This is a genomic window from Hymenobacter ruber, assembly GCF_054783255.1.
Map to the genome: position 1 here is coordinate 744,895 of NZ_BAAGQX010000002.1, position 461,373 is coordinate 1,206,267.

Annotated in this window: 376 protein-coding genes, 7 tRNA genes and 2 riboswitches (2 of these 385 cut by a window edge); of the genes, 181 read left to right on the forward strand and 202 right to left on the reverse strand. The window is 61.1% G+C overall.

Going from position 1 to position 461,373, the window contains the following annotated elements; all coding sequences use genetic code 11:
• Positions 1-187: the 3' portion of an organic hydroperoxide resistance protein gene (locus ACYVM5_RS03820; protein WP_460616853.1), read on the forward strand. The gene continues 248 nt to the left of window position 1, outside the view; 187 of the gene's 435 nt are visible here — the last part of the coding sequence; the start codon falls outside the window, past its left edge; the stop codon is at positions 185-187.
• Between the two features lie 77 nt (positions 188-264).
• On the opposite strand, the gene dapF is transcribed toward ACYVM5_RS03820, so the two are convergent.
• The 3 genes from dapF to ACYVM5_RS03835 form a co-directional block, all read right to left on the reverse strand.
• Positions 265-1,065 carry a diaminopimelate epimerase gene (gene dapF / locus ACYVM5_RS03825; RefSeq protein ID WP_460616854.1) on the reverse strand — a complete coding sequence of 267 codons (801 nt, stop codon included), beginning with the start codon at positions 1,063-1,065 and terminating at the stop codon, positions 265-267.
• Positions 1,066-1,205: 140 nt separating this feature from the next.
• Positions 1,206-3,029, reverse strand: a complete 1,824-nt coding sequence (locus ACYVM5_RS03830) for a peptidoglycan D,D-transpeptidase FtsI family protein (RefSeq protein WP_460616855.1) — start codon at positions 3,027-3,029, stop codon at positions 1,206-1,208.
• Between the two features lie 103 nt (positions 3,030-3,132).
• Positions 3,133-3,621, reverse strand: coding sequence for a DinB family protein (locus tag ACYVM5_RS03835; protein ID WP_460616856.1), 489 nt, complete (start codon positions 3,619-3,621; stop codon positions 3,133-3,135).
• A gap of 177 nt (positions 3,622-3,798) precedes the next feature.
• Between ACYVM5_RS03835 and ACYVM5_RS03840 the strand changes: the two genes are divergently transcribed.
• From ACYVM5_RS03840 to ACYVM5_RS03850, 3 genes are all read left to right on the forward strand, one after another.
• Positions 3,799-4,683, forward strand: a complete 885-nt coding sequence (locus ACYVM5_RS03840; RefSeq protein ID WP_460616857.1) for a class I SAM-dependent methyltransferase — start codon at positions 3,799-3,801, stop codon at positions 4,681-4,683.
• 147 nt (positions 4,684-4,830) lie between these two features.
• Positions 4,831-5,784: a Ppx/GppA phosphatase family protein gene (locus ACYVM5_RS03845; RefSeq protein WP_460616858.1), complete on the forward strand. Its 954-nt coding sequence runs from the start codon at positions 4,831-4,833 to the stop codon at positions 5,782-5,784.
• 96 nt (positions 5,785-5,880) lie between these two features.
• The gene (locus tag ACYVM5_RS03850; RefSeq protein WP_460616859.1) at positions 5,881-6,945 is read left to right on the forward strand and encodes an Ldh family oxidoreductase; all 1,065 of its coding nucleotides are present in this window, start codon (positions 5,881-5,883) and stop codon (positions 6,943-6,945) included.
• Between the two features lie 79 nt (positions 6,946-7,024).
• Here ACYVM5_RS03850 and ACYVM5_RS03855 read toward each other — a convergent pair whose 3' ends face one another.
• Together ACYVM5_RS03855 and ACYVM5_RS03860 are read right to left on the reverse strand one after the other, a co-directional pair.
• Positions 7,025-7,870 (reverse strand): murein L,D-transpeptidase catalytic domain family protein, encoded by an 846-nt coding sequence (locus ACYVM5_RS03855; RefSeq protein ID WP_460616860.1) that lies wholly within the window; start codon positions 7,868-7,870, stop codon positions 7,025-7,027.
• 148 nt (positions 7,871-8,018) lie between these two features.
• Entirely contained in the window at positions 8,019-8,762 is a 744-nt protein-coding gene (locus ACYVM5_RS03860) for a murein L,D-transpeptidase catalytic domain family protein (protein WP_460616861.1), read from the reverse strand.
• 449 nt (positions 8,763-9,211) lie between these two features.
• Here ACYVM5_RS03860 and ACYVM5_RS03865 point away from each other — a divergent pair, with 449 nt between their 5' ends.
• Positions 9,212-11,599 carry an alpha-amylase family glycosyl hydrolase gene (locus tag ACYVM5_RS03865; protein ID WP_460616862.1) on the forward strand — a complete coding sequence of 796 codons (2,388 nt, stop codon included), beginning with the start codon at positions 9,212-9,214 and terminating at the stop codon, positions 11,597-11,599.
• A gap of 96 nt (positions 11,600-11,695) precedes the next feature.
• Here the strand turns inward: ACYVM5_RS03865 and ACYVM5_RS03870 are convergent, their stop codons facing one another.
• From ACYVM5_RS03870 to ACYVM5_RS03890, 5 genes are all read right to left on the reverse strand, one after another.
• Entirely contained in the window at positions 11,696-13,963 is a 2,268-nt protein-coding gene (locus tag ACYVM5_RS03870; RefSeq protein WP_460616863.1) for a TonB-dependent receptor, read from the reverse strand.
• A gap of 533 nt (positions 13,964-14,496) precedes the next feature.
• Complete coding sequence (locus ACYVM5_RS03875; RefSeq protein ID WP_460616864.1) at positions 14,497-14,886, reverse strand: hypothetical protein; 390 nt, start codon at positions 14,884-14,886, stop codon at positions 14,497-14,499.
• A 78-nt stretch (positions 14,887-14,964) separates the two neighbouring features.
• On the reverse strand, positions 14,965-15,648 hold the full coding sequence (locus ACYVM5_RS03880) for a HupE/UreJ family protein (RefSeq protein WP_460616865.1): 684 nt from the start codon (positions 15,646-15,648) through the stop codon (positions 14,965-14,967).
• Between the two features lies 1 nt (position 15,649).
• The gene (locus ACYVM5_RS03885; protein ID WP_460616866.1) at positions 15,650-16,978 is read right to left on the reverse strand and encodes a tetratricopeptide repeat protein; all 1,329 of its coding nucleotides are present in this window, start codon (positions 16,976-16,978) and stop codon (positions 15,650-15,652) included.
• A 118-nt stretch (positions 16,979-17,096) separates the two neighbouring features.
• On the reverse strand, positions 17,097-19,271 hold the full coding sequence (locus ACYVM5_RS03890) for a DUF4331 family protein (protein WP_460616867.1): 2,175 nt from the start codon (positions 19,269-19,271) through the stop codon (positions 17,097-17,099).
• A 328-nt stretch (positions 19,272-19,599) separates the two neighbouring features.
• Between ACYVM5_RS03890 and hscA the strand changes: the two genes are divergently transcribed.
• Both hscA and ACYVM5_RS03900 read left to right on the forward strand, forming a co-directional pair.
• A complete protein-coding gene (hscA, locus tag ACYVM5_RS03895; RefSeq protein ID WP_460616868.1) occupies positions 19,600-21,471 on the forward strand; it encodes a Fe-S protein assembly chaperone HscA in 1,872 nt (623 codons plus the stop codon).
• Between the two features lie 72 nt (positions 21,472-21,543).
• Positions 21,544-22,713: an anhydro-N-acetylmuramic acid kinase gene (locus ACYVM5_RS03900; protein ID WP_460616869.1), complete on the forward strand. Its 1,170-nt coding sequence runs from the start codon at positions 21,544-21,546 to the stop codon at positions 22,711-22,713.
• A 39-nt stretch (positions 22,714-22,752) separates the two neighbouring features.
• Here the strand turns inward: ACYVM5_RS03900 and ACYVM5_RS03905 are convergent, their stop codons facing one another.
• The 24 genes from ACYVM5_RS03905 to ACYVM5_RS04020 form a co-directional block, all read right to left on the reverse strand.
• On the reverse strand, positions 22,753-23,289 hold the full coding sequence (locus ACYVM5_RS03905) for a hypothetical protein (protein WP_460616870.1): 537 nt from the start codon (positions 23,287-23,289) through the stop codon (positions 22,753-22,755).
• A 92-nt stretch (positions 23,290-23,381) separates the two neighbouring features.
• Positions 23,382-27,752, reverse strand: coding sequence for a CARDB domain-containing protein (locus ACYVM5_RS03910; RefSeq protein ID WP_460616871.1), 4,371 nt, complete (start codon positions 27,750-27,752; stop codon positions 23,382-23,384).
• Between the two features lie 109 nt (positions 27,753-27,861).
• Positions 27,862-28,179 carry an FtsB family cell division protein gene (locus ACYVM5_RS03915; RefSeq protein WP_460616872.1) on the reverse strand — a complete coding sequence of 106 codons (318 nt, stop codon included), beginning with the start codon at positions 28,177-28,179 and terminating at the stop codon, positions 27,862-27,864.
• Between the two features lie 75 nt (positions 28,180-28,254).
• Positions 28,255-29,526 (reverse strand): phosphopyruvate hydratase, encoded by a 1,272-nt coding sequence (eno, locus tag ACYVM5_RS03920; RefSeq protein WP_460616873.1) that lies wholly within the window; start codon positions 29,524-29,526, stop codon positions 28,255-28,257.
• 245 nt (positions 29,527-29,771) lie between these two features.
• Positions 29,772-30,335, reverse strand: coding sequence for a 50S ribosomal protein L17 (gene rplQ, locus ACYVM5_RS03925; protein ID WP_460616874.1), 564 nt, complete (start codon positions 30,333-30,335; stop codon positions 29,772-29,774).
• A 170-nt stretch (positions 30,336-30,505) separates the two neighbouring features.
• Positions 30,506-31,495, reverse strand: coding sequence for a DNA-directed RNA polymerase subunit alpha (locus tag ACYVM5_RS03930; protein WP_460616875.1), 990 nt, complete (start codon positions 31,493-31,495; stop codon positions 30,506-30,508).
• Between the two features lie 90 nt (positions 31,496-31,585).
• Entirely contained in the window at positions 31,586-32,191 is a 606-nt protein-coding gene (rpsD, locus tag ACYVM5_RS03935; protein ID WP_196291021.1) for a 30S ribosomal protein S4, read from the reverse strand.
• A gap of 26 nt (positions 32,192-32,217) precedes the next feature.
• On the reverse strand, positions 32,218-32,610 hold the full coding sequence (gene rpsK / locus ACYVM5_RS03940) for a 30S ribosomal protein S11 (RefSeq protein ID WP_035567868.1): 393 nt from the start codon (positions 32,608-32,610) through the stop codon (positions 32,218-32,220).
• Between the two features lie 87 nt (positions 32,611-32,697).
• Positions 32,698-33,075, reverse strand: a complete 378-nt coding sequence (gene rpsM, locus ACYVM5_RS03945) for a 30S ribosomal protein S13 (RefSeq protein WP_196291020.1) — start codon at positions 33,073-33,075, stop codon at positions 32,698-32,700.
• A gap of 111 nt (positions 33,076-33,186) precedes the next feature.
• Positions 33,187-33,303 carry a 50S ribosomal protein L36 gene (rpmJ, locus tag ACYVM5_RS03950; protein WP_046246595.1) on the reverse strand — a complete coding sequence of 39 codons (117 nt, stop codon included), beginning with the start codon at positions 33,301-33,303 and terminating at the stop codon, positions 33,187-33,189.
• A 21-nt stretch (positions 33,304-33,324) separates the two neighbouring features.
• Positions 33,325-33,543, reverse strand: coding sequence for a translation initiation factor IF-1 (infA, locus tag ACYVM5_RS03955; protein WP_035567874.1), 219 nt, complete (start codon positions 33,541-33,543; stop codon positions 33,325-33,327).
• Between the two features lie 5 nt (positions 33,544-33,548).
• Positions 33,549-34,334, reverse strand: a complete 786-nt coding sequence (gene map, locus ACYVM5_RS03960; protein WP_460616876.1) for a type I methionyl aminopeptidase — start codon at positions 34,332-34,334, stop codon at positions 33,549-33,551.
• Positions 34,335-34,342: 8 nt separating this feature from the next.
• Positions 34,343-35,662 carry a preprotein translocase subunit SecY gene (secY, locus tag ACYVM5_RS03965; RefSeq protein ID WP_198067464.1) on the reverse strand — a complete coding sequence of 440 codons (1,320 nt, stop codon included), beginning with the start codon at positions 35,660-35,662 and terminating at the stop codon, positions 34,343-34,345.
• A 15-nt stretch (positions 35,663-35,677) separates the two neighbouring features.
• Positions 35,678-36,127 (reverse strand): 50S ribosomal protein L15, encoded by a 450-nt coding sequence (gene rplO / locus ACYVM5_RS03970; protein ID WP_196291018.1) that lies wholly within the window; start codon positions 36,125-36,127, stop codon positions 35,678-35,680.
• Between the two features lie 13 nt (positions 36,128-36,140).
• Positions 36,141-36,320, reverse strand: a complete 180-nt coding sequence (rpmD, locus tag ACYVM5_RS03975; protein ID WP_190925707.1) for a 50S ribosomal protein L30 — start codon at positions 36,318-36,320, stop codon at positions 36,141-36,143.
• 5 nt (positions 36,321-36,325) lie between these two features.
• Positions 36,326-36,817 (reverse strand): 30S ribosomal protein S5, encoded by a 492-nt coding sequence (gene rpsE, locus ACYVM5_RS03980; protein WP_035567955.1) that lies wholly within the window; start codon positions 36,815-36,817, stop codon positions 36,326-36,328.
• A gap of 90 nt (positions 36,818-36,907) precedes the next feature.
• The gene (gene rplR, locus ACYVM5_RS03985) at positions 36,908-37,258 is read right to left on the reverse strand and encodes a 50S ribosomal protein L18 (RefSeq protein WP_196291017.1); all 351 of its coding nucleotides are present in this window, start codon (positions 37,256-37,258) and stop codon (positions 36,908-36,910) included.
• A 9-nt stretch (positions 37,259-37,267) separates the two neighbouring features.
• Positions 37,268-37,822 carry a 50S ribosomal protein L6 gene (rplF, locus tag ACYVM5_RS03990; protein WP_201985281.1) on the reverse strand — a complete coding sequence of 185 codons (555 nt, stop codon included), beginning with the start codon at positions 37,820-37,822 and terminating at the stop codon, positions 37,268-37,270.
• Positions 37,823-37,849: 27 nt separating this feature from the next.
• Positions 37,850-38,248: a 30S ribosomal protein S8 gene (gene rpsH, locus ACYVM5_RS03995; protein ID WP_068191741.1), complete on the reverse strand. Its 399-nt coding sequence runs from the start codon at positions 38,246-38,248 to the stop codon at positions 37,850-37,852.
• 276 nt (positions 38,249-38,524) lie between these two features.
• Positions 38,525-39,676, reverse strand: coding sequence for a S26 family signal peptidase (gene lepB, locus ACYVM5_RS04000; protein ID WP_460616877.1), 1,152 nt, complete (start codon positions 39,674-39,676; stop codon positions 38,525-38,527).
• Positions 39,677-39,909: 233 nt separating this feature from the next.
• The gene (locus ACYVM5_RS04005; protein WP_460616878.1) at positions 39,910-41,124 is read right to left on the reverse strand and encodes a 5-(carboxyamino)imidazole ribonucleotide synthase; all 1,215 of its coding nucleotides are present in this window, start codon (positions 41,122-41,124) and stop codon (positions 39,910-39,912) included.
• A gap of 23 nt (positions 41,125-41,147) precedes the next feature.
• Positions 41,148-41,681 (reverse strand): 5-(carboxyamino)imidazole ribonucleotide mutase, encoded by a 534-nt coding sequence (gene purE, locus ACYVM5_RS04010; protein ID WP_460616879.1) that lies wholly within the window; start codon positions 41,679-41,681, stop codon positions 41,148-41,150.
• Between the two features lie 59 nt (positions 41,682-41,740).
• Entirely contained in the window at positions 41,741-43,045 is a 1,305-nt protein-coding gene (locus ACYVM5_RS04015; protein WP_460616880.1) for a dihydroorotase, read from the reverse strand.
• A gap of 92 nt (positions 43,046-43,137) precedes the next feature.
• Positions 43,138-44,118 (reverse strand): aspartate/ornithine carbamoyltransferase family protein, encoded by a 981-nt coding sequence (locus ACYVM5_RS04020; RefSeq protein ID WP_460616881.1) that lies wholly within the window; start codon positions 44,116-44,118, stop codon positions 43,138-43,140.
• A 57-nt stretch (positions 44,119-44,175) separates the two neighbouring features.
• On the opposite strand from ACYVM5_RS04020, the gene ACYVM5_RS04025 reads away from it, so the two are divergent.
• Positions 44,176-44,373: a hypothetical protein gene (locus ACYVM5_RS04025; RefSeq protein ID WP_460616882.1), complete on the forward strand. Its 198-nt coding sequence runs from the start codon at positions 44,176-44,178 to the stop codon at positions 44,371-44,373.
• Positions 44,374-44,631: 258 nt separating this feature from the next.
• Here the strand turns inward: ACYVM5_RS04025 and ACYVM5_RS04030 are convergent, their stop codons facing one another.
• From ACYVM5_RS04030 to ACYVM5_RS04210, 37 genes are all read right to left on the reverse strand, one after another.
• Positions 44,632-45,666: a quinone-dependent dihydroorotate dehydrogenase gene (locus tag ACYVM5_RS04030; RefSeq protein WP_460616883.1), complete on the reverse strand. Its 1,035-nt coding sequence runs from the start codon at positions 45,664-45,666 to the stop codon at positions 44,632-44,634.
• A 292-nt stretch (positions 45,667-45,958) separates the two neighbouring features.
• The gene (locus ACYVM5_RS04035) at positions 45,959-46,474 is read right to left on the reverse strand and encodes a hypothetical protein (RefSeq protein WP_460616884.1); all 516 of its coding nucleotides are present in this window, start codon (positions 46,472-46,474) and stop codon (positions 45,959-45,961) included.
• 28 nt (positions 46,475-46,502) lie between these two features.
• A complete protein-coding gene (rpsN, locus tag ACYVM5_RS04040) occupies positions 46,503-46,772 on the reverse strand; it encodes a 30S ribosomal protein S14 (RefSeq protein WP_035567891.1) in 270 nt (89 codons plus the stop codon).
• Positions 46,773-46,784: 12 nt separating this feature from the next.
• Entirely contained in the window at positions 46,785-47,339 is a 555-nt protein-coding gene (gene rplE / locus ACYVM5_RS04045) for a 50S ribosomal protein L5 (protein WP_201985298.1), read from the reverse strand.
• 15 nt (positions 47,340-47,354) lie between these two features.
• On the reverse strand, positions 47,355-47,696 hold the full coding sequence (gene rplX / locus ACYVM5_RS04050) for a 50S ribosomal protein L24 (protein ID WP_460616885.1): 342 nt from the start codon (positions 47,694-47,696) through the stop codon (positions 47,355-47,357).
• A 3-nt stretch (positions 47,697-47,699) separates the two neighbouring features.
• Positions 47,700-48,068 (reverse strand): 50S ribosomal protein L14, encoded by a 369-nt coding sequence (gene rplN / locus ACYVM5_RS04055; protein WP_035567895.1) that lies wholly within the window; start codon positions 48,066-48,068, stop codon positions 47,700-47,702.
• A 9-nt stretch (positions 48,069-48,077) separates the two neighbouring features.
• Positions 48,078-48,374 (reverse strand): 30S ribosomal protein S17, encoded by a 297-nt coding sequence (gene rpsQ, locus ACYVM5_RS04060; protein ID WP_196286022.1) that lies wholly within the window; start codon positions 48,372-48,374, stop codon positions 48,078-48,080.
• Positions 48,375-48,379: 5 nt separating this feature from the next.
• Positions 48,380-48,592, reverse strand: a complete 213-nt coding sequence (gene rpmC / locus ACYVM5_RS04065) for a 50S ribosomal protein L29 (RefSeq protein ID WP_196291010.1) — start codon at positions 48,590-48,592, stop codon at positions 48,380-48,382.
• 3 nt (positions 48,593-48,595) lie between these two features.
• Positions 48,596-49,021, reverse strand: coding sequence for a 50S ribosomal protein L16 (gene rplP, locus ACYVM5_RS04070; protein WP_046246580.1), 426 nt, complete (start codon positions 49,019-49,021; stop codon positions 48,596-48,598).
• Positions 49,022-49,161: 140 nt separating this feature from the next.
• Positions 49,162-50,049: a 30S ribosomal protein S3 gene (rpsC, locus tag ACYVM5_RS04075; RefSeq protein WP_196291009.1), complete on the reverse strand. Its 888-nt coding sequence runs from the start codon at positions 50,047-50,049 to the stop codon at positions 49,162-49,164.
• Positions 50,050-50,055: 6 nt separating this feature from the next.
• Positions 50,056-50,469, reverse strand: a complete 414-nt coding sequence (gene rplV, locus ACYVM5_RS04080) for a 50S ribosomal protein L22 (RefSeq protein WP_241937056.1) — start codon at positions 50,467-50,469, stop codon at positions 50,056-50,058.
• Between the two features lies 1 nt (position 50,470).
• The gene (gene rpsS, locus ACYVM5_RS04085) at positions 50,471-50,749 is read right to left on the reverse strand and encodes a 30S ribosomal protein S19 (protein ID WP_068191730.1); all 279 of its coding nucleotides are present in this window, start codon (positions 50,747-50,749) and stop codon (positions 50,471-50,473) included.
• 3 nt (positions 50,750-50,752) lie between these two features.
• Positions 50,753-51,580: a 50S ribosomal protein L2 gene (gene rplB, locus ACYVM5_RS04090; RefSeq protein WP_196291007.1), complete on the reverse strand. Its 828-nt coding sequence runs from the start codon at positions 51,578-51,580 to the stop codon at positions 50,753-50,755.
• A 53-nt stretch (positions 51,581-51,633) separates the two neighbouring features.
• Positions 51,634-51,921 carry a 50S ribosomal protein L23 gene (gene rplW, locus ACYVM5_RS04095; RefSeq protein WP_208178125.1) on the reverse strand — a complete coding sequence of 96 codons (288 nt, stop codon included), beginning with the start codon at positions 51,919-51,921 and terminating at the stop codon, positions 51,634-51,636.
• Positions 51,921-52,559: a 50S ribosomal protein L4 gene (gene rplD, locus ACYVM5_RS04100; protein WP_201985309.1), complete on the reverse strand. Its 639-nt coding sequence runs from the start codon at positions 52,557-52,559 to the stop codon at positions 51,921-51,923. The genes rplW and rplD overlap by 1 nt, the downstream gene beginning before the upstream one ends.
• A gap of 9 nt (positions 52,560-52,568) precedes the next feature.
• On the reverse strand, positions 52,569-53,189 hold the full coding sequence (rplC, locus tag ACYVM5_RS04105) for a 50S ribosomal protein L3 (protein ID WP_196291005.1): 621 nt from the start codon (positions 53,187-53,189) through the stop codon (positions 52,569-52,571).
• Between the two features lie 161 nt (positions 53,190-53,350).
• Positions 53,351-54,619, reverse strand: coding sequence for an O-antigen ligase family protein (locus tag ACYVM5_RS04110; RefSeq protein ID WP_460616886.1), 1,269 nt, complete (start codon positions 54,617-54,619; stop codon positions 53,351-53,353).
• Between the two features lie 96 nt (positions 54,620-54,715).
• A complete protein-coding gene (gene rpsJ, locus ACYVM5_RS04115; protein ID WP_035567915.1) occupies positions 54,716-55,021 on the reverse strand; it encodes a 30S ribosomal protein S10 in 306 nt (101 codons plus the stop codon).
• 99 nt (positions 55,022-55,120) lie between these two features.
• Positions 55,121-57,259: an elongation factor G gene (gene fusA, locus ACYVM5_RS04120; RefSeq protein ID WP_460616887.1), complete on the reverse strand. Its 2,139-nt coding sequence runs from the start codon at positions 57,257-57,259 to the stop codon at positions 55,121-55,123.
• 103 nt (positions 57,260-57,362) lie between these two features.
• Entirely contained in the window at positions 57,363-57,830 is a 468-nt protein-coding gene (gene rpsG / locus ACYVM5_RS04125; RefSeq protein WP_035567919.1) for a 30S ribosomal protein S7, read from the reverse strand.
• Positions 57,831-57,920: 90 nt separating this feature from the next.
• The gene (rpsL, locus tag ACYVM5_RS04130; protein WP_068191715.1) at positions 57,921-58,352 is read right to left on the reverse strand and encodes a 30S ribosomal protein S12; all 432 of its coding nucleotides are present in this window, start codon (positions 58,350-58,352) and stop codon (positions 57,921-57,923) included.
• Positions 58,353-58,535: 183 nt separating this feature from the next.
• A complete protein-coding gene (locus ACYVM5_RS04135) occupies positions 58,536-58,859 on the reverse strand; it encodes a DUF3467 domain-containing protein (protein WP_046245258.1) in 324 nt (107 codons plus the stop codon).
• A gap of 47 nt (positions 58,860-58,906) precedes the next feature.
• Positions 58,907-59,380, reverse strand: a complete 474-nt coding sequence (locus ACYVM5_RS04140; protein WP_460616888.1) for a hypothetical protein — start codon at positions 59,378-59,380, stop codon at positions 58,907-58,909.
• Positions 59,381-59,510: 130 nt separating this feature from the next.
• A complete protein-coding gene (gene rpoC, locus ACYVM5_RS04145) occupies positions 59,511-63,863 on the reverse strand; it encodes a DNA-directed RNA polymerase subunit beta' (protein WP_460616889.1) in 4,353 nt (1,450 codons plus the stop codon).
• Positions 63,864-64,256: 393 nt separating this feature from the next.
• On the reverse strand, positions 64,257-68,126 hold the full coding sequence (gene rpoB, locus ACYVM5_RS04150; protein WP_460617437.1) for a DNA-directed RNA polymerase subunit beta: 3,870 nt from the start codon (positions 68,124-68,126) through the stop codon (positions 64,257-64,259).
• A gap of 267 nt (positions 68,127-68,393) precedes the next feature.
• A complete protein-coding gene (gene rplL, locus ACYVM5_RS04155; RefSeq protein WP_241937049.1) occupies positions 68,394-68,774 on the reverse strand; it encodes a 50S ribosomal protein L7/L12 in 381 nt (126 codons plus the stop codon).
• A 62-nt stretch (positions 68,775-68,836) separates the two neighbouring features.
• Entirely contained in the window at positions 68,837-69,385 is a 549-nt protein-coding gene (gene rplJ, locus ACYVM5_RS04160) for a 50S ribosomal protein L10 (protein ID WP_201985336.1), read from the reverse strand.
• Positions 69,386-69,400: 15 nt separating this feature from the next.
• A complete protein-coding gene (gene rplA / locus ACYVM5_RS04165; RefSeq protein ID WP_201985338.1) occupies positions 69,401-70,099 on the reverse strand; it encodes a 50S ribosomal protein L1 in 699 nt (232 codons plus the stop codon).
• 20 nt (positions 70,100-70,119) lie between these two features.
• Positions 70,120-70,563, reverse strand: a complete 444-nt coding sequence (rplK, locus tag ACYVM5_RS04170) for a 50S ribosomal protein L11 (RefSeq protein ID WP_198067444.1) — start codon at positions 70,561-70,563, stop codon at positions 70,120-70,122.
• Positions 70,564-70,681: 118 nt separating this feature from the next.
• Complete coding sequence (gene nusG, locus ACYVM5_RS04175) at positions 70,682-71,248, reverse strand: transcription termination/antitermination protein NusG (RefSeq protein WP_196290995.1); 567 nt, start codon at positions 71,246-71,248, stop codon at positions 70,682-70,684.
• A 12-nt stretch (positions 71,249-71,260) separates the two neighbouring features.
• A complete protein-coding gene (gene secE / locus ACYVM5_RS04180; protein WP_201985341.1) occupies positions 71,261-71,455 on the reverse strand; it encodes a preprotein translocase subunit SecE in 195 nt (64 codons plus the stop codon).
• 62 nt (positions 71,456-71,517) lie between these two features.
• A tRNA-Trp gene (locus tag ACYVM5_RS04185) sits at positions 71,518-71,588 on the reverse strand.
• 148 nt (positions 71,589-71,736) lie between these two features.
• Positions 71,737-72,927: an elongation factor Tu gene (gene tuf / locus ACYVM5_RS04190; RefSeq protein ID WP_460616890.1), complete on the reverse strand. Its 1,191-nt coding sequence runs from the start codon at positions 72,925-72,927 to the stop codon at positions 71,737-71,739.
• Between the two features lie 172 nt (positions 72,928-73,099).
• Positions 73,100-73,171, reverse strand: a tRNA-Thr gene (locus ACYVM5_RS04195).
• Positions 73,172-73,187: 16 nt separating this feature from the next.
• Positions 73,188-73,260, reverse strand: a tRNA-Gly gene (locus ACYVM5_RS04200).
• Between the two features lie 21 nt (positions 73,261-73,281).
• Positions 73,282-73,361 (reverse strand) — tRNA-Tyr (locus ACYVM5_RS04205).
• Positions 73,362-73,532: 171 nt separating this feature from the next.
• Complete coding sequence (locus ACYVM5_RS04210; RefSeq protein WP_460616891.1) at positions 73,533-76,118, reverse strand: M1 family aminopeptidase; 2,586 nt, start codon at positions 76,116-76,118, stop codon at positions 73,533-73,535.
• A 96-nt stretch (positions 76,119-76,214) separates the two neighbouring features.
• Here ACYVM5_RS04210 and ACYVM5_RS04215 point away from each other — a divergent pair, with 96 nt between their 5' ends.
• From ACYVM5_RS04215 to frr, 3 genes are all read left to right on the forward strand, one after another.
• Positions 76,215-76,718, forward strand: a complete 504-nt coding sequence (locus tag ACYVM5_RS04215) for an acyl-CoA carboxylase biotin carboxyl carrier protein subunit (RefSeq protein ID WP_460616892.1) — start codon at positions 76,215-76,217, stop codon at positions 76,716-76,718.
• 44 nt (positions 76,719-76,762) lie between these two features.
• Positions 76,763-77,566, forward strand: coding sequence for a UMP kinase (pyrH, locus tag ACYVM5_RS04220; protein ID WP_198067439.1), 804 nt, complete (start codon positions 76,763-76,765; stop codon positions 77,564-77,566).
• Positions 77,567-77,665: 99 nt separating this feature from the next.
• Complete coding sequence (gene frr, locus ACYVM5_RS04225) at positions 77,666-78,229, forward strand: ribosome recycling factor (protein WP_198067438.1); 564 nt, start codon at positions 77,666-77,668, stop codon at positions 78,227-78,229.
• An 89-nt stretch (positions 78,230-78,318) separates the two neighbouring features.
• Here the strand turns inward: frr and nadD are convergent, their stop codons facing one another.
• From nadD to ACYVM5_RS04255, 6 genes are all read right to left on the reverse strand, one after another.
• The gene (gene nadD / locus ACYVM5_RS04230; protein ID WP_460616893.1) at positions 78,319-78,885 is read right to left on the reverse strand and encodes a nicotinate-nicotinamide nucleotide adenylyltransferase; all 567 of its coding nucleotides are present in this window, start codon (positions 78,883-78,885) and stop codon (positions 78,319-78,321) included.
• Positions 78,882-79,466, reverse strand: a complete 585-nt coding sequence (gene gmk / locus ACYVM5_RS04235; protein ID WP_460616894.1) for a guanylate kinase — start codon at positions 79,464-79,466, stop codon at positions 78,882-78,884. The genes nadD and gmk overlap by 4 nt, the downstream gene beginning before the upstream one ends.
• A gap of 18 nt (positions 79,467-79,484) precedes the next feature.
• Positions 79,485-79,775 carry a hypothetical protein gene (locus tag ACYVM5_RS04240; RefSeq protein WP_460616895.1) on the reverse strand — a complete coding sequence of 97 codons (291 nt, stop codon included), beginning with the start codon at positions 79,773-79,775 and terminating at the stop codon, positions 79,485-79,487.
• 73 nt (positions 79,776-79,848) lie between these two features.
• The gene (locus ACYVM5_RS04245) at positions 79,849-80,493 is read right to left on the reverse strand and encodes a sigma-70 family RNA polymerase sigma factor (RefSeq protein ID WP_342297556.1); all 645 of its coding nucleotides are present in this window, start codon (positions 80,491-80,493) and stop codon (positions 79,849-79,851) included.
• A 287-nt stretch (positions 80,494-80,780) separates the two neighbouring features.
• Complete coding sequence (locus ACYVM5_RS04250) at positions 80,781-81,833, reverse strand: glycosyltransferase family 9 protein (RefSeq protein ID WP_460616896.1); 1,053 nt, start codon at positions 81,831-81,833, stop codon at positions 80,781-80,783.
• Positions 81,830-82,597 (reverse strand): glycosyltransferase family 2 protein, encoded by a 768-nt coding sequence (locus tag ACYVM5_RS04255; protein ID WP_460616897.1) that lies wholly within the window; start codon positions 82,595-82,597, stop codon positions 81,830-81,832. Before ACYVM5_RS04255 ends, ACYVM5_RS04250 begins: the two co-directional genes overlap by 4 nt.
• A 115-nt stretch (positions 82,598-82,712) precedes the next feature.
• Here ACYVM5_RS04255 and ACYVM5_RS04260 point away from each other — a divergent pair, with 115 nt between their 5' ends.
• Positions 82,713-82,943, forward strand: coding sequence for a hypothetical protein (locus ACYVM5_RS04260; RefSeq protein WP_198067431.1), 231 nt, complete (start codon positions 82,713-82,715; stop codon positions 82,941-82,943).
• A gap of 150 nt (positions 82,944-83,093) precedes the next feature.
• The gene (locus tag ACYVM5_RS04265) at positions 83,094-83,624 is read left to right on the forward strand and encodes a GNAT family N-acetyltransferase (protein ID WP_460616898.1); all 531 of its coding nucleotides are present in this window, start codon (positions 83,094-83,096) and stop codon (positions 83,622-83,624) included.
• A gap of 97 nt (positions 83,625-83,721) precedes the next feature.
• On the opposite strand, the gene ACYVM5_RS04270 is transcribed toward ACYVM5_RS04265, so the two are convergent.
• From ACYVM5_RS04270 to ACYVM5_RS04280, 3 genes are all read right to left on the reverse strand, one after another.
• Entirely contained in the window at positions 83,722-85,845 is a 2,124-nt protein-coding gene (locus tag ACYVM5_RS04270) for an IPT/TIG domain-containing protein (RefSeq protein ID WP_460616899.1), read from the reverse strand.
• A 99-nt stretch (positions 85,846-85,944) separates the two neighbouring features.
• Positions 85,945-86,931, reverse strand: a complete 987-nt coding sequence (locus ACYVM5_RS04275; RefSeq protein WP_460616900.1) for a glycoside hydrolase family 43 protein — start codon at positions 86,929-86,931, stop codon at positions 85,945-85,947.
• 134 nt (positions 86,932-87,065) lie between these two features.
• The gene (locus ACYVM5_RS04280) at positions 87,066-87,506 is read right to left on the reverse strand and encodes a hypothetical protein (RefSeq protein WP_460616901.1); all 441 of its coding nucleotides are present in this window, start codon (positions 87,504-87,506) and stop codon (positions 87,066-87,068) included.
• Between the two features lie 184 nt (positions 87,507-87,690).
• Between ACYVM5_RS04280 and ACYVM5_RS04285 the strand changes: the two genes are divergently transcribed.
• The 3 genes from ACYVM5_RS04285 (at position 87,691) to ACYVM5_RS04295 (ending at position 89,706) form a co-directional block, all read left to right on the forward strand.
• Entirely contained in the window at positions 87,691-88,500 is an 810-nt protein-coding gene (locus ACYVM5_RS04285) for a S1/P1 nuclease (protein WP_460616902.1), read from the forward strand.
• A gap of 165 nt (positions 88,501-88,665) precedes the next feature.
• Complete coding sequence (locus tag ACYVM5_RS04290; protein ID WP_460616903.1) at positions 88,666-89,193, forward strand: inorganic diphosphatase; 528 nt, start codon at positions 88,666-88,668, stop codon at positions 89,191-89,193.
• A gap of 12 nt (positions 89,194-89,205) precedes the next feature.
• Positions 89,206-89,706: a DUF421 domain-containing protein gene (locus ACYVM5_RS04295; protein WP_460616904.1), complete on the forward strand. Its 501-nt coding sequence runs from the start codon at positions 89,206-89,208 to the stop codon at positions 89,704-89,706.
• A 9-nt stretch (positions 89,707-89,715) separates the two neighbouring features.
• On the opposite strand, the gene ACYVM5_RS04300 is transcribed toward ACYVM5_RS04295, so the two are convergent.
• Positions 89,716-91,206 (reverse strand): amidase, encoded by a 1,491-nt coding sequence (locus ACYVM5_RS04300; protein WP_460616905.1) that lies wholly within the window; start codon positions 91,204-91,206, stop codon positions 89,716-89,718.
• Positions 91,207-91,358: 152 nt separating this feature from the next.
• Here ACYVM5_RS04300 and ACYVM5_RS04305 point away from each other — a divergent pair, with 152 nt between their 5' ends.
• Positions 91,359-91,715 (forward strand): glyoxalase superfamily protein, encoded by a 357-nt coding sequence (locus ACYVM5_RS04305; protein WP_460616906.1) that lies wholly within the window; start codon positions 91,359-91,361, stop codon positions 91,713-91,715.
• Positions 91,716-91,729: 14 nt separating this feature from the next.
• On the opposite strand, the gene ACYVM5_RS04310 is transcribed toward ACYVM5_RS04305, so the two are convergent.
• The 4 genes from ACYVM5_RS04310 to ACYVM5_RS04325 all read right to left on the reverse strand — a co-directional run bounded on the left by ACYVM5_RS04310 (position 91,730) and on the right by ACYVM5_RS04325 (position 96,408).
• Complete coding sequence (locus ACYVM5_RS04310) at positions 91,730-92,476, reverse strand: LytR/AlgR family response regulator transcription factor (protein ID WP_460616907.1); 747 nt, start codon at positions 92,474-92,476, stop codon at positions 91,730-91,732.
• Positions 92,473-93,597 (reverse strand): sensor histidine kinase, encoded by a 1,125-nt coding sequence (locus tag ACYVM5_RS04315; protein WP_460616908.1) that lies wholly within the window; start codon positions 93,595-93,597, stop codon positions 92,473-92,475. The genes ACYVM5_RS04310 and ACYVM5_RS04315 overlap by 4 nt, the downstream gene beginning before the upstream one ends.
• 132 nt (positions 93,598-93,729) lie before the next feature.
• Positions 93,730-94,680 carry an alpha/beta fold hydrolase gene (locus ACYVM5_RS04320; RefSeq protein ID WP_460616909.1) on the reverse strand — a complete coding sequence of 317 codons (951 nt, stop codon included), beginning with the start codon at positions 94,678-94,680 and terminating at the stop codon, positions 93,730-93,732.
• 297 nt (positions 94,681-94,977) lie between these two features.
• On the reverse strand, positions 94,978-96,408 hold the full coding sequence (locus tag ACYVM5_RS04325) for a pectate lyase family protein (RefSeq protein ID WP_460616910.1): 1,431 nt from the start codon (positions 96,406-96,408) through the stop codon (positions 94,978-94,980).
• Between the two features lie 306 nt (positions 96,409-96,714).
• On the opposite strand from ACYVM5_RS04325, the gene ACYVM5_RS04330 reads away from it, so the two are divergent.
• Positions 96,715-97,206 carry a carboxypeptidase-like regulatory domain-containing protein gene (locus ACYVM5_RS04330; protein ID WP_460616911.1) on the forward strand — a complete coding sequence of 164 codons (492 nt, stop codon included), beginning with the start codon at positions 96,715-96,717 and terminating at the stop codon, positions 97,204-97,206.
• Between the two features lie 6 nt (positions 97,207-97,212).
• Here ACYVM5_RS04330 and ACYVM5_RS04335 read toward each other — a convergent pair whose 3' ends face one another.
• Positions 97,213-97,638, reverse strand: coding sequence for a hypothetical protein (locus tag ACYVM5_RS04335; RefSeq protein WP_460616912.1), 426 nt, complete (start codon positions 97,636-97,638; stop codon positions 97,213-97,215).
• A 157-nt stretch (positions 97,639-97,795) separates the two neighbouring features.
• Positions 97,796-98,158: a winged helix-turn-helix transcriptional regulator gene (locus ACYVM5_RS04340; RefSeq protein WP_460616913.1), complete on the reverse strand. Its 363-nt coding sequence runs from the start codon at positions 98,156-98,158 to the stop codon at positions 97,796-97,798.
• Between the two features lie 221 nt (positions 98,159-98,379).
• Here ACYVM5_RS04340 and ACYVM5_RS04345 point away from each other — a divergent pair, with 221 nt between their 5' ends.
• The 18 genes from ACYVM5_RS04345 (at position 98,380) to ACYVM5_RS04430 (ending at position 123,636) form a co-directional block, all read left to right on the forward strand.
• The gene (locus ACYVM5_RS04345) at positions 98,380-98,976 is read left to right on the forward strand and encodes an FMN-dependent NADH-azoreductase (RefSeq protein WP_460616914.1); all 597 of its coding nucleotides are present in this window, start codon (positions 98,380-98,382) and stop codon (positions 98,974-98,976) included.
• A 312-nt stretch (positions 98,977-99,288) separates the two neighbouring features.
• Entirely contained in the window at positions 99,289-100,077 is a 789-nt protein-coding gene (locus tag ACYVM5_RS04350; RefSeq protein WP_460616915.1) for a polysaccharide biosynthesis/export family protein, read from the forward strand.
• Positions 100,078-100,136: 59 nt separating this feature from the next.
• Positions 100,137-102,521: a polysaccharide biosynthesis tyrosine autokinase gene (locus tag ACYVM5_RS04355; protein ID WP_460616916.1), complete on the forward strand. Its 2,385-nt coding sequence runs from the start codon at positions 100,137-100,139 to the stop codon at positions 102,519-102,521.
• A gap of 165 nt (positions 102,522-102,686) precedes the next feature.
• Positions 102,687-104,351: a lipopolysaccharide biosynthesis protein gene (locus ACYVM5_RS04360; protein WP_460616917.1), complete on the forward strand. Its 1,665-nt coding sequence runs from the start codon at positions 102,687-102,689 to the stop codon at positions 104,349-104,351.
• A 15-nt stretch (positions 104,352-104,366) separates the two neighbouring features.
• Positions 104,367-105,479: a glycosyltransferase family 4 protein gene (locus ACYVM5_RS04365; protein WP_460616918.1), complete on the forward strand. Its 1,113-nt coding sequence runs from the start codon at positions 104,367-104,369 to the stop codon at positions 105,477-105,479.
• Between the two features lie 171 nt (positions 105,480-105,650).
• Positions 105,651-106,979 (forward strand): O-antigen ligase family protein, encoded by a 1,329-nt coding sequence (locus tag ACYVM5_RS04370; RefSeq protein ID WP_460616919.1) that lies wholly within the window; start codon positions 105,651-105,653, stop codon positions 106,977-106,979.
• Complete coding sequence (locus ACYVM5_RS04375; RefSeq protein ID WP_460616920.1) at positions 106,948-107,988, forward strand: nucleotide-diphospho-sugar transferase; 1,041 nt, start codon at positions 106,948-106,950, stop codon at positions 107,986-107,988. The genes ACYVM5_RS04370 and ACYVM5_RS04375 overlap by 32 nt, the downstream gene beginning before the upstream one ends.
• Positions 107,985-109,322, forward strand: coding sequence for a glycosyltransferase family 4 protein (locus ACYVM5_RS04380; RefSeq protein WP_460616921.1), 1,338 nt, complete (start codon positions 107,985-107,987; stop codon positions 109,320-109,322). Before ACYVM5_RS04375 ends, ACYVM5_RS04380 begins: the two co-directional genes overlap by 4 nt.
• A gap of 32 nt (positions 109,323-109,354) precedes the next feature.
• The gene (locus ACYVM5_RS04385; protein ID WP_460616922.1) at positions 109,355-110,194 is read left to right on the forward strand and encodes a glycosyltransferase family 2 protein; all 840 of its coding nucleotides are present in this window, start codon (positions 109,355-109,357) and stop codon (positions 110,192-110,194) included.
• 57 nt (positions 110,195-110,251) lie between these two features.
• Complete coding sequence (locus ACYVM5_RS04390; RefSeq protein WP_460616923.1) at positions 110,252-111,181, forward strand: O-fucosyltransferase family protein; 930 nt, start codon at positions 110,252-110,254, stop codon at positions 111,179-111,181.
• Entirely contained in the window at positions 111,178-112,458 is a 1,281-nt protein-coding gene (locus tag ACYVM5_RS04395) for a hypothetical protein (RefSeq protein ID WP_460616924.1), read from the forward strand. Before ACYVM5_RS04390 ends, ACYVM5_RS04395 begins: the two co-directional genes overlap by 4 nt.
• A gap of 620 nt (positions 112,459-113,078) precedes the next feature.
• Positions 113,079-115,808, forward strand: a complete 2,730-nt coding sequence (locus tag ACYVM5_RS04400; RefSeq protein WP_460616925.1) for an Ig-like domain-containing protein — start codon at positions 113,079-113,081, stop codon at positions 115,806-115,808.
• Between the two features lie 268 nt (positions 115,809-116,076).
• Positions 116,077-117,192 carry a GDP-mannose 4,6-dehydratase gene (gene gmd / locus ACYVM5_RS04405; RefSeq protein WP_460616927.1) on the forward strand — a complete coding sequence of 372 codons (1,116 nt, stop codon included), beginning with the start codon at positions 116,077-116,079 and terminating at the stop codon, positions 117,190-117,192.
• A gap of 58 nt (positions 117,193-117,250) precedes the next feature.
• Positions 117,251-118,201, forward strand: coding sequence for a GDP-L-fucose synthase family protein (locus tag ACYVM5_RS04410; protein WP_460616928.1), 951 nt, complete (start codon positions 117,251-117,253; stop codon positions 118,199-118,201).
• A gap of 51 nt (positions 118,202-118,252) precedes the next feature.
• Positions 118,253-119,461 (forward strand): glycosyltransferase family 61 protein, encoded by a 1,209-nt coding sequence (locus ACYVM5_RS04415; protein WP_460616930.1) that lies wholly within the window; start codon positions 118,253-118,255, stop codon positions 119,459-119,461.
• Between the two features lie 54 nt (positions 119,462-119,515).
• Positions 119,516-120,745: a glycosyltransferase family 61 protein gene (locus ACYVM5_RS04420; RefSeq protein WP_460616931.1), complete on the forward strand. Its 1,230-nt coding sequence runs from the start codon at positions 119,516-119,518 to the stop codon at positions 120,743-120,745.
• Between the two features lie 162 nt (positions 120,746-120,907).
• The gene (locus ACYVM5_RS04425; RefSeq protein WP_460616932.1) at positions 120,908-121,918 is read left to right on the forward strand and encodes a glycosyltransferase family 2 protein; all 1,011 of its coding nucleotides are present in this window, start codon (positions 120,908-120,910) and stop codon (positions 121,916-121,918) included.
• A gap of 344 nt (positions 121,919-122,262) precedes the next feature.
• On the forward strand, positions 122,263-123,636 hold the full coding sequence (locus ACYVM5_RS04430; RefSeq protein WP_460616933.1) for a T9SS type A sorting domain-containing protein: 1,374 nt from the start codon (positions 122,263-122,265) through the stop codon (positions 123,634-123,636).
• Between the two features lie 138 nt (positions 123,637-123,774).
• Here the strand turns inward: ACYVM5_RS04430 and ACYVM5_RS04435 are convergent, their stop codons facing one another.
• From ACYVM5_RS04435 to ACYVM5_RS04485, 11 genes are all read right to left on the reverse strand, one after another.
• Positions 123,775-125,220: a T9SS type A sorting domain-containing protein gene (locus tag ACYVM5_RS04435; protein WP_460616934.1), complete on the reverse strand. Its 1,446-nt coding sequence runs from the start codon at positions 125,218-125,220 to the stop codon at positions 123,775-123,777.
• 94 nt (positions 125,221-125,314) lie between these two features.
• Positions 125,315-129,979, reverse strand: a complete 4,665-nt coding sequence (locus tag ACYVM5_RS04440; protein WP_460616936.1) for an InlB B-repeat-containing protein — start codon at positions 129,977-129,979, stop codon at positions 125,315-125,317.
• 70 nt (positions 129,980-130,049) lie between these two features.
• A complete protein-coding gene (locus ACYVM5_RS04445; protein ID WP_460616937.1) occupies positions 130,050-136,397 on the reverse strand; it encodes an InlB B-repeat-containing protein in 6,348 nt (2,115 codons plus the stop codon).
• A 40-nt stretch (positions 136,398-136,437) separates the two neighbouring features.
• Positions 136,438-141,099 carry an InlB B-repeat-containing protein gene (locus ACYVM5_RS04450; protein WP_460616938.1) on the reverse strand — a complete coding sequence of 1,554 codons (4,662 nt, stop codon included), beginning with the start codon at positions 141,097-141,099 and terminating at the stop codon, positions 136,438-136,440.
• A 102-nt stretch (positions 141,100-141,201) separates the two neighbouring features.
• Positions 141,202-142,419, reverse strand: a complete 1,218-nt coding sequence (locus ACYVM5_RS04455) for an ATP-grasp domain-containing protein (RefSeq protein WP_460616939.1) — start codon at positions 142,417-142,419, stop codon at positions 141,202-141,204.
• Between the two features lie 50 nt (positions 142,420-142,469).
• Complete coding sequence (locus ACYVM5_RS04460) at positions 142,470-143,828, reverse strand: NAD(P)H-dependent oxidoreductase (protein WP_460616940.1); 1,359 nt, start codon at positions 143,826-143,828, stop codon at positions 142,470-142,472.
• Positions 143,829-143,935: 107 nt separating this feature from the next.
• Positions 143,936-144,487, reverse strand: coding sequence for a dTDP-4-dehydrorhamnose 3,5-epimerase family protein (rfbC, locus tag ACYVM5_RS04465; RefSeq protein WP_460616941.1), 552 nt, complete (start codon positions 144,485-144,487; stop codon positions 143,936-143,938).
• Positions 144,488-144,659: 172 nt separating this feature from the next.
• A complete protein-coding gene (locus ACYVM5_RS04470; RefSeq protein ID WP_460616942.1) occupies positions 144,660-145,766 on the reverse strand; it encodes an NAD-dependent epimerase/dehydratase family protein in 1,107 nt (368 codons plus the stop codon).
• Between the two features lie 161 nt (positions 145,767-145,927).
• A complete protein-coding gene (gene rfbF, locus ACYVM5_RS04475) occupies positions 145,928-146,821 on the reverse strand; it encodes a glucose-1-phosphate cytidylyltransferase (RefSeq protein WP_460616943.1) in 894 nt (297 codons plus the stop codon).
• Positions 146,822-146,864: 43 nt separating this feature from the next.
• Positions 146,865-147,635 (reverse strand): WecB/TagA/CpsF family glycosyltransferase, encoded by a 771-nt coding sequence (locus ACYVM5_RS04480; RefSeq protein WP_460616944.1) that lies wholly within the window; start codon positions 147,633-147,635, stop codon positions 146,865-146,867.
• A gap of 41 nt (positions 147,636-147,676) precedes the next feature.
• Entirely contained in the window at positions 147,677-149,074 is a 1,398-nt protein-coding gene (locus tag ACYVM5_RS04485; RefSeq protein WP_460616945.1) for an exopolysaccharide biosynthesis polyprenyl glycosylphosphotransferase, read from the reverse strand.
• Positions 149,075-149,718: 644 nt separating this feature from the next.
• Between ACYVM5_RS04485 and ACYVM5_RS04490 the strand changes: the two genes are divergently transcribed.
• Entirely contained in the window at positions 149,719-150,177 is a 459-nt protein-coding gene (locus tag ACYVM5_RS04490) for a BLUF domain-containing protein (protein ID WP_460616946.1), read from the forward strand.
• A gap of 85 nt (positions 150,178-150,262) precedes the next feature.
• Here ACYVM5_RS04490 and ACYVM5_RS04495 read toward each other — a convergent pair whose 3' ends face one another.
• Complete coding sequence (locus ACYVM5_RS04495; protein ID WP_198067384.1) at positions 150,263-150,760, reverse strand: hypothetical protein; 498 nt, start codon at positions 150,758-150,760, stop codon at positions 150,263-150,265.
• Positions 150,761-151,417: 657 nt separating this feature from the next.
• Between ACYVM5_RS04495 and ACYVM5_RS04500 the strand changes: the two genes are divergently transcribed.
• From ACYVM5_RS04500 to ACYVM5_RS04510, 3 genes are all read left to right on the forward strand, one after another.
• Positions 151,418-152,509: a DegT/DnrJ/EryC1/StrS family aminotransferase gene (locus tag ACYVM5_RS04500; protein ID WP_460616947.1), complete on the forward strand. Its 1,092-nt coding sequence runs from the start codon at positions 151,418-151,420 to the stop codon at positions 152,507-152,509.
• An 8-nt stretch (positions 152,510-152,517) separates the two neighbouring features.
• Positions 152,518-153,450 carry an NAD-dependent epimerase/dehydratase family protein gene (locus ACYVM5_RS04505; RefSeq protein ID WP_460616948.1) on the forward strand — a complete coding sequence of 311 codons (933 nt, stop codon included), beginning with the start codon at positions 152,518-152,520 and terminating at the stop codon, positions 153,448-153,450.
• A 172-nt stretch (positions 153,451-153,622) separates the two neighbouring features.
• On the forward strand, positions 153,623-154,492 hold the full coding sequence (locus tag ACYVM5_RS04510) for a DNA/RNA non-specific endonuclease (RefSeq protein ID WP_460616949.1): 870 nt from the start codon (positions 153,623-153,625) through the stop codon (positions 154,490-154,492).
• 37 nt (positions 154,493-154,529) lie between these two features.
• Here ACYVM5_RS04510 and ACYVM5_RS04515 read toward each other — a convergent pair whose 3' ends face one another.
• Entirely contained in the window at positions 154,530-155,246 is a 717-nt protein-coding gene (locus tag ACYVM5_RS04515; RefSeq protein WP_460616950.1) for a GAF domain-containing protein, read from the reverse strand.
• 345 nt (positions 155,247-155,591) lie between these two features.
• Positions 155,592-156,341: a helix-turn-helix domain-containing protein gene (locus ACYVM5_RS04520; protein ID WP_460616951.1), complete on the reverse strand. Its 750-nt coding sequence runs from the start codon at positions 156,339-156,341 to the stop codon at positions 155,592-155,594.
• Between the two features lie 73 nt (positions 156,342-156,414).
• Here ACYVM5_RS04520 and ACYVM5_RS04525 point away from each other — a divergent pair, with 73 nt between their 5' ends.
• The 20 genes from ACYVM5_RS04525 (at position 156,415) to ACYVM5_RS04620 (ending at position 182,780) form a co-directional block, all read left to right on the forward strand.
• Positions 156,415-156,639: a hypothetical protein gene (locus ACYVM5_RS04525; protein ID WP_460616952.1), complete on the forward strand. Its 225-nt coding sequence runs from the start codon at positions 156,415-156,417 to the stop codon at positions 156,637-156,639.
• A gap of 26 nt (positions 156,640-156,665) precedes the next feature.
• Positions 156,666-157,052 carry a hypothetical protein gene (locus ACYVM5_RS04530; protein WP_460616953.1) on the forward strand — a complete coding sequence of 129 codons (387 nt, stop codon included), beginning with the start codon at positions 156,666-156,668 and terminating at the stop codon, positions 157,050-157,052.
• Positions 157,049-157,441, forward strand: coding sequence for a hypothetical protein (locus ACYVM5_RS04535; RefSeq protein ID WP_460616954.1), 393 nt, complete (start codon positions 157,049-157,051; stop codon positions 157,439-157,441). The genes ACYVM5_RS04530 and ACYVM5_RS04535 overlap by 4 nt, the downstream gene beginning before the upstream one ends.
• A gap of 269 nt (positions 157,442-157,710) precedes the next feature.
• Entirely contained in the window at positions 157,711-158,097 is a 387-nt protein-coding gene (locus ACYVM5_RS04540) for a hypothetical protein (RefSeq protein WP_460616955.1), read from the forward strand.
• Complete coding sequence (locus ACYVM5_RS04545; RefSeq protein ID WP_460616956.1) at positions 158,094-158,921, forward strand: hypothetical protein; 828 nt, start codon at positions 158,094-158,096, stop codon at positions 158,919-158,921. Before ACYVM5_RS04540 ends, ACYVM5_RS04545 begins: the two co-directional genes overlap by 4 nt.
• Positions 158,922-158,927: 6 nt before the next feature.
• Entirely contained in the window at positions 158,928-160,361 is a 1,434-nt protein-coding gene (dnaB, locus tag ACYVM5_RS04550; RefSeq protein ID WP_460616957.1) for a replicative DNA helicase, read from the forward strand.
• 9 nt (positions 160,362-160,370) lie between these two features.
• Positions 160,371-161,021, forward strand: a complete 651-nt coding sequence (locus ACYVM5_RS04555) for a hypothetical protein (protein ID WP_460616958.1) — start codon at positions 160,371-160,373, stop codon at positions 161,019-161,021.
• Positions 161,022-161,456: 435 nt separating this feature from the next.
• A complete protein-coding gene (locus tag ACYVM5_RS04560) occupies positions 161,457-162,446 on the forward strand; it encodes a DUF4007 family protein (RefSeq protein ID WP_460616959.1) in 990 nt (329 codons plus the stop codon).
• Between the two features lie 5 nt (positions 162,447-162,451).
• The gene (locus ACYVM5_RS04565) at positions 162,452-165,820 is read left to right on the forward strand and encodes a hypothetical protein (RefSeq protein WP_460616960.1); all 3,369 of its coding nucleotides are present in this window, start codon (positions 162,452-162,454) and stop codon (positions 165,818-165,820) included.
• Between the two features lie 41 nt (positions 165,821-165,861).
• Positions 165,862-166,692: a phosphoadenosine phosphosulfate reductase domain-containing protein gene (locus ACYVM5_RS04570; RefSeq protein ID WP_460616961.1), complete on the forward strand. Its 831-nt coding sequence runs from the start codon at positions 165,862-165,864 to the stop codon at positions 166,690-166,692.
• 33 nt (positions 166,693-166,725) lie between these two features.
• Complete coding sequence (locus tag ACYVM5_RS04575) at positions 166,726-167,595, forward strand: hypothetical protein (RefSeq protein ID WP_460616962.1); 870 nt, start codon at positions 166,726-166,728, stop codon at positions 167,593-167,595.
• 16 nt (positions 167,596-167,611) lie between these two features.
• Positions 167,612-168,166, forward strand: a complete 555-nt coding sequence (locus tag ACYVM5_RS04580) for a hypothetical protein (RefSeq protein WP_460616963.1) — start codon at positions 167,612-167,614, stop codon at positions 168,164-168,166.
• Positions 168,167-168,242: 76 nt separating this feature from the next.
• A complete protein-coding gene (locus tag ACYVM5_RS04585) occupies positions 168,243-172,556 on the forward strand; it encodes a hypothetical protein (protein ID WP_460616964.1) in 4,314 nt (1,437 codons plus the stop codon).
• 500 nt (positions 172,557-173,056) lie between these two features.
• A complete protein-coding gene (locus tag ACYVM5_RS04590) occupies positions 173,057-174,874 on the forward strand; it encodes a hypothetical protein (RefSeq protein WP_460616965.1) in 1,818 nt (605 codons plus the stop codon).
• Positions 174,875-174,898: 24 nt separating this feature from the next.
• A complete protein-coding gene (gene brxL / locus ACYVM5_RS04595; RefSeq protein WP_460616966.1) occupies positions 174,899-176,335 on the forward strand; it encodes a BREX system Lon protease-like protein BrxL in 1,437 nt (478 codons plus the stop codon).
• Positions 176,332-177,483: a cysteine desulfurase family protein gene (locus ACYVM5_RS04600; RefSeq protein ID WP_460616967.1), complete on the forward strand. Its 1,152-nt coding sequence runs from the start codon at positions 176,332-176,334 to the stop codon at positions 177,481-177,483. The genes brxL and ACYVM5_RS04600 overlap by 4 nt, the downstream gene beginning before the upstream one ends.
• A gap of 34 nt (positions 177,484-177,517) precedes the next feature.
• Complete coding sequence (locus tag ACYVM5_RS04605) at positions 177,518-178,663, forward strand: DEAD/DEAH box helicase (RefSeq protein WP_460616968.1); 1,146 nt, start codon at positions 177,518-177,520, stop codon at positions 178,661-178,663.
• Between the two features lie 4 nt (positions 178,664-178,667).
• Positions 178,668-180,635: an SAP domain-containing protein gene (locus ACYVM5_RS04610; RefSeq protein WP_460616969.1), complete on the forward strand. Its 1,968-nt coding sequence runs from the start codon at positions 178,668-178,670 to the stop codon at positions 180,633-180,635.
• Positions 180,632-182,179, forward strand: coding sequence for a hypothetical protein (locus ACYVM5_RS04615; protein WP_460616970.1), 1,548 nt, complete (start codon positions 180,632-180,634; stop codon positions 182,177-182,179). The genes ACYVM5_RS04610 and ACYVM5_RS04615 overlap by 4 nt, the downstream gene beginning before the upstream one ends.
• Before the next feature lie 67 nt (positions 182,180-182,246).
• Entirely contained in the window at positions 182,247-182,780 is a 534-nt protein-coding gene (locus ACYVM5_RS04620; protein WP_460616971.1) for a 2OG-Fe(II) oxygenase family protein, read from the forward strand.
• Between the two features lie 123 nt (positions 182,781-182,903).
• Here ACYVM5_RS04620 and ACYVM5_RS04625 read toward each other — a convergent pair whose 3' ends face one another.
• Together ACYVM5_RS04625 and ACYVM5_RS04630 are read right to left on the reverse strand one after the other, a co-directional pair.
• On the reverse strand, positions 182,904-183,365 hold the full coding sequence (locus tag ACYVM5_RS04625) for a M15 family metallopeptidase (protein WP_460616972.1): 462 nt from the start codon (positions 183,363-183,365) through the stop codon (positions 182,904-182,906).
• Entirely contained in the window at positions 183,352-183,639 is a 288-nt protein-coding gene (locus tag ACYVM5_RS04630) for a hypothetical protein (protein ID WP_460616973.1), read from the reverse strand. Before ACYVM5_RS04630 ends, ACYVM5_RS04625 begins: the two co-directional genes overlap by 14 nt.
• Before the next feature lie 1,036 nt (positions 183,640-184,675).
• Here ACYVM5_RS04630 and ACYVM5_RS04635 point away from each other — a divergent pair.
• The 7 genes from ACYVM5_RS04635 (at position 184,676) to ACYVM5_RS04665 (ending at position 187,848) form a co-directional block, all read left to right on the forward strand.
• A complete protein-coding gene (locus tag ACYVM5_RS04635) occupies positions 184,676-184,996 on the forward strand; it encodes a hypothetical protein (protein WP_460616974.1) in 321 nt (106 codons plus the stop codon).
• Positions 184,989-185,384: a hypothetical protein gene (locus ACYVM5_RS04640; RefSeq protein WP_460616975.1), complete on the forward strand. Its 396-nt coding sequence runs from the start codon at positions 184,989-184,991 to the stop codon at positions 185,382-185,384. Before ACYVM5_RS04635 ends, ACYVM5_RS04640 begins: the two co-directional genes overlap by 8 nt.
• A gap of 48 nt (positions 185,385-185,432) precedes the next feature.
• Entirely contained in the window at positions 185,433-185,639 is a 207-nt protein-coding gene (locus ACYVM5_RS04645; protein WP_460616976.1) for a hypothetical protein, read from the forward strand.
• A gap of 69 nt (positions 185,640-185,708) precedes the next feature.
• Entirely contained in the window at positions 185,709-186,023 is a 315-nt protein-coding gene (locus ACYVM5_RS04650) for a DUF3846 domain-containing protein (protein WP_241936986.1), read from the forward strand.
• Between the two features lie 74 nt (positions 186,024-186,097).
• Positions 186,098-186,829, forward strand: a complete 732-nt coding sequence (locus ACYVM5_RS04655; protein WP_460616977.1) for a hypothetical protein — start codon at positions 186,098-186,100, stop codon at positions 186,827-186,829.
• A gap of 65 nt (positions 186,830-186,894) precedes the next feature.
• Positions 186,895-187,140: a hypothetical protein gene (locus ACYVM5_RS04660; RefSeq protein ID WP_460616978.1), complete on the forward strand. Its 246-nt coding sequence runs from the start codon at positions 186,895-186,897 to the stop codon at positions 187,138-187,140.
• Between the two features lie 18 nt (positions 187,141-187,158).
• Positions 187,159-187,848: a PD-(D/E)XK nuclease family protein gene (locus ACYVM5_RS04665; RefSeq protein ID WP_460616979.1), complete on the forward strand. Its 690-nt coding sequence runs from the start codon at positions 187,159-187,161 to the stop codon at positions 187,846-187,848.
• Positions 187,849-188,186: 338 nt separating this feature from the next.
• Here the strand turns inward: ACYVM5_RS04665 and ACYVM5_RS04670 are convergent, their stop codons facing one another.
• From ACYVM5_RS04670 to ACYVM5_RS04700, 7 genes are all read right to left on the reverse strand, one after another.
• Positions 188,187-188,675 (reverse strand): hypothetical protein, encoded by a 489-nt coding sequence (locus tag ACYVM5_RS04670; protein WP_460616980.1) that lies wholly within the window; start codon positions 188,673-188,675, stop codon positions 188,187-188,189.
• 32 nt (positions 188,676-188,707) lie between these two features.
• The gene (locus ACYVM5_RS04675; protein WP_241936980.1) at positions 188,708-189,184 is read right to left on the reverse strand and encodes a helix-turn-helix domain-containing protein; all 477 of its coding nucleotides are present in this window, start codon (positions 189,182-189,184) and stop codon (positions 188,708-188,710) included.
• Between the two features lie 25 nt (positions 189,185-189,209).
• On the reverse strand, positions 189,210-189,695 hold the full coding sequence (locus tag ACYVM5_RS04680) for a hypothetical protein (protein ID WP_460616981.1): 486 nt from the start codon (positions 189,693-189,695) through the stop codon (positions 189,210-189,212).
• A gap of 238 nt (positions 189,696-189,933) precedes the next feature.
• The gene (locus tag ACYVM5_RS04685; protein ID WP_460616982.1) at positions 189,934-193,116 is read right to left on the reverse strand and encodes a DUF3427 domain-containing protein; all 3,183 of its coding nucleotides are present in this window, start codon (positions 193,114-193,116) and stop codon (positions 189,934-189,936) included.
• Between the two features lie 297 nt (positions 193,117-193,413).
• Positions 193,414-193,863 carry a hypothetical protein gene (locus tag ACYVM5_RS04690; RefSeq protein ID WP_460616983.1) on the reverse strand — a complete coding sequence of 150 codons (450 nt, stop codon included), beginning with the start codon at positions 193,861-193,863 and terminating at the stop codon, positions 193,414-193,416.
• A gap of 78 nt (positions 193,864-193,941) precedes the next feature.
• The gene (locus tag ACYVM5_RS04695) at positions 193,942-194,688 is read right to left on the reverse strand and encodes a hypothetical protein (protein WP_460616984.1); all 747 of its coding nucleotides are present in this window, start codon (positions 194,686-194,688) and stop codon (positions 193,942-193,944) included.
• Positions 194,689-194,751: 63 nt separating this feature from the next.
• Complete coding sequence (locus ACYVM5_RS04700; RefSeq protein ID WP_460616985.1) at positions 194,752-195,336, reverse strand: thermonuclease family protein; 585 nt, start codon at positions 195,334-195,336, stop codon at positions 194,752-194,754.
• 70 nt (positions 195,337-195,406) lie between these two features.
• On the opposite strand from ACYVM5_RS04700, the gene ACYVM5_RS04705 reads away from it, so the two are divergent.
• Positions 195,407-195,601, forward strand: coding sequence for a hypothetical protein (locus ACYVM5_RS04705; RefSeq protein WP_460616986.1), 195 nt, complete (start codon positions 195,407-195,409; stop codon positions 195,599-195,601).
• Positions 195,602-195,774: 173 nt separating this feature from the next.
• On the opposite strand, the gene ACYVM5_RS04710 is transcribed toward ACYVM5_RS04705, so the two are convergent.
• From ACYVM5_RS04710 to ACYVM5_RS04750, 9 genes are all read right to left on the reverse strand, one after another.
• Positions 195,775-197,145, reverse strand: a complete 1,371-nt coding sequence (locus tag ACYVM5_RS04710) for a phage integrase SAM-like domain-containing protein (protein WP_460616987.1) — start codon at positions 197,143-197,145, stop codon at positions 195,775-195,777.
• A gap of 175 nt (positions 197,146-197,320) precedes the next feature.
• A tRNA-Asn gene (locus tag ACYVM5_RS04715) sits at positions 197,321-197,394 on the reverse strand.
• 111 nt (positions 197,395-197,505) lie between these two features.
• On the reverse strand, positions 197,506-197,952 hold the full coding sequence (locus tag ACYVM5_RS04720) for a hypothetical protein (RefSeq protein WP_460616988.1): 447 nt from the start codon (positions 197,950-197,952) through the stop codon (positions 197,506-197,508).
• Positions 197,953-198,045: 93 nt separating this feature from the next.
• Positions 198,046-199,017, reverse strand: coding sequence for a signal recognition particle-docking protein FtsY (gene ftsY / locus ACYVM5_RS04725; RefSeq protein WP_198067374.1), 972 nt, complete (start codon positions 199,015-199,017; stop codon positions 198,046-198,048).
• 100 nt (positions 199,018-199,117) lie between these two features.
• The gene (locus ACYVM5_RS04730; RefSeq protein ID WP_083320826.1) at positions 199,118-199,282 is read right to left on the reverse strand and encodes a DUF4295 domain-containing protein; all 165 of its coding nucleotides are present in this window, start codon (positions 199,280-199,282) and stop codon (positions 199,118-199,120) included.
• 8 nt (positions 199,283-199,290) lie between these two features.
• Positions 199,291-199,473, reverse strand: a complete 183-nt coding sequence (rpmG, locus tag ACYVM5_RS04735) for a 50S ribosomal protein L33 (RefSeq protein WP_035567317.1) — start codon at positions 199,471-199,473, stop codon at positions 199,291-199,293.
• A 116-nt stretch (positions 199,474-199,589) separates the two neighbouring features.
• The gene (locus tag ACYVM5_RS04740) at positions 199,590-201,290 is read right to left on the reverse strand and encodes an aminopeptidase P N-terminal domain-containing protein (protein WP_460616989.1); all 1,701 of its coding nucleotides are present in this window, start codon (positions 201,288-201,290) and stop codon (positions 199,590-199,592) included.
• Positions 201,291-201,463: 173 nt separating this feature from the next.
• A complete protein-coding gene (gene rpmB / locus ACYVM5_RS04745) occupies positions 201,464-201,703 on the reverse strand; it encodes a 50S ribosomal protein L28 (RefSeq protein ID WP_044003635.1) in 240 nt (79 codons plus the stop codon).
• Between the two features lie 86 nt (positions 201,704-201,789).
• Positions 201,790-201,972: a DUF5522 domain-containing protein gene (locus tag ACYVM5_RS04750; protein ID WP_460616990.1), complete on the reverse strand. Its 183-nt coding sequence runs from the start codon at positions 201,970-201,972 to the stop codon at positions 201,790-201,792.
• Between the two features lie 80 nt (positions 201,973-202,052).
• Between ACYVM5_RS04750 and ACYVM5_RS04755 the strand changes: the two genes are divergently transcribed.
• The 7 genes from ACYVM5_RS04755 (at position 202,053) to ACYVM5_RS04785 (ending at position 208,067) form a co-directional block, all read left to right on the forward strand.
• Positions 202,053-202,565: a hypothetical protein gene (locus tag ACYVM5_RS04755; protein WP_460616991.1), complete on the forward strand. Its 513-nt coding sequence runs from the start codon at positions 202,053-202,055 to the stop codon at positions 202,563-202,565.
• A 62-nt stretch (positions 202,566-202,627) separates the two neighbouring features.
• Entirely contained in the window at positions 202,628-203,881 is a 1,254-nt protein-coding gene (gene rocD / locus ACYVM5_RS04760; RefSeq protein ID WP_460616992.1) for a PLP-dependent aminotransferase family protein, read from the forward strand.
• Positions 203,882-203,993: 112 nt separating this feature from the next.
• Positions 203,994-205,133 carry an NAD(P)/FAD-dependent oxidoreductase gene (locus ACYVM5_RS04765; protein ID WP_460616993.1) on the forward strand — a complete coding sequence of 380 codons (1,140 nt, stop codon included), beginning with the start codon at positions 203,994-203,996 and terminating at the stop codon, positions 205,131-205,133.
• Between the two features lie 384 nt (positions 205,134-205,517).
• Positions 205,518-205,742, forward strand: coding sequence for a hypothetical protein (locus ACYVM5_RS04770; protein WP_460616994.1), 225 nt, complete (start codon positions 205,518-205,520; stop codon positions 205,740-205,742).
• A 96-nt stretch (positions 205,743-205,838) separates the two neighbouring features.
• Positions 205,839-206,825: a porphobilinogen synthase gene (hemB, locus tag ACYVM5_RS04775; protein WP_460616995.1), complete on the forward strand. Its 987-nt coding sequence runs from the start codon at positions 205,839-205,841 to the stop codon at positions 206,823-206,825.
• A gap of 16 nt (positions 206,826-206,841) precedes the next feature.
• The gene (locus ACYVM5_RS04780) at positions 206,842-207,348 is read left to right on the forward strand and encodes a GNAT family N-acetyltransferase (protein ID WP_460616996.1); all 507 of its coding nucleotides are present in this window, start codon (positions 206,842-206,844) and stop codon (positions 207,346-207,348) included.
• 23 nt (positions 207,349-207,371) lie between these two features.
• Positions 207,372-208,067, forward strand: coding sequence for a DUF92 domain-containing protein (locus ACYVM5_RS04785; RefSeq protein WP_460616997.1), 696 nt, complete (start codon positions 207,372-207,374; stop codon positions 208,065-208,067).
• Between the two features lie 172 nt (positions 208,068-208,239).
• On the opposite strand, the gene ACYVM5_RS04790 is transcribed toward ACYVM5_RS04785, so the two are convergent.
• Both ACYVM5_RS04790 and ACYVM5_RS04795 read right to left on the reverse strand, forming a co-directional pair.
• Positions 208,240-209,640, reverse strand: coding sequence for an APC family permease (locus ACYVM5_RS04790; RefSeq protein WP_460616998.1), 1,401 nt, complete (start codon positions 209,638-209,640; stop codon positions 208,240-208,242).
• A gap of 135 nt (positions 209,641-209,775) precedes the next feature.
• Positions 209,776-212,523, reverse strand: coding sequence for an RCC1 domain-containing protein (locus ACYVM5_RS04795; RefSeq protein ID WP_460616999.1), 2,748 nt, complete (start codon positions 212,521-212,523; stop codon positions 209,776-209,778).
• Positions 212,524-212,744: 221 nt separating this feature from the next.
• On the opposite strand from ACYVM5_RS04795, the gene ACYVM5_RS04800 reads away from it, so the two are divergent.
• The 4 genes from ACYVM5_RS04800 (at position 212,745) to ACYVM5_RS04815 (ending at position 216,552) form a co-directional block, all read left to right on the forward strand.
• A complete protein-coding gene (locus tag ACYVM5_RS04800) occupies positions 212,745-213,671 on the forward strand; it encodes a cation diffusion facilitator family transporter (protein ID WP_460617000.1) in 927 nt (308 codons plus the stop codon).
• A 46-nt stretch (positions 213,672-213,717) separates the two neighbouring features.
• The gene (locus ACYVM5_RS04805; RefSeq protein ID WP_460617001.1) at positions 213,718-214,647 is read left to right on the forward strand and encodes a cation diffusion facilitator family transporter; all 930 of its coding nucleotides are present in this window, start codon (positions 213,718-213,720) and stop codon (positions 214,645-214,647) included.
• Between the two features lie 171 nt (positions 214,648-214,818).
• On the forward strand, positions 214,819-216,012 hold the full coding sequence (locus tag ACYVM5_RS04810) for an amine oxidase (RefSeq protein ID WP_460617002.1): 1,194 nt from the start codon (positions 214,819-214,821) through the stop codon (positions 216,010-216,012).
• Positions 216,013-216,063: 51 nt separating this feature from the next.
• On the forward strand, positions 216,064-216,552 hold the full coding sequence (locus tag ACYVM5_RS04815) for a methylated-DNA--[protein]-cysteine S-methyltransferase (RefSeq protein WP_460617003.1): 489 nt from the start codon (positions 216,064-216,066) through the stop codon (positions 216,550-216,552).
• A 68-nt stretch (positions 216,553-216,620) separates the two neighbouring features.
• Here ACYVM5_RS04815 and ACYVM5_RS04820 read toward each other — a convergent pair whose 3' ends face one another.
• On the reverse strand, positions 216,621-217,505 hold the full coding sequence (locus ACYVM5_RS04820; RefSeq protein WP_460617004.1) for an alpha/beta hydrolase: 885 nt from the start codon (positions 217,503-217,505) through the stop codon (positions 216,621-216,623).
• 201 nt (positions 217,506-217,706) lie between these two features.
• Between ACYVM5_RS04820 and ACYVM5_RS04825 the strand changes: the two genes are divergently transcribed.
• On the forward strand, positions 217,707-218,474 hold the full coding sequence (locus tag ACYVM5_RS04825; protein WP_460617005.1) for a tetratricopeptide repeat protein: 768 nt from the start codon (positions 217,707-217,709) through the stop codon (positions 218,472-218,474).
• 80 nt (positions 218,475-218,554) lie between these two features.
• On the forward strand, positions 218,555-219,289 hold the full coding sequence (locus ACYVM5_RS04830) for a hypothetical protein (protein ID WP_460617006.1): 735 nt from the start codon (positions 218,555-218,557) through the stop codon (positions 219,287-219,289).
• Between the two features lie 190 nt (positions 219,290-219,479).
• Here ACYVM5_RS04830 and ACYVM5_RS04835 read toward each other — a convergent pair whose 3' ends face one another.
• Both ACYVM5_RS04835 and ACYVM5_RS04840 read right to left on the reverse strand, forming a co-directional pair.
• Positions 219,480-222,356 carry a M4 family metallopeptidase gene (locus tag ACYVM5_RS04835; RefSeq protein ID WP_460617007.1) on the reverse strand — a complete coding sequence of 959 codons (2,877 nt, stop codon included), beginning with the start codon at positions 222,354-222,356 and terminating at the stop codon, positions 219,480-219,482.
• A 229-nt stretch (positions 222,357-222,585) separates the two neighbouring features.
• Positions 222,586-223,908, reverse strand: coding sequence for a zinc-binding metallopeptidase family protein (locus ACYVM5_RS04840; RefSeq protein WP_460617008.1), 1,323 nt, complete (start codon positions 223,906-223,908; stop codon positions 222,586-222,588).
• A 154-nt stretch (positions 223,909-224,062) separates the two neighbouring features.
• Here ACYVM5_RS04840 and ACYVM5_RS04845 point away from each other — a divergent pair, with 154 nt between their 5' ends.
• Positions 224,063-224,743, forward strand: coding sequence for a phosphatase PAP2-related protein (locus ACYVM5_RS04845; protein ID WP_460617009.1), 681 nt, complete (start codon positions 224,063-224,065; stop codon positions 224,741-224,743).
• Between the two features lie 74 nt (positions 224,744-224,817).
• Here the strand turns inward: ACYVM5_RS04845 and ACYVM5_RS04850 are convergent, their stop codons facing one another.
• Entirely contained in the window at positions 224,818-225,597 is a 780-nt protein-coding gene (locus ACYVM5_RS04850; protein WP_460617010.1) for an SDR family NAD(P)-dependent oxidoreductase, read from the reverse strand.
• A gap of 150 nt (positions 225,598-225,747) precedes the next feature.
• Positions 225,748-226,563: a phytanoyl-CoA dioxygenase family protein gene (locus ACYVM5_RS04855; RefSeq protein WP_342299953.1), complete on the reverse strand. Its 816-nt coding sequence runs from the start codon at positions 226,561-226,563 to the stop codon at positions 225,748-225,750.
• Between the two features lie 512 nt (positions 226,564-227,075).
• Between ACYVM5_RS04855 and ACYVM5_RS04860 the strand changes: the two genes are divergently transcribed.
• From ACYVM5_RS04860 to ACYVM5_RS04875, 4 genes are all read left to right on the forward strand, one after another.
• Positions 227,076-227,651 (forward strand): energy transducer TonB, encoded by a 576-nt coding sequence (locus tag ACYVM5_RS04860; RefSeq protein ID WP_460617011.1) that lies wholly within the window; start codon positions 227,076-227,078, stop codon positions 227,649-227,651.
• Between the two features lie 134 nt (positions 227,652-227,785).
• The gene (locus ACYVM5_RS04865; protein WP_460617012.1) at positions 227,786-229,348 is read left to right on the forward strand and encodes a hydroxymethylglutaryl-CoA reductase; all 1,563 of its coding nucleotides are present in this window, start codon (positions 227,786-227,788) and stop codon (positions 229,346-229,348) included.
• Between the two features lie 45 nt (positions 229,349-229,393).
• A complete protein-coding gene (locus ACYVM5_RS04870; RefSeq protein ID WP_460617013.1) occupies positions 229,394-230,146 on the forward strand; it encodes a hypothetical protein in 753 nt (250 codons plus the stop codon).
• Between the two features lie 119 nt (positions 230,147-230,265).
• Positions 230,266-230,997 carry a hypothetical protein gene (locus ACYVM5_RS04875; RefSeq protein WP_460617014.1) on the forward strand — a complete coding sequence of 244 codons (732 nt, stop codon included), beginning with the start codon at positions 230,266-230,268 and terminating at the stop codon, positions 230,995-230,997.
• Positions 230,998-231,075: 78 nt separating this feature from the next.
• Here ACYVM5_RS04875 and ACYVM5_RS04880 read toward each other — a convergent pair whose 3' ends face one another.
• The 4 genes from ACYVM5_RS04880 to ACYVM5_RS04895 form a co-directional block, all read right to left on the reverse strand.
• On the reverse strand, positions 231,076-231,615 hold the full coding sequence (locus ACYVM5_RS04880; protein WP_460617015.1) for a hypothetical protein: 540 nt from the start codon (positions 231,613-231,615) through the stop codon (positions 231,076-231,078).
• Between the two features lie 103 nt (positions 231,616-231,718).
• Positions 231,719-232,924 carry a homogentisate 1,2-dioxygenase gene (locus ACYVM5_RS04885; protein ID WP_460617016.1) on the reverse strand — a complete coding sequence of 402 codons (1,206 nt, stop codon included), beginning with the start codon at positions 232,922-232,924 and terminating at the stop codon, positions 231,719-231,721.
• A gap of 146 nt (positions 232,925-233,070) precedes the next feature.
• On the reverse strand, positions 233,071-233,436 hold the full coding sequence (locus ACYVM5_RS04890) for a hypothetical protein (protein WP_460617017.1): 366 nt from the start codon (positions 233,434-233,436) through the stop codon (positions 233,071-233,073).
• Positions 233,437-233,641: 205 nt separating this feature from the next.
• The gene (locus tag ACYVM5_RS04895; protein WP_460617018.1) at positions 233,642-235,315 is read right to left on the reverse strand and encodes a S41 family peptidase; all 1,674 of its coding nucleotides are present in this window, start codon (positions 235,313-235,315) and stop codon (positions 233,642-233,644) included.
• Between the two features lie 431 nt (positions 235,316-235,746).
• On the opposite strand from ACYVM5_RS04895, the gene ruvX reads away from it, so the two are divergent.
• From ruvX to ACYVM5_RS04910, 3 genes are all read left to right on the forward strand, one after another.
• Positions 235,747-236,172: a RuvX/YqgF family protein gene (gene ruvX, locus ACYVM5_RS04900; protein WP_460617019.1), complete on the forward strand. Its 426-nt coding sequence runs from the start codon at positions 235,747-235,749 to the stop codon at positions 236,170-236,172.
• A 129-nt stretch (positions 236,173-236,301) separates the two neighbouring features.
• Positions 236,302-236,910, forward strand: coding sequence for a peptide deformylase (gene def, locus ACYVM5_RS04905; protein ID WP_460617020.1), 609 nt, complete (start codon positions 236,302-236,304; stop codon positions 236,908-236,910).
• A 171-nt stretch (positions 236,911-237,081) separates the two neighbouring features.
• Positions 237,082-238,059 carry a zinc dependent phospholipase C family protein gene (locus tag ACYVM5_RS04910; protein ID WP_460617021.1) on the forward strand — a complete coding sequence of 326 codons (978 nt, stop codon included), beginning with the start codon at positions 237,082-237,084 and terminating at the stop codon, positions 238,057-238,059.
• Positions 238,060-238,154: 95 nt separating this feature from the next.
• On the opposite strand, the gene ACYVM5_RS04915 is transcribed toward ACYVM5_RS04910, so the two are convergent.
• Complete coding sequence (locus ACYVM5_RS04915; RefSeq protein ID WP_460617022.1) at positions 238,155-239,069, reverse strand: ion channel; 915 nt, start codon at positions 239,067-239,069, stop codon at positions 238,155-238,157.
• A gap of 183 nt (positions 239,070-239,252) precedes the next feature.
• Here ACYVM5_RS04915 and ACYVM5_RS04920 point away from each other — a divergent pair, with 183 nt between their 5' ends.
• The gene (locus tag ACYVM5_RS04920; RefSeq protein WP_342299975.1) at positions 239,253-239,627 is read left to right on the forward strand and encodes a DMT family protein; all 375 of its coding nucleotides are present in this window, start codon (positions 239,253-239,255) and stop codon (positions 239,625-239,627) included.
• Here ACYVM5_RS04920 and ACYVM5_RS04925 read toward each other — a convergent pair whose 3' ends face one another.
• Positions 239,628-241,115 (reverse strand): hypothetical protein, encoded by a 1,488-nt coding sequence (locus tag ACYVM5_RS04925; protein WP_460617023.1) that lies wholly within the window; start codon positions 241,113-241,115, stop codon positions 239,628-239,630.
• Between the two features lie 303 nt (positions 241,116-241,418).
• Here ACYVM5_RS04925 and ACYVM5_RS04930 point away from each other — a divergent pair, with 303 nt between their 5' ends.
• From ACYVM5_RS04930 to ACYVM5_RS04965, 8 genes are all read left to right on the forward strand, one after another.
• The gene (locus ACYVM5_RS04930) at positions 241,419-242,255 is read left to right on the forward strand and encodes a hypothetical protein (RefSeq protein ID WP_460617024.1); all 837 of its coding nucleotides are present in this window, start codon (positions 241,419-241,421) and stop codon (positions 242,253-242,255) included.
• A gap of 164 nt (positions 242,256-242,419) precedes the next feature.
• Entirely contained in the window at positions 242,420-243,112 is a 693-nt protein-coding gene (locus ACYVM5_RS04935; protein ID WP_460617025.1) for a response regulator transcription factor, read from the forward strand.
• Positions 243,113-243,261: 149 nt separating this feature from the next.
• Complete coding sequence (locus ACYVM5_RS04940) at positions 243,262-244,674, forward strand: HAMP domain-containing sensor histidine kinase (protein ID WP_460617026.1); 1,413 nt, start codon at positions 243,262-243,264, stop codon at positions 244,672-244,674.
• Positions 244,675-244,722: 48 nt separating this feature from the next.
• Positions 244,723-245,397, forward strand: a complete 675-nt coding sequence (locus ACYVM5_RS04945; protein ID WP_460617027.1) for a response regulator transcription factor — start codon at positions 244,723-244,725, stop codon at positions 245,395-245,397.
• A 175-nt stretch (positions 245,398-245,572) separates the two neighbouring features.
• Positions 245,573-246,940 carry a sensor histidine kinase gene (locus tag ACYVM5_RS04950; protein WP_460617028.1) on the forward strand — a complete coding sequence of 456 codons (1,368 nt, stop codon included), beginning with the start codon at positions 245,573-245,575 and terminating at the stop codon, positions 246,938-246,940.
• Positions 246,941-247,082: 142 nt separating this feature from the next.
• Positions 247,083-247,970 carry an efflux RND transporter periplasmic adaptor subunit gene (locus ACYVM5_RS04955; RefSeq protein WP_460617029.1) on the forward strand — a complete coding sequence of 296 codons (888 nt, stop codon included), beginning with the start codon at positions 247,083-247,085 and terminating at the stop codon, positions 247,968-247,970.
• A gap of 7 nt (positions 247,971-247,977) precedes the next feature.
• Positions 247,978-248,640 (forward strand): response regulator transcription factor, encoded by a 663-nt coding sequence (locus tag ACYVM5_RS04960; protein WP_460617030.1) that lies wholly within the window; start codon positions 247,978-247,980, stop codon positions 248,638-248,640.
• 199 nt (positions 248,641-248,839) lie between these two features.
• Positions 248,840-251,149 (forward strand): patatin-like phospholipase family protein, encoded by a 2,310-nt coding sequence (locus tag ACYVM5_RS04965; RefSeq protein WP_460617031.1) that lies wholly within the window; start codon positions 248,840-248,842, stop codon positions 251,147-251,149.
• 55 nt (positions 251,150-251,204) lie between these two features.
• On the opposite strand, the gene ACYVM5_RS04970 is transcribed toward ACYVM5_RS04965, so the two are convergent.
• Entirely contained in the window at positions 251,205-251,912 is a 708-nt protein-coding gene (locus ACYVM5_RS04970) for an alpha/beta fold hydrolase (protein ID WP_460617032.1), read from the reverse strand.
• Positions 251,913-252,329: 417 nt separating this feature from the next.
• On the opposite strand from ACYVM5_RS04970, the gene ACYVM5_RS04975 reads away from it, so the two are divergent.
• Positions 252,330-252,884, forward strand: coding sequence for an RNA polymerase sigma factor (locus tag ACYVM5_RS04975; RefSeq protein ID WP_460617033.1), 555 nt, complete (start codon positions 252,330-252,332; stop codon positions 252,882-252,884).
• Positions 252,885-252,982: 98 nt separating this feature from the next.
• On the opposite strand, the gene ACYVM5_RS04980 is transcribed toward ACYVM5_RS04975, so the two are convergent.
• The 3 genes from ACYVM5_RS04980 to ACYVM5_RS04990 all read right to left on the reverse strand — a co-directional run bounded on the left by ACYVM5_RS04980 (position 252,983) and on the right by ACYVM5_RS04990 (position 266,315).
• Entirely contained in the window at positions 252,983-253,909 is a 927-nt protein-coding gene (locus ACYVM5_RS04980) for an NAD(P)/FAD-dependent oxidoreductase (RefSeq protein WP_460617034.1), read from the reverse strand.
• 146 nt (positions 253,910-254,055) lie between these two features.
• Positions 254,056-262,833, reverse strand: coding sequence for a T9SS type A sorting domain-containing protein (locus ACYVM5_RS04985; protein WP_460617035.1), 8,778 nt, complete (start codon positions 262,831-262,833; stop codon positions 254,056-254,058).
• Positions 262,834-263,501: 668 nt separating this feature from the next.
• Positions 263,502-266,315 carry a 4-alpha-glucanotransferase gene (locus tag ACYVM5_RS04990; RefSeq protein ID WP_460617036.1) on the reverse strand — a complete coding sequence of 938 codons (2,814 nt, stop codon included), beginning with the start codon at positions 266,313-266,315 and terminating at the stop codon, positions 263,502-263,504.
• A 241-nt stretch (positions 266,316-266,556) separates the two neighbouring features.
• Between ACYVM5_RS04990 and ACYVM5_RS04995 the strand changes: the two genes are divergently transcribed.
• Both ACYVM5_RS04995 and tamL read left to right on the forward strand, forming a co-directional pair.
• Positions 266,557-271,821: a translocation/assembly module TamB domain-containing protein gene (locus ACYVM5_RS04995; protein WP_460617037.1), complete on the forward strand. Its 5,265-nt coding sequence runs from the start codon at positions 266,557-266,559 to the stop codon at positions 271,819-271,821.
• A gap of 191 nt (positions 271,822-272,012) precedes the next feature.
• A complete protein-coding gene (gene tamL, locus ACYVM5_RS05000; protein WP_460617038.1) occupies positions 272,013-274,286 on the forward strand; it encodes a translocation and assembly module lipoprotein TamL in 2,274 nt (757 codons plus the stop codon).
• A 50-nt stretch (positions 274,287-274,336) separates the two neighbouring features.
• Here tamL and ACYVM5_RS05005 read toward each other — a convergent pair whose 3' ends face one another.
• Both ACYVM5_RS05005 and ACYVM5_RS05010 read right to left on the reverse strand, forming a co-directional pair.
• Positions 274,337-275,506 carry a hypothetical protein gene (locus ACYVM5_RS05005; RefSeq protein WP_460617039.1) on the reverse strand — a complete coding sequence of 390 codons (1,170 nt, stop codon included), beginning with the start codon at positions 275,504-275,506 and terminating at the stop codon, positions 274,337-274,339.
• A gap of 94 nt (positions 275,507-275,600) precedes the next feature.
• Positions 275,601-277,289: a hypothetical protein gene (locus ACYVM5_RS05010; RefSeq protein WP_460617040.1), complete on the reverse strand. Its 1,689-nt coding sequence runs from the start codon at positions 277,287-277,289 to the stop codon at positions 275,601-275,603.
• A 207-nt stretch (positions 277,290-277,496) separates the two neighbouring features.
• Here ACYVM5_RS05010 and ACYVM5_RS05015 point away from each other — a divergent pair, with 207 nt between their 5' ends.
• On the forward strand, positions 277,497-278,291 hold the full coding sequence (locus tag ACYVM5_RS05015) for a DUF547 domain-containing protein (protein ID WP_460617041.1): 795 nt from the start codon (positions 277,497-277,499) through the stop codon (positions 278,289-278,291).
• 55 nt (positions 278,292-278,346) lie between these two features.
• Here ACYVM5_RS05015 and ACYVM5_RS05020 read toward each other — a convergent pair whose 3' ends face one another.
• The 12 genes from ACYVM5_RS05020 to ACYVM5_RS05075 form a co-directional block, all read right to left on the reverse strand.
• Complete coding sequence (locus ACYVM5_RS05020; protein WP_460617042.1) at positions 278,347-279,750, reverse strand: alpha-amylase family glycosyl hydrolase; 1,404 nt, start codon at positions 279,748-279,750, stop codon at positions 278,347-278,349.
• 84 nt (positions 279,751-279,834) lie between these two features.
• Positions 279,835-281,943: a glycoside hydrolase family 97 protein gene (locus ACYVM5_RS05025; protein WP_460617043.1), complete on the reverse strand. Its 2,109-nt coding sequence runs from the start codon at positions 281,941-281,943 to the stop codon at positions 279,835-279,837.
• A gap of 32 nt (positions 281,944-281,975) precedes the next feature.
• Positions 281,976-283,349: an alpha-amylase family protein gene (locus ACYVM5_RS05030; RefSeq protein ID WP_460617044.1), complete on the reverse strand. Its 1,374-nt coding sequence runs from the start codon at positions 283,347-283,349 to the stop codon at positions 281,976-281,978.
• Positions 283,350-283,426: 77 nt separating this feature from the next.
• A complete protein-coding gene (locus ACYVM5_RS05035) occupies positions 283,427-285,646 on the reverse strand; it encodes a T9SS type A sorting domain-containing protein (protein ID WP_460617045.1) in 2,220 nt (739 codons plus the stop codon).
• A gap of 119 nt (positions 285,647-285,765) precedes the next feature.
• Positions 285,766-286,938, reverse strand: coding sequence for a T9SS type A sorting domain-containing protein (locus ACYVM5_RS05040; protein ID WP_460617046.1), 1,173 nt, complete (start codon positions 286,936-286,938; stop codon positions 285,766-285,768).
• Positions 286,939-287,143: 205 nt separating this feature from the next.
• The gene (locus tag ACYVM5_RS05045) at positions 287,144-288,790 is read right to left on the reverse strand and encodes a RagB/SusD family nutrient uptake outer membrane protein (protein WP_460617047.1); all 1,647 of its coding nucleotides are present in this window, start codon (positions 288,788-288,790) and stop codon (positions 287,144-287,146) included.
• 105 nt (positions 288,791-288,895) lie between these two features.
• Positions 288,896-291,973, reverse strand: a complete 3,078-nt coding sequence (locus ACYVM5_RS05050; protein WP_460617048.1) for a SusC/RagA family TonB-linked outer membrane protein — start codon at positions 291,971-291,973, stop codon at positions 288,896-288,898.
• Between the two features lie 523 nt (positions 291,974-292,496).
• Positions 292,497-294,128 carry a DUF6377 domain-containing protein gene (locus tag ACYVM5_RS05055; protein ID WP_460617049.1) on the reverse strand — a complete coding sequence of 544 codons (1,632 nt, stop codon included), beginning with the start codon at positions 294,126-294,128 and terminating at the stop codon, positions 292,497-292,499.
• 113 nt (positions 294,129-294,241) lie between these two features.
• A complete protein-coding gene (locus ACYVM5_RS05060; protein ID WP_460617050.1) occupies positions 294,242-294,913 on the reverse strand; it encodes an MbnP family protein in 672 nt (223 codons plus the stop codon).
• 182 nt (positions 294,914-295,095) lie between these two features.
• On the reverse strand, positions 295,096-296,205 hold the full coding sequence (locus ACYVM5_RS05065) for a cytochrome-c peroxidase (protein ID WP_460617051.1): 1,110 nt from the start codon (positions 296,203-296,205) through the stop codon (positions 295,096-295,098).
• Positions 296,206-296,474: 269 nt separating this feature from the next.
• A tRNA-Val gene (locus ACYVM5_RS05070) sits at positions 296,475-296,552 on the reverse strand.
• A 115-nt stretch (positions 296,553-296,667) separates the two neighbouring features.
• A tRNA-Val gene (locus tag ACYVM5_RS05075) sits at positions 296,668-296,742 on the reverse strand.
• Between the two features lie 253 nt (positions 296,743-296,995).
• Between ACYVM5_RS05075 and ACYVM5_RS05080 the strand changes: the two genes are divergently transcribed.
• Positions 296,996-297,904, forward strand: a complete 909-nt coding sequence (locus ACYVM5_RS05080) for a tellurite resistance TerB family protein (RefSeq protein WP_460617052.1) — start codon at positions 296,996-296,998, stop codon at positions 297,902-297,904.
• 175 nt (positions 297,905-298,079) lie between these two features.
• Here the strand turns inward: ACYVM5_RS05080 and ACYVM5_RS05085 are convergent, their stop codons facing one another.
• Together ACYVM5_RS05085 and ACYVM5_RS05090 are read right to left on the reverse strand one after the other, a co-directional pair.
• On the reverse strand, positions 298,080-299,198 hold the full coding sequence (locus ACYVM5_RS05085) for a mechanosensitive ion channel family protein (protein WP_460617053.1): 1,119 nt from the start codon (positions 299,196-299,198) through the stop codon (positions 298,080-298,082).
• A gap of 60 nt (positions 299,199-299,258) precedes the next feature.
• A complete protein-coding gene (locus ACYVM5_RS05090; RefSeq protein ID WP_198070043.1) occupies positions 299,259-300,521 on the reverse strand; it encodes an ABC transporter permease in 1,263 nt (420 codons plus the stop codon).
• Positions 300,522-300,827: 306 nt separating this feature from the next.
• Between ACYVM5_RS05090 and queA the strand changes: the two genes are divergently transcribed.
• Entirely contained in the window at positions 300,828-301,877 is a 1,050-nt protein-coding gene (gene queA / locus ACYVM5_RS05095; protein ID WP_460617438.1) for an S-adenosylmethionine:tRNA ribosyltransferase-isomerase, read from the forward strand.
• A 93-nt stretch (positions 301,878-301,970) separates the two neighbouring features.
• Positions 301,971-302,693: an IspD/TarI family cytidylyltransferase gene (locus ACYVM5_RS05100; RefSeq protein WP_460617054.1), complete on the forward strand. Its 723-nt coding sequence runs from the start codon at positions 301,971-301,973 to the stop codon at positions 302,691-302,693.
• Between the two features lie 64 nt (positions 302,694-302,757).
• On the opposite strand, the gene ACYVM5_RS05105 is transcribed toward ACYVM5_RS05100, so the two are convergent.
• Positions 302,758-303,597: a hypothetical protein gene (locus ACYVM5_RS05105; RefSeq protein ID WP_460617055.1), complete on the reverse strand. Its 840-nt coding sequence runs from the start codon at positions 303,595-303,597 to the stop codon at positions 302,758-302,760.
• Between the two features lie 214 nt (positions 303,598-303,811).
• Between ACYVM5_RS05105 and ACYVM5_RS05110 the strand changes: the two genes are divergently transcribed.
• From ACYVM5_RS05110 to ACYVM5_RS05125, 4 genes are all read left to right on the forward strand, one after another.
• Positions 303,812-304,396: a DUF4142 domain-containing protein gene (locus ACYVM5_RS05110; protein WP_460617439.1), complete on the forward strand. Its 585-nt coding sequence runs from the start codon at positions 303,812-303,814 to the stop codon at positions 304,394-304,396.
• A 77-nt stretch (positions 304,397-304,473) separates the two neighbouring features.
• Positions 304,474-305,076, forward strand: a complete 603-nt coding sequence (locus ACYVM5_RS05115) for a DUF4142 domain-containing protein (protein WP_460617056.1) — start codon at positions 304,474-304,476, stop codon at positions 305,074-305,076.
• Between the two features lie 237 nt (positions 305,077-305,313).
• Positions 305,314-305,970: a DUF4142 domain-containing protein gene (locus ACYVM5_RS05120; RefSeq protein ID WP_460617057.1), complete on the forward strand. Its 657-nt coding sequence runs from the start codon at positions 305,314-305,316 to the stop codon at positions 305,968-305,970.
• 118 nt (positions 305,971-306,088) lie between these two features.
• Positions 306,089-306,784: a TMEM175 family protein gene (locus ACYVM5_RS05125; protein ID WP_460617058.1), complete on the forward strand. Its 696-nt coding sequence runs from the start codon at positions 306,089-306,091 to the stop codon at positions 306,782-306,784.
• A gap of 7 nt (positions 306,785-306,791) precedes the next feature.
• On the opposite strand, the gene ACYVM5_RS05130 is transcribed toward ACYVM5_RS05125, so the two are convergent.
• Positions 306,792-307,226 carry a hypothetical protein gene (locus ACYVM5_RS05130; RefSeq protein WP_460617059.1) on the reverse strand — a complete coding sequence of 145 codons (435 nt, stop codon included), beginning with the start codon at positions 307,224-307,226 and terminating at the stop codon, positions 306,792-306,794.
• 68 nt (positions 307,227-307,294) lie between these two features.
• Positions 307,295-310,342 carry an excinuclease ABC subunit UvrA gene (gene uvrA / locus ACYVM5_RS05135; protein WP_460617060.1) on the reverse strand — a complete coding sequence of 1,016 codons (3,048 nt, stop codon included), beginning with the start codon at positions 310,340-310,342 and terminating at the stop codon, positions 307,295-307,297.
• Between the two features lie 301 nt (positions 310,343-310,643).
• Between uvrA and ACYVM5_RS05140 the strand changes: the two genes are divergently transcribed.
• The 3 genes from ACYVM5_RS05140 to ACYVM5_RS05150 all read left to right on the forward strand — a co-directional run bounded on the left by ACYVM5_RS05140 (position 310,644) and on the right by ACYVM5_RS05150 (position 312,540).
• Entirely contained in the window at positions 310,644-311,360 is a 717-nt protein-coding gene (locus tag ACYVM5_RS05140) for a hypothetical protein (protein ID WP_460617061.1), read from the forward strand.
• Between the two features lie 103 nt (positions 311,361-311,463).
• Positions 311,464-311,928, forward strand: coding sequence for a hypothetical protein (locus ACYVM5_RS05145; protein ID WP_460617062.1), 465 nt, complete (start codon positions 311,464-311,466; stop codon positions 311,926-311,928).
• 117 nt (positions 311,929-312,045) lie between these two features.
• Complete coding sequence (locus ACYVM5_RS05150) at positions 312,046-312,540, forward strand: hypothetical protein (RefSeq protein ID WP_460617063.1); 495 nt, start codon at positions 312,046-312,048, stop codon at positions 312,538-312,540.
• Between the two features lie 70 nt (positions 312,541-312,610).
• Here ACYVM5_RS05150 and ACYVM5_RS05155 read toward each other — a convergent pair whose 3' ends face one another.
• Together ACYVM5_RS05155 and asnS are read right to left on the reverse strand one after the other, a co-directional pair.
• Positions 312,611-314,248 (reverse strand): FAD-dependent oxidoreductase, encoded by a 1,638-nt coding sequence (locus ACYVM5_RS05155; RefSeq protein WP_460617064.1) that lies wholly within the window; start codon positions 314,246-314,248, stop codon positions 312,611-312,613.
• 121 nt (positions 314,249-314,369) lie between these two features.
• Positions 314,370-315,764: an asparagine--tRNA ligase gene (gene asnS, locus ACYVM5_RS05160; RefSeq protein WP_460617065.1), complete on the reverse strand. Its 1,395-nt coding sequence runs from the start codon at positions 315,762-315,764 to the stop codon at positions 314,370-314,372.
• Between the two features lie 199 nt (positions 315,765-315,963).
• On the opposite strand from asnS, the gene rpoN reads away from it, so the two are divergent.
• Positions 315,964-317,553 (forward strand): RNA polymerase factor sigma-54, encoded by a 1,590-nt coding sequence (gene rpoN / locus ACYVM5_RS05165; protein ID WP_460617066.1) that lies wholly within the window; start codon positions 315,964-315,966, stop codon positions 317,551-317,553.
• 155 nt (positions 317,554-317,708) lie between these two features.
• Positions 317,709-320,480 (forward strand): response regulator, encoded by a 2,772-nt coding sequence (locus tag ACYVM5_RS05170; RefSeq protein ID WP_460617067.1) that lies wholly within the window; start codon positions 317,709-317,711, stop codon positions 320,478-320,480.
• Between the two features lie 62 nt (positions 320,481-320,542).
• Here the strand turns inward: ACYVM5_RS05170 and ACYVM5_RS05175 are convergent, their stop codons facing one another.
• Positions 320,543-322,567, reverse strand: a complete 2,025-nt coding sequence (locus tag ACYVM5_RS05175; RefSeq protein WP_460617068.1) for a hypothetical protein — start codon at positions 322,565-322,567, stop codon at positions 320,543-320,545.
• A 250-nt stretch (positions 322,568-322,817) separates the two neighbouring features.
• On the opposite strand from ACYVM5_RS05175, the gene ACYVM5_RS05180 reads away from it, so the two are divergent.
• Positions 322,818-324,896 carry an OmpA family protein gene (locus tag ACYVM5_RS05180; RefSeq protein WP_460617069.1) on the forward strand — a complete coding sequence of 693 codons (2,079 nt, stop codon included), beginning with the start codon at positions 322,818-322,820 and terminating at the stop codon, positions 324,894-324,896.
• Between the two features lie 72 nt (positions 324,897-324,968).
• Here ACYVM5_RS05180 and ACYVM5_RS05185 read toward each other — a convergent pair whose 3' ends face one another.
• On the reverse strand, positions 324,969-325,397 hold the full coding sequence (locus tag ACYVM5_RS05185; RefSeq protein ID WP_460617070.1) for a DUF4844 domain-containing protein: 429 nt from the start codon (positions 325,395-325,397) through the stop codon (positions 324,969-324,971).
• Positions 325,398-325,633: 236 nt separating this feature from the next.
• Positions 325,634-327,109, reverse strand: coding sequence for a proline--tRNA ligase (gene proS / locus ACYVM5_RS05190; protein ID WP_460617071.1), 1,476 nt, complete (start codon positions 327,107-327,109; stop codon positions 325,634-325,636).
• Between the two features lie 263 nt (positions 327,110-327,372).
• Here proS and ACYVM5_RS05195 point away from each other — a divergent pair, with 263 nt between their 5' ends.
• Together ACYVM5_RS05195 and ACYVM5_RS05200 are read left to right on the forward strand one after the other, a co-directional pair.
• Positions 327,373-328,812, forward strand: a complete 1,440-nt coding sequence (locus ACYVM5_RS05195; protein ID WP_460617072.1) for a hypothetical protein — start codon at positions 327,373-327,375, stop codon at positions 328,810-328,812.
• A 76-nt stretch (positions 328,813-328,888) separates the two neighbouring features.
• Positions 328,889-330,457, forward strand: a complete 1,569-nt coding sequence (locus ACYVM5_RS05200) for an OmpP1/FadL family transporter (RefSeq protein WP_460617073.1) — start codon at positions 328,889-328,891, stop codon at positions 330,455-330,457.
• 79 nt (positions 330,458-330,536) lie between these two features.
• Here the strand turns inward: ACYVM5_RS05200 and ACYVM5_RS05205 are convergent, their stop codons facing one another.
• Entirely contained in the window at positions 330,537-331,559 is a 1,023-nt protein-coding gene (locus ACYVM5_RS05205; RefSeq protein WP_460617074.1) for a hypothetical protein, read from the reverse strand.
• Between the two features lie 102 nt (positions 331,560-331,661).
• On the opposite strand from ACYVM5_RS05205, the gene ACYVM5_RS05210 reads away from it, so the two are divergent.
• Positions 331,662-333,896, forward strand: a complete 2,235-nt coding sequence (locus tag ACYVM5_RS05210) for a S9 family peptidase (RefSeq protein WP_460617075.1) — start codon at positions 331,662-331,664, stop codon at positions 333,894-333,896.
• A gap of 117 nt (positions 333,897-334,013) precedes the next feature.
• On the opposite strand, the gene prmC is transcribed toward ACYVM5_RS05210, so the two are convergent.
• Complete coding sequence (gene prmC, locus ACYVM5_RS05215) at positions 334,014-334,871, reverse strand: N5-glutamine methyltransferase family protein (protein WP_460617076.1); 858 nt, start codon at positions 334,869-334,871, stop codon at positions 334,014-334,016.
• Between the two features lie 55 nt (positions 334,872-334,926).
• Here prmC and ribD point away from each other — a divergent pair, with 55 nt between their 5' ends.
• The gene (ribD, locus tag ACYVM5_RS05220; protein WP_460617077.1) at positions 334,927-335,961 is read left to right on the forward strand and encodes a bifunctional diaminohydroxyphosphoribosylaminopyrimidine deaminase/5-amino-6-(5-phosphoribosylamino)uracil reductase RibD; all 1,035 of its coding nucleotides are present in this window, start codon (positions 334,927-334,929) and stop codon (positions 335,959-335,961) included.
• Positions 335,962-336,042: 81 nt separating this feature from the next.
• Positions 336,043-336,525 (forward strand): GAF domain-containing protein, encoded by a 483-nt coding sequence (locus ACYVM5_RS05225; protein ID WP_460617078.1) that lies wholly within the window; start codon positions 336,043-336,045, stop codon positions 336,523-336,525.
• A gap of 165 nt (positions 336,526-336,690) precedes the next feature.
• Here ACYVM5_RS05225 and ACYVM5_RS05230 read toward each other — a convergent pair whose 3' ends face one another.
• The 4 genes from ACYVM5_RS05230 to ACYVM5_RS05245 form a co-directional block, all read right to left on the reverse strand.
• Positions 336,691-337,353, reverse strand: coding sequence for a phosphatidylserine decarboxylase family protein (locus ACYVM5_RS05230; protein WP_198070015.1), 663 nt, complete (start codon positions 337,351-337,353; stop codon positions 336,691-336,693).
• Positions 337,354-337,613: 260 nt separating this feature from the next.
• Complete coding sequence (locus ACYVM5_RS05235) at positions 337,614-338,900, reverse strand: Glu/Leu/Phe/Val family dehydrogenase (RefSeq protein WP_460617079.1); 1,287 nt, start codon at positions 338,898-338,900, stop codon at positions 337,614-337,616.
• 116 nt (positions 338,901-339,016) lie between these two features.
• Positions 339,017-340,018, reverse strand: coding sequence for a phosphatidate cytidylyltransferase (locus ACYVM5_RS05240; protein ID WP_460617080.1), 1,002 nt, complete (start codon positions 340,016-340,018; stop codon positions 339,017-339,019).
• 128 nt (positions 340,019-340,146) lie between these two features.
• Entirely contained in the window at positions 340,147-341,127 is a 981-nt protein-coding gene (locus tag ACYVM5_RS05245; RefSeq protein ID WP_460617081.1) for a CPBP family intramembrane glutamic endopeptidase, read from the reverse strand.
• Positions 341,128-341,321: 194 nt separating this feature from the next.
• Here ACYVM5_RS05245 and dusB point away from each other — a divergent pair, with 194 nt between their 5' ends.
• Together dusB and ACYVM5_RS05255 are read left to right on the forward strand one after the other, a co-directional pair.
• Entirely contained in the window at positions 341,322-342,314 is a 993-nt protein-coding gene (gene dusB / locus ACYVM5_RS05250) for a tRNA dihydrouridine synthase (RefSeq protein ID WP_460617082.1), read from the forward strand.
• 179 nt (positions 342,315-342,493) lie between these two features.
• Entirely contained in the window at positions 342,494-343,699 is a 1,206-nt protein-coding gene (locus ACYVM5_RS05255; RefSeq protein ID WP_460617083.1) for a nitrogen regulation protein NR(II), read from the forward strand.
• 33 nt (positions 343,700-343,732) lie between these two features.
• Here the strand turns inward: ACYVM5_RS05255 and ACYVM5_RS05260 are convergent, their stop codons facing one another.
• From ACYVM5_RS05260 to ACYVM5_RS05280, 5 genes are all read right to left on the reverse strand, one after another.
• A complete protein-coding gene (locus ACYVM5_RS05260) occupies positions 343,733-344,794 on the reverse strand; it encodes a lipocalin family protein (protein WP_460617084.1) in 1,062 nt (353 codons plus the stop codon).
• Between the two features lie 40 nt (positions 344,795-344,834).
• On the reverse strand, positions 344,835-345,533 hold the full coding sequence (locus ACYVM5_RS05265; protein WP_460617085.1) for a peptidase associated/transthyretin-like domain-containing protein: 699 nt from the start codon (positions 345,531-345,533) through the stop codon (positions 344,835-344,837).
• A gap of 48 nt (positions 345,534-345,581) precedes the next feature.
• Positions 345,582-346,289: a peptidase associated/transthyretin-like domain-containing protein gene (locus ACYVM5_RS05270; protein WP_460617086.1), complete on the reverse strand. Its 708-nt coding sequence runs from the start codon at positions 346,287-346,289 to the stop codon at positions 345,582-345,584.
• Positions 346,290-346,339: 50 nt separating this feature from the next.
• The gene (locus ACYVM5_RS05275; RefSeq protein ID WP_460617440.1) at positions 346,340-346,789 is read right to left on the reverse strand and encodes a carboxypeptidase-like regulatory domain-containing protein; all 450 of its coding nucleotides are present in this window, start codon (positions 346,787-346,789) and stop codon (positions 346,340-346,342) included.
• A gap of 93 nt (positions 346,790-346,882) precedes the next feature.
• Positions 346,883-347,233: a hypothetical protein gene (locus ACYVM5_RS05280; RefSeq protein WP_460617087.1), complete on the reverse strand. Its 351-nt coding sequence runs from the start codon at positions 347,231-347,233 to the stop codon at positions 346,883-346,885.
• A 114-nt stretch (positions 347,234-347,347) separates the two neighbouring features.
• Here ACYVM5_RS05280 and ACYVM5_RS05285 point away from each other — a divergent pair, with 114 nt between their 5' ends.
• The 5 genes from ACYVM5_RS05285 to ACYVM5_RS05305 all read left to right on the forward strand — a co-directional run bounded on the left by ACYVM5_RS05285 (position 347,348) and on the right by ACYVM5_RS05305 (position 352,503).
• Positions 347,348-347,866, forward strand: coding sequence for a hypothetical protein (locus ACYVM5_RS05285; protein WP_460617088.1), 519 nt, complete (start codon positions 347,348-347,350; stop codon positions 347,864-347,866).
• Positions 347,867-347,939: 73 nt separating this feature from the next.
• A complete protein-coding gene (locus ACYVM5_RS05290; RefSeq protein ID WP_460617089.1) occupies positions 347,940-349,724 on the forward strand; it encodes an amino acid permease in 1,785 nt (594 codons plus the stop codon).
• A gap of 49 nt (positions 349,725-349,773) precedes the next feature.
• Positions 349,774-350,877 (forward strand): sensor histidine kinase, encoded by a 1,104-nt coding sequence (locus tag ACYVM5_RS05295; protein ID WP_460617090.1) that lies wholly within the window; start codon positions 349,774-349,776, stop codon positions 350,875-350,877.
• Between the two features lie 14 nt (positions 350,878-350,891).
• Positions 350,892-351,440 carry a transposase gene (locus ACYVM5_RS05300; RefSeq protein ID WP_460617091.1) on the forward strand — a complete coding sequence of 183 codons (549 nt, stop codon included), beginning with the start codon at positions 350,892-350,894 and terminating at the stop codon, positions 351,438-351,440.
• 94 nt (positions 351,441-351,534) lie between these two features.
• Positions 351,535-352,503 (forward strand): lipid A deacylase LpxR family protein, encoded by a 969-nt coding sequence (locus ACYVM5_RS05305; protein ID WP_460617092.1) that lies wholly within the window; start codon positions 351,535-351,537, stop codon positions 352,501-352,503.
• A gap of 30 nt (positions 352,504-352,533) precedes the next feature.
• Here the strand turns inward: ACYVM5_RS05305 and ACYVM5_RS05310 are convergent, their stop codons facing one another.
• A complete protein-coding gene (locus ACYVM5_RS05310) occupies positions 352,534-353,571 on the reverse strand; it encodes a DMT family transporter (RefSeq protein WP_460617093.1) in 1,038 nt (345 codons plus the stop codon).
• A 231-nt stretch (positions 353,572-353,802) separates the two neighbouring features.
• Here ACYVM5_RS05310 and hemA point away from each other — a divergent pair, with 231 nt between their 5' ends.
• Positions 353,803-355,077, forward strand: coding sequence for a glutamyl-tRNA reductase (gene hemA / locus ACYVM5_RS05315; RefSeq protein ID WP_460617094.1), 1,275 nt, complete (start codon positions 353,803-353,805; stop codon positions 355,075-355,077).
• 196 nt (positions 355,078-355,273) lie between these two features.
• Here hemA and ACYVM5_RS05320 read toward each other — a convergent pair whose 3' ends face one another.
• From ACYVM5_RS05320 to fdhD, 3 genes are all read right to left on the reverse strand, one after another.
• Positions 355,274-357,820, reverse strand: a complete 2,547-nt coding sequence (locus ACYVM5_RS05320; RefSeq protein WP_460617095.1) for an FdhF/YdeP family oxidoreductase — start codon at positions 357,818-357,820, stop codon at positions 355,274-355,276.
• 58 nt (positions 357,821-357,878) lie between these two features.
• A complete protein-coding gene (locus ACYVM5_RS05325) occupies positions 357,879-358,226 on the reverse strand; it encodes a DUF7009 family protein (protein ID WP_460617096.1) in 348 nt (115 codons plus the stop codon).
• Between the two features lie 86 nt (positions 358,227-358,312).
• Entirely contained in the window at positions 358,313-359,185 is an 873-nt protein-coding gene (gene fdhD, locus ACYVM5_RS05330; protein ID WP_460617097.1) for a formate dehydrogenase accessory sulfurtransferase FdhD, read from the reverse strand.
• 166 nt (positions 359,186-359,351) lie between these two features.
• On the opposite strand from fdhD, the gene ACYVM5_RS05335 reads away from it, so the two are divergent.
• Both ACYVM5_RS05335 and ACYVM5_RS05340 read left to right on the forward strand, forming a co-directional pair.
• A complete protein-coding gene (locus ACYVM5_RS05335) occupies positions 359,352-360,641 on the forward strand; it encodes a cation:dicarboxylase symporter family transporter (RefSeq protein WP_460617098.1) in 1,290 nt (429 codons plus the stop codon).
• Positions 360,642-360,722: 81 nt separating this feature from the next.
• A complete protein-coding gene (locus ACYVM5_RS05340) occupies positions 360,723-361,898 on the forward strand; it encodes a putative sulfate/molybdate transporter (protein WP_460617099.1) in 1,176 nt (391 codons plus the stop codon).
• A gap of 36 nt (positions 361,899-361,934) precedes the next feature.
• Here the strand turns inward: ACYVM5_RS05340 and ACYVM5_RS05345 are convergent, their stop codons facing one another.
• Together ACYVM5_RS05345 and ACYVM5_RS05350 are read right to left on the reverse strand one after the other, a co-directional pair.
• A complete protein-coding gene (locus ACYVM5_RS05345; RefSeq protein ID WP_460617100.1) occupies positions 361,935-362,369 on the reverse strand; it encodes an acyl-CoA thioesterase in 435 nt (144 codons plus the stop codon).
• Between the two features lie 147 nt (positions 362,370-362,516).
• Positions 362,517-362,742: riboswitch (cobalamin riboswitch) on the reverse strand.
• Positions 362,743-362,914: 172 nt separating this feature from the next.
• Entirely contained in the window at positions 362,915-364,483 is a 1,569-nt protein-coding gene (locus ACYVM5_RS05350) for an MDR family MFS transporter (RefSeq protein WP_460617101.1), read from the reverse strand.
• Between the two features lie 326 nt (positions 364,484-364,809).
• Here ACYVM5_RS05350 and ACYVM5_RS05355 point away from each other — a divergent pair, with 326 nt between their 5' ends.
• Positions 364,810-367,362 carry an FG-GAP-like repeat-containing protein gene (locus tag ACYVM5_RS05355; protein ID WP_460617102.1) on the forward strand — a complete coding sequence of 851 codons (2,553 nt, stop codon included), beginning with the start codon at positions 364,810-364,812 and terminating at the stop codon, positions 367,360-367,362.
• A 255-nt stretch (positions 367,363-367,617) separates the two neighbouring features.
• Here ACYVM5_RS05355 and ACYVM5_RS05360 read toward each other — a convergent pair whose 3' ends face one another.
• Entirely contained in the window at positions 367,618-368,778 is a 1,161-nt protein-coding gene (locus ACYVM5_RS05360; RefSeq protein WP_460617103.1) for an MFS transporter, read from the reverse strand.
• Between the two features lie 201 nt (positions 368,779-368,979).
• Complete coding sequence (gene moaA, locus ACYVM5_RS05365) at positions 368,980-370,017, reverse strand: GTP 3',8-cyclase MoaA (RefSeq protein ID WP_460617104.1); 1,038 nt, start codon at positions 370,015-370,017, stop codon at positions 368,980-368,982.
• Positions 370,018-370,153: 136 nt separating this feature from the next.
• On the opposite strand from moaA, the gene ACYVM5_RS05370 reads away from it, so the two are divergent.
• On the forward strand, positions 370,154-370,396 hold the full coding sequence (locus tag ACYVM5_RS05370) for a MoaD/ThiS family protein (RefSeq protein WP_460617105.1): 243 nt from the start codon (positions 370,154-370,156) through the stop codon (positions 370,394-370,396).
• Positions 370,397-370,481: 85 nt separating this feature from the next.
• Positions 370,482-370,904 carry a molybdenum cofactor biosynthesis protein MoaE gene (locus ACYVM5_RS05375; RefSeq protein ID WP_460617106.1) on the forward strand — a complete coding sequence of 141 codons (423 nt, stop codon included), beginning with the start codon at positions 370,482-370,484 and terminating at the stop codon, positions 370,902-370,904.
• A 119-nt stretch (positions 370,905-371,023) separates the two neighbouring features.
• Here the strand turns inward: ACYVM5_RS05375 and ACYVM5_RS05380 are convergent, their stop codons facing one another.
• The 3 genes from ACYVM5_RS05380 to moaC all read right to left on the reverse strand — a co-directional run bounded on the left by ACYVM5_RS05380 (position 371,024) and on the right by moaC (position 373,570).
• Entirely contained in the window at positions 371,024-371,710 is a 687-nt protein-coding gene (locus tag ACYVM5_RS05380) for a porin family protein (protein WP_460617107.1), read from the reverse strand.
• A gap of 163 nt (positions 371,711-371,873) precedes the next feature.
• Positions 371,874-373,070, reverse strand: coding sequence for an NTP transferase domain-containing protein (locus tag ACYVM5_RS05385; RefSeq protein ID WP_460617108.1), 1,197 nt, complete (start codon positions 373,068-373,070; stop codon positions 371,874-371,876).
• An 8-nt stretch (positions 373,071-373,078) separates the two neighbouring features.
• Entirely contained in the window at positions 373,079-373,570 is a 492-nt protein-coding gene (gene moaC / locus ACYVM5_RS05390) for a cyclic pyranopterin monophosphate synthase (protein WP_460617109.1), read from the reverse strand.
• 235 nt (positions 373,571-373,805) lie between these two features.
• On the opposite strand from moaC, the gene ACYVM5_RS05395 reads away from it, so the two are divergent.
• Together ACYVM5_RS05395 and ACYVM5_RS05400 are read left to right on the forward strand one after the other, a co-directional pair.
• Positions 373,806-374,873, forward strand: coding sequence for an SDR family oxidoreductase (locus tag ACYVM5_RS05395; RefSeq protein ID WP_460617110.1), 1,068 nt, complete (start codon positions 373,806-373,808; stop codon positions 374,871-374,873).
• A 159-nt stretch (positions 374,874-375,032) separates the two neighbouring features.
• Positions 375,033-376,253, forward strand: a complete 1,221-nt coding sequence (locus ACYVM5_RS05400; RefSeq protein WP_460617111.1) for a molybdopterin molybdotransferase MoeA — start codon at positions 375,033-375,035, stop codon at positions 376,251-376,253.
• 84 nt (positions 376,254-376,337) lie between these two features.
• Here the strand turns inward: ACYVM5_RS05400 and nudK are convergent, their stop codons facing one another.
• Complete coding sequence (gene nudK, locus ACYVM5_RS05405; RefSeq protein WP_460617112.1) at positions 376,338-376,913, reverse strand: NUDIX hydrolase; 576 nt, start codon at positions 376,911-376,913, stop codon at positions 376,338-376,340.
• 214 nt (positions 376,914-377,127) lie between these two features.
• A riboswitch (SAM riboswitch) is annotated at positions 377,128-377,236 on the forward strand.
• Between the two features lie 74 nt (positions 377,237-377,310).
• On the opposite strand from nudK, the gene metH reads away from it, so the two are divergent.
• The 25 genes from metH (at position 377,311) to ACYVM5_RS05530 (ending at position 412,466) form a co-directional block, all read left to right on the forward strand.
• Positions 377,311-381,009, forward strand: a complete 3,699-nt coding sequence (gene metH, locus ACYVM5_RS05410; RefSeq protein WP_460617113.1) for a methionine synthase — start codon at positions 377,311-377,313, stop codon at positions 381,007-381,009.
• Positions 381,010-381,095: 86 nt separating this feature from the next.
• Positions 381,096-382,052 (forward strand): methylenetetrahydrofolate reductase, encoded by a 957-nt coding sequence (gene metF / locus ACYVM5_RS05415; protein ID WP_460617114.1) that lies wholly within the window; start codon positions 381,096-381,098, stop codon positions 382,050-382,052.
• Between the two features lie 113 nt (positions 382,053-382,165).
• On the forward strand, positions 382,166-382,726 hold the full coding sequence (locus tag ACYVM5_RS05420) for a hypothetical protein (RefSeq protein WP_460617115.1): 561 nt from the start codon (positions 382,166-382,168) through the stop codon (positions 382,724-382,726).
• A 141-nt stretch (positions 382,727-382,867) separates the two neighbouring features.
• Positions 382,868-383,308 carry a putative signal transducing protein gene (locus ACYVM5_RS05425; RefSeq protein ID WP_460617116.1) on the forward strand — a complete coding sequence of 147 codons (441 nt, stop codon included), beginning with the start codon at positions 382,868-382,870 and terminating at the stop codon, positions 383,306-383,308.
• A gap of 68 nt (positions 383,309-383,376) precedes the next feature.
• Positions 383,377-384,567, forward strand: coding sequence for a PA14 domain-containing protein (locus tag ACYVM5_RS05430; RefSeq protein WP_460617117.1), 1,191 nt, complete (start codon positions 383,377-383,379; stop codon positions 384,565-384,567).
• A 136-nt stretch (positions 384,568-384,703) separates the two neighbouring features.
• Positions 384,704-385,615, forward strand: coding sequence for an SDR family oxidoreductase (locus ACYVM5_RS05435; RefSeq protein WP_460617441.1), 912 nt, complete (start codon positions 384,704-384,706; stop codon positions 385,613-385,615).
• Between the two features lie 163 nt (positions 385,616-385,778).
• Complete coding sequence (locus ACYVM5_RS05440; RefSeq protein WP_460617118.1) at positions 385,779-387,188, forward strand: OFA family MFS transporter; 1,410 nt, start codon at positions 385,779-385,781, stop codon at positions 387,186-387,188.
• A 34-nt stretch (positions 387,189-387,222) separates the two neighbouring features.
• Positions 387,223-387,369, forward strand: a complete 147-nt coding sequence (locus ACYVM5_RS05445; protein ID WP_460617119.1) for an MFS transporter small subunit — start codon at positions 387,223-387,225, stop codon at positions 387,367-387,369.
• Positions 387,370-387,540: 171 nt separating this feature from the next.
• Positions 387,541-388,149 carry a gluconate 2-dehydrogenase subunit 3 family protein gene (locus ACYVM5_RS05450; RefSeq protein WP_460617120.1) on the forward strand — a complete coding sequence of 203 codons (609 nt, stop codon included), beginning with the start codon at positions 387,541-387,543 and terminating at the stop codon, positions 388,147-388,149.
• Between the two features lie 106 nt (positions 388,150-388,255).
• A complete protein-coding gene (locus tag ACYVM5_RS05455; protein WP_460617121.1) occupies positions 388,256-389,938 on the forward strand; it encodes a GMC family oxidoreductase in 1,683 nt (560 codons plus the stop codon).
• A gap of 90 nt (positions 389,939-390,028) precedes the next feature.
• Complete coding sequence (locus tag ACYVM5_RS05460) at positions 390,029-391,369, forward strand: family 1 glycosylhydrolase (protein ID WP_460617442.1); 1,341 nt, start codon at positions 390,029-390,031, stop codon at positions 391,367-391,369.
• A gap of 105 nt (positions 391,370-391,474) precedes the next feature.
• The gene (locus tag ACYVM5_RS05465) at positions 391,475-392,062 is read left to right on the forward strand and encodes a hypothetical protein (RefSeq protein WP_460617122.1); all 588 of its coding nucleotides are present in this window, start codon (positions 391,475-391,477) and stop codon (positions 392,060-392,062) included.
• A gap of 8 nt (positions 392,063-392,070) precedes the next feature.
• Positions 392,071-392,385: a hypothetical protein gene (locus ACYVM5_RS05470; protein ID WP_460617123.1), complete on the forward strand. Its 315-nt coding sequence runs from the start codon at positions 392,071-392,073 to the stop codon at positions 392,383-392,385.
• Positions 392,386-392,654: 269 nt separating this feature from the next.
• Positions 392,655-393,095, forward strand: a complete 441-nt coding sequence (locus ACYVM5_RS05475; protein ID WP_460617124.1) for a hypothetical protein — start codon at positions 392,655-392,657, stop codon at positions 393,093-393,095.
• Positions 393,096-393,364: 269 nt separating this feature from the next.
• Positions 393,365-395,914, forward strand: coding sequence for a DUF5686 and carboxypeptidase-like regulatory domain-containing protein (locus ACYVM5_RS05480; protein ID WP_460617125.1), 2,550 nt, complete (start codon positions 393,365-393,367; stop codon positions 395,912-395,914).
• Between the two features lie 101 nt (positions 395,915-396,015).
• Positions 396,016-398,034, forward strand: a complete 2,019-nt coding sequence (locus ACYVM5_RS05485) for a 7TM diverse intracellular signaling domain-containing protein (RefSeq protein WP_460617126.1) — start codon at positions 396,016-396,018, stop codon at positions 398,032-398,034.
• A gap of 452 nt (positions 398,035-398,486) precedes the next feature.
• The gene (locus tag ACYVM5_RS05490; RefSeq protein WP_460617127.1) at positions 398,487-400,883 is read left to right on the forward strand and encodes a beta-glucosidase family protein; all 2,397 of its coding nucleotides are present in this window, start codon (positions 398,487-398,489) and stop codon (positions 400,881-400,883) included.
• 71 nt (positions 400,884-400,954) lie between these two features.
• On the forward strand, positions 400,955-404,119 hold the full coding sequence (locus tag ACYVM5_RS05495; RefSeq protein WP_460617128.1) for a SusC/RagA family TonB-linked outer membrane protein: 3,165 nt from the start codon (positions 400,955-400,957) through the stop codon (positions 404,117-404,119).
• Positions 404,120-404,167: 48 nt separating this feature from the next.
• On the forward strand, positions 404,168-405,676 hold the full coding sequence (locus ACYVM5_RS05500; RefSeq protein WP_460617129.1) for a RagB/SusD family nutrient uptake outer membrane protein: 1,509 nt from the start codon (positions 404,168-404,170) through the stop codon (positions 405,674-405,676).
• Positions 405,677-405,716: 40 nt separating this feature from the next.
• Positions 405,717-406,961, forward strand: a complete 1,245-nt coding sequence (locus ACYVM5_RS05505; protein WP_460617130.1) for a PKD domain-containing protein — start codon at positions 405,717-405,719, stop codon at positions 406,959-406,961.
• Positions 406,962-406,990: 29 nt separating this feature from the next.
• On the forward strand, positions 406,991-407,866 hold the full coding sequence (locus ACYVM5_RS05510) for a glycoside hydrolase family 16 protein (protein ID WP_460617131.1): 876 nt from the start codon (positions 406,991-406,993) through the stop codon (positions 407,864-407,866).
• A 160-nt stretch (positions 407,867-408,026) separates the two neighbouring features.
• On the forward strand, positions 408,027-408,857 hold the full coding sequence (locus tag ACYVM5_RS05515; protein ID WP_460617132.1) for a glycoside hydrolase family 16 protein: 831 nt from the start codon (positions 408,027-408,029) through the stop codon (positions 408,855-408,857).
• A gap of 52 nt (positions 408,858-408,909) precedes the next feature.
• Positions 408,910-410,349, forward strand: a complete 1,440-nt coding sequence (locus ACYVM5_RS05520; protein ID WP_460617133.1) for a T9SS type A sorting domain-containing protein — start codon at positions 408,910-408,912, stop codon at positions 410,347-410,349.
• Between the two features lie 93 nt (positions 410,350-410,442).
• Positions 410,443-411,354, forward strand: a complete 912-nt coding sequence (locus ACYVM5_RS05525; RefSeq protein WP_460617134.1) for a LysR substrate-binding domain-containing protein — start codon at positions 410,443-410,445, stop codon at positions 411,352-411,354.
• Positions 411,355-411,437: 83 nt separating this feature from the next.
• On the forward strand, positions 411,438-412,466 hold the full coding sequence (locus ACYVM5_RS05530) for a YeiH family protein (RefSeq protein WP_460617135.1): 1,029 nt from the start codon (positions 411,438-411,440) through the stop codon (positions 412,464-412,466).
• A 34-nt stretch (positions 412,467-412,500) separates the two neighbouring features.
• Here ACYVM5_RS05530 and leuB read toward each other — a convergent pair whose 3' ends face one another.
• From leuB to ACYVM5_RS05555, 5 genes are all read right to left on the reverse strand, one after another.
• Positions 412,501-413,619 (reverse strand): 3-isopropylmalate dehydrogenase, encoded by a 1,119-nt coding sequence (leuB, locus tag ACYVM5_RS05535; protein WP_460617136.1) that lies wholly within the window; start codon positions 413,617-413,619, stop codon positions 412,501-412,503.
• A complete protein-coding gene (gene leuD, locus ACYVM5_RS05540) occupies positions 413,613-414,221 on the reverse strand; it encodes a 3-isopropylmalate dehydratase small subunit (protein WP_460617137.1) in 609 nt (202 codons plus the stop codon). The genes leuB and leuD overlap by 7 nt, the downstream gene beginning before the upstream one ends.
• A gap of 132 nt (positions 414,222-414,353) precedes the next feature.
• The gene (gene leuC, locus ACYVM5_RS05545; RefSeq protein ID WP_460617138.1) at positions 414,354-415,748 is read right to left on the reverse strand and encodes a 3-isopropylmalate dehydratase large subunit; all 1,395 of its coding nucleotides are present in this window, start codon (positions 415,746-415,748) and stop codon (positions 414,354-414,356) included.
• Between the two features lie 121 nt (positions 415,749-415,869).
• Positions 415,870-416,040, reverse strand: a complete 171-nt coding sequence (locus ACYVM5_RS05550; RefSeq protein ID WP_460617139.1) for a hypothetical protein — start codon at positions 416,038-416,040, stop codon at positions 415,870-415,872.
• A 15-nt stretch (positions 416,041-416,055) separates the two neighbouring features.
• Positions 416,056-417,222, reverse strand: coding sequence for a 2-isopropylmalate synthase (locus ACYVM5_RS05555; protein ID WP_460617140.1), 1,167 nt, complete (start codon positions 417,220-417,222; stop codon positions 416,056-416,058).
• Between the two features lie 166 nt (positions 417,223-417,388).
• On the opposite strand from ACYVM5_RS05555, the gene ACYVM5_RS05560 reads away from it, so the two are divergent.
• The 3 genes from ACYVM5_RS05560 (at position 417,389) to ACYVM5_RS05570 (ending at position 423,090) form a co-directional block, all read left to right on the forward strand.
• Positions 417,389-418,933: a hypothetical protein gene (locus tag ACYVM5_RS05560; RefSeq protein WP_460617141.1), complete on the forward strand. Its 1,545-nt coding sequence runs from the start codon at positions 417,389-417,391 to the stop codon at positions 418,931-418,933.
• Between the two features lie 145 nt (positions 418,934-419,078).
• Positions 419,079-419,615: a DUF4833 domain-containing protein gene (locus ACYVM5_RS05565; RefSeq protein WP_460617142.1), complete on the forward strand. Its 537-nt coding sequence runs from the start codon at positions 419,079-419,081 to the stop codon at positions 419,613-419,615.
• A gap of 97 nt (positions 419,616-419,712) precedes the next feature.
• Entirely contained in the window at positions 419,713-423,090 is a 3,378-nt protein-coding gene (locus tag ACYVM5_RS05570) for a cyclic nucleotide-binding domain-containing protein (protein WP_460617143.1), read from the forward strand.
• A gap of 38 nt (positions 423,091-423,128) precedes the next feature.
• Here ACYVM5_RS05570 and ACYVM5_RS05575 read toward each other — a convergent pair whose 3' ends face one another.
• The 6 genes from ACYVM5_RS05575 to ACYVM5_RS05600 form a co-directional block, all read right to left on the reverse strand.
• Positions 423,129-424,175, reverse strand: a complete 1,047-nt coding sequence (locus ACYVM5_RS05575) for an adenylate/guanylate cyclase domain-containing protein (protein ID WP_460617144.1) — start codon at positions 424,173-424,175, stop codon at positions 423,129-423,131.
• Positions 424,176-424,260: 85 nt separating this feature from the next.
• On the reverse strand, positions 424,261-424,638 hold the full coding sequence (locus ACYVM5_RS05580) for a response regulator (RefSeq protein ID WP_198069951.1): 378 nt from the start codon (positions 424,636-424,638) through the stop codon (positions 424,261-424,263).
• A 50-nt stretch (positions 424,639-424,688) separates the two neighbouring features.
• Complete coding sequence (locus ACYVM5_RS05585) at positions 424,689-426,689, reverse strand: tetratricopeptide repeat-containing sensor histidine kinase (protein WP_460617145.1); 2,001 nt, start codon at positions 426,687-426,689, stop codon at positions 424,689-424,691.
• Between the two features lie 155 nt (positions 426,690-426,844).
• Positions 426,845-428,242, reverse strand: coding sequence for an ATP-binding protein (locus tag ACYVM5_RS05590; protein ID WP_460617146.1), 1,398 nt, complete (start codon positions 428,240-428,242; stop codon positions 426,845-426,847).
• Between the two features lie 137 nt (positions 428,243-428,379).
• Positions 428,380-430,572: an ATP-binding protein gene (locus ACYVM5_RS05595; RefSeq protein ID WP_460617147.1), complete on the reverse strand. Its 2,193-nt coding sequence runs from the start codon at positions 430,570-430,572 to the stop codon at positions 428,380-428,382.
• Positions 430,573-430,575: 3 nt separating this feature from the next.
• A complete protein-coding gene (locus tag ACYVM5_RS05600; RefSeq protein ID WP_460617148.1) occupies positions 430,576-432,813 on the reverse strand; it encodes a tetratricopeptide repeat-containing sensor histidine kinase in 2,238 nt (745 codons plus the stop codon).
• A 538-nt stretch (positions 432,814-433,351) separates the two neighbouring features.
• Here ACYVM5_RS05600 and ACYVM5_RS05605 point away from each other — a divergent pair.
• Positions 433,352-433,957, forward strand: a complete 606-nt coding sequence (locus ACYVM5_RS05605) for an HD domain-containing protein (protein WP_460617149.1) — start codon at positions 433,352-433,354, stop codon at positions 433,955-433,957.
• On the opposite strand, the gene moeB is transcribed toward ACYVM5_RS05605, so the two are convergent.
• Together moeB and ACYVM5_RS05615 are read right to left on the reverse strand one after the other, a co-directional pair.
• Entirely contained in the window at positions 433,954-435,051 is a 1,098-nt protein-coding gene (gene moeB, locus ACYVM5_RS05610) for a molybdopterin-synthase adenylyltransferase MoeB (protein WP_460617150.1), read from the reverse strand. The genes ACYVM5_RS05605 and moeB overlap by 4 nt on opposite strands.
• 263 nt (positions 435,052-435,314) lie before the next feature.
• On the reverse strand, positions 435,315-435,515 hold the full coding sequence (locus ACYVM5_RS05615) for a hypothetical protein (RefSeq protein ID WP_460617151.1): 201 nt from the start codon (positions 435,513-435,515) through the stop codon (positions 435,315-435,317).
• Between the two features lie 18 nt (positions 435,516-435,533).
• On the opposite strand from ACYVM5_RS05615, the gene ACYVM5_RS05620 reads away from it, so the two are divergent.
• The 7 genes from ACYVM5_RS05620 (at position 435,534) to ACYVM5_RS05650 (ending at position 446,117) form a co-directional block, all read left to right on the forward strand.
• Positions 435,534-436,607, forward strand: coding sequence for a tetratricopeptide repeat protein (locus ACYVM5_RS05620; RefSeq protein WP_460617152.1), 1,074 nt, complete (start codon positions 435,534-435,536; stop codon positions 436,605-436,607).
• A 161-nt stretch (positions 436,608-436,768) separates the two neighbouring features.
• On the forward strand, positions 436,769-438,829 hold the full coding sequence (locus ACYVM5_RS05625; protein WP_460617153.1) for an OmpA family protein: 2,061 nt from the start codon (positions 436,769-436,771) through the stop codon (positions 438,827-438,829).
• 159 nt (positions 438,830-438,988) lie between these two features.
• The gene (locus tag ACYVM5_RS05630; protein ID WP_460617154.1) at positions 438,989-442,639 is read left to right on the forward strand and encodes a hybrid sensor histidine kinase/response regulator; all 3,651 of its coding nucleotides are present in this window, start codon (positions 438,989-438,991) and stop codon (positions 442,637-442,639) included.
• 56 nt (positions 442,640-442,695) lie between these two features.
• Positions 442,696-443,424 (forward strand): LytR/AlgR family response regulator transcription factor, encoded by a 729-nt coding sequence (locus ACYVM5_RS05635; RefSeq protein WP_460617155.1) that lies wholly within the window; start codon positions 442,696-442,698, stop codon positions 443,422-443,424.
• A gap of 13 nt (positions 443,425-443,437) precedes the next feature.
• Positions 443,438-444,061, forward strand: coding sequence for a PKD domain-containing protein (locus ACYVM5_RS05640; RefSeq protein ID WP_460617156.1), 624 nt, complete (start codon positions 443,438-443,440; stop codon positions 444,059-444,061).
• A 20-nt stretch (positions 444,062-444,081) separates the two neighbouring features.
• Complete coding sequence (locus ACYVM5_RS05645; RefSeq protein ID WP_460617157.1) at positions 444,082-445,152, forward strand: ABC transporter permease; 1,071 nt, start codon at positions 444,082-444,084, stop codon at positions 445,150-445,152.
• Positions 445,140-446,117, forward strand: coding sequence for an ABC transporter permease (locus ACYVM5_RS05650; protein WP_460617158.1), 978 nt, complete (start codon positions 445,140-445,142; stop codon positions 446,115-446,117). The genes ACYVM5_RS05645 and ACYVM5_RS05650 overlap by 13 nt, the downstream gene beginning before the upstream one ends.
• A gap of 762 nt (positions 446,118-446,879) precedes the next feature.
• On the opposite strand, the gene ACYVM5_RS05655 is transcribed toward ACYVM5_RS05650, so the two are convergent.
• The 6 genes from ACYVM5_RS05655 to ACYVM5_RS05680 all read right to left on the reverse strand — a co-directional run bounded on the left by ACYVM5_RS05655 (position 446,880) and on the right by ACYVM5_RS05680 (position 452,630).
• On the reverse strand, positions 446,880-447,791 hold the full coding sequence (locus ACYVM5_RS05655; protein ID WP_460617159.1) for an SDR family oxidoreductase: 912 nt from the start codon (positions 447,789-447,791) through the stop codon (positions 446,880-446,882).
• A 79-nt stretch (positions 447,792-447,870) separates the two neighbouring features.
• Positions 447,871-448,524, reverse strand: coding sequence for a peptidylprolyl isomerase (locus ACYVM5_RS05660; RefSeq protein ID WP_460617160.1), 654 nt, complete (start codon positions 448,522-448,524; stop codon positions 447,871-447,873).
• An 84-nt stretch (positions 448,525-448,608) separates the two neighbouring features.
• Complete coding sequence (gene hemC / locus ACYVM5_RS05665; RefSeq protein ID WP_460617161.1) at positions 448,609-449,535, reverse strand: hydroxymethylbilane synthase; 927 nt, start codon at positions 449,533-449,535, stop codon at positions 448,609-448,611.
• 47 nt (positions 449,536-449,582) lie between these two features.
• Entirely contained in the window at positions 449,583-450,725 is a 1,143-nt protein-coding gene (locus tag ACYVM5_RS05670) for a DNA polymerase III subunit (RefSeq protein WP_460617162.1), read from the reverse strand.
• A gap of 253 nt (positions 450,726-450,978) precedes the next feature.
• Entirely contained in the window at positions 450,979-452,199 is a 1,221-nt protein-coding gene (locus tag ACYVM5_RS05675; protein ID WP_460617163.1) for a GlmU family protein, read from the reverse strand.
• A gap of 161 nt (positions 452,200-452,360) precedes the next feature.
• Positions 452,361-452,630, reverse strand: a complete 270-nt coding sequence (locus ACYVM5_RS05680; protein ID WP_196294405.1) for a type B 50S ribosomal protein L31 — start codon at positions 452,628-452,630, stop codon at positions 452,361-452,363.
• Between the two features lie 203 nt (positions 452,631-452,833).
• Here ACYVM5_RS05680 and ACYVM5_RS05685 point away from each other — a divergent pair, with 203 nt between their 5' ends.
• The 10 genes from ACYVM5_RS05685 to ACYVM5_RS05730 form a co-directional block, all read left to right on the forward strand.
• Entirely contained in the window at positions 452,834-453,289 is a 456-nt protein-coding gene (locus ACYVM5_RS05685) for a hypothetical protein (protein WP_460617164.1), read from the forward strand.
• Positions 453,290-453,446: 157 nt separating this feature from the next.
• Positions 453,447-454,028 (forward strand): Maf family protein, encoded by a 582-nt coding sequence (gene rdgB / locus ACYVM5_RS05690; RefSeq protein ID WP_460617165.1) that lies wholly within the window; start codon positions 453,447-453,449, stop codon positions 454,026-454,028.
• A gap of 47 nt (positions 454,029-454,075) precedes the next feature.
• On the forward strand, positions 454,076-454,702 hold the full coding sequence (locus tag ACYVM5_RS05695; RefSeq protein WP_460617166.1) for a uridine kinase family protein: 627 nt from the start codon (positions 454,076-454,078) through the stop codon (positions 454,700-454,702).
• A gap of 211 nt (positions 454,703-454,913) precedes the next feature.
• Entirely contained in the window at positions 454,914-455,294 is a 381-nt protein-coding gene (locus tag ACYVM5_RS05700) for a hypothetical protein (protein ID WP_460617167.1), read from the forward strand.
• Positions 455,295-455,439: 145 nt separating this feature from the next.
• Complete coding sequence (locus ACYVM5_RS05705) at positions 455,440-455,901, forward strand: DUF4268 domain-containing protein (RefSeq protein WP_460617168.1); 462 nt, start codon at positions 455,440-455,442, stop codon at positions 455,899-455,901.
• A gap of 20 nt (positions 455,902-455,921) precedes the next feature.
• Positions 455,922-456,299 (forward strand): hypothetical protein, encoded by a 378-nt coding sequence (locus tag ACYVM5_RS05710; protein WP_460617169.1) that lies wholly within the window; start codon positions 455,922-455,924, stop codon positions 456,297-456,299.
• A 122-nt stretch (positions 456,300-456,421) separates the two neighbouring features.
• Positions 456,422-456,796 carry a hypothetical protein gene (locus ACYVM5_RS05715; RefSeq protein ID WP_460617170.1) on the forward strand — a complete coding sequence of 125 codons (375 nt, stop codon included), beginning with the start codon at positions 456,422-456,424 and terminating at the stop codon, positions 456,794-456,796.
• A gap of 135 nt (positions 456,797-456,931) precedes the next feature.
• On the forward strand, positions 456,932-459,916 hold the full coding sequence (gene secDF, locus ACYVM5_RS05720; protein ID WP_460617171.1) for a protein translocase subunit SecD/SecF: 2,985 nt from the start codon (positions 456,932-456,934) through the stop codon (positions 459,914-459,916).
• A gap of 255 nt (positions 459,917-460,171) precedes the next feature.
• A complete protein-coding gene (locus ACYVM5_RS05725; protein WP_460617172.1) occupies positions 460,172-460,786 on the forward strand; it encodes an RNA polymerase sigma factor in 615 nt (204 codons plus the stop codon).
• Positions 460,773-461,373 carry the 5' end (the start) of a porin family protein gene (locus ACYVM5_RS05730; protein ID WP_460617173.1) on the forward strand. 962 nt of this gene lie beyond the right edge of the window, so the window shows 601 of its 1,563 coding nt (coding positions 1-601); its start codon is at positions 460,773-460,775; its stop codon lies off the right edge, out of view. The genes ACYVM5_RS05725 and ACYVM5_RS05730 overlap by 14 nt, the downstream gene beginning before the upstream one ends.

Below are 461,373 nucleotides of genomic sequence, written 5' to 3' on the forward strand. Positions count from 1 at the left end.
CCTCATCGGCTTCGGCAAGGCGGAGGACGGCGGCTACGGCATCTCGGCCGATTTGCACGTCAACCTGCCCGGCATCGAACAAAAGCAGGCCGAGGAGCTGGTGGAAGCCGCCCACGGCATCTGCCCCTACTCGCGCGCCACCAAAGGCAATATCGAGGTGAGCCTCACCACGACGACCAACGCCTAAGCGACTGGTTGCCGAAATAAAAAAGAGGCCCTGACGTGCGTCAGGGCCTCTTTTTTATGCGCTAAAACGGACAATTGCTATACTTCGCCACCAAACACGCGCACCGCCGGGCCGCTCAACCACACGTTAGCAAAGCCGCCATCGGGGCGCTGCTCGAAGCTCACTTCCAGCTCGCCGCCCATGGTTTGCAGCCGCACGGGCGAAGTAGCGCCGCGTTGCGAGGCGGCCAGCGCCACGGCCGTGACGCCGGTGCCACAGCTCAGAGTTTCGTTTTCGACGCCGCGCTCGTAGGTGCGCACGGGCCAGGCGTGGGCGGGGTCGGCGGGGATTTCCACGAAGTTGACGTTGGTACCGGCGGGGTCGTAGGCCTGGTCGTGGCGAATATCGTGGCCCGCGCCGTACACATCGAACTCGGCTAGCGTGGGGTGCTCTTCGGGGTCGAGGAAGTGGATGTGGTGGGGCGAGCCGGTGTGCAGAAACACGTCGTCCTCCCCTGTTCCGGCTTCGATGGGGGCATTCACGTCAATCATTTTGAGGCGCACGGTGCCGTCGGGCTCCACGCGGGCGTCGTGAGGGCCATCTACTGCCAGGAAATGCGTTGTTTCACCAATCAGCCCCAGGTATTTGGCGAAAGCCACGGTGCAGCGGCCACCGTTGCCGCACATCGAACTGGGCCGGCCGTCGGCATTGAAGTACACCATTTCGAAGTCGAAATCGGGCTTGTTGCGCAGCAGGATAAGGCCATCGGCCCCGATGCCGAAGCGGCGGTGGCAGAGCTGGGCAATCAAGGCGTGGTCGGTTTCGTCGAAGGCGCGGGCACGGTCGTCAATCATGACGAAGTCGTTGCCGGTGCCCTGGTATTTATGGAATTGCATCATTAGGAATAAGTTAGCCAGAACGAGGTAGAGACGCATATTTGCGTCTCATCGTTCGCACCGTTTGGGCCAGTTGTTATACGAATGCCGGCCGTTCAACGACGGGACGCAAATATGCGTCTCTACCTCGTTTCAGCCGCGAATCAATGCCCCTGGTCGGCCAAATCGCCGCAGCGCAACCAGTTTTCCCAGCGCTTGCGCTTTTTGGCGATTTTGCCGCGCAGGTACTTTTCCATAATCAGGGCGGCGCAGGGGGCGGCAGAGAGGCCGCCGAAACCGGCGTTTTCGATGTAGACGGCCACCACGATTTTCGGCGTTGAGGCCGGGGCGAAGCCGGCGAAGGTGGCATGGTCGTCGCCCTCGTCGTTTTGTACCGTGCCGGTTTTGCCGGCCACCGAAATACCCACGTCGTCGAGGTTGGCCAGCTCGGCGGTGCCGCCTCGGCGCAGGGCCGCCACCATGCCGGGGATGAGCTCGGCAAAATGGACGCTATCGACCAGCGTGCGGTGCTGCTCGCGGAAGCGCGGCAGCGGGCCGCCGCTGCCCACGCTGCGCACAAAATGCGGAATGTAGTAGTAGCCGCGGTTGGCGATGATGGCCTGGACGTTGGCCATTTGCAGGCCGGTCAGGTTGATTTCACCCTGGCCGATGCTGAGCGAATAGATGCTGCCGTAGGTCCAGCCGCAACGACCGCGGCGCTTGTCGTAATAAGCCGGCGTGGGGATGAAGCCGGGGCGCTCCTGCGGCAAATCGACGCCCAGCAGCGTGTCGAGGCCGAAGGATTTGACGTGGCGCGTCCAGGCAGCCAGGTTCAGGTGGCGCTGAGCGCAGGTGTCCACGGGCTGCACCAGCGAGTCGGGCACGTTGTTCACCACGTTGCGCATCACCTGGTAGAAGTAGGGATTGCAGCTGTATTTGAGGGCTTGGGTGAGGTTGCGGGCGTTGGGGTGCTCGTGCACGCAGTTGATGAGCGACTGGTCGCAGCGGAAGCCGGTATCAGCCGTGATGCCGCCCAGCTGCAGCGCCACGGCCGCGTTCACCAGCTTGAACACCGAGCCCGGCGGGCTGGCTTGCAGCGCGGCGCGGTTGAGCAGCGGCATGTCTTCGGCCAGCAGCAGGGCGCTGCGCTCGCGCCCCCGGCCGGGCGCGGTGATGGTGGCGGGGTCGTAGGTGGGGGCCGACACGTAGCACAGGATTTCGCCGGTGGCAGGCTCCAGGGCCACGATGTAGCCTTTGCGCTCGCGCATGATGCGCTCGGCGTAGGCCTGCAATTCGGTATCGAGGCTGAGGTGCAGGTCCTGGCCGGGGTGGTAGATGGTATCGGTGGCCCAGGTGCCGTGGGACTGGTTCAGCACATCTACCAAAGGGTGGTAAGCACCGAAGCTGCCTTTCAGCAGGCCATTGTAGTAGGTTTCGAGGCCGCCGTTGCGCAGGCGGTAGAAGCGGCCCCGCGCCAGCCGCTGCGCCTGGTACAGGAAGGGCTGGGCATTGGCATAGGCGTAGCCCAGCACGGGCGCGGCCACGTGCGTGGCGTAGTTGCGGGCCGTGTATTCGCGCAGCTTGAGCTTGGGCCACTCGCTTTGGTGGCGGCGCAGGATGGCGTATTCAGCAGCCGTTAAATCCAGTTGCAAGGGCAATTCACGGCGGCGCAGGTCGCGGCTGCGGTACTCAAAAGCGCTATCCGGCCAGCCCAGCAGGCGGTTGAGGCGGGTAGAATCGAGGCGGCCCCAGGACGGCAGCACCAGCAGGTAGCGCGGCCCGGTGTAGGCCAGCACCGAGTCGTTGCGGTCGAGAATGCGGCCCCGGTGCGGCCAGAAAGCCTCGCGCTTTGGCGTGTAAGTATCATGCGGCAGGATAACGCCCACGCCGGGCACGGGCACGCGCCGCCACCACAGTACCAGGACCAGCCCGGCCAGCAGGAGAACGACAAGTAATGCAGCTAACTTCTTGCGGTGGGCGGGCAGCATCCGGCAAAGCTAGTGTTCTGCTAGCAGCTTGGCCCACACGCTTCGATGAACGGGGCCTGTCACCTCACGAAGCCGGGCTGCTGGCGGGAATTCGCCCCTGTGGTTAGGCTACTGCTTTCCGCAAAAGCGCAATTTGCCCGGCGTGGTAGAGGTAATGCTGGGCCACGCCGTGCAGGGTCACGTAAATGGAAGAGCCATAGCCCACCCGCGCGTCGATGATGGTGTTGATAGGGCGGTCGAGGGTTTGGTCGGTGATAGTTGAGGCCGCGGCCAGCAATTGCTCGTGCATCTCGCGCAGATTAGCCAACACCGCTTGCCAGTCGGCTTCGGTGGGGTTGTCGGGTTGTGACGGCCAGTCTTCGGCATCGCTCACCTGCACCAATTTCCCTTCAATCAGACGCCGGCGGGCCATCTCGGCCCACACGCCGGCGTGGCGCGTGATTTCCCAAATGCTGTGGGCATTGGCAAAGGGGCGCCGGGTGGCTTGCACGGCAGTCAGGCCATCGAGGGTATCCAGCAATGAAGGCCCGGACCACGGTTCACCATCGAAGGCGCGGCGGAGCTGGTCGAGCAGGCGGGTGATTTCGGACATGGCAGGTGAAGAAATTGTGGCGGTGAGCACAACGTGCTTTTACGTGCGCCGCTTTCAAAAGGCGTGGTGTTCGCCCCCGTTCAACGCCAAGACGCGAAGTGTCGCGTCGCTATATTCGATTGCCTTCTCCAAATGCCTCGCCCTGCCGGGCCCTACCCCTACCTTTGCGGCCTGCTTATGTACGACTTTCTCACCACCTCCCCCTGGCCCGATTACGAGCTGATTGACTCCGGCAACTTCCAGAAGCTGGAGCGTTTCGGCAAATACATACTCGCCCGGCCGGAACCCCAGGCTATTTGGGACCCGCACCTGCCGCTCAAGGAGTGGGAAAAGGCCGATGCCGCCTTCGCCCGCGCCCCCGGCTCCACCGAAAAAGGCCAGTGGCGCCTCAAGCCCAGCATGCCCGAGCAGTGGGTGATTGCCTACGAGCGGCCCGATGGCCTGAAGCTGAAATTCCGCCTCGGGTTGTCGTCGTTCAAGCACGTGGGGCTGTTTCCGGAGCAGGACCCCAACTGGCAGTTTATCTACAACCAGACCCGCAAGCGCCGCGCCAAGCTGCCCCGCGTACTCAATCTTTTTGCCTACACCGGTGCGGCTACCCTGGCCGCCCGCGCCGCCGGGGCCGATGTGACGCACCTTGACTCGGTGAAGCAGGTGAACTTCTGGGCCCGCGACAACATGGAAGCCAGCCAGCTCGACGGCGTGCGCTGGCTGGTGGAAGACGCCATGAAGTACGTGCGGCGCGAAGTGAAACGCGGCAGCAAGTACCAGGGCCTCATCCTCGACCCGCCCGCCTACGGCCGCGGCCCCAACGGCGAAAAGTGGCAGCTCGAAGACGAGCTCAATGAGATGCTCAAGCTGAGCCAGCAGCTCCTCGACCCCGAGGACCATTTTTTCGTGGTGAACCTGTACTCGCTGGGCTTCTCGGCCCTGATTCTCGACAACCTGACCACCGCCATTTTCCCCGGTGAAAAGGTCGTGCGCGAGCTGGGCGAGATTTATTTGCACGATGCCGGCCAGCGCAAGCTGCCGCTGGGCACGTTCTGCCGGTTCGCCAACTAATTTTTTTCTTGTCATCCTGAGCATTTTGCGCATAAAAGCAAAGTCGAAAGACCTTATCACGTATGCGCCGTTGGAATTACTACCAACTGCCCTGGCGTGATAAGGTCCTTCGCTACGCTCAGGATGACGACCGACTAAAACGACACCATGCACACGCCGCACGCCCATCGCCGCCTTGCGCTCATTGATTTGGGCACCAATACTTTCCACCTGCTTATTGTGGAAATATCCAAAACACCCGGCGAAAAGCCGCTGGTCATTCTGCGCACTAAAGCCGGTGTGCGCCTCGGCGAAGGCGGCATCAGCCAGGGCATCATCGCTCCGGCGGCCTACGACCGCGCCCTGCACACGCTGGCCGGTTTCAAGGAAGAAATGGAGCTGCACGAAGTGACCGAAGTGCGCGCCACGGCCACCAGCGCCATGCGCGTCACCAAAAATGGCCCCGATTTGGTGCGCGACATCTTCGAGCAAACCGGCATCCAAGTCAACGTCATTCCCGGTGAGCGGGAGGCGGAGCTCATCTGCGAAGGGGTGCGCCAGGCCGTGGATTTGGGCGAAGAAGCGCAGCTGATTATGGACATCGGTGGCGGTTCCGTCGAGTTCATTATCGCCAATCAGCACACCATTTTCTGGAAGCAAAGCTTCGAAATCGGGGCCCAGCGCCTGCTCGACAAGTTTTTTTCCGACCCCAGCGGCGTATTTCCCGCCGAAGCCGTGGAAGCTGAGCAGCGCTACCTCGGCACGGTGCTGGAGCCGCTCATCGAAGCGGTGCGGCGCTACCGCCCGGTCAGCCTCGTGGGCGCATCGGGCAGCTTCGACAGCCTGGCCGATATGCAAATCGGCGAGTTGCGCACCGAAAGCCAGCTACCGCCCTGCACTGAGCTGGCGCTGGAGTCGTTCCAGACCAGCTACCGCCACCTGCTCAGTGGCAACCACGAGCAGCGCAAGGCCCTGCCCGGCATCCTGCCCATGCGGGCCGACATGCTGGTAGTTGCGGCCGTGCTTATCGATTTTGTGCTGGGCATTGCGGAAATCACGCGCATTCGCACCTCGGCTTATGCACTGAAAGAAGGGCTGCTGGCCGAGATGCTGCGGCCGTAGCATCTGCCTGTAGCGCGGACTCGGCGAGTCCGCGCATTGCCCGAACCGCCGCCTAGGCGCGCACTCGCCGAGGCTGCGCTACATCTATTATCTGCTATGCCAACCTTCTCCTACAGCCAGCTTTTCTCCTTCACCGAAAGCGTTTTCCGCGCCATCGGCTGCCCGGCCGATGATGCCACACTGGCCACCGAAACCCTGCTCTCGGCCGATTTGCGCGGGGTGGACTCGCACGGCATGGCCCGCCTCGTGGGCTACGTGCGGCTGTGGGAGGCCGGCCGCATCAATGCCACGCCCCGGGTGGGCATCACCTACGAAACGCCCAGCACCGCCGTGGTGGACGGCGACGGCGGCCTCGGCTTGGTGGTGGGGCCCAAAGCCATGCGCGTGGCCATTGAGAAGGCCCAGCAAGTGGGCACCGGCTGGGTTTCAGTAAAGAATTCCAACCACTTCGGCATTGCGGGCTACCACGCCATGCTGCCCCTGGCGCACGACATGCTGGGCGTTGCCATGACCAACGCCTCGCCATTGGTAGCGCCCACTTATTCGCTGGATAGGCTGCTTGGCACCAATCCCATTGCCGTGGCCGTGCCCGCCGGCGAACAGCCCGATTTCGTGCTCGACATGGCCACCACCACCGCCGCCAATGGCAAGCTCGAAATCGCACAGCGCAAAGGCCTGCCCCTGCCCGAAGGCTGGGCCCAAACCGCCGACGGCCAGCCCAGCACCGATGCCAATGCCGTGAAAAACGGCGGCGCGCTGCTGCCCCTCGGCGGGGCCACCGGCTCGCACAAGGGCTACGGCCTGGGCGCGGTGGTGGATATTTTCTCCGCCGTGCTTTCGGGCGCAAACTATGGCCCGTGGGTGCCGCCCTTCGTGGCCTTTCTCCAGCCCTCGGCCAACCCCGTGGGCCAGGGCCTGGGCCACTTTTTCGGGGCGATGCGCGTGGATGCTTTCCGGCCCGCCGACGAGTTCAAGGCGCACATGGATAACTGGATTTCGACTTTCCGCAACGCGCAGGCCGTGGAGGGCAAAAAGGTCCTCATTCCCGGCGACCCGGAGCGCGAAATCGCCGCTCACCGCCTGCTGGAAGGCATTCCGCTGCTCGATGCCGTGGTGCAGGATTTGGAAGGCGTGGGCGCGAAGCTTGGGGTAAAGCTGTAGTCCAGATTCAGTCGTTCAAATGCATAAAAAAGGCCCTCCGATGATTCGAAGGGCCTTTTTTATAAAAATCTATTCGTGCTTAGGAAATGCCATTGGTCGCAGCGTGAGGCACCAGCGCGGCAATGGCCACGTCCTGGTTCAGGTACTGCGACGAGTAGCCAGCGTCCGACTTGTTTAAAAACAAGCAAGTGCCGCCATTCACAGCATCAATAATCTGTGCGTACTGGTCCATCGGCAGGGCCGGGCAGCCGAGGCTGCGGCCCAGGCGGCCGTTTTGCTTGATAAATTCTTCGCTCACGTAGTCAGCCCCGTGCATCACCACCGAGCGGGCGGCGGCGTTGGTGTTGTAACCTTCGTCCAGCCCCTGCAGATGCAGCGAGTGGCCGTGCTTGCCCTCATACTCGCTGCCCGTGGCGTAGAAGCCGAGGCTGCTCATGTTGCTCTGGTCAGTATTGGAGAAGTTAGTAGCCTCGTTCTCGCCCGAGTTGTGGCCGTGAGCCACCAGAGTGTGGAAGAGGATTTCCTTCTTGCCCAAATCGAGCACCCAAAGACGCTTTTCGGTACTGGGCAGGTCGAAATCGATAACCGTGAGCACCTGCTTATCCTCGGCCAGCTTGCCATCCTGGCGCAGGTTGAGGTAGCCGGTCATGGCTTTGGCGAAGGTTTCAAACCGCAGGCCTTCCTGCTCCGCCCCGAGGGCGTTGTAGGTGGCGTGCAATTCCTGGTCGAACTGCGCTTTGGGCGAGAAGTCCATTTTGGGCATCTGCAGCTCATTGGGCGAGTTGGCTACTGACTTTTGAATATTGCCCGCCAACGGCGTAGCCAAAAACAACGACGCCAGAAACGGCAGAACGCGCCGCGCCAAACGCTGACGACGCAGGCTTTTGCGTTTGCGCTGAACAATGCTGGGCTGGTGCTGGTGCATAATCGAAATGGCTGATGATGAAAAAGAACCAGCCGCCGCAAGTGCGGCAGCTGCTTCAACAGCTTATACGGGATACGAACCCCGGTGGCCATTCTTAAACCCCTTACTGGCCTAAATGATTCCGTTTTTAGCCCGCCAGACGGGCCAGCTAGCGCCAGCCGCGCTGCAAAAAGCGCCGGCCGGCGGCTCCGCCATCCAGCCAGCGCGAGGCCAGGCCGGGGCCGCTCACGAGCAGCATGCTGCCCACCCGCAGCGTGGCAATAATGTCCTTGAACTGCTCGGGTGGCAGGGCCGGGCAGCCCCGGCTGTAGCCCAGGTGCCCGTACTGCTGCACGTATTTCGGGCTGGCGTAGTCGGCCGCGTGTAGCACCACGTAGCGGTCGAAGGCATTGGCATTCTGCCCCTTGTCCAGGCCCTCGATGCGGCGCGAGTAGCCGTGAATGCCGTCGTAGGTAGCCCCGGTGCGGTAGAAACCCAGCGAAGTGCAGGCGGAAGACTCCAGGTTGGAGAAGCGGCGCGCGCGCAGGTGGCCCGAGCCTTCGCCGTGAGCGACAAGGCTGCGGTGTATTACCTGGGCATTCTGGAGGTCGATAACCCAGAGGCGTTCGGTGGTGTTGGGCAGGTCCATATCGGCCACGGCCAGCAGGCCTCCCCGCTCGATGCGGCCGGTGGGGTGCAGCGTGAGGTAGCCCACGCAGGCCTGCTCCAGCACTTCGGGGCGCAGCGCGGCGGCGGCGGGGCCGAGGGCGGCGTGCAGCTGCTGGATGGCTCGGTGCAACGTATCGGGTACGGCGGCTAGCGCGGGCACCGGCGTCAGACGAAGCGAATCGGGAATATCGGCAGGTGCCGAAGCGGGCGGGGTAACGACCGAGACGTGTTTTCTAGCGGGCATTTGTGCCTCTTCGGCCCGCAGCTGGCAGCCGGCCGTGAGCAGCGCTGCCGCCAGGCAACTAACGAAGGACGCCCTTACGACGGCTGTTTTGGTAATGCCCCATGCTGCTCTCAACCTAACCATGAGCCGAAATTACGGCAGGCTGCGACAGCTACCGCATGCCCGCTGGCTCTTTTACCAAAATGGGTCAGGTGGCGGACTAAAGGCAGGCGATAAATAAAGCCCGGCACTAGGACCGAGCCAATGGCTGAGGAATAATAAATAACCGCATAGCACAATTATTTAAAAAATGCAATCGAATGCACAAATAATATTTTGTCATTTCAAGGTCATGCAAACCATTTCTTCTACCTTGACGCCGTCAATCAGCACTAAAACCCGCGTTTTTGGGTGGCCGCTGACTGGCAAGCTACACTTCACTTTTTCCTCACAAAACCCAATTCCCACACATGATGCACTTTTCTCCTCATTTTCCATTCCGCAAACGATTCCGGTTCACGCTGGCCCTGGCTTTGGCCTTGCTGGGGGCCGGCAACCAGAGCGCCCACGCCCAAAAAGTGGTGATGCAGGGCTTCTGGTGGGATTTCTGGAATAGCAACTACCCCAACGGCTGGGCCAACTACCTCGCCGACCTCGCGCCGCGCCTCAAGACCATGGGCGTGGACGCCATCTGGATTCCGCCGACCATCAAAAACGCCAACCAGGGCAACGGCTACTCCCCTTTCGACAACTACGACCTGGGCGATAAGTGGCAGAAAGGCTTCCTGGCCACCCGCATGGGCACCAAGGACGAGCTGCTGCGCGCCGTGGCCGTGCTGCACGCCAACGGCGTGGAAGTGATTCAGGACGTGGTGCTGAACCACAACGACGGGGCGGGCTCCTCCAACGGCGCGGGCGGGCAGGACCCCGGGGCCTGGGAAGACGGCACCACCAGCAAATACAAGAACTTCCGCTACGTGAGCTACGCCAAGCCCGTAACCGACGAAAGCGCCGCCGACTACTACAGCCGCTCGGGCCGCTTCGCGAAGAACTGGGAGAATTTCAACCCCAACCAAGGCAACAACTCGACTTCGGGCGACTGGAACGCGCCCTACTTCGGCCCGGACATCAGCTACTACCCGGGCTCCTACGGCCAAAGCTCCAACGCCACCACCTACAACCCCGCGCAGAGCAGCGACTACATGCGCAACGGCAACCGCAACTGGCTGATTTGGTACAAGAAGCAGGTTGGTTTCGATGGCGTGCGGATGGATGCCGTGAAGCATTTTCCGGACTTCGCCAGCGAGGATTTCCTGTATAACCTGCAGAGCAATGCCGGCTGGGCCAGCGGCGGGGCCACCATGTACGCCGTGGGCGAATGGGTGGGCTCGGCCTCCCAGATGGACGGCTGGGTGGCCAACGTGAACAACCGCGCCGGCACCTTCGACTTCTCGCTGCGCAACGGCCTGTACCAGATTGTGAGCCAAGGTGGTAGCTTCGACATCGGCACCTTGCCCACCTACCAGCAGAATACCCGCGTGGTGAACATCGGCGGGACGTATGTGCACCGCACGGTGCCATTCGTGAACAACCACGACACCATGCGCCCGCAGGTGGATGCCAACGGCAACTACACCGGCTGGAACACCGGCTCGGAGCTGGCCCCGCACATCGACCCGTTCGACCCGCGCCTCTCGGCCGTGTATGCGGCCGCACTAGCCATGGACGGCTCGCCGATGCTCTTTTTTGAGGACGTATTCAACGTGGGCAACACCAGCAAACGCTACAGCCACAGCCCTAAAAGCACCGTGGACCTGCCCACCCGCGACGACCTCGTGAACCTGGTGTGGTGCCACCAGAACCTGCACTTTAAAGACGGCGCTTACAAAGTGCGCTACCAGGCCGCCGACCACCTCGTGATTGAGCGCAGCACCAAGGCCATCATCGGCATCAACGACAACTACACGACCTGGCAGAACAACACGGTGAGCTGCGATTTCGCGCCCGGAACCGTACTGAAGGACTATTCCGGCGCTAATGGCACCGCTACCGTGACGGTGAGCGCCAGCCAGACCGTGGCTATCAACACGCCGCCGTGCAACGGCACGGCCGCCGGCGGCCGCCGCGGCTACTCGGTGTGGGCTCCCACCAATGCCGTGACCGGCTACACCCGCCCGGCCCTGACCACCACCCAGGAATGGGAGCTGGCCAATGACCTGGGCGACTCCGACAGCCGCTCGCTGGGCCAGGGCGGCGCGCTGCCGGCCGCCAGCACGGCCTACCGCACGGCCGGCCGCATCTACGTGGCCGCCAACAAGAGCGTTACCTACAACCTCTACCCCGTGGATGCCACGCGCAGCCTCACGGTAGCCGTGCTCAACAGTGCCGGTACGGTGGTGAGCAGCCAAACCGGCACCGGCACCCTCACGGGCACCTACACCCCCACCACCGAGGGCTGGTACACGCTGAAAGCCAAAAATGCCAGCACCGCCAACCCCGCCCAGGGTGCCTTCGTGAAGGTGACCTACACCGCCCCCACCGTGGTAACCGGGGCCATGACCGGCCGCCGCGATGCCAACGCCCTGGCCACCACCCAGGAAGCGGCCACCGCCGAAGTGCTGGTGTACCCTAACCCCACCGCCGCCGACCGCATCGACGTGGTGATTACGGCCAACCGCGAGCAGGCCGCCACCGTGCAGCTGCACGACCTGACCGGCCGCCTGGTGCACCAAGAAACTGTGCGCCTCTACAACGGCTCCAACGAGCTGCGCCTCGGCGTGAAGAAGACGCTGCCCGCTGGCATCTACCAGCTGAGCGTGCCGGAGTTCCACGTGAGCCAGAAGGTGGCGGTGCAATAAGTGTTTTTACGTTGAAACAAAAAGCCTCTCCGAGTAACCGGAGAGGCTTTTTGTTTTTAGGCTGCTGGCGCGCGTCTGCGGAAAAACAGTAGCAGGCTAGAAAAACACGCTCACGTTCAACTTCGCATAAAACGGCGTACCAGGCGTAAAGTGCAGCTCGTCGATGCCTTCGAGGGGCTCGCGTTTGGGCGTGTTTATCAGGCGGGTTTGGGTGGCGAACTGGGCCTGGTTCCACTCCACATTCAGCAGGTTTTCGGCCGATGCTCCGATTTGAAAGCGGGGCGTGGTGTAGGCCAGCACGGCATCGAGCAGGAAATAGCCCCGGGCCGTGATGCTGCCGTCGTCGTTGGCCGGACGCGAGTCAATGTGGCGGTAGCGCAGGCTGCCGCTCAGGCCCTTCGGGGCTCGGTAAGTGAGGCCGCCGGTGCTGGTGAAGGTAGGCGCGAGCGGAATGTAGTTGGCCTTTTCGGGCGCGTCAATCTGGCGGCCGTGGTTGTAGTTGAAGTCGCCATCGATAAAAAGCCGGCTGCCCAACTGGTAGCGCACCGACAAATCCAGCCCGTAGCGCTGGGTGGGGCCGGTGCTTTCCACCACGGCCTCATCACCCACATACACCAGCTCGTCCTGCAAGTGCAGGCTCCAGAGGGCTGCATTCACCACCAGGCTGGGCAGGGGCTTGAACGTGCTGCCAATTTCGGAGCCCACGGCCCGGGGCAGCACGTTGGCATTCACGCCCTGAATCACGCCCCGCGCATCATTGGAATGAAACCCGAAGCCCGAGCGGGCAAACAGCTGCACGGCCGGCGTGAGCTGGTAATACAAGTTGAGCTTGGGTGACACGCGGGCGCGGGCCACCCGGCCCCGTAGCGGGGCCAGGGCACCGGTAACCTCATCGGTGGCAATGCCCCGGAAATCGAAGGTGAAGAAGTCGGCCCGCACGGCCGCGTTCACCGTGAGGCGGTCGGTCAGGGACAGGGTTTCGTCGAGGTAGGCGTTGATGTTACGCTCATAGAGCTGGCCTGTGCTGATGGTATCGAGCACCTGGCGGCGCACGGTGTGGCGCAGGCCCAGGGTGGAGAAATCGTTGCGGGTACCCACTCCTAGCGTGCTGTGCAGGGTCCGGGCGCCCAGTTGGTCGTCGCGCTCATACGTGGCCGTGTAGCCGAACAGATTCCGGTTGTCGGTCTGGTTGATTTCGTCGCCGTTTATCGAGTCGTGCAGGAAGAAGGTGAAGTTGGAAAACAGGCTGAAATCATACTTCGAATAGTAGGCCTGCTGGCGCAACACGGCATCGTGCGGCAGCGCGGTGGTGAGCACCGCGCTGGCATTGGTGCGGCTGGTGCGGCCGCCCTCGGTGGGGTCGATGCTGCCGTAGCGCGAAATGATTCCCTCGCGGATGCCACGCTCCGGAATCTGCCCGCTGGCATCCCAGTTCGAGGTGAAGTGCGAGCCCAGCAGCGTGAGCGAAGTTTTATCGGATAGTTGGCCCGTGTACTTAGCCATGCCGTTGAAGCGCTTGAAGTGCTGCGGCTGGTCGAAGTAAGAGTTGGTGAAGTTGTATTCGGCCGCCACGTAGGCACTTTCCGGCCGCTTGCTAAGCAGGTGGTGGTTCTGGCCCAGCAGGTCCAGCATCACCAGCGCCCGACGGGTGTCGAACTGACCCACTTCTAGCTTCACCTGGCTGTGCTCCAGCCGGGTCTTGGTGGTGAACTCGCCCGCGCCGGCCGTGGCGAAATCGCCGAACCGGGCCGTGTACGGACCTTTGTACACCTTCAGCTGCTCCACCGTTTCGGGGATTACGAAGTGGAAATCGGCGTAGCCCTGGCCGTGGGCGTGGCTCACCATGTTCACCGGCAGACCGTCCACACTCACCGCAAAGTCAGTACCGTGGTCGCAGTCGAAGCCGCGCAGGAAAATCTGCTCGGCCTTGCCACCGCCCGCGTGCTGCGCAATGAACAGGCCCGGCACGAGGCGCAATAAGTCCTGGGCTGAGTTCACGGGCCGCAGCAGTTGGTCGATGTGCGAGATGGCGGCCAGGCTCTGATTGGGGTCGCGGGGTTGGCTCACGGTTACTTCGGCCAGGCTGAGGGCAGTGGCGGCCAAGCGCAGCTTGAGGCGCGGGCTTTCGCCAGCCGTCAGCGTCACGGGCACGATTTGGGCGCGGTAGCCCAACGCGCCCACCCGCAGCGCGTAGCTGCCGGGCGCAAGGCCGCTGAGACGAAAGTTGCCCAGCGCATCGGTGGCGGTGCCGCCGGGCTGGCCTTGCAGGCCCACGCTCACGCCCGCCACCGGCTGGCCCGAGAGGGAATCGGCCACGGTGCCGCGCAGGGTGGCGGTGCCCTGCGCCCGGGCAGTTTGGGTCAATAAAAAGAACCCCAACACCAGGCACCAGGCCGATAAGGCAGTAAAAAGTTGTTTCATCTAATCCGGCTGTCAGGCGAGTAGCAGGCGACCCCGAAGCGCCGCCTGCCATTCGCGCAGTTGAGTGAAAGAGGGAATAAACCGGTTAGAAGTTGGCCTTGCTCATGCAGTTGGCACGGCACTGTACTAAGTGTTGGGTGCGTTGCCGCCCCAAGTGCCCGCGCAACTGGCTGTGCCCGGCCAAAGCATTTGGGGCCGGCAATGCGCGGCTATTTGCATCGAACAAAGACATGGCAATGCGGCCCGCTTTAGGCAACTGCACACGAGAAACAACACCCGTAGCGCCCGCTACGGGTTGGAGAGAATTGGCCCGAAAAATCATGAGATGAGGAGTTGAACGCGCCCAGGCACCATGGCCCGTAGGCTGCGTCGGATGGTTGGATAAGATGAATGGCACGGCTCGTGGAGACAGCCGTCCTCATTGGCTTCGATTGGATTCGAACCGAACACCAATTACTTCGAAGCCAAAAATCAACTTATCCCCAACGTGGCGGCAACTCAATCTGGCCCCGGTAGCCCACGGGCACAGCCACCATGCGAGCGGACTGGCGGGCTTGGGCAGCACCAAAAACCGGCCGGGTGAATACTACCCGCACTTCCGGAAGGCAGTGCGTATCCAAGCCTTTGAGAGAGGTGAGCAACTGCTGAAAAGGCGGCCGCTCGCCGGTTTTTTTCACGGTGTATTGCACGCCGTTGCAGTCATCGAAACAGCCCAGCCGCAGCGTGTGGCGCAGCTGGCAGTCCTGGCTGTGCACATAGGCGAAGGGCCGGTCAATCACTTTCGCCGGGCGCTCCACGAGGCCCGCCCCCACCACCAGTAGGTAGTTGAGCAGCAGCAGCAACGTGAGGTATTGGCGCAAAATCATGGATGCAGTACGGGCCGAAGTTCGCATCATCTACGGCGAAAAGCCCCGGCAAGGGTGGAATGATTTCCGATTAATTATTCAGGCAAAAAACACGCGCTCCACGGTCCAGTACGCCGCAATCAGGCCGATAACCACCGATACCGGCACCACCACCCGCTGCTTGTACCAGCTTTTGTCGGCGGCCCAGCGGCCCACCAGCGCCCAGCACAGCAATATCACCGAAACCTGGCCCAGTTCCACGCCCACGTTGAAGGAGATGAGCGAACCGAAATAGTCCTTTTGCGGCAGCCCCAGGCCTGTGAGGGCACTGGCGAACCCCATTCCGTGCACCAGCCCGAAGCCAAACACGATGAGCAAGCGCCACGGATTGAGCCTGTCGGTGATGATGTTTTCGATTGCCACAAACAGGATGGACAGCGCAATAATCGGCTCAATCACCGACGACGGCGGCTGAATGAACCCGTACATGGCCAGCCCCAGCGTGATGGAGTGCGCCACCGTGAACGCCGTGGCCTGCATGAGCACCGGTTTCAGGCGCGGCTCTAGAATGTAGAGGCTGATGATGAACAGAATATGGTCGAACCCCAGCGGAATGATGTGGGTGAAGCCCAGCTGCAGGTAGGTCCAGAAAATTTCCGTGCGCGAGAGCTTGCTCAGGTCCGTGTTGAGGACGTGCGCGGCAGCCGGCAACGCCAGCAGCGGCAGGGCCACCAGGGCCCGGCGCGGCAGGCGCATTCCTCGCAACGGTCCGGTTGGTTTCATATTAGCGGGCGGCCAGCAGCTTCTTGCCTTCGGCCTCTACTTCGGGGTTGAGGTAGGGCGCGGTTTTCAGTGAGTTCTCAATCAGGGCTTGCCCCTCGGCATTCTTGCCCAGCTTGGTGAGGATGAGGCCGGCACGGCACAGCAGCACCGGGTTCTTGGAGCCAGTGCGGCGGGCAACCTGCATGTATTTCTGCGCTTCGGCGTACTGGCCGCGCTTGTAGAGCACCCAGGCCATGGTTTCGTTCACGTCGATGTTGTCGGGGCGGCGGTCGTATTCGATTTTGGCGTGCTCCATCGCCTTGTCCAGCTCGTTGGTTTTGAGGTAGGCGTAGGCCAGCTCGCGGTCGGCGTAGTGGCCCATTTGCTCGTTGCTGTCGGCTTCTTTGGCCGCATTGGCCAGCATATCGATGGATTCTTTCGCCATTTTGTCGGCCTCTGCGGGCTGGCCGTTGAGGCGGTACAGGTCGGTCAGCTCATCGGCAAAGGCATAATCCTTCACCGTAATGCGGGCCTCCTGGTAGAGCTTGATGGCCCGCGCATAGTCCTTATGCGCCGCCGCCATGCGGCCCAGGCCGGCCAGCGCGTAGGCATAGCCGGGGCGGGCCGATAGCGCCATCAGGTAGTAGCCACGGGCGCGGGCCGTATCGCCGCTCACTTCGTAGAGATGGCCCAGCGCCACGCGGGTCCACTCGGTTTGCTCCAGGCCAATGTAGCCGGCTTTGGTGGCCATATCCATGGCCTGAATGGCCCCGGGCACGTCGCCGTAAATCTCGCGCAGGTAGCTCACCCGGGCGTAGGCGGGCAGGTCGGGGCGCACGGCATTCATCTTATCGGCCATCTTGATGGCTTCCTCGTAGTGGCCCATTTCCACGTTAGCATCAGTCAGCAGGCCGTACACGAAGCCGCTGTTGGGGTTCAGTTTCTGGGCCTGCTCGGCAATGCCGAGGCCCTGGGCAAAATGGTGCTGCGTGAGGCAGAGCGAGGCTTTGCAGCACAGGGCTTCGAAATTTTCGGGCTCGGCGGCCAGCACCTGCTCCAGCAGGTCCATAGCCGCGCCGTCGTAATACGGGTGGTCGCCGGTGACGCGGCCTTCCTGCATATAGGCCTGAGCCAGCAGCAAGCGGCTTTTCTGGTCGTTGGGGTTGGCGCGCAGCTTGGCCAGCAGGCCCTCAATGGCCGCCTTGGTGTTCAGCCATTCGTTGCCCACCGACAGGCTGCCGCGCCGGTCTTTCAGCTCCGGCGTGCGAACCTCCGGCTTTTTAAAGAAGAATATGGCGGCCGCCATCAAGCCAAAAACAACCAGCAAACCGGGGTATAAATACTTTTTCAAAACAGAGCAAGATGACTGAGTGGAGGAGTAACCGTAAACTTAACGCCTAAAAAAAGAGCCGCCGCCAGCCCGAACGAGGACCAAACGACGGCTCTTTTCAATCAGCTTCTAGCGCAGGTTAGTGGCGTTCGATGCGCACCGACTGCACCACAGTGCTGCCGTTGTACAGCGTAGCAATGTACTGGCCGGGGGCCACATCGCGGCCGGGCGTCCAAGCCAACTCGTTGGCACCGGCACCGAAGGCTTTGTCCTTGGCAATGGTAGCCACCTTGCGGCCGGTCACGTCGGTGATAACCACGCTCATCGTGCCTTTGGTGGGTAGTTCAAAACGCAGCGTAGTGCGGTCGGCGAAGGGGTTGGGGTAAGCATTAGCCACCGTCAGGTTAGGCGACAAGCCCAGGCTGGCCGAACGCTGAGCCAAAGCCGTGCGCTGGGCAGTAGTACCGCTCCAGGGCGTCTGCGAGTACGGGAAAGCAGCTCTGAATGTGGTGTCGTTGGCTGTAACGCCAGCGTTGAAATTCAGCACGTTATTCAACTGAGCGGTAACTGGCGAAGTCGAAGCAGGCGTGTAGTCATCGTACCACAGGCCGATAGCAGCCAGCACCGCGCCGCCCACAGCTTGCAGCTCAATACGGGTTACGTCATCCTCCAGGCGGCGACCGTTGGGGAAGCCGTCCATGTTGGGGATGTTCTGTACAGTCGTGGTGGTGTTGTAGGTAGCATTCGTCAGGCCCAGCACGGCGGCGGCCAGCAGGCCTTCCGAGCTAAAGTTAGCCGAGTTGCGAGCCGTAGGGGGCACAGCCATGTTCAGGCGCAGCATGTCGCCGCCGGGGTTGCTGGCCGAACCGCCCACCAACAGGAAGTTGTTGATGAAAGGCTTGCCGGCCGCCAGCGGGTTGCCGTTTTTGCCCGAAGCCAGCTGGTACGGGGCCAGGTTGGGAACCCCCGTGTGGAAGATGGGCAGGATGTCAACCGAGCGCGGCTTGCCGGCTCGCAGCAGATAAGGACCGTAAGCATTAGCCGCCAGGGCCGTGCCGTTCAGGGCAGCGTTGCCAGCCAGGCCGCTCAGGCCGGCCGCACCGTTGCGGAAGTCAAAGCCCGCGAAGCTAGCTCCGCCCAGGCCACCTAGGGTCTGGCCAGCCAGCGATTTGGACTGGACACGCAGCGGGCCGAGGCCTTGTACCGCTTCACCGTAATATGTCTGGCCGGCGGGCTTGGGAGCAGCTGGAGGCACGGGTGTGTTATCAGCCATGTACAGGCCTAGTTCGGGGTTCGACAGGTAATCGTCCGTAGCAGCAACTTCTGCATACGGAGTGCCGGAGTTCCAGGCATCCTTAGCCCCGATGGGGTTAATAACTTCGTTCAGCAGCGGCATACCAATGCGTGACACCTGCACGTAGTTACCCGACGTGGTCGGAGCAGCGCCCGTAGTCGACAGCACACGAGTAGAAGGACGGCTGGCCGAGGCCCATACGCCGATGATGTAGTTCGAATCCAGAATGTTGGTTGTAGCACCCAGGGCAGGCGTACCTGCTTTAGCTAGCACCGTTACCGGGATTTGCAGCGCAATGGCGTGGGTGTTCTTGCGAGCGAGGCCATCGCGGGCCGCGCCGGGGGCGCGGATGCCACCCAAGTCAAAGATGCCGCCCAGGTCCGCAAAGAACGGGTCATCCGTCGCGCCGCAGAATATTTTGGTGCCATCGGACAGCGTCTGAATGGCATTGGTCATCAATGCCGAGTACGAGGCAGCTTGGTTTAGGCCAGCAGCCCCGTTGATGGAACGCGGGCCGATGTTGGGTGGAGGCACCACGCCGTTAGTTACAATAGTGGTGAAGGCGCCACCGCCTACGCTTTTCTCGCAGGTATAAGTGGTTTTCAGGTTCTGCATTCCCAACCGGATATTAAAGAACGTGGTCGGGTCCTGATTGGTGCGCGTGAACGTGAACCGGTACGTGATGTCGTCGCCGGCCGTGGCCGGGTTGTTTTTCACGTGGATTTCATAGCGCACGTTTTCGCCGAACGTGTTATAGTTCGGGCCGCCCTGGGGCAGTTCCAACGGAATGTAGTTGGCGATGATGGTTACGCTGGCGCTGCCGTCGTTGTTAGGAGAGTCAGGGCTGCGGAAAGCGTAAAGGTCGGTGTTATCGGCCAACGGGTCGTCGGCGATGAGTGGGGCTTCGCGGTGGCTCGAGGCCTCCAGTGTGTTGTGCTGGCTGCTCAGAGCCACCACACCTCCGGCCGCGGTTGCGAGCAGAGCAGCCTGGAAAAGAGGGCGAGTAAGTAGATTTTTCATAAAAAAGTTAGGAAATGGGTTTGGGGGTGAAGGTGTAAGGCAATCTTAAAAAAGGCGTAAGCTGAACAGTATAGCCCTAAAAGACCTGCATGCTGTGGCCTTTTTGAACCCGACTGCGCAGTTGTACTTTCCTTACGTCCGGACTCGCGGCTTCGGTTTGAATATTTCTGATAATAGTTCAATAAGATTTTGGCTTGTTCAAATCGCGTCGCCCAGGGCCTTTATTGCCCCAGCGGTGGCGCGGTTTAGCCCGTACTTTTGCACCGCGCTTTTCGGCGCCATTCACTTTCATTTTTCGGGCTGCCGGCAGTGGCCGCCCTTCGTTTATATGGCTACAGTAGCAATCAACCTGGCCACCGGCAGCCTTCAGCAGGAAGAAATCATTGTCGGCATCGACCTGGGCACCACCAACAGCCTCGTGGCCTACGTGCACCCCGAAAGCCACCAACCCACCGCCATCAACGATTTGGGCCGGGGCACTATCGTGCCGTCAGTGGTGCATTTTCCTGCCGACGGGGCCGACCCCATCGTGGGCACCGAGGCGCGTGAGTACCTCCTCACCGACCCGCAGCGCACCATATACTCGGTGAAACGCCTGCTGGGCAAAAGCTACCGCGACCTGGGCCAACACGCCACGCAGTTCGGCTACAAAGTCATCGACGATAACTCCGAAGGTCTAGTCAAAATCCGGGTCGATGACCGGTTCTTCTCTCCTATTGAGTTGTCGGCCGCCATCCTGCGGGAGCTGCGCGCCCGCGCCGAGCACGCCCTCAAAACCCCGGTAAACCGCGCCGTTATCACCGTGCCGGCGTATTTCAACGACTCGCAGCGCCAGGCCACCCGCGACGCCGGCCGCCTCGCCGGCCTCGAAGTATTGCGCATCGTGAACGAGCCCACGGCCGCTGCCCTGGCCTACGGCATCGGTCTCAACCCTGACGAGGAAAAAACCGTGGCCGTGTACGACCTCGGCGGCGGCACCTTCGATATCAGCATTCTGCGCATCCAGCAGGGCATTTTTGAAGTACTGAGCACCAACGGCGACACCTACCTTGGGGGCGACGACCTAGACCGCGCCGTGGTGGACCATTGGACGGCCACCTTCGGCCTCTCGGACGCCTTCCACACCAACCCGCACCTGCAACAGCAGCTACGCCTGGCCGCCGAAATGGCCAAGAAATACCTCAGCCAGCACGACGAGTTCACGACCCACCTCACCGACGAGGCTGGCCACAATATCACTGTCACGCTCACCCGCGCGCAGTTCAACGGCCTCATCCGCCCGCTGGTGGACCGCACCATTGCGGCCTGCCGCCAGGCCCTGGCCGATGCCAAGCTCGACACCAAGCTCGATGCCGTGCTGCTGGTGGGCGGTTCGACCCGCGTGCCGCTGGTGTATGGGGCAGTTTCGGAGTTCTTCGGCCAGCCGGCTAACAACACACTGAACCCGGATGAAGTGGTGGCCTTGGGCGCCGCCATTCAGGCCGATATCCTGGCCGGCAACCGGCGCGATGTGCTGTTGCTGGATGTGACGCCGCTCACGCTGGGCATCGAAACGCTGGGCGGCCTGCTGGACCCCATCATTCCGCGCAACTCAAAAATCCCGACCAAAGCCGGCCGCCAGTACACCACCAGCGTGGATGGGCAGGTGAACCTGAAAATTGCCGTGTACCAGGGCGAGCGCGACCTCGTGAGCCAGAACCGCAAGCTGGGCGAATTTACCCTGACCGGCATCCCGGCTATGCCCGCCGGCCTGCCCAAGGTCGATGTAAACTTCCTGCTGAATGCCGACGGCATCCTGAAGGTGGAAGCCATTGAGTTGCGCTCCAACACCCGCCAGCAGGTGGAGATAAAGCCGCAGTACGGCCTCACCGACGACCAGGTGGAGCAGATGCTGATGGACTCGCTGGTAAACGCCAAGGACGACGTGGCGGCGCGCCTCCTCATCGAAGCCCGCACCGCCGCCGAGCAGCTGTTGTACCAGGTGAATAATTTCACCCGCAAAAACCGCCAGCACCTCACCGAAAAGGAATTGACGGCCACCGCAGCCCAGGTTGTCACGGTGCAGGCCGCCCTGGCCGGTACTGACCGCGACCCTATTCTGAAAGCCATGGACGAGCTCGACGAGTTAACCCGCCCCTACGCCGAGCGGGTGATGAACATCTCCATTCAGCAAGCCATGGCGGGCAAGAAAATCGAGTAGCATCCTTCTAATCGGCACAACGGGGCACAAACCGCTTTTTATACCTTCGTAAAAGTACTCAAAGGCCCACCCGTGAATCCGTACCTCGCTCGTCTTCTTTCGCTGGCCCAGCAGCCCAGCCGCCGCATCATTGGCCTTATGTCGGGCACTTCGCTCGATGGGCTGGACGTGGCGCTATGCCGCTGCGTGGGGCACGGAGCCGGGATGCAGGCCACATTGGAGCATTTTGCTACGCTGCCCTACTCGGCGGAATTCCGGCTGCGGCTGCGCGCCATTTCGCAGCCCACCGTGGCGTTGCAGGATGTCACCATTCTCAATGCCGAAGTGGCCCGCCAGCACGCCGAAATGGTGCTGACGTGCCTGCAATCCTGGCAGGTGGCAGCAGCCGAAATTGACCTAATTGCCAGCCACGGCCAAACCATTTGGCACGCGCCGCGTCACCAGCATCAGCAGGCCGATTTCCCGCACCACGCCACGCTGCAAATCGGCGATGGCGACCATTTAGCGGCGCTCACCGGCATCATCACCGTGGCCGATTTCCGGCAGAAACATGTGGCCCACGGCTTCGAGGGAGCCCCCTTGGCCGGCTACGCCGACGAGTTGCTGTTTTCCTCTCCTACCGAAAACCGCCTACTGCTCAACCTCGGCGGCATTGCCAATTTCACGTACCTGCCAGCCCGGCCCGCAGGCCAGTCCCTCACCACTGATACCGGTCCTGGTAACACGCTGCTCGATGCCGTAACGCGGCAGTATTTCCCCGGCCAGGAATTCGATGAAAACGGCGCGATTGCGGCCAGTGGCACCGCTCATGTAGCCCTGCTACAAGAATTGCTCAGCCACCCGTTCTTCGCCGCGCCGCTACCCAAGACTACCGGGCCGGAGTTATTCGGCCCGGACTATCTGCACGAAGCCCGAATCAAAACCGGCACCGCTTCCCTCCCACCCGCCGACGTGCTGGCCACCTTGGTCGAGCTCACGGCCACCGGTGTGGCCCGCGCCGTTGCGCAGTGCCTTTCAGAAGCCGAGCGAGCCAATGCAGCCTGCTACGTCAGCGGCGGCGGCAGCCACAATGGCGCGTTGCTCCGGGCCCTACAACGGCACCTGCCCACCGCCAGCTTCGCGCCCATCGATGCCCTTGGCATTCCCGCCGATGCCAAAGAAGCCGTGCTGTTTGCCGTATTGGCCAACGAGACCGTGGCGGGCAACCCCAATATCAGTTTGGGCAAAATCTGTCTGCCCTAGCTATTTGCTCGGTAATAGCGGGTCCACAGTAGACAATAGCTACCGGCTTTGCTTTTTTTTCAGCGCTGGCTTTTTTGGCCGGGCAGCGTCAGTCAGGCGTAGGCTAAACCCCAGCACCGCCCGGGAAGCGGTGTCCCGAAAAGTAACTTCCAGCAGCTCTGATGGGATTTGCAGACTGGAATCAGCCGCGAAAGAAAAGCTGTAGAATAGCCGAGAGCTGCCCCTGTCGCTCAGGCGTACCCCCAGTTTGTAAAGTTCGATGGCGGTGCCGCGCCCGGGCCGCTGCCCACTTTTCCAGAGCGGCCGGGCCGCCGCAGTAAACCGGGCGAGGCTGATGCCCTGCCGGACTTCCGGCGCCAATCGGCTGTAAGCGGACGAATAATTGGCGCGAAGCACGGCCCGTAGAAATTGTCCGGCCGCCTGCCCCTGGCTGAGCGCCGGGCTGGTTTCGGCGTCCTGCTGTGCCTTCCTCAGCCCACCACTAGCTGCTCCTGCAACCAAAAGCGCCAGTGCCAACAGGCTTGCCCTGGCATTGGCTAGCCACCGCATCTGCTTCCGGCCTGAGTGTGCTTGCATGGCCAAAAATAAGCGGGGGCGGCTGACCCGGACCAATGTCCGGGCCGCCGCCCCCGCTCCAGTCCCTGGTGGGCCCGGTTAGCTTGCGCAGGTTATTCGATTACCACGCGGCGCGTCACGTTCAGGTTCGTGCCGGTGAGGTGTAACACATACACCCCGGTAGCCAGGCCACGCGTCGAAATCTCGGCCTGATTGGCGCGGCCGGTACCCAGCTGCAATTGCTGCGAGTTCACCCGCTGCCCCAGGGCGTTGTACAAGTCCACCGAAGCCGTGCAGGTTGCGCCCACACCGGTCATTTGCACGCGCAGGGTATTGCCGTTGGCCACGGGGTTGGGCGCTACCGCCACGCTGTAGCCAGCGGTTTGCTCGCGGCTGGCCAGCCCGGTGGTTACCGTCACGGCCAGGGACGCGAGGTTGTTGGTTTCGTTGGCTTCGGCTACCACGTTCAGCGGGTCGGCCACAAACAGCACGTAATAAGCACCCGGCGTGGTGCTGGCCGGCACGGCGGCTACCAGCTGACGGTTGGCGCTTACCGTGGCTGCCAGCGAGGTACCGGCGCTGCTGCCCAGCAGCACGTCGCTGGCATCCAGCGTCTGGTTGGTCGAGAGGTAATAGCCCACAGCCGAACTGGCCGCCGAGCCACCGCCCTGGTTGGCCACGGTAGCGCTCAGCGACAGGTTGCCACCAGCGGGCACCGACGAAGGCGAAGCTCCAATCTGCGTCAGCAGCAGGTCAGGCAGAATCGTGGGAGCAGTTACGCAAGTCACGGCGGCATCGAAGCCCGAGGCCGTCACGCTGCCATCGCTCGTGAACACCAGCGTCAGGGCACCGGTCGAGTTGGTAGCCATAATGGGTAGCGACGGCATGGCCGTGAGCGTAGCCAGCAGCGGCGACTGCGCGTCCGGACCATCGTAAATCATCAAACGGTCGCAGCAGGATTCTACTGCAAACGAGTTGAACGAAAGCTGAATGCGGCTGTTAGCCGTGCCGGGGTTGATGGTCAGCGTGCCGTTGGCATTGTCCGAATAGTTGCCGAATCCGCCGTGGTCATACACCGTGGTGCTGCAGGTAGTTACGGTATTGGTGCCCGAGTAAGGCACAATGGTACCCGTGAAGGGGCCCGTTACCGTGAAGTAGTAATAGGCTACGTTGTTGGTTTCGTTGGTTTCCGTCACCACGTTCGTGGGGTCGGCTACCGCCAGCAGGTAGTAGTTGCCGGCAGTGGTACCCGTCGGGATGGTCACGTTGCCATACGAGGTCAACGACTGGTAAGCTCCAAGCTGGCCGCCAGTAGTTGTGCTCATCAGCACGTCGTTGGCATCCAGCGTCGAGTTTGTCGAGAGGTAATAGCCTACGTTGCTGCTCGGCGAGGACGTATTGCCCGCATTATAGACGTAGGAAGTAACCGCAACCGAAGTACCAGGTGCTACCGACGTAAGGTTCATGTACAGCTGCGTAATCTGCAGGTCGATGCTCGGCACAGTTACTTGGATGGTGGTGCTGGCCACGTTGTTGGTCTCGTTGGTTTCCGTCACGGCATTGGCCGGATCAGCCACAAATAGCACGTAGTAGTAGCCCGGGGCCGTTGCCGTCGGAATGGTAGCCGTAGCCGTCCGGTAAGCACTCAAACCAGCCGACAGCGAACCTCCGGCCACAGTGGTTAACAGCACGTCGCTGGCATCCAGGGTCGAGTTCGTCGACAGGTAGTAGCCGATGGTGCTGCTCGGCGACGACAACGAGCCCGTGTTGTAGATATACGAGGTCAGGCTCAGCGTTGCTCCCGTGCCAACGGTGTAAGGCGAGGCATACACCTGGCTCATCTGCAGGTCGATGCCCGGAGCCGTCACTACCAGAGTGGTGCTGGCTACGTTGTTGTTCTCGTTGGTTTCGGCCACCGCGTTGGTTGGGTCGGCCACAAACAGCACATAATACGTGCCCGAAGCCGTAGTTGCCGGCACCGTGATGGTCGAGTAAATGCTCAGGTAACCGCCGCCATACAAGGAGGTATTTGGCTGACTGCCCACCAGCACATCGTTCGTGCTGAACACGTTGTCCGTCGACAGGTAGAAGTTGATGTTCGCTGGGCTGGCGGCAGTATTGCCCAGGTTGTTGAGGTAGCATGAAGCGCTTACGCTCGCTCCCGCTGCCACTGAGGTCGGCGAAACGTAGGGGTACGTCACCGACAAGTCAATCGTCGGCGCAATTACCTGGATGGTGGTGTTGGCTACGTTGTTGGTCTCGTTGGTTTCCGTCACGGCATTGGCCGGGTCAGCCACAAACAGTACGTAGTAGTAGCCGGCGGCCGTACCCACTGGAACAGTAGCCGAAGCCGTCCGATACGAACTGGTACCAGCTGCCAGCTGGCTGCCAGTCACGGTATTCAGCAATACATCGTTGGCATCCAGCGTCGAGTTCGTCGAGAGGTAGTAGCCCACGGTGCTGCTCGGCGATGCAAGAGTACCCGTGTTGTAGATATACGAGCTCAGGCTTAGCGTGCCACCGGCTCCAATAGTGTAAGGCGAAGCATACGTCTGGCTCATTTGCAGGTCGATGCCCGGAGCCGTCACCTGCAGGGTGGTGCTGGCCACGTTGTTGTTCTCGTTGGTTTCCGTTACGGCATTAGCCGGGTCAGCCACAAACAGCAGGTAGTACGTGCCCGAAGCCGTAGCCGACGGCACTGTGATGGTCGAGTAAATGCTCAGGTAACCGCCGCCGTACAGCGAAGAATTCGTCTGGCTGCCCACCAGCACATCGTTCGTGCTGAAGGTATTGTCGGTCGACAGGTAAAAGCTGATATTCGCGGGGCTGGCCGAAGCGTTGCCCAGGTTATTGAGGTAGCACGAAGCGCTGGCGCTGCCCCCTGCCGCTACCGTCGTCGGCGAAACGTAGGGGTACGTCACTGACAGGTCAATCGTCGGCGCAATTACCTGGATGGTGGTGTTGGCTACGTTGTTGGTCTCGTTGGTTTCCGTCACCACGTTCGTGGGGTCGGCCACAAACAGCACGTAGTAGCTGCCTGCCGCCGTGCCCACCGGCACCGTCAGGTTGGCCGAGCGGTACGAAGACAAGTTAGCGGCCAACGAGCCGCCCGTTACGGTCGATAGCAGCACGTCGTTAGCGTCAAGCGTAGTATTGGTCGAGAGATAAAAACCCATCGTGCTGCTCGTAGCCGTCACGTTGCCTTGGTTGTATATCGATGCCGAAGCCTGCACCGTGCCGCCGGCCACGGTTGAGGTGTAGTACAGCGAAGGCTGTTGCACTATCAAATCCACACCGGGAGGCGCTACCGTAACGGCAACAGATGCCACGTTGTTCGTCTCGTTGGTTTCCGTTACTTGGCCCTGATAGTCGGCCACAAACAGAATGTAGTAGGTGCCTGGCGTCAGGCCCGTCGGAATTGCGGCCGTACCGTAGCGCGAAGATGAATACGTCGTTGTGAGGGAACCACCGTACTGCGAAGTCAGCAAAATATCGTTGGCATCCAACGTATTATTGGTCGAAATATAAAAACCAACGCTGCTGCTGGTAGCCGTGGCATTGCCCGTGTTCAGGATGTAGCAGCTCATGGATATCGGTGTGCCCACGGCCGTAGTCGTTGGCGTCACCGAAGGCTGCAGAATAGTCAGGTCAATGCTGGGTGCCGTTACCGTCACGTTCACCGAGGCCACGTTATTGTTTTCGTTGCTCTCAGTCACTTGGCTCAGGTAATCACCGGCAAACAGGATGTAGTAGCTGCCCGGGGCAGTCGTAGCCGGAATGGTAACCGAAGTATAGCGGCTGCTCGACAAGCCCGGGTTCAACGAGTAACCCGTCGAATTGCCTAGCAGCACGTCATTGGCATCCAGCGTGGCATCCGTCGAGAAATAATAGCCAACACTGCTGCTGCTGGCCACCCCGGCCCCGATGTTATAAATAGAGCAGCTCAGCGACACCGTATTGCCAGCCACCGTGCTCAGCGGGCTCACCGAAGCACCCTGCACGGCCAAATCGGCCAGCGGTACCGTCGTTACGCACGACACAGCCGCCTCAATGCCACTCAGGCTGTAGTAGTAGTCACTCTGGAGCACCACCGTCAGGCTGCCCGTTGCGTTGGTCGCATACACCGACGCCGGGGGCAGGTTGTAGTTGGTGTACTCGCCGATGAGCGGTGCCGAAGTCGAGCTGCCGTCATAAATCCGCACTACGTCGTAGTACGGGTCAATGTTGAACTGGCTGAATTGCAGGCGGATTTTATTGCCGGCCGTGGCGGGAATCAGCGTAGTGCCCCCGAGCGCGTTGGTCGAATAGGCCCCCGAAGCACCGCCATCGTCATAGAGTGTGCCCGCGCAGGTTGTTACGGTAGTAATGCCCGAAGTGGGCAGCAGGTAGGTCTGCGCATTCGCCAGTTGGCTCCAGAGCAGCACGGCCACCAATATGCACCAGCGCATAGGTGTCCGGAAAATCGCATTGTAGGATTGCTTCATGTGAAAAGGTTTAGGAATGAAAAAGGAATTAGTAGTAATGTCAGAAGTGGCGGGACAACAGATTTCGCACAACAATATTGTTATACCGTTGCGTTACCGAAATTTCCCGCTATTGATTCTCGCTTTGGGGCACCAGTACGAATACGTCCTCACCAGGGCGCTTCATCAGGTATTTTTCCCGCGCAAACTTTTCCAGCAACGCCGGCGAGCTCATCAGTTCGGCCCGTTCTTTTTTTACCACCTCAATGTTGTCGAGATAGTATTGCTTCTCGTTACGCAGTTCTTTCCACTTCTGGTAGATGTCGAACTGCTTGCCCACATCGTTGGCATCAAACACCAGCATCCAGACTAAAAAGCCCACGCCGGTCAGAAAATAGAAGCTGCGCACTACCCGAAGTATCGGGCTAACGAAGAAAGGTAGATTCATCGATATAAAGGTAATACAAACGGCCAATTCCGCTAATGCGAAATTGGCCGTTTGTGCTCTTAATCACTGAAATAATTACATCTTCTTACCGGGGAAGTAAGCCACCTCACCCAGTTCCTCCTCAATGCGGAGCAACTGGTTGTATTTAGCCATCCGGTCCGAGCGCGAAGCCGAGCCCGTCTTAATCTGACCGGTATTCAGAGCCACGGCCAGGTCGGCAATCGTGCTGTCCTCCGTCTCGCCCGAGCGGTGGCTCATCACCGACTTGTAACCGTTGCGGCGGCCCAGATTCACTGCGTTAATGGTTTCCGTGAGCGTACCAATCTGGTTCACCTTGATGAGAATGGCATTGGCGATGCCTTCATCAATGCCACGCTGCAAACGGTCCACATTGGTCACGAACAAGTCATCACCCACCAACTGAGTCTGCTTGCCCACGCGCTCCGTGAGGGATTTCCAGCCGCTCCAGTCGTCCTCGTCCATACCGTCCTCCAGGCTGATGATAGGGTATTTCTTCACCCAATCAGCCCAGTAGTCCACCATCTGGCTCGAAGTCAGCTTATCGCCGGTGCTCTTTTTGAAGTGGTACACTCCATCCTCGTAGAACTCCGAAACAGCCGCATCCATCGCAATGAACACATCCTCGCCCGGACGGTAGCCGGCCGTTTCAATGGCCTGCAACACAATTTTAATAGCGTCCTCGTTCGACTTAATATTCGGCGCAAAGCCGCCCTCGTCGCCCACGTTGGTGCTGAAGCCCTGCTTCTTCAGCACGTTCTTCAGGTGGTGGAAAATCTCCGTGCCCCAGCGCAGCGCTTCCGAGAAAGAAGAAGCACCCGTCGGCATAATCATGAATTCCTGGAAGTCAATCGAGTTGTCGGCATGTGAGCCACCGTTCAGGATGTTCATCATCGGCACCGGCAGCGTCGAAGCCCCTACACCACCGATGTAGCGGTACAGCGGCATCCCGGCATCCTGCGCTGCAGCGCGGGCGGCGGCCAGGCTCACACCCAGAATGGCATTAGCACCAAGGTTAGCCTTGTTGGGCGTGCCGTCCATCTCCAGCATAATCTTGTCGAGCAGCGCCTGCTCATACACTGAGAAGCCCACCAGTTCCTCCGCAATGCGCGAATTCACGTTCTCCACAGCCTTCAGCACGCCCTTGCCCATGTACATGGACTTGTCGTCATCGCGCAGCTCTACCGCTTCGTGCTTGCCCGTGCTGGCACCCGATGGAACCGCTGCGCGGCCTACCACACCTGAGTCGAGCGTTACATCAACTTCTACCGTCGGATTACCGCGGGAATCAAAAATCTGGCGAGCGTGAATTTGCGAGATGAAGCTCATAGCAAGTCGTTTTGTAAACAGTTAAATACGCTGCAAACGTACGCGAATCAGCCCGTATAAGCACGATTCCAACATTAAAAGAACGTTTTGCAGCCGCTTCAATGGTAACAACAATGGCTTGTGCTAACGATTGAATCTGCCTTGGCACGCAATACGGTTTGCTGCAATTGCCCAAATTTTTTCGCACAAAAAAAGGGATGCCCCTCTCGGAGCATCCCTTTTCATTTAGCAGCTTTAGCTACGAATTAAGCACCGGCTTCGTCAGCCTTGGCTTCAGCAGCCGGAGCAGCTTCTTCAGTTGCAGCAGGAGCAGCAGCAACTTCAGCTTTCACTTCAGTAGCCGAAGTAGCAGCATCGCCAGCAGCCTTCTTACCACCACGACGCGAACGACGGGTAGTGCCAGCAGCAGCCTTGTCCGAAGCAGCCTGCTTCGACTCAATCAGGGTCTCGTTGAAGTCCACCAGCTCGATGATGCACATCTCGGCGTTGTCGCCCAGACGGGTATCGCTCAGCTTCAGGATGCGGGTATAGCCACCGGGACGGGTAGCAATTTTGCCCGAAATGTTGCCAAACAGCTCCTTAATCGACTCTTTGTCTTGCAGCGCGGCGAACACCATACGACGCGAGTGCGTCGTGTCTTCCTTCGACTTGGTCAGCATCGGCTCTACGTACTTGCGGAGAGCTTTCGCCTTCGCCACGGTCGTGGTGATGCGCTTGTGCAGGATGAGCGACGAAGCCATGTTCGACAACATGGCGTGGCGGTGGGCGGTAGTCCGACCCAGATGGTTGATTTTTCTTCCGTGACGCATCGGTCGTTTGAAAAAATGTGTGCTTGCGGGCGGCGACCACGGCGGGCCTTAAGGCCTCATTAGAACCGCTGCCCCTGGGGCACACTGGTGAAATAGTAAATGGATAAAAAAAGAAGATGTGCTAACCCGCCGGACAAGTCCAGCCAATCAGCACATCTTTAATCGATATTCTAGTCTTCGTCCAGTCGATACTTGCCCAGGTCCATGCCGAACTCCAAACCACGCTCTTCAACGAGGTTTTCCAGCTCGGTAAGGCTCTTCTTGCCGAAGTTGCGGAACTTCATCATGTCGGCGATTTCGAGCTGCACCAATTCGCCCATCGTTTTGATGTCGGCAGCCTTGAGGCAGTTCTTGGCACGTACGCTGAGCTCCATGTCCTCCAGCGGAGTCTTGAGCATCTTGCGCATCTGCATGGTTTCCTCATCAATCGGCTCGTCTTCGGTCACGCGCGGACCTTCGAGGGTCATCGTGTTGTCCGAGAACAGCATGAAGTGCTGAATGAGGATGTTGGCCGCACCTTTCAGTGCTTCCTCCGGGTGAATCGAACCGTCGGTCTGAATCTCGATAACGAGCTTCTCGTAGTCCGTCTTCTGCTCCACGCGTGTGTTCTCGATGCTGTACTTCACGTTCTTGATGGGCGTGTAGATAGCATCGATGGCAATCTGACCGAAAACCTGGTCAGCCGGCTTGTTCTCGTCGGCGGGCACGTAGCCACGGCCACGGGCAATCGTCAGCTCCAACTCCAGCTCTACGCTGGGGTCGAGGTGGGCAATCACGTGGTCGGGGTTCAGTACTTCGAAACCGCTGGCGAACTTGGCAATATCAGCGCCCGAGAAGGTTTCCTGGCCTTTCACGCGCACCGTAATTTTATCCGAGATGGCGTCGCTCACTTTCTTGAAGCGGACCATCTTCAGGTTCAGGATGATTTCGGACATGTCCTCAATCACCCCTTCGATGGTCGAAAACTCGTGCAGCACGCTGCTGGTGCGCACCGACGTGATGGCGAAACCCTCCAGCGACGACAACAGAATGCGACGCAGCGCATTGCCGATGGTGACGCCGTAGCCCTTCTCGAGCGGCTTAAATTCAAACGTCCCGGTGAAGTCGTCGGATTTCTCCATCACCACTTTCTCCGGCATCTGAAAAGCTAAGATTGACATATGTGGGGCGTAAAAAATTTGAAAAAAATTGGTGAAGTATAAGCACAAGTGCGGCCCGACAAACTGCCGGGCCGCTACCAGTAGCGTTACTTACTTCGAATACAGTTCGACGATGAGCTGCTCGGTGATTTTCTCCGGAATCAGCTCACGGGCGGGAGCGTTGAGGAACTTGCCAGCCAACTCCTTGCCGTCCCACTCCAGCCACGAGAACTGGCGCGAGTTGCGAACCGACAGGCTCGTGGTGATGGCTTCCAGCGACTTCGACTTCTCGCGCACGGCCACGATGTCGCCGGGACGGAGGTGGTACGAAGGGATGTTCACCACTTCACCATTCACGGTGATGTGCTTGTGACCAACGAGCTGGCGAGCAGCGCGACGCGTCGAGGCAATGCCCAAACGGTACACAGCGTTGTCCAGACGGGCTTCCAGCAGGGCGAGCAGGTTGTCACCGGTAATGCCGGGGAGCGCTGCTGCTTTGTGGAACAGGTTTTCGAATTGCTTCTCCAACATGCCGTACATGTACTTCACCTTCTGCTTCTCCATCAGCTGGACAGCGTACTCCGACTGCTTCTTGCGACGGCCGCGGCCGTGCTGGCCCGGAGGATAGGCTTTCTTGTTGAGCGCTTTGCTCGGGCCGAAAATCGGCTCGTTGAAGCGACGGGCAATTTTTGAGGTAGGGCCGGTATAACGTGCCATTGTAATCTAATTTCTGAAGTGGAAAACTAAACGCGACGACGCTTGGGGGGGCGGCAGCCGTTGTGCGGCAGCGGCGTTACGTCGCGGATGGTGGTCACCTCAATGCCCACGTTGCCGAGGGCGCGGATGGCCGACTCACGGCCCGAGCCTGGACCTTTCACAAATACTTCGGCTTTGCGCATGCCCAGGTCGTGGGCCACTTTGCCGCAGTCGCTCATCGCCATTTGAGCGGCGTAGGGCGTGTTTTTCTTCGAACCACGGAAACCCATTTTGCCGGCCGAAGCCCACGAAATAACTTGACCGTTGTTGTTGGTAATGGAGATGATGATGTTGTTGAACGAGGCACGGATGTGTACCTGGCCCACCTGCTCCACCACGACAACGCGCTTCTTGGCTTTGTCTTTTCTTTTTTGTGCCATTTGGTTATCGCAAAAAATGCGGGAGGTGTTGGAGCTGACTGCGCGAGTAATTTACTCGCAACTGCCAGCTCCGATTCCCGTGTGAATTTATTTGGTTGCCTTCTTCTTGCCGGCCACCGTTTTGCGCTTGCCCTTGCGGGTACGCGAGTTGTTCTTGGTGCGCTGACCACGAACCGGCAGACCTTTGCGGTGACGCAGGCCACGGTAGCAGCCGATGTCCATCAAACGCTTGATGTTCGTCGTTACTTCCGAGCGCAGCACGCCCTCAGTCTTATGCTCGGCGGCAATGATGGCACGAACTGCACCCGACTCCTCGTCGGTCCAGTCCTTCACCTTCTTGTTGACGTCGACGCCAGCTTTTACCAGAATCTTGCTGGCGTTGCTCCGGCCAATGCCGAAAATGTAAGTCAGCGAAATTTCGCCGCGCTTGTTGTCCGGGATATCAACCCCTGCGATACGAGCCATTGTGTGTGGTTATGTGTTTGCGGACAGAAACCCGGCAACTACTTGGAAGGCGGGCCGAAGGCTAACAACCAACGACCCAGTACCCAAGGTTCCGGGGTTCTAAAAATTGAATTAACCCTGACGCTGCTTGAAGCGCGGGTTTTTCTTGTTGATGACGTAGAGCTTGCCATTACGGCGGACCAGTTTGCAGTCCACGCTACGCTTTTTCACCGAGGTTTTTACTTTCATGACCTGTGAAGGGAAACGGGTTTATTTATAACGATACTTAATCCGGCCCTTCGACAAGTCGTAGGGCGACATTTCCAGCTTCACCTTGTCGCCGGGCAGAATCTTGATGTAGTGCATCCGCATCTTGCCCGAAATGTGGGCAATCAGCTGGTGACCATTCTCCAGCTCCACGCGGAACATGGCGTTGGAGAGGGCTTCCAGGATGGTTCCGTCCTGCTCAATCGAGGCTTGTTTTGCCATAAGGGCTACTGCTGCAATGCTTTTTCGATGTATTCAAAGGAGGTGAGAATCTCCGCCTTTTCTTTTCTAACTACTACGGTATGCTCGAAGTGCGCCGAGGGCTTGCGGTCCCGGGTACGGATAGTCCAGCCATCCGCCTCCTGCACCACATCTTTCTTGCCCAGGTTTATCATCGGCTCAATGGCGATGACCAACCCCGTTTGCAAGAGCGGCCCGGAACCCCGCTTGCCATAGTTCGGCACATCGGGGCTTTCGTGAAGCTTCGCGCCAACTCCGTGGCCCACCAACTCGCGCACCACCCCGTAGCCCAATGGGCCCACATGGTTCTGGATAGCGTAGCTGATATCGCCCACGCGGTTGCCGCTCACGGCTTGTTCGATGCCTTTGTACAATGACGCTTTGGTTTCCTTCAGCAACGTCAGCACTTCCGGCGCCACCTCCCCGATTGGGTAGGTGTAAGCACTATCTGAATGAAAACCATTCAGGAAAACCCCGCAGTCCACCGATAGCACGTCGCCACTTTTCAGCGGCTCGTCGGTGGCGAACCCGTGCACCACCACCGAATTCGGCGAGAGACACAGGCTGTAGGGAAACTTATTGTAGCCTTTGAAGGACGGTACCCCGCCGTTGTCCCGGATGAATTCCTCCGCGCGCTTATCGAGCTGCCGCGTCGTCACTCCTTCCTTCACCATGCTCGCGACTTCGCCGTGAGCTTTAGCCAGCAGTTGGGCGCTGGCCCGGATGAGGTCAATCTCTTCTTCGGTTTTGTATTGAATCGGACCTTTTGCCATTGCGCTAATTACGAGGCGATGGAAATGGGCTGGGCCGTGCGACCGCGCAGCTTACCCGATTTCATCATGCCGTCGTAGTGCTGCATCAACAAGTAGCTCTGCACCTGGTTCACCGTGTCGAGCACCACACCCACCATGATGATGAGCGACGTGCCGCCATAGAAAGCCGAGAACGGACGGGTTACGCCCAGCAACAGCGCCAGCGCAGGGAATATGGCGATGAGAGCCAGCGCCACGGCACCCGGCAGGGTGATGCGCGTCAGGATTTCATCGATGTATTCCGAAGTATCGCGGCCGGGTTTCACACCGGGCACGAAACCACCGCTCCGCTTCAGGTCATCGGCAATCTGGTTAGGATTGACGCTGATGGCCGTGTAGAAGTAGGTGAAGATGATAATCAGCAGGCCGAAAGTCAGGTTGTACTGCCACGAAGTGTAGTCCGAAAACTTCACGCCGATGTAGCTGGCGGTATCACTCTGGTTCTGCCATACCGACGCCACGATGGCGGGCACAAACATCAGCGACTGCGCGAAGATGATGGGCATTACGCCGGCCGCATTCACCTTGAGGGGAATGAACTGACGCTGGGCGTCCAGCTGCGTAGTGCCACCTACTTGCTTAGCGTACTGCACCGCGATACGGCGAACCGCCTGCGTGAGCACGATAACGGCCATTACTACGAGGAACAACACCACCATTTCCAGCAGGAAGATGAGGGACTTGTTCACGCCTTTAGCAGCCGCTTCGCCGATGATGGCACCCGGAAGACGCGACACGATGCCAATCATGATAATCATGGAGATACCGTTGCCGATGCCTTTGTCCGTGATTTTCTCCCCCAGCCACATGCAGAACAACGTGCCGGCCGTGATGATAATCATGGTCGAGACGGTGAAGAACGTGCCGGGATTGATGATGGCCTCAGCGTTAATCGTGGCGATGAAGCCAACCGATTGGGCCAATACAATCGGAATCGTGAGAACCCGGGTGTACTGGTTAATTTTCTTACGTCCCGACTCGCCTTCCTTCTGGAGTTTCTGGAAGTAGGGCACGGCGATGGTGAGCAGCTGCAACACAATCGACGCCGAGATGTACGGCATGATGCCCAGCGCGAAGATGGACGCGTGGCTGAATGCGCCGCCGAGCAGCGTATCCAGAATGCCAAACAAGCCTTGGGCGCCGGTCTTGAGTTGCGTGGGGTCAACGCCCGGCAACACCACGTAAACGCCTAGGCGATAGATGGCAATGAAGAAAAGCGTATTGAGGATTCGCGTACGCAAATCCTCAATCGCAAAAATGTTTTTTATCGACTCGATAAACTTATTCATTGCCGAAGGTAGCTATTAGAGCGTTACCGCTTTGCCGCCAGCTTTCTCGATGGCTTCAACAGCCGATTTCGAGAAGGCGTGAGCATGAACTTCCACAGCAGTGGCGATTTCGCCGCGGCCGAGAACTTTGATTTTGGCGTTTTTCGAAACCAGACCGGCGGCCACGAAGTAAGCGGCATCTAGGGTGGTGGCGCTGTTCTTCTCGAGGAGGCCAGCGAGCACATCGAGGTTGATGGCTTTGTACTCGACGCGGTTGATGTTCGTGAAGCCGAACTTAGGCACACGGCGCTGGAGGGGCATCTGGCCACCTTCAAAGCCGGACTTGCGCTTGTAGCCCGAACGCGACTTGGCGCCTTTGTGACCACGGGTCGACGTGCCACCGCGCGTGGAGCCTTCGCCCCGGCCAATCCGCTTCTCGTTTTTAGTCGAGCCGTAGGCGGGCGATAGATTGCTGAGATTAAGCATGACGATAATAGTCTTACAGTTCGGTTACTTGGAGCAGGTGCTGCACGCTCTTCACCATGCCCAGGATGGACGGGTTCGATTCGTGGGTAGCGGTGCTGTTGAGTTTGTTCAGGCCGAGGGACTGAACGGTGCGCTTCTGACGCTCGGGGCGGTCAATGGCGCTGCGCACGAGCTTTACTTGAATTTGTGCCATGTCAATTAACCGTTAAAAACGCGGGCCAAAGAAATACCACGGGCTTGAGCGATTTGCAACGGGTCGCGCATTTTGGCGAGGGCTGCAAACGTCGCTTTCACCACGTTATGAGGGTTCGACGAGCCTTTCGACTTCGCCAGCACATCCTTGATACCGGCGCTCTCGAACACGGCGCGCATAGCACCACCGGCGATTACACCCGTACCGGCAGCGGCCGGCTGGATGAGCACGAAACCACCGCCGTAGCGGCCTTCCATGAGGTGAGGAACGGTGTGCTTGTACATCGGCACTTTCACCACGTTCTTCTTAGCGTCGTCAATGCCTTTGGCAATGGCGTCGGTTACTTCGTTGGCTTTGCCGAGGCCGTAGCCTACGTTGCCGTTGCCGTCGCCTACTACCACGATGGCAGAGAAGCTAAAGCGGCGACCGCCTTTCACCACCTTCGCAACGCGGTTGATGGCTACTACTTTTTCTTTGAAGTCGGAGTCAGCACCCATGCGGGAGTTGTCCTTGTTCCGGTCGCGGTCGTTGCTGCGCTGACGGTCTCCGCCAGGACGATTGTTGTCGCGTTCTTGCGCCATGATAGTTTAGAAATTGAGGCCGCCTTCGCGAGCACCTTCAGCCAATGATTTTACGCGACCGTGGTAGAGGTAACCCGAGCGGTCGAACACCACTTTCGTGATGCCTTTCTCCAAGGCAACCGCGGCTACCTGACGGCCTACGGCAGCGGCCAGGGCCACGCCATTGCCACCTTCGGCGGTTACTTTTTTCGACGTAGCGGCAGCCAGCGTGCGGCCGGTCGTGTCGTCGATAATCTGAGCATAAATGCCCGTGTTGCTGCGGAACACCGACAGGCGCGGACGCTCCGTGGTACCGGACACTTTCGTGCGGATGATGCGCTGAATCCGCTTGCGGCGAGTTGCTTTATCAAATGCCATGATGCGAACTTATTTAGAGGCCGTTTTACCAGCTTTGCGACGGATAATCTCGCCCACGAAGCGCACACCTTTGCCTTTGTAGGGCTCCACTTTGCGCAGCGAACGAATTTTGGCGGCCACCTGGCCCAGCAGCTGATTGTCGATGCTGTTCAGCGTCACAATCGGGTTCTTACCCTTTTCGGTTACGGCGGTAGCGGATACTTCGCCGGGGAGGGCGATGTACACGTTGTGCGAGTAGCCGAGGGCCAGTTCCAGCGTGCTGCCCACGAGCGAGGCTTTGTAACCTACGCCTACGAGCTCGAGTTTCTTCTCGAAACCAGCGCTAACACCGGTCACCATGTTGTTGATGAGCGAGCGGTAGAGGCCGTGCATGGCCTTGTGGCGCTTCTGCTCGGTGGGACGGGTTACGGTGAGGGTACCGTCTTCGATGGCTACGGTGATGTCGCGGTCTACTTGCGTAGTGAGCGAGCCTTTGGGGCCTTTCACCGTCACCGCGTTGTTGTTGTCGACCGAAATAGCGACCCCGGCGGGGACGGAAATCGGCAGTTTACCAATACGTGACATAATTGAATTTGCTAAAGCGGTTCCGGACTAGTACACGTAGCACAGCACCTCGCCGCCCACGTTCTCGGTTTTGCACTCTTTCTCCGTCATCACGCCTTTCGAGGTCGAGATGATGGCCACACCCAGGCCGCTGAGGACGCGGGGCAGGTTGTCGGCGGCCACGTACTGACGCAAGCCGGGCGTCGAAACGCGCTGCAGCTTGGTGATGGCGGGAGCCTTCGTGGTGGGGTTGTACTTCAGGGCGATTTTGATGGTGCCCTGAACCGACGAATCATCAAAACGGTACGACTGGATGTACCCTTTGTGGTACAGCACTTTCGTGATTTCCTTTTTGATGTTGCTGGCCGGGATTTCTACCACCCGGTGGTTCGCCTTGATGGCGTTGCGTACCCGGGTCAGGTAGTCGGCAATGGGGTCAGTGTTCATTATTTATTAAATACGTCCGCTTTTTTCGGAGCGCAAAGATAAGAAAATTTCGCCGGGTGCCCAACGGGACCAACGAAATTTCGGTTAAGACTACTTGGCACGTCCGGCGACGGTCCGGCCAATGGTTTCTTTTGGCAACCTGCCAAATGGTTTTGAGGCAAGCCTCAGGTTTTGGGAGTGCAAAGGTAGCAGGCTTACAGGGCTTTTGCAAGAGCAGTGCGAAAATTCCTGCTCTATGCTAGCTGCTATATTGGAGAACAGAGCTGAATCTAGCTATTAGCTGATGGAACGGAACAGCCGGCTCCACCGGATTTTGTGCAGGAAGTCGGCGTTTGGGTCAAGAGAAAGCCAGACGAAGATGGCCTTGCCCACAATGTGGTCTTCGGGCACGAAACCCCAGAAGCGCGAGTCCTCGGAGTTGTGGCGGTTGTCGCCCATCATGAAGTAATAGTTCTGCTTAACGGTGTAGCGGGTGAGCGGCTGGCCATTTTGCTGAATCATGCCATCCTTCCAGCTAATGACCTGGTTGTGCTCGTACTGCGACACGATTTTGTAGTAGACTGCCGCGTTAGCCGGCGTGAGGGTGATGGTCTGGCCTTTCTTCGGCACGGGCAGCGGGCCGTACTGGTCGAGCTGCCAATGGTTGGGCGCGGCACTAGCGGCGGTGGAGACATCGAAGTCAGCCGCATCAGGGAATAGCTGGACCTCGTAGGGCAGCACGGTCAAAGACTTCACGTAAGGCTGCTGGCGGAAGTAGCTGGCCACCGTGGCGGGGCAGCTAATGACGAAGCCCGACTGCCCGGTGGCCGGGTCGGTCACGACTTGGGGAATGCCATCGGGTTCGCGGTAATCGAACACACCGTGCTCGCGCAGGGCCTGGCGGATTTCATCGTTGGGCGCGGGCACGGCCATGAAGTAGGTGGTCTGGGGCTGGCCGGCGACCGCGCCCGGCTGGCCGTTGAGGAACACCTGGCCGTTGCGGATTTCCAGCGTATCGCCGGCTACCGCGATGCAGCGCTTGATGAGGTTGGTGCGCAGGTCGGCGGGGCGCTGCGGCTCGTGCGGCACATGGAAGACCACGATATCGTTGCGCTGCACCGAGCTGAACCCCGGGAAGCGGTGGGTGGGCAGCTGAATAAGGTTGGAATAGCTTTGTGGGCCTTTTTCCCAGAGGGTTCGGTGCGTTAGGGGCACCTGCAAGGGCGTTTGGGGCGTGATGGGGCCGTAGTGCAGCTTGCTCACGAACAGGTAATCGCCCACCAGCAGAGTGCCCTCCATGCTTTCGGAGGGAATGGTGTAGGCTTCCACCGCCGACCAGCGCAGCAGCGTGGCGGCCACCACCGCAAAAATCAGCGAGTCGGCCCACTCCCGGGTTTTGGTTTTGGGCGGCGTGGATTTGATAGGTGGCTTGCGGCGGATGAACGGCATGGGTTGCAGATTATGAATCACGGATTCGTTCTCAACGCTACTCTAGATATTATAGTACGTGTTAACGAATCACTAACTGCTCCCAAAACTTTCCTTCTTACGCCTTTCCCTTATTCATCACTTACTGCTCCTAGCAACGGGAAAAGCTGGGAGTAGCGTAAGCTACCGCTTGGTCGCTTATAGCAGGGCCGGGCAGAAACAGTCGTTGCTTGTTTAAACGCCGTCAACGACAGCTAAATGGCATCCTGGCCTGGTAAGCTAAGCAGACTTGCGGCACGTCGCGCCACGGTTCTAACACTGGCAACCTCTGAGCCGGTGATGGTCAGGTGGCCCATCTTGCGGCCGGGACGGGCCTTCTCCTTACCGTAGAGGTGCAAATGTGTGCCCGGCAGGCGCAGCACGCCGCGCCAGTCTGGCTCCTGCGGTTGGCCATTGGCATCGAACCACACATCGCCCAGCAGATTGAGCATGATGGCCGGGGAATGCTGGCGCGGCTGCGGCAAAGGCAGACCCGCCATGGCGTGCACCTGCAGGTCGAACTGCGACGCGTCACAGGCATCCAGGGTGTAGTGGCCACTGTTGTGCGGGCGCGGTGCCATTTCGTTCACTATTAGCCCGCCATCCTTGCTGCCGTCCGCCACCACAAAAAATTCGACGCACAGCACCCCCACGTATCCGAGATGCTGCGCGATGGAAACGGAGGCCTCACGGGCCCGGCCGGCCAAAGCCGGTGGCATATTGCCTGCGTAGGCGTGCGTCACGGCCAGAATGCCTCCGACGTGCACGTTGCGCTGCGGGGCAAAACTGACGACCTGCCCGTCCCAGCCGCGCGCCACCAGCACCGAGCATTCGGCGGTGAGCGGCAACATCTTTTCCAGCACGCAGGCTACGCCACCCAGCTCCGCCCAAGCGGCAGCCAACTCCCCGACGGTCCCGACCCGAACCTGGCCTTTGCCATCGTAGCCAAGGCGCGCAGTTTTTAGAATACCGGGCAGCAAATCGGCCGGCACGGCCTGCAATTGGGCCAGCGTCTCAATTACGGCATAGGGCGCGCAGCTTACGCCCGACAGGCTGGCGCAGGCCACGAAGTGGGCTTTTTCCTCAATACGGTTTTGAGCAATGCCAACCACGGCCGCGCCGGGCGCCACGGGGCGGGTTTGCGCCAGCGTTTGCAGAGCTTGGGCCGGCACGTTCTCGAACTCGGTGGTAATGGCCTGGCACAAATGGGCTAGCTGCGCCAGCCCGGCCGGGTCGTCGTAGGCGGTTCGAATGTGGTGGTGGCTCACCAGCCCGGCCGGGCTTTGCGGGTCGGGCTCGAGCACGGCGGTGAAGTAGCCCAGGCGCTGGGCGGCGTGCACAAACATGCGGCCCAGCTGGCCGCCCCCTAGCACGCCCAGGGTGGCCCGCTGGCCGGCCGCGTCCGTGCTGCCCGGATAAATTGGGGTCATAGCGGCAACACAATTTTCGACGCTCATACGGGCAGTGTCATAGCGCGGGCGGCTTCGGTTTGTTCGGCGCGAAACACCTGCAGCTTGGTTGCCAAGTCCGGGTTGTGCAGGGCCAGCAGGCTCACGGCGAACAGCGCGGCATTGGCCGCCCCGGCCGTACCGATGGCAAACGTGGCCACTGGTATTCCTTTCGGCATCTGCACGATGCTGTGCAGCGAGTCCACACCTTGCAAATGGCGGCTGGCTACGGGCACGCCCAGCACGGGCACGGTCGTTTTAGCGGCCAGCATGCCCGGCAGGTGGGCCGCCCCGCCCGCCCCGGCAATGATAGCCTGCAAGCCACGTGGCCCGGCTTGTTCGGCGTAGGCAAACAAGTCATCGGGCATGCGGTGGGCCGATACTACGCGCGCTTCGTGCGCCACGCCAAACTGCGTGAGAATCTGCACGGCGTGCTGCATGGTATCCCAGTCGCTGCTGGAGCCCATCACCACGCCGATAAGCGGCTGGTCGGGGGCGATGCCGGGGCTGGAAGTATCGCTTGTGAAGAAGGTATCCATATTCAATTATGCTTTTTCAGGTAACGTCATGCGGCGCGGCATGCCGCCTGGCCGCCTTTTTATTTTTCGGACAGCTCGGCGAGCGGTTCGCGCTCCAGCAGGATTTCCGTGCCCAACACCACCAGGTCGACCCGGCCCTTCAGCGTCTGGTCGATGAAAGGCGTATTCTGGGACTTGGATTTCATGAAGTCCTTGGTAAAAGTGGTTTCCACTTCAGTATCGAACAAAACGCAGTCGGCAGCTTGGCCGACTGCGATAGTGGGAACCGGCAGGCCCATCAGGCGGCGGGGCTCGGCCGAGTAGCGCTTCACCACCACGTCCCACCCAAATTTGCCGGGCTCGACGAAATGGTGATAGAGCGACACCAGCGCCGTATCGAGGCCAGTGATGCCGTTGGGCGCGCTGATGAAATCCTGGGCTTTCTCGAACGGCGTGTGCGGCGCGTGGTCGGTGGAAATGATGTCGAAGACACCCTCGACGAGGCCTTCGAGCAGGGCATCGCAGTCGGCCTGTGTGCGCAGCGGCGGGTTCATCTTATAGTTGGTATCGTAGTCGCCGATGTGCTCGTCGGTGAACATGAGGTGGTGCGGAGTCACTTCCGCCGTCACCCGCACGTCGCCGCGCGACTTCCACCAGCGGATGGTTTCCATGCCCAGCTTGCTCGATACGTGCTGGATGTGCACATGCGCGCCCGCCGCGTGGGCCAGCCGAATGTCGCGGTCAATAATGATTTCCTCCGCGCAGGCCGGCGAGCCCTTGATGCCGAGCCGGTAGCTCATCACCCCTTCGTTGAGGGCGCGCGGCCCGGCCAGTTCCGGCACCTCGCAGTGGCTGGCGAAAAACATCCCAAACTCGGTGGCGTACTGCATCGCCCGCAGCAGCACCGCCGGGTCGGCCGTGGTGTCGCCGTCGTCGGTGAGCATTTTCACGCCCAGCCCGTGCATGCCCTCAATCTCGGCTAGTTCCTTGCCCTCGCGGTTCTTTGTTACGCAGCCGGAGGTATACACCGGAATGCGAGACCGGTGCGTGGCGTTTTCCAGCACGGTGGCCACGGCGGTGGCCGAGTCGAGGGCCGGGCGGGTGTTGGGCATCATCACCACGCCGGTCACGCCGCCGTTGATGGCGGCCTCGCTGCCCGTGGTAATGGTTTCCTTGTTCTCGAAGCCAGGGGCACGGAAATGAACGTGGGCATCAAACATGCCGGGCATCAGCACCCGGCTGCGGGCATCGATGACGCGGGAACCCTTGGGAATGGCCAGTTTGGGGCCGATTTTTTCAATGATTCCTTCGACAATCAGGACATCGCTCTCAACGAGCTTGGGGGAGTTTTCGGTGGCGATGCGGGCGTTTTGAAGGAGCAGCATGGAGGAAGAAGGGCGGTGAACCGGCAAAAGGTGGGGAATATTCTGGTTGGTAAAAATGAGCGTCATGTTGAGCGCCCAATTAAGATTGTCATTTAGGGCACAACTACCTCGGAGCTGGCGCGCTGCGGGGCCACGTACGATTCCTGCTTCGGAAAATCGCCGCCCGGCGTGAGCCAATCAAGCACCGCCATGCGAACGGAAATGCCGTTTTCGACCTGGTTGGTAATAAGGCTGCGCTCGTAGTCCATCACGGCATCGCACAGCTCGACGCCCCGGTTCACGGGGCCGGGGTGCATGATGTAGAGGCCGCGGTCGCCGATTTCGGCCAGCCGGGCCGTGGTGATGCCGTAAACGCGGTGGTACTCGCGCACGCTGGGGAAAAACTGCACGTCCTGGCGCTCCAGTTGCACGCGCAGCAGGTACACCACGTCGGGCGCCCAGGCCATGGCCGCCTCGTAATCCGTGAAGCGCCGGATGCTAGCCGGCACATACTTAGGCACCAGCGAGCCCGGCCCCAGATACGCCACTTCAACCCCCAGCTTTTGCAGCAGCGTGCTAGTAGAGCGCGCCACGCGCGAGTGCAGAATGTCGCCGATGATGAGGACCTTCTTGCCCCGGGGGTCGGGAAACTTCTCCCGGATGGTGAAGGCATCGAGCAGGGCCTGGGTGGGGTGCTCGTGGGCCCCGTCGCCAGCATTGATGACCGAAGCCGTGGTCTGGCGGGCAATCATGCCGGGCAGGCCGGGATGACTATGGCGCACGACGATGTAGTCGGTGCGCATGGCCTGCAGCGTTTCAATGGTTTCGCGCACTGACTCGCCTTTAGTAATGGAGGAGTTGGCCACATCGAAGTTTGTGACCTCCGCCGAAAGGCGCTTGGCCGCCACCTCGAAGGAAGAATGCGTGCGGGTGCTGGCCTCGTAGAACAGCATGAGCACGGACTTGCCTTCCAGCGCGGGAATCTTCTTTACCGAGTGGCTGAACAGCTTTTTAAAGGACGTGGATTGGTCGAGCAAAAACTCGATTTCCTCCCGGTGCAGGGAGGCGATGTCGAGCAGGTCTTTACGTGCCATACCGGAGCGGGGAAAATAAGTACGTGGTCAGTTTACGAATCGGAGGTTTTGCTCTGCTTGTTCAACAATACCCAACGCTATGGGCACAAAAAAACCGTTTCGGAATCCGAAACGGTGGCGGGGCAAAACCAGGAAAAAACAACGGAAATACCAGCGGCAAAATCGGGAGAACCGATAACAGCAACGACCTCTCGGGTCATTCGCGGTTCGCTGCCGGGCAAGGTTCCGCGCTTCATCAACAAGGTTTTTGGTTGAAGCATGGGGCAAAAATACGGCATTGTTACGCCCGGCAACTCATCGATAATATTAAATTTCTTTCATACCGATTCTCTCAACTTTGATTTTCGACCTAACAGGCTAAGCGAAGCCCTTTTTGCCGGTCTTTTCGTCTCGCAAAAAAATGCGGCCCTCGCAAGCAATTGCCCAGCCAGCTCCTTCCCGCCTAACTTTAGCGCTTTATTGCAGTGTCGAGCATGCCGCTTGCCTCCTGTTGGCACCCGCGCGGGCCACAGCTTAGCCCCGCACCAGACTCCGGTTTATCCGGCTCACCAACGCCGGACCTTCGTAAATAAAGCCGGTATAAAGCTGGACCAGCGTAGCTCCGGCCGCCAGCTTCTCCTGCGCATCGGCGGCCGAATGGATGCCGCCCGCACCAATAATCGGCAAGCCGCCGTCGGATTTGCGGTGCAGGTAGCGGATGACTTCGGTGGCCCGCGCCCGTAGCGGCCGGCCACTCAGCCCGCCCGCGCCCAGACTGGCCACGTAGCTAGGTTCTGTCGTCAGGTCGGCGCGACTGATAGTGGTGTTGGTAGCCACCAAGCCGCTAAGCTGCGTTTCGCGGGCAATTTTCAGAATATCGTCGAGCTGCGAATCGGTGAGGTCGGGTGCTATTTTGAGGAGCAGCGGGCGCGGCGAGGTGCGGGCCTGGTTACGGGTCTGCACCCGCTGCAGGATTTCAATCAGCGGCTTCTTCTCCTGCAGCTCACGCAGGCCCGGCGTATTGGGCGAGCTCACGTTCACCACAAAGTAGTCGACCACTTCGGCCAGTGCCTCGAAACAGGCCACGTAGTCCTCGGCGGCGCGCTCATTGGGCGTGTCTTTATTCTTGCCGATGTTGCCGCCGATGAGGAGCTGGCGGTTGCGCCGCCGGGCCAGCCGGGCCGCCACTACGGCCGCCCCGTCGTTGTTGAAACCCATGCGGTTCACCAACGCCTCGTCCTGCGGCAGCCGAAACAGGCGCGGTTGCGGGTTGCCGGGCTGCGGTCGGGGCGTCACCGTCCCAATCTCCACGAAGCCGAAGCCCAGCGTGGCCAGTTCATCAGTCAGAGCCGCGTTCTTGTCGAACCCCGCCGCCAGCCCCACCGGATTGGGAAATTTCAGCCCAAAAACCTCGCGCTCCAAACTAGGATGCTGGAAGTCATATAGGGCCCGCAGCAGCGCCGGCGTGCCCGGCACCCGCGCCGCGCGCCGCAGGTTATTGAAAACCAAATGGTGAGCACGCTCGGCGTCAAGATTGAAGAGGACGGGTTTGACAAGGGCTTTATACACGGGCAGCAGATTCAAATGGCTGGTAAAGGTCGGGGAAGAAGCCCTGCCAAACCAGGCGTAGGCCCGGAATAATGTTTATGAAATTTCTCCGGCTTTGCTGAATCAACCCCGAAAGGCCAATGCGCGACAGTGTTGCGAAAACTCCAACATCTTGCCTGCCCCTCTCCCACCCGCCCGGCGCGCATCTGGAGAAACTTAGAGGGGCTGGGGGCTCAGCAGGTGCTGCTGATTAAACAGAAACAGGGTTGCCCCGAATATTGAGGCAACCCTGTTTCATTGACATTGGCGAAGATTAAAGCCCTTTCCCAATACGCCTTACGCTATACTGAACAGCGAATGGCTTTCCCATTACATATTCCCTTGTAACCTCCACTCCGGCTTCTTCATCAAGCCACTTATTGGTTTTGGGCATATTTCGGCAGCTTTTCAGCTTACTATTCCATTGAGCTTCTTTCTCAGTTCCTCGCTGGCAAGTGAATACAAGTGAAGTCAGCCGGTCAATTCCTATGAAGCAAAGTAGAAGGTCTGAACGGCCATCTTTGGTTTGAAATTTTTCGCAAATATTCTCGTCACCAGCTAGTCCCTCTGGGATAATGTAGCCATTATGCTTCCAAACTCCGCTTTCAACAAGTCCATTGCACATAGATGCAAACGGGGTACCCAATTGCCACCTCTTGTAGGCTAAACTATCTGCTTGCGGTAAAGCGGGCAACTTCCTATCTGGACCGAATACTTGCGCCGTTGCGGTATGGGCACAAAAAAACATTGCCCAACACGCCAAGCAACAATAGATGATGCAGTGGCGCATTGAGCAATGCTTTAGGAATTGGTATTGACTACCAGCTCGACTTGGTCACGCCAGGAATCTTCCCGGCGAGGGCCATTTCGCGGAAACGCACGCGGCTGATGCCAAACTTGCGCATGTAGCCGCGGGGGCGGCCGTCAATCATGTCGCGGTTGTGCAGGCGCACGGGCGAAGCGTTTTTGGGCAGCTTGTCGAGACCTTCATAGTCGCCGGCAGCTTTCAGAGCCTTGCGCTTCTCAGCGTAGCGGGCCACGGTGGCAATGCGCTTGCGCTCCCGTGCTTTGATGGATTCTTTAGCCATGAGTTCGGAAGATTAAGCGTCTTTTTTAGCGTTGGCGAAAGGCATACCGAACGCTTTCAGCAGCTCGTAGCTCTGCTCGTCGTTCTCGGCGGTGGTCACGAACGTGATGTCCATGCCCGAGATGCCTTTGATTTTGTCAATCGAGATTTCGGGGAAGATGATTTGCTCCTTCACGCCGAGCGTGTAGTTGCCACGACCATCGAAACCCTTGTCGTTGATGCCTTTGAAGTCACGTACGCGGGGCAGGGCCACCGTCAAGAGGCGGTCCATGAACTCGTACATTTTCTCGCCGCGCAGCGTCACTTTCGCACCGATGGGCATGCCTTCGCGGAGCTTAAAGTTCGACACCGATTTCTTGGCGATGGTGGCAATGGCTTTCTGGCCGGTGATAACCGTCAGTTCTTCCACGCCGTTGTCGACCAATTTCTTGTCGGCTACCGCCGCGCCAATGCCGCGGTTGATGCAGATTTTGGTAATACGGGGTACCTGCATGATGCTCTTGAACTGGAATTTCTCCTGGAGCGCGGGTACAACGTCTTTTTTATAAATGTCTTTGAGACGGGCCATGATGGTGGGGGCTGCTTAAGCCGTTTTGGCAGAGGCACGCTTGGCTTTGGCAGGGGCAGCCGGAGCTGCGGCCGCTGCGGCGCCTTTGCGCACCCGCTCACCGGTGGTGGGGTTGATAGCCTGCACGTTGCTCACGTGCATGGGCGCCTCCATCTTGGTGATGCCGCCCTGGGGCGATTTGGCGCTCGGCTTGTTGTGTTTCGTCACCAGGTTAAGTCCCTCCACGGTTACGCGCTGGGTTACCCGGTTTACCGACTTAATCACGCCGGTTTTGCCCTTTTCGTCGCCTGCAATCACCTTCACGGTATCGCCCGACTTTACGTGCAGTTGCACGGGGTCTGCTTTCTTGATAGCCATGGCTTAGAGTACTTCGGGGGCTAGGGATACGATTTTCATGAACTGACGCTCACGCAGCTCGCGGGCCACGGGGCCGAAGATGCGCGTGCCGCGGGGCTCGTCGTTGTTGTTGAGCAACACGGCGGCGTTGTCGTCGAAGCGGATGTACGAACCGTCTTTGCGGCGCACTTCCTTCTTCACACGTACCACTACGGCCTTGCTCACGGTGCCTTTCTTGGCGTTGCCCGAAGGGATAGCCGACTTGATGGCCACCACAATCTTGTCGCCAACGCTGGCGTATTTCTTGCCCGTGCCACCCAAAACGCGGATGCAGAGGACTTCCTTGGCGCCGCTGTTGTCGGCCACCGTCAGGCGGGATTCTTGCTGTATCATCGGTTCAGATTATTTAGCGCGTTCAACAATTTCAACCAGGCGCCACCGCTTGGTCTTGCTCAGCGGACGGGTGCTCATGATGCGCACCGTGTCGCCTTCGCCGCACTCGTTTTTCTCGTCGTGGGCGTGGAATTTCGTGGTTTTGGTCACGAACTTGCCGTACTTGGGGTGCTTTTGTTTCTGCACCACAGCCACGGTGATGGACTTGTCCATCTTCGAGCTCGTTACCGTGCCGGTGATTTCCTTGCGCATGTTGCGCGAGTCTTCAGCTACGGCTTGGTCTTGGGTTGTTACGTCGGTTGCCATCGGAATTAAGCGGGGTTAGAGGCCTGCTCGTTGTTCCGACGAGTCTGCTCGGTGAGCAAGCGGGCGACGTTTTTACGGTTGGCCTTGAGGCGGGCGGGGTTTTCCAGGGGCGAAATCGCGTGGGCGAAACGCAACTGCTGGCCCTGGGCCTGCTCGGTTTTGATTTGCTCTTTCAGCGCTTCAGCGGAAAGGCCTTTGAGGTCGGTCTTGTTCTTCATGACTTAAGCAGCGTCCGTATAGTCGCGGCGAACCACGAATGAAGTTTTTACGGGGAGCTTCTGAGCCGCCAGACGCAGCGATTCTTTAGCTACTTCCAGCGACACACCGTCCGACTCGAACATGATTTGGCCGGGCTTCACGCAGGCTACCCAATACTCGGGCGAGCCTTTGCCTTTACCCATGCGCACCTCAGCGGGCTTCTTGGTGATTGGCTTGTCGGGGAAAATGCGAATCCATACTTGCCCTTCGCGTTTCATGGCGCGGGTCATGGCAATACGAGCAGCCTCAATTTGGCGAGCCGTAATCCAAGACACTTCCAGCGACTTGATAGCGAACGAACCGAAGTCTATGGAGCTGCCGCGGTAGGCGAGGCCTGTTACGCGACCCTTTTGCATCTTGCGATACTTGGTCCTTTTCGGTTGTAACATTTTATTGAAATTTAAAAGAGATTCTTGGGGATGTAGAGACGCAATATTTTGCGTCTCCGGTTCCGCGCCGTCAGGCTAAAGCGGAAAAATCGTTCTAGCGTAGAGACGCAAAATACTGCGTCTCTACACCGAACAATGATTTAGCGACGCGGGCCGCGAGCGGCACCGCCGGCAGCACCACCGCCTTGGGCGGGGCCGTTGCGACGGGGACCGGCGTTGTCGCCAGCGCCACGGGGGGCGCGGTCGCCACCGCCAGCGTTACCACGACCGGCACCACCGTCACGACGCGGGCCACGGTCGCCTTCGCGACGCTCGCCGCGGGGGCCACGGTCGTCACGACGACCACCGCCACCTTCGCCGCCACCGGGGTTGGTGAGTTGCTGGTTCGGCGAGAGGTCGGGCTTGCCGAACACCTCACCGCGCATTACCCACACCTTGATGCCGATTTTGCCATACACGGTCTGAGCTTCCGACAAAGCGTAGTCGATATCGGCGCGCAGCGTGTGCAGCGGCGTACGACCTTCTTTGTACTGCTCCGAACGGGCAATTTCTGCACCGCCGAGACGGCCACCGCACTGAATCTTGATGCCTTCGGCACCAACACGCATCGCAGCCTGAATCGACATCTTCATGGCGCGACGGAAGGAGATACGAGCGGCCAACTGCTGGGCAATGCTCTCGCCTACCAGCTTGGCATCCAACTCCGGACGCTTGATTTCGAAGATGTTGATTTGAACGTCTTTGCTGGTGATTTGCTTCAGCTCGTCCTTAATCTTGTCTACTTCCTGGCCGCCTTTGCCAATTACCACACCCGGACGAGCCGTGTTGATGGTGATGGTGATGCGCTTCAGGGTGCGCTCAATCACAATGCGGCTGATGCCACCTTTCTGAATGCGCGCATTGATGTACTTGCGGATTTTCTCGTCCTCCACCAGTTTCTCGGCGAAGTCCTTGCCGCCGTACCAGTTGGAGTCCCAGCCTTTGATAACTCCCAAGCGGAAGCCAACCGGATTTACTTTCTGTCCCATACTAAATTAGGATTTGGCGTCGGCCTTAGGGTTTTCGGTAGTGCCAACTTGCTTGGCGTGCTTGGAACCAAGCTTTTCAACCTTCGTGTCGATTTTCAGCGTCACGTGGTTGCTGCGCTTGCGGATGCGGTGGCCACGGCCCTGGGGGGCGGGGCGCAGGCGCTTCAGCTGGCGGCCTTCGTCCACGAAGATTTCGCTGATGTAGAGGTTTGCGTCCTCAATCCGCTCTTCTTCGTTGTGCTGCTGCCAGTTGGCCAAGGCCGACAGGAGCAGTTTCTCAATCTTCTCGGCGCCGATGTTGGCTTCGAAGCGCAACAGGCCGAGGGCCTGGGTCACTTTCTTGCCGCGCACGAGGTCGGCCACCAAACGCATCTTGCGAGGCGAGGTCGGCACATTGCGGAGTTTTGCTACTGCTTCCATCTTAGCGCTTGCCTTTATCTTTTTTGGCGACGTGACCACGGAAGTTGCGCGTCGGGGCGAATTCGCCCAACTTGTGCCCTACCATGTTCTCGGTCACATACACCGGGATGAACTTATTGCCGTTGTGAACAGCGAACGTGTGGCCAACGAAATCCGGGGAAATCATCGAGCGGCGCGACCAGGTCTTCACCACCGATTTCTTACCAGCCGTTTCGAGTGCCGTGACTTTCTTTTCCAGCCGGAAGTCAATGTACGGCCCTTTTTTGAGTGAACGTGCCATATATTACTTCTTGCCTTTGCGGCTCACAATCAGGTTCTCCGAATACTTGTTCTTGTTACGGGTCTTCTGGCCCTTGGCCAAAATGCCGTTGCGGCTCCGCGGGTGACCACCCGACGATTTGCCTTCGCCACCACCCATGGGGTGGTCGACAGGGTTCATTACCACACCACGAACGCGCGGACGACGACCAGCCCAGCGGTTACGGCCGGCTTTGCCCATCACAGTGTTCATGTGGTCGCCGTTCGACACGGTACCAACGGTGGCCATGCAGGTCACGAGCACCATGCGCATCTCGCCCGAAGGCAATTTCAGCGTGGCGTACTTCTCTTCGCGGGCTACGATTTGGGCGTAGGTGCCGGCCGAGCGAGCCATTGCAGCGCCTTGGCCGGGCTGCAACTCAATGTTGTGGAGGATGGTACCGAGGGGAATCTCGCGCAGCGGCAAGGTATTGCCTACTTCGGGAGCGACGCCGGGGCCCGACACAATCTTCGCGCCTACCGTCATGCCGGCGGGAGCGATGATATAACGCTTCTCACCATCGGCATAGTTGACGAGGGCGATGCGCGCCGTGCGGTTGGGGTCGTACTCGATGGACTTCACGACGGCCGGAACACCGGCTTTGTCGCGCTTGAAGTCCACGATGCGGTATTGGGTTTTGTGACCACCGCCGATGTAGCGGTTGGACATTTTACCGGAAGAGTTCCGGCCACCCGATTTGGAGAGGGAAGTCATCAGCGACTTCTCCGGGGTCGACGTCGTAATCTCGTCGAACGCCGGCGCAACGCGGAAGCGCTGCCCTGGGGTTGTTGGTCTGAGTTTTTTAAGTGCCATTACTAGCTAGTTGTGCTTTTGCGGCGAAAAATTTGAGGCGAAGCTGGGTCGGCCTAGAGGTTGCCGTAGAAGTCGATAACGTCGCCTTCTTTCACGGTCACAATGGCTTTCTTGCCGTGAGCACGACGACCGGAAACTTGGCCGCCTTTGGTGCCTTTCGACTTCATTTTGCCAATGGTGCGCATCGTGTTGATTTCGGTTACCGTCACGCCGTACAGCGATTCGATGTCCTTTTTGATTTGCACTTTGTTGGCGGTGCGCTCCACTTCGAACGTGTAGCGACCTTTCTCGTTCAGGCCGGTGGCCTTTTCGGTAACGATGGGGCGTTTCAGGGTGCTCATTATTCGGCGGTGCTATAGAGTTCAACCAATGAAGCCATGCCGTCTTCCGAAATCAGGAGCGTGTCCGTGTTCAGCAGGTCGTGGGTGTTGAGGCCAATGGGCGTCGACACTTTCACTTTCTGCAGGTTGCGGGCGCTGAGGATGACGTTCTTGTTCACCTCGCCGGTTACAAGCATGGTCTTTTTGCCGTTGGTCAGCTTGAGGCCGTCCAGGATGGCAACGAAGTCCTTGGTGCGGGGAGCCGTCATGGCAATGTTCTCCACAACGGAGATTTTGCCATCCTTCGCCAAGCTCGACAGAGCCGACAAACGAGCTACGCGCTTGGTCTTCTTGTTCAGCTTGAAGCCGTAGTCGCGGGGCTGGGGACCGAACATGCGGCCACCACCAACGAACACACCCGACTTCATGCTGCCGGCGCGGGCGCCGCCCGTACCTTTTTGCTTCTTCAGCTTCTTCGTGGTGCCGTGCACCTCGTTGCGCTGCTTGGACTTGTGCGTGCCCTGGCGTTGGTTGGCCAGGTACTGCTTCACGTCCAAGTACATCACGTGCTCGTTTACTTCGAGACCGAAGATGGCGTCAGACAGGGTCACTTTGCGGCCGGTGTCTTCGCCTTTGAGGTTATATACTGCGAGTTCCATCGTACTAGTCTATTTCTCGATTACCACGTAAGAATTCTTCGCGCCGGGAATCGAGCCGCTCACCAGAATCAGGTTCTTGTCGCCTACTACGCGCATCACCTTCAGGTTCTGCACTTTCACGCGGTCGTTGCCCATGCGGCCACCCATGCGCATTCCTTTGAATACGCGCGAAGGCCACGAGCAAGCACCGATAGAACCGGGGTGACGCAGGCGGTTGTGCTGGCCGTGGGTCTGGCCACCAACACCCTGGAAGTTGTAACGCTTTACAACGCCCTGGAAACCCTTGCCTTTGGAAGTGCCTACAACGTCCACAAACTCGCCCTCTTCGAAGAGAGTCGCGTCGATGGTAGCGCCAGCGGCGTAGGTCGATTCGGCGTCGAGGCGGAATTCAACCAGTTTTTTCTTGGGGGTCGTACCGGCTTTTTTGAAGTGACCAACCAAGGCTTTGGTGGTGTTCTTCTCTTTTTTCTCGCCGTACCCAATTTGAATGGCGGTGTAACCGTCATTCGCGATAGTCTTAACCTGCGTCACTACGCACGGACCCGCTTCGATGAGCGTGCAGGGAATGTTTTTCCCATCCGGAGTGAAGAGGCTTGTCATACCGATTTTTTTACCGATGATGCCAGGCATTCTATTTGGTTATTAATGAACACAAAAAGAAAACGGCCGAGTGCCGTTTTCGCTAAGGGAGTGCAAAGATAGAAAAAAAGCTGGCGCTATCCCAATGTGACTGAGAAATATTTTCTCAGTGAGGCTGTTAGCTCCTTGAAAGACTCTGTCTAGAGCCCAGTTTATGCTGGCCGCCAAGTCGGGTCGTTCTCTTCGCAAGGCATTAGGCCTTGAAGTGCCAGAAGCAAGAAGAAGACAACGAATGCAAGACCAACCTGCGTTTCCAGCGTGTATTCGACTAGAAATGACAGTGCGATGCTAATATATTGCGCCAGTAGCAATGGTGCATGCCTGTGGCGTGCCCACCACGCGGGATAGAACAGGCTGAGGCAGAATACAAGTAAACCGATAGCGCCATACGCCGCTAAGTTGTACAAATACTGGTTATGGGGCAAAATGTAGAATTCCGGCGTAAGCTGTGGGTGCAGCTTCGCATAGCGCTTGGCCATTTCGCCCTCTAGGTTTGGCTTCCCCACTCCTACCAGTTTGTTATCGCGCCACACTGCCAGCGCCGCTTGGTACGAATACACCCGGGCCGATATAGAGAAATTCTTCCCTTCGGAACTCTCCTGCACCTTGCTCACATCTTCCTGGGTATTGTATACCCTATTGCGGAAAGTGGGAAATGCCAGGTAGCTCACCACTGGCAGAATTAACAGGGCTGCAGCTAATAGAATGGCTTTTTTCCATTGCCTTCTGGAAAAGCCCAGCCATAGAACCGCCATTCCCCCCAAAGCATAAAAGGTCATTTCCCCGCTCCTCACGGCTAGCAGGTGTAGGAATAACGCCAGCCCTACAATAGCAGCTTTAACCCAACCGCGCCATGCCTGTGGCATTGCCCGATGGGCCAGCAGTAGAACGGCGGCGGCAATGGCCATGGTGATTATGATGCTGAAGCGGATATGGTCCGGCTCGGTTGGCATCACTTTGGAGTGCATGTATGACTCGTTTATTTCCCGAGCATGCAATATGTAGTTGACGGTAGCACCGAAGGCTGCCAGCACCGTCATGGCGATAAAAATCCCCCATAACCGGCGTAAATAGCGACTAGGTAAAGCAGGTAATAGCCAGAACGAAAGAGGTAGAATTAGAAATGGCAGTTGCATTCCTAAGTCAAACCGATACTCGTCCATGTTGCCGGCTTGCGTATAAAATCCGGCCAGGACATGCAATACGAATACCATTGCGATGCTCCCGAAGACGGGCCACAACGCACGGTTGGCAATGCGCTTATGCACCAAGGCGAAAACCACGCTTGTTACGGCCAGCCCTCCCATAGCAATACCCAGCGCGACTCTCAGCCAGTTGACTAAGAAAATGCTAATGATAATGCAGGCACAGAAGAAGAAGGCAGAGCGGTGTAATCGAGCAAGAGAAAAGACAGCAAGCATGAAAAATCAGTAGTAGCGCCGCAAGTTCTAAAGAAAAAGCCCCACCGCGACGAATCACGGTAGGGCTTTAACTCAATTCACGCTGAAATCGGTGCCTCAGACTTTGATTTCTACGTCAACACCGCTGGGCAATTCCAGCTTCATCAGGGCATCAACGGTCTTCGACGAGGTCGAGAAGATGTCCACGAGGCGCTTGTAGGTGCAAAGCTGGAATTGCTCCCGGCTCTTCTTGTTCACGTGGGGCGAGCGCAGCACGGTGAACTTCTCCTTTTGGGTCGGCAAAGGAATCGGGCCGCTAACGATGGCACCGGTGGCCTTCACAGCTTTCACGATTTTCTCGGCCGATTTGTCTACGAGGTTGTGGTCGTAGCTTTTCAGCTTAATGCGAATTTTCTGGTTCATTTGGTTGGGTGGGAGCCGATTGCCCCCGTTTTGAAAAGCTTTGATTTTGATGATTAGCAGATAGTGGCTAACAGTTATCAGCCACTATCCGTCAATCACTTATTTACCTCCTTTGGTTTTGGCGATGATGCCTTCGGCCAAGTTGCTCGGCACTTGCTCGTAGTGCGAGAACGTGAGCGAAGCCGAAGCGCGACCCGACGAAATCGTGCGGAGCGCGGTTACGTAGCCGAACAGTTCCGACAGCGGAACATCGGCCTTGATAACCTGGGCACCGGCTTTGGTGTCCATGCCTTTCATCAGACCACGACGACGGTTCAAGTCACCGGTTACGGGACCCGTGTACTCATCGGGGCAAACCACTTCAACGGCCATGATGGGCTCCAGCAATTTCGGGCCGGCCTTCTTGGCAGCTTCACGGAAACCGTCACGGGCGGCAAGTTCGAACGACAGGGCGTCCGAGTCAACGTCGTGGAACGAACCGTGGTACAGACGCACCTTCATGGCTTCGAGTGGGAAGCCGGCCAGCGGGCCGCGCTTCATGGCTTCTTCGAAACCTTTTTGGATGGGCTGGATGAATTCGCGGGGGATAACACCGCCTACAATGGCGTTGTCGAACTCCAGACCGGGTTTCTCCGGCTCGGTTTCTTTCGGACCCAGTTCAAACACGATGTCGCCGAATTTACCGCGGCCACCGGTCTGCTTCTTGTAGGTTTCGCGGTGGTCCACCACCTTGGTGAGAATCTCCTTGTAGGCCACCTGCGGAGCACCCTGGTTGATTTCCACTTTGAATTCACGACGCATGCGGTCGATGATGATTTCAAGGTGCAATTCGCCCATGCCGCGGAGGATGGTCTGGCCGGTTTCCTCGTCCGTGTTCACGCGCAGCGTGGGGTCTTCCTCGATGAGCTTGGCGATGGCCATACCCATTTTGTCGACGTCAGCCTGCGTTTTCGGCTCGATGGCGTAACCAATTACCGGCTCGGGGAAGCTCATCGACTCCAGAACCATCGGGTTCTTCTCATCGGTCAGCGTGTCGCCGGTTTTGATGTCTTTGAAACCAACACCTGCAGCAATGTCACCGGCCTGAATCTTGTCGATGGGGTTCTGCTTGTTGGAGTGCATCTGCATGAGGCGCGAGATACGCTCCTTCTTGCCGGTGCGGTTGTTGAGCACGTACGAGCCCGAGTCCAGTACGCCGCTGTAGCAGCGGAAGAAGCACAGACGGCCTACGAACGGGTCGGTAGCAATTTTGAACGCCAGGGCGGTGAAGGGCTCCGAGTTGTCGGGGTGACGCTCCATTTCGTCGCCGTTCTCGGGGTTGGTACCGATGATGGCGGGCATGTCGAGGGGCGACGGCAGGTAGGCCATAACGGCATCCAGCATCGTTTGTACACCCTTGTTTTTGAAGGCCGAACCGCAAAGCACGGGCGAGAACTTCATGTCGATAACCGCTTTGCGGATTACCACCATCATTTCCTCGCGGGTGATAGAGTCCGGGTCGTCGAAGAATTTCTCCATCAACGTATCATCGTACTCAGCAACGCTTTCCACGAGCTTCTCGCGCCACTCGCGCACCGTGTCAACGAGGTCCTCGGGAACGGGAATTTCGTCGTACGATTTGCCTTCGGTTTTGTCGTCCCACACGATGGCTTTGCCAGTCAGCAGGTCAACTACACCTTTGAAGGTTTCCTCAGCACCAATCGGAATCTGCAGAGGAATGGGGTTTGCGCCCAGTTTCTCCTTGATTTCGTTCACGGCTTTGAAGAAGTCAGCGCCGGCACGGTCCATCTTGTTGACGAAGCAAATGCGGGGCACTTTGTATTTGTCAGCCTGACGCCATACGGTTTCCGACTGCGGCTCAACGCCCGAAACGGCGCAGAACAACGCAACAGCACCGTCGAGCACGCGCAGCGAACGTTCTACTTCTACCGTGAAGTCAACGTGGCCAGGGGTGTCAATCAGGTTGATTTTGTACTGCTTGGTTTCCGACGTCGGGTCGCCCTTGATGTCGGTGGGGTAGTTCCAGAAGGTGGTCGTGGCAGCCGAGGTAATCGTGATGCCGCGCTCCTGCTCCTGCTCCATCCAGTCCATCGTGGCGGCACCGTCGTGCACTTCCCCGATTTTGTGGGTTTTACCCGTGTAGTACAGAATACGCTCCGACGTCGTGGTCTTACCGGCGTCGATGTGCGCCATAATCCCAATGTTGCGGAGGTAATAGAGGTCTTTATTAACGGCCATTATTACAATGAGTGAGTTTGTGAATAAGCGAATGAGTGAATCAGTGATTAGGTTCCGTTAGGGGTAAATCACTCATTCACTCATTCGTTCATTCGCACTTGGGTTAGAAACGGAAGTGCGAGAAGGCCTTGTTGGCCTCAGCCATGCGGTGGGTGTCGTCTTTTTTCTTAACGGCAGCACCTTCGCCTTTGGCAGCGGCGATGATTTCGCCAGCCAGCTTGTCCTTCATGGTCTTCTCACCACGACGACGGGCGTACTGAATCATCCATTTGGCACCCACCGAAATGCGGCGGTCGGCGCGCACTTCAATCGGAACCTGGAAGGTGGCACCACCTACGCGGCGGCTTTTCACTTCCACGGTGGGCATCACGTTGTTCAACGCTTTGCGCCACATTTCGAGGCCGCTCTCCTTGGTGCGCTGCTCCACGAGGTCGCAGGCGTCATAGAAGATGGTGTACGCCAGGTTTTTCTTGCCGTCGTACATCATGTAGTTCACGAAACGGGTTACCAGCGTCTCCTTGTACTTAGGGTCCGGCAGCAAGATGCGCTTCTTCGGTTTTGACTTTCTCATGATAGTAGTAAGTATGTAGTAGTAAGTATTGAGTAGCGAGCAGCAGGACTGGCCTGCCACTCAATACTTATTACTCGCTACTAATTCTATTTATTTCTTTTTAGCGGGTGCGCCTTTGCCACCCTTGCCAGCTGCTGCGGCGGGTTGACCGGGCTTCGGACGCTTGGCACCGTACTTCGAACGGCGCTGCGTGCGGCCGCTTACACCGGCGGTGTCCAGGGCGCCACGGATGATGTGGTAACGTACGCCTGGCAAGTCTTTTACCCGGCCGCCACGAATCAGCACGATGCTGTGTTCCTGGAGGTTGTGGCCTTCACCGGGGATGTATGCGTTTACTTCCTTACCGTTGGTAAGGCGCACACGGGCCACTTTGCGCATAGCCGAGTTCGGCTTCTTAGGCGTGGTGGTGTACACACGGGTGCACACGCCCCGACGCTGCGGGCACGAATCAAGGGCGGGCGACTTCGACTTGGTAGTCAAAGCCTCACGGCCTTTCCGTACTAACTGATTGATGGTTGGCATTTAGCGAATGGTTTGTTTGGAGCCGTTTGCCCCTAAAATTTGGCTTGCAAAGGTAAGATTATTTCGCCGCAATAGCAAACATAGTGAGGATGTTAATTTTAGGAGTGCCGGTTTTGACCTAAAAACGAAAGCGCCTCCACTGAAAAATGGGGGCGCTTTCGCAGCTAAAGCTTCTGGTTCAGCTTATGCCTCCCCTACCGCGCCGCCGAAATTCATCGGGTAGCTCGGGGCTTCGCTCTGCATCTTGATGGTGCCGAAAGCGGCTTCAAACCGCTCGATGTTCTCGGTGAGGGCTTGCAGGAGACGCTTGGCGTGCTCGGGCGTGACGACGATACGTGCCTTAACCTTGGCCTTGGGCAGGCCGGGCATCATGCGGATGAAGTCAATCACAAACTCACTGTTGCTGTGCGCAATCATGGCGAGGTTGGCGTATTCGCCCTCGGCCATGGCTTCGGAAAGCTCGATGTTGATGGCGTTGGGGTCCGGGTTTTGGTCGGTTGGTTGCATAGATTCTCAGTTTTTAAGGTTGCCACAAGGCTTGCCATCAGGCAAACCTACGTTGTTTGGTCTGCTTGACTAGCAGTAGTGATATCACTAAATGAGTTTGCGGGTGCATGAGTGGCGTTATAATAATCCTTGGCAACTACAGAAAACCCGTCCAATCCGGAGTTCTCATGCAGGAAGCTGCGAAAGCTACTTAGAGCATATACATCTTTGATTCGAGAGCATAACATATTGATGAATGAATCTAGGTGAAACATGTATTGCTTCTCATCCTCAAGCAACAGAAAGCTTGCTGGATATTCATCGAATGAAAAAGGTATTAGCATCTTTAATAGCCCTAGTTTGGCAATTGCATTCTCTTCATCTGCGTCCAGATTATAATACTGCTTTTGCCAGCTATTGGCCAGTTTATATGTACTAAGCAAGTAGCTTGTTGCTTGCTGAACGTTAAGAAGACCAGTTGGGCATTTCGTTAATGCTTTGAGCAACTTCCTTTTATTAAATCCTTGAAAGCTAGCAGGCAAAAAGATTATTTGGACGTTACTGGATGGACTTGTCATCTCTCGTTTTTTTAGTGTACAGGCCCAAGATATAGAAAACAAAAAAGCCGACCGGTTTGCACCGGTCGGCTTCTTCTTGCTTTAAAGAGCCAGCTTACTCAGCCGACACTTCGCGCTTGCCAGCACGGCTGGGGCGCTTGGTGGGAACGGCAGCTTCGGCGGCCTGGGCGGCTTGGGCAGCCTCCATTTCCTCTTTCGAGCCTACTACCTGACGCGTGTACTCGCGCAAGCCAGTACCGGCCGGGATGAGGTGACCAACGATTACGTTCTCCTTCAGGCCCAGCAGCTGGTCGGCCTTGCCACGGATGGCGGCTTCGCTCAGCACCTTGGTCGTCTCCTGGAAGGATGCGGCCGAGATGAACGACTGCGTACCCAGCGAGGCCTGCGTGATGCCTTGCAGCGTGGGGCGCGATACCGAAGGCTGGGCGTCGCGCACTTGCACGAGGGCAAGGTCGCGGCGTTTCAGGCTGCTGTTCTCGTCGCGGAGGCGACGGGCCGTCACAATCTGACCGGGCTTCAGGTTGGTCGAGTCACCGGCTTCGGTCACCACTTTCATGTCGATAATCATGTCGTTCTCGGCCATGAAGATGATTTTGTCAATCACCTGGTTTTCGAGGAACGACGTGTCACCGGCATCCAGAATCACAACTTTCTGCATCATCTGGCGAACAACCACCTCGATGTGCTTATCGTTGATTTTCACACCCTGCAAGCGGTACACTTCCTGAATCTCGTTCACGAGGTACTCTTGCACAGCGCCAGGGCCCTGAATGCTCAGGATATCCGAAGGCGTGATGGCACCATCCGACAGCGGCGCACCGGCGCGGATGAAGTCGTTGTCCTGCACCAGAATGTGCTTCGACAGCGGCACCATGTACTTCTTCTTCACCCCGTCCTTCGACTCCACGTAGATTTCACGGTTACCGCGTTTCACGGTGCCGTAGGTTACCACGCCATCGATTTCCGATACCACGGCGGGGTTCGACGGGTTCCGGGCTTCGAAAAGCTCCGTCACACGCGGCAGACCACCGGTGATGTCGCGGGTTTTGCCCACCGAACGCGGAATCTTGGCCAGGATGTGACCGGCCGTGATTTTGTCGTTGTTCTCCACGTTCAGGTGCGAACCCACCGGGATGCTGTAGGCCTTCTGGCCTTCCACATCGCCTTTTTTGCCGGGGCGCACGATGATAGACGGGTTCTGGTCCTTGGCCTTCGATTCGATGATTACCTTCTCGCGGTGACCGGTCTGTTCGTCCGATTCCTCACGGTAGGTGATGCCTTCGGTGATGGCGTCGAACTGCACGGTACCATCAAACTCGGCCAGAATAACGGCGTTGTAAGGGTCCCAGGTGTTCAGTTCGGTGCCTTTCTCCACTTCCTGGCCTTCTTTCACCAACATGAACGAGCCGTAAGGCACGTGGTTGGTGGTGAAGACGCGGCCGGTGCCTTTCTCCACGATGCGGATTTCGCCCGAGCGGCCCATTACCACGTCGGTTTTACGACCTTCGCCGTCGGTGGTAGCCACCGTGCGAACGTCTTCGAATTCCACCACGCCAGCGAATTTGGCTTTGATGTTCGACTCCACGGCGATGTTGGAGGCCGTACCACCTACGTGGAAGGTACGCAGTGTCAGCTGCGTGCCGGGCTCACCAATCGACTGGGCGGCGATAACACCCACGGCCTCGCCACGCTGCACCATGCGGCCCGAAGCCAGGTTGCGGCCGTAGCACTTGGCGCAGATGCCGCGCTTGCTTTCGCAAGTCAGCACCGAGCGGATTTCCACCGATTCGATGCTCGTGGCATCGATGCGGCGGGTCGTGTCTTCCTTGATTTCGGAACCCGAAGTCAGGATAACGTCGCCGGTCAGCGGGTCGATGATATCGTGAACCGTTACGCGGCCCAGGATACGCTCGGCCAGCGGCTCTACGATGTCCTCGTTGTCTTTCAACGCGAAGGTTTCGATACCGCGCAACGTGCCGCAGTCCGGCTCGTTCACGATAACGTCCTGCGAAACGTCTACCAGACGACGGGTCAGGTAGCCGGCGTCAGCCGTCTTCAGAGCCGTGTCAGCCAGACCTTTACGAGCACCGTGTGTCGAAATGAAGTACTCGATTACGTCGAGGCCTTCTTTGAAGTTCGACAGAATCGGGTTTTCGATAATCTCGCCAATCGAGCCTTGCAGCGACTTCTGGGGCTTGGCCATCAGGCCACGCATCCCGCCCAGCTGACGAATCTGCTCGCGCGAGCCACGGGCTCCCGAGTGCATCATCATGTAGATGGAGTTGAAGCCCTGGTTTTCTTTCTCCAGACGGCCCATCAACGTTTCCGTAATCTGGTTGTTGATGCGCGTCCAGATGTCGATAACCTGGTTGTAACGCTCGTTGTCCGTAATCAGACCCATCTGGTAGTTCTGGGTTACGGCTTTCACGTCGTTCTGGGCTTGCAGCACCAGCTCGTCCTTCTCTTTCGGGATGTTGATGTCGCCGAGACCCATGCTCAGGCCGCCTTTGTAGGCCGACTGGAAACCAAGGGTCTTAATGTCATCGAGGAACTGAGCAGTACGGGCCATGCCCGTGCGCTTAAACACCATCGAGATGATTTGCTGCAGCTTCTTCTTGGTCAGCAGTTCGTCTACGAAACCTACTTCCTCGGGCACGAGCTGGTTGAACAGCACACGGCCGGCCACGGTGTCAACCACCTTGGTTACGAGGTCGTCGTTCTCGTCGCGAATCTGCGTCCGCACCTTGATGAAAGCGTGCTTAGAAAGCTGGCCTTCATTGATGGCGATAACAACTTCCTCGTCAGAGTAGAAAATCCGGTCTTCGCCGAGAATCTTCTCGTTTTCGGTGCTGCGCTTGCCCTTGGTCACGTAGTACAGACCCAGAACCATGTCCTGCGACGGTACCGCGATGGGCGCACCGTTGGCGGGGTTCAGGATGTTGTGCGATGCCAGCATGAGCATCGAGGCTTCCAAGATAGCGGCCGGGCCGAGGGGCACGTGCACAGCCATCTGGTCACCGTCAAAGTCAGCGTTGAAGGCCGTACAAACGAGGGGGTGCAGCTGGATAGCCTTGCCCTCGATGAGGCGCGGCTGGAATGCCTGGATGCCCAGACGGTGCAGCGTAGGAGCCCGGTTGAGGAGCACCGGGTGGCCTTTCAGCACGTTTTCCAGGATGTCCCACACCACGGCGTCCTTGCGGTCCACAATTTTCTTGGCCGACTTCACCGTCTTCACAATGCCGCGCTCGATGAGCTTACGGATGATGAACGGCTTGAACAGCTCGGCCGCCATGTTCTTGGGCAAGCCGCACTCGTGCAGCTTCAGCTCCGGCCCCACGACGATTACCGAACGGCCCGAATAGTCGACACGCTTACCGAGCAGGTTCTGACGGAAGCGGCCCTGCTTGCCTTTCAGCATATCGGACAGCGACTTCAGGGCGCGGTTGCCTTCGGCGCGCACAGCGTTCACCTTACGCGAGTTGTCGAACAACGAGTCCACAGCTTCCTGCAGCATGCGCTTCTCGTTCCGCAGAATCACCTCGGGCGCTTTGATTTCAATCAGGCGCTTGAGGCGGTTGTTGCGGATGATAACGCGGCGGTACAGGTCGTTCAAGTCGGAAGTGGCGAAACGGCCACCGTCGAGCGGAACGAGCGGACGCAATTCCGGGGGAATCACCGGCACCATGCGGATAACCATCCACTCGGGCTTGTTTTCCACGCGGGTAGCGGCGTCGCGGAAAGCTTCCACTACGCGCAGGCGCTTCAGGGCTTCCGCCTTACGCTGCTGCGAGGTTTCGTGGGCCGCGGAGTCACGCAGCGAGTAGCTCAACTCGTCCAGGTTGATGCGCTCCAGCAGCATGTGCAGGGCATCGGCACCCATGCGGGCGATAAACTTGTTGGGGTCTTCGTTGGGCAGCATCTGGTTCTCCCGGGGGAGCTTGTCGATGATGTCCAGGTATTCGTCCTCGGTGAGGAAGTCGAGCACTTGCACGCCTTCTTCCGCCAGCGAACCGGGCTGAACAACGACGTACCGCTCGTAATAGATAATCTGGTCGAGCTTCTTGGTGGGCAGGCCCAGCAGGTAGCCGATTTTGTTAGGGAGCGACTTGAAGTACCAGATGTGGGCAACGGGTACCACCAGTTCGATGTGGCCCATACGCTCCCGACGCACCTTCTTCTCGGTCACCTCCACGCCGCAACGGTCGCAGATGATGCCCTTGTAACGGATGCGCTTGTACTTGCCGCAGTGGCATTCCCAGTCCTTCACCGGACCGAAAATCCGCTCACAGAACAAGCCACCCATTTCGGGCTTGTACGTGCGGTAGTTGATGGTTTCAGGCTTCACCACTTCGCCGGTGCTGCGCTCCAGAATTGCTTCGGGCGAGGCCAGCGAGATGGTGACTTTGGAGAAGTCCTGAACTACTTTCTTGTTTTTTGCGAAAGCCATTTGATTGGGGTTAAGCTAGTAGCTGTTTGGCTTTGGACTGTTTGCTTCTGCACCGTTCGCCAGAAGGGCGCAAGAGGTTCAAACAGGTTGACGCTTAAAAAAGTGCCTTTGCGGAACAGATAGGTATGTCGAGCAAAGGCACTTTCAAAAGGTCGAAAAATTTAAAATCTAACCGGCAGAACTGACCGATGAAAAGGCCTTCGATTAAGATTCACTGGGGTTTTTGATGCTGCACTGACCATATCTCGGAACAGCCCCCGCTCCTCTTTCACCGAAGCGTTTTCTCACCTTTCGTTACCAGAGTCGCTCAATCAGCGCCTCCTGTTGCCTGCCAGCAGGCAAACCGCGAGTTGCGGCCGAAGCTTGCGCCCCGGCCGCAACCGCAGCAATTCACTATTCCATCGTGATTTCGAGTGCCAGACCACGCAATTCGTGGAGCAACACGTTGAACGACTCGGGGATGTTCGGCTTGGGCAGAACGTCGCCTTTTACAATGGCTTCGTACGCCTTGGCGCGGCCCACCACGTCATCCGATTTCACGGTCAGGATTTCCTGCAGCACGTTGGAAGCACCGAAGGCCTCCAGTGCCCACACTTCCATCTCGCCGAAGCGCTGGCCACCGAACTGCGCCTTACCACCCAGCGGCTGCTGCGTGATGAGCGAGTACGGCCCGATGGAACGAGCGTGCATCTTGTCGTCAACCAAGTGACCCAGTTTGAGCATGTAAATCACGCCCACTGTCACCGGCTGGTCGAAACGGTCACCGCTCAGACCATCGTGCAGGTAAGCACGACCCCAGTCCGGCAGACCAGCTTCGGTCAATTCACGAGCCACTTCTTCCTCGGTAGCACCGTCGAAAATTGGAGTCGAGTAAGTACGACCCATTTTCAGACCAGCCCAGCCAAGTACCGTCTCGTAAATCTGACCGATGTTCATCCGGCTTGGTACACCCAGCGGGTTCAGCACGATGTCCATCGGCGTGCCGTCGGGTAGGAAAGGCATGTCCTCATCGCGCACGATGCGGGCTACCACACCCTTGTTACCGTGGCGGCCGGCCATTTTATCACCCACCTTCAGCTTGCGCTTCTTGGCGATGTAAACTTTGGCCAGTTGCACGATGCCGGCAGGCAGTTCGTCACCCACTTCCAGGGTGAAGCGCTGACGCTTGAATTTCGCGGTGATGGTGTTGCGGCGCTTGGCGTAGTTACGCACCAGTTCCAGCACCAAGCCATTCACGCGGGCATCAGCCGTCCAGCCTTCCAGAATCAGGTCCTTAAACAGGTTTACTTCTTCCGGAACGGCGTAGTTGCTTTCGTCCTTGTAGGGGTTCTTCTCGGGGAACATGCCCTCATTGATGTTCTTGCGGTTGAACTTCACGCCCTTGGCAATCATCTCCTCGCCGAAGCGGTGTTTGATGCCCTGCGACGTTTTGCCTTCCAGCAATTGCACCAGCTTGTCAATCATGATGGCTTTCACGCCACGCAGTTCCTGCGCGTAGGTCGCCTTCAAATCTTCCACTTCCTTCTTCGACTTGGCCCGGAGGTTTTTGTCTTTCTTAGGACGCGAAAACAGCTTGGTGCCAATCACAACACCCTGCAAGGAGGGCGGCGCTTTAAGCGAAGCATCCTTCACATCACCGGCCTTGTCGCCGAAGATGGCGCGGAGCAGCTTCTCTTCCGGAGTCGGGTCCGTCTCGCCCTTCGGCGTGATTTTACCAATCAGGATGTCGCCTTCCTTCACCTCGGCGCCGAGGCGGATGATGCCGTTATCGTCGAGGTTGCGCACGGCTTCTTCGCTCACGTTCGGAATCTCCGAGGTCAGCTCTTCTTCGCCGCGCTTGGTCTCGCGCACTTCCAGTTCAAACTCCTCAATGTGAATCGAGGTGAAGATGTCGTCGCGAACCACGCGTTCCGAGATGACGATGGCATCCTCGAAGTTGTAACCCTGCCAAGGCATAAAGGCTACTTGCATGTTGCGGCCCAAGGCGAGTTCGCCCTGGTTGGTACCGTAGCCTTCGCAAAGCGCCTGGCCCTTGGTTACCCGCTCACCGCGCTTCACGAGTGGCGTCAGGTTGAGGCAGGTGTCCTGGTTGGTGCGACGGAACTTGATGAGGTCGTAAGTAACCCGCTCGGCATCGAAGCTCACCATGATGTCGTCCTCCGAGAGGTCGTACTTCACAACAATCTTGTTAGCGTCCACGAAGTCAATCACGCCTTCGCCTTCGGCCATAATCAGCGTGCGCGAGTCGGTCGCAATGCGGCCTTCCAGACCCGTACCCACAATCGGAGCCTCGGGACGGAGCAACGGCACCGCCTGACGTTGCATGTTCGAGCCCATGAGCGCACGGTTGGCGTCATCGTGCTCCAGGAACGGAATCAGCGATGCAGCTACCGATACAATCTGGTTCGGGGCCACATCCATGTAGGAGTACTCCTCGGGGCTAACCACCGGGAAGTCACCTTCGAAACGGCCTTTCACCAGCTCCTGGGTCAGGTTGCCGCCCTCATCCAGCAGGGAGTTGGCCTGCGCGATGTGGTGGGTATCCTCTTCTTCAGCAGTCAGGAATTTCACGTTGGCGCTCATGTCCACCTTGCCGCCTTTCACGTCGCGGTAAGGCGTTTCGATGAAGCCCATGGCATTCACGCGAGCGTGCACGCACAGCGACGAAATCAGACCGATGTTCGGGCCTTCCGGCGTTTCGATGGTGCAAAGACGGCCGTAGTGCGTGTAGTGAACGTCACGTACCTCAAAGCCAGCGCGCTCCCGCGACAGGCCTCCCGGCCCGAGCGCCGATACGCGACGCTTGTGCGTCACTTCAGCCAGCGGGTTGGTTTGGTCCATAAACTGCGACAGCTGGTTCGTACCGAAGAACGAGTTGATAACGCTCGAAAGAGTACGAGCATTAATCAGGTCCACCGGCTTGAAGTCCTCGTTGTCACGCACGTTCATGCGCTCCTTGATGGTACGCGCCATCCGGGCCAGGCCCACGCCGAACTGGGCGTAAAGCTGCTCGCCCACGGTACGAACCCGACGGTTGCTCAAGTGGTCAATGTCATCGACAATGGCCTTCGAGTTGCTCAGACCAATCAGGTACTTCACGATGAGCACGATGTCCTCATTGGTCAGCACCCGCGACTCCTGGTCCATGCCAATCTGGAGCTTCTTGTTAATCCGGTAGCGGCCCACTTCCCCGAGGTCGTAGCGCTTGTCCGAGAAAAACAGCTTCTGGATGATGTCACGGGCAGTTTCTTCGTCAGGAGCCTCCGTGTTCCGGAGCTGGCGGTAAATCTGCTCCACAGCTTCCTTCTCCGAGTTGGAGTTGTCCTTCTGCAGCGTGTTGTAAATGATTGCAAAATCCGCAATGTTCACATTCTCGCGGTGCAGAATCACCGACTTGGCGCCGGCCTCCAGAATCACGTCGATATCCGCTTCCTCAATCGTCGCATCGCGCTCCAGCAACACTTCGTTGCGGTCAATCGATACTACTTCGCCGGTGTCCTCGTCCACGAAGTCTTCCGTCCAGGTGCGGAGCACCCGGGCAGCCAACTTGCGACCAACGGCTTTCTTGAGGTTTTTCTTATCGGACTTCACTTCCTCCGACAGCCCAAACAGGTCGAGAATGTCCTTATCAGTGCCGTAGCCGATGGCGCGAAGCAGCGTCGTCACCGGGAATTTCTTCTTCCGGTCGATGTACGCGTACATCACGTTGTTCACGTCCGTGGCAAACTCAATCCACGAACCTTTGAACGGAATAATCCGGGCCGAATACAGCTTGGTACCGTTCGTGTGCTTGCTCTGGGCGAAGAACACGCCCGGCGAGCGGTGCAGTTGCGATACGATAACGCGCTCGGCGCCGTTGATAACGAACGAGCCCTTCACGGTCATGTACGGAATGTTCCCAAGGAACACCTCCTGCTCAATCGTCTCGAAGTCCTCGTTGTCCTTATCATTGCAAATCAAACGCAGCTTGGCTTTCAGCGGAACCGAATAAGTCAAACCACGGTCGATGCACTCGTCAACCGAATATTTCGGCGGGTCGACGTGGTAATCGATAAAGTTGAGCACGAAGTTTTCGCGCGAGTCCGAAATCGGGAAGTTCTCGGCGAACACTTTGAACAATCCTTCGTTAGAACGACGCTCAGCAGCGGTTTCCAACTGAAAGAATTCCTGGAACGAGCGCACTTGCACGTCTAGGAAGTCCGGGTACTCGATAACCTTCTTAATCTTGGCGAAATTGATTCGCTCGGCGGCCGTTTTCTTCAGGGCGGCCGTCTTTGCTTTCGGTGTAGCCAATGCGATGGGGATTAAAAGATGGACACAGAAGCGTAATAAAGGAGGCCGGGGTGGCGGCCCGTCAGCGGTGCGGTGCACTCCCTAACCACCTCTGCAACAAGATGGTTAGCTGACATAGCAAAAGCGCGAACCGGGTAGCTCGCGCGGTTGACACGCTACAAACAGGAAAAGACCTGGCTAAGTTGCCAGGTCTAATCCTTATTCGAAGCGGGTCCGGAGATGCTTCAGGAGCAGAAACTACTTAACTTCTACTTCAGCACCGGCTTCCTCGAGCTGCTTCTTCAGCGACTCAGCCTCGTCTTTGGTAACGCCTTCTTTCAGGGGCTTGGGAGCACCGTCAACCAGTTCTTTGGCTTCTTTCAGGCCCAGACCGGTCAGGTCTTTCACCAGTTTCACCACAGCCAGTTTCTGGCCGCCGGCAGCCTTCAGGATAACGTCGAACGACGTCTTCTCCTCGGGAGCCTCTTCAGCAGCAGCGCCACCGCCGCCAGCCATCATTACGGGAGCAGCAGCAGCAGGCTCGATGCCGTACTCGTCCTTCAGGATGCCTGCCAATTCGTTTACTTCTTTCACCGTCAGGTTTACGAGCTGCTCAGCGAATGCTTTCAAATCTGCCATTTCTGTAGATTGTTAAAAAAAGTGTTGTTGAAAATTTGATTGGAGTGCGAAAAAGCAGCGGGCTACGCGGCTTCTTTTTCGCTGAGGGTTTTGAGGATGCCGGCCAGTTTGTTGCCGCCGCTCGACAGAGCAGAGATAACATTTTTGGCGGGCGACTGGAGCAGACCGATGAGTTCACCGAGCAGTTCCTGCTTGCCTTTGATAGTGGTCAGGCCTTCGAGCTGGTTCGAGCCGATGTAGATGCTGGCATCAACATAAGCACCTTTCAGCACGGGCTTGGGCTCAACACCGCGGGGGTAAGCTTGGGCTTTGTAGAAGTCACGCAGCATTTTGGCAGGAGCCGAACCGCTCTCCGTGGAGAACAGTACGCCCGACTGGCCTTTCAGCGCGGCATCCATTTCCGACGTGTCGTGGCCGAGCGTGTCCAGCGCCTTACGGATGAAGGTGTTTTTGTACACCTTGTATTCCAGGCCGCGGTTGAACGCCAGACGACGGAAATCGTTGATTTTCGCTACCGACATCACCGAAGCATCGACGATGTAGAACGAGTTGTGCGATTGCATTTTTCCGCTCAACTCATCCACGAGGGCTTGTTTTTCTTCCCGAGTCATGTTTGGTTGGTTTAATTAGCTAGCGGAATTTACTTGGCTGTCAACCGGAACGGCGGGCGACATCGTGCTCGAGAGCGTGATGCTCTTGATGTAGGTACCTTTCGACGACGAAGGCTTCAGGCGACCCAACGTCTGGATTACCTCCAGGGCGTTTTCGGCCAGCATTTTCGGGTCGAACGATACTTTACCAACCGAGCAGTGAATGATACCGGTTTTGTCAACTTTGAAGTCGATTTTACCAGCTTTCACTTCCTGCACCGCCTTGGCTACGTCGGTCGTTACAGTGCCCGACTTCGGGTTCGGCATCAGACCACGGGGACCGAGCACGCGGCCCAGGCGACCCACTTTGGCCATAACAGCCGGCATGGTGATGATTACGTCGATGTCAGTCCAGCCTTTCTCGATTTTCGAGATATAGTCGTCCAGACCCACGAAGTCGGCACCGGCGGCCAGGGCTTCGGCCTCCTTGTCAGGAGTCACGAGCGCCAGAACGCGAACGGTTTTGCCGGTGCCGTGGGGCAGGGTGGCCACGCCACGAACCATCTGGTCCGCTTTGCGGGGGTCCACGCCGAGGCGAACGTCAATATCTACTGAAGCGTCAAACTTGGTGTAGGTAATGTCCTTCACCACGATTGCGGCTTCCACGAGGCTGCGCACTTGCGTCAGGTCGTGTTTGGCAAGGGCTTCCTTGCGCTTTTTGCTTACTTGTGCCATCTGTTCTTTTCTCCGTTTAATTATTCAGCAAAAGGAGAATCGCCCTTGATGGTAATGCCCATGCTGCGAGCCGTGCCGGCTACCTGCTTCATGGCAGCTTCCACTTGGAAAGCGTTCAAGTCGGGCATTTTCGTTTCGGCAATGGTGCGCACTTGGTCCCATGTCACGGAGCCCACTTTGTTACGGTTCGGCTCTTTCGAACCGCTCTGCAACTTGGCAGCTTCCATGAGCAGCACCGGAGCCGGTGCCGTCTTCACCACGAAGTCGAACGACTTGTCGGTGTACATGGTGATGAGTACAGGACAAACTTGGCCGGCTTTATCTTGGGTGCGCGCATTGAACTGCTTGCAAAACTCCATGATGTTCAAGCCTTTGCTACCAAGTGCAGGTCCTACCGGCGGCGAAGGGTTCGCGGCGCCTCCCTTTATCTGCAGACGCAGATAACCTCTGATTTCTTTGGCCATTTGATTGGTTTGGCTGTGGCTCCTGCGTCGTAACTCGCGCTTGCCTCAGTTTAGTAAACTCCTGTTTGGAAGCCCCGCCGACCCGGAGCAATTAGCCGGCGTGGTATAACCGATGAGGTTAAACCTCTTTTTCTACTTGGGTGTAGCTGAGCTCTACCGGCTGCGAACGGCCGAAGATTTTCACGACTACGTTCAGCTTTTTACGCTCTTCAAACACCTCATCCACATTACCGGAGAAGCCGTTGAAGGGGCCGTCCACCACTTTCACGAGTTCGCCCACTACGTAGGGCTTGTCGAGGGTAGCGTCGGCTTGCTGCTCGGCTTCATCCACGATGCCGAGGATGCGGTTGACTTCGGAAATGTGCAGGGGAACGGGTTTGTTGTTCGTTGCGTCTTTCTTGTCTTTGTCGCCGAGGAAACCAATCACGCCGGGCGTGCTGGTGATGATGTGGTCCACCTCACCGTGGCCGAGGTCGGCATGGATGATGATGTAACCGGGGTAGAGGTTCCGCTCGCGGACGCGCTTCTTGCCGTTGCGCATCTCAAACACCTTCTCTACCGGAATCAGTACCTGCGGAACAAGCTCGGTCAGGTTGTGCCGACCGAGCTCCGTTTCGAGATAATTCTTGGCTTTTTTCTCCTGGCCGCTCACGGAGCGCACCACGTACCATTTCAATTCGCCCATCTTGATTGCTGACTAGCGAAACGAGTTGTAAAACGCTTTAAGTACCGACTCAAAGCTGACATCCATGACGCCCACGACGATGGCAAACACGAGCGAACCAATCAGCACCAGGCCGGCGCTTTTTTGCAGTTCCGTCGTTGAGGGCCACGTTACGTTGTAGCGCATCTCTTCGATGGTGGTGCGGAAATAATTGCTCAGTTTGTCCATTGTGATGGGAAAAACAGCGTTGCCGCTGAAATAACATGGAGCGGACCAACTGGCCCAAATTGCACGAGTGGAGAGATTCGAACTCCCATCAAAGGTTTTGGAGACCTCTATTCTACCCTTGAACTACACTCGTGTAAAGACACATCCCGGTAACGCATTTCGCTAAAGGGAGTGCAAAGGTAAGAGAAACAGAAGAGAAAACAAATACTTGCTTCTGTTTCAGCGTAAAAAAGCCGCTCCCGAAGAGTCGAGAGCGGCTTTTTTTACTGTTAAGCCGGAGCTTAGTCGAGAACTTCGGTTACCTGACCGGCACCTACCGTACGGCCACCCTCACGGATAGCGAAACGCAGGCCTTTCTCCATTGCCACTTTGCTGATGAGCTCCACGGTGATGGTGATGTTGTCGCCGGGCATTACCATTTCAACACCTTCTGGGAGGGTGATGATGCCGGTAACGTCGGTGGTACGCAGGTAGAACTGCGGACGGTAGTTGTTGAAGAACGGCGTGTGACGGCCACCTTCCTCTTTCGAGAGAACGTACACCTCAGCCTTGAACTTCTGGTGAGGAGTTACCGAACCGGGCTTGCAGATAACCATACCACGACGGATGGCTTCTTTTTCAATACCGCGGAGCAGCAGACCTACGTTGTCACCAGCTTCGCCACGGTCGAGGATTTTGCGGAACATTTCCACACCCGTAACCGTCGACTTCAGGCCGGCAGCAGCGCCCATGCCCAGGATGTCAACTTGCTCACCCGAGTTGATGATGCCGCGCTCAATACGACCGGTAGCAACAGTGCCACGGCCGGTAATCGAGAACACGTCCTCAACAGGCATCAGGAAGGGCAGGTCGGTCAGACGAGCGGGAATCGGAATGAACGAGTCAACCGCGTCCATCAGCTCGTTGATTTTGGGAACCCAGTTGGCATCGCCGTTTAGGCCGCCGAGGGCCGAACCCTGGATAACCGGAATGTTGTCGCCGTCGAAGTCGTAGAACGAGAGGAGTTCACGGATTTCCATTTCCACCAGCTCGAGGAGCTCGGGGTCATCCACCATATCCACTTTGTTCATGAACACCACCAGCTGGGGAACACCTACCTGACGGGCGAGCAGGATGTGCTCACGGGTCTGGGGCATCGGGCCGTCGGTAGCAGCTACCACGAGGATAGCGCCGTCCATTTGAGCAGCACCCGTTACCATGTTCTTCACGTAGTCAGCGTGACCGGGGCAGTCAACGTGAGCATAGTGACGGTTGGCAGTCGAGTACTCTACGTGAGCAGTGTTGATGGTGATACCACGCTCTTTTTCTTCGGGAGCATTGTCAATCGAAGAGAAGTCACGCTTTTCGGCCAGGCCCTGGTTTGCCAGCACCATGGTGATAGCAGCGGTCAGGGTGGTCTTGCCGTGGTCGACGTGGCCGATGGTACCGATGTTTACGTGCGGCTTGGACCGGTCGAAATTTTCTTTAGCCATTGTAAAGAGTAAAAAAAGAGGTGGTGAAGTGAATTTGAAGGTAAAAATCGGAACCTACACGAAGAAAGCGAGACTCAGCCCCTACTGTAATAGAAAACTGTGCGTCGCTTGCCTGAGAGAACCGAGCCGGTGGCCGGAATAATTCCGGCCACTGGACTTGTGTAATAATCTGAGCCATTTATGGGATTTGAACCCATGACCTCTTCCTTACCAAGGAAGTGCTCTACCACTGAGCTAAAACGGCTTATTCTGAAAACGTGAGCGGGAGACGAGGTTCGAACCCGCGACCTGCAGCTTGGAAGGCTGCCGCTCTACCAACTGAGCTACTCCCGCAGATGGCATCATGTAAAAAAGTGGGGGTAACAGGACTCGAACCTATGAACCCGAAGGAGGTGAGTTACAGTCACCCGCAATTGCCGCTATGCGATACCCCCAGTTTTGATGCTTCCCGGCCGATTGCTGAGAGGCGTAATCCCTTCCGTTTCGCTACTACCAAAGTAGTTGTGTTTCGTAAGGAGTCGCAAAATTAGAGGTTTTTTGACACAAGGCAAGGGATAGAGTAAAAAAAGGTTGTTCTTTTTTTACTCTATTTGCGGAAGTCGCTTTTACATAAGGTTATAAAATGCTTTGAGACGGTCATCGGTTTCTTTCTCACGGATGTTCTGGAGCGTGGCTTTGAGGCTGGGCATGGATGGAAGCAGTAGCGCAAGGCTTTTGTAGGCTCCCAAGCGAATTTCGTAGCGCGGAGCGTTACGGGCATAATCTTCGAGGATTTTGATGCCTTTGTCGCGCTCGACGGGCGGGATGTGGGTCATAAGCGTGCCGAAGGATTGGAAGTAGGCGTAGAGGTCGCCTTCGGTCACGTCGGGCAGGCGGCGCAGGAACCACGGGTATTGGTCAAGGCCGCCGTTGAGGGCGTAATAGCCGGCGATGGCCACAAGGAGCGGGCTACTCGTAGTGTTTTCGATGGCCGTGACCTGCTGGCGGGTGGTGGGCTCGGGCTTTTTGGCGAGGACTTCGAGGGCGGCGGCAGCTACCAGCGCGGAGCTGTCACCAATGGCTTTACCGTAAATGGGACCGTAGTTGCCGTCGGGGAAGGTGGCGAGGGTGGTGATGGCTTGGGCGCGGACGCGGGACACGGGGTCGGAGGCGAGGCGCTGGATATCCTTGCGCATGCCTTCGGGCTCGGGGCCACGGTAGCGGCGGAGGTGGTCGAGGGCGAGGCGGCGCACGTTCCAGAACTTGTCGTTGAGGGCGTTACGGAGCATGCTGCTCACACTCATCTGGTCGGTTTTATTCTGGAGCAGGTCCAGCACTTCGGATTTCTGCTGGTAGCTCTGGGCGTGGTAAAACTGGAAGACCAACTCATCGGTGGTGCGCTCTTCGTCGAACTGAGCCAGAAGCTGGCTTTCGCTGTCGAATTTGACGAGGTTGGGTTTCTGGTTAGCGGGCAGCTGGAAGGTCTGGTCGGCTTTGGTGATGGTGATATGGTGCTCGGTGGGCTGGTTGCTGCCGGTCCAGACGGCGACAGTGACGGGCAGGCGGTAGACGGGCTGAAAGAGGGTGTCCTGGGTTTGTTGAACACGTAGCGTTACCTGGCCGTTGGTGTAGCTGTGGGTGATGCGCAACTCGGGGTGGCCGCGCTTGAGGAACCACTGGTTGAAAAACCACATCAGGTCTTCGCCGGTGGTTTCTTCGAACGCGACGCGCAGCTTGGAGATTTCGACGGCAGAGAGCTTGTTCTGGGTGAGGTAACGGTTGAGGGAAGCGAAAAAGGCGTCGTCGCCCACGTATTTGCGCAGCATGTGGAGCACACGGCCGCCTTTGTCGTAGGAATGGCGGTCGAGCATGTCCTCGCGGTTCTGGTAGCGGTAGCGGATGAGGGGCTCGCGCTTGCTTTGGGCTTCTTCGAGGTAGTTGTTGATTTTGATTTCCTGCACGAGGCCGGCTTCGTCGGCCCCGTACTTGTATTCGGCCCAGAGGTATTCGGAATAGTCGGCGAACGACTCATTCAGGGGCAGGTTGGCCCAGCTTTCGCAGGTCACGTAGTCGCCGAACCAGTGGTGGAATAGCTCGTGGGCCACTACAAATTCAGATGTTTGGAAATTGGCATCGAGCAATTCGCGCTTGCTGGCCTGCACGAAGCTACCGAAGGTGGACGCGGTGGTGTTTTCCATGGCCCCGCTTACGTAGTCGCGCACGGCTACCTGGGCGTATTTTTCCCAAGGATATTCCACCCCCAGCTTTTTGGAGAAGAAATCCAGCATCTGGGGGGTGTGGCCGAAGACGGCGCGGGCGGTGCCGGCGTATTTGGGCTCCACGTAATAGTCGACGGGCTTGCCATGCCAGGAGTCGCTTACCACGGCGAAATCGCCGACTACCATCGTGGCCAAGTAGGGCGCGTGGGGCTCGCTGAGCTTCCAGGTATCGGTGCGGGTGCCGTCGGGGTTGGCGTGGGAGGAGGTGAGCAGGCCGTTGGAAAGCGTTTTGAACTGCTTTTCCACCGTCATGCTGATTTCCTGGGTCATCCGCTGGTTGGGCTTGTCGATGGTGGGAAACCAGCAGGAACTGGACTCCGTCTCGCCCTGGGTCCAGATTTGACGGGGCTTGTTCTTCTCCGTGCCTAGCGGGTTGATGAAATAGAGGCCTTTGTCGTTGGTGATGGCAGCGGACCCGCCTTGCGGCAGTTCGTTGGGCTTGGCTACGTACACGATGCGCACCTGGTAGGGCGTGCTGCGCGGGTACGGGTGGTCGAGGGCAATGACGAGCTTGCGGCGGTTGTAATTGTAGGTGAGGCTCTTCGTTTTTTTATCGCTGACCAACTCTACTTTCTGCACGTCGAAACCTTTGGCATCGAGTACTAATTCAGTCTGAGGGTAGAAATGCGAGCGCAACGTGAGCAGGGCCGTACCCAGCAGGTGCTGCTTCTTGTAGTCGAACCGGACATCGAGCTTGGTGTCGGTTACTTCGGTGAGAATGGTAGCAGCGGGCTGGATTGGAGCCTCGGAAGGCAACCAGGACGGTACCACAAGACCAGCCGGTGCCGGCACAGCGGCCGGCGCGGGTGCGACTTTTTTATGAACGGGGGCTTTGCTGGGCAGTTTGCCCGAGCCGGACGTGCCTCTTTGTGCAACAGCCAGAAACTGTACGAATAACAATAGGCTGGTAAGGCCCGGAACCAGATACTTCATGCCAACAGCAACAGGCGAAAAACGCCTCAATTTCTGAATTAATTTGAGATTTGGGCTACCTTTAACCCCGCTTTCCTCCCACCCCATCCACTTTCGATGTTCCAAATCAGCACCGCCCCCGACCAAGTTTGGGAAGTAGACTATCGCGCCACCGACGCTATCACGCTCAATGGCCAGCCATTGGCCTGGGACGTAGTGGATTTGGGCGAAGGTCGGTTTCATGTGCTTTACGAAGGTCGCTCCTACAATGCGGAAGTTGTAGAAATTGACCCCGCTACCAAAAACATTGTGCTGAAGCTGAACGGCCAGCGCGTGGCTCTGGCGGCCAAAGACCGGTTCGACCTGCTGCTGGAGCGCCTGGGCATGAGCAATGCTGCCGCCACCAAAGTAAACGAACTGAAAGCTCCCATGCCCGGCCTCATCGTAGACATCCGGGTGGCGCCCGGCCAGACTGTGCAAAAGGGCGACCCGCTGCTGGTATTAGAGGCCATGAAAATGGAGAATATTCTGAAAGCGCCCGCCGATGGCACGGTGGGCAGCGTGAAAGTGACCCTGCGCGACAACGTGCAGAAAGGCCAGGTGCTGGTGCAGTTTGCCTAGCGCCCGTCGCTGCTAATATTAGCTTGAACCTCAATCTTCTCGACTTGAAATACAATCGCATCCTTCTCAAGCTCAGCGGCGAAGCGCTGATGGGCCAGCAACAGTACGGTATCGATGCCGAGCGGCTGATGCAGTACGCCTCCGAAATTAAAACCGTAGCCGCCACGGGTGTGCAGGTGGCCGTCGTGATTGGCGGCGGCAACATCTACCGCGGTGTGGAAGCCGAAGCCTTTGGCCTCGACCGCGTGCAGGGCGACTACATGGGCATGCTGGCTACGGTCATCAACTCCATGGCCCTGCAAAGCGCCCTAGAGAAGCTGGAAGTAAGCACGCGCCTGCTCTCCGGCCTCACCATTCAGCGGGTATGCGAGCCGTACATCCGGCGGCGCGCGGTACGGCACCTAGAGAAGGGCCGTGTGGTCATTTTTGGGGCCGGCATTGGCTCGCCTTATTTTACCACCGACTCGGCAGCGTCGCTGCGGGCCATTGAGATTGAGGCCGACGTGGTGCTGAAAGGCACCCGCGTGGACGGCATTTATACGGCCGACCCGGAGAAGGACCCCACGGCCACGCGCTACCCCGAAATCACGTTTGACGAGGTGCTGAGCAAGAACCTGAACGTGATGGACATGACGGCCTTCACGCTCTGCAAGGAAAATAACCTGCCCATCATTGTGTTCGATATGAATACGCAGGGCAACTTGCAGCGCCTGCTGAACGGCGAAGCCATGGGTACGCTGGTGCACGACGGCGGAACCGGTCCCGGCCGTGACGGCCGCAAGCCGCTCCTCGACCCCACGCAAAGCCTGCTCCAACCGCTGGTGGGCAAGCTGCCGGAACAAGCCTAAGAAATTTTGAATGTTGAGTTTTGAGGGTTGAAGGAGGATTTCAGCCCCAGCTCAACGTCATTCAACATTCAACCCTCAAAATTCAACCCTTCTAAAAAGATGGACGAAGAAATTCAGTTTTACCTTGATGAGCTCGCCGAGTCGATGAGCAAAGCGCTGGCGCACGTAAACGTAGAAATGAGCCGCATCCGGGCCGGCAAGGCCTCGCCGGCCATGCTCGACGGCGTTCGGGTGGATTACTACGGTACGCCTACCCCTATTGCGCAGATTGCCAATATCTCGACGCCGGATGCTCGCTCGCTGTTCATCAAGCCCTGGGAGAAAAACATGATTAGCGAAGTAACCAAGGCCATCCGGAACAGTGACCTGGGCCTGAGCCCGGTTTCGGATGCGGAAGGCGTGCGGCTCAACATCCCGGCCATGACGGAAGAGCGTCGCCGCGACCTGGTGAAGCAGGCTAAAAACGAATCGGAAGCCGGCAAGGTGCGGGTACGCGGCATCCGCAAGGATGTGAACGAGTCGCTGCGCAAGCTGTTGAAGGAAGGTGCTTCGGAAGATGCCGTGAAGAGCGCCGAAGAAAAAGTGCAGAAAACGACGGATTCGTACATTGCCGAGGTTGAGAAAGTACTCAGCAAGAAAGAATCGGAGATTATGACCATCTGATTTGGTCGGTTTGAAAACAAAAAAGCCCGGCGAATTATCGTCGGGCTTTTTTGTGGCGTGTATTTCCAGCAGTGTTTCGCGGAGCCGCTCTACTTTGCTAACTCGGCTTCGACAGCAGCGGGCACGAGGTAGCGGATGCTTTGGCCAGCGCGTAGGCTTTCGCGGATGTAGGTGGCGGAAATATCGAGCAGCGGCGCAGCCATCACCTGCACGCGGGGAAAAGGCGTTAAATCGGGGCTAGGCGAGCCGGGCCGGGGATACACGTAGATATCGACTTCGGCCAGCAGACGGGCTGATTCGTGCCAGCGCGGGAGGCCGGGGAGGTTGTCGCTGCCCATCAGGAGCACGAAATCGTGCGTGGGGTGGCGCTGGCGCAGCGCATCGAGCGTAGCGATGGTGTAGCTGGGGCGCGGCAGGCCAAATTCAATGTCCTCGGCGCGCAGGCGCGGGTTGCCGGCAATGGCGAGCTGCACGAGGTGCAGGCGCTGAGTGTCGGGTAGCAGGTCGGCGGCGGCTTTGAAGGGATTGTGGGGCGTGACTACGAGCCACACTTCGGCCAAATCGGTGCGCGTGGCAAAATGCTCGGCCAGAATGAGGTGGCCGACGTGCACGGGATTGAACGAGCCGAATAGCAGGCCTATCCGGCGGCTGCTCATACGATGGCCGGCTCGCCGCTGATGAACTGGCGCACCAGCTTTTCGGCGTGGTCGGTGGCTTCGTCGAGGTTGTCATTGACGACGGTGACGTCGAAACGATTCTCGAAGCCGAGCTCGAAATTGGCCTTGTAAATCCGCGAAGAAATGCTGGATTGCGAGTCGGTGGCGCGGGCCTGCAGGCGTTGCTCCAGCACTTCGATAGACGGCGGACGGACGAAAATTGCCAGCGCCCGGTCCTTGTAGAACTCCTTGATGCTGAGGCCACCCTTCACGTCGACATCGAGAATGGCGTGCTTGCCATTGTCCCAGATGCGTTCGATTTCGGACTTCAGCGTGCCGTAGAAGGCACCCTCGTACACTTCCTCCCACTCCACGAACTCGTCGTTGCGGATTTTGTCCTGAAAGTCCTGAACGGAGATGAAATGGTAGTCCTTGCCGTTCACTTCGGCCCGGCCGCGACGGTCGCGGGTGCAGGCGGAAATGGAAAAGCTAAGCTCGGGCAACCGGTCCATGAGGCGGTGCACGATGGTGGTTTTGCCAGCGCCCGAAGGGGCCGAAAACACAATGATTTTGCCTTGCATCACGCAAAGCTACCGGTATTAGGCCATTTGCGCACCTACACGGGCCAAAATGGCATCGTGGAGGGTAGCCGGAATGGGCTGCCGGGCAACGCGCTGGTTCAAAAAACCGATGAACACGCGCTGCTTTTCGATGTCGTCGAAGCAGGGCGAGCAGTCCGTGGCGTGGTCGTAGAGGTAATCTTCGTCCTCGACGGTCAGGTGCTGGCCTTCGATGAGTTGGTCTAGTACAGTATTCACTCGTTCGCAGTCGGGGCCATTAGCCAAAATGGGAGCCGACGTATTGGTTTCTTTAGTAGCAGATTGGTTCATAATTGAAAACGCAGGAAAGGGGTGAGAAGCAATAAAGTAGGTGGCCGAGAATAATGCGTCCCTGATGAAGACGTTAATTATTCTCGGCCTCGGTTAGTTCCGTGTCGTCGTCTATTGCGTCATTGCCATAGCCCATCGACTGGGCATATTTCTCCAGCTTGTCCTTGAGGAAATTGCGGGCCCGGTGCAGGCGTGAGCGCACCGTACCAATCGGAATATCAAGCACTTTAGCCATTTCCTCATAGGTAAATCCTTCGAGGTCGCAGAGGATGATGACGGTACGAAAATCGACCGGCAAAGAATTTAGCGCGCTGGCTACTTCGTCGCCGATGAGGTCGCGGGCCGACTGCTGGCGCATATCGGACGAGGAAGCGCCGATTTCGCCCTCGGCTTCCACGTCGTCGGGGTTGTAGTAGCCCTCAATTTCGCTGTAGTCGACCTTGGCGGGCTGCTTACTTTTCTTGCGGAAGTCGTTGATAAACGAATTCTTAAGAATACGAAACAGCCAGGCTTTGGCATTGGTACCGGGCTCAAAGTACTCGAAGAAGCGGTACGCTTTGAGGTAGGTTTCCTGCACCAAGTCGTTGGCATCATCCTCGTCGAGGGTGAGGCGGTAGGCAAAATTGTAGAGCGGGTCGAGCACGGGCATCAGCTCGGCCTGAAAACGCCGGTCTTTTTCCTCTTTGCTCAGTTTGACCCGTTCGGGGGAATCGCTCATACAGGTGGGCGGGGGAAATTGCAGGCCGAAACCTACGAAGGAATAGGGGATTATGACAACAGAACCAGTATATGCTGCTACTCGAAAATGAGGGTGGCCGAGTTGCTTCATACCAAAACCGCCCGCTGTGCAATGCTATTGGCAGCTACGCAAAAGCCAAAAATAGCAAAGCGCAACGTGCGGCGCATTGCCCGATGTACGGATTGCAGCGTCTGCTAGGTTGCGCTGCGGCACATAAGCCGCAAACTAACTAGACGAATCGGCCATTGTTCGCTGCCAGATGGTATTTATTGTTCGACCGGCAACGGCGGCCAGGCGGCCACCCGTGCCACCACCGCGGCCGCCTCAATGGCACGGATGCAGGTGCAGGCGGCGGGCTGCTGCCGACAGTCGTCGCAATTGGGCTTGTCGAAAACCATGAATTCGGCGTGTTTGCCCAGCGGGGCCCAGCGGCCGGGGTGCATGGGCCGGATGGGCGGGTACAGGCCCAGCGCGTGGCGGCCCAGCGCGGCGGCCAGGTGCAGCGGGCCGGTGCTGCCGGCCACGAGGCCATCGGCGGCGGCGATGAAGGCGATGAATTGCGGCAGGCTGAGCTGGCCGGTGAGGTCGGCGGTGAGGAAGGCGGCGTTTCCCTGCAGCCAGGTGGCCAGCTCCTCCCCTTCTGCGGCCGTGCCAGTGATGAAAACGCGGTGGCCGGCGCGGTGCAGCAGGCGGGCGAGTTGAGCAAAATTATCGAGGCCCCACTCGCGGGCGCTGCCCCGGCTGCGCGGGTGCAGGATGACGTTGAGCTGGCCGGGCTGGCGCTGCCGGAGGAGTTGCTGAAACTGCGGAGCAAGCGGCTCGGTGGCATGCAGGCGTACCAAATGCGCTATTTCGGCTAATGAAGGCTCGGAAGTGTCGCCCAGCGGCTGGAGTAGCTTGGGGTTCAGTTGGGCTTCGTGCAGGGGCGAGTGGCGGCGGCTAAGGGCCACCAGCCGGTTGCAGGTGAGCCAGTGCTGCCAGCGGTTGCGGGTGCCGATGCGCAGGGGGATTTTGGCCTTTTGGGCGAGACGGGCGAGGGTTTTGTTGGGGAAGACGTGGATGATGGCGGCGGCCTCGTAGGCACGCAGGGCTTCTACCTGGGCGGTTTCGGGCTCTTTCAGCAACTCATCCAGGTTCAGGAAATCATCAATCCACGGGCAGGCGGCGGCCACGGGTGCAGTGTACGTCCGGCCGATGAGCACCACCCGACAACCGGGAAACAACTGCTTGAGCCGCCCGCACACCGGCAGGGTCAGCACCACGTCGCCGATGGCATCGGTGCGGGAGACGAGGAAGGTGAAGGGTTTTGCCGGGCTCATGCGTGGGCTTGTTCGGTGCGGGTTTTCAGCTTGGCGAATTTCAGGAATACGCCCCAGGCCGATATGCCGGCAATGCACAGGCCGGCGAAACCATCTAGAAAGCCGAGGCGGAAGAAGTAGCCGTGCACAAATTTCCAGAGCGGCTTGAGCAGCAGGTGGAACAGGTTGACGCGGGTGCGGCCGCGCAGGGCTAGCTCCTGAGCGGTGATGCTGGTGAATTTGTTGAGCTGGCTGACGTGCTGCGCGATGCTGTGGTAGCTGTAGTGCAGGGCGTCACCGGTGAGCGGGCCGGTAGTCTGGCCGGGGTCTACTTCGAATTTTTCGTGCAGAAGCAGGCCGGTCCAGCGGCCCAGGCGGCGGTCGTAGAGGCGCAATTTGCGGTCGGGGTACCAGCCGCCGTGGCGTACCCAGTGGCCGCAGTAGTTGGTGAGGCGGGCCAGGGAGTAGGCCGCGTGCTGCCAGTTTTGCTTGGCCTGATGGATGGACTGGCGCAATTCCTCGGTCAGGACTTCGTCGGCATCGAGCTGCAGGACGTGGTCGAATTCCGCTTGGCTGGTGGCGTAGTTTTTCTGCTCCACGTAGCCAGCGAAGGCGTGCTGCAGGACGCGCGCGCCGTGCTGGCGGCAAATTTCCACGGTGTCATCGGTGGAGAAGGAATCGACGACCAGCACGTCGTCGGCTACGTCGCCCAGGGCCTGGAGGCAGCGGGCAATGTTGGCCGCTTCGTTGAAGGTGATGATGACGACGGAGAGGGAGACGGGCATGGGCGGGCAAATATCTGGCGTTTTTACTGACCGGGGCTTCGGCCGCCTGCGCAATATTTTCGTATCGCAACCCGCCGGGCGTGCGTAACTTGCGCCCGAATTCGTTTCTCAACACATGAAAAAAACGCTCCTCCCCGGCCTGCTGGCCGCTGCTCTGCTGTCGCTCACGCTGCCTTCGTGCGGCCCGTCTGCCACCGAGGGCGACGATGACATCGCCACCACCGCCCTGCCCCCACTGCCCGCCGCTCCCGATACCACCAAGGGTGCCAAGCAGCCCGAGCAGTTCCGCGAGCTGAACTCGGTGAACGCCACGGAGGACATCAAAAAGATGCAGCCGCAGATGTAGACCACGGATTCGCTCGGATTTTCGCGGATTACACGGATTCTGTGGACGCGCTAATCAGGCTTATTTATTGGTTTTTCTGCTTTTGGTTTGTTGGGCCGTTACTGCTGAGGCGGTGACGGCCCAATTTCTTTTGTTTCTGATTCAATCATCATGGAAAACAACATTGTGCTGCGCCGGGGAGTGGAAGCTGATTTGCCGCAGGTGCTGGGCCTGATTCAGGAGCTGGCCGAGTACGAGAAAGCGCCGGAGGCCGTGACCAACACGCTGGCCGCCATGCAGCGCGATGGGTTTGGGCCGGCTCCGATTTTCGGCTTTTTTGTGCTGGAAAATGAGGCGGCAGAAATTATTGGGCTGGCGTTGTTCTATACTGCCTATTCGACCTGGAAGGGCCGAATGCTGTACCTCGAAGACTTGGTGGTGACGGAGGCGGCGCGGCGCGGCGGCCTGGGCCGGCTGCTGTTTGATGCCGTGGTGGCCGAAGCCCGCGCCACCGGGGCCGTGCGCCTGAAATGGCAGGTGCTGAACTGGAACGAGCCGGCCATCGGCTTCTACAAAAAGCTGGGCGCTACCATCGAAGACGAATGGCTGAACGGCAACCTGGACGAAAGCCAACTGGGACGCTACGAGGTGGCGCCGGTAGCTACGGCCGTGGCCGCACCGGTCACGGGGCGTAGCTTGTAGCTTTCGGAGCCGCAACAGAAAACAAACCCCGCCGAGCTTGTCTCTGGCGGGGTTTTGTCGTTTTAGCAAGTCCGGCTTTACTTCCAATAGACTGGCTCTACAACCGGGTAAACTTCTGATTGCCCGTGTGCCCCTGTGCATCCTGCCAGCGCAATACGTAAAGGCCGGGGCGCGTATCGGGCAGGCTCAGGGTGAGCACGTTCAGGCCGGTGGGCACGCTTTGGGCAGTGGCCAGGATGCGACGGCCCAGCGCATCGAATACCCAGAAAATCACCGTACCATCGACCGAGGCGGGGAACTGGAGACGCAGCTGGGGCGTGGTGACCGGGTTGGGGAAAATGCTAACACTCGCACTTTCCGAGCTGAGGACTACGGGAGCGGCGTTGTCGAGCGAGCCGTCGGGGCGTTGGAGGCGGAGGCGGTAGTAGTGCAAGCCGCCGGGCGGTTGGGCATCCACGTACTGGTACTGGCTGGCGGGCGGACGCGGGGCCACAATGGCAATCTGCTCCCACGCGGTGGTATCGCCGCTCAGGCTGCGCTCCACCACGAAACGGCTCAGGAAGCACTCGTCGCGGGTGGTCCAGGCCAGGGTGGCTCCGGTGCCGGCGGCGTACTGGGCGCTCAGACCGGTGAGGGGAGCAGGCAGCAGGGCCGGGCCGCTGCAGCCCAGGTTGCGAAAGCTGCGCACCCGCAGCACCTGCCGCCCGCCGGCTACTTCGCTGAGCGGATTCAGTACGCGGGTGGTCTGGCCCACGCTTAGGGCATAGTGCATCACGGCACGGGGCAGGTTGAGGTGACTAAGCTGCTGAGCGTGGCCCAGCTCGTGCACGGCTACCGACTCGAAATCAATCTGGTTGATGCCGGCCGGGAGCGGTCCAAACTGAAAAGGCGAAGCGTCGTCGAACTGCATGTCGATTTCCTTCACCCAAAACACCACCTCTCCATTCGACGCATAGCAGCCTTTGTAGTAGCTGGTGGTGCGGCCCAATACGCGGGCAGGCAATTCGGCCCCTTGGTCGAAGGCGACGACGTTCTGGCCATCGTCGGCAATGGTGTTGGTGGCGTTGGGGGTGCCCGCGTCCCAGTTCATGCCCGTTTGGCAGCGCCAGGTGGCCAGCGCCCGCTGCCAGGCGGCAGCCGGCGAGGCCGTGAAATTGGGGCCGAAGTGAAAGGTGATGCCGCCGGCATTATTCAAGGCAATGTGGTTGGGGCGCTGGAGCAGCTTGCCGTCGGTACTTTCCACGGTGGTGAGGGCGTACACGACGGTAACGGATGTGCTGCTTTCCACATTCAGCTGGTCGGAAGTGGTGACGCGCACGGGGCCAGAGCCGGCCGGGTGGCCGCTGCTCACCGGGCTGCCGCCGCTGGCCGTGGAAGGCACCCGCACCTGGATTTGGTTATTGGTCCAGCTGAGGTAATCGTCGTCGCGGACCTTCACGCGGGTTGAGCCGCCGTCGTCGGCGTTCCGAAACTCGACAAAACCGCTGCCCCGGGTGCTGCCAAAGCCGTCGCCGGTGATGGTGAGCACGGCCCCGGTGCCCGCTGTAAGGCTAAGGGGCGAAAACGCGGCAATGGTGGGGGCCGCCGTGCCGCGGCGCACGGGCGTGGCGGCCTTAGCCAGCGCCGGGTTGGCTTGCAATATCTGGCGCGACTGCCCTGTGAGGGCCGTTATTTCCTGATAAAAACCTGAATCCAGCGCTTTGTAAACGTGGAATGGCTCAGTGGCCGTGCCCTCGGCGGGATTGAACTGGATGAAGCCCTGCTCGCTGCCCACAGGGGTATAGGCCGCCTGCCTAGCTACGGCTAGCCCCGGCCACGTGGCGGCTTTCAGGAAGAAAATCCCCTGCTGGCCGGGCGTGAGCTGTAGGGTGTTGGTAAGAATTTGCTGGTCGAGGCCCAGCCGGCCGCCTTCGGTGAGGACGGTGAGACCGGTGGTGTCGGCCACCTGGCCTTTCAGCAGCGAAAATACCCGCAAGCGGTGCCGGGTGAAAAGGTGCCGGTGGCCGGCATCCCAGAAGCTGCGGGCATCGAGCACCTGCGCTTCAACCACCAGACGGGACTGCTGGGCGCGGCTGGCGGGCTCCAGGGGCAGCATCAGGCAGCGCGTTTCGGCGGGCGCGGGGGCCTGGGCCAGCGCCGGGCCGGCCGTCATGGCTAAAAGCCCCAACAGGCTCACCCACTGGCGGCCTCTAATACGATTAACCAGTAACGAAAGCGACATAAGCAAGACCGAAAAGCGCGGGCCGCCGAAGATACGTAAAAGCCGTTTGCAGGGCGCGCAGGGCGGCTTCAAAAAGTTATGGGTGCCCCGGCTGGCTCTTTATTTCAATCCCACGGGCGCGGGCTGGGGCTGCCACTCGGGCGAGCCGTCGGCCACGGCGGGCCAGCCGTCGGCATCGTATTCCAGCCGGGCCAGAATGAGCACGCGGCGCGAGTAGCCTTCCGAATCGTCGATGGCGTCGAAGGTGGGCTGGCGAGGGTCGATGGCGTGACAGGCCAGCCAGTCCTGGCCGGCGGCGTCGGTCACCACGCAGTTGTGGCCGGGGGCGTGCCAGTGGGCATTGGCGGTGAGCAGAGCGGCGTGGGGGTTGGCCGTGGCGGCGGCGTAGGTTTCGAAAGGGCCGGTGGCGTGGCGGGCGCGGGCTACCAGCACGGCGTAGTGGGCGCGCGGGCCGCAGCAGTTATCGCCCGAAAAAAAAAGGTAGTACCAGCCGGCGCGGCGGTGCACCCAGGCCCCTTCGATGAGGCGGTGGTAGTCGGCGGGGTCGTCATGCGAAACACTGGGATGCAGCACCGCCACGGCCGCGCTGCCGGCGGCAAAGCTCAGGCGGTCATCGGCCAGCTCGCGCACCCAGATGGGGCCAAATCCGGAGCCCCAGTACAGCAGCCGACGGCCGGTGGCGGGGTCATCGTAAGCCATGGGGTCGATGCAGGTGAAGCCTGGGCCGGGCAGCATGGGCCGGCCGATGTCTACGAATGGGCCGGCGGGCGCATCGGCCACGGCCACGGCGAGGCTGAAATAGTCTGCCCCGTCGGGCCGGGTAGAGTAGTACAGGTAGTAGCGCCCGCCGTGCTCGCTCACGTGCGGGGCCCATATTTTCTGGCTCAGCTGCGCCCAGTCGGGCTTGGCGGGCAAGCCTTCGCCGAGGTATTCCCAGGCCACTAAATCCCGCGAACGGGCTATTTGCAGGTTGATGATGGCACCGGCGCGCTTGGTTTGGGTGCCGTAGGCGTAGTACCAGCCATCGGCAGCGCGGATGATGGTGGGGTCCGGGAAATTGTCGTCGATGACGGGGTTGGTGAACATGGGCAGCAGGTGGATGACGGAGCAGTATAATACGCGGCGTCATACTGTAGCGCGAGCTTTTAGTTAGCGGCCCCGAACACCGCCCGAACAATTCTAACAGCGCGGGGCCGCGAACTAAAAGTTCGCGCTACGGCCTACCACTCGCGCTGCTGCTGGAGCCAGAGGCAGGCCGAGGCGAGGTCATCGAAAGTGCCGACCAAGGGGTTGCTGATGGGGTACACCCGCTCTTCGGTGGCGTGCCGGGCCTGCAGGCTGAGCGGCAGCACCCAGGCAAAGTAGCGCAGGCCGGCAGCCTGCATTTCCTGCAGCCACCGGCGGCCCCACTGGGTGCGCGGCATGTGCACGGCAAGGATGTTGGTGCCGTCGCTCAGGATTTTCTGGCAGGGCCACTGGCGCAGGCAGGCCAGCATTTGTTCGCAGGCGGCATGAGCCAGGGGGCCGTCGTAGGGGCCGCGCAGGTCCACGTAAAGCCAGCGGTTGGGCTCGTCGCGGCCGATGAACAGGGCAGGAGAATCGACGACGGTTTGCAAGGGCAGACGGTGAGCGGAGCGGGTGAGGGCATTTGGCGCATTCAAATAACGGCAGGAAACCCTTCCTAGCCGCGAATTTCACCGCCTTAGGCCGGGGCGCAAATACTTTGCGGGCCGCGCATCTATCTGCTGCGGCCGGGCGCTAGCTTTGTGGTTCTGCTTGCGCCGGAAGTTACCCCAAAGCCTGGGAAACCGCTTGCTCTCGCCCTCACTCCCACCCTCTTCTCTGATGTTCAAAAAAAGTGTTGCCCTGTTGGCTTTGTTGTGTGCGCCGTTTAGCCTGCTAGCCTGGGGCGTAATGGGCCACCGGGCCGTGGCTAAAATCGCCGAAAACCACCTCTCTGCCACCGCCAAGCGCGAAGTAGCCCGCATTCTGGGCACCCAAACCATGCCGCTGGTGAGCACCTGGGCCGATGAGCTCCGCAACGACCCGCAGTTTAAGGACACGGCCCCCTGGCACTACCTCAACGTGGTTACCGGGCTCGATTTCGCTGCCTTCGTGAAGCAGCTGAACGACCCGGCCACCCTGGCCCCGGCCGCACCCACCAACGCCTACACGGCCCTGCTGCAAGCCCGCCGCGACCTCAAAGACCCCAAGAAAACCGCCGAGGAAAAACTGGTGGCCCTCAAATTCGTGATTCACCTGGTGGGCGACGTACACCAGCCCTTGCACGTGGGCCATGCCGAAGACCGGGGCGGCAACAGCATCATGGTAAACTGGCGCGCCAAGGAGGACACCAACCTGCACAGCGTGTGGGACACGGCCCTGATTGAATACCCCGGCTTCACCTACAGCGAAATGGCCACGGCCTACGACCACGCCACGCCCGCCCAAATCAAGCAGTGGCAGAAGGATGACATGACGACCTGGCTGTTCGAGTCGTACCAGTTGTGCACGCCCATCTACGCCAGCGCGGCCACCCCGCCCACCAAGTTCGACTGGCACTTCTACCCCACCTTCGGCCCCACCGTGGAGCAGCAGGTACTGAAAGCCGGCATCCGCCTGGCCGGCGTGCTGAACGAGACGTTTGATAAGTAATAGCCGATTATCGGCCCCAACAAAAAGCCCCGACTGCGCAAGTAGCCGGGGCTTTTTGTTGGGGCAAACCGCGAACGACTAAGCTGCTCGCTAGTAACATCCGGGTAACATTGTCCGTCATGAATGGACGGCCGAGAGCTTATTACAGCTTTGGCTGTCCTTTCTATGGCTCCTTCGCTGCACCAGCTGCCGGCCCACGTGCCGCACTCACACACCCGCGTTCACGTGGTGGTAGAAACGCCCAAGGGCGGGCGCAATAAGTTTGCGTTCGACCCCAATTTGCAGGTGTTCAAGCTCAAGGGCGTGCTGCCCGAGGGCCACAGCTTTCCCTACGATTTCGGCTTTGTGCCTTCCACCCTGGCTGAGGACGGCGACCCGCTCGACGTGCTGCTGATACTGGCCGCGCCTGCCTTCCCGGGCTGCGTGGTGGAGGCCCGCCTGATTGGGGCGCTGGAAATTGAACAGGAAGAAAAAACCGGCGAAACCGTGCGTAACGACCGCCTGCTGGCCGTAGCTGCCGACTCGCGCGAGCACAAAGGCCTTCACTCGCTCGCCGACTTATCGAACGAGATGCTGCACGAAATCGAGCATTTTTTCATTTCCTACAATCAGGTCAAAGGCCAAACGCTGCGGGTACTGCACCGCGTGGGTCCGGAGCGCGCCCACGCCCTGCTCCAGCAAGCCCGGTCCTGAAGCCCCGATGCCATGAAAGAATTTTGGGATATTCTTTTTGGTCCAGATGCTGACTCGCACACCATCACGGCGCTGCAAATGACGGTGCGCGCCGTGCTGGTATTTTTTGCGGCACTGGCGCTGCTGCGCGTGTCGGGCAAGCGCACGTTTGGAACCAACGCCGCCTTTGATATGGTGGTGAAGATTATGCTGGGCGCGGTGATGAGCCGGGCCGTAGTGGCGGCATCGCCGTTCTGGGGGACCATGTTGGCGGGCTTCGTGCTGGTGGGGCTGCACCGGCTACTGGCCTGGGCCTCGTTCCGCAGCGAAACCATTGGGCGGCTGGTGAAGGGCGAAGGCATGGTGCTGGCCGAAAATGGCCAACCCAACCAAGAGAACCTGCGCCAGAACAACCTCACCCAGGAAGACCTGCTTGAGGGCGTGCGTGAAAACGGTAATCTGGCCAGCCTCGAACAGGCCCAAACCGTGCGCCTGGAACGCGACGGCAATATCAGCGTGGTCAAAAAGCAGTAACCAAGGCCGCTACAGCACCGGCCGCTTGTCGAACCACGGCCGGGCCTGCTCCAGCTGCCCGGCCAGCCGGAACAGCACGTCCTCAGCCCCCAGCCGGGCAATGAACTGCACGCCGCAGGGCAGGCCGGCGGCCGTCCAATGCAGGGGCACCGACATGGCGGGCTGGCCGGTGAGGTTGGCCACCTGGGTGTAGGGCGTTTTTTCAAGGCTCTGCTCGGCCAGCTTCTCCACGATGCCGGAGCGGCGGATGAGGCCACCGAGGCCGAAGGTGTTCACCAGCTTCAGCAGTTTTTGCTCCAGGGGCTTGGGCTGCAGCTCGCCGATGCGCACGGGCGGCGTGGCCAGCGTGGGCGTAAGCAGCAGGTCGTAGGTTTGGTGGAAGCGGCCGAAGGCCCGGGCGTGGTCGTTCCAAGTCTGGCGGGCGGCGGCGAAATCGGCGGCGGTGTAGGTGCGGCCCAGCAGGCCCAGCAGCCAGGTGGTGGGCTCCACGTCGGCGGGCCGGGCGGGGCGGCCCAGGTGCTTGGCCAGGGCCGCGATGCTGGCCCCGGTTTCGCCGAAATACAGCATCAGAAAAGCCGAAGCCACAGCCCGCCCATCAAAGGGCAGCGGCACTTCTTCCACGTCGTGGCTCAGGCTTTCGAGCAGCTTGGCCGCATCGCGCACGGCGGTGGCGCACTCCGGGTGCAGGGCGCTACCCAGCGGATGGCCCAGGCTGAAGGCAATACGCAGCCGGCCAGGCTCCCGGCTCACTTCTTCCAAGTAGGGCCGGGCAGGGTTGGGCAAGAAGTACGGCGCGCCCGCGTCCGGCCCCTGCGTGGCATCGAGCAGGGCCGCGCTGTCGCGCACCGAGCGGCTGAGAACGTGCTCCACGGCGGCGCCCTGCCACTTTTCGCCTTGCTCCGGGCCGGTGGGCACGCGTCCCCGGCTCGGCTTCAGCCCAAACAGCCCGCAGCACGCCGCCGGAATCCGGATGGACCCGCCCCCATCGCCCGCGCCGGCTACCGGCACGATGCCCGCCGCCACGGCCGCCGCAGCCCCGCCGCTGCTGCCGCCGGGCGTATGGTTGAGGTTCCAGGGGTTGCGGGCGGGGCCGTGCAGCAGGGGCTCGGTCACGCCCATCAGGGCAAACTCGGGGGTATTGGTTTTGCCCAGGATGTTGAGACCGGCGGCCTGCCAGCGGCGCACCAGCTCGGCATCTTCCTGGGGAATGAAACCGCGCAGCGCCCGGCTGCCCGAGGTGTGCGGCGCGCCGGCGTACTGCGCCCCAAAATCTTTGAGCAAAAACGGCACGCCGCCGAATGGCCCGGCCGGCAGCCCGGCAGTAGCCCGCGCCCGGGCGGGCTCGTACAGCGGGTGCACCACGGCGTTGATTTGGGGGTTCACTGCTTCGGCACGGGCGATGGCGGCCGCGCACAGTTCGGCGGGCGTGAGCTGGCCGGCACACACGAGGGCGGCCTGGGCCAGGCCATCGAGCCGGTCGTATTCGGCGGGAGAAATCATGGGCTAAATGTAGGCGGCACCGGCCGGGCAATCTGAAACAAGCACGGCGGGCGTATATCAGCCCACAACGTGGGAAATATTGCTGATTTTTCGTTATATTTCCACGAAATATCAGCACAAAACCAACACACACGGTTCTGCTACCTTGCCCAATGGTTACACCCATTTTTCGGATTTCTGATTACCAGCAAGCCCTCGATTTTTACATCGATTGGCTGGGGTTCCGAATTGATTGGGAAGACCGGTCAGAACGGGAGCCGCTGTACATGCAGGTATCGCGCGGCGGCATCGTGCTGCACCTCACCAACTACCCCGAAGAAAGCTGCGCCGGAGCCAAGGCCATTGCCGAAATCAACGGCCTGATTGCCTACCACTACCGGCTCACGACAAAAGACTCGGCCTTCCCGAGCCCGGCGCTGCAAAAAACTACCTGGAGCGACAAAGTGATGCAGATAGAAGTGACCGACCCATTCGGCAACAGCCTGGTGTTTGCCGAAATCTGCTCTTAGTCATCTCCCACGAGCTACAAGCTCAGCAGCTCCCGGAACCGCACCGACTGCTGCCGCGATACTTCCACCTCGCCCCCGCCGCGCAACGTCAGCTTTAGCGTGTTGCTGAACCAGGGCTCGATGCCGGCAATCCACTTGAGGTTGATAATCTGCTGGCGGTTGACGCGGAAAAACACTTTTGGGTCGAGGCGTGCCTCTAGCTGCTGCAGGGTGCGCGGAATGAGCGGCTGGTGGTTTTCGAAGTGAATGCGGGTGTAGCTGCCGTTGATTTCGAAGAGCTTGATGTCGGCCAGCTTCACGAACCAGCACCGCTCGCCGTCCTTCACAAACACCTGGTCCTGGGCCGTGAGCGGGGCCTGCGGGGCTTCCTCGGCGGGGCCGGCCGGGGCCATCTGGGCTGGCACCGGAGCCGTGCTGCGGGCGCGGGCCTTGGTCAGGGCGGCGGCCAGGCGGGCTTCCTGCACGGGTTTCAGCAGGTAGTCGAGGGCGTTCACGGCGAAGGCTTGGAGGGCGTATTCGTCGTAAGCCGTGGTGAAGATGACGTGCGGGGCCGCGTCCAGCGAGGCCAGCAGCTCGAAGCCGGTCTGGCCCGGCATCTGCACATCAAGCAGCAATAAATCGGGCCGCAGGGCCTCGATTTGGGTGCGGGCTTCGTCGGCGTGGCGGGCCTCGCCCACCACCATCACATCGGGGAAAGCCTGGAGCAAGTGGCGTAGCTCGGTGCGCGCCAGGCGCGAGTCGTCAACGATTAAAACGTTCATGCAGAAGCGAGGGTGAGGGTCGGAGCAGTAGTTAGCAAGGGCAGGCGCAGCTCAGCCGTCACGGTATCGGCCTGCCGGGCATCATCGCCGATGACAAGGCTGGCCGTGGGGCCGAACAGCAGTTGAAGGCGTTCGTGAGCATTGGGCAGGCCAATGCCCGTGTGGTCGAGGGCGGCGGGGCCGTGCCCGGCAGGGTTGGGCTGGTAGCGGCCGGGGTTGCGCACGGTGATGAGCACCTGCCCGGGCCGTTCCAGCTGGGCCGAAATGCGGATATCGCCCCCGCCCGGCCGGGGCGCGATGCCGTGCTTGATGGCGTTTTCGACCAATAATTGCAGCGTCATGGGCGGCAGCAGCACCTCCAGGGTGGCGGGGGCCACGTCGAGGGTGAAGCGCAGGCGCTCTTCGAGCTGCAGGGTTTCGAGGGTGAGGTAATGGGCCACGATTTCGAGCTCGCGGGCCAGCGGCACCTGCTCGCGGGTGTTCAGTTGCAGGGAGTAGCGCAGCAGGTCCGAGAGGTGCGTCATCATCTCGCGGGCGCGCAGCGGGTTTTCCAGCACCAGGGCGCGGATGTTGTTGAGGCCGTTGAACAGGAAATGCGGATTAATCTGGGCCTTGAGGGTGCGCATTTCGGCGTCGCGCACGGCAGCGGTCAACTTCCATTTGTCGATTTCGGCCTGCCGCAGGTTGTCGAAATAATGCAGGCTGAAATACGCCGCCGACCACAGCAGCATGAAGAAAAACGAATTGGCCGTGTAACCCACATACTGCAGCCACGGAAAGCCTTTGCCGCCCTGGCTGGCCGGGTCCACCAGCCAGTACAGCAGCGTCACAAGCACCCCGGTAAGGGCCATGCTGCCCACCGATACGAGCAGGTTGCCGAGCAGCAGCCGCGGCAGCAGCTTTGCCAGCGGCAGGCGCGTCCAGCCGTGGCGGCGCAGGTACAGCCGCAGCAGGTGGCTGCCCAGCAGCATCGCGCCCGCCACAATGATTTCGATGGGAATGATTATTGGCTTGAACTTGCCAAAAACGGCCGAAAGCACGCCGCCCAGCAACCCATACGCGCCCCAGCCGCCCACCTGCAGAATCCAATACAAACGAGGGCGGGCTGAAGAACGAGGCATGAGGATAGAGCGATGAGATTGAGGGGCTAGCATGGGGTAGCCGTGCAAAAGTAACTGCGGTACAAAGGCGGTCATGCTTCGCTGCGCGCTGCATGACCGCCTAAATGCCAAATATTTCCTTCTTGTACGGCCCTATTTCTTCGCCACGGCCGGCTGCTTCAAAAACGCATCGGACTGGGCCAGCAACCACGCCGTGTCATCATACATCAGGAAGTGGCGGCCGGCTTCCGACATCTCGATGCGCGTCTGCGGCAGCTTGGCGTATTGCTGCGCGAAGATGGCGCGGGTGCTTTCCTTGGTCGAGCCATATTGGGCGTAGGCGGCCCAGGCCCCCAGCACCAGCACCGGCTGTTTGATGCGGCTGATGTCGTTGCGCAGGTCGATGGTGTACATATCGTACATGGCCTGGGCGGTAGTGGCGGGGTCCGAGGCCATGCCCCAGCGGGCAATCAGGGTTTGGCGGGCGGTGTCGGTGGCCATGCCAGCCACCATCTGGCGCTGAGCGGCGGCGGGCATGTGGCCTTGTTTCATCTGCTGGCGCATCTTATCGGCCATGGGCCGCACGGTTTCCACGGTAGCGGCGGGGTTCTGGATGGCCGCCAGAAAGGGCAGCGAATCCACAATCACGAGCGGGCCGATGGCGTCGGGCTGGGCCGCGCTCAAAGCCAGCGCCATGAAGCCGCCCAGGCTGTGGCCCACCACGGTAGGCTTGGTCAGCTTCTGGGTTTTGATGTAGGCCAGGAGCTGGTCGCGCACGGCGGGCAGCAGCGGGTCGGTCACGGCCACCGGGGCCGTGCCACCGAAACCGGCCAGCGAAATCACGTGGCACTGGTACTGCGACTGGTAGTGGGCCACGGCCTCGTCCCACACCGCGCCGGTGCAGTTCAGGCCGGGAATCAGCAGCATGGGCTGGCCCTTGCCCACCACGCGCACCGTGAAAGTGGGGTGCGCAGTGGGGTTGTCGGCCCCGATTTTGGCGGCGGGCGCGGCGTCCGGGTTCATAGCAAAAGCGGAACCCGCCGCGCTCAGCAGCAACAATGACAATGACAGGGACAGGCGGCGGGTGAAAGCAGAAGTTTTCATCGGGTAAGTGCGGGGTGATTGGTGATTGAATGACCCAAACTTACCGGCCCGTTTCAGCGGCCGAAACGAAATTTAAGCGAACGGTATTCCGGCCCGCCGAACGGGCGCAATACCGGCTGAATGGAAAAGCTACGCCTGCATTATGGGAGAGCCGGCTATTCATCAAAACGGTCATGCTGAGCGCAGCCGAAGCATCTCTACCGTGCAACTATTCCTGATAAATGGATTACTACTGTGGTAGAGATGCTTCGGCTGCGCTCAGCATGACCATCCTTTATTATCCCTGGCTTCTGGGCTCTACTTCACTCCCATTCCCACTAGGCTGTTCAGATAGCTCTCCAGATTGGTGTAGCCGTCCGTGGCGCGCAGGCCGCGGTCGGCGGGGTCTTTCGGGTTCAGGCCATTGGCCTTTTCCCAGGCATCGGGCATGCCATCGTGGTCGGTATCGAGGGGCGCGGCGGTAGACTTTAGCACCGGCCAGGCTTTCTGGGAGATGCTGTAGGGTGTGCCGTGCGGGTAGTGGCCCTGCACGTCGATGAGGGTACCGGTGCGGGTGCGCACCTCCCGCACAATGCGCTGGTCGAGCGTGTCGCGCTGCGGGCAGATGGCCCCCGCGCCGTTTAGCACGGCCTCGTAGGCAGCGGGGGCCGTTTGCAGGGCCAGCGGGCCGAGGTCGAAGGGCGTTGTCACTTTCGATTGCACGGTGTCGGCGGCGGTACCGCCGTTCATCACCACGCCGCGCCAGTTGCGGGCCGTCACGGCGGGCGCACCGTCCACGTAGTTGCCGGTCAGGTAGAACTTGCCGTAGGGCAGGCGGCCTTTTTCCTTGTCGATTTTGTACGGGTTCAGCACCTGGGCCTGCACTTTGGGGTTAGTGCTGGGGCCGGGCTTGTAGTAGTTGTTCACCACGTTGTAGTTGCCGCCCTCGCCGGCGTACACGTTGTTTTCGCCCCAATCGTAAATCACGTTGTTGCTGAAATCGGCATTCTCGAAGCCGGCCGGATGCGTGTAGCGGCTGCCATTGAAGCGCGGCGTACGGTTTTTGCAGTGCGCAAACAGGTTGTGATGAAACGACGAATGCTGCCCGCCCCAAATGCCGCCGAAACCGTGCCGCTCGTAGTCGGTATCGCCCTTTTCGTAGTGGTACGAGTAGTTCAGCGGCTCCGCGATGAGGTTCCATTGCAGGGTGGTGCTGTCGCCCTCGTACACGCTCAGGCCCTCGTCGGTGCTCCAGCTCATCGAGCAGTGGTCCACGATAAGATGGTTGTTGCGCGTGCCGCCGAAGGCATCGTCGCCGCCTGCACCGTCCATAAAGCCGCCGTTCTGGTTCTTATCGCCCATCCGGAAGCGAATAAAGCGCACAATCACATTATTCGCCTTCACCGACACCGGGTAGTCGGCCAGGCAAATGCCATCACCGGGAGCCGTCTGGCCCGCAATGGTGGTGTTCGGCTTACTGATGAACAGCGGCGACAGCAGGTGAATGGTGCCCGACACCCGAAATACGATGGTGCGGGCCGGGGCTTTGGCCGCATTCAACTGCAAAGCGTAGCGCAGGCAGCCGGGCTGGTTGTCGTCGAGCAGGTTCGTGACTTCGAGCACCGTGGTGGGTACCGCCGCCGTGCCGCGCCCGCCGGTGGTGAAGCGCCCCGCACCCTCGGCCCCCGGAAAAGCTACCAGCCCCTGCGCCCAGCTCGTCGCTGGCAGCAACAATAGGCTCAGAGCCATTAGATGGAGCGTCCGCACCGAGCGCAGACGAGAAAAACGATGTTCAGAAAATTTGGGCATACTGGCTGATTGAGGCAACAACTTACCCATCAATGCGTGAATAGGGCATGAAACCTCACTTTTCGAAACTAAGTAAAAACCGAGCCAGTTGATTGGTATGGTCGTTCTGTAAGCTCCGCGCTTAAGATTGAATGCCTACTCAAAAGGCATCATTCCGATAAAAATTATTGCAATTATTATTATAAGTTAATTATTAAGCAATATCTTCACATTACTTCCTGCTCTCGTCCTTCATACTGCTTGCCCATGCGCTCATATTTCCTCGCCTTCGCAGTCACCATTCTTGCCGTAGGAAGCAGCCAGACCGTTGCTGCCCAAAGCGCCAGTACGAGCACCTTGTCGCCCGCCGGCAATGCCCAGGACCGTATTGCCATGTCGTCGCGGCCCGCAGCCAGCAGTTCGGGCCGGGCGGCCATGCGGCTGGCGTGCGCACCCCTCGCCGGCGTTGTTTATGAGCCCAACGGGCGGCCGCTGATTGGGGCCACGCTGCTCGTAAAAGGCACCCACGACGTGTACGTGACCGATTCGGAAGGCAAATTCCGCCTCACCGACCCCGTGTACCAGGGCCAGACGCTGGTGGTGGGCGCGGCCGGCTACACGCCCCAAGAAATTGCCCTCACCGACTGCACGCTGCCCCGCCTGGTGCTGGAGCAGGCCGAAGGAGCCCGCATTAAGCGCAGCGGCAAGCGCGCCGGCCAGGTCGTGCGCCTCAACAACCGGAATACTAATCTGAAATAAGCCGTTTTACGGCTGGCCCTGGGCAGCGGCGCAGGCTTGCAGCCACCGCATGGCGTTCAGTTCCTCGGTGAAGCGCTGCACGTGGTACTGGCGGCCGTCGAAGTACGTGAGCGGGGGCACCGCCGCGTCGTGCTCCAGCTCGTACAAATGCGTGGGCATAAACAGGTAGGCCATGAACACCTGCCCACCCAGCCGCCCGGGCAGCTGGGGCAGAAATTCTTCCATCATCCAGGGGGTATTTTGCTGGTTGGCGTGGGCGCGGCGGCGGCCATCTACCAGCCAGAGGCGGGCCCCGTAGGCTTCGGCCGCGTCGAGCAGCTGGTGGTAGCCGGCGCGCAATTCTTCATCGGTAGGCTGCCGCAGCCAGCGGCCCACCAGTATCTGAAGGTCGGACCGAAACTGGTATTGCAGGTAGTCGAGGGTTGGGGACATGGCAGCGGGTTTCTATTCTTAAGGAAGCGGGTGTCTTGCGCCTGCTATGCCCAGACAGGCATCCTGAGCATTGCCGATAAATAGCCGGTACCAGCAGCCCGCGCTGGTACTTCCCCAGCTTCTGTAAACCTACGGGCTGGAAAGCACAAAACCGCCGCTAAACTGGTACCGCTGCCGCTGCCTCCAACCGCTGCTGATGCTGCATACCCCACGCTCTTAGCACCTCAATAACAGGGTCGAGCGAGTGGGCATAGGGCAAGAGCTGGTAATCTACTACCACGGGCGGGCCGGGGTGCACCGTGCGGGCGATGAACTGATGAGCTTCCAAATCTTTCAGCTCCTTGGCCAGCACTTTGGTGGAGATGCCCGGCACACTGCGCTCCAGCCCCCGGAAATGCCGGGCGCCGGACAGCAGCGCCACAATAATCTGGAGCTTCCACTTGCCGTTGACGACCAGCAGGGCGTGGCGCAGGGCCTCCATCGTGGGGGCACATTGAGAATGGTCTTTGGGTACGGTCATGGCAATAAAGGACGGAGCAAACAGGTCTGATTACCTGCCGGTAATCAAGCTACCGCCACGTAATCTGTAGTTGAAGCAAGTTACTAACAAACGCCCGGCTGATTACTTGAGGTAATCTGAATACCAAATAACAGTTTGGCTACTCAGTGGGCGGGCAGCTGCCGGTGGCCGATGGGCTACGGAGGCTAGCCCGCGGCTTATCACCTCATTTGCCCTTTTTTATGCAGATTCTGCAAATTATTTCCAGCGCCCGCGGCGCCGAATCCGTCAGCACCCGCCTTAGCCAGGGCATCATCGACAAGCTGCTGACCGCGCAGCCCGGCAGCACCGTGGTGGTGCGCGACGTAGCCACCCATCCGTTTCCGCACCTCGAAGAAGCGCACCTGCAAGCGTACTTCGCACCGGCCGAAAGCCGCTCGGCCGCGCAGCAGGAAGCCGTGCGCCACTCCGATGAGGCCATTGCGCAGGTGATGGCGGCCGATGTCCTCGTGATTGGGGTGCCGTTCTACAATTTCAGCATTCCCTCGTCGCTCAAGGCGTGGCTCGACCACCTCACGCGGGCGGGCGTCACGTTTCGCTATACTGCCACTGGCCCAGAAGGGCTGATTACGGGCAAGAAGGTATATCTGGCGGTGGCCAGCGGCGGCCTTTACTCCGAGGGCCCAATGCAGGGCGCTGATTTTGCCGCGCCCTACCTGCGCTTCATGCTCGGCTTCCTGGGCCTGACCGACATAACCGTGGCCCGGGCCGAAGGACTTAAAATACCTGACCTACAAGCTACTGCATTGCAAAAGGGTATCGACAGCGTAGCCGTATAGACGTAGGCCGGCCGCGTTCGGCCACGCACTAATCCCAGCAGCAGCTCCCATTGGCCGGAGCCGCTGCTGGGATTAGTGCGTTCAGACCGGCGTAGAGCGGAATTACTTCCCGGCAAAATGATTGGTTTATAGCAAGATTAAACCACCATTAAAATCTGATTAATACAGAAAAATAAATAATTTATACTATATATCGAATAATTCATTAAATTAGCCCTTAATCTCCATTACCCGAGGCGGGGAACGAGGCTTGAACCTGGTGCACAAAGGCACTGGTTCGGCACCGGGCCCGCGCTTCGCTACGGTCAGTTTATGAACTCAATGGTTTACTTCCGCACGTGGGTTTTGGGGTTGCTGGTGGCGGGGGCGTTGCTGGGGTCGTGCGTGTCGCAGCAGCAGCTGCCCTATCTGCAAGGCAAGGACTACTCGACCCGGGCGGCGGTGCAGGTTGAGAATGAGCGGCAGGTATATCGGCTGCAGCCCGGCGACGTGCTCAGCATCCGGGTGCAGAGCGTGCAGCCGGCCCTGAATGACCTGTTCAGCGTGACCAGCGGGCAGAACATCCAGAGCGGCGACCCGGGCAACATTTTCGCCTCCGGCTATTCGGTGGATGACACCGGCAGCATCAACCTGCCCACGGCGGGCCGGCTGAAAGTGGCCGGTCTCACGGTGGAAGAAACCCAGCAGCTTATTCAAAAGGAAGTGGCCCGCTTCATGCGCGAGGCCAACGTACTGGTGAAACTCACCAGCTTCAAGCTCACCATATTAGGCGAGGTGCGAGCTCCCGGGCGCTACTTCGTGTACAACTCGCAGGCCACCGTGCTGGAGGCCCTGGGCCTGGCCGGCGACGTGGGCGAATTCGGCAACCGCACTAACGTGAAACTGATTCGGCAGACGCCAAAAGGCTCGGAAGTGGTGCTCCTGGACCTGACCGACCCCAACCTGCTGCGCTCGAAATACTACTACCTGCTGCCCAACGACGCCCTGTATGTGGAGCCGCTGAAGGCCCGCACCAGCCGCGGCAACGCCAACAACCTCGGTCTGGTGTTTGGCGGCCTTTCGACCATTATTCTGCTCCTGAGCTTCATCAAGGCAAACTAAGCCGGGCCGGCCTTGTGCCGCGCCCGCTTGCTCGCCCCACCCTATTTCTGCTTCCGACTATGGAAACCCGGCCCGCTCCTGATGAGATTGATTTGCACGCGCTGTTTTTTAAGCTGCGCACGCGCTGGCCGCTGTTTGTGCTGGCGATAGTGCTGGCGGGCAGCTGCGCCTACCTGTATCTGCAGGTGAAGGCGCCGGTGTATGCCTTCCGCTCCACCATGCTGCTCGGCGACCAGGGCACCGGCTCGAAACAGGCCCAGGAGCTGCTGCAGCTGCTGCAAGTGCACGAGAAAGGCCCGAAAATGGAGGACGAAGTGGGCGTGCTCACCTCGGCCGAGTTTGTGCGGCAGGCGGTGGCCCGGTTGCCCTATGCCGTGAGCTACTACGCCCAGCCCACCACCTGGCTGAACAAGGTGCGGCCGTTGCAGGTGCGCGAGCGGGCGGCGGGCGCGGTGCCGTTTCGGGTGTGGGTCGATTTGCAGTCGCCGCAGCTCACGGGCGTGCCCATTTATGTGGAGCCGGCCGGGCCGGGCCGCTTCCGGCTGCGCGCCACGGCCAAGAAAGGCGGGCTGTTCAGCCTGCCTACCAGCGAGCGCATTTCCGACATCTCCGATGTGAATGTGGACCAGACGGCTGCCTGGGGCGATACTGTGCGCACGCGGCTGCTCACGGCCGTTATTCAGAAAGACCCGAGCATGGTGTTTGGGCAGGAGCCGGCGGCCTACTACTTCGTGCTGAATGACCTGAACGGAGCGGCCGGCCAGTACCAGGGCAGCCTCGCCGTGCGGCCCATCGACCACGAGTCGCGCATCATTGAGCTGACGACCAAAAACACGGTTTCGGCCAAAGGCACGCAGTTTCTGGACACGCTGATGGCGCAGTACATCGCCGAAGACCTGCGCGAAAAGGACCAGACCGGCCGCAAAACGCTGGCGTTTCTAAACCAGGAAATTGACAAGCTTTCGGGCAAGCGGCGGCAGTCGGCCGAGGCGCTGGCCACCTTCCGGGCCACGCGCGGGGTGCTGGACGTGGCCGCGCAGTCGAGCACGGGCATTCAGCGCATGAGCGGGCTCGAAGCTGAACGCGCCCAGGTGGCCACCCGCCGCAAGTACTACCAGAACATGCTGGGCTACCTGCGCGCCAACCGCAACGCCAGCCAGGTGGCCTCGCCCAGCAGCGCGGGCATTGAGGACCCCGTGCTCAACAGCCTGATTATGCAACTGAGCAACCTGAACGAGAAACGGGCCGAGTTGAGCGCCACCGCCAGCGGCGAAAATCCGCTCCTGACCGTGCTCGACGGCCGCATTCGCAACACCAAAGAGTCGTTGATTCAGACGCTGGCCAACATGAGCCGGGCCAACGACATTGCCCTGCGCGACCTCGACAGCCAACTGGGCCAGGTGCGCGGCCAGATGAGCCAGATGCCCGAAAGCGAGCGGCAGCTGACCTCGCTGAAAAGCACCAGCGACTTCAACGAGAAGAACTACAACTTCCTGGTGGACAAACGCAACGAAGCCGCCATCGCGCTGGCCACGAATGCAACGGACAAGAAAATCATCGACCCCGCCCAGCAAACCAGCGCCGGGCCTGAGTCGCCGAAACCGATGCTGGCCTGGTTGATGGCCGCGCTGGCGGGCGTGCTGCTGCCCACCGGCCTCGTGCTGCTGCTGGACAAGGCCAACCGCCGCATCCAGGGCCGTGAGGATTTGGCCGAAGTCACGAGTATTCCGCTGCTGGGCGTGGTGGCCCACGGCTCGAAGCAGGACAAGGTGACGATGCTGCAGGACCCCAAGGGGCCGATTGCGGAGTCGTTCCGGTCCATTCGGGTGAATTTGCAGTACCTGGCGGCGGGGCTCGATAAGAAGGTGCTGGGCGTCACATCGTCGATTCCGGGCGAGGGCAAAACCTTCTGCGCCGTGAACATTGCCACCGAACTGGCCATGGCCGGCCGCCGCGTCATGCTGGTGGAAACCGACCTGCGCCGCCCCACCGTGGCCGGCTACTTCGACCTCGACCCCGTGCCCGCCCACGGCCTGGCCAGCTACCTGCGCGAAGAAAGCACGCTGGAAGAGGCCTGCCGCCCCAGCGGTGTGCCCCACCTCGACGTGATAACCTGCGGCCAGATACCCACCAACCCCACCGAGCTGCTGGAGCGCCCGCGCATGGCCGAGCTCATCGCCCAGCTCCGCGCCGAGTACGACTACGTGGTGCTCGACACCCCGCCGGTGGGCTTCGTGGCCGAATACTTTGTGCTGGTGCGCTTCCTCGACGCCAACATCTACGTGGTGCGCCACAACTACACCGAGCGCAGCCTGGTGAACCAGATAAACGAGCTGCACCAATCACAGCGCATCAAGCAGCTCTACATGATTATCAACGACATGCACTTCAGCCGCAACTACGAGTACCGGTATAAGCAGAAGGCTTATGCCTATGGGTACTGAGGCAACAGTGAACGATGAAGGGAGGCCGTCATGCAGAGTGCAGCGAAGCATTTTGCCCGCCACCACTCCCCCTTTTAACTGATTGCATTGTGCGGTAAAGATGCTTCGCTGCGCTCTGCATAAGCCTTCTACCGATTTAAAACAGCAACACCCCACCACCCCAAAATGGCCTCCACCGACGAACCTGAAAACCTGACCGTGGCCACCGTCAATGGTGTGAAGTGGACGATGACGGCCACCATCGTCAACTCGGTGCTGCAAGTGGGCTACACCGCCGTGATGGCGCGCCTGCTGAGCCCGGCCGCCTTTGGGTTGGTGGCACTGGCGGGCGTCATTCTGCGCTTCGGGGTGTATTTCGCCAAGATGGGCATGGAGCGGGCCATCATTCAGAAGCCTGACTTGACGGAGCGTGATGTGCGGGCGGCCTTCACATCGTCGGTAGTGCTGGGGGTGTTTTTTGCGGGGCTGCTGGTGGCGGGCGCGCCGCTGGCGGCCACCATTGTGCATCAGCCCGAGGTGGTGCCCGTGGTGCGGGCGCTGGCGCTGGGCATCCTGTTTAGTGGCCTCAATGGCACGGCCATGAGCCTGCTGCACCGGGCCATGCGGTTCCGGGCGCTGGCTATTTTCGAGATGGCTTCGTTCCTGATAAGCTACCTGGGGCTGGGCATGGTGCTGGCCTGGCAGGGCTTCGGGGTGTGGGCGCTGGTGAGCGCCACGCTGGGCCAGGGGTTGATAATGAGCATACTGGCTTACGGGGCAGTGCGGCACACGCTTCGGCCCCTGTTCAGTTGGGAGGCTTATAAACCGCTGCTGGCCTATGGCAGCCGGATGTCAGCAATCAGCTTCGTGGAGTTTGTGACGCAGTCGCTCGATACGCTGCTGATTGGGCGGCTGCTGGGGCCGGCGGCGCTGGGCATCTACACGCGCGGCGGGCTGCTGATTGGCCTGCCGGTGTACCTGCTGTCCAGCAACGTGGCGAAGGTGGTGTTCCCATCCTTCAGCCAGGTGCAGGCCAACCGGGCTCGGCTGCGCGAGGTTTACCTGAGCAGCATCACACTGGTGGCCATGATTATCACGCCCGTATGCGCCGGCGCGGCCGTGGCGGCCCCGGAAATCGTGCACGTGATGCTGGGCGAGAAATGGATGGCCGCCGTGCCCATTCTGCAGGTCATTAGCGTGACGTATGTATTGAGCGCCATCACCATGTTTGCCGGCGTGGTGTGCGATGCCACGGCCGCCCTCAGCCACAAGCTGCTGCTCACGCTGGTGTGCCTGGCGGCGCTGGCCGGGCTGCTGTTTGTGGGCAGCAAGTTTGGGCTGGTGGGCGTGGCCTGGGCCATGGTGGGCTGTGAGCTGCTGCGCACGGCGCTTTACTCCAACATTATGCGGCGCGAATTGGGCGCGGCACCCTTTGCGGTAATCGGGGCCTACGGGCCGGGCGTGCTGGCGGGGGCCGTAGCAGCCGGGGCCATCGGGGCCGTGCGCCTGGGACTGCTGGCCCTGCACGCGCCCGCCCTGGCCATGCTGGTGGCCGAGGTGCTCACCGGAGCCGTGGTGCTGACGGCCCTGGTACTGGTGCGCCCGCCCGTGCAGCTGCGCACCGTGATGCGCTCCCTACTGGCCCGCCTCACCGGCCCCCACACCACGGGCACCAACCGCCTGGTGCCGCGCCTGCTGCACGCCATGGCCGCCCGCCTAGCCCGGCAGGCCGGCGACGCACCCGCTACGGTGCCCGCGTCTACTACCGCTATTGCCATCGAACTGGAAGCCGAAACCCCGGCCGAGACCCAACCCACCCATTTCTCCACCGCTGAAACTGAGCTTGCCTAGCTCCCTGCCCCGGCTATGAAAATCCTGTACGAACCCGAAACGTTTTCCATTCAGGATGTGGGCGGCGTTTCCCGCTACTTCTACGAGCTTATCGACCACGCCGGGCCGGAGGTATCCTGCGAGCTGCCCGTGGTGCTCAGCAACAACATCTACCTGAAAGACCGGAAGCACACCCGCCACATGGGGCTGCTGCCCGGCGTGCAGGTGCCGGGCCTGTGGCGCATGATGCAGTACGCCAACCGCCGGGCCTCGTGCAAGGCCATTCAGCGCCAGAAGTTCGACGTGTTTCACCCCACCGTGAACGACCAGACCTGGTTTCTGGATTTGCTGGGCAAGAAGCCGTTCGTCATCACCATTCACGACATGATTCCGGCCCTGTTCAGCGAGTATTTTCAGCGCCCCGGCTCGGAGCTGAGCACGCTGGCCAGCCGCGCCGCCCGCATCATCACGGTATCAGAAAACACCCGGGCCGACGTGCTGCGCCTGCTGCCCGTGCCGCCCGACCACGTGACCGTGGTGCACCACGGCCACGCCGTGCGCCACTACCCCTATGAGGAAACCGTGGTGGCCCCCGATGACTACCTGCTGTTCATCGGCAGCCGCCGGGCCTACAAGAATTTTGGCTGCCTGGTGAAGGCCTTCGGGATGCTGCACGCCGAATACCCGGGCCTGCACCTGCTGTGCGCCGGCGGTGGCCCCTTCACTGAGGAAGAAATGGCGCAGCTGCGCGAGGCCGGCATAGCCGGGCACGCCCACCAGCTCGGCTACCTCTCCGATGGCCAGCTGCACCACCTCTACCACCGGGCGCGGGCTTTCGTATTTCCTTCTCTTTATGAGGGGTTTGGATTTCCCATTCTTGAAGCCTTCGGGCAGCAGTGTCCGGTGGTGCTCAGCAATGCCTCGTGCTTTCCCGAAATCGCGCAGGATGCGGCCCTCTATTTCGCCCCGCACGATGCCGACGAACTGCACGAGCAGCTCGACCGCGTGCTCTACGACCGTGCCCTGCGCCAGATTCTCACCCGGCGCGGCCAGGACCGGGTGCGCGATTTCACCTGGACCCGCACCGTGGCCGACACCCACCGCGTGTACGAGGAAGCCCGCGAGGACTCGCCGATGGTGGCGTGCTGAGGCTATTTGAAAGAACGTCATACACCAGCCCGTCATGCAGAGCGCAGCGAAGCATCTTGCCCGCAGTCACTAATTCAATCGAAGCAACGAAGCGATAGAGATGCTGCGGCTTCGCTCAGCATGACGGCCATTGTAGTTACTAACCCATTTTCCCCAAGCCCATACCCCAAAATGAAGCTAAGTCTACGCTTTCTATACGTGCTGCCGGTGCTGGGGGGGCTCATCACGGACCGTGCTTTTACGGAGTTTGCGCTGGCCGACGAGGGTTCGCCGGTGCTGGCGAAGTTCGGGCTGCTGCTGCTGGCCACTTCCTGCGGCTTTTCGGTGCTGTATTTCCGGTACATGCAGCCGCTGATGCGGCGCTGGTTTCTGGTGGTGGTGGCCGCGCTGGGCGGGCTGGCGCTGGAGTCGTATGCCAGCTGGGGCTCGTGGGCGGTGTATCCGCACGTATTCGCCAAGCTGTTGATATTAAGCCATGTTTTTGGCCTGTATGCGTTTTATCGCCGGTTTGGGCCGCCGCCGTTTGGCCTGCTGATGGGCACCGTGATGCTGGGCCTGCTGGCCGACCTGGCCGTGTACCACCCCGACGCGTTGAGCCTGTCGGCTTTCCTGGACAACGAGCGCGGCTTCGCCTCCACGTCGGCCATGATGTTGCTGCTGCCCACGCTCTACTACCTCAACCAGTACCTGACGCGGGGCGGTATGGTGCGGCTGCTGCTGTTTTTTATGGGAGCGGCGCTGGTCATCTTCTTGCAGCACCGGTCGGTGTGGGTGGCCATGGGCGCGGCGCTGGCCCTGAACACGGTGCTGCTACTGCTGGGCCGTGTGGAAGGTGCCCGCCTCAGCTCGGCCCGGCTGCTGCCCATGGTGCTGCTGCCGCTGTTTGTGCTGGTTTCGGGCGGCCTGGTGGCCCTCAGCGACCCCAAAGTGGTGAAGAAGCTGGAAACCAGCATCGGCGACATCATGCACCCCGACAAGCAGGGCACCGGCAGCTGGCGGCTGAAGCAGTTTGAGGCTTATAAGCCTTATCTGGAAGAATACCCCATTGCCGGCATGCGCCTGAAAGGCTTTGAGCTGCCGGTGCAGTTCTACACGCTGGCCGAGGATGGCGGCGGGCAGGTGCAGGTGTGGGCCGACGGCACGGGCCACCACTTCCACAGCTTCTACGTCGATAGGTTGTTCTATTTCGGCATTCTCGGGCTGCTGCTCACGGTGCTGGTGCCGCTGGTGCTGCTGGGCCGCCGCCTGCTGAGCCGCGCTCCGCTGCCGCCCACCTCGGCGGTGCTCATCGTGTACAGCATCAGCTCGCTGGTCTACAGCATTTCCTACGACTGGCCCCTGTATTTCTTCGGCCTGCTGGGCCTCTCGCTGGCGGCTGCTGCTGAGCCCGGCCGCGTGCCCACGCCTGTTCCGGCCGTCCCGCAGCCCGCCCGCCTACCCCGCTTCGATTCATTTGCCACCGTCCGCCATGCCCACGCTCCCGACCTCGCCCGCCCCTGAGCTGGATACCCCCGTGCTGCTCATCGTGTTCAACCGCCCCCAAGCGGCGCGGCGCGTGCTGGAAGCCCTGCGCCAGGCCCAGCCCGCCCGCCTCTACGTAGCGGCCGATGGCCCCCGCCCCGGCCGCCCCACCGATGCCGCCCTTTGCAACGAAACCCGTGCCTTGATAGCCGCCGAAGTCGACTGGCCCTGCACGGTCCGGACGCTGTTTCGGGACGATAACCTGGGCTGCGGCCTGGGGCCGGCCACGGCCATCGACTGGTTTTTTCAGCAAGAGCCGGAGGGCATTATTCTGGAAGATGACTGCCTGCCCACGGCCAGCTTTTTCACTTTCTGCGAGCAGTTGCTGCGTCGCTACCGCTACGATAGCCGCGTGATGCACATCAGCGGCAATAACCTCTCCCGCGAGGCCCGGCAGCCTGCCGCGCCCGAGGCCGACTCCTACCATTTCTCGGGGCGGGTGCACAGCTGGGGCTGGGCCACCTGGCGGCGCGCTTGGCGGCACTTCGATATTCACCTCACGCTGCTCACCGAGCTGCGCCGGCGCGGCGTGTTGGAAAACATTTACCCCGCCTGGCTGGAGCGGCAGTACTGGCTGCGCAAGTTTGAAGCCGTGCGCCTCGGCCCGCAGCCGCCCCACATCTGGGACTACCAGTGGCACTTCGCGGTGGCCTGCAACGGCGGCCTCACCATTATTCCGGCCGCGAACCTGGTCACCAACATCGGCTTCGGTGACGACGCCACCCACACCTTCGACCCCCACGACCAGGACGCCCACCCCGCCGCGCACGAGCTGGCGTTTCCGCTGCGCCACCCGCCCGTGGTGCTGCGCGATGCCCGCCGCGATGCCCGCCACTTCCGCGAGCATCTGGCCGGCCGCGCCTGGGCCACGGTGCGGCGGCTGCTGGCCCGGCTGCGTCCGGCGGCCAGCCCCGCCCCTGCCTCGCCGCCCAGGCCCGTGGCGGCTTCGGTTGTTCATCCTCACCCTGTTTCTGCATTGTCGTCATGAATGTTCTCGTCTCCTCCTACGCCTGCAACCCCGCCCAGGGCGGCGAGTGCGGCAACGGCTTCCACTGGGCCTGGGGCATGGCGCAGCGCGGCCACCATGTGTGGTGCCTCACCACGCCATATGGCCGCCTGGGCATTGCCACTTTCCTCGCCAACAATGCCCACGAGGGCGCGGCCGGGCGCATTCAATTCCTTTATCCGAAGGTGCCCGGCTGGGTGCAGTTTCTGTACCGCTGGCAGTTTGGCGTGTACCTGCACTACTTCATCTGGCAATACACGGCCTGGCGAATGGCGCGGCAGCTGGACCAGGAAAACGACTTCGACCTGGTGCACCACGCCACGTACAGCAGCCTGAAAATGGGCTCCTGGCTGTGGCGGCTGGGCAAGCCGCTGGTGTACGGCCCGGTGGGCGGTGCTCAGAAAGCCCCCATCGCCTTCCGGCAGTACCTGCCCGACTGGTTCCAGACCGAAACCCTGCGCTCGGCTTTCACCTGGGTGCTCACCACCTTCGACTACAACCTGCGCCAAAACCTGCGCCACGCCGCCCTGGTGCTGGCTTCCAACGACGAATCGGCCAATCTGGCCCGGCGCTTGGGGGCCAAACGGGTGGAGCTTTTCCTTGATACGGGCCTGTCAGAAGCCTTCCGGGCGGCCGAGTTTCCGGAGCGGCCGGCGCAGCCCGAGCTGCAGCTGCTGTGGGTGGGCCGGCTCTATCCCAACAAGGCCCTGCCGCTGGTGCTCGATGCCCTTTCGCAGGTCGATAAACGAGTGAAATTTCACCTCACCGTGCTGGGCGATGGCCCCATGCGCGACCTCGTGCCCGGCTGGATTGCCCAATACGGGCTGATGGGCCGCGTGACCTGGCGCGGCAGCGTGCCGTGGGCTGAAGTGCATGCCGCCATGCTCAATAGCGACGTGTTCCTGTTCGGCTCGCTGCGCGATTCGTTCGCCTCACAGTTCATGGAAGCGCTGGCTACGGGCCTGCCCATTATCACGCTCAACCACCAGGGCGCCCGCACGTTCCTGCCCGACGCGGCCGCTATCAAGGTATCGGTGGAGTCGCCGGCCGTGGCCACCGCCGCCATGGCGCGGGCCGTGGAATACGTGTACGACCAGCCCGATGCGCGCCGTGCCATGGGCCGCGCCGGCTACGAATTCGCCCTGCGCCAGACCTGGCCCCAGCGCCTCGACCGCTTGCTGACCATGCTGCGCGACCTCAATCTGGCCCCGGCCAGCCCACCGCTCACGCTCGGCCGGCGGCGCAGGCTGCCACTCTCGCGCCTGCGCCGCCGCAAGCGCCGCCCCGCGGCCATTCAATCCCAATTGTCATCCTGACTTCCACCCACCCTTTTTCTGTAAGCCTTTTTATGCTGTACGTTGTCATTCCGGTTTTCAACCGCCTGCCCTACACCCGCGCCTGTCTGAACTCGCTTCGGCAGCAAACCCGCACCGATTTCCGCGTTGTGGTGGTTGACGACGGCTCCACCGACGGCACGGCCGAGGTGCTGGCCAACGAGTTTCCGGAGGTGGAAGTGGTGACTGGCGACGGCAACCTCTACTGGACGGCCGGCGTGAATGCGGGCATCCGCCGCGCCCTGGCCCTGGGGGCCACCCGCGTGCTCACCATGAACAACGACGTGCTGGCCCTGCCCGATTTCATCGAGCGGATGCTGGCCTACGCCGACCAGCACCCCACCGCCGTGCTGGGCGCGCTGGAGCTCGACGCTGCCACCGGCGAGCCCGTGTACGGCGGCGAGCGGCTGGACTGGAGCACCAACACCCGCCACGACCTGCTCACCGAACTCGCGCCCTCCGAGCGCCACGGCCTGCACCCCGTTACGTACCTGCCGGGCCGCGGCTTGCTCATCCCACTGGCCGTCATCGAGGCCATTGGCCTGTTTGATGAGAAACGCCTGCCGCACTACCTCGCCGATTTCGACTACACCAGTGTGGCCCGTCGCCACGGCTTCCCGGTGTTCTGCAACTACGACGCCCGCCTCAGCACCTACCCCGAGGAAAGCGGCCAGGAACAAACCCGCCGCCAGCGCAGCCTGAAGGGTTATTTGCAGCATTTGTTCGGCATTCGGGGGGGCGGCAACCTGCGCAATTTCACGCACTTCTCCCTCAAAAACTGCCCTCGCCCCTACCTGCCTTATTTCCTGCTGAATGGCTACGCCCGCCGGCTGGCCGGGTATTTCATGCACTAAGTGTAGGGCGCGGGGGCTTGCCCCTTTTTCCTTCACCCCAAACCCCTACCTCACGCTATGGTTATTCTTACCCAGGACCTCCACGGCTTCGGCAACTGCCTGCTGCTCACCTCGCACTTTTTGGTCAATGCCGTGGAGCACGACTACGAGCTGGCCATTCCGGCCTTCGCAAGCTACGCGCCTTATTTTGAAGGCACGGTGGGCCAGCGCACCAGTTTCTTTGGCCGCCTGCCGGTGCGCCTCAACCCCGACCACCCCGTGCCCGACCTGCTCCACCGCGTGCTGCAATGGCGCGTGGGGCCACCCGTGCTGCTGCGCCTGCCCTGGCTGCCGCGCCTGCTGGGCGTGCACCTCGTGGGCGACCGGCCTACCGGCGATGTCGACCTCAACAGCCCCGACTACCTGGCTCAGGCCCACGGCCCACGCCACTTGATGGTGCACGGCTGGCAATACCGCGACAAGCCCAACTTCGCCCGTCACGCCGACCTGCTGCGGCGCTTCTTCCGCCCCATCAAGCCGCACCGCGACGCCGTGGCGCAGGTAATAGCCACCAACCGCGCCCACGCCGACGTGCTGGTGGGCGTGCACATCCGGCGGGGCGACTACGCCGGCTGGTACGGCGGGGCCTACCTATATACCAACGCTACCTATGTGCGCGCTATGCGCGAAATGCGCGCCCTGTTACCGGCCGATGTGCGGGTGCGCTTCCTCTTGTTTTCCAACGAACCCATTCCGGCCGAAGACTTCGCCGGGTTCGACACCGGCCGCTCCACCGACCATCCGCTGGAGGACCTGTATGCGCTGGCCGGCTGCGACTACATCATCGGCCCGCTGAGCACCTATTCCATGTGGGCCTCCTTTTATGGCCGCGTGCCCCTCTGCCACCTGCACGGCCCCGACCATCCCATTGAGTCGCTGGAGCAGTTCGTGGTGTTCGAAGACCAGGAAACGGTGCGCTGGGAATCGGAAAAAGTAGCACTGGCATGAGGCCGCCCACTTTTTGGCCGCGCCCGGCGGCCCGCGCCCTCCTGCTGCTGGCCCTGACCAGTGCGGGCCTTGCGGCGGCCTGTGGGCGGCACCCCAGCGGGCCGGCCCAGCTCATCGTTCGCAAGGGCGGCACCTACACGGGCACGTTCGGCAGTACCGATTCCAGCCTGCCCTGCGTCAGCATTCAAACCACCGAGCCGGTCACGCTCAGCGGCTGCGTGCTGGCCGGGGCCGGCAACCTGATTGAGGCCACCCGGGGCGGGGCGCAGCTCACCGTGGTGAACTGCCAGGGCTACGGCCTGGCTCAAAGCCTGGACAACATCCGCCACGGACACTTCCTGGAAGCAAATTCCGCCAAATCCGTGCGCGTCGAGCACAATTACTTCGAGCACACCAGCGGCATCAGCATTTATCAGTGGAGCGGCGACGGCACCCCCGCCCAAACCCTGACGGTGCGCTACAACTCGGCCCGCAACATCGATGGCCGCTACCGCAACGGCGGCAGCACCCCCGTCAATTTCCTGGGTTTGAATGGCCTGCCCAACCTGGCCCACATCGAAGTGGCCTGGAACCAAGTCATCAACGAGCCCAACCAGTCGCTGGTCGAGGACAACATCAACTTCTTTAACTCGGGCGGCACCCGCACCAGCCCGGCCCGCCTGCACGACAACTACATTCAGGGCGCTTACCCCATCCCGGCCACCAGCGACACCTACGCTGGCTCGGGCATCACCCTGGATGGCACCGGCCGCGCGCCCATCACCACCACGGCCTGGGTGGAGGGCTACGACAACCAGCTGGTGAGCACCTGCGCCGCCCTGAACATCGCCTCGGGTCACGACAACTACTTTCACCACAACCGCATCATCACCAGCGGATTGTTACCCGACGGCACCCGCCTGGTGGCCAACTACGCCGGCATTGGTGTCTGGAATGCCTACAAGCAGCCGCCCACCGTGTTTTTCCACAACCAGGTCAGCGACAATGTGGTGGGATTCGTGCACTGGGGCGGCAGCACGCCCCTGCCCAACCGCCAGGACCTGAGCACCGGCGCGTGCCCCACCTGCACCGCCACCACCCACCTGCCCAATCCCGTCACCCTGCAAACCGAGCAGGCCGAATGGGCCTTGTGGCAGCGCAAGCTGCGGGCACAGCACCTGCACGTGGGGCCAGCCGCCACCTCGGCCCGGCCCAGAATGCGCCTTCAGCAGCCTTTCAGAGCCGATAGTGGGTCCCTGCGGAGCGTCATGACGTCATTCAGAGCGAAATCACAGTAATAGCCAAACTTGAATTAATTCAATTGGTATTGATTATTGGCCGATTCAGGTAGCAAATTAAATATTGTATATATTAAATATTAACGTTCGGGCCTTATTGCACTTTGCAAAGTCTTAAAAATTTTATTAAGCTCAAATAATTAGCTTAAACAATCATATATATTAGTTAGAAATGCAACAAACGGGCTTTTTTTGCTTCGGCTTGAGGCAGCTCCGTCGGCGCAACCAAGAGCCAATCCAAAGCAAGCAACAAGCCGCTATTAAGTTTAAATGGGCTTTGCAGAGGCCGCTTTGATGAATTTTATCAGGCAAATCGGCGGTCGCAAAGGCGACATTCCCAAGCTGAGAAACCTGTTCCACAGAAGCACCAGCGCTGGAGAGCAATTTTAAATTGCATTTTATGATATATAACAAATTCTATCAGAAGGCTTGGAACAAATAGATTTTTGGCTGGGTTGAAGGGGCCAATGCCAATCATTTTTTTCGTTTCAAGTTTTTCAAGAATGCAAAAAAATCTCAAGCACACCTTCGCTCTTTCCCCTGTATCGCGTCCTCTCACGGGTATTCTTTCTGCAGCCATTGGTTGTTTCCTCGCGGTAGCACCTGGTTTGAACCCCGCAATGGCGCAAGCTCCCAACGTTACTTATTCCGGCCCGCTTACTATTACGCAGGGCGGTACCTATAGTGGCAACTACCGCAGCACCAGCTCCGATGTGCCGGTTATTACGATTCAGACCACCCAGCCCGTAGTTATTGAGAACTGCGTGCTGGTGGGCCCCGGCGATATCATCGACGGCAAGAATGGGGGCGACAACCTCATTATCCGCAACAACAAGGCCTACGGCCAGACCCCTACCGTGGACAACCGCCGCCACGGCCGCTTCGTGGAAGTGAACTCGGCCAAGTCGCTCACGATTGAGCACAACTACTTCGAGCACACCACGGGCATCGACATTTACCAGTGGGGCGGCAGCGGCACTACGTCGCAGACCTACACCATCCGCTACAACCAGTCGAAAAACCTGGACGGCCGCTACCGCAACGGCGGCGGCACCTATTGCAACTTTCTGGGTGTGAACGGCGCGCTGAGTGTACCCGGTGCCGAAGTGGCCTGGAACGAGATTATCAACGAGCCCAACCAGTCGCTGGTGGAGGACAACATCAACTTCTATAACTCGTCGGGCACCTCGGGCAGCCCGCTGAAGCTGCACGACAACTACGTGCAGGGTGCCTACCCCTACCCCGCCACGGGGTCGAGCTACACGGGCTCGGGCATCACGATTGACGGCGACGCCCAGTCGGCCAGCGGTGCCACGGCCTTTATTAATGGCTACAACAACCAGCTGGTGAGCACCTGCGCGGCCATGAACATCGCCTCGGGCCACGACAACCACTACTACAACAACCGCATGGTGACCTGCGGCCTGCTGCCCGACGGCTCTAAGATGCCCGCCGGCTACGCTGCCGCCGGCCTCTGGAACGCCTACCAGCAGTCGGGGTCGGTGTTTTTCAACAACGACATGACCAATAACTTCATTGGTTTCTACTACCAGGGCGGCAACACGCCCTACAAAGACCGCCAAGACACCAGCCCCGGCGCCTGCCCCACCTGCACGAGCATCACGCACATTGCCGACCGTCCGCTGACATTGGCCGATGAGCAGGCCGAATGGACCTTCTGGCAACAGAAACTGTCGCAGAACGGCATCACCCTCGGTGCGGGCGGCACCAGCGGCGGCGGTACTACCACGCCCACTACGCCTACTGCCCCTTCGGCTCCTACCGTTAGCCTGAGCGCGCCGAGCACCGGCACCGTGGGTGCGGCCCTGAACCTGACGGCCTCGGCCGCGGCTGCTAACGGCACCATCTCGAAAGTCGAGTTCTTCAACGGCGCCACCAAGCTCGGCGAAGACCTGACGGCTCCCTACGCTTTCAGCTACACGCCCACCGCCGCCGGCACGCTCAGCCTCACCGCCCGCGCTACTAATAACGCCGGTGCTGCTACTTCCACGGCCGTTTCTTCGGTAACCGTAACGGCTGCTACGACCACCACGCCCACTACCCCCACCGGCACCGCGCCGGCCAACGCCACCTTCGTGCGCGCCATTAACGTAGGCGGCACAGCCACTACTGTCGACGGCCTGAGCTTTGAAGACGGCAACAGCGCTGCTAACTTCCAAATCAACGGCTCGCCCTTCTCGAACCAGAGCGTGACGCTGAACCCGGCCACCGACGCTGCCCGCGCAGCCATGATTCGTGACGCCGTGTACGACCCCAACATCGCAGCTTCGGTGAGCGGCGTGGCCAACGGTGCCTACAGCGTGTACCTCTACATGTGGGAGGATAACAACCCCGTAACGCTGAACATCAGCCTCCAGGGCCAGACCGTGCAGTCGAACTACAGCAGCGGCTCAGCCGGCCACTGGGACCGCCTCGGCCCCTTTACGGCCAACGTGACCAACGGTACCATCAGCATCGGTACTTCGAGCAGCAACAACAATAACCTGTCGGGCATCGAAATCTGGAAGCAGACCTCGGGCACTACCACGCCCACGACTCCTACCACGCCTACGACTCCGACGGCCCCCAGCGCCCCCACTGTTAGCCTGAGCGCGCCGAGCACCGGCACCGTGGGTGCGGCCCTGAACCTGACGGCCTCGGCCGCGGCTGCCAACGGCACCATCTCGAAAGTCGAGTTCTTCAACGGCGCCACCAAGCTCGGCGAAGACCTGACGGCTCCCTACGCTTTCAGCTACACGCCCACCGCCGCTGGCACGCTCAGCCTCACCGCCCGCGCTACCAATAACGCCGGTGTCGCCACGACTTCGGCTGCTGCGACTGTTACGGTAACGGCCGCCACGACCACCACGCCGCCCGCCACCACTGCGCCTACCTTCGTTCGGGCCGTGAACCTGGGCGGTGGCGCCATCACCCTCGATGGCAAGAGCTGGGCTGCCAGCGCCAGCGCCCCTAACTTCAAAACCACGGGCCTCAGCGCCTTTGCTAACCAGAACGTGACGCTGAATCCCGCCACCGACGCCACTCGCGCCAGCATGATTCGCGCCTCGATGTACGGCAGCAGCACCGGCATTGCCCTGAGCGGCGTAGCCAGCGGTACCTACAGCGTGTACCTCTATGTATGGGAGGACAACAATGCTGAAACCTTCAACATCTCGCTCGAAGGCAAAACCGTACTGAGCGGCTACAACAGCGGCTCGGCCGGCCACTGGGACCGCCTCGGCCCCTTCACGGCCAACGTGACCGACGGCACGGTGAACGTAGGCACCACCGGCGGCATGGCCAACCTCTCGGGCATCGAGCTCTGGAAACAGGCTACCCCGCTGCCCTAGTCGGTTCTCTCAATTGCGCAACGCGCACCTGCTCAAAAGCCTGGCCCCTGCGGCCAGGCTTTTTTGGTTTTGGGCCAATGCACTGCAGCGCGGACTTTGTAGCCGGCGCTACAACAGCTCCTCGGTATAATAGCGGGTTTTATTTGTCGAAAAAATAAATTAATCAATGAACAATATATGAATGTTGATATAAATTACTATCTTGCTATCACCTACTCTATCCCGGGGTACCCGAAAGTCATCTCCTACCTCATTTTAACCGCTGCTTATGAAATGCGCATTAATTACTGGAATCACAGGCCAGGACGGGGCCTACCTTGCCGAGCTGCTGCTGAGTAAAGGGTACGAAGTACACGGCATCAAGCGCCGCTCGTCGATGTTCAACACCGACCGTATCGACCACCTGTACCAGGATTTGCACGAGAAGGACGTGCGCTTTAAGCTGCACTACGGCGACTTATCGGATGCCACCAACCTGATTAGAATCGTGCAGGAAGTGCAGCCCGACGAGATTTACAACCTCGGGGCCATGTCGCACGTCAAGGTTTCGTTCGACACGCCCGAGTACGCGGCCGACGTGGACGGGCTGGGCACCCTGCGTTTGCTGGAGGCCATCCGCATTCTGGGCCTGGGCAAGAAAACCCGGCTGTACCAGGCCAGCACCTCGGAGCTGTACGGGCTGGTGCAGGAAGTGCCGCAGCGCGAAAGCACGCCCTTTTACCCCCGCTCGCCCTACGCCGTGGCCAAGCTCTACGCCTACTGGATTACGGTAAACTACCGCGAAGCCTACGGCCTGTATGCCTGCAACGGCATCCTGTTCAACCACGAAAGCCCGCGCCGGGGCGAAACCTTCGTCACGCGCAAGATTACGCGGGCCGTGGTGCGCATCGCGCTGGGCTTGCAGGACAAGCTGTATCTGGGCAACCTGGACGCCAAGCGCGACTGGGGCCACGCCAAAGACTACGTGGAAGCCATGTGGCGCATGCTGCAGCAGGACGAGCCGCGCGACTACGTCATTGCCACCGGCGTGACCACCAAGGTGCGCGAGTTTGTGCGGCTGGCTTTTGCCGAGCTGGGCATTGAAGTAGACTTTGCCGGCGAGGGCGTGGCCGAAGTGGGCTACGTGCGGGCCTGCCACAACCCCGATTTCCAGCTACGGGCCGGCCAGGAAGTGGTGGCCGTGGACGCGGCCTACTTCCGCCCCACGGAGGTGGAACTGCTCATCGGCGACCCCAGCCGGGCGCGCGCCGAGCTGGGCTGGGTGCCCAACTACGACCTGGCCGGCCTGGTGAGCGACATGGTACAGAGCGACCTGACCCTGTTCCGGCGCGACACCGTGCTGCTGGAGGCTGGCCACGCCGTGCTCAGCTACCACGACGAATAGCCGGCCCGGGCGCGGGCTGCCGCGCCCTTTTTTCTGTTCCGACTTCGCCTTTATACTCATGGAAAAGACTTCCAGCATCTACGTCGCGGGGCACCGCGGCATGGTGGGCTCGGCCCTGCTGCGCGAGCTCACGCGCCGGGGCTACACCAATATCATCACCCGCACGTCGGCCGAGCTCGACCTGACCAACCAGGCCGCCGTGGCCCGCTTCTTTGCCGAAACCCGGCCCGAATACGTGCTGCTGGCCGCCGCCAAGGTGGGCGGCATCCACGCCAACAACACCCTGCGGGCCGATTTCATCTATGAGAACCTGATGATTACGGCCAACGTGCTGCACGAAAGCCAACGCTGCGGCGTGCGCAAGCTGCTGTATTTGGGCTCGTCGTGCATCTACCCCAAGCTGGCCCCGCAGCCCATTCGGGAGGAATACATGCTCACCGGCCCGCTGGAGCACACCAACGAGCCCTACGCTATTTCCAAAATTGCGGGCGTGAAGATGTGTGAGGCCTACCGCGACCAGTACGGCTGCAACTTCATCACGGTGATGCCCACCAACCTGTACGGCCCCAACGACAACTACGACCTGGAAAGCTCGCACGTGATGGCCGCCCTGCTGCGCAAGTTTGAGGAAGCCGTGCAACACAACCGGCCCCGCGTGGACGTGTGGGGCACCGGCACCCCGCGCCGTGAATTCCTGCACGTGGACGACCTGGCCGAGGCCTGCCTCTATCTGATGGACCACTACGACGAAGCCGCCCCCGTGAACATCGGCACCGGCCAGGACCTGTCCATCCGCGAGCTGGCCGAGCTGATTGCCGAGCTCACGGGCTTCGCGGGCGAAATCCACTTCGATTTCTCGCGGCCCGACGGCACCATGCGCAAAGTACTTGACGTGAGCCGAATCCACGCCCTTGGTTGGCGCCACCGCCTCTCGCTGAAAGCCGGCCTGCGCCAGGTGCTGGCCTCGGCCGAGTGGCAGGCCGCCGGTCAGGGCCAGCCCGTGGAATAGCCCGGCCACCACACTTTCTCTTCCCGCCTTTAGCTTTTTTCTGCTGTGAAAATGCCTGACATTCTGAACCGGGGGCGGCAGCGGGTGGGCCGCCTGCTGCGCGAGCTATTGCCCCGCCGCCAGCACTATCGCCCCGTGGGCATGCACCCCAGCAGCCGCAACCTAGCCGCATGCCCCGGCAGCGGGGCCAGTTATACCGAAGCGTACCCCACGCAGGTATCGTACCTGAACGTGACGCCCGACCTGTATGCCCACACCACCGACTACGGCGGCCTGCACGCCAAACCCAACCGCGTGGAGCACACCCCAGCCGCCTTCGTGCTGAGCCTGGTGGAAGGCCGCCTGCTGGCCGATAACGCCCTGAGCGTGGCCATCATTAGCCCCGACAACCGGCTGGTGGGCGATGCCTCGTTTCAGTACGATGCGCAACGCTCGGACCTGGCCCGGCCCGAAGACAACAATGTATTCGCCCAGCGCTGGTTCTCCGAGCCGCGCCGGGTGCGGGGCACGGTGGCCAGCCTGCTCTCGGGCGGTGGGGCCGCCGTGGGCAACTATTACCACTGGCTGATTGACTCGCTGCCGCGCCTGCACTTGCTCAAAAAAGCAGGTTTGTGGGATGAAATCGACTATTTTCTGGTGTACGATGGGCAGCGGCGCTTCGTAGCCGACTCGCTCCGCGCCCTGGGCATCCGGCCCGAGCAGGTGCTCGACCTGCGCACCCACCGCCACCTTGTGGCCGACCGCCTGCTGGTGACTTCGCCCGTGCGCGGCGCGGGCACCCACACGCCGCAGTGGGCCTGCGCCTTCCTGCGCGACGAGCTGCGCGCCGCCGCCGCGCCCCACACCTTCGGCCCCTACGTGTACCTGAGCCGGCGCGACGCCCCCGCCCGCCACGTCCTCAACGAGCCCGACGTGGAAGCCCTGCTGCGCCCCTACGGCTTCGAGACGCACGTGCTGAGCGACTACAGCTTTGAGCAGCAGCTGGCCCTGTTTGCCGGGGCGCGGGCCGTGGTGGCCCCCACCGGCGCGGGCCTGGCCAACCTGGTGTTTGCCCCCGCCGGCACGCCGGTGGTCGAGTTGTTTCCCAAGCACTTCACCGTGGTGGAATACCCCGAACTGTGCTACCGCCTGGGCCACCGCCACCGCTACCTGGTGGCCGATGCCGCCGACGGCCCCATTACCTCCCGCCGCGCCGGCTGGCGCGAAAACCTTACCGTGGACCTCAACGCCCTGAGCAGTTGCCTGCACCAGGTGTTGTGATGCCCGGCCACCCTATTCGGGCTACATCCCTCCCACCAGCAAACTTATCTAACTATGCAAGACCTCCTTACCCGAGCCCAGCGGCGCACTGGCCGGCTGCTGCGGGACCTGGTGCCGCACAACGAGCACCTCCGCCCTACCGGCGTGCACCCTACCGCCAAAGCCCTGGCCGCCCAGCCGGGCAGCGGCGCGCACTACGTGGAAGTTTACCCCGGCTACACCTCGCACCTCACCGTGCCCGACGAGTTTGTATCCTTGGCCCCGGCTTACTATGACCGCATTGCCGAGCAGGAAGAAGTAGCCGCCGCGTTTGTACTAATGCTGCCCAATGCCCGCATCAACGCCGACAACTTCGGCACAATTGCCGTGGTTGCGGCCGATAACCACCTGGTGGGCGATGTGTCGCTCCAGTTTTCAGCAGGCAATTTCGCGGTGGCCCCGCCAGAAGAAAACCCCATCTTCCGGCAGCGCTATTTCCGGACGCCGGGCCAGGTGTCGGGCACGGTGTGCAGCCTGCTTTCGGGCGGCGGCGCGGCCATGGGCAACTACTACCACTGGCTCCTCGACTCGCTACCCCGCCTGCATTTGGTGGAAGAAGCCGGCCTCTGGGATGAAATCGACTACTTCCTGATTTACAGCCGCGAGCAGGCCTTTGTGATGGAAACGCTGCTGGCCCTGGGCATTCGCAGCGAGCAAATTATCGACCTGCAAACCACCACGCACCTGCGCGCCCAGCGGCTGCTGCTCACCTCGCCAGTGCGAGGTACCGGCCGCCACGCCCCGCGCTGGGCCGCTGAGTTTATGAAGGATGCCTTCCGGCCCCTGGCGGCTACGGCGGCCCGCGCCACGCGCTTCAGCCCGCTGGTATACGTGAGCCGGCGCGATGCCGCGTTCCGCCGCGTGCGCAACGAGGCCGAGGTGGAAGCCCTGCTGGCCGAGTACGGCTTCGAGAGCTACGCCCTCACCGAACTGAGCTTCCGCGAGAAAGCAGCCCTGTTTTCCGGAGCGCGGGCGGTGGTGGGGCCGGTGGGTGCGGGCCTGGTCAACATCATGTTTTGCGCTGAGGGCACGCCGCTCATCGAGCTGCTGCCTCGCAATCTGGTGGTGCCCGACTATCTCGACCTCACGGCTCGCCTGGGCATGCCCCATTACCCCATCATCTGCGCTCTGGAATCGGCCTCGGCGCAGCGCGCTACCGCCGACCGCCAGGATGACCTCACCGTGGACCTGACTGCGCTTCGCCAGGCTGTGGAAATGGCCTTGCGTCAGCCGGTGAGCGCGTGAGAGTTTGACCTTTAAAAGCGTTAAAAAAGAACGTCATGCAGAGCGCAGCGAAGCATCTTGCCCGCGCAACGCAATCCAATCGACAGGATTTAGTGGTGGCGGGCAAGATGCTTCGCTGCGCTCTGCATGACGTTCTGAGTACCTGCATAAACTCCTACCGCCATGCCTTCCGTTCTGATTTCCGTCGTCAGCTGGAACAGCGCCGACGTCATTGAAGCCTGCCTACGCTCGATACTGGCCCAAACGTATGCCGACTTTGAAGTGTGGGTGGTGGATAATGCCTCGGCCGATGACACCTGCGCCCGCGTGGCCGCCCTGGCCGCCACCGATGCCCGCGTGCGCCTGCACCCGCTGCCGCGCAACACCGGCTTCTGCGGTGGCCACAACTACGCCCTCGACCGCACCACTTCGGAAGCCGTGCTGCTGGTGAACCCCGACATTGAAATGGCCGTGAACTACCTGGGCCGGGCCATGGCCACGCTGCGCGCCAACCCCGGCGCGGGCACCGTGTGCGGGCTGCTGCTGCAAAACCCGGGGGCCAACCCGCGCATCGACAGTACCGGGCTGGAGGCCCTGCCCGACGGCCGCTTCCGGCTGCGCCACCACGGCCAATTGCTCTCTGAAACGCCCCTCACGGCCGGCCCGGTAGACGGGGCCGATGGCGCGCTGCCGCTCTACCGCCGCGCTTTCATTGATGATTTGCGGGTGGACGGGCAGTTTTTCGATGAGCGTTTTTTTGCCCACAAAGAGGACTGGGACATTGCCTGGCGCGGCCGCCTCTACGGCTGGACCACCCTGTTTGAGCCCGCCTGCCGGGCGCTGCACCCGCGCGAGTTCCGCCCCGCCGACCTGCGCCGCCGCCTGCGCCTGAACGGCACCATCAAAGCGGATGCGGTGAAAAACCAGTGGCTGCTGCTGCTTAAAAATCCGCCGGCCAGTCAAATGCCGGGCATGTGGCTGCGGGCGCTGCCCCGGCAGCTGGGCATTCTGTTCTACTGCCTGCTACTGGAGCGGCCCTCGCTGCGGGCCTACCGCTACGTGTGGCAGCACTGGCGCGGCATCTGGGCCACGCGGGCGCACATTCAGATGCGGGCAGCGCAGCCGGGCCCCAGCGCAGTGCCGATAGCGGCGATGCCTCGCCGGGCAGCTCACGCGCCAGCCACCGCCGTTTAGCAGCGGTCGGGGCAATAATCGTCTTTGCACGGGTTGAAAGCCGCATTTATCACGGCCATTTATTCAGTATCCCCAGGTACTGATAAATGGCCGTGTACTCTTATCGTGGCGGGGCCGTGCGCAGCCCAGACGGCTGCCAAGGCGTCCCGCCCCGACCAGTAGCGCACTGCCACCAGGATATTTTATCTAAAAAGATTGCAACAAGCAGAGCCGTTATATTAGAAAATTTATGTTTATTACTTAATTATATATATTATATTTGTTATAACTCTTCTGTTGGTGCTAGCTTGGGATGCCAGCACCTGGGCGAGCCGATGAAGTATCCACTTTAACGCCTCCCATGCATGAAAACCAAGGTCTACTTATCGCTGTTAGTCAGCCTGTTTACTTGGGCTAATTTATTGCTACCCACTTGGGCGACCGGCACCGGCAATGTAGCTGCTGCTGCTTCCATCACCGGCTTCACCCTGGTGAATGCCGACACCGACACCGACCTTTTTGCCATGACGCCGGGCATGGTGATAGACCTGGCCACGCTGCCCACCCGCAACGTCAACATCCGGGCCGATACCGACCTGCCCCTGCCGGGCAGCGTGGTAATGAACCTGACCGGAGCCCAGACGCGCAACGAGACGCAGGATTTTGCGCCCTACGCGCTGTTCAGCGATTTCCAGGGCGACTATTTTCCGTGGTCGCCGCCGGTGGGCAGCTATTCGCTGCTGGCCACGCCCTTCGACGACCCGGGCGGGACGGGAAACAGCGGCGCGCCTCTCACGCTCAGCTTTACGGTGGTGAATTCGGTGGGCGGCATCACGAGCTTCACGCTGGTAAATGCCGATACCGATACCGATATTCAGACCATGACATCCGGCATGACGCTCACCCTGGCCTCACTGCCCACTTCCAATCTGAACATTCGGGCCAACACCAATCCGGCCATCGTGGGCAGCGTGAGCTTCGACCTGACCGGGGCCCAAACCTACTCGGGCATCGAAAACCTGGCCCCGTACGCGCTTTTCAGCGATTTGAACGGAGACTATACTGCTTGGCGGCCCGTAGGCGGCACCTACACGCTTACGGCCACGGTTTTTGACGCGGCGCAGGGCGGTGGCACGCAGGGGTCGGGCCTCACCATTAGCTTCGTGGTGGTGGCTCCCGCGCTGCCGGTGCGCCTCACGGCGTTTCTGGCCGAGCCGCTGCAGGCAGGCGCGGTGCAGCTGCGCTGGAACACGGCCACCGAGGAGCAGAACAAGGAATTTGTGGTGCAGCGCAGCGTCGATGGGCGTGAATTCATCTCGGTGGCCCACCTGCCCGGCCACGGCAACACCATTCTGCCGCAGGCCTACCAATACATCGACAAGCAGCTACCCGCCAACCTGAGCAAGCTGTATTACCGGCTGCAGCAGGTGGATGTGGACGGCACGAGCACCTACTCGCCGGTGCGGGTGGTGGCCGTGGTGCCCGGCGCGGCTCCGGCTCCGCTCCAGGCCTATGTGCCCACGCCGGCCGATGGCCTGCTACACTACAGCTTTGCCGGCCCGGCCACCGGCACCGAGGAGCTGGTGCTGTATTCCATTATGGGGCAGCAGCTGGGGCGGTACCGGCTGGCGGCCTCGGGCAGTGGCACACTGCCGGTGGCCGGGCTGGCGGCTGGCACCTACGTGCTGCACCTCACGAATGCGGGCGGCAGCTACGCGGGGCGCTTTGTGCTGCCGTAGTACTTATGGTTGGTTTGTTGCGTCTCAAGTGCCTGTCATCCTGAGCGCAGCGAAGGCCCTTATCACGTTTGAATAAGTCGTTCAAACGTGATAAGGGCCTTCGCTGCGCTCAGGATGACAGCCTTTTAAAGCCCCACCCTACTGCCGCACAAAGGTGCGCCGCACGCGCCCGGTGGCCGTTTCCAGCTCCAGCTGGTAGAGGCCGCCGGGCAGGCTGCCCAGCTCCACGGTGGCCTGCCCGGCGGGCATGGCACCCTGCCGCAACAGCTGGCCTAGGGAGTTGCGCACGCGGTAGGCCGTGGCGGCCGCTCCAGCTATGAAAAGCTGCTCCCGAGCCGGATTAGGGTAGAGCGACACCGGTGCGGCCACCGGCCCCGCCACCACCACCGGCGAGTAGGTGGCTGCGCCGCTCACATCTACCTGCCGCAGCCGGTAGTACGACGTGGACAGCGGAGCCAGCGCATCGAGCACGGTATAGCTGGTGGGCAGGGAAGAATTGCCGCTGCCCGGCACGGTGGCAATGGTGGCAAAAGCCACACCATCGGGGCTGCGCTGCACATCGAAGCGGGCATTCTGCTCCTCGGTGGCGGTGGCCCAGTTCAGGCGCACGCCGGCAGCCTGGCGCTGGGCGGCGAAGCTGGTGAGCACCACGGGCAGCGCCTCGGTGGGCATGAATACCTGCTGAAACGCAACTTGCTGCAAAGCCACGGCGGTGGGGCCGGTGATGTCGAGGGCCACGGCGGCCTGCTCGGCGGGGCCGAGCGTGCGCGGGTCGAGGCCGGTGAGCTGGGCAAACAGCACGCAGGCGGCCAGGTACGAGCCCCACTTGCTGGCGTGCAGGTTATCGGGGCTCCACAGGCTGAGCTGGCCGGGGTTGTTGTATGGATTACGGACGGCCACGCCGGCCTGCATGGCCCGCAGCCAGGCATCGCCCACGGCGGCCACGGCGGCAATGCGCGGATTTTGGACGGCCAGGTAGGCGTAGGCCCGGCGCAGGTCGCGCGCCATGGTATCGATGGGCAGGCCCGAGTACGGCTGGCCGGCCGGGTAGGTCATATCGGCCCGGGCCCAGGTCTGAAAAAGGTAGACCCTGGCGGCGGGGCTGCCGGCATGTACGGCCTGTTCGAGGCGGGTGGCATAGTTCAGGAAATCGGCGGGACGGCCGGTGCGGGCCACGGGCAGGGGCTGGAAGCTATTCTCCTGTAGCACCACTTGGTCCCAGGGGCCCTGCTGCATCACGCTCAGCGCATTGGTGTAATGGTAGGAGAGCGCGGCGGCGCTCACCGCCTCCATGTGCACCTCGTAGGCCCGGCCGGCCTGGTCGGTCATTTTTTTGAAAATACCCGGCACGCCGCCCCAGGGCCCGGGCATGGCCGGGTCGGCCTGGTAGCGGGGGCTGTTGGGTGGCAGGCCGTAGTTTTCGTCGGTGATGCCGGCGGCGTTGTAGTTCAGCACCGGCGCCGCATTGCCGTGCGTGAAGCTATTGCCGACGAACAGAATGCGCGTTTGCGCGGTGGCGGGCGCGGCCAGTAGTGCGGCGAAGCAGCCGCTTAGCAGCCACAGCGTGTGTAAACGATGCACCATACCGGAGACCTGAAGAGTGAAACATAAAGAGGGGGCGAAAAAAGCCCTCGTGGCCCGGTCCGGGCCACGAGGGAAAGCAGTTTGGTTGCAGTGGCTACTGCCGCAGCAGCTTAAGCTGGGCAGCGGCGTGGTCGTTTTCGAGCAGCAGGTAGTAGAGCCCGGCGGCGTTGATTTCGTGGGAGAAATCGAGGCGCTGCACCGGGGCATCGGCCGGGAGCGTGCCGGTGGCCACCGTGGCCCCCAGCGCCGTGAGCAGGCGGTAGCGCACCGCACCCTGCAAGGCATCGGGCAGGCGCAGGGAGTAGCGGCCGTCGGCGGAGGGGTTGGGGTAAGCGGCCGCCTGCACAAGGGTTAGCCGGGTGGGCAAAGTGGCCGTAGCCGCCGCCACGCGGGCCGCCTGATTGGTCACCGTGAAGCTCACGCTGAGCGGGGTGCCGGCCGTGCCGCCATTGTCGGCGGCGGTGTAGGGCGTGACGGTGAGGGTGTAGCTACCCACGGCAATGGCCGGCGTCCAGGGGTTGTAGTCGCCGTTGGAATCGGCAAACAGGGCGTAGGGGGCCAGGTTCTCGTTGTGATTCACCGACTGCGCGCCGCTGAGCACGAAGAGCACGCTGCCCACGGTGGCCGGGCTGGTGGTGGCCCGCACGGTGAGGTTGGGCGTAGGCAGCGTGGCCAGGTTCAGCACCGCGCCCGTGGTCAGGGGTTGGATGTCGAGGTCGGAATCGGCATTCACCAGTATCAGGCTTGTCACCTGCGGGCCGCTGGCCGTGAAGGTGGCGGTGATGGATTTGTTGGCCGTCATCGTCACCGTGAGCGGGTTGGTGCTGCCCGTGGCCCCGCCACTCCAGCCGGTGAAGGCGTAGCCGGTGGCCGGCGTAGCGGTTAGCGTCACACTCGTACCGCTGGCGTAGCTGGCGGCATTCGGGTTCTTCGTCACCGTGCCGCTGCCCACTACGGCCGTGGTAAGGGTGTAGGTGGCGGCGAAAGTGGCCGTGATGGACTTGTTGGCCGTCATGGTCACCGTGAGGGGATTGGTAGTGCCTGTGGCTCCGCCGCTCCAACCGGTAAACGTGTAACCAGTGGCTGGCGTGGCGGTCAACGTCACGTTGGTGCCGCTGAGGTAGGTGCTCTGGTTCGGGCTTTTGGTGACGGTGCCGCTGCCCACGGTGGCCGTGGTGAGCGTGTAGGTGGTCGTTGTTGCGGTGAAGGTGGCCGTGATGGTTTTATTGGCCGTCATGGTCACTGTAAGGGGATTGGTGGTACCCGTGGCCCCGCCACTCCAGCCGCTGAAGGTATAGCCCGCCGCCGGCGTGGCCTGGAGGCTGACCGTGCTGCCGCTGGTGTAGCTGGTCTGGTTGGGCGTTTTGGTCACGGTGCCGCTACCGGTGGTGTTCACGGTAAGGGTATAAGTGGGCACGGCGGTGAAGGTGGCCGTGATAGACTTGTTGGCCGTCATCGTCACTGTGAGCGGATTGGTGGTGCCGGTGGCCCCCCCGCTCCAGCCCGTAAACGTGTAGCCCGTGGCTGGCGTGGCCGTCAGCGTCACGTTGGTGCCGCTGGCGTAGCTGGCCGCGTTCGGGTTTTTCGTTACCGTGCCGCTGCCCACGATGGCCGTGGTGAGCGTGTAGGTGGGGCCAGCCTGGTCGATTACGCTGAAGGCCAGCGTGAGCGGCGTGCCGGCCGTGCCGCCGCCCCCGGCATCGGTGAAGGGAGTGGCCGTGAGCGAGTAGCTGCCCACGGGCGGCGTCCAGGCGGTGTAGGCGCCACCAGTGTCCGAAAACAGCGCGTAAGGCGCTACCGACTCGGTCTGGTTCTGGGTTTGGGCTCCGCTGAGGGCGAAGACCACGCTGCCCACGGTGCCCGGATTGGTATTGGCCCGGATGTTCAGGTTGCGGGTCGGCAGCGTGGCCAGGTTCAGCGTCGCGCCGGCGGTCAGGGTCTGAATATCGGCGTTGCTATCGGCACTTACCAGGGTGAAGCTGGTCAGCTGCTGCGTGGAAGTGGACGTGAAGGTGGCCGTGATGGATTTGTTGGCATTCATCGTCACCGTGAGCGGGTTGGTGGTGCCCGTGGCCCCGCCGCTCCAGCCGGTGAAGGCAAAGCCCGCCGCCGGCGTAGCCGTTAGCGTCACGTTGGTGCCGTTGGCGTAGGTGGTCTGATTGGGGCTTTTGGTGATGGTGCCGCTGCCAAACACGGCCGTGGTGAGCGTGAACGGCCCCGGCGTGCCAGTATCCGTAACGGTGAAGCTGATGGACAGTGCCGTGCCCGGCGTGCCGCTGCCGCCGCTGCCCGAGTACGGCGTGGCCAGCAGCGTGTAGTTGCCCACCGGCGGCGTCCAGGCATTGTAGTCCCCATTCACATCGCTGAACAGCGCGTAGGGCGCCGTCGATTCGGTCTGGTTCTGGTTTTGCGGGCCGATGAGGGCAAACACCACGCTGCCGGTGGTGGTGGGGTTGGCATTGGCCCGAATGTTCAGGTTGCGGGTGGGGAGCGTGGCCAGGTTCAGAATCGCGCCGTTGGTCAGGGGCTGAATGTCGACGTCGGTGGCCGCGTCGGCATCCACCAGGGTGAAGCTGGTGGCGTTACAATTGGGGTCGAGGCGCACTTCCTTGGTAGTGGACAGGCCGCCCGCGTCGGTCACCGTCAGCACGATGCGGTAGTAGTAGGTTTCGGTGCCGCAGCCGTAGGGCACAATGACGGCGCTGGTCACCCGGGTGGTGTCCACGGGGTCGGGGTGCTCGTGGCTCTGGTGGTGCAGAATGGTCTGCCACTGGTAGCTGAGCAGGTGGCCGCTGTGCTCGGCATCGGTCACGTTGGCCGCCAGCTGGTAGGTGGTGTTGCCGGTGAGCGGGTACACCGTCCCGGCCGTCGGGCTGGTGATGGTGACCTGCGGCGGCGTGTTATTGGCCGAAATCCGAATGGTGGCCTGGCTGGTCAGGCCCTGGGCGTTGGTCACGGTGAGCGTGACGGTATAGTTGGTGACGGCCGAGGTGGGCGGCGAAAACGTGTGGCTGGGGTTGGCCGCTGTGCTATTCGCGGTACCATCGCCAAAATTCCACCGGTAGGTGAGCGCGCTGTTATTGGGGTCGGTGGAGCCACTGCCGGTGAACTGCACCGCGAGCGGGCCGGGGCCGTAGGTTTTGTTGGAAGTCGCCACCGCCACCGGCGGGCTGGCCGTGGTCACGTAGCTGATTTTGCGGATTTCCGACGGGTAAAAGTTCACGTAGAACAGCCCCGTTTCGCCCGGGCTGGTGGCAAAGGCCACCGGCACGGCCCCGCTGGGCACGAAGTCGCCCACCGCGCTGGGCTGGTTGCTGCTGTTCACGGTCAGGTTCTTTACCCAGCCGCCCACGTAATCACCAAAAAAGTAGGTATTCCGGTACTGCAGCGGGAAGTCGGTGTAAGGATAAAACACCCCGCCCGTGGAGGCGCTGCCCCCAAACTGCGAGCCCGATACCGGCGAGCCCGCCGCGCCCAGGTTGACAGTGGTAGCTGTGCTGCCGCTGAAGGTGCCCGTGCGCGACGGCCCGGTGGCCGGGTGCCCCCAGTCGATGAGCGGCCGGACGTGCACGAAGGTGGGAATGCTGGTGGGCACCGTCTGGGACGTGTTGCAGGAGTTGGGGAAGGTGGCCGTGCCCGTGGGCGTGGCCTGCTTGATGAGGTCCTGGAAGTAGAAAAACTGCTTGGTGCAGCCGCCCGTGTTGTAGAGCGGGTTGGGCGCGTCGCGGTTGTACACGTTCGAGGTGGTGAAGGCGTCGTAAGGCGTGAGGCCCTCAAACAAGGGCCAGCCGAAATTCTGGCGCGGGCCGGTCACCACGTCCACCTCTTCCCAGTTGGCCGCGCCCACATCGCCCAGGTAAATGGTGCCGGGGCTGCCGGCGGTGGGGTTGGTGCTGCCCGTGCCGGGCTTCAGCGTCATCCGAAACGGGTTGCGGAAGCCCAGGGCCCACACTTTGGAGCGGGGCGCGCCGGGGTTGGCGGCGTCGTAATACGGGTTACTGGCGACGCCATTGCCGGTGCTGGGGTCGATGCGCAGGATTTTGCCGTTGTAGCAGTCCACCAGCTGAGCGCGCAGCGAGCCCACGTCTTCCTTGGCTTTGATGATGCCATCGGCCAGGGCCTGGGGCGCGTAGGTAGCCGTCCAGGCCCCAAAGTCGGGGTACGGGTGGGCCCCGTCGCCGGTGGCCACCAGCAGGGTGCCATCGGTGCCGAACTGCAGCGCCGCCGTGACGTGGCCGTTGAAGGTGGACGGGATGCCGTTGGTTTTGCTCGTGCCAATCAGGATTTTGCGGCTGGCCGGGTTCACGGTGTAGCCCGTGCCGCTGGCCGTGGCCGTGTAGCGCGTGAGCCGCCCGATGGTGGCGCTGTAGTAGTCGTTGGCGGCCGGGTCGTAGTTGGCCGTGCCGAAGTTCATCAGGTAGTGCCGGTCCACCACGTACAGGAGGTACATGTAGCCGTTGGTGTTAAAGTTTGGGTCGAGGGCGAAGCCCAGCAGGCCCTGGTCTTCCCAGGCTCCTACTTCTTCCGTGATGTCGATGAGCTGCTGGCGCTGGCCGTTCACCACCACCCACACTTTGCCTGGCCGCTCCCAGACAAACATCTTGCTGCCCGTGCTATTGAAAGTAAGCCCCACCGCCTCATTCCAGCCCGAAGAAACGGTGGTGGAGGTGAAACCCGTGGGAGGAGTCTGGGCCTGCACCCGGCCGCAACAGCAAGCCAGCAAAAATGCCAGCAGAAAACAGGTAAGCGAAGATTTCATGGTGGAGAGAAAGTGGATTTGCAGAAAAAAGACAGATTGAAAAGACCAGTTGGGCCGGCAACAGCCGGGATTATTGCCGCAGCAGCTTGAGCTGAGCGACGCGGTGGCCGTCCTCGAGCAGCAGGTAGCTGAGGCTGGTGCCCGAAAGCGGCTGGGCGAAATCCAGCTCGGCCGTGCGCACCCCGGCCGGCAGCGTGCCCTGGGCCAGCGTGGCCCCCAGCACCGAAATCAGCCGGTAGCGCACCTCGCCCTGGAAGTCGGTGGGCAATAGCAGGCGGTAGTGCCCGTTGGGCGATGGATTGGGGTAGGCTTCGGCCGGAACCAGGGCCGTGCTGCTGCTGCTGGTAGCTGCGGCTACGCGGGCCGCTGCGTTGGTCACACTGAAGGTGATGGTGAGGGGCGTGCCGGCCGTGCCCCCACCCCCGCCGCTGGTGTAGGGCCGGGCCGTGAGCGTGTAGCTGCCCACCGCCGGCGTCCAAGCGTTGTAGGTGCCCGCCCCGTTGTCGCCGAATAAGGCGTAAGGAGCCGTCGTTTCAGTCTGGTTCTGGGTTTGGGCTCCGCTGAGGGCGAAGACCACGCTGCCCACCGTGGCCGGGCTGGTGGTGGCCCGCACGTTGAGGTTGCGACTGGGCAAGGAATTGAGGTTCAGCGTCGCGCCCGTCGTCAAAGGCTGGATGTCGGTGCCATTCGTCGCATTCACCAGGATGTAGCCGGTGAGCTGCTGCCCGGCGCTGGCCGTGAAGGTGGCCGTGATGGTCTTGTTGGCCGTCATGGCCACCGTGAGCGGATTGGTGCTGCCCGTGGCGCTGCCGCTCCAGCCCGTGAAGGTGAAGCCCGCCCCCGGCGTGGCCGTCAGCACCACGTTGGTGCCACTGGCGTAGCTGGCCGCGTTCGGGTTTTTCGTCACCGAGCCCGTCCCCACGGTGTTCACGGTCAGCGTGTAAGTCGTGGCCACAGCCGTGAAGGTGGCCGTGATATTCTTATTCCCGTTCATCGTCACCGTGAGCGGGTTGGTCGTGCCGGTGGCATCGCCGCTCCAACCCGTGAAGGTGAAGCCCGCCCCCGGCGCGGCCGTGAGCGTCACCGTTGAGCCGCTGGCGTAGGTAGCCGTGTTCGGGTTTTTCGTTACCGTGCCGGTGCCCACGGTGGCCGTGGTCAGCGTGTAAGTAGCAGCCACGGCGGTGAAGGTGGCCGTGATGGTTTTATTGGCCGTCATCGTCACCGACAAGGGATTCGTGCTACCCGTGGCATCGCCGCTCCAGCCGCTAAACTGGAAGCCAGCCGCCGGCGTGGCCGTCAGGCTCACCGTCGAGCCACTGGCGTAGGTGGCGGTGTTCGGGTTCTTCGTCACCGTGCCGCTGCCCACCGTGGCCGTGGCCAGGGTGTAGGTGGTGGGCGTGCCGCCGGTTTGCTGCCAGAGCTCGACGCCCGAGAAGTTGGGCCAACCGCCGCTGCTGGTGAAGGCCACACTGCCCGTGGCTGCCAGCGTCACGTTGTAGGGCCCGAGCCGCGCCCAGGTGCCGGCCGGGCCGGTGTTGTAGTTGGTGCGCACGCTTTGCCCGTTGAGCGAGAGGTTAATCACCTCGGGGCTGTTGTCCTCCCACACATACAGGTAGGCCTGGTACGTGCCGGCCGGCACCGCCGAAAGCGTCACGCTCAGGTTGGGCCCATAAACCGCCGCCCGAATCATGCCCGCTCGCGTGGCGTCGGTGGCCGGAATCAGCGTCACGGCCTGGTTGGCGAAGGCCGAGCCGTTGGTGGAATAATTCGCCGCCGTGCTGCCGCCCCAGGCGTTGCCGTCGAGCGTTAGGGCCGGGCCGCCCAGGTTGATGGCTCGATAGAACGTGTAACCGCCGCCCGTGGTGGCTGTGAAGGTGGCGGTGATGCTCTTATTCCCATTCATCGTCACGGTGAGCGGATTGGTGCTGCCCGTGGCGTCCCCGCTCCAGCCCGTGAAGGTGAAGCCAGCGGCTGGCGTGGCCGTCAGGTTCACTGTCGAGCCGCTGGCGTAAGTGGCTTGGTTGGGATTTGGCGTCACCGAGCCGCTGCCCACGGTGCTGGTGGTGAGCGTGTAATTCGTCGGCGTGGTGGCCGTAAATGTGGCCGTGATATTCTTATTGGCCGTCATTGTGACGGTGAGCGGGTTAGTCGTGCCCGTGGCATCGCCGCTCCAACCCGTGAAGGTGAAACCCGCCGCAGGGGCGGCCGTGAGCGTCACACTGCTGCCGCTGGCGTAGGTGGCGGCGTCCGGATTCTTCGTCACCGTGCCGGTGCCCACGGTGGCCGTGGTCAGCGTGTAAGTAGCAGCCACGGCGGTGAAGGTGGCCGTGATGGTTTTATTGGCCGTCATCGTCACCGACAAGGGATTCGTGCTACCCGTGGCATCGCCGCTCCAGCCGCTGAACTGGAAGCCAGCCGCCGGCGTGGCCGTCAGGCTCACCGTCGAGCCACTGGCGTAGGTGGCGGTGTTCGGGTTCTTCGTCACCGTGCCGCTGCCCACCGTGGCCGTGGTCAGGGTGTAGGTGGTAGGCGTGCCGCCGTTGGTTACGCTGAAAGAAATGCTGAGCGGCGTGCCGGCCGTGCCCCCGCCGCTGGCGGCGCTGTAGGGCGTGGCCAGCAGCGTGTAGCTGCCCACGGGCGGCGTCCAGGGGTTGTAGGTGCCGACGCCATTGTCGCCAAACAGGGCATACGGGGCATTCGATTCGGTCTGGTTCTGGGTGGCCGCGCCGCTCAGGGCCAGCACCACGCTGCCCACCGTGGCCGGGCTGGTATTGGCCCGCACGTTGAGGCTGGTGCTCGGCAGCGTGGCCAGATTCAGCGTCGCGCCCGCCGCAATGGTCTGGATATCGGTACCGTTGGTGGCATTTATCAGCGTGAAGCTGACGACCTGCGGGCCAGTGGTGGCCGGATTTACGGTGATGGTGGCCTGGGCGGTGCCGGTGGCCCCGCCGTTATCGGTCACGGTGAGGCGGAAGACGTAGCTGCCCGCCACCAGGCCGCTGGCCGTGAGAGTGGCCGTGCCGGCCCCGCTCAGGGTAGCGGTGTTGGGGCCGCTCTGCTGCGTCCAGGCGTAGGCCGTGATGGTGCCATCGTCGGTGCCCGAGCCGTTGAGGACCACGCTGCTGGTGGGCAGGGTGATGGTTTGGTTAGGCCCGGCGTTGGCGGTGGGCGGGGGGTTGGTAGCGGTGCCGTTGTTGGTGGCGTTGGGCGTGGGCGTGGTGAAGCTCACGAACGTGGCCGCGCCGTCCTGCACCCGACCTACCGATACATCGGATACCTGCGCGCCGAAAGTGTAGGTATCGAGGGCCGTCACGGTGGTGCCGTTGGGCTGGTACAGGCCAATCTGCTCGCCACCAGCGCTGAGCTTGGGGCTGATGTGTCGCACGCCCTGCGCCAGTTGGTCATCGGCCCACAGCAGCAGGAAGCCCTTGGCCGGAATGGTAGTCTGGGCCGGGTTGGTGGTCGGAATCTGATACTTGGCGGGGTTGGTCAGGTCATCGGTGATGTAGAAGCCGCCGATGTCCACGGGCGTCGTGTTGTTGTTATAAATCTCAATCCAGTCATCGAACTCGCCAAACTCGTCGGGAATAGTCGTGTTGCTGGCTAGGAATTCATTGATAAACAAGCCCGTGACAGCCGGCACCGTGTTGGTAGCGCCCGGCGTGGGGGCCGCAAACGACTTGAATTGCTTGCTGGCATCGGGGTAACGGCCGCGCGAGATATTGGCCTGCTGCGCGCCGTAGCGCGTGGAGTCGATGATGGACACATCCGGCCCCACGATGTCGGCCAGGCCGATTTGGCCGCCGCCCGCATTCAGCTGGAAGCCGGCGTGCAGCACGCCCTGGGCGGGTTGGTTATCGGCCCAAAGCACCAGAAAGCCTTTGGCCGGAATGGTGGTCTGCGTTGGGTCAGTAGTTGGGATGCGATAAAAAGAGGGGTTGCCGAGGGTATTGGTCAGGTACAGGCCGCCAATGTCGACGGGCGTGGTGTTGTTATTGTAGACCTCAATCCAGGGGTCGTGCTCGCCGGCCGGGTCCGTGATGGACGTCGTGTTGACGGACATAAACTCATTGATAAACAGATTGGATTTGAAGTTGATGACGTTGGCGCTGCCGGGCGTGGACGCGGTGAACTGCCGGAACGTGCTGCTGCCATCCGGGAAGCGGCCCGTTGAAACATCGTCCGTCTGCGCCCCGAACGTGTAGGAATCGAGCGCGGTGGGCGTGGTGCCTATCATCTGCGAAAGGCCGATGGCTTCGCCGCCTTTGCTCAGGCCCAGGTTGAGGTGCAGGGGACCTTGCGCGGGCTGGCTGTCGGCCCAGAGCAGGATATAGCCTTTGGCCGGGATGGTGGTGAGGGCCGAATTGGTGGTCGGAATCTGGAATTTGGTGAGGTTGGTGAGCAAATCGGTGATGTAGAGCCCGCCGATGTTCACGGGCTGGGTGCCCGAGTTGTAAATCTCAATCCAGTCATCAAACTCGCCGAACTCGTCGGCCAGCTTGGTGTTGCTGGCCATAAACTCGTTGATAAACAAGCCGGTGATTTGGCCCGAAATCGTGAACGGGGCTTCGTGCAGGGCGCTCCAGGCGCTGCCGTTGCGCACACGGGCTTTCACGGCCTGGCTGCCCGAAATGGTGAACGGGCCGGCGTAAGCCACCGCGCTGCTGCCCAGCGCCCCACCGGCGGCTTCGGGGTCGGTGCCATCGGTGGTGTAGTAGATGGTGCCGGCGCCGTTGGGGTTGGTGATGGTGAGCTGGAAGCCGGGGGCCACTGCCCCACCCTCCTGGCTAAAGGTGGGCGGCGCGAGCGAAGGGTAGTAGCCCTGGGCCACCAGCGCCGAGATGAAGCGGTTCACGTTGCCGTTCATCAGCGCGTCCACGCGGTTGATTTCAGGGGTCCAGTAGCCGTTTTTGGTGCGGGTGGTGCCGTCGCCCAGGGCGTCGCCCCAGCGGGCCGACTCGTCCACGATGGCCGTGCTGATGTAGTTGTTCACCGCCGCCCAGCGGGCGCGGGAAGCGGCATCGGTGAGGCCGCCGTTGTTGAAGCAGTTCCGGTACACGCGGTCGGCGAAGAGCTGCATGAAATCGGGGTTGCGGCGGGCGGCGTGCCATATTTTGGCAATGGTGTTGGTGCCGGTCGTGTTGTTGAGAAACTCGGGGTGCACCCACGCGCCCAGGTTCGAGCCGTTGGTGGTGTCCCACGACCATTCGCAGTCCCAGGTGTTGTACCAGAACGGGCCGGGCGGCACGTTGCGGTTGCCGGCCTGGTAGTTGTTGCCGGGCCAGTCGGTCATGCCGGTCATCCAGGTCACTATCAGGTAGTCGCAGAAGCGGGTCACGTCGAGGTACTGCTTCAGCTGGGCGTAGTTGGCCGGTACGGTCATGTCCTGGTTGATGAGCGTGGTGGTCAGGAAGTTGAACCGGGTGGGGTCGCCGCTGCGGACGCCATCGGGGTCCAGGGCCATCCAGTCGGAAGAGCTGCCGCCGTAGTAGTTGGCCAGCATGCCGGCATCGGTGCGTTCCACGGGGTTATAAAGCCCCCAGTACAAGCCGTTTACATAGAGGTGCACGAACGTGCCCCGGCCGCCCAGGCCCGAAATACTCTGCTGCGACTGCCGGTACCACTCGTCGCGGGTGTAGCAGGTGCGGTCGGGGTTCCAGTTACGGGCCCAGGAGCGGTTATTGCCCGCACGCAGCACAATCTTGGTATCCTTGAAGGAATTGGTGACGGCCGCCGTGTTGAAGGGGGCCTTCCGGAACATGTTGGTGGTGGTCGTGGTCGGGAACGACAGGCTCAGCGAGCGTTTCAGCCGGTCGTGGCTGTGCGGCTCCAGGGCGCAGTCGAACTGCTCCTTCGTGCCGTCAGGGTACAGCATTTCCACCGAGGTGGGGTGGGTTGATTCGCCGTCGTACAAATCCCAGAAATCGGCCTTGTTCAGCACCAGCGACATGGTGGGAATGGACAGCAGCCCCGTGCGCACCTGGCCGCTGTAGGCGGGGTCGTTCACCACGTTGGGGTCCATTTCGTAGTCGTGCACGGCCGTAGCGGTGCCCGCGCCCAGCTCGTAGGTGTTATTGGGCCAGCCCGCAATGTTCTTGGGCTGCTGCATCACATCGTTCAGGAAAAAGTACGAGTGCGTGGCCACCGGCGTGGTGGCCGCGCCGCTGTAGGCCAGGGCGCGGACCACGCTGGTGGTCGTAATCGAAATAGCGCCCGCGTACACGGTGCCCACCGTTGCGGTCGGGGCCGAGCCATCGGTGGTGTACCGGATGGTGCCGCCCGCCAGGTTAGTGCTCAGCGTGAGCTGAAACGGGGTATCGTAGAAGCCCCGGGTGGTGGAAAAAGTCACGCTCTGGCCCATCCCCACCTTGGGAAACGCCAACAGAATGAACAGGAAAATGCAGAGCATGCTTTTCATGACCTTGGAGATTTACCGGGTGAATGGAAGAGCCAGGCGCTTATTGGCGCACGAGCTTGAGGCGGGCCGTGAGCTTGCCGTCGTCGAGCAGCAGGTAGCTCAGGCTGGTGCCCGAGAGCGGCTGGGCAAAATCCAGCTCGGCCGCGGTGGTTCCGGCCGGCAGCGTGCCGCTGGCCAGCGTGGCTCCCAGCACCGAAATCAGCCGGTAGCGCACCTCCCCCTGGAAGGTATCTGGCAGCAGCAGGCGGTAGTGCCCGTTGGGCGACGGATTGGGGTAAGCCACGGCCAGGGGTGAGTTGGAGGTGTTCCCGGCCAGCGTTTGGCTCACGACCCTGTTGGCGGGTGGAGCGCTGGTTTGCTGCCAGAGTTCGACGCCTGAGAAGTTGGGCCAGCCGCCCGTGCTGGTGAAGGCCACACTGCCCGTGGCTGCCAGCGTCACGTTGTAGGGCCCGAGCCGCGCCCACGTGCCGGCCGGGCCGGTGCTGTAGTTGCTCAGCTTGACCTGTCCGTTCAGCGACAAAGTAATTGTCTCCGGGTTGTTGTCCTCCCACACGTAGAGGTAGGCCTGATAAGTACCGGCGGGCACGGCCGAGAGCGTTACGCTCAAGCCCGGCCCGAACACGGCCGCCCGAATCATGCCGGCCCGCGTGGCGTCGGTGGCCGGAATCAGCGTGACGGCCTGGTTGGCAAAGGCCGAGCCGTTGGTCGAATAATTGGCCGCCGTGCTGCCGCCCCAGGCGTTGCCGTCCAGCGTCAGGGCCGGCCCGCCCAGGTTGATGGCCCGGTAGAACGTGTAACCGCCGCCCGAAGTCGCCGTGAAGGTGGCGGTGATGTTCTTATTCCCGTTCATCGTCACCGACAAGGGATTGACGGTGCCCGTGGCGTCGCCGCTCCAGCCCGTGAAGGTGAAGCCCGCGCCGGCCGCAGCCGTGAGCGTTACCGTCGAGCCGCTGGCGTAGGTGGCCGTGTTCGGGTTTTTCGTCACCGTGCCGCTGCCCACGGTAGCGGTTGTGAGCGTGTAGGTGGTCGGCGGAATGGCGGTAAAGGTGGCCGTGATGCTCTTGTTCCCGTTCATCGTAACGGTGAGCGGGTTGGTAGTACCGGTGGCATCGCCGCTCCAGCCGCTGAAGGTGAAGCCGGCTCCCGGGGTAGCTGTTAAGCTTACGGTTGAGCCGCTGGCGTAAGTCGCGGCATTTGGGTTTTTCGTCACCGAACCCGTGCCCACAGTACTGGTGCTGAGCGTGTAAGTGGTCGGCGGAATAGCGGTGAAGGTGGCCGTGATATTCTTATTCCCGTTCATCGTCACGGTGAGCGGATTGGTGCTGCCCGTGGCGTCGCCGCTCCAACCACTGAACTGGAAGCCCGCCGCCGGCGTGGCCGTCAGGCTCACCGCACTGCCGCTGGCATAAGTCGCCGTGTTCGGGTTCTTCGTCACCGTGCCGCTGCCCACCGTGGCCGTGGCCAGGGTGTAGGTGGTGGGCGTGCCGCCGGTTTGCTGCCAGAGTTCGACGCCCGAGAAGTTGGGCCAGCCGCCCGTGCTGGTGAAGGCCACACTGCCCGTGGCTGCCAGCGTCACGTTGTAGGGCCCGAGCCGCGCCCAGGTGCCGGCCGGACCGGTGTTGTAGTTGGCCCGCACCACCTGCCCGTTCAGGGACAGATTGACGGTTTCCGGGCTATTGTCTTCCCACACGTAGAGGTAGGCTTGGTAGCTACCCGCCGGCACGGCCGAGAGCGTCACGCTCAAGCCCGGCCCGAACACGGCCGCCCGAATCATGCCGGCCCGCGTGGCGTCGGTGGCCGGAATCAGCGTCACGGCCTGGTTGGCGAAGGCCGAGCCGTTGGTCGAATAATTGGCCGCCGTCGAGCCGCCCCAGGCGTTGCCGTCCAGCGTCAGGGCCGGCCCGCCCAGGTTGATGGCCCGGTAGAACGTGTAACCCCCGCCCGTGGTGGCCGTGAAGGTGGCCGTGATGTTCTTATTCCCATTCATCGTCACCGTGAGCGGATTGGTGCTACCCGTAGCATCGCCGCTCCAACCCGTGAAGGTGAAGCCTGCCCCCGGCGTCGCCGTCAGGCTCACGGTGGAGCCGCTGGCGTAGGTGGCCGTGTTCGGGTTCTTCGTCACCGTGCCGCTGCCCACGGTAGCAGTTGTGAGCGTGAACGGTCCGGGCGGGTTCGAATCCGTCACCGTGAAGTTTATCGTGAGGGGCGGGCGGGCGGTGCCGCTGCCATTGGTCCCGCTGTAGCCGGTAGCCGTGAGCTGGTAGTTGCCCACCGGCGGCTTCCAGGGGTTGTAGTCGCCGTTCGCGTCGCCGAACAGGGCGAAGGGGGCCGCGTTATCCGTCACGGCCTGGGCTTGGGGACCGGTGAGGGAAAACACCACGCTGCCGGTGGTGGCCGGGTCGGCATTGGCCCGGATGTTCAGGTTGCGGTTGGGCAGGTTCGCCAGGTTCAGAATCGCGCCGTTGGTCAGGGGCTGAATGTCGACGTCGGTAGCGGCGTCGGCATCCACCAGCGTGAAGCTGGGCGTGGTGCAATCGGGGTCGAGGCGCACCTGCTGGGTGGTGGAGAGGCCGCCCGCATCGGTCACAGTCAGCGAAACGGTATAATAATAGGCTTCGGCCCCACAGCCGTAGGGTCCGATGATGGTGTTGGTCACCCGGGTGGTATCCACCGGGTCGGGGTGCTGGTGCGTGAGGTGGTGCAGCACCGTTTGCCACTTGTAGAACAGCAGGTGGCCGCTCTGCTCGGCATCCGTCACGGTGGCGGCCAGCTGATAAGTGGTGTTGCCGGTGAGCGGGTACACCGTGCCCGCGGCCGGGCTCGTGATGGTGACCTGCGGCGGAGTGTTGTTGGCCGAAATCTGGATGGTGGCCTGGTTGGTCAGGCCCTGCGGATTGGTCACGGTGAGCGTGACAGTATAGTTGGTGGGGGCCGACGTGCCCGGCGAAAACGTGTGGCTTGGGTTGGTGGCCGAGCTCGTGGCCGTGCCATCGCCAAAGTTCCACAGGTAGGTCAAGGCCCCGCCATTCGGGTCCGAGGACGCGCTGCCGGTGAACTGCACCGTGAGCGGGCCGGGGCCGTAAGTTTTGTTGGAAGTCGCCACCGCCACCGGCGGGCTGGCCGTGGTCACGTAGCTGATTTTGCGGATTTCCGACGGGTAAAAGTTCACGTAGAACAGCCCCGTTTCGCCCGGGCTGGTGCCGAAGAACACCGGCACGGCCCCGCTGTCCACGAAATTGCGCACCACGCTGGGCTTGTTCGCGGCATCCACCGTCATGTTCTTTATCCAGCCGCCCACGTAATCCCCGAAGAAATACGAGTTGGCGTAGGGAGCCGGAAAGTCGGTGTAGGGATAGAAAACCCCGCCCGTCACCGAATTGCCCCCAAACTGCGGCCCGCTCACCGGCGAGCCCGCTGCCCCAATGTTGGTGGTAGTGGGCGTGCTACCGCTGAACGTGCCTGTGCGTGCCGGCCCGGTGCTGCTGTGCGCCCAGTCGATGAGCGGCCGGGTGTGCACGAAGGTGGGAATGCTGGCCGGAATCGTTTGCGACGTATTACACGAGTTGGTGAACGTGGCCGTGCCCGTGGGCGTGGCTGGTTTGATGAGGTCCGTGAAGTAGAAAAACTGCTTGGTGCAGCCGCCCGTGTTATACAGCGGGTTGGGCGCGTCGCGGTTATACACGTTTGAGTTGGTGAACGCCGGATAGGGCGTCAGGCCTTCAAAAATCGGCCAGCCCAGGTTCACGCGGGGGCGGTCCACTACCGTGATTTCCTCCCAGGTGGAGGCCCCCACCATGCCCACGTAGAGCGTGCCGGGGTTGCCCTGGGCGGGGTCGGGGTTGCCGGTGCCGGGCCGCAGGCTCATGCGGAAGGGCGTGCGCAGGCCCAGCGTCCACACTTTGGAGCGGGCGGCGGTGGGGGCGGCGGCGTCGTAGAAGGGGTTGCTGGGCACGCCGTTGCCGGTGGCAGGGTCCAGGCGCAGGATTTTACCACTTAGGCAGTCTACCAGTTGGGCGCGCAGGGCGCCCACGTTTTCCTTGGCGGAGATGATGCCATCGGCGAGCGCCTCCGCGTAGTAGGTTTCGTTGTAGCTGCCTAAATCCGGCGCCCAGTGGGCCCCGTCACCGGTTGATACCAGCAAAGTGCCGTCGGTGCCAAACACCAGCGAGCCGGTGCAGTGGCCGTCGTGGGTTGAGGGAATGCCCGTGCTTTTGGTGGCCCCGAGCAGGATTTTGCGGCTGGCGGGGTTCACGGTGTAGCCCGTGCCGCTGGCCGTGGCCGTGTAGCGTGTGATGCGCCCAATGGTGGCGCTGTAGTAGTCGTTGGCCGTGGGGTCGTAGTTGGCTGTACCGAAGTTCAACAGGTAGTGCCGGTCCACCACGTACAGCAAATACATGTAGCCGTTGGTGTTGAAGTTGGGGTCGAGCGCGAAACCCAGCAGGCCGTGGTCGGCCCAGGCCCCTACCTCATCGGTGATGTCAATCAGTTGCTGGCGCTGGCCATTCACCACCACCCACACTTTGCCTGGCCGCTCCCAGACAAACATCTTGCTGCCCGTGCTATTGAAGGTGAAGCCGACGGCTTCGTTCCAACCCGAGGAGACAACAGTAGAAGTGAAGCCCGCAGGCGGCGTCTGGGCGCGCAGCGGCTGGCCGATTGCCAGTAGCAACGCGCAAATGATAACTGTAAAAACATTTTTCATGACGGAAAGGGTGCAACTGCATCGGATATAAGCGTGAGATGGATGAAAAAATGAATAGGTGTCGATGGCCGTCGCAAGGCCCGGCCGCAGCCGGATGACGGGCTAGTCCTCGTCGGTGAGGAAGCGGTAAATCTTGGTCAGCGGGTCGCCCAGAAAAGCCCCCACGCTGGTATCGCGCAGCGAAAACCGCACGTCATCGGGCCGGCGCTCGCGGCGGCCGTAGCGGTACTTGAGGTAGTTGGCAAACGGGATGTAGCGGCCCTCCCGGAACGGCGCGGGGGCCACTGCCCGTCCGGCCGCCACTTGGCAGGCCAGCACCGGAAAGTTCACCCCGGCCGCCAGCGCCGAGCCCACCACCGTGAGCCAGAAGCGGGTGTTGATTTCGATGACCTTGATTTGCTGGGTACGGGCATCGTAGCGCAGGTCGAGGTGGGCCACGCCGTTCCAGCGCAGGGCCTTCATCAGGCGGTCCACCACGGCCAGCACCGCGTCGTGGTGCACAAATTCGATGGCCTCGGTGGGGGCGTATTCGTCGCCGGTGGCCACCAGGCCCTTCTGAATGGAATGGGCAATGAGCTGGCCGTTCTGGTACAGCACGTTGCAGTCGATGTCGTAGCCCTCAATGCAGTTCTGGATGACGTAGCGGCTGCTATCGGGCAGCGCGGCCACCGCGGCCAGCAGCGCCTCGGGCGAAGCGTAGCGCACAATGCCCCGGCCACCGGCGCCCTCAATGGGCTTCAGCAATACCGGAAAAGCAAACTGCGCCAGCTTGGCCGCCAGGTTGTGCCGAATGTCCACGATGGTATCGGGCGCGGGAATGTTGTGCTCCTGCATGAATGCGCCCAGCAGGCCCTTGTCGGTGGCTATTTCGTAGTACGCGGCGGCCGGCAGCGGCAGCAGGTGCGTGGCCGCCGCCAGGGCCGTGCGGTGCGCAATCACGAAGCGCATGCCGGCCACGTCCACCGGCAGCAGCACTTCGGCTCCGGTAGCCCGGGCCGCGTTCTGGATGAAAGCCACGAACACGTTTTCCGGGCTATCGGGTGAGAGCAGATGGAAGGAGTGCACGTAGCTCGAAAACCGGTACGGGCTCCGCGCATCGCGCGACAGCAAGTGCACGCGCACCCGGGCCTGCCGGCTCAGGCAAAACAGCACCGCCCCGGTGAGGCGGTACTCGCCCTCCAGCACCAGCACCGTGAGCGGGGCCGTGGCCGGGCGCGGGGCGGGCGGGGCCGGCGTGGCAGCCGGAGCCGTGGCGGGGGCGTTTTGCCGCGTGGACAGTGGGTCGGAGTGCTTCAGAAACTCAACCAGGGTGGGATTCATGGCGACGAGGCTTCGGGGTAATCGGGAAGAAAAAGGCAGTCGGGGCTGAGTTAAAGGTTGGCCAGGGCAAAATCGGCGGGCAGGAGCGGCGCGGCGGTGGCCGCCAGCACGGGCGGGTTGAAATAAGCTTCCTGCTCGCGGCGCAGCTGGTCGATGAGGCGGCCGGGGGGCAGCGCCACATCGTCGTAGGTCAGCACCTGGTCTTTGGGAATGTCGCGCAGCAGCCGGCAGCCCTCGGCCACGCCAATGGGCAGCAGGTTTTCGGCGCGGGCGGTGGTATAATTCTCGGCCAGCCCGTAGGTCATGTAGTGGCCGATGCCGTCGAGGGTGTCGCCGGCCCGCAGGTCGGTTTTGGCGGCCGTAATCACCTCCACCTTGGGGGCCCCGGCGGGGGCCAGGCAGGCATCGCCAAAGAGCACCGCCCGCGCCACCGAATTCGGTGTTTCGAAATGGCACAAGTGGTAGGGCGTGTAGAAGCAGTACAGCGGCCCCGGCCCCAGCTTGTAGAGCTTGAGGTAGTGCTGTTGAATGGGGTCGTCGTGCATGCCCAGGATGAACACGCCGGGGCCGGGCTCGGCCCCCACCACGTAGTCCACTATGCCGGGGCCGCCATCCAGCAGGCGCTCGGTGGGGTACCACTCGGCGGCCTTGCTGATGGGCGTGCCCGGGGCCACGGTGGGGCCGTACATGCCGCGCCGGGCTACTTCCATGCCCAGCGCATTGGCGATAACGGCCTGCTCGAAACTGATTTTGCTGCCGTCGGCGAAGCTCGTCACCATGCTTGGGTTCTGGCCCCATTGCTTCGCAAAGCCCTCCTGCGTGGTGGGGTTGCGGTAGGGGTCGTGCAGGCCCTTGATGTTGCCGCACAGCACCGGCTTCACGCCCAGGCCCAGCACGAAGCGGGCCAGGTTGAGGGTCACGCCGGGTTGGTCGCCGTCGCTCACGGTGTACACCACGCCGGCGCGGTCGGCGTACACTTTCAGGATGGCCCCGGCCGTGCCGTCGAGCTCCGCATTCAGCAGCACCACGTGCTTGCCGTGCCGGATGGCCTCCAGCACCACGTGCGCGCCGTGCTCCACTGCCCCGGTCACCTCGATGATGGCATCGATGCCCTCGGCGCGGCTCAACAGCAGCGCATCGTCGGTGATGGCGCGCTCGCCCCGCTGGATGCAAGCCTCCAGCGCGTGTACCGAGCTAACCTCGCTGGTCACCAGCTCGCCGGCCTCGTGGTAGGCCCGCCGGGCCTGCTCAATGGTGCGGTTGGCGATGGCTACCAGCTCCATGCCGGGCACGTAGCGGCAGATTTGCAGGGCCACGCCCCGGCCCATAAAGCCCGCGCCCACCATGCCCACCCGAATGGGCTGGCCGGCCTGCTGGCGTTTCTTGAGGGCATTGTCAACAAGTATCATAATGCAGAAGGAAAGATGAGAAAAGCAGGGTTGTGGCGCGGACGCTGCGGGTCCGCGCAAGAGAGCTTATGTATTGTGCCGGCGGGCACGGACTCGCAGCGCCCAGGCTACATTGCCATCGGCACGGCCAGCCCCTGGAAATCGGGGTGCGCCTGGTCTTTCGCCGAAATGAGCAGGGGCTGGAAAGGCCAGCGGATGCCAATGGCGGGGTCGTCCCAGCGCAGGCCGCGCTCGGCCCCGGGCGTGTACTTAGCCGACACCTGGTAGCACACGTCGGTGTTGTCTTCGAGGGTGAGGAAGCCGTGGGCGAAGCGGCCGGGCACAAACAGCATGCGGTAGTTATTGGCCGTCAGCTCCACCCCTATCCACTGGCCGAAAGTGGGCGACTCCTCGCGCAGGTCCACTATCACATCCAGAATGGCGCCCCGGGTGCAGCGCACCAGCTTGGTTTCTTCGTAGGGGGCCAGCTGGTAGTGCATGCCGCGCAACGTGCCCCGGCGCGGGTTGAAGGACAGGTTGGCCTGCTGCGGCGGCATGGCAATGCCGTGGGCGGCAAACTCGTCTTCGCACCAGGAACGGGCAAAAAAGCCGCGCTCATCGCTCAGCCGGTCCACGTCGATAATGAAGGCCCCTGCAAGGGCGGTTTCAGTAAATTTCATCGCATTAAAAGCAAGGTTGAAGGGTTGATTTTTGGCGGCTGGGTTATTGGTTTCGCGTCTGTCATCCTGTGCTTGCGAAGGACCTTATCACGTTCGCATTGCTAGAATTGCTGCAAGCTGTTCTTCGGTGATAAGGTCCTTCGCTGTACTCAGGGTGACAGCCGAATTCAGCTCAGACCACCACCAATTCGGGCCGATAGAGCGGTACAGTCGTTTTAGCCGGGCCGGGGGCCCAGGTCAGGTCCTCGGTCAGCTCGTCCTGCTCGCGCAGGGCGGCCAGCACGCGCAGCCGCATCAAGCGGGAAGCGCGGAAATTGGGGTCGCGGAAGCTCATTTCCGTCAGCTTGCGCTGCAGCTCGCCAATGGTATCGGCCAGGGTGTGGATGGGCTGGTGGTCGGGCGCGAGGCGGCGGAACAAACTGAAATCGACGCGGTACGAGCGCAGGTCGGGGGCGGCGTCGGGGTTGAGGCGCACCTGGGTGCCGGGAATGGCGGCGGCCACGGCTTCGGCCAGCTCGCGCACGCGGTAGTTCCAGCTGTTGGCTCCGGCATTCACAGCCACAAAAGCGCCGCCGTTGCCGGCCTCCCGCGTCACGGCCCAGCCAATGGCGCGGGCCATGTCCAGCACATGAATGAGGGGCCGCCAGGGCGTGCCGTCGCTCAGAATGCTGATTTCGCCGGTAGCCACCGCACCGGCCACGAAGTCGTTCAGCACCAGGTCGAGGCGCAGGCGGTCGCTCCAGCCGCAGGCCGTGGCGAAGCGCAGGCAGGTTACCCGGAAGTTTTCATCGGCCAGCGGGGCCAGGTCGCGCTCGCTGGCCACCTTGGAGCGGGCGTAGGCCGTGAGCGGGTTCAGGGTGGAAGTTTCGGTTTTGGCGTCCTCGCCGCCCAGCCCGTACATGCTGCACGAGCTGGCAAACACGAAGCTTTTTACGCCATAGGTTTTGGCCCGCTTGGCCAGGGCAATGCCGGCGCGGTAGTTCACGTCCATCGTCACGTCCTCGTAGGCCGTGCCCATGGGGTCGTTGGAAATGGCGGCCAGGTGCACCACGGCATCCACGCCGGCCAGCAGGCCCGAAGGCAGCGTCCGCACGTCGCCAAACACCTGGCGGTCGAGGCGCGACTCGGGCAAGCGAGTGGCCCCGGTGAGGCAGTGGGCAAAAAAGCCCATGTCGTAGCCAATCAGTTCGGCGTTGGGATACGTCTGTCGGAGGTGGCGCACCACGCCGGGCCCCACGTAGCCCATGTTGCCGGTGATGAGAATGCGAGAGGGTTTCATAGTAATCAATTAGAAGTGAGATTTATACAGCCGTCAATCACCCGGAATGCCATGCCGGGCGCGCCAACCCATCGCGGCCGTGGGAAGGGGCTCCGTTCTATCTCAGCGGAGCTGCGGCAATGCGCCAGCGGCGCTCGGCACGGCGTTCGTGGTTGGTGTCTTTAGTCGCTGGGCATCATTTTGGTGGTCGCCGCCCGGCCACGCCCGGCCGGCTCAGCCAGCGGTGCGGCCAGGATGGTTTCCAGCTCAGGCTCGCTCACGGGCGCGGCCGGGGCCTGGTCCCAGAGCTTCCACTCGGCCTTGCCGGACTGCCACAGCTCCTCCAGCATGTTGCGGTCGCGCAGCGTGTCCATGGGCTGCCAGAAGCCGGCGTGGCGGTAGGCGGCCAGCTGCCCGGCGGCGGCCAGGTGCTCCAACGGGGCCTTTTCCCACACCGTCTGGTCGTGGTCGAGGTAGTCGAAAATGCCCGGCTCCAGCACGAAAAAGCCGCCGTTAATCCAGGGCGTTTCGCCGCCCTCGGGCTTCTCCATGAAATTGCTCACGTGGCTGTCGCCATCGCCGAGGTTGAACACCCCGAAGCGGCCCGGCTGCCGCACCGCCGTGAGCGTGGCCAGCACGCCCTGCGCCCGGTGATACGCTATGCTGGCCGCGATGTCGACGTTGCTCACGCCGTCGCCGTAGGTCAGGCAAAATGTCTCGTTATCAAGATATTTCTGCACGCGCCGCAGGCGGCCGCCGGTCATGGTTTCCAGGCCGGTGTCCACCAGCGTCACGGTCCAGGGCTCGGCATTGTTGCGATGAATCTGCATCTCGTTACGGTCCATCCGGAAGGTCACGTCCGAGTTCAGCAGGAAATAATCGGAGAAATACTGCTTAATCATGTGGCCCTTGTAGCCGCAGCAAATCACAAAATCGGTGATGCCGTGGTGGGCATAAATCTTCATGATGTGCCACAGAATGGGCTTGCCGCCGATTTCAACCATGGGCTTGGGCCGCACGCCGCTTTCCTCGCTGATTCGGGTGCCGTAGCCGCCCGCTAGTATCACTGCTTTCATCTGAAAAAAGGTTGGGTAAGAAATCGACTAAAAAGCGGCCCGCTCAGGCCACGGCGGGCAGCCAGCCGGCCATATTTTCCAGCGTGGCGCGGGCCATCAAATACACAAAGCGGGTGTTGGTGACGAAGTAGCGGCGGGCCAGGCGGCGCGGCTCCTGCCACAGCCGGAAGGCCCATTCCAGCCACAGCTTGCGGGCCCAGGCCGGCAGGCGCGGCTCCAGCCCGGCATACACCCGGAAGGCCTGCCCCACCCCCAGCATGCACGCTCCGATGCGTCCCTGGTGGGCCGCCATCCAGCGCTCCTGGCGCGGGCAACCCAGCGCCACAAACAGCAAATCAGGGTCGGCTGCGTTGATGGCGGCTACTTCCTCAGCGTCTTCTTCATCCGTCAGGGGGCGAAACGGGGGCGCATACGCTCCTACTATCCGCAGCTTGGGCAATTCCCAGCGCGCCCGCCACACCATGGCCTGCAAAACCTCATCAGTAGTGCCATAGAAGTACACCGACTGGCCCCGCTCGGCGGCGTGGCGCAGCAGCTCGGGCAGCAGGTCCATGCCCGCCATGCGCTCCTGGGCCGGGCCCCGGAACCAGCGCACTGCCGCTGCCACCGGGCTGCCGTCGGGTGCGGCCACGGCCGCGCCGTTCACAATCTGCCGGAATTCGGCGTTGCGCTCGGCTTCCACCAGCATGTGCACGTTGGCAAAGCACACGTAGGCCGACGCCCGTGCCGCGCCCAATCCCAGAATGGTATCGACGAAATCAGCGGTGCGCCCCGTCGAGATATTGGCGTGCAATACGGCGTGTTTCGGCAGCATAGCGGGCTTGGGTTGATGTTGTAATTGCCTTACTCTAGCCCCTAATAGGCATTCTCCTCGCCGCGCACCATGTTCCGCACGGTCTTGCCGATGATTTGCAAATCGAGCCCGAACGACCAGTTTTGCACGTATTTCAGGTCGTATTCCACGCGCTTTTCCATGGCGTTGGGGGCGCGGGTTTCGCCCCGGAAGCCGTTCACCTGCGCGTAGCCCGTGATGCCGGGCGTCACGGCGTGGCGCAGCTGGTAGGTGCGGCTGCGCTTGGAGTATTCCTCCAACTGCGACACCATGTTGGGCCGTGGCCCCACCACCGACATGTGCCCCAGCAGCACGTTGAAAAACTGCGGCAGCTCGTCCAGATTATACTTGCGCAGGTACTTGCCCACGCGGGTCACCCGGGGGTCGGCCTTGGTGGCCTGCAGCTCGGTCTGGCGGTGGTCGGCGCGCATGGTGCGCAGTTTGTAGCACGGAAACAGCTTGTTGCGCTTGCCCGGCCGCATCTGCTTGAAGAACACCGGCCCCGGCGAATCGAGCTTAATGAGCAGCGCCAGCACCGGCAGAATGATGGGAAACAGCCCCAGAATCACCAGCAGCGAAAAGCCCAGGTCAAACACCCGCTTCAGCACCTGGTTGGTGCGGAAGCCCAGCGGCTCCTGCCGCACCGTGAGAATGGGCAGGTGGTCGTGGAAATACACGCCCACGTCCTTACCCACCGTGCCGTTATAGTCGGGCACGATGCGAAAGGCCAGGAAATGGTCTTCCGCGAAGCGCGACAGCTCCTCAATCAAGTCGTGCCTATCGAGCGGCAGCGCGAAGTAGATTTCGTCCACCGGCGTGCTCAGGCAGTAGTTCATCAGGTCGGCCACGGCACCGCGCCGCAGGCCGCGCAGGGTGGTGGGCAGCGCCTCATCCGTAAAAAAGCCCTTGAACTGGTACGTGCCCGAGTCGTCGGCCGTGAGGGCGTGGTACAACTCCTGTCCGCTCTGGCTGGCCCCCACTATCACAAAGCGGTTGTGCACCCTGGCAAAGTACCGCAGCCAGGCGCGGTAGCTAAACGTGACCGCAAACCGGCCCACCACCACGCCCGCCACCGCAAAGCCATAAACCGCCAACAGGTAGCGCGTGGAGAGGTAGTTGATGCGCAGCGCCACCACTGTGCCCACCACCAGCACGCCGTGCAGCAGGAAAGCCGTGAGCAGGTGCCGCAGCTTCTCGCCATACGAAATGCGCCGGTCGAGCCGGTACACGTTGGCGTACTGCCGCGAGAGCAGCCACCACAGCAGTGCAAACGTGATGATGAAAAAGGGCGTCTCGCCCTTCATCGACCACGAGTGCCACACCACAAACTCGGCCATATGAAAGGCCAGCCAGATAAGGCCACCGTCCACAGCCAGCAAAATAAAGCGGGAAGTATCCGAGTATCGTACGTAACGCTCCATAGCTCAGGAAGTAACGAGTTGCTAACTGCCCCGACAAACACTTGCTCCGGGATGAATATGGAAGTAAGGTATAGAATTAATATTTAATTATCAATATTTAATATGACTAAATATTTTGCACGTTATTTTGTTTACAGAAATAGTTATAGGCATTGTGAAGCCTTGTGCCTGAATTACAAGCAATTGAAGTTTTTAATATTCATTATTTAATATATTAAATTCTGTATCAATTCTGTCTATCAGAAGTGCGTATAGAAAGGGGCTGTCGCCGCGGCACTACCAATGGCTTCCCGCTTCACTATCCCGAGGAGACACCACTGGTTTTAGCGAGGCATTGCCAATGACGGCCTTCTACCTCCCCTGCTATATACATAGTATATCAACATTTTTTGAATCAAATTAATATACAATATGTAATCATTAAAATTATATGTACATTTGAGCACTTTGCAAGCATAAGTGTCTGTGAGCCTTTCACTCCGGCCGCAGTACGCACCAACTCGGCTCACTCTGGGCATCACTGGTTGCCAATGGCTTTCCGCGCCACCACAGCCAGCAGCTGCCACAGCCTTATTATAGGTAAGCCCCTCGTTCGTATTTGTTACAGCCGCCGCCGCGGTATCAGCAGCTTCCCTGTCATGGGCTTGTATCACCTCTTATACCAAAGCCTGGCCCTGGCCAGCTTCAGCTTGCCGGAGCTGCTGGAGCTGCTGGAGAAATCGCGCGCTTACAATGCGGCCCGGGGCATTACCGGCATTCTGCTGCACGCCCCCAATGGCCAGTTCCTCCAACTGCTGGAAGGTGAGAAAGGCACCGTGCAGCACCTGTACTACGACCGCATTGCCGCCGACCCGCGCCACGAGCACTTGGTGGTGCTAAGCGAAGGCCCCGGCACCGCGCAGCTATTTCCGGACTGGAGCATGAGTTTTCGCTCCGGAACCGGCTTGCTGGCACTGCCGGGTTACCTGGCCCCCAGCGCGGCCTACTTTCGGGTGAGCAACCTGGTCCAGGCTCCGCCCGAGTTGAAGCACCTGCTGCTGGATTTCACGGCCGGCTACGACGACAGCCCCCTGGCCGAAAGCATGATTGGCAGCCGGCGCTGAGCCCGGTGCCTGGCTACGGGCCAAAAAAAACACCGCCCGGCCATGGTGGCCGGGCGGTGCAGCATGCCCAGGAAAAATGGTGCGCTTAGCGCGAGAACACCGAAGTGTACACCGAGCCTTTGCCAGCAGCGCCTTCCGAATGGGTGAGGCGCAGCGTGGTGGCCGTCAGTTCGGCCACGGCGAAGCGGCGGGTGTGGTCGGCCTGGGTGAGGATGAGCGAGTCGGCCGAAGCCGTCAGACGCCAGGTACCGCTCACGGGCTCGGCGGTTTGCTTGCCGGGGCGCGGGCCACGCAGCAGCGTGTAGGTGCCGTCCGACTTATACACGGCGCTTTGCACCAGCATAGAAGGTTTGGCTTGGGCAAACAGGTCGGAAGTTGCGGCAGGGGCCGTGCCTTCGCCGGCGGCAGTCACGGTCAGGCCGGTCTGGCGCCAGTTGCCGGTTGTGAGCAGGTCAGGTTTGGCCAGTGTCGATGCAGCGGAGGCGGATGAAGGAGAGCTATTTACTTGCTCGAGCTCTTTTTCGCAGGAGGCTAAGGTCAGCGCGGCGAAGGCCACACCCAGGAACAGGGGCATTTTTTTCATGCAAACAACTTTTTGGGGTTTACGCCGCCCCGGTAAGGGAGCAGGCATAGTGAAACATGTAGTTATTTAATGGGCAAGCATTCGAAATCAGCATCAGAACTATACTATATCCGATACTTGGGAGCCTAACTTTCTCTGTTTTGTTTTGGTTCAGCCATTCGCGGAAAAAGCCTATTATTAGAATTTTCTATTTATAAAATCACATTGGATAAATTAGTACAAAACGATTCCATTTCAGCATATTACGAATATAAATATCACTTGTTGGGTAATCCTGCCCTTGTTACGGATATGGTGATATTGGTTTTGTTTTAAATCAATTTCCGCTATTACACGATACCGATGGCTGCCCGGCCCGCCAACGCCGGTACCGGCCAGCCAGGATGGCCCCTTGGCCGGCGACGGTACTGGTGCATCGCTGACCGGTTACGCACGCTGGGCAAGCAGCATGGCGCATTGAACTAAAGCCTCTGCATTCACCGCAAGCCACTATTTTTTCTCTAAAAAAACTTATTACTAAAAATAACAAATGAATATCCGAAGATATTATTATATTTAAGCCATATTTCCAATCTCACTGCGATGGTCAACACTTACTTACCCTCCCCGATTGTTGGAACCCATACTCCGGCTCCGGCAGCGGGCCAGCTACTACCAATGTTCAGCACGTTTGTGCACCCCGACGCGGCCCGGCGCGTGGGCAAGGTTTTGGCCAGCACCTACCTGAGCGAGGGCAAGCTGGTGCAGGAATTTGAGGCCCGGCTCAGCGCCGAACTGGGCATGCACCACCCCGCGGCCCTCAACTCGGGCACCAGCGCGCTGCACCTGGCTCTGGAGTGTGCCGGCATCGGAGCCGGCGACGAGGTAATTCTGGCCCCGCAAACTTTCATCGCCACGGCCCTGACGGTGGTGCAGGTGGGCGCCAAGCCCGTGTTTGCCGATATCCAGTACGAAACCGGCAACATCGACCCGGCCGACATCGAGCACCGCATCACGCCGCGCACCAAGGCCATTATGGCGGTGCACTGGGGCGGCTACCCCTGCGACTTGGCCGAAATCCAAGCCATTGCCGACAAGCACGGCCTGGTAGTGATTGAGGACGCGGCCCACAGCCCCGGGGCCAGCTACCGGGGTCAGGCCATCGGGGCCATTTCGGATTTCACCTGCTTTTCGTTTCAGGCCATCAAGCACCTCACCACCGGCGATGGCGGCGCGCTGTGCGCCCGCTCCCCGGAAATGGCCCGCGAGGTGTTTCGGCGGCGCTGGTTTGGCATCGACCGGGCCAGCTCGCCGGTGAATGAGCTGGGCGAGCGCGAATACGACCTCACCGACGTGGGCTACAAGTACCACCTCTCGGACTATGCCGCCGCCCTCGGCCTGGCCAATCTCGACGGCTTTGGCGAGCGCATGACGGCGCGGCGCGCCCGCGTGCAGCAGTACCGCGACGGCCTGCGCCAGGTGCCCGGCCTCACGCACTTCGTGCACCAGCCCGACCGCGAAAGCGCCCACTGGCTGTTCGGGTTCCACGTTGAAAACCGATTGGAGTTCATTCGGGCGCTGCGGGCGAAGGGCATAGCGTCCTCGGTGGTGCACGACGGCATCGACCACAACGCGTTATTCGGCGGCAAGCGCCCCGAACTGACCCGCCAGCGCCGCTTCGACGACACCCAGATTCACGTGCCCCTACACGATGCCCTGACCGCCGAGCAGGTGGCCTACATCGTGGACGTAATCAAGCAAGGATGGTAAGCCCGGCCATGAAAGTCGTTCTGTTTGGCCACACCGGCTTTGCCGGCCGCAACATGGCCCGGGAGCTCTGCCAGCGCGGCGTGGCCTACGTGGGAGCATCGCTCAGCACCGGCCTCGACCTGCGCGATGCCGCCGCTACGGCCGCGTTTCTGCGCGCCCACCGCCCCACGCACATCGTGAACTGCGCGGCCCACGTGGGCAGCCTCAACTACGTGACCGAAAAGGCCGCCACGGTGATTGCCGATAACTCGCGCATGATTCTGGGCATGTACGAGGCCGTGGCCCGCGAATGCCCCGAGGCACTGGTGGTGAACCCCATCGCCAACTGCGCCTACCCGGCCGATGCCGATGTATTTGAGGAAAGCGGCTGGTGGAACGGCCACCTGCACCGCTCCGTGCTGAGCTACGGGGCCAGCCGCCGCCTGCTGTGGGCCACCGCCGAGTGCTTTGAGATGCAGTACGGCGTGCGCAGCATCCACCTGCTCACCCCCAACATGTACGGCCCCTACGACTCCACCGACCCCAACAAAGCGCACGCGCTCAATGCGTTGATTTCTAAATTTGTGAAGGCCGAAAACCTGGGCCAGCCCGAGCTCTCGATTTGGGGCACGGGCCTGCCCATCCGCGAGTGGCTTTATGCCTCCGATTTTGCCCGTCTGGTGTGGGAAGTGCTGCAAAACCCCGACCGCCCCGGCCTCGACCAGCCCACCAACCTGGCCCAGAACGACGGCCTGAGCGTGCGCGAGCTGGTGGGCATTATCCAAACCAAATTCGGCTACCACGGCCAGCTCCGCTGGGATGCCAGCAAGCCCGACGGCGCTCCCAAAAAAGTGATGGACAACGCTAAATTCCGTCAGGTATTCCCGCTGTTCCGGTTCACCGATTTCCAGGACGGCATTGCCGAAACCATTAAGTACTACGAGTCGGTGTTTCCGTACTGAAGCTACCTGGTTGGTTTTAAAACTGCTTCCCGCATCCATCAAACAGCGCCTTCAGGACCAACCAAACAGCCTCAGAGCCGGAGTAAAAGCGACAAATACGCTTGGCTTAGCGTATGCAAGGACTTTTTTGCCCCTTATGCACGTAGTAAGGGCTATTGTTACTTGCCAGTCTATGCACCATTTCCTTCGAGATTTTCGCCTTCCCGCCCTCGCCCTGTCCCTGCTGCTGGCCGCTTGCCAACGCGAAACCGTAGCGCCCGCCGGCCCCGGCGCTGCAGCCCAGCCGCTACCAGAGCATCTCACCCTCGGCAATCCCAGCGGGGCCACCGCCGACCCAACGCAGCCCACCAATTACCTCCTGCTCAAGCCCCAATACGCCCTGAGCTACCACCGCGACCGGGGCATTCCGAACTGGGCGAGTTGGCACCTGACCTCCGATTGGCGCGGTAGCGCCGCCCGTCAGGACGATTTCCGGGCCGATGACACCCTGCCCACCGGCTGGTACCAGGTGCAGGCCACCAGCTACACCGGCTCAGGCTTCGACCGGGGTCACAATTGCCCCAGCGCCGACCGCACCAGCACCGTGGCCGACAATTCGGCCACCTTCCTCATGACCAACATGATGCCCCAGGCCCCGCGCAACAACCAGCAAACCTGGGCCAATCTGGAGGATTATACCCGCACCTTAATCGGCTCCGACAACGAAGTTTACGTCATTTGCGGCAGCTACGGGCGCGGCGGTACGGGCACCAACGGCTACGCCACCAGCCTCGACCAAGGCCGCGTGACGGTGCCGGCCCGCTGCTGGAAAGTCATCGTGGTAATGCCCATCGGCACCAACGACGCCAGCCGCGTCAGCGCCAGCACCCGCGTTATCGCCATCGATACCCCCAACGACAATTCCCTTAGCACGACGTGGGCCACCTACCGCACCAGCGTCGATGCCATCGAAACAGCTACTGGTCTCGACTTACTTTCGGCCGTGCCCACAGCAGTGCAGCAGGTGATAGAAGCCCGCGTCGACACCGGCCCTACCAACTAGCGGAGTGCCCCCGAATCAGTTCTAAAATCCCCAAAAGCTATTTTGGCAACGCTTCGACAAGCAAGCGCTGCAGGTCGAACAGGCGGCGTTCGACCTGAGCCAGCAGGTCGGCGGGCACGGGAATTTGTACGCCGTGCCGGGTGAAAAGGTAGCGCACCAACGCCGTGAGCTCGCGTAGCTCTTCCTGAAGCTGGGTGCGCAGCGTCTCCCACTGCGCGGCACCGGCGGGCAGTCGGGCCAGGCAGGAATGCCGCACGGCAATGGTCTGGCTCACTACGGCCGCCAGGTGGTCAAGCACCTGCTGCTCGTCGGGGCTGAAGGTGCGGGGCTGGCGGTCGATGATGCAAAGGGTACCGAGCAGGCGCTGGTTGGGCAGGAGCAACGGAGCACCGGCGTAGAAGCGCAGCTCATTCTCTTCGGCAGCGCGGGCAGCTTCAGGCGTAATGGCCGCGCTGTCTTCGAGCACCAAGTCGTGGTAAACCACAGCGCGGGCCTGCTGGATGGCACTGGAGCAGAGCGCTTCGACGCGGGGCTGCTGGTCATTGCCGGGCATGCCGTGGTTGGCGGGGTAGTACACCTCGTTTTCCTCAACCACGGCAATTAGGGAGATGGGTAGACTGAATACCTGCGCAGTAAGAGCCACAAACTCATCAAACAGAGGCTCGCTGAGGGTAGACAGCACATCGTAAACGCGGAGGCTTTGCAACCGCTGGGTTTCGTCCGCGGGCAACAAAGAGGCAGGAGTAGCGGACATGGGCAAAGCGCTGAGGGAAGGTTTGCAAACTTAAGCCTTGTTTCCTAGTAGCTCATCAATAGTAATGAGGAACCTTGTTCTGCAACTTAATGGCAGCCATTTATTCACAACTTGCTGGCACCGCACCCTGGTTGTTGCAACTTCCAGAGTGGGTTCAATGCCTGTTATATCACGTTATAAACGCAAAAATGCCCATCGAATATCGATGGGCATTCTCGTTGTTGGCGCTCCCTCCTGAGACCGCCATACCCCTCAAATAACCTCAAAAAGGCATTTCAGGCGTCAAATTGTCCCGGTTTATGTCCCGGTATCAGCGTGTGTCCCGGTTTTGTGCTCTCCCCAAATTTAAATCACGTCAGCGTAAAAAATTCTCACTACGCGCCACATGAAGCGGATATCTTCAGCGGCCACTGGCAAGCTACCGGCATTGGGATTATCGGCGTGCAGCATCAGGATGCCCCGCTCCAGAATGTCATTACTCTTCACCCGCTTAATGGTAAGCTGGTTGCCAAAGGCTACCACGTACACCCCGCTGGTAGCATACTTCACATCGGCTAGGTCCACCCGTACGCCCACTACCTTCATACCCGAGCGCAGCTGCGGCTCCATCGAGTCGCCGTCAATCTCAAAGCCCTTCGTGCCCGGCTTGCGCATCTCCGGCGTCGGGTCGTAGATGCGCACGATTTCTGGACTCTCGAACTGGCTCACTTCGCCGCCATCGTCCATCAGGTCCAGGAAGCTACCACGCACCTTGCAGCCGATGAATTCTATGTCCAGATAGTCGCCCTCTTCCAGACCGGCCAGCACCTTCACGTTGCCACCCAGCGGACTGAACTCCTCCATGGGGCCACTGCCAAACCACAGCCAATTACGGCTGATGCCCAGCTTGGCTACGATGGTTTCCAACGCCTCATTACTTGGCTGATGGCGGCCTGCTTCCAGTTGCGCAATGGATGGGCGTGAGGTACCTATCAGGTCAGCCATTTCCTGTTGCGTCATGTCACGCGACTTGCGCACAACCTTCAGCCGCTCACTCATTTTGAGCGACGGCAGCGGAGTCACCTCACTAAGCTTTTTTCGTTCGAGTGTTTTCATTTTGCAACTTTTGGTAACTTTTACTTACATTTGAGTGTCATATTGCTTTCGAAGGTAACAAATATTCGACCAAATGCAACCACTTGAAACCGCCTCAACGCCAAAAGACCTGCGGATGTTACTTCCGCACGGCGCCATTTCTGACATCGCCCGCTCGCTGAAACTGTCCCATGCAGCCGTTTCCAAAGCCTTGCAGAAGGCAAAGCCGGCTCACCCTGCCGTTGCCGAGGCCATCCGCCTCATTAAGGCCGCCGGCAGCCAGCAGGTGCAACACGACCTCGCACAACTCAATCATTAAGTCCACTCACGCTAGCCCTTCTAATTATGATGCTCTTTATTAAAGCCGACCAGCACTATCCCCGCCGCCCCCTGCCGCCAGGTCCTTACCTGCTCGAAGAGCCCCGCGCAGCTACAGCAGCCCTGGAAGCGGCCACCCGGGCCTGCCCCAACAACGACTTTACCTCTGACTACGCCCGCCCGACGCATGCCCAGCGCTACGATTTGGGAGAAGCCATCGACAGCCCTTTCCTGACTCACCGCGAAGCCGTGTGGGTGGAACTGTGGCGCTACGAGTTCGACGCCGACACCGCTGCCCAGGTGCTCACGCAGTTGCAGCACATCATTGCCCACCGCAAGGACTCAGGTATTGCCCCAATCTTCTATAAGGGCAAATGCTTCTTCCCCGAACACGCCACGCCCCCGCAGCCATGACCGAGCTAACCACCACTACCGCCGACGGCCTCCACATCACGGTACGGATGCCAGACAACCACGAGTGGGTGCGTGAGTCGCTGGAAAAGGCTTGCGCCGCCGAGGCCCGCCGCCAACTCGAAACAGCCCCCACGCCCGACCCGGCCTATTCCGTACCCCGCACCGCCGAGCTGCTCGACCTGCACCCCGAGACCCTGCGCGACTACATGCGCCTGCCCGAACACCACCCCCGTCGCCTGCACTACCTCACGGGCGAGAGTAGCCGCGGCGACCGGGTACTGCTGTCCCAAATCCACGACTGGCAGCGCCGCAACCGCACCGATGCCACCCCGGCCACTGCCCCCGCCCCCCGCGTGAAACGCGGCCGGCCCTCCCGCTTTCAGCAGTAGCCTCACCATCAAACCACCAACAGCAACCAGCAGCCAAATCCGGCGGCCCAAATCCCTGTTCCCTTATGTCTCAGCTTTTGCCCGTTGTAGGCCCCGACAGCCCCGAGGCCACCACCTCCATCATCACCATTCAAAAGGTCAAGCTCAAAGACTAACACCTTACCTGCGAATTCACCGAGCAGCGCACCGACGACGCCCCACCCCGCGCATTTGCTCTCACCTGCGCCGAGCAAGTTCACCCCGACCTCACGCACGCCCTCAGCCGCCTGGTGCCGCACCTCTGCCTACTAGCCGAACAGTTGACCGAGACGCCCGACTTCTGGCCCGACGAATCCGAAGAGTTGCCCGCCCTGTTCGAGCCCTTCACCGTCACCGGCTTCTCCATGGGCCGTTACCAAGGCGGCGTCACGCTCATTGGCCAGAGCGAGCTAACCGCCGGACGGGTCCTGAACCTGACCACGCCCTATCAATCCTTCGATGACGAACAGGGCAGCTACCCCTACACCGGCCTGCTTGAAACCACCCTGGCCACCGCCCTTACAGAAGTCGAGGCCGCCCTCCGTGGCAAATGCACCGAGTACCGCCAGCTCGACCTCTTCGAAGAGCCTACTACGACAACCACCCTCCCATTTGTGCCCACGCTAACGCGCGCATGAAACTCCCAGCTATCCAATTCTACCCCGGCGACTGGCACAAAGACCAAGGCGTCCAGGCCCTCGACCTCATACAACGCGGGGCTTGGTTCGAGTTGCTGTTGATGATGCACGACAGCGACGAACGCGGCGTGCTCCTCGTCAACGGCGCCCCCATGCCCGATACCGTCATCGCCCGCCGTCTCGGTTTGGATAACCAAAGTGCCAACCAAATTCTAACCACCCTGCTCGATTACGGCGTGGCCAGCCGCCGCGAGTCCGACGGCGCACTCTACTGCCGCCGAATGGTCAAAGACGAAAACCTACGTCGAGTACGTACCGCCGCCGGCAAAAAGGGTGGAAATCCGCTTTTGCTTAACCAAACCGCCAACCAAAACCTACCCATCGGGGATAAGCAAATTCCAACCCCTTCATTTTCATCTTCAGTTACAACTTCAAAAGAAGAGAGGGCGGCGGCTAACACCGCCCCGCCCGCTCCCATCATCGAAAAAGTTGTGCAGGCAGAGCCAGCTCAAAAGACCGCCAACAACCAGAAGAAAGAGCCCGCTGCACTGCCTACACTTACCGAAGTCCAGAACTACGCCGCCGAGCAGCACCCCAACAGCCCCGACGCCCAAACCGAGGCCGCTGCCTTTCACGACCACTACCAAAGCAACGGCTGGCGCGTCAGCGGCAAAACGCCCATGGCCGACTGGCGCGCCGCCTTTCGCGGCTGGATGCGCCGCCGGCCCCAATTTCTGGCTGCCCACCACGGCATCGGCCCGCCCGCAACTCCAACCCGCGCCCGCACTGCCCCCAAATCTACCGACCCCAACCGCTGGAGCTAACCCCCAATGTCCTCAACCACAATCCACCGTTACGCCGCGCCCCAAAAGCCCGGCTACTTGCCACCGCAGGCCCTCGACCTGGAAGCTGCCGTGCTCGGTGCCGCCCTGCTTGAAGCCCATGCCCAACGCACCCTACTGGCCACCCTGCCCGACGAGCAGGTATTTTACTCCACTGCCCACCAGCAGGTGTACCTGGCCATCCGCGACCTGGTGCAAGTCGGTGACCACGCAGACATTCTCACCGTCACCCGGCAGCTGCGCCACCGCGGCACGCTCGAGCGCACCGGTGGCCCCGGCTTCGTGGCTGGCCTCACCAGCAAAATCAACTCGGCCGCCCACTTCGAAACGCATTGCCGCCTACTCCAGGAGCAACATGCCCGCCGCGTCATCATCCGCGCCGGCACCGAGTTGGCCACCTACGCCTACGACGACACCCGCGACCCGCTGGAACTGCTGGCCACCGCTCAAACTCATCTCACCAGCCTCAACCGAACGCTAGAAACCCGCCCCGGCCAAACGGCTGCTGCCGCTTTCGACCCCACGTTCGACCGCTTGGCCCAGGCCGTGCAGCAACGCGGCCTCACGGGTGTCCCTACCGGCCTCACCCAACTCGACGGCCTCACCGGTGGCTGGCAGCCCGGCGACCTGATTATCCTGGCCGCCCGCCCCGCGATGGGCAAAACCGCCGCCCTGCTGCATTTCGCCCGCACCGCCGCCCTCGACCACGGCCAGCACACCGCCATTTTTAGCCTCGAAATGCCCACCCTGCAACTTATGCAGCGCATGGTGGCCAGCGAAGTCCCCGGCTACAGCAATTCCGACCTACGCCGCGGCAACCTCCCCGGCGGCTTGGAGCAAGTAGCCCACATCCGGCACCAAGCGCAGCGCCTTCACACCCACGGCCACCGCCTCCACCTCGACGACACACCCGGCCTGAGCATCCAGCAGCTGCGCGCCAAGTGCGCCCGCCTCCACGCCCAGCACCCGCTGAGCCTGGTGTTCGTGGACTACATCCAGCTCATGCGTGGCGACACCAAAGGCAACCGCGAACAGGAAGTAGGCAGCATCAGCCGCGGCCTCAAAGAACTGGCCAAGGAGCTTAACGCCTCCGTCATCGCCCTTTCCCAACTTTCCCGCGACGTGGAAAAACGCGGCGGCGACAAACGCCCCATGCTCTCCGACCTCCGCGAGTCCGGCAGCCTGGAGCAGGACGCCGACTGCATCGTCTTCCTCTGGCGAGGCGAATACTACAACATCGCCGAGTACGAAGACGGCACTGGCACCGCCGACACCATCCTGTTCGACATAGCTAAACACCGCAACGGCGCCACCGATGAGGTAATAGCTGCCTGCAACCTCCGCCGGGGTGTATTCAGCGACTTACACCCCATTGGCCTCCGCCCACTACCCGCCTCGCAATTCGACCAACCCACTTTCTAACCGGCCCTCATGCCTACCCCCATCGTCATCAGCTGCTTCGACCTCACCACCACGCTCGTTCAGCCGTGGGCCGATGCCGGCTACCTCTGCTACTGCGTCGACCTGCAGCACCCGTCCGGCGAAACCCGCGAGGGCAACATCATTCGCGTCGGCATCGACGTGCGCGAGTGGCTGCCACCCTACGGCCCCGTAGCTTTCGCCGCCTTCTTCCCGCCTTGTACAGACACCGCCGTTTCCGGCAGCGGGCACTTCCGCCGCAAAGGTCTCGGCAGCGTCATCAAGGCCCTGCAGCTGTTCGAGTGGTCCGCCCGTCTCGCCGCCTGGTGCCAGGCTCCCTACTTCATCGAGAACCCAGTGAGCACCGTCAGCACCTATTGGCGCCCTCCGGACTTCCGTTTCGACCCCTGCGACTACGCTGGCTACCTGCCAGCCGAGCGCCAGCTGAGCGAAGCCTACACTAAGCGCACCTGCCTATGGACCGGCGGCGGCTTCCAGTTACCCGAGTCCAAGGCCGTAGTGCCCATCCTCGGCTCCAAAATGCACAACCTCCCTGCTTCAAAGAACCGCGCCAACCTGCGCTCAGCTACGCCCGCCGGCTTTGCCCGCGCCGTGTTTGAGGCTAATTGCCCTGATTTTGTGCATACTCAGCAAATGAGTTGAGTTGCTCTGCTTTGGTAGAACGGCTCCATCAAAGTGCCCAATAATTCCATACTCCTTCCTCTTTAATGCTCCCACAGAATCCCACTGGAAGGGCAGCAGTTCTTGCATCAATGTCTCATGAACTGCTGCCCTTAGTGTTATAGTGCCCACGTATTCATTCTCCTCCTGGTTTGGCGCACTTGTATGGTCTTTTCAGTCTGCTACTGCAGTGAGAAAAGAAATAAAAGACCTCGCTCCCCAAATCGTCTAGCATGGATGTATACAGTCAAGAATAACCTATTATTTATCACGGCTTATGGCGCTTTTCCTGGCGTGCGCTTGCTATTGTATTTAGTGCCATCCGTAACTAAATCGTAGCAAATCTCACTTTCCTTGCCGACCTTTCAAGCTGAATTGCCATGCCTTTTCCAAGGCTTATTTTGCCAGCTTCTATATATGTCCCCTCAGCTCCCCGCTACCACCCTTTCTGAGCTGTTCGATGCCGCTACGGTTGCCCAAACCTTGCTACCCAGCCCACCCAGCTTCGCCGGGCACCAAACATTTGCCCTGCGCTCTGCCTGGCTCAAAAAAGGCCTTGACGAACTGCTTACCAATGCCCACATCTTCGCCGATGAAGACGCCCTCGTGAAACTGGGCGTAGGCAAAAACATGGTCGCCGGCATCCGCCATTGGCTTTTAGCCACCAAGCTTGCTGATACAGTCTCTGCACGCGGGGGCGACTTGTTCCCTACTGAGCTAGGAGCCATGTTGCTCACCGACGACGGCGCCGACCCCTACCTCGAAGACCCTGCTACCCTCTGGCTGCTGCATTGGAACCTCTGCGGTCCCGGCTCACAAGCCTATACCTGGGCTTTTGCATTTAATGTGTTTCGGGATTGGGAATGGACCAGCACCGCCTTGGTTACGGCCGTACAAACCATGGCTCGCGCCAATAGTGCCAAAACATCTTCTCAGGAAACCATTGAGCGCGACGTAAGTGTGTTTTTGCAAACCTACGTGGCTCCTACTACCCCGGAACGCAGCCAAAACGCCGAGGATGGCCTTGATTGCCCCTTGCGCGAATTAGGCCTACTCCGAGCCGGCTTCGGTGGCCAGCAGCAATACACCTTTGTCATCGGCCCCAAACCCAGCCTCCCCGCCAGCATTTTCGCCTGGGCGCTCCGGCTCTTCTGGGACTGGAAATACCCCGGTAGCACCACCATCGCTGCCCGCGACATTGCCCACGCCGAAGGCTCACCGGGCATGGTGTTCAAGCTAGACGAGGATTCAACGCTGGCCTACCTCGACCAGCTCGAAACCCTCACCGCTGGAGCTCTTCGCTTTGAAGACACCCCCCTTGTGCGCCAGGTGGTTCAAACCACCGCCCATCCCCTTTCCCCCGCCGCTCTGTTGCGTCTTCATTACGCCGCTGTGCCTGTTGCTTAGTTTTCATGTCCTCCGCTACCCAACTCACGCTTGCTGACATCGTTTCCGTGCGGCCTCGTTTCGGCCGCTCGGTTCACTTGGAGCGCGACCTAGCCACCCGCGCTACCACTCCAGATAACTACTTCCTCACGCCTTCGGCCCTCGAAGCGCTCCAGGGCGTGCTGCGTGCCCAGCATACGCCTACCGACCGCGCCTTATCGCTCATTGGCCCCTACGGTGCGGGCAAAAGTGCCTTCGTCACCTTCCTGGCTCGTCTAGTATCAGAGCCCAAATTCAAGCAAGCAGTCAAGTTGCCTGCCAAGCTGGCGGCCGTACCTCAGTTGCTGCCCGTACCAGTTGTGGGCTCGCGCGCTGCTCTGGGCCCAGCTTTGGTGTTAGCTCTACGCCACGCTATCGAAACGGCCCCAGGTGCGCCCACTATACCCGGAGCCTTGCTCCTAGCTGAGCTAAAGCCCACACCTCGCAACCTAGCCAACGCCTATTTGGCAGCTGCTCAAGCTGTAGCTACCGCCGGCCACCACACGGGCATTCTGCTGCTGGTCGACGAAGCTGGCAAGTTTCTTGAATACGCTGCCAACCACCCCCAAGCTGGCGACATATTCGCCTTGCAAGAGCTAGCCGAAGCTGCTGCCCGTGCGCCCCAAACCGCGCCGCTGTGGGTAATTACGGTATTGCACCAGAACGCCGAAGCCTACGCTGGCCGCCTCGGGCGCACTCAACAAGCTGAGTGGGCGAAAATTGCCCAACGATTCCGCCAGCTCCCGCTCTTTCCCTCCGATGTGGAGCGTATGGACCTCATCGGCCGTGCCCTACGTCACGACTCAAGCCTGCACCTCAACGGCACATTCTCCGCCCAGCTAGCACCTGTACTCGACCCACAAAGTCAGATGCTACCCATCGGACTGGCCAGCCGCTTCGAGAAACTGGCTCGTGCAGCATATCCGTTGCACCCGGTGTCGCTACTAGCCGTGCCTGCCCTCTTTCGGCGGGCGGGCCAAAGCCACCGCAGCGTTTTCAACTTCCTCGAAGGCCAGGAAAACGGCGCATTAGGTCGCTTCCTTCGCGAGCAAGCATACGACCCCGCCGACCCTGCTTTCTTTCCGCTCGACGGTCTATTTGACTACGGCCGCGACGTTTTGTTGGCTCATTACACCGGCCCTACCGCTCGCCCCTGGCTTGAAGCCGTGGAGTTGGTTGCCCAGGCCATGAACAAGGAGCCCGCCGTTAGCCCGCTGGCTGCTCGCGCCCTCAAGTGCATTGCGCTGCTCACCTGGCTGCGCGATTCCCGTCTCAAGGCCTCACCCACGGTATTGGCCGCCGCGTTAGGCACGGAAGTTTCCACCGCGCTTGAGGAGTTGGTCAGCCGCTCGCTGGTCGTCTTCAGCCGCGCCCGCGACAGCTACCGCCTCTGGGAAGCCGGCGACGTGGATATTGAAGCCGAGCTAACTACCGCACGGGCCGGCCTAGCCGGTGATGTGCTACTAGCCGCCACCGGCGACCCCACTTTGTTTCCGCTGCCGCGCTTTGTTGCTCGCCGCCACTCGTTCCGCACGGGCACCTTGCGCCCGGTGGGCGTGGAAGTGCTACGCCCCGACCAGTTGGTAGCCCGTGCCCTCGACCGGCCTGCTGATTTAGCGGTATTACTCTGTCTAGCCCCCGACCCTCTGGCCCGCGCCCTGGCCGAGCAGGAAGCCCAGCGCCTACGCCAGCCCAACTTACTTATTGCCGTAGCCCTCGAAACCGAGGCCCTGCGCGATACCGCTTACCACCTTGCAGCTGCCCGCGTTGTCTCCGATACCGTGCAGGCCCTGGCCGGTGACCGCGCTGGCCGCCGCGAGCTCGAGCTTCGTCGCCACGAAGCTGAATCTCAATTCCGCACCGAGTGGAGCCGCCTGTTTGGCCCCGCTCTCGGCGGTGAGGCATCACCTGCTACCGCTTCTCCCGAAATCGCTGGTTTGGCTGCTACGTGGTATTGGCAGGGTGAGACCCAAGAATTAGTTGATGCTCGTGCGTTCAGCCGCCAGCTCTCGCTGCTGGCCGACCGCACCTTTGACCGCACCCCCACGTTGCGCAACGAAATTCTCAACCGCCGTAGTCTCTCTTCGGCGGGCGCCGCTGCCCGTGGGGCCCTCGTCAAAGCCATGCTTACTCACGGCGACCAAGAGCGCCTGGGCTTCACTGGCTACCCTCCCGAATACGCCATGTATGCCTCGGTGCTGTTCGCCACCGGCTTGCACCACCTCACCAACACTGGCACCTGGGCTTGGCGTGCCCCTGCCGCCCCCGACCCCTACAATCTGGTACCGGTGTGGGAAGCCATCGAACGCCTGGTGTTTCAAGCCGCCGAGCCACTGGCCCTACCTACCCTTTACGAACACTTGCGCGCTGCTCCCTACGGCATTTCCGACGGGGTGCTGCCGGTGCTCCTGGCCGTTTTTCGCCGTGTCCGCGAAGGTGACACTTCGCTCTACCGCGAGGGGCTGTTTCTAGCCGATGAGAAGGAAGCAGATTGGGAACTGCTGCTTCGCCGGCCCGATATGTTCGCCATTGCCGACTCCCGAGTTGCCGGAGCCCGCCTGGCCATCGTCGAGCGCATCGCTCAAGCAACCGGCGTACGGCCTCAACTTGGTCCCGTAGTGCGCCGCTTGCTTCGCATGCAAGACGGCCTTCCCGAATACACCCAACAAACTCGCCACCTGCCACCCTCGGCCCGTGCCCTGCGCGATGCCTTCCAACAGGCTCGTGCCCCTGAATACGTGCTTTTTCAGGCTACCCCGATTGCGCTCAATCTGCCGCCGTGGTCTGCCGATGCCGCACCCGACCCAGTGCGCATCGAGCAATTTTTCACCCAGCTCAACGAGGCGCTGCAAGCATGGGCCGCCGCCTATCCCGCCGCTCGCGACCAAGCGCGTGACCACCTGCTTCTGGCTTGCGGCTTGCCCGCCAGCTCCGAAGGCTGGCTCACCCTGCACCAGCGCATTCAAACGCTGCCGGCCCTCACCCTGCCGCCCTTCCTCGGTCCCTTCGTCAGCCGCTTCACCGATACGGCCGACCCCGTTGCCGACCTTGACCGCGTGCTGGCCCTCGTCGCCAATCGGCCGCCCAACCTCTGGCGTGATTCCGACCTTGCCAACTTCCCCAGCTACGCTGCGCCCTTCGGCGCGGCGCTGCAAGCGGCGTGGAATGGCGATGGGGCCGCAGCAGCTCCGGCCCGTCCCCGCGTTTCGCGGACCGAACAAAAGCAGGTGAAGCAACTAGTAGTGCAGTTCGACCAAATAGCCCGCCCCGCCACCGGTCCCCGCCCGCCCGCCCACCTTGTGCGGGCCGCTGTTCTCGAATGGCTCGACGCCCTCGAAGACGAACCGGCCCAGTAAGCCGCTGGTGCCGCTCCCTTATCCTTAAATCGCCTCGCCCCGTGAACCTACCCAACTATACCGGCCCCCGCCACCCCGAAGGAGCCAAGGTGCGCCACATCCTCTGCCTCTCAGGTGGCAAGGACTCTACCGCCCTAGCGCTTTATATGCGCGATAAGGTGCCAGAAATGGAGTATGCCTTTGCTGATACTGGCGAAGAACTCCCTGAAACCTACGATTACTTAGCTCTGCTTGAAGCTCAACTAGGCAGGAAAATTGACCGGCTTAATCCTGACAGACCATTTCAGCATCATTTAGATATCCGTAGTGGGTTCCTGCCCTCTGGTCGTCAGCGTTGGTGCACTGATTTGCTCAAAATAAAGCCCTTCGAGGCTTTTGTAGGTGACGATTTAGTATACTCCTATGTCGGAATCCGTGCGGATGAGAACCGCTCAGGCTATATCTCCAGCAAGACCAACATCATACCCATTCTGCCATTCAAGGATGATGGATTAGGCTATGATGAGGTAATGCAAATTCTGGATGACAGCGGCTTGGGGTTGCCTAAATATTATGAGTGGCGTTCGCGCTCCGGTTGCTATTTCTGCTTCTATCAGCAGCGAAATGAGTGGGTCGGATTGAAAGAGCGCCACCCAGATTTATTTGAAAAATCAAAAACATTTGAGCGTTTCGACGAAGAAACGGGCACTCGTTTTACTTGGAACCAGCGTGAAAGCTTAAATGAGCTGGAACAGCCTGAGCGCATGGCGCAAATCAAAGCGGACCATCAGAAGCGTTTGGAGCGTCAAAATAATTTCGTACCCGCCAATCTATTAGATATCCTGAGTGACGACGATGATGGCGAAGATGGTTGCCTGATTTGCCATTTGTAGAATAACTATTGATGTACCCTAAAAAGGCGTGTAATGCAATCAGAATCTATCATTGATACTACTGATGACAGCCTGAGCTTGTCATTTCACCGAACTTTTTCTTTATCACGAAGCGGGGTAGGCTCGGTTCTAACCGCAATTGCTGAAGGCAGTAAAGGTTCTAAAATTAGCATTCATGCTAATACTTCACTTGGCACGATTCAAGTTGAAGCAATGCCTAGGTATGCGGAAAGAATGGGCTTACTCGATAACAAAAAAAGGCTAACACTTTTTGGCGAATTGGCAATAGAGCATGACTTGACACTCTCTAAAAAAGAGACACAGTGGGCTATGCATTATTTTATCTCAGCTCCTCATCGTCAAAAGCCCAATTTTTGGTTTTGCCTAGTCGATAATTGTTTCATACCCGATACTCAAATCAATCTGACCAAAGAAGGTGACAAGGCAACAGACATTGTAACTAAGAGCCTGGTTGATTTATCTTTAGACAAAACCGGTAAAATACCTGCAGATAAAACGCTTAGCGGGACCGTTAAGGCCTTTCTAGGTACATATTCCAAGGAAGAGGGCTTAGCTAATCTTGGTTTGCTTCAGGCTACAGCAGCCAACACATACCAAGTACAAGACCCTGCACTGCCAACCCCGGCCACCTTCGCCTGCTTACTAGCCGACTATTGGGAGCATAACCACCCTGGCCGGGCCGATGTGCTACTTGCCGAACTCACCGCTGGTCCGCTAGCTCGGCTATTGCTAGCCGAAGGCCGCCTAGGGCCGCTACTGGGCCAAGTCGAAAAACTCGGCCTCGTGCGCGTGCAGCGCCGTGTGCCCCCTTACCAAGTTTTCCGCCTCTGGGATTCACCGGCCGACGTGTGGCAAAAGCACCTCTATCCTACCAACGCTTAGCCTCGTCAGCCTTTCCATGTCCACTTCCGCTAACTTACCCGCCGCGTTCGACACTACCGACGACGACGACGACAACGAATACCTCTGGCGAGAAGCCCCCGTAGCTGCGCTTCCCATTGCCGGTCCCACGGCTCGGCTGCGCGAGCTACTGCCTGGCACTATACAAGGCCGTGTACAAACCGGAGTCCTACTCGTTCCCAACCCCGGCAGCGGTCTGGGCCGTCTCGCTGCGCCGCTCGGGTTGCACGAAGTAAACCTCGCTCAGGCCCTGCTGGCTCCCCTTGGACCCACCGCCGCTTTCGTCGGCCTCACCCGCGCCGCCGACCTCCTGCGCCTCATCGACCAAACTGCTACTCATCCCCAAGCTGGAGTTGGGTTACTGCTCACCGGCCTCGACCTCCTGCTTACGCGCCTACCTCCCGCCGAGAGTGCCTTGGCCTGGGGGCAGTTGCTCGAAGGCCCTCCCCACCGCCGCCTGGTGCTAGCTCTGCCCAGTGCCTTTGCCTCCTATGGCCCACCCGAGCTGAGCCGTTGGCAACACGCCGGCCGCGGGGCGGTCTGGCCAGGTTAGTCGGTCTGTCAGGCTATTGCAGCAGGCTTTTCTTTCTACGCTCCCTCATTCGTTTATCCCACGTCCAGCAGCGCTTATGTCAGCTACCCTTACTCTTGGTGCCCTTACCCAACACGACGACGATTTAGCCCTTGAGCGGGCCGTCCAGCTCGATTGGTTCACTACCGACCCCGTTCGCAACGAGAAGCTCACCCGCAGCTTCATCTGGACGAAAGATGCCCCCAAGGGCTTCGTATCATCGGGTCAGATTTTGAACCAGACGATGGAGGCGTTTCTAAAAGAATCCAACCTCAACGAGCTGGTAGTCCGAGCTACCTATGGTCAGGGCAAAACCCACCTAGCCGTGGCCCTGGCCAACTACTTCGGCCAGCCCGCCGACTCAACCGAAGCCCAAAACGTGCTGGCAAAATATGCCCGCTGTACGGGCCAGTCCGCCGAGCGATTCGCCAACTTCAAAGCCGGCCGGCAGCCCTTCCTCATCCTGCGCCTGCGCGGCGACCGCCGCGAGAATTTAGCCCAAGCAGTTGTAACGGGGTTGGAAGCAGCCCTCCATCAACACCCCGCCACGGCTACCGCAACCCTTGGGCTTTGGTTCGAGGAAGCCAAGCGCATCCTGGGCACTATCAAAGGCCCCGAACTAGCGCAGGCCAATGATTTTTTGGCTGCTCACTCCCTCGACCTCGACAGCCTTTCGCGCAGCCTCGATGCCCGCGATGACACGCATTACGACCTTCTACACGACCTGCTCCTTGAGGTACGCCACGTTGTGCCCAATTTCGGTCGCACCGCCGACCCCGGTCAGGCCATCGAGCTGGTATGCGACACATACTGCGGCGCCGACAAGCCCTTCGCTGGACTATTGGTGCTGTTCGACGAATTTTCCCTCTTCGTCAACTCTTACGCCGGCACCTACCGCACCCAGCACGGTGCCCCCCTACAACGCTTCCTCGACGGCATTTACAACCGCAAGGGCAAAGCAGTGTTGTTGGCTTTTGCCCAGCAAAGCCCCCATGCTACTACGCTCCTCAAAGATAAAATACTGGCTGGAGGTGGTCACATAGACGATACCGGTGCGCTTATTCGCGAAATGACTCGCCTCGACCCCAAAGACGAGTTGTTTCTCTATGCCCCGATGGAGGACGTGCTCGATGCCTACCTCCAGCAAGACGAGGATGCGTGGAATGAGTTAATGCAGGACGACGATTTGTTCAGCCAGTCCACCGACGCAGCCGACCAAGTTCAGCGTCTTTTCCCCGAGCGCTACACCCCCAAGTTGAACTGGGACGAAGAACGAATTCAGGAGGTGCTAGTCAAAGGCTGCTTTCCGCTTCACCCGGTTGCCACTGCCATTATGTGCTCGGTTAAGCTGCCGGCCACCGACAATGCCCGCTCTGTACTCAGCTTCGTAGTCGAAGCTGTACAAGCTGCCGCCGACCAGCCCGCCGTTCGTCCTACCGACCAACAGCTAAATTTCATTCCGGCCACCCGCCTGGTACAGGGCCTGGGCGAAGTTCTAGCCGAAGACCCCTTGCGCTGGCGACAGTTCAGCGACGCCCTCCACTTGATTGGTGGCGAAGCTCCCGACTCTTGGCGTGAAGTTCTCCAAGCCTTATTTCTTCACGAGGTTCTGGATTTGAAAGTGCGTCCAGGTGAGTTCGCGCAAAATATTGCTGCACTGTCTGGCCGTCCCACTGCTGAGTGCGCCGAACTACTCGATACCCTGCACAATCGCCGCTACATTCGGCACGATGAGAGTCGCCAAGCCTATACTTTTTGGCCCTCAGGCCAGAATGGCAAAGAGGTTTACGAACAGCTCGAAAAGGAGACCAACGCTATTATCAGTAATTCTGACAAATTGCGTGAAGAGCTAGGCTCTTGGTTAAACGGGCTTGACTACTACCGGTACCGAGAAATTTCGTTTGCTTCTCATCAGTTCGATTGGCGGGCGCACATCACCCTGTTGCCAGTTAGCCTCTGGAGCACTGAAGCACTTCGCAAAATTGTGCAGACCTATGGGTGGGATGAACAAACCAATAATCTGCGCGCTCCCTTCCGGGGCTATATTATTTCGCCTCTAGCTGCAGACGAGCACGAATTACAGTGGGTCCGTGAGAATGCCGAGCGCACCCTAAACGAACTAGCTGAAGAATTGGGTGATACCATTCCCCCAGTTTTAATAATAATTCCCGCCAATTCTCAAACGGAACTTGTGCGAAAGCTAGTGGGCCAACGAGTGCTACACAGTTGGAAAAAAGATAAGCAAGAACAGCTTGGCCAGCAGAGCTATGGTGAAGCCCGCGCTAGCTTCGACTCCGAAGTACAAAAGCTTCTTGATGCCGCCGAGAAACAAGGGCTGCAGCGCGTTATCGTACCACGTCCTTATCGCGCCGCTGTCGAACTCAGTGCGCGGCCGGATAATGTTTCCGAAACGCTCATGGCTTGCTACCGTGCGGCTTACCGCTACGTACCGCCCTTCTTCCAGCAGTACAAAGACAATAACCGCAACATGGTGAAGGCCGTGCGCATGGGCTGCGGTTACTTAGCCGAAGGCTCATTTGATGGCTGGGAAAAAGCTGCGCCAGCATTTCCAGTAGCACAAGAGCTGTTTAACCGGTACCTAAGTGTCGGTGGCACTACTAACTGGGGATTTGTCGACGGCTCGAAACGAGTAGGGGAGCCACAGCTAAACTCAGTACGCGAAGCGTACAACCTGTTAGAAACTACAGTGCCCCGCGCTAGCGAAAAAGTACCTCTGCGGCCGCTGCTCGGGAAACTGCTCAACCCACCTTATGGCCTTGACTATAATACCCTCAGCTTAGTGTTTTGTGGCTGGTATGGTAGTCACCATCAGCACCTGTTTACCTATGCAGCCAACGGCCGCGCCCTGCGCTTAGGCGACTGGCTCTTAGATGGTGCTGACCCTCGCAAGGCTATTGAAACCCTATGCCGTCTCGACGTTCAAATTAGTCGCCGCGATGAAACCCAGATTCAAGGCCGCATCAACACCTTGGTGCAACAGGTCAAAGCGAAGAATCGCTATACCCTGGAAGAAGCTCAGTCAGTTGTAGCTGAACTCGAGCAGTATGCAGCCGACCCTGTGGCCGAACAGCGGTTGAAAGAGAACGCAGCCAAGGCAGTCCAACAATTAGCCAGCGACATTGCTGCTGCTGCCGAATTTGAGGTAGGCATGCAAAAAATGGCGGAGCAGCTACTCACTACACCTGCTGCCGGTATGATGGGGCTAAAGCTTGCCTTGAGCTACAAGCTGCACCTACCCAGCACTGAGCGCCTAGGTAGCGTCCGGCCCGCTGCTGAAGCTGACCTGCCAGCTCTGACTGAGCAAACCCGCAACCGAATGCGTGACGTAGCCGAGAAGCTTTGCGACGATTTGGCTCGCCTAACGTCAATCGCACACTACGAGCTGCAAAAATCTAAGCTCGACACCATTCGTACGGAGTTGGAAAAGGCCAAAGAGTACGATTTGATGGATGTGGTAGAGCAATCCAAACGGAAAATTGAGAAGGCTAAGAACGACCTGCTAGCAAAAGACCAGGACATCCCCTTTCTCAGCCGGTTCGATAACATCAAAAATATCCAAAGTCTAGCCCAGCTACGCGAACTAGCCACTGCCGCTGCAGACTACGCTCCTGGCCATGAAGACACCCGTACCAAGCTAGCTAGGCACCAAGAAACGCTGCAAACCGCCATTGAAAAGGCTGAAAAAGACCTTGTCAGCTGGCAAGCTAAACTGAGTGGTCAATTGACCAGCAAGGGTCTGAACGAATTCAAAACCACACTCGACCAGAACAGCTTCCGCTACCTCGACACCCCCGAGAATGAGACATTAAGTGCCATTTCGGCCCAGCGCGACAATCTCAAGAAATTTTTTGATAAGCTAGCCAAACTCAAAGAAGAAGCTCCCCGGACCCATTCCGAGTTACAAAAGCTACTCACATCCTATGACAAGCTAGCTGCCCTCCCAGGCCTTTCTGCTGAACAGCAGGCTTTGGCCACTTCGGCCCGCGACACAGCCACCGCCAAACTGCAACAGCAAATCGACAAAGCCGTGGCCGATTTACAACGTCAAGCAGCCCGTTGTCAGGAGCCCGAATACGACGCTGTACAGCTCATCAAAGAGCTAGACCAGGATAGTCCATTCCTTCCTAAGGAACATGTCAGTCAGCTTAATAATCTCCGCAAAACGGTCCGCACGGTAATTAATAAATCTGTGGCCAGCCAAGTGGAAGACATGGTATTCAATCAAATTACGGACCCATCCATCCGCCTTGAGTGCTTACAACGCCTCCAAATACGCTTAGCTCAAACTGAAACTGATATTACTGCATCTGTTCGCAATGGAGCGGAAGTAGCATCTACCACTGCTGTTTAGCAATGTTCAGCCCATTACTTCTTGACCCCATCGGCGACGCACCACTGCCAGCCAGCCACCGCAGGCTCAGTACGGAGGCGGCTTGGTTGCGATTTGCCGTAGACTTAGCTGCCAATGACCTTACCCTGCCACCCGTTGTGGTTACCGGTCCTAGCCTGTGCGCCTGGGCAGAGCGTTGGTGGCGCGGCCGCGGGGGCAAATGTCAAACGCTTCATTCTCCTACCGAATACTTAATAGATACCTGCCCTACACTCAGCTCCAGCGCTGCTCGCCTTGTACTAAGTGAACTAGGTCCCGGATGGGTTAGCCGCCCAGCTCCGTGGCCATTGCCGGAGGTGCTGCAGTCGCTTTATCCCAATTTTAGCTCACGCCAAAGCCCCAATATTAGCTGGTCTAGCCAACCAGCGTCGCCTTCTGCCCGTGTGGTCTTAGGAGCTCATTGGCTTCTTTGGAGCGCTGACCAAACCCAGCCCTGGCCCGTTCATCACGTCCCGCTACTCATGCAGCAACTTGCTACATGGGTGTCGGCTGATACCGCCTCATTATTCCCTATTGACTCATCGGCCGCCCGCACCATATTGCAGGTCTGGCTGGGATTCGAACGCCCTCCCCTCGGCGGCTTCAACCCTAATCAAACGGTTGGTTCATTCCCTCTGAATATACCGCCAGCCTACCTAGTCCAAGCCCGCACCCTGCACGAGCAACAGCTTACAGACCTCAACCAAACCCATCTATCCGCTGACGAGCTAATAAAGCAGCTGGGCGTTTGGTGGCGCGAACGTGGCTCAGCTAGTTTGCCGCTGCCCTTGCGCGAACTAGCAGCCCTTCAATATGCTGACTTTTTACTAGCCCGGCCGCATTTGCTGCGCCCAGAACACCTGTGCGACCTACTGCCTCTGCTTGGCTCTACTCCCCAGGCACTGGCGCTGCAGAGTGCATTACCCCCCACAGAGCCTACTGACTTACCAATTACGGCCTCGCCGGCAGCAGTATTAAGCTGGGCTACTACTCAATACTTACCATACCGTCGCTGGCAGAGTGATTTCTCTACGCCGCCAGCTGTGCCCACTGCTCGCATTGCTACCCTAGCCGGCCAATTTGAGGACTGGATACTGACCAACTACCCAGCCCTGCTTGTTGGCTCTAATACAGGTTTATTGCACATTCAGCAAGCGGAAGGTTTACGCTTTGCCCGCACTCGCGAGGTAACACTCTGGGTAGTCCCCGATGGGTTGGGCTGGCTCGATGCCCAAGCCTTGGCTGAGCATTTGCACACTGCCTCAGCTGGACGCCTAGACGTCCCAAAATCCAAAGCTTGCTTGGGTTTGCTACCGACTATTACTTCACTAACCAAAAAACCTCTTCTCAACAGCACTACGGCTCGGGGCTTGTCTCATGCTCGTCCTAACGACATTCGCCGCGAGCGACTTATTGCCGGACATCTTAACCCCGCCGACCACCTGCGAGATGCCCAGCCAGGCGACCTGTTTATCTGGACACCGCCCGACCCTGATAGTGCATACCATGCTCAGTTCGACCGCTCCACCATTCAGCAGCGCGTTTCACAGCTGCTGAAGGTACTAGCCCAACAACTCTCTGCTGCCGCACAGGCTGTGCCAATTACGCTTCCCTTCCGTATAGTAGTAAGCACCGACCATGGCCGTCAACTGGGCACTAGTGCCCGCACAGTTGCCGTCCCTACTGGCTTCGAGAGCCATGGCAGAGCAGCCTACCCTACCAATGGTAAGTCCGCCCCATTGCCAACTGACCGTAGCCGCCCAGATTTGGCTTGGCTTGAACCTGAAGCTTTCGGCCTACCGCACTGGGCTGCAGCAGTGCGGGGCGAAGACTCCTTCCGCACCAACAACACTGATTCTACCGGCACCTTGCTCTTTCCGCACGGCGGCCTGTGGCCAGAAGAGGTAGTTGTACCATGGTTGGTGGTTGAGCGAGTGGCTCCTGCTTTACCACTCACTGCCCGACTCACTGGGCATGGCCTGGCGCGTCGGCGGGGCCAAGCCACTATAACCCTGGTCAACCCTACACCTCAGGCCTACATGCTCGTTTCGCTTGACCTGAATGACTCCGCCGACTTTGCTGCGACTGTTTCTCTGGCCAACCAAAGCCTTCCAGCTACTGCTAATCATACTCACGCTTTTTTCCTCGAGTCTTGGCCTACGCCCGCGCAAACTACTCAGTTGCGGGCCCGCCTGGTACTTCAAGATGCTGAAGGCCGACAGTTCACGTACTCAGACATTGTAGTACTGTTTACCAGTGAAGATTTCGAGAGTGCCCCTGACCTTGACTTGAATTTTTAAATTAACCGTTCACCGCTGATTATCGTGGATACTACTTCCCTCGAAGCCAAAGCCGTGGAGGTGTTTGGCAATCTAGTTATCGACAAACGGCGACTGCCGGCATCCAAACTCACAAGCCAAGGCCTACCTGGCTACGTAGCAGAATGGGTGCTGAGCAAAATTGTGCCAGGTCCTGGGCCTTTGTCGCTTGAAGACGCGCAGAAGGTACAAGAGTGGGCGACAGGCCGTGTGCCCCGACCCGACGAGCGCAACCTGCTCATGCATCGATTACAGCAGGGCAACCCCGTTAAGGTCATTACTCCGGTGCAAGTCGACGTATACCTCGACCGCAAACGCAAAGACCGGGTAGCTAAACTACCCAACATCGGTATTTTCGACGCGCACATCTCCGATGCGCTGCTCGAAGCCAACCCCGACCTACTCCACCACGGCATGTGGGGCATCACCGAGCTGCTGCACGTTTCTGAGGGCATCACCATTACAAGCTTCGAGCCCTTGCAGGCCAAGGTTAGTTTGAGCCTTTGGAAAGAAGCCCGCCGCAGCTTCTCACTCCTCGAATGGCGCACCTTGCTGTTGCAGTCCATGGGCTACAACCCCTCCGCCTATTCCGAGGCAGAGCAAACTCTCATGCTTGCTCGTTTGCTTCCCCTGGTGCAGAAAAACATGCATTTGATGGAGTTAGCGCCGAAAGGCACGGGCAAGAGCTACATTTATGAGAACGTGTCTCCTCGTGTCCGACTGCTCAGCGGTGGTACGGTGTCCCCCGCTGTGCTTTTCGTCAACAATGCCAATGGCCTTCCTGGCCTGTTAGCGCGGTACGCAGTAGTCGTACTCGATGAAGTACAAACAGCCAAATTCGAAGACCCCGCCCAAATTGTCGGGGGCCTAAAAGGCTATTTGGCCAACGGCCTTATCACCCGCGGTGGCCTACATGAAATTCCAGCAGATGCCGGCTTCGTTCTGCTAGCCAACATTACCCTCGATGAGCAACTTCGCCCGGTGAAATATCCGCTCATCAGCGAATTACCCGCTTTTTTACAAGAAACAGCTTTTATTGACCGAATTAAGGGCCTCATTCCCGGCTGGGAACTGCCCAAACTGACCAGTGGCAGTTTCGCCCAAGCTAGTGGACTTAAAGCCGACTACTTTGGCAACATACTCATCGCCTTACGTGATGACTTATCCGCTGACTCTTATTGCAGTGAGCACGTCCAGCTTGGAGGGCGAGCATACCGCCGCAATGAAGAGAGTGTCCGCGCGCTTGCCAGCGGCTTTATGAAGCTTCAGTTCCCGCACGGTGAAGCATCCGAGGCTGACTTCGATACCTATTGTGTGCAGCCTGCTATTAAGCTCCGCCAAGGCATTTGGGACCAACTCTATGCCCTCGACGGAGAATACCGAGGCAAGTTTGACAAGCTTATTACCTTGGAATCCGCCGCCCAACCTGCCCCGGCCCAATGATTTACCTTGACCACCACGCTACCACTCCCTGCGACCCCCTCGTTGTGGAGGCCATGCTGCCCTACTTCACGGCGCAGTTTGGCAATCCGTCCTCAGCTCACTTTGCCGGTTCCCGCGCCGCCGATGCCGTGCAGGTCGCCCGCGAGCAAGTCGCCAGCCTAGTAGGGTCCCAACCTGGCGAGGTTATTTTCACTAGCGGCGCTACTGAGGCCAACAACTTGGCTCTTCTCGGCTACGCCCGTGCAGCCCGAGCAAATTCTACCCGTCGCCGTATTGTCATCTCCGCTATCGAGCACAAGGCTGTCACCAATCCCGCCAAGCAACTAGCCCGCGAAGGATTTGAAGTAGTAACATTACCAGTAGACCAGCACGGCATCATTAATCTGGCTGCTGCTGCCGAAGCCATTACTACTGATACTCTCCTGGTTTCTATTCACGCCGCCAACGGTGAGATTGGTACTATCCAGCCCATCGCCGAGCTTGCCCAGCTCGCCCACGCCGCCGGCGCCATCATGCACACCGACGCTGCCCAAGCTGTCGGTAAAATTTCAGTTGATATAATGGCTTGGGGAGTCGATATGCTTTCCCTTAGTGGCCATAAACTCTACGGTCCCCAAGGCATTGGAGCTCTAATTATCCGCCACCCCCGCCGCACTCAGATAGAACCTCTCGGCTACGGTGGCGGCCAGGAACGAGGCTGGCGTGCCGGCACCCTCAATGTACCCGGAATTGTCGGCCTCGGCGCCGCTTGCATGCGCTGCGCTGAGCTATTGCCAGAAGAAAGTACCCGTTTAAGCACACTGCGCGATGAGTTCGAAGAAGCTGTTCTCACAGCTTTTCCTGGAGCCCGCCGTAACGGTAATCCCCAAGACAGGCTCCCTCATAACACCAGCCTAACCTTCCCTGGTATCGAAGCTGATGCCTTACTCGCTCGCTTGCCCTCATTAGCGCTCAGCACGGGCTCTGCCTGCGATGCTGGCACCGTAGAGCCATCCCCAACACTGCTCGCCATTGGCCTTTCGCGTGACGATGCTCGCGCTACTGTGCGCGTAGGGCTAGGGCGGTTTACTACATCGCAGGAGGCAGCGCAGGCCGCTACAGATTTGTCGCGACAAGTCACCAAATTAGTTGACCTTGTGCTTCCCTAAGCAGGTCTCATTCGAAAAAAACTACCTGAACAATATGGCCTTTGTTTTCAACACCGTCAGCGAGGAAGAAATAACCCGCTCCCTGAATGGCAAGCAGATGATGCACGCCATTCGCTACGACGGCGATGACCAGTTATTCGTAACTGGTCGGCCTGGTAGTGGCAAGACAACAATTTCGCTCCTTAGGGCTGTTTTTCTGCACAATCAGCCTGATAAGAAGGTTTTGCTACTGACCTTTCAGAATCTACTTGTAACCAGCTTACGAAACAGCGTTCCGGTAGATATGAGACTGAGCATAAACACATTTGACTCATGGAGTGGGCAAAGAAAGTCTGAGATGAAGCTTGATTTTAACGCTAGCGTAGAGCAGCTTACAGAGTTACTCAGTGCCCAAGGTGAACGATACTATGAGATAATAATCGACGAAGCTCAAGATTTGCCAAGCAACGTTTTTCAACCATTGTTTGCTATTACTGACCGCCTGACCATTGGCGCAGATACCGGCCAAAAGGTTCACCCTGAAGGAACAACAGCCGCCGAGATAGAGGAAATAATAAGCCAAACTCATGACATCCACGATGTAGAGTTGCAGTACAATTACCGCAACTTCTTCGAAATCTATGATTTTGCCAGGCAGTTCGTCCCGCACATGCCTTTCGCCAATGGAGCTCTTTTACTCGACTCAATGCCAAAGGGCAAGGGACGTTTGCCAGAGGTTATCCAAACTGCCGACGAAATCAAAACAATACTTAACCTGCTGGAGCAACACACTGGCGAGAACATAGCTGTTCTGTTCGAAAACATTGCTCAAGTCGATAGTTTTTCTGAGTCCCTGAAACAACATAATCTACGGCATACCAAATATCATTCTAAACTGGATTGGAGGGACAAAAGGACAACGCTCGCCAACGTGGAGAGCATAGTGGTAACTACTTATAAGTCAGCAAAAGGATTAGAGTTCCAAACCGTTATTATGCCTCATGCTGAGCGATTACGGCCATCTGTTGGAAACTTCTTCAATCCTGAACATTGCTACGTAGGTTGTACTCGTGCCACGCAGAACTTGTACCTAACCTATCGCGGTGATAAGCCTCCCTACTGCCTGCTGAGCTTCCGTGCTACGTCATACACTCATCAGCTAATTCCGCAATTGACGGAGGAAAACGATTTACCCTTCTAAAAACATGGCAAAGACCAGCACTTTTGTTAGCATAGATGACCTTCGTGCCCAAGCTCGCAAGCATGGCTTAGATACATCTGGAAGAAAAGGAGAGATACAGAAGCGCCTTGAGGATGCCGGGCATTACACTGCGAAGGAAGACCCAACATTGTTTCCTGCGCCTAGTCTGGATAGTAGTAATAGTATAAGCAGCGGCCAAACTCTTTTCTTGCAGCTTCCTGTTGATAACATTGGTCGTTACTTTAAACGCGGCGTTTTCTATCCCTTGGCGCTTGAACTTGACGAAGATATTAAGAGGATACGCCAACCAGACCTGCTTACAAAGTGCCCCGGCTATTTAGTGCTTGCACCAGGCAGCATCGACTATTTGGAGGAATCCGATGTACTGGTTGAGTTATTCCTACAGCCCATTGATGAAATCAAGCTGCGACCATTTCACGACGTATTTCTATATCCCGAGCCACTACCCATTTCGCGCATCAAGAAACTTCTCTTTCATGGAGAGAAGGCCAGAACGCGGTTTTTAGCTAATGCAAATACATTCAAAGACTATTTTGCGCCAGCTCAGTTAACTGGAGTTATATCAGACAGTGTTGCTAGGCTCAATCAGCCCGAGTTTGAAACTGACCAATCCCCCTCAGAATCAAACACGCTCATTACTGATTCTCAGCCTATCCCCTGGAATAACGTTCTGGCCAAATATGACCGCATTTTAGGGTTGTTTGCGTACCTACGCAATAGTTCTACTGTTCTAGCTGCAAAGAATACATCCATTCAAGAGTACCCCAACGATGCACTTGCAGCGCTACACTTGCTGAATGAGGCAGCACCAAAACAAGCCACGGAGCGAACCGGACTTTTCAATTATCTGCTCAGACGCAGTACTCCAAACGCTGATAACGAATTATCTCCCAGCCGCCGGCTGTTTTTCGAAACAGTCGCAGCAATTTACGATAACGAAACCCCTACTTATGCCTGGGCTGCCGAGCATATAAAAAGCATTGGTTCCAGCTTGCCAGCGGGTGTCGACCCAGTCCCGCTACGTAACGCCTTCAAAACCTTTGAAGCGTTGACGCAATCTGGCCAAACAACTCCTCAGGATGCTATTCGCTCATTTAACCAGCCTAATACGGTCGGCGACCAGGACGGCGGCCTTGACATTCCGTTTGTTTCGTTGGTTTTACTTGGCCGGTACTCTAACCGCGAACGAACCAACACTGATAAGCAAGTTGCTCTTAATTTTCTACGTAAAGCCCGCTTTCGAGCGACTGAGCTAGGCCCTCTTTTAGCAATGCTAGGCCTGTATTACGGCTACGAGCGTATGCCACGCCAAGACGAAAATGCAGCGTATGAATTCTTGCCTGATTCGCCATTTCATCAACTTGCCCAACGTTACGGTCGGCTGCACTTTAGCATAGAACGCCCGCTTGACCGTGCTATCGTCGAGTGTTGCTTTCAATTTGCTCTTACAAACAACACTGGCAATAATGATTTGGCTTTCTTAGAGCTTACAAAAGCCGTGAGTAGTAAGGAGAGTGTATCGATTGCGGGGACCAATCGTAACCCTATATCAAAAGTGTTTGGGGTACCCGTCTTCCGCGACGAAATGGTGCCACGCCTTGAGACACGGGGTGAGCCACGGGTTGAGCCACGGGTTGAGCTAATCCAATCTAACCCTGTTCAGCATAGCCAATCTCAATCGCTCCAGAGCTCATCGCCTTCAACCATTTCCATCTTAAGAGCAGCCTACCCAAACGGAACAGTACCTGTTGGCGATTCACTTATCGCTGCATTGGACCAACTGCGACCCAATCAAGTTACGCTTCCTGTCGAGGTGCTTGCACAAATCATAAGTTCGCTTACTACTGAGCAACGCGATGTTCTGCTTAGTCTCATGCGAATAACTCGCGGCAGCAGCCAAAATAGCGGGACCACATCAACTCAGGGCAAATCGTCCTTTTGGAAGAAATGACATTAGACGAACTATCAACCCTGCTTGCGGCTCAGAAAACCCCTGACGAACTAAATGCTGCTATCACTACCAATGAGCAGCTAATCAGCTTATGTCTTCTGGTAACTGACGTTTCAACGCTTGAAAGCCACCAAAAGCTGGATGCCGCTTTCCATTCTCTAATAGATAGCAGTGCGTTTAAGAGTGCGCAAGCGTCTGGTGTACTTCCAGCAAAAATCAATACCCTGCTGCTTTTATTCGCCACTGCTTTCGAGCATAGTGGTGGATGGGGCAACATCGGCACGATGTTGAGTTACATCCCTGATTCTTCAATAAAAAAGCGTCTTACAGCTGGCAGGAAATTTCGCCGTATCTCCAATGCCATCACTGGTTATACTGCCGTCTTCGAGCCCGTGATGCAACAACTGAACGGTGCCACTCATGAAGATGAGACAGACTATAGTGCACCTGTTATTCAAGTCGTTTTGGACTATTGGCGCATTGCCTCTGAACAACTCTCAACTAACTATCCAAATGCGCTGACTGAATTTCAAGCCCTTTTTTTATCGGATGATAATCAAAAGCGTTTTCCATTTCTAGCCCATCCTGTTGTTCAGGATTCGGTAACTAACCTTTCTTTTGAAACTGTTCCGCTTTCGGTTGAGAATGGGGTTCCCGTCACTGCAGACCACCCACTACTCCCCACTGCGCAAATTCTTGCCACGTTTGATGAGCATATCACACAGCCTATCGACAAAGACCCACGTACTCGCTACGAGAGTCCACTTGGCTACCACAAAGACGTCATACGGCAACGAATTCTCGAATACGGCCGCGCTGATTTCCGTGAGATTTGCCGAAGTGTAAGTCCGGAGGCATCGCCAGCTGACCGTGTCCTCCTATACTGCTACTCGAACTTACGGAAGCACTTTTTCACGACACGTTATGTACTGGGGAAAATCATCCGCTCTTTGTCTAAGCAACTCCGCCCTGGTGCTCGGACTGTCTTTGTCGATTTGGGGTGTGGTCCCCTGACCGCCGGCTTGGCCCTGGCTGACCTACACCAAGAAGAATTTGGCAGCCCGCTAATTACCCATTACGTGGGTATAGACATTGCTCCTGCCATGCTGGATAAGGCAAGAGCGTTTAGCAGAAGTCCCGTTTTTGCCCCCGAAAGCACTTTTAGTTTTTTTACCAATTGGCATGACTCTCTCGACCTGTTAAGCGGTGATTTGGTGCAATTGACCAACCCTACTATTTTAAGTGCCTCTTACTTGTTTGCAAGCAACTCTCTTGAAGTGGAGAGTTTGGCTTTGTTTGTCGCAGAACTACAACGGCGCTGCCCCAGAGCTCCAATGTATTTTGTATTTCAAAACCCTAACCGCGACGACCGTAACGTAAACTATACTAACTGGAAAAAACTTTTATCAGGCGTTGAGCTGTTAGAAAGAGGGGCAACAAGGGTATTTTACAGAACAAAGCCTTGGGCTACTAAGTGGGAACCCAGCAACGAGGAGGTATATTATGAACTACTCACTTTTCAACCAAGCACCTTCCGCACCTAGCGTCCCCGCACCATGGCATAAGGAGCAAGACCATATAGTCTCTGTTCCACCGGTAGGGCTAAGGTACTTGCCCGGCTACATCACTCCTAAGCTGGAAGCCCGACTCCTTACCTTACTTGACGAAGCCATTTGGCTTGACGACCTAAAACGCCGCGTCCAACACTATGGCTACAGGTATGATTACAAGTCGCGACGTATAGACTACTCGATGTATTTAGGGCCGCTGCCTCACTGGTGTGACTACTACGCTCAACAGCTTGCCGCCGAAGGTATTTTTAGTAGCCCGCCTGACCAAGTCATTGTCAATGAATATATGCCTGGTCAAGGCATTGCGCCGCACATTGACTGCACCCCGTGCTTCGAAGACACCATCGTTTCGCTGAGCTTAGGGTCTGCCTGCGTCATGAATTTCACGCAGTTGGCTGACCCCAGCCAGCGCTATGACCAGCTTCTGGAGCGCGGCAGTGCCGTTGTTCTTCAAGATACTGCTCGTTTCGAATGGCAGCATGGCATTAAACCTCTCAAATCAGACATTATCAACGGTCAACGTCTGCTGCGCCAACGTCGCGTTTCCTTGACCTTTCGCAAGGTGAAACTCTAGTGCGCTTACGCAAGTCGCTAGCATTTTACGCTATTGTATAGGCCCCCTATTAGTAGTAAGAACCACTGACAATAGCCAAGACAAAAAGAGCGGGCCATCTGGCCCGCTCTTTTCATTACTACGTTACACTTCAAAATGCGGCCGGTCCTTAAACTCTGGCCAGTCGCCGCCCCAATGCACCCGTGCATCGGCCGCCTTCATCAGCCGCGCAAACTTGCTCAGCAGCAACCCCGACCACGACACCTCACCATCCGACAGCACAAAGGCCACATCCAGCGCCGGCGTCGGCAACCGGTTGTGCTTCGATTCGCCGCCTCGCTTGTACGTCACCACCGGCCCCGGCTTGCTGCGCCCCTGTTTGTACAACTCATCCTGCCGCTCCGGACTCCGGTAACACTCCGTAATAATCGGCCGCCCGGCTAGCCGCAGCACCGGGTCACCCAGCCACCGCGCTAAGGCCTGCGCATACGCCGCCGCCAGGCTCGGCACCGCCTGCCCCAGCCGGGCCGCCTGCACCTTCAACTGAACGCCGCTCAGCTGTGGTGCCGTCCGCTCCACCCCGTTGGCTATCCTATTGGGAGACATCAGTTCCCGTGTTAACCGTAGAATCACCGGCCGAAGCCGCCGGAGCCGCCACCACCCCCACCACCGGAGCCCTCACCACGTTTTCCGGTTTCTGCAGCGCCTTCCGAACCGTCGCCCAAATCGTGACAATGGCCACTAGTGCCTGGATAATGAGATGCCCGTAATTCTCAATTTTATCGGGGTCCGGCGGCGTAAGCTCGTTACTGGCTACTTGGCCGATGAGGGCTGTTGCGAGAATGTGCGCAAGGTGCCCGGTTTTGGTGCTACTAAACATGAGAAGAAGAATGGTTAAAGATGCTACGTAAGTTACAAATTTAAGTAACATTTTGCTACATAATAACTAAGTCTATCCTAACTGCACATTGCACTTTTTTTTGGCAGCCCCTTCGGGCCGGGCTATCCGCCACTCCGCTGCGCTGCGGCCCTGCGGGCAGCCTCCCGCTGGTCGGCTTGGCTACTATCCCTGCTGCGTCCGGCACTGCCTGGACACTCATTGATTCCGTAACGCCCGCCAGCCCGCCGCCGGCCATGCCGCCCGCCTTTCAGGACGTGCCGCCCGTCCGTCCCCACCAACCCAAGCCCCGGGCCCGGTCGCCGTTTCGCTCCGTCGCTGCCTTGCTACGCGGGGTTTTGGGCTCCGTACCTCCACCCAAACCCCACTACGCGGCGTCCGCTCCTCTGCTCCACGCCGCCCCGGCCCTCTCCCCACCGCACCGACACAAAAGCTTCACCAGCCGCTCCAGACACAGCCCTAGCGCCAACCCACCGCACCACGGCCCCGCAGTGCCGGGCCTAAAACAGGCCCCGAACCGCGCGCCCGCCTCCCCGGGTTAGGTGCAGGCCGCAGGCCGAAACGCCTGCCGCCCGCCAGCAAAGTTTGCGTTCAGGCCACGCAGGCAGAAGCAAGGCCCGCTTCGCGGAGGTTCTGTTGGGGAGCACCCCAAACCCCCGCCATCATGCCCTGGCTTGCCGCCCGGTCATCCTCCTCGGCCTCCGCAGCCTCCCGTTGGTCGGCCACTACCGCCTCACAAGGCTGGCTTCGCCGAGCATCCATTGGGCGCTGGCCGCCCCAAACCCCGGCTAAAAAGGCATTTAGGTTTTCAAAGCACGGCGCGGGCGCTCCAATTTATTGCATTTTATAGAGCCGGGCGCCTGGTCATGCAGGCCAATATTTGCCATATATTTTATTACCAAAAGTAACAACATGTTACATTATTTCGTATCTTTAGTATGTAGTCCGGGATAGGCCCGGACGCCCGCCCTACCCGGAGGCCTACGGCGCGGGGCACCCACGGCTAACATCTACAGCCATGCAACCCAACCAACTTTTGCAGCTTGCCGCTGCCGCCTGGAAAGGCCCCGCCCTCTGCTCGTTCTCGGGCATCTATGTTTCGCAGTCCGCCGCCACTTATGGCAAGGGCGGCACCAGCTGGCACGTCATGCTTAGCTTGGCCGAGCGCCCAGCATGCCAGCCTTCCGGTGGGTTCGCCGGCTCTTCCCCCTGCCCGTTTGAGGCGCTGCGCGTTGCCTTCCGCGCTTTGCGCGCTGCGCACCCCGGCTATGCTTTCGCGGCCGTGTGGGAGGTGATGAAAGCCGAGGATGAATTTGCCGGCGTCCCCGCTCATGCCTAGCGTCGCCATTGCCCCAGCCGCGCCCGTTGTGGGCGCGGCTGCTAGCAAGCTAGCGGCCTTGCGCGTCACCTTGGCCCGCCTGGAGGCTATGTTTCCGCCCCGCCCCCAGGTTGCCCCCAAGCCTGCACCGGCTCCCGTCTCGCCGGCGGCCGTGGCCGCCACTGCCGCGCTGGCCCGTGCCCATTCGGCCTTTTTTGATGCCCGCGCCGCCAAGTACGCGCTGCGCGATACATACGACTCACGGCCCGGCCGCTTCGCCCAGCTACGCGCCGCCATCCTGTGCTGCCGCCAGGCCCAGGCCGCATACGCCGCGGCTGCGGCAGCCTACCACGCCAGCCCGGCGGGCGCTGCTTTGCAGGCTGCCCGCGCCAAGTACCCAGGTTTCTAGCCTCCGGCCCGCGCCAGCTGTGGCGCGGGCCCCTTACCCCTTCATTTCATGGATTACGAACCAACTGAGGCCGAATTAAACGGTCTGAGCGGCGATGAAATGGCCGCTGATGAAGCCCAGGCTGCTTTCTACGAGCAGGAAGCCGCCGCCCGCGAAGAGTGGGAGCGCCAAGCCTACTACCACCACGAGCAAGAGCAGCAAGGGTGGGTCGATGGCGAGTATGAACAGATGATGTTCGAGGTCGAAGGCTACTAGTCGCTTAGCAAAAACCAATTTTCTAACCAGGGGCCGCCAAGTTGGGCGGCCCCACAAAACCGCCCCATCATGGCCAAAACCGCCACTCCTTATCAGCCCCAATTGCTCGACCCGCACAGCGCCGAGCCCCAGCCCGTCAATCCCAAAAACGGCCGCAGCTTCAAGCTGGCCGAACTATACCAGTTGCTCGATTGCCATACGGTCGAGGTCATACGTCTCACGTCCGAGCTGATTTTAATCGTCGACGAAGAAGGCAAGTTCCGCAACCCGGCCTACCTCAATCTGCTGGCTACTTACCTGTGGCACCAGCACCAGCCCGCCGCCCGTGGCGTCGATTCCATCGTGGGCCGCGCCATCCTGTGCCACGACAAACAATTCCGCTAGTCAAGCCAACGGCAACGGGGCCGGCCGCCAATAGGCCCCACCTTTTTCATTCCCACTCCCAACCATTTCCCGTTATGTCCACCAAAGTAAAAGCTCAGCGCAGCGCCGCCACCGAAGCCGTTGCCGTCCCCACCACCGCCCCCGAGGCTCCCGTGCTCACGTTCAGCAAGCCCACTACGGCCGCGCCGGCTTACCTCATCGAGAAGGCCGACGAGGCCACCGGCGAAGTCGTGCAGGTGCCGCGCTTTCGCTACCTACCCGGCCACCCGCGCCAGGTGCGTTTCGATGCCAAGGCCGGTCAGTTCAACATCAGCGGCATCACGCCCCTTGGCAATGCCCTGTCCTTCATTCCGCTGGCTTGGCGTGTGTTTCAGGACGACATTCTGAACATGGGACGCAAGCTGTGGGCCGAGCTGTTTTTTGCCAACGACAAGGGCGCCATCTGCGCCGTGCTCTTCCACGGCTACAGCGTCGAAAACCTTTACCGCCTCATCGAACCGCTGTTTTACGACGACCTGACCCTGGCCGACGTGATGGTAAAAGTCACGGCCGAGAAGAAGCAGACCACCAAAGACAGCAAGACGGCCACCTACTACATCGCCCAATTCAGCTACGAAGCCGCCGACGCGGCTGAGGTAGCCGCCCGCCGCGACTTCGCCCGCGACTTCCCCATCTGGCGCGCCGAAACCTACACCGGAGCCGCTGATATGCGCATCCAGCACGGCTACACTGTGCCCGCCGAGGACGACCCGCAAGACCCGGAACCGGCCGCCGCTGTGCCTGCCGCTCTGCCCCTGGCTGCCTAATACCCCGGCCCCACGGTGCCCGCCGTGGGGCCATCTGGCTACCCACTCATCCAACAACACTCCCAATGAATCACCCGACCGAACTTCCCCAGCTGTCTCTTGAGCAGCCGGCCCGCGACAACGCCGAGGCCGCCTTGCTGGCCCAGCTGGCCGAGCATCTGGCCGATACTAACCCGCTGCCCGACCTGCGCGACTTCGCCCCCCAGGTGCGCCAGCTCTTTCCCGAGCCCGCTTACCTGGTCGGCTGTGGCAGCGCCCACATCTGGCTGCACCGCGACGCCGACCCGCAGCGCCTGGCCCTCATCCGCTAACCCTATTTTCTCAACGTCATGTTTCACGCCCTTACGCATCACCCCGACCTGACCCAAGCCCAGCACCGCGCTCTGCCCCAGGTCAGCAATACCGACTTGAGCAACCTCAAGCAGGAACTACTTGGCCAGTTTCGACAGCCCAACCCCGTGGCCCTGGCCTACGGCAGCCACTTTCATACCGCCGTGCTGGAGCCCGCCACCTACACCCGCACCGAGGAGCACGGCATCAAGTGGGCAGACCTGGAAATGCTGGCCCGCCAGGTGCGCCGGCAGCGCTATTGCCGCGACCTGCTTTATCGGGGCCAAGCCGAACAGTCCTACACTACCATCCACACGGCCACCGGCGTTGGGGTAAAGCTCCGCCCCGACCTCCTGGTGCGCAGCCCCGCCGGCCGCCAGCTCACTCTCATCGACTTCAAAACCACCAGCAGCCCCGACCTGCCTCACTTCCTGACCACCATCGAGAAGTACGACTACGACCGCCAGGCCGCCCTGTATCTTGATGTGCTCGGCGCCACCCGCTTCCTCATTATCGGCGTGCAGAAAAAGGACCCGCGCGAAGTATGGCGCGTCGAGCTAACGGCCACGCCCGACCTCATCGAGCAGGGCCGCAAGAAGTACGCGGTGCTGCTGCGCCATCACGCCCGCAAAGTCGGTGGATTGCCCAGTTTTGCGCCTGTTGGTACTCCATTGGCTCTGGCCGCATAGCTTGAAACCCCGTTCACAGCCAGTCAATATATTTTCTATGTGTGATTTCGATAAGGAGGAATACTGCAGCACCCTGCTGCAATATTCCCGATTAGCTTCTGAGTTCAATAGTGCAACAGCTTGTTGCACTATTGAACTGCTACCACAATAGAAACGCTAATACTAGCCAAAACCGCTACCTCACCAACAGCAGAAGCCCCCGCACCACCTACGACGACTCTCGCGTGCAACGCAAGGCTTCAGTGGATACAGAGGCTTCTTTCTATGAACACGTTTGACAACGTGCCTTAATCAAATTTTATACAGTGTTGTCAGGCACAAGGAGTAGCAGGAAGAGTCTAGCCCTTGACCTCAGCCCCAGCGTTTTGCAGCAGTTGTATTGGGTTGACTACGGGCAGAAATGCACGGCTTAAAATTGTGCCTGCGCCAAGTGCCAGCAATTGCCCTCGCGTGGTAGAATAGGCTAACCCAATCATAGTCCCGCCAATAGGAGCCGGCATTGCAGGCGCTTCATCCAAGCTATTGGTCAACAGTTTGGGTAGTTGCGTTACTTTGAAAACAGTTTCGGTACGTATCTCCCCAACTTCTATTTTCTCAGCAGCGTCTTTTAGCGTGGCTTGGATAATGACCCCAATCCGAACCCGCACGATGCACTTCTTGGCATCCATGTCCTGCTCAGTTGTGATTCGATAGTCGAACCCACTCAACTGTTTGCCGGCAATGACCGGGTCCAGTTGATTATCCATGCGAAACAAAACGACCCGGCTTTCCAGAAACTTAATCTGGTCAACTTTAAATGTGGCCGGGGAAACAGATTTGGCGCTCAACAGAAAAGAGAAGAGAAGCGTGAATGATTTTTTTAGTAAAGGTCACAGACCTCGGATAACTCGGCTAATACAGAAAAAGCTGCCGGTTGGCCGGCAGCTTTTTCAGATTGGTTTCCGGCGGTGCGATTGCTCGCTCGCGGCTGCTTTTCTTCGGGGGCAACGAACATCACCATCTTATGCCAATCGGCACTAGTAAAATCGTCCGTTGCTACTGAATCGTGCAGCGTAACGGCAACTGCCTTGCTCTGTACTTCCTGCGGCGTAGTTACCAGCCGCGTCCCCAATGCTTGCTCCAAACGGATGAGCATCTTGAGGGTAAAGTTGTGGGTGCCAGTCAGCATCCGGCTTACTTCGGGCTCTTTCTTACCAAGCCGTTCGGCCAAGTCCTTTTGCGTGAGCCCTTGCGTGCGCAATGAATGTTTGATTTGGTCGGCTATGAGGAACGAGCGTTCCACGAATTGCCGGGCCTCGGGGGCGATTTCGATGTGGCCGAAATACTTGCTAGCCATGATGGGAGGAATTGATTTTTTTATATTAGCCCGGTAGGTTCATCTGATGATACGCGCCGTGCAGCTGTTGGTTTTCAATCCAAACAGTCTGATTTTTCAGGCGGTGCTTCAAGATTTCCGCTACCTGGTTCATCATACGAAACGCGGGCCGAGTGTCGCCGTCCTGCGCTTTTTTGGTGGTCTTGCGGCCACCACCGCCAAGGACCATTATATCGTCCGAGCAGATGAATCCATACAAGCGCAGCAGGTTGCCGTAGGCTTGCGGGGGAGGAAGCGCCACCGCATCCCTTTCGGGCCGGAACAAAGTGGCATCGCCGGGAGGAAGTGCCCCGCGTTTTGCCCCAATTTCCTCCAGCGCCGCGAGGATAACCTCAAGGTCCGGCCGGTACTCGTGACTGGCAATGAAACGGGAAATGAATCGGTCAGTTTCACTATCTTCTTCATTTTCAAGCCGCACGGTGTAGAAGTTCACCTTGGGCATTTGGCGGTATTCTTCGATGTAAACGACCAACTTACCTTAAAAGTTAAGTCAAAGGTAGATTATTTTTCTGCCTTCGCAAGTGCCACGAAAAAAATAACAGTGCCAACGCGTCAGGCCGGCTACTGGAAAGGGCGACGAAGTTACGCGCTTTTTTAGCAGTTGTAACGGCTCAAACTAACGTGATTGGTGCATCATGCCAAAGGACTTAGACTTGCTTGTTTAAGAGCCTACTTTCCTGCTTATTAGCCGCAAAGGTGCGTGGCACAGCCTACCCCACGGCCATCTTCCCCGCCTCGTGCCATAGGAACCCCGGCAACGGCGTCGCCAGCTCCCAGGTAATGGCCATGGGCCGGTTCCCCTTGTGTCTCACGTACCGCACGGGCCCCAGGAACACATACGGCATGGTTAAGCCCGCGGCATCCTGATTCTGCTCGCGCACAAACAACAGCAAATGCTTCCCTTGCGCCTGGTGCTTGATATAGCTGATGCCCTTCGGCGTGTCCTCGGCCGTGCTATTCTGCGACTCCCAATGAAACAGCGTGTCGCTGATGGCGTAGTCGTGGTAAAGCGTGGTGGGCGAGTAGTTGCGGCTGGACTTTTCAAGCGTAACAAACAGCAGTTCCGTTTTTAAGGCAGGTATGACATACACCCCCGCCTGCATGGGTGGGTTTCGCTCAAATGTCCAGGCACCAAAAGCACACAGGATTTCGTCGCGACTATAGCGGCTATGCAACTGCAGCGCGCACGGGTAAGGCAACGCCACCGCCATAGGTGGAATGCTGATTTGCGCTTCGCAAACGTCCACCACTTCCAACACTTCCGCCGTGAGAGTGGGCATAGCCCGCAGCGTGGCTAGGCTATCCAGCAACGAATCCAGTTCCAGCTTGGGCCCCGGCTTCTGGTACAGCAGGTAATGCAGCATCAGCCCCATTTCCGGGCCCAGCGGCAGCTTCAGCAGTTGTGGCAATGCTTCCGTCGCCTCAAACACCCGCCGCACAAAGGCCAGAAAAGCGGGCCCATTGGCTTGCGCCAACCGCCAGACACTGCCCACCAGCTGCTTTTCCGTGGCCGCCAACTCTGACGGAGCCAGCACCCCCGCCCGGACCTTAAGCGCCGTCCAACCCCGGTCGCCGCGCGTACGGTAAATGTCCACCAGCGCAAAATGCGTGTGCGCCAAAAAGGTGGCCAGCGTGAGCGGCAGCGCGCTTTCTAAGGAGAAGCCGCGTATCCGCCGCTCCAGCACCCGCACGTTCTCACCGGTGGCCGCCCGGATGTTGTCGAGAATAAACCGCATGGCTTCGCGCTCCATCTGGATGCTGCACCCCACCGGCAACCGCGGAAAGCCGGCCTCCGCTTCGCTCAGCACCGAACCACCGGTGCGCCCGAGCAGTGCCCGGAATTTCTGCTCGTAGCTGTACTCCTGCCGGGCCTGCCCCACAAAGTCCAGCACCGTGAGGCACTCCTTGCTCTCATGCAGGCGCAGCCCCCGGCCCAACTGCTGCAGGAACACCGTCAGGCTTTCCGTGGGCCGCAAAAACAACAGCGTATCCACTTCGGGAATATCCACACCCTCGTTGAAAATATCCACCACGAACAGGTAGTTCAGCTCCCCGCGCCGCAGCTGCGCGACCGCCGCCCGGCGCTGCTCCGCCGTGGTATCGCCGCTGGCCAGGTAGCTGGCATTCAAGCCCGCCGCCTGGAACTTGGCCGCCATTAGCCGCGCATGCTCCCGCGTGGCACAGAAGCCCAGGGCCCGCGCTTGGTGGGGCGCCAGCAAATAGCGTTGCAGGGCGCCCACAATGGCACTCACCCGCACATCGTTGCCGGTGTACACGTTGGTCAGGTCTTCGGCGGCGTAGCGCCCGTTGGTCCACCGCACGTTGCGGTAATCTACCGGGTCAGTGATGCAGAAATACTGAAATGGCACCAACAGCCCCCGCGCAATGGCTTCCGGCAACCGGATTTCCGCCGCAATGGTGTTATCGAAGTCCGGCAGGATGCTCTCCCCGTCGGCCCGCTCAGGAGTCGCCGTCAGCCCCAGCAGAATGGTGGGCTGAAACCACGCCAGGATGGGCCGGTAAGAAGCCGCCGCCAAGTGGTGCACCTCGTCAATCACCAGGTACTGATAATAGTCCCGCGGAATAGTTTGCTGAAAGAAATCCAGCCGCGACGCGAAGGTCTGCACCGACACAAACAGGTGTTCAAACTGAATGGGCTGCTCCGTTCCCACCCACAATTCTCCAAAGTTGGCCTCCCCCAGAATGTGCCGAAACGTGGCGCGGGCCTGCCGCAGAATCTCCTCCCGGTGCGCCACAAACAGCAGCCGCGGCAGCGTGGTAAACTGCTTGACAAAGCGGGCGTAGTCAAACGCCGACACCACCGTTTTCCCCGTGCCCGTTGCCGCCACCACCAGATTGCGGAAGTGCCCTCGCAGGCTCCTTTCCACCGCAAGGCGGTCCAGAATTTCTTGTTGGTAGGGAAACGGCCGGATGCGGAAGTTGGGCAATGAATCGGGCTCCGCCGCACCGCTATTCTCCTGGCGCAGGGCCCGGGCCAGCTTCAGCCGCTGCTCGGGCGAGCTGCTATAGGCCTCGAATTCCGGCGAGTTCCAGTAGGTCTCAAACGTGCCCCGGAACTTGTTCAATATCGCCGCGTTGTCCTGCGCCGTCACTTTCACGTTCCACTCCAGCCCGCTGGTTAGCGCCGAGCGGCTCATGTTGCTCGACCCAATGTAGGCCGTATCAAACCCCGAGTTGCGGCTGAACAGGTAGGCTTTGGCGTGCAGCCGCTCGTGCGCCGTGTTATAGCTGATGCGCAACTCGGCCCCCGGCAGCGCGGCCAGCGCATCCACCGCCTTCTGGTCGGTGGCGCCCATGTAGGTGGTCGTGAGCAGCCGCAGCGGCTTGCCTTGCTCGGCAAACGCCTGGAGCGCGGGCAGCAACAGCCGCAGCCCGCTCCATTTCACGAAGCTCACGATGAAGTCGATGCGGTCAGCCGTCGCAATTTCCTTTTTCAACTCGGCTTCCAACGACAGCTCCGAATTGCCCCCGCTGAACAGGTCGCTCTGCGAAAACCGCAGCGCCGGCTCTACCCCATCCAAGTGCTTGCCCAAATCGTGCTGCGCGGCCAGCGGCAGTTGCAGCCGCGGCAGCACCGCCCGCAGCAACTGCCCTTCCGGGGCTAGGTGGCTACCCGCCGCCAACACATCCGACTTCTCCTGCAGATAGGCGATTATGCCATTGGCCAGCATCAACTGCTCACCCACCTCTTCATTCTTGGCCAGTTGCCCAAGCACGCTGCCCAGCAGCTGCGTCAGGTGCCGCGTGATGAACACCGCGGCGTCGTCCGCCCCCAGCCTCTTTTCCGCAATAGCGTAAACCGCCGTTTCTAAAGTAGCAAGCTGGCCCCGCAGCTGTTGCGTGACGAGGGTTTCGTAGTGGCCAGTTTCCAATAGGTAGATTGTTTAGGCGTTTGAACACGCAAAGTCGCACCCGCCGCGCAAGGAAGTGCTGATTTTGTCGCTGACTTCAAAACTACTAGCACAAGTCCCCTCCACCGCCCTGGCAGCCAACCCAATTATTGCGACAGTGTCGCAAGAATCTCCGCACAGCTATGGCCAGGCTCCGCCAAAGGTTCTCCAGATACTGTCTATAGAATCAGTATTCCATTCTTCTCTCGCTCCTGTCAATGCAAAAGGCCGGCCCCTAACGAGTAGGAGCCGGCCTTACCGGTTATTGATGGGCAGTTGCTAACCCAAGGATTCCGATGCCTGCGTATCCGGCGCCGTATCCTTTTCCGGGGCCGCAGCCTTAGCGGCCTGCGCCGGCGGGGTAATTGGCGTACCCGCCACCAGCTCTCCAAACAGCGGATTAGCCGGCAGCGGCTGCCCGCCATTGCCGTCCGGCACCTGGTTGAACAACACGGCTTCCTCACCGGGCGCGCTCTGCGCCAGGTGGTCCACCAGCACTTCCTGCCCGCTGTTGGCGTGCAGCGCCTGCGTGAGCAGCGTGTAGGTGCTCACGTCCACGTTATAGAGTTGGTTGAGCTCGTTCATCTGCGTAGCCGCGTCCTCAGCCGCGCCAATGGCATCAGCCAGCAGCTGAGTGTAACGCCGAGCCTTGCGGTCGGCTTTAGCCCGTAGGCTGATGGCACGCTTCATGCGCCGCTTGAATTGGGTTTGATAGGCAGTAAGTGCCATAATGAGTAAAATGGAAGGGTTGAAAAAAGAACGGCCAGCCGTTAATGGCCGGCCGCTCGGTACCAGGGTGCCCCAGCGTTAGGCCACGTACTCAATCGCCAGCGGGTTGGTGCTGTTGTTATTGAGGGCGTAGAACTTGCCGTTAATCTGCTGGTAGAAGTTGATGCCCACCACGCCCACGACCAGGTTAGCCGCCGCCGGAGCAGCCGGAAAGCTGGCCACTACCGACTGGTTGGCTAAGGCCGCGCTGTTGATGGGCAGGATGCCCAGCGGAGCCGCCACCACGCCGTTAGTGTAGGTTAGCGTCTCCATATCCAAGTCCGAAGCAGCAAACACCACCTCGAAGTGCGTAGCGCCCTGCGGAGCGGCAATATCCGAAGCCGGATTCAGCGCCGGAATACTCATGGTTACATCAGCACCCGCGCCCGTCACCTCGTAAGGGAAGTACATAGTCTGGCCGATGCCGGCCCCCGCGTTGAAGTTGAAGCCGAGCAGCGGAGCCGAGTTGCCCGCATCGAACACGCGCTGGCCCCGGTCATTCGTATCATCGAGCCCGATGACTTCGCGCATCACTTTCGTGAGACGGGCCGCCAGCTGACTGTCGCTGGCCGAAGCAATAGCCACGCGCAGCGAGTCGCGGAGCAGTTTGCTGTACTTGGCGGCCAGGCCAAATTCGGCCGCGTTTTCGCGGGTACGCGCCCGGCTCGGGGCGTTGGCGAAGGCCGCCTTATCGCCTTGCGGCTTTTGGGAAATGTTCCCGTTTTTGCTGAACACCAAGCCACCTACGGTGCCCTGGATGCCAATAATGCCCGTTTGACGTGCCATAGTGGTAAGCTGTTAAAAGTTGGAAAAGTCGTTGAAAATGGCTGCTTGCACTCTGCGACCTTGCTACCAGGTGCAGCCCACCCCGTAACGCCGCTTGTTTTTGTAGTTGAATTGTCGCCACTGGCGCGGCGTGAGCACTCCGGCGGCTCCGCACTTCCATAGCCCCAGCCGGGCCGCTACAGCCGCTGTTTGCTGCACGCTACGGCCTGCTACCCGATGCTTCGGGTCCCAGGCCCACGCCCAGCCGCGCACGACCAGCAAAGAATCAAGCGCCAGGGCTGAGCCGCCGGCTACGGGCAGTCGCACCGAGGCCAGCGTCCGCCCGTACAGGTCCGCGCCCTGCCGCGTCAATAGCACCAGTTGCTTAGGGCCCAGCAGCCGCGCTACTGAGTCGGCCGCCTGGTGCCCAAATGGTTGGTCCTGCTCCGGGGCGTCCACACCCAGCAGCCGCACCCGGTAAATGGTGCTGCTAGCCAGCACGTCGTAGGTGTCGCCATCGACCACCCGCACCACCCGACTCACTTCCTCTTTCGGCGCTGCGCTTGCGCGGCGGCCCAAAGCCAAGCTTTCAACAGCCGCTTCACCCAAGCCGAAACCAGCCGCAACCGTTAGCAACCACCCACTGAAAAACAGCGCTTTATCTTTCATAGCACGAACCTACAGCCGGCTTTTAGCCGTTGTATATTCGTCTGTCCAAGTAGTCCCAATTCGCCCCCACATGCCCCAGGTTTGCCTCTATCCCAAAGACGTTGCCCAACTCACTGGCACCGGCTACGACGCCGGCAAGCGCCTATTACAGCGTATCCGCACTCAGCTGCGCAAGCCCACCCGCGCCTACGTCTCTGTCGCCGAATTTTGCCAGTACACCAGCCTCCCCGAGGCCGAAGTAACCGCCGCCCTCAACCGGAGCTGAAGGCAGGACGGAGGCAGTCTGCAGGCACTTCGCACCCACCGCTAGCGTATTGCGCCGCGACTACTTGAAAGGTCACTTGCAAGGTTTCAGGTAGTCTTTCAGGTAAGGTTTCAGGCAGTTCATAAACAAGCCTACTTGTAAATGGCGTTTACAAGTAGGCTTACAAGTAACAACTACCGCACTGGCACCCCATCGTACCACTCGCCCAATATCTTCTGCCACGCCTCCAGCACAGCCGGAGCCAGCAGCCGGGCCTTGTCCTTGGCATACCGGTCCGTTACGTCCTCATCGGCGTGCCCCAGCACCATCTTGGCGAGGGCCTTATTTCCGCCGCTGACTTGTTTGAGCAACGTGCCGGCCGTGTGCCGCGCCGTGTGAGTGCCGATGACCTGATGAATCGGCCGCCAGTTGTGCACCACCTTGCCACCCGTAATCAGCCGGTCGTCCCATTCCCGCGTCAGCCCGGCCTGCTTTGCAATTTCCTTAATCAAGTCCCCGCGCTGCTGCCAGGTGCGAGCCGGAAAATGCCAGTTCCAGTGCTCGCCAATCTTCACGGCGATAGGTGGCAGCGGCACCGCTGCGTCATTCCCCGTCTTGCCCTGCGCGTGCAATAGCGCTGGTACGTTCGTGCCATCTCCCAACGTCAGCATGATTCGCTCGCGCTTGTCGAACTTCTCCAGGTCTTCATACCGCCGCCCGCTGAACATCTGAAACAGCCACCGGTCCCGCTCCTCGGCCAGCGCCTCCGAAGTCGGCCGCCAGCTGATGAGCCGGCGAACCTCTTCCATCTCCAAATCCAACTGCGGTGCATTCTTGGCCGAGTATTGCAGCCAGGCCATGTCAGCTTTCAGGTTCAGTTGCTCCAGGCATTTGCGGATGCCGGCAAAATGTATCTTGATAGTAGCATCAGACTTCTGCAGGTCCAGCAGGTGCTGCTGGTATTCTTTGGCTACTTTCTGCGTCACCTGCTCCGGCCGTAGCTCAGGCCGCCATACTTCCATCATCGTGGCCAGTTGGTCATACTTGCGCAACGAATCCTTGGCTAGGTTACGGTTTTCCGCTTTCCATTCCTCCAGCACTTGTCGGAAGGTGCGAGTCACTCCCATTTTTACCGGAGCAGGCGCAGCCACTGACCGGACTTCGGCCGGCAGCAATTCAGCGAACATGGCCGCCTTGCTCACCTTCTCAAACGGCGCTGCATCCCAGAGACGGTTAAAAGTATCTACTACCTGCTTGACCATCTTGGATAGCCGAGAGTTGATGTTGTAGTGGAAATCTGGATGAGTAGGTACTGTGCCTTCCTCTTTCGCCGTCAGCTTGCGCCCGCTCATCACGGTTTGGGATTCGCTATGCCACAGTAGCTCTATCTCACCATCCCTGCCTTCCCGCTGAGGAAGGATGATTTCGCCCGTATCTACCTGTAATTCTTCTCCATGCCACCGCGCCGTGAGGCGCACGGGGCAAAAGCCGCTTTGGTTGGTGGATGCTAGCCGCGGGTACAGCCGCACGCTGATTTTCCTTTTGTAGGGGGTAGGGCGAAGCATGATTCTCGGTTATGTCCCGGTTTTGTTCCCGGTTCCTGTCCCGGTTTACATTCAAAAATAACCGAACATGACCGAACTTCCAAGCCGCCGCTTTCCTCAAAAACGCCTTAACTGCCTCAAAATGGCATAAACGCAAAAACACCCGCCGGTTATCGGCGGGTGTTTTCTGTCGTAGCGCTCCCTCCTGGGCTCGAACCAGGGACCCTCTGATTAACAGTCAGATGCTCTAACCGGCTGAGCTAAGGAAGCTTTTTTCTAGTCCGAAACCCGGTTGTTGTTGTTTCGGAGTGCAAATCTACAACGGGCTTTTGAAGATACACAAGCCTCAATCCGTTTTTTTTCAAAAAAATCTGCGGCAACTCAGTTCGTAATGTTGAGAATATTGCCTTGCAGGCTGGTACTGTACTGTTTAAGCGGCCGGGGCGTCGGCCCACCGGTTATTTGGCCCTGTAAATCAAATTGAGAATTGCAGCACGAATCGCGCATAAAGAGCCGCGACTTGTCCAGGCTGACGGTGGCGCAGGCGTCGTACGGACGGTAAGGACAGTTGCGCTCGAATGCCAGATAGGTGCTGGCGTTTTGGCGAACCACAATTACGCCCTTCACCCCACCGGTACCAGCCGGGCCTTTCACGGGCAGCGTCACGGCCCCATTATTGGCGCGCAGGTTCACGTATTCCTGGTTGGTGAGTACCAGGCTTAGGTTCACCGGCGCGTAGGGAATGAGGGGCTGGTCGTCGTTTTTGGCGCCGCACGCCGTCACGCCCAGCAGCAAGCATAAAGTCGGGAAGAGCGGGAGGCGCTGCATAAAAGAGTTATAACGAAGCATGGCTTACTAAGCGCTTGCGGGGCAGCAAAATTCCCGGCCCACTCGCTCGTCACCAACGCTGACCGGCCGTGCTTATTTCTTAAACAGCGAATTGACGAACGTGTGGCGGTCAAACAACTGCAAGTCGGTCATCTTCTCCCCCACCCCAATGTAGCGCACCGGGATGCTGAACTGGTCCGAAATGCCAATCACCACGCCGCCGCGGGCCGTGCCGTCGAGCTTGGTAATGGCCAGGGCCGTGACTTCGGTGGCTTTGGTGAACTCCTTGGCTTGCAGGAAGGCATTCTGTCCGGTGCTGCCATCGAGCACCAGCAGTACCTCGTGTGGGGCGTCAGGAATCATCTTCTGCATCACGCGCTTTATTTTGCTCAGCTCGTTCATCAGGTTCACCTTATTGTGCAGGCGGCCGGCGGTGTCGATGATGATGACATCGGCGCCCATTTCCACGCCGGTTTTTACAGCATCAAAGGCCACGGAGGCGGGGTCGGTGTTCATGCCGTGGCTCACCACGGGCACGCCCACGCGCTGCCCCCAGATGATAAGCTGGTCGACGGCGGCGGCGCGGAAGGTATCGGCTGCACCCAGCACCACCTTTTTGCCCGCGGAGTGGAAGCGGTGGGCCAGCTTGCCGATGGTTGTGGTTTTGCCCACGCCGTTTACGCCCACTACCATGATGACGAAGGGCTGACCGGTGCTACCTGCGCGGTCCAGCACGGCCATGGAGCCGGACTTATTGTCCTCGAGCAGGCCGGCGATTTCTTCTCGCAGGATGCGGTCGAGCTCGCCGGTGCTCACGTACTTGTCGCGGGCCACGCGGGCCTCGATGCGGTCAATAACCTTCACCGTGGTTTCAATGCCCACATCGGCGTGCACCAGCAGCGTTTCCAAGTCGTCGAGCACGGACTCGTCCACGGTGCTTTTGCCCACCACGGCCTTGCTCAACTGCTCAAAGAAGTTGGTTTTGGTCTTTTCCAAGCCGGCATCAAGCGAGGCTTGCTGGGCAGGAGTTTCCTTGTCCTTTTTAAAAAAATCGAAGAGGCCCATAGGGAGGGGAGATATTGGAGCGGGGTGATACCCCTACACGCAAAAAGTCCCACGAAGGTGGGACTTTTTAAACTTTTACAAAGCCGAACCCGGCCAGCAACTATTTGTTGCCGGTAGCCAGGTAATCCTGCACTTTGTCGAGCAATACCATTTCCTCACGGAAAGTGTAAGCACCGGTTTTCTCCGATTTCACGGCACGAATCACCTTAGCCCAGTTCTTGGCGTTTTCGGTGGTTTTCAGCGTAGCAACTACTTTCTTAGCCATTGTTCAGGTTATTTAATTTCCTTGTGAACGGTCATTTTCTTGAGGATGGGGTTGAATTTCTTCAACTCGATGCGCTCAGGGGTGTTTTTGCGGTTCTTGGTGGTGATGTAGCGCGAGGTGCCCGGCATCCCCGAGGTTTTATGCTCGGTGCATTCCATGATAACCTGCACCCGGTTTCCTTTCTTGGCCATCTCGACGGGGGTGTGTGTTTTAAAATTTAGGACTGCAAAGGTACGGGGAATTTTGGAAAATGCAAAGTACCTGTCGCATAAACGAATGGAGCATAATTGCTAGCTCATGCTCCTGGTCACTTCAATTCCGGCAACTTGAAGCCTTCCAGCGCGCTGGGTTCGGCCATCAGCTTCTCAATATCGGCCACCGTGCGCGGGGCTTCGGCCGAGAGATTCTCGTAGCCAGTGGCGGTAATGAGGGCGTCATCCTCGATGCGCACACCAATATTCCACCACTTAGGGTCGCAGGGCGAGCCGGCGGGGATATAGATGCCGGGCTCGACGGTGATGACGTTGCCGGGCATCAGCGGGCCGTAGCTGCCACTGTCGTGCACGTCGAGGCCGAGGTAGTGGCTGGCGCCGTGGGGGTAGTATCTGCGGAATTCCTCCTTCTTTTTGATGATGCCGAGCCTGACGAGGCCCGCAGCTACTACCTCCTGAGTGGCCTTGTTGGGGGCATCGAAATTGGCACCCGGGCGGCAGGCGGCGAAGCCGGCTTCCTGGGCGGCCAGCACCAGCTCGTAAATCTGGCGCTGGGCGGGGCTGAAGGTGCCGGAGGGCGGCGCGGTGCGCGTGACGTCGGCGGAGTAGCCGTGGTATTCGGCCCCGCAGTCCATGAGCACGAGGTCGTTGTCGAGGCGCTGGCGGTCGTTGGTTTCGTAGTGGAGGATGCAGCCGTTGGCCCCGCCACCCACAATGCTGGGGTAACCCTGGAATTCGGCGCCGTAGCGGCGGTACACGTACTCGTGCAGGCCCTGCACTTCCATTTCGCCCATGTCGGGGCGTAGCAGCTTCATTACTTCGCGCTGGCCTTGGGCGCTGATGCGAATGGCGCGGCGCAGCAAAGCCAGTTCCTCAGGGGTTTTGATGGCGCGCAGGTCGCCGAGCTTCTCGCCCAGCGTGGCATCATCGAGGCGGCCGGGTGGGTGCGCTTCGATGGCAGCTTTGCGGGCGGCATCGGTGGTGGCAGCCAGGAAATCTTTTAGCAGAGGCGAGGTTGCCAGGGCCGGGTTCTTCTTCACGGCTTCGCCGAGGTAGCTGGCGGCTTCTTTGCCATTGCGCAGCCCGTAGCGACGGGTCAGGTTTTCGGCGTCTGAAACCGTGGGATTGTAATTGTTGACCAGGCCGGCCTGCTGGCGAAAAGTGTTAACCAGGCTGAAAAGGTCGGCGGGATTTTCGGCATCGTCGCGGGCATCGGTGGGCAGGCCATTGAACAGCACCTTATCGAAATCATTCCACTTAATACCAGCGGCCTCGAAATCTTTGTTGTCAGCCGCAAACTGAAGCAAGAGCTGGTTCTTGGTGCCCATCGCGCCCAAGCGGCGGCCGGTCCAGGATTCGCGGCGCGGGTCGCGGGGCTGCGTGAAGATGGCCTCGGTCACGCCAGGCTGGCCGCCTACGGTGCGCGGCTCTTTGAAGAGCAGCAGCACGGCATCGGGCTCTTCGTAGCCGGTGAGATAGTGAAAATCGGGGGTTTGGTGGTAGATGTAGTCCACGTCGTTGGCCCGGTTGCGGACGGGCGCGGCGAAAAGTACGGCCACGCTGTTGGGCGGCATTTGGGCCCGCAGCAGCTCGCGCCGCTGCTTGTGGAAGGCGGGCGAGAGGAAATCGGTGGGCCGCGCCGGGGCGGGGTTGCTGTTCAGCGGCTCGGGGATAGAAACTGGGGCCTGAGCGGCAGCGGCGAAGCTTAGCAGCCCCAGCAAACCGGCAAAAATGACTGAAGATGCTTGGGGCCACGGCCAAGGCGACAGGAAGCGGGAGGATAACCGGAGCGACATAAGCAGCAGGATTTGGCGGGAACAATCAGACTACCAGACAAGGTAGCCGCCAACAGACAAAGCCAGCGCCGATACGGTTGCCTGGAAAGACAACCGTATCGGCGCTGGCTTTGAAAATTTGAAGCGAAGAGCCGACTTTTTCAGCCAACGTTTCGCCGCAACATCACTTTAATCTAGTAAACGATGAAGCCCTGCTCCTTGGCCTTCTTCAGGACCGACATGATGCCGTTCTTGTTGATGGTGCGGATGGTGGACGTAGCAACTTTCAGGGTCACCCAAGCATCCTGCTCGGGGATGTAGAAGCGCTTTTTCTGCAGGTTCGGGTAGAACTTGCGCTTAGTCTTGTTGTTAGCGTGCGAAACGTTGTTACCAACGCGGGTACGCTTGCCGGTCAAATCACAAACACGGGCCATGATATCGGAGGGTTAAATTATTTACAAAGCAGGGAAACGGGCCGCAAATATCGGCAAAAGTCTGGCATTCACCAAACACCCCGCCCTTATTTCCCGCCGGATGCGCCCTGAGCGCCTGGTTTGGGCCGAAATTTCCAGGGACAGTGGCGGCAGCCGCTCTGGCAGCAGCTGCCCCGGCGGCGGTGGTACTGCTCAGTGAAGACGAGGTAGCCTTCGGGCGTGTAATAAAAATCGCCGGGCTGGAGCGGCTGAGGAACGGGAGCGGGCATCGGTGAATCAAAGTTAGAGCCGGCGGCGTTCAATGGCTGGCGTGTTGTACCTTGTGCTACTGAAATTTGCTATTCATTCTATGAAAACGCCTACTGGTTTCACGTTATCGCTCTTGGTGGGGGCTACGGCGCTGTTTGCTTTGCCTACCGTTGCGCAGGCCCCCGTACCGGTGGTGCTGACGGCGGCCACGGCTCCGGCCGGGGTGCGCCCGGCCCTGGCCCGCGACGAAACCGCCCTGGCCGACCCGGTGCGCGAGGCGTTGCGCACGCTGCCCCAGGCCAAGAAAAAATTCCTGGCCGGCCTGCCCATCGGCGACCAGTTTTTGCTGTCGGTGCGGGTGATTGCCACGGATACCAGCTTCCGACAAGCCTCGGCGCGAGTGCTGGGCTGGCACGGCAACACGGTGCAGGCGCTGCTGCTGCCCGAAACCACCGCCGCATCGGCCACGCCGGCCGAGCCCACGCCGGTAACTTTCCCCGAAACTGCCGTGGTGGACTGGACGCTGCTGCGGGCCAGCGGCCGCGAAGAAGGCAACTACGTGGGCCGCTACACCGACACCGCGCACCAGGTAGAAGGCATGCGGCTGCGCTAAGGCCGCGCGGCGGGCGGGGCGAAAATCCGTAATTTCGGGCCTCACCAATTCCCACCCTTGCCATGTCCGCCACCGCTTCCCCCACCGCCACGTCCAGCCGCGCCGCCGAGCTCATGCAGCTCGAAGACCAGTACGGTGCCCACAACTACCACCCGCTGCCCGTAGTGCTAAGCCGGGGCGAAGGCCCGCTCCTGTGGGACGTGGACGGCAAACAATATTTCGATTTTCTTTCGGCTTATTCAGCTGTTAACCAAGGGCATTGCCACCCGCGGATTATCGGTGCACTCACGAAGCAGGCGCAGCAGCTCACGCTTACGTCGCGGGCATTTTTTAATGACCAGCTGGGCGCGGCCGAAAAGCAGCTGTGCGAGCTATTTGGCTACGACAAGGCGCTGCTGATGAACTCCGGGGCCGAGGCCGTGGAAACCGCCCTGAAGCTGGCCCGCAAGTGGGGCTACCAGGAGAAGGGCATCGCGCCCAATATGGCCCGCATCATCGTGGCCGAGCACAACTTTCACGGGCGCACCACGGGCATCATTTCCTTCAGCACCGATGGCGACAGCACGGGCGGTTTCGGGCCGTATATGCCGGGCTACCAAGTGGTGCCGTATGATGATTTGGCGGCGCTGGAAGAGGCGGTGAAAGAGCCGCACGTTTGCGCGTTTCTGGTGGAGCCCATTCAGGGCGAGGCGGGCGTAATGGTGCCTTCGGAAGGGTATTTGAAGCAGGCGGCGGCCATTTGCCAGGCGCACAACGTGCTGTTTATCGCCGATGAGATTCAGACCGGGCTGGGCCGCACGGGCCGCATGCTGGCCTGCGACTACGAGGGCGTCGACCCCGATATTCTCATTCTGGGCAAGGCCCTGAGCGGCGGGGTGATGCCGGTATCGGCGGTGCTGGCCAATGACATTATCATGCTCACGATTCAGCCCGGACAGCACGGCTCCACGTTTGGCGGCAACCCGCTGGCCTGCGCCGTGATGCGCGCCGCGCTGGACGTGCTGACCGAGGAAAAGCTGGCCGAAAAGGCGTTTGCGCTGGGCGAAATCTTCCGCGAGCGGATGCGCCAGGTGCAGGCCCAACGGCCGGAAACAGTGGACCTGGTGCGGGGAAAAGGCCTGCTGAATGCGGTGGTGATTATTCCTGCCGAGGACGGCCGCACCGCCTGGGACGTGTGCGTGACGCTGATGGAGCGCGGCGTGCTGGCCAAGCCCACGCACGGCGACATCATCCGTTTCGCCCCGCCGCTGGTGATTACGGAGGCGCAGTTGCACGCGGCTTGTGATGTGATTGAGGAGGTGATTCTGGCATTTTAAGCGCAATCTGTCATCCTGAGTGCAGCGAAGGACCTTATCACGCCCGAATAAGTCGTTTAATCGTGATAAGGTCCTTCGCTGCGCTCAGGATGACAAGCCTTTCCCTTGCCTCATGCCAACGGCCAACCTGTCCTATTGGGAGCATCAGTCCTTTTTCGGGCCGGCCGATGCAGCCATCATTGGCGCGGGGCTGGTGGGGCTCACCGCTGCTATTTACCTCAAGCAGCAGCGGCCCGACTGGCGCGTGGTGGTGCTGGAGCGCGGCCCGCTGCCCAGCGGCGCTTCGACCAAAAATGCCGGATTCGCGTGTTTTGGGTCTATTTCGGAGTTGGTTGAGCAGGAAAAGCGTGGCGACTTGCAGGCAGTGGTGGCCGCTCGCTGGGCCGGGCTGGCGCGGCTGCGTGAGCTGCTGGGCGATGCCGCGCTGAACTACCGGCCAGTGGGCGGCTACGAGCTTTTTCGTTACGAAGAAGCAGCGTTAGCGGCCGAGTGCCGGGACAAAATCGATTATTTCAACGCGCTGCTGGCCCCGGTGACTGGCCATGCCCGCACCTTCAGTGATGCCAGTGCAGAGGCCGGGCAATTCGGTTTTGGCGGCGTAGGTACGCTGCTCAAAAACGAGCACGAAGGCAGCCTCGATGCCGGCCGCATGATGCGCGCCCTGCTGGCCCGCGCCTGGGCTGCTGATGTGCCCGTGCTCACCGACTGTGCCGTGGAAAGCGTGGAAAGCAGCACCGCCGGCCACCACCTGCACCTGGCCAACGGCGCGACCGTGGCGGCCGGCCAGGTGCTGCTGGCCACCAATGCCTTCGCCACCGAGCTGCTGCCGGAACTGGCCGTGACGCCCGGCCGCGGCCAGGTGCTGGTGACCGAACCGCTGCCCGACGTGCAGCTGCCCGGCACGTTCCATTACGACCACGGCTACGCTTATTTCCGCCAGCTGGCCGACCACCGGGTATTGCTCGGCGGTGGGCGCAACCTTAATTTCGTGGCCGAAGAAACCACCGCCCCCGGCCTCACGCCCACCGTGCAGCACTACCTCGAAAACCTGCTGCACGAGGTGATTGTGCCCGGCCGGCGGCCCCGCATTGACTACCGCTGGAGCGGGGTGATGGGGTTTGGGCCGGCGCTGGCTCCCATTATTGATTGGGTGCGGCCAGGGGTGCTGGCCGCCGTGCGCTGCAACGGCATGGGCGTGGCCCTGGGCGCGGGCATCGGCTGGCAGGCGGCGCAAAAACTGGCCGCCGGGTAGCGGAAACCGGCCAATATTCGTACAGCCCTGCGCAGACCTTACTTCTGGCTTTCTTCTATGCTTTTTGCTACGCGCCCTCGCTTGTTTCACTCCCGTTTGCTGGCTTTGCTGGTCGTTGTTGGCGGTTTGGCCAGCGGCTGTCAGAGCAGCCGGCCCAGCTTCTCGTTTCAGCCGATGCCGGGGCGGGCGCGGGAGGTGAAAGCGGCTAACACACCGGCCGCGGCACAAGAGTCGGCGGCGGTATCAATGAATATGGCCTCTGCCAAACCAGTCGCTCAATCGGCGATTTCTTCACCTGTAACCCGGAAGCAGCGCCGCACGGTGCCACAGCCCGGGCCGGTAGTGGCATCAACTGAAAATATGTCTATTGCTCCCCTACCCATTATGCGCCCCGCTGCTATGCACCGTCGGCCGCTACTGGCCCGGCACCATGCTACGGCTGAGGTCGGCCTCGGCACCACGGTGCTGGGGGTGCTGGGGCTGGTGGTGCTGCCCATTGCCCTGCTGGGCCTGCTGCTGAGCGGCGGCGGGCTGGTGTGGGGGATTCTGGCGGGCGCGGCAGCGCTGGCGGTGCTGGTAGCATACATCGACCCGTTTGGGCAGCGGTAAGGTTTCGGGCCGAACTTTGCGGGCTCGTTTTGCTTTTTAAGCATCGTCTCTTTTCATCTTTACACGCCCAAGCTCATTGTTTGGGCCTATCAATAAATGCTTCCAACCCACCGCCCCCGCCGCAACCGCAAGTCCGCCGTCATTCGTGACATGGTACAGGAAACCCGCCTCACCGCCCACGATTTCATCTACCCCGTCTTCATCACCGAAGGCCAGAACCAGACCGAGGAAATCAAGTCGATGCCCGGCATTTTCCGTTTCACGGCCGACCGCGTGATTGACGAAATCGGGCAGTGCGTGGAGTTGGGCGTGAAAGCCTTCGCGCCCTTTCCCAACATCAACGAAGTGCTGAAGGACCCCATGGCCCGCGAAAGCACCAACCTCGACGGCCTCTACCTGAAAGCCGTGGCCGATATCAAGCGCCAGTTTCCGGAGGTCGTCATCATGACCGATGTGGCCATGGACCCCTACAGCTCCGACGGCCACGACGGCGTGGTGGACCCCGATTCGGGTGAAATCCTCAACGACCCCAGCCTCGAAGTGCTGGGCCAAATGGCGCTGGCCCAGGCCCGCGCCGGGGCCGACATCATCGGCCCTAGCGACATGATGGACGGCCGCGTGGCCTGGATTCGGCGGGTGCTGGACGAGAACGGTTTTTCGCACGTCAGCATCATGAGCTACACGGCCAAGTACGCGTCGGCCTTTTATGGCCCGTTCCGCGATGCGCTGTCGTCGGCTCCCAAGAAAGGCGACAAAAAAAGCTACCAGATGAACCCCGCCAACCGCCTCGAAGCCCTGCGCGAGCTGGCGCTGGACGAAGCCGAGGGCGCGGATATGGTGATGATAAAGCCCGCCCTGAGCTACCTCGACATCATTCGGGAAGTAAAAAACCACACCAACCTGCCCGTAACGGCCTACAACGTGAGCGGCGAGTACGCCATGATAAAGGCCGCCGCCCAAAACGGATGGGTTGATGGCGAGCGCACGATGATGGAGGTGCTCACCAGCATCAAGCGCGCCGGGGCCGATGCCATTCTGACCTACTTCGCTAAGGAAGCGGCCGCCGTGCTGCACCGGGGCTAATCAATTGATTTCAAACATGCTCACGACCCGCCGCGCTACCCTGGCCGATGTTCCTGCCATTCTGGATTTGGTGCGGCGCGTGGTGCCGCTGATGCAGGCCAGCGGCAATTTCCAATGGACTGATGACTACCCGAACGAGGCCGTGTTCACGGCGGACATCGCGCAAAACCACCTCTGGGTGGCCGAGTTGGATGGCGCGGTGGCCGGCGTGGCCGCCCTCACCCAGGACCAGGACGCTGAATACGCCCAGGCCGACTGGGACGTGACTGAGCCCGCCCTCGTCACGCACCGCCTGGCCGTGGACCCTGCCACCCAGGGCAAAGGCGTGGCGCTGGCCCTGATGGCCGAGGCCGAGCGACAGGCAGTGGCTCAGGGCTTGCAGGTGTTGCGCGTGGATACCAACTCCGAAAACGCGGCCACGCAGCGGCTGTTTCCGAAGCTGGGTTACCGGTATGCGGGCGAGATTACGCTGGCGTTTCGGCCGGGGCTGCGGTTCTTCTGCTACGAGAAGCGGCTGGGGTAATGGATTTATTCCGGCTCGGTTTGGTGCTCGGTTTGCTCGGGCTGGGCATGTTTTACAGCGTGCGCGCGGGCAAGCTGACCACGGCTGCCGCCGCAACCGGCGGGGCGCTGGGGCTGTTGATTTACCTGGGCAGTGGCTTTACGGGGCTGGCGCTGCTGGCCCTGTTTTTTGGGCTGGGCACGGCCGCCTCCAGCTGGCGCGTGGCCGATAAGCGCCGCCTGGGACTGGCCGAGGAGAATAAAGGCCGCCGCACCGCCGGCCAAGTGGTGGCCAATGCCGGCGTGGCCGGCCTGCTGGGCTTGCTCGCCTGGCAATACCCGACCGCTGCGCCGCTGGCCCAGCTCATGCTGGCCGGCAGCTTCGCTGCTGCCACGGCCGATACGCTGTCCTCAGAATTGGGCAACGTGTATGGCCGGCGCTACTACAACATCCTCACGCTACGACCCGATGCACGCGGCCTAAACGGCGTGGTGAGCCTGGAGGGCACGGCGCTGGGGCTGGCCGGCACGGCGGCGCTGGCAGTGGCTTACTGCTTGGGCTTTGGTTGGGGGGCGGCTTTGGGGTGGCTGCTGGTGGCAGGCACGGCCGGTAATTTGATGGACTCGGTGCTGGGCGCTACGCTGGAGCGGCGCGGTGTGCTGAGCAACAATGCGGTTAATTTTATCAACACCCTGACCGGCGCGCTGGTGGCGGGCGGGCTGGGGCATTGGCTGGGCTAATTCCGAGCGTTAGTAAGCTGTTTAGGAAGTCGCCAAAACGGCGTAGAGACGCATACTTGCGTCTTGGCGGTGAACAACCGACAAAGGGACCTAGCATTTCCGTTCAACGACGAGACGCAAGTATGCGTCTCTACATTAGCTGATTTTGCAATCAGCTTCCTGGGTTGATTGCCTACCGCGCAAACGGCCACCGCTTCAAACTCCGGCTCCAGAGAAGAAACGCGCCAGTGCCCAGCGCCATCATGCCCAGCGCGGCCAGCTGGAAATAGAGCTTGAAATGCACGCCACCCCACGTTACCTCGGCCGGGGCGATGCCCACGAACACGAACAGCCACACAACGATGGCCACGATGACGGGCAACGGGTAGAGCGGCATCTTGAACGGCAGCGCGCTGGTGCCGCGCCGCTTGCGGAGCAGCATCAGCCCCACGGCCTGGCCCACGAACTGCACCAGAATCCGCATGGCCAGAATGGCCGAAATGACTTCCCCCAGCCGGAACAATAAGCTGAACACGAAGCCCACGCCGCCCAGCAGCAGCAGCGACACGTAGGGAAACTGCTTGGTTGGGTGCAGCTTGCCGAACACGGGCAGAAACTCGCCATCGGCCGCCGCCGCGTAGGGAATGCGCGAGTAGCCCAGCAATACCGCAAACAACGACGCAAACGCCACCAGCAGCACCATGGCCGTGGCTACGGTGGCAGCCGTGGGCCCGTACAGCCGCTCCATAAACACGCTGATGATGAACTGCGATTTGTCGCCGGCGCTGGCCTGCCAGCCCTGCACCTCCTGCCAGCCGATGACCGTGCCCACGCTCCAGTTCAGGAGCAGATACAGCGCCGCGATGCCCAAAATGCTCAGGAAAATGCTGCGCGGAATCACCTTCTCCGGTCCTTTGATTTCGGCCCCGAGGTGGCACACATTGTAGTAGCCGAGGTAGGAATAGATGGTTTTGACGGCCGCCTGGCCCATGGCGGCCGAAATCAGCAGGCCCGGTAAGGCCGAAAAGCCGCCCGCCGGGAAAATATCGACGTGGTGGTTGGGGTGCGTGACCCCGCCGAAAATCAGCCAGCCCATCAGGCTCAGCACGCCCACCCACAGGGCCACGCCCAGCTTGCCAATGTCCTCGATGCGGCGGTAGAGCAGCACAATCAGCAGCAAAACCACCGTGCCGGCTACGGCTTTGGGCTGCCACCACTCAGTCATGGGCACGAGGTAGCCGAAGTATTGGGCAAAGCCGATGGCCCCGGAGGCCAGCACCAGTGGCGACTGAATGAGCGTCTGCCAGACGTAGAGAAACGACATGTAGCGCCCCCACTTCTGCTCGCCGTAGGCCAGCTTGAGGAAGCGGTAGCTGCCGCCGGCTTCGGGGTAGGCCGCGCCCAGCTCGCTCCAGATGAGGCCGTCGACAGAGGCCAGGGCCGCGCCCACCAGCCAGGCCAGCAGGAAATTCGGCCCCATAAAGCCCATGACGAGTGGCAGGGTGACAAAGGGGCCAATGCCCACCATGTCAATCATATTGAGGGCGGTAGCTTGAACCAGGCCGAGGCGGCGCTGCAAAGTGGGTGCGGACATGGGAGCGAAAGTAGCGCCGCAATGGCAGTTGCTACTGCCTGACAACGCCACCGTCAGGGGCGAAGGACATTGCCAGCAATAAAATGCCCCCGTAGCACGAGGCTGCGGGGGCATTGGCACATGGCCTTTGAATAGCTATTCTTTCATCACCTTCACTTGGCAGGGATGACCGTCGAGTACCAGGTGCAAGATGTAAAAGCCCGCAGGCAGGTCTACCAGCCCTGGAACTTCGAGCACAACCGTGCCAGCAGGGGCGCTTATGGAGCGTCTCAGCACCTCGCGGCCATTAGCATCGGTAAGCGTGAGCGGGGCTTCAGAAACGGGCGTAGCCACGACAAAATGCAGTGTAAGCGCATTGCCACGTAAAGGCACAGGAGAAGCTAGAATTGCCGAATTTGCTTCCTGCTTTCCTGCTAAAGAAACGGCTGCTACCGGTGAGTAATGCACTGTACCGTCCAGGTCTTGTTGCCGCAGGCGGTAGTAAGCCATGGCAGCACCAGCCGGCACTTGATTGTCGAGGTAGCTATAGGTTTGCAAACTGCTGGTATTGCTGCTTCCGGTAACAAAGCCGATGGCCGCAAATTCATTCCCAGCCCCGAGCCCCCGCTCCACCCAGAAGCCGGCGTTGTGCTGCTCACTTGCAGTGGCCCAGCTTACACGCACGGCTCCATGCTCAATAAGGCGTGCCCCAAACTGCGAAAGGCTGACGGGCAACGGAGCCGTATTGGTCCCCATCACCATGGGTTCGGCAATAGAATTTGCCTGGCCCAGTTGGCCGTATGTATTATTACCCCAGGCCCAGAGGGAGCCGTCGGTGCGGACGGCCGCTGTGTGATTGCTGCCAGCACTGACGCTGGCCCAGTTGGTGGCCGTGCCTATCTGAACGGGGCTGGTACGCTGCGTGGTGCTACCATCACCCAGTTGGGCACTGCCGTTATATCCCCAAGCCCACAATGTACCATCGGCCCGAATGGCCATTGTATGGGAATTGCCTGTACTGACGCTGACCCAGTTGGTGCCAGTGCCTATCTGGGTAGGTGACAAGCGCTGCGTGGTGCTGCCATCGCCTAACTGCCCATTGTTGTTATATCCCCAAGCCCATAGGGTTCCGTCTGTACGAATGGCCATTGTATAAGAGTTTCCAGTGCTGACGCTTGCCCAGTTGGTACCTGTGCCAACCTGAGTGGGTGCGGTGCGCTGGGTCGTGCTGCCGTCGCCTACTTGCCCGGCCCAGTTGTACCCCCAGGCCCAGAGGGTGCCGTCGGTGCGGACAGCCGCTGAATGGCTGGGACTCGCACTGACGCTGGCCCAGTTGGTGGCCGTGCCTATCTGAACGGGGCTGGTGCGCGCAGTGGTACTGCCATCGCCTAGTTGCCCGTTGCTGTTGTACCCCCAGGCCCACAACGTACCATTTGTGCGCAGTGCCAATTGATGAGAAGGACCCGTGTTGTAGGTGGCCCAATCGGTAAACGAACCTACTTGTACGGGGCTGCTGCGCTGGGTTGTGCTGCCGTCGCCTACTTGCCCGGTCCAGTTATAGCCCCAGGCCCAGAGGGTACCGTTGGTGAGGCGACCAGCTGAAAAGGAGTTGCCAGCGTCTACTTGCGCCCAACTGCTTACCGTCCCGACTTGGGACGGCACAGAGCGCTGCGCAGTGGTACCATCGCCCAACTGGCTATTGTCGTTATTACCCCAGGTCCACAGCGTCCCGTCGGTCTGACGAGCCACGGTATGGTCGCCACCGGCTCCGGCACTAGCCCAGGTAGTGGCCGGGCCTACTCGCAAGGGTGCACTTACGGTATTAGTGGCGACAAGTACGTTTCCTAGCTGGCCCATGCCATTGTACCCCCAGGTCCAGAGGGTACCGTCGGTTTGCGCAGCAACGGTGTGGGATTCTCCGGTTGCGACAGCCACCCAGGTAGTGGCGACTCCTACCTGCATAGGATTGTTCCTGTTGCTCCGGCTGCCATCGCCTAACCCACCGTAAGTGTTGCGGCCCCAGGTCCAGAGCGTGCCATCGGCTCGAACGGCCGCTACGTGATAATATGTTAAGCTAACGGCGACCCAATTTGTAGCAGTCCCTACCTGAGTCGGGGCCGGGTTAGCGGTGAAACTGCCATTTCCCAACTGGCCGTTCTGATTATTCCCCCAAGTCCACAGGGTTCCGTCGAGGCGCACCGCTGCGGTATTTTCTACTCCTCCGCTCACACTGGCCCAGTTGGTGGCCGTGCCTACCTGAACGGGGCTGGTGCGTTGTGTGTACCCCCCGTCGCCTAACTGGCCAGAACTGTTGAAGCCCCACGCCCAGAGGGTACCGTCGGTGCATACAGCTACTGAATGACGATACCCGGCGCTGATACTTTTCCAATTGGTAGCCGTACCTACTTGAACAGGGCTAGTGCGCTGAGTAGTGGTGCCGTCGCCCAATTGGCCAAACTGATTATCACCCCACGCCCAGAGGGTGCCGTCGGAACGAACAGCGAGCGTATGGTACCCGCCGGCGCTAACCTTAACCCAGGTGGTAGCGGTACCTACCTGCGAAGGAGCGTTACGCGGGGTAGTACTGCCATCGCCCAGCTGGCCAAAGCTATTGCCCCCCCAAGTCCAGAGGGTGCCATCGGTTCGCAACGCCGCTGTATGCGACTGGCCACCGCTGACACTAGCCCAGTTGCTTTCGCTGCCCACTTGCACAGAGGTCGGGCGCTGGATATTACTCCCATCGCCTAGCTGGCCACTGCCATTGTTGCCGCTGCCCCAAAGAGTACGATTGGAGCGAATGCTCAATGTTGTTTCCCGCCCGGCAGTTATTTTCTGGGCTTGCGTGCTCATGGGCATGCTCAAGGCCAACAATAACAAGGCCAGTACACGGTAAAGAAGGGGCATATTTTAAAAAGAAAAGGTAATACACTATGATTCTAGCTAACACAAAATTACGTTCGCCCCAGTGGGCTGCAATACTTAATTGCAGGTAATCTTATGCTGAATAATAAAGGCGACTCTTTTCCTTATCCCGTCATGCAGAAGAGTTCCGGCCCCAATTGTGCGGCTTATGGCTTTGGGGCAGGCCCACCAACCCCGGCCCCGCCCGCCGCGTAAGCCGGGCCATGAGTTCACCGGGTTCTTCTTCCAAGCTGGCCATTTACGGGGCCATCGCGGCCAACGTCGCCATTGCCGCCAGCAAGTTTGTGGCCGCGTATTTCACCGGCTCGTCGGCTATGCTTTCCGAAGGCATTCACTCGCTGGTGGACAGCGGCAACGGCGGACTGATTCTTTATGGCGTGCGCCAGGCCGAGAAGCCCGCCGACAAGCGCCACCCCTTTGGCCGCAGCAAGGAGCTGTATTTCTGGGCCCTGATTGTAGCCATTCTGGTGTTTTCGGTGGGCGGCGGCATGTCGCTCTACGAGGGCATCGAGCACCTCAAAACCCCCGCCCCTATCACCGACCCCACCTGGAACTACTGGGTGCTGGGTCTCTCGCTGGTCTTCGAGGGCATTTCCTGCTTCCTGGCGTTCAAGGCTTTCAACGCCGACCGCGGCGACGCTGGCTTCTGGGACTCCCTGCGCCGCAGCAAGGACCCGTCGGTGTTCGCCATTCTGCTCGAGGATTTGGCCGCGCTGCTGGGCCTGGTGATTGCGCTGGCCGGCGTGTACCTGGGCCATCTGCTCAACAACCCCTACCTCGACGGCGCTGCCTCCATTGCCATCGGCCTGCTGCTGGTGTGCGTGGCGCTGTTTCTCATCTACAAAACCAAGCGCCTGCTGGTGGGCACCGGCGTAGATGATGAAACGGTGGACGCCATCGAGGCCCTGGTGCGTGCCCAGCCCAACATCGACCAGGTGGGCCCGCCCCTCACCTCCTACCTCGGCCCGGCCGATGTGATTCTGGCCCTCGATGTGGAATTTGACCACCACCTCACGTCCGAGGAAATTGAACAGGCTATTGACAGCCTGCAGGACGTTATTCGGGCGAAATACCCGGAGATGAAACGCATTTTTATCGAAGCCAAGTCGCTGTCGAGTCGCGCGGCGTAACCGTCCGGCTTTTCTTTGGGCTTTACTACCATCATTACCCCGCCTTATGGCCGACGCTAACGCTTCTAAACTTTCGCTCTACGGCGGCATCGCCGCCAACGTCGCCATTGCCATCAGCAAGTTTGTGGCGGCGTATTTCACCGGCTCGTCGGCCATGCTTTCCGAGGGGATTCACTCGCTGGTGGACACCGGCAACAGCGGCCTGCTGCTCTACGGCACCGCCCAAAGCCAGCGGCCGCCCGATGCCGAGCACCCCTTTGGCCACAGCAAGGAGTTGTACTTCTGGGGCCTGATTGTAGCCGTGCTCATCTTCGCCATTGGCGGCGGCATGTCGTTCTACGAGGGCATCAAGCACATTCAGCACCCCGAACCCATCGAAGACGCGGGCTGGAACTATGTGGTGCTGGGCCTTTCCTTTCTCTTCGAAGGCATCGCCTTTTACCTCTCTGTGAAGGCCCTGTTGGCCCAGTCGACCGGCAACGTGGGCTTTGTGAAGATGCTGCGCACCAGCCGCGACCCGGCCGTATTTGCTTCGGTGATGGAGAACCTGGCCGCACTGGTGGGCCTGGCCATTGCCGGGCTGGGTGTGTTTCTGGGCCACCTGCTGAATAATCCCTATTTCGACGGGGGCGCGTCCATTGCCATCGGCTTGCTGCTGATGGGCGTGGCCATCTTTCTGGTGGGCCGCACCAAGGGCCTGCTGGTGGGCACCGGCGTGGACGCCGTCACGCTGGCCAACCTGGAACGCATTGCCCGCGCCCAACCCCAGGTGTGCGAAATCCGCTCGCCGCTGTCCATGTATCTCGGTCCGAACGACGTGATTCTGGCCCTCGATGTGCAGTTTGCCGATGACCTTACTTCAGGCGAAGTAGCCAGTGCCGTCGAGCATTTGCAGGATGCCATTCGGACCGAACACCCTGAAGTAAAGCGCATTTTCATCGAAGCTAAAAACCTGGTTCAGCCCACCGAGAAGTAGCGCGGACTTTGTAGTCCGCGAGTCCAACGGTCCCAGGTCGCGGACTACAAAGTCCGCGCTACAGTAAGCCCAACTTTAACCTTAGAGCCCATTTTGGGGTAAACAGAACGTGCGCCCGCCACAGCTACCGGGCTGATGCGGGCGGCCGCTTGTTCCACGCAGCCCCTTGCTATGAAAGTTACTACCCCTGTCGCCTCGCCGTTTCGCTCCTTCTGGTGGGGCGGCTACGAGTGCACCGACCAGCTCAACTGCTTCGGCCACCGCGTCGATTTCCTGCCCCTCACGGGCCATTTGCAGCTGATTGACGAAGATTATACCGCCCTCAATCCCTTCAACGTCCGCACCGTGCGCGAAGGAATCCGCTGGGCCCAAATTGAGAAAACACCCTACCACTACGATTTCAGCACGGTGAAAACCATGCTCGACGCCGGGCAGCGCCACGGCATCCAGCAGGTGTGGGACCTGTGCCACTTCGGCTACCCCGACGACCTCACGCCGCTGCACCCGCTATTTGCCCGGCGCTTTGCCGCGCTCTGCCGCGCCTTTGTCGATTTCTACCGCTCCGTGCGGCCCGATGACGTGCTCATCGTCACGCCCATCAATGAGGTCAGCTTCATTTCCTGGCTCGGGGGCGATGCCCGGGGTACCTCGCCCTACTGCCACCACCAGGGCTGGGACGTGAAATACGGCCTCATGCGCGCCTACATCGAAGGTGCTCACGCCCTGCGCGAGGCCGACCCCAGCATCCGCATGCTCAGCACCGAGCCGCTGGTGCACATTGTGCCGCCGCTGCACGCCACGCCCCGCGAGCGCCGCTGGGCCCGCGAAGCCCACGACAACCAGTTTCAGGCCACCGACATGCTCTCCGGCCGCAAGTGCCCCGAGCTGGGCGGCCGTGAAGACCTGCTCGACATCGTGGGTTTCAACTACTACTACGACAACCAGTGGCAGAACGGCACCCCCAATAAGCTGGGCTGGAACGACCAGGTGCCCGACCCGCGCTGGGTGCCCCTACGCAACCTGCTGCGCTCGGCCTACAAGCGCTACCGCCGCCCCTTCGCCCTCACCGAAACCAGCCACCCCGGCATCGACCGGCCCGTGTGGCTGCGCATGATTGCCGAAGAATGCGCCGCCATTCTCCGCGAAGGGCTGCCGCTGCAGGGCATCTGCCTCTACCCCATCATCGACCGCCCCGACTGGGACCACCTCGACCAGTGGCACCAGTCCGGCCTCTGGGATGCCGACCTCGCTCAGCCCGGCCCTGCCCGAGTGCTGCACCAGCCCAGCGCCGAAGCCCTGCTCCAGGCCCAGGCCGTGATAACCCAAGCCGTGCCCGCGCGCAAGCCCCGGGCGGTATTGGTGTAAGGTGCGGGGGCAAGCCCTGCCGGGTACGACCCCGCACCCTACTTTTGGCTTATGGATGCCACCGCCTTCCTCTCCACGCCCCTCGGCCCTCTCGCCCTCACTGGCTCCGATGCCGGCCTGCGCGCCGTCACGTTTCTCAACGAACCCGCCGATGCTACTCCGCTCACTGCCGTGCCCATCTGCTTGCGCCCGGCCCACCAGCAGCTGCAAGCCTATTTCGGCCGCGAGCTGCGCGGGTTTGACCTCATCTACGCTCCCGGCTTCGGCACCGATTTCCAACAGCAGGTGTGGAGGGCACTGCTGAGCATCGGCTACGGCCGCACGGCCTCCTACCTCGATGTTGCGAAGCTGCTGAATAACCCTAAATCCGTCCGGGCCGTGGGCGCGGCCAATGGCCAGAACCCGCTGGCCATCGTGTGGCCCTGCCACCGCGTCATCGGGGCCGATGGCAGCCTTACGGGCTACGCCGGCGGCATGCACCGCAAGAAGTGGCTGCTCGAATTTGAGCAGCCCACGCGGCAGGGCGGGCTGTTTGGTTAAGTGATGGAATAGTGGGTTGATGGATTTCTCAGCGCTTATACAAACCCACTAACTCCACCAACCCACTATTACGCTCCCACCAGCTTCAGCAACCCCTGATAGATAATGTTGTGCTGCCAGTACAACTGCAACACCATCGGAATGTGGTGCCGGCCGGGAATAATGGTGTACGGCGCGGGCTGCCCCGTCGCCTTCAGCCGGTCCCGAAACCGCCCCGCACTCCCGCTGATGCTCGGGTACGTCTCGCCGCCGATGTAAAAGATGAACGGCGGCAGATTGGGCTTAATCTTGTAAATGGCCGACATTTCCTTCCACACTGCCGGGTCGTTGCCGAAAGGCACTTTGTATTTCTCATCGCCCTCGTACTTCATTTCCTTGAGGTAACTGTACATATCCAGCCCCGCCGGGTCGTCCATGATGGCCCCTTGCACCGGATTCTGGGGCAGGCCGTTGGCGGCTAGCAAAGCATCATCGGTAGCCAGCAGCGCCGCCAGCCCGCCCCCAGCCGAGTGGCCCATTACAAATACGCGCTGCGGGTCGCCGCCGTATTGGGTTATGTTTTGCACCGTCCAGGCCAGGGCGCGGGCGCAGTCGGCCGCCTGCTCGGGCACGTGCACCGGCGGCGCGAGGCGGTAGTTTATCAGCACCGCCACCACGCCCTGCTTAGCCAGCCGCCGCCCGATAAAAGTGTAGATGTTCTTATTCCCGCTCGTCCAGCTTCCGCCGTGGATAAACAGCACTACCGGATAGCCCTTCCCGTTTAGGGCCGCTTTTTTGGGCGAATACACGTCCAGAATGTGGCGCTCCTTATCAAAATCGGGGGCCGAGGCCGGCACGTAGGCCACGTCTTTGGTGCGGGTACTGGGGCGGGCCACCACGTATTCGGTGGCCAGAATGACCACCACGGCGGCCAGCAGCACGGCCACGGGAGTCAGCAAAAAGAAACGACGCATCGGCGGGAGTTAAGCGGAAGGGCCTGCGGCCGAATCCCGGCGCAGGGACCTCACCTACGCCCGGGCCGGGCTAGCAGTTTGCGCGGGGCCGGCGCGCCCCCGGAGCCGGAGGCTTGGCGGCATTGGCTTTATCTTTGTCAGAATGGCTGCGGGCTGGCTTTTTGCCGAGCCGGGCTTCCCTCATTTATTTATTTCGCACCCGTGTCGATTTCTGCTTTGCTTAAGAATATGTCGCCGGCCCTGGCCGCCCTGCTGCTGGCAAGCCTGCTGAGCGCTGCGCCTGCCCAGGCCCAGCGCAAGGGCGCACCCGCCCCCGCCGCCAACCCCGACGGCAGCTTGGCCACCCCGGCCCCGGGCAAGCCCATGCGCCTGCAGCCCCTGTTCGGCGGCCTCAACCCCACGCAGGCCACCCAGCTGCTCGGCGAGGCCCGGCTCAAAGCCATTGCCGCCAGCTTCGCCTCGACGGCCGAAGCCAGCACGTTTTTCACCAACAAGGGCTACGAGTACCTGCGCGAGAACCAGCCCGATACTGCCACCTACCGCTTCAACCTGGCCTGGCTCCTCAACCCCCAGAATGCCGAAGCCTACCGCGGCCTGGGCATCATCGCCAGCAGCCAGCCCACCCCCGATGCCGCCATTGCCCTCCTGAGCCGGGGCTTCGGCATTGCCCCCACCAGCACCCTGCTCATGAGCGACCTGGGCGCGAGCTACCTCATCCGCTACAGCCAGACCAAGAAGAAAAAGGACCTCACCATGGGCCTCACCCTGCTGCAGCGCGCCACCGCCGCCGACCCCGCCAATGCCAACGCCTGGCAGCAGCTGGCCCGCGGCCTCTACTACCAGGAGAAATATGCCGAAGCCTGGGATGCCGTGCACAAAGGCCAGAACGCCAGCGTGAGCAGCCTCGATTTCGACCTCATCACCGACCTGCTGGCTAAGCTGCCCGACCCGCAGGGCACCTTCAAATAACTCCCGGCCGGCAGACGGATTTCAGCGGTTTGCGCGTTGGGTCCCGTATAGGCGGTCTTTGTTTCACTTAACCTGATAATATGCGGTTTCGCTCGTTGATTTTTGGAGGCTTGGCGGTTGGTGCACTTAGCAGCCACACCGCCCAAGCCCAGTACCATCACCCGGTGCGGCACTACAACCGCCAGGAGCGGGCCTACTTTCGGGGGCCGCTGCACGTCACCCTCGGCGGCGGCACGGCCCTCTACAATGGCGACCTGGGCAGCAGCCCCGGCGATAATTTCCTGGGCCCGGCCCTGAGCCTGGGCGTGCTCTACCGCCTCACGCCGCACCTGCACCTGGGCAGCGAATTTTCCTACGTGGAAATGGGCGCGCGCGACAAAGCCAAAGAGCGCGGCCTGGCCTTCACCAGCACCAACGGCCTGGGCACGGTGTTTTTCCGGTTCGATTTATTGCCCGATGAGTCCGTATTCGCAGCCTCCATGGCCGAAGCACCGGTTTTCCAAGTGTTTGTACAGGGCGGCGCGGGCCTGCTGCTCTATAATCCGCACGCCTACCTCGGCACCGAGCGCGCCACCGACGCCACCAGCTTCCTGCCGCCCGAGCGCAACGACTACCCCGCCATGGCCATGGCCTTCCCGGTAGGGGCCGGCTTCAGCGTGCGCCTCACCGACAAGCTGCGCGCCAACCTCGAAGGCAACTACTACTTCACCACCACCGACCAGCTCGACGACATCAACCTGCGTCTCGGCGGCGCCTCGGCCAACAAGGACGGCTTCGGCACGCTGATGCTCAAGCTGGACTACTCGCTGAAGTAGGACTAACAGCTGTCATCCTGAGCGCAGCGAAGGACCTTATCACGCCAGAACCGTTTGCAGTAAGCCAGTTAATGCGAACGTGATAAGGTCCTTCGCTGCGCTCAGGATGACAGAAGATATAGACATAATAAATAACAAAAAGGCCCGCCAGCAATGCTGACGGGCCTTTCTCATTGGCTCAGGAAGAGAACTACTCTTTCACGAAGCGCTGGTGGTACACTTGCTTGCCGTCGCTCACGGTCAGGGTGTACATGCCATGGGCCAGGCGGCCGATGCTCAGTACGCCGTTGTTCAGCGACAGGCCTTCCACGCGGGCACCGCGCACGTCGGTCACCATCACGCTCTTGATTTCAGCATTCTCCGGCAGCATCAGGTTCAGCACGTCGGTGGCCGGGTTGGGGTACACGGCCAGCAGCTTCGAGCCATTGGTCACCGTGTTGCCCGTCAGGCCCGCGAAGCCCGTACCGCCGGTGATGTTCACCGTGTAGTCCTCGGTTTCGCCGTAGCTGTAAGTGCCGCAGCTGCTGGTGGCGCTGGCGTCGCTCAGCGTCACGCGCATCCGGGTGGCACCGCTCTTGGCCGTGGTGGGCACCGTGAAAGAGGCCGAGCGGGTAGTGGCTACGCTGCTGGCGGCAGCATTCACCACCAGTTCACCAGCGTCGGTGAACACGCCGTTCTGGTTGTAGTCGATGTACACTTTCACGTACTCCGAGTAAGCCGTGCCCGTGAAGCCGGCCGAGAAGTTGATGGTCTGGGCCGAGCCGGCTGCAACCGTGGTGCTCAGCGCCGTGCCGTTGTAGTAGCCGGCATCAGCGCCCGAAGTGCGGTTGATGCTGCCCAGGTTTACGAGGTCGATGTACTCGTAGGCCACGCTGGTACCCTTGCTGGTGCAATAAGTGGGCGTGCCACCGCCGCCGCCGGCAGCCGTGATGTTCACGGTGTAGTCCTCGGTTTCGCCGTAGCTGTAAGTGCCGCAGCTGGTGGTAGCGGAGGCATCGCTCAGTGTAACGCGCATGCGGGTGGTGCCCACAGTAGCCGTAGCCGGCACCGTAAAGCTGCCGGTAGCGGCCGTAGTCGAAGCCACCGTGCCCGAAGCAACCATCTCACCGGCATCGGTGAATACGCCGTTCTTGTTGTAGTCGATGTACACTTTCACGTACTCGGTGTAGGCGCTCGATACGAAGCCGGCCTTGTAGGTCACGGTCTGGGCCGAACCCTGGGCGATGCTCGTGGTCAGGGCCGTGCCATCGTAGTAGCCACCATCAGCACCCGAGGTGCGGTTGATGCTGCCGAGGGCCACCTGAGCAATATATTCGTAGGCCACGCTGGTGCCCTTGCTGGTGCAGTAGGTGGTACCGCCGCCACCGCCGCCGCCGCTGTAGGCTGCGCCGATGCCCACGGCATACCAGGCGTTGGTTACGGCTTGCGTCTGGGGCGAGGTAGCACCGAACAGGTCGGTAGCGGCCTGGATGGAGTAGGTACGGGCGTTGGCGTAAGTCGAGCTGGCCGTCATGTACACGCTTTCCATGCGGAAGGTGATTTTAGCCGCGTCCGAGATGCCGATAGCACCCACGTTGTAGGCAAAGCCTTTTTCGTTGGTGCCGCTCTTGCCCACCGAAATCAGGTAGTACCAGTAGTTGAGGATGCCCGAGTTGGTGTGCACGCCGCCCTGGTCGTTGGCATTCGAGGGCGACGAGGTAGTGGCCGCCCAGTACGTGCCTTTGTAGTAAGCCGGCTGGCCGTAGAGGTTGGGGTTGCTCATGGAGCGCAGCGCGCCGCCGGCTTTCATGATGTCTTCGCCGATGTCCCAGGTCGATTTGGTGAGGCCCAGCGCTGCTGTGGTGTATTGCTCGATGCTGGCACCCCAGATGTCGGACAGGCCTTCGTTCATGGCGCCCGATTCGTTGGCGTAGGTCAGGTTAGCCGTTTTTTCGCACACGGCGTGGCCGATTTCGTGGCCGCACACGTCCAGCGCCGTCAGGGGCTTGAAGGTGCTGGCGCCGTCGCCGTAGGTCATTTCTACGCCATCCCAGTAGGCATTCTCGTAGCCCGCGCCGCCCGGCACGTCATCAAAGTGCACGTAGCTCTTGATTTTAGCGCCGGCGTTGTCGTAGCTGTTGCGGCCGAAAACGTTTTTCCAGTAGTCGTAGGTGGCTTGGGCACCGAAGTGGGCATCGCCGGCCACGTTGTCATAGTTGGCGTTGTTGTACTCGGCGGCCGTCCAGTTGTTGTCGGCGTCCACAAAGTCAGTGGCGGCGGTGTAGCTGTTGCCTTTTTTGCAGTTATAGGTTTCGATGCCCAGGCCGCGGGTGTACTCCTTCAGGTGCCAGCCGCCGGTGGTGGTTTCGTTGGCCAGCGAGCGGGTGCCGCTGTAAGCCGTGGCAAACGTGGCCGTGCCGGCCGTGTGCTTGATGATGTTGTCCTGCAACACCACCTGCCCGGTGCGGGCATCCACGTAGATGAACGCGCGGCTGATGGGCTGCGAGGCGTACACGTTGAATTTCCAGGCCAGCACGAGCGGGCCGGTTTCGGCGCTCACGCGGGCGTCGCGCACAATCACCAGCTCGCCCTTCGGCAGGAATGACTTGGCATCGGCTTCGCTGGACTGCCACTTGTACTGGCGGGCACCCACGTGGGCCAGGGCGCGGTCCAACGCAGCGCTTTCGCCCAGCGAAGGCGTGGTGTTCAGGCCCGAGATTTTCTCATAATCCCCGCTGATACTTTCCACTGCACCGGCTTTGGAGTGCACCGTATAGTCGGCATGCTCCACACGGATGCCCTGGTAATACTGGGCAAATTTCTGGTGCACGAAGCCGAGCTGGTCGGTTTCGGCGGCGCGCTGCACCATCTGGTCGGCGTTGGTGAGGGCGAGTTGCTGGCGCAGCACCTGGTCGCCGCTCATGCCCCGGGAGGCCATTTTAGCTTCGGCGCTGAGCTGCACCAGCACGGGCTGGTTGTCTTCGCCCAACACTTTGGATTGAACGCGGGCAGCGTCCTGAGCATTGGCCGTGGTGGCGACCAATCCGCCGAGCATCAATAATGCCGCAGCTGAGTATTGTTTTCTCATGTAAAAAAATAGGTTGTTGGTGGGACTCGAAGCCAGAGCAAATTTTGAATATTTTGCATCTAAGCAGCCGCAACCTAAACAACATTATTAGCACAATGAGGCATTTGTCATTAATTCAGCAATAAACCCGAAATTTTGCACGTTTCATGAACAAACAATGAAGCAATAATTGCATTTAATCAAATTGCAATATTTCTTTAACCTGAATAATTATTTGGTTTGATTCTTGCTAACGTTTCCCAGCATTCAGGTAGTCGGCCGCCAGGGTAGCCAGAGTTTTCACCCCTAGTGTTAGACCACTTTCGTCGATGCGAAAGCCGGCCGTATGGTGGTCGGCGGCGGTAGCGGGGTCCTGCCCTTTGGTCATGCCCCCCACGAAGAGAAACAGCCCGGGCACTTTCTCCTGATAAAAGGAAAAATCCTCGGCCCCGGTCACGGCCTTTATCTCCCTTACATGCGTAGCGCCGGCCGCCGCTTGCAGCGTGGGCAGCATCTGCGCCGTGAGGGCGGGGTCGTTGGTGGTCACGGGCACGTAGGGGTCGATGGTGACGTCGGCGGTGGCCCCGGCGCTCTCGGCAATGTTGGTGGCAATGCGGCGGATGCTGGCCCAGATTTGCTTTTGCACGTCCGGGTTCAGGGCCCGGATGGTGCCCGACATTTCCACATCGGGCGGGATGACGTTGTAGCGCACGCCGCCATTGATGGTGCCCACCGTGACCACGGCCGCGTCGTCAATCAGCTTCACCTGCCGGCTCACGATGGTTTGCAGGCCCATGATTATCTGGGCGGCGGTCACCACCGGGTCCACGCTGTTCCACGGGTAGGCGCCGTGCGAGCCCTTGCCGTGCACCTTGATGGTGAAGCGGTCGGAGCTGGCCATTTCGCCGCCGGGGCGGAAGCTCAGTGTGCCTACCTCGGTCTGGGCCTGAATGTGTACGCCAAATACGGCATCGACTTTGGGCTTGTCGAGCACGCCTTCCTTCACCATGAGTTTGGCCCCGCCTTCTACGCCCGGCAAGGAGCCTTCCTCGGCTGGCTGGAAAATGAACTTGACGGTGCCGGGCAGGTCGGCTTTCACCTGGCTCAACACCTCGGCCGCGCCCATGAGCATGGCCACGTGGGTGTCGTGGCCGCAGGCGTGCATCACGCCCACAGGCTGTCCCAAGTAGGTGGTTTTCACTTTGGAGGCGAAGGGCAGGTCGTTGTTTTCGGTGAGGGGCAGGCCGTCCATGTCGGCGCGCAGGGCCACTACGGGGCCGGGCTTGCCGCCCTTCAGCACGCCTACTACGCCGGTGCGGCCCACGCCGGTTTGCACTTCCAGGCCCAGCTTTTTGAGGTGCGCGGCGATGATGCCGGCGGTGCGGGTTTCCTGATTGCCCAGCTCGGGATGCTCGTGAATGTCGCGCCGCCAGGCAATGACTTTGGGTTCTTCCTGAGTAGCCAGTTGGGCAATGCGGGCGTCGAGGGCCGCATTCTGGGCATGAGCGGCCGGGGCGGCGGCCAGCGCCAGCACGAGGCCGGCCGGCAAAGCAGAAAGTAAAAAGCGCATCATAAAACCAGGGGCGAGGAATGAAAGCCGGGCGGCACGTTTCGGCCACTTGGCAATGTTACGCCACGGTTATCAACCAGCGTGCTACTGTTCAGGCTGGAACGTAATTTTGCGCGCTGTTTTATTGCCTTTCCATTAGCTGAACCCGTTATTTTTTGTGGCTACCATTCTAACCCCGCCCCCCCTGCCCCGGCCCGTTGATTCCTCGCGCCCGCCAGCCCGCCGGGGTTCCTGGCCCGCAGCCTGGGCTTCGATGAGTTTCCGGTTGCGGCTGGGTGCGGTGGTGCTGGGCCTGCTGGGGCTGCTGCCGGTGGTGCCGGGCTTCTACCACTTCATTCAGGCTCGCCCCGGCCAGCGGCTGGCCGACCCACTGCTGGAGCTGCTGCCGGTACACGACGTTTCGGCCCTCACATTCGCGCTCATTTATGGGGCCATTGCAGCCACCCTGGCCTACCTGCTGCCCCGGCCGCAACGGCTATTACAGGCGCTGTGGGCCTATTATTTCCTGCAATTAATGCGCATGCTCACGCTCTGGCTGCTGCCACTGGAGCCGCCCACCACGCTGGTCATTCTGCACGACCCGGTAATGGACCGCATCTTCGAAGTAACCACCCAGCCCATCGTGCGCGACCTGTTTTTCTCGGGCCACACCGCCACCATGGTGCTCCTCACGCTGGCTGGCCGGGGCCGCAAGTGGCGCTGGGTGCTGGGCCTGATGAGTGTGGCCGTGGGCCTGCTGGTGCTGGTGCAACGCGTGCACTACTCCTACGATGTGCTGGCCGCGCCGTTCTTCGCCGGGGCCGCGTACTGGCTGGCCGGGCGCGTGTGCCGGAAGTAGCGCGGACTTTGTAGTCCGCGAGTGAATGGACATTCAACTGCCCCACTCGCGGACTACAAAGTCCGCGCTACTTCCTACAAATACTTCTCGTAAATCCCGGCCGCAATCTTCTCCACGATGCCCTTGGGCACCACGCTGGTGAGGCCGGCCGATACCTTGTTGAGCACACCGGGGATGATTTCAGCCTCGCCGGCCAGCAGGCCATTAACGGCGGCGATGGCTACGGCTTCGGGCGTCATCGAGACTTTGTTGGCGGTGGCTTGTAGCTCGGCGCCCATGCCGGCACGGTCGGCAAAGTTGGTGGTGGTGGCGCCGGGGCTCAGACAGGTTACAGAAATATTGCTGGTTTTCAATTCGTAGCGCAGGCCCCGGCTGAAGCTCAGCAAAAACGCCTTGCTGGCCGCGTAGAGTGAGAGCGAGGGCACGGCCTGGTAGGCGGCGGTGCTGGCCACGTTCAGAATGTAGGCTTTCGGGGCCTTGTGCAGGGCCGGAAGCAGGGCGTGGGTGAGGGCCACGGGCAGGTGCATATTCAACTGCATCATGTTCTGCTGGTCGGTCAGGCTGAGTTGCTCGAAGCGGCCCCAGAGGCCGTAGCCAGCGTTATTTACCAACACGGCCAGCTGGTCGGCTTGCTGATTGGCCCAGGCGGCTACGGTTTCGGCGGCGGCGGGGGCGGCCAGGTCGGTGGCGAGCACGTGGGCCTGGCGCTTGTGCCGGGTGCCAATTTCGAGGGCCAGGTTGGTGAGCTGGTCTTCGGACCGCGCCACCAGCAGCAGGTCGTAGCCGCGCTGGGCCAGCAAAAGGGCAATGGCACGGCCAATGCCGCGCGAAGCGCCGGTAACGAGAGCGTACATAGTGGGTGGGTGGATTAGCGGGAAATGGTCTGTCATCCTGAGCGCAGCGAAGGACCTTATCACGCTTGCGCTATTTGAGTTACTTCAAATCGTTCTTTGGTGATAAGGTCCTTCGCTGCGCTCAGGATGACAGTTAATTTAGCAAATACCCTACTTCACCAAGTGCAAAAAGCGCAGGTAGAACGGCGTAGGGCTGTCCTCGCTCTTGGGCTGGTACTTGCCCGAGATGATGGGCACATACATCACGCGGCGGCGGCTTTCGGGGCCTACCAGCGGCGACTGGGCCACGCGGTGCCACATGCGGCCGTCGTGCACGGTGAGGTCGCCGGGCTCGGTTTCGATGGCTACCTCGTTGGGGTCGTAGAACACGTCCTTGTAGTATTTCTTGCGAAACAGCATCTTGTGCAGGCCCTGGCGGTGGGTGCCGGGAATCACGCGCAGGCCGCCGTTGGTGGCCTTGGTGCCGTCGAGGTGCAGGCCCACGTTGAGCATGGGGCCGATGCGCTTGCCGTAAAACACGTCGCGCAGCGAGTCGGTATGCCAGCCCATCTGGCTGAATTCGGAGCCGGGCACGTTCACGTAGTGGTTCACCACGAGGCCATCCTTTTCATTCTCGCCCACGCGGCCGCCTTCGGCTTCGAGAAGTGGAAAAAGCGCTTTGAAACGGTCGTCCTGGAGCAGTTCATGCAGCACGGGATGGTGCTGCGAGGCGAAGGCAAAGCGCTGCACAATGCGCGAGCCGTCCACGTCGTGGCCGTATTTAATGGGCACCCCGTTCACTTTTTCTACGCCCTCGGCCAGCCACTTGGCTTGCACATCCTCCGTTGCTTTGAGGATTTGCTGGACGTATTCGGGCGAGGCGAAGGGCCGGAAGTGAAGGAAACCGTATTTGGTAAAAAAAGCCCGTTGCTCGGCGGTGAGGGTGCTGCCGAGCGTGAAGCGTGGATAGTCAGAGGATAGGGCCATAACAGAAAATTGGCGGCCGCCGGGTATTCCCGGGCGACACACAAAGGTAATACGTCCGGCGCGGCCCCTGCCGGTTTTCAGGCGGGGCATTCGGGCAGCACGGCGGCTATAACCGCGCTGCGGCATGGTAGTTTTGGGAAGGCAAATACGCGTTTGGCAGGTGAACAGATGGTGAACCAGCGCCACAGTGCGCGCCCGCACTGACGGCTATTGCGAGGCAATGCTTTAACGGTCAGCAGGTATTTGGGTGCTGCCCACCGCACCGGGCACCTGTGGCCGGGCCAAGGCTGCACAAGGAAAGGGAGATAAGGCCGTTACAGAAGCTGCGCTAACCGCGAAAGTTTCTATCTTTTCCCGCTTCTTTCCAGCCTTCCATGCTTCTACTGCCCACTTTCCAAGCCGTTTTGCAGCCGTGTGCCGTTGGGCCCGACGCGTTTCGTGCCCACCCGCAAGGTCATTTTTGCGACAGCTGCCAGCGAGTGGTGCAAGATTTCAGCCACTCAACTAACCCCGTGGCCGACCTGGCCGCCGCCCGCGCCGCCGCGCCCGATGGCCGGGTGTGCGGCAGCTTCCGGGCCGCGCAGGTGCAGGCTCCGCCGCCGACATTGACGCGGCGCTTGAAGTGGTTTCTGGTGGCGCTGGTGCTGGTGGTGGGCCAGGGCCTGACGGCGCGAGAGGCCTTGGCGCAGGTGCGGCGGGCATCTAATCGCACACAAGTGGAAATGGTCAAAAGCAAGGCCACTCAGCAACCGAAACACACAGACCAGTTATATGGCGTAGTGGTGGAGCAAATGCCCAGTTTCCGCGGGGGCAGCAATCGTGAGATGGTACAATACATTCAGAAGCAAATTATCTGGCCGCTTAAAAATGGGGAAATGATTCAGGCAGAAGGCAAAGTATTTGCCTCTTTTAATGTCGGTGCAGATGGACGAATACGTGACCCCAAAATCGTGAAGGGCTTACAGCCGCTGTTCGATGCGGAAGTGTTACGGGTACTGCGAGCCATGCCTGATTTCATCCCAGGCCGGCAAAATGGCAAACCTACAGTAGTAGGTATGGTAGTGCCTATCACGTTTAAATTGGAATAACCCCATCAACCAAGCTAGTATTAGCTATTTACAATTCGGATATTATTTGGACATTCCGCCCAAAATTCCGCACCTTCACCACCGTTCTCCACACTTTTCTAATTCCCACTATTACGCTCCACCCTCCCCGCCCTATGGTTTTCACGCCCAGCCCCATGCTCCTCAAGTTGCTGTACACCCGCGGCAGCCTGCACAACCTGCCCGACAACGCGGGCGTGGCCTTTAGCCTCAAAAACCGGCTCGATACCGTGAAGGTGACTGGTTTTAAGCAGGTGCAGATTGGTGAGGTGGTGGTGCCGGCTGATAAAATCCGGGTCGATTTGGGCAACGGCGAGCAGCGCGCCGCCACGGCCATCGATGCCGACGGGCAGGCCGTGGAGCTGCCCGTCGGCCGCGCCATCACGGTGATGCTCGACATGCCGGCCCTGCCCGAAGGCATGCACCCGGTGCAGATGTGGTTTTCGACCGATGCCTTCGGCGACCTGCACGTGGAGGTGGAAGACGCCATTGTGGGCGTGGCCAACTCCAAGCCCCGCATTCCGCGCTCCGAGGAGGACGACTATTCCGAGGCGGCCATCGCCGCCCGCCAGCGCTTTGCCGAGCAGTTTTCGGAGAAGGAATTCAAGCACCTCAAGCACTACTCCTTCGATGCCCACCAGCTGCAGGGCAACTGCGAGCATTTCATGGGCGTGGCCCAGATTCCGGTGGGCCTGGCCGGACCGCTGACGGTGAACGGCGAGCACGCCCAGGGCGATTTCCTGATTCCGATGGCCACTACTGAGGGTACCCTGGTGGCCAGCTACAACCGCGGCATTCAGGTGCTGAACCTGTGCGGCGGCGTGAAATGCACCGTCATCGGCGATGCCATGCAGCGCGCGCCGGTGTTCGTGTTTGATGATGCGCGCGGGGCGCGGGACTTTGGCAAGTGGGTGGAAGACAGCATTGACCAGATTCGGCCGCAGGCCGAAAGCACCTCCAGCGTGGCCAAGCTGCAGTACATCGACACCTATCTGAGCAACAAATTCGCCTACCTGCGCTTCAATTTCAGCACCGGCGACGCGGCCGGGCAGAACATGGTGGGCCGCGCCACCTTCGCCGCCTGCTCCTGGATTCTGGAGAACTACAAGGGCGCGAAAATCGAGCACTTCTACCTCGAATCAAACTTCGCCACCGACAAAAAGGCCTCCCAAATCAACGTGATGCGGACCCGGGGCAAACGCGTGGTGGCCGAGGCCGTGATAAAGCGCGACATTCTGATGCAGCGCATGCGCGTGACGCCCGAGCAGCTGGCCTACCACGGGCAGGTGAGCAACGTGGGCGCGTTCATTTCGGGGGCGAATAACAACGGCGCGCACTCGGCCAACGGCATCACGGCCATGTTCATTGCCACGGGGCAGGACGTAGCCAACGTGAGCGAATCGTCGGCTGGCATCCTGTATTCGGAAGTGAACAAGGACGGGGATTTGTACATCAGCATCACCATTCCTTCGCTCATTGTGGCCACCCACGGCGGCGGCACCGGCCTGGCTACCCAGAACGAATGCCTGCAAATGCTGGGCTGCGTGGGCCGGGGCACGGTGCGCAAGTTTGCCGAAATAGTGGCCGGCGTGGTGCTGGCCGGCGAGCTCAGCCTGGGCGCGGCCATCTCCAGCTCCGACTGGGTGAGCAGCCACGAGCAGTACGGCCGCAACCGCTAAACACCACGGGCCAGCCCGTTTGACACCTTTCCATTGCTCATCTACATGACTACTACCCAAAAACTTGGGGCCGGCCTGATGCTGGCCTTCCTGCTGCTGTCCGCATCTGCCCGAGCGCAGATGCAGTCTTCGCGCGACCTCACCGAAATCGGCATGGACCTCTACCAGCGCGCCAACGCGCCCGACGCTCTGGCGCGCATGCGCAAGGACTTGGTAAATGCCCCCGAAGCCTACCTGGAGCGTGTGGAGTTACCCGGTACGTTGGTATTGCTCGATAAGCGCCGGGTGCGGGTACCGGCGATGAAATACAACGTGGCCCTGCGCCTGCTGGAAGTGCGCGACTCGACCGGCAGCCACGTGTGGCCGCCCGGCAGCCTCGACGGCTTCTACCTGGGCAAGGGCAGCGATATGCGGCATTTCCGCAGCAAGCTGGTACGCAACGGCAGCACCAAGCTCGACTTTGTGGAAGTGCTGACTCGGTCCGACAGCAGCCCCATGGCCCTGGCCGTGCAGCACAGCTACCGCCACGAAGACGCCCAGCTTGACCCCATTCTGCGCACCGAAACCAAGCCGGAGCGCACCGAAATCGGCCAGACGGTATTGGCCGGCACCGACCTGGTGGCCAAAGAGCCCTTGCGGGCCATATCCCTCAACCGAAAGAGCGTGAGCGAGCTATTTGGCTCACGAGCCCCCGAAGTAACTGCCTGGGCGGCCAATCAAGGGTTAAGCTACACTGACCTGGGCCAGGTGCTGCGCATGGTGGAATACTATAACCAGATATCCTTTAAGCAGCCTTAATCAGAAGGGAATTCCCAAGGATGGCACGGTGCTTGAAAACGGGTCCGATTAGTGCGCAACCGCCTAATTATCGTAATTTTGACGCCCCCTGTTCCATTCACCATTTTTTAGTGCCTTTAGTGAGACTCCACCTCTACTTATCTGCTATTTTTTTGCTCGCCGGCACACAGCAGGCCAACGCCCAGGCCGCGAAGGAACAAGCTGAAGCCCGCACTATCTACGCCCAAAGCAACCGCAACCCCACCGCCGCCACCCTGCGGGCCGGCCTGAAAACCCAGGCCACCGGCTTCCTCGGCGATGGCGCCTTTCAGCCGGGGGCTCTGCGCACCTTCGACGGGCGCTACCGGCCCGTGCCAGGCCTGCGCTTCCACGCCGGCATGCGCCTGCTCGAAGCCCAGGATTCTATCAACACCGATTCGACGCATCTGTGGCCCGTGGGCAGCCTGCGTGGCTTCGACATCGGCGAGATGGGCGGCACCGGGGCGGATGCCCTGCGCCGCTTCCGCCCCCGCCTGGTGAAGGAAGGCAGCGCCGGCACCCGCCGCGAATACGTGGAAGTGCTCACGGCTGTGGATGCCGGCCCGCTGCTGCTGGCCCGCCTCTATTCATCGGGGGCAGATGCAGTAGCCGGCCGCCTTTCCATGGCGCCCCTGCTGCTGGTCGGCGTCGGCAACGAGCCCACGGAACCCCTGCACCCCATCACCCTTAACCAAACCGATGTGCTGCGCCTGTTCGGGAAGCGTGACAACGAAATCAGCACCTTCGCCAACGCCCAACATCTGCAATACGACCAGCCCGCCGACGTGGCTCGTATGATTGACCACTACAACCGCGTGGCGGTGGTGAAGTAGCGGGTTTCGACTCACGTTAGAGCATCAAAAAAGCCCTTTCTGCGCGTGCGGAAAGGGCTTTTTTACTTTTGCGTGCAGCTACAGTGGGTCGGCCGTCACCTTAAAGCGTGTGTCCGAACGGATGGTGAGGGAATCCATAATAAAGTAATTCGGCCGCTGCCGGCTGTACACCGTCAACTCGTACGTATCCGCCTTCAGGTAGTCATCGAGGCGGTCGGTGGTTGGAATGAGCATCAGCGTTTTGGCACCCTTGGGCGGATTGTAGAGGTGCGCGAGCAAAACTCGGTTATTAACCTTGGGCGTATTGATGTAAACTCGCAGGGTATCGAGGAAGTCGAAGTTGAGCGTGGCCGGGCTAACCAGGGTAAGCTGCATCTGGTCGAGCAACACGTTTTTGACCTTATCGCGGGTGGTCTTGTTGTTGCGAAACGAGGCTTCCGAATTCGTGATGATGGATACCGGCCGGGGCAGGCCCGTGTAGAAAATGCTGGGCGGGGGGATTCGGGAGTTCTGCGACACATCCACGGTAAACGTCAGGAGTTGGTCAATCAGGTTCTTTTTGCAACCGAACACCGTCAGCAGCACCAGCACGGGGGCGAGGAGAAGGAGCTTCTTCATAGATTGTCGGGCTATTGATAAGTAGGGGTCGATATACGTAGCCTGGTCGCTAAAGAGTTCGGGGCAACCGCTACGGTAGTTCTTCAAAGTTACAACGAGCGGCCTAGTCCATCATATCCGCCGATTTGGGCGGGTCGGGCACGAAGCCGGGGTTCCAGCTCATGGGGTAGCGGCCGTCGATGTATTGCAGGGCCGTTTCGGTGAGGTAGAGCGGGCGGAACGTGTCGAGCATCACGGCTAGTTCGTGGGTTTCCTTTTTGCCGATGCTGGCCTCCACGGTGCCGGGGTGCGGGCCGTGCGGCAGCCCCGTGGGGTGCCAGGTGAAGGAAGCCAAATCGACGCCTTTGCGCGACATGAAATTGCCAGCCACGTAATACAGCACCTCGTCGGAATCGACGTTGGAGTGGTTGTAGGGCGCGGGGATGCTGAGCGGGTGATAATCGAACAGGCGCGGCACGAAGGAACAGATGACGTAGTTGTGCCCCTCAAATGTCTGGTGCACGGGCGGCGGCTGGTGCAGGCGGCCGGTTATCGGCTCAAAATCGTGGATGCTGAAGGCGTAGGGGTAGAAATAACCGTCCCAGCCTACCACGTCGAACGGCGAGTGCGCGTAGGTAAGCTCGTGCAGCATGCCTTCTTTCTTGGTGTGTATCACGTAGTCGCCTTCGGGATATTCCTCGGTGATGAGCTCCGACGGCGGGCGCATGTCGCGCTCGCAGTAAGGCGAGTGCTCCAGCAGCTGGCCGAAGTGGTTGCGGTAGCGCCGCACGGTTTCCACGGGGCTGAACGACTCAATAATCATCAGCCGCACCGGGCCTTCCTCGAAGTGCAGTTGGTGGATGACGGTGCGCGGCACCACCACGTAGTCGCCGGGCTCGAAGGCCACTTTGCCCATCTGGCTCCACAATTCGCCCCGGCCTTCGTGTACGAAAATCACCTCATCGGCCTGGGCGTTTTTGTAGTAGTAATCCATCCGCTTGTCCGTGGGGTTGCAGATGCTCATGGTCACGTCGGCGTTACCGAGCAGGGTTTGACGGGCGGCCAGGTAGTCGCCGCCAGTGCTGGTCTGGGCCAGTGTGCGCAGGTGCTCGGGCTGGAGCGGCCGGTCCTTAATCAGCTTCGGCGCGAAGGGCTTGGGCGTGCCCACATGCTTAATCTGGGTGGGCGGGTGCACGTGGTAGAGCAGCGACGACACGCCGTGAAACCCAAGCGTGCCCACCAGCTGCTCCGAATACAGGGAGCCATCGGGCTGGCGAAACTGAGTGTGCCGCTTGCGCGGAATCTGGCCGAGGCGGTGGTAATGCGACATAAAACGGGTGGGATTGGAGTTGCGAATTTACGGAACTGCCGCCGAGGTTGGCGTGGCACACACAGTACCGCGACCTTGCTGGTAATGCCCCGCCACTTTTTGGGCTAATGCTTGGATATGATGCCGCCCCGGGTTAGCCCGTTGTTTTAATGAACAACAGTAGTAAACGTACCATCATCCAGCCGAATCCCCAACTGATTCTCTTCCCCCGAAAAAGTCCCTTCTACGTTGTTGGCACTCTCGTTCAAAGCAAAGGAGCCAAGCATGTAGTTCACATGGCTCGTGGAAGTACCAATGCCCGTGATGGCATACGTGGTGCCTCCAAGCACCACAGTGGCTCGCACTGCCTTATAAGGCTTTGGCAAGGTATAGGAGGGCTGTTCCTCATAGGTAATTACAATGCCATCCTGCCCCTGCGTGCCACCTTCCACCTCGTAATAGCTGCGGAGTATATTGGTAGAACCTAGCTTACAAGGCCAGATGTATTGCCGTCCGTTTATTTTGAGGCGCATCTCGCGTGCTACCGGCGCTGGCTGGGACACGACTGCTTCCGACTTTTTACATCCCGAAGTTGCAGCTGTGACTAAAAGCAGCACTGCGATGCTAGACCTGCTAGAATCCATTACTAAAAAGGACAGGATTGAAGGATGAGTAAATGTAGCCCGCTGATTTCAGGTATCCTGTTTCGGCGGCTATGTCTACTGAGTTGGCCCTCCCTTATTTCCCCAGCAGCGCCAGCTGCGCGGTGTTGTCGCTCACCACGTGCAGCGCGCGCTGCAGCTCGGCATCCTGTTCACGCAGTACAGTGTAGTAGGCCACGTTGCCATAGGCGCTGCGGGCGATGTAGGCCTTGAGCTGGTTGCGCAGCAGCGGTCCGCAGCGGCGCACGCTGGCCGCGTCGGCCGTCACGCCATCCTGGGCGGCCTGGGCGGTCAGGCTGGCCAGCTGCGCATCCGAGATGCGAAAGGTGGCGTTGAACTGCTCGAAACGCAGGCCTTCCAGCTCAGCTTTGTGGCTCTGGTAGAAATTCAGGGCGAAAGCGCGGGCCACGCCGTGGCTCAGCAGCTTGGTGAAATAGAGGGAATGGGCCACCGAATCGCGCGGCACGAACACATCGGGCATGATGCCGCCGCCGCCGTACACGGTGCGGCCGTGGTCGGTGCGGAACTGCAGGGCTTTGGAAAAGTGGATGCTGTCGGCCGACTGCAACTCGCCGCGGGCCGAGCGGCCGCTCAGCTCGGCGCTGTATTCGGCGTAGTTGGCACCGTAGGGCTTCTGGATGGAGCGGCCGGCGGGCGTGTAGTAGCGGGCAATGGTGAGGCGCAGCTCGCCGCCGTCGCTCAGGGCAATAGGCTGCTGTACAAGGCCTTTGCCAAAGGTGCGGCGGCCCACCAGCGTGGCGCGGTCGTGGTCCTGCAACGCGCCGGCCACTACCTCGGCGGCCGAGGCGCTGCCTTCGTCCACCAATAATACCAAGGAGCCTTCCTCAAATTCGCCGGCCACTTTGGCGTAGGTCTGCGAGTCGTATTGGTCGCCCTTGCCGTCGGTGTACACGATTTTGCGCGAGCCGGCAATGAACTCATCGGCCAGGCGAGTGGCGCGGTCGAGGTATCCGCCGGGATTGCCGCGCAGGTCCAGCACGAGGCGGGTGAGTCCTTGGCGGCGCAGGTCGGCCAGGGAGGCTTTGAATTCGTCGTAAGTATTAGAAGCGAAGCGGCTCACCTTGATATAACCAGTCTGGTCGTCAACCAGGTACGCGGCATCAATCGAGCTATTCGGAATGCGGCTGCGGGCAATGCTCAGGCGCAGGGGCTGACCCTGGTGCCGACGGCGCAGCTCGATGGCCACGCTGCTGCCCCGGGGGCCGCGCAGCAGCTGCGAGAGTTGCCCCGAGGTAAGGCGGGCGCCCGACACCCGCTTGCCGGCGATGCTCAGAATCTGGTCGCCGGGCTGCACGCCGGCTTGCTCGGCCGGGCCGCCGCTGAGCGGGGCCACCACCGTCACGGTATCGCGGAAGGTGTTGAATTCGACGCCGATGCCGTCGTAGTCGCTTTGCAGGAAGGAATCGGTTTTTTCACGGTCGCGGGCCGGGATGTAGACGGAGTGCGGGTCCAGTTTTTCCAGCATCTGGGCCACGGCGTAGTCGGCCAGGCCTTCGGTGTCCACCGAGTCGGCGTAGTCGCGGTCCACGTAGCTCAGGATTTCTTTGAAGCGTAGGTAGCCCCGGGCCGTAGCATCGGGGTTTTCTGACGAGGGCCGGAAGGGATTATTGGCCACCAACACGCCGCAGCCCATGGCCAGCACCAGCAAAAAGCCTTGCCGCAACCAGCCGCGCCGCCAAGAGCCAGCCGACGCACCAGTTGCCTGATTAGCAGGGGTAGAAGTGGGCATGTAAAATAAGTGTAGCGTTAATAATCAATAGGATAATCTTATATGCGATTCAAAATTATTGAAATTTTCCCAGTTCCAAGTGCCGCAAGGTAGCCATTTCTGCATTTCCTAAATCAATGCAATAATTTACAATAAAAGGGCAAAAACAAACTGTTTTTACTGGCATATTACAATTTAGTTGTGCCGTATAAATCATTTGGAAGCAACCGCAATCTATGATTTTTCCCATAACTTTTCGCATGACTTTCGTTCAGGCCATGTCTTTTCCGGTTGGACACCGCTTTTCCCCGTGCGAGCGGGGCGGCAATCAGCACTCGGAGCAAATACGGCCGGTGTTGCCCGGCGGATTGGGACCTTTCGGGCCGCCGTATCTTTGCACCCGGCCGCAATGGCTGGCTCTTTTTACTTTCTTCGTTTTACCCCGCCACCACATGGGTCGCATCCTTGCCATCGACTACGGAAATAAGCGCGTGGGCCTAGCCGTGACCGACCCGCTGTGCATGATTGCCTCGCCGCTGGAAACCATTCACAGCAAGGATTTGCTGGCGTACGTGAAGGCCTATCACCAGCGTGAGCCCCTGCGGGCCGTGGTGGTGGGCATGCCGCGCACGCTCCTCAACGAACCCACCGACGTGACCAGCGCCGTGGTGGGCCTGCTGCGCACGCTGCGCCGCGAGCTGCCCGCACTGCCCATTCACGAGCTCGATGAGCGGTTTACCTCGCGCATGGCCCACGCCACCATGCTGGCCGGCGGCCTCGGCCAGAAGGCCCGGCGCGACAAGGCGACGGTGGACCGCATCAGTGCCACCCTTATTCTGCAATCATTCCTCGAATCGCCGCTCATGCGGGAAGTCTGAGTTCTCAGTTACTAAAAAACGTCATGCAGAGCGCAGCGAAGCATCTTTACCTCAATAGTAAATGAATTGCGTTGCGCGGTAAAGATGCTTCGCTGCGCTCTGCATGACGGCCATATATTCCCTTTTACCATGATTTACTCCATTGTTGCCATCGGCGACCCCGTCCTCAAGACCAAAGCCAAAAATATCCCCGCCGACCTGCCCGCAGCCGAGCTCAAACAGCTGATTGCCGACATGTACGAAACCATGTATTCGGCCAATGGTGTGGGCCTGGCAGCACCTCAGATAGGCAAAGCCGTGCGCCTGTTTGTGATGGATTCGGGCCCGATGGTGGAGCTGGATGAGGAAGACCTTGCCGAGCTGGGAGAGGGCGAAGTGCCCGAGCCAACCGTGAAGCGTGCCTTCATCAACCCGCAGATGGTGAGCGAAACCGGCGAGGAATGGGGTTTCGAGGAAGGCTGCCTGAGCATTCCCGGCGTGCGCGAACTGGTGACGCGCCACGCCGACATCGTGCTGCGCTACGAGGACGAAAACCGTCAGGTGCACGAGGAAGCTTTCTCGGGCATGGCGGCCCGCGTCATTCAGCACGAGTACGACCATCTGGAAGGTATCCTATTCACTGATAAGCTGTCGGGTTTCAAGAAGCAATTGCTGAAGGGCAAGCTGGCCCGCATCAGCAAGGGCGACGTGCGGCACGACTACCGCATGAAATTCGTGAGCGATGGCCGACGGCGGTAGAAGTCAAACTTGAGGGTATTCTCCGTCCTGCTGAGCGCAGCCGAAGCATCTATACCGCGTAACTGACTCTATTTAGTATTGCGGTAGAGATGCTTTGACTCTGCTCAGCAGGACTGTTTTAGCGAATCCCGATTTAGTGAATTCCGAAGTAGGTTCCGTACCTTGTTAGCCGTGAAAAAATACGGCTACCTGCTTCTGATTTGTTTGCCCCTGCTCTTCGTTGCCCGTCAGGCGCAGGCGTGGGGGTTTTTCGGCCACCGGCTGCTGAACCGGCTGGCGGTGTACACGTTGCCGCCGGGCATGATTGGCTTTTACAAGGCCAATATTGATTACCTGACGGTGAATGCCACGCGGCCCGACTCGCGCCGCACGGTGGTGCCGGGCGAAGCTCCCAAGCACTTTCTCGACGTGGACCGCTACGGCGACAGCGCCGAGTTTAAGCTGCCGCGCAAGTACGCCGACGCCGTGGCCCGCTACGGCGAAGACTCGCTGCTGCGCCACGGCATTGTGCCCTGGAACGTGGTGAGCATGAAAAACCAGCTCACCGCCGCCTTCAAGGCCAAGGATACCGACCGGATTCTGAGCCTCTCGGCCGACCTGGGGCACTACGTAGCCGATGCCTGCGTGCCGCTGCACACCACCCGCAACTACAACGGCCAGCTCACGGGGCAGCGCGGCATCCACGGGCTGTGGGAATCGCGCCTGCCTGAGCTGCTGAGCGCCGATTACGACCTGTTCAGCGGCAAGGCTGAATACCTGGAGCGGCCCAGCGACGCGATTTGGGCGGCCGTTATCCGCTCGCACGCGGCCGTCGATTCGGTACTGCGCTTCGAAAAACAACTCACGGCCGAGTATCAGGAAGACCAGAAATTTGGCTACGAGCAGCGCGGCAGCCAGACGGTGCGGGCCTACTCGCGCGATTTCAGCAAGGCCTACCACGCCCGCCTCAATGGCCAGGTGGAGCGCCAGTTGCGCTACGCCGCTGCTCTCATCGGCGATTTCTGGTACACTTGCTGGGTAGACGGCGGCTCGCCCGACCTGCGCCAGCTGCAATACACGCCCTCGGCCAAGGAGCAGCAGCGCTTGGAGCTGGAAGCCAAGCAAACGGCCGGTGCGCCGGCTACGTCCGCGCCTGGGCACGACGAGTAACGTTTGTCATCCTGAGCGGAGCGAAGGACCTTATCACGTCAGAGCAAGCCGTTCAGCCGTGGTAAGGTCCTTCGCTCCGCTCAGGATGACAGGTTTTATCTCTCTAATGCCTCCGTCAGGTGCACCATGTCCAAATCCACCACGGCGATGCCGTCGTCGCCCACTTCGTAGGCGCGGATGAAGCGGCGGTGCCATTCAATCTCATCGTGGGTGTAGGAGTTGCGGGCGTGTACGTCCTGGGCGAAGGTATCGTCGTAGGCTTTCAGCTGGATGATGATTTCGGCATCGAGGCGCTCATAATCAGCCGGTAGCAGACCGTGGAGCGGGCTCTCCGGGGTGATGTCGTGCACGATGGTCCAGCTCAGGGGGAAGAAGCTGATGGCGTCGCGCTCGAGCGGCAGCAGGGCGTAGGTCTGGTCGTTGGTGGCGGGGTTTACGGTTTTGAGCAGTACGCGGGCCTGCAGGTCGATGAGGATGTTGTTGCGCTGGTTGGCGATGCGGAACTGCAGGCAGGGCATACCGTCGGGCCGGCGGCTGATGATGGCCGTGCGGCTGAAATGGATGCGCGCCGTGGGCCGCGAAAACCGCCCGTAGAGCAAACCCGTGGCCAGCGCGAAGGTGAGCACGCCCACCAATGCTTCCACGCTGCTGAGGAAACCGGTGGCGTTGGTGCCCGGGTACACGTGCCCATAGCCGACGGAAGTGAAGGTTTGAATGGAGAAAAACAGCGCGCTCAGGAAATCCTGAAGGCCGTCGTGCGGGGCGGCCACGCCGGGCAGGTCTTCGAGGCCCAGGGCCATGAAAGCGAGGGCAAAAGCCACGTTCAGCACCGTAAAAAACACCACCACGAGGCCGATAAACGGATACCAATCCATCTGAATAAGCCATTGGTAGGGGTCGTGGCGGTGCGGGCCGCCGCGCCGCCGCACGTTGAACGAGCCGTCGTGATTGATGGCCCGCTTGGTGCGGCGCGAGAATTTTTCGCCGATGCCGGGGTCGAGAGTAGGCATGGAAATGCAGGGGGGTGATGGCCGTTGAGAAAACAAAAGAACGTCATGCTGAGCTTGTCGACGCATCTCTACCGCTTTGTGGCAACGATTGGCTTGCCTGAACAGTAGAGATGCGTCGACAAGCTCAGCATGACGTTCGAGTGATATTCTAATCCATCCATTCACCGTTCACCAACCCACCACATGAAAGGCGTTTATTCCCTTTTGCTTCTCACCATATCCAACCTGTTTATGACATTTGCCTGGTACGGGCACCTGCATTTGTTCAAAAAAATGGCCTGGTTTGCCAAACTGGGGCTGTTTGGCGTCATCATGGTGAGCTGGGGGCTGGCCTTGTTCGAGTACGTGTTTCAGGTGCCGGCCAACCGGCTGGGGTTTGAGGAAAACGGCGGGCCATTCAGCCTGTTCCAGCTCAAGGTGATTCAGGAGGTGATTACGCTCACCGTGTTCACGCTCTGCGCGGTGTTCGTGTTCAAAACCGACAAGCTGGGCTGGAACCATGTGGTGGGCTTCATCCTGCTAGTGGCGGCCGTGTATGTCATTTTCAAAAAGTGGTAGCTATTCGGCTTTCAGCACCCGCAGTACTTCCGTGCGGCCTTCCTGCATAAAACGCAGGTGCAGGCTGTACACGCCCACGGGCAGCCCGGCGGTGGGCAAGGTTAACTGCCGTGCGCCCGCCGTCTGTGACGCGGGAACCATTTCCCGCACCTGGCGGCCCAGGGCATCGTGCAAAGTCAAGCCTACGGGCTGAGGGCGGGCCAGGGTGAAAGCCACCTGGATTTCGGCATCAAACGGGTTGGGGAAAGCGGCCGTGGTGCTGGCCGGGCGGCTGGCGCGCACGGGCAGCAATTGCGCGAAAGTGGTGAGCTGGCCCCAGGTTTCGGTGCCCTTGCGGTAGCCGAGCAGCGTGGTGGTTTCGGTGGTGAAGCTGATGGATTCCTCCTGCGTCTGGCCCAGGCCAGCGACTGTGAGCACGGAGTAGCCGGCATCGATATTACTGGCATTGCGCAGCGAAGTGCTGTCGGCCGTGGTGGTGCCGCACGGCATATAGTTTGCGTGGCGTTGCACGAAGCGGCCATTGTAGTCGGCAGTGCGCCAGGCGGGCAGGTGCACAAAGCCGCCGGTGCCGGCCGAAACCGAACCATCCCAGGAACTGGTGGGCTGGTCGAGGTGGTCGGTGGTGCGGGTGATGTGCAGGGCCTGCACCACGGAGGCGCTCAGCACGGGTGCACCGGAGCAGTTGCGGGTGAGCGTGCGGCGTTGCAGCTGGTAGTCCAGCGCATCGCCGCTGGCGCTGAGGGTACGGCTAATGATGCTGTCGCGGGTCCAGATTTGGGTCTGGCATATTACCCCTGGCCCCAACGCATACTGGCTCAGCGTTTTGCGAAAAAACACATCACCGGGCTGGAAATCATACACCGCAAAAGCGCCCAGTTGATTCACCCCCAAACCCAGCTCCGGCAGGGCCGTGAGGGTGAGCGTGGCCTGCGGAAGCCGGGCATTAAGGTAATGCCCCAACGCCGGGCCACTCACCCAGCCGAAGCGCTTGCCGAGCGTTATCGCGGCCCCATCCGACAAGGTGATGGTAGCCAGCGAATCGGCCTGCCCCAGCACCGTGCCCAGTGTGCGGGCCGTGACGCGCGCCGTGAGGCCGGCCGTGGTGGCTGCCCACATTTGGTTCAGCGCGGCCCGGGGGCGCAGCGTGAAGGTGCGGCCGTTGGCGGCCGCGAGGACGTATTCGGCCCCCGGCCGCTGCGTGAGCGAGGCACCGAATAGGTTATCGTTCCGCTGCACGTAGTAGCCGCAATTGCCCTGTTGGGGCATGGCGCGGCCCGAGCTGGTGCGCTTATTGAATAAAAACAGGGAATCAGTGCCCTGCGCCTGCCGACTGGTTATGCGCAGCAGGTGGGTGGTATCGCCGGGCGTGGCGGAGGCGCTGAGCTGGTAGCTGAGGCCGAAGCGAAAGGGCCGGTAGGCTTGCGCCCGGGCTGTGGAGGCGCACAGCCCGGCGGCCAGCAGGAAAATCAGCGAGGAAATTTGTTTCATGTGGTTGTGGAAGGAATGGAAGGATTGGGGGCGGACAGCACGAGGCAGGCAGCGGTAGGTAGCGGTAGGTAGCGGTAGGTAGCGGTAGGTAGCGGTAGGTAGCTGGGGATAAATATATTGAAAGAAAAATCCCAACCGAATTTTGGCGATGCGAGCCGCCGATTATTCACCTGAAGAAAAATTAATGTGACCTTCAGGGTGGCTTCAGGGCGCGGTAGAAATTTTGTATCGTCGGAAGAGCAACCGGAGTTCGCCGACGCTGACAACTCAACTTTTCATCCCCATATTTTTTTCGTCAATCCCATGAACAAGCCCTTTTATTCGGTGGCCCTGCTGGCCGCTGCTCTGCTGGCCGGCACTATTCAGGCCGAGGCCCAGACCGTGACCAAAGTCAAAACCAAAACTTCCAAGTCGGCCAAAGCCACCGCCGGCACCCCTACCACCCCGCCGCCCGCCGAGGGCGAAGGTCCCGATGGCCCCCGCCCGCCCCGGGGCCCACACGGCGGCCCGCGAGGTGAGCACGGCCCCCAAGGCGGCCCCGGCCGGCGCGGCGAGCACGGCGGCCTGCAAACCATCACCGACGTGCGCGGCACGCTGAGCAGCTACGTGGCCAACAATGACGACCAGGTGTACGACGCCTTCGTGCTGAAGCCCGAAACCGGCGCCGTGGACACCGTGCGCTTCCCGCGCCACCTGGGCCAGCAGCTGCAGGCCGCCGCCAAAGCCGGCAGCACCGTGACCGTGAGTGGCGTGCGCCACACCGGCCCCGACGGCCGCAGCCACTTCCGCTTCGTAAGCCTCACCAGCGGCAGCCAGACCATCAACGACGTGCCGCCCGTGCGCCCCACCACCCCACCCACCCCGGAAAGCGCCACCGCCAAAGGCAGCATCAAGGAGCTGCGGCGCGACCCCAAAGGCCGCATCCGCGGCGTGGTCCTGAGCGACCAGACCGTGGTGCAGCTGCCGCCTCACGCTCTGGAGCAGCTCAGTGATAAGCTGACCGTGGGCGCGACGCTGGAAGCTACCGGTAACCTGCGCACCGCCCAACCCGGCGAAGCCCGCGTGGCCGGCACCACCGCCACCCGCGTGGTGCACGCCCAGACGCTGGCACTGGGTGGCGTAAAGTACCTGGTGCGGTAATTCGGCTGGGTTTTAGAATCTGAACTTATTAGCTCGTCATGCTGAGCGCAGGCGACGCATCTCTACCGTAAGACTAAATCCGATTAGTTGCGCGGTAGAAATGCTTCGGCTTCGCTCAGCATGACGTTTTCGCGTAGTACAACAGCTCCATTATTCCCCCATTCATGCGCATTCTCATCGTCGAAGACGAAGCCCGGCTGGCGGGCTTCATTCAGCAGGGCCTCACCCAGGCCGGGCACGTGGCCGACGTGGCCGCCACCGGCCCCGAGGGCCTGGAGCAAGCCGCCACCACGCCCTACGACGCCGTGCTGCTCGACCTGATGCTGCCCGGCCAGAGCGGCCTCGACGTGCTGCGCAACCTGCGCGAGTTTGGCATTCAAACGCCCGTGCTCATCCTCAGCGCCCTCACCGATACCCAGCACGTGGTGAAGGGCTTGGAGGCTGGGGCCGTGGACTACCTGCGCAAGCCGTTTGCGTTTGACGAGTTGCTGGCCCGCCTGCACATCATCGGCCGCAAAACCGCCGGCCCGGCCGGGGCCGACGCCCTGCGCCTAGCCGACCTCGTCCTTGACCCATTGGGCCGCGTGGTGACGCGCGCCGGCAAAATCCTGAACCTGACCAACCGCGAATTTGCGCTGCTGGAGCTGCTGCTGCGCAATGCCGGCCGCGTGGTGAGCAAAACCCGCCTCGCCGAAAAAGTGTGGGACGTGGACTACGACATGGGCTCCAATGTGATTGAGGTTCACATCTCGCAGCTACGCCGCAAGCTGGACCGGGATTTTGCCCCCGCGCCCGCGCTGCTGGAAACCGTTATCGGGCAGGGTTACCGGCTGCGGGAGCCCGGGGCGGCTGGGTGATTGTAATGGTTGAAGCTTGTCATCCTGAGCGGAGCGAAGGACCTTATCAAGATTGAACAGCCTGCAGTAATTCTATCGGTGCGAACGTGATAAGGTTCTTCGCTCTGCTCAGGATGACAGGCGTACCCCCTAATTCAAACTCAAACCCTATGCCCTCCCCCATCCCTACAACCCGCCGTTTCCGCCTGGGCTTGCGCGGGCAGCTGCTGCTGGTGTTCGGGCTGGTGTTTGGGCTGGCTACGCTGGCGGCGGGCGGCTACCAGTACCGCAGCCTGGGCCGCCTGCTGGCCCGCGCCGACGACGACCGCCTGCGCCTGCGCGCCAGCCAGCTGCTGGCCCGCGTTAGCCTCGACCCCGAGCCTACCCTGCCCCTCCCCGACCAAACCGGCGAAACCATGCGGCTGGTATTTAAGGAGCCCGGGCAGCCGGCCCGCGAGTTGTTCCGCTCGGCCCAATGGCCCGCGGGCGACACGGCCGGACTGCCCCGGCCGGCGGCGCCGGGTGGGCGACTGGGCCAGGGCCGGGTAGTGGCAGTGGCCCGCCTGGCCGCTCCGCCCGGCCAAGGGGCCGACTACGCCGAACCTACCGGCCGCCTCACGCTGTGGCTGGCCCACCCTGCTGCCCCCCTCGAAAAATCTCTGGCCCGGGTGCGCCGCACGCTGGCGCTGGGCCTGCTGGGCAGTGCCGCGCTGGCCGGCGCGCTGGCGCTGCTGGTGGCCGGCGTAGTGCTGCGGCCCCTGCGGCGCATGGCCTCTCAAGCCCGCCGCATTCAGCAGGCCACCGATATTGCGCCGCTGCCCGTGCCCCACACCGGCGACGAAGTGCAGGAGCTGGCCGAAACCCTCAACCAGCTGCTGGCCCGCCTGCGCGGCCAAGCCGCTGCCCAGACCAATTTTCTGGCCGCCGCTGCCCACGAATTGCGTACACCCCTGGCTACCCTGCAAACCGGCCTCGACGTGAGCGGGCGCGACCCCGCCCTGCCGCCCGTCACCCGCGCCGCCCTGGCCGGCCACGATGCCGAACTGGCCCGCCTGGGCCGCCTCGTAGATGATTTCCTGCTGGTGGGCCGGCTGGGCAATGGGGCAGCCTTGCCGGTTGACAAGAAGCCTGTGGCACTTGACGAGCTGTTGCTGGCGCTGGCCGACCGCGAGCTGCCGCGCTTCCGGGCGGCGGACCGCACGCTCACCATCGAGTTGCCCGCTGAAGATGCCTCCACCGCCACCCTATCGGCCGAAACCGATGCCGACCAACTCACCACCTTGTTGTTAAATCTGCTTGATAATGCCCGCAAGCACGCCCGGTCCGGTACGGGTGTAGTGCTGCGCCTACAAGCCGCTGGAGCAGGCCACGGCCCAATTATCAGCATCGAAAACGCGCTGGCGGCCCCGCTGGGCGAGCACCTGGCCCAACTCACTACCGCCTGGTACCAGGCCGACCCGCTGGCCCCCGGCACCGGCCTGGGCCTCTGGATTGCCGGTCGGCTGGCCCACGGCCTGGGCCTGCAGCTGACATTTCAGGAGCAACAGCAGCGGCTGGTGGTGACGGTGGGTTTCCCGGCGTAAGGTTCGGTGCCGACCTTTGGGGTTCCTGCCACGCCCATTTTTTCGCCCATGAACATTCTGCTGGTTGAAGACGACCCCCGGCTTTCGGCCCTCATCAAGCGGGGGCTGGAGGAAGAACAGCTGACCGTAACCGTGGCCGCCGACGGCGAGCGCGGCCAGGAACTGGCCCTCGCCCAGCCGTTCGACCTCATTATCCTCGACGTGATTCTGCCCCACCGCAGCGGGCTGGAGGTACTGGCCGCCATCCGGGCGCAGGATGCGCGGGTGCCGGTGCTGCTGCTCACGGCCTTAGGCACGACTACCGATAAGCTCCAGGGCTTCGGCAACGGGGCTGATGATTATCTGGTCAAACCCTTCGATTTTGCCGAGCTGGTGGCGCGGGTGGGCGCCCTCACGCGGCGCGGCGGCGGGCAGCCCCAAAGTGCCCGCCTGGCCTTCGCCGACGTGCTGATGGACACCGCCAGCCGCACCGTGACGCGCGCCGGCCAGTCCCTGCGCCTTACCACCCGCGAGTTCAACCTGCTGGAATTGCTGCTGCGCCACCCCGGCCGCGTGCTGAGCCGCGGCGAAATAGCAGAACACGGCTGGGACGAATCCTTCGATGCGGGCAGCAACGTGATTGACGTGTACGTGAGCTATTTGCGCAAAAAAGTAGACCACGGTTTTTCAACCAAGCTCATCCATACCGTGACGGGCGCAGGCTACGTGCTGCGGCTGGAGTAGCATTTTTTGTGGCCGTTTGAAGTGGTCTGTCATCCTGAGCGCAGCGAAGGACCTTATAGCCGATGCACGACTTATAATAAATTCTAACTTAAGCTAACGTGAGAAGGTACTTCGCTGCGCTCAGGATGACAGAAGATTCCATTCACCCACCCCCAATTCGAAACAAACCTAATCCATGACCATTCGCAACCGCCTGACCTGGCTCTTCGTGGGTGTGGTGGCCTTCATTCTGCTGGGGGTGCTCACTACGGCCTTTCTGCTGCAGGCCGATTACAGCCGGCGCGATTTCCGGCAGCGCCTGCGCGAGCGGGCGGTGGTGGCGGCCTACATCTACCTGGAAAAGGATGAGCTGCGCAGCTCGGCGTTCCAGGCGTTCCAGAAACAGTTTCAGCGCACGCTGCCGGAGGAGATTATTCAGCTCTACGATGTGCGGGGCGAGGTGCGCTTTGTGCGCGAGGATGCCCGCCTAGAGGTGCCGCCCGATGTGCTGGCCCGCATCCGGCAGGGCCACGAGGAGTATTTTGAGGATGGCTCACGCGAGGCGGTGGGCATTTTCTACCGCGACAACCAGGGCCAGTACGTGGTGGTGGCCGGGGCGGAAAACATTCGCGGCGAAGCTCGTCTGCAATATCTGGCCACTATTCTGGTTACGATTTTCGTGTTGAGCCTGCTGCTGATTTACGCGGCCGGGCGGCTGTTTGCGGGGCGGGCGCTGGCCCCCATCGCGGCCCTCAACGACCAGATGGACCGCATCTCGGCCCACGACCTGCACCGGCGCGTGGCCGAAAACCTTTCGGGCCGCGAGCGGGATGAACTCTCGCGCCTCGCCCACACTTTCAACCGCCTGCTCGACCGCCTCGAAAGCAGCTTCGACGGCCAGCGCGCCTTCGTGCGCAACGCCTCGCACGAGCTGCGCACGCCGCTGGCCGCCAGCATTGGCGAGGCCCAGCTGGCCCTGGCCCGCGAGCGTGAGCCCGCCGCCTACCGCGCCGCCCTGCACGCGCTGCTCACCGACCTCACCCAGCTCAACGCCCTGCTCAACCACCTGCTGGAGCTGGCCCAGGCCGAAACCCCGCTGCCCGAGCACGACACCCGTATCCGCGTCGACGAGCTGCTGGCCGAAGCCTGCGTCGCCATCGACCCGGCCCAGCGCCCGCGCCTGCACCTGCACACCGGCCGCCTCCCCGCCGAGCCCGAGCAGCTGGAGCTCACCGGCAACCGCGCCCTGCTCAGCCGCGCCCTCATCAACCTCCTCGAAAACGCCCTGAAATACTCGGAGCCCCAGCCCGTAGCCGTCGAACTCGAATACGAGCCCGGCGGCGTACGCCTGCGCATTCACGACCAGGGCATCGGCATTGCGGAAGCGGATTTGCCGCAGGTGTTCCAGCCGTTTTTCCGGGCCGGCAATGCCCGGCCGGTGGCCGGCCACGGCGTGGGCCTGCCGCTGGCCCGCAAAATCATCGAGCAGCACGGCGGGCAGTTGGAGCTGGCTTCGCAGCTGGGCCACGGCACCACCGCGCTGGTGCGCCTGCCCACCGCGTAACCACGTAGCGCGGACTTTGTAGTCCGCGAATCGATGGTAACGATTGAACTCGCGGACGACAAAGTCCGCGCTACGTTTTTCTAATCGTATTCTAATGACTGGCCGGTAGCCTTGCAGCAGATTCACCAACTGCCGCACTACCATGAACCTACCAAATCAGTCCCGCTACCGCACAAGTGCCCTCGCTTTTACGGCCGTACTCGGGCTACTATTTTTCACCGCCTGCACCCCTTCCGATGCCGATGCCCTCGACGAGCCCGCACCCCAGGCCGTTGTAACCCAATCAAAAGCCGCCCCTGAACCCGCGCCGGAAACGTTAATTCTAAGCGGCGAAATCGCGGCCGATGCCAACCGCACGGCGCGGGTGTTCCCGCGGGTGGGCGGCCAAGTATTGCGCGTGGGCGTGGATTTGGGTGATGAAGTGAAACAGGGCCAGGTGCTGGCCGTGCTGCAAAGCGCCGAAATTGCCGAGCTGCAAAACCAAAGCACCACCGGCACCGCCGAGCTGGCCGTGGCCCGCAAGAACCTGGCCGTGGCCGAAGAGCTACTCCAAAACGGTCTCGCAGCTGAGCAGGACGTGTTTCGGGCGCGGGCCGAGCTGGCCCGCGCCACCGGCACCGCCACCCGCAACCACCGCCAACTCGACACCTACGGCATGGCCCGAGGCGGACAGTACGAACTGAAAGCGCCCGTAGCGGGCTACGTTATTGAGAAAAACCTGGCGGCGGGCCTGCGTTTCAACGCCGCCAACGTGCCGGCCGCCTTCACCGTGGCTAACCTCGACAGTGTGTGGGTGATGGCCAACGTGTTCGAATCGGACCTGAGCCAGGTGCACCGGGGCCAAGCCGTGGAAATTACCACGCTGAGCTACCCCGACCAGCCGCTGCAAGGGCGCATCAATCAGCTGTTCCATGTGCTCGACCACGACAGCAAGGTGATGAAGGTGCGCTGCACGCTGCCCAATCCCGGCCACCTGCTCAAACCCGGCATGCACGCTCAGGTGCGCGTGCTGGCCCCTTCCACCAACTAAGCGCGGCATGGCTATTCTCATCATCGAAGCCCACGACACGCGGCGCAACTCTGTGCAGCGGTTTTTGCAGCGCGCCGGCTACGTCACCGACCTCGCCCCTACCCTGGCCGCCGCCACCGCCCGGCTGGCCGCCCGCTCCTACGAATTCGTGCTGCTGGCCCAGTTCCTGCCCGACGGCGACGGCCTCACGCTGCTCTACGAAGCCCAACGGCGCGGCTCCCGGGCCGCTTTTATCCTCATGATGGTCACCGACGCGGTGCAGGACCGCCTGCAGGGTTTTGCCGCCGGGGCCGACGACTGCGTGGCCCGCTCCACCACGCTGCTGGAGCTGGAGCGGCGGCTGCGCAGCATTGCCCGGCAGCGGTTTGGGCGGCCCCGCCCGCGCATCAGCTTCGGGGCCGGGTTTGAGCTGGATTTGGCTGCCCGGCGCCTGCGCCACGGTTCGGAGGCGGTGGACTTGAGCCGCTCGCAGTTCGACTTGCTGCACCATTTGCTGCGGCACCGCGGCCAGCCCCTTACCCGCGAGCAGCTGGGCGCACACATCGGCAAGGGTACGGAGGGCTCCAACTACATCGACGTGCATATCATGAACGTGCGCAAGGCCCTGGCCCGCTTCGCCCCGCCCGATTTCCTGCAAACCGTGCGCGGCATCGGCTACCAGGCGGCGTAGAGAAGTAGGGTGCGGGGCTTGCCCCCGCCCGTCGTTGAATAATTTAATTACAAGTCGTTTAACGATGGGTGGGAACAAGCCCCGCCCCTACCCCACAGGACCAGAACCGCCGCCCATCCGCCCCGCAAAAACCCCACGGGCCGGCCCGGCGTACCAGCGGCAGCGGCGCAGTTATGGCGCTGGTTATTCACGGCCTTCTATGCGTCACTTCTGCACTCGTTTACCGCTGGCTTTGCTGCTGGCGACATTTTCTGTTTTCACTGCATCGGCCCAGAAAGTGGGCCTTGTGCTCAGCGGTGGCGGGGCCAAGGGGCTGGCGCACGTGGGCGTGCTCAAGCAGCTGGAGAAAAACCACATTCCCATCGACTACATTGTGGGTACGAGCATGGGCGCGGTGATTGGCGGTATGTACTCGGCCGGCTACTCGCCCGATGAGATTGAGCAGATTGTGCTCAGCCCCGAGTTTCAGCGCTGGACTTCTGGCAAGCCCCTGGAAAGCAAAACATTCAACTTCCTCACGGCCGAGCCTTCGCCCTCGGCCCTGCGCCTGGGCATTGCCATCGACTCCACGTTCAAGGCCCGCATCAGCACCAATCTGGTGAACGATTTGAACCTGAACCTGGCCCTGGCCCGCCTGCTGGCCCCGGCCTCGGCCAGCAGCAACTACAATTTTGATAACCTGTTTGTCCCCTTCCGCTGCATGGCCTCGGAGGTGTTTACGCGGCAGGTAGTGGAGCAGAAAAGCGGGTCGTTGTCCGATGCCATCCGCAACTCCATGTCGTTTCCGTTGGCGTTCCGGCCCATCCGCAACCTCGACGGCAAGTACTACTATGACGGCGCGGTGTACGACAATTTTCCCACCAATACCATGAAAAAGACCTTCGCCCCGGACATCATCATCGGGGTGAACGTGGGCGACGTGGCCTTCAAGAAATACCCCAAAAACGACGACGCCCTGCTGGCCAGCACCGTGGCCTTCCTAGGCACGAGCGTGGCCGACACCGGCAGCGTGGGCAAAAACGGCATCTACATCCAGCCCGATTTGGACGGCATGGGCGTGGGCGATTTCGACCGCGTGAAGGATTTCATTGCCGAAGGCGACACGGCCGCCCGCCGCAACATGGAAAAAATCAAGGCCCGCATCGGCCGCCGCGTCGATTCGACGAGCCTGCAACAACGGCGGCTGGCGTTTCAGGCCCTGGCTCCCAAGCCGCGCTTCATTGATGTGCAGGTGCGCGGCCTGCGGCCCGACCAGAACGAATATGCGGCGCGGTTTTTCCCGCGCTCGGGCCGCGAGTATTCGCTCGACGACATTGAGGAAGGCTACTACCGCCTGGCGTCGGACGATTATTTCAAGAACATCTACCCGCGCATTCGTTACGACGCGGCGCGCAAGGGTTACGTTTTCAGCGTCGATGCGCAGCGCAACAACAACGTGAGCACCGAGGTGGGCTTCGTGCTCAGCAACCGGCCCATCGACAACCTGTTTTTTGGGCTCGAATTCCGCTACCTGCGCCGGCTGCTCTACACCGCCTCGGCCGATGTGAGCCTGGGCCGCTTCTACAACGGCGCGCACGGCTCGTTCCGCATCAACGTGCCGGCCCGCCTGCCCTTCTTCTTCGAGCCCGAAATCACCTATAATCAGTGGGATTTCCAGAACACGGGCGGGGTACTGGGCCGCGATGTCATTAATACTCAGGTGCGGCAGCAGGATACCAAGCTGGGTGGGCAGTTCGGCATCAGCCCCACTTTCCGCAGCCGGCTATTGCTCGACCTGGCCACCTTCGTGACCAAGGACGAATACACCAACTCCAAAGAAATCAACACTTCCGACGTGCTGGATGCCACTGTGTTCCGGGGCGTGACCGGTGCCCTGCGCCTGGCCCGCAACACCCTGAACCGCAAGCAGTATTCGACCAGCGGCCACCGCTACGTGTACACGCTGCGCGGCGTCACGGGCTCATCGGATTACACCCCGGGCTCCACGGCCCAGCAGCCGGGCAGCTCGCAGCACCGCGAGTGGCTGCAGTTCCGGGCTACCGTGGAGCGCTACTTCACGCTGAAGGGCGACCGCCATGCCTGGGGCTACTTCGGCGAGCTCATGGCCAGCAGCCAGCCCACGTTCACCAACTACCGCTCGTCGCAAACCATGGCGCCGGTGTTTGCGCCCTTGCCTGATTCGCGCACGCTGTTTCTGGATTCCTACCGCTCAGCGCGCTACGCGGCCGTGGGCCTGCGCTACACCCAGCCCTTCCTCAAAAAGCTGGAGTGGCGCACCGAGCTGTACGTGCACCTCAACGGCCAGCCCCTGAAGCAAGGCGACCTGCAACAAGCCGTGCGCCAGTCGGGCTTCGACCGGCCCCGCGTGACGGCCAGTACCGGCCTCATTTTCCAGACGCCGGTGGGGCCGCTGGCCCTGCACGCCCGTTTCTACGATGACCCGGCTGAGCGATTCGGTGTTTACGGCCACCTGGGCTACCTACTGTTCCGCAGCCGGGCGCTGGAATAAGGGAGTTGAATTTGACCGAAAATATCATTCCGACCGAAGCCAGGAATGACTGTTTTTAGTCCAGCGCCCGGCGTACCACTTCCGCCGCTTCAAGCGGCAGCAAATGCCCGGTATTTGGCACCACTTCAAACGGGGTGCCGGCCGGCAGCAGCGGCAGCGTGAGGCGGCGCTGCGAGTCGGGCGTGATGGACGTATCGCCATCGCCCACCAGCAGGTGGCAGGGCACATTTAGTTGCGGCATCAGGGCGGTAATATCCTCGCGGGCTCCTTTCAAGAGCCAGGTGGCCCAGGCGGCTTCGGTGCTGCGCAGATTGTCGGCGATGACCTGAGCGCGCAGGGTAGCGGGCAACGGTTGGCGAGTGATTTTACGGAAGGTTTTCTCGGCTTCCTCCCGCTTGCCGTAGGCGGCTAGGGAGGCGGCCCGGTCGGCCTCCGTCATGGGCTCGCCGGCCGGTGGCGAGGGCGAGAGCAGCACCAGCCGGCGCAGCCCCACCGGCTGCCGGGCGGCCAGCGCCAGCGCCATTTTTCCGCTCATGCTGTGCCCGATGAGGGTAAAATCCGCCACTTGCTGTTGCTGAATGTAGGCCGCTATCCAGTCGGCGTAGGCCCGCACCGAGTAGTCGAACCCCGGCGGTACCGGCTGCGCGCCGAAGCCGGGCAGGTCGGGTGCCAGCAGGTTGGCAGCAGGCAGCAGCGGGCGCAGCACGTCGTATTCGCGGCCGGAGCCGGCCCAGTAGTGCAGGGCAATAATGGTATGAGGCATAAGCTAGACGGGTATGCCAAACATTACGGCAGGGCCGCCAAGGCGGCCGGGAACACCAACGTACCCATACCAGCAAACTTGGTCAAACAGGCACTGGTCAGCATTTTACATATTTTTTATTGCTACTGCGAATCGAGCTTAATCCATAAAAATCATTGAATTAACTGGTCTAAAAAGTTCTGGTTTGGTATCGCGCCCATCTTTTCCAGCCGAGCCGGTGAAATCCGGTTTTGGGAATGTGTCGTAGGTTCTGGCTCAACCGCTAGCTGATTATTTATTCATTACCCAAACTTGCACCACTAACCCTTCTTCTTATTTCCGTATAGCTACTATTCTTTTCCGTTTATCCTACTCCTCAGGCGCTTGACTCGGGCCATTGTCATGGACCGGTAGCCGGGTGCTTTCATCTTCCCCTGTATGAACGAGACTCCGACGTTGCTTCCCGCAACGGACGAAGAAATTCTTGTGCAGCGCCTGCTAGCGCGCGACGAGCAAGCCCTGCGGGTGCTACACGACCGGTATTCCCGCAACCTACTGACCGTCATCGTCCGCTTAGTGCGCGATGAGACGCTGGCGCAGGATGTGTTGCAGGAAGGCTTGCTCAAGGTCTGGCTTAGCATAGCCCGCTACGATGCCACGCGCGGCCGCCTGTTCACCTGGATGGTGCGGGTGTGCTGCAACCAGGCCATCGATGCCATGCGCAGCCCCCGGCATCGGTTCAACAGCGGCACCAAGTCGCTGGAAGTGGGGGGGGCGCAACGGGCACACGCCCCGTCCTCCTTCAACCCCGAGCACATTGGCCTGCGTGAGCTCACCCTCAAGCTCAAGCCCAAGCAGCGCGAGGTGATTGACCTGCTCTATTTCGGCGGCTGCACCCAGGTCGAAGCCGCCGAGCAGCTCGGCATCCCACTGGCTACGGTGAAAACCCGCGCCCGCGCCGCCCTCGTGGTGCTGGGCCAGATGGTGAAGTAGTTTTTTTAGTTGTTAACTGTTAGTGGTTAGTGGTTAATGTTCATCTACACGTGTGTCTTACCACTAGCCACTAACAGTTAACAACTAACCATTGACCACTATTTTGGGCATTCCTCGCGCGTCAGGCTTTCGTTGATGACGATGGCGGCGCGGTTGCCGTCGGCGGCGGCCAGCAGGGCCTGCTGGGTGCCGGGTTTGGTATCGCCGGCCGCGTACAAGCCGGGGATAGATGTATGAAGCTTGGAATCGACCCACACCGCGCCCTTGCTGGTAAGGCGTGCCCCCAGGTTGGCGGCCAGCGGCGTGCGCTGGTGCTGCGGCGCGTGCAGAAATAACGCGGCCCGCTCCAGCTGGTCGCCGTTGGCGAATTCGATGCAGCGCAGGTCGCCATTTTTGGTCCCGATGAGGCGGGTAATGGATTCTTCCCGAATGCCGATTTTTTCGCGGCGCAGACGGCGGCGCGCATTGGGCGTGAGGTGGCCGGGGCCGTCGGTCACCACAATTACGTCGCGGCTCCAACGGCTCACCAGCAGGGCCAGGCCCGTCACGGTACGGCCCTGGCCATACACGGCCAGCGGTTGGTTACGCACCTCCCAGCCATGGCAATACGGGCAGTGCAGCACCCCCCGCCCCCACAGCTCGCGGAAGCCCGGCAACGGCGGCAAAATATCGCTCACGCCCGTGGCCAGCAGCACCCGCCGGGCCGTGACTGTGATGGGCGTATCGTCGGCGGTGCCGTGGCCGGTGGCCTGGAAACCGTGCGTCTGCCGCGTGAGTGTATCGATGTGGAGGCACTGCACTGCCACGGTTTCGTAGGGCGCTAATTGCTCCTGCCCCAGGCGCAGCAGTTCGGCCGGCCGGATGCCGTCGCGGGTGAGAAAGCCGTGCACGCCGGGCGAAGCCGCGTTGCGCGGCGGCCCGCCGTCGGCCACCAGTACCCGCCGCAGGCAACGCCCCAGCGTGAGAGCCGCCGACAGCCCGGCGCTGCCCGCACCAATAATCAACACGTCGTAATCCAGTTCCATAACAAGCAACGGCTAGTAGCCGGCTGGTTTAACCCAAATGCTGCGGCGCAGGTTATGCCCGCACTTGGTTTTAACGCAAAAAACGGCCCTCCCCGCGTGGGGAGGGCCGTTTCAGTGTTCACCGGCCAGGGCCGGGGCCGCATCCGTTATTCCTTGATGAGGCGCTTGGTCAGGTTGATGGGCTGGCCGTTAGCCTGGCCGCGCACCAGCAGGTTGTAGGTGCCGCTGGCGATGGTGTTCAGGTCCAGGGCGTGGGCCAGGCCGGCTTCCAGCGTCGTGTTGAGCACGATGCGGCCCGTGGCGTCGAGGATGCTCACCTGGTAGCGGCCGGTGGGCAGCTGGGTCAGGTCGAGTTGCGTGCCGGTGGTGGCCGGGTTCGGGAACAGCGCGATGGCCGGCGTGATGGCCGTGGTGAAGGTCACGGTGCGCACGGGCGAGTAGCTCGTTTCGCCGTCGGTGTCCACCTGCTTCAGGCGGTAGTACACCAGGCCTTTGGCTTTGGGGCCGATGCCAGCGTCGGTGAGGGCGTACTCGGTGGCCGTGGTTTTGCTGCCCTGGCCCTTCACTTCGCCGATTTTCACGAAGTCGGTGCCATTGAGGCTACGCTCCACTTCGAAGTGGTCGTTGTTCTTCTCCTGGGCCGTGTGCCACAGCAGCGCCGCGTCCACGTTTTTCACCGCCGTGGCCGTGAAGTCCGTCAACTCTACCGGCAGCGGGAAGTCACCGATGGTGTAGGAGTAGGTCAGCGTGTTAGTGCCGCCGTTAGCGTCGATGGTGGCCACGGTTATCGAGTAGGTACCCGACTTGAGCAGGGTGCGGTCGAGCACGTAGAGCTGGCCCGTGGTGGCATCCATGGCGAGGCCAGTGGCCAGGGTTCCACCCGTCTGCACCACGCTGGTGAGGCCGGTGTTGGCCGGAGTCGGGTTCACGCTGCGGTCGGCCAGGTACTTGCCGAAGGGCAGCGAGCCATCGGCGTTATACTTCACCGTGTTCACGTCAATCAGGTTAGCAACAACGTCGTTGTTCTGGTATTTCACCGTGCGGCCCTTGGTGGGAGAGTTCACGGCGGTCGATTTCTCGTCCTTGCCCACCGCGATGGTGTACAGGGCCGGGGCCGAAGTCAGACCGGGTATATCGGTGGTCGTGTAGCTGAAGGTTACGTTGCCGACATACGTCGGGTCGGTGGCCAGGATGGTGCCACGCGGGTCGAAGTACAGGTTGGCCATCTGCGTAGCCGTGTAGCCCACATTGGGCTGAGCAAGCGAGGTGCCAGCAGCATCAAGGTACAGGACGCCGGTGCCGGGAGCGGGCAGCGAGGTCAGCGTGTAGAGGAGCGTGGCGGTCTGGCCGGCATCAGCATCGCTACCCGTGAGGGGCGAGATTTTGATGGGGCCGGCCGTGCTGCCGATAACACCGGTGAAGAAGCTCGGCAGCGTGTTCACTACGTCGTAAGCCGTGGGAGCCTGGTCGACGGCGGTAGCGAAGGGCATGGCCACCGTGTTGTTGCCGGTATTGGTATCGCCGGGGGTGCTGGCCGTGGCCGACACCGTGTAGTTGGCATTGGGCGCATCGAAAGACACGTAGTTCACCACATCACCGGCCGGGGTCACGCTCATGGTGTTAATCAGCGGGAAGGTGATGGTGATGGTGCCGCCCGAGGGGGCTGCCTGCGTGCTGCCCGCCGGGAAGCTGATGTTGGTAGCCGTGGCCGGGATGGTCACCGTCTGCGTCACCACGCCCGAGGGCGAAGGGCCGTTGTTGGCCGTCACTATGGCGTAGGTCACGCGGCTGCCCGTCAGGGCGATGGCGGGGCCTTTCACGCTGGTGGTCACATCAACCTGCGGGGTCACCGTGATGGTCGTGCTGTTGGCGTTGTTGGTAGCCACAGCGTCAGCCACGGCCGAAGACACGAAGGAAGTACCCGTTACCGAGCCGCTGGCCGGAGCTTTGAAGGTCACATTGTAGCCCGAGAGAGCCGCCGCGCCCGAAGCGAGCGAGGCCACCGAATTCCAGGTTACCAAACCAGTAACGTTGTTGTAGACGCCACCAGTACCACCCGATACAGTCACCGCATTGCCGCCATTGGCCAGGCCGGCCGGCAGCTGCACGCGGGGCACTACGGTAGTGGCCGTGATGCCACCCGCCAGGTTACTGAAGGTTGCGTTCAGGGTAATCGAAGCGCCGGGTGTTACCGAGGTTGCGCCGCCTTGAACGCTGATGTTTGTAGCCAGGTCGGCCGTGCCCACTACCGAAGTATTGGTGATGGTGGTGAGGGCGTCTGCGCGGTTGTTGTCGAGGTTGGTATCGATGGTGGCGCTGCCTACCTGGGCCCGGGCTACGGGCACCAGTTGGGTCACGTCGGGCATCTGCACCGTCACGGTGCTGGCCACGCTGCCGCCGTTGGGCAGGTTAGTTACCGTGGCGAAGGTCACGAGACCGGTTGCGTTGTCGTAGCTGGCACCGGCGGCGGCGCCGTTAATCAGTACCGTGCCACCGCTGGTGGTCAGGCCGGCGGGCAGTTGCAGGGTCGGCACGATGGAAGCCACCGGCACGGGGCCATTGTTGGTCGTGGTCACGGCGTAGGTCACGGGGCTGCCGGGCAGGGCCGAAGCCGGGCCGCTCACGGCGACCGTTACATCAGCAGCTGGCGTCACGGCCATCACGGTCGCGGCCGAGTTGTTGGTGCTGCTGGTTTCGGTGGTCGAGGTGCGCACGGCGGCCAATACGGCCAGTTGGTTGCTACCCGTGGCAGCGCCCGAGGGGTCGGTAATTACGCTGGCGGGCACGGTGAAGGTGATGTTATTCACCTGGCGGCTGCCGGCGGCCAGCGGGCTGGCTAGGGTGAAGGTGGCCACGCCCGAGGCGTTGTCATAGGTTCCGGTGGTGGTACCGGCAAAGGTCACGCCGCCGTTGGCGTTCAGGCCAGCGGGCAGCTGCACCGTCTGCACTACGTTGTAGGCGGTGTTGGCACCGGGGTTGGCGGTGGTCACGGCGTAAGTCACAACCTGGCCCACGGTGGCAGTAGCCGGACCAGCCAGCGAGGTGCTCACGTCGGTGGTCGAGTTGATATCCACTTTCACTTCGGCCACGTTATCGGCCGGTACGGGGTCAGCATTGGCCGCACGTACAGTAGCAGTAGCCAGTACCGGGCCAGTAGCCGGGGCAGTAAACTGAATGCTGAACGGCAGCGAATTGGTGGCCTGTGGCGCGAGGCTGCCAATGGTGGTGAAGGTCACAATGCCCGTGGTCGAGTTGTAGGTACCGTTGTTTACGACAACAGTACTACCGGCGCCCGGGCCGGTGAGGCCGGCTGGCAATTGCACTTGCTGTACCACAGTGTTGGCCGTGCCGGCACCGCGGTTACCAGCTACTACCGTCAGGGTAACGGTGGTACCAGCGGTGGTCACCGACTGGTTCGAGTTGATGGTAGTGTACACGTTGGCAGGGGTTCCTGCGCCAGCTACTACCGTCGTGCTCAGCGTAGCTACATCGTTCGAGCCGGCGCCGGTGTTGGTATCGCCGGGGTTAGTGGCACCAGGAGTGGCCGCACCGTTGGCCTGCACGTTAGCAGTGGCGCTATAAGTGGCAGCCGGGGCGGCGAAGCTGATGGTGTTAGTCACCGTCTGGCCGATGGGCAGCGTGCTCAGGGTCGGGAAGGTTACCACCGTTTTGTTGGTGCCCGAGTTGTAGGCAGCGGTGCCACCGTTCGAGATATACAGGCCGGTGGGCAAGCCGTCGGCAGCTACGGTCAGGTTGCCATCGAAGGTCACCGTCTGAATCACGCCGGGAGCCGGCGAACCCGCAGTAGCCGAGTTGCTGGTGCGCACCAGGTAGGTCACGAGGCTGCCGGAAACCACCGAGGCCGCTGCACCCGCACCATCAACCGAGCCGGTGATAGTGGTAGCCACATCATACGAAGGCGTAATGGTCACCGTGTTGGTGGCAAAGTTGTTGGTTCGGTTCAGTTCCGGACCGTTGCTGCCGGCCGTGCTGCCGATGTTGGCCGTGGCCGTAACCGGGCCGCTGGCGGGCGCTTTGGTGAAGCTGGCCACGTAGGTATTCGTGGTGCTGGCCGCCAGTGCAACGGGCGAGGGCGTGAAGTTCACCAGGCCCGTAGTGTTGTCGTAAGTGGGAATAGCGCTAGCCGTGCCGTTGATGGTGAAGCTCACCGTGCCACCGTTGCTGGTGAGACCGGGCACGAGCTGCAGGGTCTGGGTCACGTTGTTGGCCGCGATAACGCTGGCGTTCTGGGCCGTCACGGTGTAGCTTAGGGCGGCACCGGCCGTTACGCTGCTGTTGTTGGCAGGGCCGGTGATGGCGGTTACCAAATCCAGTACCGGCGTTACCGATACGGTCAGGTTGGCCTGGTTCGATACAATGCCTTCGCTGTTGCTGATGACGTAGGGAATGGTCACGTTGCCGGTGAAGGTGCTGTTAGCGGGTGTGAATTTCACCGAACCGGCGGCTACGCCCACAGTGGTGAATGTGCCCTGGCCAGCTACTGTGAAGGTGGCAGCCGTCTGCCCGGCAATGTTGTTCGGGTTCAGGTTGATGGTTGTGCCCACGAGCGAGCCGTCGGCCGGCGTGTCGTTGGCAATGGCGCTGAAGGTCACGGGCGCGGCCGGGTTGGCCGTCGTCGTGGCGAAGTCGTTATTAGCCGTGGGCGCTTGCAGTACCGCGGCGGTACCCGAGAATTCCGAAGTGCCCTGGTTGCCGTTGGTGAGCGTGGCCAGGGTGGCCGTAGCGGTCAGCTTGGCGTTGGTAGTGTTCAGCGCGCTCAGTTGAGCCGCACTCAGCGAAGACAACGGGATGGTGAACAGGAAGCGCTGCTGGCCCGTCTCCGTGCCTTGGTTCAGGCCGTTGATGTTGGTGGTGTAGGTGCCCGTAGTGGCATCGCCGTCGTTGCCGGCCAGGCCTTCGGTGCGGCTTACCAGGTAGGTTTTGCCCTGGCCAAAGCTATTCGTGGTCGTCAGGTTGTCGGCCACAAACAGTTCAACTACCGAGTTCTGCGTGGCAAAGCCGGTTACTATCAGGTTGCCGTTGCGGATGGTGGCCGATTGAATCACGGGGAAGTTAATCAGGCCATTGCCGCCCGTGTCACTGTCGCCGTTGTCGTTCACGGTTACGTTCGGGGCCGTGCCGCCGGTGTTGATGTCGCCGCCGGTTGCTACCAGGTCGATGCCCAGCTGGCCCGAAGCCGCCGTGCCGTTTGTGGACACGATGGTACCGTTATCGAAGATAGAATTCTGCGTGATGGTCGTGTTCGAGGCCGTGGGCCGCACCAGCACCCCAGCGCCGTAGTTGCCGCTGATAACGTTCTGGCTGATGCTGCTGCCCGAGCCGTTCACCCGAATGCCGGGGGTCTGGCCCACGCCGGCGCCGTTGCCCACGCCGTTGCCGCTGATAGTATTGTTATACACCACCATGTTGGCAGTAGTAGCCAGAATATCAACTCCCGGACCGGCATTGTTTGCAAACAGGTTGTTGCGCACGATGCCGCCGCCAACCGAAGAGGATACCCCGTCGCCGGCCGTTGCGTAGATAGAGCCGTTGCGGATTTCGTTGTTTTCCACAAAAATGCCCGTCGAAGTGCCGGCCACGTACGCGCCGGTAGCGGTGCCATTGCCCTGCGCCAGGTCGCGGATTTCAACGCCGCCCGTGCCGTTGAAGCCAATCAGGTTGTTGCTAACCAATGCTGTAGTGAGGGTAGCAGCCGGGTTACCGGAGAACAGGATGCCGTAAGCCGTCGTGCGAGCCGTGTTGCCGGGGTCGGTGAAGCTATTAGCTGCAGTGCCGATAACGTTACCCGTGAGCGTGATGCCTGATACGGCCCCCGCGCCTACCACGATGTTGGCGGCCTGGCCGGTGTTGCCCGCGCCGGTAGCGCCGCCGCCGGTGTTGCCGAAGCCGTAGATGGCAATGCCGGTTACCGTGGTGCTATTCGCCAGAATGTTGAGGCCGATGTCGGAACCAGTCGCGCCCTGGGTGCCCACAATCTGGACTTCCGGGCCGTTGAGCTGGCTCAGCGTAGTAGACGCCGTGCCCACCTTGATGCCGCTGGCACCGCCCGCGCCCAGGGTCGTGTTGTTGGTGTTGCCTACGTTCTGCGTCTGCGTGGTGCCATCGATGCTAGTGCTGGCATCGGTGATGGATGGCAAAGCACTGTTGGCGGCCGTAATGACGGCCACACCGTTGGCATTCAATCCCGAAATCAGGCCGGGGTTGGTCGTGGCATTGTAGGCCGTGAGGCCCTGGTGGGCAAGCCCATCCGGAATCATGAAAATGCTCGTCTCCGTGCCCACGGCCGGGTTAGCACCGCCGGTGCTGGCCTGGGCTTGGTTGAGATTGGTGTTCGAAAGCGCGTTGGCGTTGAGGATAAACTGACGCAGCGAGCCCTGGGCATTGTTGCCGGTAACAGTGGCCACGTCGTTGGTGTTTACCACCGTGTCGAAGTTGAAGCCGAAGTCAATCCCGGTCGTGGAGACGGCGCTGAACGAGGCGGTGTAAATCGACTCGGGCGTAACGCTGCCACCAGCAGGCGTTAGGTCGGCCAGGGTTTGGGTACCGGTGTTAGCGGCCGCATCAACGAATTTGGGGCTTTCGCCGCCTACCCGGTTTGCGTTGCCAGCTACGTAGGTCTGCACCGGCACTACGCCGGTAGCGCCCGGCGTGCGCACCGAAGTCACAGTCGAGTTCACGACCCGCACCGTGTAGGTGCCGGCCACCGGCAGGTTGTAGGAGTACGCACCATTGGCGCCGGTCGTGGTCGTACCCACGAAAGCGCCCGTGCTGCTGTAAATCTCCACCGTTGCGCCCGCGCGGCCAATGGCGTTGTTGGCGAAGCCTGACGCTGTGGCCGAGGAATTTGCCGCAGCAAAGGTGCGGCCCGAGCCACCACCGTAGTTCACGTCATCGTACACGGTGCCGCTCAGGGTAACCGGCGTCACGTTCAGCGTGCGCGTGCCCGAGTCAGCCAGCGCGTTAGCGCCCTGGCCGGTGGTCGTAGTCGTAGCCGCTGTCAGCGTGATGGGACCGGAAGCCGGAGCTCCGATGCTGAAGCTATAAGTAGCCGTATTGGCCGGTAAGATGTTGCCGCCGGGATAGGTAATGGTCCAGCCTGCCGCCTGGCTGCCTGTAACAACGCCAGTCGCAGCCGTAACGCTGGGCACGCCCGCCGGAATGCTCACCGTGCGGGTTACGCCGGTAGCCGTCGAGGGGCCGGCGTTGGTAAAGGTTACGCCATAGGTCACGGTCGCGCCAGCGGCCACGGTCGAGTTGTCGGCCTGGCCGCTGCTGAAGGAGGCCGATACGTCGGCCACGGAACCTACCGTGTAACTTACGCTGGCCGAGTTGGTGGCCGTGTTGGCACCCTCGCTGGTACCGCCGGTGCCCGGGACCGTGGCGCTGTTGACCGCAATGGGATTGCCGGTCGACGTCAGCGAAGGCGTGACCGTGAAGTTATAGCTCACTGCGCCGCCCGCGCCAGCAGCTACGTTGGTACCGGCCGGATACGTAATTACCCAGTTAGTCGTCGCGGTTCCCGTTACCAAAGTCGAGCCGGGGGCCGATACACTGCTCACATTGCCTGTGTTCGGAATCGTGACGGTGCGCGTGGTGCTGGCCGCTACTGAAGGCCCGTTGTTGGTATAAGTAACCGTGTAGTTCCCCGACTGCAAGCCCGCCGTCAGCGAACCCGGGCCAGTGAGGGTGGTGGTCAGGTCCGCTATTGGGGTTACGTTAGTCGTAACAGTCGCCGTGTTGGTCGCGGTGTTGGCACCCTCGTCGTCGGTGGTGCTCGTGGTGCTGGTGACGGCTATGCTGGCAACTGGGAGTGGCGTTACCGTGAAGTTGTAGCTCACCGCGCCGCCCGAGGCGACGTTGGCACCGGCCGGAAACGTAATTGTCCAGCCCGCCGCCTGGCTGCCGGTTACGCTTGCGCCAGCCACGCCCGTGGCTACGGCCGAAGCGGTATTAGCCGGCACGGTTACCGTGCGGGTGGTGCTGGCCGCGATGCCGGGGCCATTATTGGTGAAAGTAGCCGTGTAGTTGGCCGATTGCACGCCCGCCGATAAGGAGGCAGGGGCCGCCAGGGTCGTGGTTACGTCGGCCTGCCCGCACCAGGAGATGCTCTGGATGCCGATGGTTTGCAAGCGCGAAGGCGTAGTAGTGCTGCCCGCAGCGGCGGTATAGGTACGGGTATTGAGGTTGCGGAAGCTCAGTACGACCGTTTTCACCGGGCTGGGAAAGGTGAACGTAGTGGTTCCGTTAGCATTAGCCGCACTGGAAGTGCCGTTCAGCGAATTACCCCGCGCCCCTTGCCAAGGTCCCGCGATGCCCGCGACACTAATGGCACCAGAGGCATAAGAGATGTAGTCGCTGGTTTTGTTAGGACCCCAGGTAACGCCGCTGCTTGGCAGCGTAACGGCCGTACCGGCGGCGTTCTTAGCCGAGAGAATAAACTCGTCGGTATAGGTGCTGCCGCCGTCAGGAGTCACCCCTTGCAGGCCCTTATCAATGTCCTGCACCACAAACGTCAGGTTCGATACTTCCCGGTCAAACGTTACCGTTACATAGGCGTTATAAGGGCTGTTAGGGTCGTTTTCCGAGTTAGTAGCCGTGCCGATAGGTGAGCCTGCCCGCTGCTGTCGCCAAATCAGTGCCGGGCCGGAAATTTGCGCGGCGTTAAGCGTTGAGTGCTCAAACAGGTCGAGAGTAGAACTCGTGGAATTTGCCAGGCCATAGCCACTGTAGGTGAAGCTGATGCCTCCATCCGACTCGGTTGCCGTTTTTTTGGTAGTGGGATTGGTAGCCGGGGCCGTCGTGTAAGGTATTATGTTGGTAGTAGTGCAAGTCTGCGCCAGGACCTGCCATGTACTAATTACGCACAGCCACAGCACCGCTGTAAGTCGTAAGAGATGTTTCATAAGGTGTGAAGAAAGGTATTAGAAAAATTTATCATCGCTAAGTAGTTGTCTTTAAAGAGCAAGCCTCTATCAACCGTGGCGCAATGCACCTTTTAAATCGGTTACAAAATTATCTGCCAAGCATAGGCAAGGGAAGACAACTTCGACCAAAGGGGCATCACTCCAGACGAACACCCGTTTTGACCGCTATCAAAATGAATGGGTAATTCATTTCATCCTTGGCTAAACAATTATTACTTGTTATAATTATAAATTTGTTTCCATATCTGGGAATAGGGTGCAGACTTGTACCTGAACAATTTTATAAGTAAGCTCCTCAATACGTCCCTGTTTATTTGGTTTTACGGTGCCTCAAAAAGCCACAATTGGGCATATGTAGGGGCTTTTGTGCATACGGAATTAACTATTACACTGGATTTCGGCGATTGACGTTATGTGTGGTCAGCAACAAATAGATTACGAAAGGGAAATAATCAACCAATAATAATATCTTAAATAAAGTCTATTAGCGTTACTCCTATTGCAGGCTATTAGCAGCGTCGCGCTTCCCTTCATCACCATGGTTTTAGCAGGGGTAAATAGCTGCAAAGAGGGCACAAAGAAGCGGCCAGCCGAAATCCGACTGGCCGCTTCTTTGTGCCCTTATTTTTGGTGCGATTTGCGCGGTTTTACCCCCGGCCGCTGGCCACTACCAACTGGTGCAGCGGCTCGTTGAAGCCGATGGCATCTACTAACTCTTCCAGCGGGAGGTGGAGGCGGTATTTCCAGAAGTGGGTGGGGTTGCTCGGCACGTTGATTTGCTCGTCGTGCGGGTTGGCGCGGCGCAGGTGGCTGTCGATGGCCAGCATATCCTGGAGCGGGAAAATGGCCCACATGGCCGGCGAGTGCAGGTGCTGCACCAGGATTTCGCGCGCCACCCAGGGCTCGCAGTAGAACGGCGCCACCTCGCGCCAGTGCCCGAGGATGGTTTCGAAGAAGCGCTGGGTGCGCACCCGGTCTTCCTCCCACCAGCCGCGCACAGTGCTCATGTCGTGGCTGCTGGTCGTGACCACGCTCAGGTAGGGGGCGCTATCGGGGTGGCCGAATTCGGTTTCGGGGTTGGAGGGCATGCGCTGGATGTTGAGGCCCAAAATGCCGAGCTCCTTCATCACGCCGGGCACCGAGGCGGGCACCATGCCCAGGTCTTCGCCGCAGATGAGCATGTCGGTGGCGTAGCGCACAGGCGGCAGCTTCACGAGGCCCTGCTGGCGCCAGAATTCCTCGTGGCGGCGGAAGAAGAAGTCCACGTAAATGTCGTCGTAGAGGCGGCGGCGGTCCTCGTCGGAGTCCAGCTCGCGGAATGAGTAGCTCTTGTTCAGGGTGATGCGCGGGTGGTAGAAGTCGTTGCCGGCAGGCACGAACAGGACTTCATTTACCAAGGCAAACAGGCCCTTTTGCAGCCAGGCGAAGTACTCGGCGTGCTCGGGGTAGGTGGCTACCTTTTGGGTGATGTAGGCTTCGATTTTGCGCTGGTCGCTCACTTCTTCCTTGAGGTGAATGCGGCCGTAGCTGGCGTCGTCCATGTACTCATCGAACACGTTCTGGGCTTCGCCCTGGAAGATATCCTGGAGCATGTGCCAGCGGATGTACGGCTCACAAAGGCGCGAGTAATCGAACCAGCCGAGGCGGCGCTCAATCTCGTGGCGGTGCAGCGGCAGCGCCGGCGCAAAGTGCCCCAGCAGGCCTTCCACCGATTCGATGGGCATCTCCCAGATGCGGAAGAAGCCCAGAATGTGGTCGATGCGCAGCGTGTCGAAGTAGCGGGCGAGGTGGCCCATGCGCTGTTTCCACCAGAGGTAGCCGTCTTCGGCCATGCGCTCCCAGTTGTAGGTGGGGAAGCGCCAGTTCTGGCCGGTGGTCGAGAAATCATCGGGCGGGGCACCAGCCTGGCTGTCCATGTGGTACAGTTCGGGCTGGGTCCAGGCGTCTACCGAGTGGCGGTAGATGCCGATGGGCAGGTCGCCTTTCAGCACCACGCCACGGGAGCGGGCGTAGTCCACGGCAGCGCGCAGCTGCTTGTCGAGGTGGTATTGGGTGAAGAAGAACAGGCCGTAGTCGTCGTAGTCGGCGGCGGTTTCGGCGGTGAGCTTGGCCAGGTTTTGCGGGGTGCGGAACTGCTTGGGCCACTGCTGGAAGTCGGCGGTGTGGTACCGGTCGCGCAGGGCCGAGAAGGCGGCGTAGGGCACCAGCCAGTCGGCCTGGCTGGCGTAGAACTCGCGGTACTCGGGGTCGGCCAGGAAGGCAGCCTTCTCCTGCTTGTAGAGCAGCTTGAGAAACTTCCACTTGGCGTTCATCACCGGCTCGTAATCCACAAAATCCTTGGCGTTGAATTCGGCCTTCAGCGTGGCCAGCTCCTTGGCGGCTTTTTTGTCTTTGAGCGCGGCAATGCCTTCGAGGTGAATGAACTGCGGGTGCAGCGCAAACACCGAAATGGCGGCGTAGGGGTACGAATCGACCCAGGTGTGGGTGGCGGTGGTGTCGTTGATGGGCAGAATCTGGACCAGCTTGAGGCCGGTTTGCACGGCCCAATCAGTCAGCAGCTTCAAATCGGAAAACTCCCCTACCCCGAGGCCGGCGGCGCTGCGCATGGCAAACACGGGCAGGGCCACGCCGGCCCCGCGCCAGGCGGTGGCGTACTGGTAGGCTTCGTCGTTGAAGACGCGGGCCACGGTGCGGTCCTGCGTGGCGGGGATGACGCGGTTTTCGCCGCCTTCCATGTCAAGGGCGTGGCCGGCAGCGGCATCCCACATGGCGTACTTATAGTGACAGTCCTCGCCGGGGTTTTGCAGCGTCACGGTGCCGCTCCAGGTGGGGTAATCAATATCGGAAAGCACGAGGGCTTTGGTGTTGTCCCAGGCGCCCAGCGCGGGGTCCGAGCCGAGGATGCAGAGGCCGTGCTGCGGCGCTACGCGCGGGGCCAGCAGGCGAAAGGTGGTCTCGCCAGCGGCGGGCGCGGGCGACGTTTCTGGTTGCTGGTTTTTGGTTTCTGGTTGGGCGGCTGCGGCGGCTTTCGAGCCTTTGGCCGCGGCGGGGGCTTTGGCTTTCTTGGTCGGGGTCGCGGCGGGCGTGGCTTTGGCCGGGCGGCGGAACAGGGCTTTGGTGAACGCAGCGGTCAATAGCTCGTTTTCGGGCTGGGCTGGCGCGCGCCAATAGTCGGCCAGGTGCAGGCGCTGGGTGCGGGTGGCATCGTAGGCAACGCGGCGATTGGGGCCGGCCTCCCAATGCTCACCGCCGGTGTTGGCATCGTGCAACACATACTTATAGGTAAGCTCCCCCACAGCGTCGGGCACGGTCAGTTCGAGGCTCCAGCAGGTGCTGGCTTCGTCGTAGCTCATATCGGCGGCAGCATCGGGCTGCCAGTTGCCGAGGTCGGGATGAGAGCCGCACACGGCCAGGCGCTGGCCGAGTACGGTGCGGTAGGGAAGGGAGAAACGTAGTATCATGGAGCTTGGTGGGGTTTGGGGGGCGCAAGATAGGGACTTGCCAAGAGAGGATTTATGAAGCCGAACAGTAGCGGGAATGCTCAAACGGTTGCGCACGAACAGTTCCTCGGGCGGGGGCTTACGCAGCCGGGGCGGGCCGCGTTCGGCCGGCGGGGGAACGGGCCACTTTGCCAACCCCAGCCGCTGGTTTTGCGTTTGGGAAGGTGCTCCTGCTTTGTGTTGCTGCTAATTACCTTCCGCCTTGTCCACTTTTCTGCGTCGTGCCCTCTACGGAATTCTGGGGTTAATAGCCCTGGTCCTACTCCTTGTTATTGGAGTAGTGGTTTTTTTACAATTTCCTTCGGGCCAGGACTTTGTAGCCAGCAAAGCGGAGAGCTACCTGCGCGGCAAGCTCAAAACGGAAGTCCGCATCGGGAAATTTCGAACCGATTTCCGCCACGCCATCAACCTCGACGGCGTGTACCTGGAAGACCAGAAGCGCGACACGCTTTTATCGGTCGGCCACCTCGGTGTCGACCTTGATATCTGGGCCTTGCTGCACAGCCAGGTGAATATTTCCAACGTTGAGCTGAATGATGGCCGCGTGCGCCTCACCCGCACCGAACCAGATTCGGTGAACAACTACGACTTCATCATCGACGCCTTCGTCGACCCCAATGCGCCGGTGGACACCACTGCTTCGACGCTGAAATACGACATTGGCAAGGCGCGGCTCACCAACATCTACTTCACGCAACTCGACCAGGTGACGGGCTCCGATATTCGGGCCAAAGTGGGCGAGTTCACGGCCAACATGGACGAGGTGAATCTGGATAAGTCCATCTACAAGGTGGATAATGCGGCGTTGCACCGCTCGGCCATCAGCATCGTGCAAACCAAAACGGCTCCGGAGGTGGAAAATCCCGGCCCTACCAAGCCGCTCACCCTGCAATTTGGCCTGAACCACGCCGCGCTCGACAGCGTGCAGTTCACGTATAAGAACGCCCCGGCGGCGCAGTTCATCAGCACCAACATCGGCCTAGCCGACGTCACGGCCAAGAATATCGACCTGCAAAAGCAGCGCGTGAACCTGAGCAAGCTGACGCTCAAAAACACCACCTTTGCCTACGCCCAGAATGAGGCCGTGCCCGTAGCCGAGCGCGTGGTGAACCCCGCCGAAGCCGTGCGCAAGCTGGACGAAGCCACCGACAAAGCCAAGGCCGCCACCGGCCAGAGCGCCGCCTCGCCGGGCTGGCGCGTGCTACTGGACGAGTCCGATATCAGCGGCTTGGCCGTGAAGTTTGACAACTTCAACCAGCCGAAGCAAAAAACGCGCATTCCGGCGCTGGACTACAACCATCTCAATTTCACCGACCTCGTGCTGAATACGCACGACTTGAGCTACTCCGAAAACCGCACCACGGGCAAAGTCGACAACCTGGCTGGCAAGGAGCAGAGCGGCTTCCGCGTCGATTCGTGGAAGGCCAACGTGGTGTACGACTCGGTACAAATCCGTCTGGATAGCCTCGACTTGATTACGCCGCACACCCGCATCCGGCGCACGCTGGCCATTGGCTACGAAAGCCTGGCCGCGCTGGGCGACGTGAAAAAGCTGCCGAATTTGAAGATTGAGGGCGATTTGCGGAACGTGCGGCTGGGCTTCCGCGACATTCTGTACCTGGCCCCGCAGCTGGCCGGCACTTCGCCGTTCAATACCGGCCCTAACCAGTCGGTGCTGCTCAATGGACAGATTGCCGGGCGCGTAGGCGACTTTTCGGTGCGCAACCTGGAGTTTGTGGGGCTTCGCAATACGGTCCTCAAGGCCCGGCGCGGCCGGATTCAGGGCCTGCCGAATACCGATGCGCGGCTGTACGCCGACCTAGATATTCAGCAGTTCAGCACCTCGCGGGCCGATATTCTGAGCCTCGCGCCGAAGGGCAGCATTCCGAACAACATCAGTATCCCGCCCACACTAGCACTGAGCGGCACCTTCCGGGGCCGGCCCACTACGTTGGCGTTTGATACCAACCTCAAATTGCGCTCGACTTATGGCAACCTCGCGTTCAGCGGGAAGCTGGGAGCCGCGCAGGCGAATGGGCGGCAGCCGCTCATCGGTACGTTTGCGGTAGGTGGGTTCGATTTCGGCAAGCTGCTGAAGGACCCAAGCATCGGGCGCGTCACGGCCACGGGCCGCATCAACGCCACGGGCGACTTGAAAAATCCAGCCTCGCTGGTGGGCCGCGTGCAGAGCACCGTGCAAAGCGCCCGCTACAACGGCTACACCTACCACGGCGTGGTGGCCACCGTCGACCTCGACCGCAACCGCTACGTCATCAACGCCAGCAGCAAAAACGACCCCAACCTAAACCTCGACCTGAGCGCCGTGGTGAACCTGCGCGACGCCAAAAATCCCACCTACGAAGTCACGAAGCTGAACCTGCGTGGTGCCAACCTCACGGCGCTGGGCTTCTATCCCGGCGGCGACTTGCGGGTGCAGGGCGACCTGGTGGCCAACCTGCGCGGCTCGAACCTGAATACGCTGAACGGTACTTTCAGCGGCCGGCACATTGTGATTGTGCGCGACAACCAGCCTTTCCCGCTCGACTCGCTCAACGGCCGCATCGTGCAGAACGACCGCCGCACGCTGGCCGTCATCAGCTCCGACATTGCCAATGTGAATCTTGACGGCAACGTGCATCTGGGTGACATTGCCACCGAATTGCAGCAGCACCTCGACCGCTATTTCGACGTGCCCGGCGTGAAGTACGTGCCCAGCTCGGCCGACCGGCATTTCACCTATTCACTCCAACTGAAAGACCCGAAGCTGGCCACCAAGCTGGTGCCGGGGCTGAAACGGATTTCGCCCTTCACGCTGGCCGGCGACTATTCGCGGCAGGCGGCGCGCCTCACGGCCAACACCAGCATTCCCGTTATTCGGTATAATAATTATAAGCTCGATTCGCTGCGCCTGAATGTGGATTCGGACCCCGCGAAGCTGGACTACAGCCTGCGCCTAGCCCAGGCGGCTCAGGATTCGACGCTGAAACTGCGCCGCCCCAGCATCGTCGGCAACGTGGCGAATAACAAGCTGTTCAGCCGCGTGGCCATCCTCGGCGACTCGGCCAACCGGGAGCGGCTGGCGGTGGCCGGCACCTTGCAGGCACTGGCCCAGGGCGGCAAGAATAGCAGCGTGGTATATGAGTTTGTGGCCGCGCCGGAGCAGGTTATCAACTACGAAAACTGGACGGCGGGCGCCAACAACTTCGTGCGTTATTACCCCACCGGCGAAGTGGTGGCCGACGGGCTGAACCTGACCAACGGCCGCAGCACGCTGGCCCTGCAAAGCCAGAACCCGCAGGTGCGCACCTCGCCGCTGGGCGTCACGTTCACCAATTTCGAGCTGGCTGAGTTAGCCCGCATCGTGCAGCAGCAGGATTCGCTGGTGGCCGGCAACCTCAACGGCACGGCCCGCATCGACAACCTGGGCAAGCCCAACCAGGCCTTCACGGCCGATGCCACCATTAAAAACCTGGTGTTCCAGAAGGCCCAGATTGGCGACATTGCCCTGCGCGCCACCAACCCCGCGCCCAGCCGCTATGACATCGACGCGCGCCTGACCGGCGGCGCGGCCGGCACCGTGGGCGGCGCGGGCAACGATGTGCAAGTGCGCGGCACCTACCTCGCCAGCAGCGCTACGCCGCTCAACCTGACCGTGGATGCCAACCGTCTCAACCTGAAACTGGTGGAGCCCTTTTCGGTGGGCCAGGTGCGTCAAGCCAACGGCTACGTGCGCGGCCAACTCACCGTGACGGGTGCGCCGAGTGCGCCGGTGGTACGCGGCACCCTCAATACTTCCGACGATGCCGGATTCGTCGTGCCGCAGCTCGGCTCGCCCTTCCGGATGCCGAATCAGTCGCTCACGTTTGATGACCGGGGCATTGCCTTCAACAACTTCACGGTGCTGGATTCGGCTTCGAACAAAGCGGTTATCAACGGCTACCTGCTGAGCAAGGACTTTGTCAACTACTCCTTCGACATGCGGGCCACGACCAAGAACTTCATGGCCGTGCGCAGTACCCGCGAGGACAACCAGCTGTTCTACGGCCGCCTGGTGCTGGATTCCGACACCCGCCTCACGGGGCCGGTTTCGCTGATTAAGGTGAATACCAACGTGACCGTGGTGCAGGGCTCCAACCTCACGGTGGAGTCGCCCACGGCCACGCCCACCACCGTAGAGCGCGAGGGCATTGTGGAATTTGTGGATAAAAGCGCCCCGCTCGACACCATGCTTTCGCGCAAGCTGGCGGCCGGCGACACGGTGAAAATGGCGGCTTCGGGCTACGACGTGACGGCCGTGGTCACGATTACGGACCGTACGCCCTTCACCATCGTCATCGACCCGGTGAGCGGCGACAACCTGAAAGTGCGGGCTGCCGGCACGCTCAACACCAACATTGCGCCCGATGGCACCATCACGCTCAGTGGGCGGCTGGAGGTGGGGCGTGGGCAGTACCATATGTCGCTCTATAACCTGGCGCAGCGGGATTTCATTATCCGCCGGGGCTCCACGATTGTCTGGGATGGCGACCCGTACAATGCCACGCTCAACATCACGGCTGTGTACAAAGTCCAGGCCGCACCGGCCGAGCTGCTGGCCGGTCAGGGAGCCGACGACCTCACCACTGCTACGGTCGCACGCAACCGCCTGCCTTTTAACGTGCTACTGAACGTAACCGACCAGTTGACCAAGCCCACCATCGGCTTCGACATCACGCTACCCGAAAACCAGCGCGGGGCCCTTAATGGCCAGGTCGATGCCAAGCTGGCCCAGCTGCGCCAGCCCAACCAGACGTCGGAGCTCAGCAAGCAGGTGTTTTCGCTGCTGATTCTGGGCCGGTTTGTGGCCCAGAACCCCTTCCAGACCAGCAGCGGCGAAGGCTTGGTGGCCACGCAGCTACGCGGCAGCGCCAGCGCCGTACTCACGGACCAGCTCAACAACCTCACCGGCAAGTACCTCGCGGGCCTCGGCCTCGACCTGGGCGTGACCAACCAGGCCGCCTACGGGGCCGACGGCAGCCAGGGCAGCCGCACCGACCTGAACGTGGCCCTGCGCCGCCAGCTCCTCAACAACCGCCTGACCGTGCGCGTGGGCACCGACATTGCCCTGAGCGGTAACACCGGCACCCAAAGCACCCAGGGCCAGAACAGCCCCAGCAACCTGGCCGGCGACGTGAGCCTGGAATACACGCTGCTGGCCGACGGCCGCCTGCGGGTGCGCGTGTTCCGCCAGAACAGCTACGAGGACATCGACGGCGCGCTGGTGCGCACCGGCGCGGCCCTGGTGTTCCAGCGCGACTACCAGGATTTGAAAGAACTGTTCTCGAAAGTCCCCAAAGACATCAAAGCCGAGCGCAAGGCCAACCGCAAGCAGGAAAAAGTGGATAAAAAAGCCGAGCAGGATTCCGTTCAGCAAGCCACAGCCCCTACGGCACGAATGGATTCGACGAAGCAGACGAGCAAGAAATAAATATTTAGTTGGTAGTGAACGATAGTAGCATGATTGATTGGCATACCCGAACCTTACCTCCTGGTCCTCGCTCCCCCCAAAAGGAAGCGCCTGATGTCCTTCATCAGGACGCAACCAGCGCCCCTGGTTTTTCAAGCGGTCGGGCGGGAAGTGAGGTTTCGTTGCGCCGCTTCGCCAGCCTCGCCCTGCTCTTGTTGCTCGCTTCCTGCTCGGGCCTGAAATACATTCCCGAGGGCCAGAAGCTGTACACGGGCAGCAAGGTCATCATCAAATCGCCCGAAAAGCTCACCAACAAAGCGGCCCTGCAAACCGAGCTGGAATCGGTGGTCGCGCCCAAGCCCAACGGCTCTATTCTGGGCCTGCGGCCGAAGCTGTATTTCTGGCACCTGGGCGTGGGCAAAAAGAAGGGCTTGGGCAAATTCTTCGCCGATAAGTTTGGGGAAGCGCCGGTGCTGCTGAAAGACGTGAAAATCAGCGCCACCGAAGGCCTGATTACTAACCGGCTCTACAACAACGGTTTCTTCAAAGGTACCGTGGCCCACGAGGTGAAAGCCAAGGACAAAACGGCCCAGGTAGACTACACGGCCACCACCGGTAAGCCCTACACCATCAAGGAGATTCACTTCCCGGAAGGCGACACCGCGGTGAACGCCGCCGTGCGCGCCACCCAGTCTGGCACCCTGCTGAAAGTGGGCGACGCCTACAACCTGACCACGCTCACCAACGAGCGGGTGCGCATCGACAACGTGCTGAAAAACGAGGGCTATTTCTACTTCAACCCCGATTACATTCTGTTTCAGGTGGATAGCACGCTGCACGACAAGGTAAACGTGTACCTGCGCGTGAAGGGCAGCGCACCTGCCATCGCCGTGCGGCCTTACTGGCTCGATGTGGTGAAACTGAACACGAACTACATCCTGACCGATACCACCAGCCGCAAGCCGGTGCTGTTCCGCAAATACGAGTATTATCCCGACGAAAAAGTATTCAAGGCCAGCGCCATTACGCGGGCCACATTCCTATACCCGGACAGCCTGTACCGGCGCAAGCGGCGCGACCAGACCATCAGCCGCCTGATGAGTTTGAACACGTTCAAGTTCGTGGAAATCCGTCTGAAACCGGCCGTGGCCGGCGACTCGGCCGGCCGCGCCCGCCTCGATGCCGACGTGCTGATGACGCAGCTCAAAAAGAAAAGCCTGCGGGCCGATTTGCAGCTGGTATCGAAGAGCAACGGCTTCACCGGGCCGGGCCTCACGGTGTCGTTCCGCAACCGCTCGGCCCTGCGCGGCGGCGAGCAACTGCTCGTAAATGCCGTGGCCTCCACCGAAACCCAGACCGGCAGTGGCAGCGGCGGAGTGGGCCTCACCAGCTATGAGCTGGGCCTGAATGCCCAGCTACTCGTGCCGCGCCTCGTGGTGCCCGATTTGCCGTTGCTCGATGTGCACCTGCCCAACTCTGACTTCCAGCCGCGCACCACTATCGGGGCAGGGTTCCGGCTGGTGACGCGCGCCAGCTACTTCACTCAGAATTTCTTCAACCTGAACTACGGCTACTCCTGGAAAACCAAGATTACCAACGAGCAGGAAATCAAGCCCATTGATATTACCTACGTACAGTTTACGCCTACTGACCAGTTTATCCCGATTCTCGAAGCGCGGCCTTTCCTGAAAAGCGCGTTTCAGCAGCAGTTCATTCTGGCCAGTTCCTACCGCTACACCTACAACCAGCAGGTGCTGGAGCAGCGCCGCCAGCAGATTTACTTCAGCGGGCAGGTGGAAGGCAGCGGCAATCTGGCGCAAGGTCTGGTCAGCTCTTTCGGCGGCACCAAGGACGCGAATGGCAAGTACACCATTGGCGGCCAGGAGTATAGCCAATACCTGAAATTCGATTTCGAGTTCCGCGAATACTACCGCATCAGTCAGAATCCGGCTTCCGGCAACCGCATCGTGGCCCGCTTCCAGGCCGGTGTAGGCCTGCCCTACGGCAACTCCGACGTGTTGCCCTACCCCAAGCAATACGGCATCGGCGGGCCAAACTCGGTGCGGGCCTTCGCCGCGCGGGGCGTGGGCCCTGGCACCTACCGTCCTCAGAATGCCACGCAGGACCTCAACAGCTTCTACGACCAAGTGGGCGACATTCGCCTCGAAGGCAACGTGGAATACCGCCAGGACCTGATTCCCTACCTGAAAGGGGCTGTGTTCCTCGATGCCGGCAATATCTGGCTGGCTAACCCCGACCCCAGCCGCCCCGGCTCGGACGACAAAGGCCAGCCCGACGGCCGGTTCGGCCAGTTCAGCGCCAGCACTTTCCTGAAAGAGCTGGCCGTAGGCGCGGGCGTAGGTCTGCGCGTCGACGTGCAGTTTTTCGTCATTCGCTTCGACTACGCCATCCCGCTGCAAGCGCCTTACGGCACGCCCACCAGCACCACCGGCCGCTTCAACCTGGCCATTGGCTATCCGTTCTAACGAGTGAGGGAGTGGCTGAGTGGCGTTCTAACTTATCACTCAGTCACTCGTTACCGAATTATCGGCATCCGCTCAAACGGCCGCTCGCGGTCGAACAGATAGCGGAAGGTGGCGTGGGTTTTCACAATGGTGGCCCCAATGGAGCGCGTGGTGACCAGCATGCGCGGGTTAAAATCGCCAATCCAGTTCATTTCGATGTCGGCGTAGCCCGCGTCGATGAACGCCTGGCGGGCATACACCAGCATGGCCGCGTCCACGCCCTTGCCCTGGTACTCGGGCACCACGCCATAGATGATGCCGAACAGGCGCTTGTCCGTGCGACGCATGAAGCGCCACCGCGCCCACAAAAAGCGCAGCTTGCCTACCAGGTTTAGCCGCCGGCCCACGTGCCGGAAAATCTGGTTCAACTCGGGCAGGCTGATGAAAAACGCTACTGGCTCGGAGCCGTGGTAGGCGAACCAGAGCAGGCGCTCATCCACCACGGGCTTCATTTCCTTCACGATGTTGCGGGCCTGGTCCAGCGTCATCGGCTTCACGCCCGAGTGCTTGGCCCACGCCAAGTTATACACGTGGTGGAAGTCGTAGGCCAGCTTTTCGGCATCGGCCTTGCGGGCGTGCTCGAAGCGGAATTCGGCCGCGTGCTCTTTGGCCTGCTGCGCAAAGCGGGCGTGCAGCGGCGCGGCCGTAGTGCGGTAGCAGGTGTATTGCTTGAAGTAGAGCTGAAAACCGTACTGCTCAAACAGCTGCTGGTAGTACGGCGGATGCCAGAACATGCCGTAGTTGGGCGGGCGGTCGAAGCCGTCAATCAGCAGGCCCCACAGCCGGTCGCGCTCGCCAAAATTGATGGGGCCGTCCATGGCCTGCATGCCGCGCACGGCCAGCCACTGCCGGGCGGCATCGAACAGCTCATTGGCCGCCGACTGGTCGTCGATGCACTCGAAAAAGCCCAGACCGCCGGTGGGCAGGTCGGGGTTCTGCACGTCGGGCGCGTCGCGGTTGAGGAAGGCCGCCACCCGGCCGATGACCGTGCCTGTGGCATCGGTGAGGACCCAGCGAATGGCTTCGCCGTTGGCAAATTTCGGGTTTTTGATGGGGTCGAAAACGGCCTCAATTTCGTTTTCCAGAATCCCGATGTATTGCGGCACCGCTTGGTGCAGGCGGGCGGGCAACTCCACAAACTGCCGCGCCAGGCGGGCATCCGTAACTTCAAGCAGCGGCATAAACTAAAACGATAAAGGCAATGCTTACCCGCCAGACGCAAGCAAAAAAGTCCCAGCGGGGCCGCAAAGAAACGTCTGCGCCGTCGTTCGGGGTTCAGGGCCGGCGCAGCACCCTAAGAATAACCGCCCCGCCCACCCGGATGGCATACCCCGGCTGCCCCGCCCTGGCCGGATACGGCCCCGGGTGCCAACGATGAATACTCAGAAAATACCCCCCAGCGGCCGAATCCGGCGGCACAATGCGCAAACGGGCGCGGGCAGCGGGCGGCAGCATTTTGGCGTTGATGCGCAGAGTCATTTCGGTGCGGCTGTCCATGCTCACAGGCACGGCCGGGCGGGCATCATGCGCCAGCACCCATTGCAGCCCCTGTTTCACCGATAAGCCCCAATAGTCACGCTCGAAATTCTGCTCGATGACGTGGCCGGGCAAAAAGCTGAAATAGACGTATTGAAACGGATGCTCGGTAGCCATGCGCCAGGCCACCTGCGCAGTGCCCAGCGCCACCGCCAGCAGCGCCGCACCGGCGGCCCACGCGCCCGCCCGCGGGCCCTGCTGCCACTGCCGCCACACCAGCCGCGCCGCACCGGCGGCCCACGCGCCCGCCCGCGGGCCCTGCTGCCACTGCCGCCACACCAGCCGCAAGCCCTGAACAGCCAGTAATAAGAAGGCTGGGTACACAAAGTACAGGTGCCGCCACCCGTCATAAATGGCCGAATGCAGGAGCATCACGCCCAGCAGTGGGCCGACAAACCAGGCCAGCACCAGCAAATCGCGCCGACTACCCGTGCGCCGTAGCCAGCGCTCCGGCCCCCGGCGCCATAGGTCGCGCCCCACTCCTACCACTCCCACCACAAATAGCAACGCATAGGGCACGGGCGTGGTGATGAGCAGCCACACCGGGGCGTAGTGCCACGGCAGGGCCTGAATCGGCACAAACTGCCCCAGATAAAACACCTCCAGCGGCTTGGCATAATGCCCAAAGCTGCTGAGCGCGGCCCTGAAATTCTCCCAAGGGTTTTCCCACAGATAGGGCCAGGCCAGCACCACCAGCACCACCATCGTGGGCAGGTAGAGAGCTAGCGCCCCGGCCAGCCCGCGCCGCCGTATCGGCCGCGCCCACATCTCCAGCACCCCAAAAGCCAGGGTGAGCAAGGGCAGCAAAATGCCCATTGTTCGCACATCAATCGCCGCCGCCGTGGCCAGTGCGTGCAGCAGCATCCGGCCCGCCGTGGGCCGGCGTAGCAGCCGCGTGAGCGTGAGGATGGCCAGTGCAAACAGGCTCAGGAACACAATGTCCTTGTAGTTATAAAACGCTTCGGCGAAGATGCGCGGCGAGAGTACCAGCAGGCCCGCGCCCACCAGCCCCCAGCGCCAGCTGGCAAGCCGCGCCCGCCCCAGCCGGTACACGGCCCACGCGCCGGCCACAAACAGCAGGAACCCGGCCAGGTGCCGCCGGTAGGCCCATTCGGCGGGGTCAGGGCCGGGCCGCAGGGCCTCCAGGCCCACCCAGGGCAGCATGAACAGCACACCGTGGTCGGCGTCGCGGTGCTGGCGCAGGTCGGGGATATCGGCCAGGCGGGGCTGGCGGCGGGCCAGCTCGGGGGCCAGTTTCAGGGCAATGTACTTGGCGCTGACGAAGGCGTTGAGGCGCTCGGCGGGCTCGTCCCAGCCCATGCCATAGTCGCGGTGCAAGGCACCCCCCAGCAGCACCAGCAGACCGAAAAACAAGCCTGCCACCCAGCGGCGCGAACGAATAAATGCAGAAAAAGCAGAGTCAGGCAAAGCGGCGCGATGGCAAATAGCAGCACAGATTGGCAACGAATGTAGCCCCGAACGTTGTGCTGGACTTGGACTATCCGTGCCGAAAGCGCTGCAATCGGCAAAGCTGTGTTTTGCGTATGCTGTCAACGAATGTCACGCGCTGCGTCATTTACCGTAGCATTGGCCCGCCGCCGGGCCGTTCAGGCGCTTTTCAGCCAATTCCCATTCATGACAATCACCCGTTTTCTCACCCTCGTGCTGCTCGAAGCCACGTTCCTGGGCGCAAACGCCTCCGTGCAGTCCCCGGCCCGCTCTCCTATCCGCACGGCCACCACCAGCCCCACTACCGTGGACCACGGCAGCTACGACAAGCTGCTGAAAAAATACGTGAGCGCCAGAGGCCTCGTCAACTACAAGGGCCTCAAGGCCGACCAGCAGGCCCTCAACAGCTACCTCGACCTGCTCAGCCGGAACGCGCCCGCCGCGTCGTGGAGCAAGGCCGAACAGATGGCCTTCTGGATTAACGCCTACAATGCCTACACCATCCGGCTGGTGCTCGACCACTACCCCGTTTCGAGCATCAAGGACATTGGCTCGAAAATCAAGATTCCCTTCGTGACCACGCCCTGGGCCATCAAGTTTTTCAGCATCGGCGGCGAGAAAATGAGCCTCGATAACATTGAGCACGGCACGCTGCGCAAGAAGTACGACGACCCGCGCATTCACTTCGCGCTGGTGTGCGCCTCCATGTCGTGCCCGCGCCTGCGCAACGAGGCCTACACGGCTGCCAAGCTCGAAAGCCAGCTCGACGACCAGGGCCGTGACTTCCTGAACAACCCAGCCAAAAACAAAATCAGCACCGCCAGCGCCCAGCTCTCGAAGTATTTCGATTGGTATAAGGGCGACTGGGATAGGAACGGCCAGTCAGCGGAAAATTGGGTGAACAAGTATTCCACGACGAAAATCGACGCCAAAACCAGAATTTCCTATCTCGATTACGACTGGAGCCTGAACGAGCAGTAGGCTACGTTCAGGCGAAACAGGGCATTGCCCGGACCGCAGCCGACCCGGGAATGCCCTACTTCGTCAGCACAACATAGCCGTAGGCGGGTAGCGCCAGCGTGCTGCCCAGCGCAACCGGCCCGCCTTGCAGGGCATCAGTCCAGGTGGTGCTGTTCAGGGTGGCGGGCAGCGTGAAGGAAGTGGCCGCGTTGCGGGTATTGACCACTACCAGCGCCTGCGACGTGCCCGAGGCTTTGGTGAAGGCGCACACGTTGGCCGTGCTATAGGAGGCCGTGGGCAGGCCGTGCTGCAGGGCCGGGCTGGCGGCGCGGGCTTTCAGCAGCTGGCGGTAGAGGCGCGTTACCTCGGGGTGGGCATTCCAGTTCACTTTCACACCGGTGAAGGGGAATTTGATGGCCGTACTCATGCCCACTTCCTGGCCGTTGTAAATCATGGGTACGCCCTTGTAGAGCGCGGCAATGACGAAGGCCGACATGGCGCCCGCATCGCCGCCGAACAGCGCCACCGGCGTGCCGTCGGAGTCGTTCACGTCGTGGTTGGTGATGTAGCGCACCACCTGTTGCGTGCTGCCGTTGGTGCCCGCGTACTCGCTGGTATTCAAGGCATCGAAAGTAGTGGCAGAGTAATTATTGCGGTACACGTTATAAATACCGCCGTAAAAGTTAAAGCCAAAATTGTAGTCGAAGCCCGAAGCGAAGTTGCTGCTGCGGGTGCCTTCGGCCAACATCAGCAGCTTGTGGGTTTTGATGGTGCGCAGCGTGTCCACGGCCTGCTTCCAGAAGGTGGAGGCGGCGATGGTGGGCGCGTCGGCGTAGTCGCAGCGGAAGCCGTCGACGTTGGCCGTGAACACCCACGATTTCATGGCCGAAATCATCTCCAGCCGCATGGCCGCGTTGCTGAAATCGAGCTGGGCCACGTCGGTAAAGGTGGTGGTGGGCGGGCTGATGATGGTGCCGTTGCTTTTCAGGTACCAGTCGGGGTGGTCGGTTACCCAGGCATTGTCCCAGCTGGTGTGGTTGGCCACCCAGTCCAGCATCACGGTCAGGCCCCGGGCGTGGGCGGCGTCCACCAGCGTGCGCAGGTCGGTGAGGCTACCAAACTCCGGGTTCACGGCACGGTAATCCTGCACAGCGTAGGGCGAATTCACGGCCCGCAGCTTGCCCACGGGATATATCGGCATGAGGTACACCACATTTGCACCCAGGTTCTTAATAGAATCGAGCCGGGCCGTAACCCCCGCAAAGTCGGCTCCCTGGCTGAAGGCCCGCATGTTCACCTGATAAATCACGGCATCCTCGCGGTTGGGCACGCCAGCGAAGGGCGTACCGTACTGGGCCGGGTTAGGAGAAGTGGGCGTTGTGGGCGTGGTGGGCGTCACGGGTGGCACAACAGGGGTTGGAGCCGAGGGCGAGTCTTTTTTACAACCGGCCAAAAAACTGGTGGCCAGCAGCAAAGTCAAGCTGTTTTTAGTTAAAATACGACGAATAGACATTGAGAAAATTCTTTAAAAGGACAGAAGAATAGCGCGCCGAAACGCGGAAAATTATTTCTTAACCGGCTTGAAGCTGATGGCCGCGCCGCCGCCGGGGGCCAGCTGCAGGGTAAGGGCCGATTTGCTGCTCACCACCTGCTTGCTGATGCGGTAGGCCGTGGGGTTTTTCTGCCAGTCTGCGCCTTTGCCGTCGGCGTAAATGGTGGCTTCGTAGCGCAGGCCGGGCGTGAGAAAATCCAGCTTAATGGCCTGTTGGCGGGCTTTTTCGTCGGTGATGCTGCCGAGGTACCACTCGTCCTTACCCTTGGCTTTGCGCACGGTGGTAAGGTAGTCGCCGGGCTCGGCGGCCAGGATGCGGGTGTCGTCCCAGTCCACGGGCACATCTTCGATGAACTGGAAGGCATCGAGGTGCTGGTTGTAGTTTTCGGGCAGGTCGGCGGCCATTTGCAGGGGCGAGTACATGGTCACGTACAGGGCCAGCTGCTTGGCCAGCGTGGTGTGCACCATCCGCTTGCCGGTCGGCTCAAAATTCTGGAGCTTGAAGATGCCGGGCGTGTAATCCATCGGCCCACCCATGAGGCGGGTGAAGGGCAGGATGGTTTCGTGCTCGGGCTGGTTGCCCTCGCTGAAGGCGTTGAACTCGTTGCCGCGGGCGGCTTCGCAGGCCAGCCAGTTGGGGTAGGTGCGGTTGAGGCCGGTGGGGCGCACGGGCTCGTGCATGTCGACCATAATGTGGTAATCGGCCGTTTTCTGGGCCGTTTGCACGTAGTGGTTCACCATCCACTGGCCGTCGTGGTGCTCGCCGCGCGGGATGATTTTGCCCACGTAGCCGGTTTTCACCGAGGTGTAGCCGTGGGCATTCATGAAGCGGTAAGCGTTGTCCTGGCGGCGCTCGTAGTTGGTGGCCGCGCCGCTGGTTTCGTGGTGCATGATGATGTTGACGCCCTTGCCGGCGGCGTAGCGCTGCAGCTCGTCCACGTCGAAATCGGGGTACGGCGTCACGAAGTCGAACACTTCCTCCTTCCAGTTATTGGCCCAATCCTCCCAGCCCACGTTCCAGCCCTCCACCAGCACGCCGGGGATGTGGTGCGCGGCCGCAAAGTCGATGTATTGCTTCACGTGGGCCGTATTGGCCATGTGGCGGCCGTTGGGCTTGAGTTTGCTCCAGTCGGTGCCAGCCAGCTTGATGTTGAAGGTATCGGCGTAGTTCCAGCTGCCGCGGCTGGTCTGCATTTCCCACCACACGCCCACAAATTTCTGGGGCTTAATCCAGCCGGTATTGGTGATTTTGCTGGGCTCGTTCAGGTTCAGAATCAACTTCGAGGCCAGCACTTCGGGGGCCTTGTCGCTCACCACAATGGTGCGCCAGGGCGTGTGCTCCGGCGCTTGCAAATAGGCTTTGGCCCCCGTGCCGGTGGCATCGGGCACGAGCTGGCTGGTGAGGTCGAAGGTCTTCGTATCCACGTTCAGGTACAGGGCCGGGTAGTTCACCAGCGCTGCTTCGTGGATGTTGATATACAGTCCGTCATCCGATTTCAGCATCAGCGGGGTCTGGATGCGGTTGGCCGGCGCTTCCTCCTGAATGGCCGGAATGGGCGTGGTATTCACCTCGCTCACGCGGCTGGTGGTGTAGGCGTACTCGTTCGAATCGTAGTCGCCCGGAATCCAGAACGCCTTGTGGTTGGCGGGCAGATGGAATTCAGTGAATTCATCTTGCACCGTGAAATACTGCAGGTGCGCCTGCCGCGGAAACTCGTAGCGAAAGCCCACGCCATCGGCAAAAACCCGAAACACGATATCCAGCTTACGGCCGTCGGCGGCGGGCTGGCGCAGGTGCACCGTGAGCTGCTGGTAGTGGTTGCGAATGTCTTTCACCTCGCCCCACACCGGCTGCCAGGTTTCGTCCACGTCCCTGGTTTCGCTGCCCGTGAGCACCAGCGGCCCTTCAAAGCCCTTGCCATCGGCAAAGCTCAGCCCGAGGCGCGAGGGCGCAATCACGGTTTTCGGACCGAAGGCCACGGCGTAGGTTGGGCGGCCGTCGGGGCTCAGCGCCACGGTCAGGCTCACTTTGTCGAGGCGGGCGGTGAGCGGCGCGGTGGCTTGCGCGTGGGCCTGGGAGCCGGCCAGCAGCAGCCCAGCCAGCAGAATTTCTTTTGTCATTCGGGTATAAAATCGCAACACAACGGGTGCCGCTACTTCTTCAAAATTAGGTACTGATAGGGCTGTAGCGTCAGTTTTTCCAGTGCCACGGAGCGGCCATTGAAGGCATTGCGCCAGCCCAAACTGGCTACACTGGCGGGCACCAGGTAGTTCACGGCGGCGTTGCGCAGGTTGGCCAGCACGAATACTTGCTCCTTGCCTTCGGTTTTGGTGAAGGCGCACACGTCGTCGGTACTGTAAGAGGCCAGCGCGCCGTTGCGCACGGCCGTGCTGCCGTTGCGAAACTTAATCAGGCGCTGGTATTCTTTGGTTAAGGCCGGGTTGGGCGTCCAGACGATGGGCCGGCGCGCGCCCATGAAGGGCACCCGCTCGGCGTAGCCCACCTCCTGGCCGTTGTAAATCATGGGCACGGCCTTCATGTAAGCCGCCACCACGAAGGCCGCCATAGCGCCCCGCTGGTTGCCGAAAAGCTGCGCCGGCGTGCCATCCCAGGCGTTGATGTCGTGATTGGAGATGTAGCGCACCATCCGGGCATTGGCCGGAGCGTTGCGGTAGTTGGCGACGTTGACGGAATCGATGAGCTTGACGCTCTTACCTTTGGCAAAGATGTCGCCCTTCATCACGTTCATGAAACCGAAGTCGTAGCACAGGTCGAAGCCGCCCTGCAGGTAGTATTTCTTCTTGTCGCCTTCGGCCAGCATCAGCAGCTTGTGCTTCGGAATGGCGCGCAGGTTGGCCAGGGCTTCAGTGAAGAATTCCTGACTGGGGCCATCGGCATAGTCGAAGCGGTAGCCGTCGATATTGGCCGCGAATACCCAGTAGCGCAGCGCCTGAATCATGGCGGCGTGCACTTCGGGTTTGGCCCAGTTGAGTTGGGCGATGTCTTTCCAATCGGGGATTGGGTTCACAATGTTGCCGGCGGCATCGTGCACGTACCAGTCGGGGTGCTGGGTTACCCAGGGGTGGTCGAAACTGGTGTGGTTGCCCACCCAGTCCAGCATCACGGCCAAGCCGCGGGCGTGGGCAGCATCCACCAGCGTGCGCAGGTCATTCAGCGTACCGAATTCCGAGTTTACGGCCGTGTAATTCTGCACGGCAAAGGGTGAATCGACGGCCCGGAACTTGCCGATGGGGAAAATGGGCATCAGGTACACCACATTCGCTCCCAATGCTTTAATAGAATCGAGCCGGGCCACCACGGCCTTGAAGGTCCCTTCCTTGCTGAAGCCCCGCATGTTGACCTGGTAAATGGTCGCATCGCGGCCATCGGGCACGCCGTCAAAGGGCTTGCCGTACTGCGCTGGGTCCTTTACCACGGCGGCGGCTGGGGTTTGGCCCGGGGCCAAACCAGCACTGGCCAAGCCCGCCAGTAGCGTCAGGAAGAAGGGAAAGGAGTTTTTTTTCACTTAAAGATTTATTTGAGTTAGCAGAATATAAACAGCCCGCAGCCCCAACCAACGTCGGCACCGCGGGCTGCCCGCAACTAGCGCCGCACTTCTACCCGGCGGCTGGTTACGCCGGCTGCCGTTTGCAGACGCAGCAGGTATACGCCGTTGGCCACATCAGCCAGCGCGAAGGTGAAGGTGCTGCCCGTGCCCTTTTGCTCGGCTACTACCTGGCCGAGCAGGTTGAGCAGCGTGGCTCGCACTGTGCCCACCGGCCCGGCCAGCCCGCCCAACTGCACGGTGAGCTGGTCGGCCGCCGGGTTGGGGAACACGGCTACTTCGGGCGCAGCTTTCGACTTCGCACTGGCCAGCGCGGTGGCTACCGGCGCCAGCGCCACACCCCGGAACGAGGTGTTGGCCGCCAGCGGCACGAAAGGAGCCGGCAGGGCCGTGGTGCTGGGTGCAACGTTGTAGCCCCCCTGGTCGGTCACGGTATACAGGCCGCCGCCACCACTGGCTATCAGTTGCACAGCCGTGCCGGCGCGCTGGCCCGTGAGGCCGCGCAGCAGCGCGGTAGTCGAGCCGCCAATGGTGCCGTTCAGTGTCCAGGTGCCGCCCACCAGGCTCCACTTCTGAATGCCGCCGGTGGCCGCGTCGTCGGTCACGTACACCACGTCGAGGCCGGGTACGGTGGTGCTCAAATCAGCAAAGTAGAAGCCGTAGGGGCTGGCGCTGGCCGTGGGGAAGCCCGGCAGCAGCGTTACGGCCGCGCCGGCCGCCGTGGGCAGGCCGGTACCAATCTGGTTCACACCGTAGTTTGAGCCCGTGGCCGAAGTAGCGTAGAGGTTGCCGCCGGCAATGCCCAGAATGCGGAAGTTCAGCACCGTGCCGCCGCTCAGCGCGGTGGTTGCGCCGGTGTTGCCGAAGGGCACGTAGCGGATGCCACTGTTGCCGCCCGAGACGTAGAAATTGCTGCCGTCGGTGCTCACCGCCGTGCGGATGTTGGTGCCCGAAAAGGCGTCGTTGATGCGGGTGTTGGTGTCCACGCTGCCATCGACGCCGATGCGCGCCACCAGGCGGTTGTTGGTGGTGCCGCTGTTGGTGCTGGTCACGATGCCGGCCGTGCCGGGCACGGCGTTGTAGCCGGTCAGCAGCAGGTAGCGGCCATCCACGGTGCGGGTGATGTTGTCGGAAGTAGCCGTGCCGCTGTTGGTGAAGGCGCGCACGTTGCCGTTGTCGGCCGTGGGCATGGCAATACTGCGCACCAGCGCGCCGCTCAGCGTGTACTCATCCACAAATTCCGGCGTGGCGGCGGTGGTGAGCGTAGCCGAGCCATCGCCTACCCGCACCACGGCCACGTTGCCGGGTGTGAAGGCGGTAGAAGTGGTCGGCGAGGTTACCTGCTGGTAGGCTAATTGCTGCAGCGTCACGGCCGTGGCGGGCGCAATGCCCAAGGTAGCCGCGGCCTGTTCGGTGGCCCCCAGGGTACGCGGGTCCACGTTGGTGAGCTGGTAAAACAGCACCAGTGCGCTGAGATAGGCCCCCGTGGTGCTGGGGTGCACATAATCCACGTTCCAGAGGTTGATTTTGGCGGGGTCAGGCGTGTAGGGGTTGCGGGTGGCGATGCCGGTGGTGATGGCGCGCATCCAGGCGTCGCCCACCGGGGCCACGGCGGCGAAGTGCCCGTTGGTGGCGAAGGCCTGGTAGAAGGCCCGGTGCAGGTCCTGGGCCATCGAGTCGAGGGGTAGGCCCACGTAGCGGGACCCGGCGGGGTAGGTGTAATCGGGGCGGGCCCAGGTGCCGTAGAGGTACACCTGCGCGGCGGGGTTAGCCGCGTGAATGGCCTGCTCCAGGCGGGTGGAATAGTCGTAGAACAAGGCCAGATTGCCTCCGCGGGTGCTGGGCACCGGCCGGGTGCTCTGTTCCTGCAACACTACTTTGTCCCAGCCCGGCTGCGCTATCAGCGACAAGGCGTTGGTGTGGTGGAATTCCAGCGTTTTGCCGCTCACGGCCTCCAGCTGTACGTCGTAGTTCAAGCCCGCCTGAACCGTGAATTTCTTGAAGATGCCCGGTATGCCACCGAAAGCGGCCAACATTCCGGAATCGTGAGCGCGCGGGTTGCCCGCGGGCAAGTTGTAGTTCAAATCCGTGACGGCTCCGGAATTATAATACAGCACCGGCGCGTACTGCCCGTGCGTGAAGCTGTTGCCCACAAACAGCACCCGGGTCTGAGCCTGAGCCGTGATGTTAAGGCCCAGCGCGGCAACGGCCAGCCCAAGGAAATGCAAAGTGGTGCGTGGAGTAAGGAAAGAAAGCATAGACAAAACGGGGAAGGACTTTTGCGAAAGCGTCCGGCCATTCAATGGCCCGGACGCGGTGGATGAGTTTGCGCGCCGCATATCGAACCCAGCCGGCCCGATATGCGGCGCGTTGATAACTAGCGGGTTACTTCCAGGCGGCGGGTAGCCACTTTATCGCCCACCTGCACTTTTACCAGGTAAATGCCAGCGGGCAGGTCATTCATCGACACCTTGAAATCGTGGAAGCCGGGGGCTTGCTTGGCATCGAGCAAGGTGCGGACTTCACGGCCCAGCAGGTCGGTTACGCGCACGGCCACGGCCTGGGGGCTGCCCTGCACCTGGTAGGAAACGGTCGATTCACCCTGCGCCGGGTTCGGAAACACGCTCATGGCCACCACGGCGTCATCGGCCTGGCGGGTGCTGGTTACCACCACGTTGAGCGTGGCGGCCTGGGTGCCGGGATACAGCGTCTGGTTGGTGAAATCGGGGCTGAAACCCAGGTTGTTGTTGCCGTTGCCGGGGATTTCCGGAATCACGTCCGACGACCAATAACCGTCGCCGCTCACATAGGCCGCCATCACGCGCACGATGGACGCGCCCGAAGGCAGGCCCAGCGAGGTGCGGTTGAACTCGTATTCCAGGCCGTAAGAGCCCGCGCCGCCACCGTTGGCATTGCCGGGGTTGCTGGTGATGTCGATGGTGGGCGTGCTCGGAGCCTTGTAGGCCAGGCGGGTGCCGGCGAACACGTTGTACACGCCCGTGGTCGAAGAGGCCGGAATGGTGTTGGGCAGGCCGTCGCTGGAAGCGGGGGTGCTGATGCCATCGCCCAGCGACTTGGCCACGCCTGTGGTGGCGGTATAAATGGCTGCCTGCACGTCCATGTTGCCCGTGGTGGCGATGACCGCATCGGTTTCCATTTCCATCTTGGTGCCCCCGATGCTGCCACCGGCGAAGGTGCCAAACACCGTGGAAGTACCCGCAATGCTGGGCAGGGCCGTACCCGCCGGCACGCCGGATTTATTGGGCAAGTCCAGGTACAGCTGGAAGTTATTACCGCCCACCTCAATGGTGCCGGCCAGCCCGATGTAGAGCTTGGTCGTGGTGTTGGCTCCGTACATGCGCAGCAGGCCGGCATTGCCAAAACCGGCATTGCCGACGTGCGCCGGGGTGAACGCGCCCAGCGAGACGTACTTGCCGCCAGCGCCGATTTCGCTGGCGTTGATGACGCCATCGAGCACCACCTGGGCGCGGGCGCTGAGCGTGGTGCCGCCCAAAGCGGCGAGAAGAGCAAGGGTAAATGTTTTGTTCATGAGTGAAAAGCTGAAAAGTGAGTGGGAATGGAAAATGACGGGCCGGAGCGGGCAGCCCCGGCAAGGGGTTTCGGACTTAGTGCCTGGATTTGCTCAATCAGCTGACAATTCCCAATGTCTTCCGAGGTTCCCACCCGGTTTCCCACCAAGAGCACCCAGACACTAAGTCCCAAACCATGATGTAGTTGCGGGCAAGCACAGCCGCTTAGTACCCTGGGTTCTGCACCAGCGAAGGGTTGGCCACGATGTCGGTGGACGGCAGGGGGTAGAGGTTGTACTTGGCATCGATGCTCTGGCCGGCTTTCACGCCACCTTTCCAGGGCCACAGGTAGGTGGAGCCGGTGAATTTGCCGAAGCGGATGAGGTCGGTGCGGCGGGTGCCTTCCCAGTACAGCTCGCGGGCGCGCTCCTCGAGGATGAAGTCAGGGGCGGTGAGTTCGGCGGTGGATACGTGCCCATCGGTGGTGCCCGGGGTGTTGCCGTAGGCGCGGTCGCGCAGCAGGTTCACGTAGGCCTGGGCCTGGGTTTGGGTGCCGCCCTTGCCATTGCGCAGCACCGCTTCGGCGTACATCAGGTACACATCGGCGAGGCGGAAGAGCGGAAAATCGGTGTCGACGAAAATCTGCTGCGGGTCGTTGCCGTTAGCGCCAGTGGAGGTTTTGTTGCGCCACTTGGTCACGGCATATCCGTCGGTGAAGGCCGTCAGGTCGTTGATTTCCAGGTTCTGGCCCGTGGTGAAAAACATGGCCCGGGTATCAAAACCGCTGGCCGGCGTGGGGAACAACAGCGGCAGGTTTTTGCGGGTGCGGTTGCCGGCCCAGGCGCTATTAATGCCGAAGCCGGTGTTGAGCATGCGGCCGCCCACGGCGGCGTGCACCAGGTAGGTAGTGCCGCCATACACCTGCGAAACCAGCCCGTCACTTTCCAGCGGGAAGATGATTTCCGAGGCCGAAGTCACATTGTTATCGGCCAGGAAGAGCAGGCGGTATTCCGGGGCCAGCGCGTAGCTGGGCTTGGTCAGAATCTTGTTGCAGTACACCAGGCAGCTGTCGAACGCGGCCGTGGTGGTGCGGCCCGTGTACACGTTGCCGTTCAGGTAGAGCTTGGCAGCCAGCGCCCAGGCGGCACCCTTGTCAGCCCGGCCGTATGGGGCCTGGTGGGCGGCCAGCAGGGCCGGTTGGATGTCGCGCAGCTCTTTGGCGATGTAGTCGAACAGCTCGGCTCGCTTGATTTGCCGGGGCTGGAGCTGCTTGCTGGGCACGTCGGCTTCGGTCACGAAGGGCACGTTGCCATACAAATCGATGGCATGCGAGTAAGCTACCGCCCGCAGAAAGCGCGCCTCGGCCCGGTAGGTGCGGGCCTTATCCGCATTAGCGCCGGCGATGCCGCGGCTGCTGAGCTTGTCATCGCTGGTTTCGCGGATGAACTCGTTGCACAGCGCGATGGTGTAGAAAATGCGCGTGTAGCAGTTGTTTATCAAGTCGTTGCCTGAGGTCCAGGTGGCTTTATTCAGCTCCTGCAGGGGCGGGCTGTTCCAGGCCACCACGGCTTCATCGGTGGGGAGTTCCTGCAGGTACCAGTAGGCGCGCAGGTAGGCAGTTTCGCCCTCGTCCTTGCCCTGGCCGGCAAACACGTCGGGCGCACCCGAGTTGCCCGACAGGTTGAGCGAAGCGTAGCACTTGGCCAGCACCTGGATGTAGTTGGCCGGGTCGCGGTACACCGATTCGGTGTTCAGGTCGTAGAAAGGCTCGCGGACCAGGTCCTTATTGCAGGCCGTGAGGCCACCGGTGAGCGCGGCCGCCGCAAGGGCAAAGACGAGCCCGGCGCGGCGCAGAATGGGGTGGGATTTCATGATAGGGGTCAGTTATTAGTGGTCAGTGGTTAATGGTTATGGTGGGGTTCTTCCATCAATTGCACCTGGCAATCAATCGTTAACCACTAACCGTTTACCGTTCTGTTAAAAGCCGACGTTGACGCCCAGCGTCACGGTGCGGGGAAGGGGGTAGAAGTTGCTGTCGATGCCGTTGGAGCGCTCCGGGTCGAGGCCGGAGTACTTGGTGAGCAGCAGCAGGTTCTGGCCAGCCAGGCTCAGGCGCAGGGTGGTACCGGCACGCAGCAGGCTGCCGAAATCGTAGCCCAGCGTCACGTTTTGCAGGCGCACGAAGGAGGCACTTTCCAGGTTGATGTCGCTGTAGGGCTGGCCGTTGGCGAAGCCCGTGTTGTAGATGGCGGGCACCACGTTGGAGTTGTAGTTGTGCGTGGTATTCAGGCCGTAGTAGTTGTTCTGGCCCGCCACCACGTTGTTGTACACATAGCCGCCCACGTTGGAGCGCACCGTGAAGGCGAAGCTGGCCTTGCCGTAGCTCAGGTTCGAGCCGAACCCGAAAATGGCGCTGGGGGCGGGGTTCTTGCCATACACTTTGTCGCGGTCGTTGATTTGGCCGTCGCCGTTCTGGTCCACGTACTGCACCGTGCTGGTGCTGGAGGTCAGGTCCTGCAGCGGCTTGCCGTTCTCGTACTTCTGCTGGTACAGGAAGAAGGTATTGGGCGCGTAGCCCACAGCATTCACCTGCACAAACTGGAAGTTGCCAACGTTGCCCGTGGGCGTGCCCAGGTAGTTGGGGTCTTCGGCCAGCAGCAGCTTGGTAATCTTGCCCCGGTTCACGGTGGCGTTAAAATTCACCGACCAGTTCAGGCGCTGGCCTTGTAGCACGTTGTAGTTCAGGGCCAGCTCCACACCCCGGTTTTCGAGGTTGCCGATGTTGGTGAGCACCGTATTGGAGAGGTTCGTGCCGGCCCGAATGGGCACCACGGCCAGCAGGTCGTTGGTTTTGCGCAGGTACACGTCTACCGAGCCGGTGAAGCGGTTATTTAAGAACCCGAAGTCGAGACCTGCGTCGTAGGTGTCGGTCTGCTCCCATTTCAGGTTGGCATCATAAGCAGCCGGCTTGAGCGTACGGATGGTGTCGGTGCCAAAAATCTGGCTGACCGAAGGCGAGCTGAGGCTGTATTTGGCCAGGTACGGGTAGTCGCCGGCCACGCTGGTGATGTCCTGCTGGCCCGTGCGGCCGAAGCTCACGCGCAGCTTCAGGTCGGAAACCGTCCGGGAATCCTTCAGGAAGCTCTCTTGATTGATGCGCCAGGCCACCGAGGCCGCCGGGAAATACCCCCACGGATTGCGGAAGTGCGACGAGCCATCGGCCCGCACCGTGCCCGTGAACAGGTACCGGTCGCGGAAATTGTAGTTGACCCGGCCGTAGTACGACAGCAGCGTGTACTGCGTCTTGTAAGGGTTTTCGGCCGGCAAAAGCGGGTTCACCCGCGAGCCATCGGCTTTATAGCCGAAGCGGAAAGGCGAGTAAGTGTAGAAGTCTTGGTACGAGTAGCCCGCCAGCGCCTCCATATGATGGTCGCCAATCTGTTTGCTGTAGTTGAGGTAGGCTTCCAGCAGCTTGTTGTTCTTCTCCTGGCGGTAAGAGGTATTCTGCCCCATGGTACTGAATGCCAGCGACGAAGCCGCCGGAATAAACACCGTACCGTTGCTGCGCGACAGGTCGTAACCCAGGTTCAGGTTGGCGTGCAGGTCGGGCAGGAAGTGCAGCTTGTAATCGAACTGCACGTTGCCGATGCTGCGCAGCACCGTGCTCCGGTCGCGCTTGTCGTTGAGGCGCGCCACGGGGTTACGGTCGCTCAAATCGTTCGGAATCGCGCCCGCCTTCCACTCAAAGTAGCCATTGAAACCGTTCGGGCTGCTATCGTAAATCGGTTGCGTGGGGTCGAAGCGGGCCGCGCCACCAATGGCGCCCTGGTCGGCAAAACGGTAGTCGGCCCAGGTGCCTTTCGCGTTCACATCAATGCGCAAGTGGTTGTCAAACAGGCGCGGCGAAAGACCCAGCGAGGCCGAGTTCCGCTTCAGGTTGCCGGTGCGCAGCGTCCCGTCCTGGTCGAGGTAGCCCACCGAAATGCGGTAGGGCATGTGCTTGGCGCTGCCGCTCAGGCTCACGCTGTTATCCGTGGTCCAGGCCGTTTTATAAATGGCATCCTGCCAGTCGGTATTGGCCGTACCCAAATATGAAGGCGTGGAAGCCGGAATGCTGCCGTTGAGCTTGGCCTGGGCAAATAGCGTGCGGTAGGCGTCGGCGTTCAGCACGTCCACCTTGCCGTAGTTCGTGGCCCGCGACACCTGCGAGCTGATGTTCACGTGCATCTTCTCCCCTTCCACCCCTTTCTTGGTGGTGATGAGGATGACGCCATTGGAAGCCCGCGAGCCATAGATGGCCGTCGCCGAAGCATCTTTGAGCACCGTGAAGCTCTCAATATCCTGCGGGTTCACCAGCGACAGCGGATTGCCCGCTCCGCTGATGCCCTGGTTATCAACCGGTACCCCGTCGATAATGATGAGCGGGTCGTTGCTGGCGTTCAGCGACGAGCCTCCGCGAATGCGAATTACGCTGGCCTCGCCGGGCGCGCCGCCGCCGGTTGTAATCTGCACACCGGCCACTTTGCCCTGCACCAATTGCTCGGGCGAAGTCACCTGACCCTGCACGAAGTCTTTGGTGGTCACGGTGGTTACGGCGCCGGTCACGTCCTGGCGGCGGGTGGTGCCGTAGCCCACCACCACCGCCTCACTCAGCGCGGTGGCATTCTCGCTCAGGGCCGTGGCGGCCAGCTGGGTGGTTTGCCCTTCGGTCACGGTCACCGGCACGCGCACTGAGTTCAGCCCGATGGACGAGTATACCAGCGTGTGCGGCCCGGCCGGCACGTTGGCAATGCTGTAAGTGCCGGCCGCATCAGTCGAGGAGCCCAGCGTGGTGCCCTCCACAATCACGGTGACGCCCGGAATGCCTTCGCCCTTGGCATCTACCACGCGGCCGGTGATGGTGCCGCCGGCCAGCATTTCAGCCCCGGCCCAGGGCGCAAGCCGCGCCGCCGGATGTGCCAGTGCGGCGTTCAAAACAAAAGCGCCCAGCGCCGAAGTCAGCAAGGACTTTCGCAGCAAGCGGGCAGTGAGCAGGGGGGGTAACGGGTGCAGCATGGGTGGGAGTTTAGTGGTGGCTAATCGTAGTGCCGGCCGCTTGCTGCCGGGCAGCAAACCCGCCAGTGGCGGCGCAGCCCTCCCCCTATTGAATCGCGAACCGAGTCACGAACCCAAGTCGTTTCCGACAATCGTTTGGGGGAGCTTGCCAGGCAAAACTAGAGGCACCCCTACCCCGCTGAAATTTGTCAAACCACAGTATGAAAAATATTAACACGTCACATCATTTACCAACTCATTTACAAAATTTTAACCCATAAAAAGTCGCCCAAAATATTGACATTGTATAAGCGTATCAGCCCCCATTTTCCACAAAAAAAGGGGCCGTAGCCCCACCAAACTGCTCCCAAAGCCCTGCTTATCCACGCCCAAAAAAGGGCACTATTCCCATTGCAAACTGCCGCCCACAGGCAGATATTATTCTCCACAATATGCCCCCAATCCCGCTCTGGTGTGTACTTACTCACCTGAGTGCACAATCAGCCTCTGGATGCTGACACCCACCGCTCAGAAACCTCGTTTTTCAGACAGCCTGAATGGCCTGAATGCGCGCCTCAAACTCCTCGTTCGGGAGGAAAGAGCGATTCTTCACCCGGGTCTTGTAGGTATAAATCGTGTTGATGGAGTAGCCCAGCATCCGGCTGATTTGCTCGCTGTCGTCGATGCCGAGGCGGATGAGGGCGAAGATGCGCAGCTCCGTGGTCAGCAACTGGTCGTCGGCCAGCTTCACCCGCTCCTCTTCGCTGAACAGCGCGTTGAACTGCGCGATGAAGTTCGGAAACAGCCGCAGGAACACCGTGTCAAACCCCTTCAGCAGTTCGTTGCGCTCGGTTTTGATGTTCACGCCGTCCACCAGTTTCTGCACGCCGGCGTACTGCTTGCTGGCCAGCAGAGCATCGAGCCGCTTTTTCAGGGTCTCGATTTTGTCGATGTACTGCGAGTTGTTGTGGAAGTAGAAGCCGATGTACTCTTCCTTAATCTTGTTGGCCTCGTTCAGGTCGCCGTTCAGCTCTCGGAGCACCTCGTTGCGTTCGCGCAGTTCCTGGTTGGTGGCAAAAATCACCCGGTCGGCCTTGCGCACCTTCCGCAGCTGCTTGAAGCTGATAACGGCAAAGCCAATCACCACGCCCGCCAGCAGCGTCATGATTATGGCGTAGGTTTTCAGCGACTTGCGCTGGTTTTCGATGATGTTGATTTTCTGGCCCTCGATGATGGACGAGACGTGGCTGATTTCAATCTGCCGCTGCCGGGCTTTGTAAAACGCCGCATCCTCCCGTGCCTCCCTGATGAAGGTGTAGGCGTTTTTTAGGTCGCCCTGCCGGTAGCAGTAGTCCGAGAGCTTGAAGATGGCCGTGGTTTCCTTGGTGGCTGTTTTCACGTCGGCAATGGCCGACACCAGTAGCAGCTCCACGGCCTTGTCGGTCTGGCCGGCCAGCTCGTAGAGGTAGGCCGTGGTGCTGGCGCTCACTGCCAGCTGGTGCAGCGAAAGGTGCGGCAGCCGCAGAATCTGCTGGTACACGGCTGCGCCCGCTTTCAGGTTGTTGGTCTTCTGCGCCCGAAACTCCTGCACCGACAGGTACTCGTAGGAGCCAGGACGGGCGTATTGCAGGGCCGTATCGGCGTAGGCCAATGCTTTGGAGTAATACGTGGGCCGGTACACCTGGTCCTGGTTGAAATCGCCCAGGTCGCTGTAGGCCCGGGCTTTCAGAAAATAGAAGCTCTGCTTATCCGCCTCTTTCAGCAGCGTGGGGTTGATGTCCTCAAGCGTTTCAAAGGTTTCCTTGAACAGGCCCGACGAGAGCAGCACGAAAGCCAGTTTCAGCTTGGCCACCTCTACCTTCTCGGGCTGCTTTAGCTGATTGGCCAGCCGAATAATCTTCTGGCAGTACACAAAGGCCGAGTCATACTTAAACGCCTTGTACTCATCGTAAATACGCAGCCCCAGGTCAAACTTAGCGTTGTCGTTCGCTTCCGCTGAGGCAAACTCGGCCGTGAGCTCGGCAATACGATTCAGGCGCTGCGAGTCGTACTCTTTTTTATGGTCCAGCACCCGGTTTAGTTCGATTAGCAGGCTGTCGGTCGTGCCTGTGCTTACCGCAGCATACACAGGAGCCACGCCAAAGAGCAGGCCGCACAGGAGTAAGAAGAGCTTCACGGGAGACAACAGGCAGTTATTCGGGCAGTGCAAGGGCCAAAAGTAACAGATTGTTGATGCGATGCGGCAGGCGCTGCCCATCCCCAGCGGCCCCGCTGGCTGTGCGCCCCGCGCTATTGGCTTAACACTCTCCCGACCGAAAACATCCGGGCATAGTTGTCGGCCAGCCCCGTTGCGTTGCGGCCGGCCATGATGCTGGCTGCAGAATCGGCCTGAGCGAGCTTCAGCGTCAGCCCGGCCTTGGGAAAACCGCCAAAAAGCTGCCGGGCATCAGCCGTGACTTCCACGGTTTTCGCCGCGCCAGCGCTGAGGGACAGCTGGCCGGGCGGCAGCGGCAGCATCACGGAGCGGTAGCACCCGTCGCGGGCCACGTGGTACACGAAGGCCCCCTGCTCGCGGGCGGGCTTTTGGAAGTAGCCTTCGCATTTAAGAAACACGTAATCAGACTCCCACTGCCAGAACATGCCAAAATCCGGGTTGAGCGGCCCCGCCCGGTCGGGGCCGTGGTTCACCAGGCTATCCAGCCCCACGGCGAAGCCAATGGCCGTGTACTCGCCCGCTGGCACACCCGCCAAGGCAAACGTGAAGTCGGACGTGCCGTCTTCGTTCACTTCCAGCAGATGCCAGCTTCGCGGCTCTCGCCACTCCGTCCCGTCGGCGCGTTGGAGGCGTAGATTGCTCAGGTAGTAAGCGTACCGGGTCAGCTCGATTACGTCGCCGGGCAGGGTGGTGTAGGACTGGTGCAGCTGCAACCGCTCGGCCCCAAACACATTCCGAATCCGCACGCGGACCTCTGCCGTTGGCGCCGGCGGCGGGCCCAGGGGCGGCACCCGGAACGAAGCCGCGACCAGACTTGCTATTGCCCAGCCCGCACATATCATCAATCGCATGGTATCTGCTCGCTAAAAAATTGAATACAAACCGCTTTCACTCAGCCCGCAACACCGACGCCGTTCCGTGCACGCTCCTACTTTCGGCTCGCAGTAGCTTTGGCGAAGGGGTCGGAAAACCGGGGGTCGGTGATGAAAGTAGAGTCCGTCAGCATGTTCAGGAATGCCAGCACGCTTTCCTTTTCTTCAGGCGTCAGGAGCAGGCTTTTGCCACCGCGTTGGTTGGTGGCCTCGATGAGCAGCGGGCTCAGCGTGGCGCTGGGCTGCAGGTGCTCGTTGTAGTGGTCCAGCACTTCGCTCAGCGTTTTGAACCGGCCGTCGTGCATGTAAGGGGCCGTAAGGGCGATGTTGCGCAGGCTCGGGATGCGGAACATGCCACGGTTCTGGTAGCGTTTCGTCACGCCTTCCCGGCCTACGTCTTTGGGGTTTGCCTCCAGTCCGTTGTTGTGGAAATAGTCCATAAAGGTCTTCGGTCCGGCGTGGCAGTCGCCGCAGTTGGCCCCGCGCAGGGCGTTTTCCGGCGTAGGATGGGTCATGAATAGAATCGAGCCCGTCAGTTCGGCCCCCGTGGGCTGGTATTTGCCCTGCAGGTACTGGTCGTAGCGCGAATTGCTGGAAATGAGCGTCCGCTCGAACTGAGCAATGGCTTTCACCAGGTTTTCCTTCGTAATCTGCTCACTGCCAAACACCAGTTTGAACAGCGGCGGATAGGTACTGGTGCGCTGCAGCTTGGCCACGCCCTGCTCCAGCGACTGGTGCATCTCCAGCGAATCCTGGATGGGCACGGCGGCTTGTTCCTCCAGCGTAGCGGCGCGGCCGTCCCAAAACAGATTGCGCACCCACAGCAGGTTCACCAGCGACATGGCGCTACGGCGTCCCTCCTTGCCATCGATGCCCCGGCTGAACGCCTTGCCGTCCGTAAAGGCCTTGGCTTGCTGGTGGCAGGTGCCACAGGACATTTTGTTGTTGCCCGACAGCCGCTTTTCGTAAAACAGCATTCGCCCCAGAAACACGCCCTCTTTCGTCATGGGGTTGCTGGGGTACCGCGCCAGTTCGTCCCCAAAATAGGTGGGGTAATTCAGCGTATACGGCCCTATCTCGGCAGGAAGCACCGATTTGGGCGGCGCTCCAGCCACGAGGAGTAAGAACAGCAGCGCCGAAAGCAACAAATAGAGCCGTGATTTCATATGCTTTGCGCCAGTTCTTTAACACGATTTTACATATAAATATATTGAAATAGTATTAATAAAAAAATTCATTCGCTTCCTGTCCACACACTAAGACATGCTTGCTCATCGGTTCTTGCCGCTAGCAAATGCCGTTACCATCCCAATTTTTATAGGCAGGACATAGTCCTAATTCAAGCGCATAGGCTACTGGTAGCCAATTCATTTTGAAGTTGCGCCAAAAGCAAAACAGCCACTCAGACTTGCGTCTAAGTGGCTGTTAATGTTACTGGTGGGAAGTAAAGGATTCGAACCTTCGACCTCTTGCGTGTGAAGCAAGCGCTCTAAACCAACTGAGCTAACCTCCCATTAAAAAACCTGCACGCCCTATCAGCAGTTGCAGTGGCCTTGTAATAAATCAGAAGGCCGGCTTTAGAAGAAAACAGCCACTCAGATGTTAATCTAAGTGGCTGCTTATCAGTGTGGGGGATACTGGGTTCGAACCAGTGACCCTCTGCTTGTAAGGCAGATGCTCTGAACCAGCTGAGCTAATCCCCCGTGTGGTTGTTCCCGTTTGGGATTGCAAAGATGGGAGGACTTTTTGGAAACACAAAACCTGTAGCTGCATTTGAGCGCATATTTTTTCGTTTTCCGGCCAAATTTGAAAGCAACAAATTCATTTTCAGCGCAAGAAATTTTCACTGAATTTTAGAAAAAACTGGTTTCACCGGCTCCAATAAGGGCAAGCAACGTATTCGGTGCCGTCCCGTTAAGGGTGGAAACAAACTTCTCACTCAACGCACCCTTCCCAATGGATACCCAACTCCTCCAGAATTACTCGGAACAAGAAAAAACTGCTTACTTGAGCGCCATTGCCAGCCTGGCAACGGCCGACCGGCAGGCCTCCGGTGCCGAAGGCCAGTTTCTGCAAGCCCTGGCCCAGCAGGCCGGCCTCTCGGGCGGAGCCACCCAGCAGGTGCTGGCCGCCGCGCAGGACGCCAGCAACCAAAGCATCCAACAGAACCTGGACGTGCTCAAGAACAGCGACTTGCGCTTCTCGCTCGTTACTGACCTCATCAGTTTCGCCCGCGCCGATGGCTCGTATGCCAACGATGAAGAGGCCATGATTAGCAAAATGTCTCAGTACCTCGGCATCAACCCCGAGCAGAAGCAGACCCTCGAAACAGTGGTCGACCAGGCCGCCAGCGTGCCCCACGACCCGCAAGACCCGGCCAAAACCGGCTTCCTGAGCAGCATCGGCGACAAATTATCTAACGTGGGCATTCCAAAAGGCGCGCTCATGGCCGGCCTGCTGGGCGTGGTGGCCCCGATGGTGATTTCGAAAGTGATGAGCGGCGGCAGCCAGAGCCAAAGCGGCTACGGCGACCAAAGCAACTCCGGCGGCGGCTTGCTGGGCGGCAGCATGGGCGGCCTGTTGGGCGGTGCGGCGCATAGCGGCATGGGCAGCCTTCTCGGCGGTCTGCTCGGCAGCGGGATGCTCGGCGGCTTACTGGGTGGCGGCAATTCCAACGCTACGGCCAATATGCCGCAGCAGGGCTCGGCCATCGGTAGCGGCGGGCTGGGTTCGATGATGTCCATTTTGGGCGGCCTGGGTGGCCGGGCTGGTTCGCAGCCGGCCAGCGCGGGCGGTTCGGGCCTGGGCGGCCTCCTGAACGGTGGCCTGGGCGGAATGCTCGGTGGCTTGTTCGGCGGACGCTAGGACCACGGATTCGCTCGGATTTTTCGGATTCCACGGATTTTGTGGACGCATATTGATGCTACTGACAGATAAGTCTCAGCTAAGTAAAGAAAAAGGGCCACCCTCCGGTGGCCCTTTTTAATTGTGGTTTCACATCCACGAAATCCGTGGAATCCGAAAAATCCGAGCGACGTGGTCAGGCTTTAGCCGCCGGAGCCGCCACTACGGGCGCACCAGCGAAAGCACCGCCGTGCTGCTCCACTACTTCAATGATGCTGTAGTTGAGGTCTTCTTTAACATTTAGGTACTCATCGTAGCTGGTGGTTTCCACGAAGTATTGCACGGTCACTTCCTTGCCGGCGGGCGTGAGGGCGTTGAACTTCATTTGCACGTCCTGGGTCACGAGCGGATGGGCCTGCATGGCCGTCACGGCATCGGCGATGATGGCGTGGAGCTGGGCGCTGGTGGTTTTCTGGTCGAAGGTGAGGGTGAAGCCCACGCGGCGCGAGGTGCGCAGCGAGAGGTTATCCAACGGCTTGTCAATCATGCTCTTGTTGGGCACGGTCACGTAGCTTTTTTCGGCGGTGCGCAGGCGAGTGCTGCGGAAACCAATTTTCTCCACGGTGCCGCTCACGTCGCCGGCCGTCACGAGGTCGCCCACGCCGAAGGGCTGGTCGAGGAATATGGTGAACGAGGCGATGAGGTTTTCGAGGCTCTCCTTGGCTGCGAAAGCCACCGCCAGCCCGCCAATGCCCAGGCCGCCGATAAGCGCCGTGACATTCACCCCGAACACCTGCCCCAGCGCCACCAGCACCGCGATGATGATAAAAAACACCTTCAGCAAATCTTTGGCAAAGGGCAGAAACTGATTGTCGAGGCGCGTGGGGCCGCTGGTGGTTTCGCGCAGGGCGGCCCGGCGCGCCATCACCAGCAGGGCAAAATCGACGAGGCGCAGGGCCACCCGTGCCGCCGCCACAATGAAGGCCAGCGCCAGTACGCGCAGCAGCAGCACCTCGTGCCAGGGCAGCACGCCCGGGCCGGCCGTGGGGCTATGCGGGTAGGTGAGCGTGGCTCCAGCCAGCTCCAGCGTCACGAGCAGTAGCAGCGTGGACAGCGGCTGGATGAGCAGGTCGTGCAGTTCCTCTTCCGTTACGCCGGCGGTGTAGCGCTTAGTGAGAGAAAACAACAGCTTGCTGAGCAGCCGCGAAAACAACCGCCGGAATGCGCTACCTACCAGTAGGATGAGTATCGCAATGAGGTATTGCCCGAGGGTATTGCCCAGGATTTGGTAATCGAGAAAAGCCGGAAGCGTCATGGGTAGTAATGAATCGTAGCGCGAACGACAAAGTTCGCGCTACGGCCGCCAATCCCTCCCCTACTTGGCCCGAATGGCAATCACGGGGTCCAGATTAGCCGCCAGCACGGCGGGCACGATGCCGGCGATGATGCCAATGCCCACCGAAATGAGCAGCCCCAGCACCACCCGCGCCGCCGACATGGTGAGTGGCAGGGCATCCTGCGGAATCAGGGTCACGAGCCACACCAGAAAGATGCCCGCCGCGCCCCCAATCAGGCACAGAAATACGGCTTCAAACAGGAATTGGAACAGAATGAAGAAATTCTTCGCCCCTAATGACTTCTGAATTCCGATGATGTTGGTGCGCTCACGCACGCTCACAAACATGATGTTGGCAATGCCGAAGCCACCCACTAGGATGGCAAACGAGCCAATGACGCCGCCCACCAAGCCGATGACGCTGAATAGCTTGCCCACGGCCGAGGCAATCATCTCGGGGCGGTTCAGGGCGAAATTATCCTCCTCACGGGGCTTCAGGCCACGGATGTTGCGCATCACGCCGCGCATTTCGTACTCCAAATCGAGCAGGCCTACGTCCTCGTCGCGGCCCTTCACGGCGATGGTGGCGCTGGGGCCGCCCCCGAAACCGGTGGTGCTGAGCGCGAACATCTTGGTAAACATCCCAAACGGAATGATGCAGTTGGCGTCGTTGCTGGAAATGGTGATGAGCTTTTTGCCCTCCTTTTCCATCACGCCAATCACGGTGAAGGTCTGGCCGCGCGCCTTGAACTGACTGCCCAGCGCATTGCCGTGCGGAAACAGGTTTTCGGCGATGGTGGCCCCGATGATGGCCACGGGCCGGGCGGCGTCCATTTCCTGCACCGTGAAGTAGCGGCCTTCCTTGATGGGCACATTGCTTACCACGCGGAAGTCATAGCTCACGCCCTGCAGCACGCAGTCGGCCACCGAGTTGGAGCCGGCTTTAAACGTATTGCCGCTGTTGGCAGCAAAGAGGGCAATGCCTTTGTTGTTGGGGCCCAGCTGCCGGCGCAGCTGCTGGTACTCGCGGGGCGTGGGCACGGGGCGCTGGAAATACTTCCACCACGGAAAATCTGAATCGAAGGCGAAGGGCCACTTCGAGACGTAGATAATCTTGTCGCCCACAAAGTCGAGGCTGCTGCGCACGTTGGCTTCCAACGAATCGACGATGGTGAAAACGGCGATGATGGCGAAGATGCCGACCGTGACGCCCAGCAGCGACAGCACGGTACGCAACAGGTTGGATTTGAGGGCATCCCAGGCAAACAGAAAGCTTTCGAGGGTGAGGCGCAGGTTCAGCATAAGGGCGGGCGGACACGGATAAAGCAGCTTCCGGCCCCAAAAGACGGAAACCGGCGGGGAAGTTGCGCTCTCCTGTTATATCTCTTGTCATCCTTTATCTGGCGTCCGCGGAGAGAGGGGCCTTATTACGCCTGAACAGTTTGCAGTAATTCCGGTACTGTAAACGTGGCAAGGTCCTTCGCTACGCTCAGGATGACAGGACGGTAAGTGGATGTCGTTTTCACTCGAAAAAACGAAATTCAAATAAAAGCCGTACTTTTGCCTCCCCAAATTTCCGTATATTCCCCCAAATACTGCCCTATGGCGATGAAATTGCACGAGTTCAAATTTGAACTCCCTGAGGAGCTGGTGGCCATGCACCCCGCCCGCAACCGTGACGAAAGCCGCCTGATGGTGGTGCACCGCGCCACCGGCCAAATTGAGCACCGCAACTTTAAGGATATTCTCGACTATTTCAACGAGGGCGATGTAATGGTGTTCAACGACACCAAGGTTTTCCCGGCCCGCTTGTATGGCAACAAGGAAAAAACCGGTGCTAAAATCGAGGTATTCCTGCTGCGCGAGCTGAACAAGGAACTGCGCCTGTGGGACGTGCTGGTGGACCCCGCTCGCAAAATCCGCGTGGGCAACAAGCTGTACTTCGGCGAGTCGGACATGGTGGCCGAGGTAATTGACAACACCACGTCGCGCGGCCGCACCATCAAATTCCTGTTTGATGGCACCGACGAGGAATTCCGCAAGGCGCTGTACGAGTTGGGCGAAACCCCAATTCCGAAAGAGGTTATCAACCGCGAAACCGAGCCGGCCGATAAGGAGCGGTACCAGACCATCTACGCCGAGCACATTGGCGCGGTGGCGGCCCCTTCGGCCGGCCTGCACTTCACCCGCGAGGTGATGAAGCGCATGGAAATCAAGGGCATCGAGCCAGCGTTTGTGACGCTGCACGTGGGCCTGGGCACCTTCCGCACGGTGGACGTGGAAGACCTGACCAAGCACAAGATGGACTCGGAGAACTTCATCGTGACGGCCCCGGCCTGCGAAGTGGTGAACAAGGCCCTTGATGCCAAGAAGAAAGTGTGCGCCGTGGGCACCACCACCATCCGCGCCATGGAGGCGTCGGTGTCGGCCAATGCCCGCATGAAGCCCACGCAGGGCTGGATTGACCGGTTCATCTTCCCGCCCCACGATTTCAAAATCGCGAACTGCATGCTCACCAACTTCCACATGCCGGAGAGCACGCTTATCATGCTGGCCTCGGCCTTCGCCGGCTACCCCCTGCTGATGGAAGCCTACAAGCAGGCCATTAAGGAGAAGTATAAGTTCTTCAGCTACGGCGACGCGATGTTGATTCTGTAGTTTGATTAATTGAACGAGCGAAGGGCCGGCTGCAATGTGCAGCCGGCCCTTTTGCTTTGTTGGATATTTGCGCTTCTTTCAACTCCGCTGTTTATGGCTTCGCCGCGCCCTTCCGTTCACTCATCTGCCCAGTCGCTCACGCACCGCTTTGCCATTCTGGTGGCGGGCGGCAGCGGCACCCGCATGGGGGCCGACCGACCCAAGCAGTTTCTGCTGCTACGCGGCGAGCCCGTGCTGCTGCACACGCTACGGCGCTTTGCCGAGCCGGCGCTGGGCGTGAGCGACATTGTGGTGGTGCTGCCGGCCGACCAGCTCGATACCTGGCAGGCGCTGTGCGCGCAGTTCAGCGTGGATATTCCGCACCGGCTGGTGGCGGGCGGGGCCACGCGCTGGGCGTCGGTGAAGGCCGGCCTGGCTTCTTTGAAAGCCCACCCCGAAGGCCTAGTGGCGGTGCACGACGGCGTGCGCCCGCTGGTGTCGCGGCAGGTGGTGGAGCGCACCTACGCGGCGGCCGCCACGCACGCGGCGGCCGCCGCCGCCGTGATGCCCAAGGACTCCGTGCGGCTGGTGTCGGCGCACGGCTCGGCAGCGCAGAACCGCAGCCGCCTGCGCCTGATGCAAACGCCCCAGACGTTTGAAATTGACCTGTTGCGCCGCGCTTATGCCATGCCGGAATTGGCCAGCTTCACCGACGATGCGACGGTGGTGGACGACCTGTGCCGCGTGCAGCTGGTAGATGGCGACTATCGCAACCTGAAAATCACCACGCCCGAGGATTTGGTGGTGGCCGAGGCGCTGCTGGCGGCGGGGATTTAAACACCAAAAAAGCCGCCCCGATAAAGGACGGCTTTTTGCGAAGCTTGAAAACCGCGACCTGATGCTAGCGCAGGGCGATGGTTTTGGTATGGCCGTTTACAGTTACGGTAGCTACGTTGTCGCAGGTGCCGTTGCCGTAGTCCAGCGTCATGGTCTTGCTGTTGGTGTTGGTGAGGCCAATGGTGCCCTGCACGAAGTATTTGGGGCAGTCGGCGCGCTTGATGAGCGGGTTCTGGATGGTGGCGGTGTAGCCCACGTTTTTGCGGTTGGTGCCAGCCGAAGAGCCGGTCACGTTGTACACGTCGTCGGAAACCTGCGGGGTGCCGAAGCCTGCCGTGCGGGTGAAGGTCCAGTTGGCCGTCCAGGAGTGGGTACCGCCGTTGTTGGCGCGGATGATGCTGGCATTGGTGACATCGACGGTGAACGAGCCCTGGCCGATGTCGGTGAAGGTGCGGGTGGCGGTGTGCTGGTTATCGTTCACGAAGTAGTTTTCGCGGGTAACGACCGCGCCGGCCGTGCGGCGGTTCACATCGGTGGTGAAGCGCACCAGGATTTTGCCCCGGCGGTAGCGCCCATCCACGCACAGGCAATTGGTGGTACCAAAGTCGATGGTGAGGGTCTTGGTGTTGAAATCGTAAGTGCGGGTGGCACAGCTGCCGAAGCGGGCCCGGAAGTCGGCATCGCCAATGACATAAGCCGAACCCTGGGTCTGGGCATCAACGGGGCCAGCCATCTGGTAGGCTTCCGAGCTCATGGCCGTTTCGGAGTTGTCGTCGCTGCGGTCCTCTGCCGTGGTGATGTCGTCGGAAGGTGTGGCGTCGTTGTTGCGGTTGCAGCTGGCGGTGAGCAGCGCGCCGCTGGCGAGGCAGGCAAGGGCCAGGGAACGGAGAGAAAGGGTACGCATGACGAGGTGAGAAAAAGTATGAATGGGAATATTGAACTGCGGTTGTGGTCGGTTGGAAGCGAAGGGGCCATGCGGGTTTAACCCGGCCGTAAAAAAACTTCTCCAAGCTCGCAAAAAACCCGGCCCGGGTGGAGTCGTATAGCTGACAGGTAAGCCCATCTGGCTTATTATCAACTTATTTATCATGCGCCCCTCCCCTGTTCTTTTTCTTTTGATGCCACTGCGGCGGTTTGCATGGGCAGCCGCGGCGCTGCTATTGCTGGCGGCCTGCTCATCGGGCGGTGGCAAGGCCGATGCCGTGGACGCGGCCATGGCCCAGAACGAAAAGAAAATTGACGCCGCCGACATCACCAAAAAGCAGGAGGCCGACGCTGAATTTCTGGTAAAAAGCACCAGCAATGCCCTGCTCGAAGTAGAGCTCGGCAAGCTGGCGCAGGCCCGCGCCACCTCTCCCACCGTGCGTAGCTACGGGGCCCGCCTGGTGCCGCAGCGGCTGGAGCTGCTGGGCACGCTCCGCGCCCTGGCCGCCGCCAAGGGCCTGACCGTGCCCGCCGCCCTCGGCGATGACGAGCAGGAGGCGTACCACGAGGCCAGCACCCAGGCCGGTGCTCAGATTGATAAGCACCTGATGGCGCTGCTGGTGAAAGCTCAGAAGCAGGACGAGGACGCCTTCGACGACATGAGCGACGATGCCTACGACGGCGACATTCGCGGCTTCGCGGCCAAGTTCCACGACCCGGTGCAGGAACAGCTTGATGCGGCGAAGGAAACGGCCGACGTGGCCGAAAAGCTACCCTAAGCGGCAGTTTTTCAGCAAATTTTCATCGATGCGGATTCATCTTACCACATTCAATTTCACCAACTCATCCTCTTGCCATGAAACGCTCGTTCATCGCCCTGCTCAGTGCTGCTACGCTGCTCATCAGCGCCGCTGGCTGCAATTCTAATGACTCCGTGAAAGAAGCCCAAAAAGTTAACGAAGTGAAAGCCGACAGCACCACGGCCAACACCGACATGGGCAAAGTCGAGAAAAAAGGCATGGACTACGACTCCGAGTTCATGACCAAGGCCGCCAGCGGTGGCATGCTGGAGGTGGAAATGGGCAAGCAGGTAGTGGCCCGCGCCGTGACGCCCGACGCCAGAAAATTTGCGAAGCAGATGGTGGCGGACCACACCAAGGGCAATGCTGAGCTAATGGCCCTGGCCGCCAAAAAGAACATTACCCTGCCCACCACCCTCGGCGATGACCACCAGAAAGTGCTGAAAGATGTGATGGAAGAAAAGGGCGTAAAAATGGACCAGGAATACATGAAAGAGATGCTGAAGGACCACGAGGAAGACGTGAAGGAATACACCGACGCGTCCATAAAAGCATCGGACCCCGATATCAAAGCCTTTGCCGCCAAAACCGTCCCGATGCTGAAAATGCACCTTGATATGGTGACCAAAATGAAGCCAACGGTGGACGCAGCTAAGTAGCTTTCCGCCCGGTATTTGCCTTCGGTAATCAGCCCGCTCCGTTTTCCCGGAGTGGGCTTTTTTTGGCTTTTTTCGAACGATATTCTATTGACATTCAACGGATGAGCTTAGTATTAAAATAGCGTCGGCCGCGTAACATCTTCTGCAGAATCTTGCGTACTGCCTGTATTGCTAATGTTTCTTTAGCTCTGGTTTGTGCTTCCGTTTTACGTTCCAATCACCCATTTCTTCAACCTTATGAAACGCATCTTCCTTCCGCTGCTGGCCTCGGGCCTCCTTGCCTTGACTTCCTGTGGCGATGGCAATAAAACCGCCGACACCGCTGGCACTGACAGCAACATGGCCAACACGCCCGCCGCCGGAACCGACACGGCCGCTACCTCGGATGCCATGGCCGGCGACACCAGCGCCATGCCCGCCAGCGGCACCGCCATGGGCGACGCCAATGGCCCCACCGGCCCGCACAAAGACGACAACGAGTTTATGATGACGGCCGCCCACAGCGACCAGAATGAGATTCAGCAAAGCAAAATGGCGTTGGCCAAGGGCGTGACGGGCATGGCCAAGGAAATGGCCAACAAGATGATTGCCGACCACACCAAATCGACGGCCGACCTGAAAAAAATTGCCGCTAAAAAAGGCATCACGCTGCCCACCGACATGGACGCCGAGCACAAAGCCATGGCCCCGGCGATGGAGAAGCTTTCGGGCAAAGCCTTCGAAGCCAAATACCTGGCCCAGATGCAGGCCGACCACCAGAAAACGGCCAATACCATGATGGCCCACGAAAAAATGACCCAGGACGCCGACCTGAAAGCCTTCATCGGCAAGACGCTGCCGGTGGTGCAGCAGCACCTGGGCATGGCCCAGAAGGGCAACGAGATGAAGATGTAGCTTCGGCCTGACCGCAGCCTTACTGAAGGCAAAGAGCCGCTTCGGGAAACCGGGGCGGCTTTTTCATTCCGTTGAAACGCTATATTGCGGCATCAGCCTTTGGGCGGCCCACAACTTTATGGATGGCAACGAGAAAGCTCAGCACAACCGCGAAGCGTTTCAGCTGGAACGCCTGATTCTGTTCACCGACGCGGTGTTTGCCATCGCCATCACGCTGCTCGTGATTGAGCTGAAGGTGCCGGAACTGGAACACCGCACCGAACACGAGGCCAGCAGTGCGCTGCTGCGGCTGATTCCGAAGTTCATTGGCTTCCTCATCAGCTTCTTCATCATTGCTATTTACTGGACGGCGCACCACCGCATCTTCCGCTTCGTGCGGCACCTCGACAACAAGCTGATTTGGCTGAACCTGCTGTTTCTGCTCTGCATCGTGCTCATGCCCTTCACCACGGCCTACCAGAGCGAATACGGGATGCTGGCCACGCCCTGGGTGCTGTATAGTGTCAATATCATTGCCACGGGCCTGTTGCAGGCCCGCATCCAGACCTATCTGCGGCACCCGGCCAATGGCCTCGTGGCCGCGCACGAACGCACCCACCCCGACCTCGACCTGGTGCGCCCGCTGATGACGCCGCTGGTGTTTGCGGTGAGCCTGGTGTTGGCGCTTTTTGTGCATCCGTGGGTGCTGCGCGTGGTGCCGGGCGTGGTGTTCCCGTTGCTGGGCATCTACTTTGGCCGGCGGCGGCGGCGGTTGGAGCAAGCTTATGCGGAGGCTTCCCTGCCGGTGCCGACGGCTCATGCAGAGCCAGCCTGACCAACGCCTATTTACCAGCCGCGCCCACGGCTACGGCCTCCCATTGCAGCTCGTAGGAATCGCAACGCAGGGCGTTGATGTTCATACGGAAGCGGCCTTTGGCCGTGTTGCCCGTAATCTGGCCGCCCAGGTCGAAGCACCATGCTGAGGCCCCGCCGTTCGGCGGCTCGCACAGGCGGCCCTTGATGGCGCCATTGGCCACAGCAAAGGTGCCTTTGGGGCCAGTGGCGCCCAGCATCTCCAGCTTCCCGTCGCAGCGCCAGTAGCCTTTGAAAGTGAAGTCGCTCACGGTTTTGCCATCAGGCGCCAGCACAAAGCTCAGCGTATTGCCTTTGAGGCCGTTGGTGAATTTTCCCTCGTAGCGGGTGCCAGCTTTGGGCGCGATGGGGTTGGTGGCGGCACTCAGGGCCGCGAGAAACGGCAACAGTAGCAAGGTTCGCATAGCGGTGAGAAAGAAATGAGGCCAGCAAATAACTATCTGCTGGCCTCATTCACAACTTATGGCTTGAGCTATGCCGTGGCGTACTTGCTCGTGCGCAGCTCCTCGGCCAGGAAGCGGGCGGTGTGGCCCTTGCCGGCCTTGGCCACCTGCTCGGGCGTGCCCTGGGCCACGATGGTGCCGCCGCCCGCGCCGCCCTCGGGGCCGATGTCGATGACGTGGTCGGCCACTTTTATCAGGTCGAGGTTGTGCTCGATGATGAGGACGGTGTTGCCCTTGTCGGCCAGCTTCTGGAGTACGTCGGCGAGGTGGTTGATGTCCTCGAAATGCAGGCCGGTGGTGGGCTCGTCGAGGATGTAGAAGGTCTTGCCGGTGTCTTTTTTGCTGAGCTCGGTGGCGAGCTTCACGCGCTGGGCTTCGCCGCCCGACAGCGTGGTAGCCTGCTGACCCAGCGTGAGGTAACCGAGGCCTACCTCATTCAGGGTCTTGATTTTGCGCAGGATGCGGGGCTGGAATTCGAAGAATTCCACGGCCTTCTCCACCGTCATGTCGAGGATGTCGGTGATGGACTTGCCCTTGAAGCGCACTTCCAGCGTTTCGCGGTTGTAGCGGCGGCCTTTGCAGGTTTCGCAGGGCACGTGCACGTCGGGCAGGAAGTTCATCTCAATGGTGCGAATGCCGGCGCCCTCGCAGGTTTCGCAGCGCCCGCCCTTCACGTTGAAGGAGAAGCGGCCGGGCCCGTAGCCGCGAATTTTAGCTTCCGCCATCTCGCCAAATAGTTGGCGGATTTCGGTGAACACGCCGGTGTAAGTGGCCGGGTTTGAGCGCGGCGTGCGCCCGATGGGCGACTGGTCGACCTCAATCACCTTATCCACCAAATCCAGCCCTTCGATGCTGCTGTAAGCCAGCGGTTCCTTCTTGGCGTTGAAGAAATGCTGGTTGAGAATGGGGTACAGCGTGTCGTGGATGAGTGTGGACTTGCCCGAGCCCGATACGCCCGTAACGGCCACCAGTTTGCCCAGCGGCACCTTCAAGGTCACATTTTTGAGGTTGTTGCCTTTGGCACCTTTCAGCACTAGTTCGGTGCCCTCGCCCTTGCGCTTCTTCTTTTGCAGCTCTATGTGCTTCTGCCCGCTGAGGTACTGCGAGGTGAGCGAGCCGGAATTGAAAATCTCCTGCGGCGTGCCCGAGGCCACGATGTGCCCACCGTGGATGCCCGCGCCGGGGCCAATGTCCAGCACATGGTCGGCGTGCAGAATCATGTCCTTGTCGTGCTCCACCACAATCACCGAGTTGCCAATATCGCGCAGGTGCTGCAGTGCCTTGATAAGCCGTTCATTATCGCGCTGGTGCAGGCCGATGCTAGGCTCGTCCATGATGTAGAGCACGCCCACGAGTTGGGTGCCAATCTGGGTGGCGAGGCGGATGCGCTGGCTCTCGCCGCCGCTCAAGGTGCGCACCGGGCGGTGCAGGTTCAGGTAGTCGAGGCCCACCTCGAGCAGGAAGCCAATGCGCTTGCGAATTTCCTTCAGCAGTTCGCGGGCGATGACGTTCTGGCGCTCGGTGAGACGGCTTTCTAAGCCCTCAAACCAGCCGGCCAACTCGTTCAAATCCATCACCGACAGCTCGCCGATGTGCTTGCCATCCATTTTGAAGTGCAGGCTCTCCTTTTTGAGGCGGTAGCCCTGGCACTCGGGGCAGGGCTGAGCCTGCGCGTACTGCGCAATCCACTCCCGGATGTTGTCCGATTCCGAATCCATCTGCCGGCGCAGGAAGGGAATAATGCCCTCGAACGGCTCCGTGAAAGCACCCTTGCCGCTGTCGGCTTCATCCTCCGAGATGCCGTGGAGCAGGCGCTTCAGTAGTTCCTCGGGCAGCTTCTCGATGGCCGTGTTCAGCGTCGCCTTGTTCTTTTTGAGGATGAGCGAGAGCTGCTGGAAAATCCAGATGTCGCGGTACTCGCCCAGCGGCGCGATGCCGCCCCGGCTGATGCTCAGCTTGCGGTCGGGCAGCACGGCTTCTTCCGTGATTTCCTGCACTTCGCCTAAGCCGTTGCAGATGGGGCAGGCTCCGTAGGGCGAGTTGAATGAGAACGTGTTGGGCGCCGGGTCGTCATAGGCGATGCCGGTGGCGGGGTCCATCAGAAAGCGCGAGAAGAACTGCGGCTGCGCCTTTTTGGCGTCGGGGTCGAGCACCAGCATGGTGCCTTTGCCGTGCGTGAGGGCGTTCTGCACCGAGCCGCTGAGGCGGAACCGGTCTTCCTCCTTCACGATGAGCCGGTCAATCACGATTTCGATGTCGTGGATTTTGTAGCGGTCCACCTGCATCTTGGGGGTGATATCGAGGATTTCGCCATCGACGCGCACTTTGGTAAAGCCCAACTTGGCAATCTTCTGGAAGTCTTCGCGGTAGTGGCCCTTGCGGCCCTTCACCACCGGTGCCAGCACCACCAGCTTCTTGCCGTCGAAGTGCTTGAGGATATAGTTGATAATCTGGTCGTCTGACTGCCGAATCATCTTCTTGCCCGTCGCGTAGCTGAAGGCTTCGGCCGTGCGGGCGTAGAGCAGACGCAGGAAATCGTAAATCTCGGTGATGGTGCCCACCGTAGAGCGCGGGTTGCGCGAGGTGGTTTTCTGCTCGATGCTGATAACCGGCGACAGGCCCTCAATCTTGTCCACGTCGGGCCGCTCCAGCCCACCCATGAAGCTGCGGGCGTAGGCCGAAAACGTCTCCATGTAGCGCCGCTGCCCCTCCGCATAAATGGTATCGAAGGCCAGGCTCGACTTGCCCGAGCCCGAGATGCCCGTGAACACCACCAGCCGGTTGCGCGGAATCTGCACCGATACATTCTTCAGGTTGTGCTCGCGCGCGCCGTACACTTCAATAAAAGGGGCGTCGATGTGGTGCGTGCTGCCATTGGCGACGGCCGCAGTGGGCGGCAGCGTTTCGGGCGTTTGGTGCTGGAGGGCGACTTCCAGACTGGCCGGGTTGGGCTGGCTGGCTGCGGCAGCCGCCGGTTCGGTGAGGGTACCGGCCAACTGTTTTTTTAGCGTGGCGGCAGAGGTTTTGGGTGCTTTGGGGGCTTTGGCAACCGGAGAAGCAGTGGATTTTTTGGCCATTCAGAAACGCAGCGAATAAGTGCGTAAAGGTACGTAGAAGGGATGCGGAAGGCTAACGGAAAAGGCATATTTGCCAGTTGCGTTAGCTTCGGATGCGGTGGGGGCGTCGGAACACAACAGCGCAACGCCTGCATTTGTCCCCGGCATTCTGACCGAAAATAAACCGGCGACGATTACAGGCATTTGGCCGACGTTTCTTGCCATTGAAGCTACCCTTTCGGGCACATTGGCACTTGCCTTGCATCTATCAGGCAGCAGCGCCGTTAGTGGCCTGTTAACCCATTCTATTCAACCAATTAGCATGAAACCCCTCGCAAAATTTGTTGGCGCGGCCCTGGTGGGCGCGTTTGCTCTGTTCGCAGCTCCGGCGGCCCAGGCCCAGGTGGGGGTGAATATTAATATTGGCACCCCGGCCTGGGGACCGCAGGTTCCCTACGGCACGCAGTACTACTACATCCCCGAGATTGACGGCTACTACGACCTCTACAACCAGCAATACATTGTTTACCAAGATGGTTACTGGGTACCTCTCCCCGAGCTGTACGGCTACGACCCCTACCAGTTCCATCCCGTCATCGTAGACTATCGGGGCCCGCAACCCTGGCTGCGGGTCGATTATTACCGCCAGCGCTACGCCTACCAGCCCTACCGCAACTACGGCCCCAGCCGCGCCGGCTACTATAACGGCGGCTATGGCTACGGCCCTAGCTACGGCCGCTCCCGCTACGACAGCCGCGGCAGCTACTCCTACGGCCGCAACTATGGCGACCGGGACCGCGGCAACGACAACCACGGCCAATACCCCGGCGGCTACAATACCCCGCGCGGTAACCCCATGCCTCAGCAGCCCACGCAACACCCGCAGCAGGGTGGCGGCAGCTACAACCCCGGCCAGGGCCATGGCGGCTTTGGTGGTGGTGGCCAGGGCCAGCAGGGCGGCGGCCAGGGCAACAACGGCGGCGGGCGCGGCAATGGCGGCGGAAACAACGGTGGCGGGCGCGGCCACGGCCGCGACTAAGCCCGCCCACCGCGTAGCCAACTTGTTAGCACCAGTTGCAGTATAAAGCGCCCGGCTCATTGTTTGGGCCGGGCGTTTGCTTTTTTGCTTTAATTATTTTCCTATGAAAATCATTCGCACCGTGCTCTGCGCCATGTTGGTTGGAGGCGCGGGCCTCGCAGCCGCACCAGCAGCCCAGGCCCAAATCAACATCAATATCAACCCGCCCAGCTGGGGACCGGCCGTGCCGCAGGGCTCGCAGTACTACTACATTCCCGAAACCGACGGCTTCTACGATGTACCGGCCCGCCAGTACGTGGTGCGGCGCAACGGCAAGTGGCTGCGCACCGGCACGCTTTCGGGCTACAACACGGCCAATTTTCACCCGGTTGTGGTCGACTATGTGGGGGCCGAGCCCTGGTCGCGCTACGACGAGTACCGGGGCAAATACGCTAAGCCGGGCGGCAACCCGCACGGCCTGTCGCCTGGCCAAGCCAAGAAAATGTACCGCAACGATGACCACCACGACGGCGACCATCACGACGACGACCATGGCAAGGGCCACGGAAAAGGCAAAGGCAAGCACTAAGCCGCCGTATGTCAGCGAAGCCCCGTCCTACCGGCGGGGCTTTTTGCTGCATCAGGATTTGGCATCTTCCTTGCGAACAGAGCCGTATTACCCCATCATTTCACTTCGTAAAAAGACATGAATTTCCTCCCCAAAACCCTGTGCGTGGCGCTGGTCAGCATGTTTGCGCTGGCCCTGGCCCCGGCCGCCAAAGCCCAGGTCAATGTGAACGTGAACGTTGGCCAGCCCGCCTGGGGGCCGCCCGTGCCCCAGGGCACGCAGTTCTACTACATCCCCGAAATCGACGGCTACTACGACCTGTATGCCCAGCAGTACATCGTGTTTCGCAACGGCCAGTGGGTGCCCGTGGCCGTGGTGGAGGGCTACGACCCCTACCAGTTCCATCCCGTGGTGCTCGACTACCGGGGCCGCCAGCCCTGGGTGTACGTGGGCGCACACCGCGACCGATACCCCCGCCGCGTAGTGGTGGTGCAGCCCCGGCCGGTCATTGTGCGCCAGCGCGGCTTGCCCCCCGGCCAGGCCAAAAAGCTCTATCGGGAAGGCTACCGCGAAGGCCGGCAGGACGACCGCGGCCACGGTAACGGCCACGGGCGCGGCCATGGCCGCGACTAAGCAAATTTTCAATCACTGGAAACAAAAAGGCTGCCCGAACGGGCAGCCTTTTTTTGTTGAAATCTCAGCTTCATCCAGCATTCCCGGCCAGCGCGGCCCAATCGGTTTCGGGGCTGATGCCCGCCAGACCGGGCATCTTATTTTGGCTGAATAACTCCGTAATGTAGAGCATGGCCGTATCGCGGCCCATGCCAGCCACGGCCGTAATTTCGCCTGCCAGCACGTAAAAAGCCAGGAAATCCAGCTTCGCAACATCGCCGTGGTAGCTGATGGTGTCCCAGTGCTCGGCGTGGCCAGCGTAGCGGAGGCTTTTGCCGTACTGCTGCGTCCAGAAAAAGGGGGCGGCAGTGAAGTTCTGCTGCTGGCCCAGCATGTTGCGCGCGGCTATCTGGCCGTGTTGCTGGGCCAGGCGCCAGTGCTCAATGCGCGTGGGCGCGCCAGCGGTAGCCAGCGGGAAACGGGCGATATCGCCAGCGGCGTACACGTTTTTGGCGGCCCGCAGCTGCGCATCGACGGGCACGCTGCCGTCTTTTTCCAGGGCGAAAACATCCTTGAGAAAATCGGTGGCCGGGCGCACGCCCACGCCCAGCACCACGGCCTCGGCGGGCAGGATTTGGCCGGATTTCAGTTGCACGCCGCTCACAGAGCCGCCCTCGCCCAGCAGGGCAGTTACCTCGGCTTCGGCTTCAAACTTCACGCCTTTCTCCTGGTGCAATTGGCGGAACATTTGCCCGATTTCCGGCCCCAGCACCCGCTCAAACGGCACTTTATCCTGCGCTACCACGGTCACCTGCCGCGTGTCGCTGATGAGGCTGCTCGCCGCTTCCATCCCAATAAAGCTGGAGCCAATGACGACGACTTGCCTGGCCTCTTTGGTGGCTTTCAGGATGGCATCCGCGTCGGCCTGGGTACGGAGGGTGAGCACGCCGGCCAGGTCGTGGCCCGGCAGTTTGGGGAGTTTGTTGGCCGTGCCGCCGAGGGCCAGCAGCAGCTGGTCGTAGCGCAGCGGCGGGTGGTTTTCGAGCTGGATTTCCTGCCGGGCCACATCCAGGCCGGTGGCGCGGGTATTTAGTAGCAACTCAATGCGCTGCTGCTGGTAGAAATCCGGCTGGCGCAGGGGCAGCGCGGCCGGCTGGGCCTTGCCGGCCAGGTAGGCTTTGCTGAGCTTGGTGCGGTCATAAGGCGCATTTTCATCGGCCGAAACCAGTACCAGCCGGCCCTGAAAGCCTTCCCGCCGCAACGTCTGAGCCGCAAACTGGCCCGCTGCCCCACCGCCGAGGATGACGAACGTGCGCGCATCGGCTGGGGCCGGCACTGCGGGCGCGGGCGGAGTGCCGCCCACTTCGGCGGTTGGCGTGGCGTCGGGCTTGTCGGTGCTGGCGGGCGGGTTAGCGGGCAGTTGCACCAGAATGCGGCCGCTGGCCTCGCGCACGGCAAAAGTAGGCAGGTCGTCAAGGGCCGGCGGCTCGCAGAGGTGGCCGTTTTCAACCTTGAAGCAGGCGTGGTGCCAGGGGCAAATCAACTTCCCTCCTACCACTTTGCCTTTCTCCAGCGGCGCGCCGTAGTGCGGGCAGTGCGCGGCAAAGGCGCGCACCTGGCCCTGCTGGCGCGTGAGCAGCACCGGTGGGCCATCGTTGGGCGTGGGAAAGGCTTTGAGGCCGCCTTTGGGCAGACTGGCGGAGTCGGTAAGGTCGATTTCGGGAAGCATACGCGGCAAGGAGTTGGTGCCAGGTAGCAACGGGCGGCGGGCCGGTGGGGTTAAGCAGGCACAAAAAAAGCGACCCCGGCGGGGTCGCTTTTTTGCAATTCAATATCCGTAAGTACAGGGCTTAAAACGCCGCGTTCTTGGGGTAGCGCGGGAAGGGAATCACGTCGCGAATGTTGCTCATGCCGGTCACAAACAGCACCAGGCGCTCGAAGCCCAGGCCGAATCCGGCGTGCGGCGCACTGCCGAAGCGGCGGGTGTCGAGGTACCAGTCGAGGTCTTCGGCGGGCACGTGCATCTCGGCCATGCGGGTGGTGAGTTTGGTGTAGTCCTCCTCGCGCTGCGAGCCACCGATGATTTCGCCGATGCCGGGAAACAGCACGTCCATGGCGCGCACGGTGCGGCCGTCATCGTCCAGCTTCATGTAGAAGGCCTTGATTTCCTTCGGGTAGTTGGTGAGAATGACGGGCTTCTTGAAGTGCTTCTCCACCAGGTAGCGCTCGTGCTCCGACTGCAAATCGGTGCCCCAGTCAACCGGGAATTCGAACTTCTGCTTGGCCGATTTCAGAATTTCAACGGCCTCGGTGTAGGTGAGGTGCTGGAAGGCGTTATCCACCACAAAGTTGAGGCGCGTGAGCAGCTCCTTGTCGTACTGCTCGTTGAGGAAGGCCAGGTCGTCGGCGCAGTTGGCCAAGGCATACTTAACCAGGCTCTGGAGGAAGTCCTCGGCCAGGTCCATGTTTTCTTCGAGCTCGTTGAAGGCCACTTCGGGCTCAATCATCCAGAACTCGGCCAGGTGGCGGGCGGTGTTGGAATTCTCGGCCCGGAACGTGGGGCCAAAGGTATAGATACTGCCCAGCGCCATAGCCGCCAATTCGCCTTCGAGCTGGCCGCTCACAGTGAGGTTGGTTTGCTTGCCGAAAAAGTCTTGGGTGAAGTCCACCGAGCCGTCTTCGGTGCGGGGCGGGTGCTCGGGGGGCAGCGTGGTCACGCGGAACATCTGGCCCGCGCCCTCGGCATCGGAACCGGTGATGATGGGCGTGTGGACGTAGTAGAAGCCGTGGTCGTTGAAATACTGGTGCACGGCGAAGGCCAGCGCGTGCCGGATGCGCAGCACCGCCCCAAACGTGTTGGTGCGCGGGCGCAGGTGGGCGATGTCGCGCAGGTGCTCCAGCGAGGTGGCTTTCTTCTGCAGCGGGTAGGCTTCGGCATCGGCCGCGCCCAGCACCGTGACTTCGGTGGCCTGGATTTCGACGGCCTGGCCTTTGCCCTGCGAGGCCACCAGCTTGCCGCGAATGGCCACGGCGGCCCCGTTGCTCACGTCCTTGAGGCTCTCCTCGGGGAAATTCCCGGCGTCGGCCACGGCCTGAATGGTGTGAATCGTGGAGCCGTCATTCACGATGATGAACTGCACGTATTTGTTGCCGCGGCGGGAGCGAACCCAGCCTTTGACGAGAACTTCGCGGTCAAGGTCCTGGCTGGCCAGGAGTTCTTTGACGGTGGACCGTTTGAGGGACATAACTTGCGGGGAAGCGGATGAATCGGCAAAGGTAGGCCGATTAGGCGGTAGCACGGAATGTAGCGCGGACTTTGTAGTCCGCGGGTGGTGGGCAATGGGTTGTTCACTCGCGGACTACAAAGTCCGCGCTACACTAACTTTTCATGCCAAACTTTAGTAAAACGGACCTCCGCCGCCCGCATTCCGTACTTTCGTCATTATGCAACGCCTCGACTTAAAACAGCTCCTTTCGCAAAAGCTTAGCCCGCAGCAGATTCAATTTATCAAGCTGCTGCAAATCCCGACGGCGGAGCTGGAGACGCGCATCAAGGAGGAAATGGAGGTGAACCCGGCGTTGGAAGAAGACGAGCCCGACGACTCCGAAGAGCTGGACCGCGACGATGACGACAGCGACGACTCAGACGACCCGGACGCCAGCCTCGACAACGACGAAAACACGCTGGATGAGGACTTTGACGACCGCAGCAGCTCCGACACCGAAACGGCCGAAGAAATGCCCGAGCCTGACCTGGCGGCCAAAGAAGACCTGGCTTCGACGGATGACTCCCCCGACAACACCGACCTCGACCTCAGCGACTACCTCAACGACGACGAAATAGCGGGCTACAAGATGCAGGGCGACGGCCCCGGCGAGGAAGAGGAGCGCGACACGCCCCTGGCCGACACCAGCGGCTCGCTCCTGGACTCGCTGCTCGACCAGCTGCATTTTGCCGATTTGGACGAGCGCCAGGAGGCCATTGGCCAGCAGCTCATCGGCTCGATTGACGGCGACGGCTACATCCGGCGCGACCTCTCAGCTATTGCCAACGACCTGGCTTTTAGCCAGAACCTGGAAGTGACGGTGCCCGAGATTGAGGCGGTGCTGCGCGTGGTGCAGCAGTTCGACCCGCCCGGCATTGGGGCCCGCGACCTGCCCGAGTGCCTACTGCTGCAACTGGAGCGCCGCCCGCAGGACGAGAATACAGTGAACGCCGAGCGCATTCTGACCGATACGTTTGAGGAGTTCAGCAAGAAGCACTACCCGCGCATTCAGCAGAAGCTGGACCTGGAAGATGACGAGTTGAAGGAAGCCATCAACGTCATTCTCAAGCTGAACCCGAAGCCGGGCGGCAGCGGCCCCAGCGGCCTGGGCAAGACCCAGTACCTGATGCCGGACTTCATCTTGACCAACGACAACGGCGTCTTCAACCTGACCCTGAACGCCCGCAACGCCCCCGAGCTGCGCGTGAGCCCAGCCTACACCGAGATGTTCCGGACCTACGACAAGGCCGCCAAGAAGGACACCAAAATGAAGGAAGCCGTGACCTTCGTGAAGCAGAAGCTGGACTCGGCCAAGTGGTTTATCGACGCCATCCGGCAGCGGCAGAACACGCTGCTGCGCACCATGAACGCCATTGTGGAACTGCAGCGCGACTTCTTTGCCGAAGGCGATGAGGGCAAGCTCAAGCCCATGATTCTGAAGGATATTGCCACGCGCATCGGGATGGATATCTCGACGGTGAGCCGGGTGGCGAATTCAAAATCCATCCAGACGGAATTCGGGATTTATCCGCTCAAATACTTCTTCTCCGAAGGCATTGCCACCGATTCGGGCGAGGATGCCAGCAGCCGCGAGGTAAAGAGCATTCTGAAAGACCTCATCGGCAAGGAAAGCAAGGAGCGGCCGCTGAGCGACGACAAGCTGGAAAAAATGCTCAATGCCCGGGGCTACAACATTGCCCGCCGCACGGTGGCCAAGTACCGCGAGCAGCTGAACATTCCGGTGGCCCGGCTGCGCAAAGAGCTGTAAATCTTCGATTAACATTTATCAACTCGCATTTACCAGTACATCACCAAGAGCCCAAAGCCCGGGGCAGTTTCTATCTTTGGAGGATTACTGCTGAGGCAATTGTTCCGCAGCGGGCAGTCGGCGCTGGTGTAGGCCTGTTAAATGTGAATTGATAAATGGTAAATGACCTTCCTACCGACGCGGCCGCACTGCGAGAGCTGCTACTGGCTGAGCGTGCCCGCCGTGAGCAGGCCGAAGCCCAGTTGCCAAGCGTGCTCGCGCTGAGCCGCACCCCCGAGCTTAACCCCAACCCCGTGCTGCGGGTGAGCGCCACGGGGCAGCTGCTGTACGCTAACTCGGCGGCCGGTTTCATGGCGCGGGAGCTGGAATCTAATGGGCCGTCGCGGCTGAGGCCGCTGCTGGTGCAGGCCACCACCAGTGCCCTGCACGCCGGGGGCATTCAGCAACGCGAAGTCATGGCCAACAGCCAGCATTTTCTGCTGTCGGCAGTGCCGGTGCTGGAAGACCAGTCCGTAATGCTCTACCTCACCGACATTACAGCGCAGCGGCGGGCCGAAGAAAATCTGCGGGAGCAGTACTCGTTCTACGAATCGGTAATGTCCCACCTACCGGCTGTGGTGACGGTGCTCGACCCCGACCAGCGCTACCGCTACGTGAACGCCTACGCCGAGCCTGACCCTGCCCGGCGGCAGGCCCGCATCGGCCTGACATTTGCCGACCACTGCGCCAGGCAGGGCCTGCCCCAGGAGCTTGCCGTGCGCCGCCGCCGCCTGTTTGACCGGGCCGTGCAAACCCGCGCCCTGGTGAACTGGGAGGAGCGCTGGCCCGGCACCAGCACCGAAGACCACCACCACTGGCTGTGCTACTACCAGCCCGTGTTCGGGCCCGACGGGGTGCTGCGCCAGGTGATGTGCTACGGCCTCGACATCACCAATCTGCGCGAGGCCGAGGCCCGCACCCGCGAGAGCGAGGCCGCCGCCCAGGCCCAGCAGTCGTTTACCAACCTGGTGCTCGACCTCAACCCCAACCTCATCTGGGTGCGCGATGCACAAGGCTACACCGTATTCGAGAACGCCGAAATGCAGGCCTGGCGTCGCCTCATTGCGGAGCTGGCCGGCGCGCCCAGCATGGAGGCGGGCATGAGTAAGGAGGAAATTCAGACCTCGGTGATGGCCGACCAGGAAGTGTTGCGCACCGGCCAGGCGCTCACCATTCAAACGTCCATCACGCTGGCCAACGGCGAGGTGCGCTGGCTGCAAACCGTGCGCTGCCCGCTGGTGCTGGCCGACGGCACGGCCCAGGTATTGGGCGTGAGCACCGACATATCGGCCCTGAAAAACGCCCAGCACGCGGCCGAAGCCGCCGCTACGGCCCGCGAGAACTTCCTGGCCAACATGAGCCACGAAATTCGCACGCCGCTGAACGGGGTGCTGGGCATGACCAGCCTGCTGGCCAAAACCGGCCTCGACGAGCAGCAGCGTAATTACACAGCGGTGATTCAGCACTCGGGCCGGCACTTGCTGAACGTGGTGAACGACGTGCTCGACATGGCCAAAATCACTTCCGGCAACCTGGAGCTGGAAAAAGCCGCCTTCAACCTCTGCGACTCGATGGCCAGCGCCAGTCAGCCGTTGGTGATGCAGGCCGAGGAAAAAGGCATTCGGGTGGTGGGCACCATGCTGCGGGATTCCTGCCCCCACCCCTGGGTGCTGGGCGACTCCTACCGCCTCAACCAGGTGCTCATTAACCTGCTTTCCAACGCCATCAAGTTCACGCCGGTGGGCGGCACCGTGACGGTGGGCGGCCACTACGTGAGCGAGACCGAGGACACGCTCACCACCGAGTTCCGGGTGACGGACACCGGCATCGGCATTGCCGCCGACAAGCTGGAGAGCATCTTCCAGGAATTCACCCAGGCTTATGCCGACACCACCCGGCAGTTTGGCGGCACGGGCCTGGGCCTGAGCATCAGCCGGGCCCTGGTGGCCCAGATGGGCGGGCAACTCACGGTGCAGAGCGAGCCCGGCAAGGGCAGCTCCTTCGCCTTCCGCACCACCCTGCCCAAGGCCAGCCCCGAGGCCCGGCAGGCCGCCCTGGCCCCCCTGGCGCCGGTGCAGGAGGCGGCCGTGCGCGGCGCGCGCGTGCTGCTGGTGGAAGACAACGCCGTGAACCGCGAGGTGGCCCAGCTGCTGCTGGAGGCCCACGGCGTGACGGTGGACGAGGCCGCCAGCGGCATCGAAGCCCTGGAGCTGTTCGAGCTAAACCGCTACGACGTGGTGCTGATGGATATTCAGATGCCCGGCATGAACGGGCTCGAAGCCACGGCCCGCATCCGCGCCCACGCCGATGCGCGGCGAGCCGCCACGCCCATCCTGGCCCTCACGGCCAATGCCTTCCGGGCCGATGCTGAGAAGTACCACGCCGCCGGCATGAACGACACGCTGCCCAAGCCCTTCGACGAGGCCGAGCTGCTGAGCAAGCTGGCTTCCTTGATTGCCGGAGTACCCGGCCCGCTGGTGGAGGTGCGGCCCGCCACGGCCGCTGTGCCCGCGCTGCCTGCTACCGCAGCGGCTTCGAGTGCCGTGCCGGCCGCCGCGCTCTTCGACTTGGCCCTGCTGCACCAGACGGCCCACGGCAATGCCACGTTTATCAACCGGATTCTGACTTCCTTTCATACCAACACGCCCGCCAGCGTGGCCGACCTGCACGCCGCCCTGGCCGCCGCCGACTGGCCCGCCGCCGCCGCCGTGGCCCACAAGCTGCGGCCGTCGCTCAAGCTCATCGGGGCCGGGCAGCTGATGCCCCTGATGGAAGTGCTGGAAAGCAAAACCAGCGCCGAGGCCGACCGCCAGCAAGCCACCCAGGCGCTGGCGGCCGGCCTTACTGAGTTGCTGGCGGCATTGCCCACGGCCGTGCCCGCTGCTTAATGCAAACGCATCCGCCACGGAAGTAGCGAGAGCGTTTGGCCCTAGATAGGTGCCAAGCACTGCTACCGCCGCCCTACCCGCCACTCAGCCGCCAGCTCGAAATACGGCAGCACCCGCCGCGTCTCCTGCGCCAAGTCCACGGCCGTGTAGCTGCTGCCCGAAAAGGCCCCTTTGCCCAGCGAGTAGGCCGAGTACGTGCGCAGCCATTGTAGCCAGATGCTGGCCGTGAGGTTGAAGCCAGCCGTGGCGCGGCGCTCCACCGCCACTTCCGGCCCCTGCTGCCGCGTGATGCCGTGCAGGTAAATAAGCTGCGACGCCGGCCCGGTGGGGTTGTCGAGCAGCAGGGCGGCGCGGCCGTAGTTGCGCTGCTCCAGCAGGCGGTAGCCCAGGCGCAGGCTGGTGCTGCCCCGCTTGCCAATCCAGCTTTGCCGGCCGCCGATGGACAGGTCGTGGGTCACGCTGGTATCGAGCGGGCTCTCGCGGAAGCGCGTCCAGTCCAGTTGGCCCACGCGGTTTTCGCGGCGCTGGTAGTCGGCCAGCAGCAGCAGGCGGGGCCGCAGCTGATAGGTGATGCTTTGGGATTGTTCAAGCACGCGGCTGGCGCGGTTGCGGGCCTGCTCGGCGGCCTGGTCGCGCACCTGGTAGCTCACCCAGAGGTGGTAGTTCGAACGGATGCTCCACTTGCCTGGCGCCCAGGTGAAGCCCGGCTCCCAGTGCAGCAGGTGGTCCACGTAGTTCTCGGCGCTCTGGCTGGCCCTGATGAAAACCGTCTGGCGGTACTCGCCCGCCACCCCCAGCGTGGTGCGGAAGGCCCCGGCCCAGCGGCCCGTCCAGGTCAGGCGCAGCAGGTGCTGGGCCTCGTCGCGGGTCTGTTGGTTGTCCTTACTGGGGGCATCCACGCGCAGCAGCTGGGCCGTGCCCAGCAGCGCCAGCGCATGGCGCGGGCTGGGCAGCCAAGTCAGGTTGCCCAGCCACAGGATGGTTTGCTCCTGGATGTCCTTCACCTGCTCGCGGGCCAGGGCGGCGGCCAGACGCGGCACGCTCAGAAAGCGGGAGTTGTCGAGGTAATACGACCGGGTGCGCTCGCGGTAATTGAAGCTGATGGACGACTGCAGCTTGGGTCGGGCAAAGCGCAGCTCCTGCCGGGTGTCCAGCTCGCGCTGGCGGTAGCCCACGTCCTGCAAGGTATCGGCCCGTTCGCCCAGCCGCCGGTACCGAAAGGCCCGGTTGGGCAGCAGCAAACTATTGTCCGAACGCAGCGTGGCAAACTCGTTAATTCGATACGAAGCCCCCGCCTGCACCGCCACCGTATCGGACTGAATGCGCTGCACCGAACCCAGCAGGTAATCCTCGGCGCGGTTGGTGCGGTAGCCCAGCCGGCCCTGCACCACCAGCGGCGCACCTTCCAGAAAGGCCTGCTCGCCGGCCGCCTCGGCCACCAGCCGCTGCATGGTGCGGGGGCCCAGGCGGGCACGGGTGCCCAGCACGCGCACCGCCAGCGGCGCGGCCGTGGGACCATTGAGGAAGTACAGCGCCGCCGCATCGAACCCAAGGGCGAAGCCGGCGTCTTCGCGGCCGTTGCGGCGGTCGGTGGCCAGGCCACCCAGTATTGTGAGGCGCATCTGGCTCAGCGTATCGGTGGGCGAGGCGGCACGCAGGCGGCGCTGATAGCCCAGGCGGCTCAGCCACAGGCCGGTGCGGGTGGCATTGGCCCGGCTTTGGTCGTAGTGAAACTGCTGGCCCAGCTGCCAGTGGTTGGCCGCGTCGAGGGTAAAGACGTCGGCCACATCGGCCCCGTAGTCTTCCCGCACGAAGGGCGGCGTGCCCCGCGAGTCGTAAATCATGTCGGTGCCCACGCGGTAGCGCAGTTGCTGGCGCGCCCCCAGTTGCAGGTAGCCCCGTGCTCCGCTGGTTTGTACAAAGGTGCTCACGCCCACCCGCCGCGCCCGGGCCACCAGCAGCAGCGCCGTATCGGCCCCGGCCGGCCGCAGCCCCCGAAATACCGGCCCAAACGCCGTAGCGCCCACCAGCACCTGCGCCCGTCCCGCCAGCGGCAGCAGCGCCAGCAAAACCAGCAGCCAGGCCACGCGCCGGCCTGCCGCCGCGCGCCGCGCTACGGTCCTCTTACCCGCCGAAAACCACCGGATTACCACGTTTGCCCGGCCCCCGACTTATTCCCTCGGCGGGCCGAAGCGGGAAGGTAATACATGGCGCGGGGAGGCTCCGAAAATAGTTTTTCGTTAGGTTAGCTGTCGAAACGCCGGCCCGTCCCCGGCCGCGCTGATGTAAATTTGCCCGGGGCCCTCATGCCACTTCTCCTTTTCTGCTATCGTTACCATGAATAGTTATCTTATCAAACGCATGCTGACGGCCACGCCGGTGGCGCTGGGCCTGCTGGCCGCTACTTCGGCCCAGGCCCAGCACGTGCAATGGGCCGCCCGCCTGGTGGCCGTGTCGTCGCAGAAATCCGAGGGCAAAGACCCGTTCTCGCCCTCACAGGTGCTGGGCGTGCCCAACGCCCTGCCGCTGGGCCAAATCAGCAACGATGCCTGGATTCCGCGCAAGGAGGGCCCCAATGAGTTCATTGAAGTGCGCTTTGCGCGTTCGGTGGCGGCCCAGCAGGTCACCATTGTCGAGAACTTCAACCCCGGCTCCATCACCAAAGTCGAGCTGGTGGATACCAAAGGCGTGCACCACGAAGTGTATTCCAACGACAACCCCGGCCCCCTGCCCGAGCCCTCGCGCACGCTGGAAGTGAAATTCCCGGCCGCCGAGTACCGCACCTTGGGCGTAGTGGTGCGCATGAATACGGCCAAAGTCGAAGGCATCAACCAGATTGACGCCATCGGCATCGCCGACGTGGCATCAACGATGGTGAAGCAGGCCTTTACCGGCGAGAAAGGCCCCGATGCGGTGAAATCCAGCCAGTTCGATTCCTCGCTGGTGAACCTGGGCCCGAACGTGAACACCCGCTACGTGGAAACCCACCCGGTTATCTCGCCCAACGGCCGCACGTTGTACTTCGCCCGCGAAAGCAACCCCGATAACGTGGGCGGCAGCCGCGACCCACAGGACGTTTTCGCCTCGGCCCTGCTAAGTGGTAAAAACAAAACCTGGGGCCTGGCCAAAAACGTGGGCGGCCCCGTGAACACCCCCGACGACCCCAACGGCATCGCCTCGGTGTCGGCCAACGGCCAGAATGCCATCCTCATCAACATCTACAACCGCGACGGGACCATGGACCCGCTCGGGTGCAGCCTCACCAAGCATACCCGCATGGGCTGGACGCAACCGGTGCCGCAGGTCATCAAGGACTTCGTGAACCTTGATAAGGAGCACGTCGACTTCTTCCTGGCTACTTCGGGCAAAGCCCTGCTCATGGCCGTGGAGCGGCCGGACGGCCTGGGCGGGCAGGACCTCTTCGTGAGCTTCCCGGTGCCCGAAATGAACAACACCTGGACCAAGCCCAAAAACCTGGGTCCGAACGTGAACACCGCCAAATCAGACTTCGCCCCCTTCCTCGCCGCCGATGAAAAGACCCTGTACTTCGCCAGCGAAGGCCGGGGCGGCTACGGCAAGTCGGACATCTTTTATAGCAAACGCCTCGACGATACCTGGACCAATTGGAGCCCGCCCCGCAACCTGGGCCCGGTAGTGAACTCGCCCGATTTCGACGCCTACTACACCATTTCGGCCGCCGGCCAGGATGCTTACCTGGTGTCGTCGCGCAACGGCACGAACGGCTCCAAGGATATTTTCCGCATCTCGCTGGCCCCCGCCTTCCAGCCCGAAGTGGTGACGCTGGTAACCGGCAAAGTGCTGGATGTGAACACCGGCAAGCCCATCCGGGCCATCATTCACTACGAAAACCTGCTCACGGGTGAGGAAATCGGCGTAGCCGAAACCGACCCGGTGGATGGTTCCTACACCATCGTGCTGCCCAGCGGCGTGCAATACGGCTACCGTGCCGAAGCCAAAGGCTACATCGCCGAAAACGCCAACCTCGATGTAACGGCCAAGGACAAATATTCCGAGCAGAAGCAGGACCTGTTCCTCGTGCCCTTCAACGTGGGCCAGACGGTGAAGATGAACAACATCTTCTTCCAGCAAAGCAAGTACTACCTCACCACCAACTCCTATCCCGAATTGCTGCGCCTCATCCGCATCATGAAGGATTACCCGACGGTGGAAATCAAGCTCTCGGGCCACACCGACAACCAGGGCGACCCGGCCCTGAACCTCAAGCTCAGCCAGGACCGCGTGAATGAGGTGAAGAAATACCTCGGCAGCCACGGCATCAAGGCTGAGCGCGTGACCACCGAAGGCTTCGGCGATACCAAGCCCATTGCCAGCAACGACCAGGAAGAAACCCGCGCCAAGAACCGCCGCGTGGAGTTCACCATCACCAAGAAGTAAACCCGGCCCCACCGAATGCAAAAAAGCCCCGACACGCACTGTGTCGGGGCTTTTCTTATAGTAAGAATGCCGCTACTGCCGCGCTTTGCCGGCCGCACCCACGAAAGCATCCAAGCGGCCTTCGGAGCTTTCCAGACCCACAATTTCCATTAGCTCCTGGAAATATTCGGCCACTTGCTGGCGGTCAGTGGCAGTCTCGGTGAGCGGCGCTACGCGGGCCAGGCCGTTGTCCAGGCACTTGAGGTAGGCCTCCTTGGTGGGCTGCTCCTTGGTCACGCGCAGGAAATCATCGGCCGAAATAACGAGGTAGCGGTTGAGTTCGGGCCGCACTTCGGCCTGGGCTTTGGTGGCTTTGCCGGCCTTGGCTACTTCGGCTTTGGTGAGTTCTTTCAGGTCTTCGAGTTGGGTGATGGCTTGGGCTGGCACCTGAATTTTGCCCGTCTGGGCATTGGCGGCCAGGGTGCCCAGCGTCAGCAGTCCGGCGAATATGGCATGTTTCATAGTAATGCGGTAAAATGTTATGGAAAGATGATGAAATGGCTAATTCGAGGTTATCAGGCAAGATAATTCTCTCCGAAGGTACTAGTGAACAGACATACTATCCTCTTTAGGCCGACTATCAGGCGCAAAAAATTGTCATTCCGACGCAGGAAGAATCTGATGAAAAGCGTTATTCAACGACCTCACTTAGATTCCTCCTGCGTCGGAATGACAGTTCAGGCAACAGCTAACCCGACCTAGTAAGCGCGGGCGAAGTAGGCGCGGCGCGGGCTGGGCTTGCCCGTTACCATGCAGATGCCTTCTTCGTCGGCCTCGTTCAGGGGCAGGCAGCGCACGGTGGCTTTGGTTTCTTCTTTGATGCGCTCTTCGGTTTCGGAAGTGCCGTCGTAATGCGCCAGCAGGAAGCCGGGCTCCTCGTCCAGCATCCGCTTGAACTCGTCGTAGCTATCCACGCGGGTAGTGTGGGCAGTGCGGAAGTTTTTGGCGCGCTCGTAGATGTTGGTTTGGATGTCGGTCAGCAGCTGGTCCACGCTAGCCACGATGTCGGCCAGGGGCAGGCTCATTTTCTCCTTGGTGTCGCGGCGCACCACTTCCACCATGCCGGCGTCGAGGTCGCGCGCGCCGATGGCCAGGCGCACGGGCACGCCCTTCAGCTCCCACTCGGCAAACTTGAAGCCAGGGCGCTCGGTGTCGCGCGCGTCCAGCTTCACCGAAATGCCTCGGGCCAGCAGGCCCATCTGAATGGGTTTGATGCGCTCCAGCAGCGCATCAAGCTCGCCCGTTTTGTAGATGGGCACGATAACCACTTGGATAGGAGCCAATTTAGGCGGCAGCACCAGACCTTCATCGTCGGAATGCGCCATCACGAGGGCGCCCATCAGGCGCGTGCTCACGCCCCAACTGGTGCCCCACACGTGCTCGCGCACACCTTCCTTGTTGGCAAACTGCACATCAAACGCTTTGGCGAAGTTCTGGCCCAGGAAGTGGCTGGTACCAGCTTGCAGCGCCTTGCCGTCCTGCATCAAGGCTTCGATGCAATACGTGTCCTCGGCTCCGGCGAAACGCTCGTTGGGGGTTTTCACGCCCTTCACCACGGGCAAGGCCATGTGCTCCTCGGCAAACTCGGCGTACACGTCCAGCATCTGGCGGGTTTCGGCCACGGCTTCCTCGGCGGTGGCATGGGCGGTGTGGCCTTCCTGCCACAGAAACTCGGCGGTGCGCAAAAACAGGCGGGTGCGCATTTCCCAGCGTACCACGTTGGCCCACTGGTTGATGAGCAGCGGCAGGTCGCGGTAGCTCTGCACCCAGTTCTTGTATGTGCTCCAGATGATGGCCTCCGAGGTGGGGCGCACCACCAGCTCTTCTTCCAGCTTGGCGTTGGGGTCCACGCGCAACTTGCCCGGCTTGTCGGGGTCGGTCTGGAGGCGGTAGTGCGTCACCACGGCGCACTCTTTGGCGAAGCCTTCGGCGTTTTTTTCTTCGGCTTCAAATAAGCTTTTGGGTACGAAGAGCGGGAAATACGCGTTTTCGTGACCGGTGCGCTTGAACATATCGTCCAGCTGGCGCTGCATTTTTTCCCAGATGGCATAGCCGTAGGGTTTGATGACCATGCAGCCGCGCACGGCCGAGTTCTCGGCCAGGCCGGCCCGCTTCACTAACTCATTGTACCAAAGCGAATAATCTTCCTGGCGGGTAGGCAACTTTTTACTCATGGGAGGCATCTTAGGGGTAATTGAAAAAGTTCCCGGATTTGGTACAGGATTTGAATTGACCTTGGGGCACCGTTTCGGGGTCAAATTACGTTATTAAAGTGCGGACCTCCTTGCGGAAGCTATTTGCACCCGGGGCGGCAGCGAGCAGCTTATTCTCCAATATTATTTGTTGGCTTAGCCCCGATTTCGAACCGCTTCATCCTGCTTCCACCGTATAGTCCGTTACTTTACAGAAAGCCTTCCCATCCTTACCTTTTTTCATCATGAAAAACCTGCTCACCGCCTGTTTGCCCGCTTTGGCCCTGTTTGCGCTGGGCGGCTGCGCGGGTACTTCGGCCCTCACTTCGTCGGAAGACGATGGGGTCTATTACTCCTCCAAAGACCGCACCACGGCCGTGGTCAGCTCCGCGCCGGCACCGGCCGCCAACAACGAGGAGGCCAACCCGGACTATAACGGCGGTTCCACCAACTCGTCGTCGGCCCGGCAGAATAACTCCGGCTCCGACCAGTACTACGACAACACGTACACCTACATGCGCGGCGTGCCCGGCTACGGCTCGTCGAGCTACTACGGCCCGGGCCTGAGCTCCTACTCTCCCTATAGTCCTTACACCAGTCTGGGCTACAGGGGTTATGCCTATGGCGGCGGGGCCTGTGGCTTTTCGCCGTATGCTTACGGCGGCTACGACCCTTTCTATAGCTCACTCTACAGTCCGTTTGGCTACGGATATGGTTACGGCTCGGGCCTGAGCATCAGCTTTGGGTTTGGCCGGCCGTTTGGGTATGGTGGTTATGGCGGCTACTACGGGTACAGTCCGTTTGGCTACGGGTACAGCCCGTATGGTTACGGCTATAGCCCCTTCGGCTACGGCGGTTACGGCGGCTATGACCCTTATTACTACAGCAGCCCTTACTACGGCGGGTATTATGGCCGGGGCGGCTACTACGGCAGCGTATACAACGGCGGGGGGTTCAACAACAATGGCGTTAACAGCGGCCCGGGCACTGTTCGGACTTATGGACACCGCAACGACCGGGCTTCGGACGGGCGGTATTCTTCGGGCACTGCGGGCGCTGTGCCCGGCACCGCCACTCCTGGCACGGCAAATGGCGGTGGCCGCGGCCGCAGCACCGAGCGCATCATGTCAAACACCCCGGAATCGATGCCAATGAGCACTGCTGATGCCGTGGGGCGCACCCGTAGCGAAGCCGTTTCGGCATCGCCGACAGCTCAGCCCATGCGCGCCAATGACTCCTACAACCAGCCCCAGCGCATGGACGACAGGCCGCGCTACCGCAACATGGACCCGCAGCCCGCCATTGGCGCGCGCCCGGAGCAGGGCCAGATTACGGGCGACAACAGCCGGGGCCGCATGCGCACCGCCGAGGAGGCCACGCCGCAGGGCAACGGGCAGATGCAGCCAGCCGCTGCGCCACAGGATGGTCAGCGCCGTCGCGGGGGCTTCTTCCAGAATGTGTTTGGCGAGCCAATCAATAACGGCGGTGGTCAGGCGGCCGAGCAGCCCCGCCAGCGCACGTATGACCAGTCGCAGCAACAGCGCAGCTACGACCAGCCCCGGCAGCGCACCTATGAGCAGCCGCAGCAGCGTACCTATAGCCAGCCCTCTTATTCTGCCCCGTCGACTCCTTCCTATGGCGGCGGCGGTGGCGGAGGTGGCGGCGGCCACCGGGGCCGTGACTAACTGCTAAGCTGTATTTCTGCAAAATATTCTCAAGTGAGCCGGCCCTTCGGCTGGCTCCTTTTCTTCCACCCCACCCATGAAAAAACGGATAATCTGGCTTAGCCTGGCCCTCGTAGCAGGGCAGGCAGGCCACGCCTTTGCCCAAGATGCCAGCGACGCGCTGCGCTATTCCCGCCTGCAATTTGGAGGGCCGGCCCGTACACAGGGCATTGGTGGGGCCAACGTAGCCCTGGGAGCCGATTTTGGTAACCTCACCAGCAACCCGGCTGGCCTGGGCATGTACCAGAAATCAGAGGTGCATTTCACGCCCGGCATCGGCATCGGCCAGAGCGATGCCCGCATTGACGGTGGCCCCACCGCCTCGCAAAGCGCGGAGAAAAACAGCCTGCACGTGGCCAGCCTGGGTGGGGTATTCACTACCCGCCGCCCCGACAACGACCAGACCTCCGAGTGGCGGGGCGGGGCTTTCGCCCTGGGCTTCAGCCGGGTGGCCGACTTCAACTCAGCGTCGAGCTACCAGGGCACCCTCAATAACAATCAGTCGTACCTGTCGCGCCTGCAGCCCGCAGCCGATGCGGCTCGGGGCGCCACTGCCTTTGCCGACCTGGACAAGCAGGCCAGTTCCGGCACGTACACCTCCAACCTGGGGCTGGCTTACGGGGCTTATCTGGCCAATATCCGCAGCTCCCGCACGGGAGCCGATTCGGCCGTGGTGCTGCGTAAGCAGGGCAATACCCTCACCCAGGGCGAAACGCTAACCACTTCGGGCTCGATTTCACAGTTCGACATTGGCTACGGGGCCAACTACCGCGACCGGCTGTACATCGGCGGCGCCATCGGCATTGTGAGCTCCAACTACACCCAGTTGCGCACGCTCACTGAGGCCGACAATGACCCTAACACCCATTTCAACAGCCTGACCAGCAACAGTCAGCTCAAGACCTCGGGCAAAGGATTTAACGCCCGAGTAGGGCTTATCTACCGTGCGTTGGACAATCTGCGGGTGGGAGCGTCGGTGCAGACGCCCACGTTTATGCAGCTGACCGACACGTATAGCGAGACCCTGACGGCGAACTACAGTGCACAGGGCACCGACCGCGTCCCGAGCGACCTACCGATTGGGGATTATTCGGCGTCGCTGCCCACCAACGACTACGCCTATACCATCACCACCCCTTTTCGGGCGAATGGTGGGGTGGCGTACACACTTGGCAAGCATGGTTTTCTGACCGGCGATATCGAGTATGTGGGCTACGGGCAGGCGCGCCTGCACAACGACTCGCAGAATGCCAACGGCGACAATTACTCCTTCGCCACCGAAAACAGCGACATCCAGGCCCGCTACAAAAACACGGTCAACCTGCGCTTCGGGTCCGAGGGCCGCTTCGACGTATTCCGGCTGCGGCTGGGCTACGCCCGCTACGGGGACCCGTACAAGGCAGACACCAACAACGAGCGGTTGCAAAGCTTCTACACGGCGGGGGCCGGCCTGCGCCAGGGCAACTTCTTCCTGGACGCAGCGGTGGTGTACACCACCGTCGACCAGCTCTACACGCCCTATTCTCTCAACAACGGCTTGCAGCCCGTCATCAAAGTGAATGGCAACCGCTACACCACCAGCATCACAGCAGGCATCACCTTTTAGTCGAAGCTTAGATTTAGATACTGAATAAAAAGGGCTGCCCTGTACTGGGGCAGCCCTTTTTTCTGTTTGCCAACGGCGGCTACTTCTGCACCCGCACGGTGCAGGTGAGCACCGGAGCCGAACCCAGTACGAGGTCGGAAACGAGCAGCAGGCCGTAGCGCTCCGTAGTACCATCGGTAATTTTGAAGGCCAGCACCTGGCCTTTTTTCAGCGGCCCGGTGTAGAAGGCATTGGTGCCAAAGTTATTGTTGGTAGTGTAGCCCGCCGGAAAATCAGCCGCCGCAGCGGCCGCAAACTGGTTACTGCTAAGCGCGGTAGCGTGCAGGCCGGTAACGTGCCGTTTGGTCCAGATGGCGGGTAGTCGGCACACTGCTGTATCGGTGTTGGCGGGTGCCACCAGCCCAACGGTGTTTCCCGTGCCGCCGGCCACACAAATCAGGTCCACCAAATCCTGGTTGGCCTCCACGGAGCGCTCCTGGTTCAGCACCGCGTACTTGGGCAACAGCAGGCCGTATTGCAGATTGAGGAACACACGGCTACGGTCGCGCACGCCCCGGGCTACCACGGCCCGGCGCGGCACCGGCCGCATCACCGCGGTAAAGCTGTGCAACACCACCGCCGAATCGGTTTTGCGGGCCGTGAGGCGATAGGCGCGGCTGGCCGAGGCCCCAGCTACGTCGGTGGCCGTGTATTGCCACAGCTCGGTGCCGGAGGTAGCCCGCGCCGCAAACTGATTGACAAACAGCGTTTCGCTGATGGCGTGGCCACTGGCATTGCCGGCCTGGGGCTCAATCAGCGAATCGAGGTAGATGATTTCCTTCTTGTCCGGTGCGTTTTTAGCGGGGTCGTATGACGACAGAGGCACCGGGTAGATAATGGGCGTGATGCCGGGCTCGTAGGTAACGGTGATTTTCAGGCGCTTGAGTTTATTATCGTTGCCCACGGCATACACCCGGGTCGTAAGCGTGTCGTTCGGCTGCACCGTCTTGTTGCTGGAAGTCAGCGTGGAAATACCAACAAAGTCGAGCTGAACCGGCCGGTCGGTTTTGGAGCAGGCGGCCAGCAGCACGGGCAGGCAAAGCAACAGGAGGCGAAAACGCATAATGCAAAGGTAACGGGAGCCGGGCCCCGCAACCTTGCGGCCAGCTCCTGCTACCTTTAACGTTCCGTTGCCGACCTTATTTCGATTTTGTTCTTATTCCCTATGCGTTTACGTTTTTTTGCGCTGGCGGCCCTGCTGGCGGCCAATGGCCCGGCCCTAGTGCCGGGCTTCACCCCTACCCTGCTCCACGCCCAGCAGAAGCTGCCCCTTACATTAGAAGACATCTGGGCCAAGCCCACGTTCCGCTCGGCCTCAGTGCCGGGCTTCAACTGGATGAATGACGGCCGCTACTACTCGGCCCTGGAAAACGGCAGCCTAGTGCAGTACGAAGTGACCACCGGCAAAGCCGTGCAAACCCTGGTGGCCGCCGCCGAGCTGCAACTGGCCGGCGCACCGCTCAACGTGGACGGCTATTCCTTCAACGCCAACGAGCAGAAAATCCTGTTCACGACCGGCACCGAGCCCATTTACCGCCGCAGCGCCCGCGCCAGCTACTACGTGTTCGACCGCGCCAGCAAGAAGCTAACGCCGCTGAGCGCCGGCGGCAAGCAGGGCTACGCCACCTTCTCGCCCGACGGCCAGCGCGTGGCCTTCACCCGCGACAACAATGTGTACGTGACCGACCTGGCCACGATGCAGGAAACCGCCGTGACGGCGAACGGTCTGAAAAACAACATCATCAACGGCTCGGCCGATTGGGTGTATGAGGAGGAATTCGGCTTCGCGCAGGGCTTTTTCTGGTCGCCGGATAGCCGGCAGATTGCCTTTTACACCTTCGACGAAAGCCAGGTGCCCGAGTACGACATGCAGGAATGGGGCGGGCTTTATCCGAAGGAATACCGCTTCAAATACCCCAAGGCCGGCGAGAAAAACTCGGTGGTGAGCGTGAGCAGCTACGACGTGGCCAGCGGCAAAACCATGAAAATGGACGTGGGGCCGGTGGCCGACCAGTACATCCCGCGCCTGCAGTGGACGCGCGTGCCCAACACCGTCAGCATCCAGCGCCTGAACCGTTTGCAGAACAAGCTCGAAATTCTGCACGGCGATGTGACCACCGGTAAAACCAAAGTGGTGCTGACGGACACTAATCCGGCCTACGTCGAAATCAACGATGATTTGAACTACCTCGAAGGCGGCAAGCAATTCCTGTTTACCAGCGAAAAGGACGGCTACCAACACCTCTACCTGCACGACATGGACGGCAAGCCGGTGCGCCAGCTCACGAAGGGCAACTGGGAAATTTCGGCCATCAACGGCTTCGACCCCAAAACCGGCAACGTGTACTACACCAGCACCGAGGGCTCGGCCCTGCAGCGCCATTTGTACCGCATCAACCTAAAAGGCGGCGACAAAAAGCGCATCAGCGAGGCCGGCAACGGCACCGACGTGGTGAACATGAGTCCCGACACCAAGTATTTCCTGAACGTGCACTCCTCGGCGGGCGTGCCCACGGTGACCAGCCTGCGCGAGGGCAGCACCGGCAAGCTGGTGAAAACCCTGGAGGACAACGCCAAATTGAAGGAAACGCTGACCCAGTACGACCTCGGCAAGCTCGAATTCCTGACCTTCAAAACCAGTGAGGGCGTGGAGCTGAACGCCTGGATGATTAAGCCCAGCAACTTCGACCCCGCCAAGAAATACCCCGTGCTGATGCACGTCTACGGCGGCCCCAGCTTCGGCACCAGCAGCACCCAGACGGTGCTCGACAACACCGGCGGCGGCACCGCTCTCACCAACTACCTCTGGCACCAAATGCTGGCCGAAAAGGGTTACATCGTGGTTTCGGTGGAAAACCGGGGCACCTCGGGCCGGGGCTCGGCTTTCCGCAAAGCCACGTATGCCAACCTGGGCAAGCTCGAAACCATTGACCAGGGCGAAGGTGCCAAGTACCTCGCCACGCTACCCTACGTGGATAAGTCGCGCATCGGCATCTGGGGCTGGAGCTACGGCGGCTACATGACCTCGCTGGCCATGACTAAGAATGCCGACCTCTTCAAAATGGGCATCGCCGTGGCCCCGGTCACGAACTGGCGCTACTACGACACCGTGTACACCGAGCGCTACCTCAAGACGCCCCAGGAAAACCCGGGCGGCTACGACGACAATTCGCCCGTGCAGTTCGCCCAGAACCTGCGCGGCAAGTTCCTGCTCGTGCACGGCACCGGCGACGACAACGTGCATTTCCAGAACTCCATCGCCTTCGTCGACGCCCTCATCAAGGCCAACAAGGACTACCAGACGCTGTACTACCCCAACCGCAACCACGGCATCTCGGGCGGCAACACCCGCCTGCACCTCTACCGTCAGATGACGAATTTCGTGCTGCAGAATTTGTAGGCTTTTAGCTGGCGCTGAAGCCCCCTCTGTCATCCTGAACGTGAAGGACCTTACCACGATTGAGCAAGTTGTTCAACCGTGGCAAGGTCCTTCACTGCGTTCAGGATGACAATGGCCTTACCGGCGCGTGCCGCGTACTATTCGCGCTTTGCCAAACATGTCGGGCAGTACGCGCACATCCTCAAAATCCTCCGGCGTGAGCAACGACGCCGTTTCAGCCCCCAGCGCCTCGTTGATTTCCAGACAAATACTCCCACCCGCGCGTAGCAGTACCCGCCCCACTTCGGCCAGCCGACGGTAGAACAGCAGCGGGTCGGCATCGGGCACGAACAGTGCGGTGGCGGGCTCCCAGGCCAGCACGTTGTCGCGCATTTCGGGCCGCTCGCTTTCGCGCACGTAGGGCGGGTTGCTTACCAGAATATCAAGCGAGGCGGGGGCGATTTTTTGGGGTAAGCTATTCAGAATATCAATCTGCTCAAACGCTACCTGCGGCGCAAATCGGGCCGCGTTGCGCCGGGCCACGACCAGTGCTTCGGCCGAAATATCCGCGGCCAGCACCTCGGCGGCGGGCAGCAGGCGAGCCAGCGCCAGTGCCAGGCAGCCCGAACCCGTGCCCACGTCGAGCACGCGCAGGCCCACCCGGCCCGTCTGCTCCTGCTTGATGAGGTACACCAGCTCTTCGGTTTCGGGGCGCGGAATGAGGGTGGCGGGCGTCACCTCCAACTCCATATCGGCGAAATAGGCAGTGCCCAGCACGTACTGCACCGGCTCATGGGCCAGTAGGCGCGCCAGGAGCGGCTCCAGCGCGGCTTCCGCGCCGGGCGCGATGGGCTGCTGGGCCTCCGTCATGCGCTTCAGGGAATCCATTTGCAGCAGGTGCTCCGCCACCAAAGCCGCGATGGCCTGCGCTTCGGAGACGGGGTAAATGGCTTGCAGCGCCGTGGCAATGGAGGTGGTGAATTGGCGGACGTTCATTGGGGCAAAGGTAGCGCTGCGCCCCAGCGGCAGCCCGTTCGTTACCTTCGCGCCCATGAAAAACGATGATGCCCTGTTCATGCGCCGCGCCCTCGATTTGGCGCTGCTCGGCACCGGCCATGCCCGGCCCAACCCCTTGGTAGGCTGCGTGGTAACGCACGAAGGCCGCATCATCGGCGAGGGCTGGCATCAGCAATACGGCGGCCCCCACGCCGAAGTAAACGCTCTGGCTTCGGTGGAAAACCAGGAACTCCTGAAAAAAAGCCGCGTCTATGTGACGCTGGAGCCCTGCGCCCACCACGGCAAAACGCCGCCCTGCGCCGATTTGCTCATTGCCAAAGGTGTGCCCGAGGTGATGATTTGCAATGAAGACCCTTTCCCACTGGTAGCAGGACGTGGCATCGAGAAACTCCGCGCTGCTGGCGTACACGTCGAAACCGGCCTGCTGGCCGAGGAAGGCCGCTGGCTGAACCGGCGCTTCTTCACTTTTCACGAGAAAAAACGCCCCTATCTGGTGCTGAAATGGGCTGAAACGGCCGACGGCTTTCTGGCCGGACGCTACTTCCAGCCGGTCCAAATCAGCGGGCCGCAGGCGGGGCTGCTCACGCACAAGTGGCGCACCGAGGAGCAGGGCATCCTGGTGGGCACGCGCACGGCCTTGCACGACAACCCCCGCCTGAGTGCCCGCGACTGGCCCGGAGCCCAGCCCACGCGCCTCGTCATCGACAAAAACCTGAGCCTGCCGCCCACCCATAACTTGCTCGACGGCTCGCAGCCCACCCTCATCTACACCTACCGCCAGCCCTATCACAAGGCCAACCTCGACCTCGTGCACCTCTCCGAAGCCGACGACCTCATGCCCCAGGTCATGGCCGACCTATATCAGCGCCAAATCCAATCGGTGCTGGTCGAAGGCGGCCCCACGGTGCTCAACGCGCTGATAAATGCCGGAATGTGGGACGAAATCCGGGTTTTCCGCTCGCCCATGAAGCTGGGCCAGGGCATTGCCGCCCCGCGCCTGGGCCACGGCGGCCTGCACTCAGTCGAAAACGTTGGAACGGATGAACTGTTCTGGTACGTGAATAAGTAGCGCGGACTCTTAGTCCGCGAATGCGCTTTCAAAATCAATCTATAAAAATCCACTCGCGGACTAAAAGTCCGCGCTACACTCATGGCCGAAACCCTCGCCCTCGACACCACGCTCACCAAAGCCGAGCAATACCGGCTGCTGCTGCCCCAAATCGAAGCCCTCACCACCGGCGAACCCGACCTCACCGCCAACCTCGCCAACACGGCTGCCGCGCTACGCCAGGCATTCGGCTTTTTCTGGGTCGGCTTCTACCTAGTGAAAGGCGAAGAGTTAGTGCTCGGCCCGTTCCAGGGTCCGATTGCCTGCACGCGCATCCGTCATGGCAAGGGCGTGTGCGGGGCCAGCTGGGCGCGGACCGCAACCGTCCTCGTGCCCGACGTGGAAGCCTTCCCCGGCCACATCGCCTGCAGCTCCGACTCGAAATCAGAAATTGTGGTGCCCATCCTCAAAAACGGCCAAGTGGTGGCCGTGCTCGATGTCGACAGCGACCAGCTCAACGATTTCGACCAAGACGACCAAGCCGCGCTGGAGCAGTTGATGCAGCTGGCCGCCACTTGGTTCTGACCACGGATTCGCTCGGATTTTTCGGATTGCACGGATTTCGTGGACGGCGCATGTACCAGTGCTTAGAATAAAAAAGGCCACCTCGCGGTGGCCTTTTTTGTTATTCCAACGAATCGGTTCGTTCACAAAATCCGTGCAATCCGAAAAATCCGAGCGAATCCGTGGTCAGACCTTAAGCTGGCAAATCACGGTTTCGCCGCCCTTCACCTTCTGGCCAAGCTCTACTTTCACTTCAGTATCAACTGGCACAAATACATCGACGCGCGAGCCGAACTTGATGAAGCCGAACTCTTCGCCCTGGCTCACTTCGTCGCCCTCATTCACATACCACACAATGCGGCGGGCCATGGCCCCGGCAATCTGCCGGAAAAGCACTAGCGGGCCGGCATCGGACTCTACCACCACGGTGGTGCGCTCGTTTTGGGTGCTGCTTTTGGGGTGCCAGGCCACCAGGTAGTTGCCGGGGTGGTACTTGAAGTACTTCACCAGGCCCGAAATGGGGTTGCGCGTCACGTGCACGTTGATGGGCGACATGAAGATGCTGATTTGCTTGCGCTCATCCTCAAAATACTCGGGCTCGAACACATTCTCGATTACCACCACCTTGCCATCGGCCGGAGCCAGCAGCAGGTCTTCGTGGGTGAACAGGTGCCGGAATGGGCTCCGGAAGAACTGCAGAATCAGCAGAAAGATGATGACCGTGGCCCCGGCAAAGAGCCGGTTCACCAAATCCTGGCCCCGATTGAACTGAAACATGAGCAAATTGAGCGCCAGCAAAATCAGCAGCGTAACGAACAGAATGCGTCGTCCTTCTTTATGAATCTTCATATAGCACGGCTTGAAACGAACTCCCCAGCGTGGCTTGCGCCGCCTTTTGGTTCAGGAATTCGGTTTCAGATGAAAAAGCTACTCAGCCGCGCAGAACCGGGCCGACTGATGAGGTAAACGGTGTAAACGGAATATCCGGGCAAAGGTCGCTACAGAAATCAGAAAGGCACGAACCGAGCGGCCCGTGCCTTTCCAGAAAGCAAGTACGGAAGAACGCAGAATAAATCTACGCAATCCGCAAAATCACGCTAACTATTTGATTAGAAGCCGCCGCGGAACTTGTACGTCTGGGCTACTTTGTCGATGGCCACCACGTAGGCCGCGATGCGCATCGGGATTTTATATTTCTGGCTGGTCTGGTACACCTTCTCAAAGGCATCGGACATGATGCGGTCGGCGCGCTCGGTTACCATTTCCAGCGTCCACTTGAAGCCCTGCTTGTTCTGCACCCACTCGAAGTACGACACGGTCACGCCGCCCGAGTTGGCCAGAATGTCCGGCACCACCATGATGCCCTTCTCGTTGATGATAGGGTCGGCCGAGGCCGAAGTGGGGCCGTTGGCACCTTCCACAATCAGCTTGGCTTTGATTTCGTGGGCGTTGTGCTCGGTAATCACGTCTTCCACGGCGGCGGGCACCAGCACGTCCACGTCGGAAGTCAGCAGGTCGTCGGGGTTCATCGGCGTGGCGCCGGCAAAGCCCTCGAGGCGGCCGTTATGGGCATTTTTGTAGGCAATGGCTTCGTCGATGTTGATGCCATCAGCGTTCCAGTACGCGCCCGAAATGTCTGATACGGCCTTGATTTTCACGCCCTGCTGGTGCAGCAGCACCGCAGCCCACGAGCCCACGTTGCCGAAGCCCTGCACCGCAGCAGATACTTCGGTCGGCTTCAGGTTCAGCTTCTTGAGAGCGGCCAGGGCCGATACCATTACGCCGCGGCCAGTAGCCTCGGTGCGGCCCAGCGAGCCACCCATTACCAGGGGCTTACCGGTTACCACGGCCGGGGAGGTCATGCCGTTGGTCTTTGAGAATTCGTCCATCAGCCACGCCATTTCGCGCGGGCCGGTGCCCATGTCGGGGGCCGGAATGTCGCGGTCGGGGCCGAAAATATCTTTCAGGGCCAGCGTGTAGCCGCGCGTCATGCGCTCGATTTCGCCGGCGCTCATCGTGGTGGGGTCACAAATAATGCCGCCCTTAGCACCGCCGTAGGGGATGTCCACCACGGCGCACTTCCAGGTCATCCAGGCCGCGAGGGCCTTCACCTCGTCGAGGTGCACGTTTTTGTCGTAGCGGATGCCGCCCTTGCTCGGACCCAGAATGGTGTTGTGAATAACGCGGTAGCCTTCGAACACCTGGATTTTGCCGTTGTCCATCGTCACCGGAATGTGCACGATAACCTGCTTGTCAGGCGCTTTGAGCACGTTGTAGGTTTCATCATCGAGGCCGAGGATTTCGGCGGCGATATTGAAACGCGACATCATCGATTCGAGCGGGTTTTCGCGGTCGACTTTCGGGGCCGGTTCTTTGTACACGGTATTAGCTGCCATGAGGGATTTTATGGGAGGTTGGGTGGGACTTGGATACGGTTTAGGGCCGCAAAGGTATTGGTTTTGGCTTGATGGCGGGCCGGTTTGTCATTACGAAGTCGACGGCCACTTACTTCCTAGCCCGCCAGCAGTTGCAGTAGCGCCAGTACCGGCAGCACCAGCAAAAACGCATCGAACCTATCCAACAGACCGCCGTGGCCAGGCATGATGCTGCCCGAATCCTTCACCCCCACGCTACGCTTGAGCATGGACTCGGCCAAATCGCCGAGGGGCGCGAATACGGCCACCACGCCCGCCGCCACGAGGCGGTGCAGCAGCGGCATATCGGGCAGCATGTAGCCGATGGCCCAGCCCACGAGCAAGGTCATGGCGAAGCCGCCGGCCCAGCCTTCCCAGGTTTTGCCGGGCGAGATTTGGGGGGCCAGCTTGTTCTTGCCAATGGCCCGGCCCACGGCGTAGGCACCGATGTCGGAAGCCCAAATGAGGAAGAGCAGGGCGAAGACGCGGCGGTAGTCGTAGCGAAGGAGGTCAGTGGAATGCCGCTGGGTATAAGCAATGACCTGAAGCAATGCCATCGGAATACTGACGTAAAATATTCCGCCAAATGTTGTTGCCACATTCACAAATGGGCTCGGTGAACTAGGCCAAAGAAATATTTCGCGTAAAACGAGTACCAGAAACAGCAACAGTAAAATGGCTCCGATACCTGCCAAGGCCCATCCCACAACCACCATCTGTTGCTCAGGCAACGCACCGCTACCTATCGGGACTGCTGCTTTTCCTATCTCGAAATATGTATTGTTGGCTTGAGCATGCCAATATTCAGGCAAGCCTTGCCAAGCGTGAATCACAGCAAATAATAATAAGCTCGCCCCCACCCCAATCCACGTAGCCGGCGCGTAGCCGCCCGCCCGCATCATGCGATAAAACTCCCAGAGCATGATGGCCTGCACGGCGGCGAAGAACAGCCCGAACGTGAAGGGGCTGAACCAGACGCTGCCCAGCAGCAGCACGGCCCCGATGACGCCCCAGATGACGCGCAGGCGCAGGTTGCTGGGGCCGGCGGGCGCGGCGGTAGTTTCAGGAGAGGCGGTAGTCGGAGGTGTAGAGTCGGGCAAGTTGGGAAGGGATGTATAGACGCATATTTGCGTCTTGTCGTTGGGGTTGGTGTTTATAAAGGTGCCGTTACGGACGTTCAACGCAAGCCGTTCAACCGAAGGTCAGCGGAGCTAACGCCGAGACGCAATTATGCGTCTCCACCGCGCACGGCCACGCCCTCGCTGCTGAGGGTGAGCATGGTGGTGGGCGGGGCCGGGGCCGTGAAGCGTTGGTGCAGGAAATAGAGCAGGCCGGCCGAGAGCAGCGCCGACGGAATCACCAGCGCCCAGGGCAGGGCGTCGGTCGAGTCGGGGTCGAAGCCCCAGCCGAACTGGCCGCGCTGGGCCAGGTACAGGATGAACAGCTGGAAGGCATTCTGGGTGAAGTGCGCGGCCATACTCACCAGGATGTTGCCGCTCCAGAGGTACAGGTACCCCAGCACCAGCCCCAGCACAAAGCGCGGCACGAACCCAAAAAACTGAAAGTGAATGGCCGAGAAAATGGCCGCGCCCAGCCACACGCCCACGTGCGGCGAAAACCAGCGCACCAGGTTTTTCTGAATCACGCCCCGAAACACCAGCTCCTCGGCCACGGCTGGCACCAGTCCAATTACCAGCACGCCCACCCAAAACCGCGCGGGCGAATTGAATTTCGTGAGAAACTTGGTGAGCACCGCCGCCTTATCCTCGCTGGCCCGCGCCCACACCTCAAAATCGTGCAGTTGGGCGGGGAAGTGTGCCCCCGCGTTCCAGGCAATGATGGTGGACATAAATGGCAGCGTGACAATGATGAGCACTGCCACCACCAGCAGCCACCACCACGCCCCCAGCCGACGCGGGCTAAAATACTCGGCCCAGCCGTAGCCCAGCGCCGAGGCCAGCGCCACCGCCCCGCCCGCCAGCGCGCAAAACAGGAGCACGCCCTGCATCATCATCAGCAGGCTCCAGCCCTGCGGGTAGGTGGTGGGGTTCAGCACGGCCCGCTGCATTTCGGGTATCGACAGGCCAAAGCCCCACTGCGCCCAGGCGAAGATGATGGCGTAGCCCACGCAGGCTCCCGCTACCATGAAGGCCAGCAGCAGCAGTATTTGCAGGCCGGGGTGCAGCGTGCGGGGTAGGAAACCTTTCATAGCGGGGTACAAGTTGGGAAGGGCGTAAATTTGCGTAAAATACGCTGACTTTTAGTTGGCATCTGTCATCCTGAGCGCAGCGAAGGGCCTTATCACGCTTGCACTATTTGAGTTACTACGACTCGTTCTTTGGTGATAAGGTCCTTCGCTGCGTTCAGGATGACAGGCGTCTCCTTTAAAATTAATTCATCCTCGTGGTCAACATAGGTCCCAACATCCAGCTTCCCGATTTCCCGCTCCTGCTCGCGCCCATGGAGGACGTGAGCGACCCGCCCTTCCGCGCCGTGTGCAAAGCCCACGGGGCCGATTTGATGTACACCGAGTTTATTTCCTCGGAGGGCCTGATTCGGGCGGCGGCCAAGAGCCGCAAGAAGCTGGACATCTTCGATTATGAGCGGCCCATCGGTATTCAGCTCTTCGGCTCCGACGTGGAGACGATGGGCGAGTGCGCGGCCATCAGCACCGAGGCCGGGCCCGATTTGATTGACATCAACTACGGCTGCCCGGTGAAGCAGGTGGCCTGCCGGGGCGCGGGCGCGGCCCTGCTCCAGGACATCCCCAAGATGGTGGCCATGACGGCCTCGGTGGTGAAGCACACCCACCTGCCCGTGACCGTGAAAACCCGCCTGGGCTGGGACGAAGGCACCAAAAACGTGGAAGAAGTGGCCGAGCGCCTGCAAGACGTGGGCATTGCCGCCCTCACGGTGCACGGCCGCACCCGCGCCCAGCTCTACAAGGGCGAGGCCGACTGGCGCCTCATCGCCAAAATCAAGGATAACCCGCGCATCAAAATCCCGATTTTCGGCAACGGCGATATCGACTCACCCGAAAAAGCCCTCGAATACAAAACCCGCTACGGTGTGGACGGCGTGATGATTGGCCGGGCCAGCATCGGCTACCCCTGGATTTTCCGGGAGGTGAAGCACTTCGTAAAGACGGGGGAACTACTCGCACCGCCTACGCTGGAAGAGCGCGTGGCCGCCTGCCAGATGCACTTCGACCGCAGCATTGAGTGGAAAGGCCCGAAAGTGGGCATCTTCGAGATGCGCCGCCATTACGCGCATTATTTCCGCGGCCTGGAAGGGGCCAAAAACTGGCGCACCAGCCTAGTGAATGCCGAAACCCCGGCCGACGTGCTGGAGATTTTGCAGGAAATTGCCAGCAGCAACGCCGTGCTGGTGGGGTAGCACGCCTGTCATCCTGAGCACAGCGAAGGACCTTCTCACGCCTGACCAGATTTGCAGCAATCATTTTTTCTGCGAACCGTTCAAGCGTGAGAAGGTCCTTCGCTGTGCTCAGGATGACAGGCGTGTTGCATAACAGCCGCTTTTACTGCCGTTCCTTTGCTCGTCCCGTATTCCCGTTCATGCTTCCGATTTACAGTCAAAAAACCCGCATCAAAATTCTGGTGGCCGTGCTGGCGCTGCTCATCGGAGCGGCTACGGTCATCTACACCAACCTGCTGGTGCAGCGCGTGTCGGAGCGGGAGCAGCAGCAGATTCAGCTGTACGCCAAGGCACAGGAGTTTATTGTTAATTCGGAATCCGAAACCAATCCGTTTGTTTTCAATGAGATAATCAACGGCAAGACGACCATTCCGGTCATTCTCAGCACCGACGGCAAAGACATTATCGCGGCCAAAAATATTCCCATGCCGGTCCACGTCACGAAAGCCGATTCGCTGACGCTGCTCGACAGCGAGCTGCTGCTGATGAAGAAGCAGCACCCGCCCATCATCGTGAAGTTTGGAGCGGGGCAGGTGAACTACATCTTCTACCGCGACTCGCAGCTACTGCGGCAATTGCGCACCTATCCGCTGGTGCAATTGGTGGTGATTGGCTGCCTGGCCGTCATTGCGTATTTCGCGTTCAGCTCCTCGCGCCGGGCCGAGCAAAACCGCGTGTGGGTGGGCCTGGCCAAGGAAACGGCCCACCAATTGGGTACGCCGCTCAGCAGCCTGGTGGGCTGGCAGAACTACCTGCGCGACTCCGACCGCTTCAAAAACGAGCCCATCGTGGACGAGCTGGGCAAGGATATCCGGCGGCTGGAAATCATCACGGAGCGCTTCTCCAACATCGGCTCGGTACCGGTGCTCAAGGATGAAAACCTGTATCTAACCACCCGCAACGCCATCGAATACCTGCAAAGCCGGGTGTCGAAAAAGGTGGTTTTCAAAATTGAAACCGACCTGCCGATGGACACGCCGGCCCGCATCAACGTGCCGCTGTTCGACTGGGTTATCGAAAACATCTGCAAAAATGCCGTGGATGCCATGGAAGGCCGCGGCTCCATCACGCTGCACCTGCGCCGCGTGCGCACCCGCCGCACCTGGTACCGGCGCGGCGCCCCGCCCCGCCAGGTCGCCATCGACATCACCGACACGGGCAAGGGCATTCCCAAAGCCAAGCTCGAAACCGTGTTCATGCCCGGCTTCACCACCAAAAAGCGCGGCTGGGGCCTGGGCCTGGCCTTGGCCAAGCGCATCATCGAGAACTATCACGAGGGCAAGCTCTTCGTGAAATGGAGCGAGGTGGGGCGCGGCACCACGTTCCGCGTGGTGCTGAACCAGTAGTCGGCCATCTGGCCTCGCAATGACAAGCGCAGCCTACCGATTTGTAATCTCCACATACGCCTTGCCCGTTACGGGCTGGCCATTGTGGGTGCCTTTCACGCGACACATTCCCTCCCAGTAATACATGGTGAAGGCGTGGAAAAACCGTAGGGCCAGCTCCTGCTGCGGCACCAGCGGCTCCACGGTGAGGTCGTAGCCTTTGCCGGGCACCTGCACGCGCCAGGTGGCGGGGTATTTCTTTTTGGAGGTGGGGCTGGTCCAGTACGTGAGGGGCGTGAGTGTAAAATCGGGGCCGGAGAGGTGCACGCTGGGGCCGGTAGCGCCGCTGAAGGTGCCGTTGTTGAGGTTCTGGCCGGTGGCGGAATTGCGCAGGGTGTTGAGCATGAACTCCTCCTGAGGCTGGTCGAGCTGGATGCTGAGCCAGTCCCAGCCCACGTTTTTGTCCACGATGCTGGTGCAGTTCCACTGCCGGTCGTACCACAGCTCGCCGGTGACCTGGCGGGTTTTGCCGGCCACCGTGAGCGTGCCGGTAGTGCTGAGGCGCGGGAAGGAATAGTAACCGGCCAAGATGCCGTTGCCGTAGTTTTCGTAGCCGGTGCCGCTGTGCAGCACCACGTCGCGCGTGGGCCGGGTGGTGAGGTCGAGGGCGTAGCCGGCATTGGCCTTGCCGGTGAGGGCAGCCTGGAGGTGGTAGGCCCCCTCCTGCCCGTCAAACTTCCAGGTTTCGCCGCGCTGGTGCTCGCGCAGCCGCAGCGGCAGGGAGTCGGTGAGTAGCACGGGCAGCTTGCCCAGCTTGTAGTCGAAGTGGAATTTCTGGCCTTGCGGGTCGGTCAGGGCCACGTTCACCATCTGCCAGTCCTGGCGGCCGTCTTTCAGGTTGAAGTGGAAGAAAACGTATTCCACGCCGAAGTCCTCGCCGGTAGCCTGGTCGCGCAGGTGGCCGGTGAGGTACCACCATTCGAGCGAGTTTTTGGGGTGCACGGCTTCCTCGTGGGGCAGCTCGGCGCGGGTAGCAGTGGGGTTGAAGCGGGTGGTGGGACGCGGAGCAGCACACGCCGCCAGCAGGCAAAGGAGGGCAAAACGCAAAACTTTCATACCCTCTCAGAAGGTATTTTGAGGCAGAAAGGTTTGGCGGTTAGCGGCGGCTTTTGCGCGACTTGTGTAAGGCAACGGGTGGCTCCTCCAATATGGCTCTGCCTTTACGAAAACCGCGTTCTGGAATCGAGAGTAGCCGAATGGCAAGTGGCGCGGGCACTAAAGTTTCTTTTATGCTTACCTGAACCGTTTGCTCCAAAAGGGCAAACGGCACACCCCCAACTCTCACTTTTATTATTCCGCTTTTTGCGGGTGCCCAATCAGCAGGAAAGGAGAACGAGAACTCGCCCCGCTCATTGGCAATAGTGCCGTATTGCGTATCGCCAAAGTATACCCTCGCGCCGGCTACCGGCACATTCAAGGAGTCATCCATCACGACCCCGCGAATGGTAATCATGGCCTGACGGGGAGCCTGCCCAACCAGCCAATGCCCGATGCGCAGCGGCTGCGGCGGCAAAGCAGCCGCCGAAACCTGCTGTCCACTCAGAAAAGCCGCCGCCGCCAACAGCCACCGCCGGGGTCCACTCCACCGCTTCGGATGGTGCGGCACCGCCGGCGGGACAGCCATGAAGGCACAGACGCGTTGCCCCTTCCGCCCCGCCATAAAAGCCAGTATTTCCGCCTGACTCATGCGAGTGAAATCCACCACTTCCGTTTGGCAGCGGCCACACTGGCGGCCGGCCGCCGTGGGCGTCATCGCATCCCAGCTTTCGGCACAGGGCTTCGGAATGGAAATCACGGCGTTCAGACGTTGGAGCTTAAATCGTAGCGGCTGATGAAGCTTCAGCTACTTCTGCGGCGGGGCCACGGGCGGCTCGGGCATCCGGATTTTGCCCATCACCTTGCCCCGGTTCGGCACCGAATCCAGGTGCACGGTGAGCGCGGCGGGCTGGGGCGTGGCCTTCAAGTCGAGCGCCACGTCCTTCGGCTGAAAATCAAACGGGTTGCCCAGGAACTTCAGCGTCACGCTGCCCCCGGCGATGGGGGCCCAGTCGCGGGCCATCACCAGTTCGAAGTTGCCCTTCTCGTCGGTGGTGGTGCCGAATTCGGTGTCGTTTATCATGACCCGCACGCCGGCCACGGCGGGGCCGCTGGCCCCGTCCAGCACTTGGCCGCGAATGATGATTTGGCGCGCCGGGGTCATTGCCGGGTCGGTGGCTATGGTGGCGGTGGTGGGCACGGGCGGCTGCTGGGGCGGCTTGGTGGCGCACGACGTGGCCGACTGCCAGCCCAATAATGCCAGCCCGGCCAGCAGCCAGCGCCGCCATCGCGTGGCCGGAGCCACCGGGGCCAGCTGGGTGGCATTGGTCAGGGCGCACACGCGCCGGCCGCCCTGCCGGGCCATGAAGGCCATGATTTCGGCGTCGCTCATGCGGGTGAAATCCACCACTTCGGTGGCGCAGGCGGCGCAGTGGCGGCCGGCGGCGGTGGGCGACATATTGGCCCAAGGCTGGGCGCAGGGCTGCGGAATGGAGATGCGGGGGAGAGTGGCCATGCGGCTAAAGTAGCGGTTTTAGGGAAAGCAGCGGGCGTTTGGCTTTAATATCAGCTGCGGCGGAAGGGCCGAGTGAGCCAATATTTGCTCCAGTAGTAGACTGCTCGCGGGTGCCAGGGAGCGGGCGGCAGCTTACTTGGTGGCAGCCGGCAAACTGCTACTTCGCCTAGCAACATTCCCTTGACATCAGTTTCCAGATAAAACCGATTGGCAGGCGCATTTTGGCCCACGACCAATCGGTGCGATTGCGACACGTAGCCGACGTAATTCAGCTGAATTTCGGCGGTGCCATTCACTACATACTGGGCCGGTACAGTAAGCTCGAAGGCCCCGTACTCATCAGTGGGAACTCCGATTTGGGTATTTATCAGTAGCACCGTCACGCCGGGTAGACCCAGATGTGCGGACGAGTCACGCACCATGCCCCGAAGCACAACAGACGCGGCAGCCAAAGCTTCAAGGTGCGTCGGAGCGGCCGCTACCATCGTAGGCGCGCCCATGGTAATCTGCCGCTGCACTGCCGTGGCAGGGTCGCGCAAGGGCGTTCCTTTTTCCTCGTTCGCTACCGGCGCGGACGGCACCGGGCCGCCCCATTAGCGGGCGCGCCACTCGGCGGGCGCTTGCGCCTGGGCCACCACGCCGCTGCCTTCCCGCACACCCCACATGGCCACGGCCGCCGCCAGCCAAGCCCGCCACCGCGCCGTTGGGGCAACCGCAGCGGCGCGCTGCAACGGCCGCTCCAGCTGCCCCGCCGCGAAGCGCCCGCAGATGCGGGGGCTCGCGGCACCGGCCAGATAGGCCAGGATTTCGGCATCGGTTTTCAGGGTAAAGTCGACTACTGTCTGAGCACAGGCAGCACAGTGGCGGCCGGTGGCGGTGGGCGTCATCGAGGCCCAGTTTTCGTGGCAGGGCTGCGGAATGTGGATGGAGCGGGCAGGGCGCATGGGCTGACGAACGAAAGCGGTTTCTTACCCGATGCCTGCCCCGGCGGCATTGCACACGCCGGTGGCCAAAACCTTGTATCTTAGTCATCGTTCCTTCCACCTAGCATTTCAGCCATGTTCCGCACGCTACGCCTCGCGCCCCTGGCGCTCCTGCTTCTGCCCTTGCTGAGCCACGCCCAGACGCGCTCTGCTGCCGCACTCGGGCTGGAAATTCCGGCACCGGCCCCGCCTGCGAAGGGCCATTTTCTCACGGGAGCTTACGTGGTGGGCAACTACACACCGCTGCCCACCGCTTCCGGCTACGGCTACGCCATGCAGCCCTACCTGCGCTACCAGCTGGGCAGCAGCGCCACGGGCCGGGCGCGCCCGTTCGTGCAATACAGCTTTGTGCCCTACCGCCTGCAAGGCCCCGGCATGCTCTACAACCCCGATGCCCTCCCTACTAACACGGGCTTTGCCCCGCTGGCGCAACGCCCCGCTCCTTTTGGAGGCTACAGCGGCACCAGCAACTACGGCGGGCTGGGCGCTTTTTCGGTGGGCATTCCCATGCAGATTGGGCGCGGCTCAGCCGTGCTGAACATCGGCGGCTCGCTGGTCGAAAGCGCATTCATGCAGTCGCTGCATCCGAGGTAGGCGGGGCCGCGCGGGCCGCAACCCGCGCCGGGGCGTTATCTTTTGCCCCTCAAACCCGCCCTCCCACCTTAGCATGAGTTCTGAAAAGTCGCTTTTCCGCCGCAAAACCATTGCGGCCATTCTGCAAAACCCACCCGCCGACCACGAAGGCCACGCCGCCCCCGGCGGCCTGGAGCGCCACCTCACCGTGCGCGACCTCACGGCGCTAGGCATTGCGGCCATCATCGGGGCCGGCATTTTCAGCACCATCGGCAAGGCCAGTCTGGACGGTGGGCCGGCGGTGTCGCTGCTGTTTGTTTTTACGGCCATTGCCTGCGCGTTTTCGGCGCTGTGCTACGCGCAGTTTGCGGCCACCATTCCGGTTAGCGGGTCGGCTTATACCTACGCCTACGCCTCGTTTGGCGAGCTGGCGGCCTGGATTATCGGCTGGGCCTTGATAATGGAATACGCGGTGGGCAACATCGTGGTAGCCATTTCGTGGTCCGATTACTTTACCGGTTTGCTCGACGGCATCGGGATTCACATCCCGCTCTGGCTCACGATGGGTACCCAAACCGGCCACGCCGGCTACGAGGCCGTGCAGACGCTGGTGCAGTCGGGCAAGACCCTGGCCGAGGCCACGGCCGCCGTATCGCCGGCCCAGCTCGATGGCTACAAGGCCTGGATGATGGCCCCGGCCCTGTCCGACAGCTTCCATCTGGTGGTCGACCTGCCCGCCTTCCTCATCACTGTGGCCATCACGGCGCTGGTGTACGTGGGCATCAAGGAAAGCAAAAACGCCTCCAACCTGCTGGTGTTGTTGAAGTTGATAATCGTCTTCATCGTGATTGTGGTGGGCGCGTTCTACGTGCAGCCGGCCAACTGGACGCCCTTCGCCCCCAACGGCGTGGGCGGCGTGCTCAAGGGCGTATCGGCGGTATTCTTTGCCTACATCGGCTTCGATGCTATCTCGACCACGGCCGAGGAATGCAAGAACCCGCAACGCGACCTGCCCAAAGCCATGATGTATGCTCTCATCATCTGCACGGTGCTGTATGTAATTATTACGCTGGTGCTTACGGGCATGGTTTCCTATAAGGAGCTGGGCGTGGGCGACCCGCTTTCCTTCGTGTTTGCCAAGGTGGGTTTGTCGCGCCTCTCGGGCCTGGTAGCCGTGAGTGCAGTGTTTGCCATGGCTTCGGTGCTGCTGGTTTTCCAGCTGGGCCAGCCGCGCATCTGGCTGACCATGAGCCGTGACGGCCTGCTACCCACAGTGTTTTCCAAGATTCACCCGCGCTTCCATACCCCGTCGTTCGCTACCATCGTCACGGGCTTTTTTGTGGCGGTACCGGCGCTCATTCTGAACATGGATTTGGTGGTCGACCTCACCAGCATCGGCACGCTGTTCGCGTTTGCGCTGGTGTGCGGCGGCATTCTCATCATCGACCCCTACGGCCGCTCGGAAGCCCGCTTCAAGGTGCCGTACATCAACGGGCAGTGGCTGGTGCCGCTCATTCTCGCCATTGGCGCCTTCCTGATTGTGCGCTACAACGCAGCCAGCAACCACGAGTTCATGCTCGACATCACTGGTCAGCGCGGCTGGATTGCGCACGATGCACTGAGCGGCAAGGTCACGGGCGGCTTCGCTCACCAGATTCCGACGCTGGTGTTTTTCCTGTTCTGCATCGGCCTGTCGGCGCTCTCATTCCGCAAAAAACTGTCGTTGCTGCCCACCCTGGGCCTGCTCATCAACCTGTATTTGATGACCGAGCTGGGCATCAGCAACTGGACGCTGTTTTTCGTGTGGCTGCTGATAGGCTTGGCCGTATATTTCGGCTACGGCTACAAAAACTCGAAGCTGAACCGGATAGCGGCATAATTGGTTGCCGGGCAGCCGGACGTTTTTCACCGGTCTTTGCCCCAACCTCATGCCCCTTTCTGCCGACACTTTTCAACACCTGCTCGACAGCAACCCCCAAACGTTTTTTGCCTACGACATTGTCGCTGGCGAGGTGTGCTACGTGAGCGCGGCCTACGAGCAGCTGTTTCCCGGCCTCCGGCGCGAAAATGCGAACGCCGACCTGCCCCGGCTGCTGGGCTTCCTGCCCCCCGATGACCAGACTTACGTCCGCCATTGCCTGGGGCAGCTGGCTGCCGGCCACCTCTGCGACGACCTGCTGCTGCGCCTGCAGCCCCACCCCGACGTGCCCCTGCGCTGGCTGGCGGTGCAGGCCCGGCGCAGTACTGCCCCCGATGGCCGCGCGTTGCTGGCCGGCACCGCTCAGGACGTGACGGTGGAGCAGGAATACCTGCGCAACGCCGACAAGTACATGGCCAAGAAGAACACTACGCTGGAAATTCTGTCGCACGACCTGGCCGGGCCGTTCAGCATGCTTCAGCAGATGGCCGAATTTCTGGAGGAAAAAACCCAGACCCTGCAAGACGCGCAGGTGCAAAAAATGCTGCGCGTGATGCGCGACACCTGCCGCGACAGCGTAAACCTCATTCGCGATTTTGTGGATGGCGAGTTCATGGACTCGGCGGCCGTGCAGCTCAAGCGCACCCGCGTAGACCTGGTGCAGGCCCTGCGCCAGGTGGTGGAAATGTATCAGGTGGGCGAGCATTTGGTGGCCAAGCATTTCGAGTTTCAGCCCACGCAGCCCACCCTATTCGTTGAAATCGACAACAACAAGTTTTTGCAGGTGATTAACAACCTGATGTCCAACGCCATCAAATTCACCGGCGAGGGCGGCCACATCACGGTGGGCCTCACCCAGCACCCGGACCACGTGCTGGTGACTGTGGCCGACGACGGCATCGGCATTCCGGCCCACCTGCTGCCCATGCTCTTCGACCGCTTCACGCCCGCCCGCCGCCCCGGCCTGCGCGGCGAAAAAACCACCGGCCTGGGCATGCACATTATCGAAACCATCGTGCAGTTGCACCAAGGCCACATCTGGGTCGAGAGCGAGGAAAACGTGGGCACTACGTTTTACATCAAGCTGCCGGCTACGGCCCGGGCGGCGGGTTAATATTGGGCGGTTTCGTGGGCCAAACTTCCTTTCTCACCCTTCGCCTGCACGGCACCATTCCCGCGGCCACCAGCCGCGAGCTGGCCGCCGAGCTGCGCCAGGCCCGTGCAGCCGGCACCGACCATCGCCGCGCCCGGAAGCAGTTTTTCGCCAAATTTGATGCCGTGCTGGACCGGGCCCCCATCGGGGCGGCCTACTTTGAAAACGAGAAGCTGGCCGAAGTTTTGGCCGGCGAAATCATGATGCTGGAAGAAGTGGGCTTTGTGGTGCACGGCTTCGCCATTCTGCCCAACCACACGCACCTCGTGGTGCACTTGCCCGCCAGCAGCACCATCTCCTTCGCCCAGGCCATCGACCTGCTGCACCTGCGCACGGGCACCGCCTGCCGCCGCCTGGTGCGCCCCAGGCTCCCTTCCGAAGCCGAATTCTGGCAGGTGGGCTGGTTCAACTACGACGTGCAGGACGAGGCCGAGCTCATCCGCCTGCTGGCCTACGTGCGCGGCAATGCCCGGCGGGCGGGCCTGCCCGCCCGCTTCCAGGAGTGGCCGTATGTGAATGAGTAGCTGAGTTAATACCAGCTGCCGCTCATCACAAATGCACACCAGCATTGCGGCAATCCAATCCTCGCCGCCCGCCCGCGCGTATCTCCCGCCACTCATGCGCCTCCCGATATTGCTGTTTCTGGGTTTCTCTGGCCTCACCGGCCCCGCACCGGCCGATACGCTGCGGCCCATCAGCTCTACCCGACTGCTGCGCTACACCTACGCCAACGACCTGTTTTTTCGCACCGATTATTACTTCACGCAGGGCATGACGCTCACGCTGGTGCACCCGATACTGGCCCACCTGCCGGTGCGGCACCTGCTGGCGGCCGGCCCGCGTGGCAGCACGCAGTACCATAGCCTCACGCTGCGCTACGATGGGTTTACGCCCCTGCGCATCCAGGACGCGTTTATTCGGGTGGGCGACCGGCCGTATGCAGCATATTTATACGGGTCGTTTTTTCGCGTCAGTAACCATCCAGTCCAACATCAGCGACTAACCACGGCGCTGGAAATCGGCTTCATCGGTCCGGCGGCGGGCGGCAAGGAATTGCAAACTGCCATCCACCGCGTCACGGGCAATGCCGAGCCGCGTGGCTGGGATTATCAGATTCAGAACGCGCCAATCATTGGCTACCGCATGGCGTTTGAGAAGCAGCTAGCGGCCAGTCAGCACGTTGATTTGCTGGGCAATGCCGAAGCCTCCCTCGGTACGCTGTACACCTACGCCGGTACCGGTCTGCACTTGCGCGCCGGAAAATTCACGCCCTATTTCGCCAACCTGGGCATCACTGCACCAAACCACAACAGTGAGCCACAACCCTGGCAACTGTACGGCGAAGCCACGCTGGAAGGACGCCTCGTTGGCTACGATGCCACCTTACAGGGCAGTCCTTTCACCAACCGCAACCCGTACACACTGCCCGCTGACGACGTGCGCCGGGCTATTTTGCGCAGCTCCGGCGGCGTGGTGCTGGCTCACGGCGGACTGAGCTTTGCCGCCACGGCCACCTGGGTTTCACCGGAATTCGCAGGCGGCCGCTCACACCGATGGGGGCAATTGGGTATGACGGTGGCGTTTTAATCGACTCGCACGCGCCGGGCAGACCGGCAATTACCGCGCTCGGTGAATAATGAGCACGCCCGCCAGAATCACTACCATGCCGGCAAAGTGCCACAGGTTGAACGCCTCGCCATCCAGCGCGCCCCAGGCCAGGGCCACGATAGGAATCAGGTAGGTGCTCGATGAAGCAAACAGCGCCGTCGACTGCTGAATCAACCTGTTAAACAGCACCATGGCTACAGCCGTGCTCATGGTAGCCAGCAGCGCTATGTAGCCAAACGCCGCCCACGCCCCCGGCACGGTAGCCAGCTTGTGCAAAAACTCCGTGCCCAGCAGCAGGTACGCCAGGGCCGGCCCGCCGATGAGCAGCAGCAGTACCGATGTCACGGCCACCGGCGTCATCGCGCCCAGCTTGTGCTTGATAACGTTAACGCTCAGGCCGTAGCCCATCGTGGCAATCAGAATATAGATGCCGTACCAGGCATTGCCTTCGCCGGCGGGTGTGGCATCGCCGCCGCTGCCGCCCAGTTGCAGCATCACCACCGTGCCCGCCAGCCCCAGCGTGATGCCCAGCACCCGCAGCCCCGTCAGCCGCTGCCGAAACAGCAGCGCCCCCACCAGCAGCGTGAACACCACCGTAAGGGCATTGAGCACACCCGCCAGCCCGGAGGCCAGCCGGGTTTCGGCATACGCAAACAGAAAGGCCGGAATCAGCGTACCCACCACTCCACTCAGGGCCAGCCACTTGAACCGGCTGCGCTCGACGTGCCCCACGTGGCGCAGCGCAAACGGCAGCAACAGCAGCGCGGCCACACTCACGCGGGTAGCGCCCAGTTCCATGGCCGAAAACACCACCAGCCCCTTCTTCATCAGAATAAACGACGTGCCCCAGATGGAGGCCAGAATGAGCAGCAGCATCCACGCCACGGGCGAGGTAACGGCTGGCGCAGGAGCCGCCAGCGCCTCAGTCGCTTCGAGGAAAGCCGTTTCATCGGCCGCGCCCGGCAGGGTGGTTTCGGACGCAGAAGCAACCCTGGCGGGCGTGGGCACGAGTGAGGAATGAGCAGCGGGTGGGAGTTTCGGCGACATGGCGCAAAGGTACAAGCCCCCGGTATGGCGGTCGGCGCGCCATTCCGCCCCGAGGCTTGACTGATTTTTGTCATTCCGGCCAGACACTTTCATTCTGATTGCCTCTCAAGGGCCAAAGGCACCTGATATTCGTCAACTTTCCTCTCGAACCCTACTTATGCCCGGGCTGTTGTGATATCCTACCGAAATCCTGCCGTAATTTTGTAGTCCGATTTCGTGTCGATTCCGTCTATGTCGCATCCGTTCAAGGCCGTTAGCCTCTCCTTCAAGAAAGCCCCGCTTGCCATCCGCGAGCTGCTTTCGCTGGACGAGGCCGCCTGCCGCCGCTTCCTGAATACGCTGCACAATGAGCTGGGCCTTAATGACCTGCTCGTGCTGAGCACCTGCAACCGCACCGAGGTGTACTACGCCGCCGAGGACGACCGCAGCCGCGAAATCATCCTCGCCCTGGGCCACCTCAAGGACCGCGCCGACATCGGCCAGTTCCTCCCCTATTTCGACCTGCTGCCCGACGCCGACGCGGCCGTGCAGCACCTCTTCGAAGTAGCCATGGGCCTTGATGCTCAGGTAGTAGGCGACCTGCAAATCAGCAACCAGGTAAAAATGGCCTACCAGTGGGCCGCCGACGCTGACGCCGCCGGCCCCTTCCTGCACCGCCTGTTGCACACCGTGTTCTTCACCAACAAGCGCGTGCAAACCGAAACCAGCTTCCGCGACGGGGCTGCCTCGGTGAGCTATGCCGCCCTGGAGCTGGTGGAAGAGCTGACCGCCGACGTGGCCAACCCCAAAGTACTGGTGGTGGGCCTGGGCGAAATCGGAGCCGATGTGTGCCGCCACCTGGCCGCCAGCAAGGCGTTTGGCGAAGTGACGCTTTGCAACCGCACCCGCGCCAAAGCCGAAGAGCTGGCCGCCGAGTGCAACATGCGCATCGTGGAGTTTGAAGACCTCGTGCCCGCTTTGAAAGAAGCCGACGTCGTGATTTCTTCCATCAACCGCGCCGAGCCCTTCTTCACCAAAGAGCTGGCCGAAAACCTCGACGTCCTCAGCTTCAAGTTTCTGATTGACTTGAGCGTACCGCGCAGCATTGCCGCCGATGTGGAGCAGGTGCCCGGCGTACTGGTCTACAACATCGATGCCATTCAGAGCAAGGCCTCGGCCGCGCTGCAAACCCGCCTGGCCGCCGTGCCGCAGGTGCGCGCCATCATTGCCGAAAGCATTGCCGGCCTCAACGACTGGGCCAAAGAAATGATGGTGTCGCCCCTCATCCAGAAGATGAAGGCCAACCTCGAAACCCTCCGCCAGGAGGAACTCGACCGCTACCAGAAAAAAGCCACCCCCGCCGAAAGCAAGCTCCTCGACGAAGCCACCCGCTCGCTGATGCAGAAGATTCTGAAGCAGCACGTGTTGCAGCTCAAAACTGCCTGTCGCCGCGACGATGGCGGGCAGCTGGTAGAGTTGCTGGGCGAGCTGTTCGATTTGGAAAAGCAGAACGAGCCGGCTGTATAAGCCGACTGTCATTGCGAGTGGAGCGCAGCGCAACGTGGCAATCCGTCCTCCCGATGCGACCAGCCTGATAATGTGACAAGCCTTTTTATAAGAAAAGCCCCGCCACCTTCCAGTGTCGGGGCTTTTCACATCTCTGGGATTTCTGCATCGAGAGGAAAGATTGCCGCATTGCGCTGCGCTCCACTCGCAATGGCAGTTACGCCATCATCGCCTCCCGCTCCTTAATGCGCAGGTCGTTGTTCACGGCAGTGGGCACCACCGTCACCACCACGTACTTCGAGGTGGGCGTGTTGCTGACCTTGGCCACGCTGCTGATGGGCACCAGCGGGTTGGCCTCCGGAAAATAGGCGCACACGTTGCCTTTCGGAATGTCGTAGGGCACGGCCACAAACTTCTCTACCCGGCGCTCTTCGCCTTTGTAATGGCTGGTGATGTCGATGAGGTCTTTGGCTTTGAGGTTGCGGGCAGCCATATCGGCCGGGTTCATGAACAGCACGCGGCGCTCGCCGTGGATGCCGCGGTATCGGTCGTTGTACTCGTAGATGGTGGTGTTGAACTGGTCGTGCGAGCGCACGGTCATCAGAATCAGCTGGTCGGGCTCAATGGAATATTTCTCCAGCTCGGTTTTGGTGAAGTGCGCCTTGCCATCGGGCGTGGTGAACTTGCGTTCGCGCGGGCCGTTGGGCAGGTAGAAACCGCCGGGCCGGCGCAGCTTTTCATTAAAGCCCTCAAAGCCGGGGATGACGCGCGAAATATGGTCGCGGATGACGTCGTAATTCTCCGTCATGGCTACCCAGTCGGTCTTGGTTTTGTCGCCGAGCGTGGCAATGGCCATGCCGCAGATGATGGCCACTTCGCTGAGCTGGTCGCCGGCCAGCGGCACCAGAATGCCCTTATTCTGGCTCACCACACCCATCGAGTTTTCGCAGCTGGTCATCTGATGCCCAGACTTTTGCATATCGATATCGACGTGAGCGAAGCAGGGCAGCAGCAGGCTGGTTTCGCCGGTGGTGAGGTGGCCGCGGTTGAGCTTGGTGCCCACGAAAACCGTGAGCTTCTGCTTGCGCATGGCTTCGGCAATGAGCTCGGTATCAGGGCCGGCGGCGAGGAGGTTGCCGCCCAGGCCGAAATATACCTTGGTCATGCCCAGGTGCATGGCCTTGATGGCCTCCACCACATCAAACCCGTCTTTGGTGGGCGGGGTAAAGCCGAATTCCTTTTGCAGCGCATCCATGAAGGTTTTGGGCATGCGCTCCCAGATGCCCATCGTACGGTCGCCCTGCACGTTGGAGTGGCCCCGCACCGGGCAGGTGCCCGCGCCGGGCTTGCCGATGGCGCCCTTCATGAGCTGCAGGTTCACGATTTCCTGAATGGTCTGCACGCCCTGGCGCTGCTGCGTGACGCCCATAGCCCAGCAGGTAATAATTTTCTGCTTGTGCGCAATGAGATTGGCAGCTTCGAGCAGTTGAGCCCGCGAAACACCGCTGATTTCCTCGATTTCCTCCCAGCTGGTGCTGCGAATATTCTGCTCGAAATCAGCAAAGCCAACGGTGAATTCGTCGATGAATTTCTTGTCGATTACCTGCCCGGGGTTCAGGTCCTCGGCCTCAAACAGGTGCTTCATGATGCCGCGCAGCAGGGCCATGTCGCCGTCCACCTTCACCTGCAGAAACACGTCGGTAAGCTGAGTACCGTCGCCCATCAGCGCGCCCAGGGCGCGGAGCGGGTTCATGAAATCCTGCGGGTTTTTGAAGGCGACGAGGCCGGCTTCAATCAAGGGGTTCACGGCGATGATTTTGGCGCCGTTGCGCTTGGCCTTTTGCAGGGCCGTGAGCATGCGCGGGTGGTTGGTGCCGGGGTTCTGGCCGATGATGAGAATGACCTCGGCCTCGTGCAAGTCGTTGAGCGTCACAGAACCTTTGCCCAGGCCCAGGGTGGGGCTCAGGGCCGAGCCGCTGCTTTCGTGGCACATATTGGAGCAGTCGGGCAGGTTGTTGGTGCCAAACTCGCGGGCGAAAAGCTGGAACAGGAAGGCCGGCTCGTTCGGCACTTTGCCCGAGGTGTAGAACACGGCCTCGTTGGGCGATTCCATCGCATTCAACTCCCTGGCAATGATGTCGAAGGCATCGGGCCAGGCAATGGGCGAGTAGTGGTTGTCGCCGGGGCGCTTCACCATCGGGTGCGTGAGGCGGCCGGCATTATTCTGGTCGCGGTCGGTCATGCGCGAGAGCTCGGCCAGGCTGTATTTGGCAAAGAACTCGGGGCCGGCGGCTTTGTCGTCGGCATCGGAGGCAGTGGCTTTGGCTCCGTTTTCGCAGAATTCGGCCACCGAGCGGTGTTCGTCGGGGTCGGGCCAGGCACAGCTCGAGCAGTCGAAACCGTCCTTCTGATTCAGGCCGAGCAGGGCTTTGGTGCCGCGCCCCACGCCGCCTTCCGTCCAGCTGAACTGCATGGATTTGATGACGGCCGTGACGCCAGCGGCCACCTTTTCGCGTCCTTCCAGCTTGAGGCCGGTGAGGGCTTCGGGTGGCTGGGCCAAAATGGGGTGCTCGTATTTGGCGTTGGCCACGTCGGGGGCGGGAATGTGGGCGTGAATGTGCGTATCCTGGGGCTCGGTGCGGTAATGGTCGGGCGCGGGGGCTTTGCCCTGGTCGGGACGCTCGCCGCTTTTGGGGGCATTCTCGGCTTTCTGCTCGTGGGCTTTGCCGGCTTTGCTGGGGTCAGTTTTGGGAGAATCTTCCATGGCGCTCATCGGAACAGAAAGGTGGGATTTTTAACGGATTCAACAGTTGCCTGATGCGCTAGTGGCGGCAGTCCAGGTCTTTCTCAACCAAAATATGGAGACGCTGGTTTTCAGCGAGTGGCACATCGTGCGAAAAACCATTCTGGTCGGTTTCGACCCAGTTTTTGGCCAGGGCAAACGGCACCAGCACGGTGAGCGCGCCCGGCTCGTAATGCACCTGCACGGGCTCTTCGTTGGGCAGCGTTTGGGCCGGTTCGGAGCCGCGCTCCAAGGCGTAGGTGAGGCGCTGGGCAGGGTTGAGCCCAAAATGTACGGCTCCTTCCACGCGGCCTTTTTCAGCGAATTCATCCAACTCGCCCTGCGAGACGCGCAGGCGCAGGGTGTCGTCTTCGATGCGGAGTTTCATGGGGTCAGGATTAGGGCTGGAAGTTAAACGGCTGGCATGGGAAGCCGTTGCCAAACTATAGCTGTTGAGCAAGATTTCAGATATTGCTACACTTCTCCCAGCCGCCAGCCGTGGCTGTAAATGTTGAACCGCTCGTTGCGCACAAAGCCCAGCACCGTCATCCCGAAGCTCTCGGCGGCCTGAATGGCCAAGCTGCTGGGCGCGCCCACGGCCGCCAGCACGCCAATACCCGCCGCCGCTGCTTTCTGCACCAGCTCGAAGCTGACGCGGCCACTCACTAGCAAAACGTGCTGATGCAGCGGCAGCCAACCGGCCAGCAACGCCGCGCCGATGACCTTGTCCAGCGCATTGTGCCGGCCCACGTCTTCGCGCAGCAGCAGCAGCTCGCCCTCCGGCGAAAACAGCGCCGAGGCGTGCTGCCCGCCGGTTTGCTCGAAGCCGGCCTGGGCGGCGCGCAGCCTCTCGGGCAGCTGGTGCACCACGGCGTAGCGCAGGCGCGGGCCGGCCGTAGGCAGCACGGGGCAGGAGGCGGTGCGCACGGCGTCGATGCTGGTTTTGCCGCACACGCCGCAGCTGGAGCTGGTGTAGAAATGCCGCTCCAGGGCCGCGAAATCGACTTTTACGTGCACGGCTAGTTCGGCTCGGACCACGTTGCCGGCCTCTTCTTCTTTCTTGACATCGGGGCAGGGAATGATGCCCAGCAGGTCGGCTTTATCGTGAATAATGCCCTCGGTGAGGAGGAAGCCGGCGGCCAGCTCCTCATCGTGGCCGGGCGTGCGCATGGTCACGGAGAGCGTGCGGTGCTGGCGCTGGCCGTTGGCTTCGTAGCCCACGCGAATTTCGAGCGGCTCTTCGGCGGCCAGTTGGTCGGAAGCGGACACGGCCGGGCCGTTGCCACTCACTTTTTGGATGGTGGCGAATTCGTAGCTGGCGGCGGGGAGCAGGATGGCGGGGTCCATGAGTAAATGCTGAAACTATAGAACGTCATGCAGAGCGCAGCGAAGCATCTTGCCCGCAGTAAGTAAACCAATCCTAAAACGAAAAGGATTAGTGGCGGCGGGCAAGATGCTTCGCTGCGCTCTGCATGACGTTCTTGCGAGTTCTTTCGCTCCTTTCACGCTGCCTATGACACTCAAACGCCTCACCCGCAACCTCACCTTTTGGGTGCTGCTGGCCATTGTGGCCGGGGCGCTGCTGGGCCATTTCCAGCCTGCTACCGCCGTGCAGATGGAGCCGCTGGGCAAGCAGTTCATCAACGTGGTGAAGCTGTTCATCAACCCGATTATCTTCCTCACCATCACGCTTGGCATTAGCACGATGGGGGATTTGAAGAAGGTGGGGCGCATCGGGGGCAAGGCGCTGCTGTACTTTGAAATCGTGACGACGCTGGCGCTGCTCATTGGCGTGGGCGTGGCGGCGCTGGTGCGGCCGGGCGCAGGCGTGAGCACCGGCAAATTGGATACCGGGAAGGTAGGCGAGTTCACGAAACGGGCCACAGAGTTTTCCTGGGGCCATTTTCTGGCTGATAACCTGACCTTGCAGGTGCTCATCGTGGCCATTGTAATAGGCATTATCCTGAGCAAGTACGCGGGCCGCAAGCCCATCATTCACTTCCTGAAGGAGTGCTCGAAATACGTGTTTCGGGGGCTGCATCTGGTGATGATGCTCGCGCCAATTGGGGCGTTTGGGGGCATGGCTTTCACCATTGGGAAGTACGGCATTGCCACGCTGCTGCCGCTTGGCAAGCTCATGGTGACGGTTTATCTGACCATGGGCTTGTTCGTGTTTCTGGTGCTCGGGGCCATTCTGCGCTACTGCCGCATCGGCATGTGGTCGTTTCTGAAATACATCAAAGCCGAATTGCTGATTGTGCTGGGCACGTCCTCCTCCGAAGCCGGCCTGCCAGGGCTGATGGAAAAGCTGGAGGGCATGGGCTGCGCCCAGCCGGTGGTGGGGCTGGTGGTGCCCACGGGCTACTCCTTCAACCTCGATGGCACCACGATTTATCTGTCGCTCTCGACTTTGTTCCTGGCCCAGGTGTTTCACATCGAGCTTTCGGGGGCGCAGATTCTGACCATGATGGGCATTCTGATGGTAACGAGCAAGGGCGCGGCGGGCGTGGCGGGCAGCGGCTTTGTGGTGCTGGCCAGCACGCTCACGGCCATGAAGGTGATTCCGGTGGAGGGCCTGGCCCTGCTGCTGGGCGTGGATAGGTTTATGTCGGAGGCGCGCAGCATCACCAACTTTATTGGCAACGGCGTGGCCACCGTGTTCCTGGCCCATACGGAGGACGCCCTCGACCACGAAATGGCCGTAGAAGCGCTGGGCAAGCGGCTGCGGCCGTTGCGGTTCCGGCGCGGCCTGACGAGCGGCGAGTACCTGGGCGAAGTGGCCGAGAAAGCCGCCCCACAGTAGCGCGGACTTTGTAGTCCGCGAGTCCAACCGTCGAACTCGCGGACTACAAAGTCCGCGCTACTTCACCCGACCTTTGTCCTCATGCAGCCCACGCTTTCGCCGCCCGCCCCTACCCGCCCGCCCATCCGCTTCGACCGCAACGAGCTGGCCGGCGCATTTGGCGACCTGGGCACCGACTTGCCGCTGCTCATCGGGGTCATTGCCGCGTCGGGCATCGACAGCGCGAGCGTGCTGATTCTGTTCGGATTGATGCAGGTTTTTACCGGGCTGTGGTACCGGATGCCCATGCCGGTGCAGCCGCTCAAGGCCTTTGCGGCGCTGGTTATCGCCCAGAAAATTCCGGGGCGAGTGATTTTTGGCGGGGGGCTGGCCATTGGCGTCAGCATGTTTTTCCTGTCGATAACCGGGCTGATTGATGCGCTGGCGCGGCTGGTGCCCAAGGCCGTGGTGCGCGGCATCCAGTTTGGGCTGGCCTTGCAGCTGGCCACGCTGGCCCTCACCAAGTACGTGGGCTCGGATGGCGCGGCGGGCTACGCGCTGGCGGCGGCGGCCTTTACCGTCACGGTGGTGCTGTTTGGCAACCGGCGCTGGCCGGCGGCGCTCATCGTCATCGCGCTGGGCGTGGTGTATGCGCTGGTGTTCAAGCTCGATTTGGCTACGGCGCAGCGGGCCGTGGGGCTGCACCTGCCCACCTGGCACCTGCCCCAATCGCAGGATATCCTGACCGGCGCGGTGCTGTTGGCCCTGCCCCAGATTCCGCTCTCACTCGGCAATTCCATTCTGGCCACCAAGCAGGTGGCGCGCGATTTATTCCCGGAGCGGGAGCCGCTCACCATCAAAAAAATCAGCTTCACCTACGCGCTGATGAACCTCGTGAACCCGTTTTTTGGCGGCTTTCCGGTGTGCCACGGCTCGGGTGGCATGGTGGGCCACTATGCGTTTGGAGCGCGCACGGGCGGCTCGGTGGTCATTTATGGCGGTATTTTTCTGGTGATGGGGCTGTTTTTCAGCCAGGGCTTTGCCGAGGTGGTGCAGATTTTTCCGCTGCCGGTGCTGGGGGTGCTGCTGCTGTTTGAGGCGCTATCATTGGCCACGCTGTTGCGCGATGTGAGCGGCAGCCGCGCCGATTTACTGGTGTCGTTGCTGGTGGGCCTGCTCTGCGCTGGGCTGCCGTATGGCTACCTGGTGGGTCTGATTGTGGGCACGGCTATCTACTACGCCATGCAACGCGGCTGGGTGGGGCTGGGCAAGCACTAGCCGCTACGGCCCCACCGCGAGTATTGGCAAGGCTGACTACAAGTCCAAAGGTGGCGTTACCAGCGTTGGTAAGGCCAGTGGTTGCTCGGCCAGAATGCGCACGGGCTGCTTGTGCTCGTCCACGGCCACGAAGGTGAACAGGCCGGTGACGGCCTTGTGGCGGTCGTCGGAATACATCTGCTCCACGAATAACTCCACGCGCACTTTGAGGCTGGTTCGGCCCACGTGCTCAATGTTGGCCACCAACTCCACCAGGGAGCCGCCGGGAATGGGGTGCGTGAAATCGACCCGCTCGGAGGACACGGTCACCATTTTCAGGCGCGAGAAGCGGGTGGCGGCGATGAAGGCCACCTCGTCCATGAGCAGCAGCGTGGTGCCGCCGAACAGGGTGTCGTAGTGGTTGGTGGTGTTGGGAAATACGGCTTTGAAGATGCGCGTTTCGGCGCGGGCAATGCGGTCGGCCAGGAGCATGAGCAATGGGGATAAGAGGTGATAAACGGCCTCCGCTTGCGTTCAAGCCCCGTTCTGAGAAAGCCAGCCACCGGCCGCACGCCACCCCGGCCGCGCCCGAGGCACAGCGGCACGGCACCGCCGATGCCAGCCCCAAAGCGCGAGGGCAGCATCACTCGGCGGCCGGCAGGTCTCCTGACTTGTTTCGGGTGGGCCCCGCCCTTCTCGGCCCGGGTTCAGCGGGCCAATGGGCTTGATGTGGGGCCACCGGCTCCGGCCCTGATTAGGCCGGGAAACTCACAGTAGCGCGTCTGTTCGGGAGTTGCACCCGATTCCCTTTTAATCTTTACCCCGGCCGAAGCCCGAGTGAAAAACCGTCCGCTGATTGAAGGAAATCAAACCGAGAACCAACGCGGCGAAGGTACGAGACGCGGGGCGGGTTACGAGTTTTTCCCGTCATCCTGAGCGCAGCGAAGGACCTTATCACGCTAGAACGGCTTTCGTTCAGCGGCGATAAGGTCCTTCGCTGCGCTCAGGATGACAGGCTTCTTTGTGCCGCCCCGCCCCTACTCCACTGCCACGGGCACCGTTTCATTGTCCCTGCGCAGCGGCAGCTCCGGCACCAGCAGCGTGAGCAGCAGGCCGCCCACCACCAGCAGAATATCCACCATATACACCCGCCGGATGGCCGTGGCGAAGGCCGCCCGCACCGCCGGGTCGGACGCGCCGGCCGTGGTGGCGGGCACGACCGGGCCTTCCGCTACCACGGCCGGGCGGGCGGCAGTGGTTTGCGCGGCGGCGGGCAGGCTGTGGGCCAGCGTGAAGGTGAGCACCGCCCCCAGCGCCGAAGCGGCCAGCGCCCCGCCAATCTGCCGAAAAAACTGGCTGGCCGAGGTGGCCTGGCCCATAAGCGCGGGCACGGTGGCGTTTTGGATGGCCAGGGTGTAGAGCGGCATCGTCGGCCCCAGGCCCAGGCCGCAGACGGCCAGGTAAACGAGCACCTGATAGTATTGCACCGTGGGCGGCATGGTGGCCAGCAAGCTCAGGCCGACGAGCAGCAGCACGAGGCCGCCCAGCATCCAGCGCTTGTAGTGGCCGAAGCGCGACACCATCTGGCCGGCCAGCAGCGAGCCCGTGACCACGCCCAGCGACAGCGGCATGAGGCTGGCCCCCGCCCGCGTGGCCGACTCGCCCAGCACGTTCACCATAAACAGCGGCTCGAAAATAATAACGCCCAGAAAGGCGCCGCCCATGCAGAACAGCGCCGCATTGGCCGTGCGGAACACCGGGTTTTTGAACAAACCGAAATTAAGAATGGGGTTCTCGTGCCGCAGGCTGCGCACCACAAACAGCCCCAGCGCCACGCCCGCCCCGGCCAGCAGCCCCAGCGTGAGCGCGCCGGCCCACGGGTACAGCGCCCGGTTGAGCTGCAACGCCACCACCAGCGGCCCCAATCCGGCCATCAGCAGCGCGGCCGAGACGAAGTCGAACGGCTTGGGTTCGGTGCGCGGGCGCAGCGGCGGCATCTGGGCGATGATGAACCAGAGCGCTAGCAGGCCTAGCGGCAGGTTCACGTAGAACACCAGCCGCCAGCCCGCCACGCCGGGAATTAGGTCGGTGCCCTTATCGGTGAGAAACCCGCCCAGCAGCGGCCCGAGCACCGACGACGTGCCAAACACCGCCCCCGTAAAGCCCTGGTAGCGCCCCCGTTCGGCCGGCGCGAAAAGGTCGGCAATAATGATGAAGGCCATGGCAAACAGCCCCGCCCCGCCAAACCCCTGAATGGCCCGAAACACCACCAGCTGCGTCATGCCATCGCCCAGCACGGGCAGCGTCCCAAACTCGCCCGCCAGCCCGCACAGCCCCGAACCCACCAGAAACACGCTCACAGCCACAATCTCGATGGTGCGCCGCGAGTACATATCGGCCAGCTTGCCGTAGATGGGCACTAGCGCCGTGCTGGCCACCAGATAGGCCGTGGCCACCCACGTAAACCGGTCGAGCCCGTGCAAATCGGCCACGATGCGCGGCAGCGCCGTGCTCACAATGGTCTGGTCGAGGGAGCCCAGGAACATGGCCAGCAGAATGCCGGCGAAGGTGAGCATCTTCTGGCGGTGGGTGAGGGTTTCGGTCAAGGAAAGGGGAATGAAGCGTTTTGTATAGAACGGTAAATCTGCGAGAGGGATTTTTCCAATCAATTAATCCATACAGTTATCCATATGATTTTATAAGCTGAAGCATTGCAATATTATCTGTACTTATTATCAAAATATTATCAACAGTAAATACATTATAAAGTTATTTTTTATCATTAAATAATTTTATTTCATTCTACAATTCTATAATTTTACTTAAACAATAATCATTTTACCTTTTACACATGATAACAGCTTTACATCTTCGCATAATCACTTTAATTACGTTACTGACTGGTTCGCTTTCTGCCAGCGCCACAAACCCTGTGCTTACTTTTAAAGGACTTGTTAGCGCAGGCGACAATACAGCCTTCATCGACCAGGTACAAATTCTTAGCGGCACTACGGGGAATACGGTCATTTCAGGGGCAATAGCCAACGCCAGCTTCGAGAATTCGGACCCTTTGGCCCGTGGCACCTACGGCTACCTGGCCACCGGTGCCAGCTGGACTTTTAGCGGCGGAGCGGGCATTGCCGCGCAGGGAACCGGCTTTTCGCCCGCAACGCCGCCTCAGGGAAGTCAGGTGGCTTTTGTGCAAGGCACTGGCCAACTACAGCAGACCCTGACGCTGGGCACCGGCACTTACCGCGTGCGTTTCTACACTGCCCAACGCAATTTCAACGGCACCAACGTGCAGAAGCTGCAGGTATTGATAGATGGCGTGGTGGTGGCCGATAACCTGCAGCCAAACTCGACCACTTTTTCCGGGGCCAATCAGTTTACGACTTCGGCTTTTACCGTGGGTACTTCAACGCCTTTTGCGCTGGCTACCCTCGTGCCAACGCGCAACAAGCTGGCCGTTGACCGAGCCAGCTCGGTGGCACTCTCCTTCAACGCGGCCATGACTGCCGCAGCTATGACAGATGTCAGCCTCTTCAGCAACCAGTACGGGGGGGCACTGACGTTGAAAAAGCCCCCGGTTATCAATGGCAATACGGCCACGCTTGTTCCGAATCGATATTTCAAAGCAGGTGAGGTGGTGAGCGTGAGCGTGCCCAATACGGTGGTGAGCAACTCCCTGGGCCAGGCCAGCAACAATGCGCAAGTGTATCAGTTTACGGTGGCCGCCCAAAACAACGGCACGGGCAACGGCACCTTTGCCGGCACCCAGAATGCTGACGTGGGCACCAACCCGCGGGGAGTAACCATGGGCGATGTGGACGGTGATGGTCGGCTGGACCTCATTGTGGCGAGCCAACTCAGCGTCAGCGTCTTTCGCAATCTCGGCAACAGCGGCTCGCCGGCCGCTCCGACATTTGCGGCCCGCACCGTTCTCGCCCTGCCGAATAATGCCATTGCCTACGCCGTGGAAGTGGGCGATATGGACGGCGACGGCAGGCTGGACATTGTGACGGCCAACGCCGGTACGGGCAACGTGAGCGTATTTCGTAATACCGGCACTGCAACTGGCACAGTCAGCTTTGCCGCCAGCCAGCAATACAACGTTGCCGACAGCGCTTACGGCCTGGCCCTGGGCGACCTCGACGGCGACGGCGACCTGGACATCGTGGCGATGACGTATGACGGCAACAACACGGCCACCGTCAGCCTGCTGCGCAACGTAATCTTTTCATCGGCCACGCTTGCGGCTAACGGCATGCCCGCATCAAGCGGCGCGCTGACGGCGAGCAGTTTTGCGCCCGAAGTAGACTTTACCATTGGCAACAGTGTGCGCTACGACGTGGCATTGGGCGACCTGGACGGCGACGGCAAACTGGACATCGTGACGGCTAATTACGGGCCTAACACCGTGGGCATTTACCGGAACATGGGTACGTCGCCGGCAGCCTTCGATTTTGGCGACGAAGAGGTCATCGTGCCGGTAGGCACCTCTCCTTATAGCGTGGCCTTGGGCGATATGAACAGCGACGGCAAACTGGACATTGTGACGGCCAACCGGGACGCCGACAACGTCACCATTCTTCAGAGCGCCATTTCCGGTCCCGGCACCTTCAGCACAGGCGGTGGGTTTCCCACGAGCGGACGAACTTCTATCGGACTGGGCAATGGCAGCGAACCCATCAGTGTGGCATTGGGTGACCAGAATGGCGACGGGCAGCTGGACATTATGGCGGCGAACTACGGCGACGGCGACGGCCGAACCGTGAGTACGCTATTCCGGAACGCCGCCAACAACGGCTTTACGGCACCAAGCGTCACTAATCTGGCAGGAAACGGCAATAGCTTTGGCCCCCGAAGCGTAGCGCTGGGCGACCTCGATGGCGACGGCGACCTCGACTTTGCAACTGCCAACCTAACGGTTGATGCCATCAGCTACCGCATCAACGGCACCACCGCGAGCGCGCTGCCGCTGCCCGTGGAACTGGTCGATTTTAAGGCGCAGTGCAACGGCGCAAATACGCTGCTGACTTGGCACACTGCCCTCGAAAAGAATAATAAAGGCTTTGACGTGCAGCGCTCGCTAAACGGTGAAACCTTTGGCTCGATAGGGTTTGTAGACGGGCTCGGCAGTTCGGACAAGGGCGGTACCTACACCATCACCGATGAGCGCGCCCCCGGCTTGGCCTATTACCGCCTGCGCTCGGTCGACTTCGACGGTACAGCTGCTTACTCACCCGTGGTTACGAGCAGCTGCGCTTCGTCGGCCGACATCCCAATGCGCCTAACGCTAGTGCCCAACCCTGCCCAACACCATGTGCAGGTGCTGGGAGCTACCGCAGCCGTGCAACTCCTGGACCTGACCGGCCGGGTAATTCGACAGCAAGCATCGCCCGAGTCACTGGACCTGGATGGGCTGGCGCCAGGGCTCTACTTGGTGCGCAGCGGCACGCTTTCGGCTCGCCTGCAGGTGCAATAAAAAACGGCTTTTGCTGCCAAAAAAAGCGCCCCCGTTAGTAACGGGGGCGCTTTTTTTGGCAGCAATTCTTGCCGGCCAGCCAGCATCATCTTATCGCCGGTGATGGGGCGGCGCGAGACCTGGTCGGCCACCTGCTCGACGGGCATGGCGTCTTAGGTGTATTTGATGACGGATTGAGGATTGTCCGGCATGGGATGTTTGAGAATGAGATAAGGAAAATGCCCCCTTCGCTCCTTCCCCTCCACTTCCCCAAACCTACACCCGCACCCGGCTCGCCACCGCCGACACGCACAATCCCATAAAGGCAATCAGCGCAAACGACACCCGCAAACTCGTGGCCCCGGCGATAAAACCGATAATCGGCGGCCCCAGCAGAAACCCGAAGAAGCCAATGGTGGACACCGCCGCCAGCGCCATGCCCGCCGACATATGCGTGGACTTGCCCGCCGCCGAGTACACCAGCGGCACCACCGCCGACGTGCCAAAGCCCACCAGCAGAAAGCCCAGCAACGCCGTGGGCAGCATGGGCCAGGCCACGGCAATGCTCAAACCAGTGGCGGTGAGCAGGCCGCTGAGCTGAATCACCCGCTTCGAACCGAGGCGATGAGCCAGCCAGTCGGCTCCGAAGCGGCCGGCCGCCATCGTGCTCATGAAGGCCGTGTAGCCCGCCCCCACCCAGTCCTTATCGGCCTGAATAACCTTCTTGAAATACACCCCGCTCCAGTCGAACATGGCCCCCTCGCAAATGAGCGCGCAAAAGGCAATGGCCCCCAGACCGAGCAGTTCCTTATCAGGCTTCACGAAGATGGGCTGGTCGGGGTCGACGCCGCTGTCTTCGCGCACGGTATAGCCCGCGCACACGGCCAGCCCGGTGAGGATAAACAGGGAAACAAAGATGAAATGCACGCCCGGCGGCACCGCGTGCCCAATCATGAACGAGCCCACGGCCGCCGCCACAAACCCCGCCAGGCTCCACAACCCGTGAAACGAGGCCATGATGGGCTTGTGCTGGTACAGCCGCTCCACGCCCACGGCCTGGGTATTCACCGCGATATTGGTGAGGTTGCCGCCCACGCCAAACACAATCAGGCAGGGCAGCAGCTGCCAGAGACTGCCGGCCCAGCCCAGCCCCAGCAGCGCCGTAGCGTAGAGCACCACGCCCGACAGCACCACGCGGCGGCTGCCGTGCTTGGCCACCAGCCATCCAGCCAACGGCAGCGACAGCAGCTGCCCCAGCGGAATTGCCAGCAGCACGCCGCCCAGCGCCGCCTCCGAAATGCCCATTTTTTGCTGCACGCTCGGAATACGCGAGGCCCAGCTGGCAAAGCACAAACCCAACAAAAAAAACAGCGCCCCCACAGCCAGGCGGTGGGTTTTGCGGGAAATATAGCCGGCGGCCGGCGGCAGCGAAATCATATCCATAATCCAATAATCTGGTCGGCAATCGGCCGGCACCGGGGCTCCGGTTTCGGCAAATTACAAGCTGTCGCAACGCCGGCCAGCGCGGCGAAGTTGCTTGTTTTGGAAAAGAGATGCCTGCGGCTCAGCAAACGTTTCCGACTTCACGCGGCTACCTAATCAGCTAGAAATATTGCCATTAAGCGCAACCAAGCAACATTATCCCCCAATGGTAGCCATGCTCTCGAAGCTGAGCTGGTGCAAGGGCCGCTGCCGCTCGGCCTCGAAGCCGTTGGCGGCCCGGTGGCGGAAAGCGGCCGACAGCGCGGCCACGATTTCCTCGTCGGATTTGCCGCCGCGCAGCAGAGCGCGGGTGTCGAGTACGCCCTGGTCGTAGAGGCAGGTTTTGATGCCGCCCTCGGCTGTGAGGCGCAGGCGGTTGCAGGTGCCGCAGAAGGTGCGCGAGTAGGCCGCGATGATACCCACCGTGCCCCGGTGCCCCGCTATGGTGTATTCCGAAGCCGTGGCCCCGGCCGCCATGCTCACCGGCGTGAGCGCGCCGAAATGGTCCTCCAGGTGCTGGCGGATGCGGACGTGGTTCCAGGGCAGCGAGGCGGGGCCAGCTTCATGGCTGCCGCCGTTGAAGGGCATTTCTTCGATAAAGCGCACGTCGACGGGCAGGTCGCGGCTGAGGGCGGCCAATGGGATGAGGGCGTCGATGTTCTGGCCGTCCATCACCACAGCGTTGATTTTCACCTGAATACCGGCATCGAGCAGGGCGTGGAAGGTTTCCAGCACCTTGGGCAACTCGTCGCGCCGCGTTATTTGGAAGAACCGTTCCCGGTCCAGCGTATCGAGGCTGAGGTTCACGGCCTTCACGCCCAGGCGGGCCAGAGCGGGCACGTGCGGCGCAGTGAGCACGCCGTTGGTCGTCAAGCTAATATCGTCGATGCCCGGCAGCTGGGCCAGGCGCTCCATGAAAGGCACTAGGTCGCGCCGCACGAAGGGCTCGCCGCCGGTGAGGCGCACCTTGCGCACGCCCAGGCCGGCCAGCAGGCCCGTCAGGCGCAGCATTTCCTCGTAGCTCAGCAGCTCGTGCTTGGGCATGTACTTGATGCCTTCTTCGGGCATGCAGTAGAAGCAGCGCAGGTTGCAGCGGTCCGTCACGGCCAGGCGCAGGTATTCCAGCGGGCGGCCGTGCTGGTCGAAGAGGGGCGTAACGGCCGGCGTGGCCGGGGCGAAGATAGATGGAAGCACGTTTATCACCAATTTTGCCCGGCTGTACGTAAGACAGCCGGCTTGTGGTAAACCCCGGACGGCGGAAAGGTGTTCAGCCCACAGCCCCAGGCGCGGTCAGCGGCCGGGTTTCGCCCCAAAATTTACGTCGAAAGATATGTCATTAAAAGTCGCCCTCTTCGGCATCACCCGCGAGATTGTGGGCACATCCGTCATCGAACTGCCGGCCCCCGCCCCCACCACAGTGGGCGAGCTGCTGGCCGAAATGCGCCGCCAATACCCTGCCCTGGGCGACCTGCGCAGCTGTGCCGTAGCCGTAAACAACGAATACGCCGCCAACGACCACCCGCTGCACACGACGGACGAAATTGCCCTCATCCCGCCCGTAGCCGGCGGCTGATGTAGCGCGGACTTTTAGTCCGCGTGTAAATCGCACAATTCTGAATATTCTGACTCGCGGACTAAAAGTTTGCGCTACTGCCTGCATGACCCCTACCCTATCAATTACCGACCAGCCTATTGACATTGCCGGCGCCCTCGCGGCCGTGCAAACCGACACCGCCGGGGCAGTCAACTCTTTTATCGGTACGGTGCGCAACCAGTCAGGCGGGCGGCCGGTGCGCCGCCTGCACTACGAGTCCTACGACAGCATGGCCCTCACGCAGTTGGGCCACGTAGTGGCGCAGGCTTACGAGAAGTGGCCCATGCTGCAGGAAGTGGCCGTGGTGCACCGCAAAGGCACGTTGGAGCTCGGCGACGTGGCCGTGGTGGTGGCGGTGGCCACGCCGCACCGCGCCGAGAGCTTCGCTGCCTGTCAATTCATCATCGACACGCTGAAGCAGGTGGTGACTATCTGGAAGCGCGAGGAATATGAGGACGGTACCGAATGGGTGGCGGCGCACCCGTAAGGTTGAGCAACTTCTGTCATCCTGAACGTAGTGAAGGACCTTATCACGACTGAGCAAATTGTCTCAACGTGATAAGGTCCTTCACTGCGTTCAGGATGACAAGCGCAAACTACCGGCCGCTACTTGCTCGGAATCAGATATCCCAGCGAAAGCTGAAACGCCGAGTGACGGGCGTTTTTCAGGTCGCCGTCGAAGTAGGTGTCGGATTTCACGAAGTCGCTAAAGGCACCAGTGTAGCGTAGGCTCAGGCTGAGGCCGTTTTCGGCTTCGTAGCCCACGCCGGCTAAGTAGCCCAGCTCGTTGCGATTGAGGCCGCTTACGTCTGTTTTGTTTTGGGTTTCGGTGGTGGTAGGCGCGCCGCCCAGGGCGGGCGTAGTCGTAGTTTTGGTCTGGTTGTTAGCGCTCAGCAGGTATGAATACTGCGGGCCAGCCTCGAAGATGAGACCCGAGGCGCGCACTTTCAGCAGCACCGGCACGTCGAGGTAGTTGTAGTTCACCTTGCCTTCGCGCTGCTGCTTGGCCCCGAGCAGGCCGGTGTATTCGGTGGGCTTGTTCTCGAAACCCTTCTGCGAATACAGCACTTCGGGCTGGAGCGACAGGAAACCATCCTCAATCAGCGGCACGTTGAGCATCACGCCCCCTAGAAAGCCGAATTTGTTGTTATAGGTGTCTTGGTTTTTCAGGTTGCCGGCCAGGTTGGAGTAGTTGGCTCCGGCGCGCAGGCCGAGGCGGATGCTCTGGGCCTGAGCCGAAGAAACAGCGGCCGTGGCCAGAAGCGCGGCAGCTACAATTGCAGTCTTTTTCATGATGAAATAGGGTTAATTGATAAGACGTGTCGCGGGCTCATCCTTCAAAAACGTGCCAGCATGCGGCCCTAACGCCCATTGTCCAAATAATAGTCTGAGCAATAGGGCAAAAAAATAACCGCCGGGCGGGCGGTTATTTCGGGCAGCAGGCCGGTTTGGCAGACTAGCGACTTAGCTCCTGCGTGGCGGCGGCGCGCTCGGCGGGCGTGTTCACATTGCGCAGTTCAGCGGGCGCGGGCGGAGCCAGCAGCTCGATGTCGGAATTAATCAGCGCCTTGCGCGGGCAGGAGTAGCCCAGGCTCAGAAACCGCAATAGCTGCCCGTAGCTGCGTGGCTCCCAGATGCTGACCAGCGGCTCCGGAAACTCGTCCCACGGGCTGCGGAAGGAGGTGGCCATCCGCGCCGGCTGCCGGTTGGTCACCAGGTATTCCAGCGTGTCGCGGGTGAGGAAGGGCAGGTCGCAGGCCAGCACCAGCCAAGCCGCGTTGGGGTCGGCCTGGAAGGCGGACAGGATGCCACCCAGCGGGCCGAGGTTCAGGAAGGTATCGGGCAGGGCGGTGAGGCCGGCGGGCAAGTCGGCGGCCTGGTCGGGGCGCACGGATACGCGCACGTCGGGGCAAAATTCGGCCAGCAGCGCGGCGGTGTGCTGGCGCTGGTCGAGGCCGTGGTAGTGCAGGGCGCCTTTGTCGGTTTGCATGCGCTCGCTGCGGCCGCCGGCCAGCACGAGGCCGCGCAGCACGGGCACCGCCAGCTGGTACCACTGCCGGATGAAGGCTGCTATTTTGGCCGTGTCAGCCAGCGGCAGCACGGGCGGCAGCGGGGCGGCACTGAGGTGCTCCAGCAGCACGGCGGGCAGCTCGGTCTGGCCTTCGGCGAGGAGGATGAGGCGCACATCGGTGAGGCGGTCGAGCTTCTTATCGAGCGGCTTGCGCGGGTCGACGATGACGACCTGCTGGCGGGCACGGAAGTGGTTGCCGTTCACCAGCACCACGCTTTCGTGGGCCAGCAGCTCGGGCTGCGAGAACTTGTCCAGCGCCCGCGTCAGGTTGAGCTGGCGATAGGTGATTTTATCAACCAGCTCAGCCGAGAGGCCATTATCGGCCACGTAAGGCACCGGCTTAGCAACGGCACCTGCTGTTTCTTCGGCGGCGGCCGCGTCGCCGGCGGCGTGGTCGGCATCCACGTAGGCCACGCGCAGCTGCGGGGCCAAATGCGGCAGCAGTCGGGCCACCAGCGTCTGAATATCGCCGCAGGGTGCGCCCAGAATGGCCAGCTCGTGCCGGCCGAATTCGCCCACGTCGGGCCGGGCCAGGGCGGCGTGCTTGGCCCGCTTCACGGTTGAGTTTGGTAGACTATCCATGTCGGAATTTACGAATTTTCGGCGCGATGGAAATCTTTTTTGCCGCCGGTTTTCTCGATGAGCTGCACGCCTTCGATGGAAATGTCGTGCGAAAACGCCTTGCACATGTCGTAGATGGTGAGGGCGGCCACGGTGGCCCCGGTCAGGGCCTCCATCTCCACGCCGGTGCGGCCCGTGACCACGGCGGTGCACACCACGCGCAGGGCATCGGGGCCATCGGGCTCGATGGTGATGCTGCAATCATCCAGCCCCAGCGGGTGGCAGAGGGGAATGAGGTCGGCCGTTTTTTTGGCCCCCATGATGCCCGCTAGGATGGCTGTGTGGATGACCGGGCCTTTGTGCGAGGGCATTTCGCCGGCCTGCACGCGGCTCAGCAATTCCTCGCCCAGCACCACGCGGCAGTGGGCGCGGGCCACGCGGCGGGTGGGCGTTTTGGCCCCCACATCCACCATCGTGGGCTGGTTGGCGGCGTTGACGTGGGTGAAATTCTTGGTCAGCATAAGGTGTAGAGACGTGCGAATGGGCGTTGAAAGTAGCGCGAAGTTTTAGTTCGCGTTTTCGCACCGCCGGTTGGCTTGCGGGGGCGCGAACTAAAAGTTCGCGCTACGGCCCTTTGTTTCGGCGCAAACTATTGGGTCCGCTACCCGTTTTCTACCCAGCACCGGGCCAAAACGCCCCCGGCAAACCCGCCGCGCAGACCAATCCGCGCCGCCTCCATCCACCCCGATTTTTATCATGACCAATACCGCATTAGTAGTGGGTGCCAGCGGCATCATCGGCAGCAACCTGGCCCAGGAACTGCTGGCTAATAACTGGACGACCTACGGCCTGGCCCGTCGCCCCGACACCAGCATTGCCGGCCTGCAGCCCGTGGCTGCCGACCTGATGGACGTGGCCAGTCTGGAAGCCGCCCTGGCCGACATTCGGCCCACGCACGTGTTCATCACCAGCTGGATGCGCAACGACACCGAAGCCGAGAACATCCGCGTGAACAGCGCCATGGTGCGCAACCTGCTGGCCGTCCTCGGCCCCAAGCATACCGTGCAGCACGTGGCGCTGGTAACGGGCCTGAAGCATTACCTGGGGCCGTTTGAGGCCTATGTGAGCGGCGGCGTGGCTCCGCCTACGCCCCTGCGCGAGTCGCAACCCCGCCTGGCGCTCGACAACTTTTACTACGCCCAGGAAGACGAGGTGTACGCCGCGGCCGAGCGCGACGGCTTCACCTGGAGCATCCACCGGCCGCACACCATTATCGGCAAGGCGGTGGGAAATCTGATGAACCTGGGCACCACGCTGGCCGTGTACGCCAGCATTTGCAAGGCCACGGGGCGGCCCTTCCGCTGGCCCGGTTCGCAGGCGCAGTGGGACGGGCTGTCGGACGTGACCGATGCCCGCGTTATCGCCAAGCAATTGGTGTGGGCCGCCACCACCGAGGCCGCCCGCAACGAAGCTTACAACGTGGTGAACGGCGACGTTTTCCGCTGGAGCCAGCTGTGGGGCCGCCTGGCCGGGTGGTTCGGCGTGGAGGCCGTGGGCTTCGATGGCAGCATTCACCCGCTCGAAGCCGAAATGGCCGGCGATGCCGAACTGTGGCGCGAAATCGCCACGAAGAATGGACTGGCCGAGGCTGATTTGAGCCGCCTGGCCTCGCCCTGGCACACGGATTTGGACCTGGGCCGGCCCATTGAGGTGATGACCGATATGGCCAATAGCCGCAAGCGCGGCTTCACCGTGTTTCAGAGCACGGAGGACTCGTTCTTTGATTTATTTGCGAAGCTGCGCGAAGACCGGCTGATTCCGTAGGGCGGCTGTGCTGGCAGAACGTCATCCCCAGAACGTCATGCAGAGCGCAGCGAAGCATCTTTACCGCAGTAGTAAATCCTTGCGATTGGATTAGTATTGAGGTAAAGATGCTTCGCTGCGCTCTGCATGACGTTCGTATTTAACGCTTAACTCCCTCCCATGCTCACCCCCGCCGAAGCCACCGCCCGCGTCCTCGCCACCGCCCGCCCGCTGCCCGCTGAAACCGTGGCCCTGCCCCACGCCGCCGGCCGCATCTTGGCCGAAACCCTCGTGGCCGACCGCGACTTCCCACCCTTCAACCGCGTGGCGATGGACGGCATTGCGGTGAGCCACGCGGCGTGGGCGGGCGGCCAGACGGAATTCGACCTCGCCCACACCCAATACGCCGGCGAGCCCGCCCGCCCGCTACCCAGCCCGCGGCAGGCCGTGGAGGTGATGACCGGCGCGGTGCTGCCCGCCGGGGCCGATGTGGTGGTGCGCTACGAGGACATTTTGCTGCACGACAACCGCGCCCGCATCCAGATTCCGCCGCCCGATGCGCCCGGCGTCAACATCCACCACCAAGCCGCCGACCGCCGCGCCGGCGATGCCCTGCTATGCCCCGGCACGCGCCTCGGCCCCGCCGAGCTGGCCGTGGCCGCCACCGTGGGCGCGGCCGAAATAGCCGTGCTGCGCAACGCCCGCGTGGCCGTGGTGAGCACCGGCGACGAGCTGGTGGGCATCGGCGCTACGCCGCTGGCGCACCAGATTCGGCGCTCCAATGTGTATGCCCTGCAAGCGCTATTTACCCAGGACGGGGCCGATGTTTCGCTGTTTCACCTCTCCGATAACGTGGAAGAGCTGCGCGTGGGCCTTACCAATATTCTGGCGGCGGGCTTTGATGCCGTGGTGCTGAGCGGAGCCGTGAGCAAGGGCCGCGCCGACCACCTGCCGGGCCTGCTGCGTGAACTGCACGTTGAAGAAATCTTCCACGAAGTGCAGCAGCGGCCCGGCAAGCCGCTCTGGTTTGGGGCGCGGGCCGGCGGGCCGGTGGTGTTCGGGCTGCCCGGCAATCCGGTGTCCACCTTCATCACGGCCTGCCGCTACGTGCGGCCTTGGCTGCGCGCCGTGCAGCAGCCCGAAGGCGCGGCCGAAAATGCTGTTATTGAAGCTCCGCTGCCGGCCGTGCTCACGGTCGATATCACCTTCAAGCCCCAGCTCACGCACTTCGTGCCCGTGCGCCTGACCGTGAACGCGGAGGGCCGCCGCCTGGCCACCCCGCTCCGCGTGGGCGGCTCCGGCGACATGCTGGGACTGGTAGGGGCCACCGCGTTTCTGGAGCTGCCGCCGGAGCCGGCCGTGTTTGCGGCAGGCAGCGTGTGGCCGGCGTGGGGGCTGTAGGTTGTAGCACATGATTTAGCTTGTGCTCGGCATGGCACCTCCGGTCGACTGGCTTCCAAAGACCTAAAAACCTGGGCTTCCGCCCTACGCCAGCAGCTGCCGCAGCCGCAGGTGTTGCAGCAGCATAATGGTCTTGCCGTCCTGGATTTCGCCGGTTTTCACCATGGCAAGAGCTGCTTGCAGGGGCATTTCGAGCACTTCGATTTCCTCTTCCTCAATGCCGCCACCGGCGTGCTGCTCGGTGGCCGCCGAGTATTCGGCCAGGTAAAAAAACAGGCGCTCCGTGACCGAACCGGGGCTCATGTAGGCCTCCATCACCTTCTCGACGTGGGTGAGGCGGTAGCCGGTTTCCTCCTCCGTTTCGCGGATGATGGCCGTGTCCGGGTGGTCATCATCGAGCAGGCCGGCGCAGGCTTCGATGAGCATGCCCGTGGGGTTGCCGTTCACGAAGGTGGGCAGGCGGAACTGCCGGGTGAGGATGACGTGGTCGGTGGCGGGGTCGTGGAGCAGGATTACCGCCCCGTTGCCCCGGTCGTAGGCCTCGCGCGACTGGGTTTCCCAGGTACCGTTTTTGCGTTGGTAGTCGAAGGTGATTTTGCGCAGGGTAAACCAGTCGTCGGACAAAGTTTTCTGCTCGCGGATGCGGATTCGTTCGTTCATACAGGGGAGGCAAATGCTCGTGGTTGAGAACAAGTAACGACGCGGTTTGGCAAATCGATACCGCAGCGCACCATCGGCGAAAAGCCAGCCACCCGCCTGTTGTGCCCGCCGCCGCCTTCCTGGCCCGGTACTGCGCAGCCGGCCCGGTGGGACTTTTATAGCCCCTGCTTCCGCTTGCGCTACAAGCCCCATTCCGTTGTATCTTCGCCCTACGCTGCTATCCAGAAAGACCGAGGGAACGGGCCCGATGACGTCTTGGCAACCTACCGCGAGTAGGTGCCAACTCCCGTTTCACCGCCGTTTTTGGTGAAAGAAGATGACAGCCGGAACTGTGCTTCCCCGCACGGGTTTCTTTCTGGATACGCGCTTGTACGCTGCTATACCGAATCCGAAAGAAATGTCCACTGCCACCCTCGCCGCCCCCTCTCCTCTTCCCGAACTGCTCCGCCAGCGCCTGTTGATTCTCGACGGCGCGATGGGCACTATGATTCAGCGCCACCCGCTGACCGAAGAGGATTTTCGCGGCACCCGCTTCGCCGACCACCCCAAGCCCCTGCGCGGCAACAACGACCTGCTGAGCCTCACCCGGCCTGATATTATCAAAGGAATCCACGCCGAATATTTCGCCGCCGGGGCCGATATGGTGGAAACCAACACCTTCTCAGGCACCACCATCGCGCAGGCCGACTACGGCCTGGAGCACGTGGTGTATGAGCTGAACTACGAGTCGGCCCGCCTGGCCCGCGAGGCTGCCGACGAGTACGCCACGCCCGAGCGCCCGCGCTTCGTGGCCGGCGCCGTGGGCCCCACCAACCGTACCGCCTCGCTTTCGCCCGACGTCAACCGTCCCGGCTTCCGCGCCGTGACCTTTGATGAGCTGGCCACCGCCTATCTGGAGCAAGTGCGCGGCCTCGTGGATGGCGGCGTGGATACGCTACTCATCGAAACCATCTTCGACACGCTGAACGCCAAAGCCGCACTTTATGCGGTGCAGAAGTTCTTCGACGAAGGTGGCCGCGTGGTGCCCGTCATGATTTCGGGCACCATCACCGACGCCTCGGGCCGCACCCTTAGCGGCCAGACGGTGGAGGCTTTCTGGAACAGCATCCGCCACCTGCCGCTGCTGAGCGTGGGCCTGAACTGCGCCCTCGGGGCCGACCAGCTCCGCCAGTACGTGCAGGAGCTGAGCCGCATTTCCGACGTGCATATTTCGGCCTACCCCAACGCCGGCCTGCCCAACGCCTTCGGCGGCTACGACGAATCGGCCCAGGAATTTGCCGCGCTGGTGGAAGAATACTTGAAGGAAGGCATCGTGACGGTGGTGGGCGGCTGTTGCGGCACCACGCCCCAGCACATCGCCGAATTGAGCAAGCTGGCCGAGAAATACCAGCCCCGCCAGCTGCCCACCGAGCAGATTCCCTCCACGCGCCTAAGCGGTCTGGAGCCGTTTACCATCAAAGAGGAAAGCCTATTCGTGAACGTGGGCGAGCGCTGCAACGTGACCGGCTCGCGCGCCTTCGCCCGCCTCATCCGCACGGGTGCTTATGAAGAAGCCCTGGCCGTGGCCCGCCTGCAGGTGGAAGAAGGCGCGCAGGTGCTCGACATCAACATGGACGAGGGCATGCTCGATTCGGAGCAAGTGATGACGACTTTTCTGCACCTCATTGCCTCGGAGCCCGACATTGCGCGGGTGCCCGTCATGATTGATTCCTCGAAGTGGAGCGTGCTCGAAGCCGGCCTGAAATGCGTGCAGGGCAAGAGCATCGTGAACTCGATTTCGCTGAAAGAAGGCGAAGAGGCCTTCCGCGAGCGCGCCCACACGGTGCGCCAGTACGGGGCTGCTGTGGTGGTGATGGCCTTCGACGAAAACGGCCAGGCCGACTCACTGGAACGCCGCATTGAAATCTGCCAGCGTAGCTACGATATTTTGGTGAAGGAAGTGGGCTTCGACCCATCCGACATCATTTTCGACCCCAATATCCTGACCGTGGGCACGGGCATGGACGAGCACCGCAACTACGCCCTCGACTTCATCGAAGCCGTGCGTTGGATTAAGGCCAACCTGCCCGGCGCGCTTACCAGTGGCGGCATCAGCAACATCAGCTTCTCGTTCCGCGGCAACGACGTGGTGCGCGAGGCCATGCACACGGCCTTCCTCTACCACGCTATCAAAGCCGGCCTGGACATGGGCATCGTAAACCCCGGCCAGCTCGGCGTGTACGATGAAATCGAACCCCACCTGCTGGAGCTGGCCGAAGACGTGCTCCTGAACCGCCGCGCCGACGCCACCGAGCGCCTCGTAGAATTTGCCGACACGGTGAAGCAGAAGGACAAGGCTGAAGTAAAAGCCGACGAGTGGCGCAGCCTGCCGGTGCAGGAGCGCCTGTCGCACGCGCTGGTGAAGGGCATCACCGAATTTATTGACGAAGACACCGAGGCCGCCCGCCAGGAGCTGGCCCGCCCGCTGGATGTGATTGAAGGCCCGCTAATGGCCGGCATGAACGTGGTGGGCGACCTGTTTGGAGCCGGCAAAATGTTCCTGCCGCAGGTGGTGAAATCGGCCCGCGTGATGAAGAAAGCCGTGGCCTATCTGGAGCCATACCTGCTGGCCGACAAGCAGGGCTCGGACCGCCAGACGGCCGGCAAAATCCTGATGGCGACGGTGAAAGGCGACGTGCACGACATCGGCAAGAACATCGTGGGCGTGGTGCTGGCCTGCAACAACTTCGATATCGTGGACCTTGGCGTGATGGTGCCGCTGGAAAAGATTCTCGACGAAGCGCAAGCGCAAAACGTGGACGTTATTGGCCTCTCCGGCCTCATCACCCCTAGCCTTGATGAGATGGTGTACGTGGCCCAGGCCATGGAAAAGCGCGGTATGAAAGTGCCGCTGCTCATCGGTGGCGCTACCACCTCGCGCCTGCACACGGCCGTGAAAATCGCGCCCTCCTATAGCGGCGCGGTAGTACACGTCAACGATGCCTCGCGCAGTGTAGGCGTGGCGGCGGGCCTGCTCGGCTCGGGTGAAAAAGCCTATGCGCAGACCGTGGCCGACGATTACGCCGCCCTGCGCGCCGACTACGCCAGCCGCCAGCGCGAGAAGAACTACCTGACCATTGAAGTCGCCCGTGAAAATGGCTTCAAATCGGACTGGAACACGGTTTCAATTACTAAGCCCAGCTTCCTCGGCACCAAAGTGCTCGAAGACTACGACCTCGCCGAGCTGGCCCAATACATCGACTGGACGCCCTTCTTCCACACCTGGGAGCTGAAGGGCCGCTACCCGCGCATCCTCGAAGACGAAAACCTGGGCGAAGCGGCCACCAAATTGTTTGAAGACGCGCAGACTATGCTCGCCCAAATCATTGATGGCAATCTGCTCACCGCCCGCGCCGTGCTGGGCTTCTGGCCGGCCAATACCAAGGATTACGACACCATCGAAATCTACGCCGACGACACGCGCGAGACGGTAGCTACCGAGTTTTTCACGTTGCGCCAGCAGGGCGAAAAGGGTCCGAAAATCCCCAACCTCGCCTTCTCCGATTTCCTCGCGCCGAAGGAAACCGGCCGCGCCGACTACCTGGGCGGTTTCGCCGTGACGGCCGGCATCGGCATCGAAAAGCTGATTGAGCAGTACGACGCCGACCACGACGATTACTCCAGCATCATGGTGAAGGCGCTGGCCGACCGCCTGGCCGAAGCCTTCGCCGAGCGCCTGCACGAGCGGGTGCGCCGCGAGTTCTGGGGCTACGCGCCCGACGAGCACCTCTCAGGCGACGACCTCATTCAGGAGAAGTACCGCGGCGTGCGCCCGGCCCCCGGCTACCCCGGCTGCCCCGACCACACCGAGAAAATCACCCTCTTCCAACTGCTGGATGCGGAAGGCAAAACCGGCATTTCCCTCACCGAAAACTTAGCCATGTACCCGGCTTCATCGGTGAGCGGGATGTACTACGCGCATCCGGATTCGCGCTACTTCGGACTCGGCCGCATTGGCGTAGACCAAGTGGCTGACATCGCGCAGCGCAAGCATATGCCGCTGGCCGAGCTGGAGCGCTGGCTGATGCCCAACCTGAACTATGAGCCGAAGAAGTAGCGCGGACTTTTAGTCCGCGCCTGAACGACTCCTGAATTACCGACCTCACGCTTCCAGGCGCGGACTAAAAGTCCGCGCTACTATCCATGAAAGTTACCGACCACCTCGCCCAGGCCAACGGCAAAACCCTCTTCTCGTTTGAGGTGCTGCCGCCCAAAAAGGGCGAAAACATCCACACGCTCTTCTCCAATATCGAGCCGCTGATGGAGTTCAAGCCGCCGTTCATCGACGTGACCTATCACCGCGAAGAGTACGTGTACCGCCACCATCCCAACGGCCTGCTGGAGAAGAAAACCGTGCGCCGCCGCCCCGGCACCGTGGGCATTTGCGCGGCCATCAAAAACCGCTTCGACGTGGACACCGTGCCCCACCTCATTTGCGGCGGCTTCACAAAAGAAGAAACCGAAAACGCGCTGATTGACCTGCACTTTCTGGGCATCGATTCCATTCTGGCTCTGCGCGGCGACCCCATCAAATCCGAAGGCCACTTCAAGCCCGAGCCCGACGGGCACGCCTACGCCTGCGACCTCATCGGCCAGGTAGCCAACCTGAACAAGGGCGAGTACCTGGATGAGGAACAGGACGATACCTGGGCCACCAACTTCTGCATCGGCACGGCCGGCTACCCCGAAAAACACTTTGAAGCGCCCAACTACGCTTCCGATATTAAGTTTTTGAAGCACAAAGTGGACCGCGGGGCCGACTACATCGTGACCCAGATGTTCTTCGACAATGAGGAGTTTTTCAAATTCGAGCAGAAGTGCCGCGACGCGGGCATCACCGTGCCCATCATCCCCGGCCTGAAACCGCTGACCACCAAAAGCCAGCTCACCATGCTGCCAAGAGCTTTTTTCCTCAACCTGCCCGAGCCGTTGGTGGAAGCCGTCAGCCAGTGCCGCGACAATGAGGCCGCCCGCGCCATCGGCATCGAGTGGTGCCTCAACCAGAGCCGCGAACTCATGGCCCACGGCGTGCCCTGCCTGCACTACTACAGCATGGGCAAGTCGGAAAGCATCCGGCGCGTGGCAGCTGAGTTGTTTTAGACCGTTCTTTCGTACCACAGCCTGCCTATGCTAACCTTCCGGCGGGCATAGCAGTACAGGGCACAAGCGACCGGAGCGGCCGTTATTTGCAACCTACTTACTGTGTTTGTGCTATGAATGGTGAATTGTGTAATCGGCCGGCGGGCCTGAAACTTGGCGGCGTACTCCTGGCCGCGCTGCTGCTTACCGGCTGCGACTCGACGCCCAATGAGCGCCGTGAAGTAGCCCGCAATGCTGGCCGCGAACTGGACACCGTGGCCCGCACCGCCGCCGGCAAGCTGGCCCGCATTGGCAAAGCCACGGCCACCTACGATGCCAGCAACCGCGCCCGCCGCGCCCGGCCCCTCGACCCACGCCAGCAGCTGGCCATGGAAGCCAAGCTGATGGGTCCTTACAACGGCCAGATTAACTCCCTCACGCCCCAGGACCTGCCGGCCGCCTACGGCCAGCTGGTGCGCGAAACCCGCACCCAGCGCGCCACCTGGACCGACCGCGACTGGGACTATGCCCGCGCCGTGTACCAGCGCCTGAACGACCAGCTGAAACAAGTCCGCATGGACATGCCCGCCCGCGACGAAGTGCGCGTCCGCGCCCGCCAGGCCGAGTTCGTGAGCCTGCAAGCCGGCCACGCCGTGAACGGCATCGACGCCGCCACCCGCAAGCAGCCGAAGTAGAGCTTGGACAATGTAACGTCATGCTGAGCGCAGCTGAAGCATCTCTACTACGCAAGTAATTCATTTACTACTGCAGTAGAGATGCTTCGGCTGCGCTCAGCATGACGTTCTTTAGCTGGCCATTAAACAAATTCCCTCTCCGTGTCTAGCCCCGATTCCGTCGTTTTTCTCGAATCGTTTTACGAGCCGATGGCGGCCAACCTGGCCCGCACGCGGTTGGAGGCGGCGGGCATTCCGTGCTTTTTGAGCAATGAGAATCTGGTGGGGCTGCTGCCGCTGTATAGCCCCATCACGGGGGGCGTGCGGCTGCACGTGCGGCAGAGCGACGCACAGGCTGCGCTCGACATCCTGCACACCGAGCCTGAGCCCCGGCCTACCGGCCCGGACGTGGCTTCTTTCGAGGCCGACGCGCCCGACCCGGTAACGCCGCGCTGCCCGCGCTGCGGGTCGTCGGATGTGGCGTATGGGCCGGCCACGCGCAATACCTACGGGTTCTGGTCGGGGCTGCTGTCGGTGCTGCTGCGGTTTCCGGTGCGCGGCAACCGGTTCCATTGCTTCCATTGCGGCAACGAGTTTAAGTAGGCAGCCGGCAGCGGGTTATCGAAGCGGAAAGCCAATACTAAAGGCGTCGGGATTGCCGTTATTGCAGCATGGCTGGCGAACACAACCGGCGGCTTGGGCTGCTATTGCTTATTGGATTGGTATTGCCGGGTGTACCTGCGCTGGCCCAAGCGCCCCTGCCTTCCGGTGACGGTATCAGAGGCGACTACTACGAAGGGAATAATTTCGAGAAGTATGTCCTGACTCGTCGCGATGCGACCATCAATTTCAACTGGGGCCACCAGCCGCCCGCACCGGGGATGCCCGCCGAGCAGTTCTCGGTGCGCTGGACGGGCTGGCTGGTGCCACCGGCCAGCGGCAAATACGTTTTTCATGTTACCGTAGACGACGGGGTCCGGCTGTGGCTGAACGACCGGCAGCTGCTGAACGAATGGCGCGGACAGCCCCTGAGCGACTACACCGCTACGGCGGAGCTGCGGGCCGGCGAGCCGTACCACCTGCGGGTTGACTACTGCCAGTATGGCCTGGATACCCGCATTTTCATCACTTGGGAGCGGCCCGACGTACCCCTACAACCGCCGACTGCATCGTGGCGCAACTTCTGGGGCAAACTAGCCGAAACGCCGAAGGTAGCGCCAATTCCGACCAGCTACCTGTTCAGCCGCAACCCGCCACCGGCCGCCACCGGCACGGCGGCCCCCACGCCAGTAGTTCGGCCACCGAAATCGAGACCGGCCCGCGTCATTCCTACGCCGCCACCTGTGGTACCGGTCCGCCCGGCCGCGGTGGTGCCCAAGCCGGTTCGCAGCCCCGCTCTCTTGCCAAAACCGGCCGCTTCCGTTGGCAGCAGCGAGGCAATAGCAGTTCCAGCACCAGTTGCGGCTCCAACACTGGTGCTGGCCGATTCGGGCAGCGGGGCTTCGCTGACCGACCTAGCCGTAGGCGGCACGGTGACGTTGCCGGAGCTGTATTTCGACCAGGGCAAGGCCGTGTTGTTGCCGCCTGTGCGCACGGCACTGGATGCGCTGGCCGGCACCCTGCGCATCCGGCCGGAGCTGCGCTTTGAGGTGCAGGGCCACACCGACAACGTGGGCAACGCTGAGCTCAACCGCCAGCTTTCGCAGCAGCGGGCCGAGGCCGTGTGCCTCTATCTCACGGCTCACGGTGTGGGCACGGCCCAGCTTCAGCCGGTGGGCTATGGCGGCACCCAGCCCGTGGCCGACAACGCCGACCCGGCCCAGCGCCCCCGCAACCGCCGCGTGGTGCTGCGCCGTCTCTGAGCCAAAGACAAGCTGCATGAGCATATAACCGGGCCAGCGGCAGCCATTGGCGGGCTTTTCGCGTAAGCCGGGGCATCACGTTTTCCTACCTGCCATGCCTCCGAAGAAAACCCCGGCCGCTCCCGCCGCCCCCAAAATGCCCGCCGCTCCCGCTAAGAAAGCCGCCCCCGCCAAAGCCGAGCGCCGCCCCACGGCCAAGGATATGAAGGCTGCCGCCCAGAAGCTGCCCTACCCGGCCAAACAGGCCGACATGAAATTGCAGCCCGACTCGGACCTGGCCAACTACCGAGCCGCCGGCAAGCTGAAGGATAAGGTGGCCATCATCACCGGGGCCGACTCGGGGATTGGTCGCGCCGTAGCCATTGCCTTCGCTAAGGAAGGCGCGCACGTAGCCGTGGTCTTCAACGAAAACGTGGAAGATGCCGAGAAAACCAAGCAAATGGTAGAAAAGGAGAAGCGCAAATGCCTGCTGCTTCAACTCGACGTGCGCGACCCCGAGCAGTGCAAGCAGGCCGTGCGCCGCACCCTGGCCGAGCTGGGCGGCCTGAATATTCTGGTGAACAACGCCGCCTTCCAGATGAGCCAGCCGAAGTTTGAGGACATTCCGGAGGAGCAGATTCGCCGCACCTTCGACACCAACATTCTGGGCTACATCTGGATGGCGCAGGCCGCGATTCCGCACCTCAAAAAGGACGACTGCATCATCAACACGGGCAGCATCGTGGGCATCACGGGCATCCCCACTCTAGTGGATTACGCTTGCTCGAAGGCCGGTATTCACGCTCTCACCAAGTCGCTGGCCCTGTATTTGGGCGAGAAGGGCATCCGGGTGAACTGCGTGGTGCCCGGCCCGGTCTGGACGCCTAACATTCCCGGCACCATGCCCCGCGAGGAAATTGCCAAGTTCGGCCACGAGGTTGCCCTCAAGCGCCCCGGCCAGCCCGAGGAGTTGGCACCCGCCTACGTGCTGCTGGCCTCGCAGGACGGCTCGTTCATGACCGGCAGCCTCGTGCACATCACGGGCGGCAAGCTCAGCAGCGACGAGTAGCGTTTTCAGTAGCTATACCTGTTTAGCAACATTTTCGCGCTGCGAATAATCAACCAGCGAAGCCGCCGGTTACCTTGGCACTTGTCGCCCGCTTTCAGCGCGTTAGGCGCAGCGGCGGCGGCATTTTTCGTTCTTTTCTTCCACTTCAAATCCCACCTTGTACATGGCCGACAATTCCTCTTCGCTCCTCGACCGTAGCCGCACGGTGGCCGGCCCGGGCTACAACCGCTGGCTGGTGCCGCCGGCGGCGCTGGCCATTCACCTGGCCATTGGGCAGGCCTACGCCTTCAGCGTGTTCAACAAGCCGCTGGGCGCGCTCATCAGCGGCGACCCGGCCAAGCCCGCGCCCGACGACTGGACGCCACTGCAAATTGGCATCACGTTTTCCATCGCCATTGTGCTGCTGGGCCTTTCGGCGGCCATTTTTGGGAAGTGGCTGGAGCGTGTGGGGCCGCGCAAGGCCATGCTGGCAGCATCGCTCTGCTTTGGCGGCGGCTTCCTGATTGGCTCGCTGGGCGTGCACCTGCACAATATCTGGCTGCTGTATTTCGGCTACGGCGTGGTGGGCGGTATTGGGCTGGGCATTGGCTACATTTCGCCGGTGAGCACGCTGATTAAGTGGTTTCCGGACCGCAAGGGCGTGGCTACGGGCATGGCCATCATGGGCTTTGGCGGGGGCGCGATGATTGGCTCGCCGCTGGCCAACAACCTGATGACGCACTTCAAAGGCTCGGCCCCCATGGGCGTGGCTCCTACGTTTATCGTGATGGGCATCATTTACTTGATTTTCATGCAGTTTGGCGTGTGGACCATCCGCGTGCCCGCCGACGACTGGAAGCCCGCCGGCTACGTGCCCAGCACCGAGCACAACGACATGATTACCACGGCCAACGTATCGGCCGACAACGCCATCAAAACGCCGCAGTTCTGGATGCTGTGGGTGGTGCTGCTCTGCAACGTGACGGCCGGCATCGGCGTGCTCGAAACGGCTTCGCCGCTCATTCAGGAGACATTTTCGGACACCGCTATGGGCGCGGGCAAAGGCGTGACCGCCGCCGCCGCCGCCGGGTTTGTGGGCCTGCTCAGCCTGTTCAATCTGCTGGGCCGCTTCTTCTGGTCGTCGGCTTCGGATAAACTGGGGCGGAAGGTGGCTTATGCCATCTACTTCGGCCTGGGCACCCTTATGTACGCCCTCATTCCAACCCTGGGGCACAACCTGCAGCTGACCTTGTTCGTGGCCGTGGCTTGCGTGATTATCAGCATGTACGGCGGTGGGTTTGCCACGGCCCCGGCCTATCTGTCCGACCTGTTTGGCAAGTACCAGGTGGGGGCCATCCACGGCCGCCTGCTCACGGCCTGGAGCACGGCCGGCGTGCTCGGCCCACTCATCGTGCACTACCTATCCGATAGCCGCAAGGCCGAAGGCTTTTCCGGGGCAGCGGCTTACCAAACGGTGTTTTACACCATGGCCGGCCTGCTGGTGGTGGGCTTCATTTCCAACATCCTCGTGCACGCCGTGAACGAGCGTTACTACGAAAAAGGCCCCGTGACGGTAGAAGCCGGCGCCCACTAAGTCTTCGTTTTTCAAACTCTAATTTGACTTCGATATGAATCCGCAACCCAACAACTCAACTCCTCCCGCCGCCGAGCCCGGCGTGGGCGGCTCGGTGGTGCTGGCCTGGCTGGTGGTGGGCCTGCCCCTGGCCTGGGGCGTGTCGCAAACCTTCATTAAGGCACTGGCCCTGTTTAAGTAAGCGCCGTGTTCCTGTTGCGCTGGGAAGCCGCCGGTCTAAAGCCGGCGGCTTTTTTATGGGTTCTGTTGAAGAAATACCCCCGCAAACCTGCACCCTTTCGGACTGTTTCACTCGTAAGCAATGATTAGCTGAGCCGTTGCCGGTGGTAGTGCGTCAGCCCAAGCCCTCTTTATGTCCGTTCCTACTTATCCCAGCGGCACCGTGCGCGTGCTGCTTGCCACGCCGCACGTATCAGAGGCCACCCGCACCGCCCTGCAGGCCCGCCTCGCCGCCCCCACCACCTACGCGCCGCAGTTTCTGGCCCCCGAAACCTACGCCCTGCTCGAAGCCGTGGCGGCGCGCCTGCTCCCGCAGCCTGACCGGGCCGAAACGCCCATTCTGCTGGCCCCCGCCATAGACCAGCGCCTGACCGAAGGCCGCGCCGATGGCTGGCGCTACGACGCCCTGCCGCCCGACCGCGAGGCCTACCGCCTGGGCCTGGGCGGTATTCAGGAAATTGCGCAGAGCCAGTTTCGGGCTGATTTCACGGCGTTGACTGCCGAGCAACAGGACGCGGTACTGCAAGCGCTGGCCGCTGGCACACCGCCCGGCACTACCTGGGAAACCCTGAATGCTGGCCGCTTTTTTGAGGAAATGCTGGCCGAGCTAACCGAAACCTACTACGCCCACCCGCTGGCCCAGGAGGAAATCGGCTACGTGGGCATGGCCGACATGCCCGCCTGGACGAAAATCGGCCTCAACGAAAAAGAGGACCGGGAGCCCGCTGCATTGAGCGACTGAGTAGCTGAGCGGCTGAGTGAGTCCGATTAGCTCGGCACTCCCCGCTTCACGCACCGTCTTTTAGCCCGTATTTATTCACTCCGTTACTCTATCACTCAGCCACCGTATGCCCGACGAAGAAGTTCTCGAAGAAGGCGTCCTCAACCCCGTCAAGCCCGAAATTCAGGACCCGCTGCTGCAGGCCCTGATGGCCGATGAGCCGGCCGCGGCTCCCGTAGCAGCCGATACGCCCAAGGAGCAGCCCCAAGCCATCGAGCCCGAAGCCGACGAAGTTGACTGCGTGGTGATTGGGCTGGGCGCGGGCGGCGCGCCGCTGCTGGCCCGCCTGGCCATGGCCGGCCTGAAGGTGGTGGCCCTGGAAGCCGGCCCCTGGCATACGCCCGAGAAGGATTTCGCCACCGACGAAAAGGCCCAGGATTTCCTGTTTTGGAACGATGAGCGGCTGGCGGCCGGCCACGACCCGCTGGCGATGGGCAAGAACAACTCCGGTACCGGTGTGGGCGGCTCCACGCTGCACTACACGGCCTACACGCCCCGCCCGCTGCCCGATGATTTGCACATCCGCCGCGACTTCGGGCAGGGCGAGGACTGGCCGGTGAGCTACGAGGAACTGGCCCCGTACTATGAAGAAGTAGAGCAGTTTATCGGCGTTTCGGGACCCACGCCCTATCCCTGGGGGCCCGCACGCCGCAAAGGCTACCCCATGGCCCCGCTGCCGCTCAATAGCGCCGCCCAACTGATGGTGCGCGGCGCGGAGAAAATGGGGATTCGAACCTCACCAGCGGCCAATGCGGCGCTTTCAGCCCGCTACTATCAGGAGGGTGTGGGCTGGCGCGAGGCCTGCACCAACCGCGGTTTTTGCCAGGCCGGCTGCTCGAACGGGGCGAAGTCGAGCATGGACGTGACGTTTATTCCGCTGGCGGTGAAACACGGGGCTGATATCCGCCCCAACAGCTTCGTGACGGAGATTGAGCGCGATGCCCGGGGCTATGTCACGGGCGTGGTGTACACCCAGAACGGCGAGCAGAAACGCCAGCGCTGCCGCCACCTCTTCCTGTGCGGCGGCTCGGTAGAAACCCCGCGCCTGCTGCTGCTCAACGAGCTAGCCCTGACCAGCGGGCAAGTGGGCCGCAACCTGATGGCCCACCCCGGCCTGCAGGTGTGGGGCACGTTTGCCGATGAAGTGCGGCCCAACAAGGGCATTCCGGGCGGGCTGATTTCGCAGGACACGCACCGGCCCGCCGGGGCCGACTTTGCGGGCGGCTACCTGCTGCAAAGCATCGGGGTGATGCCCGTGACGTTTGCGGGCCAGGTGGCGCGGGGCCGCAAGCTCTGGGGCCAGCCCCTGCGCGACTACATGCGCAACTATAACCACATTGCCGGCATCAACATTTTGGGCGACTGCCTGCCACACGCTGATAATTTCCTGGAATTGGCGGAGGAAAAAGACGCCCGCGGCCTGCCCAAGCCCCGCCTGCACTTCACGGCCCAGGAAAACGAGCAGCGCATGAATGCCCACGCCGAAAAGGTAATGCGCGGCATCTGGGAAGCCGCCGGCGCCACCGACATCTGGGCGTTTCAGCGCTACGCGCACGTTATCGGCACGGCCCGCATGGGCCGGAGCGGCGACGACGCGGTGGTGGATGCCAACGGCCGCGCCTTCGACGTGCCCAACCTCTACATCTCCGACAACTCGACCTTTCCCAGCGCCCTGAGCGTGAACCCGGCCCTGACCATTATGGCCCTGAGCCTGCGCACGGCCGATAAGTTTCTGGAAAGCCTCAAGTAATGGTTAATGACTAACGGCTAGTGGTTAACAGCTTCTGATTAACCCGCCTTATTCGCCTCACAATTAGCCACTAACCGTCAATCATTAATAATTGTAATGAAATCCTTTCTCACGGAAATCAAAGAACATTTCGGCGACGGCAATTACGAGGGCGACGAATACGGCGGTGCGCGCGGGCACAACGGCAATGGCCTGCCCACGGGCCTGCCCAACAACTTCATGTTCGCCACCGGCATCGAGTGCAGCTACCCAACCATCGACGGTGGCAAAACCCGCCGCGATTTGCTGGCCGAGTGCGACCACTACAACCGCTACCGGGAAGACCTGGCGCTGGTGAAGGACATGGGCCTGAAAGTGCTGCGCTACGGCCTGCCCTACTACAAAATCCAGCTCAGCCCCACGAAGTACGACTGGGAATTTGCCGACCGGGCGATGGCCGAAATGCAGCGTTTGGAAATCACCCCGATTCTGGATTTGATGCACTTCGGCGTGCCTGATTTCATTGGCAATTTCCAGAACCCCGAGCTGCCGGTGCACTTTGCGGCCTACTGCGAGGAAGTAGTGAAGCGCTACCCCTGGGTGCGTTTTTATACGCCCGTGAACGAGATTTACGTGACGGCCAAGATGAGCGCCAAAGACGGCATCTGGAACGAGCAGTTGAAGTCGGACAAGGCCTTCGTGACGGCGCTGAAGCACATTGTGGCCGCCAGCATCATGGGTACGCAGCGCATTGCCAAGCACCGGCCCGACTGCATCATCGTGCAGAGCGAGTCGGCCGAGTTCACCCACGAGCTGCGCGCCGAGCACACGTTTGAGGTGCAGATACAGAACAAGCTGCGCTTTGCAGCGCTTGATTTGCTCTACGGCCACCACCCCGAGGGCGACGTTCTCAACTATCTCTACGACAATGGCCTGACGCGGCGCGAATACGACTGGTTTATGGCCGGCGAGCCGCCCGGCTACCAAATAATGGGCAATGACTACTACGGCCGCAACGAGAAAATTATGCTGCCCGATGGCTCTATCCAGACCAGCATGGACGTGTTGGGCTGGTACAACATCACCCATGATTACTACCAGCGCTATAAAAAGCCAGTGATGCACACCGAAACCAACGTGCTGGAGGCCAAAGACGCTCCCACCTGGCTCTGGAAGCAGTGGGTGAATATTTTGAGGATGAGAAAGGAAGGTGTGCCCGTGCTTGGCTTCACCTGGTACTCGCTCATCGACCAGCTTGACTGGGACAAGGGCCTTGAGCGCAAAGTGGGCACCGTGAATCCCTGCGGCCTTTTCGACCTCGACCGCCGGCCCCGCCCGGTTTCGGAAGCCTACAAAATGCTGCTCCAGGAATACGGCCAGATTACCATCGTGCCCCACGGCGAGCTATTTGAGGTGACCAAAGCGCCCGCTACGCTGAAAGTGGAAGTGTAGCGTGGACGCTGCGGGGCCGCGCCTGCGAAAGTACGGATGCACCGACTCGCAGCGTCCACGCTACATTCACTCGCTCTACACCCGCCGCGCCTTCTTTACACTCCCATGAAACAAGTGCTGCTGCAAAACCAACTCCACCGCCTGCTCTGGCAGCACGGGCTGCTGCTGCTGCTGGGCCTCGCCCTCTACTTGCTCGACAAGCACGAGGGCCTGCCGCCCGACGTTATTACGGGCCTGCTGCTGGCCGCGGCGGCCGGCAAAACGGGCTACTTTCTGCTGCACAATTTCCGGGCGCTGGCGGCCCTGCGCGACACGTTTCAGCAGTTCCTGCTGCTGGTGTCGCTCAATCTGGGCATGATTGCGCTGTCCTTCGCCCTGGATTTTTACTGTCTCTACCGCGTGAATGGGGACGCCTTCGCCGGGCTGCGGCCGGGCTCGGAGCTGGAAATCTTCGGGCAATTATTCTACCACAGCGTGGGTACGCTCATCAGCAACTCGGGCGGCAGCGTAACGGCGGCGGCCGGCCCCACACAGGTGCTGTTGCTGCTGGAAAAAATCTCCGGTTTCGTGTCCACCGTCTTCGTTATCTCAAACGCGGCCAACTATCTCGGGCCGCTGCCCAAAGCTGGCAAGCCGGAACCCGCGCCCACCCTAGAAGCCGAGAACACGCCCCCAGCGCGCCCTAATTCGTAAGCCGGGCTATGAATGCCCCAGTTACCAACCTGCTCCTGCGCATAGCCGCCACTTGGCCCCTGCCGGGCCTGGGCTTGCTGGCGCTGCCCGATGGCCCCACCCCGCTGCTGCTGCCCCATGCCCTGCACACGGCGCTGGCGGTAGTCGCCATTCTGCCCGATGGCAGCCGGCAGCCGGGCACTGCCACGGTGGAGGAAGTGAGCCGCCCCGACGCTGCTCCCGGGCCGGTGCGCGGGCTGCTGCTCAATATGGAAACCGCCAGCCCGTTGCCGCCGGGCACCGAAATCTGGCTGACCGACCGCAGCGTCGACGAGTTCCGGTAAGTCCCCCTCAGCCGTTTATCGACCCCCAATTACCTCCGTCGACTTTCCGGGGGGCTTGGTAGACGCGCTTTGGCGGCGCGGGTACGCCCTGGCTAGTTTCGACGCACCCGAAGGACGGGCCGGCCGGCTGGCCGTTTTTGCATTCCCTTTTCACGCTGTAGCTCATGCTCAAAACGCTCTTTTCACTCTTGGCGCTCGCCTTCATATTATCCGGCCCAACAGCCTCGGCCCAATGCCGCGACCCATGGATTGCCCAGGCTTACAGGCAGATGGCTAACCGCGCCCCCGTGGGCCAGGGCGAAGTCTGCGAGTGCAACATTCACCTCTACAACAACGGCAGCTGGGGCAATTACAATGAGCTGGCTAGCTACGTGAAACAGTACCTGCAAAGCGGGGTGCGCCTGGGCTACGCCCCGTTGGCCAACGGCAACTTCGCCGTGGCAGTGCTGCAAGGCAACCAGGTAGCCGCTATCTCGGTGCTGAACTCGGGCGGCAACGTCGTGGCTTCCGGAGGTGGCAATGTAATAGCAGCCGGCGGCGGCAACGTCGTGGCCTCGGGCGGCGGCAACCTGGTGGCCTCCGGCGCAGGCAATATCAGCGGGCTCAGCGCCAATACGCCCGGTTTTTCCTTTGGCCAGGCCCGGGGCGTGCTCGCCGCCGGCGAGCGCCGCCTGCCCACCAGCGGCGGCGGCACCCTGGTCATCCGCTGAGGTCGTCAATATCCAATTTTTCGCTACCTGCTCCCCGCTTCGGCTTTGGCTGGGGCGGGGAGTTTTTTTGGCCGCCGCTTCACCCTACTCTTTGTCCCCAAACGTTCCCAACACGTTTGGTCGACGCCCGACAGCTATTCACTTGGCAGGTTTAATCTTTCACCAGAAATTTTCCTGTTTTCGGCACGGAACTAGTTGGGAGCCGCTTGCGCTTTGCGTAAATTGCCGGACCACTTAAGGTTTTGGCATTTGGCTCTTTTATACTTCGTATGAAATTTCTTGCTCCGCTGCTCCTGGTGTGCCTCCTGGCACTGCCAGCCGCCGCCCAGCGTATTGTAATCAGTGGCCAAGTGGTGGAAGCAGCCAACGGCGAGCCGGTGCCGTTTGCGTCCATCTTTATTCCTAAAACCAGTGCCGGCATCACGGCCGACTTAGACGGCAAATTCAAGCTGAGCGTGGCGGGCTCGCCCGACTCCATCGCGGTTTCGGCCATTGGCTTTGCCACGCAGCGCCGCAAGCTCAGCAACGCGGCCATGCAAACGGTGCTGTTCCGCATGAAAACCGGAGGGGTCACGCTCGGCGAAGTGTTTGTGAGCTCGCGCCAACCCGAAAACCCCGCCTTCCGCATTCTGCGCGAGGTGCAGAAGCACAAGCCCGAAAACGCCCGCACCTACCTGAAAGCGGCCGAATACGACTCCTACAATCGCATCGAAACCAGCCTGATTGACGTGCCGGCGGCCCTTAACAACCGCAAGGCCATCCGCGACATTCGGGCGCTGGCCGTGCGGCAGGGCGCTGCCGCCGTGGGCGACCCCGACGCGCCGCTGCCCGTGTTTGCCTCCGAAGTGGGCTCGCGGGTGTACCAGCGCAACAACCCCATTCGGCGCCGCGAAGACATGCTGCACAAGCAGATGCGCGGCGTGGGCCCCCGCGAAGGTTCCATCCTGAGCCAGATGCTGGGCTCGAACTTTCAGAACTTCGACTTTTATCCGAACTGGCAAAACGTGCTGGGCAAGGATTTCATCTCGCCCATTGCCGAAGGCGGCCGCGGCACCTACGACTACGAGCTGCAGGATTCGGTGTTTGTGGGCAAGGATTTCTGCTACAAAATTGCCGTCACGCCCAAGCGCAGCCACGATTTGGCCTTCAAAGGCACCATCTGGATTACGCAGGAGGGCTACGCGCTGCGCCGCCTCGACCTGGTGGCCAGCCCCGAGGCCAACATCAACTTCGTGAACGACCTGCGCGTGTCGCAGGAACTGACCTCGCCCGGTGAGGGCGCCGGCCTGCCCACGCGCACCAAGCTGCTCATCAGCGTGCGGCCCTACGAGAAGCAAGCGGCCATGCTGGTGCGCTACACCACGGTGAGCAGCAACTTCGTGCGCAACAAGATTCACGACGAAACCGGCTTCTACGACCAACCCATCGTGTCGTCGCTGATGGAGCCGGCCGATGCGCCCGCGGGCGGTTTGCTCAGCGGCCTGCCCCAGGGCGGGGCCGGGGGCTATTTCGATACCCACCGCCCCGACACGCTGAGCCTGAGCGAGCGCCAGGTGTTTGCCGTGCTCGACTCGGCCAAGCAGTTGCCCTCGGTGCGCAACCTGCTTGATTGGGTGGACCTGTTTGTGAACGGCTACAAGCGCGTGGGCAAACTCGACATCGGCCCCATTTCAACGCTGTACGCCCACAACGATTTCGAGGGTAGCCGCTTCCGGATTGGGTTCCGCACCACCCCGCTCATTAGCCGCGACTGGCTGACGCAGGCTTTCGTGGCCTATGGCACCCAGGATGGCCGCTTCAAGTATGGCGTGCGCGAAAGCTACATTGCTGAGCGCCGCCACTGGACGGTGTTTTCGGCCGAGTTTAAGCACGACGTGGAACAGACCGCGCTGCTCGACAACGACTTCCTCGACAACAACAACCTGTTTCTGGCGGCTTCGCGCTGGGGCCGCTTTCAGCGCCCAGCGCTGCGCGACATTGTTGCGCTAAGTGTGCAGCGTGACCTGTTTCACGGTTTCACCCAGACCATGACCGCGCGCTACCAGTTTATCGACCCGTTGTTTCCGCTGGCTATAGCGCCTCCCAGCGGCCCCAACGACACGCCGCCTTCCGATATTCTGCACCTGAACGAGCTGGTTTCGGAATCGCGCTACGCACCCGATGAAACCCTGGTGCAGAGCGAAAACCGCCGCCGGGCCGTGGGCCTGAAACGGTGGCCGGTGTTCAACTTCCGCTACACGCTGGGGTCTATTGAGTGGTACCGGGGCCACAACATGTACCACAAGCTCAACCTGGCCATCACCCACAGCTTGTCGGTGGGTTATTTCGGCCGGCTCAATTACCGCGTCGAGGGCAACTACATTCCCACACCGCTGCCCTACATCATCCTGAAAGCTCCGTTGGGCAACCAGACCATTTTCTATAACCCCAACGCCTTCAACCTGATGAACTACTTCGAGTTCGTGACGGACCGCTCGGTATCGGTTCGTCTCGACCAGCATTTCGAAGGATTGTTGCTGAACGCCATCCCCGGCATCCGCACGCTGAACTGGCGCTTGGTGGGCACGGCCAACGTGCTGTACGGTAATTTGTCGGACAAAGCGCGTGATGCCAACGGCCGCTCCAATTACCTGCCCGGCGCTATTCGGGAGCCTTATGTGGAAGTGGGCTACGGCATCGAAAATATCTTCAAGTTCATTCGGGTCGATTTCCTGCATCGCCTTACTTATCGGGACCAGCCCCCGCCCCCGCCCCCGGGCCGACCAGACAACAGCCACCAGAACTTCGGCATCCGGTTCGGGGCGCAGTTCCGCCTCTGATTTTTGGCAGCTTCCGCCTCCACAGTCCGCCCGGCTATTCGCTGGGCGGACTGTTGTATTTTAGGGGCCGTATGTGGTTACTCACTTATTTACGCTGGCACATGCAATGCCGGGCCGCGGCTAAGCGTCCGGCGGCCCCAAACGACCTGCTTGCCCATTTCGGGCTGCTATTGGTGCTGGCCCTGCTGGGTGGCCCGGCTCGTGCCGCCCAGCCCGAAGACACGCTGGCCGTGAGCCCCACCCACCCGGCCCTCTACCTAGAAGAGAATTACTACAGCATGCTGGAAGACCCCACCGGCCGGCTCCGGTTGGTCGATGTGCAGTCGCCGGCTTGGCGCAGCCGGTTTGTGGTGTTGCGCGGCTCGGGTCACCCACCCAATATTCAGCATCCGCACAGCACCTACTGGCTCCGCATTACGGTGCGCCATGCCCCGGCCGAAAACGCCGCCTGGTACCTGGAGCTGTACGATTCGCATATCGGGCAGGCGGTGTTTTACGCGCCGCGCCCCGGCTCGGCCACGGCCTACGACAGCGTGGCCACCGGGGCCAGCCATTCCTTCGCTACGCGCCCACATCCCTACAAAAACTTCCTGTTCGACCTGCCGCCCCGGCCCGGCGAAACTGCCACCTACTACCTGCGCCTGCACTCCGACACGCGCACCAGCTTCCGGGCCATGTTGCACAGCGGCGCGGGCCTCATCCCGGAGCTGTCGCTGCAATACTGGCTGCTGGGTATGTTCTACGGCGTCCTGTTCATCATGGTGCTGTATAACTTGATTCTCTTCTTCTTCCTGAAGGAGCGCACTTACCTCTACTACGTGCTCTACGTGCTGAGTGGCACGCTATTGTTTCTGACCGAGGACGGGCTGGGTTTCCAGTATTTATGGTCGGCATCGCCCGAGCTGAATCACTTCGTCGGCGCACTCGCCCCGGTGCTGCTGCTACTCACGTTTGCCACCTATGCCAGTGGCTTTCTGGACACGGCTTCGCGCCTGCCAGCCCTGCACCGCCTCGGGAAGTGGGTGGTGGGCAGCAGCACGGCCCTGCTGGTGCTCGATGCCGCCGTGGTGCACTCCGGCTTCAGCTTCTGGCTGTACCTGCTGCCGTATGGCCTGCTGTATTATGCCGCTTTTCAAGCTTATCGTAGCGGTTTGCAGCCAGCCCGCTACCTGTTGCTGGCGCAGGCGCTGGTAGCCACCAGCCTCACGTTTCTCATCATGCGCAAGCTGGGCATCAACTTCTACAGCAACGTGTACACCGTGTACAGTCTCAACGCGGCCTTCGTGGTGGAAGTCGTGATTTTGAGCTACGCACTGGGCGAAAAGCTGAAGGGCCTGATGGACACGACCCTGCTCACCCAGAACCGCCTGCTCAAGCAGCTCCGCAAAAAGCACCAGGCCCAGGACCGCCTCGTGGAGCAAATGCGCGAAAACCAAGCACTTAAAGACCAGCTCAATACCGAGCTGGAAGGCTTGGTAGCCCTGCGCACTACTGAGCTCCGCTTGCAAAACGATACCGTAGCCGCCCAAAACCGCGAGTTACTGCAGGCCAACGGCCTGCTGGCCCTACAATCGGCCGCCATCGAAAAGCTCAACGGCGACCTGAGCCGCGACCTCCACGCTGAGAAGGCCGCCCGCATCGAATCGAAGGAAGTAGACTTCGGCGAGTTCAGCCAGATATATCCTGACAAGGACGCCTGCCTGCGCTACCTCGCCGACCTGAAATGGGGCCACGGCCACTACCAATGCCGCAAGTGCGGCCACGAAAAAAGCTGCGAAGCCCGCGAGCCCCACGCCCGGCGCTGCACCCGGTGCCGCTACGTGGAGTCGGCCACAGCAGGCACGCTCTTGCAAAAGTGCAAGTTCTCCATCGTCAAGGCGCTGTACGCGGTATTCCTGCTGCACGCCCACAAGGGCAATTACTCACCCTCCGAACTGGCCCGAATCCTGGACCTGCGTCAGGCCACCAGTTGGACCTTCGCCCAAAAGGTATTGCAGGCCTTGCAGCGCCGCCGTCAGGCTCCCGACTTTGAAGAAGGCGAACCGTGGACGCACGTGCTGCTGGATGCCGCCGCCGAAGCCGAAGTGGAGGAGGATGAGGCCGTAAAAACCGCCGATTAAGTACCCATTGTTTTCCGGTAACGTTTGTGTTGAGTGCCGTAATCGGTTTGCCCGCTTGGCAGCATAATAGGCGGCATTTTTGCCCAACATTATGAAATTGGTAAATAATGCCAATTTTTTTTCAGTAAACACTATTTTTTTTCATTGTTTTTTAGCCAGCGGTACGAAAACTGAAAACGCTTTGGCTACTTATTTCAAGCGGGAATAAGAAATGAGTGCGTGTGCAGCAAGCGTATAAGCCCTGCTGACCATGATGGCCAAAACGGTCGAATCAGGCATTTCAGGGCATTTATTGAGTTGCAGTTGCCAAACACACTCGTCTACATTTGGCCAACTGAATACTCCAGATGGCCCTGTTCTCTTCCCTTCTTCGCTCTCGTTTACTTGCTGGCCGGTCTCCGGCACGGGTAGCTCAACGCCACTCTCGAGTATGGCACAGCTTGCTGTTGACAGTGCCACTTCTGGCCGCCTGCCAGCGCGGGGCTGTGCCCATGGCCACTACTCCCCCGCAGGTTGAAGCCCCAACCGCAGAAGTAGCCCCGCCCACCTTCAGCCCGCGCGTGCAACAGTTGCTCGCACAGATGACGCTAGAGGATAAAATCGGGCAGATGACCCAGCTGAACATTTCGGCGATAAACCATACCGGCTCCAACGGCGACGTCACGCTCGACTCGGCCAAGGCGGCGGGCCTGGTCCGGGATTTTCATATTGGCTCATTCATCAACGGGGAGGCGGTGCCGGCCGTGCAATGGCTGCGCTACTCGGCCGCGCTCCAGCGCATTGCCCTGCGCGAGTCGCGGCTGCACCTCCCCATGATTTACGGCATCGACCACATGCACGGGGCCAGCTACGTGGGGGGCACGGCCATTTTCCCGCACAACATCAACCTGGGGGCCAGCTTCAACCCGGCCCTGGCCCGACAGGCCGCCCGCGCCACCATCCTCGAATCGGCGGACCTGGGCCACCACTGGGTATTTGCCCCGGTGCTGGATTTGGGCCTGAATGCCTACTGGCCCCGGTTCTACGAAACGTTTGGCGAAGACCCGCTGGTAGCAGCCACGCTCGGCACTGCTTTCACCGTTGAACTTCAGACCAATACCGAAATTGCGCCCTACAAAGTAGCGGCCTGCGGCAAGCATTTCCTGGGCTATTCCGACCCGCGCAACGGCTGGGACCGCACCAATGCCCTCATCCCCGACCAGCGGCTGCAGGAGTTCTTCCGGCCTTCGTTTCAGGCCGCAATCGATTCCGGCCTGAAATCCATCATGATTAACTCGGGCGAAATCAATGGCGAACCGGTGCATGCGTCCAAGGCCATTCTCACCGATTTGCTGCGCCGCCAGATGGGTTTCAAAGGTGTGGCCGTAACCGACTGGGAAGACATCAACCGATTGGTGCGGGTGCAGAAAGTGGCCCCCAACGAGAAGGAAGCTACTTGGATGGCCATCGACGCAGGCGTGGACATGGCCATGACGCCTTACACCACCAGCTTCTGCCGCATCGTGAAGGAGCTGGTGCAGGAAGGCCGCCTGACGCAGGCCCGCATTGACCTTTCGGCGGGCCGGATTTTGCAGATGAAGGACGAAATCGGCCTTTTTGAAAACCCCATGCCCCGCGCCGACCGGCTTAGCCGCATCGGCGACCCGGCCCTGCGGGCGCAGGCCGTGGCCGCCGCCCGTGAGTCGGTGGTACTGCTTAAAAATGAGCGCAATGTATTGCCAATGAGCCCGGCTCGCGTGAAGCGGCTGCTGGTGGTTGGCCCCTCGGCGGACTCCCGCGCCAACCTCTGCGGCGGCTGGACGCTGGCCTGGCAAGGGCGCGCTGAAGACGCTTACCCGAAGGACGTGCCCACGCTGCTGGAGGCGCTACGGCAGGAGTACCCGCAGGCAAAAGTTGAGCTGCTGCCCTACCGCGATGGCGCCGGCAAGATGCTGCTGGCCAACATTTCTGCCGCTGCCAAGCAGGCTGATGCCGTGGTGCTGGCCCTGGGCGAGCGGCCCTACACCGAAGGCCTGGGCAACACCTCGGACCTGACCCTGCCCGCAGACCAGCAGCAGCTGGCACAGGCGGCGCAGGCCAGCGGCAAGCCCACGGTGCTCATCGTGATTGGCGGGCGGCCGGCTATTATTCGCGGCGTGGCCGAGGGCTCGTCGGCCATTATCTGGGCGGGGCTGCCGGGCTACGGCGGAGGCACGGCGCTGGCCGAAATCATCAGTGGGAAGACCAATCCGAGCGGCAAGCTGCCATTTACCTACCCGCAGTTTGCCGGCCACATCACCAATTACCACCACGACAATAACGAGAACAGTCTCGATTTGAGCGACTTTGGCGCGGGCTATGCGCTGCCGGGAGCCAAGTACAAAAGCTCGATGCTGACCGAGTTTGGCGAGGGCCTGAGCTACACCACTTACGCCTACTCCGGGTTAGCCCTGAGCGACTCGGTGCTGACCGGGCCGGCCGCCCGACTGCGCGCCACGGTGCGCGTGGCCAACACCGGCCCCCGGGCCGGCCAGGAAGCCGTGCTCTGGTTCCTGACCGATGAAGTTGGCCGCATTGCCCGCCCGGTGCGAATACTGAAGCACTTTGAAAAACAAACCTTTGCCGCCGGCCAAAGTCAGCAGCTGGCATTCGACATCGACCCACTGCGCGACCTGAGCTACCCCGATGGCCAGGGCCGCCCGCAGCTGGAAACCGGTTGGTACACCCTGCGCGTGGGCTCCCAGACGGCCCGGTTCCGCTACGTGGCCGGGCCGGTGGCCAGCGCCACCCCAGCCTCGGGCAAAACCACGGGGGCTGTGCGCTCAATTTCTGACCAGTCGCGCAGCGCTACGGCCGCCGCGCCGCACTAATCATTTCGTAAAACCACTGGCCGCGTTTCGGCAGCCAATCTCTTCGCTTACCGCTTTTTAAAACTCCCACCATGAAGCGAACTTTTTACCTGATTGCGCTACTGCGGCGCACCACCGTATTGCTGGCTTGCGGGCTGCCGGTACTGGCGGCCGGCCTGCCGGTAGCGGCCGCTACCCGCCCGGTAATGCGCCCGGCGGCCGATGTGCCCGTGAGCGGCCGCGTGACCGGCGCCGACGGCAATGGCCTGCCAGGCGTGACCGTGCTGGTGCGTGGCACTTCCCTCGGCACTTCCACCGGGCTCGACGGTACTTTTTCACTGAATGCCCCCGAAGGCAGCACACTGGTATTCAGCTTTGTGGGTTTCACTACCCAAACAGCGGTGGTAGCCAGTGGTACTCCCATTAACGTCACGCTGCGCGAAGATGCCCAAAAGCTGAACGAAGTGGTGGTGGTGGGATACGGCACCCAGGACCGGGGCAGCGTTTCTAGCGCCATTTCCTCGGTTTCGGGACGTGACATTGCTACCCAGCCGGTGGCCGACCCCACGCAGGCGCTGCAAGGCCGCGCGGCAGGCGTGACCGTGACGCAGAATTCGGGCGCGCCGGGTGGGGCAGGCGGTACGCAGGTGCGGGTACGCGGCATCACGTCGGCCGGCAACAACTCGCCGCTGTACGTGGTGGACGGCTTTCCGCTGCCATCGTCAGATGCGGGTGGCAACAGCGTGGAAAACCAGTTGAACGCCATCAACCCCAATGACATTGAGACAATTGACGTGCTGAAGGATGCTTCGGCCACTGCTATTTACGGCCTGCGGGCCGCCAACGGCGTGGTCATCATCACCACCAAGCGCGGCAAGGCGGGTACTTCCAGCATCAACGTGGACGGCTACCGCGGCATTCAGCAGGTGTGGCGCAAGCTCGATTTGCTGAACGCGGAGCAGTATGCGGTTATCAACAACGAAAGCATTCTGGCACAGGGCTCTTCGCCGGTGCAGGAGAAGCTGCGCGACCCCAAATCGTTGGGCGCGGGCACCGATTGGCAGAAGGCCGTTTTCCGGCCTACGGCCGTGATTCAGAGTTACAATCTGAGCGCGGCGGGTGGCAGCGAGAAGGCGCGCTACGCGGTTTCGGGCGGCTACTTCCAGCAGGACGGCACGCTGAATGGGTCTAATTTTGAGCGTTTTACGCTGCGGGCCAATGGCGACATCCAGCTCAGCAAGCGTGTGAAAATTGGCAACAGCCTGTCGGTAACGCACCTGAGCGACCGGCAGCTGAACACCGGCAACGACGAGTTTGGGGTGCTGAACAACGTGCTGCAGGCCCCGCCGGTGCTGCCCGTGTACCGCCCCGATGGCACCTGGTACGAAGCTGTGAAAGCTGATAACTACGTGGAGCCCAACCCGGTGCTGCAGTCGCTGATTGCCAACAACAAGTTTAACCGCAACCGGGTGCTGTCGACGGTATTCGCCGAGGTGGAGCCGCTGAAAAACCTGCGTTTCCGCACCAACGTGGGCGTGGACCTGATTTTCGACAACGGCAGCGGCTTCACGCCTTCGCTGGGGCCGAACTCGCCGCGCAACGGCCCGGGCACGGCGTCGGCCTACGCGTTTTCGAACTACAACCCCGGCTACCTCATCGAGAACACGCTGACCTATGACCGGCTGTTTGCCGAGAAGCACCAGGTGACGGTGCTGCTGGGGCAGTCGGCCCAGGAGTTCAATTTCAACTCGGTGAGCGCCAACCGCGTGGGCTACCTCAGCAACGACCTGCAGCAGCTCAACAACGGCCCGCAGACCAACCAGACCAACAGCGGCACCAGCAGCCAGACGCGCCTGGCCAGCTACTTCGGCCGGGTGAACTACGACTTTGCCGGTAAGTACATTTTCTCGGCCACGCTGCGCTACGACGGTACTTCGGCCTTTGCCACGGGCTACAAGTTTGGCTTCTTCCCGGGAGCCTCGGTGGGCTGGCGCTTGTCGGAGGAAGCATTCATTAAGGACATCACCGTCATCAGCAACCTTAAGCTGCGGGCCGGCTACGGCCGCGTGGGCAACCCACTGAACGCCGGGCAGTTTGCTTATCTGGCCACCATCAACACGGGCATTACCTATCCGTTTGGGCCCACCAACGTGGCCACGGGCACGCAGACCATCAATTCGGGGGCGGCCCCTACCCGCGCCCAGAACACGCAGCTGCGGTGGGAAGACAACGTGCAAACCAACATTGGTGTAGACGTGGGGTTGTTCGGCAACCGCATCGAGGCCACGGTGGACGTGTATAACCGCCGCTCGCCCAACCTGATAAACAACGTACCGGCCTACCTCGTGACGGGTACTTACGAGGCCGTGCCTACCAACTCGCTGGTGTCGTACAACCGGGGTATTGATGTGTCGGTTTCGACCCGCAACCTAGTGGGCGGCGACCGGGGCCTGACCTGGACGACTTCGGCGGTGTTCTCGGCCTATAAAAACCGGATTGAGGACCTGGGCACGGGCGGCACGGCCTTCAATGGGGCCACCAACCGCAACGGCACGGCCATCGTGCGCTACGACAAGGGCCAGCCCTTCGGCGCGTTCTATGGCTACGTGGCCGAGGGCCTGTTTCAGACGCCGGAGGATGTGAAGAACCACGCCACCCAGACCGTAAACCCCGACCCCGGCAAAAGCACCGGCCCCGGCGACATCCGCTTCAAGGACCTGAACGGCGACGGAAAAATCACTGACGCCGACCGCACTTTCATCGGCAACCCCAACCCGGACTTTACCTACGGCCTGAACAACACGGTGAGTTGGCACGGGCTGGACCTCAACGTGTTTGTGCAGGGCTCGCAGGGCAACGACGTGTACAACCTGAACCGCGTGTACACCGAAGGCGGCCTGTATAGCAACGGCAACAGCAGCACCCGCGTGCTGGGCCGCTGGACCGGCCCCGGCACCAGCACCGACGTGCCCCGCGCCATTGCCGGCGACCCCAACCAGAACCTGCGCGTGAGCAGCTACTTCCTCGAAGACGGCTCCTACCTGCGCATCAAGACCCTGACTGTGGGCTACAACCTGCCCAAATCCCTCACCCAGCGCGTGGCCGCCCAAAGCCTGCGCGTGTACGTGACCGGCCAGAACCTGGTGACCCTGACCAAATACACGGGCTTCGACCCGGAGCTCGGCGGCCGCGGCATCGACTTTGGCGTGTACCCACAGTCGCGGGTGTATTTGGCGGGCGTCAACATCGGCTTTTAAGCGCCGGGCCGCCTTTTCCTAATCAGTCGCTTTTATCTCTCCCACCAGATGAACTTCCTCCCTAAAACCGCCGCCGTGGGCTTTCTGCTGAGCCTGGGCCTGCTCTCGGGCTGCGGCGAAAAATTCCTGGATGAGTCGCCCCGCGACCAGCTCACGACCGAGAACTTCTACAAGACCGAAACCGACGCCATCCTGGCCACCAACGCGGTGTACTCGCAGCTGAGCCGCAAGGGCCAGTACAACTACTCGCTGTGGGGCATCGGCGACATCATGTCGGACAACTCCAACACCGGCGGCGGCGGCGGCGGCGACGGGGCCGAGGAAATCCAGCTCGACCAGTTCAACATTCCCAGCAGCAACCCCATGACCAGCGCCCTGTGGGCCGGCTGCTACGTGGGCATCGGCACGGCCAACCTGGTGCTGCAAAAAGTGCCCACCATCACCAACATGAGCCCGGCCATCCGGACGCGCTGCCTGGGCGAGGCGCAATTCCTGCGCGCCAAGTACTATTTCGACCTCGTGCGCTGCTTCGGCGATGTGCCGCTGCTGACCACGCCGCCCGCTAGCCCGGCCGATGCCGCTATTCCGCGCACGCCTGCCGCCAAGGTCTACGAGCAAATTATCACCGACCTGACGGCCGCCAGCGGCAGCCTGCTGGGCAGCTACAGCGGCGCCGACCTGGGCCGCGCCACCAAGTGGGCCGCCATGGGCCTGCTGTCCAAAGTGCAGCTCACGCTGGGCAACAAGGCCGAAGCCGCCCGCCTGGCCCAGCTCATCATCACGACTGGCCCGCACAGCCTGTGGGCCAACTACGGCGACAACTTCAAGCTGGAAAACGAGAACGGCAAGGAGTCGCTGTTCGATGTGCAGTTTGTGTACGACCCTTCGCAGTCTTACGATTTCAACCACCTGGGCTTCGTGGGCAACGAGTTTTTTGCCCCGCGTGGGCAAGGGCTGGCCCCGCAGGGCGGCTACGGCTTCAACATCCCCGAGCCCAATTTCGTGGACGGCTACGAGGCCGGCGACCGCCGCCAGGCCGTCACCATCTTCAAGCCCGGCGACCCCTACCCGGCCGGCAGCACCTACCCCTCGCAGCCAGCCTCGCTGGCGGGCTCGCCCAATGGCTACAACGTGCGCAAGTGGCTGGTGCCCAAAAGCGTGACCAACGTGTGGGACTCGCCGCTTAATATTTCGGTGATGCGCTTGGCCGAAGTGTACCTCATTGCCGCCGAAGGCCTGGGCGCCTCGCCCGATGGTTTCAAGTACCTCAACATCGTGCGCCGCCGGGCTTTTGGCGAAGACATGGGCAGCGCCTCGCCCCAGCCCCACGACCTGAACAGCAACAACACCAACGACTTTGCGGCCGCCGTGCTGCGTGAGCGCCGCTACGAATTGGCTTTCGAGGACGACCGGTGGTTCGACCTCAAGCGCACCAATAAGCTGCTCACCAACGCCCACCTCATTAGCAAGGGCATCAAGCCCTTCAACGTCGTGCTGCCCATTCCGCAGTCGGAGCGCGACGCCAACCCCAACCTGACGCAAAACGATGGCTACTAAGCGAATCGGCTCATTCCCACCCATGCTATCCTCCGTTCCCATGCTTTGCTCTTTCCGTCAATCTGCGTTGCTGCTGGCCCTGGGGGCCGTGGCGTTGGGCTCGTGCCGCAAAAAAGAAGTGGATTCGCTGGAAGGCCCCGTGCCCACCGCCGGCTTCACCGTGTCCCTGAACACGACCGTGTATCCGGTGGTGGCCACTTTCACCAACACCAGCGCCGACGGCTTCCTGTACCAGTGGGATTTTGGCGACGGCTCGCCCCTCGTGTCGGGCCGCGACGTGACCCACACCTACACCCTGCCCCGCACCTACCAGGTAAAATTGGTGGTGGCGGGCCGGGGCGGCACGGGCACCGCGCCGATGGATGTCACCATTCCATCGATTTGCAGCAATGCGGCCTATGCCGCCCTCATCGACTGCGGCAAGTCGAATACCACCAGCTGGACGTATTCGGACCAGCCGGGCGCTATCAAAACCTTCGCCGCCAATGGCACTACGCAGCTCAGCGCCTCGGGCGTGCTGCCCGACTGCCAGGGCGACGACCAGTTTCAGTTCGACCAGACATTTAGCTACACTTATGATGGCGGCGACAACTGCGGCGCGAACCTGAACGGCAAGAGCAGCTTCATTTTCCGCCCTCTGGCCAATGGTCTGGGGCAGATTGTGCTGCAACGCCCCAAGTCCTTTATCGGCCTCACGGACTCGGTGGTGAATAAAACCTACGACATCGTGGAAGCCTCGGCCACCGTGCTGCGCCTGCGCGGCACCAAGCCCAACGGCACCATCACGGAAGTAACGCTGATGCCCACCCCGCCCCAACTGGTCATCACCGAGCGCCGGCTCACGGGGGGTAGCTCGCGCACCTGGGTGCTCGATAACACGGTGACGAACCCCATTACGGTCGGCACCGAGGCGGCGCCGGAATCTTACTACCCGAACGGGCCAACGGTGGCGGCCGGCACTCTGCCCGCCTGCCAGGCCGACGATGAATACACCTTCACCAGCAGCCACAGCTTCATCTACGATGCCAAGGCGGAGACGTTTGTGGCGGGGTCGTATTCGTGCCAGGCGCCGCGCTCGCTCACCACTACGTTCACGTTTGGGCAGGCGTCGGGCGCGGGAGTGGGGCAGTTTGTGCTGACGGCCCCCACGGCCTTCATCGGGGCCACCGATGCCGGGGCTGACCACACCTACCGCATCCTGTCCATCAACAACCGCACGATGGTGCTGCGGGCCGGCGGCCCGACGGCCGACCCGGTGTTCACCTTCAAGATGCGGGTGAAATAAGCCTCCCACCTATCCTTTTCGACCTTCTCATGACGCTATTTTCATTTTCCCCGCGACTCGTTCCGGCCCTGGCGGCCGTAGCCCTGGCCGCCAGCAGCTGCACCCAGAACCCGCCCGGCCCGACCATCGTCGAAACCGCGGCGGTAACCCCGGAGCCCGTGAATGCCGACATTAAATCCTACGGCAGCTACCGCACGCTGGTGTGGAGCGACGAATTCGACGGCACTTCGCTTAACCCGCAGAAGTGGGTGCCCGAGATAAAGGACGTGTGGTACAACAACGAGCTGCAGGCCACCACCGACTCGCGCAACAACCTGGGCGTCACCAACGGCAACCTGGTGATTACGGCCCAGCGCGAGGCCTACCACGGCCGCGCCTACACCTCGGCGCGCATCAACACCAAAGGCCTGCGCGACTTCACCTTCGGCCGCCTCGACATTCGTGCCAAGCTGCCCAAGGGCAAGGGCATCTGGCCCGCTATCTGGATGTTGGGCTCGAACGACAGCCAGGTGAGCTGGCCGGCCTGCGGCGAAATCGACATTATGGAGCTGCGCGGCAGCACGCCGCAGGTGAACGTGAGCACGCTGCACTTCGGCAACAGCGTGGCTACCAAGCCGCAGCCGCTTTCCACAACTTATGCTCTGCCCGGTGGCGGAGATTTTTCGCAGGCCTTCCACACGTTCAGCATCATCCGGGCCCAGGACAAAACCGAGTGGTACGTGGACAGCGTGAAGTACTTCACCACCACCCAGGCCCAGGCCTCGCCCTACCCCTTCAACAACCCGTTCTACATGATTCTGAACGTGGCCGTGGGCGGCGACTTCGACGGCAACCCCGACGGCACTACCACCTTCCCCCAGCAGATGCTGGTGGACTACGTGCGCTACTACAAATACAAGGAGTAGCCCGGCCTGATACCGCCGTTCACTCCGGCCGGGGCTTGGTGAGATACCCCGCCGGATTGGGCGTTGGCCGCCGGTCCAGTGGGCTGGCGGCCAATAGGCATTGTTCTTTTCGGCCTTGAAGCCACCCGGGATTTATCCCCATTTTTTTCCACTTATCCGCATGATTTCCACATTACTACCCGGCTTGCTGCTATTGCTTAACGGTACTGCACCAGCTCCGAAAGCGGCCGTGGCTCTGCCGCGCTACACCTTCAGCAAGCTGGCCTGGAGCGACGAGTTCAACTACGCCGGCCTGCCCGATTCCACGAAGTGGACTTACGACGTGGGCGGCAGCGGTTGGGGCAATAAGGAAGAGCAGTACTACACGAAAAAGCGCCGCGAAAACGCCCGCGTGGAGGGCGGCAACCTCATCATCGAGGCCCGCAAGGAGGCGCTGGTGGCCGGCAACGGCTACACGTCGGCCCGGCTGGTATCGCGCGGCAAGGGCGGCAGCCAGTTGTATGGGCGGTTCGAGATTCGGGCTAAGCTGCCCGGTGGCCGCGGCACCTGGCCCGCCATCTGGATGCTGCCCGACAAGAACCCCTACGGCAACCACGGCTGGCCCGACAACGGCGAAATCGACATCATGGAGCATGTGGGCTACGACCCCAACGTGGTGCACGCCACCACCCACTGCAAGGCCTACTATTTCCGCATCAACACCCAAAAAACCGGCATCACGAAGCTGCCCGACGCCATTTCGGCCTTCCATACCTACTCCATGGAATGGACGCCGGAAACCATCACGGCGCAGGTGGATGGCCAAATCTACTTCGCTCACCGCAACGAGGGTACCGGCTGGGAAACCTGGCCCTGGGACCAGCCTTTCCACCTGCTGCTCAACATTGCCGTGGGCGGCGAGTGGGGCGGCCAGAAGGGTATCGACGAAGCCGCCTTTCCGCAGCAGATGGTGGTGGACTACGTGCGCTTCTACCAGATGAAAAAGGAGTAGCCAACCAGATTCAAACCCAATCCCAATTTTTCACCTTCTCACCAATTCCCACATGAACAACTTTACCAAACTACTGTGCGCCGCAGCGTTAGTTACCGGTGCAGCCCAGGCTGCTTCGGCCCAAACCCTGTACGACAACTTCGAGACGACGCGCATTGTGGCCTACCCGGTGGTGGAAGGTACGCTGGTGCAGAACACGCCCAACCCCGGCACCAACACGGTGAACAGCAGCACCACCTGCGCCTCCTACACCCGCCAGGGCAGCGCGCAATACGCCGTGCTGGTGGTGAAGCCCAACAACGCCCGCATGGCCGATGTGGCCGCCTACGCCACGGGCGGCGCCAAGCGCATCAGCATCAAGTTCCGCAGCCCGGCGGCGGGCATCACGGTGGGCGCGGTGCTACAAAACAGCACCAAATCGAACACGCTGCCCTACCCGGCCGGTAAATTCGGCACCGAGTTCACGGCCGTGACCACCGTGGCCAATGCCTGGGAAACCCTCACCTTCACGCCCAGCGCGGCGGGCGGTGGCAATTTTGATGCGACGGTGCTGTCGGGTGATATCGACCAGATGCTGTTTCAGGTAGCGCCCGGCACCAACAACGCCGCCACGTACTACCTCGACGACATTATGGGGCCGGAGCTGGTGGCCGTAACGCCGCCCACCGGCACCGGCATGGCCGTGCGCCAGCTCTACGACAACTACGAGGGCACTCGCGTCATCAAGTACATCGCCTACAAAACGGCCGGCGGCCTCAAGGTTGATACCCTGAACAACTCGGTGAGCACCGGCAACACCAGCGCCCACGTGGCCCGCTACACCCGCTCGACCCAGCAGTACGATTCCTTCGTGATGCAGCCCCGGGGCGCGGCCCTGGCCGACGTTACCAACTTCAAAAACAACACCCTGCACATGACGCTGAAGGTGTTCAGCACCACCCCGGGCACCGTTTATCAGATTACGCTGCAGGACTCGACCGTGGCCGGGGCCACCAACTACCCGGCCGGCCGCAACTCGGAATACACCGCCACCACCACGGCCACCAACGCCTGGGAAACCCTCAGCTTCAACTTCGTGAACGCGCCCAGCGGCACGCCCAATACCGGCCTGAACGAGATTGTGCTGCTGGTGGCCCCCAACACCTTCGACCGCCGCAAAGTGTACCTCGACGACTTTACCGGCCCGAGCCTGGTGGGTTTCGTGTCGGCCACCCGCACCGTACAAACCACGTCGGCCGCCTTCGCCCCAGCCTACCCCAACCCCACCTCGGGCCTCACGCAGCTGCCTTTCAGCCTGCAAAAACAGGCGGTGGTGAGCCTGGCCGTTTTCGATAACCTGGGCCGCCGCGTGGCCCAGCTGATTGATGGCGAAACCCGTGCCGCCGGCCAGTTCACCGCCGAGCTGAACGCCGCCAAGCTGGCCCCCGGCTTCTACACCTGCCGCCTCACCGTGGACGGCGTGGCCCTGAGCCGCCCGCTGAGCGTGGAATAATTTGCCCTTTCCTTTCCACATGAAAAAGCCCCGGTCAATTCTGGCCAGGGCTTTTTTCGTGCGTTTGAAAGCGGCCAGCGCGTACTTTCGGCCATGTCTGATTTTCGCCTTCGCGTGTTCCAGGCCGTGGCCCGGCACCTGAGCTTCACCAAAGCCGCCCAGGAGCTGTTCGTCACGCAGCCGGCCGTTACCAAGCACATCCACGAGCTGGAAAAGCACTACGGCCAGCGCCTGCTGGAGCGGCGCGGCAACCGCGTGGCCCTCACCGAAGCCGGCCGCCTGCTCCAGAGCCACGCCGAAGCCGTGGCCGCCTCGGCCCAACAGCTCAACGACCAGCTCCTGACCCTGCGCGACCCCGACGAAGCCGCCGGCCGCCTGCGCCTGGGCGCCAGCACCACCCTCTGCCAGTACGTGCTGCCGGGCGTACTGCCCGCCTTCCAGGCCCGCCACCCCAACGTGCAGCTCACCCTGGCCAACGCTAATTCGGAGCACATTGCCGAGGCCCTGCTGCGCGGCGAGCTCGACCTGGGCTTTGTGGAAGGCCGCTCCCGCAGCCGCGACCTGCACTACGAGCTGCTGCTCCCCGATGAGCTGGTGGCCGTGCGCCGGGCCACGCCCACCGGCCCGCCCACCACGCCCCTGCCCCTGGCCGAGGCCCTGGCCCACCCGCTGGTGTTGCGCGAGCGCGGCTCGGGCACCCTTGAGGTGCTGGAGTTTGCCCTGCGCGAGCTCAAAATCAAGCTCAACGCCCTCCCGGTAGCTTTTTATTTCGACAACACCGAATCCATCAAGGGCTACCTCGAAGCTGCGCCCGAGGCAATGGGATTTGTATCGTGCCGGGCGCTGGCCCGCGAACTCACCGCCGGGCGGCTCGAAATAGTGCCCGTGGAAGGCCTGCGCCTCACCCGGCAGTTTGAGGCCGTGTGGGTGCAGGGCAAGCAATTGCCCCGCGCCGCCCAGCGGTTTCTCAGCTTCGCCCAGCAGCAGCTTAATCCCTTTTTATAACCACAGGTAATTTCGAATAACCTTTTTCAATTACCTATCCTACAGGCGTCGCCGTAAATTTGGGGCACTCACTCTCCTGCCTCATGGCCCATCCCACCCTGTTGCCACCCACCGCGCCGCCTCCCGCCGGCCCGGCCGATACTGGTATTTTCCGACACTTCCACACGCCGCATCTGGTATTCGGCCACCCCGTTACGGGCCGGCAGGTGGTGTTTGGGCTGCTGTTGCTATTCTGCCTCACGCCGTGGGCCTCGCCGCCGGTGGCGCTGGCGCTGGGCCTGCTGCTGGCCCAAACGCTGGGCAACCCCTTCGCCCGCCACACCAGGATGGCCACCGCCAAGCTACTGCAATACTCGGTGGTGGGTCTGGGCTTCGGCATGAATGCGCACGCGGCGGTGCAGGCCGGCCGGGAGGGCATTCTGTTTACGGTAGCGTCCATCTTCGGCACGCTGGTGCTGGGGTATTTTGCGGGGCGCTGGCTGGGGCTGGGCCGCCACGTTACGCACCTTATTTCCTGCGGCACTGCCATTTGCGGGGGTAGTGCGATTGCGGCCGTGGGCCCGGTTATCAAGGCGAAGGACGAGGAAATGTCGGTGGCGCTGGGCACAGTGTTCGTGCTCAATGCCATTGCGCTGTTCGCCTTCCCGCCCATAGGCCACGCCCTGGCCATGACGCAGCAGCAGTTCGGTTTGTGGTGCGCCATTGCCATCCACGACACCTCGTCGGTGGTAGGCGCGGCCAAAGTCTACGGCGACCAGGCCCTGCAAGTCGCCACCACCATCAAGCTGGCCCGCGCCCTCTGGATTATCCCGGTCAGCATCGGCACCGCCCTCATTTTTAAACAAAAGGGCGTTAAAATCAAGGTTCCTTATTTCATCTTCGGCTTCATCGCGGCCATGCTGCTCAATACCTACGTGCCTGCCCTGCATCCGCTGGGACCGGTGTTGGTGGCACTGGCTAAAATCGGCCTTACGGTCACGCTGTTTTTCATCGGGGCGGGGCTGTCGGCGGCCACGCTGCGCTCGGTAGGGGCCAAGCCATATTTGCTGGGCGTGTTGCTGTGGGGAGTGATTTCGAGCGTCTCGCTCTACGTCATTCTGCACACGGTATAGGGCAGAAGCCGGGCCGAAAAAGGACATCCTGCCATCAAATAATCGTGCTGACGCCAATTTCCACGTTGTTCTTGTTCCATTGCTTCTCGTTGGAATCGGCAATCCAGAAGGCGATGTAATTGCCCACTTCCTCGGTGGTGTAAGGCGCGGTAGGGTTCAGTTCGGGCGTGAGAATGCCGTTGTTAAGGGCCTCGTCTACGGCCTCGCGCACCAAGGCGGCTTCGGCAGGAAGTTCCAGGTGCTCCAGCAGCATCGCGGCCGAAAGAATGGCGGCAATGGGGTTGGCAATGCCCTTGCCTTTCGCCTGCGGGTAGGAGCCGTGAATGGGCTCGAACAGCGCCACCGCCTCGCCGATGGAGGCCGAGGGCAGCAGGCCCATGGAGCCGGCAATGACCGAAGCCTCGTCGGAAATGATATCGCCGAACATATTCTCGGTCAGAATCACGTCGAACTGCGTGGGGCTGAGAATAACCTGCATGGCGGCGTTGTCCACAAACAGATAATCCACCGTCACTTCCGGGTAATGCGAAGCCATTTCGCGCACCACTTCGCGCCAGAGGCGGGAGGTTTCCAGCACGTTGGCTTTATCAACCAGCGTCAGCTTTTGCCGGCGGCCGGCGGCGGCCTGAAACGCCAGGTGCGCGATGCGCTCCACTTCGGGGCGGCTGTAGGTACAATGGTCGTAGGCGGCCTCGCCATCGGCGGTGCGGCCTTTGTCGCCGAAGTAGATGCCGCCCGTAAGCTCCCGGAAGATAACCATGTCGGTGCCCTGGATGCGCTCTTTTTTGAGGGGCGAATGGGCCAGCAGCACGTCGTAGGCCGTGACGGGGCGGATGTTGGCGAACAAACCCAATTCCTTGCGCAGGCGCAGCAGGCCCTGCTCGGGGCGCACTTTGGCGCTGGGGTCGTGGTCGTATTTCGGGTCGCCGATGGCGCCCAGGAGCACCGCATCGGCGGCGCGGCAGGCTTCGAGGGTTTCGTCGGGCAGGGGGTTGCCGGTGGCGTCGATGGCGCAGGCGCCCATCAGGTGCGAACTGAGGTCGAAGCGGTGGTCGAACCGCTCGGCTACGGCTTCGAGCACTTTCACGGCCTGCCGGCACACTTCCGGCCCGATGCCATCGCCGGGCAACACGGCTATTTTCTTGCTTACCATTTTGTTTCCCAGGTCCAGGGTCGGTTTTGTTCGTAGGCTTCGATGGCCGGCTTCTGGCTCACCAGATAGTCGATATCGTCGTAGCCATTAATGAGGCATTCCTTTTTGTAGGCATCGATTTCGAAGTTGAAACTGTCGCCGGTGGCGGGCACGTGCAGCGTCTGCTCGGGCAGGTTCACCACGAATTGGGTATCGCCGTCCTTTTCTGCCAGGGTAAACAAGCGGGCCAGTTCGGCATCGGTCACTTGCAGCGGCAGCAGGCCGGTATTCAGTGCGTTGCCCCGAAAAATATCGGCGAAGTAGCTCGAAATCACCACTCGAAAGCCGGCGTCGTACAGCGCCCAGGCCGCGTGCTCGCGGCTGGAGCCGCAGCCGAAATTCTTGCCTGCCAGCAGAATCTGGCCGGCGTAGCACGCATCGTTGAGCACGAAGTCGGGCTTCGGCGTACCATCGGGGTAGTAGCGCCAGTCGCGGAACAGGTTTTCGCCAAAGCCTTCGCGCGTAGTCGCCTTCAGGAAACGGGCCGGAATAATCTGGTCCGTATCGATGTTTTCGAGCGGCAGCGGCACCGCGGCGGAATGCAGGGTCTGGAATTTTTCCATTTGGAGTAGCAACAAAATCGTCTGTCATCCTGAGCGCAGCGAAGGACCTTATCAGGTCAGAACGACGTGCAGTAATTCGGATATTTCAAGCGTGATAAGGTCCTTCGCTGCGCTCAGGATGACAGGTTTAACTCAATTCAAATACTGCGTGATATCCACAATCCGCCCCTGCACCGCCGTAATGGCCGCCACCAGCGGACTCGCCAGCAGCGTGCGCGAGCCCGGCCCCTGTCGCCCTTCAAAATTTCGATTTGAAGTAGCTACGCAATAAGCGCCGGCCGGAATTTTGTCCTCATTCATGGCCAGGCAGGCGCTGCAGCCGGGTTCGCGCAGCTCGAAGCCGGCCTCAGCCAGAATCTTATCCAGCCCTTCGGCTCTGGCCTGCTGCTCTACCTGCTTCGAGCCGGGCACGATGATAGCCTCCACGTGCCCGGCTTTCTGCTTGCCGCGCACATAGGCCGCCACCGCCCGCAAATCCTCGATGCGCGAGTTGGTACAGCTGCCGATGAACACGTAGTTGATTTCCTTGCCCAGCAGCGACTCGCCCCGCTGAAAGCCCATGTATTGCAACGACTTGTCGAAGCTTTCGGCCTCGCTGGCCGGCACCTCGCTGGGGATGTGCCCATTCAACGCGATGCCCATGCCGGGGTTGGTGCCGTAGGTTATCATCGGAGTAATCGCCGCCGCGTCGAAGCAATGCTCGGCATCGAAAACGGTGTCTTCGTCCGAAAACAACGTTTTCCAATAAGCTACGGCCTGCTCCCAGGCGGCTTCCTGGGGGGCATAGGGCCGGCCTTTTACATAGGCAAACGTAGTTTCATCGGGCGCGATGAGGCCGCCGCGGGCGCCCATTTCGATGCTCATGTTGCAAACCGTCATGCGGCCTTCCATGCTGAGGGCGCGCACGGCGCTGCCAGCGTATTCCACAAAGTAGCCGGTGGCCCCGCCGGTGCCGAGCTGTGAAATCACGTAGAGAATCAGGTCTTTGGCCGTAACGCCGGGCTGCAGCTCGCCCTCCACCGAAATGCGCATGCGCCTGGGGCGGCTCAGTAGCAGGCATTGCGTGGCCATCACCTGCGCTACCTGACTGGTGCCAATGCCAAAGGCCACCGCGCCAAACGCGCCGTGCGTGGAGGTGTGGCTGTCGCCGCACACGATGGTAGTGCCGGGCAGCGTAAGGCCCAGCTCCGGCCCGATAACATGGACAATGCCTTGACGGGCGTGGCCCAGGCCGTAGAGCTCCACGCCGTACTTGGCGCAGTTGGCGGTGAGTTTATCCACCTGCGAGCGGCTGAGCGGCTCCGCTATGGGCAGGTGCTGGTGGCGGGTGGGCACGTTGTGGTCGGCCGTGGCGAGGATGCGCGCCGGGCGAAACAGCGGCAGGCTGCGGGCTTCGAGCTCGTCGAACGCCTGCGGGCTGGTCACCTCGTGGATGAGGTGCCGGTCGATATACACGATATCCAGGCCGCCGGGCGCAGTTTTCACCACGTGGGCTTCCCAGATTTTATCGAATAAGGACTTCGCCATTTTTAGAGGTGTAGAGACGCATATTTGCGTCTCAGCGTAAAGGTGGTTTTGGAGGAAAAAAACGAGGTGCTATTCAGGTGGACCTGACGCCGAGACGCGAAGCGTCGCGTCTCTACATCGTTCAGCCTTCTGCCTGGGTGAAGTCGGCGGCCGTGGGGGCGGCTTGCTGAATCACGGCGACGGCGTAGCTAATCCAGTCGGCGCAGCGCTGGGGGAGCGACGCCGGCTGTTCGGGTTGGTGGTTGTCGGTGGAAGCGGCAAGGCTGGTATAATGCGTTTCAGCGGCAGTCATAGTATTATCTTTTAATCAATTAGCAGTCATTAATTTCTCCTGTTCGACCAGCTGGTGCAAGTCTTTGTCGACCACTTCGCGCTGGCGGTCGGCAAGCTGCAGGAAGCTGGCGTAGGCCTTGTTCAGCTCGGGCTTTTCGAAGTCGTAGCCCAGCTTCTGCAGGCGGTAGGCCAGCGCGGCGCGGCCGGAGCGGGCCGTGAGCACAATGGACGAATCGGCCACGCCTACTTCCTGCGGGTCGATGATTTCGTAGGTTTCGCGGTGCTTGATGATGCCGTCCTGGTGGATGCCGCTGCTGTGCGAAAAGGCATTGGCGCCCACAATGGCCTTGTTGGGCTGCACGGGCATGGTCATCAGGTGCGACACGATGGCCGAGGTTTCGGCCAGCAGGCGGGTGTTGATGCGGGTGTCGAGGTTGAGGTAGGGGTGCTGGCGCAGAATCATCACCACTTCCTCCAGGGCCGTGTTGCCGGCGCGCTCGCCCACGCCGTTGATGGTGCATTCAATCTGCCGGGCCCCGTTCATCACGCCGGCAATGGAGTTGGCGGTGGCCAGGCCCAGGTCGTTGTGGCAATGTGTGGAAAGGCGCACGGTGTGAATGCCGCGCACGTTTTCGTGCAGAAACTTGATTTTTGCGCCGTATTCCTGGGGCAGGCAGTAGCCGGTGGTGTCGGGGATATTGAGCACCGTAGCGCCGGCCCGGATAGCCGCCTCGCACACCTGGGCCAGGAATTCGTTGTCGGTGCGGCCGGCGTCTTCGGCGTAGAATTCCACGTCCTCCACGAAGCTTTTGGCGAGCTTCACGGCCGCAATGGCGCGGGCCAGCACGTCCTCGCGCGTAGTGCAGAGCTTGTGCTGAATGTGCACATCCGAAGTGCCGATGCCGGTGTGAATGCGCGGGTAGCGGGCGGACTTTAAAGCCTCGGCGGCCACGCGGATGTCGTTTTCGACGGCCCGCGAGAGGCCGCATACCGTCGCTTCGCGGGTTTGGGCGGCGATGGCCTGCACGGCGGCAAAATCGCCGGGGCTCGACACCGGAAAGCCGGCCTCAATCACGTCAACGCCGAGCTGTTCGAGCTGGCGGGCAATGAGCAGTTTCTCGTCGCGGTTTAGCTTGCAGCCCGGCACCTGTTCGCCGTCGCGGAGCGTGGTATCGAATATTTGGATTTGCTGGGTGGCCATGCGATAATCGCCCGGAACTGAGGGGCGGCGGTTGTGAATAGGTTGGCAAGAAGGCCCCCGCGCCAGCGCCGCAAAACCGCGTTTTTGAAAAATCTACTATTTCCAAAAGCCGGTTTTCACCAAATAACCATTTTTATATCAGATACTTGAATTATCATTTTATACAATGCCTACCAAAAGCCCGGAGCCCGTTTTTCAGCTGATAAAGTCCCTGACGCGGACCGAGAAACGCCATTTTCGGCTGTTCACCAGCCGGCCGGGCGCGGGCGAAGACCTGAAATTCCTGCTCCTTTTCGATGCGCTCGACGCGCTGGAAACGTCCGATGATGCCGCCGTGATGGCCCAGGTGCCCAGTCTGAAGCGGGTGCAACTGGCCAACCTCAAGGCCAACCTCTACCGCCAGATTCTGGCCAGCCTGCGCGTGTACCACGCCGGCCAGAACCCCGATATTCAGCTGCACGAGCAGCTCGACTACGCCCGCGTGCTCTACAACAAGGGCTTCTACCAGCAGGCGCTACGGATGCTGGAAAAGGTGAAGCAGGGCGCGCGCCAGGCCGAAATGCCGCACATCGTGCTGCTGGCCCTCGATTTTGAGAAGCTCATCGAAAGCCAGTACATCACCCGCAGCCTGAAGGACCGGGCCGATACCCTTACCGCCGAAGCCACCGACACCGTGGCCCACCTGGCCAACCAGCACGCGCTCAGCAACGCCTCGCTGCGGCTGTATGGGCTGTACCTGAAAGCCGGACACGCCCGCAACCGCGCCGACCACGAGCGCATCACGGCATTTTTTCGAGAGAATATGCCCGCGGTTCCGGCCAACGAGGGCGGCTTTTTCGAGAAGCTGTATTTCTACCAGGCCCACGTGTGGTACCACACGCTCGACCAGGATTTCCGGGCCGGCTACCGCTATGCCCAGAAGTGGGTCGACTTATTTGAGGCCGCGCCGCAAATGAAGGAGCTGCAAACCATGCTCTACATCAAGGGCCTGCACAATTTGCTAGCCTCGCTCTATAACCTACTGTACTACAGCAAATTCAAGCAGGTATTGAATACCCTGGAAGAGTTTGCCGCCAACCAGACCCGCCGCAGCAGTCCCAACACCGAAATCCTGCTCTTCCAGTACCTCTTCACCAACCGCATCAACGCTTATTTCCTCGAAGGCCGCTTCACAGAGGGCCTGGAAATCATCCCCGACCTGCTGGAGCAATTGGAGCGCTACAAGCCGCAGCTCGACCTACACCGCACGCTGGTGCTCTACTACAAAATTGCCAGCCTGTATTTCGGCAGCGGCGAGTTTGAAAAAGCCATCGAATACCTGAACCTGATTATTCAGCACAAGGAACTAAGCCTGCGCGAGGACCTGCAATGCTTCGCCCGCATCCTGAATTTGATTGCCCACTACGAGGCCGGCGACGACGCGAGCCTGGATTATCAGATTCGCTCGGTGTACCATTTCCTGGGCAAGATGGACGACCAGCAGCCCATGCAGGTCGAGATTTTCCGGTTTCTGCGCACGGTGGGCAGCATTGCGCCGCACGAGGTGCGCGAGGCGTTTATCCGGCTGCGCGACAAGCTCATTGTCATCGCCGCGATGCCTTACGAGGGCCGTCCGTTTCTCTATTTGGATATCATTTCGTGGCTGGAAAGCAAGATTGCCGGGGTGCCGGTGCAGGAAGTGATGCAGCGAAAGTTCCGGCAGATGAAGTAGCGCGGACTTTGTAGTCCGCGAGTGAGCGCAGCGAGCATCGGTCGCGTGGTGCGGCTGCGGCGGTTCGCTGCGCTCACTCGCGGACTACAAAGTCCGCACTACATACGGGCGTACCTTTGCGGGCCCATTCACTCCCTTCAAAACAATGTCGGCAACGACCTTCCTGCTGCTTTTAAACCTACTCTTCGCCCTGCCGCCGGCCCCGAAACCAACCACCGTTTTTCCGGTGCCGAGCGGCGTGCCCAACCAGCTTTTTTACCTGCAGCGCGACCCGAACACCAACACCGTCATCTACCAGCTGAACGTGGACCGCGCCGGGCACCTCAACGAAGACGAGCCCGTGAACGTGTTCTGGATTCGCTACGACGAGCACGGCGAGCGCAAGGAGTTGAACTTCATCCAGCGCAAATTCGCCTACGGCCTCACGGCCGAAAAGCTGGCGACCGATAAGTACGAGCTGAAATTCGCGGCTTACAACAAAGTGCGGTTCTACCTGCTGCGCTCACCCACGGATAAGGCGCTCCACGTCTACACCACCATCGCCGGCAAGCAGATTCAGCTGGAGCGCGTATTTCTGCGCATCGAGGGCGGCACATTCTGGGTGCCGAATGTGAAGTACATCGAGTTCAAGGGCCTGAATACGGCTACTCTCCAGCCCATAGCGGAGCGGATTATACTGTAGCTAACTTGTAGCGCGGGCTTTTAGTCCGCGAGTGAGGGGTAACTGAACAAGCAGTCAGGCTACGCCACGCGCGGACTAAAAGTCCACGCTACCTGCCATGCCGTGTATCTTTGGCTACGGCCGGGCCACCTGGTCCGCCCCCCTTTCCTGCATGATTTCGGCCGCTTCTCTGCAAAACCTGTTTGGCATCAAAGCCAGCGAAACCCGCACCGTGGGGCTGTTTTTGCTGCATAATTTCCTGCTTGGCATCGGCTCGGTGCTGGTGTACGTGGCGGCCAACGTGCTGCTGCTCGAGCACAACCCCGAGCACAGCCTGCCGCTGGGCTACATCGTGGGCGCGCTGGCCATGATGGCCGTGGGCAAAATCTACACCCATTTCGAGCATCATTACCTGCTGAAAAAACTGGCCGTGCGCGTGCTGCTGGCCGTGGTAGCCCTCACCGGAGTGATGGGCGTGCTGGTGGCGGTGGGGCATTCGGTGGCGGCGGCCGTGGCCATCATGGCCGGCTACCGCGTCATTTACCTGCTCACTAACCTCGAATTCTGGGGCGTTTCGGCGGTGGTGTTTGATGTGCGGCAGAGCAAGCGCCTGTTTAGCATCATCAGCTCGGGCGACATGCCGGCCAAGGCATTGGGCGCCGTGCTGGCCGCCCTGATTCACGGCGACGCACAGCTGCCGGTGCTGCTGGGCGTGTCGTTTGTGGCCTACCTGGGGGCGCTGTTCACGCTGCGGGCCACGCTCAGCTCGCACGTGGTGGAGGCCACAGCGCGGCCGGTGCGGGCCGTGGTGCGGCCGGCGAAAAAGCTGGTGCAGCAGCTCTTCGGCGGCAGCCAGCTGGTGCTGGCTATGTGCCTGAGCCTGATAACCATTGCCGGGGTGATTACGGCCGTGGAATACATGTTTTTTCTGAACGTGAAGCATAAGTTTCACGAGTCGGAGGACGTGATGCAGTCGGTGGGCTGGCTGCTGGCGGCCACGTACTTAGCGGCCACGTTCTTCAAGCTGCTGGTAAGCCGGCAGGCGCTGGAGCGCTACGGTGTGCAGTGGTCGCTGCGGCTGCTGCCGGTGGTGGCACTGGTGGCGCTGGCCGTGTTTGGCGGCTACAAAGTGGCTAGCGGCTACTCGCAAACAGGGCAATTGGCCTTCTACTGCGGGCTATACCTGCTGCTCGAAGTGCTGCGCCGCACCGTGTTCGACCCCGTGTTTCTGGTGCTGTTTCAGCCGCTGGCCCCGCCGCAGCGGCTGGCCGCTCACACACTGGCCAAGGGCTTTTACGAGCCGGTGGGCATGGCGCTCACGGGCGTGCTGTTCTTCGCGCTACGCTCGTCGGGTTTGCTCGATGGCGGCCTGCCTTTCTTCTGGATGGGTGCGCTGCTGCTATTATCCCTGTTGTTTCTGCGCCGGACCTACCTGAATTACCTGGCCGAATTGAAAGAGGGCCTGGGCCGCCGCTTTGCCGAAACCGCCGACCTAGCCCTGCCCGATGCGGCCCGCCACGTCGTGCTGGCGCACCTGCTCAGCCCCCACCCTACCGAGGTACTGAATGCCGTGGCCTGGCTGCGCAAGCACGAACCCAAGTCGCTACCCGAACACACCCCGCGCCTGCTGGAATACCCCGACGAGCGGGTGCGCCTGGCCCTGCTGGCCACGCCCGAAGCCCGCCTGCTGCCCGTGGAAGCCCTCCAGGGCCTGGCCCTGCGCGACCCCGCCGCCGCTGTGCGCGAAGCCGCCGCCCATCGACTGGCCGCCGCTATTCCCGACGCGCCGGCCGTGGCCGCACTGCTCACCGCCGACGACCTGGCTGCCCGCCAGGGCGCCATCCGGGGCAGCCTGGAAGCAGATTCTCAGCACGAAGCCGCCCAGCACAGCCTCTACCGCCTGCTGCCGAGTGCGGGAAATAACCCCGGTCCCACGGCCGAACTGGCCGCGCTGGCTTTGCTCCCGTTTTTTCCACTTGATATTCAAAACGAGTTAATTAAACGCCAGCTAGCCAGCCCCAAACCCGAGGTAGCACAGGCCGCCCTCCGCGCCATCGGTACTGTGGGGCACCTCGAATTGGCCCACCACCTATTGGCGGCCCTCAACGACAAGCACCGCTGGCAAACGGCCGCCGATAGCCTCGTGGCGCTGGGCCCGCCCGTGGTGCCGCTGGTGCGTGAGGCCCTGCTGCACGACGCCGAGCCCGCCCACCCGCAACGCCTGGCTTCGGTGCTGGAGCGCCTCGATACGTCGGCCAGCCGTGCCGCGCTGGTGGAGCTGGCCCGGCACCCACACCTGTTTTCGCGCGGGGTGGCGCTGCGGGCGTTGCGCCGCTTTCCGGCCCGCACGGCCGACCGGCCGGTGTTCGAGCAGTTGCTGCGCGAAGAATTCACCCTGGCCGCGCAGCTGCTGCAAGGGCTGGTGAATACCGGCGGTAAGCACTTCACGGCCACCATCGACTATGAGCTGACGCTGCTGCACCAGCGCGTGTTCGGCCTGCTGGCTCAGCTTTATGATGCCGAGCTGGTGGCGACGGCCCAGCGCAACGTGGCGCACGCCGCCCGCGAGCGCCAGGCCAACGCCCTCGAAATCCTCGACAACCTAATTCCGAGGCCCATTTATCAGGGCCTGCAAGCTTTGCTTGATGATTCGCCGGTGGCGGAAAAGGCCCGGCTGTTTGCCAGCCTCACGGCGCATAGTGCGCCGGCCCGCCCGCACCCGATGGTGGCCATGGGCACGGCCTCGGCGGCGGGCAGCGCGGTAGTCTCGCCGCCGCACTTGGTGGCCGAGGTGCCACCCGCCTCTGAACCCCTGCCTACGCTGCTGCTGCGGCGCGGCCATGCCACTTTCACGTCGTGGACGCTGAGTGTGGCCCTGCGCCACTGGCAGCCCACCGAACCCGATGCGCCGGAACTACTGCGCCCCTATCTCACTTCGCATTACCTGCTGCTGCGCGAAAGCGCCCAGCTGGCTGCCGCTTCACTGGCAGCCCATCGAGGCCAGCCCTTATCCGCCCTCAATCTTCCCGCCATGAGTCATTCGCACGCGACCACCGAGTCCAAAATCTCCGCTCTGGAGCGGGTGGTGGTGCTCAAAAGCACCGCCCTGTTTGCCACTACGCCCGAAAATGTGCTCAGCAGCATCGTGCCCATCATGAAGGAAGTAACGTTCCGGGAGGGCGAGGAGATTTTTGCCAAAGGCGACATCGGCACCTCGCTTTTCATCGTGCACGATGGGCAGGTGGGCGTTTTCAACGGCCCACAGCAGCTGGCCACGTTCGGGCCGGGCGACTTTTTTGGCGAGCTGGCCCTGCTCGATGCTGAGCCGCGCTCGGCCACGGCGGCAGCGCTGAGCGAGGTGCTGGCCTTCCGCATCGACCAGGAGGATTTCTATGATGTGATGGAGGAGCGTGCCGAGGTGCTGCGCAACATCCTACGCATGCTGTGCCAGCGCATCAGGACGCAAAACGAGAAGATGCGCGAGCTGACGGAATAAGCAGTTGTAGCGCGGACTCGCAAAGTCCACGCTACAATTTACTCCACTACCTCGTAAATCTTCACGGGCAGGGCCTTGTTCTTCAGCGTTACCTCGCTCACGAACTGGCAGTGGAAGGACTCTTTCACCCGCTCAAATACGGCTTCGCTGATGATAATCTGGCCGGCTTTGGCGGCAGACTGCAGCCGCTGCGACATGTTTACCACGTCGCCAATCACGGTGTAATCCAGCCGTTTGAGGGAGGCCGAGCCGATGTTGCCGGACACGACTTCGCCGGTGTTTACACCGATGCTCACCTGGGGGCGGTAGTCGAAGCCGGGAGGCAGCGGGGCCTGGCTTTGCTGCAGGGCGGTGCGGGCCGAGAGGGCCGCGTCGATGGCGCGGTCGAGGTGGTGCTCACCCCGGAATACGGCCATCACGGCATCGCCCATGAACTTATCGACGTGGCCGCCCTGGGCAATGAACTCCTTCACCACCAGGTCGAAATAAGTGTTGAGCAGGCTCACCACATCGGTGGGCGGCAGCTTTTCGGCTAGGGCGGTGAAGCCGCAGATATCGAGGAAAACCACGGTGGCTTCCACGGTTTCGGAGGCCAGGAGGCGGTTTTCAAAGTCGGGCCGCGTCATAAAATTGAGCACGGTTTCGTCGACGTACATCTTCAGGATGTTGTTTTCCTGGATGGCGCGCAGCGTGTCGCGCAGCTGGCGCACCTGGTCGGCCGTTTTTTCAATGGTGAGCTCCAGGTCGGCAAAATCGACGGGCTTCACCACGAAATCGAACGCGCCGCGGTTCATGGCCGTGCGCAGGTTGCCCATGTCGCCGTAGGCCGACACGATGACCGTTTTCATGGCCGGGTGCTCGGTGTGGGTGCGCGTGAGCAGCGTGAGGCCGTCCATCACCGGCATGTTGATGTCGGAGAGGATGACGTCGGTATCCGGGTGTTCGGTGATGCGCTCCAGGGCTTCCTGGCCGTTGGTGGCGAAGAGAAACTCGTAGGTACTCTCCCGGATTTTGCGCCGAAACTTCTGCTTGATAAGCAGTTCGAGGTCGGCTTCGTCATCGACCACCAGAATCTTGGTTTTCATAGGGGTTGGCAGAAGGCGAATAATTGGACGAAAATACGTCAGAAAAGGATGGCGCTCAGATTATCGCTCGTCTTTCTACGCCGGCTTACGGCAGCAAGTGCTGGAGCTTTTCCTTCAGCACGGCAAAATCCACGGGCTTGGTCAGGAAATCATTGGCCCCCAGGCTCATGGCTTGCTGGTAGCTGGCGTTGTCTCCGTAGGCCGTAATCATCATCATGGTGGTGGGCGGCATTTCGAACTCCTCCTTGACGTGGCCGAGCAGGTCGAGGCCGCTCATGCCGGGCATGTTGATGTCGGAGAGAATAATGAGGACTTCGGAATGGTGGGCGCGCAGGTAGGTCAGAGCTTCCTCGCCCGAAAAGGCGAAGCTGAAGCTCATCTCGCCGCTACGGATTTCGCGGCGGAAGCGCTGCAGAAACAGGTCGCGCACATCGGTTTCGTCGTCAACAACCAGAATTTGCATGGGGCGGAGGCGGAGAAATTAGTCGGGCCAAAGGTAGGGCGCGGGGCGGCTTAGGCCGGCAGGCCGATGATGAATTCCGTGCCTTCGCCCTCGCGGCTTTGCACCGCCAGGGTGCCGCCGTGGCCTTTGGTCACAATTTCGTGGCTCATGGACAGCCCCAGCCCCGTGCCCTCGCCCACCGGCTTGGTGGTGAAAAAGGGCTGGAACACCTTGGCCCTCACCTTCTCCGACATGCCCGTGCCGTTGTCCCTGATACTGATTTCGACCTGCCCCGCCACCACCCGGCTGCTCACCGTGAGGGCCGGCTGGTACTCGCCCCCGGCCCCGTCGTGCTGGCGCTGGCGCTGCTGCACGGCATGAAACGCGTTGGTAAACAGGTTTATCAGCACTCGGCTCAGGTCCTGCGGCACTACCGATACCGGCGGCAGGGCGGGGTCGAGCTGGGTGATAAGTTCGGCGGTAAAGTTCTTCTCCTTGGTGCGCAGGCCCTGGTAGGCCAGGCGCAGGCTTTCCTCGATGAGGGCGTTGAGGTCGGTGGGCAGGCGCTGGCTGGTGCCGGTGCGCGAGTGCTCCAGCATGCCCTTGATGATGGACGTGGCCCGCTGCCCGTGCTGGCTGATTTGCTTGAGGTTCTGCTTCAATCCGTCGAGGATTTCGCGCTCCAGGGTGGTGTCGCGGGCGGGGTTTTGCGGGTCGCCGTTTATCTCGTCTACCAGCTCGGTGCTCACTTCGGCGAAATTTTTCACGAAGTTGAGCGGGTTCTGCAGCTCGTGGGCAATGCCGGCGGTGAGCTCGCCCAGAAAGGCCATTTTTTCGCGCTGCACCAGCTGGTCCTGGGCGGTTTTGAGTTCGGCCAGCGACTGTTCCAGCGCCATGCGGGCGCGCTTTTGCTGGCCGCCGTGGCGGGCCAGAATCACGGCCAGCACCAGCAGGCCCACCAGCCCCGCTACCAGCCCGGCGGTGCGGTAGCGGGCGCGCAACGCGGCCTGGCTGGCAGCCACTTCCTGCATGCGCTGCTGCTCGCGGTAGTTGAGGCTTTGCAGGCGCATCACCTTTTCCTGACCAAACAGCGTGTCTTTCATCACCAGCATGAGGCTCTGGTACTTGAGGGCGCTATCGGGACGGCCGCGCTGCCTGAAATCCTGCGTGAGCAGCGTGCTGGCGTTGAGCACCCCGCGCAGAAAGCCGTTGGTCTGGGCCGCCTGGCAGCCCAGCCGGGCGTAGTAAATGCTGGAATCGGCCTGGCCGATTTGCTGGTAGAGCTGGGCCAGGCCCACGTAGGCGAAGTTGAGGCTGCGCAGGTGGTGCACCTTTTTCGATTCGGCAATGCTCTGGTGGTAGAAGGAGCGCGCCTGCGCCACCTGCCCGCTTTTGCGGGCCACGTTGCCCAGGCCGTACAAAATGTAGTTGGTGGGCGTATGCAGCCGGCGGGCCAGAGCGTAGGCCCGCTCCTGAAAAATCCGGGACGAATCAATCTGGTCGAACAAATCATACGCCAGCCCGATGTTGCTCAACTCAATCACCGTGCGGTGCTCGTCGTGCAGCTGCTCGCCAATTTTAAGGGCCCGGAAGTAGTAGGACAGGCCTTGGCGCTTGTCGCGCAGGTACACGTAGATGATGCCGATGCTGCGCAGGTTCTGGGCTATCAGGCCCTGGTCGTGGGTGGTTTCGGCGATGCGCAGCGACTGCTGGAACACTTCGAGCGAACGCGCCAGGTTGCTTTCGCGCAGGGCGGCCCCCAGGCGGTTGAGGGCCGCGCCCTCGCCCTGCTGGTAGTGGATGCGGCGGGCCAGGGCCAGCGCTTTGTTGGCGTACACGGCGGCCGAATCGGTGCGCTGGGTCCAGAGCTGGTCGCTGATTTGGCAGAGCAGCGTCACCCGGTCGAAGTCGGTTTGGGGCAGCGTCAGCAGATGGCGCAGGCTGTCCACGGCCGCACCAGGCGAGGGCGCTACGGCCGCCGCCGGCCCTGGGCCAGCCAGCAGCACGGCCAGCAATATGCCCAGCCAGCCAAGCCTACGAAAAGCTGCAACCCGGGTAATAATAGAAATCAACGAACTGGTTCTTAGAAAAACAGACAATAAAAGCCGGCGCTTATTCAATTAAGCAGCAGGCCAAAGCCCAGCCCTAACCGCTAAGTATGCGCCATAGTTCAGCGGCTTAGCAACGGGGGCTGGTGGTAGAACCAGAAAGAGACAGCGGCGGGCAATTAGCCCACTTGATTAATCGGCAAGCTAATCAGAAACTCGGTAAAGCTGCCCTCCTGCGACGTGACGGAGAGCGTACCGCCGTGGCCCTGGGTCACAATATCATAGCTCAAACTCAGGCCCAGGCCGGTGCCCTCGCCGGTGGGCTTGGTGGTGAAGAAGGGCTGGAAGATTTTGGCCCGCACGGCTTCGGGAATGCCCTGGCCGTTGTCGCGCACCCGAATTTCCACCTTGTCGCCCACCCGGCGGGTGCTGATGCCCACGGTGGGCGCGTAGCCGGCCTCGCCGCCGCGCTGCTGGCGCTGCCGCACGGCATAAAAAGCATTGCTGAGCAGGTTGAGCAGCACCCGGCCCAGGTCCTGGGCAATGGCCTCAACGGGCGGCAGGGCGGGGTCGAAATCGGGCTTGAGCGTGGCGTTGAAGGTTTTGTCCTTGGCGCGCAGGCCGTGGTAAGCCAGGCGCAGGTACTCGTCGGCCAGCTGGTTGATGTCGGTGGGGGTGCGCTCGCCGGAGCTGGTGCGCGAGTGCTCCAGCATGCCGCGCACGATGCTGGCCGCCCGCCCGCCGTGCTGGCTGATTTTGAGCAGGTTCTGTTTGAGGTCGGCCAGCAGCTCGGCTTCCAACTCCAGGTCGCGGGTGGGCTTGGCTTGCTCTTCTTCCAGCTCGGTGATGAGCTCGGCGCTCACATCGGCGAAGTTGTTGACGAAGTTGAGCGGGTTCTGAATCTCGTGGGCAATGCCGGCGGTGAGCTCGCCCAGGCTGGCCATTTTTTCGGACTGCACCAGTTGGGCTTGGGTGGTGCGCAGCTCCACCAGAGCACTGCTCAGCTCCTGGGCCTGATGTGTGAGGGCGACCGTGCGCTCGGCCACTAGGCGCTCCAGCTCCGCGTTCTGGGCTTCGATGAGGCGCTTGGCTTTTTCCTCCTCTTCGCGCAGCACCTTCTCTTTTTCGAGCTGCTTTTTCTGGCTGCGGGCAATGAAGAAGAACGTAATCATCCAGATGATGACAAAGCCCTGCGTGGTATCGAGGAAAGCATCGAAGCTCTTGGGAATCTTCCCATTAGAGTCTTCAATGATGATTTCGAGCACCTTGTACACCACAAACGGAGCCGTGGCAAACAGCAGCGTACGCGCCGGGCGGTAGTGCCGCAGGGCCAGCAGCACGCCCAGCAGCGCAAACAGCACCAGCAGCCAGTACACATCGCCCAAAATCGGCGATTTGAAATTGAAGGCCAGGGAAATGACAAACAGCACCGCCGCCGGCACCCAGATATAGTTCAGCGCCCGGTGCCAGCGCGGCAGCCGCTGCGGCAGGTCCAGAAACTTACCTAGGCCGCGCCCCATGCCGTACGCCATCGGGGCCAGGAAAAAAAGGTCGCCGTAACCAGCCGAGTGAGCCATAGAGAAAGGAGCGCAGAAGCAAGAAAGTAGAGCAGAAGGGGCACGCGGGCCGCTACAAAGTTGGGCAGTGCGGCCGAATTTTCTTCGTATCTGGTTTCGGCCCCGCCCACGCGGATAGAAATGTACTGCCCCGGCCGCTATGCTTTGCCGCCCGGCGGCAGACTGATGATGAATTCCGTGCCTTCGCCTTCCTGGCTTTCCACGGTGAGGGTACCGCCGTGGCCCTTGGTCACAATTTCGTGGCTCAGCGACAGGCCCAGGCCCGTGCCCTCGCCCACCGGCTTGGTGGTGAAAAAGGGTTGAAAGATTTTTTCGCGGATGTGCGCCGGCATCCCCGTGCCGTTGTCGTGCACGGTAATTTCGACGGTGCCGGCGGCGGTTTGGCGCGTGCACACCGTCACGGTGGGCTGATAGGTGGCTCCTTCCTGCTCGCGCTGGCGCTGGCGCACGGCGTGCAAGGCATTGGTGCACAAGTTCACCAGTACGCGGGTCAGGTCGGAAGGCACCACGGGCACCGGGGCCAGATTAGGCGCAAAATCCTGCACCAGCGTGGCGTGGAAGGTGGTATCCTGCACGCGCAGCCCTTGGTAGGCCAACGCCAGGGCTTCGGCTACCAGGGCGTTGAGCTCGGTGGGCACGCGCGGGGCGGTCCCGGTGCGGGCATGGGCCAGCATGTCGGTGATGATGGCGGAAGCGCGCTGGCCCTGCTGACTGATTTTGAGCAGGTTCTGTTTCAGGCCAGCCATTATTTCCTGTTCCAGGCCAGCAGACTGCGCGTTGGGGCTGTGGTCGAGCAGGCCCACGCTCACATCGGCGAAGTTTTTCATGAACGCCAGCGGGTTCTGGAGCTCGTGGGCAATGCCGGCCGACAGCTCGCCCACGAAAGCCCATTTCTCGGCGGCCACCAGTTGGCTTTGGGCAGCGCGCAGCTCGTCCTGCTGCTGCTTGAGCAGTGCGTAGGCCCGCTGCTTTTCCCGATTATTGCGCCAGAGCACGGCGCTCAGAGTACCCACGGCCCCCAGGCCCAGCAGGGCCCCCAGCAGCAGCCAGCCCTGCTGACGGTTGCGGGTCTGGATAAGCCGGCTGTTGCTGGTGAGCATCCCAATCTGGGCCTGTTTTTTGGCCAGCTCGGCGCGGTATTCCAGCACGGCGGCCTGCCGCTGCAAGTCGCTGCTGCTAAGACTGTCACGATACGCGCCAAACAACTCCTCGTAGCGGTAGGCCGCCGCAAAATCACCGCGCCGGGCCGAGGCCTGGGCCAGTATCTGGCTGGCATCGCGGCTGTATTGGCGGGCCCCGCTGCGGCGCGTGGCCTGCAAGCTCCGCAGGGCATAGATGATGGCGCTATCGGGGCGGCCGGTGTGCAGAAACGTGCGGGCCAGTACGAGCTGTGCCCGGGGCACTTCGCCCACGGTTTGCAGGCGCTGGGCACGCTGCAGGCTGCGGCGGGCGTTGGCAAACGCTTCGGGGTAGTGGCCCTGACGCTCTTCCATGTCGCCGACGTTAATCTCCTCGAAAATCAGGCCGGTTTCGTCGTTGTTCCGCCGGAAGATGTTGGCATCCTGCTCGTAGCTGCGCTGGGCTGCTGCCCATTGGCCCTGCGCACGGTACAGGTTGCCCAGCCCGGTGTAGGCATGCCCGATGCCGTTTTGGTCTCCCGAGCGCCGGGCCCAGCGCAGGCCCTGCATGAGGTAGCGCCGGGCATCTTCATACTCGTGCAGGTAGGTGCTGGTAATGCCCAGCTGGGTGTTGAGAAAGGCCAGCCATTTCTGGCTGTGCGCCGCTTTGGCCAGGGCCAAGCCGCGCAGGTTGGCTTGCAACGACTTGGCATACAGCCCTTGCTCCGAGTACACGCTCGACTGGTTGTAGAGGCTGCGGGTTTGCCCCAGTCGGTCGCCGCTCAGCTCAAAGTCGCGCCTGGCCTGCTCCGAAAGGCTTTCGGCCAAGGTGTATTCGCTGCGGTGGCGGTGATAAAACCCCAGGCCCAGCTCGGCCTCGGCCGCGCCGGCGGTGTAGCCCAGCAGCTGCGCCAGCTGGCGCGCTTCCTCAAACAAGGCCGCCGACTCGTCCGGAGCTTTGTTGCGCAGTTCCAGAGCCAAGCCGTTGAGGCTTTTGACGCGCGCGGCGTCGGGCTGAGAGTGGGCACGCACTTCGGCCCGCAGGCTATCGATAGCGGGGGTTTGGAGTTGCGGCTGGGCGGGCGCGGGCACAGGCGCACTTAGCAGCACGCTGCCAGCTATGGCCCCGCGCAGGCCCCACCCCCGCACCGTGCGGCGCAGGCGGTTGGTCCAGCTGGCGGCACCCCGCGTCCGATTGGCTGACTTATCCACGGCTCAGGCGGGTAGGGTAATCAGAAATTCGGTGCCCTCGCCCTCGCGGGTTTCCACGGTAAGGGTACCGCCGTGGCCCTTGGTCACGATGTCGTAACTCAACGACAAGCCCAGGCCGGTGCCCTCGCCGGGCGGCTTGGTGGTGAAGAAGGGCTGGAAGATTTTTTCGCGCACCTGCGGCGGCATGCCCGTGCCATTGTCCGAAATCAGAATTTCTACAATCGATTTATCGACGGGCCGGCGGGTGCGCACCGTCACGGTGGGCTGGTAGCTGACGGGCCCGCTGGTTCCCTGCCGGGCCAGGTCGCGCTGGCGCTGGCGCACGGCGTGCAGGGCGTTGGTGCACAGGTTCAGCAGCACGCGGCCCATGTCCTGCGTCACCAGGGCCACCGGGCCCAGGCGGGGGTCAAGCTCCTTGCTCAGGGTGGCGTAAAAGTCTTTGTCGGTGGCGCGAAGACCTTGATAGGCCAGCGACAGCGAATCGGCGGCCAGGGCATTGAGGTCGCTGGGCAGGCATTGGCCGGTGCCGGAGCGGGAATGTTCCAGCATGTCCTTGATAATGGACGAAGCGCGCTGCCCGTGCTGGCTGATTTGCTGCAGATTCTGTTTCAGGCCGGCCAGAATCTCGGTTTCCAGCGCCGGGGCCTGGCCATTGCTTTCGCCGTTCATGCCTTCCACTAGGTCGGTGCTGACTTCAGCAAAGTTCTTCATGAAGGTGAGCGGGTTTTGCAGCTCGTGGGCAATGCCGGCCGTGAGCTCGCCCAGAAAGGCCATTTTTTCGGCCTGCACCAGCTGGCTTTGCGTTTGCCGCAGCTGGGCCAGGGTGCGCCGGTTCACCTGTAGCTGGCGGTAGATAAACAGGCCCAGGCCCGACACCAGCAGCACTGTTACCAAGGCCCCCAGCAGCAGCCACTGGCCCAGGCGCAGGCGCACGGCCTGCACGGCCTGCGCCTGTTGCAGACTGGCAATCTGCGCGTTCTGGGCCTGCTCCGTCCGCTCGCTTTCGTACTGCGCCACATGAAAAGTGTTCTGGGCGGCATTCAGCGTGTCGGTCAGGGCGATGTAGGCGCGGGAGTAGCGTTGGGCCTCGGCCGGCCGGTTGCGGTCATCATAAAAGGCGATGAGCTGCTTCAAATATTCGGGCCGCAGGCGCTCAATGCGGGCGGCAGTGGCTTTGTGGTAGGCTTGCAGCCAATGGCTTTCGGCGCGGGCATCGTCGTGCCGGGCAGTATAGTACCTCGCCCAGGCGGCATCCAGCTCAAACTCGCCGGGCTTGCCCGACATTGGGATGTGCAGCGAGTCATCGAGCTGCTGGGCTTGCTTCAGGAGTTCGCCGGCTGGCCCTACGCGTTGCATCTGGAGCAGCACGCGGCCCTTTTGCACCAGCGCATAGGCTTGGCTGAGCTTGCGCTCGGCGGCATCGCCGCCGCGGGTGGCCAGCACCGAGTCCACCATGCGCAGGGCAGTGGTGGGGTGGTCGCCCTCGGCATACAGGCGCGACAAGGCCAGGAACGTAAACACGCGCTCCATGCCCTGGATGCGCCGAAACTCGGGCAGGCGCAGGGCCTGGCCCAGGTACTGCACGGCTTTGGCGCGGTTGCCCCAGTCGGCGTACACGGCCCCGGCCACCAGCAGCTCGCGCACGTAGAGCGGCCGGTCGTAAGCCTGCACCAGGTCGGCGGCGCGCAGCGCGCTGTTCAGGGTACGGTTGTAATCGCCCATGCGCCGGTAGTAACCGGCCTGCGATACGTAGCAGGCAGCCACGTTTTCGGTGGCCCCGCGCAGGCGGTAGTACGCCAGTTTTTCCTCGTAGTAGCGCTTGCGGGCGTCCGGGCGGTTCAGTCGGTTGTAGAGCGTCACCAAATCTACCAGCAGCCACGGAATGGGACGGCCCAGGCGGTCGAACTCCGTCACGGCTACTTTCATGGTATCCAAGGCCGCTGCGTCGGCGCCGCCTTGCTGCCAGAGCACCAGCCCGTTGCGCAGGTGGCGGTAGGGAGTCGCGTCCAGCAGTTGTAGCTGCTGGTTCAGGCGCAGCAGTTGGTCGAGCAAGGGCAGGGCCTGCACGTTGGTGGGGTGCAGGTCGAGCAGGTGCTGCACCACCCGCAGGCGGGCAGTATCGGAAGTTTGCTGCGGCAGGGCGCGGGTCAACGAATCATAATCGACCTCCCAATAGGACTGTCGGGCAGCTACCGGCCCACACATCACCCAGAAAATCAACGCCGTAAAAATCCATCTCATGGGCAAAGCTGGGTTTTGGTGGCGACAGAAAAGCTGATGGCCCGCACGTATTGCATTCCAGGGTGCGCCAACGGCGGCCGGAACGAAAAGCGGTAGGGTTGGCGGGGCATCATCGCGGGTAGAAGCGAGTAAAAAATGAGTAAAATTATGGCCTGACCACCGGGCCGGCCGTCAGCGCCGGGCACCGGCCATGCGCCGGTTTCCTTTGTTCCTGTAAAGATGAATTAATTACGCCACTTCCCTTATTACTGGCATCAGCCGACAAAAACACCTGGCTAATTTTCAATAAATTACCTTCTCATAAATCCATTACAGCGAGGCAGGACACAGCTTAATAAATGGTTAGAAGAATACGATATTTAATCAAGGTAGCGAATTATCTTGCCGCGCAATAAATCATATCTAAATTTATTGCAGCGCCTCAATGCTTTAGGAGTGGCGCAGTAGTTGCTGGCTGCGTTCCGCTTGTTGCTTTTTTTGTTTTTTTGGCCGGCGCGCCCGCCGGGTTTCATCGTCTCACCGCGTCCGTTCCCTCCGTATGCGAGCCTCATCTGCCGAAGCGTTTATTGTACGCAAGCTGCGCCAGGACCTGGCTCCCACCCTCTACTACCACAGCCTGGCCCATACCCTCGACGTAGCGCAGGCGGCCCAAACGCTGGCCGTTGCCGAAGGCGTGACCGACGGCGAAAGCCTGACGTTGCTCCGCACGGCGGCCCTGTACCACGATGCAGGCTTCTTGCACACCTATGACGGCCACGAGGCCCGGAGTTGCGAGATAGCGCGCGCCACGCTGCCGGAATTCGGCTATTCGCCAGGCCAGATTGAGCAGATTTGCGCCCTGATTACTGCCACCCAGTATCCGCAGGAGCCTCGTTGCCACCTGGCCCAAATCCTCTGCGATGCCGACCTCGACTACCTGGGCCGCCCCGATTTTGTGCCTATCTCCACCAGCCTGTTCCGCGAGCTGACGGCCCGCCAGCTCATTGCCAGCGAGTACGCCTGGTTTCAGCTGCAGGAGCGATTCCTCACGGGCCATCGGTATTGGACGGCCACGGCCCTGGCCCGGCGTGCCGCTCCCAAGCAAGCCCGGCTCGACCACATCCGCGCCCGCCTGGCGGCCTGGCCCAGCCCGGCTACGGCTTAGTAATCGGACAGGCCATTGCGAAGCGAGTACACTTCGGCAAAGCCACTGGCGAGCAGTAGCTGCGCGGCTTTTTGGCTGCGCACGCCGCTGGCGCAATGTACCACTACCAGCACTTCGGGATGCAAATCAGCTAATTGCCCCGCCAGCTGCCCCAGCGGAATCAGCTGGCCGCCAATGCTGCGGCGGGCGTACTCGTGCGGCTCGCGCACGTCCAGCAGCTGAAGCGGCCGGCCGCTGGCTTGCCAGGCTTTCAGCTCATCGGCCGAGATTTCGGGGGCGCGGGCCGGGGCCGCTTCGAGCGGCGCTTCGCCACAAAACGCCGCGTAGTCCGGGGCCAGCGCGGTGGGCTGCTGGTTGGCTGCCACGGCCCGGAAGCGAATGGCCTGGAAGCGCATGCTGAGAGCATCGAGCAGCAGCAGGCGGCCGCTCAGCACTTCCCCTATTTCGAGGATGATTTTCAGCACCTCGTTGGCCTGCATGGTGCCGATGAGTCCGGGAAGCACGCCTAACACGCCGATTTCGGCACAATTGGGCGCGTCGCCGGGGGCGGGCGGCACCGGGTGCAGGCAGCGGTAGGTGGGGCCATTCTGGTAATTGAACACCGAAACCTGCCCTTCAAACTTGAAGATGGCCCCGAACACCAACGGCTTGCCCAGCACCACACAGGCATCGTTGACGAGGTAGCGGGTGGCGAAATTATCTGAGCAGTCCACTACCACATCGTACCCGGCAAACAGCGCCAGCGCATTGGCCGCCGAGAGCACTACCTGGTGCGCGTGCAGCGTGATGAATGGATTCTGGGCGCGCAACTTTTCGGCGGCTACCACGGCTTTGGGGCGGCCCACGTCGGCGGTGGCGTAGAGCACCTGGCGTTGCAGGTTGCTGTCGTCCACGGTGTCAAAGTCGAGCAGGCCGAGCGTGCCCACGCCGGCGGCGGCCAGGTATTGGAGCACGGGGCAGCCCAAACCGCCGCAGCCCACCACCAGCACGCGGGCCGCTTTCAGCTTCTGCTGGCCGGCCGCGCCGATTTCGGGCAGCAGCAGGTGGCGGCTGTAGCGGTTGGTTTCGGCAGCGGAAAGCGAGGCGGTGGGCATTGGGGTAGCGGGTTTTTGGCGCAGAGCGCTGGCTCGTTTAAACAGCTAGCTGGGGCAATTAGCGCGCTGCGTCTGCAAATTTCGGCAGGACGCCACGCACAGCAGCCATTGTACTACGGCTTTGCCCCTGCCAAAGTCCCCTTAGAGCCATTGCATTCAAGCTAGCCATTGCCCTACATTTGCCGGATTAGGCACTACCACAATCTAATAAAAATCAGTGATTTCGAAGTCACACAATATTTAACATAATAATAAAATAGAAATTATAATGGCCGTTCATTGCCCTCGCAGGCACTTTGGCCCTTGAAGAAGCGGTAGAAAACGCCGAATGAAAGCACCACCACGGCCACAGCCAGGTCGGCACACCAGGCAACCGAAATTAACACCCAAGCCCACGTCAGGCAGCCGTTGCCCGGCCGGCTGAAACCAGAAAATCCAATATCTTCGCTATCCACGCTTTCCATTCAACTTGGCATCTGGCTATGATACAAAAGAGTCTGTTTTTCTTCGTGTTGCTGGGCGCGCCACTCGTCGCCAGTGCACAGGTTGATACCGTGCGGGCCAGTACTCTACCCGGCCCGCAGCTAGCGGAGAAGGCTTATAACAGCGGCCTGGTTAGCTTCAGCAAGCAGAGCTACCCGGCGGCGCTGACCAGCTTCGACCAGGCAATCGCGGCCAAGCCCGATTTCGCCGCGGCCTACACCAACCGCGCCGCCACTCACTACGAGCTAAAAGAGTACCCGCAGGCCCTGGCCGATTACGACCAGGCCCTGAAACTGGAGCCCGGCAATTATGCGGGCTATTTCGGCCGGGGCCGCGCCCACGAGGCGCAAAACCAGCTTAGCGAAGCCGAAACCGATTATTCCGAAGCTGTGAAAGCCAAGGCCGACTACGCGCCGGCCTGGTACAACCGCGCCGTGCTGCGCTTCGAAAAAGGCGACTACCAAGCCGCCCGCGATGATTTCGACGGGGCCATCAAGGCCGACCCCAAGCTGGCCTACGCCTACCACGACCGCGCCAGCACTCAGCAGAAACTCGGCAACTACGCTGCCGCGGCCCTAGATTATACCGAAGCGCTGAACCTGCAACCCGAGCTGCTTTCGGCCCTGCTGAACCGCGCCACCGCTGAGCGCCACACCGGCCAGCTGCCCCAAGCCCTGAAAGACTACGACGCCTACCTGGCCAAGAAAACCGACAACGCCCTGGCCTACAACAACCGCGGCAGCGCCCGCTTCGAAAACAAGGATTACGCCGGCGCCATTGCCGATTTCAGCCAGGCCCTGCAGCTCGACCCGAAGTACGCCTACGCCTGGAACAACCGCGCCGCCGCCCAGCTCAAGCAGGAAAAATATGCCGATGCCGCCGCCGATGCCAGCGCCGCCCTCAAGCTGAAACCCGACTACGCCGAGGCCTACCTCAACCGGGGCCACGCCCGCGAAATGCTCCGCCAGGCCGACGAAGCCTGCCAGGACTGGCGTAAAGCCGCCGAGTTGGGCATTGCCGTGGGGAATAACTACGCGGCAGCCGCCGGCTGCGCGGGCGAGGCGGCGGAATAAGACGCTATTGGTTCAGAACAATAAATCCAGTTCGTCATGCAGAGCGCAGCGAAGCATCTTGCCCGCCGTCAATAGCCCAATCGAAACAACGAAGCGGTAAAGATGCTTCGCTGCGCTCTGCATGACGGCCGACCACCCTACAACTATTGACAACTATTGCGATGCCTTTCCTCAATCGCCTGGTATTCCTCTTGCTCCTCGCCGGCGCTGCCCGGACTGCCGCGGCCCAAAGCGTGGCCTTCACCAAAGACAACTTTGGCGATAACAAAGAAGGCCTGCGCGAAGCCAGCCGCGAGCTGAAAGCCGGTGACGACGACTACCGCGCCGACCCGCCGCGCTATGCCCAGGCCCTGCCGCACTTTCTGGCGGCGCAGGAATTCAACCCCAACAATGCGGCCCTGAACGTTAAAATCGGCGACTGCTACCTGAACTCAGCCACCAAAACTGCCGGCCTACCCTACCTGCAAAAAGCGGCCAAGCTGGATGCCACCGCCGATGCCCGCACGCACTACCTGCTGGCCCGCGCCCTGCACCTGAGCGCGAAGTGGCGCGAGGCGATGGCCGAATACCAGCTGGCCACGCCCGTGGGCAGCAACACCCGCAACGGCAGCGCCGGCACCATCACGCCCAACGACCTGCAGCGCCGCATTCAGGAATGCCGCAACGGGCAGCAGCTGATGGCCCATCCGACGCGCGTGTTTATTGATAATGCCGGGCCGGAGTTGAATTCGCAGGCGTCGGACTACGGCCCGGTGGTGTCGGCCGACGAGTCGACCATCCTCATCACCTCGCGCCGCGAGGGCTCGACGGGCGGCAAGAAGGACCCGGAGGGCAACGGCTATTTCGAGGACATTTACCAGTCGACCTGGAAGGGCAAGGCCTGGAGCCGCGCCACCAACCTGGGCGCGCCCGTGAACACCGACGACCACAACGCCACCGTGGGCCTGTCCCCCGACGGTCAGCGGATGCTGGTGTACGTGGGCACCAACGGCGGCGATTTGCTCGAAACCACCCTTGGCGGCACGGCCTGGGACAAGCCCCGCCGCCTCAACAGCCGCATCAACACCAACGCCCACGAAACCTCGGCCAGCTACTCGCCCGATGGCCGCTACCTCTATTTCGTGAGCGACCGGGAGGGCGGCGCGGGCAGCTCCGACATTTATAAAGTGGACCTTGACGGCAAAAACACGCCCGTGAGCCTGGGGCCGGCCATCAATACTGCTTATGGCGAGGAAGGTGCATTTATGGCCCCCGATGGCAAGACGATGTACTTTTCGTCCGAAGGCCACAACTCGATGGGCGGCTACGACATCTTCAAATCGGTGTTTGAAAACGGGAAATGGAGCACGCCGGAGAACCTGGGCTGGCCCATCAATACGCCCGATGATGACGTATTTTTCGTGACCTCGGCCTCGGGGCGGCACGGGTACTACAGCAGCGACCGGCCCGGCGGGCTGGGTGCGAAAGACATTTACCGCATCACCTTCCTCGGGCCGGAAAAGCAGCCTTTATTGAGCGAAGAGGACCAATTGCTGGCCTCGCGCCTCGCGCCCATCAAGCAAACGGTGCTGGCCCCGGCGGTGGCGGTGGCCACGGCGCAGGTCACCATCCTAAAAGGCACCGTGACTGACGATGCGACCAAGCAGCCGCTCGACGCGGCCATCGACCTCATCGACAACACCACGGGCCAAACCATTGCCAACTTCCGCAGCAACGCCACCTCGGGCCGCTACCTCGTGAGCCTGCCTTCGGGCACCAACTACGGCATTGTGGTGCGACAGGACGGCTACCTGTTTCACTCCGAAAACTTCGACCTGCCCGCCGGCGCGGCCTTTGCCGAAGTGACGAAGGACATCCCGCTGAAGAAGCTGGAAGTGGGCACTACCATCGTGTTGCGCAACATTTTCTTCGATACCGGCAAGGCCACGCTACGCCCCGAAAGCACCGCCGAGCTGGAGCGCCTGCAAAAGCTCCTCACCGAAACGCCCGCCCTGAAGCTGGAAATGGCCGGCCACACCGACGACGTGGGCGAAGCCGCCATGAACCAGGACCTGAGCCAGCGCCGCGCCCAGTCCGTGGTCACGTACCTCACGCAGCACGGCATCGCGGCGGCCCGCCTCACGGCCATGGGCTACGGCGAAACCCGGCCCGAAGTGCCCAACACCAGCAAAGGCAACCGCCAGCTCAACCGCCGCACCGAGTTCAAGGTGACTGCCAAGTAGTAGGTAGCGTGGACTCTGTGAGTCCGCGCTACAATCGAGCAAAATCCCGATTTCACCGAGCCTAACTCCGTGATAACCGGAAAGTCCGCCCGCCGCCCATCGGCCTGCTCTACCTTGCAGTGCCAAACAACTGCCCATTCGGCAAGTGGCGTTTTCTGCTTGAAACTACTTCTCCGCTTTCTCTACATTCGCCGGCTGGGCCTCGTGCTGTTGGCGTTGCTCAGCCTCCTGTTGCTATGGACGCGGCCGGCCAGCGCCCAGCAGGCCTACCTGCGCCAGTTTAGCCCTACTGAAGGGTTTCGGCCGGCCTTCGTGTACGCGCTGCTGCAAGACCGGCAGGGCTACCTCTGGCTGGGCACCGGCGAGGGCCTCGTGCGCTACGATGGCACACAGTTCACCACCTTCACAAAAAAAGACGGGCTGGCCGAAGACTTTGTGGTGTCGCTCCGCGAGGAACCCAATACCGGCCGGCTGTGGGTGGGCCATTACCAGGGCGGCATTTCGGTGAAGAAAATGGCCAGTGGCGCATTCAGCCCGGCTAAGCGTAGTGCCGTGCCCGCTGGCCTGCGCCTGCCCGCCGACGGCCCGCCGCCCGTCGATACCGCCGCCATCGGCCGCTACCTGCGCCGCTACCACCTGCGCCTGCCCGAAGGTACCGAGGCCACCTGCCTGCTCGAAGACCGCGAAGGCAACGCCTGGCTGGGCACCGCCGGCCAGGGCCTGCTGCGGCACTCGGACCGACACCTGCGGCTGGAACCCCAATTGCCGGGTCCGGTGGGGCAGTGGCCCGTGCTGGCCACGAAAAACCCCGATGAGCACTCGGTTGCTTTAGCAGCTATCGGAGGCCAGCGGCTCTTCTTTTTCCTTGATGATAAGGTGCAGTCAATGCACGATGCTCCTGCCCTCCCACGACAGGTAGTACAGGCGTTATTGCCTTTCCCAGTCTCATTCAAAGGACCCGGTTTAAGATGGCCCGGTTTCTGGGTCGGCACAGCGACAGGACTTTATGTGGCGGCCGCCCCCGATTCGGTTTATCATGCTGTGCCGGGCCTATCAAACAGTCCCGATATCAACGTTACGGCCCTTGCATACGCTCCTACTTCCGGCCTCTGGATAGGCACCGCCGCCAACGGCCTCTACAACCTGCCCACCGACCCGGCCCGGCCCCTGCGCCACTTAACTACCGCCGAGGGCCTGCTGCACAACACCGTGACGGCCCTGCTGGCCGACCGCGCCGGCCGCATCTGGGTGGGCAGTCACGACACTGGCTTAGCTGCCTTCGAGCCCCGCACTCAGAAATTCGCCGTCTACCGCCTCACGCATACAGGCCTCGATATTACCAGTTTTGCCGAAGATGACGACGGCCGCCTCTGGCTGGCTACCGAAGGCAACGGCGTGTTTTTCCGCGAGCCCTCAAAAGCTTGGCAGCCCCTACCTGCCTCTGCCGGCCTGTCCGCACAATACACCTACAATCTGCTTCCGCTGGCCACCCTCGACGGCCCGCAAATGCTGCTGGTACACCGGCAGCAATTGTCGCGGCTCGATTGCCGTACCCGTCGCCTCACCCCGCTAGCGGCGACCGACGACCCCTTGGTACGCGACCTGCTTGGCCCAGCGGCCCTCACTAACATTTCGGCTACGGCTTGGCTAAGCACCCGCGCCGGCATATTGCGTGTTGACGAATTCGCCTCCCGGCAGTTGGCGACATCCCGCCGGCCCGGCCTGGCCATCACCGGAGTTGAAGTCGACGGCGAAGCCCGCACCCTCGATGCGCTGGGCACACTGTCGGCCGACCGCCACCGCGTCAATTTTACTTTCCAAGGCATTAGCCTCAATCCCGGCGACGCCCTCACCTACCAGCACCGCCTGCGCGGCCTTTCCGATGAATGGAGCCGTCCCAGCACGGCCGGCGAAGCCCAATTCCCGGGCCTCGATGCCGGCCAGTACGTGTTTGAGGCGCGGGTGCGGCGCGGCAATGCCGGCCCGTGGAGCCCGGTGGCAACGGCCGCGTTTGGCGTTGCCACGCCGGTATGGCGTACCTGGTGGTTCCGCACGCTGGCACTGCTGGCGCTGGCCGCACTGGCCTACGGGGTGGTGCGCTTCCGCGAGCGCACGCTGCGCCGCACGCAGTATGTGCTGGAGCGCACGGTGCTGGAACGCACCGCCGAGCTGCGTCAGCAGAAAGCTCACATCGAAGACATCAACGCCGATTTGGTGGTGGCTCGCGACGCGGCCGAGGCCTCGCGCCGGGCCAAGGCGCAGTTTCTAGCCAACATGAGCCACGAAATCCGCACGCCGATGAACGCCGTGATTGGCCTCACCAATCTGCTGCAAGCCACCCATCCTAACACCGAGCAGGCCGAATACCTCACGGCCATCGAATCGTCGTCGCAAAACCTGCTGGTGATTATCAACGACATCCTCGACAGCTCGAAGATGGAGGCCGGTAAGCTCACGCTGGAGCAGGTGCCCTTCCGCCTGCCCGAAGCCGTGCGCCGCCTGGGGGCCATGTTCAAGTTTGCCACTGAGAGCAAGGGCCTGTTTCTGACGGTGAACGTGGCCGACAACGTGCCCGCCGCCGTGCTCGGCGACCCCGTGCGCCTGAACCAGGTGCTGGTGAATCTGGTGGGCAACGCCATCAAGTTCACCCGCGCCGGCGGCGTCACGGTGACGGTAGAAAAAGTGGACCAAGCGGATTCACTCAGTCGCTCAGCAACTCAGTCACTCATCCGCCTCGCGGTGCGGGATACCGGCATTGGCATCCCGCAGGACAAGCTGGGGGCCATTTTCGAGGATTTTTCGCAGGCCAATACTTCCACCACGCGTGAGTTTGGCGGCACCGGCCTTGGCCTGAGCATTGCGCGCAACCTCGTGCAGCTGCACGGCGGCCAGCTCGGCGTGACCAGCGAGGAAGGCCAGGGTTCCGAGTTTTTCTTCGAGCTGCCCTACGAAGTAGCCGATGCCAGCGCCGCCCAGCCCGAAGCCCACGCCGGCCTGCTCACGCCCTTCGAGCCCGCCCTGCGCGTGCTGGTGGCCGAAGACAACGCCCTCAACCAACTTGTCGCCCGCAAAACCCTCGAAGCCTGGAACGTGCAGGTCGCCATCGCCGACAACGGCCGCCTGGCCGTGGAGGCCGTCGCGGGCGCGGCCCAGCCCTTCGACGCCATCCTGATGGACGTGCAGATGCCCGAACTCGACGGCTACGGTGCCACCCGCGAAATCCGCCAGCACTTTCCCGATACCAGCCAACTGCCCATCATCGGCCTCACCGCCTCCGTGCTGCCCGAAGACCGTGCCCTGGCCCTGGCCGCCGGCATGAACGACACCCTCGCCAAGCCCTTCGAACCGGCCGTGCTCTACGCCCGCCTGGCACACTTTACTGCCCGCAATACCACCGGCGCCGAAGTAACGCCCACCGCCAGCGAAAAACAGATTCCCGCCAATCCACCAATCCGCCAATCCGCCAATCCGCCAACACTCAGGCCCGACTGGCACCTATTGGAAGAGCTGGCCGGCGGCAACGAAGGTTTCCTGCGCCAAATCATCAGCACTTTTCTGTCCGAAGCCCCGGCCCTGGAGGCGCTGATGGCCGCTACCTGCCCCAGCGACCCCGCCGCGCTGGCCAGCACCGCCCACAAGCTCAAGGGCCAGGTGGCCTACTTCGGCGTGCCCGTGCTGCACACCCAGCTCGACGAGCTGGAGCGCGCCGCGCGCCACCCGGCCCTGCCCTACTGCGAACCGTTGCTCGACACCATTCGCCAGCAGCTGGCCGAGCTGTACCCGCAACTGGAGGAGCGGGCCGGAACTTGAAAACTGAACGGTACGCCCTACATTCGTTACCAAAACTCCCACTGTTTCGTTTTTTCATGGCTGTTTCTAATCTGCGTTGCTTAGTGGTTGATGACGACCCGCTGTCGGTTCAGATAGTGCTCAACTGCATCAACAACACGCCATTTCTGACGGCCGTCGGCAGCTTCACCAACCCCATCGAAGCCGCCGAGTCGCTGCGCACCGCGCCCGTCGACTTGCTGTTTCTTGACGTGGAGATGCCCTTGCTCTCGGGCATCGAGCTGCTGGGCATGCTCCAGCAGCCGCCGCTGGTGGTGCTCATCACCAGCAGCAAAGACTACGCGGTGCAGGCTTTCGAGCACGCCGTGGTCGACTACCTGGTGAAGCCCGTGAGCTACGCCCGCTTCCTGCAAGCCTCCCAAAAAGCCTTGGCAATGGCCGAGCGCCGCGCGTCCACTACTGCCCCCGACGCCATCGAAGCGCCCGACGCCGACGCTGATTTCACCTTCGTGAAAGTCGACAACAAGCTCGTGCGCGTCGGCTTTGATGAAGTGCGCTACGTGGAAGCCCTCGGCGACTACGTGCACATCGTCACGGGCCAGAGCAAGCTCATCGTGTACAGCACCATGAAGGCCGTGGAGGAGAAGTTTCCCAGCAACCGCTTCGTGCGCGTGCACCGCTCGTTCATTGTCAATTTCAATCGCATTCAGGCCCTCGAAGACAATTCAGTCATCGTAGAAGGCAAGCACATCCCCGTGGGCCAGACCTACCTGCGCGAGGTCATGCAGCGCCTCAACAAGTTCTAGCCGCCCCCCTGATATGCGCTTTTCACCAGCCATTATTTCCGCCAAAACCGCGCTGCTGGCCGGCCTGCTCGCCTTAGCGGGCTTTGCCGCCCAGGCCCAGCAGGCCGGCGATACCACCAGCGTGGGCTGCGGCCCGCCCCTGCCGCGCATGTTGTGCGTCGACCTCGACGGCCGCCCGTCCATCGACGAGCCCGCGGGCCCCTTCACCTACCAGTGGCACATGGGCGACGGCACCACCCTCACCGGTCCCACGGTGAGCCATTGCTACAAGGAGCGCAAAAACTACGTGGTCGAGCTCGACGTCATCGTGGACAAAACCGGCGAAATCCGGCGCGGCCAGAAGTACATCCCCGTCAACCTCGTGCAGCAGGACATCGTGGATTTCACCGCCTCGGCCACCCGCGTGCGCGTGGGTCAGTCCGTGTCTTTCGATTCGCCCGAGGCTCAGCTCCTTACCTGTCGCAACGTGCAGTTTATCTGGGACTTTCGCGATGGCACCATCGTACAGGCCCGCACAGCCCAGCACGTTTTCCGCCGGCCGGGCACGTATTCGGTGCGCTTCAGCATGCGCGGCTACGGCTCGCAGGCCTGCGTAGCCAGCCACTGCGTCTCGCGCGAAATCGTGGTCGAGCCCTAAATGCCAGTGTGGCGTAGCGCATGGGCCGTTTTATTTTCTGGCGTCTGGTCCGCACCTTCTTCGCAATCTGGGCCTTGGCCTCGGCCGTATTTTTGCTGAGTCGCCACGACCTCGACACCGCCCTGCGCCTGGCCCTGCCCGATGCCGCCAGCCAAACGGGCACCAGCCCCGCCCTGCTCCCCCAAAGCCAGCAGGCTGCCCTGCAAGCCCTGCGCCAGCGCTTTGGCCTCGATTTACCCGTTTTTTACGTGAGCCACGAGCCGACTCCGGCCGCCGGAGTGCCGGCCTGGCGCTGGCACGGCCGCCACAACCAGTACCACCAGTGGCTGCGGAACCTGGCGCACGGCAATTTGGGCATCTCGTTTCGAACGGGCCAAGGCGTGGCCGGGCGCCTGCGTCACGCCCTGGCTTTCACGCTGCCGCTCACGGGCACAGCGGCCGTGCTCGCGGTGCTGGGCGCGCTGGCCCTGGCCCAGCGTTTGGCCACGGCTTCGTGGTGGCAGCGCCCCCTGCGCGTGGTGCTGGTAGCCGTGCACGGGCTGCCGCTCTTTGTGGTAGCCCTGGTACTGCTATTGGTATTCGCCAACCCCGACGTGCTGGACTGGCTGCCCGCCTATGGTTTCGGCCAGTCAAGCGACCTAGATATGGATGCGGGCCAGCATCTGATGGACACCCTCCTGCATTTAATTCTCCCCGTGTCAGCCCTGGTTCTCACGGCCGTGCCCGAACTCACGCTTCAGCTCACCGCCGCCATACAGCAGGAACTGGGCAGCGCCTACGCCACCACGGCCCGCGCCAAAGGCCTTTCCGAAGCGGCCGTGGTCCGGCACCATGCACTGCGCAACGCCCTGCTGCCCACCATCGCCCAGATTGCCGAATTTCTGCCGGCCCTCGTGGCCGGGGCCGTGGTGGTGGAGGTGGTATTCGCCCTACCCGGCATGGGCCGCCTGCTGGCCGAAGCTTCCGCCGCCCGCGATTATCCCGTGCTGATTGGCGGCGTACTGCTCACCGGCGCGGTTCGCCTGCTGGCCCTGCTCCTCGCCGACCTCTGTTATTTCTGGACCGACCCCCGCATCCGTTGGCAGTCCTGACCGCACTCCGCCCCACTTGGCTGCAGCGGCTGGCATTGGGCTGGCTGGCCTTGCTGGTACTATTGGCAGCAGCCGCGCCCCTGCTGCCCCTGCCCTACCCGCCCGGCGTGCCCGACTTAGCTAACATGGCCGTGCCCCCGTTCAGCGCCGCCCGCCACTGGCTCGGCACCGACCCACAGGGGCGCGATGTCCTGAGCACGCTGGTATTTGGTGCTCGCACAGCCGTACTGCTCACCTTGCCGGCCGCCCTGCTGGCAGCATTGGTTGGGGGCTTGGCCGGGGCTGCCGCCGGCTTCTGGGGAAATACGGCCCGGGTTCCCTTGCCCTACTGGCTAATGAGCGCGGGCGGTATCTGGTGGAGTCTGCAACTACCATCCCCCGTACTGGGGTTGGGACTGGGATTTGCCGGCGTGTTCCTGGCTTTGCTGACGAACTTCCAAAGCCGCACATTGCCAGCCTGGCCACTCCCAGTCAATGCGTTGGTAATGGGTACGGCCACGGCCCTCGACACCATTCCGCGCCTGATTGTAGTAGTGGCAGTTGTCGCCAGCATTGGCCTGTCGACTTCCGGCCTGCTGGCGGTGCTGGTGCTGACTACCTGGCCCCAACTGGCCCGTTTGGTGCGGGCCCAAATGCTGCGTGTCCGCCAGCTGCCGTTTGTAGAAGCCGCACGAGCGGCCGGACTTTCGGAGCGGCAAGTGTGGTTCCGACATGCCCTGCCGCATGCCATGCACCCGCTTCGCACCGCCTTACCACTAAGTGTAGCGGGCCTGCTGGGCCTGGAAAGCACCCTGTCATTTCTGGGAATTGGCTTGCCCCCGGAGGTAGCCAGCTGGGGCCGACTGCTCGCCACAGTGCGCAGTGAGCCCAGTGCCTGGTGGGCATTATTATTCCCATCATTGCTTCTCACCATAAGCTTATTAAGTCTCAATACCCTGAGCCGTTCGCCAAATCCAAGAACTTAGCCCCTAGTAAGGATAGGTGTAATTTACTTAATGCTTGAGCAGGGATTAAGTGATTCATGCGATGTCGCATTTCAGCACTTTTTATAACAATATAGTTCCAGCATTAATCACGTACATCATTTTGAATACCATGTATTTAATGACAATACCAATCTGCTTGTATTTCTTTAAATATGATTTTATCAATCAAAAATTGATATAATTCACCTTAATACAATACTTTTTCGATGTCACAATCAGGGCCATTATGTCCTTTTATAGGCAAAACAGTGGCCGTAACATTGTATTGCTTTTAATAAGAAACACTCGTTACTCTCCCGAGCAGCGCACCTTTTTCTACCCCCGTTTTATCTATATCCTTATGTACCTGCTCATCTACCCATCGTTAAGCACTCCTCGCCGGCCAAAAGCCCAGAAAGAAGCCACTCGTCCCATCTCCGTAGGCATCGATTTCGTCACTCCTGACGGAACGGTAGTGCCCCGGGCCTTGGGCGAAGCTGCGTTACTGGGTCACACCGCGGTTTTGGTCGGAGGGCTTCTGGTTGGAGTATGGCCCCAGGCTTAAGCCTGCATTTCCGCCGCTATTCCGCCTTTCCTGCTTTTTAATTTCCAGTCCCTAACTACCCTATCTGGTATCATATTCTACCCATAATCCAGTATCTACCGCTCACCGGCTACCCCTGCTGAGCTTCAACCCGCCGTCTGCCCCGGCGGGTTTTTTTTGTCCGATTTAGAGAATAATGCCCGCCTGTGGGCTAAGTGCTAGCGCGCGCTGATTTCGTTTTGGGCGCTTACCAGGGCAATACCTTCGGCAAAGGTGTGGGGCTGATACCCAAGGCCATGCCGGGCTTTGTCGATAGTGAAGCCGGTGCGGGCGGGCCGTCGGGCCGGCTGCGTGAAGGTAGTAGCATCTACCTGCTCAATCAGGCCGGCATCAAGGCCAAAATAATCGGCTACGCGCAGGGCCATGGCGTGGGGCGTGAGCATTTCCGCGCCGCTGATGTGGTAGATGCCCTGAGCAGACTGCCGGGCCAATAGCCAGCAGCCCTGGGCCAGGTCCTCGGCCAGGGTGGGCGTGCGCCACTGGTCGGCTACTACTTTAATGCGCTTGCCGGCGCGCAGAGAATCGCGGACCCAGAGTACGATATTGGTGCGGCCGTAGTCGTGGGCCACGCCGTAGACCAGCACGGTGCGGGCAATGGCCCACGGGCCCGCACTGGCCCGCACGGCCAGCTCGGCGGCCAGCTTGCTTTCACCATAGAAATTGACTGGCCCCGGGGCGGCGTCTTCGGCCAGCGGACCGGCTTCACCACTGAAAATGAAGTCGGTACTGAGGTGCGTGAGGTGAATACGCTGCCGGGCGCAGGCCTGCACCAGGTTCTCGACGGCCGTCACGTTGTGCTGCCAGCAGGCTTCGCGGTTGAGCTCGCACTCGTCCACGTTGGTCATGGCGGCTGTGTGGATGAGGTGCGTGGGCTGCTCATGGGCCAGCACCTGCTGCACTTGGGCGGCGTCGCTCACATCCAGCGCTACAAAGCGCACATCAGGGTATAAGCCCGCCAGTTTATTGCCCCCTCGCGATGTGGCCACCAAAGCCACGTCAGGTTGCTGCCGCAACAAGGCCACCAGCTTCTGTCCGAGTAGGCCGTTGGAACCCGTGAGAAGGATTTTCATGCGGTGCTCCACTGCAATGGGTTATTACCTGTAGTCAATTCCAGCCACTACCACCTGACAGCCGCTTTTAATCAATCAGTTACGGATACGTGTAGCCGTATTCCTTCGTGATTTTTTTGCGCTTCACCTTCTCCACTTTCATGGTCATTTTGGCGTCGCCCAGCGGATGGTCGCGGCCATCTTTGGGGAGCTTGGCAATTTTATCAATCACATCGAGGCCCTGGATTACCTGGCCGAAAACGGTGTACTGGCCATCGAGGAAGTGGGCTCCGCCGTGGTTTTCAACCAGATAAAACTGGGTGATGCTGCTGGGCGTGCCGGCCGGGCCGCCCATGCGGGCGGCGGCCACGGCCCCGTAGTTGTGCTGGTGGCCGGGCGCTAGCTCGGCCGGAATGGTGCCTTCGTTGGGCTGGCCGAGGCCGTCGTTGCTGGGGTCGGCATCCTTGGAGTTGGCATCGCCGCCCTGAATCATGAATCCCTCGATGATGCGGTGGAAAGAGGTACCGTTGTAGAATCCGCTCTGGGCTTTTTTCAGAAAATTGGCCTTGTGCAAGGGCGTGTCATCAAACAAAACCAGGCGAATAACGCCCTGCGCCGTGGTGATGGTCACGACTTCATCCTTGCCCTTGGGCTTAGCGGGCTTGGCTGGCTTATCGGCCGCGAATGAGGGAGAGGTCAGCCACAGCAGGGCCAGAAACACGGTACCAGCCCAGGAAAAAAGAAAGGATTTCATAAAAGATAAATCAGGAATGCGGGGATAAGGCCCCAAAACTACACGGATTTGCAGGCCCCGACCAAGCGACCGGGCGGCATGCCTTTAGCCGCGGTGCTCGCGGATGCTGGCCAGGATTTCGCGGCCGCCGCGTCCCAGCACGGCATCGGCCACCGATACGCCCAAAGCGCGGGCTTCGGCAGCGGTTTCGACGGTCTGGATTTCCTCCACGTACTCTTCGCCGTTGAGGCTGATGAGGCCGCCGTGCAGGCGCAGCCGCCCGCCTTCGAGGGTGGCCAGGGCGAAGGACGGGATGCTGCAACCGCCCTCCATGGTGTGCAGAAAAGCGCGCTCGGCCAGCAGGCAGGTGTGGGTAGCGGGGTGGTCGAGGGCGGCTTTGAGGCGGGCTTTCAGGGCTTGGTCCAGGTCGGCGGCGCACTCGATGGCGATGCTGCCCTGGCCGGTGGCGGGCACAAACTGGTGGGCCGGCAGCGTGTGGCGCACTAGGTGCTCGTAGCCCATGCGGTGCACACCGGCGAAGGCTAGTACCAAGGCATCAAACTGCCCTTCTTCAAGCTTGCGCAGCCGGGTTTGGAGGTTGCCGCGGGCTTCGGCGGTTTCGGCGTGGGGGTAGAAGCGGCGCAGCTGGGCCTTGCGGCGCGTGCTGCTCGTGCCCAGCACGATGCCGGGCTTATCGAGCGAAAAATGCTCGTCGAAGCTCAGCACCACGTCGTTCACCTGCTCGCGCTCCAGGAAGGCCAGCAGTTCCAGCTCGCGCTGGATGCTGCTTTGCACGTCCTTGGCCGAATGCACGGCGAGGTGGGTTTCGCCGCGCAATAGGCTGGCTTCCAACTCTTCAGTGAACACACCTTTAGAACCGATTTTGGCCAGACTGCGGTCCTGCACGGCGTCGCCGGTGGTTTGCATGGGCACAATTTCGGTTTCGAAACCGGCTTTTTGCAGCAGGTGGGCAACGTGCTCCGTCTGCCAAAGGGCGAGGCGGCTGGCACGGGTGGCGAGGCGAATGGTCATTATGTTATTAGTTAACAGTAAATCAGTTAACAAATCAATATGGTAAGCTACTGGGCCAAACGGAGTTGGCTACCCAAACGCAGCGAGCTATCTACAAACACCATTTTGGCGTTGGCGTTGCGCTCGATGTGGTAGTGGGCGTCGGTCAGCTCTTTAGTTAATAAATCGGCGTTGCGCGGGGTCACAAATTTGGCGAAGCCGGTAACAAACTGCTGCTCACCATTGGCCAGATGCGGCACAAATTTCGGGTCAATGCCGAACAGCAGCACCTTGCGCACCAGGCCCAACGAATAGCTCAGCAGCTCCTTCTGGTTCTCGCGACCCAGCTTCTGGAATTCTTCGCTCTTTTTCAGAATATCGGCCGCCTTGCTGCTGTAGCTGAAGCACAGGCGCATCCAGTCGCGGAAAAACTCGAAGTAGTCGTGGTCGGCGTTGGCGTCGCGGCTGGCGATGGCCGCGCCGAGGCTGCCTTCGGCCAGCTGGGCCACCTGGCGGGCTTTCACTTCGGGCACCTGGTATTCGTCGCGCAGGTAGGCGGTGATGTCGTCCTCCGAAAACGGGCGCACCACCACCGGCTGCACCCGGCTGATAATAGTAGGCAGCAGCTGCTCGGGCGCGTGGCTCACGAGCAGAAAGATGGTGGCGGGCGGCGGCTCTTCCAGCAGCTTCAGCACGGCGTTGGCGGCGGCGGGGTGCATCAGCTCGGGCAGCCAGAAAATCACGATTTTGAAGCGGGCCTCGAAGGCTTTCAGGCTCACCAGCTTCAGAATCTGCACGGCTTCATCCTTCGAGATGTTGCCCTGTTTGTTTTCGGCCCCAATGTGCTGCATCCAGTCGTTGAGGCCTTGGTAAGGATTGTCGAGCACAAAGGCCCGCCATTCGGCCATGAACTTGCTGCTCACCGCGTCCTTGGTCACCGTTTTGGTGGTGGTCACGGGCACGATGAAGTTCAGGTCGGGGTGGGCCAGCTTGGCGGTTTTGGTGCAGGCCGGGCAGTGGCCGCAGCTGTCGTCGGCATCGGCGGCGCGGTCTTCGCAGTTCAGAAACTGGGCGTAGGCGAGAGCCAGGGCCAGCGCCGCGCCGCCCTCCTGCCCCCGGAAAAGCTGGGCGTGCGCCACGTGCTGCCGCTGCACCGACTGGCGCAGCAGGGCTTTGACGGCGGACTGGTTGGGGATGTCGGCGAAGGTCATAATACCACTGTCTACTAATGATGCAAGACGAAATCAGCCCCAATTGAAATGATAATCACCAAAAAGGTTATACCTATAGCACTAAAGACTTTGGTTTGCCAGTGCGCTTCCTTGTGCAGTAGGTGAAGCAGTAGAAATACCGCGACACCAGAAACTGCGAGCCGCAACAAGCCAGAAATCCACGAATCAATAAATCCCAACACTACCGTCACCGATAGCATGAAGCAGCAGAAACCAATCAAAATCTTACTCATTACGGCTTCACCTTCTCCCAAACCCTATCCTCTTCCGTCGCTTCAAACACCACCTTCATAATCGCCTGCTCTACCGCATCATACGGTAGGTTTCGCCGGGCCATCACGCGCTCGGCCACCTCGTTCACTTTAGGCAGCTTGAAGGTTTCGAAGCCTGCCGCGCCGCCCCAGCTGAAGCTCGGGATAAAGGTGCGCGGGAAGCCGGCCCCGAAGATATTGGCCCCCACGCCCACCACCGTGCCGGTGTTAAACATGGTGTTGATGCCGCACTTGCTGTGGTCGCCCATCATCAGGCCGCAAAAAGTCTGGCCGGTGTCCACGAAGCGCTTGGCGGCGTGGCTCCAGATTTTGACGGGCGCGTAGTTGTTTTTGAGGTTCGAAGTGTTGGTATCGGCCCCCAGATTGCACCACTCGCCGATGACGGAGTTGCCGAGGTAGCCGTCGTGGCCCTTGTTCGAGTAGCCTAGCAGGATGCTGTTACCCACTTCGCCGCCCACTTTTGAGAATGGACCTACGGTGTTGTCACCGCGCATTTTGGCTCCGGCATTGATGTGGGAGCCCTCGCACAGCGCCAGCGGCCCTTTGATGATTGCCCCCTCGTGCACTTGTGAGTTTTTGCCCAAATAAATCGGGCCGTCTTCCGCATTGAGAATCGCGGCCCGGATTTTCACGCCTTCCTCGATGAAGATGTTTTCGGCCCCATATACAATGGTATGCGCATCATTCACCGGCTGCGAGGTGCGGCCTTTGGTAAGCAGCGCGAAGTCGCGGCGGATTTCCACGCCGTTGCGCAGAAACAGCTGCCACGGCCGGTCAATCACCGTCACCGGCTCAGCCACCTGCTTTTCCTCTTTCAACCCATCCTGCACTAGCTCGGCTACCAGCGAGGCATCGGCAAGGTGGGCGGCCACCAGCAGCTCATCGCAATACAGGCCTTGGCCGGGCTGCAGCGCCAGCACCTGCTTCACCAGCACCGCATCGGGGCACACGGCCCCGTTGATAACCAGCGCCGGACCGGTCACCACGCCATCGGCGCACACCGGGAACTTGGCTTGCAGGTAAGGCTGCGTGAGGTAGCCCACGGTGGGCGCGGCCAGGTGCCGCTGCCACTTCTCGGCAATGGTGAGGATGCCGCAACGCAATGCTCCCACGGGCCGGGTGAAGGTGAAAGGCAGCAGGTGCGGCCGAATGGCCGGGTCGTCGAAGAGGAGAACGTGCATTTTTCTTAAGCTATTCGCTAATAGCCGTTGGCGGTTAGCTTCTTTTAAAACAGACCCAAATTTACGGCAGGCGGCTTGGCTAAGGACCAATAAAAAACTCCTTCCGGCGAAACCGAAAGGAGTTCTTATAAAGCTAACGGCTAATAGCCCCCAGCAAAAAGCTATTCTTTGTTGGCGCTGTTCTGCTCCTTCTTGGCGTAGCGGCTGCGGAATTTCTCCACACGGCCGGCCGTATCGATGAACATGTTTTTGCCCGTGTAGAAGGGGTGCGAAGCAGAGCTTACTTCGATTTTCACCAGCGGGTACGTTTTGCCGTCTTCCATCGTGATGGTGTCGGTCGGCTTCATCGTCGAGCGCGTGATGAACTTAAAGTCCGAAGAGGAGTCCTGGAATACGACTTCCTGGTACTCGGGGTGGGTGTCCTTTTTCATATCGAGAGGTCGGTTTTACCGGTTGAACCCTGCCGATTTTGCGGAAGGGACTGCAAAAGTACGGCTTAGCTCGGAAATACCCAACTCTTCGTCCAATATTTTCGCCACAGCCAGCCGCGCCACCCCGTGCGGCTGAGCTTGTTGGCTTTCTGAAAAGGTTGTACATTTGAATTCGGCCCGCACTCAGGGCCGGCCCGTTGCGTGTGCTGAAACCTGTACTCGTTCGCCGTCTGTTCCGCCGTTCCGGCCCCGTAGCGCTGCTGTTGGTGCTGTGGAGCGCTGCCGTGGTATACGCGGCCACGCTCACGGTTTTCACGGCGGCCTACTCCGGCACCCTCGTGCGGGTCGACTGGGAAGTAAATTCTGAAACCGACGTCACCGGCTTCGAGCTGGCCCGCAAGGGCGCGACCGAAACCAGCTACACCGTAGTAAATACCACCGCTGCCACCGGCATGCGGCACTACCAATACCTCGACGCCAACGTGTACCGCACCACCGGCGGCACCACGCCCGCGCCGCCCTCGGCCGGCAATGGGCCCTACACCTACCGCCTCACCGTGCGCGGCCCCGGGGCCGACCAGAGCTACCTGACCGTACTGGCCGGCACGCCCAGCGCCGTGCAGCGCTCCTGGGGCACCATTAAGTCGATGTTCCGGTGAGCGGAAACTGTTAGGCGCGTTTCATTTCACAGAACGTCATGCAGAGCGCAGCATCTTGCCCGCCGTCACTAACCCAATTCTTCGGATTAATGGCGGCGGGCAAGATGCTGCGCTCTGCATGACGTTCTTTTGTGGCCTCATTAATAACTCCACCAAGATGCGCCTCTGCTTCGCTTCCAACAATGCCCACAAGCTCGATGAGATTCGCCCGCTGCTGCCGGCCGGCCTTGAGTTGCTGAGCCTGGCCGACATCGGCTGCCACGAGGAGCTGCCCGAAACCCAGGACACGCTGGAAGGCAACGCCCGCCAGAAAGCTGAATACGTGCGCCAGCACTACGGCGTGGCCTGCTTCGCCGATGACACTGGCCTGGAAGTGACGGCCCTGAATGGCGAGCCCGGCGTGTACTCAGCCCGCTATGCCGGCCCTCAGCGCCTGGCCGAAGACAACGTGGCCAAGCTGCTGCGGGAACTGGCCAGCCACTCCGACCGCTCGGCGCGCTTCCGCACGGTAGTGGCGCTGGCCGGGGCCGATGGCACCATGCACGAGTTTGCGGGCGAGGTGGCCGGCATTATTACGGAAGACCGGCGAGGTACCGGCGGCTTCGGCTACGACCCCGTGTTTGCCCCCACCGAGGGCGACGGCCGCACGTTTGCCGAAATGAGCGGGGCCGAAAAAAACCGCATCAGCCATCGGGCACGGGCTGTGGCCGGGCTGGTGGCTTTTTTGAATGAGGAATAAGCAGGACTGTCCTGCTATCTCATTTCACCCTGCTACCTTTGCCTGCTATGCAGACCCCCTACTTAATTGGCATTACCGGCGGCAGCGCCTCTGGCAAAACCACCTTCCTGCGCCGGTTGCTGGAAGCATTCCCGGAGGAACAGATTTGTCTTATCTCACAGGACAACTACTATCACCCACGCGAAAAACAGCTGCGCGACGACATGGGGGTGGAAAACTTCGACCTGCCCGCCAGCATCGACGCCGCCGCTTATGCCGCCGATGTGCTCAGCATCAGCCAGGGCAACGAGGTGCGCCGCAAGGAATACACCTTCAATAACGCTGCCGTAACGCCGCAGGAGCTAGTGTTCCGGCCCGCGCCCATTGTGGTAGTGGAGGGCATCTTCGTGTTTCACTTCGAGGAAATCGCCAAACTGCTCAACCTGAAAGTATACATCGATGCCCAGGAGCATGTGAAGCTGCATCGCCGCATCATCCGCGACCGCGACGAGCGGGGCTACGACCTGGCCGATGTGCTCTATCGCTACACCCACCACGTAGCGCCCACCTACGAGCAGTTCATCGCGCCCTACAAGCACTACGCCGACATCGTGATACCCAATAACCGCCATTTTGAGCGCGGATTGGAGGTGCTGGTGGGCTTCCTCCGCACCAAGGTGAACGCGGAAGAATAAGGTAGTTTGCGCGGATTAAAACGGCTTTGGCCGGCCGCTCTGCATAGCTGCGGCCGGCCAAAGCCGTTTCATCTTTTTGCCAACTTCATCAAAGTAGCAGTTAAAATAGATTATATTGGACCCAAGATTCACTCTTGCGGTTGCCCGGTTCGGGGTGGCCCAACGCTGAATTGTTCCGTATAACCCTCTTTTACACCCTATTTCTACAACGATGAAAGGCTCTTTTTACTTAGTGGCTTTGGCAGTGGCGGGGTTGACCAGCTGTGACAAAAACGGCCAGTCCGGCGTGCTGCAACACCCGCCGGGAAACGCCGCACTACGCGTGGCCGTGACGCCCGATAAGGAGTATGACGAGGCGTTCGAAGCCTCAACCCGCAAGCTCACCGACACCACCTACCTCATCATCACCAAGGCCGAGCGCGGCAGCGTATTCGCCGTGCACACCGGCCCACTGCCCACCGCCGACCACGCCGTATGCTTTGCCAGCACTTACAATCCGGGCTTCCGGGAGTGCGTGCAGGAGTATTACCACAACGCCGGTGGCGTGGCCATTCAGAACAACGAAGCCGGCTGGTGGGCCACACCACTGTAGGCCCAGATTGGGCAGCCACAATGGCGGCGCGTCATGCTGAGCGCAGCAGAAGCATCTTTACTGCGTGAGTAATTCATTTACTATTGCACGCGGGATACTTCGGCTGCACTCAGCATGACGCTCTTTTTTGTCCTTACTCCATCGAATGTATAGCAAAGCAGAAATCACCCAATTGCGCCAGGCGTTCTGGACGACTTTTGGGCAATACATGGCCCCGATTCCTTCGGCCGAGGGCGACACCACCAACTGGATAAACTACAAGACGGGCCTGAAGAACGTGTATTTCCGGATGCAGGCCGATAAGCGGCAGGCCAGCATTGCCATCGAGCTCACGCACCCCGACGCGGGCATCCGCGAGCTATTCTGGGAGCAATTTCTGGAATTGAAAACGCTGCTGAACGAAACCCTGGGCGAAACCTGGACCTGGGAGGCCGATGCCACCGACGCCCAGGGCCAGCCGCTGAGCCGCATTTATCAGGACTTGCCCGGCGTGAACCTGTTCAGCCGCGACGACTGGCCGGCGCTGATTTCATTCTTCAAGCCCCGCCTCATCGCGTTGGATGCGTTCTGGACCGATGCGCAGTATTCGTTTGAGGCGCTGAAGTAAGCGGACGTTATATTGCCGCCATGTCTACCAAAATTATTCTTGCGCTGGGCGTGGTAGCGCTCTTGGCCTACGTCGGGGTTTCATACGGCATCCGGCAACGCTTTCCGCTCATGGAAGTAATCAACGATACGGCCCTGAAAGGCCGCGTCAGCGGTACTGTTCATGTCCGGGACTCCTATTCTTTTTTTCTGAACAACAAGACGACCACCCGGTACGACTTCGACGCCTTCACGCCGGCAGTAGGCCAGGAGCGACTCCAGCCGGACGGTGGCAGCCTGAACCAATATCTGCACGTCGGCGACTCCATCAGTAAGCAGCCCAATTCCGTTGAGTTGACCGTGCGGCGGGGTAAGCACCTATCGCGGTGGGTATGCCCGCCGGCCGCCGCCGGCCAATAGACGCGCTTGACTGCTGTTTTGCAAGCCTAATTCCGGGTTGATAAGGCAGCTTTTGGAGCAGCAAGCGCCCCCTTGCGCCCATTCGCGCCAAATTGGTATCTTTGCAGACCCCGTTTGCCGCCATGTCCCAACTGCTTGCTCGTTTTTGGTTTTCGCTCCGCTTCGCCTGGCTTGCTGCCACGGTGCTGCTGGTGCTGGGCCTGAACCAGCGGGCGGTGAGCGTATTGCGCCCCGTGGGCAAGGCCGAAACGCGCTGGGCTGCGCCCACCCGCGCCACCGTCGTCAAGCAAAAAGTGCTGCTCGAAGCCACTGGCACGGTCAAGCATTTTGTAGCTCCGCTGGGCACGGCCTGGCTGCCACTGCCGGCCACTGCCATCATGTGGCTGCCTACGCTGCGCTGGCAGCTGGCCGCCCCGCGCCTGTTGGCGGGCATTCGCGCCGGCGAGATTTTCCGGGCGCGGCTGCTGGCCGTGGCACTGTCGCCGCAGGCCCCCTAGTTTCAGTTGGCAGTTAGCAGTGAACAGTTAGCAGTTCGTGGGCATGGCCCAGGATTGTTGGCTGATGCCTGCTTGCATGCCATTCATCCGCTCTCATTGCTCACTGATAATTGTTAACTGATAACTGATTTTACAATGCGTAACAAAGGATTAATCATCGCGCTCACCCTCGTCGTCACGGCGTTGTGCGCGTATTTCCTCTTCTTCACCTACGTCTCGCGCGGGGTGCAGCAGAAGGCCGTGGCATATGCCACCAAAAACGGCAAGCTCGACGAAGGCCAGCGCCAGCACTACCTTGACTCGGTGTGGCGCGCGCCGGTATTCGGCCCCTTCACCTACCGCGAGGTACGCCAGAGCGAGCTCGGCCTCGGCCTTGACCTGAAAGGCGGCATGCACGTAACGCTGGAAGTTTCGCCGGTGGAAATTGTGCGCGCCATGAGCGGCAACAGCAAAGACCCGGCTTTCAATAAGTCGCTGGCCGATGCCCAGGAAGCCCAGAAAACCAACTCCGGTACGCCGTTCACGGCCCTGTTCGCCCAGGCCTGGCAGCAGAACGCCGCCGGTAAGCCGCTGGCCAGCATCTTCGCTAACACCACGAACAAGAGCCGCAACATCGACATCAACTCCTCGAACGAGAAGGTGATTGGCGCGATTGACAAAGAAGTTGAGGAAGCCATCGACCGCTCGTTCAACATCCTGCGCACCCGCGTCGATAAGTTCGGCGTGAACCAGCCCAGCATCCAGCGCGTGAAAGGCACTGGCCGTCTGCAAATCGAATTGCCCGGCGTGGACAACCCCGACCGCGTGCGCAAACTGCTGCAAGGCCAGGCCAAACTGGAGTTCTGGGAAGTGTGGAACCAGAACGAAATCGGCCCCTACCTGGTGGCCCTCGACAAGCAGCTGCAAGCCAAAGATGCTGTTGCGAAAGCCGGCCCCGCCGCTGCAACCACTGATACTACCGCTACTGCCGCCGCTGGCGACTCGACTTCGCTGGCTGCCCAGCTTGCCAAGAAAGACAAAACCGGCAAATCGGCCGCTGACTCCTCGGCTGCAAACAAGGGCGGTGCCCTCGCCAAGCTCTTCACCATGCCCGGCCGCCTGGGCGTGAACCTGCGCGACACCTCAGCGATGAACAAAATCCTGAGCTCGGCCGAAGCCAAGGCGACCCTGCCCCCCACCCTGGCCCTGCTCTGGAGCCTGAAGCCCACCACCATCGACAAGCAGGAGTACCTGGAGCTGATTCCGGTGCGCAAAACCCGCGACGGCGTGCCCCCCCTGGGCGGCGAAGTAGTGAGCGATGCCCGCGCCGACCTCGGCCAGAACGGCCAGCCCGAAGTGCTGATGAGCATGACGCCCTCGGGCGCCCGCAAGTGGCAGAAAATGACCGCCGCCAACATCGGCAAGCAGGTGGCCATGGTGCTGGATAACTACGTGTGCTCGGCCCCCGTGGTGCAGAGCGAGATTTCGGGCGGTGGCACCAGCATCACCGGCAGCTTCGCCGTGGAAGACACTCAGGACCTAGCCAACCAGCTGAAAGCCGGTAAGTTGCCCGCTCCCACGCGCATCGTGGAAGAGGCCGTAGTAGGTCCGTCGCTCGGCAAGGAAGCCATCAACCAGGGACTGTACTCGTCGCTGGCCGGCGTGGTGATTATCATGCTGTTCATGGCCTTCTACTATGGCCGTGCCGGTATCGTGGCCGACATCGCGCTGCTCTTCAACATCTTCCTGATTCTGGGCGTGCTGGCGCAGTTCGGTACGGCCCTCACGCTGCCCGGCATCGCCGGTCTGATTCTGGTGATGGGGACCTCGGTGGATGCCAACGTACTGATTTTCGAACGGATTCGGGAAGAATTGGACCACGGCCTCATCCTCACCGATGCCATCAACAAAGGCTACTCGCGTGCCTTCTCGGCCATTTTTGACTCGAACGTGACGACCATGCTGATTGCCGTGATTCTCGGCTTCTTCGGCACGGGTCCGGTGCAGAGCTTCGCCGTGACGCTCGGCATTGGTGTACTGACTTCGTTCCTGTCGGCTGTGTTCGTGTCGCGCCTCATCATCGAGTGGATGGTGAAGGGCAACGAGAACCACCCGATGACCTTCAGCACCGTGATTTCGCGTAACCTGTTCAAGAACCTGAACTTCGACATCGTGGGCAAGCGCAAAATTGCCTACACGTTCTCGGCGGCTTTCATCATCCTCGGCTTCGTGCTGATGTACGTGCAGGGCGGCCCGAACCTGGGTGTGGACTTCAAAGGCGGTCGCGCCTATGTGGTTGATTTCAACAAAACGATGGTAGCCTCCGACGTGGCTGATAAAATTCGCCCTTCGTTCCAGGATGCCGGCCTCGAAGTGAAGCAGTACGGCGCGCCCGACCGCCTGCGCATCACCACCGGCTACCTAGCCGAGGATGAAAGCCCCGCCGCCGATGCCAAAGTAGTAGCCGCCCTCAACCAAGGCCTGCAAGCCTACAGCGCCGACGCCCCGGTTATCAAATCGACCTCGAAAGTAGGTGCCACCATCGCCGACGACATCAAGCGCACTTCGGTGCTCTCGCTGGGCCTCACGCTGCTGGGCATCTTCGTGTACGTGTTGTTCCGCTTCGAGCGCTGGCAGTACTCGATGGCCGCCGTGGTCGCGCTGTTCCACGATGCCCTGCTCGTGATTGCCGCCTTCCCGATTGCCCGCCTCTTCGGCCTGAACTACGAGATGGACCAGATTTTCGTGGCCGCGCTGCTCACGGTTATCGGCTTCTCGATGAACGACACGGTGGTTATCTACGACCGTATCCGCGAGTACCTGCGCGAGAACCCCAAGCTGACCTTCGCCCAGGTGGTGAACCCGGCCCTGAACTCGACCTTCTCGCGCACCATGATTACGTTCACCACGGTGTTCCTGGTGGTGTTCGTGATGTACGTGTTCGGTGGTGAAACCCTCCGCTCGTTCTCTTTCGCCATGATTATCGGCGTGATTTTCGGCACTTACTCGTCGCTGTTCATCGCCACTCCGATTATCCTCGACACCTACGGCAAGAAAGAGGAGCGTGAGCGCAAGGCTGCTGGCGAGGACGTGACCGGCCTGCCCGGCGACGCGCCCAAGCTGAGCACGGCCAACGTCTAGACCACGGATTCGCTCGGATTTTTCGGATTTCACGGATTTTGTGGACAAGTTAATCCGAGTTGAAAGTTTGTTAAAAGGCCGCCCAATGGGCGGCCTTTTTTCATGTCCGGCAGGTTGAGAAATACCCAATTTGACAGTTGGCAAATCGTCTACGAAATCTGTGAAATCCGAAAAACCCGAACGAATTCGTGGTCCGGGCAACCCTTTTTCGCTACCTTCCGAGTGGTCTAATAAGAAGCCTGCTACCTGCCATCGATGCTGCACATTTCCCCACCTAATTCTGCCCCACCACCGCTGTCCGAGCTGCTGGCTGCCTGCGTGCGACAGGAGCGGGTGGCCCAACGTCGGCTCTATGGCCAGTTCCATGGCTTCGCGATGGGCATTTGCCTGCGCTATGCCCGCGACCGTGACCAGGCCCTGGAGGCGGCCAACGACGGCTTCGTGAAAGTATTCCGCGACCTGTATCGCTTCGATGCCACGCGCCACCCCGATGATGTGCTGGGCTCGTTCCGGGGCTGGCTCAAGCGCATTATGATTCACACGGCCATCGACCACTACCGCGCCAACGAGCGCCACCAGCACCAGCAGGAACTCGACGATGCTACCCTGAACCAGGCCGACCAGGGTGCCACGCCCCTCGACTCGCTGAGCTACGACGAGCTCCTGGCGCTGGTGCAACGCCTGCCACCGGCGTACCGGGCGGTGTTCAATCTGAACGTGATTGACGGTTTCGGCCACGAGGAAATTGCCGAGCAGCTGCACATCTCCGTGGGCACTTCCAAGTCTAATTTATTTAAAGCCCGGGCCCATTTGCGGGCCATGCTGGCCCAGGTTACTACTGCTTCAACTGTTCGATATGTGGTCCGATAACGATATAGATAACGCGTTCCAACGGCTGAACCCGCCGGAGCCGGAACCGACACCTTTCCCGCTGGATGCCTGGCTGCGGCTGGAAACCGAGCTGGACAAGGCCGTGATTGAGCGCGCCGTCCGGCGGCGGGTGTGGAAGTTTTTTGTGGCCGAAGTGGCCGTGGTGCTGCTGATTGGGTTGGGCTGGATGCTGTGGCCAACCCAGCCCAGCCAGGTAGCAAAAAAGTCTTCGAAATCGATGGCGGCCGCTGGCAGCACAACGCCTGAGTATGGCTCGAACCAGCAGGCCGCAGGCCAACCGGACGTTGCCAGCGCCGCGACAGCAGCAAGTAAAAACGCACGTAATACTGAAGCAAGCATTAGCACTCCAGCCACTCCCACGGCGACCGCCCCAGAAACATCACCTTTACAACCGGTGGTGCATTCGGCTACCGCCAGCACCGCGCCGGTTGCAGCCACATCGGCTCCTGCACCTACAACGGCAGTTGCCCACCGGCGGCGCACCCAGGCCGCGCTTCGGCCGACCTATCTGGCTGGTTTCGCCTCCCGCAAAGCCCAGCGAGCCCGCGGCTATGAGCGCAGCGCGG

Excerpts from the sequence above, each read along its gene's own strand:
- dapF (WP_460616854.1), bottom strand. The coding sequence starts at position 1,065 with ATGATGCAATTCCATAAATACCAGGGCACCGGCAACGACTTCGTCATG.
- ACYVM5_RS03830 (WP_460616855.1), bottom strand. The coding sequence starts at position 3,029 with ATGCTGCCCGCCCACCGCAAGAAGTTAGCTGCATTACTTGTCGTTCTC.
- ACYVM5_RS03835 (WP_460616856.1), bottom strand. The coding sequence starts at position 3,621 with ATGTCCGAAATCACCCGCCTGCTCGACCAGCTCCGCCGCGCCTTCGAT.
- ACYVM5_RS03840 (WP_460616857.1), top strand. The coding sequence starts at position 3,799 with ATGTACGACTTTCTCACCACCTCCCCCTGGCCCGATTACGAGCTGATT.
- ACYVM5_RS03845 (WP_460616858.1), top strand. The coding sequence starts at position 4,831 with ATGCACACGCCGCACGCCCATCGCCGCCTTGCGCTCATTGATTTGGGC.
- ACYVM5_RS03850 (WP_460616859.1), top strand. The coding sequence starts at position 5,881 with ATGCCAACCTTCTCCTACAGCCAGCTTTTCTCCTTCACCGAAAGCGTT.
- ACYVM5_RS03855 (WP_460616860.1), bottom strand. The coding sequence starts at position 7,870 with ATGCACCAGCACCAGCCCAGCATTGTTCAGCGCAAACGCAAAAGCCTG.
- ACYVM5_RS03860 (WP_460616861.1), bottom strand. The coding sequence starts at position 8,762 with ATGCCCGCTAGAAAACACGTCTCGGTCGTTACCCCGCCCGCTTCGGCA.
- ACYVM5_RS03865 (WP_460616862.1), top strand. The coding sequence starts at position 9,212 with ATGATGCACTTTTCTCCTCATTTTCCATTCCGCAAACGATTCCGGTTC.
- ACYVM5_RS03875 (WP_460616864.1), bottom strand. The coding sequence starts at position 14,886 with ATGATTTTGCGCCAATACCTCACGTTGCTGCTGCTGCTCAACTACCTA.
- ACYVM5_RS03880 (WP_460616865.1), bottom strand. The coding sequence starts at position 15,648 with ATGAAACCAACCGGACCGTTGCGAGGAATGCGCCTGCCGCGCCGGGCC.
- ACYVM5_RS03890 (WP_460616867.1), bottom strand. The coding sequence starts at position 19,271 with ATGAAAAATCTACTTACTCGCCCTCTTTTCCAGGCTGCTCTGCTCGCA.
- hscA (WP_460616868.1), top strand. The coding sequence starts at position 19,600 with ATGGCTACAGTAGCAATCAACCTGGCCACCGGCAGCCTTCAGCAGGAA.
- ACYVM5_RS03905 (WP_460616870.1), bottom strand. The coding sequence starts at position 23,289 with ATGCAAGCACACTCAGGCCGGAAGCAGATGCGGTGGCTAGCCAATGCC.
- ACYVM5_RS03910 (WP_460616871.1), bottom strand. The coding sequence starts at position 27,752 with ATGAAGCAATCCTACAATGCGATTTTCCGGACACCTATGCGCTGGTGC.
- ACYVM5_RS03915 (WP_460616872.1), bottom strand. The coding sequence starts at position 28,179 with ATGAATCTACCTTTCTTCGTTAGCCCGATACTTCGGGTAGTGCGCAGC.
- eno (WP_460616873.1), bottom strand. The coding sequence starts at position 29,526 with ATGAGCTTCATCTCGCAAATTCACGCTCGCCAGATTTTTGATTCCCGC.
- rplQ (WP_460616874.1), bottom strand. The coding sequence starts at position 30,335 with ATGCGTCACGGAAGAAAAATCAACCATCTGGGTCGGACTACCGCCCAC.
- ACYVM5_RS03930 (WP_460616875.1), bottom strand. The coding sequence starts at position 31,495 with ATGTCAATCTTAGCTTTTCAGATGCCGGAGAAAGTGGTGATGGAGAAA.
- rpsD (WP_196291021.1), bottom strand. The coding sequence starts at position 32,191 with ATGGCACGTTATACCGGCCCTACCTCAAAAATTGCCCGTCGCTTCAAC.
- rpsK (WP_035567868.1), bottom strand. The coding sequence starts at position 32,610 with ATGGCACAAAAAAGAAAAGACAAAGCCAAGAAGCGCGTTGTCGTGGTG.
- rpsM (WP_196291020.1), bottom strand. The coding sequence starts at position 33,075 with ATGGCTCGTATCGCAGGGGTTGATATCCCGGACAACAAGCGCGGCGAA.
- rpmJ (WP_046246595.1), bottom strand. The coding sequence starts at position 33,303 with ATGAAAGTAAAAACCTCGGTGAAAAAGCGTAGCGTGGACTGCAAACTG.
- infA (WP_035567874.1), bottom strand. The coding sequence starts at position 33,543 with ATGGCAAAACAAGCCTCGATTGAGCAGGACGGAACCATCCTGGAAGCC.
- map (WP_460616876.1), bottom strand. The coding sequence starts at position 34,334 with ATGGCAAAAGGTCCGATTCAATACAAAACCGAAGAAGAGATTGACCTC.
- secY (WP_198067464.1), bottom strand. The coding sequence starts at position 35,662 with ATGAATAAGTTTATCGAGTCGATAAAAAACATTTTTGCGATTGAGGAT.
- rplO (WP_196291018.1), bottom strand. The coding sequence starts at position 36,127 with ATGCTTAATCTCAGCAATCTATCGCCCGCCTACGGCTCGACTAAAAAC.
- rpmD (WP_190925707.1), bottom strand. The coding sequence starts at position 36,320 with ATGGCACAAATTCAAGTAAAGCTCGTGCGCAGCGCCATTGACCGCCCC.
- rpsE (WP_035567955.1), bottom strand. The coding sequence starts at position 36,817 with ATGGGTGCTGACTCCGACTTCAAAGAAAAAGTAGTAGCCATCAACCGC.
- rplR (WP_196291017.1), bottom strand. The coding sequence starts at position 37,258 with ATGGCATTTGATAAAGCAACTCGCCGCAAGCGGATTCAGCGCATCATC.
- rplF (WP_201985281.1), bottom strand. The coding sequence starts at position 37,822 with ATGTCACGTATTGGTAAACTGCCGATTTCCGTCCCCGCCGGGGTCGCT.
- rpsH (WP_068191741.1), bottom strand. The coding sequence starts at position 38,248 with ATGAACACTGACCCCATTGCCGACTACCTGACCCGGGTACGCAACGCC.
- lepB (WP_460616877.1), bottom strand. The coding sequence starts at position 39,676 with ATGCCGTTCATCCGCCGCAAGCCACCTATCAAATCCACGCCGCCCAAA.
- ACYVM5_RS04005 (WP_460616878.1), bottom strand. The coding sequence starts at position 41,124 with ATGACCCCAATTTATCCGGGCAGCACGGACGCGGCCGGCCAGCGGGCC.
- purE (WP_460616879.1), bottom strand. The coding sequence starts at position 41,681 with ATGGATACCTTCTTCACAAGCGATACTTCCAGCCCCGGCATCGCCCCC.
- ACYVM5_RS04015 (WP_460616880.1), bottom strand. The coding sequence starts at position 43,045 with ATGCTGCTCCTTCAAAACGCCCGCATCGCCACCGAAAACTCCCCCAAG.
- ACYVM5_RS04020 (WP_460616881.1), bottom strand. The coding sequence starts at position 44,118 with ATGGCACGTAAAGACCTGCTCGACATCGCCTCCCTGCACCGGGAGGAA.
- ACYVM5_RS04035 (WP_460616884.1), bottom strand. The coding sequence starts at position 46,474 with ATGCGCCACTGCATCATCTATTGTTGCTTGGCGTGTTGGGCAATGTTT.
- rpsN (WP_035567891.1), bottom strand. The coding sequence starts at position 46,772 with ATGGCTAAAGAATCCATCAAAGCACGGGAGCGCAAGCGCATTGCCACC.
- rplE (WP_201985298.1), bottom strand. The coding sequence starts at position 47,339 with ATGGCCCGTCTCAAAGACATTTATAAAAAAGACGTTGTACCCGCGCTC.
- rplX (WP_460616885.1), bottom strand. The coding sequence starts at position 47,696 with ATGGCTATCAAGAAAGCAGACCCCGTGCAACTGCACGTAAAGTCGGGC.
- rplN (WP_035567895.1), bottom strand. The coding sequence starts at position 48,068 with ATGATACAGCAAGAATCCCGCCTGACGGTGGCCGACAACAGCGGCGCC.
- rpsQ (WP_196286022.1), bottom strand. The coding sequence starts at position 48,374 with ATGGCAACCGACGTAACAACCCAAGACCAAGCCGTAGCTGAAGACTCG.
- rpmC (WP_196291010.1), bottom strand. The coding sequence starts at position 48,592 with ATGAAGAACAAGACCGACCTCAAAGGCCTTTCCGCTGAAGCGCTGAAA.
- rplP (WP_046246580.1), bottom strand. The coding sequence starts at position 49,021 with ATGTTACAACCGAAAAGGACCAAGTATCGCAAGATGCAAAAGGGTCGC.
- rpsC (WP_196291009.1), bottom strand. The coding sequence starts at position 50,049 with ATGGGACAGAAAGTAAATCCGGTTGGCTTCCGCTTGGGAGTTATCAAA.
- rplV (WP_241937056.1), bottom strand. The coding sequence starts at position 50,469 with ATGGAAGCAGTAGCAAAACTCCGCAATGTGCCGACCTCGCCTCGCAAG.
- rpsS (WP_068191730.1), bottom strand. The coding sequence starts at position 50,749 with ATGGCACGTTCACTCAAAAAAGGGCCGTACATTGACTTCCGGCTGGAA.
- rplB (WP_196291007.1), bottom strand. The coding sequence starts at position 51,580 with ATGGCACTTAAAAAACTCAGACCAACAACCCCAGGGCAGCGCTTCCGC.
- rplW (WP_208178125.1), bottom strand. The coding sequence starts at position 51,921 with ATGAGCACCCTGAAACGCCCCATCGTTACCGAAAAGGCCACCGGCCTG.
- rplD (WP_201985309.1), bottom strand. The coding sequence starts at position 52,559 with ATGGAACTCGCAGTATATAACCTCAAAGGCGAAGACACCGGCCGCAAA.
- rplC (WP_196291005.1), bottom strand. The coding sequence starts at position 53,189 with ATGCCTGGCATCATCGGTAAAAAAATCGGTATGACAAGCCTCTTCACT.
- ACYVM5_RS04110 (WP_460616886.1), bottom strand. The coding sequence starts at position 54,619 with ATGCTTGCTGTCTTTTCTCTTGCTCGATTACACCGCTCTGCCTTCTTC.
- rpsJ (WP_035567915.1), bottom strand. The coding sequence starts at position 55,021 with ATGAACCAGAAAATTCGCATTAAGCTGAAAAGCTACGACCACAACCTC.
- fusA (WP_460616887.1), bottom strand. The coding sequence starts at position 57,259 with ATGGCCGTTAATAAAGACCTCTATTACCTCCGCAACATTGGGATTATG.
- rpsG (WP_035567919.1), bottom strand. The coding sequence starts at position 57,830 with ATGAGAAAGTCAAAACCGAAGAAGCGCATCTTGCTGCCGGACCCTAAG.
- rpsL (WP_068191715.1), bottom strand. The coding sequence starts at position 58,352 with ATGCCAACCATCAATCAGTTAGTACGGAAAGGCCGTGAGGCTTTGACT.
- ACYVM5_RS04135 (WP_046245258.1), bottom strand. The coding sequence starts at position 58,859 with ATGCAACCAACCGACCAAAACCCGGACCCCAACGCCATCAACATCGAG.
- rpoC (WP_460616889.1), bottom strand. The coding sequence starts at position 63,863 with ATGGCTTTCGCAAAAAACAAGAAAGTAGTTCAGGACTTCTCCAAAGTC.
- rplL (WP_241937049.1), bottom strand. The coding sequence starts at position 68,774 with ATGGCAGATTTGAAAGCATTCGCTGAGCAGCTCGTAAACCTGACGGTG.
- rplJ (WP_201985336.1), bottom strand. The coding sequence starts at position 69,385 with ATGACTCGGGAAGAAAAACAAGCCCTCGTGGATGAGTTGAGCGGAAAA.
- rplA (WP_201985338.1), bottom strand. The coding sequence starts at position 70,099 with ATGGCACAAGTAAGCAAAAAGCGCAAGGAAGCCCTTGCCAAACACGAC.
- rplK (WP_198067444.1), bottom strand. The coding sequence starts at position 70,563 with ATGGCCAAAGAAATCAGAGGTTATCTGCGTCTGCAGATAAAGGGAGGC.
- nusG (WP_196290995.1), bottom strand. The coding sequence starts at position 71,248 with ATGGGCGAATTGAAATGGTACGTGGTGCGCTCCGTGAGCGGCCAGGAG.
- secE (WP_201985341.1), bottom strand. The coding sequence starts at position 71,455 with ATGGACAAACTGAGCAATTATTTCCGCACCACCATCGAAGAGATGCGC.
- tuf (WP_460616890.1), bottom strand. The coding sequence starts at position 72,927 with ATGGCTAAAGAAAATTTCGACCGGTCCAAGCCGCACGTAAACATCGGT.
- ACYVM5_RS04210 (WP_460616891.1), bottom strand. The coding sequence starts at position 76,118 with ATGAAGTATCTGGTTCCGGGCCTTACCAGCCTATTGTTATTCGTACAG.
- ACYVM5_RS04215 (WP_460616892.1), top strand. The coding sequence starts at position 76,215 with ATGTTCCAAATCAGCACCGCCCCCGACCAAGTTTGGGAAGTAGACTAT.
- frr (WP_198067438.1), top strand. The coding sequence starts at position 77,666 with ATGGACGAAGAAATTCAGTTTTACCTTGATGAGCTCGCCGAGTCGATG.
- nadD (WP_460616893.1), bottom strand. The coding sequence starts at position 78,885 with ATGAGCAGCCGCCGGATAGGCCTGCTATTCGGCTCGTTCAATCCCGTG.
- gmk (WP_460616894.1), bottom strand. The coding sequence starts at position 79,466 with ATGCAAGGCAAAATCATTGTGTTTTCGGCCCCTTCGGGCGCTGGCAAA.
- ACYVM5_RS04240 (WP_460616895.1), bottom strand. The coding sequence starts at position 79,775 with ATGAACCAATCTGCTACTAAAGAAACCAATACGTCGGCTCCCATTTTG.
- ACYVM5_RS04245 (WP_342297556.1), bottom strand. The coding sequence starts at position 80,493 with ATGAGCGATTCCCCCGAACGGGTCAAACTGAGCAAAGAGGAAAAAGAC.
- ACYVM5_RS04250 (WP_460616896.1), bottom strand. The coding sequence starts at position 81,833 with ATGAGCCCGGCAAAACCCTTCACCTTCCTCGTCTCCCGCACCGATGCC.
- ACYVM5_RS04255 (WP_460616897.1), bottom strand. The coding sequence starts at position 82,597 with ATGCCCGTCTCCCTCTCCGTCGTCATCATCACCTTCAACGAAGCGGCC.
- ACYVM5_RS04260 (WP_198067431.1), top strand. The coding sequence starts at position 82,713 with ATGAAAAAAACGCTCCTCCCCGGCCTGCTGGCCGCTGCTCTGCTGTCG.
- ACYVM5_RS04265 (WP_460616898.1), top strand. The coding sequence starts at position 83,094 with ATGGAAAACAACATTGTGCTGCGCCGGGGAGTGGAAGCTGATTTGCCG.
- ACYVM5_RS04270 (WP_460616899.1), bottom strand. The coding sequence starts at position 85,845 with ATGTCGCTTTCGTTACTGGTTAATCGTATTAGAGGCCGCCAGTGGGTG.
- ACYVM5_RS04275 (WP_460616900.1), bottom strand. The coding sequence starts at position 86,931 with ATGTTCACCAACCCCGTCATCGACGACAATTTCCCGGACCCCACCATC.
- ACYVM5_RS04285 (WP_460616902.1), top strand. The coding sequence starts at position 87,691 with ATGTTCAAAAAAAGTGTTGCCCTGTTGGCTTTGTTGTGTGCGCCGTTT.
- ACYVM5_RS04290 (WP_460616903.1), top strand. The coding sequence starts at position 88,666 with ATGGCTCCTTCGCTGCACCAGCTGCCGGCCCACGTGCCGCACTCACAC.
- ACYVM5_RS04295 (WP_460616904.1), top strand. The coding sequence starts at position 89,206 with ATGAAAGAATTTTGGGATATTCTTTTTGGTCCAGATGCTGACTCGCAC.
- ACYVM5_RS04300 (WP_460616905.1), bottom strand. The coding sequence starts at position 91,206 with ATGATTTCTCCCGCCGAATACGACCGGCTCGATGGCCTGGCCCAGGCC.
- ACYVM5_RS04305 (WP_460616906.1), top strand. The coding sequence starts at position 91,359 with ATGGTTACACCCATTTTTCGGATTTCTGATTACCAGCAAGCCCTCGAT.
- ACYVM5_RS04310 (WP_460616907.1), bottom strand. The coding sequence starts at position 92,476 with ATGAACGTTTTAATCGTTGACGACTCGCGCCTGGCGCGCACCGAGCTA.
- ACYVM5_RS04315 (WP_460616908.1), bottom strand. The coding sequence starts at position 93,597 with ATGCCTCGTTCTTCAGCCCGCCCTCGTTTGTATTGGATTCTGCAGGTG.
- ACYVM5_RS04320 (WP_460616909.1), bottom strand. The coding sequence starts at position 94,680 with ATGAAAACTTCTGCTTTCACCCGCCGCCTGTCCCTGTCATTGTCATTG.
- ACYVM5_RS04325 (WP_460616910.1), bottom strand. The coding sequence starts at position 96,408 with ATGGCTCTGAGCCTATTGTTGCTGCCAGCGACGAGCTGGGCGCAGGGG.
- ACYVM5_RS04330 (WP_460616911.1), top strand. The coding sequence starts at position 96,715 with ATGCGCTCATATTTCCTCGCCTTCGCAGTCACCATTCTTGCCGTAGGA.
- ACYVM5_RS04335 (WP_460616912.1), bottom strand. The coding sequence starts at position 97,638 with ATGTCCCCAACCCTCGACTACCTGCAATACCAGTTTCGGTCCGACCTT.
- ACYVM5_RS04340 (WP_460616913.1), bottom strand. The coding sequence starts at position 98,158 with ATGACCGTACCCAAAGACCATTCTCAATGTGCCCCCACGATGGAGGCC.
- ACYVM5_RS04345 (WP_460616914.1), top strand. The coding sequence starts at position 98,380 with ATGCAGATTCTGCAAATTATTTCCAGCGCCCGCGGCGCCGAATCCGTC.
- ACYVM5_RS04350 (WP_460616915.1), top strand. The coding sequence starts at position 99,289 with ATGAACTCAATGGTTTACTTCCGCACGTGGGTTTTGGGGTTGCTGGTG.
- ACYVM5_RS04355 (WP_460616916.1), top strand. The coding sequence starts at position 100,137 with ATGGAAACCCGGCCCGCTCCTGATGAGATTGATTTGCACGCGCTGTTT.
- ACYVM5_RS04360 (WP_460616917.1), top strand. The coding sequence starts at position 102,687 with ATGGCCTCCACCGACGAACCTGAAAACCTGACCGTGGCCACCGTCAAT.
- ACYVM5_RS04365 (WP_460616918.1), top strand. The coding sequence starts at position 104,367 with ATGAAAATCCTGTACGAACCCGAAACGTTTTCCATTCAGGATGTGGGC.
- ACYVM5_RS04370 (WP_460616919.1), top strand. The coding sequence starts at position 105,651 with ATGAAGCTAAGTCTACGCTTTCTATACGTGCTGCCGGTGCTGGGGGGG.
- ACYVM5_RS04375 (WP_460616920.1), top strand. The coding sequence starts at position 106,948 with ATGCCCACGCTCCCGACCTCGCCCGCCCCTGAGCTGGATACCCCCGTG.
- ACYVM5_RS04380 (WP_460616921.1), top strand. The coding sequence starts at position 107,985 with ATGAATGTTCTCGTCTCCTCCTACGCCTGCAACCCCGCCCAGGGCGGC.
- ACYVM5_RS04385 (WP_460616922.1), top strand. The coding sequence starts at position 109,355 with ATGCTGTACGTTGTCATTCCGGTTTTCAACCGCCTGCCCTACACCCGC.
- ACYVM5_RS04390 (WP_460616923.1), top strand. The coding sequence starts at position 110,252 with ATGGTTATTCTTACCCAGGACCTCCACGGCTTCGGCAACTGCCTGCTG.
- ACYVM5_RS04395 (WP_460616924.1), top strand. The coding sequence starts at position 111,178 with ATGAGGCCGCCCACTTTTTGGCCGCGCCCGGCGGCCCGCGCCCTCCTG.
- ACYVM5_RS04400 (WP_460616925.1), top strand. The coding sequence starts at position 113,079 with ATGGCGCAAGCTCCCAACGTTACTTATTCCGGCCCGCTTACTATTACG.
- gmd (WP_460616927.1), top strand. The coding sequence starts at position 116,077 with ATGAAATGCGCATTAATTACTGGAATCACAGGCCAGGACGGGGCCTAC.
- ACYVM5_RS04410 (WP_460616928.1), top strand. The coding sequence starts at position 117,251 with ATGGAAAAGACTTCCAGCATCTACGTCGCGGGGCACCGCGGCATGGTG.
- ACYVM5_RS04415 (WP_460616930.1), top strand. The coding sequence starts at position 118,253 with ATGCCTGACATTCTGAACCGGGGGCGGCAGCGGGTGGGCCGCCTGCTG.
- ACYVM5_RS04420 (WP_460616931.1), top strand. The coding sequence starts at position 119,516 with ATGCAAGACCTCCTTACCCGAGCCCAGCGGCGCACTGGCCGGCTGCTG.
- ACYVM5_RS04425 (WP_460616932.1), top strand. The coding sequence starts at position 120,908 with ATGCCTTCCGTTCTGATTTCCGTCGTCAGCTGGAACAGCGCCGACGTC.
- ACYVM5_RS04430 (WP_460616933.1), top strand. The coding sequence starts at position 122,263 with ATGAAAACCAAGGTCTACTTATCGCTGTTAGTCAGCCTGTTTACTTGG.
- ACYVM5_RS04435 (WP_460616934.1), bottom strand. The coding sequence starts at position 125,220 with ATGGTGCATCGTTTACACACGCTGTGGCTGCTAAGCGGCTGCTTCGCC.
- ACYVM5_RS04440 (WP_460616936.1), bottom strand. The coding sequence starts at position 129,979 with ATGAAATCTTCGCTTACCTGTTTTCTGCTGGCATTTTTGCTGGCTTGC.
- ACYVM5_RS04445 (WP_460616937.1), bottom strand. The coding sequence starts at position 136,397 with ATGAAAAGCATGCTCTGCATTTTCCTGTTCATTCTGTTGGCGTTTCCC.
- ACYVM5_RS04450 (WP_460616938.1), bottom strand. The coding sequence starts at position 141,099 with ATGAAAAATGTTTTTACAGTTATCATTTGCGCGTTGCTACTGGCAATC.
- ACYVM5_RS04455 (WP_460616939.1), bottom strand. The coding sequence starts at position 142,419 with ATGAATCCCACCCTGGTTGAGTTTCTGAAGCACTCCGACCCACTGTCC.
- ACYVM5_RS04460 (WP_460616940.1), bottom strand. The coding sequence starts at position 143,828 with ATGATACTTGTTGACAATGCCCTCAAGAAACGCCAGCAGGCCGGCCAG.
- rfbC (WP_460616941.1), bottom strand. The coding sequence starts at position 144,487 with ATGAAATTTACTGAAACCGCCCTTGCAGGGGCCTTCATTATCGACGTG.
- ACYVM5_RS04470 (WP_460616942.1), bottom strand. The coding sequence starts at position 145,766 with ATGAAACCCTCTCGCATTCTCATCACCGGCAACATGGGCTACGTGGGG.
- rfbF (WP_460616943.1), bottom strand. The coding sequence starts at position 146,821 with ATGAAAGCAGTGATACTAGCGGGCGGCTACGGCACCCGAATCAGCGAG.
- ACYVM5_RS04480 (WP_460616944.1), bottom strand. The coding sequence starts at position 147,635 with ATGCTGCCGAAACACGCCGTATTGCACGCCAATATCTCGACGGGGCGC.
- ACYVM5_RS04485 (WP_460616945.1), bottom strand. The coding sequence starts at position 149,074 with ATGGAGCGTTACGTACGATACTCGGATACTTCCCGCTTTATTTTGCTG.
- ACYVM5_RS04495 (WP_198067384.1), bottom strand. The coding sequence starts at position 150,760 with ATGAAAAAAATGCCCCTGTTCCTGGGTGTGGCCTTCGCCGCGCTGACC.
- ACYVM5_RS04500 (WP_460616947.1), top strand. The coding sequence starts at position 151,418 with ATGTTCAGCACGTTTGTGCACCCCGACGCGGCCCGGCGCGTGGGCAAG.
- ACYVM5_RS04505 (WP_460616948.1), top strand. The coding sequence starts at position 152,518 with ATGAAAGTCGTTCTGTTTGGCCACACCGGCTTTGCCGGCCGCAACATG.
- ACYVM5_RS04510 (WP_460616949.1), top strand. The coding sequence starts at position 153,623 with ATGCACCATTTCCTTCGAGATTTTCGCCTTCCCGCCCTCGCCCTGTCC.
- ACYVM5_RS04515 (WP_460616950.1), bottom strand. The coding sequence starts at position 155,246 with ATGTCCGCTACTCCTGCCTCTTTGTTGCCCGCGGACGAAACCCAGCGG.
- ACYVM5_RS04520 (WP_460616951.1), bottom strand. The coding sequence starts at position 156,341 with ATGAAAACACTCGAACGAAAAAAGCTTAGTGAGGTGACTCCGCTGCCG.
- ACYVM5_RS04525 (WP_460616952.1), top strand. The coding sequence starts at position 156,415 with ATGCAACCACTTGAAACCGCCTCAACGCCAAAAGACCTGCGGATGTTA.
- ACYVM5_RS04530 (WP_460616953.1), top strand. The coding sequence starts at position 156,666 with ATGATGCTCTTTATTAAAGCCGACCAGCACTATCCCCGCCGCCCCCTG.
- ACYVM5_RS04535 (WP_460616954.1), top strand. The coding sequence starts at position 157,049 with ATGACCGAGCTAACCACCACTACCGCCGACGGCCTCCACATCACGGTA.
- ACYVM5_RS04545 (WP_460616956.1), top strand. The coding sequence starts at position 158,094 with ATGAAACTCCCAGCTATCCAATTCTACCCCGGCGACTGGCACAAAGAC.
- dnaB (WP_460616957.1), top strand. The coding sequence starts at position 158,928 with ATGTCCTCAACCACAATCCACCGTTACGCCGCGCCCCAAAAGCCCGGC.
- ACYVM5_RS04555 (WP_460616958.1), top strand. The coding sequence starts at position 160,371 with ATGCCTACCCCCATCGTCATCAGCTGCTTCGACCTCACCACCACGCTC.
- ACYVM5_RS04560 (WP_460616959.1), top strand. The coding sequence starts at position 161,457 with ATGTCCCCTCAGCTCCCCGCTACCACCCTTTCTGAGCTGTTCGATGCC.
- ACYVM5_RS04565 (WP_460616960.1), top strand. The coding sequence starts at position 162,452 with ATGTCCTCCGCTACCCAACTCACGCTTGCTGACATCGTTTCCGTGCGG.
- ACYVM5_RS04575 (WP_460616962.1), top strand. The coding sequence starts at position 166,726 with ATGCAATCAGAATCTATCATTGATACTACTGATGACAGCCTGAGCTTG.
- ACYVM5_RS04580 (WP_460616963.1), top strand. The coding sequence starts at position 167,612 with ATGTCCACTTCCGCTAACTTACCCGCCGCGTTCGACACTACCGACGAC.
- ACYVM5_RS04585 (WP_460616964.1), top strand. The coding sequence starts at position 168,243 with ATGTCAGCTACCCTTACTCTTGGTGCCCTTACCCAACACGACGACGAT.
- ACYVM5_RS04590 (WP_460616965.1), top strand. The coding sequence starts at position 173,057 with ATGCAGCAACTTGCTACATGGGTGTCGGCTGATACCGCCTCATTATTC.
- ACYVM5_RS04600 (WP_460616967.1), top strand. The coding sequence starts at position 176,332 with ATGATTTACCTTGACCACCACGCTACCACTCCCTGCGACCCCCTCGTT.
- ACYVM5_RS04605 (WP_460616968.1), top strand. The coding sequence starts at position 177,518 with ATGGCCTTTGTTTTCAACACCGTCAGCGAGGAAGAAATAACCCGCTCC.
- ACYVM5_RS04610 (WP_460616969.1), top strand. The coding sequence starts at position 178,668 with ATGGCAAAGACCAGCACTTTTGTTAGCATAGATGACCTTCGTGCCCAA.
- ACYVM5_RS04615 (WP_460616970.1), top strand. The coding sequence starts at position 180,632 with ATGACATTAGACGAACTATCAACCCTGCTTGCGGCTCAGAAAACCCCT.
- ACYVM5_RS04625 (WP_460616972.1), bottom strand. The coding sequence starts at position 183,365 with ATGTCTCCCAATAGGATAGCCAACGGGGTGGAGCGGACGGCACCACAG.
- ACYVM5_RS04630 (WP_460616973.1), bottom strand. The coding sequence starts at position 183,639 with ATGTTTAGTAGCACCAAAACCGGGCACCTTGCGCACATTCTCGCAACA.
- ACYVM5_RS04635 (WP_460616974.1), top strand. The coding sequence starts at position 184,676 with ATGCAACCCAACCAACTTTTGCAGCTTGCCGCTGCCGCCTGGAAAGGC.
- ACYVM5_RS04640 (WP_460616975.1), top strand. The coding sequence starts at position 184,989 with ATGCCTAGCGTCGCCATTGCCCCAGCCGCGCCCGTTGTGGGCGCGGCT.
- ACYVM5_RS04645 (WP_460616976.1), top strand. The coding sequence starts at position 185,433 with ATGGATTACGAACCAACTGAGGCCGAATTAAACGGTCTGAGCGGCGAT.
- ACYVM5_RS04650 (WP_241936986.1), top strand. The coding sequence starts at position 185,709 with ATGGCCAAAACCGCCACTCCTTATCAGCCCCAATTGCTCGACCCGCAC.
- ACYVM5_RS04655 (WP_460616977.1), top strand. The coding sequence starts at position 186,098 with ATGTCCACCAAAGTAAAAGCTCAGCGCAGCGCCGCCACCGAAGCCGTT.
- ACYVM5_RS04660 (WP_460616978.1), top strand. The coding sequence starts at position 186,895 with ATGAATCACCCGACCGAACTTCCCCAGCTGTCTCTTGAGCAGCCGGCC.
- ACYVM5_RS04665 (WP_460616979.1), top strand. The coding sequence starts at position 187,159 with ATGTTTCACGCCCTTACGCATCACCCCGACCTGACCCAAGCCCAGCAC.
- ACYVM5_RS04675 (WP_241936980.1), bottom strand. The coding sequence starts at position 189,184 with ATGGCTAGCAAGTATTTCGGCCACATCGAAATCGCCCCCGAGGCCCGG.
- ACYVM5_RS04690 (WP_460616983.1), bottom strand. The coding sequence starts at position 193,863 with ATGGCACTTACTGCCTATCAAACCCAATTCAAGCGGCGCATGAAGCGT.
- ACYVM5_RS04695 (WP_460616984.1), bottom strand. The coding sequence starts at position 194,688 with ATGGCACGTCAAACGGGCATTATTGGCATCCAGGGCACCGTAGGTGGC.
- ACYVM5_RS04700 (WP_460616985.1), bottom strand. The coding sequence starts at position 195,336 with ATGAAAGATAAAGCGCTGTTTTTCAGTGGGTGGTTGCTAACGGTTGCG.
- ACYVM5_RS04705 (WP_460616986.1), top strand. The coding sequence starts at position 195,407 with ATGCCCCAGGTTTGCCTCTATCCCAAAGACGTTGCCCAACTCACTGGC.
- ACYVM5_RS04710 (WP_460616987.1), bottom strand. The coding sequence starts at position 197,145 with ATGCTTCGCCCTACCCCCTACAAAAGGAAAATCAGCGTGCGGCTGTAC.
- ACYVM5_RS04720 (WP_460616988.1), bottom strand. The coding sequence starts at position 197,952 with ATGCAGCGCCTCCCGCTCTTCCCGACTTTATGCTTGCTGCTGGGCGTG.
- ftsY (WP_198067374.1), bottom strand. The coding sequence starts at position 199,017 with ATGGGCCTCTTCGATTTTTTTAAAAAGGACAAGGAAACTCCTGCCCAG.
- ACYVM5_RS04730 (WP_083320826.1), bottom strand. The coding sequence starts at position 199,282 with ATGGCTAAGAAAGTAGTTGCTACGCTGAAAACCACCGAAAACGCCAAG.
- rpmG (WP_035567317.1), bottom strand. The coding sequence starts at position 199,473 with ATGGCCAAGAAAGGAAACCGGGTGCAGGTTATCATGGAATGCACCGAG.
- ACYVM5_RS04740 (WP_460616989.1), bottom strand. The coding sequence starts at position 201,290 with ATGTCGCTCCGGTTATCCTCCCGCTTCCTGTCGCCTTGGCCGTGGCCC.
- rpmB (WP_044003635.1), bottom strand. The coding sequence starts at position 201,703 with ATGGCCCGTGTTTGTGATTTGACCGGCAAGCGTACCCGCGTTGGTAAC.
- ACYVM5_RS04750 (WP_460616990.1), bottom strand. The coding sequence starts at position 201,972 with ATGCCCGCTCCCGTTCCTCAGCCGCTCCAGCCCGGCGATTTTTATTAC.
- ACYVM5_RS04755 (WP_460616991.1), top strand. The coding sequence starts at position 202,053 with ATGAAAACGCCTACTGGTTTCACGTTATCGCTCTTGGTGGGGGCTACG.
- rocD (WP_460616992.1), top strand. The coding sequence starts at position 202,628 with ATGTCCGCCACCGCTTCCCCCACCGCCACGTCCAGCCGCGCCGCCGAG.
- ACYVM5_RS04765 (WP_460616993.1), top strand. The coding sequence starts at position 203,994 with ATGCCAACGGCCAACCTGTCCTATTGGGAGCATCAGTCCTTTTTCGGG.
- ACYVM5_RS04770 (WP_460616994.1), top strand. The coding sequence starts at position 205,518 with ATGCGCCCCGCTGCTATGCACCGTCGGCCGCTACTGGCCCGGCACCAT.
- hemB (WP_460616995.1), top strand. The coding sequence starts at position 205,839 with ATGCTTCCAACCCACCGCCCCCGCCGCAACCGCAAGTCCGCCGTCATT.
- ACYVM5_RS04780 (WP_460616996.1), top strand. The coding sequence starts at position 206,842 with ATGCTCACGACCCGCCGCGCTACCCTGGCCGATGTTCCTGCCATTCTG.
- ACYVM5_RS04790 (WP_460616998.1), bottom strand. The coding sequence starts at position 209,640 with ATGTCCGCACCCACTTTGCAGCGCCGCCTCGGCCTGGTTCAAGCTACC.
- ACYVM5_RS04795 (WP_460616999.1), bottom strand. The coding sequence starts at position 212,523 with ATGCCCCTTCTTTACCGTGTACTGGCCTTGTTATTGTTGGCCTTGAGC.
- ACYVM5_RS04800 (WP_460617000.1), top strand. The coding sequence starts at position 212,745 with ATGAGTTCACCGGGTTCTTCTTCCAAGCTGGCCATTTACGGGGCCATC.
- ACYVM5_RS04805 (WP_460617001.1), top strand. The coding sequence starts at position 213,718 with ATGGCCGACGCTAACGCTTCTAAACTTTCGCTCTACGGCGGCATCGCC.
- ACYVM5_RS04810 (WP_460617002.1), top strand. The coding sequence starts at position 214,819 with ATGAAAGTTACTACCCCTGTCGCCTCGCCGTTTCGCTCCTTCTGGTGG.
- ACYVM5_RS04815 (WP_460617003.1), top strand. The coding sequence starts at position 216,064 with ATGGATGCCACCGCCTTCCTCTCCACGCCCCTCGGCCCTCTCGCCCTC.
- ACYVM5_RS04820 (WP_460617004.1), bottom strand. The coding sequence starts at position 217,505 with ATGCGTCGTTTCTTTTTGCTGACTCCCGTGGCCGTGCTGCTGGCCGCC.
- ACYVM5_RS04830 (WP_460617006.1), top strand. The coding sequence starts at position 218,555 with ATGCGGTTTCGCTCGTTGATTTTTGGAGGCTTGGCGGTTGGTGCACTT.
- ACYVM5_RS04835 (WP_460617007.1), bottom strand. The coding sequence starts at position 222,356 with ATGAGAAAACAATACTCAGCTGCGGCATTATTGATGCTCGGCGGATTG.
- ACYVM5_RS04840 (WP_460617008.1), bottom strand. The coding sequence starts at position 223,908 with ATGATGCGCTTTTTACTTTCTGCTTTGCCGGCCGGCCTCGTGCTGGCG.
- ACYVM5_RS04850 (WP_460617010.1), bottom strand. The coding sequence starts at position 225,597 with ATGTACGCTCTCGTTACCGGCGCTTCGCGCGGCATTGGCCGTGCCATT.
- ACYVM5_RS04855 (WP_342299953.1), bottom strand. The coding sequence starts at position 226,563 with ATGGCCCTATCCTCTGACTATCCACGCTTCACGCTCGGCAGCACCCTC.
- ACYVM5_RS04865 (WP_460617012.1), top strand. The coding sequence starts at position 227,786 with ATGGTTTTCACGCCCAGCCCCATGCTCCTCAAGTTGCTGTACACCCGC.
- ACYVM5_RS04870 (WP_460617013.1), top strand. The coding sequence starts at position 229,394 with ATGACTACTACCCAAAAACTTGGGGCCGGCCTGATGCTGGCCTTCCTG.
- ACYVM5_RS04880 (WP_460617015.1), bottom strand. The coding sequence starts at position 231,615 with ATGAAGAAGCTCCTTCTCCTCGCCCCCGTGCTGGTGCTGCTGACGGTG.
- ACYVM5_RS04885 (WP_460617016.1), bottom strand. The coding sequence starts at position 232,924 with ATGTCGCATTACCACCGCCTCGGCCAGATTCCGCGCAAGCGGCACACT.
- ACYVM5_RS04890 (WP_460617017.1), bottom strand. The coding sequence starts at position 233,436 with ATGCGCCTCAAAATAAACGGACGGCAATACATCTGGCCTTGTAAGCTA.
- ACYVM5_RS04895 (WP_460617018.1), bottom strand. The coding sequence starts at position 235,315 with ATGCCCACTTCTACCCCTGCTAATCAGGCAACTGGTGCGTCGGCTGGC.
- ruvX (WP_460617019.1), top strand. The coding sequence starts at position 235,747 with ATGGGTCGCATCCTTGCCATCGACTACGGAAATAAGCGCGTGGGCCTA.
- def (WP_460617020.1), top strand. The coding sequence starts at position 236,302 with ATGATTTACTCCATTGTTGCCATCGGCGACCCCGTCCTCAAGACCAAA.
- ACYVM5_RS04915 (WP_460617022.1), bottom strand. The coding sequence starts at position 239,069 with ATGCCTACTCTCGACCCCGGCATCGGCGAAAAATTCTCGCGCCGCACC.
- ACYVM5_RS04920 (WP_342299975.1), top strand. The coding sequence starts at position 239,253 with ATGAAAGGCGTTTATTCCCTTTTGCTTCTCACCATATCCAACCTGTTT.
- ACYVM5_RS04925 (WP_460617023.1), bottom strand. The coding sequence starts at position 241,115 with ATGAAACAAATTTCCTCGCTGATTTTCCTGCTGGCCGCCGGGCTGTGC.
- ACYVM5_RS04930 (WP_460617024.1), top strand. The coding sequence starts at position 241,419 with ATGAACAAGCCCTTTTATTCGGTGGCCCTGCTGGCCGCTGCTCTGCTG.
- ACYVM5_RS04935 (WP_460617025.1), top strand. The coding sequence starts at position 242,420 with ATGCGCATTCTCATCGTCGAAGACGAAGCCCGGCTGGCGGGCTTCATT.
- ACYVM5_RS04940 (WP_460617026.1), top strand. The coding sequence starts at position 243,262 with ATGCCCTCCCCCATCCCTACAACCCGCCGTTTCCGCCTGGGCTTGCGC.
- ACYVM5_RS04945 (WP_460617027.1), top strand. The coding sequence starts at position 244,723 with ATGAACATTCTGCTGGTTGAAGACGACCCCCGGCTTTCGGCCCTCATC.
- ACYVM5_RS04950 (WP_460617028.1), top strand. The coding sequence starts at position 245,573 with ATGACCATTCGCAACCGCCTGACCTGGCTCTTCGTGGGTGTGGTGGCC.
- ACYVM5_RS04955 (WP_460617029.1), top strand. The coding sequence starts at position 247,083 with ATGAACCTACCAAATCAGTCCCGCTACCGCACAAGTGCCCTCGCTTTT.
- ACYVM5_RS04960 (WP_460617030.1), top strand. The coding sequence starts at position 247,978 with ATGGCTATTCTCATCATCGAAGCCCACGACACGCGGCGCAACTCTGTG.
- ACYVM5_RS04965 (WP_460617031.1), top strand. The coding sequence starts at position 248,840 with ATGCGTCACTTCTGCACTCGTTTACCGCTGGCTTTGCTGCTGGCGACA.
- ACYVM5_RS04970 (WP_460617032.1), bottom strand. The coding sequence starts at position 251,912 with ATGCCTCATACCATTATTGCCCTGCACTACTGGGCCGGCTCCGGCCGC.
- ACYVM5_RS04975 (WP_460617033.1), top strand. The coding sequence starts at position 252,330 with ATGAACGAGACTCCGACGTTGCTTCCCGCAACGGACGAAGAAATTCTT.
- ACYVM5_RS04980 (WP_460617034.1), bottom strand. The coding sequence starts at position 253,909 with ATGGAACTGGATTACGACGTGTTGATTATTGGTGCGGGCAGCGCCGGG.
- ACYVM5_RS04985 (WP_460617035.1), bottom strand. The coding sequence starts at position 262,833 with ATGAAACATCTCTTACGACTTACAGCGGTGCTGTGGCTGTGCGTAATT.
- ACYVM5_RS04990 (WP_460617036.1), bottom strand. The coding sequence starts at position 266,315 with ATGATACTACGTTTCTCCCTTCCCTACCGCACCGTACTCGGCCAGCGC.
- ACYVM5_RS05005 (WP_460617039.1), bottom strand. The coding sequence starts at position 275,506 with ATGCCGCTGCTTGAAGTTACGGATGCCCGCCTGGCGCGGCAGTTTGTG.
- ACYVM5_RS05015 (WP_460617041.1), top strand. The coding sequence starts at position 277,497 with ATGACAATCACCCGTTTTCTCACCCTCGTGCTGCTCGAAGCCACGTTC.
- ACYVM5_RS05025 (WP_460617043.1), bottom strand. The coding sequence starts at position 281,943 with ATGACAAAAGAAATTCTGCTGGCTGGGCTGCTGCTGGCCGGCTCCCAG.
- ACYVM5_RS05035 (WP_460617045.1), bottom strand. The coding sequence starts at position 285,646 with ATGCTTTCTTTCCTTACTCCACGCACCACTTTGCATTTCCTTGGGCTG.
- ACYVM5_RS05040 (WP_460617046.1), bottom strand. The coding sequence starts at position 286,938 with ATGAACAAAACATTTACCCTTGCTCTTCTCGCCGCTTTGGGCGGCACC.
- ACYVM5_RS05045 (WP_460617047.1), bottom strand. The coding sequence starts at position 288,790 with ATGAAATCCCACCCCATTCTGCGCCGCGCCGGGCTCGTCTTTGCCCTT.
- ACYVM5_RS05050 (WP_460617048.1), bottom strand. The coding sequence starts at position 291,973 with ATGCTGCACCCGTTACCCCCCCTGCTCACTGCCCGCTTGCTGCGAAAG.
- ACYVM5_RS05065 (WP_460617051.1), bottom strand. The coding sequence starts at position 296,205 with ATGAAATCACGGCTCTATTTGTTGCTTTCGGCGCTGCTGTTCTTACTC.
- ACYVM5_RS05080 (WP_460617052.1), top strand. The coding sequence starts at position 296,996 with ATGGATACCCAACTCCTCCAGAATTACTCGGAACAAGAAAAAACTGCT.
- ACYVM5_RS05085 (WP_460617053.1), bottom strand. The coding sequence starts at position 299,198 with ATGACGCTTCCGGCTTTTCTCGATTACCAAATCCTGGGCAATACCCTC.
- ACYVM5_RS05090 (WP_198070043.1), bottom strand. The coding sequence starts at position 300,521 with ATGCTGAACCTGCGCCTCACCCTCGAAAGCTTTCTGTTTGCCTGGGAT.
- queA (WP_460617438.1), top strand. The coding sequence starts at position 300,828 with ATGAAATTGCACGAGTTCAAATTTGAACTCCCTGAGGAGCTGGTGGCC.
- ACYVM5_RS05100 (WP_460617054.1), top strand. The coding sequence starts at position 301,971 with ATGGCTTCGCCGCGCCCTTCCGTTCACTCATCTGCCCAGTCGCTCACG.
- ACYVM5_RS05105 (WP_460617055.1), bottom strand. The coding sequence starts at position 303,597 with ATGCGTACCCTTTCTCTCCGTTCCCTGGCCCTTGCCTGCCTCGCCAGC.
- ACYVM5_RS05110 (WP_460617439.1), top strand. The coding sequence starts at position 303,812 with ATGCCACTGCGGCGGTTTGCATGGGCAGCCGCGGCGCTGCTATTGCTG.
- ACYVM5_RS05115 (WP_460617056.1), top strand. The coding sequence starts at position 304,474 with ATGAAACGCTCGTTCATCGCCCTGCTCAGTGCTGCTACGCTGCTCATC.
- ACYVM5_RS05120 (WP_460617057.1), top strand. The coding sequence starts at position 305,314 with ATGAAACGCATCTTCCTTCCGCTGCTGGCCTCGGGCCTCCTTGCCTTG.
- ACYVM5_RS05125 (WP_460617058.1), top strand. The coding sequence starts at position 306,089 with ATGGATGGCAACGAGAAAGCTCAGCACAACCGCGAAGCGTTTCAGCTG.
- ACYVM5_RS05130 (WP_460617059.1), bottom strand. The coding sequence starts at position 307,226 with ATGCGAACCTTGCTACTGTTGCCGTTTCTCGCGGCCCTGAGTGCCGCC.
- uvrA (WP_460617060.1), bottom strand. The coding sequence starts at position 310,342 with ATGGCCAAAAAATCCACTGCTTCTCCGGTTGCCAAAGCCCCCAAAGCA.
- ACYVM5_RS05140 (WP_460617061.1), top strand. The coding sequence starts at position 310,644 with ATGAAACCCCTCGCAAAATTTGTTGGCGCGGCCCTGGTGGGCGCGTTT.
- ACYVM5_RS05145 (WP_460617062.1), top strand. The coding sequence starts at position 311,464 with ATGAAAATCATTCGCACCGTGCTCTGCGCCATGTTGGTTGGAGGCGCG.
- ACYVM5_RS05150 (WP_460617063.1), top strand. The coding sequence starts at position 312,046 with ATGAATTTCCTCCCCAAAACCCTGTGCGTGGCGCTGGTCAGCATGTTT.
- ACYVM5_RS05155 (WP_460617064.1), bottom strand. The coding sequence starts at position 314,248 with ATGCTTCCCGAAATCGACCTTACCGACTCCGCCAGTCTGCCCAAAGGC.
- asnS (WP_460617065.1), bottom strand. The coding sequence starts at position 315,764 with ATGTCCCTCAAACGGTCCACCGTCAAAGAACTCCTGGCCAGCCAGGAC.
- rpoN (WP_460617066.1), top strand. The coding sequence starts at position 315,964 with ATGCAACGCCTCGACTTAAAACAGCTCCTTTCGCAAAAGCTTAGCCCG.
- ACYVM5_RS05170 (WP_460617067.1), top strand. The coding sequence starts at position 317,709 with ATGGTAAATGACCTTCCTACCGACGCGGCCGCACTGCGAGAGCTGCTA.
- ACYVM5_RS05180 (WP_460617069.1), top strand. The coding sequence starts at position 322,818 with ATGAATAGTTATCTTATCAAACGCATGCTGACGGCCACGCCGGTGGCG.
- ACYVM5_RS05185 (WP_460617070.1), bottom strand. The coding sequence starts at position 325,397 with ATGAAACATGCCATATTCGCCGGACTGCTGACGCTGGGCACCCTGGCC.
- proS (WP_460617071.1), bottom strand. The coding sequence starts at position 327,109 with ATGAGTAAAAAGTTGCCTACCCGCCAGGAAGATTATTCGCTTTGGTAC.
- ACYVM5_RS05195 (WP_460617072.1), top strand. The coding sequence starts at position 327,373 with ATGAAAAACCTGCTCACCGCCTGTTTGCCCGCTTTGGCCCTGTTTGCG.
- ACYVM5_RS05200 (WP_460617073.1), top strand. The coding sequence starts at position 328,889 with ATGAAAAAACGGATAATCTGGCTTAGCCTGGCCCTCGTAGCAGGGCAG.
- ACYVM5_RS05205 (WP_460617074.1), bottom strand. The coding sequence starts at position 331,559 with ATGCGTTTTCGCCTCCTGTTGCTTTGCCTGCCCGTGCTGCTGGCCGCC.
- ACYVM5_RS05210 (WP_460617075.1), top strand. The coding sequence starts at position 331,662 with ATGCGTTTACGTTTTTTTGCGCTGGCGGCCCTGCTGGCGGCCAATGGC.
- prmC (WP_460617076.1), bottom strand. The coding sequence starts at position 334,871 with ATGAACGTCCGCCAATTCACCACCTCCATTGCCACGGCGCTGCAAGCC.
- ribD (WP_460617077.1), top strand. The coding sequence starts at position 334,927 with ATGAAAAACGATGATGCCCTGTTCATGCGCCGCGCCCTCGATTTGGCG.
- ACYVM5_RS05225 (WP_460617078.1), top strand. The coding sequence starts at position 336,043 with ATGGCCGAAACCCTCGCCCTCGACACCACGCTCACCAAAGCCGAGCAA.
- ACYVM5_RS05230 (WP_198070015.1), bottom strand. The coding sequence starts at position 337,353 with ATGAAGATTCATAAAGAAGGACGACGCATTCTGTTCGTTACGCTGCTG.
- ACYVM5_RS05235 (WP_460617079.1), bottom strand. The coding sequence starts at position 338,900 with ATGGCAGCTAATACCGTGTACAAAGAACCGGCCCCGAAAGTCGACCGC.
- ACYVM5_RS05245 (WP_460617081.1), bottom strand. The coding sequence starts at position 341,127 with ATGAAAGGTTTCCTACCCCGCACGCTGCACCCCGGCCTGCAAATACTG.
- ACYVM5_RS05255 (WP_460617083.1), top strand. The coding sequence starts at position 342,494 with ATGCTTCCGATTTACAGTCAAAAAACCCGCATCAAAATTCTGGTGGCC.
- ACYVM5_RS05260 (WP_460617084.1), bottom strand. The coding sequence starts at position 344,794 with ATGAAAGTTTTGCGTTTTGCCCTCCTTTGCCTGCTGGCGGCGTGTGCT.
- ACYVM5_RS05270 (WP_460617086.1), bottom strand. The coding sequence starts at position 346,289 with ATGGCCACTCTCCCCCGCATCTCCATTCCGCAGCCCTGCGCCCAGCCT.
- ACYVM5_RS05275 (WP_460617440.1), bottom strand. The coding sequence starts at position 346,789 with ATGGGCGCGCCTACGATGGTAGCGGCCGCTCCGACGCACCTTGAAGCT.
- ACYVM5_RS05280 (WP_460617087.1), bottom strand. The coding sequence starts at position 347,233 with ATGCGCCCTGCCCGCTCCATCCACATTCCGCAGCCCTGCCACGAAAAC.
- ACYVM5_RS05285 (WP_460617088.1), top strand. The coding sequence starts at position 347,348 with ATGTTCCGCACGCTACGCCTCGCGCCCCTGGCGCTCCTGCTTCTGCCC.
- ACYVM5_RS05290 (WP_460617089.1), top strand. The coding sequence starts at position 347,940 with ATGAGTTCTGAAAAGTCGCTTTTCCGCCGCAAAACCATTGCGGCCATT.
- ACYVM5_RS05295 (WP_460617090.1), top strand. The coding sequence starts at position 349,774 with ATGCCCCTTTCTGCCGACACTTTTCAACACCTGCTCGACAGCAACCCC.
- ACYVM5_RS05305 (WP_460617092.1), top strand. The coding sequence starts at position 351,535 with ATGCGCCTCCCGATATTGCTGTTTCTGGGTTTCTCTGGCCTCACCGGC.
- ACYVM5_RS05310 (WP_460617093.1), bottom strand. The coding sequence starts at position 353,571 with ATGTCGCCGAAACTCCCACCCGCTGCTCATTCCTCACTCGTGCCCACG.
- hemA (WP_460617094.1), top strand. The coding sequence starts at position 353,803 with ATGTCGCATCCGTTCAAGGCCGTTAGCCTCTCCTTCAAGAAAGCCCCG.
- ACYVM5_RS05320 (WP_460617095.1), bottom strand. The coding sequence starts at position 357,820 with ATGGAAGATTCTCCCAAAACTGACCCCAGCAAAGCCGGCAAAGCCCAC.
- ACYVM5_RS05325 (WP_460617096.1), bottom strand. The coding sequence starts at position 358,226 with ATGAAACTCCGCATCGAAGACGACACCCTGCGCCTGCGCGTCTCGCAG.
- fdhD (WP_460617097.1), bottom strand. The coding sequence starts at position 359,185 with ATGGACCCCGCCATCCTGCTCCCCGCCGCCAGCTACGAATTCGCCACC.
- ACYVM5_RS05335 (WP_460617098.1), top strand. The coding sequence starts at position 359,352 with ATGACACTCAAACGCCTCACCCGCAACCTCACCTTTTGGGTGCTGCTG.
- ACYVM5_RS05340 (WP_460617099.1), top strand. The coding sequence starts at position 360,723 with ATGCAGCCCACGCTTTCGCCGCCCGCCCCTACCCGCCCGCCCATCCGC.
- ACYVM5_RS05345 (WP_460617100.1), bottom strand. The coding sequence starts at position 362,369 with ATGCTCCTGGCCGACCGCATTGCCCGCGCCGAAACGCGCATCTTCAAA.
- ACYVM5_RS05360 (WP_460617103.1), bottom strand. The coding sequence starts at position 368,778 with ATGATTTCGCTGCCGCCGGCCGCCGGCTATATTTCCCGCAAAACCCAC.
- ACYVM5_RS05370 (WP_460617105.1), top strand. The coding sequence starts at position 370,154 with ATGTCATTAAAAGTCGCCCTCTTCGGCATCACCCGCGAGATTGTGGGC.
- ACYVM5_RS05375 (WP_460617106.1), top strand. The coding sequence starts at position 370,482 with ATGACCCCTACCCTATCAATTACCGACCAGCCTATTGACATTGCCGGC.
- ACYVM5_RS05380 (WP_460617107.1), bottom strand. The coding sequence starts at position 371,710 with ATGAAAAAGACTGCAATTGTAGCTGCCGCGCTTCTGGCCACGGCCGCT.
- ACYVM5_RS05385 (WP_460617108.1), bottom strand. The coding sequence starts at position 373,070 with ATGGATAGTCTACCAAACTCAACCGTGAAGCGGGCCAAGCACGCCGCC.
- moaC (WP_460617109.1), bottom strand. The coding sequence starts at position 373,570 with ATGCTGACCAAGAATTTCACCCACGTCAACGCCGCCAACCAGCCCACG.
- ACYVM5_RS05395 (WP_460617110.1), top strand. The coding sequence starts at position 373,806 with ATGACCAATACCGCATTAGTAGTGGGTGCCAGCGGCATCATCGGCAGC.
- ACYVM5_RS05400 (WP_460617111.1), top strand. The coding sequence starts at position 375,033 with ATGCTCACCCCCGCCGAAGCCACCGCCCGCGTCCTCGCCACCGCCCGC.
- nudK (WP_460617112.1), bottom strand. The coding sequence starts at position 376,913 with ATGAACGAACGAATCCGCATCCGCGAGCAGAAAACTTTGTCCGACGAC.
- metH (WP_460617113.1), top strand. The coding sequence starts at position 377,311 with ATGTCCACTGCCACCCTCGCCGCCCCCTCTCCTCTTCCCGAACTGCTC.
- metF (WP_460617114.1), top strand. The coding sequence starts at position 381,096 with ATGAAAGTTACCGACCACCTCGCCCAGGCCAACGGCAAAACCCTCTTC.
- ACYVM5_RS05420 (WP_460617115.1), top strand. The coding sequence starts at position 382,166 with ATGAATGGTGAATTGTGTAATCGGCCGGCGGGCCTGAAACTTGGCGGC.
- ACYVM5_RS05430 (WP_460617117.1), top strand. The coding sequence starts at position 383,377 with ATGGCTGGCGAACACAACCGGCGGCTTGGGCTGCTATTGCTTATTGGA.
- ACYVM5_RS05435 (WP_460617441.1), top strand. The coding sequence starts at position 384,704 with ATGCCCGCCGCTCCCGCTAAGAAAGCCGCCCCCGCCAAAGCCGAGCGC.
- ACYVM5_RS05440 (WP_460617118.1), top strand. The coding sequence starts at position 385,779 with ATGGCCGACAATTCCTCTTCGCTCCTCGACCGTAGCCGCACGGTGGCC.
- ACYVM5_RS05445 (WP_460617119.1), top strand. The coding sequence starts at position 387,223 with ATGAATCCGCAACCCAACAACTCAACTCCTCCCGCCGCCGAGCCCGGC.
- ACYVM5_RS05450 (WP_460617120.1), top strand. The coding sequence starts at position 387,541 with ATGTCCGTTCCTACTTATCCCAGCGGCACCGTGCGCGTGCTGCTTGCC.
- ACYVM5_RS05455 (WP_460617121.1), top strand. The coding sequence starts at position 388,256 with ATGCCCGACGAAGAAGTTCTCGAAGAAGGCGTCCTCAACCCCGTCAAG.
- ACYVM5_RS05465 (WP_460617122.1), top strand. The coding sequence starts at position 391,475 with ATGAAACAAGTGCTGCTGCAAAACCAACTCCACCGCCTGCTCTGGCAG.
- ACYVM5_RS05470 (WP_460617123.1), top strand. The coding sequence starts at position 392,071 with ATGAATGCCCCAGTTACCAACCTGCTCCTGCGCATAGCCGCCACTTGG.
- ACYVM5_RS05475 (WP_460617124.1), top strand. The coding sequence starts at position 392,655 with ATGGCTAACCGCGCCCCCGTGGGCCAGGGCGAAGTCTGCGAGTGCAAC.
- ACYVM5_RS05480 (WP_460617125.1), top strand. The coding sequence starts at position 393,365 with ATGAAATTTCTTGCTCCGCTGCTCCTGGTGTGCCTCCTGGCACTGCCA.
- ACYVM5_RS05485 (WP_460617126.1), top strand. The coding sequence starts at position 396,016 with ATGCAATGCCGGGCCGCGGCTAAGCGTCCGGCGGCCCCAAACGACCTG.
- ACYVM5_RS05495 (WP_460617128.1), top strand. The coding sequence starts at position 400,955 with ATGAAGCGAACTTTTTACCTGATTGCGCTACTGCGGCGCACCACCGTA.
- ACYVM5_RS05500 (WP_460617129.1), top strand. The coding sequence starts at position 404,168 with ATGAACTTCCTCCCTAAAACCGCCGCCGTGGGCTTTCTGCTGAGCCTG.
- ACYVM5_RS05505 (WP_460617130.1), top strand. The coding sequence starts at position 405,717 with ATGCTTTGCTCTTTCCGTCAATCTGCGTTGCTGCTGGCCCTGGGGGCC.
- ACYVM5_RS05510 (WP_460617131.1), top strand. The coding sequence starts at position 406,991 with ATGACGCTATTTTCATTTTCCCCGCGACTCGTTCCGGCCCTGGCGGCC.
- ACYVM5_RS05515 (WP_460617132.1), top strand. The coding sequence starts at position 408,027 with ATGATTTCCACATTACTACCCGGCTTGCTGCTATTGCTTAACGGTACT.
- ACYVM5_RS05520 (WP_460617133.1), top strand. The coding sequence starts at position 408,910 with ATGAACAACTTTACCAAACTACTGTGCGCCGCAGCGTTAGTTACCGGT.
- ACYVM5_RS05525 (WP_460617134.1), top strand. The coding sequence starts at position 410,443 with ATGTCTGATTTTCGCCTTCGCGTGTTCCAGGCCGTGGCCCGGCACCTG.
- ACYVM5_RS05530 (WP_460617135.1), top strand. The coding sequence starts at position 411,438 with ATGGCCCATCCCACCCTGTTGCCACCCACCGCGCCGCCTCCCGCCGGC.
- leuB (WP_460617136.1), bottom strand. The coding sequence starts at position 413,619 with ATGGTAAGCAAGAAAATAGCCGTGTTGCCCGGCGATGGCATCGGGCCG.
- leuD (WP_460617137.1), bottom strand. The coding sequence starts at position 414,221 with ATGGAAAAATTCCAGACCCTGCATTCCGCCGCGGTGCCGCTGCCGCTC.
- leuC (WP_460617138.1), bottom strand. The coding sequence starts at position 415,748 with ATGGCGAAGTCCTTATTCGATAAAATCTGGGAAGCCCACGTGGTGAAA.
- ACYVM5_RS05550 (WP_460617139.1), bottom strand. The coding sequence starts at position 416,040 with ATGACTGCCGCTGAAACGCATTATACCAGCCTTGCCGCTTCCACCGAC.
- ACYVM5_RS05555 (WP_460617140.1), bottom strand. The coding sequence starts at position 417,222 with ATGGCCACCCAGCAAATCCAAATATTCGATACCACGCTCCGCGACGGC.
- ACYVM5_RS05560 (WP_460617141.1), top strand. The coding sequence starts at position 417,389 with ATGCCTACCAAAAGCCCGGAGCCCGTTTTTCAGCTGATAAAGTCCCTG.
- ACYVM5_RS05565 (WP_460617142.1), top strand. The coding sequence starts at position 419,079 with ATGTCGGCAACGACCTTCCTGCTGCTTTTAAACCTACTCTTCGCCCTG.
- ACYVM5_RS05570 (WP_460617143.1), top strand. The coding sequence starts at position 419,713 with ATGCCGTGTATCTTTGGCTACGGCCGGGCCACCTGGTCCGCCCCCCTT.
- ACYVM5_RS05575 (WP_460617144.1), bottom strand. The coding sequence starts at position 424,175 with ATGAAAACCAAGATTCTGGTGGTCGATGACGAAGCCGACCTCGAACTG.
- ACYVM5_RS05580 (WP_198069951.1), bottom strand. The coding sequence starts at position 424,638 with ATGCAAATTCTGGTTGTTGACGACGAAACCGATGTGCGCGACCTGTTT.
- ACYVM5_RS05590 (WP_460617146.1), bottom strand. The coding sequence starts at position 428,242 with ATGGCTCACTCGGCTGGTTACGGCGACCTTTTTTTCCTGGCCCCGATG.
- ACYVM5_RS05600 (WP_460617148.1), bottom strand. The coding sequence starts at position 432,813 with ATGAGATGGATTTTTACGGCGTTGATTTTCTGGGTGATGTGTGGGCCG.
- ACYVM5_RS05605 (WP_460617149.1), top strand. The coding sequence starts at position 433,352 with ATGCGAGCCTCATCTGCCGAAGCGTTTATTGTACGCAAGCTGCGCCAG.
- moeB (WP_460617150.1), bottom strand. The coding sequence starts at position 435,051 with ATGCCCACCGCCTCGCTTTCCGCTGCCGAAACCAACCGCTACAGCCGC.
- ACYVM5_RS05615 (WP_460617151.1), bottom strand. The coding sequence starts at position 435,515 with ATGGAAAGCGTGGATAGCGAAGATATTGGATTTTCTGGTTTCAGCCGG.
- ACYVM5_RS05620 (WP_460617152.1), top strand. The coding sequence starts at position 435,534 with ATGATACAAAAGAGTCTGTTTTTCTTCGTGTTGCTGGGCGCGCCACTC.
- ACYVM5_RS05625 (WP_460617153.1), top strand. The coding sequence starts at position 436,769 with ATGCCTTTCCTCAATCGCCTGGTATTCCTCTTGCTCCTCGCCGGCGCT.
- ACYVM5_RS05635 (WP_460617155.1), top strand. The coding sequence starts at position 442,696 with ATGGCTGTTTCTAATCTGCGTTGCTTAGTGGTTGATGACGACCCGCTG.
- ACYVM5_RS05640 (WP_460617156.1), top strand. The coding sequence starts at position 443,438 with ATGCGCTTTTCACCAGCCATTATTTCCGCCAAAACCGCGCTGCTGGCC.
- ACYVM5_RS05645 (WP_460617157.1), top strand. The coding sequence starts at position 444,082 with ATGGGCCGTTTTATTTTCTGGCGTCTGGTCCGCACCTTCTTCGCAATC.
- ACYVM5_RS05655 (WP_460617159.1), bottom strand. The coding sequence starts at position 447,791 with ATGAAAATCCTTCTCACGGGTTCCAACGGCCTACTCGGACAGAAGCTG.
- ACYVM5_RS05660 (WP_460617160.1), bottom strand. The coding sequence starts at position 448,524 with ATGAAATCCTTTCTTTTTTCCTGGGCTGGTACCGTGTTTCTGGCCCTG.
- hemC (WP_460617161.1), bottom strand. The coding sequence starts at position 449,535 with ATGACCATTCGCCTCGCCACCCGTGCCAGCCGCCTCGCCCTTTGGCAG.
- ACYVM5_RS05670 (WP_460617162.1), bottom strand. The coding sequence starts at position 450,725 with ATGACCTTCGCCGACATCCCCAACCAGTCCGCCGTCAAAGCCCTGCTG.
- ACYVM5_RS05675 (WP_460617163.1), bottom strand. The coding sequence starts at position 452,199 with ATGCACGTTCTCCTCTTCGACGACCCGGCCATTCGGCCGCACCTGCTG.
- ACYVM5_RS05680 (WP_196294405.1), bottom strand. The coding sequence starts at position 452,630 with ATGAAAAAGGACACCCACCCCGAGTACCAGGAAGTCGTATTCCAGGAC.
- rdgB (WP_460617165.1), top strand. The coding sequence starts at position 453,447 with ATGCGCCTCTGCTTCGCTTCCAACAATGCCCACAAGCTCGATGAGATT.
- ACYVM5_RS05695 (WP_460617166.1), top strand. The coding sequence starts at position 454,076 with ATGCAGACCCCCTACTTAATTGGCATTACCGGCGGCAGCGCCTCTGGC.
- ACYVM5_RS05700 (WP_460617167.1), top strand. The coding sequence starts at position 454,914 with ATGAAAGGCTCTTTTTACTTAGTGGCTTTGGCAGTGGCGGGGTTGACC.
- ACYVM5_RS05705 (WP_460617168.1), top strand. The coding sequence starts at position 455,440 with ATGTATAGCAAAGCAGAAATCACCCAATTGCGCCAGGCGTTCTGGACG.
- ACYVM5_RS05710 (WP_460617169.1), top strand. The coding sequence starts at position 455,922 with ATGTCTACCAAAATTATTCTTGCGCTGGGCGTGGTAGCGCTCTTGGCC.
- ACYVM5_RS05715 (WP_460617170.1), top strand. The coding sequence starts at position 456,422 with ATGTCCCAACTGCTTGCTCGTTTTTGGTTTTCGCTCCGCTTCGCCTGG.
- secDF (WP_460617171.1), top strand. The coding sequence starts at position 456,932 with ATGCGTAACAAAGGATTAATCATCGCGCTCACCCTCGTCGTCACGGCG.
- ACYVM5_RS05725 (WP_460617172.1), top strand. The coding sequence starts at position 460,172 with ATGCTGCACATTTCCCCACCTAATTCTGCCCCACCACCGCTGTCCGAG.